This window comes from Pseudomonas arsenicoxydans (assembly GCF_006438915.1).
Classification (GTDB): Bacteria; Pseudomonadota; Gammaproteobacteria; order Pseudomonadales; family Pseudomonadaceae; genus Aquipseudomonas; species Aquipseudomonas arsenicoxydans_A.
Genome location: NZ_RCZE01000006.1, coordinates 1 through 453,382 on the forward strand (window position 1 = coordinate 1; position 453,382 = coordinate 453,382).

The following is a 453,382-nucleotide window of genomic DNA, read 5'->3' on the forward strand; positions in this document are numbered from 1 at the left end:
CGAGCACCAGATTGCGGTGTGTGAAGACGATACATTGTCGAAAGTTCGAATCGAAACACACAAATCTATTACATACCCATTCGCTGGAGCGTGATCTCGCAAGAGAAAACGACCTGGCTACCGAATTTCTTGACGACCATAGAGCATTGGAACCACCTGATCCCATCCCGAACTCAGCAGTGAAACGATGCATCGCCGATGGTAGTGTGGGGTTTCCCCATGTGAGAGTAGGTCATCGTCAAGATTAAATTCCGAAACCCCTATCTGCGTATGCAGGTAGGGGTTTTGTTTTGTCCGCAGGAAAGTTCGTACAGCAGTGCTCTAATTCAACAGCACGGTGCGGGCCTCATGCTTGAGGGAAAGGTTCTGACGGCGAGCCGGCCAGTTCAGGCCCTCGCCAGGGCTTCCAAGCCGCGTGGCAGGCCCTTGAGACTCGATCAGAGCTCGCATGGCGACAATGCCCCTGACGCCCTCGCAAGCCTCCGAGCGCGGCTCCCTTGAATGATGCGCTGCCCCAGCTCACGCAGAAAACAACGTCATTTCCTGAAGTTGATTAATCATCACCCACAAAAAAGCCCCAGACCCTAAGGCCTGAGGCTTTTCGTTTACAGCGTATGGTGCACCAGGCGGGATTCGAACCCACGACCCCTGCCTTCGGAGGGCAGTACTCTATCCAGCTGAGCTACTGGTGCAAGCGGGCGCCATGATACTCATATGTGCTGCGTGCGTCCATGCTGCTGAATCGACTGTGTTTTTTGAAAGCGTAACGTGCGCTTGCTACGTTGATCAGAAAAATTAGGCAAATGCGGCGTTTTCGTTCTTTTTTTCGAACAGGCTATTGTCCTTTACCCCCTTTGATCCTAGGATTCGTTTGAGATTTCAAACGCTCCTGTCTGGGTGCTGAACCGCACGGTATCAATCAGTGCGCTATTTATGTGCTTCAGCCCAGTGAATGATTTCCCTGACGGCAGCCTATAGGGCGCCTTTCTACAATCATAATTTGCTCCGCGCCTGCCGCGGTGCTGTTAAGGAAAGCCGACATGCAGCTTAAAGACACCCAGTTGTTCCGCCAGCAAGCCTTTATCGATGGCGCTTGGGTCGACGCGGACAATGGTCAGACGATCAAAGTGAACAACCCGGCCACCGGCGAAATTCTGGGTACCGTGCCGAAAATGGGCGCTGCCGAAACCCGCCGTGCGATTGAAGCCGCTGACAAAGCGCTGCCGGCCTGGCGTGCACTGACCGCCAAGGACCGTGCGAACAAACTGCGTCGCTGGTTCGAGCTGATTATCGAAAACCAGGACGACCTCGCTCGCCTGATGACCCTGGAGCAGGGCAAGCCATTGGCCGAAGCCAAGGGCGAAATTGTTTACGCCGCTTCCTTTATCGAATGGTTCGCCGAAGAAGCCAAGCGCGTCTACGGTGACGTGATTCCGGGCCACCAGCCAGACAAGCGGCTGATCGTGATCAAGCAGCCAATCGGCGTGACCGCTGCCATTACCCCGTGGAACTTCCCGGCTGCAATGATCACCCGTAAAGCCGGCCCAGCCTTGGCTGCCGGTTGCACCATGGTGCTCAAGCCTGCTTCGCAAACCCCGTTCTCCGCGTTCGCCTTGGCTGAATTGGCTCAACGTGCTGGCATTCCTGCCGGTGTGTTCAGCGTCGTTTCCGGCAGCGCCGGCGACATCGGTAGCGAGCTGACCAGCAACCCGATCGTTCGCAAACTGTCTTTCACCGGCTCGACCGAAATCGGTCGCCAGTTGATGGCTGAGTGCGCCAAGGACATCAAGAAAGTCTCCCTGGAACTGGGCGGCAACGCCCCGTTCATCGTGTTCGACGACGCGGACCTGGATAAGGCCGTCGAAGGCGCGATCATTTCCAAATACCGCAATAACGGCCAGACCTGCGTCTGTGCCAACCGCCTGTACATTCAGGATTCGGTCTACGACGCGTTCGCCGAGAAGCTGAAAGTGGCCGTGGCCAAACTCAAGATCGGTAATGGTCTGGAAGAGGGCACCACCACTGGCCCGCTGATCGACGAAAAAGCCGTGGCCAAGGTTCAAGAGCACATTGCTGACGCGATCAGCAAAGGTGCAACGGTCCTGGCCGGTGGCAAGGTCATGGAAGGCAACTTCTTCGAGCCGACCATCCTGACCAACGTGCCGAAGAACGCTGCCGTGGCCAAGGAAGAAACCTTCGGTCCATTGGCGCCGCTGTTCCGCTTCAAAGATGAAGCTGAAGTGATCGCGATGTCCAACGACACCGAGTTCGGTCTGGCCTCGTACTTCTATGCTCGTGACCTGGGCCGCGTGTTCCGTGTCGCTGAAGCCCTGGAATACGGCATGGTCGGCGTCAACACCGGGTTGATCTCCAACGAAGTTGCGCCGTTCGGCGGCATCAAGGCGTCGGGCCTGGGCCGTGAAGGCTCCAAGTACGGCATCGAAGATTACCTGGAAATCAAATACCTCTGCCTGGGCATCTAAGCCCGGCCAGGCATTTTGCTTCAAACGCAAAGGGCACGAGAGCGCTGTCCCTTTGCGTGCTTCAAACGAAATTTATCTGCGGCCGGGAAAGCTGTGGCAGTCGATCATCGCATGCTGCCGTAGTTGCCTCCCCGCTGCCTTTCCTTGAGCCACGCCGACCGATGAGCGGCGAATGAGGACTTTATGAGCAAGACTAACGCATCCCTGATGAAACGCCGCGAAGCCGCTGTACCACGCGGTGTTGGCCAGATTCACCCGATCTTCGCCGAGTCCGCGAAGAACGCCACCGTGACCGACGTAGAAGGTCGCGAGTTCATCGACTTCGCCGGCGGTATCGCCGTGCTGAACACTGGCCACGTGCACCCGAAAATCATCGCCGCCGTGACCGAGCAGCTGAACAAGCTGACCCATACTTGCTTCCAGGTTCTGGCCTACGAGCCGTATGTAGAAGTGTGCGAAAAAATCAACGCCAAGGTGCCAGGTGATTTCGAAAAGAAAACCCTGCTGGTCACCACCGGTTCCGAAGCAGTGGAAAACGCCGTGAAAATCGCCCGTGCCGCCACTGGCCGTGCCGGCGTGATCGCGTTCACCGGCGCTTACCACGGTCGCACCATGATGACCCTGGGCCTGACCGGTAAAGTCGTGCCTTACTCGGCCGGCATGGGCCTGATGCCAGGCGGCGTGTTCCGCGCGCTGTACCCGAACGAACTGCACGGTGTGAGCATCGACGACTCGATCGCCAGCATCGAACGCATCTTCAAGAACGACGCCGAGCCGCGCGACATCGCTGCCATCATCATCGAGCCGGTTCAGGGTGAAGGCGGTTTCTACGTCGCGCCTAAAGAGTTCATGAAGCGTCTGCGCGCCCTGTGCGACCAGCACGGCATCCTCTTGATCGCTGACGAAGTGCAAACCGGCGCTGGCCGTACCGGCACCTTCTTCGCCATGGAACAGATGGGCGTGTCCGCCGACCTGACCACCTTCGCCAAATCCATCGCTGGCGGCTTCCCGTTGGCCGGTGTGTGCGGCAAGGCCGAATACATGGATGCCATCGCTCCAGGCGGCCTGGGCGGCACCTACGCCGGTAGCCCGATCGCTTGCGCTGCGGCCCTCGCCGTGATGGAAGTGTTCGAAGAAGAGCATCTGCTGGACCGCTGCAAGGCGGTCGGCGAGCGTCTGGTTACTGGCCTTAAGGCTATCCAGGCCAAGTACCCGGTCATCGGCGAAGTCCGTGCGCTCGGCGCGATGATCGCGGTTGAGCTGTTCGTCGATGGCGACAGCCACAAGCCGAACGCGCCAGCAGTGGCAGCGGTTGTCGCCAAGGCGCGCGACAAGGGCCTGATCCTGCTGTCCTGCGGCACCTACGGCAACGTTCTGCGCGTCCTGGTACCGCTGACTTCGCCGGACGAGCAACTGGACAAAGGTCTGGCGATCATCGAAGAGTGCTTCTCCGAGCTGTGATCACCTAGTGTGACCTGATCGACAAAAAACCCGCTTCGGCGGGTTTTTTTACGCCTCTTGAAACACATTGCGGCCATTTGCGCTGTATCGAACCGCCAGCGTTGACTAAGGTTCAAGCATTACGAGGGAGCGTGCCGCATGACTGTTGTTGATTTACCTGCTGCACCGAGGGTGTTGATTGCCGAGGCCGACCCGTGGTCTCGAGACTTGCTCAAGCAGGTGTTATTGAATGTTCGCTGCGACGCGCGGCTGGACCTTTGCGCCGATGGCCAGCAGGCAATAGACAGGCTGGCGGAAACGCCTTACGACCTGGCGATCGTTGACTGGGAGTTGCCCGGTGTCGATGGCTTGAGTGTTTTGCGAAACGTGCGTCAACGTCGGCGCAATCCGCCACTGCCGTTCATTCTGATGAGCAGCCGCAACGACAGTGGCAGCGTGCACGAGGCTTTGCCTTTGGCGCCCACGGCGTATCTGACCAAACCCTTGAACATGGAAAACCTCACCCAGCGTCTGCAGGAGTTGCTGCTGAACGCCGGTGAAGAAGTGTCCTGCGAGGTGCCGAAGTTGGCGCCGGGCATGACGTTATCGGTGTATCTGGAGCGTCGTCGGGAACTGACGGACGGTGCGCCGTTGATGACTGATGTACAGATAGCGGTGCAACGCAGCCTCAATCCCGGCGGTCTCGATCTGAAGCGGATGGAAGACGAAATTCGCTCCGATCCGCAGATTACCGCTGTGCTGATCGCCGCCGCGAACAGCGCGGCGCATCACCTTGGTGATCCTGTACAAACCCTGTCCCAAGCCTTGCACCGTTTGGGCTCCGGGCAAAGCATGAACTTGATTCTCGGGTTGGCCCTCAAGCGCAGTGCCCGACTCGACGATCCGCTACTGGCGGACTATGCCGAACGTAATTGGGAGCTGTCGCTGCACACCGCCGAGTACGCCCGCACGCTGGCACGTTTGCTGGATCTGGAACAAGAACGCTGTTACTGCGCAGGCATGCTGCATCGTCTTGGTGACCTCGCGTTGCTGCGTTGTTTGCAAGAGTGGAAGCAGAGCGGAGGTGATCTGGACGAATGGGAGGAAGTCGGTGATGCGCTGGCCGAGTTCGGAGGGGCCTACGGTTCGGCGCTACGCACGCGCTGGCGTCTGCCGCTGGAGCTGCGAGAGCTGATTGCGGCGGTCTATCAGCTCGGTGGTGGGGTTTATTCACGAGAAGCGCTGGTGATGAACATGGCGGCGCAATTGGCGCGCCTGACCGAGCATGAGGGCGTGGAAGAGTTGGCGAAAAGCCGAACAGCGCGGTTGCTCAAGATTGGTTTGCCGGAACTGATGCGATTACGCAAAAAGTGAGCATCACACCAAGCCCGCTCCCACATGGTTTCATGTTCGGCGGATTAGCCGGAAATGATCCGGTTCTTGCCCTTCCGCTTGGCTTCATACATCGCCGCATCCGCTCGGGCAAACAGGCTGTCGAGGCTTTCGTCCTCGTCGGTGAGGCTGGTCAGCCCCTGGCTGACAGTAATGCCAAACGTCTGGTCATCATGGCTAAAGCTCAGTTGCTGAATCTGCCGTTGCAACCGTTCGGCCACTTGCATAGCCATGTCCGGCGCGCAGCCAGGAAACACTGCCGCAAACTCTTCACCACCGATCCGCCCGAACACATCGCCTCGACGTAATGCTGCGCGACCGCTCTCTGCGATTTGTTGCAGCACTACGTCACCTTGCGGATGACCATACGTATCGTTGACCCCTTTGAAATCATCGATGTCCAGCAGCAGGAACGCCAGCGGAGTTCCTTGCTTGCGTGCTTGGGCAAATTCGCGCTGTGCGCACTCAAAGAAGTGCCGGCGATTACTGCTTTGAGTCAGCACGTCGGTAGTGGCCAGGCGTTGCAGTTCGGCTTCCATCCGCTTCTTTTCGGTGATGTCTTCGGCAATGCCGACAATGATCACGGGTTGGCCGGGTTCGGCCTGACGGTTGACGAAGCATTTGTCGCTGAGCCAACGCACCTGCCCATCGGCATTGATGATGCGGTATTCGCGGTCTTCAACCGCACCTTTGACCAGCACTTCGGCCAGGCTGCGCTCGGCATAGTCCAGGTCGTCGGGGTAAATGCTGTCGCGCCATTCGTTGTAGTCGGACAACAAACTGCCGGCGGAGCGGCCGAAAATTCGCTCATAGGCCGGGCTGACGTAAAGCACCTGCCGGGTTTCCCAGTTGAACGCCCAAAGCACTGCGTTGACGCTCACCAGCAGCGAGCTGAACAGCTGTTCGCGCTCACTCAGTCGCGCCACTTCACTCTGGGCATGCATCAGTGCCATCAGGGTTTGAGCCGTATCGGGCGATTTCGCAAAGGATGAGTCGTGCAGGTTTTTTGTGACCATCGGGACAAATCTCAAGGGGCGTGCGCCATTCCAGATTCGAAAGCGGCGACAACGAAACCCGCCGGGGTGGCGAAGTGTCTTTGAGATAGGGGATTTAGAGCTAAGTTCCGAGGGGTGCGCCCGCTAGCGGGGCGCACCGATCAACGGCATCAGACAGAGGCAGGGCGCAGGGAGTAGGTCTTCAACTGGTCGGCGAAGTCGCGCAGGGATTGAATCCCGCTGGCTTCGGCTTCATGCACCCAATCCTTGATGGCGGCGAGCATGTCGTGGCCATTTGAGCTGGTCTTGACCCAGATCTGCTGCAAGGCCAGGCGTTTCTCGTAAATTACTTTCAGCGCCTGGCTGTGTTCGAGCATGGTCTGGATGCGAACGTGGTGTTTTTCGTCCAGCAGGCTGGTTTCACGCGAGAGCAGGCGCTTGGCGCGATGGAATTGATGGCGGACGGAGTGATCGACCTTTTCCAGCTCCTGCTTGACCAGTGGCGCGATCACCAATTTGCGGTACTGGGCCATGATCTGGAAGCGGTTGTTGAGGATCGCCATGGCGGTGTCCATGTCCAGGCTGCCTTTGCCTTCAACCCGGTGTGCGATCGGAGCGACACGCTGGACCTTGGCCAGACGGAAGAAACTGAAGACCTGGATCCAGGCCCAACCAAGGTCGAACTCCCACTTCTTCACCGACAATTTTGCCGAGTTAGGGTAGGTGTGATGGTTGTTATGCAGTTCTTCGCCGCCGATCAGGATGCCCCAAGGCACCAGATTGGTTGCCGCATCGCGACATTCGAAGTTGCGATAGCCGATGGCATGGCCAAGGCCATTGACCACGCCGGCGGCCCATACCGGGATCCACATCATCTGGATGGCCCAGATGGTGATACCGATGGTGCCGAACAGCAGCAGGTCGATGACGCCCATGATCGCCACACCCAACAGCGGGAATCGGCTGTAGAGGTTACGTTCGATCCAGTCTTCCGGGCAGTTCTTGCCGTAGATGCGCAAAGTCTCCGGGTTTTCCGCTTCGGCGCGGTACAACTCGGCACCTTTGCGCAAAACGGTGGAAAGCCCTTTGACGACCGGACTGTGTGGGTCATCGACGGTTTCGCATTTGGCGTGATGCTTGCGGTGGATAGCGGTCCACTCGCGGGTGTTCTGCGCCGTGGTCAACCACAGCCAGAAGCGGAAGAAATGTTTCAGGCCGGCATTGAGCTCAAGCGAGCGATGGGCTGAATAACGATGCAGATAGACCGTGACGCCAACGATCGTGACGTGGGTCATCAGCAGGGTGACTGCCACCAGTGACCAAGGCGACAAGCCGAGTAAACCTTCGTACCACATAGGCTGTAGGGCCCTCGATAAAGAAAAAAACAGCCGTAGCATTATCACTAAGCCCACGGATAAAACCAGTCGCCCTTTCAGATAAGAGTGGCTGGATGTGTCCTTGACCTATAATTCCAACCTTTCTGTAGGGACATGGACGCTCTAATGTCTGCCACCTATCGCGACGCCTTGCGTGCAGCGCTGCTTTATCTGTTGCTTTCAGTCGCCTGGATGGCGGTTAGCGGCCATTTATTGAACAGTTTCTTCGATAGCTCTACCGAGCTATTGCGATGGCAACTGATCAACGGCTATTTCTGGGTGGTGCTCAGCGCCGGTTTGATCTTCATTGCCCGGGCCCGACTGTTCAAATGCCTGGGGATCGGCGCCAGATTGCGCGAGCGCCATGCCGACCGTGAGCGTTTGAGCCAGGCCGCTGCGGTGTTCGATTGCACCCGTGAGGGCGTTTTGGTCACCGACAGCAACGGGCTGATTGTGCATGTGAACCGGGCCTTCATGGCGATCACCGGTTATCAATGTGATGAGGTGCTGGGCCAGCAACCGAGCCTGTTCAAATCCGGCCGTCATCCGCCGGCGTTCTACCAGTCGATGTACGCGACACTCAACAGCTGCGGTGAGTGGAGCGGGGAAATCTGGAATCGCCGTAAAAGCGGTGAAATCTACCCGCAATGGCAAACCATCCGCATCATTCATGACGATCGGGGCCGGCGTAGCCACTACGTGGCGGTTTTTTCCGATATCAGTGCGATCAAAAACTCCGAGCACGAACTCAAGCGCCTGGCACACCACGATCCGCTGACCGATCTGCCCAATCGGCTGTTGTTCACCGACCGTGTCGAACAGGCGCTGGCATCGGCGCAAATCCATAAACGGGGCTGCGCGTTGCTGATGATCGACCTGGATCACTTCAAGATGATTAACGACAGCCTTGGGCATACCGTCGGTGATCAATTGCTGAAGGCTGTGGCCGAGCATTTGAAAACGATGTTCGGCCCAGGCATGACCCTGGCGCGTCTGGGCGGTGATGAATTTGCGGTGCTCGCCGAAAGCTGTCCACAAGTAGCACAAGCCGCGGCGCTGGCTCAGCGAATCATCGATGGCCTGCGGGAGCCGTTCTACATTGATGGACATCGACTGTTTATCAACGCCAGTGTCGGCATCAGTCAGTTTCCGAGTGATGCCTTGAGTGCCGAGCAAATGTTGCGCAACGCCGATTCGGCCTTGTTCAAGGCCAAGAGTGCGGGGCGGGATGGCTACGCGCTCTATACCGAAGAGTTGACCGCCCACGCGCAGCAGCGGGTGGAAATTGCCTTTGAATTGCGCCGCGCTCTCCAGCAGCAAGAGCTGCGCGTCTATTACCAACCCGTGCATGACCTCAAAACCAGTCGTCTGATTGGCGTCGAAGCGCTGGTGCGTTGGGCGCATCCGCAACGCGGACTGGTGTCGCCGGCAGAGTTTATCCCCATCGCCGAGCGTACCGGGCTGATTGCCGAGATCGATGCCTGGGTCATGCAGCAGGCCTGCCAGCAAATGTGCCAGTGGCAAGCGGCGGGTGTGGGGTTGGCGTTTGTGGCGGTGAATGTCTCATCGCGACTGTTTGCCCGACGCGAGCTGTATCAGCAGGTGGCTCAGGTGCTTGATGCGACGGGGCTTGATCCGGCGTATCTGGAGCTGGAAGTGACCGAAAGCGCCGTGATGGAGGATCCGGAGGTAGCGCTGGAGCAAATGCACCGCCTGCGCGAGTTGGGTGTGCGGCTGGCCATCGATGATTTCGGCACGGGATATTCGTCGCTGCTGCGGCTCAAGCGATTGCCGGTACAGAAGCTCAAGATTGACCAGGGCTTCGTCGCCGGATTGCCGTGGGATGAAGATGACGCGGCGATTGTGCGAGTGATCATTGCCTTGGCGCAGAGCATGGGGATGCAGGTGCATGCCGAGGGGATCGAGCAGGTTGAGCAGGCCGGATTCCTGCTCGAGCATGAATGTGATTTGGGGCAAGGCTACTGGTTTGGGCGGCCGGTGCCGGCGGAGCAACTGGATTGGATGTGCGCGCCCATTATTCGCTAAGCCCGCTTTTAAGCTTTTGTGGCGAGGAACCTTGCTCCCGTTGGACTGCGCAGCGGTCCTAAAAGCGAGTGCTTCGCCCTCGAGCGGGAGCAAGCTCCCTCGCCACAGAGTTCAGAGTCAATCTCAGAAACGTCGCAAACCCGCACCCCGTCACGCAATTCATTTCGGTTATATAAACATTCTTAAATAGTCTTTTTAAGAATATCTACTCCTCACTACTATTGGTCTCACGCCGCAAGCAGTGCCGCCACTGTCAGGCAACCTCTCAGTTGAAGGAGCAGCACCATGAGCGCATCCCTACGTAGTGTTGATGGCCAAGACGAAGCAACCATTTTGCGTGAGATCCAGAGCGCATTGCGCGATCTGCGCTTTGGGGCTGTGGAGATCACTGTGCATAACGCCCAGGTCGTCCAGATCGAACGCAAAGAGAAATTCCGTCTGCAGAACCCGAGCAATAAGCCGAGCTAAGCAACCGGCAATCCGCTTCCCGCCTCCATAAAAAAAGCCAACACACACAGAATTCCAGGAGCTTTCACCATGTCGTCGATTCGTCATTTCGCTTTGGCCGCCCTGGCCAGCGCCCTTTTTGCGGGTTCCGCGGTTGCCAAGGATTACGAGCTGCTCAATGTGTCGTATGACCCGACGCGTGAGCTGTATCAGGACTACAACGCCGAGTTCATCAAGTTCTGGCAAGCGGATCACGCTGGCGACACTGTGAAGATCCAGCAATCGCACGGTGGTTCGGGCAAACAGGGCCGCGCGGTGATCGACGGTCTGCGTGCCGACGTCGTGACCCTGGCCCTGGCGGGTGACATCGACGAAATCGCCAAGCTCGGCAAGACCCTGCCGGCCGACTGGCAGAAGCGTCTACCGGATGCGAGCACGCCTTACACCTCGACCATCGTGTTCCTGGTGCGCAAGGGCAACCCGAAAGGCATCAAGGACTGGGGCGACCTGGTTAAAAATGACGTCTCGGTCATCACCCCTAACCCGAAAACCTCCGGCGGCGCTCGCTGGAACTTCCTCGCGGCCTGGGCCTATGGCCTGAAAGCCAACGGCGGTGACGAAGCCAAGGCCAAGGAATACATCCAGACCCTGTTCAAGCACGTGCCTGTGCTGGACACCGGTGCTCGCGGTTCGACCATTACATTCGTCAACAACGGTCAGGGTGACGTGTTGCTGGCCTGGGAAAACGAAGCGTTCCTGGCGCTGAAAGAAGACGGCGGTGCTGACAAGTTTGAAATCGTCGTGCCTTCGCTGTCGATCCTTGCAGAACCTCCGGTGGCCGTGGTCGACAAGAACGCCGAGAAAAAGGGCAACGAGCAGGTCGCCGAAGCGTACCTCAAGCACCTGTACAGCCCGGCCGGTCAGGAAATTGCTGCGAAAAACTTCTATCGTCCACGAGACAAGGACGTGGCCGCCAAGTACGCCAAGCAGTTCCCGACCCTGGACCTGGTGACCATCGACAAAGACTTCGGCGGCTGGAAAACCGCGCAACCGAAGTTCTTCAATGACGGTGGTGTGTTCGACCAGATTTATCAGGCGCAGTAGTCTTAAATAGCCATCAACGAGCCCCGATTTAACCGTCGGGGCTTTGCGCGTTCTCAACCAAGGACTTTTATGTCGCGTCGTATCTCCCCCGTCATACCCGGCTTCGGGCTGACGCTGGGCTACACCTTGGTGTACCTCAGCCTGATTGTGCTCATTCCACTGGCGGCGATGTTCGTCCATGCCGCCCAACTCACCTGGGATCAGTTCTGGGCAATTATCTCGGCGCCACGGGTGCTGGCGGCGTTGAAGCTGAGCTTCGGCACCGCGCTCTATGCCGCGATCATCAACGGCATCATTGGCACGCTGCTGGCCTGGGTGCTGGTGCGCTATACCTTCCCCGGTCGCAAAGTCATCGACGCCATGATCGACTTGCCCTTCGCTTTGCCTACGGCGGTAGCCGGTATCGCGTTGACGGCGTTGTACACCCCCACCGGTTTGGTGGGGCAGTTTGCAGCGGACCTGGGTTTCAAGATCGCGTACACCCCCCTCGGCATCACCCTTGCCCTCACTTTTGTGACACTTCCATTCGTAGTACGTACCGTACAGCCGGTATTGGCTGATATTCCGCGTGAAGTGGAAGAAGCGGCGGCGTGTCTCGGGGCAAAACCATTACAGGTTTTCCGTTACATTCTGGTGCCCGCCTTGCTCCCGGCGTGGCTGACGGGTTTCGCGTTGGCCTTTGCCCGCGGGGTCGGTGAGTACGGTTCGGTGATTTTCATCGCCGGCAACATGCCGATGAAAACCGAGATCCTGCCGCTGCTGATCATGGTCAAGCTCGACCAGTACGATTACACCGGCGCCACGTCCATTGGTGTACTGATGCTGGTGGTTTCCTTCGTCCTGTTGCTGCTGATCAACTTGCTGCAACGTCGCATCGAAACCCCATAAGGAGGCGCGAACCATGTCCCAATCGTCTATTGCGGCCGCCTCTTCGGCCAACGCTGCGCGCCGTGGCAGTGCCACCTCGCGAAGAATCCTGATCGGCCTTGGCTGGCTGATTTTTGCGTTGTTTCTGTTGTTGCCGCTGTTCATCGTGGTGTCCCAGGGCCTGAAGCTTGGCCTCGGTGCGTTCTTCACCGCGATCTTTGAACCGGATGCGTTGTCGGCGCTGAAACTCACGGTGATCGCCGTGCTGATTTCGGTGCCGTTGAACCTGGTGTTCGGCGTCAGCGCCGCGTGGTGCGTGAGCAAGTACTCGTTCCGCGGCAAGAGCATGCTGGTCACGTTGATCGACCTGCCGTTCTCGGTCTCGCCGGTGATCGCCGGTCTGGTCTATGTGCTGATGTTTGGCGCCCAGGGCCTGTTCGGGCCATGGCTGCAGGATCACGACATCCAGATCGTCTTCGCCTTGCCGGGCATCGTGCTGGCGACGATTTTTGTCACCGTGCCGTTCGTGGCGCGTGAGCTGATCCCGCTGATGCAGGAACAGGGCACGCAAGAAGAAGAGGCCGCGCGCCTGCTGGGCGCCAATGGTTGGCAGATGTTCTGGCACGTCACCGTTCCCAATATCAAATGGGGCCTGATCTACGGCGTGGTGCTGTGTACCGCGCGTGCGATGGGTGAGTTCGGTGCGGTGTCGGTGGTTTCCGGGCACATTCGCGGAGTGACCAACACCCTGCCGCTGCACGTCGAGATCCTCTACAACGAATACAACCACGTGGCCGCGTTCGCGGTAGCGAGCCTGTTGCTGATCATGGCGCTCTTCATCCTGCTGCTTAAGCAGTGGAGCGAAAACCGTATTAACCGCCTGCGCGCCAGCGCCGCGGAGGAATAATTCATGTCGATCGAAGTGCGTAACGTCAGCAAGAATTTCAACGCGTTCAAGGCGCTGGACAACATCAGCCTGGACATCCAGAGCGGTGAACTCGTGGCGCTGCTAGGCCCGTCCGGGTGCGGTAAAACCACGCTGCTGCGGATCATCGCCGGCCTTGAAACCCCGGACCAGGGCAACATCGTGTTCCATGGCGAAGACGTTTCCGGCCACGACGTGCGTGATCGCAACGTCGGCTTCGTGTTCCAGCACTACGCGTTGTTCCGCCACATGACGGTGTTCGACAACGTCGCGTTCGGCCTGCGCATGAAGCCGAAAAACCAGCGCCCGAACGAAAGCAGGATCGCGGAAAAAGTCCATGAACTGCTGAACATGGTGCAACTGGACTGGCTGTCGGATCGCTACCCGGAGCAACTCTCCGGTGGCCAGCGTCAGCGTATTGCCCTGGCCCGTGCCTTGGCGGTGGAACCGAAAGTCCTGCTGCTCGACGAACCCTTCGGCGCCCTCGACGCCAAGGTCCGTAAAGAATTGCGCCGCTGGCTGGCGCGGCTGCACGAGGACATCAACCTGACCTCGGTATTCGTGACCCACGACCAGGAAGAGGCGATGGAAGTCGCCGACCGTATCGTGGTGATGAACAAGGGTGTGATCGAACAGATCGGCTCACCGGGTGATGTTTACGAAAACCCGGCCAGCGATTTTGTTTATCACTTCCTCGGTGATTCCAACCGACTGCATTTGGGTGAGGACAACCACGTGCTGTTCCGTCCGCACGAGGTGTCGTTGTCGCGGCATGAACTGGAAGATCACCACGCGGCTGAAGTGCGCGACATCCGTCCGTTGGGCGCGACGACCCGGGTGACGTTGAAGGTCGAGGGTCAGAGCGAATTGATCGAGGCGGAAGTGGTGAAGGACCATGACAGCCTGATCGGGCTGGCGAAGGGTGAAACGCTGTTCTTCAAGCCCAAGGTCTGGCAAAAACTCGCCAACATCTAAGGTCAAAAGCTTCGCGAGCAAGCCCGCTCCCACATTTGGTTGATGTCGTATACACAATTTGTGATCGACGCAAATCAAATGTGGGAGCGGGCTTGCTCGCGAAAGCACCTTATGCCGCAGCGCGATTCGGATTGACTCGAACACCCCCGGCCCGCGCCTCGATCTGCTCTTTGAGGTCATGCCGCAACCCCAACAAAAACGCCAACTCCGCCACCACAAACAACGGCCCGACAATCAGCCCGGTCACATCATCGACAAACGCCGGCTTACGCCCTTCATAGTGATGCCCGACAAACTGAATCGCCCAGCCCACCACAAACATCCCGACACCGCTAGACAGCCACACCAGGGTACTTTGCTGCGCCAGCACCTGCCCCGCCCAGACGGACAGCCCCAGCAGCACGGTCATCAGCACCCCGAGGCGCAACTCCAGGCGCAGGTAAAACCACGCTGACGCCAACGACACCAGCACCGCCGGCGAAAGCCAGCCACCTGCCCATTGCGGCCGCGACAGCAACACCGCTACGGCCACCACAATCAACGGAATACCGATAAAGTGGCTGGCGATGTTGCGCGGATCACGGTGGTAAGCGGCGTATTGACTGAGGTGGTCAACGAGGCTTTTCATTGTTATTCCTCCTGTAGGGTGATTGATCATGCCCCGGGTTCACGTTTCGCTCTGTCAGGCAGGCGACAATCTCCAGGAGTTTCCATGGACATGCAGGTTTGGCGCTCGCGCTTGATGAGCGGCCAGTGGTTCAGTCATCTACCTGTTTCCTTTCAGGATAGTCTGCTGGCCGCGGCCCGGCTGCGGCGCCTGTCATCCGGGCAATTGCTGTTCAAGCGCGGCGACCCCCCATGCGGTTTGTACGCGGTGCTCGAAGGCTCGGTGCGCATCGGCGCGGTCAGCGAGCAGGGCAAGGAAGCGCTGTTAAGCCTGGTGGAACCGCCGCACTGGTTTGGCGAAATCTGCTTGTTCGACGGCCAGGCGCGGACCCACGATGCCTTCGCCGTGGGCACGTGCACCCTGTTGCACATCCCGCAAACGGCACTGTTGAAGTTGCTCGACGAACAACCGGTGTACTGGCGGCAACTGGCGTTGCTGATGAGCCACAAGTTGCGCCTGACCTTCATCAACCTCGAACAACTGAGCCTGATGCCCGCCCCGGCACGTCTCGCCCATCGCTTGCTGATGATCGCCGCCGGTTATGGCGAAATCGACCCACCCCGCCGGGTGCTGCAATTGCCGCAGGAGCAATTGGCGTCGCTGCTGTCGCTGTCGCGCCAGACCACCAACCAGTTGCTCAAGGAATTGCAGGGCCAAGGGATTCTGAATCTCAAGTATGGCGAGATCGAAATCGTCGACGCCGAACGGTTGCGGGCACTGGCAATTTTTTAAAGCGCGACGTTATTGGTGGGCTTTGCCCGCGAAGGCGCCTAGCCTGTGACGACGATAATCGAGGTGTGCCATGCGTGTACTGCTAGTAGAAGACGAACCGGAGACCGCCAAACTCCTGGCCAACGGCCTGAACGAGGCGAGCTATTCGGTGGATATCGCGCTCAACGGCATGGACGGTCGGCGCTTTATCGAGTCCGGCGAATACGAGCTGATCATCCTCGACGTGATGCTGCCAGGGCTCAACGGCTGGCAGCTGCAACAACAGATCCGCAAGCTCGGCGAGACGCCGGTGCTGTTCCTGACCACCAAGGATGGCATCGAAGATCGACTGCGTGGGTTGGAGTTGCATGAAGACGACTACTTGCTCAAGCCATTTGCGGTAAGTGAATTGGTGGCGCGGGTGCGCAAGCTGTTGCGGCGGGATCGGGGGCGGTGATGTCCCGAACGACTGGTTAAAAAATGAGCTGGACTTCTCCTATGAACTGCACTAAATACAATGCATATCCATATAAAGTGTGATTTTGCACGGTATACGATGCAGGTTGGTAAATGGAAAACCTTGGCGAACTGATCCGCTCGCTCCGCAAGGCGCAAAAGCTATCCCAGCAGGCACTGGCAAAACAGTACGGCATGAGCCGTTCCACGATTTCAGGTATTGAAAACAACACCGTCTCTGAAATCGGCCTGCGTAAGGTAGAGGCAATCCTCAACGGCTTCGGGTATGAGCTTACCGCCGTGCCCCGTCAGTCGAAGCGTCCAACGCTGGACTCACTGAAAAAGGTCAACTTCCATGGCTGAGTCGCAGGAAAGGGACCGGCTTCACATCAGTGTCTGCGAAAACGCAGTGGGCACCTTGGGTCGTGGTCAGTCTCGCAGTGATTCAGTGTTTACCTACGCCGAAAACGCACAGGAAGAAAACTCGGTTTCGTTGACCATGCCGGCTCGCCTTGAAAGTTACACATGGGAGCAAGGTGTACCGCCGGTTTTCGAAATGAACCTGCCAGAAGGGGCTCTGCGAGATGAGTTGGTTCGTCGTTTCAGCAAAGCAGTCAGGGGCTTTGATGATTTCGCGATGTTGTCGATCGTCGGCCCGCATCAGCTAGGGCGAGTAGGCATTGCAAGCGCGCAGGACGCGAACGACCGTCCACCTGAAACCAGTCTTGCGGACCTTTTGGTTCATGACGGTGCTCAGGGCCTGTTTGATGATCTGTTGCACACGTATGGCCAATATTCAGGCGTATCCGGTGTGCAGCCCAAGGTGTTGGTCCGTGACAGTGCGACAACCGTCGACCGCCTGACTCATCGAGGTGCGACGCATCTGGTCAAATCCTTTCGTCCAGAGGAATACCCTGAACTCGCAGCCAACGAATACTTCTGCATGCGGGCGGCGCTACATTCGGGGCTTGAGGTGCCGAAGTTCGAGCTCAGCGAGCATGGCAAATTTCTGGTCGTCGAACGCTTCGACCTTAACGCCAGCGGATATTTGGGGTTCGAAGACTTCTGCGTACTGAATGCCTGGCCGTCGAAGGCCAAATACGATGGTTCCTACGAAGGTGCCGCAAAGCAGATTAAAGAGTTCGTCTCACCATCGCTGCTGAACCAGTCGCTTGAATCATTTTTCAAGATCGTCGCGCTCTCGTCAGCCTTGAAAAATGGCGACGCTCACCTTAAAAACTTTGGTGTGTTGTATGAACATTGCGGCGTGGATGCGCAAATCAGCCTTGCTCCGGCCTACGACATCGTCACCACGTCGGTTTACATAAAGTCCGACAGCATGGCGTTGTTGTTAGGCGGATCAAAAGCATGGCCAAAATACAAAATGCTGATGCGATTTGGCCGTTCTGCCTGCAACCTGACTGAAGGCCGTTGCAATGAACTGTTGCAGCAGGTCGCCCATGGGGTGGAAGTGGCGATGGCGGAGATGGCTGCCTACATCAAAGACAACAGCGTCTTTGCGAACGTTGGCGAAGCGATGATGGAGCAGTGGGTATCAGGCGTCGCGCGAAGTCTCGTGAAAAGTTGATCAGCGCAACCCATCCCGAAACTGCCCCGGCGTCATCCCCGTCCAGCGCTTGAACGCGCGACTGAAACTGCTGGTATCGGCAAACCCCAGCAAGTAACTGACTTCACTCAATGAACATTGCGGGTCGCGCAGGTGTAGCAGCGCCAGGTTTTCGCGACTTTCATTGAGCAGTGTATCGAACCGATAGCCCTCATCCGCCAAGTGCCGTTGCAGGCTGCGCAAGCTCAGGTGCAGGGCCTTGGCGATGTGTTCGGCGCTGGGCTCGCCTTCGGGCAACTGTTCTTCGATGGCGTCACGGACCTTGCGCTCCCAGGTCAGCGGTTTGAGCTGCGCCAAGGCGCGGTTGAGCACGGTTTCGTTGTGCTCGGCCAGTTCCGGGTTGGCGTCGTCCAGGTGGCTGTCGAAATCCACCAGGGAAAACTCCACGCGGTCTTCTTCCGCCGAAAAATACACCGGTGAGCGAAAGACTTTGTGCCATTGATGCGCATCGGCGGGTTCCGGGCGGCGCAGGTACACCGCCAGCGGTGCATAGTCGCGACCGAGGCGATTGCGGCAGGTGCGCACGTAGATCGCCGTGAAGGCGTCGATGGCTTCGAATGCGGGCGCCGGGTTGCCCACAGGAATTTTCAGGCGAAAACGATAGCGGTCCTCGGCACGGGTCAGTTCCAGTTCCAGGGCATCGCTGACGACCTGGTGATAACGCACGATTCGCTCGAACACCTCGCGCAAGCTGCCGCTGGCCACCAGCGCATAACCGAGCGCATGAAACGTCGTGGGGCTTACAAAACGCGACACGCGCAGGCCAATCGCCGGGTCGCCGCTGACCTGCACGGCGATTTCCCACAGGCGCGTGGTGCCGGACAACGGGTAACGGGCGTTTGGGTCGTCCATCAATTGCGGATCGAGCCCCGCCTGGTGGCACAGTGCGCTGCTGTCGAGGCCCAGCGCATCGAGTTGCTTGCGCAGGGCGCGGGTCCAGCTGGCGAGGGAGGTCGGTTCAGTCATGCTGATTGGCGCTTCCGGTCAACAGGTTGGCGTTCATGGCTACCACCTTTCAAATCTTCACAAGGCAGGATGCGAACATCAATAACCAGAGGATGGAAGCATGCACGGTACTTCTGCAAGTCCCCAGCGACTGAATGCAGCGCAGCGATCAGCACATATTCGTGAAGTGGTGCTGGCCAAGGGCGTCGAACTGCGTCAGCGCTACCCGATTCTCAAGCATCAGGATGCCCTCGGCGCAGGCATTCTGGCCTTCGCCCTGGCCGGGATGATCGGCTCGGCGGCGCTGTACATGACCGGGCACATGGCCTGGTGGGCGTGTCTGTTGCTCAACGCGTTTTTCGCCTCGTTGACCCACGAGCTGGAACACGACCTGATCCATAGCATGTACTTTCGCAAACAGCGCGTGCCGCACAACCTGATGATGGGCCTGGTGTGGCTGGCGCGGCCGAGCACGATCAATCCGTGGATCCGCCGGCATCTGCACCTCAATCATCACAAGGTGTCCGGCACGGAGACCGACATGGAAGAACGCGCCATCACCAACGGGGAACCCTGGGGTTTTGCGCGGTTGCTGATGATTGGCGACAACATCATGTCGGCGCTCATTCGTATGCTGCGCGCGAAAACCTGGACGCATAAATTCAGCATTATCAAACGCACGCTCAAGGTCTACGCACCGCTGGCGCTTTTGCATTGGGGCGCGTGGTACGTGTTCCTCGGCTTCCATGCGGCCAACGGCATCGCATCGCTGATGGGCGCGCCAATCGAGTGGTCGGCAACGACGTTGTCGGTGATGCAGGTGATCGACATCGCGGCCGTGGTGATCATCGGCCCGAACGTGTTGCGCACGTTCTGCCTGCACTTCATCAGCTCGAACATGCACTACTACGGCGACATCGAGCCGGGGAACGTGATGCAGCAGTGCCAGGTGCTGAACGCCTGGTGGTTGTGGCCGTTGCAGGCGTTCTGCTTCAACTTCGGCAGCAGCCATGGCATCCATCACTTTGTGGTGAAGGAACCGTTTTACATCCGCCAGATGACCGTGCCGGTGGCGCATAAAGTGATGCGTGAGATGGGGGTGCGATTCAACGATTACGGGACGTTTGGGCGGGCTAATCGGTTTATACGCAAAGAAGCGGTACACACGCAGGAATCTCGTGTCGCTCAGGTTTGATGGATGTGATCGGAAACTCAAATGCCCAGTAGGCAACGGTGAAGGCGTTCGTCATCAATCTGACCCAAAGAGGCGGTACGTTAAGACTCAAGCAGGGAGGCTTGGTGGGTCATGTATCGCTGTTTGATATATGCGATTTGATTCTAATAAAGTAATTAAATATTCCTTTATTGGATAACCATTTCAAACAATCATTGCTTCACAGGTTTTGAGTTTCCGGGGCCGTCTCCTTGGCAGGGTGCGGCCCTTTTTTTATTCCAGACAAAAACCGTTTCCCTCTGGGAGCGAGCTTGCTCGCGATAGAGTCCTCCCATTCAACCTCTCCGGTGACAGATCAACCGCTATCGCGAGCAGGCTCACTGCTACAGGGGTAGGTGATCTGATATTCGATATGGGTATTAATAAATAGCTTCTTATTCCTTAACGAATATAAATCCCCTCCCTATACTCGATCAGGAACAGACACGCAGCAGGAGAGTTCCCCCCATGCGCAACGAATCAATTCGCTACCTGATTGTGCCGGGCTGGCAAGGATCGCCGGAAGATCATTGGCAAAGTCACTGGCAGAACAGCCTGCCGAACAGCGCGCGGGTGGAGCAAGACGACTGGCTGACACCGCGTCGTGAAGACTGGGTTGCGGCACTGGCCGAGGCGATTGCCGCCGACAGCACGCCGGTGATCCTGATCGCTCACAGCCTGGGTTGCATCACCGTCGCCCATTGGGCTGGCGCTGCCCCCGTGCAGTTCCTGCGTCAGGTACGCGGGGCCTTACTGGTCGCGCCAGCGGATGTCGAGCGCCCGGCGTGCGCGCCGGCGTTGCGTAACTTTGCACCGATTCCCACCGACCTGTTGCCGTTCCCGAGCCAGGTCGTCAGTTCCGATAACGACAGCGCCGTGAGTGCGCCGCGAGCCCTTGAACTGGCGCGCAACTGGGGTGCCGAGGCAGGGATTTTGTCGGGGGCCGGGCACATCAATGTGAAGTCCGGTCACCAGCGTTGGGAGCAGGGTTTTGCCTACCTCTATCGCCTGCAGAACCGCATGGAACATCACGCCCTGCGCCGTGCTTGACCCCTTTCTTTTTTAAACGCCTACCCGTCTCCCGGCGGTTTTGGGCGGGAGTCTGCCATGAGTCTTGAACACTTCGGTCAGCCGCTGCTGACCTTTCCCGATGCAGAAAAAAGTCCCCTGAGCATCCGCGCCAAGGCCCTGGTGTTTGTCGATCCACGTTCGCGGCAATTGCGCCAGGATCTGGAGCAATTGGCCCCGCGTTCGATCTCGGTGCTCATCCGCGGTGAAACCGGCACCGGTAAGGAATTGCTGGCGCGCCATATCCACCGCGCCAGTGATCGCGGCGGGTTGTTCGTTTCGGTCAATTGCGGCGCGATCAGCCCGACCTACGCCGACGCCGAATTGTTCGGTTATGCCGCCGGCAGCTGCAGCGGTTCGGCCAGCAGCCGTGCCGGGTGGTTTGGTTCGGCCAACGGCGGCACGCTCTATCTGGATGAGATCGGCGATTTGCCGCTACCCATCCAGATCAAATTGCTCTCAGCACTTGAGAATCACGAAGTCACCCGGGTTGGCGCGCATCAACCGAGCCCGGTGGACGTGCGTTTAGTCGCCGCCACCAGCATTGATCTGGCCCAGGCAGTCGCCGCCGGGAAATTTCACGAGCGGCTTTATCACTACCTCAGCGAAGGGCACCTGGAGCTCCCGGCATTGCGTGACCGCGTGGGCGATATCCTCTCGCTGGCCGAGTATTTCCTCGGCATCTACAGCCAGCGCCTCGACTTGCCGGTGCCGCTGATCAGCGAGGCCGCGCAACTAGTGCTGGAGCGGCACAGTTGGCCGGGCAATACCCGCGAGCTGGAGAACGTCATTCACTTCGCATTGCTGGTGAGCACCGGCGACGAGATTTTGCCCGAACATCTGAATTTGCTGGAGACGCCCGTATCGCTGGCGCAGATCGAGCAGCAAGCGGTTCAACTGATCAAAAACGGCACCGCCACAGAACGTTCCGCGCTGAAGCGTTTGCTGGAAAGCCTGACGCAGACGCTGGAATGATCTCTATGAACAAAATGGAATATGAAAGTGAATAAAAGATATTGTTCGGGAATAAAAAATCCCGGTATTGTCCGCTTCACGCCAGCGATAGCACTTCACTGGCACTTGTATTTAGCCGTCGTCGATGACGACCGAGATTTTCGATAAGGACACTGCATGAAAAAGGTTCTGTTGTTCACCGCATTGGCGGCTGCCCTGACTGCGGGCCTGGCCCAGGCTGGCGAGAAACTGGTGGTTGCAGCGACCCCGGTTCCACACGCCGAGATTCTCGAACTGATCAAGCCAACCCTCGCCAAAGAAGGCGTGGACCTGGAAATCAAAGTCTTCACCGACTACGTTCAACCCAACGTACAGGTTGACCAAAAGCGTCTGGACGCCAACTACTTCCAGACCCTGCCATACCTGAAAAGCTTCAACGAAGGCAAAGGCACTAACCTTGTGACCGTGATCGGCGTGCACGTCGAACCGTTCGGCGGCTACTCGAAGAAAGTCAAAAGCCTGGCTGAGCTCAAAGATGGCGCGACCATCGCGATCCCGAACGAAGGCAGCAACAGCGGCCGTGCCCTGATCCTGCTGCAGAAGGCTGGCCTGATCGAGTTGAAAGACCCGAAAAACGCTCTGGCCACTCCGAAAGACATCGCCAAGAACCCGCACAACTTCAAGTTCAAGGAACTGGAATCGGCCATGCTGCCGCGTGTGCTGGATCAAGTCGACCTGGACATGATCAACACCAACTACGCGCTGGAAGCGGGTCTGAACCCGGCTAAAGACGCGCTGGTGATCGAAGGTGCGGATTCGCCTTACGTGAACTTCCTGGTGGCTCGTCCGGACAACAAGGACAGTGTAGCCATGCAGAAACTGGCCAAGGCCTTGACCAGTCCTGAAGTGAAAGCCTTCATCGAGAAGAAGTACAGCGGCGCCGTTCTGCCGGCGTTCTGATTCGACGCAGCACCAAAACCCTTCAAGGTTTCCAACGCCGACGGCTGATAAAGCGTCGGCGTTTTTTGTGTGCGCAAACAATCTTTGGCAAATGAGGTCTCTGTGGCGAGGGAGCTTGCTCCCGCTGGGTTGCGAAGCGACCCTAAAGACCGACACATGCGTTTTTTCAGGCGCACCGCGTTGAATGGTTTGCGACTGCTGCGCAGCCGAGCGGGAGCAAGCTCCCTCGCCACAGGTGAATCTGTGCGCTCTGGAGAATCAGGCCACCCCGGCCTTCAACGCCCTGCGCAACGCCACCAATAACTTCACGATGTCCTGCGGATCCAGTCGCTCTGGCACTTTTACGTCTGCCATTTTCTCTTCCTTGTGAGGGTTCAGCCGAGGGAGTCTGGCCAAAAGCTGTCCGTCCTTGGAGGGGCATTTCGAAAAAAAGATCCCTCCTACAGCGCAAAGGAAAATAGTCGTCATCCGTTGCGACAGCAAATCCGCGGAGAGTTTTTTGCGTGATATCAATATGCTTTAACGGTATTTAAATTCTGTTTTTTATACCTTTAAAGTCGGTATCCGCCGGGCCGTTATCCACGGTCCATGGACTGCGCCACCGTCGCTTACCGAGCGGCGTTCAGGAGCTTCAATGAACTTCGATTACGCCTTTATCCTCAGCACCCTGCCGGCGTTTCTCAACGCCGTGGGCGTGACGCTGCAGGTCGGATTTATCGCCATTGGCACCTCGCTGCTGGTGGCGCTGATCAACGCAACGATCCTGGTGTTCCGCACGCCCTACCTGCAACGGCTGGTCGGTCTCTACGTCGAGCTGGCGCGCAATACGCCACTGCTCATCCAGCTGTTCTTCGTCTACTTCGCCTTGCCGGCGCTGGGCATCAAGGTGTCGGGCTTCGCCGCGGCGATCATTACCATGACCTTTCTCGGCGGCGCCTACCTCACCGAAGTGCTGCGCGCCGGTATCGATGCAGTACCCCTGGCGCAACTTGAATCGGGCCGTTCCATCGGCTTGTCTCATGGGCAATTGCTGCGCTACGTGATCCTGCCGCAAGCCGGCATCCTCGGCTTGCCTTCGCTGTTTGCCAATTTCATTTTCCTGCTCAAGGAAACCACCGTGGTCTCGGCCGTAGCGGTGCCGGAAATTCTCTACACCACCAAAAGCTACATCGCGCTGTACTACAAAACCTACTAAATGCTTGCCGTGTTGACGCTGATTTTCGTGCTGCTTTTTTTGCCGCTGTCGCTGCTGCTCAGCCGTCTGGAAAGGAGGCTCCAGCATGGCCAGTTCGGGTCTTGAATTGCTCTGGGTGTCGTTGCCACAACTGGGCAAGGGCGCCGCGCAAACCTTGTCGATCTCGTTTCTGAGCATCGCCATCAGCACCGTCGGTGGCGTGTTCTACGGCGTGTTGCGCACGCTGAACTCGACATGGCTGAACGTAATCCTGCGGGTGTACCGGTGCTCAACGGTATCGACCTGCAAGTGAAAACGGGCGAAGTGATCGTCATACTCGGCCCCAGCGGTTGCGGCAAAAGTACCTTGCTGCGTTGCCTCAACGGCCTGGAAGTCGCGCACAGCGGCAGCCTGAATTTTGCCGGCCGTGAACTGCTGGACAAAGGCACCGACTGGCGAAAAGTCCGCCAGCAGATCGGCATGGTGTTCCAGAGTTATCACCTGTTCCCGCACATGAACGTGCTCGACAACCTGTTGCTCGGCCCGCTGAAAGTGCAGAAGCGTGATCGCCGAGAAGCCCGTGATCAGGCCGAAGCCTTGCTGGCGCGCGTGGGCCTCTCTGACAAGCGCGATGCGTTCCCGCGTCAGCTTTCCGGTGGCCAGCAGCAACGCATCGCGATCGTCCGCCCGCTGTGCATGAATCCCCACGTGATGCTCTTCGATGAAGTCACGGCCGCCCTCGACCCGGAAATGGTCAAGGAAGTGCTGGAAGTCATACAAGGCCTGGCCCGCGACGGCATGACACTGTTGATTGTCACCCACGAAATGGCCTTCGCCCGCGCTGTGGCGGACCGCATCGTGTTCATGGATGGCGGGCGAATCCTTGAACAAAACCCTCCCGGGATTTTCTTTACGAACCCGCAAACCGCACGAGCGCAGCAGTTCCTGGAGAAGTTCTCCTACGTCGCCGCACTACCCCAAACGACTCAAACAAAGGAACTGGAACTGCTATGAAAACTGCCAAGGCGTCACTGCTGCTACTCCCGCTGCTCGGCCTCGCGTTGCTGGCCGGTTGCAACAAAACCGAAGAACCGGCCAAGCCTGTCGCGTCCGCCAGCTACCTGGAAAAAATCAAAGCCCGGGACAAGCTGATCGTGGGCGTGTTTACCGACAAGCCGCCGTTCGGTTTCGTCAATGAAGCCGGACGCTAAGTGGGCTTCGATACTGATATTGGCCGTCAATTTGCCAAGGACCTGTTGGGCGATGAAAACAAAGTCGAGTTCGTCGCGGTGGAACCGGCCAGCCGGATTCCGTTCCTGCAAAGCGACAAGGTCGATCTGATCCTGGCCAACATGACCGTCACCCCGGAGCGCAAGGAAGCGGTGGAATTCACCAACCCGAACCTTAAGGTCGCGGTACAGGCCTTGGTGCCACAAGCCAGCACGGTGAAAAACCTCGACGACTTGGCCACGCGTACGACGATCGTCACCACCGGTACGACGGGACATCTGGCTGACCAAAAACCACCCGGGCTGGAAGCTGCTGAAATTCGAGAAAAACTCCGAATCGCTGCAAGCCCTGGCCAATGGTCGCGGCGATGCCTATGCGCAGGACAATCTGGTGTTGTTCAGCTGGGCCAAGCAGAACCCGGGCTACCGCGTGTTGACCCAGACCCTGGGCGCCGAAGCACCGATTGCGCCAGCCGTGAAGAAAGGCAATATCGAACTGCGAGATTGGGTGAATGCGGAATTGGCGAAGCTGGGTGAGGATAAGTACCTGCTCAAGCTGTACGACCAATACGTGCGCAAGGAACTGAGCGATGACACCAAGCCTGAGAGCGTGATTGTCGAGGGCGGGAAATGGCAGGGTTGAGTCTCTGATTCATGCAGTGACTTTTCGGCCGTCTTCGCGAGCAAGCCCGCTCCCACACTTAACCGAGTTCACATAGAGGAATACGGTCAAATGTGGGAGCGGGCTTGCTCGCGAAAGCGGTTTCTATGACGCCACCCAATAGGGCTGATACCCCGTCGGTTCATCCAGACTCAATCGCCCGACAATTCTTGTCAGGCACTCGCAACCGTCTAAAACAGGCGTTTTCAGCGCCACCCATCACAAACTTTTTCTCCATAAGCCGGGTGTGCAAGCTTGGAGCCCTGTTCTAAGCTCTCTGTCGTATTGCCCATAGAAAAAGGCCAAGGAGTTTGCATGGCGGTCACCGGATTGAAAGTCATCATGGCCTTGAGTGTCGTCACCCTGCTGACGGCGTGCGATAAAAAAGAACCCGTCAAGGAATACCTGCCAAGGGTATTCATTCAAGTCGTTCAACCGGCGGATTATGCAGCCGCGGTGACCCTGACCGGCGATATCCAGGCTCGGGTCCAGACCGAGTTGTCGTTTCGCGTAGGCGGCAAGATCATCCAGCGTTCGGTGGATGTCGGTGATCGGGTGACGGCCAAGCAAGTGCTGGCCCGCCTCGATCCCAAGGATTTGCAGACCAGCGTCGATTCGGCGCAGGCCCAAGTGGTCGCCCAACAGGCGCTGGTCAAACAGAACGCTGCGGCGTTCGTGCGCCAGCAAAAACTTCTGCCCAAGGGCTATACCAGCCAGAGCGAATATGACTCGGCCCAAGCGGCGTTGCGCAGCAGTCAGAGCGCCTTGAGCGCGGCCCAGGCGCAGTTGGCCAACGCCCGCGACCAACTGAGCTACACCGCACTGATTGCCGATGCGCCAGGCATCATTACCGCGCGACAGGCCGAAGTCGGCCAGGTAGTGCAGGCAACGATGCCAGTGTTCAGCCTGGCCCGTGATGGCGATCGGGACGCGGTATTCAACGTCTATGAAGCGCTGCTGGCCGATAAGCCAACGGATGACACCATTGTCCTCAGCCTGCTCGATAACCCCGAGATCAAAACCACCGGCAAAGTGCGCGAAGTGACCCCGGCGGTGTCCGCCCAGTCAGGCACCGTGCAGGTCAAGGTGGGTCTGGACAGTCTGCCGCAGGGCATGCAGCTCGGGTCGGTCGTGAGCGCCACGGCCAAGGGCGCGGGCAAGTCGTCGGTTGAATTGCCGTGGTCGGCCCTGACCAAAAATATCAGTGAACCCGCCGTCTGGTTGATCGACGACAAGGGCCAGGCGCAGTTGCACTCGGTCACGGTCGGCCGCTACCTGACAGGCAAGGTCATCATCAGCAAGGGGCTCACCGGTGGGGAAAAAGTCGTGATCGCCGGTGGGCAGTTATTGCACCCGGGCATGGACGTCGAGATTGCCGAAAATACTGACAAGGATCTGGGAGGGGGAGCCAAGCCATGAAGCCTTTATGGGCGTTGTCCATCGGGCTGGTGCTGAGCGCCTGCTCCAAAAACGAGCCACCGCCGGAGCCAGTACGCCCGGTGTTGTCGATCAAGGTGCAGGCCTTGAAAGAAGAGGATCTCGGCCGGTTCGCCGGCAGCATCCAGGCGCGCTACGAAAGCAATACCGGTTTTCGCGTGGCCGGGCGCATCGCCAGTCGTAACGTCGATGTCGGGGCCGAGGTGACCAAGGACACGCTGCTGGCCACCCTTGATCCTTCCGACCAGCAAAACCAGTTGCGTTCGGCTCAGGGGGATCTGGCGAAAATCCAGGCGCAACTGATCAATGCCCAGGCCGCCGCCCAGCGTCAGCAGGCATTGTTTGACCGCGGCGTTGGCGCGCAGGCGCAACTGGACGCCGCCCTGACTCAATTGAAAACCACCCAGGCGTCCCTCGATCAGGCCAAGGCAGCAGTCAGCCAGAGCCAGGATCAACTCGGCTACACCCAATTGCGTTCCGACCATAAAGCCGTGGTCACCGCATGGAACGCCGAGGTCGGCCAAGTGGTGACCGCCGGCCAGCAAGTGGTGACTCTGGCGCAACCGGACATCAAGGAAGCGGTGATCGACCTGCCCGATACCCTGGTCGATCAACTGCCCGAGGATGTGGTTTTCCAGGTCGCCGCTCAACTCGACCCGAAGACCACCACCACCGCGACCCTCCGCGAAATCGAGCCCCAGGCGCAGAGTGCCACGCGCACCCGTCGCGCGCGCCTGACCCTCGCTGAAACGCCGGAAGGCTTTCGTTTGGGCACCGCGATCAGCGTCACCCTGAGTTCGGCGATCAAGCCACGCATCGAACTGCCGCTTACCTCGTTGCAGGAGGTCGACGGCAAACCCCGCATCTGGATCCTTGATACACAGAGCAAGACCGTGGCACCCAGGGACGTCAAGGTCATCAGCCGCACCGACAGCACCGTGGTGCTGGCCGGCGGTGTGAAGAACGGCGAGCGCGTCATCACGGCCGGCGTAAACAGCCTCAAACCGGGGCAACCAGTGAAATTTGACGAGGACAGTCAATGAAAGGGCCTTTCAACCTCTCCGAATGGGCCCTCAAGCATCAGTCGTTCGTCTGGTACCTGATGTTCGTCGCATTGCTGATGGGTGTGTTTTCGTACATCAATCTGGGCCGCGAAGAAGACCCTTCGTTCACCATCAAGACCATGGTGATCCAGAGCAAATGGCCGGGGGCGACCCAGGAGGAAACCCTCAAGCAGATCACCGACCGCATCGAGAAAAAACTCGAAGAGCTCGACTCTCTCGACTACGTGAAAAGCTACACGCGGCCCGGGGAATCCACGGTTTACGTGTACTTGCGCGACACCACCAGTGCCAAGGACATTCCGGAAATCTGGTACCAGGTGCGCAAGAAGATCAACGATATTCGCGGCCAGTTTCCCCAAGGCATGCAGGGCCCAGGCTTCAACGACGAGTTCGGTGACGTGTTCGGTTCGATCTACGCCTTCACCGCCGATGGCCTGACCATGCGCCAGTTGCGTGACTACGTGGAGCAGGCCCGCGCCGAGATTCGCGGGGTGCCGGGGCTGGGCAAGGTCGAGATGGTGGGCCAGCAGGACGAAGTGCTGTACCTGAATTTCTCCACGCGCAAACTGGCGGCGCTGGGCATCGATCAGCGTCAGGTGGTGCAGAGCCTGCAATCACAGAACGCCGTGACCCCGGCGGGTGTGATCGAGGCCGGGCCGGAGCGGATTTCGGTGCGGACTTCAGGGCAGTTTGCCTCGGAGAAAGACCTCGCCGAGGTCAATCTCAAGCTCAACGACCGCTTCTATCGGTTGGCCGACATCGCCGAAATCACTCGCGGCTACGTCGATCCGGCGACGCCGCAATTCCGCTTCAACGGCCAGCCAGCCATCGGCCTGGCAATTGCCATGCAGAAGGGCGGCAACGTCCAGGCGTTCGGCAAGGCGTTGCATGAGCGGATCAACCAACTGATCGCCGACCTGCCGGTGGGCGTCGGCGTGCACAACGTGTCCGATCAGGCGGTGGTGGTAGAAGAAGCCGTCGGCGGCTTCACCAGTGCGCTGTTCGAGGCGGTGATCATCGTGCTGGTGGTCAGCTTCATCAGCCTTGGCGTGCGTGCCGGGCTGGTGGTGGCGTGCTCGATCCCGCTGGTGCTGGCGATGGTGTTTGTGTACATGGAGTACAGCGGCATCACCATGCAGCGGATTTCCCTGGGTGCCCTGATCATTGCACTCGGCCTGTTGGTGGACGACGCGATGATCACCGTGGAGATGATGGTCACGCGCCTGGAATTGGGCGAGACCAAGGAGCAGGCGGCCACGTTCGCCTACACCTCCACCGCGTTCCCGATGCTCACCGGTACGCTGGTGACGGTGGCGGGTTTTGTGCCGATCGGTCTCAACGCCAGCTCCGCCGGTGAGTACACCTACACGCTGTTTGCAGTGATCGCCTGCGCCATGTTGGTGTCGTGGGTGGTGGCGGTGCTGTTCGCGCCGGTGATCGGCGTGCACATCCTCAGCACCAACGTCAAACCACACACCGGCGAGCCCGGGCGGATCGGCAAGGCCTTCAACGGCGGCTTGCTGTGGTGCATGCGCAATCGCTGGTGGGCCATCGGCATCACCGTGCTGTGTTTCGCGTTGTCGATTTACTGCATGCGCTTCGTGCAGAACCAGTTCTTCCCGTCTTCGGACCGTCCGGAAATCCTGGTGGACCTGAACCTGCCGCAAAACGCCTCGATCGACGAAACCCGCAAAGCGGTGGATCGCCTCGAAGCCGAGCTCAAGGACGATCCGGACATCGTGCGCTGGAGCAGTTACATCGGGCAGGGCGCGATCCGTTTCTACCTGCCGCTCGACCAGCAACTGCAAAACCCCTACTACGCGCAGTTGGTGATCGTCAGCAAGGGCAAAACCCGTGAAGCCTTGGCCCAGCGGATTCGCGACACCCTGCGCAAGGACTTCGTCGGCATTGGCGCTTACGTCCAGGCCCTGGAGATGGGCCCGCCGGTGGGCCGTCCGATCCAGTACCGGCTCAGCGGCAAAGACATCGACCAGGTCCGCCGACACGCCATCGACCTGGCCACCGAACTGGACAAGAACCCACACATCGGCGAGATCATTTACGACTGGAACGAACCGGGCAAAGTGCTGCGCATCGACATCGCCCAGGACAAGGCTCGCCAGCTAGGTCTGTCTTCCGAAAATGTGGCTGAGCTGATGAACAGCATCGTCAGTGGAGCTCCAGTGACCCAGGTTGATGACGATATCTACCTGATCAACGTGGTCGGCCGTGCCGTGGATTCCGAACGCGGTACGCCGGAAACCCTGCAGAACCTGCAGATCGTCTCGCCCAACGGCACGTCGATTCCGCTGCTGGCGTTCGCGACTGTGCGTTACGAGCTGGAGCAGCCGCTGGTGTGGCGTCGCGACCGGCTACCGACTATCACCGTCAAGGCCGCGGTGCGTGACGAGATTCAGCCGACGGATCTGGTGCGCCTTTTGAAACCGACTATCGACGCCTTCGCAGCCACGTTGCCGGCGGGTTACAAAGTCGCCACGGGCGGTACGGTGGAAGAAAGCGGCAAGGCCCAGGGGCCGATTGCCAAGGTCGTGCCGTTGATGCTGTTCTTGATGGCGACCTTCCTGATGATCCAGTTGCACAGCGTGCAGAAAATGTTCCTGGTGGCCAGCGTCGCGCCGTTGGGCCTGATCGGCGTGGTCATCGCGCTGGTGCCGACGGGGACGCCGATGGGCTTTGTGGCGATCCTCGGGATCCTGGCACTGATCGGCATCATCATTCGTAACTCGGTGATTCTGGTGACCCAGATCGATGAATACGAGAAGAAGGGTTATGTGCCGTGGGACGCGGTGGTTCAGGCCACCGAGCATCGACGCCGACCGATTCTGCTGACGGCGGCGGCAGCGAGCCTGGGGATGATCCCGATTGCCCGGGAAGTATTCTGGGGGCCGATGGCGTACGCGATGATTGGCGGGATCATCATCGCGACGTTGCTGACGCTACTGTTTTTGCCGGCGCTGTATGTGGCCTGGTACAAGATTCGCGAACCGAAGAAAGAGGCGGCATAAAAAATCGAGCGCTTCGCGCTCTAATCGCGGGCAAGCCCGCTCCCACACTTGACCGAGTTGTCCAGACTGGCGCGATTAAATGTGGGAGCGGGCTTGCTCGCGAAGGCGTCCGGACTGACTACACAGGCCTACGCCAAACACTCGCCAACCAAGGCTGCTGCTCCCGCGGCAGCCCCGCTGGCCGGTAGTAATGCTCCAGCTCGACAAACCCCGCCTCGATCAGCAAATCCTGCCATGCCGCAAGATCGTGATAAGCGCCATACCGCGGCCCATTCCAGCCTTCCTGATTCTCCCCGCGAGGATTGGAACTGAACAGCACCCCACCCGGTTTCAACGCCCCGCGCAATTGCTTCAATACCCGAGGCAGTTCCTGACGCGGGATGTGAAACAGCACCGCGTTGGCAAAAATCCCGTCGAATCGTTCGGCCGGTAAATCCAGCTTCAAGAAGTCCTGCTGCCAGACCTCGCAACCGCTGTCCTCACGCGCCATTTGCGCAAACTTTTCCGACCCGTCGAGGCCGACGGCGGTATGGCCCATGCGCGTGAAGGTTTGCAGATCGCGGCCGGGACCGCAGCCGAAGTCGAGAATGTCGAACGGCGCCGTGCCCTGAATATGGCGCAACAGGGCATCGATGTTCTGGCTGACATCGTGATCACGGGTGCCTTCGCGAAAACCTTCGGCCACCGAGTTGTAATGGCCCAGGGTGGTGGCGGTGATCTGCTGGAGGTCGTCGGGGGTCTGTTTCATGAGGGGCTGCACAGGCAATTGGGGTTTGCCGAATATACGCCAAGAGGCCGGTGGCTGCTTCGCAGCCATTCGCGAGCAAGCCCGCTCCCACACTTCACCGAGTCGGACTCAAATTTTGTGTCCACTAAAGATCAAATGTGGGAGCGGGCTTGCTCGCGAAAGCGGTATTACCGACAACCAATAACTCAGCCCTGCTTCATCCCCAGGCAATCAATCGAACGATCAACCATGGCTTTGGCAATCTCCAGCAAATGCCAGACCGAAAACACCATGGCCCGGTCCGCCCCTTTGAGGTGATCGCCACACTGATGCGCGGTCACCGAAGCGCAGCGCAACAGGTCGGCGACATAGAGCTGGGTGTCTTCAAAGCTCACGTCTTCGCTGACGTTGTAAAAGCGCAGTTCATCGGGCGGTGAGGGTTGATCGCCAGTGAGATAGAAATCAATGGCACGGTAGAGCGCTGATCGATCCCGGAGCGGGTCTTCAGTACCGGTTTCGTGGGCGGAGGTTTCGGGTGGTGGATCGGGAACAGATCTTTTCATTGGTAAAACTCCTGGAATTAATTGGAGCCAACCGTTATCGCGACTAAACGAACAGGGGTGGCGGCTGCACACAGGTTAGTCGACCGGTCACCAGGCAATACCGGCGCACCCGAGGGTGCCCTGCGCACAGCCACCATAACTTTCAGGCAATGAAAACACCTGAAATGAGGTGGCGCTGTGCGCCTGGAAAGTTCCGGGCGACTAAACCCGATCACTGATGAGCAGTGACGGACCGAGACTAGCCACCGAATTGGGCAGGCGCAAGCGAGCGGAATGATCTAGGAAATGTCCTGCAAAGGAAAGGGAACGGACCTTCGGAACCTCTGATTTTCCTGTACGAAATATTCCCCCTTAAGGTCGGTTAAAACCTGTGGCGGGTGTGCTTTTGTGGCGAGGGAGCTTGCTCCCGCTGGGTTGCGAAGCAGCCCCCAAGCCATTCAATGAGGTGTGTCAGGCAAAACAGGTCGGTAGGTTTTTCGACTGCTGCGCAGCCGAGCGGGAGCAAGCTCCCTCGCCACAACAGCTCTACAGTCCTCAGTGTTCAGCGCTTGTTAAGCCCCCGAGCCAACCGATCCCCACCGAGCTGAATCACCGCCACCAACACCACCAGCAACACAATCACCATCAACATGATCTGGCTGTCGAAGCGCTGATACCCATACCGGTACGCGATGTCGCCCAGCCCACCGGCGCCAATCGCCCCGGCCATGGCCGATGAGTTGATCATCGTCACCAGCGTAATCGTGAACCCCCCGACAATCCCTGGCAGCGCTTCCGGCAGCAGCACATGCCAGACAATGTGCCAACGTCGGCAGCCCATCGCCTGCGCGGCTTCGATCAAGCCGAAATCGACCTCGCGCAAACTGACTTCGGCAATTCGTGCAAAGAACGGCGTCGCAGCGATGGTCAGCGGCACGACGGCCGCCCAGACGCCATACGTGGTGCCGACAATCAGTCGGGTAAACGGAATCAGCGCCACCATCAGAATCAAAAACGGAATAGAGCGGAACAGGTTCACGAACGCACCCAAGGCGCGGTTCAGCGTCGGTGCTTCGTAGATGCCGCCCTTGGAGCTGGTGACGAGAAACACCGCCAGTGGAATACCCGCCAACAGCGCGATCAATGACGACACGCCGACCATCAGGAAGGTGTCGATGAAGCCTTGCAGCAAGCGATCAAACCACATAACCCAGCACCTCCACCTGTTGCGCCCATTGGCTGGCGCGCTGGCATAGATCTTCGGCATCGAACGGCGAGCCGGTGACCGCCAACAACAACTGTCCCAGCGCATGACCCTGAATCCGTTCCACGCCACCTTGCAACAAGCGCACGCGACCACCGAGGGCGCTGAACAACGCCGCCAGATCCGGTTCGTCGGTGGCACTGCCGGTGAACTGCAAGCGCAGCACCACAGCGGCGTCCGAGGATGGCGGCAGTGAGCGCAAACGGCTTTGAAGTTCTGCCGGCAGGGCGTGTTGCAACGGGGCGAGCAAGGTTTTGCTCACTTCATGCTGCGGGTTGCCGAAGACTTTCCAGACCGGCCCTTGCTCGACGATTTTGCCGTGTTCGAGCACCACGACGCGGTCGCAAATATCGCGGATCACCGCCATCTCGTGGGTGATCAGTACGATGGTCAGCCCCAGGCGCTGGTTGATCTCGCGCAGCAGGCCGAGGATCGATTGGGTGGTCTCCGGGTCCAGCGCTGAAGTGGCTTCGTCACACAGCAGAATCGCCGGGTCATGCACCAACGCGCGGGCGATGCCGACGCGCTGTTTCTGCCCGCCAGACAACTGCGCCGGATACGCGTTGTGCTTGCCTTGCAGGCCCACCAGTTCCAGCAGCTCGCGAACCTTCTGCTCGCGTTTGTCCTTGGGCACACCGGCGACTTTCAGCGGCAGTTCGACGTTCTGCCACACCGTTTTGGCCGACATCAGGTTGAAGTGCTGGAAGATCATGCCGATCCGTCGGCGCAGCGCCACCAGGCGGTCTTCATCGAACTCGCCGATGTCCACCTGATCGATCAGCACGCGGCCGGTGCTCGGTTGCTCGAGGCGGTTGATGGTGCGGATCAGCGATGATTTTCCGGCACCGCTGCGACCGATGATGCCGAACACTTCACCGTGCTGGATCGCCAGGTCGATGCCGTGCAAAGCCGCCACCGGACCCTGCTGGCCGTTGTAGGTTTTGCCCAGGCCGACGAAGCGCACATGCGCCCGATTGAGCTCCGGGTGCAGTTCGGTGTGCCGGGCGTTCTTGAGCTCTGGAATCTCCAGTCGCAGTTGGGTGGCGGCCGTCATGCTCAGCTTTCCCAACCGGCTTGGTAGAGTTTGCCGTGGGCCTTGTCCAGGGCTGCACGAACGGCCGGCGAGTGTTGGTAGATGTCGACGAATTTGATCAGGCGCGGATCGGTTTTGCTCTTCGGCTGGATCACGAACTGGATCACGTATTCCTTGTGGTCGAGACCGTCGAACAGCAGCGCGGAACCTGCATCGAAGGTCTTCGAAAGACGGATGTAGGCCGGGTAGCCCTGGACCAGATCAGCATCGTCGTAGGCGCGCACCAGTTGCACGGCTTCGACCTGAAGGATCTTGATGTTCTTCGGGTTGGCGATGATGTCTTCTTCGGTGGCTTTGTAGCCGACCCCCGGTTTCAGCGTGATCAGGCCAGCCTTGGCCAGCAGTTGCAGGCCGCGGCCGCTGTTGATCGGGTCGTTGGCGATCGCCACGCTGGCGCCTTGTGGGAGTTCGTCGAAGCTTTTGTATTTCTTCGAGTAGAGGCCGACGTTGTTGATGATCCCCGGTGCGAACGGCACCAGGTCAAAACCGGAAGCAGCGTTGGCGTTTTCCAGGAACGGGATGTGCTGGAAATAGTTCACGTCGATGTCACCGGCGGCGAGGCTGACGTTGGGGGCAATCCAGTCGCTGAACTCCACCAGTTCGACTGTCAGGCCTTGTTTTGAGGCTTCTTCGACGGCGGCTTCGAGAGGGATGGCGAAGGCGGCGGTGGTGCCGATTTTCAACGGCGCGTCGGCGGCGAATACCGCCGAGCTGAACAGGCCGAGGGCCAGGGCCAGTGCTTTGACTGGGTGGGTTAAGCGTTTCTTGGTCATGATGGTTACTTCCAGTCAGTGCATAAATTTAGGGTGTTTGGACGTGCCTCTTCGCGAGCAAGCCCGCTCCCACATTCGATCGTGTCGGGCGCAGTTTTTGTGTTCACCACCGATCAAATGTGGGAGCGGGCTTGCTCGCGAAGCTTTTAGCGACGGTAGTGGGATCCGGTATGTTGCTCAGGCAAATGCGCCCCGCCGTGAAACAGCTTCTCCCGCAAGCTCCCGTCGTCATAAGCAGCCTTGTACGAGCCCCGGCGCTGCAACTCCGGAATCACCCACTCAATGAAATCCACATAGCTTTCCGGGGTGACCATCCGCGTCAGGTTGAAGCCGTCCAGACCGGTTTCGGCGATCCACGATTCCAGTTCATCCGCCACTTGCCCGGGCGAGCCCACCACCGTGATGTAGCGGCCACCGAGGGCGTGTTGCTCGAGCAACTTGCGGCGGGTCCAGTCGTTGTTTTGCAGGTTTTTGGTCGCCGACTGGATCGCGTTGCTCTTCACGTACTGGATCGGTTCGTCGATGTCGTATTCGGAAAAATCGATCCCTGTCGACGCCGAAAAATGCGCCACGCCGGCCTCGGCACTCGCGTAGCTCAGGTACTCGGCGTGCTTGGTCCACGCGGCTTCTTCGGTGGCGCCGACAATCACGTTCAGGCCCATGAACACCTTGATGTCCTCGGGATTACGCCCGGCCTCGACGGCGCTGGCGCGCACCTTGTCCACCTGGAGTTTGGTCGACGGTTTGTTCTGGCCGCTGATGAACACGCACTCGGCATGACGCCCGGCGAACAGCAAACCGCGATCCGAACTGCCGGCCTGGAACAACACCGGTGTGCGCTGCGGTGACGGCTCGCACAGGTGATAACCCTCCACCTGATAGAACTCGCCCTTGTGCTCGACCTTGTGCACTTTCTCCGGTTGCGCGTAGATCCGTTGCTCGCGGTCGTTGAGCACCGCGCCGTTTTCCCAGCTGCCTTCCCAGAGTTTGTAGAGCACTTCCAGGTATTCATCGGCCTGGTCGTAACGACGGTCGTGCTCGACCTGTTCGCTCAGGCCCATGGCCTTGGCGGCGCTGTCGAGGTAGCCGGTGACAATGTTCCAGCCGACCCGGCCACGGCTCAGGTGATCGAGCGTCGACAGGCGTCGGGCGAACAGGTATGGCGGTTCGTAAGTGAGGTTGGCGGTCAGGCCGAAGCCGAGATTTTTGGTCACGGCGGCCATGGCCGATACCAGCAACAGCGGGTCGTTGACCGGCAGCTGGATCGATTCTTTCAGCGGCACATTCACCGAGTTCTGGTAGACGTCGTACACGCCGACGATGTCGGCGATGAACAATCCGTCAAACAGCCCGCGCTCCAGCAGTTGCGCCAGTTCAGTCCAGTATTCGAGGGTCTTGTACTGCGTGGAGTTGTCCCGTGGATGGGTCCACAGGCCATGGTTGATGTGCCCGATGCAGTTCATGTTGAACGCGTTGAGCAGGATCTTTTTTTTCGCGTCAGCCATCAGATGGTCCCTCGTAGCGGAGGGTTTTCATCGTTGAGGTAGTAGTTGCCGACCGCGTGATATTTCCAGCGCACCGGGTCGTGCAACGTGTGCACACGTGCGTTGCGCCAGTGCCGGTCCAGGCCATGTTCGATCAGGGTGGCCTGGCTGCCGGCCAGTTCGAACAGCGTGCTGCCGGCGGCGAGGGAAATTTCGGTGCTGATGGCCCTAGCTTCGGCGACGGCAATCGAGGCGGCGGCGACGGTCTCGGCGTTGGTGTCGGCCTGGGCCTTGTCGAGGAATTCGCCGGAGCGTTCCAGCAAGGCTTCGGCGGCGTGCAGGCGAATACTCAAGTGACCGAAACTCTTGATCGTCAGCGGGTCCTCAGTGGCTTTTTCGTGGGTGGCGTCGATCCACGGCCGGGTTTTAATGCGCACAAAATGCAGCGCATCTTCATAGGCGGCGCGGGCGATGCCGGTGTCGATGGCGGCGTGGAGGATTTGCGCGAGCGGGCCGACGGTGGTCGGGCGTTCGAACGCACTCTGGAACGGGATCACGTCCTCGGCCGCCACGTATACGTCCTCGAACACCACCGAACCGCTGCCGGTAGTGCGCTGGCCAAAGCCGCTCCAGTCGTCGATGACGGTCAAGCCTTGGCTGTCGCGCGGCACGAATGCCAGTTGCTGCACGCCGTGTTCATCGACCACCGAGGTGGGGATGCGTTGCGCGTAGATCGCGCCGGTCGCGTAGAACTTGCGACCGTTGATGCGATAGCCGTCGCCATCGCGCTTGAGACGGGTGACGCGGTCGTGAGCGGTTTTGGTACCGAGTTCGGCGAGTGCATTGCCGAAGCGTTGGCCGGCCAATACTTCGGCGTACAGGCGTTGTTTCTGCGCAGGGCTGCCGTTCACGCGCAGCACTTCGAGGGCATAGAAATGGTTCTGCGGGATTTGCCCGAGCGAGCCGTCAGCCTGGGCAATCAAGGCGATTACCTTGGCCAGCGTCACGTTGGACACGCCGGCGCCGCCGTACTCCTTGGGCACGCTGATGCCCCAAAGGCCCGAGCGGGAAAACACGTCGAGTTCCGGGGTCGGCAAACGGCGTTCGCGGTCACGCAGCGCACTGTCGCGTTTGAAGTCGTCCGCCAGGTCACTGGCGACGACCAGGGCTTGCTCATCGCTGGTTATGACCGCGACGTGGTGTGAATAAGTCATGTGTTTCTCCAGAGATCTGGTCAAAAGGCTACGGGTCGTCAGATCCAGGAATGCCGCGCCGGCAGCGTGCCGTTGAGGTGATAAGTGCCGACGGCGTAATACTTCCAGCGCACCGGGTCGTGCAGCGTGTGCACGCGGGCGTTGCGCCAATGGCGGTCGAGGTTGAATTCGGCGAGGGTGGCGCGGCTGCCGGCCAGCTCGAAGAGCTTTTCACTGGCGAGCAGCGAGATCTCGGTGGTCAGTACTTTGGCTTCGGCCACGGCAATCGAGGCGCGGGCGGCCGACTCGGCTGTGACGGGGGCGGCGTTGACCTGATCGAGTACTTGCCCGGCCTTGCGCAGCAGCGCTTCGGCGGCGTGCAATTCGATTTTCAGTTTGCCGATATCAGCAATCACGTAGAGGTCGTCACTGGCCCGTTCAACGTTGGCGTCGATCCATGGACGCGCGAGGGTTTTCACGAACTCGATGGCGTCGTCGATGGCGCCCCGGGCGATCCCCGCGTCGATGGCGGCTTGAATCAGTTGCGACACGGCGCCCTGGAGGTTCGGCTTCTCGTTGATCCTCCAGTTATCCACCACCAGATCGGCGTCGACCCGCACGTTGTTGAGCAAAAGGGTGCCGCTGGCGGTAGTGCGTTGACCGAAGCCCGACCAGTCATCCACGATGCGCAGCCCCGGTGTGCCGCGACGGACGAAGGCCAGCACTTGCTTGCCGTCGTCGTTCAGCGCTTTGACCGCAACCCAGTGGGCGAACAGTGCGCCGGTGGAGTAAAACTTCTGGCCATTGAGCACAAAACCGTCGCCGTCGGCGGTGATGCGCGCCTTGAGTTCCAGGGTGTTTTTCGTACCGCGCTCAGGCCCGGCATTACCGATGCGCCAACCGTCGAGCACGCTTTTGAACAGCTGCTTTTTTTGCGCCTTAGTGGCGCTGCCCAGCACCAGGTTAAGAATGCCGAACTGGTTTTGCGGGATCTGCCCCAATGCCGGATCTGCCGCGGAAATGATCGCGAACACCTCGGCGACTGTGACGAAAGAAACCTGTGGACCACCGTATTCACGGGGGATGGCAATGCTGCCTAAACCGCTGCGGGTGAACTGTTCAATTTCAGACCATGGCAACTTGCGCTGACGGTCGCGTTTGGCCGCATGCAGATGAGCGATTTGCGCCAGTTCATGGGCCGCTTTGATGGCTTGTGCGTCGTTGCGCAAGACTTGCGCGGGCAACAACAGGGGGGCGATGTCCAGATCACTCTGAACGATTGCATCTGCCAGACTGGACATCAGTGCCGCTCCTTGGCTGCACGCAATGCCCTGGCGATCTGCACTGGGGAGATTGTGTTCCGGACCATACCTACCTCACATCTCATGGGATCGTCGCGGGGTGGCGACGAATAAAATCAAGAATGTCCGGTGGTCCGGTGCATATACCCTAAGCGCGTATAAAAAATTAATAAACTAACTTTTAGGAATATAGATAGAAGGGTGTTCTAGAGATGTCACCGCAATCCCTGTGGCGAGGGAGCTTGCTCCCGCTCGACTGCGCAGCAGTCGCAAACTGGCTAACGCATTTCAACTGGAAAAATGCGATTTCAGATTTTGGGGTGCTCCGCACCCAGCGGGAGCAAGCTCCCTCGCCACAGGTTTGGTGTCATTTTTTACGCGGCTCAGCCGCCATCAACATCTCTTTCGGCCTAGCCTTCAGATAGGGATTGGCGCAGCCAATCTTCAACCAGCGCGGCGGCGCCCAACGCGAGTTGTTGCCCACACGGTCGAGGATGCAATACGTCACTTCCAGCCGCAGGTCTTCGCCGGCTTCGAGAATGATTGCCGGCGGCACCCAGACCTGAATCGGCTGGCCCACTTCGTCTGCCTTGAGCCGGGGCAGGTCCATGCGCACATCGCCCCAACGCAGGGTGATTTCATCGTCGACGGCCATGTTCAGATAAGGCTCGATGGTCAGCGGTACGCCACGCTTGATCTGGTTCGGGTTGACCCCTTGGCGGCGAATGGTCTCGGGGAGGCCCACGGGTGCCAGGCGTTGGTTTTCGTCGCCGCACTGAGCCGGTAGTGGGCCACCGGGGCAATCGAGCTTGATCTGGACTCGCATCGCGGATGACAACGCAGGCCCTTGCCCCACCTGCATGACCTTGTAATGAATGCGTGCGCAGCCGTTGGCAATGAAGCTTTCCGGCACGCGCAGGGCCATCACCTCACCGACATCGTCGGCGCCCAGCACGCGGGAAGCGACGTAGCAGTTATCCCAGAACAGTTCGATCAGGTCGCCTGCGTCCATGCCGGGGTAGGGCGCCACGTCAATCATCAGATGAGTCGCCGCGATCATATTGACCCCGGCCTTGTGCGACTGCGCCAGGGTCGGGGCCGCAAGTTCGGGTGTGTTCGAAGTGCTTGTCATGGTTTTTCTCCTTGAAGCCTTGCAGCGAAGTTCCGTTTCTGAAAGTTCAAAGGCGCGCAGTATCCGGCAACAAATCGGCTTATTACTTTAAGGTTGAGTAAGGCTGAAGTGCAAAGGTTGGCGCCTGTTGGCGACTAGATAAGAGTGCGCTTGAATAGGTGTCAATAGAGTTGGCTAGTTAAGTGTTGGATCACTTGTTATTCAGAATAATCCTACATGCTGAAGTTAATAAACCGCGGCGAGCTGTCGAAGATGGCTACGTTTTTAGGCATGACAACACGCTGCTGATGGCCAAGGGTTGCACGTTGTCGAGCGCTGGGGTTAGCAAACTTTAGGCGAGAAAGATCTGTTGCAGGACATATATATGTACCGCACCAGGCATGGGCCGAATTATTTAAAGTAGGGGGATGAAAGTAGGCGGGAAGGAGATTTGTTGAAGAGCTAGTTGTTACTTCCATCCATGGAAGTTAACAAGTGGTGAGGCGATACTTCAGTGGGTGTTGTTCAAGAACTTGCTGAGGAATTGTTTTGTCCGTTCTTCTTTCGGATTGGCAAACAACGCTTTAGCGTCGCCTTGTTCAACGATGACACCCTTGTCGAAAAACACCACGCGATTGGCCACGTCCCGGGCAAAACCCATTTCGTGAGTGACGATGACCATGGTGCGCTTCTCCTCGGCGAGGCTGCGGATGGTCGCCAACACTTCACCGACGAGCTCCGGATCGAGCGCCGAGGTCGGCTCATCGAACAGGATCACTTCCGGCTCCATCGCCAGCGCCCGGGCAATCGCCACGCGCTGTTGCTGACCACCGGAAAGGCGTCGCGGGTAAGCATCTTCCTTGCCCGCCAGGCCAACCCTGGCCAAGAGCTTTTTACCCAGGACAACGGCTTCGGCGTGCGGGATCTTCTTTACGATGATCGGGCCTTCGATGACGTTTTCCAGTGCGGTGCGGTGCGGGAACAGGTTGAAGTTCTGGAACACGAAGCCGACGTGTTGGCGCAGGCGTCGTACCAGACCTTGCTGCTGGTTCAGCGGGCGGCTGCCATCGATTTCGATGTCGCCGACCTTGATCCGGCCGCTGGTAGGTTCTTCCAGAAAATTAAGGCAGCGCAGGAACGTGGTCTTGCCCGAGCCGCTGGGCCCGATGATCGCCACGACCTCGCCTTCCTTCACTTCAAGATCGATGCCGTTGAGCACGACTTGACCCTTGAACTGCTTTGTCAGTTTTTCCACGACAATCATGGGGTCAGGACTCCTGGTCGTGCCGATTGACCCGCGCTTCCAAGGTGTTCTGCAGGTGCGACAGCACCGTGGCCAGAATCCAGTAGATCAACGCGGCGGCAAGATACATGGTGAAGACTTCGAAAGTCCGGGCGGTAATCAGTTGTGCCTGACGGAACAGCTCTGGCACCTGAATGGTGGCGGCCAGCGCCGTGTCCTTGACCAGCGAAATGAAGCTGTTGCCCAGCGGCGGCAAGGCCGTGCGCATCGCTTGCGGAATGATGGCCCGGCGCAGGGTCTGCGCGCGGGTCATGCCGATACTGGCGGCGGCTTCCCACTGGCCACGCTCGATGGAGCTGATCGCGGCACGGAGGATTTCGCAGGCGTACGCAGCCATGTTCAGCGAGAAGCCGATCAGGGCCGCCGGCAGCGGATCAAGTTCGATGCCCAGTTGCGGCAAGCCGTAATAGATCACGAACAGTTGCACCAGCAACGGCGTGCCGCGAAAGAACGACACGTAGATGCGGGCAATCCAGCTCACCAGCTTGAAGCGCGACAGGCGCATCAGCGCCAGGCCGAAACCCATTATCAGGCCGAAGAACATCCCGCCCAGGCTGAGGATTACTGTGTAGTACGCGCCCTTGAGCAGAAAGGGCGCGGAATCCAGTGCGAGTTGGAAAGCTTCTTCCATTATTGGGTGACGTCAGCGCTGAAGTATTTTTCCGAAAGCTTTTTCAGCGTACCGTCGGCACGCAGCTTGTCGATGGCCTTGTCGATTGCAGCCAGCAGCTCAGGCTCGCCTTTGCGCAGGGCAATACCGGCTTCCTGACGGGAGAACGCTTCGCCGGCGGCCACGGTTTTCGGTGCTTTCTTGGCGTATTCAAGCGCAGCCAGACGGTCGATCAGGATGACATCGGTACGGCCATTGTTCAGGTCGGCGAACTTGGTCGGATCATCATCGTAGGTGCGCACGTCGGCACCTGGCACATTGGCTTTTACCCACTGTTCGTAGTTGGTACCCAGGCCTACGCCGACTTTCTTGCCGGACAAGTCAGCGGCTGTCTTGATGTTAAGCGCGGCTTCCTTATCCTTCAGTACCAGCGCCTGAATCCCGGAAACGGTATACGGCGTGGAGAAGTCATACTTCTTCTTGCGCTCTTCGGAGATGGTCACCTGGTTGATCACCACGTCCAGACGCTTGGATTCCAGCGCCGCGAGGATCCCGTCCCATTTGGTCGGTTGCAGTTTTGCCTTCACACCCAGCTCTTTGGCCAGGGCTTCGGAAAACTCGACTTCGAAGCCGGACAGTTTGCCGTCCTGGTCAACGAAACTGAACGGTGGATAAGTGCCTTCCAGGCCGACGTTGATCACGCCAGCTTTCTCGATTTTTTGCAGTTGATCACCGGCAACGGCCTGGCCCAGCAAACCGGCGCTCAGCGCCAGGCCCAGCGAACCAACCAGCAGGTTTCGACGTAGTGCGGAAAAATTCATGACAAGCCCCTGTGTTTTCTTATGGAAGACGCTTTAGGAATGTTGGCAAATCCGGGATTTGGACGACTGCGATATCCTGCCCTAAAGCAGCATATGCGTCTCGCTGCAAATTCGCCTGCGGCGCGACTATATGATGATGCCTATAGATTGGAAAATACTAAATATTGATCTGGTTATTCTTCAAGTGCATATGCGATGAGTGTGATCCCCTGTGGCGAGGGAGCTTGCTCCCGCTGGGGAGCGAAGCACCCCCAAAACCTGCACCGCGTGCTTCAGTTGAATTGCGGTGAATCGGTTTACGACTGCTGCGCAGCCGAGCGGGAGCAAGCTCCCTCGCCACAAAAGCGTCATCCCGTCAGCGAGTCTATGTAAGCAAACAACGCCGGCGCCCCACCGGTGTGCAGAAAGATAATCGGCCCCTTATCAAAGCGCCCGCGGCCAATCCCGTCCAGCAACCCGGCCATGGCCTTGCCGGTGTACACCGGGTCCAGCAGCAAACCTTCCTGACTCGCCAGCAGCTTCACCGCTGCCAGCGTTCCGGCATTCGGCTCGCCATAGCGCGGCCCGAAATATTCGTCCCACAGTTCAATTTTGAAACTCGCTGGCAACTGCACGCCGAGCAGTTCGGCCGTACGTTCGGCGAGACCCTGGACTTTCGGTCGCTGGTCTTCATCGCTACGGGAAACCGTGACGCCAATAACTGGCAAATCCGGCAGTGCTTCACTCAGCGCCAACGCCAGACCGCTGTGGGTGCCGGCGCTGCCCGAGGCGAGGACCACAGCGGCAAATTGCAGGCCGGTGTCCTTGATCTGCTCGGCCAACTCCAGCCCGGCGCGAACATAACCCAATGCGCCCAGCGCATTCGAACCACCAATCGGCACCAGGTACGGCTTCTTGCCGTTGTTGCGCAGGCGCTCGGCCAGGGCCTGCAATTGCTCGTCGGCGTTGTCGAGGTTTTCTACCAGCTCGACCTTGGTATCAAACAGGTCCAGCAACAGGCGATTGCCATTGCCGAGATAGTTGGCGTCGTCGGTGCCCAAAGGGTTTTCCAGCAGCGCGACGCAGCCCAGGCCCAGTTTGGCGGCAATGGCAGCAGTCTGGCGCACGTGGTTGGACTGCAGCGCACCCGCGGTGATGAGTGTGTCGGCGCCTTGTGCCAGTGCATCGGCGGCGAGGTATTCGAGCTTGCGCAGTTTGTTGCCGCCCATGGCCAGTGGCGTCAGGTCATCGCGTTTGACGTACACATCGCGGCCCAGCCAGGTCGACAAGCGTTCAAGTTTTTCCAGGGCAGTGGGGTGGCCGAGTAAATCGAGACGGTTAAAGCGAGCGAGCTGTTGTTTGATCATGGGTCCGTACTGGCGGAGAAAGATGAAAGGACTATAGGCATGCCCATTTGCCTGGGCAACCGCCAATCGCTTATAGCCAAAGATTCTGAGCTCTGCACAATTGGTTCTTAATTCGGCCTCAGGACCATGCCGTAAAGTAAACGCCGTCAGCGCGGCCAGACAGTCCGGCCGCCCGTGAGGAGTTTTAACCGTGAGCGAGCGTTCCAGTCATTGGCAACTGCAGACCATTGTCAGCCAACTGCGCACGGCGCGTTCTGAGTGGCGCGCGCAAAATGGCCGTGCCAGCACCGAGCAGGGCGGGCGCGAATTGCCGTCGCGAGCGGCCATGGCGGAAATTCTTGAAGCGCTCTGCGGGGCATTGTTCCCGATGCGCCTGGGGCCGGTGGATTTGCGCGAAGAGAGTGAAGACTTCTACGTCGGGCACACTCTGGACGTGGCGCTGAATGCGCTGCTGGCCCAGGCGCGACTCGAATTGCACTATGCCGCGCGCCACAGTCAGCAGGCGGAGGCTGACATCGAGGCCAAGACTATTCAGATCATTCAGGACTTCGCACTCGCTTTGCCGGGACTGCGCAGTTTGCTGGACAGCGATGTGCTGGCGGCGTATCACGGCGACCCGGCGGCGCGCAGTGTTGATGAAGTATTGCTTTGCTACCCGGGCATCCTGGCGGTGATTCACCATCGCCTGGCGCACCATTTGTACCGCGCCGGGTTGCCGTTGCTGGCGCGGATCAGCTCGGAAATCGCTCATTCGGCTACTGGTATCGACATTCACCCTGGCGCGCAGATTGGTCGCAGCTTCTTCATCGATCACGGGACGGGCGTGGTGATCGGCGAGACCGCGATTATCGGCGAGCGCGTGCGGATTTATCAGGCGGTCACGCTGGGCGCCAAGCGCTTCCCGTCTGATGAGGACGGTCAGTTGCAGAAGGGGCATCCGCGGCATCCGATCGTTGAGGATGATGTGGTGATCTATGCCGGGGCGACGATTCTGGGGCGGATCACGATTGGCAAGGGTTCGACCATTGGCGGCAATGTGTGGCTGACCCGCAGCGTGCCGGCGGGGTGCAACCTGACGCAGGCGAATTTGCAGCATGATGATGGGACGCAGAAGTAAGCCTTTCTTAAAAGCAGACTGGATTCTGTGGCGTGGGGGCTTGTCGGGACGCCGCACCGCCCCGTTCGGCTGCGCAGCAGCCGCAAAGCTAGTCAATAGCTGTCTCTGGAATCCGGATCACCCATTTTTGGGGCCACTTCGTGGCCCAACGGGGGCAAGCCCCCTCGCCACATCCCATCCTTGAGCTAGCTTACAAGCACGACCGCCGAGCCCAGGGATTAGTCCTTAGCCCCCTATCCATGTTTAACTTGAACGTTCATTCAAGTTAAACCGGCGGTTCGCTGCCCGCTCACAACAGGAGGCTTGCCTTTGCTGAGTCCGATTTCTACAGCCACGTTTTACCCCCTCGAGGTGCACGTTTCATGAGTGCATCGTCCCTTCCTCCAAGCGGCCTGGTCCGCATGAACCCGCCGGTGTTCTACTTCTCGGCGAGTTTCATTCTGCTCTTCGGCATTGTCGTTATCGCCATGCCTGAACAGGCCGGTGCCTGGCTGCTGGCGGCGCAAAACTGGGCGGCCAATACGGTCGGCTGGTACTACATGCTCGCGATGACCCTGTATCTGGTCTTCGTGGTGGTCACCGCCTTGTCAGGCTACGGCAAGATCAAGCTCGGTGCCGACCACGACGAACCCGAATTCAGTTATCTGTCCTGGGCCGGCATGTTGTTCGCCGCCGGGATCAGCATCACGCTGTTTTTCTTTTGCGTGTCCGAACCGCTGACCCATCTGGCGCAACCGCCTCAAGGCACGGCCGGTACACCGGAGGCCGCGCGTCAGGCGATGCAGATTCTGTTTCTGCACTGGGGCCTGCACGGCTGGGGCGTGTTCGCTTTTGTCGGCATGGCGCTGGCCTACTTCGCTTACCGGCACAACCTGCCGCTGGCTCTGCGTTCGGCGCTTTATCCGCTGATCGGCAAACGCATCAACGGCCCCATCGGTTATGCGGTGGACGGCTTCGGCATCATCGCCACGGTGTTCGGCCTCGGCGCCGACATGGGCTTCGGTGTGCTGCACCTCAACTCGGGGCTGGATTATCTGTTCGGCATCGCCCACACCCAGTGGATTCAGGTCGGCCTGATTACGCTGATGATGGGCGCGGCAATCATCGTCGCGGTGTCCGGCGTCGATAAAGGCGTGCGGGTCATGTCCGACATCAACATGTTGCTGGCCTGCGCGCTGCTGCTGTTCGTGTTGTTCGCCGGCCCCACGCAGCACCTGTTGAACACCCTGATCCAGAACATCGGCGACTACCTCGGCGCCTTGCCGATGAAGAGTTTCGACCTGTACGCCTACGACAAACCCAGCGACTGGCTCGGCGGCTGGACGGTGTTTTACTGGGCCTGGTGGATCGCATGGTCGCCGTTCGTGGGCCTGTTCATCGCGCGGATTTCCCGTGGCCGGACCATCCGCGAATTCGTCTTCGGTGTGCTGCTGATCCCGCTCGGTTTCACCCTGGCGTGGATGTCGATCTTCGGCAACAGCGCCATCGATCAAGTGCTCAATCACGGCATGAGTGCGCTGGGTATGTCGGCCATCGACAGCCCGTCGATGACCCTTTACCTGCTGCTGGAAACCTACCCGTGGAGCAAAACCGTCATCGCTGTGACGGTGTTCATCAGCTTCGTGTTCTTCGTCACCTCGGCCGACTCCGGCACGGTGGTGTTGTCGACGTTGTCCGCCAAGGGCGGCAACCCGGATGAAGACGGACCGAAATGGCTGCGGGTGTTCTGGGGCGCGATGACCGCGCTGGTGACCAGTGCGCTGTTGTTCTCCGGCAGCATCGATGCGTTGAAGTCGGCGGTGGTGCTGACTTCGCTGCCGTTCTCGCTGATCCTGCTGTTGATGATGTGGGGGCTGCACAAGGCGTTCTACCTGGAATCCCAGAAGCAGATCGCGCAACTGCATTCCCTGGCGCCGGTGGCCGGTTCACGGCGCGGTGGCTGGCGCCAGCGCTTGAGTCAGGCGGTGCACTTCCCGTCCCGGGATGAGGTGTACCGTTTTCTCGATACCACCGTGCGCCCGGCGATCGAGGAAGTGTCGGCGGTGTTCGTCGAGAAGGGTTTGAACGTTATCACCCAACCGGACCCGGTCAACGACAGCGTCAGCCTGGAAATCGGTCACGGTGAAGAGCATCCGTTCATTTATCAGGTGCAGATGCGCGGTTATTTCACGCCGTCCTTTGCCCGTGGCGGCATGGGCTCCAAGCAGCTCAACAATCGCCGCTATTACCGCGCTGAAGTGCATTTGAGCGAGGGCAGTCAGGACTACGATCTGGTGGGTTACACCAAGGATCAGATCATCAACGACATCCTAGATCAGTACGAACGGCATCTGCAGTTTTTGCATTTGGTGCGTTAACAGTGCGGGGCCTGTTTCAGGCCTCGGCGCTCAACACCATGAACAGCACCAGCGCCGCCACCGGCACACTGAACACCACCGTGCCGATCCCCAGCTCTGTGCTCAAGGACTGGCCGGCCGTGACCACGCCGATGGCGCCGTTGATCACGGTCAACGCCAGCCACAGGACCACAAAGCTGTAGGTCATTGTCTGGCGGCTGAAGCCGATTTTCTCGCCGATGAACAGCATCAGGGCGAGGAGGGCCAGGCCGAAGGTGATGATGATGGCTGTGTGCATGGTGAGGTCCATCCTTCAGTTTTTTGTTGCCTGATAAACCGCCTTCGCGAGCAAGCCCGCTCCCACCTTTCACCGCGTCCATGCCAGCAACTCGGACAAATGTGGGAGCGGGCTTGCTCGCGAAGGGGTCACTGCGGTCTTTGTATGAGCATAGTTAAACCAACCCACCATTAGCGCGCAAAATCTGCCCATTGACCCATGCACTCCAGCGGCGCACCCCAGTTGCGTTTCGGTCTCGTAGAACATCCGTTGTGTTTGCGGGGGAGCGGGGAGCCGGTGGTCTACATACACTCTGACCGGCTTGCATTCCGCTAATATTCATCAGAGTGTGTATCGTGTGTATAATTCCTGCGGTCAGCGCGTAATGTGCTCGGCAGATGCTGCCCACAAGGACGAAGGTGATGCGAAGTCGGGAAATGATCAGGATGATCGAGGAGGATGGTTGGTATCTGGTGGCCGTAAAAGGCAGCCACCATCAGTACAAGCATTTGTATAAGTCAGGCCGGGTAACGATCAAGCACCCTGGTTCGGATCTTCCAAAAGGGACGATCAACAGCCTATTGAAACAGGCGGGTCTGAAATGAGGCCCGTCATCGGAAACGAGAGCCTCGAAAAGGCCACATCACAGGAAGGACTCAGCGAAATGAAATTCCCGGTCGTTCTGCACAAGGATGCCGACTCAGAATACGGAGTGATTATCCCGGACGTGCCGGGTTGTTTCTCCGCGGGCGCTACGGTGGCGCAGGCATTTGAAAACGTGAAGGAAGCGTTGGCATTGCACTATGAAGGCCTGGTCGCCGATGGTGATCCGTTGCCTCAGGTGCGTGAGATTGATGCTCATCTCGATAACCCCGATTACGCGGGCGGAGTGTGGGGTGTGGTCGAATTTGATATCACGCCTTACTTCGGTAAGTCAGTGCGCTTCAATGCCACGCTTCCGGAGCAGTTGCTTGAGCGTATCGACCAGACGGTCAGGCGAGATCAGCGCTACAGCTCCAGATCCGGGTTTTTAGCGGCTGCCGCGTTGCGTGAGTTGTCGGCGTAGGGTGGGTCAGATTAAAAATCTGTGAAACGTTTCAGCATTTTCTCGAGTCCGGGGTTTATCGGCGTTTGTCTGGGCGTATGCTGGGCAACATGCGACGCAGTCGATACCACATTCAAGACCGACAAGAGAGGATTCGATGACCTACACCGCTGCTGAAAACCGCTACGATTCCATCCCATACCGCCGCGTGGGTCGCAGCGGTCTGGTGCTGCCGGCGCTGTCCCTGGGGCTGTGGCACAACTTCGGTGACAGCACGCCGATCGACAACCAGCGCGCGTTGTTGCGCACGGCGTTCGACCTGGGGATCAACCACTTCGACCTGGCCAACAACTATGGCCCGCCGTACGGCAGTGCCGAGATCAACTTCGGTCGTTTGCTGCGTGAAGACTTCAAGCAGCATCGCGACGAGCTGATCATCTCCAGCAAGGCTGGCTGGGACATGTGGCCGGGTCCTTACGGTCAGGGTGGTGGCTCGCGCAAATACGTGCTCGCCAGCCTGGATCAGAGCTTGCAGCGCCTCGGCCTGGACTACGTGGACATCTTCTACTCGCACCGTTTCGACCCGGACACTCCGCTGGAAGAAACCGCCAGCGCACTGGCCACCGCTGTACAGCAGGGCAAGGCGTTGTACATCGGCATCTCGTCGTATTCCGGGGTGAAAACCCGCGAGATGGCGGCGCTTTTGAAAGAGTGGAAAGTGCCTTTGCTGATTCATCAGCCGGCCTACAACCTGCTCAATCGTTGGGTTGAAAAGGACCTGCTGGACGTCACTGACGAACTCGGCACTGGCGTGATTGCTTTCACGCCGTTGGCGCAGGGGTTGTTGACCGATAAATACCTCAACGGCATTCCGAAGGATGCGCGGGTCAACCGTCCGGGCGGTGGTTCGTTGCAGGAGTCTCATTTGTCAGAAGCCAACATCGCCCATGTGCGCGGGCTCAATGAGATTGCCAAGCGGCGTGGGCAGAGCCTGGCGCAATTGGCGCTGGCCTGGACGTTGCGCGATCCGCGGGTGACCTCGGCGCTGATCGGGGCGAGCCGGCCGGAGCAGATTATCGAGAACGTCGGGGCGTTGAAGAATTTGAGCTTTAGCGCAGAGGAACTGGCGGAGATTGACCGGTTTGCCCAGGAAGGCGGGATTAATCTTTGGGAGAAGCCTTCGACGGCTGAGTAAGCGTTTGGCGCTGGATTATTTGGCGCCTGTTACATCGCCTTCGCGAGCAAGCCCGCTCCCACATTTGACCGAGTTGCCCAGAACGAACGCGGTCAAATGTGGGAGCGGGCTTGCTCGCGAATGGGCCATATCAATCACCGTGGAGTTCAGGAATCACCGAAAAAAAGGCACATCCCCCAACACCGTCGCCCGTTGCATCACCCGCCGTGCCGGCCGGTAGTCATCCACCGCGTAATGCTGAGTCACGCGGTTATCCCAGAACGCCACATCATCCTTCTGCCAGCGCCAGCGAATGGTGAATTCCGGCCGCGTTGCGTGGGTAAACAAAAACTTCAAAATCGCTTCGCTCTCGGTTTCCGACAGGTCATTGATCTTCGACGTAAAACCTTCATTGACGAACAACGACCGGCGACCGCTCACCGGGTGGGTGCGAATCACCGGGTGTGACAGCGGCGGATTCTTGCGCCGCGCTTCTTCCCACTGAGCCAGCGCTTCGGGCGTGTTGCCATACCGCTCCAGCGGAAACGAGCGGGTGAAGTCGTGGGTCGCCGTCAGCCCTTCGAGCAAGCTTTTCATCGGCGCCGACAACGCTTCATACGCCGCTATCCCGCTGGCCCATAACGTGTCGCCACCAAATTCCGGCAGCAGTTTGGCGCTAAGCACCGCGCCCATGGCCGGGGTCGGCAGGAAGGTCACGTCGGTGTGCCAGATCGCGTTGTCGCGCACGTCGGTGACGGCGGTGTCGAGGATCAGCACTTCCGGTTGTTCCGGCACATTCGGGTAGATCGGGTGGATGTGCAGATCGCCGAAGTTGGCGGCGAATCGTGCCTGCTGTTGCGGGGTGATCGGCTGGTCGCGGAAGAACAGCACTTGATGCTTGAGCAGTGCTTGTTCGATGGCGTTGCGTTGCTCCGAAGTCAGCGGCTGGCTTATGTCGACGCCGCTGATCTGTGCGCCGAGGGCGGAGCTTAAAGGGACGATGTTCAGGCTGCTCATGGTCTTTCTCTTCGAATTCGGGGTGTGAGCTTTTGTAGGGGGTTTTCATATGATGATTTTTCAGTGAGCCTGGCCATGCCACGGCACCAGCTTGCGTTGCAGGGCGCGCAGGCCCATTTCCATGGCGAAGGCAATCAGCGCAATCACCAGAATCCCCAGCACCACCACATCGGTGACCAGGAACTGCGCGGCCGACTGCACCATGAAGCCCAAGCCGCTGGTGGCGGCGATCAGTTCGGCGGCGACCAGGGTCGACCAGCCCACGCCCAGACCAATGCGCACGCCGGTCAAAATGTCCGGCAAGGCACTCGGCAAAATCACATGACGAATCAACTGCGCCCGGGTCGCGCCCAGCGACTGCGCCGCCCGTAATTTGGCCGGGTCAACGGTGCGCACGCCGGTGGCGGTGGCGATGGCAATCGGGGCGAAAATCGCCAGGTAGATCAGCAACACTTTCGACAGCTCACCAATGCCGCACCAGATCACGATCAGCGGCAGATAGGCCAGCGGTGGAATCGGACGGTAGAACTCGATCAGCGGGTCGAGAATGCCGCGCGCGATACGGTTATGGCCGATGGCGATGCCGACCGGCACGGCCGTCAGCACGGCAAAGCCCAAACCCAGGCCGATGCGGCTGAGGCTCGCGCCCAAGTGCTGCCACAACGTCGAGTCCATGTAGCCGGTGGTCACCAGCAGCCAGCCCTTTTGCAGCACGGCGGACGGCGGCGGCAGGAACAACGGTTCGATCATTCCCGTGGCGGTCACGGCCCACCAGAGGGCAACGAGGGCGATCAGTGTCAGTACGCTGATCCAGCGAGTGCTCAAACTGCGACGAACCGGAATCAGGGTCGATCCGGGTTTCACCGCGATGGCCGGGATTTCATAGCTGCTCATGCGCGCTCCTGCCGCGTGGCGGCGCTGCGTTGGGAGAACACTTTGGCGAGTACGTGTTCGCGGGTTTCGATAAAGCGTGGGTCGGACTTGATGGCTCGGGCCGACTCACCGGCGGCGTAACGCTGACCGAAATCCAGGCTCAGACGCTCGACGATTTGCCCAGGATTGGGCGCCAACAGAATCAGGTCGGTGGCGAGGAACACCGCTTCTTCAATGTCATGGGTAATCAGGAACACCGGTTTGGCGGTGCGCTGCCAGACTTGCAGCAGCAACGCTTGCATCTGTTCGCGGGTGAACGCGTCGAGGGCGCCGAAGGGCTCATCCATGAGCAAGACACGAGGGTCGGCGGCCAATGCGCGGGCGAGGCCCACACGTTGCTTCTGACCGCCCGAGAGCTGCCAGATGCGACGGTTTTCGAAACCGGTCAGGTCGACCAGTGCGAGCATTTCCCGGGCACGGATTTCACGTTTTTCCCGGGACACGCCGGCCAGTTCAAGACCGAATCCGACGTTGGCCAGCACATCCTGCCAAGGCAGTAATGCGTCGTCCTGAAACACCACGCCGCGCTCGGCGCTCGGGCCTTTGACCGGCACACCGTCGAGGGTGATGCGCCCGGCGCTTGGCTCGACAAAACCGGCAATCAGGTTCAACAGCGAAGTCTTGCCACTGCCGGACGGGCCGAGGGCGACCAGCAATTGCCGGGGCCCAAGGCTCAGGGAAATATCCGCCAGTACCGGTTCCGGACTGCCGGGGTACTGTGCGCTGATGCGCTCCAGCTGTAGCAAGGCCATCGCAGTTAACTCCCGATCAGTTGGTGATGAACTTGGCGCTGACGTACGGGGCGTAGTCCGGCAGCACGGCTTCGACCTTGCCTTGTTCCTGGAGGAATGTGGCGGTGTCGGTGATGGCTTTGGTGGTCGGCGCGCCGAGGGTGATCACTTGATCAGCCGCGAGCGGGTAGACGTTGCCTTGCAGCAGCAGCGGAATATCGCTGGCCTTGGCACCGGACAGTTTCACCAGTTTGTCAACGTTGGATTGATTGGCGAGCCAGGCTTTCGGGTCTTTTCGGTAATCGGCGTAGGCGTCCAGGGTCACTTTGGCGAACGCGGTGACGATTTCCGGGTGCTTCTCGGCGAAGTCTTTTCGCACGATCCAGGCATCAAACGTCGGTGCGCCAAACTTGGCCAGTTCACCCGAGGTGATCAGCACTTTGCCGTTTTCCTTGGCCACGCCGAGGGCTGGGTCCCAGACGTAGGTGGCGTCGATATCACCGCGTTTCCACGCGGCAATGATTGCGGGTGGCGCAAGGTTGAGCACGGTGACTTTCGACGGGTCGATGTTCCAGTGCTTCAGCGCAGCTAACAGGCTGTAATGACCGGTAGATACGAAGGGCACGGCGATTTTCTTGCCGATCAGGTCTTGCGGGGTCTTGATCCCGGAACCGTCGCGAGCGACCAGCGCTTCAGCGGCGCCGATCTGGGTGGCGATGAGGAAAGTTTCAACCGGGACTTTGCGGGTGATCGCGGCGGTCAGGGGGCTGGAACCGAGGTAGCCGATTTGCACGTCGCCGGAGGCGATGGCGGCGATGATGTCGGCACCGTTGTCGAATTTGCGCCAGTCGATTTTGGCGTGGGTGGCTTTTTCGTAAGCGCCGTCGGATTGGGCGACTTTCGCCGGGTCCACGGTGGTCTGATACGCGACGGTGACGTCAGCCGCCTGGGCAAAGAAGCTCGCTGCAGCCAGAGAGGCGGCCGCCAGGAGGCGAAGAGGGAAATGCAGTTTCATTGGGAAGCTCCTTGTCAGGCGACCGAGAGTCGGCGTCAAAGGAGACTAAATGATCTAAGAATACGAAAATAAATAACTTTTTCGAATGAGCTTATGTGTGGAAAACACTAAAGAGGAACTGCTCAGAGGGAGGGGGGGATCCGTTTTTGTGGCGAGGGAGCTTGCTCCCGCTGGAGGCCGAAGGACTCCCGATTTTGCGGCTGCTGCGCAGCCGAGCGGGAGCAAGCTCCCTCGCCACAGAAGTTGGGGTCAGTTACTAATCGCCAAAATACTCGCCTGATACGACCCGACAAACACATCGAAATCGCCGACTTCGTTCTGCTCCAGCTCAACCTGAGCCGCCAGCGACGAACGCGCCAGCGTTTCAAACTTCGCCTGATCTTCACCACTCAAAGGCTCGCTGCGGAAAAACTCTGCATGCGCCCGGCTCTGACGCAGAGAGAACTGAGCAAAGCTTTCCTTGTGTTCCGCCATCACCGCCAGCACCTGGGCCGAAGGCGTCAGGGAAGGATCCCGGACCTTGGCCAACTGCGTATCCAGCGCCTTGCTGTGTGCATCGACACCCTGGCTCTGATCGAGCATCGCGGCCAATGGCGCGATCTGCTCCAGCAACTCGCTGGCCCACTCTTTGAGGTCCACCGGCTGACCGTCGCGGTGCAATTGCAGGCCCGGACGACGACCTTCCTTGACCACGCTGAGGAAGTTCGAGGTGGCGTTGCTGCAAGACGTATTGGTCAACAGCGGGCTGTCGTTCAACGCGCAATACAGCAGGAAGGCGTCGAGGAAACGCGACTCGGTGAGGTCGATGCCCATCGGCAGGAACGGGTTGATGTCCAGGCAACGCACTTCAACGTACTGAATGCCACGGGCCACCAGCGCCTGAATCGGCCGTTCGCCGGTGTAGGTCACACGTTTCGGGCGGATGTTTGAGTAGTACTCGTTTTCGATCTGCAGGATGTTGGTGTTGAGCTGAACCCACTCACCGTCCTTGTGCGTGCCGACTTCAACGTACGGCGCATACGGCGTGGCGACCGCTTTGCGCAGGCTGTCGGTGTAGCTCGACAGGTCGTTGTAGCACGGCGTCAGACCGGCCTGGGCGTTGCTCTGGTAACCCAGGTCGCTCATGCGCAGGCTGGTGGCGTACGGCAGGTACAAGGTGTCCGGGTCCAGTTGTTCCAACTGGTGCGAACGACCGCGCAGGAAGCCGGCGTCCAGTGCCGGCGAGGCGCCGAACAGGTACATCAGCAGCCAGCTGTAGCGACGGAAGTTACGGATCAGCGCGATGTAGGCCGAGGATTGGTAGTCGCGGTCGGTGCCGACAAAGCCTTCCGATTCCTTGAGCAGCGGCCAGAGCTTTTCCGGCAGGGAAAAGTTGTAGTGAATCCCGGCGATGCACTGCATGGTCTTGCCGTACCGCAGGGCCAGGCCCTTGCGATAGACGTACTTCAGCTGACCGATGTTGGACGTGCCGTAATAGGCGATCGGGATATCTTCCTCGGCCGGCAGCGGGCACGGCATCGAGGGGCTCCACAGAAACTCGTTGCCGAGCTTGCTGTAGGCAAAGCGATGAATCTTGTCCAGGTTCGCCAGCGTATCTGCCGGGTCGGGCAGGGCGGGCGTGATGAACTCCAGCAGCGACTCGGAATAGTCGGTGGTGATTTGTTCGTTGGTCAGCGCGGAACCCAATTCTTCCGGGTGCGGCGTTTGCGCCAGGCGACCTTCGCCGGTCACGCGCAGGCATTCACGTTCGATGCCGTGAAGGCACTGTTCGAGCAGAGAGAGGTTAGCGCGCTCGCCAAGCAGGGCCAGGCGGCGGTTGAGAAGTTCGCTCAAGTTGGATTCCTTCACGCGTCAGTCGCCCCAATATGGGGGTGGGCAAGACGGTCTACAAGGGTGAAGTTAAAACTGGCGTTTTCGCCTGGTTTTGGAACTAGCCGCAATCAATGTGGGAGTGGGCCTGTGGTGAGGAGGCTTGCCCCCGTTGGGCTGCCTGGCAGCCCCAAATTCTCTGATGTTCCAGGATTTTGTGAGTGCTGCGCACTCAAACGGGGGCAAGCCCCCTCGCCACAGTCGCCCCCACAGAAAATTGCGGCGCTGCGGTCACAGCGCCGAAATTAACTCAAATCGATGACATCTAGCTACAGGACAGCGAACGTGCCTTGTGCTTTTGCGACGAGTTTGTCGCCTTGCATCACGTCAGCCTCGACCACCAACGTGCGGCGACCCGGGTGGATCACCCGCGCCGTGCACATCACTTCACCGTCTGAAACAGCACGGATGTAGTTGATCTTGCATTCGATGGTCGCGCTTTGCTGGTCAAAGCCATGAGTGCTGGAACAGGCCAGGCCCATGGCAATGTCCACCAGACTGAACAAAGCCCCGCCGTGCAGCTTGCCGCCGCGATTGCGTAGCTCTGGGGCAAGCCCGAGGGCGACTTGCGCCACCCCGGTTTCCAGGCTGTGCAAGCGACACCCCAGCAGCTTGAAAAAAGCGCTTTCGGTCAGCCCGGCAGGGATGTCCATCAGCGTTTCTTCAACTGCTTGGCGTTGGCGAACAGCGAAGCCATCGCATTGTTGCTTGGGGCTGGCGCGGTGGTTTCCTTGCGCGGTGAAGTGTTCTGGGACTGGCGTGGTGCCGACCCCGGACGTGCACCGCGAGCACCGTCGATTTTCTCGCCCGGGGTGTCGCTCATGCGCATCGACAGGCCCACGCGTTTGCGCGGGATGTCGACTTCCATGACCTTCACCTTCACCACATCACCGGCCTTCACCGCTTCACGTGGGTCCTTGATGAACTTCTCCGAAAGCGCAGAGATGTGCACCAAACCGTCCTGATGCACGCCGATGTCGACGAACGCGCCGAAGTTGGTCACGTTGGTGACAACGCCTTCGAGGATCATGCCCAGTTCGAGGTCCTTGAGGTCTTCGACGCCTTCCTGGAACTCGGCGGTCTTGAACTCTGGACGCGGGTCACGACCGGGTTTTTCCAGTTCTTGCAGGATGTCGGTGACTGTCGGCAGACCGAAGGTTTCGTCGGTGTATTTCTTTGGATCGAGACGCTTGAGGAAGCTCGCGTCGCCGATCAGCGAGCGGATGTCACGGTCGGTTTCAGCGGCAATGCGCTGCACCAGCGGATAGGCTTCCGGGTGAACGGCCGACGAATCCAGCGGGTTATCGCCGTTCATCACGCGCAGGAAGCCTGCGGCCTGTTCGAAGGTTTTTTCACCCAGGCGCGCGACTTTCTTCAACGCGGCGCGGGTTTTGAAGGCGCCGTGTTCGTCACGGTGGCTGACGATGTTCTGCGCCAGGGTCGCGTTGAGGCCGGAGATCCGGGCCAGCAGCGCCACGGAAGCGGTGTTGACGTCGACGCCCACGGCGTTCACGCAGTCCTCGACCACCGCGTCCAGGCCGCGCGCCAGTTTCAGCTGCGACACGTCGTGCTGGTACTGGCCGACGCCGATGGATTTCGGATCGATCTTCACCAACTCGGCCAGTGGATCCTGCAAGCGACGGGCAATCGAAACGGCGCCGCGGATCGATACGTCCAGATCCGGGAATTCCTTGGATGCGAGTTCCGACGCCGAGTAAACCGATGCGCCGGCCTCGGAGACCATGACTTTCGTCATCTTCATCGCTGGGTATTTTTTGATCAGCTCAGCGGCGAGCTTGTCGGTTTCGCGGCTGGCGGTGCCGTTGCCGATGGCGATCAGGTCGACCGAATGCTTGGCGCACAGGGCGGCAAGAACGGCGAGCGTCTGGTCCCACTTGTTGTGCGGCACGTGCGGGTAAACCGTGGCGTGATCCAGCAGCTTGCCGGTGGCGTCGACCACAGCGACCTTGCAACCGGTGCGCAGGCCCGGGTCGAGACCCAGCGTGGCGCGCGGGCCGGCCGGTGCCGACAGCAGCAAGTCGTGCAGGTTGTGCGCGAACACGTTGATCGCTTCGGTTTCCGCGCCATCGCGCAGTTCACCCAGCAAGTCGGTTTCGAGGTGGGTGTAGAGCTTGACCTTCCAGGTCCAGCGCACCACTTCGCCCAACCATTTGTCGGCGGCGCGATTCTGGTTCTGGATGCCGAATTGCTGGCCGATCATGCCTTCGCACGGGTGCATGGTGCCCGGTAGCTCGTCGCCGACTTTCAGCGCCGAACTCAGAATGCCTTCGTTGCGGCCACGGAAAATCGCCAGCGCGCGGTGCGATGGCATGCTTTTCAGGGGTTCGTCGTGTTCGAAATAGTCGCGGAACTTGGCGCCTTCCTCTTCCTTGCCGGCAATCACGCGGGCACTGAGGGTGGCTTCCTGCTTCAGGTAGCTGCGCAGTTTGTCCAGCAAACCGGCGTCTTCGGCGAAGCGTTCCATGAGGATGTACTTGGCGCCTTCGAGGGCTGCCTTGACATCGGCCACGCCTTTTTCGGCGTTGATGAAGCGTGCGGCTTCGGTGTCCGGGGTCAGGGATGGGTCGTTGAACAGGCCGTCGGCCAGTTCGCCAAGGCCGGCTTCCAGGGCGATCTGGCCCTTGGTGCGGCGCTTCTGCTTGTACGGCAGGTACAAGTCTTCGAGGCGGGTCTTGGTGTCGGCGAGTTTGATGTCGCGCTCAAGTTGCGGGGTCAGCTTGCCTTGCTCTTCGATGCTGGCGAGGATGCTGATGCGCCGTTCGTCGAGTTCTCGCAGGTAGCGCAGACGCTCTTCCAGATGCCGCAACTGGATGTCATCGAGGCTGCCGGTCACTTCTTTCCGGTAACGGGCGATGAAGGGAACGGTAGAGCCTTCATCGAGTAGCGCGACGGCCGCTTCGACCTGTTGTGGGCGTACACCGAGTTCCTCGGCGATGCGGCTGTTGATGCTGTCCATAAAACCACCTGACAAATTGTGAAAGCAGGCTCGCAGGCGCAGAGATAGAGGCTCTGCGAGTCTGGTTGAGCGGCCTGGCCTGCGCCGCTGCCTGGATCAAAGGGCACCCCATTGACCCGTGAAATCGAACAATTACTGCGCACGCCCGGGAAATAAATGGCGCCGCTTTTGTAGTACCTGTCTGATGTTGCCTGACACAAAAGGCCGCGCATTATAACCAGCGTTGGGCCGTTCGGGGGCATCGCAGACTAGAGGGACAATGGCCGGTTTGCTGGCGGTGGAGGAAAAATCTGCTAACAATGCACACGGTGCGTATAACGGCAGCTACGCCATAATGCGCGCCGAGATCAAAGGAGCATCTAATGAGCAGCACTGCAAACACTGCTGAAGGCGAAAAAATTCTTATTGTTGACGACGATCCGGGGCTCAGCAGCCTGCTGGAGCGCTTTTTCGTCAGCAAGGGCTACCGCGCCCGCGCCGTACCGAACACCGAGCAAATGGACCGCCTGCTGGCGCGCGAAGTGTTCAACCTGGTCGTCCTCGACCTGATGCTGCCCGGCGAAGACGGCTTGACCGCTTGCCGCCGCCTGCGCACGGCGAACAATCAGATCCCGATCATCATGCTGACCGCCAAGGGCGACGAGCTGAGCCGTATCAAGGGCCTGGAACTGGGCGCCGACGATTACCTGGCCAAGCCGTTCAACCCGGACGAGCTGATGGCCCGCGTCAAAGCGGTCCTGCGTCGTCAGTCGACGCCGGTGCCAGGTGCACCGGGCAGCGAAGATGAAAGCGTGACGTTCGGTGATTACGAACTGTCGCTGGCGACCCGCGAACTCAAGCGCGGTAACGAAGTGCACATGCTCACCACCGGTGAGTTTGCGGTCCTCAAGGCATTGGTCATGAACGCGCGTCAGCCACTGACCCGCGACAAACTGATGAACCTGGCCCGTGGCCGGGAGTGGGATGCCCTGGAGCGTTCCATCGACGTGCAGATCTCCCGTCTGCGCCGGATGATCGAACCCGATCCGTCCAAGCCGCGCTACATCCAGACTGTCTGGGGCGTGGGCTACGTGTTCGTTCCGGATGGCGCCGCCACCAAGTGATCGGCGATTTGTAGGAGCGGGTCTTGCGGGCAACAGTCAGATGACGTTGTCCGCAGACTCGCGATCCGCAATATGCGAGCATCGCTCGCTCCTGCAAGTGTGTAGCGGTTATCCATGAAAACCCCCGTTTGGTTCCCCCAGAGTTTCTTCTCCCGCACCCTTTGGCTGGTGCTGATCGTCGTCCTGTTTTCCAAGGCGCTGACCCTGGTTTATCTGTTGATGAACGAAGACGTGCTGGTGGACCGTCAATACAGCCACGGCGTCGCCCTGACGCTGCGCGCCTATTGGGCCGCCGATGAAGAAAACCGCGCGAAGATCGCCGATGCTGCCACGCTGATCCGGGTAGTGGGGGCCGGTGTGCCGGAGGGCGAACAACATTGGCCGTACAGCGAGATTTACCAGCGGCAGATGCAGGACGAGCTGGGCGCCGACACTGAAGTCCGATTACGCATGCACTCGCCGCCAGCGCTGTGGGTCCGGGCACCGAGCCTGGGCGACGGCTGGTTGAAAGTGCCGCTGTATCCGCATCCGTTGCGTGGCCAGAAGATCTGGAACGTTCTCGGCTGGTTCCTTGCCATTGGCTTGCTGTCGACGGCGTCGGCGTGGATTTTCGTCAGCCAGCTCAATCAGCCGTTAAAACGTCTGGTGTATGCCGCAAGGCAACTTGGCCAAGGCCGCAGCGTGCGTCTGCCGATCAGCGATACGCCGAGTGAAATGACTGAGGTGTATCGCGCCTTCAACCAGATGGCCGAAGATGTCGAGCAGGCCGGGCGAGAGCGCGAATTGATGCTGGCGGGGGTGTCCCACGACTTGCGTACGCCCTTGACCCGATTACGCCTGTCCCTCGAGTTGATGGGGGATCGAACAGACCTCACCGACGACATGGTGCGCGACATCGAGGATATGGATGCGATTCTCGACCAGTTCCTGGCGTTCATTCGCGATGGCCGTGACGAGTCGGTGGAAGAGGTTGACCTCAGCGACCTGGTTCGCGAAGTCGCTGCGCCGTATAACCAGAACGAAGAAAAAGTACGTCTGCGCCTGGAACCTATCCAGCCATTTCCGTTGCGTCGAGTGTCGATGAAACGCCTGTTGAACAACCTGATCGGCAATGCCTTGCACCACGCGGGCAGCGGCGTTGAGGTGGCGGCTTATGTCTCCGGTGATACCAGCGCACCGTATGTGGTGCTGAGTGTCATGGACCGTGGGGCGGGGATTGATCCTTCCGAACTGGAGGCGATCTTCAATCCGTTCACCCGCGGGGATCGTGCTCGGGGTGGCAAGGGGACCGGATTGGGTCTGGCGATCGTGAAGCGCATCGCTTCGATGCATGGCGGGAATGTCGAACTGCGCAATCGCTCCGGTGGCGGCTTGGAAGCTCGGGTGCGGTTGCCGCTAGGGCTAATGTTGCCTCGGGATGCGGTTTAACAGCTGACATCTTCGCAGGGGCTGATGGCCCCTTCGCGAGCAAGCCCGCTCCCACATTAGACCGAGTCGCTGGATAGTACACGGTCAACTGTGGGAGCGGGCTTGCTCGCGAAGGCGGCCTTCCGGCCGCCGAAAAAATCAGGGTTAACCCTTACCCTTGGTCCGAGTCATATTCGGCCCGCCATTCTTCTCAAGATGCTCAATGATGATCCCCGCCACATTCTTCCCGGTGGTGGTCTCGATCCCTTCCAGACCCGGTGACGAATTCACCTCCATCACCAGCGGCCCGTGATTGGAGCGCAAGATATCCACACCCGCCACCGCCAGGCCCATCACCTTCGCCGCACGCAATGCGGTCATGCGTTCTTCCGGTGTGATCTTGATCAGGCTGGCACTGCCACCCCGATGCAGGTTGGAACGAAACTCCCCAGGCTTGGCCTGGCGCTTCATCGCCGCGATCACCTTGTCGCCGACCACGAAGCAACGAATGTCCGCGCCGCCGGCTTCCTTGATGTATTCCTGGACCATGATGTTCTGCTTCAGGCCCATGAACGCTTCGATCACCGACTCTGCCGCCGTCGCGGTTTCACACAACACCACGCCAATGCCTTGGGTGCCTTCCAGCACCTTGATCACCAGCGGGGCGCCGTTGACCATGTCGATCAGGTCGGGAATGTCATCCGGGGAGTGCGCGAACCCGGTTACCGGCAAACCGATCCCGCGACGTGACAGCAATTGCAGCGAGCGCAGTTTGTCCCGCGAGCGGGCAATGGCCACCGATTCATTGAGCGGAAACACGCCCATCATTTCAAATTGACGCAACACCGCGCAGCCATAAAACGTTACCGATGCACCGATCCTTGGGATCACCGCATCAAACCCTTCCAGCGGTTTGCCGCGGTAGTGGATCTGCGGCTTGTGGCTGGCAATGTTCATGTAGGCGCGCAGGGTGTCGATCACCACCATTTCGTGGCCACGCTCGGTACCGGCTTCAACCAGACGACGAGTGGAATACAGACGCGGGTTCCGCGACAGCACAGCGATCTTCATGCAACACCTGTGGAGGAGGTAGATACCGGGAACACCGGCTTGTCTTGTACGTACTTGATGCCCGGATTGACCACCAGTTGGCCGTGAATCAGGGCTTTGGAACCGAGTAACAGGCGATAACGCATGGATTTGCGGCAGGCGAGCGTGAACTCGACCCGCCAGACCCGATCACCGAGGGCCAGGGTGGTGCTGACCACGTATCGCTTCTGCGCGTGACCGTTGGAGCTTTTAATGGTTTTCATCGTCACCAGCGGCGCTTCGCAGCGTCGATGACGCAATTGCACCACCGTGCCCAAGTGCGCGGTGAAGCGAACCCACTGCTCGCCATCGCGCTCGAACGGCTCGATGTCGGTGGCATGCAGGCTGGAGGTACTGGCACCGGTGTCGATTTTTGCCCGCAGGCCCGCGACTCCCAAATCAGGGAGCGCCACCCACTCGCGCAGACCGACAACGGTCAAATGATCAAATGTCTTCAAAGTTGCTCAACCGGTAGAAACCGCACAGGTCCGCAAGCGGCCGAATTCGCGGTATTCACGCAGAATAATGGTTAAAAGGCGACAGATATCTACGGCCCGGATTTCCAGCCCTCCGAGGAGGTTCTGGAATGCATGCATTGTAATCCGCGCCGGTGGAATTCTTGGTACGACTGAAACGGTAGTACAGTTCACCAATATTTCAGAATGAGGAAATTCCATGGCACAAAAAAATGAAGAGGACGACAAAGTCCGCCTCGATAAATGGTTATGGGCTGCGCGGTTTTATAAAACCCGAGCCTTGGCCAAGGCCGCGATTGAAAGCGGCAAGGTGCATTGCCGTGGCGAGCGCTGCAAGCCGGGCAAGGAGCCAAGAGTAGGCGATGAATTTGTGATTCGCGCAGGTTTCGAAGAGCGCACGGTGGTGGTTCAGGCATTATCGATCGTTCGCCGTGGCGCGCCGGAGGCTCAGACGCTGTACGCCGAAACCGAGGCCAGCATCGCCAAACGCGAAAACGCCGCGGCCCAGCGCAAGGCAGGTGCGCTGGGGATGACCACCGATGGCAAACCGAGCAAGAAACAGCGCCGGGATCTGTTCAAGTTCCGTGGCAGCAGCAACGACGAGTGAGTCAGGAATTTCTCGGGCGATGTTCAGTCCGTCATCGCGGGCAAGCCCGCTCCCACAGGGAAATGCGGTTAACGATGGGAGCGTGGCTTGCCCGCGATCGAGTGCGCAGCACTCGCCAGACGCCACCTTATCCCCAGGGAAGACTTGCAATTTCCCGATCGAGCAACCATATCGGGTGATTCGCCAGCGGCGCATCGAGCGGACAAACAGCCACTCGTCGAAAATCACACACAGCCTCTGACCTGTAGGCCATAACCAGAAGGCCAGCAGTGCCAGAGACGCAAAATCGCGAGAGCCCAAACCGGCGGACGTTCCTCCTTGCTTGGAACAACCCCGGATTGTTCATAAAATACCGGCCATGGCCGAGCACGCGCGATTTTTGACCGTTGAACTCCAATGTCACCCATTCAGATACCCAGACCTATGACCGACCTACCGGATAACGACTTCACCCAACGCTTCATCTTCGATGACAGCGACACCCGTGGCGAGCTGGTCTCGTTGGAGCTCAGCTACGCCGAAGTCCTGGCCAAGCACGCCTATCCGGAACCGGTCCAGCAACTGCTCGGCGAACTGATGGCGGCCGCCTCGCTGCTGGTCGGCGCGCTGAAGTTCGATGGCTTGCTGATCCTGCAGGCCCGCTCCGACGGCCCGATCCCGCTGCTGATGATCGAGTGCTCCAGTGAACGCGATATCCGCGGCCTGGCCCGTTACGAGGCCGACCAGATCGCCCCCGACGCGACACTCGCCGACCTGATGCCGAACGGCGTGTTGGCGCTGACAGTCGACCCGACCCACGGTCAGCGCTACCAGGGCATCGTCGACCTCGACGGCGAAACCCTGTCCGAGTGCTTCACCAATTATTTCGTCATGTCCCAGCAGGTCGGCACCCGCTTCTGGCTGTACGCCGATGGCCGTCGTGCCCGTGGCCTGCTGTTGCAGCAACTGCCCGCCGACCGCTTGAAAGATGAAGAAGAACGCGCCGCCAGCTGGCAGCACATCACCGCGCTGGGCAGCACCCTGACCGCGGATGAACTGCTGAGCCTGGACAACGAAACCGTGCTCCATCGCCTCTACCACGAAGAGCAGGTGCGCCTGTTCGACGTACAAAAACTGCGCTTCCGTTGCAGCTGCTCGCGCGAGCGTTCAGCCAATGCCCTGGTCAGTCTGGGTGTGGAGGATGCGCAAAACCTGGTCGTCGAACACGGTGGCAACATCGAGATCGATTGCCAGTTCTGCAATCAGCGCTACCTGTTCGATGCCGCCGATATCGCTCAATTATTCGCCGGAGCGGGCGTCGACACGCCGTCAGATACCCGTCACTAAAACGGTTCAGCGCAGGTAAATTCACTGGTTAGTGCCGGTATTACGCCGTTACGACGGGAGGGCCCTACTCTTTTTGGGCTTTTCTGGCATAATCCGGCCCACTTTTTCTCGCGGTAGTAGTGCACGACTTTCTACTACAAAACGTTTGGAGCACTCGGCCACTGGCCGATGGGGAACCTCATGACGCAAGCCAATAACGCCGTGTACACCGATCTGAGTGTTGATGATCTGGTTAAAGAAGCCCTGACTCGCGGTGAAGGCGAGCTTGCCGATACCGGCGCGCTGGTTGTTCGCACCGGTCACCGTACCGGCCGTTCGCCAGTCGACCGTTTCATCGTTGACGAGCCGACCACTCAGGCTGCTATCGCCTGGGGCCCGATCAACCGCAAGTTCCCGGCCGACAAGTTCGATGCCCTGTGGGACCGCGTCGAGGCGTTCAACAACGCGCAAGAGCATTTCGTTTCCCACGTGCATGTAGGCGCGGCTGCCGATCACTACCTGGCCGTGAAAATGACCACCCAGACTGCCTGGCAGAACCTGTTCGGTCGTTGCCTGTTCATCAACCCGGCCCAGTACAACCCGGCTGGCCGTGATGAGTGGCAGGTGCTCAACGTCGCCAACTTCGAATGCGTTCCTGAGCGTGACGGCACCAATTCCGATGGTTGCGTGATCCTCAACTTCGCACAGAAGAAAGTGCTGATCGCCGGCATGCGTTACGCCGGTGAAATGAAGAAAGCCATGTTCTCCGTGCAGAACTTCCTGCTGCCGGCTTCCGACGTGCTGCCAATGCACTGCGCTGCCAACATCGGCGAAGCAGGCGACGTGACCCTGTTCTTCGGTCTGTCCGGCACCGGTAAAACCACCCTGTCGGCCGACGAAAGCCGTTACCTGATCGGTGACGACGAGCACGGCTGGGGCGAAGGCGTGGTGTTCAACATCGAAGGTGGTTGCTACGCCAAGTGCATCGACTTGTCCGAGAAGAACGAGCCGGTCATCTGGAAAGCCATCAAGCACGGCGCAGTCCTGGAAAACGTCGTTATCGATGACGCCAAGCACGCCGACTACGCTGACGTCAGCCTGACCCAGAACAGCCGCGCTGCCTATCCGCTGGAGCACGTTGCCAAGCGTTCCGAGATGAACCTCGGTGGCGAGCCAAACGCTGTGATCTTCCTGACCTGCGACCTGACCGGCGTACTGCCGCCAGTGTCGATCCTCAGCGAAGAACAAGCGGCCTACCACTTCCTGTCCGGCTACACCGCTTTGGTGGGCTCGACCGAAATGGGTTCCGGCAGCGGCATCAAGTCGACCTTCTCCACCTGCTTCGGCGCACCGTTCTTCCCGCGCCCGGCTGGCGAATACGCTGAGTTGCTGATCAAGCGCATCCGCGGTTTCGGCTCCAAGGTTTACCTGGTCAACACCGGCTGGACCGGTGGTGGCTACGGCGTTGGCAAGCGCTTCAACATCCCGACCACCCGTGGCGTGATTGCAGCGATCCAGAGCGGCGCGTTGATCGGTGCTGAAACCGAACACCTCGACACCATCAACCTCGACGTGCCGTTGGTTGTACCGGGCGTTGAGACTGGCCTGTTGAACCCACGTAACACCTGGGCTGACAAGGCTGCTTACGATGAAGCTGCCAAGGCACTGGCCGGGTTGTTCGTTGAGAACTTCAAGAAGTTTGAAGTGAGCGACGCGATCAAGGCTGCCGGGCCTAATTTGTAAGTGTTGGTTTGATGTAATGAAAAAGCCGCCCTTTGAGGGCGGCTTTTTTATGGGCGATACACAAACACTCACGAGCTCAATTGCCGGAAAGCCGAAACGCTGGCGCCATGTTGTCTTGTTCGCGCCTCGACAGTCCCAGCGCGCTGGCCAGTGTTGCCCATTGGCTGACGGCCTCTTGGAAACTCTCAATAATTTCTTCCGCATCCGCACGTTTGACTCGAAAGTATTCGGCCACTTCTCGAGCGAGTTCAAGGTCCAGTGCGTTGTCGGCGTTTGTGATGTTGAGCTTCAATCCATCGGCGTGTGGTACCGGGTTCATGTCATAGGCATCAGACAGACGCCAGCCCCGACCTGGGTCAAGGAGAAAGCCATGGTTGCGCATGTGATCATCAGTATTGGAAACGAGGATGTTGAACACGATACGTGACCAAAGCTCGCGCAAATCTGTGTTGGGTTCTGAACCGTGTTCCATGAGCACTTCTGCCAGCTCAAGGTAGCTGGCGCCTACCGATGCATCGTCACCGTCCACACGGTCTGTCATGGTCATGGCTGAGGCGAAATGTAATCGGCCACCCGTTTCGGTACGGTCAAAGCGCTTGACCATGAAACAGTGATGATCGCTTGCGAAGCGACAGGCTCTGCCGGTTGCGACCCGCAACCCGCAATGATTCGCCAAGGCGTTCACCACCATTTCCCAGCCTCCGACGTCGTAGTCATCACGTGTGCTGGGGAACTTCGCAATCCATAAATGACCATGCTCGTCAGCAACGCTTGCCTTGGGTCTGGCGCCACCCAGTGAACCGCCGGGAGCTATCAGCATCCTTAGCCACTCGCGCCCATCGGGAGACGTGTTATCTGGATCGCTCTCCAACGCACGACTTGCCTCCTCAAGTGCGCGCAACTCCACAAAAGGTGGGGCCGCCAAGCCATCACGATCATCCAGAAAGTTGCCTTCGTCGTTGAGCTTGTAGCGAATTGCCCCGACTCGATAGAGGTCATGAACGCCCAGGAGGAAATCCGATTCGTATAGCTTGGCGCCTACCGGCGCTGCCCCGTCTCGGATATCTCGCTCCAATCGCCGCTTCATCAGCAATTGACCCCATCGATCCGGGCTTGAGTCGGCAAAAACGCCGAACCGTGACTGATGTTGACCAGGAAACTGTCGGCCTTCAAATAGGCCAATGCGGGGATCCAGCGACGTGAAGCTCAACTCAGGATCGGCCAAGGCAGCAGCGTCGTACTCAAACTCGAACACATCGGTTGAACGCGCCTTTCTGGCATGCAGCAATCCCAAGCGTCTTGGTCCGTTCAAGGATTCCCAGTCGGCATATACCGCGATCAGCGTCATTTTCAGTCCGTCGTAGGTTTAGGTTTTTTCTTCGTTAGCAAACTGGATAAAGAATGGGTGTTCAAAGGGAAATCAACGGAAATATCTGATTTGGAGATCGGATTACCCAAGGCTTCTGTCTCCCTTTCACGAATAGGCTGCGATGCCTTCGCTGGGGGCAAGCTTCGTGCTCGTTGGCGTTTTACGGGGGCTAGTTGCGCGTCTTGCAGTTGGCGCCCCAACTCATCTGCTGCGGCGAGCTTGCTCAAGTCTTTCTCCAGGCCCAGCACCTGCATCACGGATAAATAAGCGCCCATCGTCACACCTGATCCGCCGGACTCCAGAGAGCGCAATGTTGTTAGTGACATGCCTGCTCTCTCGGCGACTTGTCTGGCTGTAAGCCTGCGACGCAACCGAGCGAGTTTCAGTCGTTCGCCAAATTCGGCGAGCAGCTTGGTCGCAGCCGGCAATAGGGGCGCTGTCTTCTTTGCCATATGCCATTATTCCTTCATTTTTTAGCTTTAATAGCCAGAATAATAGCACTTATGTAGTTCTTTGCTGGACGGGATGCCGAGGCGCGAGATCCAGCTTTGTTCTGTCCCGCAGCTTCAGATTTACGCGGTAAAGGCGAGAGATAAATTATTTAAAAATGCCATTATTCCACCTGAATTTGCCATAAATAGGCAGAATAATGGCACTTATGAGTTGTGTTGGTTGCCTTCATGAAATCGATGCTGAACTGTTCTTCAAGCGTTTCCATCAAGTGCTGCGCATCGCCACCGTCACCGCCTAGGTCGAGATAAATAGAGGTGGTCAGGCTGATAGTTTTGCGTTCGGGCAGGCCGAGTTCTTCGTGCAGCAACTGAATGAGCAGACGCATGGCGTGGTCGTCGGGAAGTCGGGGGCGAGGTTCATGGTTCTGGAGTCCGATTGGGCTTGCGCGGATCTTATTAGGCGTCTCGATTTGGGTGAAGCATGAATCTTTTGATCGTTCTGTCGCCGACGACTATAGGTGCGAGCCACCAAGCAGCGATAGACGACAAAGAGACCCGGCCTGTAGGAACCGGCCGAGCCTTGACTAGTCCTTTTCTATAGGAATTTTCCGCGGCGAATTTTCTCCCGTTTTTCCGCCATCAACTTTCTCGCCTCTTCATCAGAAATACTCGGCCGAGGATCATCAATGCCGGCCTGAACCTGCTCGATGAACCACGCCTCATAGGCAGCTTCGTCGATGTGAGCCTCACTGTCTTTGCAGGGCTGTTTCTCTATCACCGGTGTTTACCTCTGATCGCTTCAATGACCGTATTAACGAATATGCCGATACGAATCCACATCCGCCAAGCCAGTGCTCAACCCGGTCGCCGGCGCGTAGATCGTGCCCCGCACCGCCGAGAACTTCACCCCGTTACTGCCCAGCGAAACATACCGTTCGCCCTGGTCCAGTTCGGTGAAGTAGGTGTAGGAGTACTTTTCCATGGCTTTGTATTTCGCGGCGTCGCGGGCCATGGCGTTGTGATGGTTTTGCAGGTCGGCCGGGGTCAGGTTGAGGGTTTTGTTTAGCGGTACGCCCCAGCGCTTCAGGCACACTTCGGCAAAGTGGCGGACGATCAGACCAGGTTCGGCCAGCGTTTTCGGGCCGCTGACACCATCGGCCGAGGCATTGCCGACCAGGGTGCCATGGCGGCCGGGCAGGGGGTAAATGTGGGTTCGGGTGCCGGTGGCCGTTTGCGGGATGACACAGCTGAAACCTTTGGAGCGCTCGTCGCGTGCGTAGAAGCCGACGTACTCCTTTACATTGGCGTTGAGTTTTACTTTGTCTTCCTGAAAGTTACTGATGCCGGGTACCGGGTCAATCGCAAAAATACTGACGGGAATGTTTTTTAATGCCGCATCTTTAAACATGGCATTGGCCAGCATATGGCAACTGATCCCCCCGCGGCTCCATCCGACCAGATTAACTTTGGTGGGGATAATGCCGTCTTTGCGGAAAGTCTTGATGATTTGCTCTTGTAACTTTTGTTGGGTCACGCTGCGTTCACCGTAATTATATTTACGCCATAGCCAGGAACCTTCGATTTTCACGTCGTCAATGGGAATACCGGCAGCCTTGAGGCGGTTGTATTCGGTCTCGGTCAACTGTTCTCGCTGCCAGTCACACTTGCCTTTGATGATATTGACGGCGTGTTTGACGTTCTCCTCCCAGCCTTTTCCGAACAGGGTGCCGCTGAGGCCGTAGTCTTTGGACTGGGTAAACAGTTCATCAGCTTGCAGGTTGCTGGTACCCGGACCATCGATCACGATCCATTCGGCAAACTCTCGTCCACCGTGAAGAGAAGCCAGGGTCGAAACCAGTTCGCCATTCCAGTAAGTTGGATTTTTATTGTCAAACTTAGTCGAACCGGTGCCGCAAAAGAAAATAGTTAATGTAGTCATTGTTGTGCTCTTGTTTGATTAAAGAGCGGGCAGATTAGTATCGGTCGTTTAAATATTGAAAGTGATGGATTGTTTCTATGTTTGTGAGGGTGGTGTTCTTTGTCTGGCGATGTCGAGAAGTTCGCAGCCGTCTTGTGTTAATAAATAGAGTGCATTGACTATGTTGGGAATATCTTTTACATCCGCCTGTTTGAAGCACAGGCAATATAGCGTTTCGAGCAAGTCACTGGCCGCGCGCAAGCGTTGTTGCGCGGCGTCAAGGATCGCGCCGGTACTGGCAGCGGTATCAATGACCAACACGGGAGTATCGCTGTAACTGGTTTTGAGTGGGCGATAGCGATCTTGCATGATGTCCGTCCTGTTTTCAGCGGCGCGGCAAACTATAGGGGCGTGCATCCATGCCTCGCAATACCGCGCAAATGGACAGGGTTTGTAGGGGATTTACTGCTGGTGTCGCCTTTTGCCTACGTGCGGGCCGAGGTTTTTTTCAGCAATACCCTTGGGAGGCGAGTTTCCTACGGGATCGTCAGGCACAGCGCCTCAAGCCTCGGAAGAGGGGACGTCAGAATCTGTAGGACGTTTCGAAAACGATTGTGCACCGCATAAGGGGAAATCAGCCCGGCTCATGCTGCGAGGGCGAGCAAGCGCCGGGTGGCCATGTGGGTGCCTTAGCGACTTGACCCGCAGTGGTCAGGACGTTCGCCAGGCCTGTTGGGCCGAACACTCCAGTGTGTCGCATGCAGCGAGCAGCGGTGGCTCCGTCGGTGGTCCACCGCAGGCACTCAGCAGCAGGGAAGTCAGGATCATCGCAATGGCATAAATCGATTTTTGGAGCATGGTCATTCCTTGTTCAATGTCGCGCCCATCAGGCGTCCTGCCGTGATGTGAAATGCGCGGACGATTGTTTTGCGAGAAAGACCTTACTGCCAGAGTGAATGGCGCTGCGAGGAACAAAGTGTTTCGTTTGTTTCATTCTGTGGCCAGGCCCCATCGGGCGACGCTGTATCATCCCGTATCGTTTTGATCCCCGACCTTTTCTCGACTCGCTGCGTTTGCCGGCTAGGCTTTGGACTTCGCAGCGGTCAACGGAGTGACAGCTTATGCACAACACCCTGGAACAGGTTTTCGGTTATCCACAGTTTCGTCCCGGTCAGGAGGCGGCAGTCAGCGCGGTGTTGGCCGGGCGCTCGGCGGCGGCGATTTTCCCCACCGGGTCCGGCAAGTCCCTTTGCTATCAGTTACCGGCCTTGTTGCTGCCGCACCTGACGCTGGTGGTTTCGCCGTTGCTGGCGTTGATGCAGGATCAGTTGGCGTTCCTGCAACGCCATGGCATTGCGGCGGGCAGTATCGACTCGGCGCAGAGTCGCGATGACGCCAGCGATGTGATGGCGCGGGCCAAGTCCGGCGAGCTGAAGATTTTGATGATCTCGGTGGAGCGCCTGAAGAACGAGCGCTTTCGCAACTTCCTTCAGCAAGTTCCTATCTCGTTGCTGGTGGTGGACGAGGCGCACTGCATCTCGGAGTGGGGTCACAACTTCCGCCCCGATTACCTCAAGCTGCCCGACTACCAGCGTCAGTTCAATATCCCGCAGGCACTGCTGCTGACCGCGACCGCGACGCCCAAGGTGATCGCCGACATGGAGGCCAAATTCGCTATCGCCCCGGAGGACGTGGTGACCACGGGTTTCTATCGGCCAAACCTCAATTTGTTGGTCGAGCCCGTACGCGGTCAGGACAAACGCCGACGTCTGGTCGAATGGATGAGCGAACGCCCCAATCAGCCGAGCATCGTCTATGTCACCTTGCAAAAAACCGCTGAGCACATCGCCGAACACTTAGGGCGCAATGGTATTCAAGCGGAGGCCTATCACGCCGGTCTGCCTCACGATCAACGCGAAGGCATACAAAAGCGGTTCATGGCCGGACAGTCAAATTGCATCGTCGCCACCATCGCGTTTGGCATGGGGATCGATAAGAGCGACATCCGCAACGTGGTGCATTTCGACCTGCCCAAATCCATCGAAAACTACAGCCAGGAAATCGGCCGCGCCGGGCGTGACGGTCAGCCCTCCGACTGCCTGGTGTTGGCCAACCACGACAGCCTCAACGTGCTGGAAAACTTCGTCTACGGTGACACACCCGAGCAGGACGGGATCCGCTGTGTGCTCGATGAAATGCTCGCCGCAGCGCCTGAGGAGCAGTGGGAGTTTTTGTTGGGGCCGTTAGCCGATCAAAGCAACATTCGCCAATTGCCACTCAAGACCTTGCTGGTGCAACTGGAGTTGCGCGGCTTGATCGCGCCGCGTTACGCCTACTACGCCGAATACCGGTTCAAGTATTTGCAAGAACCGGAGGCCTTGCTCGCGCGCTTCGAGGGTGAGCGCAAGGACTTTGTCGCCGCGATCATCCAGACCTCCAGCCGCGCGCGGACCTGGGCCACGGTGAACTTCGATGCGTTATACGAGCAGCATCAGGCGGAGCGCAACCGGGTGGTCAAGGCGCTGGATTATTTCCAGGAGAAGGGTTGGGTCGAGCTCGAAAGCAAGCAGATGACCGAGGTCTACAGCCTCCTGCAAACGAGCTTTGACAGTCAGGCCCTGAGTGCCGAACTGCACGCTTATTTCACACAACATGAGCGTACCGAAATCGCGCGGATTCACGCCATGCTGGACCTGTTCGCCACAGACCACTGCCTGGGTTATCGCCTGGCCGAGTATTTCGGCGACGAAAACGCGCCGCGTCAGTGCGGGCATTGCTCGGTGTGTCACGGTGATGTCGCGCGGCTGCCTGCACCACCAGAATTGCCGGCGCTTGTGGATAAAAATTTCGAAGCGCTGTGCGGTGATTTTATCCACAGGCATGAGCAACACACTGGCAACGTTCCTTCGGCTGAACGGGTGACGCGTTTCCTTTGCGGGATCAGCGTGCCGCTGTTTACCAAGATGAAGGCGCGGACTGTTTCAGGGTTTGCGGCGCTGGAAGATTATCCGTATGCCCAAGTGCGTGAATGGGCAGAGCAACATCTCTCCCACAGGAGTTAACCGGCGTCTGCGGAGAATCGGTACATCCATCCGCTGAATGTTGCTCATCACAGGAATAAATTTCAAAAACCAGCGATGGCTGACTATGGTGGGGGCTGTCTTTGGATCGCCAACAAGAGAGCAAATCATGAGCCAGACGCCATTCAATATTCAGCGCGCCGCCGTCATCGGGGCCGGCACCATGGGCCGTGGCATTGTCATGTGTCTGGCCAATGCCGGGGTGCCGGTGCAGTGGGTGGATAACAATCCGCAGATGCTTGAACAGGCGCTGGCCACCGTGGCCGACACCAACGCTCACAATGTGCGACAAGGGCGTATCGATCAGGCCGAAGCCGATGCGCGCACTGCGCGTGTGACCGCCGCGGCGGATTACGCAGCGATCCGCGAGGTCGATCTGGTGATCGAGGCAGTGTACGAAAACCTTGAACTGAAGCAGAAAATCTTCAGCGAACTGGACGGCCTGCTCAAACCCGAAGCGATTCTGGCCAGTAACACGTCGGCGCTGGATATCGATGCTATTGCCGCCGCCACTCGCCGCCCGCAGCAAGTGCTGGGTCTGCACTTCTTCAGCCCGGCCCACATTATGAAACTGCTGGAAATCGTCCGTGGCGCCCAGACTGCGCCGGCGGTGCTTGATGCGGCTTTGGCGTTGGGCAAGCGCATGGGCAAGGTCAGCGTGGTGGCGGGCAATTGCGACGGTTTCATCGGCAACCGCATGCTCAACACCTACGTACTCGAAGCGCGCAAGATGCTGCTGGAGGGGGCTTATCCCTATCAGGTGGATGCGGCACTGCAAGGATTCGGGTTTGCCATGGGACCGTTCCGCATGTACGACGTGGTGGGCGTCGACCTCGGGTGGCGCGCTCGGGAACTGGCGGGTACAGGCCAGGATGCGCCGGAGGTCCAGGTGGATAACCGGCTGTGTGAACTCGGGCGTTTCGGTCAGAAGAGCGGTAACGGTTATTACCACTACGAGCCCGGTAGCCGTCAGGCCGAGCACGATGTGGAAGTCGATGCGCTGGTGCTGCAGGTCAGCGAAGGATTGGGCTTTCAGCGTCGTGATATCAGCGCTGAGGAGATTCTTGAGCGTTGCTTGCTGGCACTGGTCAACGAAGGGGCGAAGATCCTTCAGGAAGGCATTGCGCAGTCCGCGCACGATATCGATCTGGTGTACCTCAACGGTTACGGTTTCCCGGCGGCGAAGGGCGGGCCAATGGCCTGGGCGGATCAGCAAGGCCTGGCGGACATTCACCAGCGCTTGATGGCCCTGGAAACCCGGCAGGGCGACCACTGGAAGCCGGCGCGCCTGATCGGTGAGCTGGCAGCAGTGGGTAAAGGCTTTGCGGATCGTTAGACTTCAGCCACTTCAAGACGAGAGTTGCGCATGAACCAACGCACCGACTACCCACACTTCCAGCCGATCACCACACGCTGGCACGACAACGACGCCTACGGTCACGTCAACAACGTCACCTACTACAGCTTCTTCGACACGGCGGTAAACACCTACCTGATCGAAGTCGGTGGCCTGGATATTCATGACGGCGAGGTGGTGGGTTTTGTCGTGAGTTCTGCGTGCGATTACTTTGCGTCCATCGCCTTTCCGGACCGGATCGAGATCGGACTGCGGGTCGGCAAACTCGGCAACAGTTCAGTGCAATACGAATTGGCGGTGTTCAAGCAAGGGGAAGACGAAGCCTGCGCTGCCGGACGCTTCGTGCATGTGTTTGTTGATCGTGCTTCGAATCAGCCAGTGTCGATTCCGGCCAGGTTACGTGGGGCTCTGGAGCGCCTGGTGGCGTAAGCCAGGCAAAAAAAATCGCAGCCCTAGGGCTGCGATTTTTTATGTACCGGTACCGGCCAACGAGGCGATGGAAGCCTTAGTCGCGGTAATACTTGTGATGCTTGCGATGCCCATAGGCATGACCGCGGCCAGGGTGGCGGTCACGGTAGTAGCGTCGATCATCGCCATGGCCACGATAGGAGCGATGACCATCGTCATCATCATTATTGCTCTGATTGCCCATGTAGTTACCCAGCGCGCCACCGGCGCCGCCGCCTGCTGCGGAGCCGATCAGGCTGCCGGTGGTGCCGCCCATGCTGCGGCCGACCACGTTACCGCCTGCTGCGCCCAGCGCGCCACCGATGGCGGCTTCGCCACGGCTGTGTTTGTTTGCGCCGACTGCGCTACCACCCGCGCCGCCCAGGGCCGCGCCGATGGTGGAACCTGTATTGCCGCCCAGCGACTGACCGACGACCGAGCCAAGAACCCCGCCCAATGCGCCGCCCACACCTGCTTCGGTGGTGCCGCCAGCAGAAGCAAGGCCACTGAACAAGCCAAGGGACAACAAGAGAATCGAGGAGAACTTCATGGAGGAACCTCAAGGGGATGACGACGCGATCCTGAGGCTGTGTCAGCGGTGTGACAATCGAAATCCGACGAGTAACACGACTTCAGCACATTTCTATAAGTTACTGTTTTATAGACGGAACTTAAGTGTTTTTCGTCGGTCTTTAGTTACTTCGGACGGGCCGTTTCTTTATAGAAACGGCCTTTTTTGTGGGCGATGGGAAAGTGTTTGATCCGGAGAATTTATTAATTTTGATATCGCTTTCGCGAGCAAGCCCGCTCCCACATTTAATCTTCATTGCACTCCAAGTTTGTGTTCACCGTAGATCTAATGTGGGAGCGGGCTTGCTCGCGAAGGGGCCAGACCAGACGCCGGGTTAAGCCGACTTGGCCAATATCAACCCAGTCTCACTCGCCATTTCCAACCGGATCGCCACAAACTTCGACGTTGGTGTATGGCTGCCATCCCCAATGCTTTCCAGCGGCACCAGCGGATTCACTTCCGGATAATAAGCCGCCGCTTGCCCCGCCGGAATATCAAACGCCAGCAGCGTGAAGCCCTTCACACGACGCTCACGGCTGTCATCCCAGATCGAAACGATGTCGGCCTTTTGCCCCGGTTTGAAACCCAGGCGAATGATGTCGGCTTCGTTCACGAACAACACATCGCGCTGACCTTTCACGCCACGATAACGGTCATCAAGACCATAAATAGTGGTGTTGTACTGATCGTGGGAACGCATCGACTGCATGATCAGATCCGGCAACACACCCGTCGCACGGGTACGTTCATGCACGAGGTCTTTGGGCAGCACGTTCGGCCGGAAGTTGGCACGCCCCGACGGGGTATTCCATTTGCGTGCACCGGCACTGTTGCCAAGGTAGAAACCGCCCGGATTCTTGACCTTCTCATTGAAGTCCCGGAAGCCCGGGATCGTATCGGCGATCAGATCGCGGATGCGGTCGTAATCGGCCACCAGCCAGTTCCAGTCCACCGGTTTGCTGCCCAGCGTGGCGGCGGCGATGCCGGCAATGATCGACGGTTCCGAGCGCATCTGGTTCGACAGCGCCTGCAACTGACCGTTGGAGGCGTGAACCATGCTGAACGAGTCTTCCACGGTGACCGCTTGCGGGCCTTCGGTCTGGATATCGATGTCGGTACGACCCAGACACGGCAAGATCAGCGCGTCTTTGCCGTGGGCCAAATGGCTGCGGTTAAGCTTGGTGCTGATTTGCACGGTCAGGTCGCAATTGCTCAGCGCCTGGAAGGTGCGCGAGCTGTCCGGCGTGGCTTGGGCGAAGTTGCCCCCCAGGCCGATGAACACTTTGGAGCGACCGTCGGCCATGGCGTGAATCGCTTCGACGACGTTGTGGCCATTGTCACGCGGTGCCTTGAACCGGAAGCGACGCTCCAGCGAATCGAGGAACGCCACCGGCGGGCGTTCGTTGATGCCCATGGTCCGGTCGCCCTGCACGTTGCTGTGGCCACGCACCGGGCACAGACCGGCGCCCGGTCGGCCGATGTTGCCGCGCAGCAGCATCAGGTTGGCGATTTCCTGGATGGTCGCTACCGAATGGCGGTGCTGGGTGATGCCCATCGCCCAGCACATGATCACGTTCTTGGCTTTGACGTACATGCGCGCCGCTTGCTCGATCTCCACCAGGGTCAGGCCAGACTGTTCGACGATCTGCTCCCACGGCGTATCGTCGACGGCGGCCAGGTAATCCAGGACGTTGGCGCTGTGTTCGTTGAGGAAGTCGTGGTCGAACACCGCAGGCTCACCGGCCTTCTGCGCATCGCGTTCCCATTGCAGCAGAAACTTCGCCATGCCGCGCATGATCGCCATGTCGCCGCCCAATGCCGGACGGAAGTACGCGGTGTTGGTCGGTTTGTCGCCGTTGGTGAGCATTTCGATCGGATGTTGCGGGTGCTGGAAGCGTTCCAGGCCACGCTCTTTCAGCGGGTTGATGCACACCACTTGCGCACCGCGTTTCACCGCTTCGCGCAACGGTTCGAGCATCCGCGGGTGGTTGGTGCCGGGATTCTGGCCCCAGACAAAAATCGCATCCGCATGTTCGAAGTCGTCGAAGGTCACGGTGCCTTTGCCGACGCCGACGCTTTGCGCCAACGCCACACCGCTGGCCTCGTGGCACATGTTCGAGCAGTCAGGGAAGTTGTTGGTGCCGTAGGCGCGCACGAACAGTTGATAGAGGTACGCTGCTTCGTTGCTGGCGCGGCCCGAGGTGTAGAACTCAGCCTGATTCGGGCTCGACAGGCCCTGCAAATGCTTGGCGATCAAGGCGAACGCGGCTTCCCAGCTGATCGGCTTGTAGCGATCGGTTTCGGCGTCGTAGCACATCGGCTCGGTCAAACGACCCTGGTACTCGAGCCAGTAATCGCTTTGCTCCAGCAACGCGCTGACGCTGTGTTTGGCAAAGAACGCACCATCTACACGGCGTTTGGTCGCTTCCCAGTTCACCGCTTTCGCGCCGTTCTCGCAGAACGCCACCATGCCGGCTTCCTTGGAATCGCCCCAAGCGCAACCCGGGCAGTCAAAGCCACCGTTCTTGTTGGTCTTGAGCATCATGCGCAGGTTTTTCAGCGCGTTGTCACTGGTTAACCAGGCCCGGGCAACGCTGGCCAGAGCGCCCCATCCACCGGCCGGACCTTTGTAAGGCTTGTAACGAGGAACAGGTGTCTGGTCGGCTTGACGGTGTTGACTCACGCTTGATTCTCCAAAGCCGGGCTGTAGACCCGCGGCGCATTCTTCTGGGGCAGATGGATGAGGTTAAGGTTGTGTCGACGCGCCCATTGCACGGCAAGGCCAGTGGGTGACGACAGACTGACCAGGGTCTGGATGCCGGCGCGCAAGACTTTCTGGATCAATTCGAGGCTGCAACGGCTGGTGACGATCGCCAGGCCGCCGGTGGTCGGGATCTTCTGGCGGATCAACCCGCCAATCAGCTTGTCGAGGGCGTTATGGCGGCCGATGTCTTCGCGGCCCAGCAGCAATTCGCCCTGACCGTTCATGAACACCGCTGCGTGCACCGCGCCGCAATGCTGACCGAGCGGCTGGAAGGCGCCGATGCGCTGGCGCAGGCCGTCGAGCCATTCGGCGGGCGGCAGTGGCGCGCCCGGCAACACCTTGAGGTCGGGCAATGCCTGCTCGACCGCTTCCACGCCACACAGCCCGCACCCGCTGGTGCCGGCCAGTTGCCGACGTTGCTGCTTGAGGTTCCAGAAGGCGCGATTGGCGATGGTCACTTGCGCGTACTGCGCCGACCCCGAGCCGCTGAGTTGCAGGTCATAAATGTCGGTGGCGTCTTCGATGATGCCGCTGCCCAGGCTGAAACCGACGATGAAGTCTTCAAGGTCAGTCGGCGTCACCAGCATCACTGCCTGGCTGATGCCGTTGTAGGCGATTGCCAACGCCACTTCCTCGGCGAGCGCGGTGCTGGCCGATTCGGTGTATTGGAGGTCGCTATAGCTGTAGATCTGGCTTGCGTCTGGCGCGGGCGTTTCAAGGGCTGGCGCCGCGCAGGAAGGGCGCTTGGCGTTCATGGCATCACCGACGGATTGGTCAGGCTTAAGCCTAGGCGCGTCAATAGGTCGCGTCTAATCGCTATTACTGATCCACCGATAGATGGCGTCGATCAAGAGTCTGTCGGTGATTTCTGATAGATCGCGAAACACGCTTCCGCCAAGGCCGAACGCGGCGCGCTTCGACGCATGATCAACCCAAGCCGGGCGAGGGTCTGGGCTCTTTCGATGGGTTGCAGGCGCAAATGATCGGTAAGGTTTTCCAGGCCGCCGTCCAACGGCATCACCGCACAGCAGAGGCCGCCGTGCACCGCTTGTAACAATTGATGGACGGCATCGGTTTGTAGCAGGGGTTGAGGCGTCAGGCCGCGGCTGTGGAAATTGTGATCGATGGACTGACGAAAGTGCATGCCGCTGGTGAGCATGCCCAAGGGCAATTCGATCAGCGATTCCCATGTGAGCGCAGCTTCGCCGAAATTGAAGAAGCGATGATCGTAGAGCAGGCCCATGCGGGTTTCGCTGAAGGCCAGCGAATCGAAACGCTCGCCGTCCAGGCGTTCCAGATAGGACACGCCGAGGTCGAGACGGTTGTTCGCCAGTTGTTCGAGGATTTGCTCGGAGCTTAATGCCGAGAGTTCGAAACGCAGGTTCGGGTGTTCGGCATGCAGGCGTTGCATCAGCGGCAGCGGATCGAAACTCGACAACGGCACTACGCCCAGCCGCAATGTACCGACCAGATTACCGCGACACGCGGCGGCTTCGGCCTGCAAGCCATCGTAGGCTGCCAACACCGTGCGCGCCCACGCCAACACGCGCTCACCCGGCGCGGTGAACCCTTCGAAGCGCTGGCCGCGATTGACCAGCGGCAGGTCGAGTTCTTCTTCGAGGCTGCGCAGGCGCATGGACAAGGTCGGCTGGGTGATGTGACAGCGCGCGGCGGCCTGGCCGAAGTGCCGGGTTTCGTCGAGGGCGATGAGGAATTTCAGCTGCTTGATGTCCATCTTCGCTCCAGGGCGCGGTGAGGGAGGGGATTCTAGCGCTTGCGCCGGATTAACGTCATTGGTCGGGTTGGAACCGGGGATTACGAGCTTGGTCTAGTCTTTTGCGTCTGGAACCTTAAACCCAAGGAGCGTGCACCATGAGTCTTTTGAGCTTTGTGAAAGAGGCAGGCGAAAAACTGCTCGATTTGCTGACACCCGGCAACGCCAATGCCAGCGAACAGTTGAAGGAACACATCAGCAAAGTCGGCCTGGGTAACCCGAATGTGCAGGCCACAGTGGATGGCGACAAAGTGACCGTGACCGGGGAAGTCGGCAGTCAGGAAGAGAAGGAAAAGATTTTGCTGGCGGTGGGCAATATCGCCGGTGTGGGCAGCGTTGATGATCAGATTACAGTGACCGGAGCGCCGACGCTTGTAGCGGCGAAATTTGTCGTCGTTGAGAAGGGTGACACCCTCAGCGCGATTTCTCTGCGCGTGTATGGCAATGCCAATCTGTACAACAAAATTTTCGAAGCTAACAAACCGATGCTCAAGGATGTGAACAAGATTTATCCGGGGCAGTCGTTGCGGATTCCTGAGTAAGCCCTGTGGCGAGGGAGCTTGCTCCCGCTGGGGAGCGAAGCGCCCCCAAGATCTTTGCGACTGCTTCGCAGCCGAACGGGGGCAAGCCCCCTCGCCACAGTCCGCGTCAGGCTTCAGAGCCCGGCAATCAGTTCCCGATAATCCCCCACCGCCGCAAACTCCGCCGTGTCCTTGGGCCCTTTGCGACTGTCTGGCTCACTCACCGCCAACAGATGCGCTACCCCAAAATCGCGAGCACTGCGCAGGATCGGCAAGGTGTCATCGATAAACAGACTGCGCGCCGGGTCAAAGCCTATATCTGCCTGCAGCGCCTCCCAGAATTGCGGATTCTCCTTGGGAAAGCCGTAATCATGCGAGCTGATCAAGCGCTCGAAGTACGGCGCCAGTTCAATCCTTTCCAGCTTCAATGACAGCGAGTCGCGGTGCGCATTGGTGATCATCACCACCCGTTTGCCTGCCTGTTTGATCGCCGCCAGAAACGTATCCGCATCCGGGCGCAAGGCGATCAGGTGCGCGGTTTCCAGTTTCAGTTCGCGCACCGGCAGTTTCAATTCGGCGCTCCAGAAATCCAGGCAATACCACTGCAACTGGCCGGCATTGCGTTCGAACAGTGGTTGCAATTCCATCTCGGCCATGGCCCGGCTCACCCCGTGCAACTCGGCGTAACGCTGTGGCAAGTGCTCCATCCAGAAATGGTTGTCGTAATGCAGGTCTAGCAGCGTGCCGTCCATATCCAGCAGAACGGTGTCGATGTCGCGCCAGGGCAGCAGGGACATAAAAAACTTCTCCAGCGGTAAAAGAGATATCCGAGGTCAACAATCAGGATAGGCCGGGTATAGTAACGCGTTCACGCCCAGGAGCTTTTCATGCGCCAGAAACCCACCGTACTCGCCCGCGAGATCGTCGCCACCAGCCGTCTGTTCTGTGTCGAAGAGCTGAAACTGCGCTTTTCCAATGGCGTGGAGCGCACCTATGAGCGTTTGGTTGGCAAAGGCGCAGGCTACGGCGCGGTGATGATCGTGGCCATGATCGATGCGGACCACGCGGTGTTGGTTGAAGAATACTGCGGCGGCACCGATGAGTATGAACTGTCCTTGCCCAAAGGCCTGATCGAGCCCGGTGAAGACGTGCTGGCGGCGGCCGAGCGAGAGCTCAAGGAAGAGGCCGGGTATGGCGCGCGGCAACTGGAGCATCTGACCGAGTTGTCGCTGTCGCCCGGTTACATGAGCCAGAAAATTCAGGTGGTGCTGGCCACTGATCTATATGAAGAAAGCCTTGAGGGCGACGAGCCTGAGCCAATGGGCGTGGAAAGGATCAACTTGCGCGAACTGTCCGCGCTGGCACAGAACCCGCGTTTCACCGAGGGCCGTGCCTTGGCGGCGCTGTACCTGGCCCGTGATCTGCTGACTCAGCGCGGGGTGTTACTGCCATGAATTTTCCGCATCCGTTGATGGCGCCGGTGGTTGAGTTGGCGTTGAAGGCTGGCGCCGCGATTTTGCCGTTCTGGCGCACAGGTACAGCCGTGACGGCCAAGGCTGATGATTCACCGGTGACCGCTGCCGATCTGGCGGCTCATCATTTGATTCTGGCCGGGTTGACTGCGCTGGACCCCAACATTCCGGTGCTGTCCGAAGAAGACGCCAACATCCCGCAAAGCGTGCGCGCCGGTTGGCAGCGTTGGTGGTTGGTAGACCCGTTGGACGGCACCAAGGAATTCATTTCCGGTAGTGAAGAATTCACCGTCAATATCGCGCTGATCGAGCAAGGTCGGGTGGTGTTTGGCGTGGTGTCGATGCCGACCAACGGGCGTTTCTACGTCGGTGGCGCAGGCCTGGGCGCCTGGCGCGGCGACAAGGACAGCTCGCCATTGCCGATCCAGGTTCGCGAAATGCCTGCGGCGGGGGAAGCGTTTACCGTGGTCGCCAGCCGTCGACATTCGAGCCCGGAACAGGAGCGCTTGCTAGCCGGGTTGAGCGACAGCCTGGGTGAGTTGCAATTGGCCAACATCGGCAGTTCGCTGAAATTTTGCCTGTTGGCGGAAGGGGCGGCGGATTGTTATCCGCGTCTGGCGCCGACTTCGCAGTGGGACACAGCAGCGGCGCAAGGCGTGCTGGAAGGCGCGGGCGGTGAAGTGCTGGACTTGAGCGGTGCGCCGTTTTGCTATCCGGCGCGGGAATCGTTGTTGAATGAATTCTTTCTGGCGCTGCCAGCGAAGGCTGCATGGCGTGAAAAACTGCTGGAACTGGCTCGTAGCTAAGCACGCCATCCCCTGTGGCGAGGGAGCTTGCTCCCGCTGGGGCGCGAAGCGGCCCCCAACCCAAGCACCGAGCAGCATCAGGTGAACGCTGTTGCCTGATTTGCGACTGCTGCGCAGCCGAGCGGGAGCAAGCTCCCTCGCCACAGGTTTGGTGCGAGTCCCGACACTTAGCGGTGCAGCACGTACTGCCCGCTAAACCTCACCGCATCCTCATCGCTGTCGACATTCACGATCCTGGAATGCAGCGTCAACCGCGCCCGCCCATAGCGCTGATACATCGCCAGAAACTTCTTCCACACCGCCGCACTTGGCGCCTGGCAAATCGCCGTCGCGTCCATGGTCACTGGCAGCGGATAGCTGATCTGCCCTTCGTGAATCACGATGTGCCCGTCTTCAATCCCTTCTTCACGCAAGCGCAAATGCAGCCAGCCCCAACCCGCCAACACCGCGGCGCAATACAGGCTGCCGCCGAACATGGTGCTTTTGTGGTTGACGTTGGCTTCCAGCGGCAAGTACAGGCGCAGTTGCTGGTCGTGCCAGTCGAGCACTTTGACGCCCATCGCCTGCGTCAGGGGGATGTCGTGATGGAGAATCGATTCCAGGTGACGACTGTCGCGGTTCATGCACGGACCTCTTGTTTGAAAGTGATGATTTAACGGTGGCTCAATCGAGATCGTCGCTCGTCCCGCTGGCGCTACCCGCGAAGTTCAGCCCATGTTTGCGCAGCTTGTCGTGCAAGGTTTTGCGCGGAATGCCCAGCGCTTCGGCGAGGCTGCGTACGGAGCTGTGGGAACGTGCAAGTTCAGCGGCGATCAGGCTCTTTTCGAAATTTTCCACTTGCTCGCTCAAGCCTCCGCTGACCCCTTCAACCGGCGCGCTGCTTGCGCCATCCGGCGTGTTGTTATCCAGCGCCAGTTCCAGGCCCAGGGCAAAGCGCTCGGCAGCATTTTGCAGTTCCCGTACGTTGCCGGGCCAGGTGTGGCGCAACAGCAGGGCGCGTTGTCCCGGTTGCAGCTCATGGGGCGGCAAACCGTGGCGGGTGCTGGCTTCGTCGGCGAAATGCTGGAACAACATCAACGCGTCTTCGCCGCGCTCGCGCAGTGGCGGAATGCGCAGCGGCGCGACGTTCAGGCGGTAATACAAGTCAGCACGGAAGCGCCCTTGATCGGCGGACTGGCGCAGGTCCTCCTTGGTCGCGGCGATGATGCGGATGTCCAGCGGGATCAACTGATTGCCGCCCAGGCGTTCGACGACGCGCTCTTGCAGCAAGCGCAGCAATTTCACCTGCACATCCAGGCTCATGCTTTCGATTTCATCGAGGAACAGCGTGCCGCCGTTGGCGAACTCGAACTTGCCGATGCGACGTTTTTGCGCGCCGGTGAACGCGCCGGGCTCATGGCCGAACAACTCGCTTTCCACTACGGATTCGGCCAGTGCGCCAGCGTTGATCGCCACGAACGGACCGTTACGACGGTTCGACAAATCGTGCAGCGCACGGGCCACGACTTCTTTGCCCGCACCGGTTTCACCGAGGATCAGTACGTCAGCCTTGGTCGCGGCCAAAGCGCCAATCTGCTCGCGCAGGCGCAGCATCGGCGCCGATTGCCCGACCAGGCGGGTGCTCAGTTCGTTGCGATCACTCAGGGCCAGACGCAGGCTGCGGTTATCCAGCACCAACCGGCGTAAGGCCAGGGCGCGGCGCACGCTGTCGAGCAGGGCGTCGCTGGCGAAAGGTTTTTCGAGGAAGTCATAAGCCCCGGCGCGCATGGCTTGCACCGCCAGCGGCACGTCGCCGTGGCCGGTGATCAGCAGCACCGGCAGCTCCGGGTCCTGGGCATGCAGTTCGGTCAGCAACTCGAGACCGTCCATGCCCGGCATCCGAATGTCGCTGACCACCACACCCGGCCAGTCGCGCTCCAGCTGCGCGGCCAGGCCTTTGGCTTCGGCCAGCGGCAGGATTTTCAGGCCAGCCAGATCCAGCGTTTGGCTCAAGGCCTGACGCAGATGGGGATCGTCGTCGATCAACACGACCTGAATGCGATTATCGATGGTCATGCACTTCGGTCCTCGGACGGTTGCAGGCTCACGCCCGGTGCGCCAGCGCGCAGCTTCAAGGTAATCAGCGCGCCGCCTTCCTTGTGGTTGGCGAACGACAGTTCACCACCGAAGGCACGCATCAGGGTTTCGCAAATCGCCAGCCCCAGCCCAAGCCCTTGTGTGCGGGTCTTGGTGGTGTAGAAGGGCTCGCTCGCACGCCCCAGGGCTTCCATGCAAAAGCCGGGGCCGTTATCGCGAATGTACAGAGTGACGCCGTCAGCAGTGGATTGGGCACTCAACCAGAGCTTACGCGGCGGACCTTTTTCGGTCAGCGCATCAAGGGCGTTGGCCAACAGGTTGCCGAGCACCTGACGCAAACGGGTCTCCCCGGCCTCGACCCACAGCGTGGCGGCGGGCAGGTCGCGAATCAATTCGACTTCCATGCTGCGTCGGCGCTTGGCCAGCAACGCCAGCGCGTCATCCAGCGCCGGTTGCAGGGCCACGCTTTCCGGCGCGTGCCGATCACGGCGGGCGAAGGCGCGCAGGTGAGCGATGATCGAGGCCATACGCCCGGTCAACTCGCTGATCAGTTTGAGGTTGCCGCGCGCATCGTCGGTGCGCTGATGATCGAGCAGCACCTCGGCGTTTTCCGCATAGCTGCGAATCGCCGCCAGCGGTTGATTGAGTTCGTGGCTGATGCTCGCCGACATGGTGCCGAGTGCCGACAATTTGCCGGCCTGCACCAGATCATCCTGGGCGCGAACCAGTTCCTGCTGGGCATGCTCGCGCTCCAGTACTTCCTGTTTCAATCGTCGGTTGAGGCCTTCAAGGTCGCTGGTGCGTTCGGCGACCCGGCCTTCGAGTTCACGGCGGGCCTTGGCTTCGAAGGCGATCCGTTCGAGGTAATGGCGCCGGCGCTGCATCATCAGCCCGAGCAGCAGCATCACCACCAACAATGTTGCGCCTCCGATGGCGACCACCGTGCGCACCGGCCGATCGATCAGGGTGCGCGGGGCAAGGATGCTGACGTTCCAGCCGGTTTCGGCGATCTGCTGGGTTTGCGTCAGCCAGGCATTGGGATTGAGTTTCAACGGCTTCGGATCGCGGGTTGGATACGGTTGGATCGCGGTGATGGCCTGGTTTTCTTCGTCACTCAACGGGCGGGTCGAGCGAAAGCGCCACTCCGGTCGCGACGTGAGAATGACCACGCCATTGTGGTCGGTCAGCAGCAGTTGTTCCGGGGTTTTGCCCCAGAGGCTTTCGGTGTGGTCCAGGTCGACTTTGACCACCAGCACGCCGATGACTTTTTCGCCATCGCGTACCGCGGCGGCGAAGAAGTAGCCGCGTTTGGCCGAGGTCGTGCCCAGGCCGAAAAACCGTCCGAGCCGCCCGGCCATGGCTTCACTGAAATAAGGCCGGAAGGAAAAATTACGCCCGACAAAGCTGTCGTGCTTATCCCAATTGGACGCCGCCAGTGTCTTGCCCCGGGTGTCCATCAAGTACATGACTTCGGCACCCGTTTGGGTGCTGATGTTTTTCAGCAAGCGGTTGGCATTGCCCTGGGTGACGCTATCGTCGGGCGCGCCGAGGACGGCACGCAGGGCTGGCAAGTCGCCGAGAATCTGCGGCAACACTTCATAGCGGTGCAGCGTGCCCAGCAGGTTGGCGACGTACAGGTCGAGAGTCTGACGGTTCTGCCCGGCCAGTTCGCTGCGGTAATAGCGCTCGGCCAGGTGCTCCAGCGGCCACAGCAGCGGCGCCAGGCACAGCGCCAGCAGGGCGAGACTGCGCCAGCGGGGTCTGCGAGGGAGGTTCGGAGTCATGAGCATCGGGCGCCTGAGGGTACAGGCGCATTATGCCTAGGCTTAATGGCGCAGTCTGCGCGCCTTGGCCAGTCGATCCAGCGACGATGCGTCAGACAGGTTTCAGGAGAAGACTTCTGCGTCCTTGAAGAACGCGGCGGCTTGATCTTTGCCGGACAGTTGTGGTGCTTCGTCCAGTTGCCAATCGATCGCCAGGTCCGGGTCGTCCCAGCGAATGCTGCGCTCGGCGGAGGGCGTGTAATAGTCGGTGGTTTTGTAGAGGAATTCGGCGAACTCGCTCAGCACCACAAAACCGTGGGCGAAACCTTCCGGGACCCAGAGTTGGCGATTGTTGTCGGCGGATAGACGCACCGCTACCCATTTGCCGAAATGTGGTGAGCTACGACGAATATCCACCGCCACATCCAGCACTTCACCGGCCGTCACGCGGACCAGTTTGCCTTGGGTATTTTGCAGTTGGTAATGCAAGCCGCGCAGTACACCTTTTTGCGAGCGGGAATGATTGTCCTGAACAAACTGTGTGTTCAGGCCAGTCGCGTCTTCGAAGGCCTTGGCATTGAAACTTTCATAGAAGAAGCCGCGCTCGTCACCAAAAACCTTGGGTTCGATGATCAGAACACCGGGCAGGTCGGTGGTGACTACATTCATGGTGCTTCTCCAGTCATAGGTGTTGATGGGGGACATTCTTGCGCAAAGTCTCGAGGTAGGCGAGTAGGACTTGATTTTTCTTGATGCGTTCCCTGGTTATGTTGTGTGCCAAGGCAGGTCAGGCAATCGAAAGGGGGTTGCGTATCGCCTCTGGCAGTGGCGATATAAGCGCCTAATAAAATTTCAGAGGTCGTTGTATGCCGCTCGCCACGTTGATTCATCGCGCCAGTTTGCCGAGCCCGCAAGTGTCTGCGCAGCAAGCGCTAGAGCTGCTGGAAGGGCATTACGGGCTGAGCGGGAAGTTGCAGGCCCTGGGCAGCCAGCAGGATCTCAACTTTCGCGTCGACAGCGACCAGGGGCGATTCGTCCTGAAAATCTGCCGTGGCGATTATTCGGCGCTGGAACTGCAGGCCCAGCACGCGGGGCTCAAGCATTTGCGGGAGCAGTCTGGCGTGAAGGTGCCGCGAGTGATCCCTGCCAAAAATGGGGCTGATCTGCTCACGCTGGACGTCGCGGGTCAATCGGTGCACGTGCGCCTGCTCGACTACATCGAAGGTCAGTCGCTCACGCATCTGGATCACCTGCCGGGTGCCGTGGTGGCGGGTTTCGGTCAGCTGTGCGGGGAAATGGACCTGGCGCTGGCCGCGTTCGACCATCCGGGCCTTGAGCGCACATTGCAGTGGGACGCCCGTCACGCCAACGCATTGATCGGCCATTTGCTGCCGGTGATCAAGGATGACGCGCAACGCCGGTTGATCGCCGAGGCCGCCGAGCGTGCCGAACGTCATCTGCAACCGCTGGTGGACACGTTGCCGGTGCAGGCCATTCACATGGACATCACTGATGACAATGTGGTCTGGCAGCGCGATTCCCAACGTCAGTGGCAATTGCAGGGCGTAATCGATTTCGGCGACCTGGTCCGCACCTGGCGCATCACCGATCTTTCGGTGACCTGCGCGGCATTGCTGCACCACGCCAACGGTGACCCGTTCTACATTTTGCCGGCGATTGAGGCCTTTCACGCAGTCAATCCCTTGCAGCGTGAAGAGCTGCTGGCGCTCTGGCCGCTGATCGTAGCGCGTGCGGCGGTGCTGGTACTCAGTGGCGAGCAGCAGGTCAGCATTGATCCGGGCAACCAATACAGCCGCGAAAACCTGACCCATGAGTGGGAAATTTTCCGCGTGGCCACGTCGGTGCCGCTGGAACTGATGGAAGCGGCGATCCTGGCGTGCGTCGGCCAGAGCCTGCCGGGCATTGGCAGCGAAGGGTTTGTGCCGCTGCTGCCAAGCCTGGTGGGGCGCGAGTTTGCACTGATTGATTTGGGCGTCCTCAGCCCGCATTTCGAGGCGGGCAATTGGGAGCAGGAAGGGATCGATCAGCGACTGTTGACGGAAGCCGCCGCGACCCACGGTCTGGCGGCCAGTCGCTATGGGCAATACCGTTTGTCGCAAACGCGACCAGACACAGCGGCGGAACCGGACACCTGCCCGTTGCACGTCGAGTTGCGCGTGCCACACGGCACCGCAGTCGAATCGCCGTTTGCCGGCGTTGTTCATCAGCCCTCGGCGGGCGTGCTGCAACTCGACGGTCCGCAACTGAGCGTACGACTGTGGGGCGTGACCCCGTCGCTGCACGCGGGCGCAGCGCTGGTCAAAGGTCAGGTACTGGGCTCGGTCAGCGGGCCGTTGATTGTGCAGTTGTGCCGAGGCACTGCTTTCAATGCTCCGCTGTTTTGCACACCTTCGCGTGCCTTGGCCTGGCAAGCCTTGTGCCCATCGCCGGCGGCATTGCTGGGGCTGGCCTGTGACGCTGAAGAAGAACTGGATTCGCAGACATTGCTGGCGCGCCGCAGCGCCAGTTTCGCCCGGACCCAGAAGCACTATTACGTCGACCCGCCGCGCATTGAACGCGGCTGGCGCAACCACCTGATCGACATGCAGGGCCGCTCCTACCTCGACATGCTCAACAACGTCGCGGTCCTTGGCCATGGTCATCCGCGCATGGCGGCGGTCGCCGCTCGTCAATGGTCGTTGCTCAACACCAACTCGCGTTTCAACTATGCGGCGGTCGCCGAGTTTTCCGAACGCTTGCTGAAGTTGGCGCCGGATTCCATGGACCGGGTGTTCCTGGTCAACAGCGGCAGCGAGGCCAACGACCTGGCGATTCGCCTGGCGTGGGCCTACAGCGGCGGGCGCGACATGCTCAGCGTACTGGAGGCCTATCACGGCTGGACGGTCGGCGCCGACGCGGTTTCGACGTCGATTGCCGACAACCCCAAGGCTTTGAGCAGCCGTCCCGACTGGGTGCATCCGGTCATCGCGCCGAACACCTATCGCGGAGAGTTCCGTGGTCCGGACAGCGCGCCGGACTACGTGCGCAGCGTCGAACACAACCTGGCGAAAGTCGCTGCACAAGGACGCAAGCTGGCGGGTTTTATCTGCGAACCGGTGTACGGCAATGCCGGCGGAATCTCGTTGCCACCAGGCTATTTGCAACAGGTCTACGCCAAGGTCCGCGCGCAGGGCGGTGTGTGCATCGCCGATGAAGTGCAGGTCGGTTACGGGCGCATGGGCCATTTCTTCTGGGGCTTTGAAGAGCAGGGCGTGGTCCCGGACATCATCACCATGGCCAAAGGCATGGGCAACGGCCAGCCGTTGGGTGCGGTGATCACGCGCCGGGAAATTGCCGAAGCGCTGGAGGCCGAAGGTTATTTCTTCTCGTCGGCGGGTGGCAGTCCGGTCAGTTGTCAGATCGGCATGGCGGTGCTGGATGTGATGGAAGAAGAAAAGCTCTGGGAAAACGCACAGGTGGTGGGCGGCTATTTCAAGGAGCGTCTGGAAGCGCTGATCGATATTCATCCACTGGTCGGCGCGGTGCACGGTTCCGGGTTCTATCTGGGCGTTGAGCTGATCCGCAATCGGGCCACGCTGGAACCGGCGACCGAAGAAACCACGGCGCTGTGTGATCGCCTGCGCGAGCTGGGGATTTTCATGCAACCGACTGGCGACTTCCTCAACGTTCTGAAGATCAAGCCGCCGATGGTGACCTCGCGTCAGAGCGTGGATTTCTTCGTGGATATGCTCTCGAAGGTGCTCGCGGAAGGGTTGTAAACCCATTTTTCCTGTTGTACGCAGAACAAATGTGGGAGCGGGCTTGCTCGCGAAGGCGGCATATCAGTCGACATCACCGTCGCCTGAAACACCGCCTTCGCGAGCAAGCCCGCTCCCACATTAGAAGTGCGTTAATTCGATAGATATCGGCTTTTAAGCAAAAAAATATGACAGAAGGTTTGTTGTTGGCTTCTAAAGCCGATATTTATCGGCTATAAAGTCACCGCTGCCTCGGTGTGGACGAGCCACGCCCAGCGCTTCCCATTTCTGTCACGGTCGATGCCACACTCGACCCCAAGCCTTTGCTCAGGAGCCGATTCATGAGCCGTATCGTTACCGTCGCCGCTACCCAGATGGCCTGTTCCTGGGACCTTGAAGCCAATATCGAAACCGCTGAGAAGCTGGTTCGTGAGGCGGCAGCCAAAGGCGCGCAGATCATCCTGATCCAGGAACTGTTCGAAGCCCCGTACTTCTGCCAGAAGCCCAACGCGGATTACCTGCAACTGGCCACGACCGTTGAAGACAATGTCGCGATCAAGCACTTCCAGAAAGTCGCCAAAGAGCTGCAAGTGGTGCTGCCGATCAGCTTCTACGAACTGGCCGGTCGCGCGCGCTTCAACAGCATCGCGATCATCGATGCCGACGGTTCCAACCTCGGAATTTATCGTAAAAGCCATATCCCGGACGGCCCGGGCTACCACGAGAAGTACTACTTCAACCCGGGCGATACCGGTTTCAAAGTGTGGAACACCCGTTACGCGAAAATCGGCGTAGGCATCTGCTGGGACCAGTGGTTCCCGGAGTGCGCCCGCAGCATGGCGTTGCAAGGCGCGGAAATCCTGTTCTACCCGACCGCCATCGGCAGCGAACCGCACGACAAGACCATCTCATCGCGCGATCACTGGCAGCGTGTGCAGCAGGGCCATGCCGGCGCCAACCTGATGCCGCTGATTGCCAGCAACCGTATTGGCAACGAAGAGCAAGACGGCTACGACATTACCTTCTACGGCTCGTCGTTCATCGCCAACCAGTTCGGCGAAAAAGTTCAGGAGCTCAACAAAACCGAAGAAGGTATTCTTGTGCACACTTTCGACCTCGACGAGCTGGAACACATTCGCAGCGCGTGGGGTTCGTTCCGTGATCGTCGCCCGAACCTGTACGGCGCACTGAAAACTCTCGACGGTTCCCTGGAGTCCTGATTCTCATGACCACTTTGCACACCACGCCTCGCGCCGACGGCTTCCATATGCCGGCCGAATGGGCGCCACAAACCCAGACCTGGATGATTTGGCCCGAGCGCCCGGACAACTGGCGCCTGGGTGGCAAACCGGCGCAAGCCGCACACGTGGCGGTGGCAAAAGCCATCGCGCGTTTCGAGCCGGTGACCGTTGCGGTTTCCGCAGGCCAGTACGAAAACGCTCGTGCTCGCCTCGACGTGCCGAATATTCGTGTGGTGGAAATGTCCAGCGATGACGCGTGGGTTCGCGACACCGGCCCGACGTTCGTCATCAATAACCGTGGTGAAGTCCGTGGCGTGAACTGGGACTTCAACTCGTGGGGTGGTTTCGACGGCGGTCTGTATTCGCCTTGGAACCGTGACTCGCAGGTCGGCGGCAAGATCCTCGAGATCGAGCGCAGCCAGCGTTATCGCACCGAGGGCTTCGTGCTCGAAGGCGGTTCGATTCACGTCGATGGCGAAGGCACCCTGATCACCACCGAAGAATGCCTGCTCAACCGCAATCGCAATCCGCACCTTAATCGTGCAGAAATCGAAGCGGTGCTCAGCGCCAATCTGGCTGTGGATAAAATCATCTGGCTGCCGGACGGTTTGTTCAACGATGAAACCGACGGCCATGTGGATAACTTCTGCTGTTACGTGCGCCCGGGTGAAGTATTGCTGGCCTGGACCGATGACCCGCAAGACCCAAACTACCCGCGCTGCCAGGCGGCCATGAAAGTCCTGCAAAGCAGCACTGACGCCAAGGGTCGCCCTTTCACGGTGCATAAAATGCCGATTCCGGGGCCGCTGTATGCGACCGAAGAAGAGTGCGCGGGTGTCGACCCGGTGGACGGTACTCAGGAACGAAATCCGACGGTTCGACTGGCGGGTTCCTACGTGAACTTCCTGATCGTCAACGGCGGCATTATCGCGCCAAGCTTCGACGACCCGCTGGACGAGCCGGCAAAGGAAATTTTGCAGACGCTGTTCCCGCAACACGAAGTGGTCATGGTGCCAGGTCGGGAACTGTTACTGGGAGGCGGTAACATTCACTGCCTTACCCAACAGCAACCCGCACCGCACAAGGAGTGAGTGGGGTTGTAACAGCCTGAGTCGATTGCAAAATAAACCGGGTTCAGGCGATCCCTCCCCGCACCTTGAAAAGCCCGCAGCCCTTATGGACTGCGGGCTTTTTTGTATCCGCTTGTCGACAGTCAGGAAACATTGGCACAGCTCTTGTATCTGTCCCCGCGTGAAACAGGGAGGGGGAGGACTTCGATGTTCTGTCATAAACCTTGGATAAGTTAGCCGCTCACGAACCAGGAGAGAGCGCTGAAATGAACGCCGAAGTGAACGTAGTGAGCGAGCGGGCGTTGCATCCCCTGGCAATTAATAGCGAATCGCTCCAGGTCCTTGCGCACTGGTTCAAGTCCAATGGAACGCGTCAGATCAGTGAACCTGATCCGCGCCGGATGATGATCGAGCGCTACCCCGCTGGTTTATTCAGCGAAGCGGAGCTGGAAGCGTTGTGGGATGTGATGGAAGGATAAGAAGAATAAACAAAGGATTGATAAAGCGCTGCCGGGATGGCGGCGCTTTTTTATGGGCGATGGTTTTTGAGCGACACCTCCCACAGGTTCAGAGGTTGGCCGGCATTATTCGACCGATCCACGAAACAGACTGAAAGCCATTCCAGCGTTTTTTCGCAACCATCTGAGGATTAGTCTGCCGGCATTGAATTTTCCTACTTTATTGCCGGAGCCTTCCGATGATCCTTCATTACATTTATGACCCGTTATGCGGCTGGTGCTACGGCGCCAAACCGTTGGTGCAGGCTGCCCAAGGAGTATTGCCCGTGATCGCCCACGGTGGCGGCATGATGACGGGCGCCAACCGCAAAGCGGTTTCACCACAACTGCGCAATTACGTAATGCCTCATGACCGGCGCATTGCCGAATACAGCGGTCAGCCTTTTGGCGAAGCGTATTTTGAAGGTCTGCTGCGTGATGAAACGGCGGTGTTCGATTCCGCTCCGCCCATTGCGGCGGTGCTGGCAGCCGAGCAAATTGCCGGGCGCGGGATTGAGTTGTTGGGGCGTTTGCAGACTGCGCATTACGTTGAAGGTCGGCGCCTTGCCGATGAATCGGTGCTGATTGAGTTGGCAACAGAGATCGGCCTGGAACCTCTGGCGTTCGAAGCCGCATTGAAAAGCGCAAATACCGACCCACACATCAAAGACAGTCGCGCCCTGTTGGCCAAGGTCGGCGGACAAGGTTTCCCGACACTGGCGCTTGAGCGAAATGGCCAGTTCACGCTGGTCGATGTCAGCACCTGGCTCGGCAAGCCCGAAGCGTTTGCGACTTGGCTGACTCAGCTCGCTTAGACGTTTTTCGTCTGTCCATAGTCAATTCATCAAATTGACACAGCATTGTGGGCGCGACTAGGATCGCGCCCAACGCCTGTGGCTAACCGCCACGACTCACAAAATAATAAAAGGTCCGCCACGATTTTCTCGTGCGCGGGCCTTTTTGTTTTGGGGTGAAAAAAGAGTGCGATAGCGCCGTTTCAGCCGTTCGACACAGCGCGTTTCAATCCGAAATAAGGAAAACAAAATGTTGAACAAGCGAATCAGCCTGATCGCTCTGGGGATGTTGAGTGCTCCACAGGCCATGGCTAACGACCAGGCCGAATCCAATGGTTTCGTTGAAGACAGCAGCCTCAAAGTGCTGCTGCGCAACGCCTACATCAATCGTGACTACAAAGACGGCAACCCGGATAAATCCGAGTGGGGCCAAGCGGCCATCGGTACATTTTCGTCCGGTTTCACCCAAGGCACCGTCGGTGTCGGTGTCGACGCTTTCGGTCTGTACGCCCTCAATCTGGAGCGCAGCGAAGACCGTAGCGGGGCGCAAGGCATCGACTTTTTCAAAAAGGGCGACAGCGGCAAGCCGGCTGACGACCTGTCCAAGGGCGGCGCGGCGATCAAGTTCCGCCTGTCCAGCACCACGCTGACCTACGGCGACCAGATGCCGGCCCTGCCGGTGTTGAGCTACGACAACTCGCGGCTGCTGCCAGAAAGCTACACCGGCACCTTGATCACCTCCAAAGAGATCAAAGGCCTGCAACTGGACGCCGGTCGTTTCACCGCCGAATCGCGTAAAAGTGCGGAAGGCCGTGACAGCGGTGGTTTGAAGTCGATCAACGTCTTGGGCGGTAGCTACCAGTTCACCGAGCAATTCAAAGGCGCGCTGTACGCTTCCGACGTCGAAGACGTGCTGAAGAAGCAATACGTGAACGCCAACTACATCTTCCCGATGGACAAGGATCAGTCCCTGACCCTGGACTTCAACGGCTACCGTACCAAGCTGGACGATTCCTACGTCCGCGAAAACGGCATCACCGGCGACGACAACAAGATCTGGAGCCTGGCCGCCACCTTCGCCACCGGCCCGCACTCGTTCACCCTCGCGCACCAGCGCAGTACGGGCGACAGCAATCTGGGCTACGCCTACGGCGGCTATCAGAAAGATCAGGGTCGTATAGGCGACGGCGGTAACACTATTTACCTGGCGAACTCCTACTGGTCCGACTTCAACGCCGAAGACGAACGCAGCTGGCAGTTGGGCTACGGCTTGGACTTCGGTGCGTTTGGCGTTCCGGGGCTGACGTACAACGTGGCTTATGTGCGCGGTGACAACATCACCACGTCCACCAGTGAAGGCGGGACCGAGCGCGAAATCTTCAACCAGTTCAAATACGTCGTGCAAAGCGGCCCGGCCAAAGACCTGAGCGTGAAGCTGCGCAGCTCGGTGTTGCGTGTGTCGCAGAAGTCCAGCGAGTACAACGTCAGCGGTAACGAACTGCGTGTGTTCGTGGACTACCCGATCAACGTCTTCTAATGATCGATTAAGCGTTAAAAAAATCGAAAATCCCTCGACTGGCTCGGGGGATTTTTTTGCCTCAGGACAGTGAAAAAGCGCTAAAAGCCGCTGTTTTCAGTCGCAAAAAGTCAAATTGAAGCCACTTAAAACCCCGTTTCAAGCAACGCTTCATATGCCTGAAATTCTTTCTCATGGACGTAAATCCTGTGCTCTCTAGATTAGGGTGCTAAATGCACGGAGATTTTGAAAATGCTCGTTTTGAACAAAGAAGTGGGCGAATCGCTACGGCGCGACAAATACGTCAACGTCAAAAGTAGTGACTTCAATTTGTTCGGTCACTTCTCCGACTTCGTCAGATTGACCAGAAGTTGGGAAAACATGGAGCCCGACAGTTATTACGGTCAGGCCGAGGCGGGCAATCGGTACCGACGCTACAGCGATTTCGAATACAACCCGGTGACGCGTGAACTGACGCAGCTGGAGCACCGCGCCTACGTCCAGTCCAAGGCCAACAACGCCTACGTGGGCGGAATGGTCCGGCACTTCCAGGATTTCTCCGATGAAATCATTCATTCGCCGGTGATGCGCAGCCTGATCGACACCGATTTCGAAGTGTACAAAAACGTTCTGCCGCCGGAACTGCACGATGAAATCTGGCAATGCCAGATTCACCAGATCCGGATCGAGATCAAGCCAGGCAAGCAACTGGAGATCACTCCGGAAGGCATTCACTGCGACGGTTATCCGTTCAGCGGCGTGCATTTCTGGGGACGCAATAATGTGGAGGGGGCGGAAAGCCGCTTGTACAGCGCCCATGAACAAGAGCATCTGGCGTCGACGACTTACACGGACATTCTCGATACCACTTACTTCCTGGATCGGGACATGCGCCATTACGTCACGCCGGCGCGCAACACCCATTCCCACGCCATGGCTTATCGGCAAATCCTGGCGATATCCTTCTCGCGGCCCGGGACCGCTTTCGACATTGTTCGCTGAACAGTACAACGCCGTGACCAACCTCGCCGAGTGCCCTGCACCGGTGATGTTGAGGCGTACGACAGCCAAGGATGCCCAGCGTCTGGAGCGCTTCTTTCGGCAATTCGAAGAGGTGTCGTTCTGCGAATGGCAGGACGCCAAATGCCTGCGCGGTGTATTGGTGCAAAAGACCACCACCGCCTTCATTGCGCTGGACACCCGTGGCGAAATCGTCGGCGCGGTGCTCGGCGGCATGCTCGGCAGTCGCGGCACGATCAACCATTTGGCGGTGAGCCCGTTGTATCGCAGCCAGGGCGTGGGTCAACGGCTGGTTGAAGCGGCTTCGGCGGACATGAAACGCGTGGGCGTGCTGCGCATGTTCCTGTTTGTCGACGATGCCAACCTCGCCGGCAAACGCTTTTGGAGTGCCCAGGGTTTTTGCGAACCGCGTGGCGAAAGAACATTTGAGAGGGATCTATGAATGAGACGTCCAGCAGCCGGCCGCTGATGGTCGGGCCGCAACAACGTTCGCGCACCTTTGCGGAAGCCAGCCCGGTCGTGGCCGGCTATTTCACGGTGTCATTCGTGTTTGGCCTGATGGCGGTCAATGCCGGGATGCCAGTTTGGTTGCCCGTTGCCATGTGTCTGTTTGTTTACGCCGGTGCTTCGCAGTTCGCGGCGCTGGCGCTGATTACCAGCGGTGCGTCGCTGACCACCATTGTCCTCACCACATTTCTGATCAACGCGCGGCACATGCTGATGTCCGTCTACATGGCCAAGGCGTTGCAGGCGATGGGACTCAGTCGACTTGAGCGTTGGTGTTATGCGGGTGGGTTGACCGATGAGTCGTTCGCTTTCCACAGCGTCAAACTGGGCAAGGGCGCGTCGGTCAATGTGCGCTACCTGATCGGCTTCAATCTGTATTGCCACACCTCGTGGGTGCTCGGCGGTTTGCTCGGGGCTATTTGCGCGCAGTACGCGGCGCACTTGATCAAGTACCAACTCGACTACGCGCTGACGGCGATGATGCTCTACGTGCTGGTGTCGCTGTGTAATACGCGTAACAAACTCATCGCCGCACTGGCCGCGGTCGCCTGCATGGGCGCGCTAAGCCTGGTCGGCAGCTCGCCGTTCAACGTATTCATCGCCACCTTTGTGGGCTGCGGGGTGGGTGTATGCCTGACCAAACGTTCCTGATTCTGGTCGTCGTCCTGATGATGGCCGTGACCTTCCTACCGCGTGCGCTGCCGCTGCAAGTGAACACCGACCATTGGCCGCCCTTCGTTGCCCGTGCGCTGGAATACTTGCCGGTGGCGATCGTCGCTGCCATCAGCCTCACGCCGTTGTTGATCAAGGATCAGCACGTGCAGCTCGATCGCCCGGAATTTTATGCCGCGATTCCGACGTTGTTATGTGCGTACTTCAGCAAAAACCTCTTTCTCTCCGTTGCGGTGGGAACGGCTGCGTACATTGCGCTCGGTTCGTTCATGTAGCGGCAGGTCGACCACATCGTGCAACGCCTGGCCCGACAACTCAGGGTTATTGACCGCCAACCGCACTTCGAGGGCGTCCTCGAAGCCGGGGAAAATGGTCAAGCCGTTACGTTGGGCCGCATCGCGAGACACCATGCCGAGGCCATCCATTTGCGTGATCAGCGACAGCGTCAGCGTTTCACTGCAGGAATAAACCATCCGCTTGTTCGACTCGTAATTGCCAAGACCGGCGTCGAGAAAGCGCAGGAAGCTGTGGGAATACGGACAATCGTCAGCCGGACGCACCTGAAACTTGTTGCCAAGCATCACCAACGGATCATGTTCCTGGCCGCAATGGGCGCCGACCACCTGCACCTGAACCTCGGGCAGGATAATGCTCGGTAATCCCGGCTGCTGCGGGCCGATCAACACCGCCAGGTCGAAGTCTTCGTTCTTCAGCTTGCTGAGGTTTTCCATCGACTCGGCGTAGCTGAATTCCAGCTGATAGTCGGGAAACACCTCAATCAGGCGTCCGATCATTCGCCGATTGAAGTCAGACGAAAGCGTTGTGTTCAGTGCGACCTTGAGCGTGCGTTGCCCCGGCACTTTCAACGCCGCGACTTTTTCTTCGAGTTGCCGCGTGGCCACTAACACCTTGTCCATGAAAGGCGTGAGTTCCGTGCCCTGTGCGGTCAGGGTCAACCCCTTGTTGGAGCGACGAAACAACCGAAAACCAAACTGCTCTTCGACCTTGTTCAACTGCGCAGCCAATGCCTGCACCGTTAAACAGGAATGCTCTGCCGCCGCCGACAATGAGCCGGTCTGCACAATGCGCATCAGGTTGCGTAGGGTTCTGCTATCCATTGGGTAATGCCCTCTAAAGTGGGCTGGCTATTGTTGAGTACCTGGCCGTCGGTTGGGCGATACGTGCTGGCTATAATCCTGCACCTGAACCCGCTTGTCCCGAGTTTAGTAGCGAAATGATGCGAGCGTCCGATGGTTGGAGGGTTGCGTAGGGCGCGGGTTTTGGGGGAGGGTGGGTGATTGGGGTCAAAAGATGCTTGGACCGGGAGGTTTGGGCATTTTTTTTGGGTGGGAAATGGGGATGGCGGTGCGGGTTTCGCCCGCCGGGGCTGAGTAAGGGGCCGACCTCGAAACGGTTTTATGCAAAAAGCCTGATTTATGATCGTTTTTGAGCATGGAAACTCGTTTTTACGCGTTTGGGGTCAGGCCGGCTTAATCTGACGCGTCATAAATGTTCGTTTTTATGCAAATACATCAAAAAATAATCGTTTTTATGCAGCAAAACCTGATTTTGATCGTTACTCTCCATTTGTAGGCATTTTTGATTTCAGCTGATCTGTTCAAAGGAGTGTGACCGTGAGCGAGTTTCCCGTAGACCCCATCGGCGCTACCTGGCTAGCGACGACATTCGGCGTGCTGCCGATGGCACGGCTAACCGTGTTGAGTCAGGTGGGTAGCCGGCGGTTAACTCAAGTCGAAGACGGGTTTCGTCTTGAGACGTATACGGAGAATATGCGCCCCGATCCGGACCTCTCATCCCATCTGCAATTTCACCTGCGGCATGAAGTCCCGAACCTTGAATTCTTGAGTCGGCTATTTACCAAGGTGGGTCCGGCACCGGTGCAAGACTGGTTAAATGTTGAGCCCACTGGCCAATATGCACGCCGGGCAGCGTTCCTGTTTGAGTGGCTCACCGGCGAGCAATTGCAAGCGCCCGAGCCCATAGGCGGTAAGTATGTCGACGCCATCAACGCCGATCTGATGGTGGCGGCGTCACCCGAAGAGGCGGTGAAAGTGCCGCGTTGGCGAGTGACTGACAACCTGCCAGGCACGCGCTACTTCTGCCCAGTTGTCGTCAAGACAGCAGCAGTCCAGTCAGCAGCGGACCTCGATGTGCCTTACCTCTTCGGTCAACTGACCGCAGAATTTGGCGAAGCCCTTCTGCTGCGCGCCGCCGCATGGATGACACTGCGGGAAAGCAAAGCCAGCTTCGCGATTGAAGGGGAGGCGGATCGCTCTACGCGTATCCAGCGTTTCGCAGATGTGTTGGCGCGAAGAACCGGTCAGGGCGAATTGCCGCTCACCGATGCGGCACTGGCGCAGATGCAGGAAGAAATCCTTGGCGCAGTGACCACCCTGACACGCCTGGGGATTCGGCAATCTCCGGTGTTTGTTGGCGAGACGGTTCGCTATCAGGAGATCGTCCATTATCTCGCGCCACCGGAGAGTGATTTGGAGCGGATGTTAGAAGGCATTCGCGTTTTTCTGAATCGCACCCAAGGGCAATCCCCGGTCATGCGCAGCGCTGTAGCCGCGTTTGCTTTCGTCTATATCCATCCGCTGGCTGACGGCAATGGCCGGGTCCATCGCTTCTTGATCAACGACATTTTGCGTCGTGACGGGGCTGTTCCAGACCCGGTGATCCTTCCGATTTCAGCGGTTATCACCGACGACTCAGCTGAGCGACGTCTATATGACAGCGTGCTGGATCAGGTTTCAAAACCGCTCATGCAAGGCATACGAGACCAGGTAACGTTCGCCAGTACTCGTACGCAATACCCTGACGGCGTGGTCTCGAACATCGAATTCACCGGCCAGGATCAGGCCCGCCCGGTGTGGCGATATCCCAACCTGGGGCCACACGTCGTGTTCATCTCGAACGTCATCCGCCGCACGATCACCGAACAGATGCGTGAAGAGTCGCGGCATTTACGCAGCCACATCAGGGCCAGACAGGCGATCAAGGAAATCGTTGAAATGCCGGATCCTCAGGCTGATCGGCTTTTGCGATCCATTGAGCAGAACGAAGGGAAGCTAAGCAACGTACTGGCAAAGGAAATGCCGGTGCTGACAAGGCCGGACATTTGGGACGCCATTACCGAAGCGGTGGCTCAGTCGATGCGGGGGGAAGAGCCGGTAGACAGTGGCGTGAGTGATCGATATCACCCGAATCAGCCAGTGGGTAGATGACCGACTTTCGCAAAAGCCCCGATTGATTCGGGGCTTTTTCATGCGTGCGATTTGTTTATGGCGCGACGTTACTGGCTCGGTTGTTACACGGCGCGGCTAGCACCTTCACTACGTCATCGATGATCGCCTTACTCATATCCTGCAAATAATGAGACGCCCAGGCATGCCGGTCGGTGTCGCGAACCATAGCGGCATCGGATGCGAGAAGCTTGGCGATGTGCAGCAGATCGGAAGCGTGGGAGAGGGCCTGGATCACCGGGACGCCGGCGTTGATGCGGAACAGTGCATTGTTGTCGTGGTAGGAGAAAGGGGTGAGGCCGATGGTTTTCAGGTCTTGAGGGTTGGTCATTGGGCACCTCCGGTGTTTGGGCGGTGGTGGGTGATGACCGATGGAGCAGTAGCGCAAATTTTGGACGGACCGGTAGCGGGCATTAGCAAAAACTCCTGAATCAAAGTTAGAGCTACCACGTTCGTTCTCAGGCGAATGGGTGGCAGCTATGCGCGGGCTGAGAAACCGGAGATACAGGAACCCGGCAGACCCGAAGGTCTCCCACGCACAGCCGCCATTACACGGAAATGCAGGCACAAAAAAACGCCAACAATCGTGATTATGGGCGCTTGTGCGCCTGTATCTTACTCGGGTTCTCAGGCCCGGTCGCTGAATTGGCAGCGACGACCTGAAGGTAGCTTGAGAGGGAAGGATGCGCAATCGTGGCCAGGTGGTGGCGTGGGGGAACGTTTTCGTGATTTTTATGGCTGGGTGATTTTCATAACTCCGGCAATCAACTCCAACGGCTCTAGACTTGGGCTGTAGCTAAATTGAATTTTGTTCGATGATGGAGTTGAAATGCATAGCACCCAGCGTCAGGTCCGATCAGACAAACGTGCATTGCTCAGCTATACGGCAAAGCCGTATAGTCACGCCCATGTTCACGATTATCGAAACCGAAATTTTCAAGCGTCATGCTGAATCCATCTGGGATGATGGCGAACGTCATGAATTCATCACTTGGCTAGCGGCTAACCCGTTGGCCGGCGATGTGGTTCCTGGCAGCGGCGGTCTACGCAAGGTTCGTTGGTCCCGTAGCGGGATGGGCAAACGAGGTGGTACACGTGTCATTTACTACAACACGCTTTCAGAAGGCTCTATCTGGTTGTTGATCGCCTACACCAAGGCGAAATTCGACAATTTACCCGCAGCCTTCCTTAAGCAATTGAAGGAGGAAATCAGCCATGGTCAATGAACTGGAGCAATTCCAGCAGGACTTGCTGGACTCTGTGCGTCAAATGAAAGCCGGTAAAGCCGCTCGCGTGACAGAGGTGCCTCTGTCAGCGGCTGCCGAAGCGCGCGCCAAAGTGGGTGTTTCTCAAAGCGCGTTCGCCAAGCTGATTGGAGTCAGTTTGCGGACGTTGCAGGATTGGGAACAGGGGCGTCGGCAACCGACGGGAGCGGCTCAGACATTGTTGCGTGTTGCGAGCCAGCATCCTGAAGCGTTACGTGATCTGTATGTAGCTTGAGAAAATATAATGATTTTCTGAATTGAGAGTTCTGGCACTCTGAGAGTGCCAGAATTTGCTACCTACCTTTAGCGTTTACGACGAATAAAAATCCGAAACGGCGGGCCGTTAGCTCGCCGAATCACCTTTCCAGTCTTGGTGCGAATCGTTATACGATAAATGACCTCGCAGCCTTCGTCCTGTTGGCTGAATCATTACACCAAGTAACTAATGATGTTCCCGCCCCCACCTTTATCCCCTCCAGCTAACTCCCTACATTGAGCTCCAACGCCTACCCATTCATTCCGAAGGGCAGGTCACTTGGAGATTCCCTCATGCCTTTTGTCAGCGTTCGCATTACCCGCGATGGCGTTACCTCAGAGCAGAAAGCTCAGGTGATCGCCGAAATCACTGAAACCCTGGAACGCGTCCTCAAAAAGGATCCGCACCTGACCCACATCGTGATCGAAGAAGTCGACACCGATAACTGGGGTTACGCCGGCATCACCACCACCCAGTACCGCAAAAAACTGGCAGAGGCGGAGGGCAAGTCATGACCGTGTCTGTTGCCATCGACTTCATCTCCGACGTGGTGTGCCCGTGGTGCGCGTTGGGCGCGACGGCGCTGGAGCAGGCGATCGAGAACGTGGCCGGTGAAGTGTCGGTGGCGCTGACCTACAAGCCCTTCGAGTTGAACCCGGACATGCCGGCGGTCGGTGAAAAAGCTGTCGAGCATTTGATGCGCAAGTATGGACGCACGGCCGAAGACGTCGCCGCCGGCAAAGCGATGCAGATCACTCGGGGCGAGGCCATTGGTTTCACGTTCGATCTGGAGAAGCGCACGCACTTCTACAACACGTTTGATGCGCACCGGTTGCTGTTGTGGGCGTTGCAGGAAGGGCGGCAGATCGAGCTGAAGAAGATCCTGTTGCGCGCTTACTTCACCGATGGCCAGAACCCGAGCAACCGCGAAACACTGGCTCGTCTGGCCGGGGAAGCAGGACTGGATGTGGCGGCTGCGCAAGAGGTGTTGGCCTCCGGAGCGTTCGCGAAAGAAGTGCGCGAGCTTGAGGCGTTCTACCGCCAGCACGGCATCAACTCGGTCCCGGCCATGATCCTCAACGGTCGTCACCTGGTGTCCGGATCGCAGTCGGTCGAGTACTACGAACAAATGCTGAGACAAATGGCCAAGGCCCCTGCCGAAGCCTGATTACTTGTTTTTTCAAACCATTCTTAATTAGTAGAGGTTCATCATGAGCAATTCGAAAAAAGTCATCGTTATTACCGGCGCGTCCCAAGGCCTCGGCGCAGGCATGGTCAAAGCGTTCCGTGATCTGGATTACAAGGTTGTCGCCACTTCGCGTTCAATCAAACCGTCCACCGACCCGGACATCCTCACCGTGGCGGGCGACATCGGCGACCCGGCTGTTGCGCAGCAAGTGATCCGTGACGCCATCGCCCGTTTTGGCCGCATCGATACCTTGGTCAACAACGCCGGGATCTTCATCGCCAAGCCGTTCACCGCGTACACCGCTGAAGACTACGCCAATGTGTTGTCGGTGAACTTGAACGGCTTCTTCTACATCACCCAACTCGCGATCAATGAGATGGAAAAACAAGGAAAAGGGCACGTCGTCAACATCACCACCAGTCTGACGGACCATGCGGTTGATGGTGTGCCATCGGTTCTGGCTTCGCTGACCAAAGGTGGCTTGAACGCGGCGACCAAGTCCCTGGCGATTGAGTACGCCAAACGTGGGATTCGGGTGAATGCGGTTTCCCCAGGCATCATCAAGACGCCGATGCATGGTGAAGAAACGCATGAAGCGCTGGGAAATCTGCACCCGGTTGGGCATATGGGCGAGATCAGCGACATTGCTCAGGCGGTTGTTTATCTGGACAGCGCGAATTTTGTTACTGGTGAGATTCTGCACGTGGATGGTGGGCAGAGCGCTGGTCACTAAGAGCGGGTTTTTCAAAGGCCAGAAACAACAAAGCCCTCGTATCTCAACGAGGGCTTTGTTTCGCGCCGGTTTTTTATTCCAGGAGCCATTGCGGTTGACGTTTCCAATCGCCAGGAAAGCCCATCAGGCTTAAATTCGGTGATTCCAGATGGTCCATGATTTCGGCAAGACGAGGTTTCCACCGGCTGTCAGGACTGATCAAATCGGTTAGATACGCGAGGATCGTCAATACAATATAAAGCCGCTGTTTGGGCTGAGGTCTGCTGGCAGCTGCGTTTGGGATATTCCACTCCTTGGGTAGCGAAGGCCGAATCGAGAGTTCTCTGTTCCATAACCGCGAGTGGTGGGCGCAACAGTTTCGTATGAAGGTCAAGGTGTGGAGCCACGAAGCCAAAACATCGAACGGCAGACCGAATCTGGCAGCAATAGCTTTCTTGTCGACACTTCTGCCTATGGCATTGAATAGGGTTGATACCGTACCGAGGCTGAGTTCTTCAAGAATCGCCCATGCGGGCGGCAGTTCGGGAAAGACATAGGTCGCGCCGTAGTAGCGGAAATAGTTATCACGCATGCGATTTTCGATTCTCTGCTGCTGAAGGCCGTCGTCCTGTCGCCCTTTCTTGATACGGTCCATTTCACGTTCGAATTTATTTCGCTCTTTGCTCAATTGGTCCCGAAGTGGGCGTAAGAGTTCGGTGTGCGAATAGGACGAGGAGAACACCGAGGCATCGGCAATCCAGTCAGACCCATACTTGGGGCACATGTGGCTGCTGATGCTTGCTCGTATGGCGACCTCGACCCTCTCGATGGCGTCCATGGTTATGCGTCGCAACGAGCCATCGAATCGGTAGATGTCGACTACGGCTTTCAGAGTGCTACCGGGTTTGAAGGTATGTTCTGGCCCTTGCTCTTGGAAGGGGCGCATATAGGGGCTCAGGCGAAACAGCGTGACCACTTCGAGAAAGCGCATGGCCCGGTCATTGTTTGCGACTCGCAGGCCTCGTTGCTTTAGCAGTTCCAATTGCTGTTCTACGCTGAGGGCCGGTTTGTCGAAGGACCTCATGTAGCTTTTCTCCAGGCAAAAAAAACCCGCACGATTTGAGCTTGCTGACTGGGTCAACCTAGGCTTGGCGGGTGTGTTGGGGTGCATTATAGGTAGGTGTGAGACCCCGTCAACGTTGCACTGACGCGAATTTGTAACGGGTAGGTGCGCAGACAATGTTTGGTCTGGCGCTGGAGAAAAGGAGTTGTTGGCTTCCCGGGGATTGTCTCCAAACCCCAGAAACAACAAAGCCCTCGTATTTCTACGAGGGCTTTTTTATGTTGCCCGCAACATTCGCTACAGACAGGAAAGCTCCACATCTTCATCGTCGGGGACTTCATCCGTAACAATCACTCGTGCGTGCGCGCTGTGTTCGTCCTCCATGCGCAACCCGAAGTAGCGGGTATCGTTGGCGTCCCAAAATGCCTCTATCTGCGCCATGGGTGCATGTTCAAGCAACACCTCGGCGCTGTGCTCCAAGATGATCGAGTAACGTCGTTCGGTGTTCATTCCAAAGGGGCTCGCAACGGCGGAGAGGGTTGTGCGTAGGCACTGCTGTCATTATGCCGTCTCACAGCTTTTCGACCGTAACCGCTCATCGTTTGGGGAAGGTATCTAGATGCGCGGTACCAGAATGGGATGCGTCGTTTCGCCATCCCTCAGCGAGAGGGGCGAGCGTAAGACCCATAAACGAAAAAGGCCCACCTTTCGGTGAGCCTTTTTCGGTATTGCGTATGGTGCCGGCACCAGGAGTCGAACCCGGGACCTACTGATTACAAGTAAGGGAAACTTTACTTACAGATCAAGGCGTGGCGCCATTTAATTTTACGCAGACGGCCCGCTGCAACCCTTGTTCGGCGCGGGGCCATGCGGTTGATTTACGTAGGTTTTTAATTCGGGCTTTTGCCAAATACGGTGGTTTCCGCCACCAGTGCCTGCAGATTCTGTGCGTAACCGACTGTGGCGTTTACAAACCCATGTGTTCGATCTGCATCAGGGAACGCTCTCCCGAAAAGGCCGAGAGCCAGCATTCCTGTTTCGACCAAGAGCTTGGTTGTCATGATGGCAAAGGTGCCGCATGGGTGAAGGAGGGTGAACCGCAAGACCGAACTACCATCAGCACGATCTATCTCAGTTAAATTGGAGTAGAGAGCGTCTCGATTTGGATGCGCGCCAAAATCAATTGTTGCTTGATGAAGGTGTTTCGCCCATGCAGCGGCGCCCTCGAATGTTTCCGAAAGCACGGAGTTAAGTGCTCCAAATTTAAACTCATTCCCCCACTTTCTTAGCTCCCTTCGCTCAGTTGGCTTGTTATACCACCGCTGAGCGGCGCCTGGGGTTACCGCCAGATACCACCCGTACAATGCTGACTCCACTGCCGCCCGTATAGTTGCATGTGACGATAAGCACAGCCCTGATGCTACAAGGCGCGTTGAAGCCAAAAAGTGGCTATTAGCTGTCATGAATAGCAGTAAGGCTGACGGGTCTAAAGATTTGGCGATGTTCGCGCTCGCGTAATCACAGCACTTCGAAAGGTCTGCGGAAATATTGCTCAGTAGTTTTTGCCATAACGGATCGTGAACAAACGTTGCAAATTCGTTTTGGATAGCGACTGACTGAAAATGGGTTAAGTGATCCTGGCCCCAGCCTGCTGGAGCTCTAAAGTCGGTCGGGTTTGATTCCTTCATAGGTATCTCCATGTTTAAAAAGTCGCTAAATTTTAGTCCGCAGAGGGATTCACGAGAGGAACGCTGAGGTCATAGATATCCATCATCGACTCGTCACGGTGACCGGATGCCTCCTGTTTGTCGGCTCTGTTGCCCACTGTATCGGTGATTCCTCGGCGCTTGAAGTCGTGCATCCCGAAGCGTTGCTCGGCGGTGATGATCTCGGCTTTGATGGCCTGGGTGATGAACCGTTGCCAAGCAGTGTCGAGGCTGGACTTTTGCAACGCTCCGCCGTGAGCGGCTGTGATGATCGGCCGTTGCTCCGCAGCGATCGGCACCGGCACCCGCTTTTTGCTCCATATGTCGGAGCGCACTTTCTTAGCACTTTCCCAAGCGGCACGAAGACGTGGTGTCCAGCGCACGATGTTGTCACGGCTGCCTTTGCGCCGGTTGGTCAACACGCCCTCAGGGGTTTCGTTTGCGTCAGTGAGTGTCACCGTCTCGATGCCGCGCAAACGACAGAGGTAGCTGATCTCCATCACGTACCACAGGTACGGCGCACACGCGCCAAGCTGGCCGCGTGTGAGCTGGCCCTGCTGTTGGGCGTATTTCACAAGCGCCTTCATGGCTGCGGGCTCTGGCAGACGCCGTTGCTTACGTTCCTTCGGTGCCTCAATGCCCTGAGCAGGGTTTGTCTCGACGAAGCCACGGTTTTTACCCCATTGCATCGTCCTGCGCAGGTAGCGAAGTGCGTGCGCAGCCTTTGACGGCGTTCCCGCTTCGGCGATCCGGTCGATCACGCGCTGTACCAGTGGCGCATTGAACTTGCGAACGGCCAGTTCACCCAGCGGTTTTTTTAGCTTGGTTGGAAAGGTCAGCAGGACGTCGCGGGAGTATTCGTAGTCAGCCTGGGTCTTGGGTTTCAGGCTATTGAATCGATCGCTTTTGTGAAACTGCTCGCACAGGTAACGCAGGCAGTCGCGGTCAACCCCGGAACGTTCTTCCATCAGGCGATGGAGCTCGGAAAGGGTCGTGGTCGGCCCGGCCAGATTCGTCCGTCGTTGGTTGCCCCCCTCGTCGAAAAACAACGTGTACCAGACACCGGCTCCGCGCTGGTCGAAGTAAACAGACATCGGTAAGGCAGACTGATCGATGTGCGCCGGAATGTTCGGATTGTGCTTGCGCTTTCTACCGCGTCTCATCAGATAATTTCCGGGCTATAGCTGTCCTGAGACGTTGCAGTATAGCCACCGGCCTGATTGACCAGATCCGTGGTAGTCCATGGACCGGTACGCCCGCGAAACATGCGGATGCCCTGTTCGATAAGTGACCTTTCTACATCGGAGCGACGTTGGTAGCCGGTAATGCGCTGAAGGTCTGCGAAGACCAGGACATTGTCAGATCGGGAGTTCATTGTTTGACCTCTTTCGTATGAGGCGCCGAGGGGTTGCAGCCCCTCGTCGCCATTTCGTTTTTTACTTGGCGAGCCATATCAGTACGTCAGGCACCTGCATGGCCGTGATAGTGATCAGTACGACGGTTGCAATGATGCTGAGCAGGTTGCTGAACATTTCCTTGCCAGCCTGTTGGGCTGTTTCGTTGGTACGCGGCATAGTTCTCTCCTTTCATTGGTTGCCGGTTGCAGCCGGCGTTACAGGTTGTTGTCTGGTAGTCGCAGCAGGTGCAGCACCAGGTCTTCAAATTCGTTCGTGTCTTCGGTGCATGACCTCCATTCCAAAACCGCCTGGATCTGTAGCCTTGAACAATTCAGCACCAGGATCTCGCGCTGACCGTCGGTGGCCCGTACTTCCAAGATGTCGACCAGGCCGTTGGCGCCGTAGGCTTCGGCCTGCACCGTTTTGCGATGATCGTTTCCGAGTTCGTTGAGCAGCTGGGAGGTGCGGTCCTGCAGGCTTTTCGCAGTGCCGGCAACGACTTGAATCTGCATGGTTCTCTCCTTTCAGGGCTGTTCGACGTGGGTTGCAGCTCTACGCCTGGAACATCCAGCACTTGACGGTGGGTGACTTGGTGATCGTGTTGTTATTCCGCGTGGCTTGATAAGCGCGCACCGCGCTGTCGACGGCCTTATTCGACTCCAGGAATTTGCGGCAGCGGGATTCCTTCAGGCGATCGCGCAGCTCGCTGACGTCGGCGAGCTTCTGCCGGTGTTCTGCGGCTCGTTCGACGAACTCGTTGAGGTTGATCGCGATGACGTTGTCTTTTTTGCTGTGGTTGACCACCGGGCCATCGGCGTCGAGGCCTTGGAGGTAGTCGTAGACTTCCCAGAATTCCGCGACGACAGGGTGGTCTGCACTGATCGAGCTTTGGCGCTCGATCGCCATTGCGATGATGCAACGTTGGGTGGTGCTGATCTGGGTATCGCTCAGGGGTACGAACGAGCGGATGCAGTCCAACAGACCGAGCAACTGGGCATGGTTTTTAACGATCCGTTCGACGCGGATATAGCCTCGCAACTGATTGCCGCATTTTTGGCATGCGGCCTTTTCGTTGTTGACTGGGTACTCGGTGTCGCAACTGATGCAATGGGTGTGCAGCCGGCGCAAACGGGCCTCGTGTGAGGGAATTTTGTCGGCAAGCGTGGACATAACATCGGTTTCGCGTTTCACCGCCTGCAGCAGGAAGTGGCTGAGCTGGTTGCCGTCCAGGGCAGTCAGCCGGTCAGCTGCGGCTCGGCTTTCAGGCGTTACGTTTGGCCGCACGAAGTGCAGCTTCACAATCCGCGTCATGATGGCTTCGGAAGCAATGACAGGCGCGTTTTGGCTGATCGCGATCGTGCCTCGGAAGGGCGGCTCGTACGTTTCGTTGCCGGCGGTTTTAACGCCCTTTGTCGCCAAGGTACCGCCACCGAAGTAATCCTTTAGCTCGTCCCATTCGAAGTTTTTTGCGTGGGACTTGTCGTCGCCGCTCCGATCGGACTCCAGCAGCACTACTGGCATGCCGGACACTTGCCCCATAAGCCGGCTACGCCCGGCCTTGGTGGATTTCGATGGGTCAAATCCCTCGTAGCTTGCGCGGCCGAGCAGTTTCCACAGCAGTTTGAGCAGGGTGGTTTTACCGGCACCGGCCTCACCAGTGGCTTCGAGGAAGGGGAACGACTCATATCTAGAGCGGATCTGCTCGGCGAACAGTGATCCGAACCAGAAGGTCAGCGCGACAACGCCCTGAGCGCCGAAGCATGTCCACAACAATTTGGCCCATTCGTCGCTGTATTCCTTCGGGTCGCGCTGAATTCGCACCGGTACCGCGCGCTGCAGGGTTTTCAGGCGCAGCTTCCCGAACTCGAAGAATTCCTCGTCATTAACGTCGACCACTTGGCCATCTTTGATCGCCACGTCGCCATACACGTAGCAGCCGTATTCCTTGCTGTACCCGACGAAGTCGATCGTCTGAACGGTTTTGATCGCGAACAGCTGGTCCTTCATGATCTTGTCGAGCTGCTGACCGCTGCCGGTGAACACCGCACCGGCGGCCATGCCGAGTAGACGTTTCTTGAATTCGCTCGCAGCTGCGACCTGGCCACCGGTGAAGGTGTTTTTGACCGAACCGCCGTCGTGCGGAAAGTCGACCCGGAAGAAGTACCAGGATTCGTCCGTGATTTCGTTGCGCTGGAAGTACAGCGCCTGGGGATAGCAGTTGGCGATCTCGACCACACAGCCCGACATGCGCAGCGCTTTCTCACGCATCGCTTTGTTGTTCAGCTGCTGCTCTTCGTGGTTTTCGCTCGTTTCCAGCGCCTGCATGGCGCTGTTGAATTTGCTGATATCCAGCTTCCACCAATACAGCCGGGACTCAAACCCGAAGTGGAATTCCTCGCGTTCGCGCCAGTCGTAAATCAGCAGGGCTTTTTCTGATGCACTTTCGGCGATCAACATGGCTCCGTGGTGGCGGGCCTCGTTGAGATCCGCTTCGGTCCGCCGCCGGCGATCGGCTTCATCACTGACGAACGCCCAGCGCTGATGCAAGTCGTTCCAGTCCACCTTCCGCGCATCGCGTTGCGGAATTTGAGCCGCAGTGCATTCAAAGCCCAAAGCCCGAGCCATTGCGACCCATTTGCGCGTGTAACGGTGCGCGCCAGGCTCGTTGTCCAGTGCCCATACCAATCTTGGTAGATTGCCTGCTCGATCGACGGCCAGTGCTTTCAGCGAGACCTCGGGAAAAGCATTCGACGACATTGCCGCGACCGCATCGATCGCGTTGTGCTCAAGGGCTATCGCATCAAAAATGCCTTCGACAATCCACAGCTCCTCGGTCTGTGACAGGTCGATATTCGGCGAGCACCACCAGTAGCCCTTGTACGACTCCCCGGGTTTGAATCGCGCCTTCTTCTTTCCGAAGCGCTGAGGCTGGTCAATCAGGCGCTCCCAGTAACCGCCGCGCTCCAAGGGAAAACGGACCGTTGCCGACCCGATATTCAGGACGCGATCAAAATAGTTTTCCTGGGTGAATAGTCCGGCGACCAACTCGATCTTGAAGCCCCGAGCGAACTCCATGTAAGCGCGGGCGCTTGCTGTCGGTTGATCGTCTGTGGCCGGTGCACGTTTGCTCCAGTCGTCGAACAGATCCGCGTACAGCTCTTTGACATGCCACTGCTGACCGCATTTGCTCTCACGACCGCATTTGATGAACCACGGGTTTTCGAAGCTCGAATACAGTTCCTTCTTTGAGCAGGCAGGGCAGGTGCCGCCGCGCATGAAGTCGGTGCCTGTGCGATGCCGCAGGCCATAGTCGTTTTCGAGTCGGGTCAGTACGTCGCCCCGCATTTGATGTTCCATCGTCACGCCTGCTTTCTGATGGCGACCTGAAGGGCGCCGAGAGTTGTTTTTTGAGCCGCCAAGGCGGGGTAGGCAGAGAGAATTGCGCCGGTCCGGAAGCCATCAGGGATGCGCCGAAACTCATCTGAGTACCAATGCTCCTGAATGCCCATCCGAAGGCGCTCACGCAGCTCCTGGTGCAGGGCTTCAGCGAGGTTTTTACTAAGGTCCATCCGGATGGAAAGTGCTGTATTCATGGCTTTTTCCCTGATTTCGGGCGCAACTTGCCCAAACCCACTCGCTTAAGGTGGTGCTATTCGGTTAGTTGAAAGGGGCTGTCGGTTGAGGCTCGGTGGCGTCGACCAGGTGTTTGAATATCAACACGACGGGAATGGCGAAGGACTTGCCGCTGGCTGGGTCTGTGAGCATCGCCACGGACGCACTGCTGTTCTTTAGGTCGAGGTGGCGCTGGACACCACTGGAATGCAATTCGGCGTATGCCAAACCCGTCAAAGTTTCGGCGAGGTAGACAGGTACTTCCAATGTCGCTTGCAGGTACGTGACGGTGCGGTTGAAGAGTTGCTGGTCATTTTCCAGGTGTTCAGCCTGGTGGCGTTGCATGTAGCAAAGCGCGGCGCTCTGCATGGCGGCGCGGTACTCGCGTTCGGGGTTTTGCGCATTGGTCATCATGTTCATCAGGCCGTCTCCAGCTCAAGTAGGTCCATTTGTTGTTCGCCTTCCTTCTTCATCGCGTGCCTGCGAATTGCCACTGGGGCAACCGGCAGGCGAACGGACGGATTGGGCATACCGGAGGGGCTCATTTCATGAGTCATTTCGAACTCAGCCCGAACTGACCAGCCGCAGGCCTCGTTGGTGCATTGCAGGTAGGCAATACGCAGAAAAATGTGCGTGCCTTCACTTGTGCGGATCCGCATTCGCCCTAGGCAATGCGGGCATACCAGTTTGTAAGTGCTCACTTTGTTTCCCCCATCGCAAATTGCGACTTTTCGGCTAAAGCCGAGAATTGGTGACGCTTCTTGCGCCTACTTCGTATCCTGGCTGCCCGGTTTTTCCCGGTGCAGAACGATCACCGCAGTGACCTCTTCATGTCTGGCTGCTACGTGTGCTCGATGTGCCGCGAGGATGTCCTGCACCTCGTCGTCTTGGATGACGCCGTCTTGAAGTGCCTTGGCGATGATGGCGTCAACTAGCCCGCGCTTTACGGTGGTGTTGATTGAACGCGCGTACAGGTCGAGGTTGTCGAGTTGCCCTGCCTCAGCTACGGGGACAAAAACACCGCCATACAGATTGCAGACGAAGTCGGGCAGGTGAGTGGTGCCGGTTTGCGACTCCAGCAGGCAAATCTGGTCGTCGGTCAGTGGGCGGCTACCAGCGTTTTCATACGCGTGGTTGTCGAACTTTTTGACCGACATCCCTAGACGCGGTGCTGCGCAATCACGACCGCCCGGGTACGCGCAAATGACTGCGCTCACAACTTGCCGGCGGGTTTCTAGAACAGTGCGTTTCATCTTCTGGTTTCTCAAAAAGGTGGATGCAATTAATTTGAGATCACGCCGTCTTTGATACCCAGAAGCACAGCCGCTCGGTGAGCTTCGCCTCGCAAACATTTTTTTTGACCATTCAGCACTGCATAAACAGTGCTGGGGTTGAGGTCGTGTCGTTTGGCGAAATCAGCAGCAGACAGTCCCTGCGCGACCAACTTACTTCGAGCTAGCTGTAGTGCTTGCTCGGTGATAGCAGTGTTCGGCATAGTGCTCATTCGTGTGATTTAGTGTGGAATTCTGGCGATCTTGGTCCAATTAATTGGGACTGTCAAGCTATGAGGGTGCAATTTTGATGACCATTGGAGCTCGGCTTCGCGATGAGCGGGCGCGGCTGGGCGTTAGCCAAACGGAATTGGCAAATGTTTGCGGTATTGCAAAGAACACTCAGCTGAATTACGAAAAAGATGAGCGGAGTCCTGATGCTCCCTACCTTTTGCTAGCGAACAAAGCTGGGGTGGACGTTCACTACGTATTGTTTGGTGAGCGTCTACCTGCATCTGCAGATCTGCTGTCGCCGCTTGAGGCAGAAGTGCTCTCATATTTCCGCGATCTGTCGGACTACGACAAAGAGTCGCTGCGCCGTATGGCCTACGCGATGGCTTCCGTTGGGAAAGACTCAACACCTGCCCCCAGGACTTAAAATCCATATTTAATTAGTAGGAACTAGGAGCCAAAAAAGCCCAGCAGAAGCTGGGCTTTTTGTATCTGAACGAATACCCCCCATTGGCTAAATGGTTGGATATGGTTACTGTATGTGCATACAGTATTGGAGCATGACAGGCGATGGAACCGATTTGCATCACCCCCGTACCCGCAGCCGATGGGCTTGCAATGTTGGAGCCCGTAACGAGATGGGAACGAGAGCTGATTGTCGGCTACAGACGTTTATCCAACGATGATCAAGAGCGCTTGCTCCTGGTGCTGAATGCTTTGGTTTCTGTTACCGATGAAGGAAAGCCAAGTGCACGTTTGATGTCCTGTCAGCAACACGCCTGCTAAGAAGGGGTGGCGACTGCCTTGCTCGCGGTCAGCCGCTTGTACTCACGTTCGACCGCACGCTGTGCCGACTTCTTGCTCTCATACAGGTGTGTCAGCCGTTTCGGCTTGCTCTGGTCACCCTCGGTAAGCTTTTGCTGCTTACCGCTCTTCTTGTCGCGGTACCACGCGACGATGCCCGTGTAATCCTTGGCATCGTCAGCCAGCTCCGCTACCTCGTCACCATCTGGCAACTTTGATTCAAGCTCAAGACTCGTGGTGAATGAGTCCGACGTGAAACTGTGTTTGACGTTGCCCCCCAGCCAGATAATGTCCGCAATTTCCTGCTTGATGCCTGTCAGGGAGTAGGTGAGCTCCGGTGTTAGATCCGGACGACCACGCGCCAGCGAGTAGCTGAGAGTTGCCGTCCCCCGCTGCAGCTTGTTCCACTCAGCCCGGGCAGCGACCAGTGCGGTTTTCTGATCGGTATAGGAATGCCGCAGGTCCTTAATGTTGTCGCCGCCGCCGGAAATCGCCTCTTTTTTTTCGGCGCTGTTGACGTCGTAATAAAACGCTCGCACGCCCGTGTAACTGTCCCGGTCCGCTTGTAGGAAACGGTGCTGGTCGCCGTCCCGGCGGGTCAGGGTGATGTGCGGCAGGTTCAATCCGCTGGCGCTGGTTGCATTGCCGATCGGCATGAACAGCAGCTTGCCGGCTTTCACTGTGGCGATAGCATCGTGCTCTTGTCCCAGGCGGGAGAGCAGGTTCGCGTCTGATTCATTGGCCTGGTCAAGATGCACCAATTTGATCGCACTGAGAGCGGCGCTTACCAACGGGCCAAGGCCGTATGCGCCCGCAATGGCTTGTACGACTGACTCAATTGTTTCGTCATGCCAGCTTCGTTCCCGTTTGACCTTCAACCCAGCACTCAGGTCCACGCTGCGCGCTCGGATGTTCAGCTGGTCCGGCGCACCGCTGTGTTCGGTCTCGTCGACCGTATACGAACCTTTATCGACCAAGCCAGTATCGCTCCAGCCAAGCCACAAGCGCAGGGTTGCGCCTTTCGGCGGAATTACCAGACGCCCGTCATGATCCGAGAGCGTGACATCGAGCTGGTCTGCCGTGAGTCCGCGGTTGTCGGTCAGTTCGATGCTCATCAGGCGCTGCTCGATCGCCGCTGTGATGTCGCGTCCGTCGACCTCGAGCCGGCAAATTGGACGCGGGTAGGCGTTCGCTTCTCGCATGGCGGCCTGCGCATCATTCAGATAGCTATCGATCTGACTCAGTGCCTGGTCAATCACAGGATTTTCCTCAGAATGTTGCCGGCTGTACTGACGGCTGCGCCGAGCAGGTCAACGCGCCCATCATCGATCCGCTTGAGCGCAATGGTGAATTCAATTCGCCGTGCTGCGCCGTCCTGGAAGAACAGGGTTTTGGTCTCGCTGATGTTCTCGATCACCCAGATGCCCAATATCCTGCCGGTGCCTTCAATCAACGGCCAGGCCTTGCCGGTATCCGCCATGGCACGAAGTGTGTCGAGGCTGAGCGGCGTTCCCGCGAGTGCCGGCAGAAGAATTCCAGGCATGCTGATTGAGTCCTCCCCACGACCCAGGAACTGGCGTGCTGGGTTGGTACCAATGCGGGAGGTCGAGCCGTGACGCCATTCTGTCTGCCGCTGCAGTTCCTGATACGCCAGCGTCTCGAGGCTGAAAATGAACATGCCCAATGACATCATCATGTCCGTTTACTCCTGGTCAAAAAGGGCGCTACGGCCCTTGGCTTGTTTTGCATGCTGCCGCTTGTCCAGTTCTGCAGACACGGCGCGCGCGATCGCAGCGGCATCCATCCCGGCGGCGGGGTGAATGTTGATAACGATTTGATCGGGCGCCATCTGCATTGCCGCTGGAGCTGCTGCTGCACCAATTGGCGGACGGTTGTCGACTGCGATCGCACCTTGAGCCCCGCCCATACCTACGGCGAGCGCGCCCACTTGGGCCAGTCGTTTGCCCATGCCCATGATCGAATCAAGCATGCCGCCATTTTCAGCTTTTGCCCCGGGTACGGACCCGGCTGAGTTCAGAGCGGCGGCGGTGGCCTCGGGCATTGCAGCGGCTGGATTCAGCGCTGCGCCCGCGCTGGTGATGGCACCGATGGTCACGGTCCCGGCTTGGGTCATGAGGTCGCCCACAGCCTTGACGGCGTCCAGAGGCCCGCTCTTGCCATCAGCCACGCCCTGCGCCAACCCAGCCATGGTGAAGCCGCCAAGCTCGGCAAAAACCCGGGAGGGGCTATGAATACCCAGCTTCTCCTTGAACCAGTCGACGGTGTTGCTACCGGCGTCTGTGATCGCCGTCTTCACCGATCCCATTGCGTTCGTGATGCCGTTGACGAGCCCAGCGATGATCATTCCCCCGAACTCTGTAAATTTGCCTGGCATCTCGACGCCCATGTAGTTCATCACCGCCGAGAAGGCTTGGTAGATCAGCCCGATCGGACTGAAGTTGGCGAGTGTCTGCAGGATGCCGCTGATCCCGCCGCTGAAGCCCGCTTTGATTTCAGCCCAGGCACTGACGAAGTAAGCTTTCACCTTGTCCCAGTTCGCATAGATCAGATATGCAGCAGCGGCGATCGCCATGATGGCCAAGCCAATGGGGTTGGCCATGAACAGTCGGCCAACCCACATGAATGCCTGGCCGACAAAGGGCAGGACCTTCGAACCAAGGTTGAATAGCAACCCGATCACAGAGGGTAGGCGGATCCCGATCAATGACAGCCCGTAACGCACGGCGAGAAATGGGCCAAGGGTTGTGGCCATCGTGAGGGCTACGGTGCTGAAGCCGATCGACAGTGCCGCAATGCCGGCGGCGACTTTGAGGATGCCCAGCACCAGCCCCGGGTTAGCGGTCGCCCAGGCGTTGACGCGCTCCAGGACACCGTTAAATCCGGTGACCAGTTGGATCAGCGCCGGTCGGAGAGTGGCGCCCAGGGCGCTGCTCAAGTTGAACATGCGGTTCTGCGACATTTCCCATCGGGCGGACAACTGGTCTGCGCGGATATCACCCTCCCGCTGCATCGAGCCGTCGCGTTTAGGAGCGTTGTCCGCTCCATTCACCAGGTCAAGCTGTCGTTTATATTCGCCGATGTTGGACGCCAGTTTGGCTGCGTCGTCGCCGTATTCCTTGCCGAACAGTTGGGTCATCACACCGAGCTGCTGGTTTTTGGGCAGTTTGTTGACCGCCTCCAGCACCTTCTGGATGGTGCCCGTTGCGTCCTTACTCATGCCATCCTGAACCGCTTTCGCCTCCAGTCCGATCGACTTGAGGCCGGTGACAAATCGCTTAGGTTGCTGGGTGGCGATAGCCAACTCTCGGATCATGGCATTGGTAGCGGTTCCCGCGATTTCCGCCGAGGCGCCAAGCGTCAGGAAGGTTGAGCCTAAAGCGGCTGCGTCCTTGAACGACATGCCGACCGACGCGGTAATACCTGCCGTGCGCTGCATGACTTCAATGATGTCTCCACCCTTCGACATCGCGTTGTCGTCAAGGTAGTTGATCGCATCGCCGAGCTGGCTGACGTTCTTGATGGGCAATTTGTAGAGACTGGCGATGCGCGCCAGGCTCTCGCCGACCTGGTCCGCAGGCAGCTCGAAAGCCGTTGCGGCAGTCGCCGCAACGCGGGCGAATTCCAGCAGGTCGTCTTTGCCCTGGATGCCCATTCGCGCACCGCCTTCCACCAGCGCGGCAATATCGGTAGTCGCCATGGGGATGGTTTCGGACATCTTCTTGATGGCCGCGCCCATGTCGTAATAGGTCTGAGTGAGCTGACCGTTGTCATCCCGGGCGCCGTTTACCTGTTTGGCAACACCCGCCATGGCATCTTCAAAACGGGAATAGTCTTTGACCATCCCAACGATCGGCAGGCCGACCGCTGCACCCACCGCACCTGCGCTCGCGCCTGCTACAGCGGCGTTGCCGGCGAGCTCTTTGCCCTTGGAATAGTTTCTCTGAGCCTTCGAGACCCGTTCCTGCTGTTTGGCGAGCGCTGAGAGGCGTTCCCGCTGTGACTGAATGGCTTTGTTCGCCGCCTCGATCTCAGTTTTTAGGCGGTGTTCGGTGGTGCCGAGGTTGCGGGTGTCAGCACCGGTCGATTTCATGAGGGGGATCAGACGCTGCAGTTCCGATCGCTGAGCGGTATGTTTGTTGGTCAGCTTTTCCACGGATGCGGAGGCGTTGACGAATGCCTTCTGGAAAGCAGCTGTGGGGGCGTCCATCTTTTGCAGCTGCTCGCGCAGGCCGCGCAGTTTGTCCTGGGCGCGAGCCAGTTCCTCGGAGGATTGGCGGACCGCTTCCTTCTGGCGGGTGTAGCTGGAAATGTTGGACTGCTGGGCATTGAGCTCCTTCAACTGGTCCCGCGCCTCTTTCAAGGCGCGAGACGTGGCATTACTCCCAGCGCTGATCTGTTTGAGGGGCGCGGTGACCTTGTCGATCGCCGACAGCAGAAATTCCAGCCGCAGCTTGTCAGTCATCCTTCGCCCCACTTCGTTTACGAGCGCGTTCGCGCCATTCCATCAGTTCGGTCAGGGGGAGCGGATCCATCTCCGCTGGCCCCCAGTGAAATATCACGGCGATATCCGCCATCGCGTCATCTACGCAACGAGGGATGCATCCACCTTCGCCGACTTCGGTAGCAAAAAACCGGCAACCTCGGTGGCCATCTGCACCAGGTCGGCCGGATCCATCAGACCAATGTCGTGATCGGTGAGGGTCGGTGTGGTGATTCGCGGTAGAACCTTGCGCAATGCGAGCACGTCCATCTGCAGCAGATCTGTCAGCGATACGCCACGCAGTTCTCCGGAAACCGGCTTGCGCAGTGTCACTTCTGTGATCTCGGTCGAGCCTCTGACGATGGGCGTATCCAGGGTGATGACTGGACGGTTTGGGTTCTTCTCGGCTGGAGTGGCTGCAACGTCGGTTTTGAGGGGAGCGGTCATGTCGATTTCCTTCGAAAGAGGGGGACGCGCCGGACGATCCGGCGGGGAAAGCTGTGCTTACAGGCCTATCGCCTTGCGGTGTTCCGCCAGCATGTCTTTGCCATTGACGTTGAAGATGAAGTTGAGCAAGTCGATTTCGACTTCCACGTTTCCATCGATCGTCAACTTGTAGTAGCTGCAGGTGGTGGTGAACTTGTGCTCGGTGTCTTCGCCGCTTTCCGAGTCACCCATGTCGATCTCTTCGTGCCGGCCGCGCACGACAACCTCCACGGTTGAGACCTCACCGGTGTCGTCGCGCTGGATAGAACCGGCCCAACGCAGCATGACGCCGCTCGCGGACACTGCGCCGTACTGGCGTAGCGCCGTCAGATCCCAGCCACCGAGGGTCCATTCCAGCTGGATGCCATCGTCGCTGTGGCCGAGGTCGGCCTTGACTGGACCGTCCATGCCGCCACCGCGGAACTGTTCGAATTTGCGCCCCAGCTTGGGCAGGGTGACGCTCTTGCACTGACCGACGTAGCTGACACCGTCGTTGTACAAGTTCATGTTCTTGAGCTTTTTGGGCAGAGCCATGTGGGCGCTCTCCTAAAGGCGCGGCCGATGCCGCGCGGATGAATGAATATCAGGCGCCGACGCGGCTGGCGAAGTCGATCAGGTAGCGATCGGTGATGCGCTGGCGCAAGTTCAGGTTCTCCAGCGGCGGTACCGGGGTGTAGTCGTAGTCCAGGTACAGCTTGCCGGCCTTGAGGGTGTCCTTGTCGTTGGCGGCTTCGTCGTACCAGCACTCGCCGCCGATCAGGTAGCCCAGGCGTACCAGCTCGCGGAATTTGGCGTTGATGCCTTCGACGATGTCGCGCACCAGGCTCGCGTGCATAGGCTTGTCGATCGCCCAGAATTGGCCCTCGGCCATGGTGTCGGCCAATACTTGGGCAGTGCGGGTGTAGTTTTCGAATGCGAACAGTGGGTCGTCGCTGCAAGTACGGGAACCCCAGAAGCGGAAACCTTCGCGACGAATCAGCGTGGTGACATCCGCCGCGTTCAGTAGGCCGGCGTCGGTGGCCGGATTCTGCAGGTCCCAATAGATGTCCCGGCTCAGACCGGACACACCATTCACCGCCACGTTGGAAAGGGTTTTGTGCCAGCCGACCTGTTCATCGAGCTTGGCGCGCAGGCCTAAAGCGCGGGCGATTGCCGACGCCGGCGCATCGGCATTCAGCGTGGTGTCCCAGTTCACGAAATCCGGCCAGATGGTCATCAGCTCGCGGGCACCGAAGTTTTCCCGGTAGGCGATAGCATCGGAGACGGTTTCGCAGTCCCAGGCACTGGCGTATGCGAAACCACGCAGCTTCTGTGCGGTGAGGACCAGTTCAGTAGCCACCGCCAGCGAGTCGAGGCCAGGTACGCCGAGGATGCGCGGCCGCACGCCCAACTGCGCCTCCGCTGCCAGCAGAGCCTTGAGCCCGGTGTACTGACCGCCGGCAGTGACGCCGCCGATCACATTGGTGGTGGTCGCGGCAGCGTCCGCACCTTCGGCGACACGGACAACGACGGTGATGGGGCTTGCCTGGTCAGCGATGGCGTCCAAGCTTTTGGCGAGCGTGCCTTGAATACCTGCCTTACCGCTGGCGGTAAGGACGTCGGTTAGCAGAACGGGGCGATTGAGAGGAAACGCGATGGGATCGGCATCTTCGGCGGTGCAAACCATGCCGACGACGGCGGTTGCGACGGTGCGGATCGGGCGGGTGCCCTCGTTGATCTCGAGGACGCGTACACCGTGATGGTAATCGGTGGGCATGGGAGAGTGCCTGTGCAGTAGTGGAATGACACTGCACAGGCTGCCGCGCGCGCGCTTAATCGGCGAGCGCAAGGGTTTGTAACGCGTAGCCCTACACAGGAAAAAATTACGCGCCAGGGTGAGCTGCGCCGGGAAAGCGCAGAAACCCTTCAGCGCAGGGAGTTTACTGAGCCTGTTCGGCGATCCAATCCGGCGCGGTTGGTCGATGCTGGCTATCGGGGAAATCAGGCGACTGAGGCCAATCGCGCAGGGCCTGCATGTATAACAGCAGCTCGTTAAATTGCTCGGCTGTCAGCGTGGTCGGCCCTTCGATTTCTAACTGATCGCGGTGACGCTCGCGCAGCCACAGCACGCCCGACAACTCGCCGTCGCGCCACGCCCGCTCATCCCGCTCAATCTCTGCCAGGGTTTTCGCGGGCGGATCAATCAACATCGGCAACCCATTCGCGTCATGGCTGCGCACTTTTCCGGCGGCCGGATTGGCGATAACCGATAAATAAAGCTCCTCCGAAATAGGAATCACATCGCCAGGCATATTATCCCCGTGAACATTCGGTAGATAAGTAACCCGGGTTAACTTGCTGTAATAGCGCATAAGTTCCCCTTTGATCGTTCTACGGGAATATGGCGATCACCCGCACTCCCTGAAATATTTAATTAAGCTTCGAATAAATTTAGAGGCTAGCTTTGTCCGCCGCCTTAGTAGCCGACGGCCCACCAAGTGGCACCGACCTGCTGGGGCCCGGAATATGAGCTACCCGGCGCTACGTGCATGCTGGTAGTTGTCCAGTTAAATGTCGTTGCGCTAAGAAAGCTAAGGGAGACATTAGTAAAAGCTGACGCCCCTGCGCAAAGAATTGCGGTGGGGAATGCGATTGTAAACGGTACGGTGTTGTCTATCGCCGTTCCCGAAGCAACCGCCGCCGGCGCAATTTTCCCCCACTGGAAAGTCAATCCCAAAAGCCATGTAGGGAAAACAATGTATCCATTAGCTGTAAGACTGACCGCGAAGCCCAGTCGCAACTTCTTCGGTGTCACGATGGTCGCGTCATCGGTTCCTGCATTGACTTGCGCCTGCGTTGCGATCTTGGCCGTGCCTTGATTGTTTTCCGTGGCCTGCGCCGCCAAGACAGCTAGCGCGGCAATATCAATGTTTCCCTGATTTATCGGCGCGTTCCAGGCCTTGAGGCACCACATAACCGCCAAGCTGCGTGGGCGCGCCTCGTTGCCACCGGAGCTAACCGTGGTAGGGCTCATCACCAGTTGCGTGCTGTCGTTCCCGGAGGTGGCGAGAAAAGCCCCTGCCGCGATAGGTACAGTAACCCCATCCACTACCCCAGTAGCGGCCCCTCCATATGGGTCAATGTCTGCATCAACATTGTCAAAGTAGCGGTGTTTATGGCGTTCGTTCTGGCCTAACTGATACGTGCCGATACCGCGCCCCGGATCAACTCCGCGACCATGGTCCCAGCCGCGCAAGAACTCGGCGCGCGACTCAGGCAGACGAAAATTGCCCGCCCCTTCACCGCCTGTATTGAACGCAGTCCCGAGGTACGCCGCCAAATCTGGATAAGCCGCAATGCTTTTCACACTGCCGTCAATCTCCAGAAATCCGGGTGCGAGCTTGTTTACCGGGAAGGCCACCATCGTGCCGACCGGCAGCGCCGAGGCCTGGGCAATCATCGACTCGATTTGGGGCTTGGTGTAGGTGTCCGTGATCCCCATGGCAGCCAATGTGCTGGGGTTGTCACCTGATACCACCACGCCACGATTATTGACCTTCACTCGGGTGAACTCACCGGCCGTTTTGTTCGCGGGCAACACCTCCAGAATCGCCGCATCCACATATGACCGCGAGGCCAGCACAATTGCTGGATCAATCTTGAGCGTGATGTTGCCGGCACTGGTGACAATGAAGTTCATGCGCACGATTTGCGTGCGGCCTGAACCTTGCGACAGGACCGGCTTGAAGCTCGGCGCGCAGTTGGCTACAGCCACCATGTCGCCGTCCGAATCGTACAGGGCGATCTCGCGGATCCACTTACCGCCTTCATCGGCGGGGATAACTTGCTCGGCGATAATCACTGCCGGATTGACCGGGTCAATTTTGAGCTGATTCAGCGGCCGGCGGCGCCATTCGTTGATCAACCTAGTCTGTGCAGCATTGGGGATCGGGTCCGTGCCGTTGGCATCACCCACACCCATTTCGGTGATCTTCCAGGGAATGCTGAGCGCGTCGGCGTTTGCCTGCTTGGCCATCCCCACATTCGTGAGGATCGCAAAAAACTGCGAGTTCGCATCAATCATAATAAACGTCCAGGGTGTCTATGGAATGTTCGCGGCCCACTACACCGAAGGTCCCGGTGACCTCGACGTCGCGCATGAGCGGCGGGTAAACGTCGATTTCATCGCCTTCGTGCAAAGCGACACTGATATCTAAATTTCCGTATGATTCGAGGCTGATCGCCAAGCCGGTCAGATGTCGGCTGACGGGCTTGGCGTCATCGATCAGGCGCTCCAGCTCCTGATACATTTCCTCAGTGATCCCGGTGTCCAGTACGCCGACCTTAAGTGCAAAGGTGCCTGGCACCCCGGTAGGCACCGTGTTGAACCACTCCACAATCTCGATCAGGTAACCCAGAGGCTCAACTACGCGCCGGAGTGCTCCGATCGTTCCTTTGCGGGAGTGGATGAAGAACGAGCCTTTGATGACCTGACGTTTGGTGGCCTCCGACCAGGTGCTGTCCCAGCGGTCGACCGAGAATGCCCAGGCGAGGTAGGGCAGCAGATGCACCGGGCATCGATCAGGGTTCAGCAAATCCCTGATCGGAATCGGTACCCTCTCAATTTGCGCGAGCGCCTCCGCCGCCAGCCGCTCAAGCTGTTTGGCGTTCGGCGGCAACAGGCCTGTCATGACAGCGCACCAACAGCCACGCTGTAGCCGGTGCAATAAGCCGCTTCGGCTTCGTTCGGAGTGATATCGGCCCAGTTATGCAGAACCACCTTACGCACGCCCTCGACATGCAGCGCGGCATGAATAGCCGACTCGGAGATCTCGACACCCAGGCGCCGGCGCTGGCTGATGTACGTGACAAGGCGGGCTTGCGCCGCTTCGCGGATTGGCTCCGCTTCCGGCCCCGTTGTGGCGAGATAGATAACCGCGTCGACGTGGTAGGGCAGGACAGTCGCCGATTGCACCGTTAGCCGATCGGCAACCGGACGACGGTCATCGTCGCTGAGGTATCGACTGACGACATCCAGCAACGTCTGATCGACGCTTCCGTCCCCGACCAAACCCTGAACAGTGACAACGACCACCGCCGGCGACGGGCTTTCAGCCGTTGCATCAGCAACGCGGCCGTCTGCGCTGCGCGCGTGCAGGATGTAGCTATTACGGGGCCCAGCGGTGGAGAGGCCTTCCCATGCCATCTGCGCTCGCTCTCGCAGCGAGTCGTCCGACTCCATTACCGCGACGATGGGCGGGATGGCTGCGCTGTTGCCTGGAGTTACGACCAGGCGCTCGACGTTGACGTTGCCGGCGAGCTGCTCCAGGTCCTTTCCTTTGGCCTTGGCCAGCATGTTGGCCAGCGACGCCTCATTCACGCGCTGACGCAGCAGCATTTCGCGATAGGCATTCTCCTGCAGGAGCTTGGTCATTGGCTCCGACTCGACGGCCAAGGTCGCGGCGACGGCAGCTTGTTGGTCGGCGGGCCATAGGCTGACCGCATAGGCCTTGCGTTCGGCGAGGATCTGCTCGTAGTCGATCTGCTCGACGACATCCGGATCCGGAAGCTGAGCCAGGTCGATAGGGGTAAAGGTTTTCATGCTGTTGCTCCCAAGCTGAGAGGAACGCGCAGGCTCAACGGCTCGTTGGTGTCCACCAGGCTGCCTTCGATGTCGAGAATTGCCTGGCCGGCAACATCACCCAATGTCAGCTGGACGCGACTCAGGCGAATCCGCGGCTCCCAGCGCATCAGTGCGATGGCTGTGGCCGCATAAGCCTGCAGCCGGGTTGCGCTGTTGAGTGGCCAATCAATCAGGTCGGCGAGCTGGCTGCCGTATTCGCGGCGCATTACGCGCGTTCCGATCGGGGTGGTCAGGATGTCGGCGATCGATTGCACCAGGTGATCGTTCCCGACGACTCTGCGGCCGGTATTGCTGTTCATGCCGATCATGGAACTGGCCCATCGGAAAGCGCGTTGCCGCGCATCACGCCCGAGGTGCGGTGATTGACCAGGCTGATTTTCTGTTCGCCGGCGACGACGTCCTTGGTCACGTTAACCAGGCCGTCGATATCGACATCACCCTTGATTTTCAGACCACTGGGTACGATCAGTTCGACCTTGCCTCCCTCGGGCAATGTGGCAGTCAACGTGTGAGTCGCGGTGTCGTAGTCTACTAGTGCCCCGTCGCGGTACCGACGCCGGCGGCGGGTTGGCTCGTTGTCAGGAGCAGGGAAGCGATCGCTGTACACGCCGAAAATGACAAACCCGTGAGCCGGATTGCCGGAAGGAGAGAGCACCAGGCACTGCTCGTCCACGCTCGGCGGATCCCAGTCGCTATCCTCACCAGCCCGAAGGGCGAAGAACGGCAACCAGTCGGTCAGCAGGCCACCGGTTTTCACACGGCAACGAGGTTTCTCCGGATCGAGCTCGGCGATGGTGCCGGCTCGGATCAGGTTTTCAAGGCGTCGGGTCAGTTCAGTAAGAGAGTCCATGTCGCCGATGTTGCAGGTCGCGCGTGCGCGCTGCATCGCCGGGGGGCTGTAGCGCGAGTGCGTACAGGAGGGGGTCAGCTGGTGAGGTGATCGATGAGCAGATTTCGGATGTTTTCCAGCTCGCCGCCGCTGAATCCCAGCAGCTGCCGCGTTTCGTATTGCACATCCAATTGGCCGCGCTCGGGTCGATCTTTCAGGCCGTATTGGTGAACCCGGGCGATGCGGCTCACGCGACCCACGAAGCCGACGGACAAGCCATTTGCGGTGCTTTCGGTGCGCAGGTAACGGGCAGATTTCAGCTTGGTGAACATTTTGCCCTTGATCCGGCCCTTTTTCCCACGCAGGTCCTTTGGCTTGCGAGGTGCGAACGCTGAGCCATCAGGATTACGCTGCGTCGTGATGCGTTTCGACTGGCTACGACGAAGATCCCGGGCGACGACGCTGAGCAGCTTGCGGCGTTCTCCCTCGTCCAGTTTGGCAATCAACACTGAAACCCATGTTTCCAGCGCCTGCAGGTCATTGCTCATGGTTTACCCCACTGCGAAATTAACTCGCCGCTGGGAGTCCTGAGCTCAAGTCCAGGCGTGAAGAACAGTTCATCATCGACGACGGGCTCCGGTGGGTGATTGACGAGCAGGGTGCCGTCGTCCTGACGTTTGACGATCACGCGCTCTGTGAGTGGCAACTTGATCGACAGGTCGACCTTGCTGTTGTCCAGGAGATCGGCTTCGAAGGCGACGGCAGTTTTGCTGCGGTCGACGTTCTCCATCAGCTCCCGTTGGTTCACCAGGATCCAAGCGAACAGGGGAATGGCAATGGCGTCGGGATGGCCAGCGTAATCCGTGAAGATCAGGTTCAGCGTGTAGCTGTATTCGAACGACAACCCAACGGCAGCGGTACTGCGCATGGTGCCTTTGTCGATAAATACCATCATGCGGTCGGGGTTTTTCTTTAACTCCGGTACCGAAGCGAGCAGGTGAGCGCGTAGCGATTCTGGTTTGTTCATGGTTTGCCCGCCCGGGACTGCTGATGCTGGTAAACCATATCGACCTGCGCAGCGCATTGAGCCCAATCATTCTCGGTGGCCTCCTGGTCATTGAGCAGGGCGCCGTTCTTGTCCGGTTTAGTCGCCGACAGGGTGCAGGGCACCACGGCCGGACAACCAGTCGCGATAAGCAGCGGCTCCGGTGATGGCGGGGCGCTCGCGCATCCGGCGAGCAGCATCAGGGAGAGGCTGATCAGCCCAAAAGCGAAGTTCGGCATTCTCACGTTTCAAGTCCTCAATCGTTCGTTGACGGGTGGCGAGACCTTGGCGCAGTTGGTCTTGCACGCTGCGCAATGCAGCCTGGGCGGTCCGTTCGTCCTGTAGCGACGCCTGGAGTTGAGCGGCCGTCTGCTCACTGCGCGTCGCTCGAGCAATGGCTGCATCAGCGGCATCTTGTGCCCGGCCTGTTTTTTGATCTGCGACCTCAATCCGCTGGCTCTGAGCCCAGATCAGCAGCGCGATCGAGGCGAGCAGGGCGAACCCGTACAGCGCCTGGCGCAGCGTGCTCACGCGCGGTACCAGCCGGCTGCATTCATCGCAGCCGTATCGAGTTTGCGCACGTCGCCGCAGACGACTACAGCCTTTACGCCCGGTTTCGCGACTGCGATCGCTTCACCGAGTGCCCGGGCCAGTTCAAAGGGAGAGTCCGCCGGCAGGAGAAAGACGTCGCCATCGACGGGGCTGAGTTTGCGGATTTGTTCTTGGTCAATCATGCGGCCTCCGGTATGGGGCAGCCCGCAGCGTGACGCTGATAGGCGCGCTCGAGCTTTGTGTCGTACAGGTTGCGAGCGTAGTTGGGGCCGTTATAGGCCTTGGCGAACGCCGCCCATTTCTTGCCCTTCAGCGCCTTGAGCAGCGCCGGGTCAGCTTCGATAAAACGCACGAAGGCTTCGAATTGCTCGTTCTCGTTCCGGGCCATCCGATCGGTAAAGTCCCTCACGCTGGCGTATCCGAGGCGCAGGGCGTGGTAACCCATCACCTGGAAGGCGCCCCAGCTGGCCGACTCCAACGCGCAAAGATCGTCAATCAGTCGGGCATTCGCCAGGCGCTGATGCTCTGCCGTTCCGCCGGCGTATCCACCTGATTTCGGATTGACCAGATTGGGTTGGACCTCAGCCAGTTGGTCGGCGTGGGTTTTCAAATCGGATGCATCATCACCAGGTGCGCGCGGCGTGCTGAGCTGGCGATACATGATGTGTCGCTCGAAAAGAATCTTCGGCTTGCCGTTGTCGAGGAAACCGCTGCCTTCGCTTTCGACCTCGTTCACCGCCATGACTGCCGCGAGCTCAACGCCAAGGCGCGCAGCCGCGTTTACCAACCGTTCGTGCTGCAGCAGGCTCGAACAGTCCGCGCCGGCCAGCGCCAGAGCGGTTTTTGAGCCGGCAATACCGTCAATTACCAGCCCAACCTTGCGTTGGTAATTACGCACCGCGGCCTCGGTGGCATCACCGAAATCACCGTCCGGATCCAGACCAGCGCCGTGCAGGTTGAGGCGCTGCTGCAGTGTGCGGACTTCTTGCCCGCGATCGCCGTGGCGCAAAACTGTCATAGCTGATCCACCTTGCGGTTGAAGAATTGCTTGGCCAGTGCTCGGGTCCCCTCAACGCCGAGCAGACCGATCACACCGCCGAAGAAAGGTCCGGTTGTCGCGGGAATTCCCAGCAGAAAGAGGCCGTGACTTGCCGAAAGCGCAAGGGTGCCGCACAGCGGTGCCTCAAGAAGAACTCGGCGCCATGTGCCGCCGCCATAGATGATCCGTAGCGCAGCGATCACACAGGCGAGTCCGCCCGAGTAGATGGCTGGCCAGTTCAGTTCGAGCCAGGCAGCGAACCAGGCCCATGTATCCGGTTTGTCAGGCATGCGCGTGATTCCGCTGTCCAAAGTTGAAGGTGGTGGAGCGTCTGTTAGGGTTGTTCGGTGGCTCAATCCCATAGGTTCACCATTTGCAGCTCGGGGGCTTGTGGTGCGATATCCGGAAGCGTCAGCTGGGTGCCGTGCGGAATGATCGTGCCGAAATCTGATAGCCCCGGGTTTGCTTCAAGGACTGCCTCGGTGATGCCGGCAGTGCGGCCGTAGACCCGCCAGCAAATGGCGTCGACGGTGTCGCCTTGAGCGGCATACACGGAGGTCGTCATCAGATGAGCTCCACGGTGGAATGGCCGACGCCCAATAGATCGCGAATGGCGAATCGGGCGTCACGACGGTATTCATCGACCGAAGGTGTCAGTTCGTCTGCGTTCTTGTTGCCCTCGACGCTGGTGTCGTAGCTGCGATATCGCTCAGCGAGCTCAGCTCCAACGCTGCAATAGATCGAACGGCGGTAAAGGTGGATGAAGTGGCTTTCGCCATTGACTTCGAACGCCGGCACCGCTGCGATGGTGGTGTATCCGTTCTCCACATGATTCAGCTTCACCTTGGCCAGTTCGCCGTTCACCTGGATCAACGCGTTGACGGTCACGACTTCAATGCGTGCGTCAGTGATGCTGCCATCCAAGCGAATAGCGGATCGCAGGTGTACGACATCGATGTCAGGCCAGAACCCGTCATTGGTGATGACAAAGGGTTCGTCGGTGCTGCCGGTGGCAATAAATCCGCTCATGGTTCAGCCCTAAGTCGGCGGTGGCCGGGGCGTCACAGCAAGGAAAGGAGAGAAACCTGCTGTTCAGCCCCGGGCCGCCGGGGTTGCGGGGTACGCTCGGTCAGCTCCCTGATGGGGGAGCAATCTTTTTCAGGAGGCGTTCGGCGCCTTCCAGATCCTTCTTGCCGCCGCAGCTGTTGTTCAGCTCGATGGCGCGTTTCAACAGTTCGATACCCGCGATTACCTGACCGGGTTGGCCCGGGTTATCGGCATTCAGACTTGCCACAGTGGCGCGTCCTGTAGCCAGGTACAGCTTGGCCCTGGCTTCATCCGGCATGTCTTGTTCAGCGGTCAGCTCCATCGTCCGGTGCAAGGTGGCCAGGTCGAATCCACCACCGGTTTTCTGTGAGCTCAACGCCGCTTCGGCGACTTCTTCTGCTACCAGGCAGCCGGTGGTCCGTTCGAAGCGATCGGGCATCAATAGGCTGTGCTGCAACACGTAGGCCGCGATGTCGAGCGCGCCGCTGTAATCGGAAGCATCGATCCGCCAGATCATGATGGTGGTGAGCACTTCGTCCTGAGCGCCGTTGCCCGTTGCCAGAACACCGTCGACGTAAGGCACATAAGCCGGCAAAAGCTGCAACTTGAGCGCGGCTTTGCCTTCGTTCGACTGGATCTGTTTCAGGCGCAGACGATCCTGCAGCAGCTGGGCCAGCTGCATTTCGTAGGCCGTCCCGCCCGCCATCGAAACGGCGGGCGAAGCGGCAGCAGCCTCCTGCGAGGCAAGCGCCTGCAGCCGGTGACGTTGAGCGAGGGAGAGGGCCATTGTTACGCGGCCTCTTCGATGTTTTCGACCAGAGCGCCGAGACCGAAGTCTTCGATCACGTAGTCTTCGTTCGACGATTGATAGTCGGCGATGCGATCGCGCTCTGGCTCGTCCTTGGTCATGCGGCGGCGGCTGCTGATCTGGAAGTAGATCGACAGATTCTTCAGCGTGGTGATCATGATGCCGCCGTCAATGAAGAACGGTGCATCCTCGATCGGCAGGCCACCCAGCGTTCCGTTGGCGATGATTCGCGCGGCTGCCAGCTCGTTCTCGTTGTCTGCGGCGCCTTCAATGTTGGCCAGGAATTTCGCATGCAGCAGGTTGCGATCGACCAGGACGACCAGGTCTGGACGCTTGCGATGCCATGGGTCCAGCAGTTGGATGGCGTCGTAAACCAGACCGTCGAGCGTCTTGTAGTCGCCGGTCGGGCCGATGGTGATTTTGCCGGCAACCTTGCCGCTGCTCAGCACACGCTCTGGCGCTTTGGTGCGGTACTTCTCGAGCCAACCCACGTTCACGTCCTCCAGCAACGGGAAGGCAGTCCGATCGGTCGTTGCCGCAGCGTGGGTACCGTTGAAGCCGATCATGATGCGGTCAAGCGCCTGGCGCTCGACGACCGCACCAGACAGTCGAGCCTGGAAGTCCGGAAATTTTGCCCAGGCATCCAGCAGCGCATAAGGAATAGCGGTGTCGAAGTCAGTCTTTTTGCAGCTGTAAGTGTCGTTCTTGAGCGAACTGACACCGCGAGGGTTGCGTGCGGTCTGGTTGGTGTCGGTCCGGCCGGCGATGGTCGAGCCCACGCCCAAAACGATGGCTTCACCGTCTTTCTCGTCGACGCCCAGCACGTTGATTTTTTTCAGGAAGGCGCTGGATTCCTGAATCGCGGTTTCCAGCTTCTGTTGAACAGAAGGGGTAACGGTGAATTTCTCCGCCACCGACCCTACGGAGTTGATCGCGGCAACCTGTTTGGTGAAGCCGTTAAAGGCAAGTCGTGTTTCGTTACGCATGGTGTTCTCCTGGGGAGCTTGTAATGGGCGGCGTGATCAGTAGGCAGTCAGCACGGCGCCGTCGCCGCCAGGCATTGCTGGGCGGGTGGTCTGGCTGTGGTCCTGTGTTTCGCCCAGGCGCTTGATCAAATCCGCGAAATCGGTGGTCAGCTTTTCGTGTTTGCCGGTGAGGGATTTCAGCGCTTCATCGGCTGAGGCGACGACTTTGGCCTGATCAGCGGCGTGACCCGCCAGCGCCTCGACGGCTTCGTTCAATTCGGAAAACTGAGCTTCGTCCTTGCTGGCCTTGGCCTTGCTACGGCCGAGCAAATCGGAAACGCGGGAGAACAGGCCGTCGATCACGCTTGGGGTTTCGACGATTTCATCAAACTCCAGCTGCGCTTCGACGAGCTCCGAGAACAAGTTGTCCGGTTTGCTCTTACGTGCCTTCAGCGGTGAGGCATCGGGGTTTTGCGCGCTGAATGTGAGCATCTCAGTGCCCAGGCTCGCCGGCGAATCGGTCACAGCTAACCCGTCAAGGTAAGCGCGGCCGGTGTCGGCAAACTTCGGCGAAATCTCGATGCTGGTGTACAGCTTCTGGCGCGCCTTGTTCATGGCGATCAGGTCGTCGGTTGGCTCGATCTGAACGAACAGGGCCAGCTTCTTCACACCGTTGACGTCGACTTCTTCAGTCTTTGCAGCCAGCACGTCGCCGTAAGCACGGAACGGGCTGTCCGGCAGGACGCTGCGGTAGTGCTCAACCCAAACGCGAGCGCCATAGGTGTTCGGGTTGTAAGTTTCGGCAGCATCGACCAGCCACTGGCGCTCGATCTGACGGCCATCGGTGGTCGCACCTTCTACGGCGACGCGGAACCATTTGGAGCGAAACTTTTTCTTCATGGAGCGGATCCTCAAAGCGGTGCTGCTGGGTGCAGTTGCGTTGAGGTACATCGTCGGCAGTAGCGTCATTGCGGGCAATCAGCGCCAGTTGTAGGCCCATGCGCTACATGGCACATCGCTACGCCTTCACGCGCGCGAGGCGTCAGCATCGCCGCCATGACGACAACCGAAGCCACTCCCATCCGCGATAACCGCCGTCAGGCCAAGTTCCTCTACTGGACCGGTCTGCGGATCTGCGCGATTGCAGAAATGCTGGATGAAAAGGAAAAGACCGTTCATGCGTGGAAAACGCGTGATGAATGGGACCGGGCCGATAACGTCGAGCGCATCGGTGGGGCACTGGAAGCACGCCTGGTGCAACTGATCCTCAAGGACGGCAAGACAGGAGGGGATTTCAAGGAAATTGACCTGCTGCATCGCCAGCTGGAGCGACAGGCCCGCATCGAGCGATACAAGGCCGGCGGTACCGACACTGACTTGAATCCAAACCTAGCCAAACGCAACGAAGGGCCGAAGAAGAAAGCGGCTCGCAACGAGTTCAGCGAAGAGCAGATCGAGCAGTTGACCGAAGCGTTCAAAGACGGTTGTTTCGGCTATCAGTTGGACTGGTACCGGGCGAGCAATCAGCGCACCAGGGCAATTCTGAAAAGCCGTCAGATCGGCGCCACGTACTACTTTGCCCGGGAGGCGTTCATTGATGCCCTGGTCACCGGACGCAATCAGATATTTCTATCCGCATCGAAGAATCAGGCGCACATCTTCAAGGCGTACATTCAAGGGTTCGCCCGCGAGGTCTGCGGCGTCGAGCTGACAGGCGATCCGATCATTCTGGCCAATGGCGCCGAACTGCATTTCCTCGGTACCAATGCCCGAACCGCTCAGGGTTACCACGGTAATTTCTACTTCGACGAATTCTTCTGGACGTTCAAGTTCAACGAGCTGAACAAGGTCGCCAGCGGCATGGCGATGCAGAAGCAATACCGACGCACCTACTTCTCGACACCATCGAGCATGGCCCATGAGGCCTACACGTTCTGGACCGGCGAACGCTTTAACAAGGGCAAGCCGGTTGCCCAGCGGCTGAAACTCGACGTTTCGCACGACGCGCTGCAGCAGGGACGGCTGTGCGAGGACCGGATCTGGCGCCAGATCGTCACGATCCTGGATGCCGAGCAGCGCGGCTGTGATCTGTTCGACCTGGAGGAGCTACGCCTCGAGTACAACGCGGACGCCTTCGCGAACTTGCTCATGTGCCAGTTCGTCGACGACGGGGCGAGCATCTTCCCGCTCAACGTCCTGCAGCCTTGCATGGTCGACAGTTGGGTCGAGTGGTCCGAGGACTACAAACCTTTTGCTGCAAGGCCGTTTGCCGATCGGCAGGTTTGGATTGGCTATGACCCGGCGGAAACGGGCGACAGCTCCGGTCTGGTAGTCGTGGCCCCGCCAACTGTTCCAGGTGGAAAATTCCGCGTGCTCGAGCGCCACCAGTTCCGCGGTATGGACTTCGCCGCGCAGGCCGAGGCGATCCGCCTGGTCACGATGCGCTATTGGGTGACATACATCGGCATCGACATCACAGGCATGGGTTCTGGCGTGGCGCAGCTGGTGCGCCAGTTTTTCCCCAATGTGACGACCTTTAGCTATTCCCCCGAGGTGAAGACGCGCCTGGTGCTCAAGGCTTACGACGTTATTCACAAAGGGCGCCTGGAGTTCGATGCCGGCTGGATCGACATGGCCCAGTCGCTGATGGCGATCCGCAAAACCATTACGGCCAGTGGCCGGCAATTCACCTACACGGCAGGCCGCACCGATGAGACCGGGCACGCGGACCTCGCCTGGGCGCTGTTCCACGCATTGCAGAACGAACCGCTTGAGGGCCAAACCTCAACGAATACCGGCTTCATGGAGATTTATTGATGAGCAACAGCCGCAGCGAAACCACGCAGATGTCCACATCAGCCCCGACTGCGATCGCGGACCAGGTGCTGCCGGCAACGGGCGGCAAGATGGAGGCGTTTACCTTCGGAGACCCGACTCCTGTGCTCGACGAGCGCGGGATTCTCGACTACCTGGAGTGCTGGCTGAACGGCCGGTGGTACGAGCCGCCGATGTCCCTCGACGGGCTGGCCAAGTCCTCGCGAGCGAGCGTGTTTCTGCAATCGGGCTTGAATTTCAAACGCAACATGCTGGCCCGCACCTTCATCCCCCACAAGTTGCTTTCACGACAGACGTTCGAGCAATTCGCCCTGGACTTCCTGTGGTGCGGTAACGGCTATCTGGAAAAGCGGGAAAACATGCTGCGTAGCACGTTGGGGCTGCAGCCCGCCCTGGGCAAGTACATGCGACGCGGTGTGGACCTCGAAACCTATTACCAGGTGCGCGGCTGGCGAGACGAGTACGAATTCAAGCGCGGGACCGTTTACCACCAGCGCGAGGCGGACATTAACCAAGAAATCTACGGCCTTCCGGAGTGGCTACCAGCTCTGCAGAGTGCGCTGCTCAACGAGTCCGCCACCTTGTTCCGGCGAAAGTACTACAACAACGGCAGTCATGCCGGTTTCATCATGTACATGACCGACACCGCGCAGAACGAGACGGACGTTGCCGCGTTGCGCAGCGCGCTGAAGTCAGCGAAGGGCCCGGGCAATTTCCGCAACTTGTTCATGTACGCCCCGGGCGGGAAGAAGGACGGCATCCAGCTGATCCCTGTTAGTGAAGTGGCGGCGAAGGATGAGTTCGGCTCGATCAAAAACATTAGCCGCGACGATATGCTCGCTGCGTTGCGTATCCCCCCCCAACTGATGGGCATCGTTCCGCAGAACGCTGGCGGGTTCGGATCGATCAAAGAGGCCGCGCAGATCTGGGCAATGAACGAACTCGAGCCCATTCAGGCACGCCTGCAGCAGGTCAACGAATGGCTGGGCGAAGAGGTAATTCGCTGGAGGCCGCTGGAGTCAGTTTCCGATAAATTATCTTCTTAAGGGCTCATTCAGCGTTCAGCGCGACATCCTTATTAATGCGAAGCAGGGATCTCCAAGGTTTTCGTCGGTTACCGTCTACTTACCAAGAAGGTAAGAACCAATTTCACGTCATTAGAGTTTTACTTTGAGCGAAAAAAAACCGCCTCAGCGGAAGCTGAAGCGGTCCACTTTTCGGCCTTGTTACAGGTCGTCGAAGTGATCTCGCAGCAATTCGTAAACGTGATGGACACGCACACAAACCACCACGAAATCCCACGCATGTTTTAAGTGTTTCAACATGCTAGGCCCTCCCGTAGTTGGGCCAAACCTCCAGCACACTTACCGGACTTGTGTGCCTTCGGGATCACGTCAATGCTCCCTGTGAGGCGGCTAAGCTGATGGACGCCGTCTGAGTCATCCGCACGGGTTACAAGCCCGTGTCAGTAAGGCCGTCGCACGGCAGTTGCTAACACCGTACGAGTGTCTGCATGGTAACGAAATTTTTTACACCCGTGGTGCGCCGAATCGGCTCATGGATCGGTATGTAGATACAGTTTTTCGGTCGGAGCGAGGCGCCACAGGGCTTTGGCGGGTGAACATTTTTTTCGGCTTATTTGCATTATTTGGACTTTTGCTTAAAAAATCAGCCAACAAATGACTTTTTCACTACATCTTGTGTTTTGCGCGCGCTACAAAACCGTCAATCGGTAATCGTTGCGCGCACTGGTGCCACCTTGTACCCTGTGGTCACGTCAATGCTCCCTGCGAGTACGAAAGCCCGGCCACTAACTGGGCTTTCGACGAAAAAGCCGCCCTTACTAGGCGGCTTTTTTTTGCCTGTGATTCAGGCCTGTGACGCGTCACAGCTCCACGCTAAAGCCGCGCAAGCCGATGCCGTCCGCGAACCTACCAACAGCGGTCAAACTGGCCCAGGTGCGCACCTTCTCCCGACGTGAACGCACCGGCACCCAGCGCGCGCCGCTGCCGCCCAGGCGAATCGACAGCCCCCAGGTGGGGCCACCGTCGATCCTGGCCACCAGGCATTCCCTGACCGCTCGTTGTTGCACCAGGTGCGTCAGGGCGTCTTCGTGAATGCCTTCACCGATCACTGCTCCAGCTCCAGCAGGCGCAACTGCAACGCTTGGTCGAACGCCATGTACAGCGCCTCGATGTCGGCCGGGTTCAGCGCGCGCAGGGTTTCCACGCCCAGGGTAAAACCTTCGGCGCGGTCCGCCGCGCGCCAGGCCTCGGTTTTGGTCCGCGCCTGCTCGATGGCGCCCAGCAGTCTCAGCGCCTGGGAGCCCAGCGCTTGCGGCAGGTTCAGCGCCGCCAGCGGGTCGTTTCTTTCGTGACCCTCACGCCTGCTCATGCGTAGATCGCCTGGGCTTGCGCGATAAAAGCCGCCGCTTGCTCGGCGCTCAAGGCGCCGTCTTTGACGAACTGCCCTAACCAGGCCTCAAGCCCGGGCAACCCGGCGGCCCCTTTCTGCGACAGCGTGTAGCCCAGCGCAATGACCATGCCGCGCACTTGAAACTCTGCGTGCACCGCGGTCTTTTGATAGTCCAGTGTGTTGAGAATGGCATCGATCAACGTCGCTTCGCCGGCATGAGTCCTGTGCAACTCGGTCAACCGTTGCTTAAGGAAGTCAGCTTCAAAGTCATCATCGACCGTCATGAGGTTTGCCTGTCCGAGTGAGTGGCGGTCACTGCGTAAAACCAGTGACCGTGGGTCTGTTGGTCCAGTTTAGGAGGTCGTGGTATCCGTGGCCAATAAAAAAGGGGGCCACCCCTGTGCGGAATGTACCCCCCTCTTTGACATAAACGCCGTTATTCGTAACGCGGCGGCTCAGCTATTCGCCCAAGTCACTACCGGCTCTTCGTAGACCACCAACGGCCGTTCGGCCAGGATCTCTTCGCCCGCTCTGCGGCACTGCGCTTTCAGCTCGTCGACGGTGATGCCGTGCAACTCGGCCACGCTGTGCGCGACCTTCGGCCCGCCACCATCGCGGATCTTCAGAAACAGCAGTTGATGTAGCGGAAGGTCTTCCAGTCGGTTCGTTGGTGCGGTCATAGCGTTCTCGCTCATGGTGGGGGGTTCCTTTCCGTTGTTAGGGTTCATCGCTGCCCAGGATCACGCCGAACGCGGCCAGCCGCAATTGCCGCCGTGCATACGCATCCTGCCGGTACAGCTCGGTGCCGTCGAGGCTTATCAGGCGTTCATCCGCCAGGGCGTCGATGTAGCCGATGGCGTAGGCCACGGCAAAACGCACCTTTAACGGATCGGCGGCCTGATCGATCATGTCCAGGGCGGCATTGACGCGGATCTTCGTCTTTTCAGGGGAAGGGCTCAGGCTCACGGGCGGGGGTTCCTTTAGGTTCGTTATAGGTAACGTGTCGTAAGTAACTTACCGGCTGATTACTCAGACGGTAAGGCTGCATTCGTCAATGGGACTGGATTTGTGCCGGCTTCTTGAAGACCCAGCATTTGGTCGTGGTTCTGCGAATGGTGCTGTCCACAGCCTTCATTCCCAAAAACTGTGGCTCGGTACAGCGCTTCAACGCGTTGGTGACGTCGGTACCGATGATGGTCTGAATACCATTGGCAGCGAACAGTTCGACCAGGTGCGGCATGTTCAGCGCGATCAGTTGCGAGTCCTTGGAGTGGTTGTAGGTGATGCCCTTGGTGTCCAGCTGCAGGAGCGCGCCCCAGAAGTCTGCGACCACGTCAGCTTGTGGTGGCTCAATGGTGCCGATGGCGTCCAGATCTGGAACGGGCAGGCCCATGGAGGTAGATAGATGTGTGATCTCAATGCCGAGCATGTCCCGCATCGATCGATTACGGCTGCGCATCAGCTCTTTCAGCAGCGTCAGGCGATGTTTCGAAAGGCTGATCTGCTGGGCGATGGTGACAGCACCAGGTCGAACGGCTGCGCCCTTGGTCCAGTAACTCCAGAGGACCTCGTCGCACTCTTCTTGGTACTGGATGATCTTGTCGCGCAGCTCGGGCGCCACCTTGTTCGGGTTGATCGAATAGAGCCAGGCTGCGAGCTTTCGCAAAGGGATGCAGGTCATCGATCGCAGCTTGCCGTCTTCGGCAACTGTGGAGATTTCCTCCACAGTTGAACTGAACTTCTCCACCAGCTTTGTACGTTGGCCGTTCCAGTCAATCCCCATGTTCGTGACGATGGGTTTCATCGCTACGTACGGTTCATTGTTCTGGCCCACAAGCACAACGGTGTCGCCGTGAAACGGAACGGGCATAAGTTGAGTGTTCATGATGTGAGTCCTTTCAGTCTTCAGATGCGGGTTTGGGTGGTGGTGGCGGAACGAATGACCCTGTTCAGGTCACCGCTTATTCCGTCGAGGAAGGCGGCCAGCATCTGAGGCCTGTACATCCCGGGGTCGTTGGCCTGGTGCGCGAGCGCACATACCAGGGCAATGGAATCGCGTACCCGCTCCAGATCATTCAGATCATCGTCGGTGAGACCGTATGGCTTTCTCATAGGGCACCGCCGTGCGTTTCCAGAACGCGCACCTGGTGCATGTGATGGTTGTAGCGCTTGAGGCGAGTGGAGAGGGAGGAGTTGGCGTGCAACGCGGCGAGAGCCATGCGGCGGTGGGCAAGTGCGCGGATTTTGGACGGAATGAGGGCGGTCATGGTGAAGCTCCCGAATCGACGGAGCCACCTCGTTCTGCCGCCAAGCAGATAAGGGGTGGCGAATTGCAAAGGATTGGCGGACCGGTGATTCAGGAACCCGGCGCACCCGAGGGTGCTCCAATGCAACCCGCCATAACACATGAATGCGGGCGTAAAAAAAGCGCCTGCAAACGAAATGGGGGCGCTGTTGCGCCTGAAATCATTCGACCCGCCAAGGTCGGTCGCTGCATTGGCAGCGACGGGCACACTTTACGCCCGTCAATGTCTGGGGATCAAGACTCCCCGGACAATATTTAATATCACGCTACGTTGCCGCTACCGCTTCAGATGTCTGCCCAGTTGTGGTGATCATCACCATAACTGCCAATGGTAGAGGACGCGGACAGCAGTCGGTTGGGGTTTGGCGCGAGGGGGGCGGCTAGTCTCGCTGAATCGCCACTGGGTTGAGTTCCAGCAGTGGTGTGGGCAAACCGAGAGCGTCGTTCACTTGACGCAACTGGTTGTGCAGGCCTTGACGCTCACAGTCGCCCGTTGCGGCGTCCAGCCATTTGGCGATATTGCGCCCTTGCTCTTGAAGGATGAGCAGCTGCTTGAAGTTGATGCCGTCGCGTGCGCTGCGTTTTACACCAGGTAAGGGGAGGATGCGCGATGCCCGCTCTTCAAGTACCGCGACGAGCTGCTTTTCCCGCTCGATGAAATAGCGACGAACCTGACGGCCGATCTCGCTGTTCTCGATCATGGCCAGCTCTTTGGCCATGTCCAGGGTAAGGAGGTAGTCAGTGGATCGCCTGTCGCCACCTCTCTGCGGGATCAGATCTGAGCTCTCAACTTCCGGAGAGGGGATCTGTCCTAACTCCCCCAAAGTTTGATCTTCCCGATTTTGGAAATCAAAGCCCTTCTCAGCTCCCGGTATTTGATTGCCCCGATCGGGGTTATCAAACCGCTCTCTATGCGAAGTCACAATGAAAAAATCCTGCCCCTCCTCAAACCCGTACGTGTCGATTCGGCCATTGATCCAGCCATTGAAGCGACGGCCAACCTGCAGGAACGCGTGCAGGTTGCGAGCGCTGCAGCGTAGATGGCTGGAGGCTGACGAGCTGGGATCGAGGCGCGTTATCAAGGTTGTGAGGCTCATGCTAAGTCCGTGCTGAATAGGGTTTCCACTATAGAGCTAGTGCACGGCGCGACGAAAGCTTAGGGAGGCAGGTCGTCGCCCTTGGTTTGCCATTTTGAGCAACCGTCACCATTACGGTAACGGTTGAATCAAAGCGCGCCTCCAGTAGGTGGCAGTTGCTGTGATAGGCCGCGTAGTCGGCTGGGGTGGCCGCTGATGGCAGGGTGAACTGGGGTGCGCTGCGATGGTGCATTTTCGCGGTCCAAAACAGAGCGCGCCCGGGTCGACGGCTGGGCTGCATCTGGCGCGCGCCGTCGTCCCCCCGCCACGCCTGCGGGCTAAATCGGTCTTAATTTCTGCACACCTGCAACCTCCCAGCCACAACGCCCGCCGGGCCTCTCCTGAGCGAACTGGGTTTGAGAAAACCCTACAGATCCCTGCACGCACGCCCTCTTTTTGGAGCGCCTGAGAGCGCTACTCCAGAGGCCTTTTTTCAGGTGACCCACGGGAAACAAGTAATTTAAGTATGTGGAGGTAAGAAACCAGCTACAGCCCGCACGCGATGCGGATTTGAGCACTTACTTTGCACTGGCTTTTTTGAGTAAGGGAGGGAGTAATTTTTTTATAACTATATGATTTATATAGATATTTTATTTTCGAATTCTGACCTAGGTAAAAGGTAATGTTATTCCTAAATATTACTTAAAACTTACCTAATAAAATTGTCTACAAGCCTTGTGGATCTTGGCTTTCAGAGGGGGGGAGGAAAAACTTACCAAAAATACCGGTTTCCCGTGGGTCAACATAAAAACGGGACTGGCTATAGGGGGAGGGTGGCGACAGGTTCTCGCTCCTGCAGCAGCTCGCTTGCACGCAAACTGTCACTGGAGCGTCATCAAACACTCTATGGAAAAGGTGATCCCATAATCCGATAGCAATCCGAGCAGGAGGCAATCACAGGACGCTTCTGCGTAGATTGCTATGCGCTCGAGGTTAGCCCGCAGTATCAGGAGGGGATCGAGGAGAGAAGCGCTGGCAGGAGAGGCAAATAAGTGGCCGCGAGATTTCCAGTCGTGCCTTCAAGTACGGTCTTTACGGAGCGCAGACACTCCCGAATCATTCCCGTTTTAGGTGTCGGAGCTTTTAACAGGCTACGGATCGTTTCCAAATCGCTCTGGAGTTGGTCGCGATTTGTTGAGTTGCTCAGCTCGCCGATGGCAGGAAGTAGCTTTTCAACGAAGGCCGATATGCCGTCGAGGTCGGCGGATTTCGTATAGGTTTGCGTCGAGCCGGTTGTTCCCTGCTGAAGCTGGGAGCCCGTCATATTTTCAATATTGATGCTGTAGGAAATGTTATTCGCGGCCATTTTTTCTTCATTAGTAAAAGTCATGCCTTCTCCGTGAATACCCTGTTTTTCAAGTTCGAGTGCAAAGTCGAGAATTTTATTGCGAACGGTAGAAATCACGCCATTGATCAAATTAAGCGCGATTTCCAGTCCAGGCTCACAACCACAACCTTTCATGATTTGGGCTGCCATTTTCGGAGGAAACTGTAAAAGGAGACTGTCTCCTTCCTTGGATTCCGTAAATTGACACAGTGCGCTCACTGGCTGATGAAGCATGCGCTGACTCAAATTCTCCAGAAGCTCAGGGTTTCGTATTTCAAGCGGAATCCAACCCCGATAGGGGTCACGGCAAATAACCTTACCGAGAACATGACGATACTCAGGGATTGAAACCCCTCGTGGGTAGCCATTCATCTCGTGTTCTAGCCACTGATCGATCGTTGTGACATTCAACTTTACGGATAGAGCCCTGGCCTTCCGGAGCAGGCTTAGAATTGAAACGCTTTCTTTCAGTACATCCGATTGAAGCTCAAGCACAAGTCCGGTCATGCCATAACTCTCCTCATTGATGAGGGGCAGGTTGCCATAGATTTTGCTCGCTGAGGAATGAAGAGTATTTTCAAGAGTAATGAGCGAGGTTTTTTTCTATTTTACGTCGAATTTTACGTATTGCAGAAACAACAAGGCCCCGCATCGCTGCGAGGCCTTGTTTTGTATGGTGCCGGCACCAGGAGTCGAACCCGGGACCTACTGATTACAAGTCAGTTGCTCTACCAACTGAGCTATACCGGCGTGTTGGGCGACGATTATAGCGATTGGGTTGGTTCTGTAAACCCCTGAATTCAGACTATTTTTGCGAAGGGGTCAGGTCAGGCGCGTAGCAGGGTTTTCTTGAGTTTCTGGATGGCTTGCCAGGTGCGGCTGTTTTGCATCGCGCGCAGCTGTGCTTCGGCCTGTTCGGCGCGTTGCAGCGCGGCGGCGAGTTGGTGTTCGGCATCGCCGACGGGGTGGCTGAAGTTGTGGCCTTTGCAGAACTGGAATTCGTCCAGGTTGCAGGGCGGGATGTCGAAGGCAGGTTTGAGGTTCAGGTGCTCTTCGGCGAGGTAATAGGTGTTGATGCCGTCGAACAGAATGGATTGGTAGCCGGCGCCGGTGACGAGGGTTTCCCAGGTCTGGTCGCGGTCCCACGGGGTTTCGATGAGGATGACCCACGGTCGCCACTGGGTGAAATCCATGCCGCGCAGGACTGTTTCTTCGTGGCCTTCGACGTCGATTTTCAGGAAGTGGATCGGGCGGCCCTGGACGTGTTCTTCGCAGATGGACGTCAGGGTGCGGGACTGGACGGTTTGGCTGCGCACGTCCATGCCGGCGTCTTTGTGCATTTGCGCCATGGCCGGGTCGACGGTCGAGAGGCCGGTACCGGCAATGCCGTAGAAGGTCAGGTTTTCAGCGCTTTCGCCGGCGACGCATTGCAGGTTGGTGTCTTTTGGACGTTGCTGGCACAGGGATTCGTAGTAGTTGGGCATCGGCTCGACGTTGATGCCGGTCCAGCCGTGGTCGTAGAACGCCTTGGTGACTGAGTCATGGGTCGGATCGTTGGCGCCGACGTCGATATAGAAGCCGTTTTCGACGGTTTTGAGGGCGCGCCACAGGCGTATGTCTTCGAAATTCTGTGCGTAAGAAATGAACGTCACTGTCGCATCCTGTCGGTCGAATTTTCTTGTTCGTGGCCGCGCTGATGGCGTCCTTGCGTGTTTGTATAACAAGAGTCGAGTGGAGGTGCAATTTTCCCCGCGTGAGGTCCGGGTTTAGGCGCTTATGTCCTTTGCATTGAATGCTTATGCACAACGGCGGCGGTGGCACTGTGCGCACACTGGTGTTTTTGTGGACCTGTTCTCATTTGTCCGCAAATCCCTGTTTTTCAGGATTTTTTCGTGGGTGTACGAAAAATGAACAGTTGCGTTTCACCCCTGAAACAGCTGTGGATATTGGATCCACGATAATTTCATCAACAGAGTTATCCACAGGCTGAAGCTTTTACGGGCGTTCCGCCAAGAGCAGGAAATTACGCGGCGTCAGCGGGGTTTCGCAGAAGGTCCCGAGGCGAACGGTGTAACCCCGATCGGCAAGGAAAAGGGCGCGGTCGAGGACCAGCCAAAGCTCCAGCGGGCGTCGGAAAAGTCCGCGCAGCAGCTCCAGATTGCGTACTTGCGCCAAGCGTTGCCATCCACCAGCTTCGAGAGCGGGCCAATCTTGCGAGCCGACTGTGGATAACTCTTTCAGTGCGGCCAGATGATGGCAGTACTCGGCGAAGGATGTGTCCAGCCAGGTACTTGGCAGCGAAGGTGTGGGCAGGTATTCATCGATGCCGCGCAGTTGCCGTTGCAGCAAGTCGAAACCCAGGCGCCGGGCCATGGAGGTGTCTCGTTGGCGTCGCACGCGAGCGCCAGCGGTGACGGTTTCGCTCATGGGCAGGGCGAGATCGTCAAGGGACAGCTGTAGGCCGGATCGCAAACCGACTGAAGAAAGCGGCTGATAGGCCGGAAGATTGATCCGGTTATAACAGCACGGCGCGATAGCCAATTGTTTGCAACCCGCCGCGCTGGCGAGCTGGATCAACCGCACATGCAGATCACCGCAGGCATGCAGCGCCACCGGTGTGTGATTAACATTCAATAAACTCGCGGTGCCAGGTGCGAGCACATCCTGTTCGACGTGCAGCGCCCGCAACTGATGACGCTGGCTGAGTGCCTGTCCGCTGGCCACCAGGGCCGGGTCATATTCCAGGCAAGTCAGTTGTTGCCCGGTTTGCAGCAAACGCCGACCCAAGTGACCCTTGCCCGAACACCAATCCAGCCAATGCTTCGGCGGTGCCGCAAAGGACAGGCGACTGGCAAACGCCTCGATCTGTTGCCACTTGCGCCCCGGTACATCGACGTTCAGCCGATGCCCGGCAGCTTGCAGCGAATGCGCTGGCAATTCACCCACAGAACTCAATTCAAGGGACAACGCCGCCAATGAAGCGAACGGCTCCGGTGCATCCAGCAAACAAGGTTGGTTATGAGCAAGTTCTGCGTCGTCCAGCGACCGTTGCCGTAGCCAAAGTGCCAACTCCGGATAGGACGTTTCCCAAGGCAGGTGCAGATGAGTAAACGGACGCGGCTTCCACAGCGCCTGATGCTCAATCAGAAAAGCATCCAGCGCGGTGAAGCGGGCGAGCAGCGCCTCGCCCGTCAGCACGCAGGCATCAACGTCCTTGGCAGGCATCGACGCGCAACCAGCGCTCCAGCAGCTTGAAGCCGCGAACCAGCACGTAAGCCATCAACAGATAGAACATGCCCGCGGCGAAGAAGATCTCCACCGGCAGGTAGGTCCGGGCAATGATGGTGCGGGCCATGCCGGTCAGTTCCAGCAAGGTCACGGTACTGGCCAGGGCGCTGGCCTTGAGCATCAGGATCACTTCGTTGCTGTAGGCCGGGAGGCCGATGCGCGCGGCACGCGGCAGGATGATGTAGAACAGCGCTTTGGCGCGGGACATGCCCAACGCTCGCGCCGCTTCGATTTCACCCGGTGGAATCGCCTGGATCGCGCCGCGCAGGATTTCGGCGATGTAGGCCGCAGTGTGCAGGGTCATGGTCGCGGTGGCGCACCAGAACGGATCGCGCAGGTACGGCCACATCGAGCTGTTACGTATCGCGTCAAACTGCGCCAGGCCGTAATAGACGAGGAACAGCTGAACCAGCAACGGCGTGCCACGGAAAAAGAAGATGTAGCCGTAGGGAAATGCCCGCACGTACCAGAGTCGCGACGAGCGGGCGATGCCCAACGGTATCGCCAGCAGCAAACCGGCGATGACGGCAATGGCCACCAGTTCCAGGGTCAGCGTTGCGCCTTGGGCCAGTTTCGGCAGCCACTTGATGATGACTTCCCAGTTCATTGGGTGCTCCTCGCGAAGCCGCGAGCGGCACGGCGTTCCATCAAGTGCATGCCGCTCATGGCGAGCACGGTCAGGCCCAGGTACATGAACGCGGCCACCATATAGAAGGTGAACGGTTGCTTGGACACGGTCACGCCGATTTGTGCGTGGCGCATGATTTCTTCCAGACCGATGACCGACACCAGCGCGGTGTCTTTCATCAGGATCATGAACAGGTTGCCAAGCCCCGGCAGGGCGATGCGCCACATCTGCGGCATGATCAGTCTGGTGAAGATGCGAAACTTCGACAGACCCAACGCCACGCCTGCTTCACGGTGACCTTTGGGAATTGCCAGGATCGCACCGCGAAACACTTCGGTGGCGTAGGCGCCAAAGCACAGACCCAGCGCAATCACACCAGCGGCAAAAGCATTGAGTTCGAGGTCGGGATTGCCGAAAAACTCGCCCAGGGCACGCATCAGGTTGACCGTGCCGAAATAGATAAGCAGCACCCAGAGCAATTCCGGGATGCCGCGAACCAGTGTCGAATAAGTGCCGCCAAGCCATTGCAACGGCTTGTACGGGGATGTCTTGGCCAAGGCGCCGAGCAAACCGAGCACCAGCCCCAGACACAAGGCCGAGAGTGCCAGTTTCACAGTCATCAGCGCGCCAGAGGCGAGCGCCGGGCCGAATCCGTAGAGATCGATAGTCATGGGTTTCTTTTCAAATCGCGGCAGGCAATGCCATGGACGGGCGCCGTTAGCGAACGGCGCCGGCCCGGCAGGTCAGAATCAATAGATGCTGAACGGGAAGTACTTGTCGTTGATTTTCTTGTAGGTGCCGTCCTCGACGATTTCCTTCAGGGCGAGGTTCAGCTTCGCGCGGATCGGGTCGCCTTTACGTACCGCGATACCGATTTTGTCGCTTTCTTCTACCGGATCACCCTTGAATTCGTAGGACCGGCCGGCGTCGCTTTTCAGCCATTCGTAGTTGACGTACTTGTCGGCCAGGATGCCGTCCAGACGACCGGAGGTCAGGTCCAGGTAAGCGTTTTCCTGGGTGTCGTAGAGTTTGACTTCGACGCCTTCCATGTTGTCTTCCATCCAGGTGCCGGCGAGGGTCGCACGTTGTGCGCCGATCACTTTGCCTTGCAGGGAGGCCTTGTCGGTTTTGAACTCTTTGTCTTTAGGTGCGATGAACTGCAGCTTGTTGGAGTAGTACGGGTCGGTGAAGTCGACCGCTTGCTTGCGCTCGTCGGTGATCGACATCGAGGAGATCAGGAAGTCGAACTTCTTGGCGTTCAGGGCCGGGATGATGCCGTCCCAGTCGGAGGTCACCACGGTGCACTCGACTTTCATCTTGGCGCACAGGGCGTCGCCGATTTCCTTGTCGAAGCCGACGACATTGCCACTGGCATCTTTATTGTTGAACGGCGGGTAGGCCGCTTCGATGCCCATCTTCAGGGTTTCGGCCATTGCACCGGCGCTGAACGCCAGGGTGACGGCGGCAGCCAGGAAGACTTTTTTGAAGTTCTGCATGCGGGTAGCTCCGTTAGCGGTTGCTGGACATGAATTGTTTGCAGCGTGCCGAAAGCGGGTTTTCAAACACCTGCTGTGGCGATCCTTGTTCTTCTATCAGGCCCTGGTGGAGGAACACCACTTCGCTGGAAACCTGACGGGCAAAGCCCATTTCATGGGTCACCAGTAGCATGGTGCGGCCTTCTTCAGCCAAGGCGCGGATGACATTAAGTACTTCCTGGACCATTTCCGGGTCAAGTGCGGAAGTTGGCTCGTCGAACAGGATCACCTTGGGTTGCATCGCCAGCGTGCGGGCGATGGCCGCGCGTTGTTGCTGGCCGCCGGACAGTTGCGCCGGGTAGGCGTGGCGCTTGTCGGCGATGCCGACCTTGGCCAGCAAGGCTTCGGCGACTTCGATGGCTTCGGCTTTGCTTTGACCGAGCACGCGACGCGGCGCTTCGATGATGTTGTCGAGCACGCTCATGTGCGGCCAGAGATTAAAGTTTTGAAACACAAAACCAATCTCGCTGCGCAGGCGGTTGATCTGCTTGCCGTCGGCAGCGACCAGTTCGCCGTTCTTGGCGGCTTTGAGTTTGAGTTCTTCGCCGGCCACCAGGATCTGGCCCTGGTGCGGGTTTTCCAGCAGGTTGATGCAACGAAGGAACGTGGACTTGCCGGAACCGGAAGAACCCAGGATCGAGATCACGTCGCCGTCGCGGGCGGTCAGCGAGATGCCTTTGAGCACCTCAAGCTGTCCGTAGCGTTTGTGCAAGTTGCGGATTTCAAGCGCGGGCGTGGCCTCAGCCATGTGCGTTCCTCATAGTGTTTTGCTCCTGCTGTTGGCGGCCTTCCTGGCGAGGCGGCCAAGCTAGCATAGCGTTTGAATGGCAGCCAACAGCGCTGCGGGCGGTAAGCGGACATGACGTAGCAGGTTGTCGCATCGCTACAGCAGACTGTCGCGCTGCTATCAACCGAACAGCCGTTTGACCTTGCTTTCACATACAAAGCAGCCGCGGGAGTCGCGTAAAAAAGGGCGCGATGTTGCCAGCTTTGGCGGGGTGTTGGAAGCGCTAACCGGCCGAACGTTCCTGATCTGCACTTTTATTGTGCGTCGAGCATTTTCCGGGTGTGTTTCCGGTGCGCGAATTCGTTATTAAGTGAGTCGCAGGGTAACGCTTTGGCAAAGTGCCATTACTTTCAATGACTTGCGAAGACTGTCCGGTCTGGATGCGATCGCCGTGGTAGACGGCTTTGAAACATTTTGGCGCAATTATTGCGTACAGAATCCAGAACGCCCCGTTGGTTTCTTTTTACGAGAAAGAATTCAAAGCGGGATGCACGCATTCGCTTTTCCTTACAAAGGTAGTTTCAATGAGCAGTACCCCAAGCTCCAATGGCCTCGAACAGGGGCTCAAACCGCGTCATGTGACCATGCTGTCGATTGCCGGGGTAATCGGCGCCGGCTTGTTCGTAGGCTCGGGTCACGCCATCGCCGCCGCAGGCCCGGCCGTGCTGCTGGCTTACGCCGCCGCCGGCATGCTGGTTGTGCTGGTGATGCGCATGCTCGGTGAAATGGCTGTTGCCTCGCCGGACACTGGCTCCTTCTCGACGTATGCCGATCGCGCGATCGGTCACTGGGCCGGTTTCACCATCGGCTGGTTGTACTGGTGGTTCTGGGTATTGGTTATCCCGCTGGAAGCCAACGCCGCCGCGACCATCCTGCACGCCTGGTTCCCGAACGTGGCGATCTGGGCTTTCACACTGATCATCACCCTGCTGCTGACGGTGACTAACCTGTTCAGCGTAAAAAACTACGGTGAATTTGAATTCTGGTTCGCCTTGGTCAAGGTCGTGGCGATCATCGGTTTCATCGCTCTCGGCGTTCTGGCGATCTTCGGCTTCCTGCCAAGCAGCCAGGTCAGCGGCGTTTCGCACCTGTTCGACACCCAGGGCTTCCTGCCAAACGGCATGGGCGCGGTATTGGGCGCGATCCTGACCACCATGTTCTCTTTCATGGGCACCGAGATCGTGACCATCGCGGCCGCGGAATCCAAGAACCCAGGCCAGCAAATCTCCAAGGCCACCAATTCGGTGATCTGGCGGATCGGCTTGTTCTACCTCGTATCGATTTTCATCGTTGTGGCCCTGGTGCCATGGAACGACCCGATCCTGGCCAGCGTTGGTTCGTACCAGACTGTGCTTGAGCGCATGGGCATCCCGAATGCCAAGCTGATCGTCGACATCGTGGTTCTGGTTGCTGTGACCAGTTGCCTGAACTCGGCGCTGTACACCGCCTCGCGCATGATGTTCTCCCTGGGCAAACGTGGTGATGCACCGGCCGTTTCCCAGCGCACCAACAAGAGCGGCACCCCGTACTGGGCCGTCATGCTGTCCACCGGCGCTGCGTTCCTTGCGGTATTCGCCAACTACGTGGCCCCGGCTGCCGTGTTCGAATTCCTGCTGGCCAGCTCCGGCGCCATCGCACTGCTGGTGTACCTGGTGATCGCCATTTCGCAACTGCGCATGCGCAAACAGCGCATGGCTCGCGGTGAAAAAATCGCCTTCAGCATGTGGCTGTTCCCGGGCCTGACCTACGCGGTGATCATTTTCATCGTGGCGGCCCTGACCATCATGTTGTTCCAGGAAGCGCATCGCGTAGAGATTCTCGCGACCGGCCTGCTGGCGCTGTTGGTAGTCGCGGCAGGCGTGCTGGTGGCTCGCCGTCGTCAGAATGAGAAGCTGAGCGCAGCCTTGGCGCGCTGAGGGTTTTGATCCAAGGCAATTGTTGTTGATCCCTACAAAAACGGCCGCTGTCAGTGATGACAAGCGGCCGTTTTTGTTTCGTGGGTGGTGTTCGATTCAAGCGGGGTGAACCCAGTCTTCTACACGCAGTCCTGGGACCCGTTCGAACTCGCGCAGGTTGTTCGTTACAACAATGAGCCCGCGTGAACGAGCATGTCCCGCAATCATGTAGTCATACGGGCCAATGGGTGTTCCCGCCCTTGCCAACTCTGACCGAATCATTCCAGTGTGTGCGGCCGCGTCATTGTCGAAAGGCAAGACCTCAAGACGCGCTGCGAAGCTCTCGACCACCGCCAGATTCTTTTCGGGAGCCGCAGATTTTTCGGCACCGTAAATCAATTCCATCAGCGTGACTGCACTGATGCACAACTGCCCGTCGTGAAGGTTGAAAGCTTCTCTTACGATTTGCGGTTTGTTTTTGATGGTGAAGATGCAGATGTTGGTATCGAGCATGAACTTGATCATCAGAACGACTCACGCTCCTGCTCGGAGGGTTGGTCGCGGTCAGTCATAAAGTCTGCGCTTACGCCATCTCCATCGAACCAGCTATCCCAGGTTTCGTCCGCCGGGGTGATGATGCGAGCCCTGCCGATGGCGACCACGTTGACTCGTTTCACATCGCTTGGCATGGCGACAGCTTTCGGAAGCCGGACAGCCTGGCTTCGATTACTCATGAAAAGGGTGGTCTGCTCCATTTTGGCCTCCGGCTTTTTTGGGTGTGTTGTGAGTCCAAAGAATAGATTTAAAGAAGGATATGTCAATGGGATATACGTTCCCGCTGACGAGAGGTAGCGGGCGATCTTTTGGAATGGTTTCCATAAAAAACGGCCGCTGTCAGTGATGACGAGCGGCCGTTTTTGGTTTCTGCCAAAGGCGTTTACTCGCTCTTTTCTTCCTGCGCATCCAGCGCCTGACGATAGCTGTCCAGCGCATCGCCGAAATCAGTGATGAACTGCGGATCGGTCAGCCAGGCTTGAGCCGTTTCCCGGTCCATGCCATCAGCCCACATGCGGTAGTCGAGCAGCATGTCGGCGGCCAGGTGGGTGGCGGCCATGGCTTCGTTGTCGGCGTTTTCCATGTCCAGCAAGTCTGGATGGTCGCTGATGATGCCGGCGAGGTCCGACAGCAGGACCTGAAGCATGTCGCTGCGGCTGGTGGCTTCGGCGTCGCGCATCTTGCTGAACATCGCCAGGGTGTATTCCGGGATCGGCTCGCCGATTTCGTCCAGGTCATCGTCCAGCGCGGCAGGTTTGCGGCCGTGGATGTTGATTTGCTTGGCTTTGGCCTTTGCGCGCTTGGCGCGTTTTTGTTGCTTGTTCAGGGATGCCATGGGAGCTCAGTTTGCTTTCTGTTGGGTTTGCGCGGCGATGATATCGGACGCTGCGACATAGTCAGCCTGGAAGGCTGGTGATTCGATCCACGCCAGGGCGCCGGCCTCGTCGACTTCGGTCGACCATTGGCGGTACTCGATCAGTGCGGCGAGGATGAAGTCCATCGCACCTTCTTCGCCTTCCTGCTCATAGACCAGCTCCAGTAGCGGGTCTTCCAGGAAGGCTAGGCACATCGCTTGCTGGCTGGTCTTTTCGGCGTCGATCATTTTTTTGAACAGTTCGGTCAGGTCCACCGATTCGAAGTCGATGCGATCATCGTTCGGGTCCAGCTCGACCGGCGCGGCAGCCCCTTGGGTGCGGTTCTGCTTGGCCTTGGCTTTGGCGCGGGTGGCGCGTTTGTGCTGTTTGTTGGCGGAGGCCATGGACGTCGTTCCGTAATGTGTTGAGAGGGCTCAGCTGCGCGGGACTCGCCGCCCGGGTGTATCGGGGGCCAGTTCGGCGTTTTGCAGCCAGGACAATGCAATGGGCCATAGTGTGGCTTGGTATGCGCTGCGAAAAAAGGCGAAATGTCCGACTTCTTCTTTGCCGATGTCTTCGGGGGCGATTCGCAGATGGGTGCGAGTGCTGTGGGTGAAGTAGCCGAGCAGGCGTTCGATGGCTGAAATCGTGCCGTAAGGATCGTCGCTGATGCTGATCGCGAGGATGTTTGCGCTGACGCGTTCGAAGGGTAACCGACCGGTTCCGCGATGCAGGCGTCGACCGCTGGGTCGTGTTTCAAAGCGGTCTGTAGGCGTGCTCCAGTCGCGAACCACGCCGGCCGGCGTGTCTTCGAGCCAGCCGAGGCGTTTACCGGGGAAGTAGCCGTGGAACATCGTCATCAACGGCATCACCACGTGCCACTTGCCGAACATCCGCCAGCGATTGGCGGGGGCATAGTCGCGCCAGTAAGCGAATTGCGCGCCGACGGTCACCATCCGTCGAATGACATGCCCGGACGCTCCCAGGCCCGCTGCACAGCCGCCAAAGCTGTGGCCGACGACATCAATGGGCTGACCGGGGAATTCCCGCTGAGCGCGCTTGAGCATCGCCTCAAAGTCCAGCGCGCCCCAGTCGGTCCACGAGGCGTCGAGGTCTTTGAGCGAGGTGGGCCGTGATTCGCCGATGCCCCGGTAATCGTAGGTGATGACGTCGAACCCGTTGGCGAACAGGTAATCGGCAAAGCGCGAGTAATGGCGGCAGCGCACGGAGGTGGCGGCGTTGATGATCACGACGGGGCGGGCCGGGTTTTGCGGGGTGTGCTGCCAGGTGAAGCCACCGAGGATGAAGCCGTCTGCGGCGGTCTCCTTGAAGGGGGTGCCGGGTGGGGCGGCAGGCAGCATTTCAGGCTGGGGCTTTGGGGATGATTGAGTCATTGACGCTCCGTTGCTGACCAGGCCCGTTTTGAGTCAGGAAGTTTATCTAGGGTTTGACTAAAGCTTGCCTACGGAGCGACCTCATAGTAGCGCTTCAGGACCCACCGGCCTTTGTGTAAACCCCCTGATTTTTCGATGCTTTTATCGCGCGTCGACATCGAGTGCAAAAGGTTGCGGAATTTGTTCCGCTTCTGTTTTTCGTCTAAAGCATCTGAGAGTTTGTCTAGAATTAGCATGACTAGCTCAAGGCGTGTTGCGGCTCCATATTGCCTCAAATAATCGAGAATGAGATTTTTGTAGTAAGCATCGTCAAACGCTCGGTTGCGGATATAGTCACTTTGATTTCCGGTACTGCGAGCAACCTGTGCCGCCGCGTAGTAATTTGGCCTTCCCCCTTCAATCAGCTTTTGTTTGCGCAGTAACGCCGCCGCCTTTTCTGTGATGGGTTGCCTCTTCTGGACCCGGTCCAAAAGCATGATTGTGTTCAATGGAAGGTCTTGGTTTTCCAGTAGCAGTCGAGTGTAGTTCTCGTCGATTACGTGGCCATAGATTTCCAACCGAACTTTGTTCTCGCATGACTTGCTGTAGTCCGGTAGTGGAAAATAGCGGCTGCGCTGAGACAGCGTCATGGCACAGATTCCGAACCCCATAGTGTCGATCATGTTCAGGCTGACCATCGCTTGGGTCAGCCAAGGGTTGCGGTAATGACTGGGTGTCTGCTCGCCCCGAAAATAATCTTCAGGCTCACCCTCGTAAAAGCCTCCGGCGCTCTCGAACACCAAGCGGTCAACACGTTCAGTCACGACGATGCGTGAGCGCAGCAGGTAGTCCTGATGGGCTATGCAGTTGTGCAACGCCTCAAGGATGACGCGGGTGTCGTACTTGCTGACTTGCGTCGCTAATAACTGGTCTTGCGGGAAAAGTTTGTAGTCGATATTGCGTATTCGATGCAGCACCTGTGTCGTCGTCAACAGGAAGGGTGGGGTGAAGTGTTCATAGGCTTGTTCTTCACCTTCAAGCCTCCACGTAATTTGGGCCAGTGTTGGAAGAAAATGACAGGCTTCTCTTTTGCCTAGTAACAAAAGTGCGGTGTGTGTCACGCCTCCCTGAATAGTCAGCTTTGCCTTATTCAGAAAGGTCGGTAGATCCCAAGTGGAAATGTCTTCTGCAAACGAGGAGTTGCGATATTTCTCTGTGAATTTCTCTCTGGCCACGCGGACTGCTTGTTCATCAAGATCATCGACTGTCGCATCTGAAACCGTTTCGGCGGACCAGTCTCGTGTATCCATCGGTTCATTCAAAATGACCTCAAGCCTTTCCTGACGCATTTCCACCAGCGAATCATCCAGCCGCTGCCACGCTTTATCGTGTGCATAAACCGGCAATCTGGGTCGATGCCTTGGAATATGAAATACCCAAACGGATTTCCCGGTATCGCGGGTCAGAAAGCTTTCGACGAAAAAACCTTCCGAATTCAAGTTGCTGCACCGCCCTAACAGACGCAGGCGAATGTTTTCAGGTTTGTAGTCGTTAAAGTGCTGGATACCGACAATGCGCAAAGTGGCGTCTTCAACGCCAATCACCAAGTGTCCGCCGGTCATATTGGCAATTGCGGACAGGTAACTCGCGATGTCCGCGCCTTTACGTCCAGACACAGCATGGGTGAGATTTTTGAATTCTTTCCATTCGCACGCGACGCTTTCTTTTGGATAGCTCAGGCGTAGGTAGCTTTGAAGTGCTGACTCGTTCACCGACTACCCCGATTACTCAAGCGATCTTCAAGTAGCGCGAGTTCCCGATCCAGCTCCGCACGAAGTTCCTCTTCACTCGGCAGCACCAGTTTGTACTTGCTGGCGAAGAGTTGCTCATTGCCCTCCAGCACGGAATAACGCACCACGGATTCATCCTTCTGTGCGCAAAGAATGATGCCGACAGTGGGGCTATCCTCTGGTCCGCGTTTGAGGTCGTCGTACATGCGCACGTACATGTCCATCTGGCCAACATCCTGGTGGGTCAGTTCGCCGCGTTTGAGATCGAAGATGACGAAGCATTTGAGCAGGTAGTTGTAGAACACCAGGTCGATGTAGAAGTCTTTGCTTTCGGTGCTGATGCGTTGTTGGCGGGCGATAAACGCAAAGCCCTTGCCCAGTTCAAGCAGAAACCCCTGAAGCTGATTGATCAGCGCCTGTTCGAGATCTGTTTCCTGTGTCTGACCCGCATTGGGCAAGCCAAGAAATTCCAGCATCACCGGATCCCTGATGAAGTCCCGAGGGTGGGCGTTCATTTTCTGAATGTTGGTTGCAGCCTCCTGCTTGACAGCGGGTCGGTCACGGCTTGCCAACAGGCGTTCGTAATACAAGGTATTGATCTGGCGCTCCAAAGCGCGACTGGACCAGTTCTGGATAGCTGATTCGTTCATATACCAGTGACGGGCGTGTTCATTATCGACACGCAGTAGTCTGCGGTAGTGGGTCCAGCTCAATTCGAGACGCAATGCGTCTCGAATTGGAAACACCTGATAGAACAGTCGCATTTTTCGCAAATTGGTTTCGTCAAAGCCCTTCCCAAACTCTGCAGTCAACACCTTCGCAAGCGTCGCCAACAATTGCTTCCCATACGCGGCCCTGTGAGCCCCTTCCTGCTCAAACTCAACAATATGCCGCCCGATCTGCCAACAGGTTTGCACTTGAGCCGTGTCGACCGCTCGTAACACCGTAAGACGTGCCTGGCGTATCAGTTCGCCGAGATTGCTTGCCAGTGAAGCAAGTTGTGGATCTTGAGTGTTATCGGGCTTGATGAGGCTCATGGAGTTTTCCGCAGCTGGAGAAATCAGGCGAAAGAGGATGCCAAGAGTGAATGGGCAGCGATGCAGTACGCCGCTGCTAGTCCGGAAGGAAATACCGGATACGTTTTGCAGGACCACGCCGACGGCAGAACGTAATTGTGGAATACAGGGTGTAGTCCGTTTCGCAGTGAATCCAAGATCGAATCAATCTAAAACTGGAAGGGCGTCCGGGAAATCAAAACTCAAGGGGATGAGAGGGTTCTGAGGAGCCCGGGAGTCGTCATCATGAAATACGTCCATGCATTCATGTTGTCCCTTGTTGCTGTTGGTGTCCTGGCGTTTCCGGCAATGTTGAATGCCGCCAGCCTTGACCCTATTGATACTACTGGCGTGCAAGTTCAGCGGCAGGAACAAAACGGGATTTCTTACCTCTCCGGCGGTATCGGCGAGGATGAGGCGAAAGCCATCCAGCAAACGACTGGCTACAACCTGCACATGACCTTCTCGGTAGGTCCGCAAGACGAATACATTCCGGACGTGCAGTTGCTTATCCAGAACGCCAAGGGGCCGGTGCTGACGCTGAGTCAGGCAGGCCCGTTGGTTTACGTTCAGTTGCCGCCCGGCAAGTACACCGTTGTCGCGACGCGTAACGGTGAGGCGCGGCGTGACGTTACAGATGTAGGTAGTGGCGCTGCGCGCAATCTGGTTTTCCACTGGAACGAGGCAAATTAGGCGCCTCGGCTTTGGTGCATTGGCTTGCCCGGATGTCGTGATGACGATTCCATGCAGGCCGAGGCGCCAGCGCTGAGAGAAACGACTGTTCAGTTCCTGATCAATACTGGCCAGCGCTTATAACGCGGCCAATGATTGGAGGATTGCAACACGCAAAGGATTGGTTTCCACGCTCAGCAGCTTGATGGCTAAGGCACAGCAGACCACGATCAACATGGGTTTGATCAGCCGGGGTCCGACCCGAACAGCCGCTCGTGCGCCTAGCTGTGCACCAATGAACGCTGCCAAAGCCATGGCTATGGCAATCGGCCAGATAATCACCCCTTTGGTGATAAAAACCGATAGAGAACCCAGGTTGCATGAAGCGTTGGCAAGTTTGGTGAAGCTCATGGCCCGCATCATGCCTAGTCCACAGAGAAGGACAAACCCGACAATGAAGAAAGAGCCTACACCGGGGCCAAATATGCCGTCGTAAAAACCCAGGATCGGTGCCACGGTAAATGAGAAAAGCAGGATGCCGATTCTCTTGCGGCGATCCTCACCGGCCAGTTTTGGCGAGAGCGCAAAATAGATAGCCACCAGAATCAGCATGATGGGCACGCACACTTCCAGATAGCGCTTATCAATAGAACTGACCAACAAGGCGCCACCGACGCCGCCAATAAATCCGCAGACAACCAGGAAACGTCCTTGGCGCCACTCGATCATGCCCTTGCGAGCAAAGGTTACGGTTGCCGAAATAGTTGCCGAAGCGGCCTGAAACTTGTTCGTTGCAATTGCGCTGATTGGATCTAAACCTGCCAGAAACAGTGCAGGTAAGGTGATCAAGCCGCCACCACCGGCAATAGCATCAAAAAAGCCGGCGCAAAAGGCGACAAGCGCCAACATTCCAATGACATCCCAAGACATTACATTCCCTCTTTATCGTTATTGGCCAGTCAACACATGACAGGTCGCTTAACAGCCTGAACATTTGAAAAAATCAGCCCTGCAGGAGTAGCGGGTCATCTGAAATGACGATAGGAGACGAAAATTTTGAAAGTCCGAAGATGCGAACCAAGACCCGTCTGTTGTCTTTGATCACATCCCGACAGTGCAGAGCCCGGGTGTTATTGATGGCCATGGCCGATTCCTGGGTCAGCGTGTATTCAGCCGGAGTTGCTTCGGCCACGCGTTGGCAAAGGTCGGTGTAGGCTTGTTTAACAAAGATCGAGACATTCTCATTGACCGAAAAGCGATACGAGTTGAAACGGGCTGCGAACCCGACCTTGTCGTCAAACTCCAGAATCGAAACGTTGCGGCCATCTTCCCCTTTACCACTGACAAAAGAGTCGCTACGAGTGAATTGGAAGTTACCCGTGGTCAGTGCGAGGCAGTTGGTGACGCCGATTTTTTCCAGTATGGGAGGCAGCGGGATGACTCGCGTAGGTTCCAGACTCGGGTTCCACAGGGCGGAAAGTATGAGCGAGGACGGAGAGGGTGAGTGCCCGTCTTTCGCGTTCACGGCGCACCAGTAAGGAGCCTCGGTATGCGGGCCAAGTGCGAGGCCGGAATGGGAACTCAGTTCTTTGATTTCCGGCTCGGCATTGATTTTGGTAATTCCGCCACCTTTGAAGTTGGCGACCAATCGAACCAGCTTTCCTTCGTTGTCCATGTCATAGGCAAAGGAGCTGTTATCCAACAGTTTCAACAAGATCTGATTACGGGCGGCCAGGCAAAGGACGTCGTAGCGATTTTCCAGGGATGTCAGGTTGGGTAGTTCATTTGGAGGGCTGCCATCGGTGATTTTTTGCAGCCCTTCAAAAATCAACACGCAAACAAGGCCATTGGAGTAGGCCGCCAGCAGTTCGCATTGGTCTTTCGAAAACGAGAACTTTAAGTCGGTGGCTGCCAGAGAGGCTTTGGACTTGGCGCCAGGTGCCTGCGGCCCGCCGATGGCGGCCAGTTCTTCGGCGAACCTGTGAAGCAATATTGACTGGCGAATATCAAAGCTGAAAATTTTGATGTCCTGTCCAGCAAAAAGCTCAACCTTTTCGACATCCCGTTTGATGGCGTCAGTCATTGTCTACATCCCTGTTGTGTCTCTGCTCACGGTTATGCGGCAGTTCCTCCCACGATTCTGCCCAAGCCGATGATCAGCGTATGTCATCCATTTCCGTGAACGCATACGGAGCGTTCCGACAAACCCGAGAGACTGCGAGAGGGGCCGATCACCCGTGCTTGATGCCGCTCGGGACTCGGCTAGGTGCTTGCTGGCGTGGCGCAAGGAGGTGGGGGATGCTTCGCCCGGCGCTTCGAAAGTGACTGGAGCAGTGCCTCATCAAATCTCAGGCATAAAAAAACCCTGAATCTTGCGATTCAGGGTTTTCGGTATTTGGTGCCCAGAGACGGAATCGAACCGCCGACACGGGGATTTTCAATCCCCTGCTCTACCGACTGAGCTATCTGGGCAACGGGGCGCATTAAACTGGTTTTTCAGGGGGTCGTCAAGCAAGTTTTCAAAAAATATTTAATTATTACCGTCGCTTACGATCCGACCCCCGAGAAATCGGGATTATTCAACCGGCGGCACGTAGCCGTCAGCCTTGGCGTATTCCTCGCCGGAGAAGAACTTGTCCATCTCGCCCTGAAGATATTTGCGATCTTCGGCGTTCATCATGTTCAGGCGCTTTTCGTTGATCAAAAGGGTCTGGTGCTTTTGCCAGTCGGCCCAGGCCTTGGCCGAGACGTGGTCAAAAATGTCCTGGCCTTTTGCGCCCGGGAAGGGAGCGCGTTCAAGGGCGGGCAATTCTTCTTTGTACTTGCGGCACATGATGGTGCGGGTCATGACGACTCTCCTGCGTTCAATACGGCGGCCGCGCGTTCGAGCAAGGTTTTGACCGGGGCGGCAAGGCCCAGGCGCGGCGGGGTGGCGAGGTTATACCAGAGCCAGTCGGCCTCGGCCACGTGATGGCCGGCCTCCTGGACATGGACCAGCCAGGGTTCGATGGACAATTGAAAATGGCTAAAGGTGTGCACCAGGCTCGGTAGCGCTTGTTGGCCGCCCAGTTCCAGCGAGTGCTGCGCGGCCAGATGTTGCAGGTCGTCGAGGTCATCGAGCTCCGGCAAACTCCATAGACCGCCCCACAGGCCCGTGGAAGGCCGCCGGTAAAGCAGAATCGCGCCTTCACCGTTGGCGAGCAGCGGCATCAGCGTGCGCTTCTGTGGCACGGTTTTACGCGGTTTTGGGATGGGGTAGCGGGTTTCGAGGCCAAGCAGGTGCGCTTCGCAGCCCTTTTCCAGCGGGCAGAGCAGGCAACTCGGTTTGCTGCGCGTACACAGCGTGGCGCCCAGATCCATCATCGCCTGGGTGTAGGCGTTGACACGATCATGCGGCGTAAAGCGCTCAGCGTTGGCCCAGAGCTGTTTGGCGACCTTCGGCTCCCCCGGATAACCCTCTTGCGCGGTAAAACGCGCCAGGACGCGTTTTACGTTGCCATCGAGGATCGGCGCCCGCAGGCCCATGCTCAGGCTGGCGATAGCGCCCGCTGTCGACAAGCCAATGCCCGGCAGCTCAACCAGTTTTTCAACATCCCGGGGAAACTCGCCACCGAATTCAGCGACGACAATTTTCGCGGTCTTCTGCAGATTGCGCGCACGGGTGTAGTAACCCAGGCCGGTCCACAGGTGCAGCACTTCGTCCTCCGGCGCGGCGGCCAGGGCTTCGACCGTTGGTAGCGAAGCCATGAAACGATCGAAGTAATTCAGCACGGTGCTGACCTGGGTTTGCTGCAGCATAATTTCCGAGACCCACACCCGATACGGGGTGATGCCCTGTTGCCAAGGCAAATCGTGGCGGCCGTGGCGGTCGTACCAATCCAGCACCGCCGATGAAAACTGCTCGGATTTCATCGCTTGAACAGCCCCTTCAATGCGTTTTTCAGTTCAGGACTGACCTTGTCGCCCAGCTTCTCGTCGATTTTTTCGCTGATCTTGTCGCCCGCCATTTTGCTCGCGACCTGACCCATGCGTTCGTTATCCAGACGGCAGGCCTTTGCGCCAAGCTCCAGCGGACCCCGGCAACGCAGCGGCCACTCGATACCGACAAACTTGTCGCCGACCTGGCAAGCCGGATCCGGCATGGCGCTGGTGTCGCCTTCGACGATGATACCCACGCGGTAATCCATCCCCAGCACGCGCAGATCGACGTCGCCGTCGCCATTCACGGTCATGCCCGGAATGCGCACTTTCAGGTCCGGGTTGCTGGCCACTCCGTTACGGAAGGTCAGGTTGCCCTTGAGTTCCTGGAACGGCGTGTCTTTGCCCCGTGGCTCGCCGCTGAGGGTTTTGCGGTTCAGGGTGGCGATGCCTTTGCACAGCTGTTGCTCAAGGTTGGCATTGAGCAGCACGCCGTTGTTGATGACGAAACTGGCGGTGCCGTTGAGGCTGTCGATCAGCGCTTTCTGGCTGTTACCGCTGCCGGTCAGCGCACTGTTAAGCGTCACCAGGCCTTTGACCGGGGGATTTTTGCCTTGGCTTTCGAGGATTTTTTCCACCGGCACTTTACTGATACGCGTCTGCATGGTCAGCGCAGGGACCTGCTGGCGCACGTCGAGGGTGCCCTTGGCTTCGAAGTTGCCCTCGTACAGATCGCCGCGCAGGTTCTCCAGGGTCAACAGGCCGCCCTGGCCAGTGGCCTTGAGCGCCGCGTTGTTGATCGGCAGCTTGTCGAGGGTCAACTGGCCAAAGGTCAGGTCTGCGTCCACATCGAGTTTGCTCAAGCGCTCAACTGGCAGCAGGCGTTCGGTGCTCCACGCTGTCTTGGTCGGCGACTCCGGCAGCGGTGTGCTGCCCGCGCCGGCCATGGCGCTGGCCTCGGTGCTGGCGACTTCGGCCTGACGTACCTGGGTCGCACTGTTGGCTTCGGCGGATTTGGGCGGCAGATAACGATCGACGTTGAACGTGTCGGCTTTGAGGGCTGCGCGCAGCGATTGCTTGGCAAAGTCCTCGACGGCAATGCGGCCACTGAACGTGCTGTCATCGATTTTCAGGTTGATGGTGTCGAACGACACGCTGGTCGGCGTGCCGGCCACACGGCTGACCAGTTCGACTTTGCTCAGGCTGCCTTCGGCCATCGCCGGCAGTGTCTGACCGATGCTGTCGACAAATTTCGCCAGGTCAAACTGGGCAATCGAAATGCCGCCACTGATCTGTGGAGTCTTGTCGAGGTCGTTGACCTTGAGTTCACCCAGTGCGCGCAGTTGGTTGGCGGAGACCTTGATGCCGGTCCATTCGGCGACGTTCGCCGCTTTATCCAGCAGCAATTGCCCTTGGGCGGCGAAGGTCATGGTCTTGCCCTGCAGCGGATCACCCGCGACTTCGCCGGACAGTTTCATGTCTTCAAACTTGTAGCGCTGCAAGGCACGTTCGAAACGCAACTCGCCATTGAGCTCGGTACGCACACGCAGAACCGGTTGGTTGGTGCCCAGGAACGCGGTGAGTTTGACCGGGATATTGGTCGAGTCGTGGACCGGGCCGGTGCTGAGTTGAATGCTCTCGGCGCTGAACTGCTTGCCCGTCTGCTCGTCGTTGTACTCAACGCGAGCGTTGTTGACGGTTAGGCTGTCGATGTCCAGGCGAGCGGGCTGGGGCGGTTTTTCCACTTGAACGGTGGTTTGCGGGGCAGGTTCGCCAGGCGTCGCCGGGGTCGTGGCCGGGGTGGCTGGCGCCGGGATCTTGCCGACGTCCTGCCAGTTGCCATGGCCATCCTTGTCGCGGGTCAAGCGCAGGTTCAGGCCTTCAACGCGGACATCGCTCATTTGCACTTCGCGGCGCAGCAGCGGCAACACGCGCACTGACAGGCCGAGCATCTGCAAGTCGGCAAACGGTTCGGTCGGCTTGACCAAGGTCGCGACACTGGCGTCGTGCAACTCCAGGCCCAGCCACGGGAACAGGCTCCAGCCGATGTCGCCATTGAGCGTCAGCTCGATGTGGGCCTTGTCGCGGGCAATCTGGCGAATCTCGTCTTTATAGTCGTTGGGATCGAAGAGGTGGGTCAGGGCAAAGCCCAGCGCCACAATGATCAGCAACAGCCCGAGAAGTACCAGACCCAGGATTTTGCCGAACGCTTTCATGGGCGAGTCCTTGTAGTTAGTCGAATTCGAAATTTAGCCGGGGAGTATAGCGCTCCAAAGCGGACGACCGGTCAGGCGATCACGCCGGCAGTATATCCAGCGGCAGTTTCAGCTTGGCCGCCAGTGCCTGAGCCTCAAGATGCCCGGCGGGAGCCAGCAGGCGCAGGGTGGCGCCGGATTCAGCGGCCATTTTCCGGGCTTCGTTCACCAGGCGCTCGGCGACGCCACGGCGCCGGGTAATTTTTCGTACGCAAAGTTGGGACAAGTGCCAAACCTCCTGGTGGCGTTGCAAACGGGCTGCGCCCAGCAGTCGATCATTGAAGCGTCCGGCGATCAGCGAACCGTCCCGCAAACAGCCTTCGATCAGCTGCACATCCCCGGAAAACGGGGCGTACAGCCAGTCCGGAGCGTCGCGGTAAATTTTTTGCAGATCCTGCTGATCCTGATAAGTGACCTCGTTCAGCGGTTCGACAATGATCGGCATGGCGTCTCCTTAAGAGGTACGAGAACAGATGACTTACAAAAGGTGATATCAGTTTGGTTTTTCTGTCACGTGCAAATGGTAACCTTTGCCTGTTCGTCCGTCCCGCTGCGACCCGATGTCGCACAATAAGGCGCTTCACCCAACAAAACGGTCATGCGTGCGCATAAAGACCGGAGGTGAGGAGTGGTTGGCGAACCCTACTAATAATTGGGGGATACACAATGACTACGAGCATCACGGCGGACGGCCTCAACGCCGGCCAGCCTGCGTTCCTGTCCAAAGAACGCATCATCGCCAAGCCCGGTTTCAACCGTTGGCTGGTACCACCGGCCGCGTTGGCCATCCACCTTTGCATCGGCATGGCTTATGGCTTCTCGGTGTTCTGGTTGCCGTTGTCCAAAGCCTTGGGCGTGACCAAGCCAGTGACCTGCGCGCCGGACATGAGCTTCATTTCGCAGGTTTTCTCGTCGCAATGCGACTGGCCGATCTCGATGCTCGGCTGGATCTACACCCTGTTCTTCATCTTCCTCGGCTGCTCGGCAGCGATCTGGGGCGGCTGGCTGGAACACGCCGGGCCGCGCAAGGCTGGCGTTGTATCGGCATTGTGCTGGTGCGGTGGTCTGCTGATTTCGGCGCTGGGGATCTATACCCACCAGATCTGGTTGATGTGGGTCGGCTCCGGGGTCATTGGCGGTATCGGCCTGGGGTTGGGCTATATCTCACCGGTGTCGACGTTGATCAAGTGGTTTCCGGACAAGCGCGGTATGGCGACCGGCATGGCGATCATGGGTTTCGGTGGTGGCGCGATGGTCGGTGCTCCGCTGGCCGCAGCGCTGATGGGCCATTTCGCGTCGGCAGACAGCGTGGGCGTTTGGCAGAGCTTCCTGGTGATGGCCGCGATCTATTTCGTGTTCATGATCGGTGGCGCACTGTCGTACCGCGTTCCGCCAACCGGCTGGAAGCCTGAGGGCTGGACCGCTCCGGCGAAAAAAGCCTCGAATGCGATGATCACTCACCGTCACGTTCACGTGAATGTGGCGTGGAAAACTCCACAGTTCCGTCTGGTGTGGCTGGTGCTGTGCCTGAACGTATCCGCCGGTATCGGCATCCTCGGCATGGCCTCGCCGCTGTTGCAGGAAGTGTTCGGTGGCAAGTTGATCGGTGTTGACCTGCCATTCGGTCAACTTGACGCCGGGCAACTGGCTTCGATTGCGGCGATTGCTGCCGGCTTCACCGGTTTGCTGAGCCTGTTCAACATCGGCGGCCGGTTCTTCTGGGCGTCGTTCTCCGATTACCTGGGCCGTAAAAACACCTACTTCGTGTTCTTCGCCCTCGGTTTCGCGCTGTACGCGCTGATCCCGAACCTCGGTCACCTGGGCAACGTTGCGCTGTTCGTGGCGGCGTTCTGCATCATCCTGTCGATGTACGGCGGTGGTTTTGCGACGGTCCCGGCGTATCTGGCAGACCTGTTCGGTACGCAAATGGTCGGTGCGATTCACGGTCGTCTGTTGACGGCGTGGGCGGCCGCGGGCGTGTTGGGTCCGGTGTTGGTGAACTACCTGCGTGAATATCAACTGAGCATCGGCGTTGAACGCGCCGCCGCTTACGACATCACCTTGTACATCCTCGCCGGCCTGCTTGTGCTGGGTTTCCTGTGCAACCTGCTGGTGCGTCCGGTGGCTGACAAATACTTCATGACCGACGCTGAACTGGCGGCCGAACAGGCGCTGGGCCACGACAAGGGTGCTGACAGCAGCACTGTGCTGGAGTGGAAAGCTGCGCCGGGCAGCAAGCCGTTGGCGATTGCGGCGTGGCTGGTGGTGGGTATTCCGTTGGCGTGGGGTGTTTGGGTGACTCTGCAGAAGACGGCGGTACTGTTCCATTAAGGTGCTCATGGGCTGACAACATCCAGCCCTGAATAAACACCGACCCCGTGGGAGCGGGCTTGCTCGCGAAGGCGGTGTGTCAGGCGGCATCAATGTCGACTGACACTCCCTCTTCGCGAGCAAGCCCGCTCCCACATTCGTTTTTGCGGCATGTGCAAATGGCTTGTATGGACATGTCTACCCGCGACCGCCGGGGGTTCTGTCCGTCAGCGATATCACCTCTCGTGTTTCTGTTTCGGCCTCGCGCCCCTATAATGGCTGCCTTTTTCGCCCAATGATTTTGCGGAGCTGGTGATGGCCGAACGTAAGGCGTCAGTCGAGCGCGACACTCTGGAAACCCAGATCAAAGCCTCGATCAACCTGGATGGCACCGGAAAGGCCCGATTTGATATCGGTGTTCCTTTTCTTGAGCACATGCTGGACCAGATCGCCCGTCACGGGCTGATCGACCTGGATATTGTCAGTAAGGGCGACCTGCATATCGACGACCACCACACCGTGGAAGACGTCGGTATCACCCTGGGTCAGGCCTTCGCCAAAGCCATCGGCGACAAGAAAGGCATCCGTCGCTACGGCCACGCCTACGTGCCGCTCGATGAAGCGCTGTCGCGCGTGGTGATCGACTTCTCCGGCCGCCCAGGCCTGCAGATGCACGTTCCCTATACCCGCGCCACCGTTGGCGGTTTCGACGTTGATCTGTTCCAGGAATTCTTCCAGGGCTTCGTCAACCACGCCCTCGTCAGCCTGCACATCGACAACCTGCGTGGCACCAACACCCACCACCAGATCGAAACCGTGTTCAAGGCTTTCGGCCGCGCCCTGCGCATGGCGGTAGAGCTGGATGACCGCATGGCCGGTCAGATGCCGTCGACCAAAGGCGTTCTGTAATGCAGACGGTCGCGGTTATCGATTACGGCATGGGCAACCTGCACTCGGTGGCCAAGGCCCTCGAGCACGTCGGTGCCGGCAAGGTTCTGATCACTAGCGATGCCGACGTGATTCGCGAAGCCGACCGGGTGGTTTTTCCCGGCGTCGGCGCGATTCGTGATTGCATGGCGGAGATCCGTCGCCTGGGCTTCGATTCGCTGGTGCGTGAAGTCAGCCAGGACCGCCCGTTCCTCGGCATCTGCGTCGGCATGCAAGCCTTGCTCGACAGCAGTGAAGAGAATGATGGCGTCGACTGCATCGGCCTGTTCCCGGGCGCGGTGAAGTTCTTCGGCAAAGACCTGCATGAAGACGGCGAACACCTGAAAGTCCCGCACATGGGCTGGAACGAAGTGAAGCAGACGGTCACGCACCCGCTGTGGCACAACATTCCGGACCAGGCGCGATTCTACTTCGTGCACAGCTACTACATCGCCGCCGGCAATGCGCGGCAGGTAGTCGGTGGCGGTCACTACGGTGTCGATTTCGCCGCGGCGCTGGCCGATGGCTCGCGTTTCGCCGTGCAGTTCCACCCGGAGAAGAGCCATACCCATGGCCTGCAATTGCTGCAGAACTTCGCCGCGTGGGATGGTCGCTGGTAAATGGCCGTCAAGAAGAAGCCACCGATCCTGACCCTCACTCCTGAACAGGAGAACGAGGCTAACCAGAAGATCAAACGCTTCATGGAGGATCGCTTCGAACTGGACCTGGGTTCGTTCGAAGCGGCCGAAATCCTTGAGCTGTTTACCCGTGAAATTGCTCCGCACTATTACAACAGGGCGATTTTCGATGTGCAGACGCACCTCAAAGAGAGGTTCGAAAGCATCGAAAGCGACTTGTGGGCGCTCGAGAAAAACTGATTTCCGAGCGAAGCTGAATACTCGAATTTGAAGGTTTGCCAGATGCTGATTATTCCCGCTATCGATCTCAAAGACGGTGCCTGTGTTCGTCTGCGCCAGGGCCGCATGGAAGATTCCACAGTGTTCTCCGATGACCCGGTGAGCATGGCTGCCAAGTGGGTGGAGGGCGGTTGCCGTCGTCTGCATCTGGTCGACCTGAACGGCGCTTTCGAAGGCCAGCCAGTCAATGGCGAAGTGGTCACCGCGATTGCCAAGCGCTACCCGAACCTGCCGATCCAGATCGGCGGCGGTATCCGCTCGCTGGAAACCATCGAGCACTACGTCAAGGCTGGCGTGAGCTACGTGATCATCGGCACCAAAGCCGTGAAAGACCCGGCCTTCGTCGCTGAAGCCTGCCGCGCGTTTCCGGGCAAAGTGATTGTCGGTCTGGACGCCAAGGACGGTTTCGTTGCCACCGACGGCTGGGCTGAAATCAGCACCGTTCAGGTGATCGACTTGGCCAAGCAGTTTGAAGCCGATGGCGTGTCCGCGATCGTTTATACCGACATCGCCAAAGACGGCATGATGCAAGGCTGCAACGTCCCGTTCACCGCCGCGCTGGCCGCTGCCACGCGTATCCCGGTGATCGCTTCCGGCGGTATTCACAACCTCGGTGACATCAAGTCGCTGCTCGACGCAAAGGCGCCAGGCATCATCGGCGCGATCACCGGCCGGGCGATCTACGAAGGCACCCTCGACGTCGCTGAAGCGCAAGCTTTCTGCGATTCGTACAAAGGCTGAGGACTGACCATGGCGCTGGCCAAACGCATCATCCCTTGCCTGGACGTGGATAACGGCCGGGTCGTCAAAGGTGTGAAGTTCGAGAACATCCGCGACGCCGGCGACCCGGTGGAAATCGCCCGCCGTTACGACGAACAGGGCGCTGACGAGATTACCTTTCTCGACATCACTGCCAGCGTCGACGGTCGCGACACCACGCTGCATACCGTGGAACGCATGGCCAGCCAGGTGTTTATCCCGCTGACTGTGGGCGGTGGCGTTCGCACCGTGCAGGACATTCGCAATCTGCTGAATGCTGGCGCGGACAAGGTTTCGATCAACACTGCTGCCGTGTTCAATCCAGAGTTTGTGGGCGAGGCGGCGCAGCATTTTGGTTCGCAGTGCATCGTTGTTGCCATCGATGCGAAGAAGGTTTCCGGCCCGGGCGAAACCCCGCGCTGGGAAATCTTCACCCACGGTGGCCGCAAGCCTACCGGCCTCGACGCCGTTGAATGGGCGAAGAAAATGGAAGGCCTCGGCGCCGGCGAAATCTTGCTGACCAGCATGGACCAGGACGGCATGAAAAACGGCTTCGACCTGGGCGTGACGCGCGCCATCAGCGATGCGCTGGGCATTCCGGTGATCGCTTCCGGCGGCGTTGGCAACCTGCAGCACTTGGCTGACGGCATCCTCGAAGGCCATGCCAGCGCGGTGCTGGCGGCGAGTATTTTCCACTTTGGCGAATACACCGTGCAGGAAGCCAAGGCCTACATGGCGCATCGCGGAATCGTCATGCGATAACGGTCAACGGCCCGGGAACATTCTCCGGGCCGCTGTCAACGAGCTGCGTCGGTGCCGGATGTCGTGGCCTGTTGCGCCCCAATCACACGGCTGAACACGTCGATCCTGGGTTCGGACGCTTGTCCCGACTTGTCGTAAGCAATGACGCAAAGCTTCCCCGGAAGTTTGTCGTTCGCAATAAAGAAATCCATTGGCATGTTCTCAATGTATTTATCGGGCGCATGACAATCGGTGGTTTCGACAGGACCATATTTGATCGAGTAGGTCCGATACGGTTCTTCGGCTTCAGCCAGTTTTACAAAGACATCGGCCTCGATCGATAAATCAGGCGGCGTTGTTGGCTTGTTATCCAATATCTCTATTGGTAACGATAAAGCGTTTTTAAGCAGGCCCGCTTCCGGTCGTTGTGTCGATGAATCGACACCGACGATGCAGAGAAAATAGAATCCGGGTGTCGTTCCTGTCTCCGCGTTGATGAACGCGTCCGTGGCACTGATGGCATCGCTATAGTGTTGAGTGCTCTCGCACTCCATTGCACTACGAACAGTTTTATAGCGATAAAACGCGGTGTTGATCGAAAATCGATAATTCCAGGTCGGCGCGACGAACGAACGGTCATCCAGCTGTTTGGCCCTTTTGTAGCTTTCCAGATGATTCGTACCTTCAATGGTAAAGGTCGGGTAGAGCTGGCAGGACGACGGCGGATTTGTAGCAATGCGACCTTGCGAGAAGCATCCATTCAGAAGTGTCGTAGCGTTGCCATACACGTTCCCAGGCACTGCCTGAAAGGTATCGCCAATCGGTGTGCAAGGCGCATTGTCGAGACACGGAACGATTCCCTCCTCAAAATTTCCCGTGCCTATAACGCCGATGATCTCGTTGGTATAGCGATCGAGTACGGGACTTCCGGACCCACCGCCCCGAACATCCTGGCATCGCGTCATGAAGGTATTGCGCAACACCCATGACCCTTCAACAATCTCCTTGGCCGGCTGTAGCGTACATGCCGCCATGCGCAAGGTAATCTGCTCAAAGCCCTTGGGGGCGCCCACGATCAACATATCCGTATCGTAGGTTGGTGTGTCCCGAGCCAGTCTCAATGGTTGTATGCCATCTTCGATGAGCTTTTGAATGCTGACGTCCAGTTCGATAATCGCCATATCAACGCCTTGCATGCTCCGCCATTTCACGGTCTTCAATGGATAACGCTTGAACGTGGAAACGTCGGCGAAGTAATTGAAGTCCATGGTTCCACTGATGGACCTGTCGGTCACAATGTTTCCATTGGTCAACTCTACGCAGTGTCCCGCCGTCAGTACGTAAGCGGGGGTAGGCTCAGAGGCGGTTTCATCGCGCGTATCAATAAGCGATGCGGTGCAGCTGCCCTGGTTGATTGTCAGGCGCCCGATTCCTTGCCAGTGGTCATGCGATCCATTGGCATTTTCGAGGACTTTGGACGAGGACAGATTTTGCATCTCTTCGCCATAGTCGTGACTACCTGCGAAACAGGGTGTGCACAATAAGCACAATGTGCCGAAAAGCATGATAGGGATCGAGTTCATTGCAAGGTGCCTCTGATTGATGTGATTGGAGAACCGGGCTGTTGCCGGTCATCGCTAATTAATCAGGGACAGGGTCGGGAGTGGCGGTAACTATTTACCTCAACGAAGCTCTTGTGATTTGCAGTTCCGATAGCAGCGTTATCAAAGTGCCAGTAGACATCATCGAAGGCTCAAGGCACTCTTGGGCACGCCATGGATTTCGGTAGCCCGACATGATCAAACGCCTGCTTCTTGCCCTCGCCAGCGCTTCGCTATTGCTCATCAATGGCGTGCACGCTGAAGAAAGTCCCGCCACTGACCTGGTGTTGCTGACGGAAAATTTCCCGCCGTACAACATGGCGAAGAACGGCAAGAATTTCGCTCAGGGCGAGAACATCAACGGCATCGCCGTCGACATTGTCCGTGAGATGTTCAAGCGTGCCGAAGTCTCCTACAGCCTGACGCTACGTTTTCCTTGGGAGCGAATCTACAAACTCGCCCTGGAAAAACCCGGTTACGGCGTGTTCGTGATGGCGCGTTTGCCTGACCGCGAGAAGCTCTTCAAGTGGGTTGGCCCGATTGGCCCGGATGACTGGATCATGCTGGCCAAGGCTGACAGCACGATCAGCCTTGAAACGCTGGATGACGCGCGCAAATACAAGATTGGTGCGTACAAAGGTGATGCGATTGCCGAGACGCTGGGCAAGCAGGGATTGAATCCGATCGTTGTGCTGCGCGATCAGGACAACGCGAAGAAGCTGGTCAACGGCCAGATCGACTTGTGGGCCACCGGTGATCCGGCCGGGCGATACCTGGCGCGTCAGGAAGGTGTGGATGGTCTGAAAACGGTGCTGCGCTTCAACAGCGCCGAGCTGTACCTGGCGTTGAACAAAGACGTGCCGGACGAGATGGTCGCCAAGCTTCAAGCCGCGCTGGATCAACTGCGCAAGGAAGGCAAGGTGGACGAGATCTTGGCGCGGTACCTCTAAATTCAGATTCGGAACCTGAGCGAACACAAAACAAATGTGGGAGCGGGCTTGCTCGCGAATGCGGTAGGTCAGCCAACTCATCTGTTGAATGACACACCGCATTCGCGAGCAAGCCCGCTCCCACATTTGTCCTATGGTGTGGCGGCTTTCCGGTAGACGCCATCCTTGCCATGGGCCGCCGTCGCGCGATTGCCCCGCACACTGATCATCTGCTTGATATCAATCCACTCGATCCCCTGAGCCTTCAGCTTCGGCAACTCGCGTTCCAGCACCGCCAGTGACTGCGGATACGGATGCCCGATCATCACCGCCGAACCCTGCTTGCGCGCCAGGCTGATCGCTGTCTGTAGCTGCGTGAGAATTGCCGCTTCGGTGCGCTCGTCATCCAGAAACACATCCCGCGAAACACTCGCCAAGCCAATCTTCTGCGCCTCGGCAGCCGCAACTGTTTGCGCGCTGGTACGGCTGTCGACGAAGAATTTGTGGCGTTGCTGCAAGTCCGCCATCAACCAGGCCATGGCCGGTTGCTGTGCGGTCATGCGGCTGCCCATGTGGTTGTTGATGCCCGCGGTGTAGGGCACGACCTTGAATGCCGCATTGAGGCGTTTCTCAAGTTCTTCGATGGGCAGGTCGGGGTGCCAGGCAAACGGGCCGGTAGCCGGGTCCATGGGCATGTGCAGGATGACGATCTTGCCGGCGCGATGGGCTTCGCGGGCAAATTCGGTGGCGTGCGGTGTGTCGGGCATGATCGCCGTGGTCACCGGGCCGGGCAGGGCCAGCACGCGACGATCCCGGGGCAGGTTCTGCCCCAGGTCATCGATGATCAGGCTGAGATACGCTTTTTGAGGGGCTGTCTCGACGGGGGCTGCGTGAGCAACACCCGTCAGGCAGAGCAACAAACCCACTATAAACCGCTGGAACATCTCAGCGGCCGGACGTGATGCTCAACCCTTTGAGCAGGCTCAAGGCCTGGGCCAACTGGTAATCATCATCCTGCGGCATGGCCTTGGGTTTGCCGCTGGAACTGGTCGGCTTGTCGGCGCCGCCGTTGCCATTGCCCAGGTGACCTTGCAGGTCGGCTTCCTTGAAGTACTCGCTGTCCTGCTCGTTGGTGATCTTGGCCTTGCGCACTTCGATGTCGGGAACGATGCCCTGGGCCTGAATCGAGCGGCCGTTCGGCGTGAAGTACAACGCGGTCGTGATCTTCAGCGCGCGGTCGTTGTTCAGCGGCAGCACGGTTTGTACGGAGCCTTTGCCGAAACTGGTGGTGCCCATCAGCACAGCGCGTTTCTGATCCTGCAAGGCACCGGCCACAATCTCGGACGCCGAGGCGCTACCGCCGTTGATCAGTACGACCATTGGTACGGCTTCGCTTTCGTCCTTGCCGGTCGCGGAGAAGCGCAGCTCGGAGTTGGCGATGCGGCCCTTGGTGTAGACGATCAGGCCCTTCTTGATGAAGTGATCGACCACTTCCACCGCGGACTGCAGCACGCCGCCCGGGTTGTTACGCAGGTCGAGGATGATGCCATTGAGCTTCTTGCCGTTTTCCTTGCGCAGCTTGGCCAGGGCCTGGGAGACCTCTTCGCCGGTCTTGACCTGGAACTGCGTGATGCGGATGTAGCCGTAGCCGGATTCCAGCAGCTGCGACTTCACGCTCTTCACTTGAATGATCGCGCGGGCCAGGGTGACGTCGAACGGCGGACCGCCATCGCGCACCAGGGTCAGGGTGATTTTCTGGCCAATCTTGCCGCGCATCTTGTCCACGGCTTCGGTCATGGTCTGGCCGCGAGTCGGTGCGCCGTTGATCTTGACGATGAAGTCGCCAGCCTGAATACCTGCCTTGGAGGCGGGGGTGTCATCGATCGGCGAAACCACCTTGATGAAACCGTCTTCGGCGCCGACTTCGATGCCCAGGCCGCCGAATTCACCGCTGGTGCTTTCCTGCAGTTCGGCGAAGTCTTCCGGGCCCAGGTAGGCGGAGTGCGGGTCGAGGTTGCTGAGCATGCCTTTGATGGCGTTTTCCAGCAGGGTCTTGTCGTCCACAGGTTCGACATAGGCCGCCTTGATCCGGTCCATGACCTCGGCAAAGGTGCGCAACTCTTCCAGCGGCAACGGTGCCTTGGTCGTCGCGGCAGTGCCCGCAGGTGCGACTGCCGGGGCCGGCTGAGCGGCGAACGCCAAAGGCGCGCCGATCACCAGGGCGATCGTCAGGGCCAGCGAGGTAAGGCGGGACAAATGCAGCATGTCTAACGAACTCCTGAAATTAGGTAGCGTGCTTATCCTTGCGCGCGACACCATTGCGCCGGATCACTCGGGTGACCCTGCTGACGAATTGCGAAATACAGTGCTGGTGTGTCCTGCCCGCCGCTGTTACCGACAGTGGAGATGGACTCACCGGCTTTTACCACGTCACCCGCAGACTTGAGCAGCGTCTGGTTGTGACCATAAAGACTCAAAAAACCGTTGCCGTGGTCGAGAATCACCAGCAGCCCGGCGCCCCGCAACCAGTCGGCAAACACCACGCGACCGCCATGCACAGCATGCACCTGGCTGCCGGCGGAGGCGCTGATCATCACGCCGTCCCACTTGGTGCGGGCATCGTCGCCACGAGATTCGCCGAAGCGTGCCAACAGTCGACCATCAACCGGCCAGGGAAGTTTTCCCCGAGTTGACGCGAAAGGGCCGCCAAAGGTCTCGCCTGAACTTGAAACCAGTGCGCCAGGTGTCGATTTGACCGGTTTGCGTGGGGCGTCGGTGGTCTCTGCGTCTGCAGCCGCCTGGGCCTCACGTAAACGCTTTTTTTCGGCTTCCTGCTGGGCGATCAGCGCTTTTTGCCGCGCTTCTTCTGCCTCACGGGCCTGGCGAGCCAAGGTTTCTTCAATGGTTTTAAGGACTTTAGACAGGTCTGCCTGATCTTGCTCGCGGGATGCCAGTTTCTGGTCGCGCGCCTTGACGTCGTCGTTGAGCTTGGCCAGGACTTGCTGACGTTCCTTGCGGACTTTGTCGAGTTCATCGCGCTGGGTGTCGAGGCTGCTCTTCTGCACCAGCAACTGCGCCTGTTGTGAGTCGATGTCTTTTTCGACATTGGTCAGTTGGCGCAGGGTTTCGTTGAAATTTTTCAGCTGCTCCAGGCGGGCCTGGCTCAGGTAGTCGTAATAGGTGAGGGTGCGGGCGAATTTTTCCGGGTTCTGCTGATTGAGCAGCAGCTTCAAGTATTCCTGACGGCCGTTCTGATAGGCCGCGCGGGCCTGAATGGCGATCAGTCGTTGCTGTTCAGTGCGCGCGCTCTGGAGTTTTTTTTTCTCTGCGTCGAGTCGCTGCAACTCGGCTTCGCTCTTCTTCAGTTCTTTTTGCAGGGCATCGACCTGCTTCTCGAGCTTGCCCATTTCGGTCTCGGTGCCTTTGAGCTCTTTCTGCACACCGGATTTTTCTTCCTGGAGTTTGCCCAGCAGTTTTTTCAGCTCGGCAATGTCCTGACGCGTGGCGTCCAACTGTTGTTGGGTTTGCTCGCGCTCGTCAGCAAAAGCCGGTTGGAGCAGGCAAGTCAGTGCAAGGGCTATCAGGACGCGGAGCATAGAGGCGGGCGACACCAGGGAAAGGGACGGCCTAGTATGCCCGCCAAGCGTGGCAAAAAAAATGCCCAATTGGGACTGTGTGATAACTGGAGTGGGTTCAGTAGTGAAAACAGCGCAAAACCAATGTGGGAGCGGGCTTGCTCGCGAATGCGGAGGGTCATTCAACATTGATGTCGACTGACATACCGCATTCGCGAGCAAGCCCGCTCCCACAGGGTCTTTCGGTGTTTGGAAGGACGATTACACCAGAATCGAAGTACCCGTCATCTCTTTCGGTTTTTCCAGGCCCATCAGCATCAGCATGGTCGGCGCCACATCCGCCAGCACGCCGCCTTCACGGACCTTGAGGTTACGCTTGCCGACATAGATGAACGGCACCGGCTCGGTGGTGTGCGCGGTGTGCGCCTGACCGGTGGCTTCATCGGCCATCTGCTCGACGTTGCCGTGGTCAGCGGTGATCAACGCTTCACCACCGACCTTTTCCAGGGCTTCGACGATGCGACCGACGCACTGGTCCAGGCATTCAACAGCTTTCACTGCTGCGTCGAACACGCCGCTGTGGCCGACCATGTCACCGTTCGCGTAGTTGACCACGATCACGTCGTAACGCTGATTGTCGATGGCGTCGACGATGCGGTCGGTGACTTCCGGGGCGCTCATCTCGGGCTGCAAGTCATAGGTAGCGACTTTCGGCGACGGGATCAGGATGCGTTCTTCGCCCGGGAACGGTTCTTCACGACCGCCGGAGAAGAAGAAGGTCACGTGCGCGTATTTTTCAGTTTCGGCGATGCGCAGTTGCGTCTTGCCGTTTTTCGCCAGGTAGTCGCCCAGCACGTTTTCCAGGCTGCCGGCAGCGAAAGCCGATGGCGCAGGAATGCTCGCAGCATATTGGGTCAGCATGACGAAGCCGGCCAGTTTCGGCTGACGGCTGCGTTCGAATTCCTTGAAACCGTCTTCGACGAACACGCGAGTCAGCTCACGGGCGCGGTCGGCGCGGAAGTTCATGAACACCACGGCGTCGCCGTCTTCAACCTTGACCGGCTCGCCGATGGAAGTGGCTTTGACGAACTCGTCGCTCTCGCCACGGGCGTACGCCGCTTCGAGGCCTTCTTGCGCGGTGGCGGCGTTGAATTCGCCGTTGCCGTCGACAATCAGGTTGTAGGCCTGGGACACGCGGTCCCAACGGTTGTCACGGTCCATGGCGAAGTAACGGCCGATGATGCTGGCGATCCGGCCTTTGCCTAAGGCCTGGAAGGTCGCGTCGAGCAGTTCGATGGACGACTGAGCGCTTTTCGGCGGGGTATCGCGGCCATCGAGGAAGGCGTGCAGGTAGATTTTTTCGGCGCCGCGCTTGAACGCCAGTTCTGCCATGGCGATCAGGTGGTCCTGGTGGCTGTGAACGCCGCCATCGGACAGCAGGCCCATGAAATGCACGGCTTTGCCGGCGGCAACGGCTTTATCCACCGCGGCGCAGATGGTCGGGTTCTCGAAAAACTCGCTGTCGCGGATCGATTTGGTCACGCGGGTGAAGTCCTGATACACCACGCGACCGGCGCCGAGGTTCATGTGGCCGACTTCGGAGTTGCCCATCTGGCCATCCGGCAGGCCGACATCCATGCCGCTGCCGGAGATCAGGCCGTTCGGCACGGTGGCCCACAGACGGTCCAGCACGGGCTTCTTCGCGGCAAAAATAGCGTTGGATTCAGGGCTCTCACTGTGACCGAAGCCATCGAGAATAATCAGGACCAAAGGTTTAGGCGTGGTAGTCATGGATTCCACTCGTGGCTGAGTTAATAGAGGGCGATGGAAAAGGGAGTGGCAGTTTAAAGGCAAGTTCAATCCACGTCACCGCCGGACGGGGTTTGGCCCACCATAGTGGCTGTGTATACTGGCCGACATTTTAACGCCCTGGAACCTCCTTCGATGGTTGCTCACCTGATTGAATTTGCCACTAACCACTACATTCTTGTCGGTATCTTCGTCGTACTGCTGGCGGCGCTGATTGCCTATCAAATGCAGGGCGGCGGCCGTAGCCTGAGTACCGGTGAACTGACCGGGCTGGTCAACAAGGACGCTGGCGTCGTGATCGACATCCGTTCGACCAAGGACTTCGCCGCCGGTCACATCGTTGGCGCGTTGAACATTCCTCACGACAAACTGACTGCGCGCATCGGCGAACTGGAAAAGCACAAGGCCAAGACCATCATTCTGGTCGACGCCCTGGGCCAGACCGCCGGTACCCATGCCCGCGAACTGATGAAATCCGGCTTCACCGCCGCCAAGCTCTCCGGTGGTATTTCCAGCTGGAAGGGCGACAATCTGCCGCTGGTCAAGGCGAAGTGATATGAGCAACGTCGTCGTCTATTCCAGCGATTACTGCCCTTACTGTTCGCGAGCCAAGTACCTGCTTGAGAACAAAGGCGTGGCCTTCGAAGAGATCAAGGTCGATGGCAAGCCGCAGGTACGCGCCGCCATGGCTCAGAAAGCCGGACGTACGTCCGTGCCGCAGATCTGGATCGGCAGCACCCACGTGGGTGGTTGTGATGATTTGTTTGCCCTTGAGCGCGCCGGTAAGCTCGACGCCATGCTCAAGGCCTGAATACCTTCCCTATAAGACCCCAAGATCAGAAAGGATCTGAGATGACTGACCAACAGAACACTGCAGCTAGCGAAGAAGAAACCGCACCGCAATTCTCCTTGCAGCGCATCTACGTACGTGACTTGTCCTTCGAAGCCCCGAAAAGCCCGGCGATTTTCCGCCAGCAGTGGGAGCCGAGCGTCGGTCTGGATCTGAACACCCGTCAAAAGGCTCTGGAAGGTGACTTCCACGAAGTCGTGCTGACCCTGTCGGTGACCGTGAAGAACGGTGAAAACGGCGAAGTGGCATTCATCGCTGAAGTTCAACAGGCCGGGATCTTCCTGATCAAGAACCTGGACGACGCTTCGATGAGCCACACCCTCGGCGCGTTCTGCCCGAACATCCTGTTCCCGTACGCTCGCGAAACCCTGGACAGCCTGGTCACCCGTGGCTCGTTCCCGGCCCTGATGCTGGCACCGGTGAACTTCGACGCGCTGTACGCACAAGAACTGCAACGCATGCAGGCGGCTGGCGAAACCCCTACCGTTCAGTAAGCGGTCCTGAGCGTCGCAGCTAGTCCAATGTGGGAGCGGGCTTGCTCGCGAAAGCGGTGTAACAGTCAACGAAAGTGTTGAATGTTATGGCCCCTTCGCGAGCAAGCCCGCTCCCACATTTGTTATGCGCTGTTATTTGAAACCGAGCTGACGCCAGCCTTCGTACACCGCGACAGCCACGGTATTCGACAGGTTCAGGCTGCGGCAGCCTTCACGCATCGGCAAGCGCAGACGTTGTTCGCCGGGCAGGGCGTCGAGCACTTCAGGCGGCAGGCCTCGGCTTTCCGGACCGAACAGGAACGCGTCACCCTCGGCGAAACTGGCGTCGTGGAACGGTCGCGAACCCTTGGTGGTGAAGGCGAACAACCGCGGATGGCCAAGGCTCTCCAGGCAGCTGGCGAGGTCGGCGTGGCGTTGCAGGGTGGCGTACTCGTGGTAGTCGAGGCCGGCCCGGCGCAGGCGCTTGTCGTCCATCTCGAAGCCCAGCGGCTCAATCAAATGCAGGTGGCAGCCACTGTTGGCGCACAGCCTGATAACGTTGCCGGTATTCGGCGGAATTTCTGGTTGAAAAAGGATGACGTGAAACATGCACGGCTCCGAAGATAAAGATGACGGGCATTCTACGCCGCCAAAGGACCCCCGTTCGAAACTATTCCCGCGCGTGCTCGGTTCGTTGGCGATTGTCGGGATGATGGTGGGGCTGATGATTGGTCGCCTGACCGCGCCAGCCCCGACTGTCTTGCAGCAAGTGGAGGTCACCAGCGACGGCCTGGTCGTGTGGTTCAACAACGAACCCAAGAGCCACGGCGAGTTTGTCGACGGTAGCCTCGCGTTGTTGTTCGAGGCCGAAGGCAAGGCGCAGAAAGGTCAGCTCAGGCTCGACGATAAAAACGTCAACTGGCGAGTGCGTTTGAGTGATGGGGGGTTGTTGCTGTCGGTGGTGGCGGCCCGGCCGCTGCAAGGCGAATGGGCCGGTAGCGAGGTCGATGACCGCTGGCGGCTGGAGATCCATCTCCGGGAGCAATAAAAGAGGGAATCCCCGGCCTGCCTGTACCAAGGTTCCCAAAACGGCAGGGCTCACGCATTGCGTCGTGAGCCCGGTGTAAAGAAGGAACCCCTGACCTGCCTGTATCAAGGGCCCCAAAACGGGGTGGGCTCGTCGCTTGTGCGGTGTGAGCCCGATGTAAAGAGGGGAATCCCCGGCCTGCCTGTACCAAGGTCCCCGAAACCGGGTAGTGAACTGAATCACTGATTGGACTATTGCAGGGGGCGTGCCAGTTTTTAACAAGTTGAAACAGAAAGCCGCGCTGAAACGTCGAAAGCCCCGTATTCAGGGGCTTTCGTGTTTTTTCGATAGAGGTTCGATTGCGAATGCTGGCGGGTTTTTGTAGGTGCTTTTGTGCGCGATTGCGGTTCACGGTGCATTGCAGCGGTGCACTCTGGCCCTAAAAGCATCGCGGGCAAGCCTTGCTCCTACAGGTGATATGCCATTTCAAAATTGGCGTATCACCTGTAGGAGCAAGGCTTGCCCGCGATTGGATCTAGAGGTCAGCGAAGAATTTAACCCTCTTCCCCCTCATCATCATCCCCACCATCAACCTTCATCCCCAATTCCTTGATCTTGCGCGTCAGGGTATTACGCCCCCAACCCAGCAAGACCGCAGCATCGCGGCGGCGGCCGGCGGTGTGTTTGAGGGCAGTCTCGATCATGATCCGCTCGAAAGCCGGCACGGCAGTGTCCAGCAGGCTCGACTGACCCCGCGCCAACGCCTGATCGGCCCACTGGCGCAGCGCTTGTTCCCAATTGGTCACGGGCGCCGAATCCTGCGGCAGGCTCAGCAGCTCAGGCGGCAAGTCGCTGATGTGCACTTCGCGACCCGAAGCCATCACCGTGATCCAGCGGCAGGTGTTCTCCAGCTGACGGACGTTGCCGCCCCACGGCAGGTTCTTCAGGTATTCCTCGGTTTCGCTTTTCAGCAGCTTCGGCTCGACCGCCAGTTCTTGCGCGGCGCGGCTGAGGAAGTGCTTGGCAAGGGTCGGGATGTCTTCGCGACGGTCCGACAGGCGCGGAATATGGATGCGGATCACGTTGAGGCGGTGGAACAGGTCCTCACGGAATTTCCCGGCGTGCACCAGGGTTTCCAGATTCTGGTGAGTGGCGGCGATGATTCGCACATCGACCTTCACCGGCACATGACCGCCAACGCGGTAGAACTCGCCGTCGGCCAGTACCCGCAGTAAGCGGGTTTGGGTGTCGGCCGGCATGTCGCCGATTTCATCGAGGAACAGCGTGCCGCCGTCCGCCTGTTCAAAGCGACCGCGACGCAGGTTGGCCGCGCCGGTGAACGCGCCTTTTTCGTGGCCGAACAGCTCGGACTCCATCAAATCCTTTGGAATCGCCGCCATGTTCAGCGCGATGAACGGCGAGGCCGCCCGTGGGCTGTGACGGTGCAGGGCGTGAGCCACCAGCTCTTTACCGGTCCCGGATTCGCCGTTGATCAGCACAGTGATGTTGGAATGGCTCAAGCGCCCGATGGCGCGAAACACTTCCTGCATCGCCGGTGCTTCACCGATGATTTCCGGGGTGCGGGTCAGGGCGACCGGGACTTCCAGACCTTGCTGTTCCTGAGCGTGCTGGTTGGCGCGTTTGACGAGGGAGACGGCTTCGTCGACATCGAACGGCTTGGGCAGGTATTCGAACGCGCCACCCTGATAGGACGCGACAGCGCTGTCCAGATCAGAGTGAGCGGTCATGATGATGACCGGCAACCGTGGGTGCTGTTCGCGAATCCGCGCCAAAAGGTCCAGGCCGCTGGCACCCGGCATGCGGATGTCGGAGATGATCACGTCCGGCTGCTGGCGCGCCAGGCGGCTCATCACGCCATCGGCGCTGTCGAAGCTTTGCGTGGTCATGCCTTCCTGCTGCAAGGCTTTTTCCAGGACCCAACGGATAGAACGGTCGTCATCGACGATCCACACGGTTTCACTACGGCTCATGTCGATGTGGCTCCTTGTTCCAGTGGCAGAAAGATCGAGAAAGTGGTGTGGCCTGGGTGGCTGTCACATTCGATCAAGCCCTGGTGCTGGCTGATGATGTTCTGAGTAATGGCCAGGCCCAGCCCGGTACCGTCCGGACGACCGCTGACCATGGGAAAGAAGATGGTTTCCTGCAGTTCCGCAGGAATGCCCGGACCGTTGTCGATGATTTCGATCTTGGTCACCAGGCGATGGCGCACGTGGCCGATGGTGAACTGGCGCATGGCGCGGGTGCGCAGGCTGATGCGGCCCAGACGCAATTCGTTCTGGCTGCTGATGGCCTGCATCGCGTTGCGCACGATGTTCAGAACTGCCTGAATCATTTGTTCACGGTCGATCAATACGTCCGGAATGCTAGGGTCGTAGTCGCGCACCAAGGTGATGCAACCCTGGCTTTCCGCTTCCACCAGATGGCAGACGCGCTCCAGCACTTCGTGGACGTTGCACATGGCCAGCGACGGCAATTTGTTCGAGCCGAGCATGCGGTCAACGAGGTTTCGCAGGCGGTCGGCTTCTTCAATGATGACGTTGGTGTAATCGCGCAGGCTTTCTTCCGGCAGTTCGCGGGCAAGCAGTTGCGCGGCGCCGCGAATCCCGCCCAGCGGATTCTTGATTTCATGGGCGAGGCCGCGCACCAGCATTTTGCTGGTTTCCTGCTTCGACAACTGCGCCTCTTCCTTGGTGATCCGCAGCAAGCGGTCCCGGGGATGGACTTCCAGCAACAGCATGGTGGCGCCGTTGGCCAGGATCGGCGTGACCGCGTAATCGACAGTCAGGGTCTGGCCGGTGAGGGCCGTGAGCATCGCTTCGCGTTTGGTGAACGGGTGCGCCTGTTCTACTGCCTGGCGCAGGGAATTCAGCGCTTCGGTGGATTCGGTGAACAACTCGCTGATGAACTGCCCATGACTGCGCTGGCCGCTAATGGCCAGCAGCATCTCCGCCGCCGGGTTCATGTACTCAAGGCGCAATTCGGCGTCGAGCAGGATAGTGGCGGTGGTCAGGTTGTCGAGTAGCAAGCGGTGTAGTGCGTCGCTAATGGTCATCAGGACCTCTTTTGGAGCGGAGCGTGCGCGAGAAACAAGCGCTGATGCGGGGAAAATGCAAAAACCAAACCAAGGCTCCGAAAAGAAGCAATTAAGGCCTGAAACGGGCGTTTAACGCTCGTTTGCGTGGCGTTCTGCCAGCTTTCTCGGGTACTTTCGAACCAAAATGGGTTGCGATGTGGGTACGGTGCACCCTATCGCACCAATATAGTGCGCAAACCTGAACGGCGTTAGAACAAACGTAGGAAGGGATTTTTTTCTTCTACCGGTTTGTCTTCGAGGGGACATTCCGGGCGCTGGCCGTAGTCGGCGAGGGTGCAGGGTTTGACCCGGCGCTGTTGCGCGAGTGAGGTGCGCAGCATGTGGAACGGCTGATTGGCCGTGCGTTCGACGGTGCGGCCTTGTTCGTCGAGGATTTCCACGGACAGGTTGTGGCTGCCGCGATCGATATTGGCCAGGGGGAAAACCGGGCTCAGACCGGGTTCGGCGGTGGGCTGGCCGTCGAGCAGCAGGCGGTAGCGATGATCCGGTTGCAGGCCGGGTTCATTGGTGACGCTGACGATAATTTCGCCGGCATTGCTGCGGATCGTCGCGTCTGGCTCCGGTACCAGTATGCGCAGCAAGTCGTAGTGAAACAGCGGTTGCTCTTCGGGCGGGTTCGCGGCGATCAGCGGTTTCACAGTGGCGGGCTGGGCTGTCATGCGGTTGCTGGTCGCCAGCGGTACGCGTTTGGCGTTGCCGTGTTGTGGCTGGTCGGTGAAGGCGCGATTGCCTTGGGCGTCGACATAGGTGAACACCTCGGCATTGGCTGGGAAGGCGATCAAGCAGGCGATCAGTAGCCCAATCTTCATGGCTTGTGCACACGTTGCACCGTGAACGTCACGGTCGGACTTTGCTGAAGGATCTCCTCGCCATTGATTACCTGCACCGCCAGGCTGTGTTCGCCACGGTCGATGTTCACCAGTTGCAGGATCGGCACATTGCTCGATTGCCCATACGGTTGGTCGTCCAGCAGCAGTCGCAACAGATGCGGCGCTTGCAAGCGGGGCTTGATCAGGACGCTGACGGTGAACGTGCCGTTATTGGCGCGCAGGGCCTCATCGGTGGGCAGGCCTGTCAGTTGCAGCACCTCGTAGGCGTTACCGGGCGGCTCATTGCGGGTGTTGCCGGTCGGGGCAGCGAGAGGAGCTTGGGGTTCCACGCTGTTGAGTGGCGGCAGCTCAACCGGTTGGGCCCTGACGCCATCGGGCGGTTGATTGCTGTAGGCGATATTGCCGTCGGCGTCGGTGTATTTGTAGATTTGGGCCGTCACGGGATAAGCGAAGAACAGCAGCAAAAGCATTAAAAGTGGCCGCATGCAGACTCCCTGTGAGCAGCAGGAATTACTCCGACAGTGGAATACCTTCGCTGCCAGCATAGAACACAATAAGTTCTACCGGTTCATCACCGGTGACCCCGCGATGGACGACGTCGACCATTTCCGCCACGGCTTCACCTTGTTTGACGCGCCTGGTCTGGCCGTTGTCTTTACTCTCGATCAGCAGTTCGCCAGACAGGACATAGCCTGTGTTGGGAATGGCGTGGGTGTGCCAAGGCAGTTGGGTGTTGGCCGGTATCTTGAGTCTGAGCACCGTCAACTCGGGCGCCGCATCCGGGTAGCTAACGTAAGGTGAGTTGTCCCACGACTGGCTGCTTTGAAGCAGGACTTTTCGTTCGATTTGCGTGGGTGCGATGGTTGTGGTGCAGCTTTGAAGGGAAAGGGCGCAGAGAGCGAGCGTAAGGGTTTTCATCGATCCATCCTTTGAGTTCAGGCAGAGGACAGGCTACGAGTCTTTCAAAGCGGTTGATGCAGGACGATGCTGTGCGCGCCCGGGGAGATGGCGAATTTCATTGTGGGAAATTGCCCCAATAAAAAAGGCCTCCCGAAGGAGGCCTCTTATTGTCACGCCGCGTGCCGCAGCGCTACCGGATCAGCAGCTGTAGTACAGCTCATATTCCAGTGGGTGTACGAAGGTACGTACCTTGATTTCTTCTTCGCTTTTCAGAGCGATGTAAGCGTCGATGAAGTCGTCGGAGAACACGCCGCCTTTGGTCAGGAACGCACGACCCTTGTCCAGCTCTTCCAGGGCTTCTTTCAGGCTGCCGCAAACTTGTGGGATCTCTTTCGCCTCTTCAGGCGGCAGGTCGTACAGGTTTTTGTCAGCTGCGTCGCCAGGGTGAATCTTGTTCTGGATGCCGTCCAGGCCAGCCATTACCAGGGCTGCGAAGGCCAGGTACGGGTTAGCTGCTGGATCCGGGAAGCGGGCTTCGATACGGCGAGCGCGAGGGCTGGACACGTAAGGAATACGGATCGAAGCGGAACGGTTGCGAGCCGAGTAGGCCAGCATTACTGGAGCTTCGAAACCTGGGACCAGACGCTTGTAGGAGTTGGTCGACGGGTTGGTGAAGCCGTTCAGTGCCTTACCGTGCTTGATGATGCCGCCGATGAAGTACAGGGCGGTGTCGGACAGGCCGGCATAGCCTTCGCCAGCGAAGGTGTTCTTGCCATCTTTGGCGATGGACAGGTGAACGTGCATACCCGAACCGTTGTCGCCGTACAGAGGCTTAGGCATGAAGGTCGCGGTGCGGCCGTAAGCCACAGCTACGTTGTGCACGCAGTACTTCAGGGTCTGAACTTCGTCAGCCTTGGCGACCAGGGTGTTGAACTTCACACCGATTTCGTTCTGGCCGGCAGTCGCCACTTCGTGGTGGTGAACTTCGATGACCAGACCCATCTCTTCCATGGCGTTGCACATGGAGGTACGGATTTCGTGGTCGTGGTCGAACGGAGGAACCGGGAAGTAACCGCCTTTGATACCTGGACGGTGGCCGTGGTTGCCGCCTTCGATGTCCTGGTCGGACATCCACGAACCTTGTTCGGAGAAGATTTTGAACATCGAGCCGGAGATGTCCGACTTGAATTTAACCTGGTCGAAGATGAAGAACTCAGGCTCTGGACCTACGAATACGGTGTCGCCGATACCGGTCGACTTCAGGTATTCCTCGGCACGCTTGGCGATCGCACGTGGGTCGCGGTCGTAGCCTTGCATGGTCGAAGGCTCGATGACGTCGCACACGATGATCAGCGTTGGGTCTTCGGTGAACGGGTCGAGAACGGCAGTGCTGTCGTCCGGCAGCAGGATCATGTCGGAGGCTTCGATGCCTTTCCAGCCAGCGATGGAGGAGCCGTCGAACATTTTGCCTTCTTCGAAGAAAGCGTCATCCAGCGCGTCGCGAGCCGGCATGGTCACGTGGTGCTGAGTGCCTTTGGTGTCCGTGAAGCGCAGATCAATCCACTTGACGTCATGATCTTTGATGAGTTGAACCGACTTCGACATAGTGTCCTCCGGGTGGCTTCGGGCTTAAGTAATGGATGCCCTTAGAATGTGGGTGATGCCGGCGCGAATACTCTGCCAAGGCAACCTGCCTCACAAGGGAGCAAATTGCATGCCAGTGCCCCACCATGGGTTTTTTGCCCTAATTTCACGCTTATAAAGGCACAACACGTCTTCAGGTGGAAAATCTCGCCCTACAATGTAGCGTTGAAATTCATAAATGACCCGTTTTGGTGCGCGAAAAACCTTCTGCACATTAACTGGTTAAACCTTGAGCAATTTCCGCTATAATCCGCGCCCCCCTTTTTCGGCTGGCCCAGCGCGCGCTGTTTTCATGAAACTAATCGTAAAAGTCTTCCCCGAGATCACCATCAAGAGCCGCCCGGTACGGATGCGTTTCATCCGCCAATTGGCTAAAAACATCCGCACCGTGCTCCGCGACCTGGACCCGGCCGTGGTGGTGAACGGTGTGTGGGACAATCTCGAGCTGGAAACCCGCGTCAGCGAGCCGAAAGCCCTGAAGGAGATGACCGAGCGCCTGAGCTGCATGCCGGGCATCGCGCATTTCCTGCAGGTCGATGAATACCCGTTGGGCGACTTCGACGACATCGTCGCCAAGTGCAAGCAGCACTTCGGTGAGTCTCTGGCCGGGAAGATCTTCTCGGTGCGCTGCAAGCGCGCTGGCAAGCACGAATTCAGCTCGATGGACGTCGAAAAATACGTCGGCAGCCAACTGCGTCGTCAGTGCGGCGCCGCCGGAATCTCGCTGAAAGAGCCGGAAATCGAAGTTCGCATCGAAATTCGCGACAAACGGTTGTTTGTGATCCACAGCCAGCACAACAGCATCGGCGGTTATCCGCTGGGTGCACTGGAACAGACGCTTGTGCTGATGTCCGGTGGCTTCGACTCCACCGTGGCGGCGTACCAGATCATGCGTCGTGGCCTGATGAGCCATTTCTGCTTCTTCAATCTGGGCGGAAGGGCCCATGAACTGGGCGTCATGGAAGTCGCGCACTTCATCTGGAAGAAGTACGGAAGCTCCCAACGCGTGTTATTTGTCAGTGTGCCGTTCGAGGAAGTTCTGGGAGAAATTCTCGAGAAAGTCGATAACAGTCATATGGGTGTAGTTTTGAAGCGTATGATGTTGCGCGCTGCTTCCCGTATTGCTGATCGGCTGGACATTGAAGCGCTGGTCACCGGTGAAGCGATTTCCCAGGTGTCGAGCCAGACGTTGCCGAACCTGTCCGTGATCGACTGCGTGACCGACAAGCTGGTCTTGCGTCCGCTGATCGCCAGTCACAAGCAGGACATCATCGACCTGGCCAACGAAATCGGGACTGCCGACTTCGCCAAGCACATGCCGGAATACTGCGGGGTCATCTCGGTGAACCCAAAGACCCACGCCAAGCGTCCGCGCGTGGAGCATGAAGAGAAAGAATTCGACATGGCGGTCCTTGAGCGTGCGCTCGAGAACGCCAAATTGGTGCCGATCGATCGCGTAATCGACGAATTGGGCCAGGACTTGCAGATTGAAGAAGTCAGCGAAGCGCTGGCGGGGCAAATCATCATCGACATCCGCCACCCGGATGCCGCTGAAGATGACCCGCTGGCCCTGGCTGGTATCGAGGTACAAGCGATGCCTTTCTATGCATTGAACGCTCGTTTCAAGGAACTGGACCCTACTCGCCAGTACCTGCTGTATTGCGACAAAGGCGTGATGAGTCGCCTGCATGCTCACCATTTGCTCAGTGAGGGGCATGCCAATGTGCGCGTTTATCGACCGAGCTAAGAGCCCGGGGCTGTATGCCTGTGGCCTGCGTCACCGGCCCCCCGACTCTGCCGTCAAGCTGTAACGGCAAGGCCTGACTCTACTGTTAATCGCTGCCAAGACTTGTCAGCACACCGAATCCTCTGATCGAGATACACAAGTGATCGAAAATCTACGCAACATCGCCATCATTGCTCACGTTGACCATGGTAAAACCACCCTGGTAGACAAACTCTTGCGTCAATCCGGCACCCTGGAGCGCAACGAGCTCAACGACGAGCGCGTGATGGACTCCAACGACCAGGAGAAAGAGCGCGGTATTACCATTCTGGCGAAAAACACCGCCATCAACTGGAACGGTCACCACATCAACATCGTGGACACCCCGGGCCACGCCGACTTCGGCGGCGAAGTTGAACGCGTAATGTCGATGGTTGACTCCGTTCTGCTGCTGGTTGACGCTCAAGACGGCCCTATGCCGCAAACCCGTTTCGTGACCAAGAAGGCTTTCGAAGCCGGCCTGCGTCCAATCGTGGTCATCAACAAGGTTGACCGTCCAGGCGCGCGTCCGGACTGGGTTCTGGACCAGATCTTCGACCTGTTCGACAACCTGGGTGCTACCGAAGAACAGCTGGACTTCAAAGTCGTCTACGCCTCGGCCCTGAACGGCATTGCCGGTCTGGAACACACCGACATGGCTGAAGACATGACCCCGCTGTACCAGGCGATCATTGACCACGTACCGGCTCCAAAAGTTGACCGTGACGGTCCGTTCCAGATGCAAATCTCGGCACTGGACTACAACAGCTTCCTGGGTGTTATCGGCGTTGGCCGTATCGCCCGTGGTCGCGTCAAGCCGAACACTCAAGTTGTGGCGATCGACGCCGACGGCAAGCGCCGTAACGGTCGTATCCTGAAGCTGATGGGTCACCACGGTCTGCACCGTATCGACGTTGACGAAGCAGCTGCCGGCGACATCGTCTGCATCAGCGGCTTCGACCAGCTGTTCATCTCCGACACTCTGTGCGACCCACTGAACGTCGAAGCGATGAAGCCGCTGACCGTTGACGAGCCAACCGTTTCCATGACCTTCCAGGTTAACGACTCGCCGTTCTGCGGTCGTGAAGGCAAGTTCGTCACCAGCCGTAACATCAAAGAGCGTCTGGACAAAGAACTGCTCTACAACGTTGCTCTGCGCGTTGAAGAAGGCGACTCCGCCGACAAGTTCAAAGTCTCCGGCCGTGGTGAGCTGCACCTCTCGGTACTGATCGAAACCATGCGTCGCGAAGGCTTCGAAATGGGTGTTGGTCGTCCTGAAGTGATCATCCGCATGGTTGACGGCGTCAAGCACGAACCGTACGAAAACGTGACCATCGACCTGCCGGAAGAATCGCAAGGTTCGATCATGGAACAGATCGGTATCCGTAAGGGCGACCTGACCAACATGGTTCCGGATGGCAAGGGCCGTGTGCGCCTTGAGTACAACATCCCGGCTCGTGGCCTGATTGGTTTCCGTAACGAGTTCCTGACCCTGACCTCCGGTGCAGGCATCCTGACCTCGATCTTCGACCGTTACGACGTGATGAAGTCCGGCGACATGTCCGGCCGTCAGAACGGCGTGCTGGTTTCGGTTGCTACCGGTAAGGCTCTGACTTACTCGCTGGAAACCCTGCAAGCTCGCGGCAAACTGTTCCTGGGTCACGGTGAAGACGTGTACGAAGGTCAAATCGTCGGCATCAACAGCCGCGACAACGACCTGGGCGTCAACCCAACCAAAGGCAAGAAGCTCGACAACATGCGTGCTTCGGGTAAAGACGAAACCATCGCTCTGGTTCCGCCTATCCGCTTCACTCTGGAGCAGGCTCTGGAATTCGTTCAAGAAGACGAATTGTGCGAAGTCACTCCTAAGTCCATCCGTCTTCGCAAGAAGATCCTGGGCGAAAGCGAGCGTACCCGCGCTGCGAAGAAGTCCGGTAACTAAGTCATTTAGTTAGCTGACAAAAAAACGCCCCCGACCGCAAGGTCGGGGGCGTTTTTGTTTGTCTGGGGTTTGTGCAGTGTTTGTGCTGGCCCCTTCGCGAGCAAGCCCGCTCCCACATTGGATCTGTGTCGTTCACAGAACCAATGTGGGAGCGGGCTTGCTCGCGAAGGCGCATTGTCAGACGCCGAAGAACTCAGCGCAGATCAGAACTTATCGAGCGGCCGACGGCTCTCGCTGGTCTCGCGCACCACTTCTTTCGGCTTATACGCGCAATACCCCGGCCGCGGCCCGATTTTCGGGTGGTTGCGGCAAGTATCCGGGCGCTTTTCATAAATAGTGCACAGACGGCTCTTACGATCCAGGTACAGGCAATCGTTGTTGCTCATGCGCTGGAGAGTGAAGATCTCGGTCTTCTGGCTGTAACGCTCGACGATCCCTTCCTTCTGCAGGCGCTTGGCGATGTTCTTCGCCGGCTCGCCGCGCTCGAACTCGTCGACGATGCCGATACGGATCAGATCCTTGATCTTGACCTCGACCGGCAGCGTGCAGCAGCTGGACACGCAGGAGCCGCACATCGGCGCAGAGTACTTGGCCCAGGTATCGAGGCGATCGATCTCTGCGGCGGCGATCAGGTTGGGCTTCATCATCGGTTGTTACCAGCTACGTGCATCAGGGCGCGCGATCATACCGGGACTGGTGGATTTTTGAACAACCTTTCGCCAGATTTTTTCTGTATCACCCAAAAAGCACCGTTAATCCGGCACGGCCCCTGCATTGATTCAGGCACACGACACTGTAATGCCGAGCTATCTCGCACTATCAGGAAAAACTGCCGAACCAGAGCCCCCACCGTCTGTCAGACCGTCTAGGCTCAACAACTCCACGCTCGCTCGAGGTCCTATCGATGACTCAAGAACCACTTGTTCGCGAAGCAGAGGTGGCCGCATTCCGCGACGCCGTCTTGACCAAACTCACCTACGCGGTGGGTAAAGACCCGGATCATGCCTTCGACCACGACTGGTTCGAAGCCATCGCCCTGGCGGCGCGGGATCACATGGTCGAGCACTGGATGGACCACACCCGGCAGATCTACCGCAAAGGGCAGAAACGGGTTTATTACCTCTCCCTCGAATTTCTCATCGGCCGGCTGCTCTACGACAGCCTGAGCAACCTTGGCTTGCTCGACGTCGCCCGCGAAGCGCTGACCGAACTCGGTGTCGACCTCGAACGCATCCGCCTGCTGGAGCCCGACGCGGCGCTGGGCAACGGTGGCCTCGGTCGTCTGGCCGCGTGCTTCATGGAAAGCATGTCGACCCTTGGCATCGCCGGCCACGGCTACGGCATTCGGTATGAACACGGTTTGTTCCGCCAGGCCATCGTCGACGGCTGGCAGCAAGAGCAGACCGAACACTGGCTGGACTTCGGTAACCCGTGGGAATTCGAGCGACCAGAAGTGGTTTACCCGATCGGCTTCGGCGGCGGCGTCGAAACCGTCACCGATGAAAACGGTAAGACCAAGCAAGTCTGGACCCCGGTGGAAACCGTGCGCGCGATTGCTTACGACACGCCGGTGGTCGGCTGGCGCGGGGCGAGCGTCAACACGCTGCGTCTGTGGCGTGCCCGCGCCATGGAAGATTTACACCTGGAACGCTTCAACGCCGGTGACCACTTGGGCGCCGTGGCAGAAGTCGCCCGGGCCGAAAGTATCTCCCGCGTGCTTTACCCCGCGGACAGCACCGAAGCCGGGCAGGAGCTGCGCCTGCGTCAGGAATACTTCTTCGTCGCCGCCTCCTTGCAGGATTTGCTGCGCCGTCACCGCAACATGCACACCTCGGTCCTGACTCTGGGCGACCATGCGGCGATCCAACTCAACGACACGCATCCCTCGATTGCCGTGGCCGAATTGATGCGCCAATTGGTCGATGTCTACGACGTGGCCTGGGATGCGGCGTGGCAGGTCACTGTGGACACGCTGTCGTACACCAACCACACGCTGCTGCCGGAAGCACTGGAAACCTGGCCGGTCGGCTTGATGGAGCGGATGTTGCCGCGGCACATGCAGATCATTTACCTGATCAACGCCCAACACATCGATTCACTGCGGGCCAAGGGCATTCACGACTTCGACGTGTTGCGCGCGGTATCGCTGATCGAAGAAGACAACGGCCGCCGTGTGCGCATGGGCAACCTCGCATTCCTCGGCTCGCACAGCGTCAACGGTGTGTCCGGGCTGCACACGCAGTTGATGCGCAAAACCGTATTCTCCGAACTGCACAAACTCTACCCGGACCGGATCAACAACAAGACCAACGGCATCACCTTCCGCCGCTGGCTCTACCAGGCCAACTCCGAACTGACGTCGATGATGGTCGATGCCCTCGGGCCGGATTTGCTGGATAACGCCGAACATCGCTTGCTGGAGCTGGAGCCGTTCGCCGAAAAACCGGCGTTCCGCAAAGCCTTCGCCGAACAGCGGCTGCACAGCAAAAAAGCCTTGGCGTACATCATTCACGAGCGCCTTGGGGTCGCGGTCAACCCGGCAGCGATGTTCGACGTGCAGGTCAAACGGATCCACGAGTACAAACGCCAGTTGCTCAACCTGATGCACACCGTGGCGTTGTATCAGGCGATTCGTGCCGAGCCGGAAATCGACTGGGTGCCACGGGTGAAGATCTTCGCCGGCAAGGCCGCTGCCAGTTATCACCAGGCCAAGCTGATCATCAAATTGACCAACGACATTGCCCGGGTGGTGAACAACGACCCGACCGTGCGCGGTTTGCTCAAAGTGGTATTCCTGCCCAACTACAACGTCAGCCTGGCGGAAAGCATTATTCCGGCGGCGGACTTGTCGGAGCAGATTTCCACTGCAGGCTTCGAGGCTTCCGGTACCAGCAACATGAAGTTCGGCCTCAACGGTGCACTGACCATCGGCACCCTCGATGGCGCCAACGTCGAAATGTGCGAACGCATCGGCGCCGAACACATGTTCATCTTCGGTCTCAGCGCGCAGCAGGTTGAAGCGCGCAAACAGAACCATGAGTTCAGTGCGGTGCCGGACATTGCCGCGTCCCATCGGCTGAATGATGTGCTGCAAGCGATTCGTGGCGGGGTGTTCTCGCCGGATGATCCGTCCCGTTACACCGGGCTGATCGATTCGCTGGTGGATTACGACCGCTTCCTGGTCTGTGCTGACTTCGACTCTTACTGGGACGCGCAGATGCGCGTCGAGGCCCATTGGCACGACTCCAAGGAATGGTGGCGCTCGGCGGTGTTGAACACGTCGCGGATGGGGTGGTTCTCCTCGGACCGGACCATTCGCGAGTACGCGACGGATATCTGGAAGGCGCTGGATTAACTTTTCGAAATAATTGCGTGCAAGGCCCGACGTGCGTTGGGCCTGGCCGATATACTAAGCGCCAGTTTCAGTGAGCGCTGCGCACTCAATCGCGGGCATGCCACGCTCCTACATTAAATCCTGTGGGAGCGTGGCTTGCCCGCGATGGCGTCAGTGCAGACGCCACAAGGCAATGAGCCGCTTAGGGATATCGACCATGCAATGGATTTTCATGCTGATTGGGCTGGTGCTCGGCTGGATACTCGACGAGTCATTCAGTGATGCGCTGTTGGGCGCGTTGCTCGGCTTGGGTATTGGCCAGGCCATTCGCATCACCCGTCTGGATTCAAAAGCTACCGAACAGCACCTTCTGCTGGAGCAGACGCAAGTTGCGCTGAGTGCCGTGCAGCAGCGTCTGGCGTTGCTGGAAGTGTCCGGCGTCAAAGCGCCTGAAACCAGCGAACCGGTCGCCAGCGAGTCCGTTGCACCTCCTGAATTTACCCTCGACGAAATCCCTGCCGACACCCCGGAACTGATCTGGGACCTTCCTGCCGAACTCGAGCCCATTACCGCAGCAGCGACTGAAACCAGTCAGCCACTGCCGGCCGATGTCTGGAAGTCTGAGCCGGTCGCCCGCGAACCTGCCATCCCGCGCGGCCCTAACTTCATCGATCGCGCCATCAGCGGCGCCCGCGCTTGGCTGTTCGGTGGCAACACCGTGCTGCGGGTCGGTGTGGTGCTGTTGTTCTTGGGCCTGGCCTTTCTGCTGCGATACGCGACCGAAGGCATGGTGGTACCGATTGAACTGCGTTACGCCGGGGTTGCGGCGGCTGCGTTGGGGCTGCTGGGTCTGGGCTGGTGGTTGCGTCATCGCAACACGAATTACGCATTGATGCTGCAAGGCACCGGTATTGCCGTGTTGTACCTGACGGTGTTCGCCGCCATGCGCCTGCATCCGCTGCTTGATCCGACGGCAGCGCTTGGCCTGCTGGTGGCGGTGACGGTGTTCTCGGCCATTCTGGCGATCACCCAGGATTCCCTGGCGCTGGCCTGCGTCGCCGCGCTGGGCGGTTTTGCCGCGCCGATTCTGACCTCTACTGGCGCCGGTAATCACGTCGCGCTGTTCAGCTACTTCGCCTTGCTCAACGCCGGCATCCTCGCCATCGCCTGGTTCAAGGCCTGGCGCCTGCTCAACCTGATTGGTTTTGTCGGCACGTTCGGTATCGGTTTCGCTTGGGGGCTGCGTTCCTACACGCCAGAGTTGCTGTGGAGCACCGAGCCGTTCCTGATCCTGTTTTTCCTGATGTACCTGGCTATCGGCCTGCTGTTCGCCCGGCGCAAGTTGCTGGAAATGAGCGATGCGCCCGAGGACGACAGCCGCGAGGCACTGCTGCGCTGGTCCGCACGCAAGGGCGATTACGTCGACGGCACGATGCTGTTTGGGCCGCCGCTGGTGGGCTTCGGTTTGCAGTTCGCGCTGGTCCAGCACCTTGAGTTTGCCGCCGCGTTCAGCGCATTGGCGCTGGGCATGATCTACATGGGCCTGGCCCGTTTGCTGATGGGCGGTCGCGCGTTGTTGCTGGCAGAAACTTGCCTGGCACTGGGTGTGATCTTCGCCAGCCTGGCGATTCCTTTGGGCCTCGATGCGCGCTGGACAGCCGCGGCCTGGGCCGTCGAAGGTGCCGGGATTTTCTGGCTCGGCTTGCGTCAGCAACGTCCGTTGGCCAGAGCTTTTGCCTTGCTGCTGCAATTGGGCTCGGCGCTGGCGTTTCTCAGCGAGCTGCGGATCGGCGAAAGCAGCCTGCTCGATGGCTCACCGTTGGGCGCGTTAATGCTCGGCATGGCGTTGCTGTTCAGCTTCTACCAATTGCGTAAAGCCTTGCCGGAACAGACTGCGCAATGGGAACGCAAAGGGCTGCCGGTGCTGGCTTGCCTCGGCCTGACGTTCCTTTACCTGCTGGCGCCGTTGTTTTTCTTCACCCACGGTACGGCGATCAGTTGGGCGCTGGCCGGTCTGGCGACGTTGTTTGTGGGTCTGCGCCTGCAATCGCGCACGTTCCTGTTCACCGCTTTTGCTGTGCAATTGCTCGGTGGCGCGTTGTTCCTGCTGCGCCTGCACGGCGCTGGTGGCGAATCTTCGGCAGTGTTCAGCGCCGGTTGGAGCGGGTTGCTCAGTGCCTCGCTGATCGGCTTGGCGTTGATCGCCGGCATGCTGCTGGCGGCGCGCGATGAGATGGTGCGCAGCGATGTGCGACTGCTGCGCGGATTGTCGGTGGTGTTGCTGGCCGGTCTGGTGCTGATCAATCTGGCGGTGCTGTTCGTGCTGCCGTGGCAAACCGCGAGCGCGGTGTGGGCGGCCAGTGGTTTGTTCATCATCTGGTTGAGCCTGTACCTGAAGCAGCGCGTGAGTTTTGTCTTCGGTTTGCTGTTGCAGGTGATTGGCGGCGCGGCGTTCCTGTTTGCCGGGCCGGACCTGCTCGGACCGTTGGCCAGTGAAGGACTGAAACCGCTGGCGCACAGCGGTTTCTGGACGCCGTTGGTATTGGGTTTGGCCGCATTGGTCGGGGCGTGGCGATTGCAGCTCGGCAACCACGCGTCGGCGTTTGATGTGCTGAGTTTGCAGCGTTTGTCCGACGTGCTGCTGGTGTGGGGCGCGGGTTGGTGGGCGTTGGCGTGGGTCAGTGAAGTGCTGCGCTTTGCGCCGGTGAACCTGCAAGCGCCGCTGCTGCTGGCAGTCGCGGCCATCAGCGTGGCGTTGTGGGCGCTGTTGGCATTGCGCCTGAAATGGTCGTCGCTGGGTTTGCTTTGCACCTTGCTGATTCCCGCGGCCGGCTTGGTGTTGCTGGCGGCGTGGCACTCGCGTTATCACCCAGCGGCCAGTTTTGGCGGGTTGGCCTGGGCGGCGGTGTTCGTCGTGCATTTCGTCTCGCTGAAGCGACTGGCGCCGATGTTGCCGGCGCGCGCGGTCAGCACCGCGCATGTACTCGGCTGCTGGTTGTTGATCGGTGTGCTGGCGCTGGAACTGCGTTACGGCTTGCTGCTGTTGTCCGAGCAGTACAACGCCTGGCGCTGGTTGGGCTGGGCGATTTTGCCGAGTCTGTACTTGGTGTTGATGGCCGCGCCGCGCAATTGGCCGTGGCCGGTGTCGGCGTATCCCCGCGAGTACCGACTGTATGCTGCAGCACCGCTGGCGCTGCTGATGCTCGGCTGGTTCTGGCTGGCGAACGTGGTCAGCGACGGCACCGCCGAACCGCTGCCGTATGTGCCGCTGATCAATCCGCTGGAATTGGGCCTGCTGTTTGCGCTGTTCGGCGTCTACGTCTGGTCGCGCAGCGCGGTGACACAACTGGCGATCCGCAAGGATTACGCCGAACACGCCACGCAATTGATCGCCGGGGTTTCGCTGTTCGTGTTCTTCACCGCGTTGGTGATGCGCACCGCGCACCATTGGGGCGGTGTGCCGTTCGAATTCGATGCCTTGCTGGAATCGATGCTGGTGCAGGCCGGCCTGTCCATCGTCTGGACCCTGATGGCGCTAAGCCTGATGATCGGTGGCCATTTGCGCCATCGTCGCGAGGTCTGGCTGATCGGTGCGGCGTTGATTGGCGTGGTGGTGGCCAAGCTGTTCTTTGTCGAATTGAGTAACCGCGGCGGGCTCGCGCGGATCGTGTCGTTTATCGGCGTCGGTGTGTTGCTGCTGGTGGTGGGCTATTTCGCGCCGTTGCCGCCCAAGCGCGTCGAGGCTATGCCGGCGTCTGAAAAACCGGCCCCGGAAACCGAAGGAGTGTCGTCTTGAGTCAGAAGCTGAACCTGGGCTGGTTGGGCGCGGTGGCGCTGGGTGTATCGCTGTCAGTCGGCGCGCAAGAGCAACCGGCGGATTTCACCACTCAAGTGCCGTTGTCCGTGAGCGGCGAAGGCCCGTGGTATCGCCTCGAATTGCCGTTGAGCGTGCAGTTGAATGCGCGGCAAACCGACCTGAGCGATGTGCGCGTATTTAACGCCGCCGGCGAGGCCCAGGCCTACGCCTTGGCTCGTGAAATAGCGTCAACCCACGAGAGCCGCGCACTGACCGACGTAAAATGGTTCCCGCTGTACAACACGGCGGACGCCACGGAGCGCGCGCCGGGCATTCGCGTGCAATCGAACGCGAACGGCACACTGGTCGAAGTGCGGCCCTCCAGTGAGCTGGAGGCGGGCGAGGAAGTGCTGCGTGGCTGGTTGTTAGACGCCAGCGGCATCAAGGCGCCGTTGCAGCGGTTGGTCCTTGACTGGACCAGCGAGCGCAATGGCTTCCAGCGTTTCAGCATCGAGGCCAGCGACGACTTGCAGCACTGGCAGTCGTGGGGCGAAGGGCAAGTGGCGCGGCTGACGTTTGCCGACGAGCGGGTCGAGCAACATGATGTGGGCCTTCCGGGGCAATCGGCGCGGTATCTGCGCTTGCTGTGGAATTCATCGCAATCGGCGCCGACGCTGACGTCGGCACAACTGGAAAGCGCTAGCACCCGCAGCCTGCCGTTGCCGTTGGTCTGGTCGCAATCGTTGGCCGGCAGCAGCGTGAAGGCCGGTGAATACACTTGGCAATTGCCGATGGGGCTCAATGTCGAGCGCGTGCAGGTCGAATTGAGTCAGCCCAACAGCCTGGCGCCAGTGACGTTGTCCGGCCGGCGCGAGAGCAGCCTGCCGTGGCAGCCACTGAGCAAAGGGTTACTCTATCGCCTGACCCAGAATGGCCAGGACGTGGTGCAGAACGAATTGCAGCTGTCGGGGCAAACCGTGCAGCAACTGAAGCTGGTCGTGGACGACCGCGGCGGTGGCTTTGGTGCACAAGCGCCGACGTTGAAGTTTGCCGTACGCTCGACGCAGGTGGTGTTCCTGGCCCGTGGCGCCGGGCCTTACACGCTGGCGCTGGGCAACTCGACGGTGAAGGCCGCGAACCTGCCATTGTCAACGCTGGTTCCCGATTACAGCGCCGCGAACTTTGCCACGTTGGGCAAGGCTTCGGTCGAAGGTGCGGCAGTAGTGAGCAACACATCCACGGGGACAGCGGCCGCGACGACTGACACCAACTGGAAGAAATTCGGGTTGTGGGCGGTGTTGTTGTTGAGCGTTTCGTTCCTGGCGGCGATGGCGTTCAGCTTGCTGCGCAAGCCCCCGGCCTCACCCTGAGAATGGCTGGCGCTGCGCGCCATTCGCGAGCAAGCCCGCTCCCACATTCGACCGAGTCAGTGGCTTAGCATACGGTCTAATGTGGGAGCGGGCTTGCTCGCGAATACGGTCTGCCAGACACTAAAATTATCGAAACCTGCCACCTATCCGAAACCCACATCCGCCCCGTTTCGAACTACGCTCATCCCGGTGCATGAACTCTCTTGGGCGTATCACGTCTGATAGGAGGAAATACGCCTCGACTCGCGTTAAACTGCGCGGGTTTTTAGCCCCCCATTCCACCGGAGCCTTCCATGTCCCGCGTTACCTTGAGTCGCTATTTGATTGAGCAGACCCGTAGCAACAACACCCCTGCCGATCTGCGTTTCCTGATCGAAGTGGTGGCGCGTGCTTGCAAAGAGATCAACCACGCCGTGTCCAAAGGCGCCCTGGGTGGTGTTTTGGGCAGCATGGGCACTGAAAACGTTCAAGGTGAAGTGCAGAAGAAACTCGACGTGATCTCCAACGAGATCCTGCTCGAAGCCAACGAATGGGGCGGTCACCTGGCCGGCATGGCGTCCGAAGAAATGGACAATGCCTACCAGATCCCGGGCAAATACCCGAAAGGCGCGTACCTGCTGGTATTCGACCCGCTGGACGGTTCGTCGAACATCGACATCAACGCGCCGGTCGGTACGATCTTCTCGGTGCTGCGTTGCCCGAACGAATACCTGAGCCAGAACGAGCCTTTGAACGAAAAGGCTTTCCTGCAGCCAGGCACCGAACAAGTGGCTGCCGGTTACGCAATCTACGGCCCCCAGACCATGTTGATCCTGACCCTGGGTGATGGCGTCAAAGGCTTCACCCTGGACCGTGAAATGGGCAGCTTCGTGCTGACCCATGAAGACATCAAGATCCCGACCTCCACTCAGGAATTCGCGATCAACGCCTCCAACCAGCGTCACTGGGAAGCGCCGGTACAACGCTACGTTGGCGAATTGCTGGCTGGCGAAGAAGGCCCGCTGAAAAAGAACTACAACATGCGTTGGGTCGCCGCGATGGTCGCGGACGTGCACCGCATCCTGACCCGTGGTGGCTTGTTCATGTACCCGCGCGACAGCCGCGAGCCGTCGAAGCCGGGCAAGCTGCGTCTGATGTACGAAGCCAACCCGATGTCGTTCCTCGTTGAACAGGCTGGCGGCGCTTCCACCGATGGCCATCAGCGCATCCTAGACATCAAGCCGGACGGCTTGCACCAGCGTGTCGCGGTGTTCCTCGGTTCGAAAGAAGAAGTCGAACGCGTCACGGCTTACCACAAGGCCTAAACCATGACCGCGCCCTGGCAGCCGTTGCTCGATTGGTGGTTCGGATCTTCCGGATCAGCGAACGAAACAGCGGCCGCCAAGGGCAAGTTATGGTTCGGCAAGCGCAACAGCCAGGACCTTGAGGCGCAAACGCGTTTCGGGGACTGGGTCGAGCAGGCACTGGCCGGCGGATTGACTGACTGGGCGCAACGCCCTGAAGGTTGGCTGGCTCTGGTGCTGCTGCTCGATCAACTCCCGCGAATGATCTATCGCGACACCCCCCAATCATTTTCCGGCGATCTCCGGGCTCAGGCACTGGTGGCGCTAGGCATTGCTGCGGATTTTGATCGGCAGTTGCAGCCGATTCAGCGCGTGTTTATCTATTTGGTGTTCGAGCACAGCGAAAACCTCGCGGTGCAGAATGAAGGCGTCTCGCGCTACATCGAATTGGTGGCGCAACAACCAGAGAACGATCGGGCGCTGTTTGGCGATTACCTGGACTATTCCGAGCGGCATCGGGACGTGATTGCGCGGTTTGGACGGTTTCCGCATCGCAATGCGGTGTTGGGAAGGGAGTCGACGGCTGAGGAGCTGACGTTTCTTTCCGTGCCTGGGTCCAGGTTCTGATTTTTTGTTGTTGCTGATGCCGCCATCGCGAGCAGGCTCACTCCTACAGTAGATCTCCTAGGAGTGAGCCTGCTCGCGATGAGGCCTTAAAAGCGCCTTAGATCCGGAAGCTACCCACCAACTGCTTCAACCGCGCCGCCTGCTGCTCAAGATCCGCACACGCACGCAAGGTCGACTGCAAGTTCTCCACGCCTTCCTGGTTCAAGGTGTTGATCTCGGTAATGTCGACGTTGATCGACTCCACCACAGCCGTCTGCTCTTCTGTCGCCGTCGCCACCGACTGGTTCATCCCGTCGATTTCACCGATGCGCTGGGTCACGCTGCCCAGTCGCTCACCGGCCTGGTTGGCGATGCCGACGCTGCTTTCGCTCTGGCGTTGGCTGTCGGTCATGGTGCTCACTGCTTCACGGGCGCCGACTTGCAGTTCCTCGATCATCTTTTGCACTTGCTGCGCCGAATCCTGAGTGCGGTGGGCGAGGTTGCGCACCTCGTCCGCCACCACGGCAAAACCACGACCGGCTTCACCGGCGCGGGCCGCTTCGATGGCCGCGTTGAGGGCCAGCAAGTTGGTCTGCTGGGAGATGCTGGTGATCACTTCCAGAATCTGCCCGATGTTCACCGTGTTGCTGTTGAGTGTTTCGATGTTGCCGCACGAATCGCTGATTTTCGCTGACAGCTGCTGCATCGCCTCGATGGTTTTATCCACCACTTGCTGACCGTCTTCAGCCAGGGCGCGGGCATCGCTGGAGTGTTGCGAGGCGAGGGCGGCGTTCTGGGCGATTTCTTGGGCGGCGGCACCCAGTTGGTTGATCGCCGCGGCCACGCTGCTGGTGCGCGAGGCTTGCTGGTCGGAGTTGAACATCGACGAGTTGGAAGCCGCCACCACCCGCAGGGCGACTTCGTTGACCTGGCCGGTGGCCGAGGACACTTCACGAATCGAGGTGTGAATGCGCTCTACAAAACGGTTGAACGAGGTGCCCAGTGCGCCGAATTCGTCCTGGCCGTGGATGGTCAGGCGTTTGGTCAGGTCACCTTCACCTTCGGCGATGTCATGCATCGCGCGGCCCATGGTCAGCAACGGCTGCATCAGGAAGCTGATCAACATGCCCAGCAACGCGATGATGATCACCACGGCAATGACCATGGCGATGATCGCCGAGGTGCGGAATTCGCTGAGCATCGAGAACGCGGTGTCCTGATCCAGCACCAGTGCCACGTACCAGTCCGCCGACGGCACGCCGTTGACGTGGGTGAAGGAGATGAACTGGGTCTTGCCGTCGAGCTCGACTTCTTTCATGCCCGGGCTGACTTTCGGCGCGCCGTTCGGGTAGGCATCGGCCAGTCCTTTGAGCACCAGTTTGCTGTCCGGGTGGATCAGGATCTTACCGTCTGCGCTGACGATAAACGCATGGCCGTGGCCGCCGAAGTTCAGCGAGTTGATGATCGCGCTGACGCTGGACAAGTCGATGTCCGCACCGGCGACACCGATCATCTGGCCCTGATTCTTCACGGGCGTGGCGACGGTGATCACCAGTTTGCCGGAAGACGCGGCGATGTACGGTTCGGTGACGATGGTCTGTTGCGCGCTGTTGGCCGCCTTGTACCAGCCACGGGCGCGAGGGTCGTAGTCGGCGGCGCGATTGCCGGCAGGGACCGAGAACATCACACCGTCAGTGCCGCCGAAATAGCTCAGCTGGAAGTTGCTGGTGTAGGCCGGCAGGTCGATGGCGCGTTTCAGGCTGGCTTGCGCGCTGCCATCCACGGCGATCTGCTGGGACAACGATTGCAGCAGCTGGATGCGGCTTTCCAGCCAGGTCTGGATGTTGCTGGTGGTCAGGCTGCCGAGTTCCTGCATCGAGGACTCGGTACTGCTGCGCAGGGTCTGGCGCTGGCGGTAGTCGTTGAACAGGATAAAGCAGGCGAACGCAACGGCAACCACGAGGGCGGCGGCCACCAGGATCTTGTGGCTGAATTTCATGTTTCTGGTCATTAAATAAACTACCGCGGAGGGACTGATCAGCGAGGGGGCGTCAATTTGCCACAGTGGAGGCTTTGCGCTGCTTCTATGTCGACTGCCCGGCGCCAAAGATTAGGCGTCTTTTGCAAAAACTGACGAAATACTCAACGGCGCGAGAAAGTGGCTGATTTTACGAAAAAAGGCAGACGAGTGGCCTGATAAATAGCGTGGCGGTCGGGGAACCAGATGGGGGTTTTCTCTTCTAAGCTTCAGCTTGGCAGCCATGCCATTCCCTTTCGTTCCAGGAGTTTCATCATGTCGCTGCGTTCAATCGCCTTGCTCTCGTTCTGCGTGTTGTTGGCCGCATGCAGCAAGGTCAATCAGGAAAATTACTCGAAACTGTCGACCGGCATGCCTAAGGCCGAGGTCGAAACGTTGTTGGGTAAACCTGCTGATTGCTCGGGCGCGCTCGGCATGTCCAGTTGCACCTGGGGCGACAAAAACAGCTTTATCAGCGTGCAGTACGCCGGTGACAAAGTATTGATGTTTTCCGGCCAAGGCCTGAAGTAAACCGGGGCGTTGCGCCCACGGGAGAAAAACAATGAAGCGGTTCTTACTCGTACTTTTTGCCGGCTTGGTATTGGCTGGCTGCGCCACTTCTGGCCACGATTCGTTGGCGCCAAAAACCGTCAACAGCGTCAACCTCAAGCGCTACCAGGGAACCTGGTTTGAGTTGGCTCGCCTGCCGATGTATTTCCAGCGCGACTGCGCTCAGTCCGAAGCCCATTACAGTCTGAAGCCTGACGGCAACATGGCGGTGTTGAACCGCTGCCTGACGCCGCAGTGGCAGTGGGAAGAGGTTAAGGGCACGGCTTATCCACAGGTGTCGGGTAAATTCGACAAACTGTGGGTCGAGTTCGATACCTGGTTTTCTCGTCTGCTACCCGGAACGGCGAAGGGCGAATATTGGGTGTTGTACGTCAGTGATGATTACAAGACTGCCATTGTCGGCGACCCGAGTCGCAAGTACTTGTGGCTGCTGTCACGGACCCCGACGGTCAATGGCGTAGTGCGAGAGGAATTGCTGAGCAAGGCCCGTCAGCAGGGTTACGACACCACGCGGCTGATCTGGCGTGCGACGGATACGCAGATGGCCAAGACCTCGAACTGACTGTTTGCACAAAACCAATGTGGGAGCGGGCTTGCTCGCGAAGAGGCCGTCACATTCAACAGAGATGTTGACTGACTGTCCGCCTTCGCGAGCAAGCCCGCTCCCACATTTTGTTTGGGGTTAGCCCAGGAGATCGCGCAGGACCTGGGTGAACGCGCGATTGCTTTCTTCTTCCCCGGCATGATGCCCGTCACGCACGACCCACTGGCCATTCACCAGCACATCGCGCACCTGACGATCACCACCGGCAAACAACCAACGATTGAGAATCCCGTCGCCACTGGCCGTCGCCAGGTACGGATCGTTGCCGTCCAGCACCAGCCAATCCGCACGCTTACCGACTTCCAATGCGCCAATCGGCTGACCCAACGCCTGAGCACCGCCATCCAGTGCTGCGTCGTACAGTGTGCGACCGACCATCGGCTGCTCCGCGCCATACAAACGATTACGCCGCTGATCGCGCAGACGCTGGCCGTATTCCAGCCAGCGCAATTCTTCCACCACGCTCAACGACACATGGCTGTCGGAGCCGATGCCCATGCGTCCGCCCTGAGCGAGGAAATCCACCGCCGGGAAAATTCCGTCGCCAAGGTTGGCTTCGGTGGTCAGGCACAAGCCGGCAATGGCGCGACTCTTGGCCATCAGCGTGACTTCTTCCGCGTTGGCGTGAGTGGCGTGAACCAGACACCATCGCTGATCGACCTCGGTGTTTTCGTACAGCCATTGCAGCGGACGACGACCGCTCCAGGTCAGGCAGTCGTCGACTTCCTTCTGCTGTTCGGCAATGTGAATGTGCACCGGGCATTGCTTGTCGCTGGCGGCCAGCACTTCGCTGATCTGCTGCGGCGTGACAGCGCGCAACGAGTGGAAGCACAAACCCAGCGACTGTGCCGGCTGCTGCGCCAGGATCGGCTGCAAGCGCGCCTGAAGTTTCAGGTAGTTTTCGGTGCTGTTGATAAAGCGGCGCTGGCCTTCGTTAGGCGTCTGGCCACCGAAACCGGAGTGGCTGTAGAGCACCGGCAGCAGGGTCAGGCCGATACCGGCGGAACTCGCCGCCTGGCTGATGCGCAGCGCCAGTTCGGCCGGGTCTGCATAAGGCTGGCCATTGGTGTCGTGGTGCACGTAATGAAACTCTGCGACCGAGGTGTAACCGGCCTTGAGCATTTCGATGTACAGCTGACGGGCGATCACGCCGAGTTGATCCGGGCTGATTTTTCCGACGAGGCGATACATCAAATCGCGCCAGGTCCAGAAACTGTCATTCGGATTACCCGCCACTTCCGCCAGCCCGGCCATGGCTCGCTGGAAGGCGTGGGAGTGTAGATTCGGCATTCCCGGCAGCAGCGGACCGCTTAGCCGTTCGGCGCCATCTGCATTGGAATCGGCCTGGAGATGGGTCAAAACGCCCTCGGCGTTGACCTCAAGACGTACATTGTTGGCCCATCCACTAGGCAGCAGCGCGCGTTCGGCAAAGAAGGCGGACATGGTTCAGCACCCCATCGTGTGTTATTTGTATATACATATACAGACGTTTGCCTGCTCGGTAAACTCCGGCAAGCTAGCAACCTCTCTTCAACGAACAAGGATTAACCGTGCCGACTCCGCCCCAAGTGTCACCGTTGGCCGCGAACATGGGCGACAGTCCGGCGCCCTTGTACGCCCGCGTCAAACAGATGATTACCCAGCAAATCGACAGTGGAAACTGGCCGCCGCACTACCGCGTTCCGTCGGAAAGCGAACTGGTCAGCCAACTCGGTTTCAGCCGCATGACCATCAACCGCGCGTTGCGCGAGATGACCGCTGATGGTCTGTTGGTGCGCATGCAAGGCGTGGGTACGTTCGTCGCCGAGCCGAAAAGCCAGTCCGCACTGTTTGAAGTGCACAACATCGCCGACGAGATCGCCTCCCGTGGCCATCGCCATACCTGCAAGGTCATCACCCTCGAAGAAGAGGCTGCCGGTTCCGAGCGTGCCCTTGCACTGGATATGCGCGAAGGGCAGAAGGTTTTCCATTCGCTGATCGTGCATTTCGAAAACGATATCCCGGTGCAAATCGAAGACCGTTTCGTCAACGCGCTGGTCGCCCCGGAGTACCTCAAGCAGGATTTCACCCTGCAAACGCCTTACGCGTATCTAAACCAGGTCGCGCCGCTGACCGAAGGCGAGCACGTGGTCGAGGCGATTCTGGCCGAGGCGTCCGAGTGCAAATTGCTGCAGATTGAAAAGGGCGAGCCGTGCCTGCTGATTCGTCGCCGCACCTGGTCCGGCCGTCAGCCGGTGACCGCCGCCCGTTTGATCCACCCCGGTTCCCGTCATCGTCTGGAAGGTCGGTTTCATAAATAGAGAGCCATAAATGAAATCCAAGGTTTTACGCGCCAAAGATTACCCACGCATGCCATGGAAGAACGGCGGCGGCAGCACTGAAGAAATCACCCGCGATGCCGGCGTTGGCCTTGAGGGTTTCGGCTGGCGCCTGTCGATTGCCGACATCGGCGAGTCGGGTGGTTTCTCGACGTTCACCGGTTACGAGCGGGTCATCACCGTGCTGCAAGGTGACGGCATGACCTTGCGGGTCGATGGCCTGGACACGCTTCCACTGTTACCGCTGCGCCCGTTTGCCTTCAGTGGTGAGAGCGAAGTGTCATGCACATTGCTCGGCGGGCCGATCCGTGACTTCAACCTGATTTATGCGCCGCAGCGTTACAGCGCGCGGTTGCAGTGGTTGACGGGTGAGCAGCGGTTTTTCAGTTCGGCGGGCACGGTGCTGGTGTTCAGCATCGCCGACGCGTTGGAAGTGAATGCCGGTAACAGCGTTTCGCAACTGGGTCGTCATGATTGCCTGCAACTGGACGGTAACACCGGGCTGCTGGAAGTTTCCGTTAATGGCCCATGCTGCGTGATTGAACTGACCTCACGCAATTAACTGTGGCGAGGGAGCTTGCTCCCGCTCGGCTGCGCAGCAGTCGTCAATCAAGAATCCCTGATCCAACTGATACAACTGATACAACGCATGCTCCCGGGTTTTGGGTCTGCTCCGCAGCCCAGCGGGAGCAAGCTCCCTCGCCACAAAATCATTCACACATCCTGTTTCCCTCTGCGCACCATCCTGTTACCGAACGCCCCAGCGTGGCGCAAAACCTCGCTCAAGTAACAGTCGTCACCCTTCCGCAAAAATCTCCTCGAAAAATTTCATCTACGTCAAAACCCTTGATCCACAGGCTTTCCAGCCCATCCAAAACTTTTCTTGAACACCCATCCAACAAGTTGGCCGCTTGATTGCATATGCTTGTATGTACAAGTAAAGACGTATGCGTATGAGTCGATCGAGACTCTCCGCAGCGTCCACTGATTCGCTTGTGGCGCAACACTGCGCACAGGCTGGCTTGCCCACTGCCAGGGCTGGTTTGAATTGATCGCTGAGGAGTCTTTTTCGTGACTGACAATAAACCTACGAAGTACCGTGATGTTGAAATCCGTGCCGCACGCGGTAACAAGCTGACCGCCAAGAGCTGGCTGACCGAAGCGCCGCTGCGCATGTTGATGAACAACCTCGACCCTGAAGTCGCCGAGAATCCTAAAGAACTGGTGGTTTACGGTGGTATCGGTCGTGCGGCACGTAACTGGGAGTGCTACGACAAGATCGTCGAAAGCCTGACCAACCTGAACGACGACGAGACCCTGCTGGTGCAATCCGGGAAGCCGGTCGGCGTGTTCAAGACCCACACCAACGCACCGCGCGTGCTGATCGCCAACTCCAACCTGGTGCCACACTGGGCGAGCTGGGAACACTTCAACGAACTCGATGCCAAAGGCCTGGCCATGTACGGCCAGATGACCGCCGGCAGCTGGATCTACATCGGCAGCCAGGGCATCGTCCAGGGCACCTACGAAACCTTCGTCGAAGCCGGTCGCCAACATTACAACGATGACCTGAAAGGTCGTTGGGTCCTGACCGCCGGCCTCGGCGGCATGGGCGGCGCCCAGCCTCTGGCCGCGACCCTGGCGGGTGCTTGCTCGCTGAACATCGAATGCCAGCAAGTGAGCATCGATTTCCGTTTGAACAGCCGCTACGTCGACGAACAAGCCACCGACCTCGACGACGCACTGGCGCGCATCGCCAAATACACCAAAGAAGGCAAGGCGATTTCCATCGCACTGCTGGGTAATGCCGCTGAAATCCTGCCAGAACTGGTTCGTCGTGGTGTACGCCCGGACATGGTCACCGACCAGACCAGCGCCCACGACCCGCTCAACGGTTACCTGCCGGCCGGCTGGACCTGGGAAGAGTACCGCGCTCGCGCCAAGACCGAGCCAGCGGCTGTGGTGAAAGCCGCCAAGCAATCGATGGCCGTTCACGTTAAAGCGATGCTGGATTTCCAGAAAATGGGCATCCCGACCTTCGACTATGGCAACAACATCCGTCAGATGGCTCAGGAAGAAGGCGTGGAAAACGCATTCGACTTCCCAGGTTTCGTACCGGCTTACATCCGTCCGCTGTTCTGCCGCGGTATCGGTCCGTTCCGTTGGGCTGCACTGTCCGGCAACGCGGAAGACATCTACAAGACCGACGCCAAAGTAAAAGAACTGATCCCGGACGATGCCCACCTGCACAACTGGCTGGATATGGCGCGCGAGCGCATCAGCTTCCAGGGTCTGCCGGCGCGTATCTGCTGGGTTGGCCTGGGCCTGCGAGCCAAGCTCGGTCTGGCGTTCAACGAAATGGTGCGCAGCGGTGAATTGTCCGCGCCCATCGTGATCGGTCGTGACCACCTGGACTCCGGTTCGGTCGCCAGCCCGAACCGCGAAACCGAATCGATGCAGGACGGTTCCGACGCTGTGTCCGACTGGCCACTGCTCAACGCTCTGCTGAACACGGCGAGCGGCGCGACCTGGGTTTCCCTGCACCACGGCGGCGGCGTCGGCATGGGCTTCTCCCAGCACTCGGGCATGGTGATTGTCTGCGACGGTACGGACGAAGCGGCCGAGCGTATTGCTCGCGTGCTGCACAACGACCCGGCGACCGGTGTCATGCGTCACGCCGATGCCGGTTACCAGATCGCGATCGACTGCGCCAAGGAACAAGGGCTGAACCTGCCGATGATTACCGGCAAATAACGCAGTACTTGTGGGAGCGGGCTTGCTCGCGAAAGCGGTAGACCAGTCGGCATTGATGTTGGATGTGCTGGCCTCTTCGCGAGCAAGCCCGCTCCCACATAGAGCAGTTCCACAGTGAATTCCAATAACAATCCACAGAGGTTGAACCATGGCTGTCAACGATCGTGCAAGCAACAAACCGTTGATCGAGAAGCGCTCGATCGACTACATCCCGGAAGCGGAAAGACACGGTCGTCTATTTAGCCAGTTCACCCTGTGGATGGGTGCCAACCTGCAAATCACCGCGATTGTCACCGGGGCCCTGGCCGTGGTGCTGGGCGGTGACGTGTTCTGGTCGTTGATCGGTCTGTTGATCGGTCAACTGCTCGGCGGCGGCGTCATGGCGTTGCACGCGGCGCAAGGGCCCAAGCTGGGTCTGCCGCAGATGATCTCCAGTCGTGTGCAGTTCGGCGTATATGGCGCGGCCATCCCTATCGTTTTGGTCTGCTTGATGTACCTCGGCTTCACCGCAACGGGAACCGTGTTATCCGGGCAGGCGCTGGGCCAGTTGTTTGGTGTCAGCGACAGCGTCGGCATCCTGATTTTCGCCAGCGTCATCGTGCTGGTCACGGTGCTCGGTTATCGGGTGATCCATTGGATCGGCCGTGTGGCCAGTGTCATTGGCGTGATTGCCTTTGTTTATCTGTTCAGCCGTCTGATGAGCCAGGTTGATGTGGGCGCACTGTTGCAAATCCGCCACTTCAGCTGGAGCAGTTTCCTGCTCGCGGTATCGCTCGCGGCGTCCTGGCAGATCGCCTTCGGCCCTTACGTGGCTGACTACTCTCGCTACCTGCCGAGCAAGGTTTCCTCGGTGAAAACTTTTTTTGCCGCAGGCGCAGGTTCGGTCATTGGTGCGCAGGTAGCGATGGTCCTCGGCGTGTTCGCTGCCGCCTCGGCCAACGGCCAATTCGCCGGCCACGAAGTCGCCTACATCGTAGGTCTGGGCGGTACCGGTGCCACCGCTGCGCTGCTGTATTTCAGCATCGCGTTTGGCAAGGTCACCATCTCCACGCTGAACTCCTACGGCAGCTTCATGTGCATTGCGACCATCATCAGCGGTTTCCGTGGTGACCTGAAAGTATCGCGCTTGCAGCGCCTGGTCTTCGTGCTGGTCATCGTCGGTGCGGCGACCCTCATGGCGTTGCTCGGTCAGCACTCGTTCCTCGGTGCGTTCAAGTCCTTCATCCTGTTCCTGCTGGCGTTCTTCACGCCATGGAGCGCGATCAACCTGGTGGACTACTACTGCATCACCCGCGAGCGCTATGACGTGCCGGCACTGGCCGATCCGAACGGTCGCTACGGTCGTTGGAACGCCCTCGGTATCAGCGTCTATGTCTTCGGTGTGCTGGTGCAGTTGCCGTTCATCTCCACCAAGTTCTATACCGGTCCGCTGGTGGCGGCCCTGGGTGATGTGGATATTTCCTGGATCATCGGTCTGGTGATTCCCGCAGCCCTGTATTACGTGTGTGCGAAAAAATGGCACGGCTCCGTGCCTGATCAACTGATTCTGCCGGTCGAGCAGGACGGCGTTGTACAACCTAAAACAAGCGGGACCGGTCGCGTTGCTACGCAGGCCTGATTGGACGTGGACAGGGCTGGATGCCTCTTGACTGCCGTAAGCCAATTCATGATTAGGAGCGTCACAACAATGAAATCGAACAAGACCCTGCTGACCACATTGCTTTCCATGGGCCTGCTGGCCAGTGCCGGCGCCACCCAGGCAGCCGGTTGGTGCGAGTCGGGCAAACCGGTGAAATTCGCCGGCCTGAACTGGGAAAGCGCCATGCTGCTGACCGACGTGCTGCAAGTCGTGTTGGAGAAAGGCTACGACTGCAAGACCGACAGCCTGCCGGGCAACTCCATCACCATGGAAAACGCCCTGAGCAGCAACGACATTCAAGTGTTTGCCGAAGAGTGGGTCGGCCGCAGCGAAGTCTGGAACAAGGCTGAGAAGGCCGGCAAAGTCGTCGGTGTCGGCGCACCTGTGGTGGGCGCGATCGAAGGCTGGTACGTGCCGCGCTATGTGATCGAAGGCGATGCCAAACGCAAGCTGGAACCCAAAGCCCCGGACCTGAAAAACATCGCCGACCTGGCCAAGTACTCCGCCGTGTTCAAGGATCAGGAAGAACCATCCAAGGGCCGTTTCTACAACTGCCCGGCCGGCTGGACCTGTGAACTCGACAACAGCGAAATGCTCAAGAGCTACGGCTTGGAAAGCAGCTACACCAACTTCCGCCCAGGCACCGGCCCGGCGCTGGATGCGGCCGTGCTGTCGAGCTACAAGCGTGGCGAGCCGATCCTGTTCTACTACTGGTCGCCAACCCCGCTGATGGGCCAGGTTGATCTGGTCAAGCTGGAAGAGAAACCAGGCGTGGATAAAAGCGTGACCATCAAGGTCGGCCTGTCCAAGACCTTCCACGACGAAGCCCCAGAACTGGTGGCCGTGCTGGAAAAGGTCAATCTGCCAATCGACATCCTCAACCAGAACCTTGGGCGTATGACCAAAGAGCGGATCGAGTCGCCAAAACTGGCGAAGATCTTCTTGAAGGAACATCCTGAAGTCTGGCACGCGTGGGTGAGCGAAGACGCAGCCAAGAAAATCGACGCGGCCTTGTAGGTTGAGCCTCTCCGACTGCCGGTAGCGGCAGTCGGACGCTTGATCGCAACCCCTTGATTGAGAGTCTCTTATGTTTCCCGAAAGCTTTACCTTTTCCATCGCCGACTGGGTCAACGGTTGGGTCGATTCGCTGGTCACCAACTACGGCGACGTGTTCCGGCAGATCTCTGACACGCTGCTGTGGGCCATCGTCAACCTTGAAGGCCTGCTGCGTGCTGCGCCCTGGTGGTTGATGCTCGCCATCGTCGCGGGCATTGCCTGGCACGCCACGCGCAAAGTCGTGACCACAGCCGTGATTGTCGGCTTGTTGTTTCTGGTGGGTGCGGTCGGCCTCTGGGACAAGCTGATGCAAACCCTGGCGCTGATGATGGTCGCGACGATCATTTCGGTACTGATCGGTATTCCGCTGGGCATTCTCTCGGCGCGCAGCAATCGCCTGCGTTCGATCTTGATGCCGCTGCTGGACATCATGCAGACCATGCCGAGTTTCGTGTACCTGATCCCGGTGCTGATGCTGTTCGGCCTGGGCAAGGTCCCGGCGATTTTCGCCACTGTGATCTACGCCGCACCACCACTGATTCGCTTGACCGATCTGGGCATTCGCCAGGTTGACGGTGAAGTGATGGAAGCAATCAACGCCTTCGGTGCGAACCGCTGGCAGCAACTGTTTGGCGTGCAACTGCCCCTGGCCTTGCCGAGCATCATGGCCGGGATCAACCAGACCACCATGATGGCGCTGTCGATGGTCGTGATTGCCTCGATGATTGGTGCCCGTGGCTTGGGCGAAGACGTACTGGTGGGGATTCAGACCCTCAACGTCGGACGTGGCCTGGAAGCCGGTCTGGCGATCGTGATTCTGGCTGTGGTGATCGACCGCATTACTCAGGCGTACGGTCGGGCACGGCATGAGGTGAACAAATGAACAACGCGACCGTAAGCAAGATCGAAGTCAAAAACGTCTTCAAGATTTTCGGCAACCGTTCCAAGGATGCACTGGCGATGATTGGCCAGGGCAAGACCAAAGACCAGGTGCTGTCCGAAACCGGCTGCGTGGTCGGTGTGAACGATCTGTCCCTGAGCATCGGCACCGGCGAGATCTTCGTGATCATGGGCCTGTCCGGTTCGGGTAAATCGACCCTGGTGCGCCACTTCAACCGCCTGATTGACCCGACCAGCGGCGCGATCCTGGTGGACGGCGTGGACATCCTGCAATACGACATGGATGCCCTGCGCGAATTTCGCCGGCACAAGATCAGCATGGTGTTCCAGAGCTTCGGCCTGCTGCCGCACAAGACCGTAGTGGATAACGTCGCCTACGGCCTGAAAGTGCGCGGCGAGAGCAAGCAGATGTGCTCTGAGCGTGCGCTGCACTGGATCAACACTGTGGGCCTCAAGGGCTATGAAAACAAATACCCGCATCAGCTCTCGGGCGGCATGCGTCAGCGTGTGGGCCTGGCCCGCGCCTTGGCGGCAGACACCGACATCATCCTGATGGACGAAGCGTTCAGTGCCCTCGACCCGTTGATTCGCGCCGAGATGCAGGACCAGTTGCTGGAACTGCAAAAGACCCTGCACAAGACCATCGTCTTCATCACCCACGACCTGGACGAGGCCGTGCGCATCGGCAACCGCATTGCGATCCTCAAGGACGGCCGCCTGATTCAGGTCGGCACCCCGCGCGAGATCCTGCATTCGCCGGCAGATGAGTATGTCGACCGGTTCGTGCAGCGTCGGGCTGCGGTGGTTTAAAGCTGATAAGTGGCAAGTGGTGAAATCCATTGTGGCGAGGGGGCTTGCCCCCGTTCGAGCGCGCAGCGGTCGCTTTTTTTTGGGGGCTGCTCCGCAACCCAACGGGGGCAAGCCCCCTCGCCACAGGGTTTCATTGATCAACAGAATTGGTAGAGGCTCCAGATGTCCCAGGCTGAAAAAATCGTTATCACCGAAGCGCAGGTACGTTGGCAGGATGTGGTCGCCGTCGCCCGTCATGGCGCGCAGCTTGAGCTGTCGGCGCCGGTCTGGGCACGTATTGAAAACGCCCAGGGCATCGTCCAGCGCATCGTCACCAGCGGCGAGCGTGCCTACGGCATCAACACCGGGCTGGGCGCGTTGTGCAACGTCTCCCTGCAAGATGAACAACTCAGCCAGTTGTCGCGCAACACCCTGCTCAGCCACGCCTGTGGCGTCGGTGCACCGCTGACCAACGAACAGACTCGCGCCATCATGTGCGCCGCCGTCGTCAACTTTAGTCACGGCAAATCCGGCCTGCACCGCCAGGTGGTTGAAGCCCTGCTGGCGCTGCTCAACCGTGGTATCACCCCGCAAGTGCCGTCCCAGGGGTCCGTCGGCTACCTGACCCATATGGCGCACATCGGCATTGCACTGCTGGGTGTCGGCAATGTCAGCTATCGCGGGCAAGTCGTTTCCGCGCAACAAGCCTTGGCCGAAGAAGGCCTGCAACAGGTCAAGCTCGGTGCCAAGGACGGTTTGTGCCTGGTCAACGGCACACCGTGCATGAGCGGGCTCAGTTGCCTGGCGATTGCCGATGCCACGCATCTGCTGCAGTGGGCCGACGTGATCGGCGCCATGAGTTTCGAAGCCCAGCGCGGTCAGCTCGATGCGTTCGACGCCGAGATCATCGCGCTCAAGCCGCACCCGGGCATGCAGCAAGTCGGTATCAACCTGCGAGCGCTGCTCGATGGCAGTGAAGTGATCGCCCAGAGCAAGGGCATTCGCACCCAGGATGCGCTGAGCATCCGCTCGATCCCGCAGGTACACGGCGCCGCGCGCGATCAGCTGGCGCACGCGACCAGACAGATCGAAACCGAACTCAACGGCTGCACCGATAACCCGCTGCTGCTGGGGACGCCGGACAATTTTCGCGTCATGTCCCAGGCCAACCCGCACGGCCAATCGGTCGCGTTGGCGGCGGACTTGCTGGCGATTGCCATGGCCGAAATCGGCTCCATCGCCGAGCGTCGCCTGGACCGTTTGATCAACCCCCACGTCAGCGGTCTGCCAGCATTTCTGGTGGCCAATCCCGGGGTGAATTCCGGGATGATGATCGTGCAATACGTCGCCGCATCGCTGTGTGCGGAAAACCGCCAATTGGCGCAACCGGCGGTGCTCGACAACTACGTGACTTCGGGCCTGCAGGAAGATCACCTGAGCATGGGCACCAACGCCGCGCTTAAGCTGCTCCGCGCGTTGGAAAACTGCACGCAGATCCTCGCCATCGAGTACCTGCTGGCGGCGCAGGCGTTTGAATTTCTCAAAGAACAACGCTTCGGCGCTGGCACCGATACGGCGTGGCGTCTGCTGCGTGAACGCGTACCGGCCTACGATCAGGATCGCTGGCTGGCACCGGACATCGCCGCTGCTGCGGGCGTTTTGAAAGACCCGATTTTGCTGCACAAAGCTTTACCGAATCTGAACTGATCTCACATAACACCAGCGTGCCAAGGCGCCAGCCCTCTCAAAACGAGGGAAGCGACGGACAACGGATATCTCCGGAGCGTCTGGTAGTTAATTTAAAAAACTCTCAAAAGGAGCATAAAAATGACTGCGCTAAATTTGATTCCCGGCCAACTGAGCCTCGCCCAGCTGCGTGATATCTATCAGCAGCCGGTGAAACTGACCCTCGACAGCAGCGCCTCGGCCCAGATCGAAGCCAGCGTTGCCTGCGTGGAACAGATCCTCGCCGAGAACCATACTGCCTACGGCATCAACACCGGTTTCGGCCTGCTGGCCTCGACCCGCATCGCCAGCGAAGACTTGGAAAACCTGCAGCGCTCGCTGGTGCTGTCCCACGCCGCCGGTGTCGGCGAGCCGATCAGCGATGCGCTGGTGCGCCTGGTCATGGTGCTCAAGGTCAACAGCCTGAGCCGTGGTTTCTCCGGGATTCGTCGCGTGGTCATCGACGCGCTGATCGCCCTGATCAACGCCGAGGTTTACCCGCACATTCCATTGAAAGGTTCGGTCGGTGCTTCCGGCGATTTGGCGCCTCTGGCCCATATGTCGCTGGTGCTGCTGGGCGAAGGCAAAGCGCGCTACAAGGGCGAATGGATGGAGGCGACCGAAGCGCTGAAAATCGCCGGTCTGACTCCGCTGACCCTGGCCGCGAAAGAAGGCCTGGCGCTGCTCAACGGCACTCAGGTGTCGACTGCTTATGCATTGCGCGGTTTGTTCGAAGGTGAAGACCTGTTCGCTGGCGCTGTTGCGCTGGGTGCGCTGACCGTTGAAGCGGTATTGGGCTCGCGCTCGCCATTCGACGCACGTATCCACGCCGCTCGCGGTCAAAAAGGCCAGATCGATGCCGCCGCCGCTTACCGCGATCTGCTGGGCGAACGCAGTGAAGTGTCCGACTCGCACGAAAACTGCGAAAAGGTCCAGGACCCGTACTCCCTGCGCTGCCAGCCACAAGTCATGGGCGCCTGCCTGACCCAGTTCCGTCAGGCTGCCGAAGTGTTGGCCGTCGAAGCCAACGCCGTGTCCGATAACCCGCTGGTGTTCGCCGCTGAAGGCGACGTGATTTCCGGCGGTAACTTCCATGCCGAACCGGTGGCCATGGCCTCCGACAACATGGCCCTGGCCATCGCGGAAATCGGCTCCCTGAGCGAACGCCGCATCTCGCTGATGATGGACAAGCACATGTCGCAACTGCCGCCATTCCTGGTGGCCAATGGCGGCGTGAACTCCGGTTTCATGATCGCTCAGGTGACCGCAGCGGCACTGGCCAGCGAGAACAAGGCCTTGGCGCATCCGCATTCGGTGGACAGCCTGCCGACCTCGGCGAACCAGGAAGACCACGTGTCCATGGCTCCGGCGGCGGGCAAGCGTCTGTGGGAAATGGCCGAAAACACCCGCGGTGTGCTGGCGGTGGAGTGGCTGGCGGCGGTTCAGGGCCTGGATTTGCGCAACGGCCTGAAGACCTCGGCAAAACTGGAAAAGGCCCGCGCCATCCTGCGCAAAGAAGTGCCGTTCTATGAGAAGGACCGTTTCTTTGCACCGGACATCAATGCAGCGACCGAGTTGTTGGCGACGCGCTGCCTGAATGAACTGCTGTCGGTGAAATTGCTGCCGAGCCTGTAACCCCCCAATCGATCGTTCCCACGCTCCGCGTGGGAATGCAGCCCGTGATACTCCGCGTCACTGGACGCGGAGCGTCCCCAGAGGCATTCCCACGCAGAGCGTGGGAACGATCATTTGAACAAGACGAGGAATTCGGGATGAAAACTCTCTGGCAACACTGCCACGTCGCAACCATGGCGCAAGGCGTCTACTCGATCATCGAGGATGCGGCCATCGTGACGTCCGGTGCGCACATTGAGTGGATTGGCCCACGCACTGAACTGCCGGCGGGTGAATACCCGGCCGTCAACGATTTGAAAGGGGCCTGGGTTACGCCGGGCCTGATCGACTGCCACACCCACACGGTGTTTGGCGGTAACCGCAGCGGTGAATTCGAACAGCGTCTGCAAGGCGTCAGCTACGCGGAAATCGCCGCGGCCGGTGGCGGCATCGCCAGCACCGTGCGCGCCACCCGCGCAGCGACCGAAGATGAACTGTTCATCAGCGCCGCCAAGCGTTTGAAAAGCCTGATGCGCGATGGTGTGACCACGGTCGAAATGAAATCCGGCTACGGTCTCGACCTGGCCAGCGAACGCAAGATCCTGCGCGTGATCCGTCGCCTCGGCGCCGAACTGCCGGTCAGCGTGCGCAGCACCTGCCTGGCCGCCCACGCCTTGCCGCCGGAATACGCCGATCGCGCCGACGACTACATCGATCACATCTGCGCCGACATGCTTCCCGCCTTGGCCGCCGAAGGGCTGGTAGATGCCGTGGACGCCTTCTGCGAATACCTGGCGTTCTCGCCGGCGCAGGTCGAGCGTGTGTTCATCACCGCACAGGAACTCGGTTTGCCAGTGAAGCTGCACGCCGAACAATTGTCTTCACTGAACGGATCCAGCCTGGCGGCGCGTTATCACGCACTGTCGGCGGATCACCTGGAGTTCATGACCGAAGACGACGCCATCGCCATGGCCAAGTCCGGCACCGTCGCGGTGCTGCTGCCGGGCGCGTTCTACTTCTTGCGGGAAACCCAGTTGCCGCCGATGGATGCCCTGCGCAAGCACGGGGTGAAAATCGCCATCGCCAGCGACCTCAATCCTGGCACCTCGCCGGCGCTGTCGTTGCGATTGATGCTGAATATGGCGTGCACCTGTTTCCGCATGACCCCGGAAGAAGCCCTGGCCGGTGCAACGATTCATGCCGCCACCGCACTGGGCATGGCCGACACCCACGGTTCGCTGGAAGTCGGCAAGGTCGCGGATTTTGTCGCTTGGCAAATCGATCGTCCGGCTGACCTGTCGTACTGGCTGGGCGGTGACCTGGAAAAACGCGTCGTGCGTCACGGCGTCGAGACAAGCGTTTAGGAGAGCAGTAGTGGATAAGGTTCTGAACTTCAAACAAGGCCGCGTACCGCTGCTGATCAGTATGCCCCATGCCGGCCTTCGCCTGACCCCGGCGGTCGAAGCCGGGTTGATCCCCGACGCCCGCAGCCTGCCGGACACCGATTGGCACATTCCGCAGCTTTACGATTTCGCTGCCGAACTGGGCGCGAGCACATTGGCGGCCGAGTATTCGCGATTCGTGATTGACCTGAACCGGCCATCCGACGACAAGCCTTTGTATGTCGGCGCGACCACCGGTCTGTACCCGGCGACGCTGTTCGATGGCATTCCATTGTTCCGCGAAGGGCTGGAGCCTTCGAAAGAAGAACGCGCGACCTATCTGGAGCAGATCTGGACGCCGTATCACACGACCTTGCAGAACGAACTGGCGCGACTGAAAGCCGAATTCGGTTATGCGCTGTTGTTCGACGCGCATTCGATCCGCTCGATCATCCCGCACCTGTTCGACGGCAAACTGCCGGACTTCAACCTCGGCACCTTCAATGGCGCCAGTTGCGATCCGCAGTTGGCTACTCAGCTGGAAGCGATTTGCGCCAGGCACACCGATTACAGCCATGTGCTGAACGGGCGCTTCAAGGGCGGCCATATCACCCGTCATTACGGCAACCCGACTGAAAACATCCACGCCGTGCAGCTCGAACTAGGCCAGTGCACGTACATGGAAGAGTTCGAGCCATTCCGCTATCGCCCGGATTTGGCCGAGCCGACACAAATGGTGCTCAAGGAATTGCTGCAAGGACTGCTCACTTGGGGCAATAAACGCTACGCAGCCTAACCCTGTGGCGAGGGGGCTTGCCCCCGTTCGAGCGCGAAGCGGTCGTAGATTTTTTTGGGTCCGCTCCGCGGCCCAACGGGGGCAAGCCCCCTCGCCACAGGTTTTCATTCGTCTCGATTGCTCTTCGATTCTGTCGCCACCGTGCAAATCTCGGTCGCCACAGTTCGCTTTTACCCACTCGCTGCTGCGTAATGTGCTGAGCACGGTGCACGAAGACACCGGCCCTCACAATAATCTGCCGCACGAGACTCTCCCGATGAAAAGACTGTTCACCCGCTGTCTCTCAATTCTCTGCGGCACGGCTCTCCTGAGCACCAGCGTCCTGGCCAGCGACGATGCTTCCTGCAAAGTTGTGCGCATGGGCGTGGTCAACTGGACCGACGTTATCGCCACCAGCGGCATGGCCGATGTATTGCTCAATGGCCTCGGCTACGAAAGCAAGCAAACCAGCGCCGTGCAGCAAATCATCTTCGCCGGCATCCGCGACAAGCGCCTCGACATCTTCCTCGGTTACTGGAAACCGGCGATGGACAAAAACATCGCGCCGTTTGTGACCGCCAATCAGGTGAAGGTCATGGACAAACCGAGCCTGGCCGATGCTCAGGCGACGCTCGCGGTGCCTGATTACGTGGCTGCCGCTGGATTGAAAACCTTCGCCGATATCGCAAAATTCAAGGACCAGCTTGGCGGCAAGATCTACGGCATCGAGCCGGGCAGCGGCGCCAACACCACGATCAAAACCATGATCGAGACCAATCACTTTGGCTTGAAGGATTTCAAACTGATCGAGTCTGGTGAGGCGGGCATGCTTGCCGCCGTGCAACGGGCGGTGAATCGCAAGGAGTTCGTGGTGTTTGTCGGGTGGACCCCGCACCCGATGAACATCAATATGAAAATTGCGTATCTGACCGGCAGTGAAGACGTGTATGGGCCGAACGAAGGCGCGGCGACTGTTTCCACCGTCACCTCCCCGGATTACGCCGAGCGTTGCCCGAACGTCAATCGTCTGCTGGAAAACCTGACATTCACCGCGTCCCAGGAAAGTCAGTTGATGGTGCCGATCATGGAGCGCAAGACGCCGCAGGATGTGGCCAGGCAATGGTTGCGTGATCACCCGGAAGACTTGCAGCGCTGGTTGGCGGGCGTCAGCAGTTTTGATGGCAAGGATGGCGTCGCAACCGTACAGGCCAGTCTGAAAAACTGACCCACCGGTAATGACGAGTGCACCCTGTGGCGAGGGGGCTTGCCCCCGTTCGGCGGCGAAGCCGCCGTAGATCCGGCTGGCAAGGTGTGCCTGATGCAACTGGGTTGAATGGCTATGGGGTTGCTTCGCAACCCAGCGGGGGCAAGCCCCCTCGCCACAAAGGCCCTGTTCACGAAATTCTGACGGACTGACACTGGCTCATGACTTCCTACCCGCTTTCCGAACAGATGACGGCGTTTGTCGAGAAAACCGTCAGCTTCAACAGCACTGACACCAGCCTCGCCGGTTTGCGCCAGGCCTACAGCGAGATGTGCCGGGCGTTCACCCCGCCACGTCCTGAAGGGCTCTATGTTGTCGATTTCGATTTGGCCGGTGTGGCCGTCAGGTCTTACCAGTCACACGCCTCGCCATCGACGGATGCGTGCCCGTGCATTGTGTACCTGCACGGCGGCGGATGGGTGGTGGGGGATCTCGACTCCCATGACTTCATCTGCGCCGAGCTCGCCTCGACCCTCGGTGTGTTGGTGATTGCAGTCGATTACCGTTTGGCGCCGGAGCATCCGTTTCCAGCGGGTTTCGATGATTGCCTCAAGGTCTGGCGTGCGTTGCGTACCGGGCCGTTCCGGCTTGATCCGGAACGGACGCTGGTGATGGGGGACAGTGCCGGCGGCAATCTGGCCGCGGCATTGTGCCTGGCGCTGCGCGATGCCCACGAACCACTGCCCGCTGCGCAAGTCCTGATCTATCCGGGCCTGGGCGGCGGTCAGCAACTGCCGTCGCGCAGCGAATGCCTCGATGCACCGTTGCTTAGCAGCAGCGATGTCGATTGCTATCACGCCTTGTACTTGCGTGGCAGCCGACAGCCGGGCACCTATGCCATGCCGTTGTTCGCCGGGCATTTCGGTGGACTGCCGCCGGCCTTGATTGCTGTCGCGCAATTCGACCCGCTGCGCGATGACGGCGTGCAGTACGCCGAGCTACTGGAAGCGGCTGGCGTGGACACCACGTTGTACTACGGCGAAGGGCTGGTTCATGGCTGTTTGCGCGCGCGCGGCCAGGCCGCCGAGGTCGATGCACTCTATGAAACGCTGCTCGGGTTTTTGGCTGACAGAGTCTGACGCTGCAAGGGGCATGCTCATTGACGTAATTCGGGTTTATGATGCCGGACGGCAGAATAATAGAAGTCCCCCCAGGGATGACCTCGACCCCTTACGGAGCGCGCAATGCAGACTTTGTACCCGCAGATCAAACCCCACGCCCGGCACGATCTGGCCGTCGATGACACCCATACGCTCTACGTCGACGAAAGCGGTTCACCGGAAGGTTTGCCAGTGGTGTTCATCCACGGCGGCCCCGGCGCCGGGTGTGATGCCCAGAGCCGTCGGTATTTTGATCCCAACCTGTATCGCATCGTCACCTTTGACCAGCGTGGTTGCGGTCGCTCCACCCCCCACGCCAGCCTCGAAAACAACACCACCTGGGATCTGGTCGCCGACCTTGAGCGAATTCGCCAGCATCTGGGCATCGACAAATGGGTACTGTTTGGCGGCTCCTGGGGTTCGACCCTGGCGCTGGCCTACGCGCAAACCCACCCGGAGCGTGTCCACGGCCTGATCCTGCGCGGGATCTTTCTCTGCCGTGCGCAGGAGATCGAGTGGTTCTACCAGGCGGGCGCCAGCCGTCTGTTCCCCGATTACTGGCAGGACTACATTGCGCCGATCCCGCTGGACGAGCGCGGCGACTTGCTCAGCGCTTTCCACAAGCGCCTGATCGGCAACGACCAGATTGCCCAGATGCATGCGGCCAAGGCCTGGTCCACGTGGGAAGGCCGGACCGCGACGCTGCGTCCGAACCCGCTGGTGGTCGATCGCTTCTCTGAACCTCAGCGAGCATTGTCGATTGCACGTATCGAATGTCACTACTTCACCAACAATGCCTTCCTTGAGCCCAACCAGCTTATCCGTGACATGGGCAAGATTGCCCATTTGCCCGGTGTAATTATCCACGGCCGTTACGATGTGATTTGTCCACTGGATAATGCCTGGGAGTTGCATCAGAACTGGCCGAACAGTGAATTGCAGATCATCCGTGACGCCGGCCATGCCGCTGCCGAACCGGGCATCACCGATGCGCTGGTACGGGCCGCCGGTCAGATGGCGCGCCGCTTGCTCGACCTGCCTCCCGAAGAAGCATGAAAGGGCTGCTACAACGCGTGCGAGGTGCGCGAGTCGAGGTAGCGGGGGAAGTGGTGGGGGCGATCGACCAGGGATTGCTGGTGCTGGTCGCCGTCGAGCCCGGGGATACTCGGGCCGGCGCCGACAAACTTCTGAATAAGCTGCTTAACTATCGGGTATTCAGCGACGCCGAGGGCAAGATGAATCTTTCCCTGGCGGATGTCGGTGGCGGGTTGCTGCTGGTCTCACAGTTCACCCTGGCCGCCGACACCAAAAGCGGGCTGCGTCCGAGTTTTTCGACCGCGGCCCCTCCCGCGTTGGGTGAGGAGCTTTTCGACTATCTATTAGGTAAAGCGAAACAGGTGCATGGCACTGTGGCATCAGGTAGATTCGGCGCGGATATGCAGGTGCACCTGGTCAACGATGGCCCGGTAACCTTCCTGTTACAGACCTGAAAGCGCTTGAAACAACTTTTTAAGGGCTTTTCGACTGTAAACAGGCGTTTTTCGCGAGAAATACTTTGTTGCGCCTGATGCGTTGTAACGCGGCCTACTAGATAATCGCGCGCTACGGGGATCGGCGTTCGTTGGTCCATTTTGACTTAGGTAGAGACTTGTCCTGGACCGTTTGGGGAATCATTTAGCCCCTTCGGAGTCGGAACAATGCTCGCCAACTTGGCAAGAGTGGTTTGCAAGGTCGGTTTTTTCATGCCGTTGACCGTGCAATCCCTTCAACTGGCCGTTGGTTTTTTGATCTGTTTTCGGCGAGGGTTGCTCGTGATTGTTAGTCCCTGTAATGCACCAAAATTGACTGCCAAACGGTTCCGAAGCGCTCTGGTAGCGGGCTCTGCACTGCTCTGCCTATTCAGCGCCGGCCAGCTTTGGGCATTCAATCTGGAGGATGTGTCGGTCAAGGCAAAAGAGCTGGCCGCACAAAAATACGAAGCTCCGCGCAGTAACCTGCCGAACGAATTCCGCGATATGAAATTCGCGGACTATCAGAAAATTCGCTTCCTGACCGAAAAAGCCGAATGGGCCGATCAGAAGACCCCATTCAAGCTGTCGTTCTATCACCAGGGTATGCATTTCGATACTCCGGTGAAAATCAACGAAATCACGGCTAACTCCGTCGAAGAAATCAAATACGACCCAAGTCGTTTCGATTTTGGCGACGTGAAGTTCGATCCTAAGGCCACCGAACAACTGGGTTATGCCGGTTTTCGGGTGCTGTACCCGATCAACAAGGCTGACAAGCAAGACGAAATCATGACCATGCTCGGCGCCAGCTACTTCCGCGTCGTCGGCAAGGGCCACGTCTATGGTTTGTCTGCTCGTGGCATGGCGATTGATACCGCGTTGCCATCCGGCGAAGAATTCCCGCGTTTCACCGAGTTCTGGATTCAACAGCCAAAGCCGGGTGACAAGCATCTGGTGATTTTCGCCTTGCTGGATTCGCCACGGGCGACCGGCGCCTATCGCCTGACCCTGCGTCCGGGCAGCGACACCATTGTCGACGTCAAGGCGCAGATGTTCCTGCGCGACAAGGTCGGCAAACTGGGTATCGCTCCATTGACCAGCATGTACCTGTTCGGCGCCAACCAGCCTTCGAAAGTGCTGAACTACCGTCGTGAGCTGCACGATTCCAGCGGCCTGGCGATCCACGCCGGCAACGGCGAGTGGATCTGGCGCCCATTGAACAACCCGAAACACCTGTCGGTGAGCAACTTCTCGGTCGAGAACCCGCGTGGTTTTGGCCTGCTGCAACGTGGCCGCGACTTCAGCCACTACGAAGACCTCGACGACCGCTACGACAAGCGCCCAAGTGCCTGGATCGAGCCGAAGGGTGACTGGGGCAAGGGTACCGTGGATCTGGTCGAGATTCCGACTGCCGATGAAACCAACGATAATATCGTGGCTTTCTGGAACCCGGAAAAACTGCCAGAGCCTGGTCAGCCGCTCGATGTTGCCTATCGCATGCACTGGACCATGGACGAATCCGCGATTCACGCGCCTGACAGTGCCTGGGTCAAACAGACCCTGCGCTCCACCGGTGACGTTAAACAGTCCAACCTGATCCGTCAGCCGGACGGCAGCGTTGCTTATCTGGTGGACTTCGAAGGCCCGTCCCTGGCGGCATTGCCACCGGAGGCGGACGTTCGCAGCCAGGTCAGCGTGGGCGACAACGCCGAACTGGTCGAGAACAGCGTGCGTTACAACCCTGAAACCAAGGGCTGGCGCCTGACGCTGCGCATGAAGATCAAGGACGCAGGCAAGGCCACCGAAATGCGTGCGGCACTGGTGCAGAACATCGTGCCGGCAGACCTGGCCAAGACGTCGATTCCTGCCTCGAATTCGTCTGTCGCCAAAGCCGACAAGGTTGCCGCCAAGCAACAGGAAAAAACCGACAAGGAAGCCAAGCAGGCAGAGGCCAAGCAGGCCGACGCCAAGCCGGTTGCAGATGCCAAGGACAAGGCTAATAAAGACGCCAAGCAGCCAGCGGCTGCCGACGCGCCCCCAGCCACACCGGAATCGGCACCGACTGAAGAAGTCCTGACCGAGACCTGGAGCTATCAGTTGTCTGCCGATGAGTAATTCTCAAGTACAGCCAGAGACGCTTGCCGAGTATCTGGCGCATCTACCGATGACCGACGAGCAGCGCGCGGAACTCGCGGGCTGCCAGTCCTTCAGCGAATTGCACCAGCGTTTGTCGTCGCAGGCGTTCGACGCTCCGACCGAGGCTGCCCAAGCCTCGGTAGGTCGCCGCTTGACCCTGAACACTGCGCAAGAACTGGAAGACGCGGAAATGCTGGTGGTCGACGCCAGTGGTCGGGTTTGCCTCAAGGCCACCCCGCCGATCCGTCGGACCAAAGTCGTGCCGGAGCCGTGGCGCACCAACATTCTGGTGCGTGGCTGGCGTCGTCTGACCGGTCGCACCAATCCGCCGGCGCCGCCGAAAGATGAACGTGTGTTGCCGGCGGCTCGCTGGCGCACCGTGGGTTCGATCCGTCGCTACATTCTGCTGGTATTGATGCTCGGTCAGACCATCGTCGCCGGCTGGTACATGAAAGGCATCATGCCGTACCAGGGCTGGTCGTTCGTCGACCTCAACGAAGTACTGCACCAACCGCTGCTGCAAACTGCCACTCAAGTGCTGCCGTATGCCCTGCAAACCAGCATCCTGATTCTGTTCGGGATTCTGTTCTGCTGGGTGTCGGCCGGTTTCTGGACCGCGCTGATGGGCTTCCTTGAGTTGCTCACCGGGCACGATAAATATCGCATCTCCGGTAAAAGTGCCGGAAACGAGCCGATTCCGAAGGACGCGCGCACCGCACTGGTGATGCCGATCTGTAACGAAGATGTGCCGCGTGTGTTTGCCGGCCTGCGGGCGACGTTTGAATCGGTAGCGGCCACGGGTGACCTGGATCGCTTCGACTTTTTCGTCCTCAGCGACAGTAACGACGCCGACATTTGCGTTGCCGAGCAGCAAGCCTGGCTGGACGTCTGCCGCGAAGCCGGTGGCTTCGGCAAGATCTTCTACCGCCGCCGTCGCCGTCGCGTGAAACGTAAAAGCGGCAACCTCGACGACTTCTGCCGTCGCTGGGGCGGCGACTACAAGTACATGGTCGTGCTCGACGCGGACTCCGTGATGAGCGGCGAATGCCTGACCAGTCTGGTGCGCCTGATGGAAGCCACACCGGACGCCGGGATCATCCAGACCGCGCCGCGTGCGTCGGGCATGGACACCCTGTATGCGCGCATGCAGCAGTTTGCGACGCGTGTGTATGGTCCGTTGTTCACCGCCGGTCTGCACTTCTGGCAGTTGGGCGAATCCCACTACTGGGGCCACAACGCGATCATCCGCATGAAGCCGTTTATCGAGCACTGCGCCCTGGCGCCGTTGCCGGGTAAAGGCGCATTCGCCGGTGCGATTCTGTCCCACGACTTCGTTGAAGCCGCGCTGATGCGCCGTGCCGGCTGGGGCGTGTGGATTGCCTACGATTTGCCGGGCAGCTACGAAGAACTGCCGCCGAACCTGCTGGACGAACTCAAGCGTGACCGTCGCTGGTGCCACGGTAACCTGATGAACTTCCGCCTGTTCCTGGTCAAAGGCATGCACCCGGTTCACCGGGCGGTGTTCCTGACCGGCGTGATGTCGTACCTGTCGGCGCCGTTGTGGTTCTTCTTCCTTGTGCTGTCGACGGCGCTGCTGGCGGTCAACACGCTGATGGAGCCGCAGTACTTCATGGAGCCGCGACAGCTGTATCCGCTGTGGCCGCAATGGCATCCGGACAAGGCCGTCGCGCTGTTCTCAACGACCGTCGTGCTGTTGTTCCTGCCGAAACTGTTGAGCATCATCCTGATCTGGGCCAAGGGCGCGAAAGAGTTCGGTGGCAAGTTCAAGGTGACGCTGTCGATGCTGCTGGAGATGCTGTTCTCCATGCTGCTGGCGCCGGTGCGGATGATTTTCCACACCCGTTTCGTCCTCGCTGCGTTCCTCGGCTGGGCCGCGACCTGGAACTCGCCGCAACGTGACGACGACTCCACACCTTGGAGCGAAGCGGTCAAGCGTCACGGACCGCAAACCTTGCTGGGCTTCTTCTGGGCCTTGCTGGTGATCTGGCTGAACCCGAGCTTCCTGTGGTGGCTGGTGCCGATCGTGGGTTCGTTGATGTTGTCGATCCCGGTGTCGGTGATCTCCAGCCGTGTCGGTCTGGGCTTGAAGTCCCGTGACGAGAGCCTGTTCCTGATCCCTGAGGAATACAATCCGCCGCAGGCGCTGCTGGCCACCGACCAGTACACCCACGAAAACCGTTATCACGCACTGAACGACGGCTTCGTCCGGTCGGTGGTCGACCCGCAGCAGAACGCCCTGGCGTGCTCGTTGGCGACGTCGCGTCACGGTCAGGCCGAGCCGATCGAGTGGCTGCGGGTAGAGCGGGTTCGTCACGCGCTGAAAGTCGGGCCTGAAGGCCTGAACAACAATGAGCGTGTGCAATTGCTGAGTGACCCGGTGGCATTGGGTCGTCTGCATGAGCAGATCTGGAGCGAAGGCCACCCCGAATGGCTGCAAGCCTGGCGTCAATCGGTGAAAGCCGATCCCCACGCGCCCATGCTGCCGCTCAAGCCGCTGAGCGCACAGCCTCAGTTGGCGTAATAAAAAAACCCGCGAAAGCGGGTTTTTTTTGCGCAGTGTCAGCCAACAAATCCTGCTTAAGTCCTTGTGCAAACGGGCGAGTAGTTTAGGATCCGTCCCCGAATTGGTGCGCCCGGATAATTTTTGTTCGTAGGGGTGCGTTTCCTATGGGGAACCGCCGCTTTTGCGCGCCTCACACCGCAATGGTTTTGGGGACATGATGATGAAGAAGTATCTCTCGATGCTGCTGGTCGGCGTCACGGCATTGGTTGCAGTCAGCGCGGCGCAGGCCGGTGCCATCGATGACGCGGTCAAGCGCGGCACGCTGAAAGTCGGCATGGACCCGACCTACATGCCGTTCGAGATGACCAACAAGCGCGGCGAGATCATCGGTTTCGAAGTCGACATCCTCAAGGCCATGTCCAAAGCCATGGGCGTCAAGCTGGAGTTGGTGTCCACCGGCTACGACGGCATCATCCCGGCCCTGATGACCGACAAGTTCGACATGATCGGCAGCGGCATGACCCTGACGCAGGAACGCAACCTGCGCCTGAACTTCAGCGAACCGTTCATCGTCGTCGGCCAGACCCTGCTGATCCGCAAAGAGCTGGAAGGCACCATCAAGTCTTATAAAGACCTGAACACCGCCGACTACCGCATCACCTCCAAGCTTGGCACCACCGGCGAGATGGTCGCCAGGAAGCTGATCTCCAAAGCCAAGTACCACGGCTACGACAACGAGCAGGAAGCGGTGCTGGACGTGGTCAATGGCAAGGCTGACGCCTTCATCTACGACGCGCCTTACAACGTAGTGGCAGTGAACAAGGTGGGCGCGGGTAAACTGGTGTTCCTCGACAAGCCGTTCACCTACGAGCCGCTGGCCTTCGGTCTGAAGAAGGGTGACTACGACAGCATCAACTTCATCAACAACTTCCTGCACCAGATCCACGAAGACGGCACCTACGATCGCATCCATGACAAGTGGTTCAAAGACACCGCTTGGCAGAAAGACATGGAATAAGGCCCGGTCAGACCGACCGAGTCGCGCCATTCGCGAGCAAGCCCGCTCCCACATTAGACCAAGTCGCTAGCGGGTTACGCGATCAAATGTGGGAGCGGGCTTGCTCGCGAAGGCGGCCTCACTGGCGACAAAAATTTCGGAACCCTCAGACTCAATGAAACAAAAAAAATCCCAATGGCCCTGGCACGTATTAACCGTGTTGGTGCTGATCGGCCTGGCCGGCGCGCTGTATTACGCCACCTCGCTGATGTCCTACGAATGGCGCTGGAACCGCGTGCCGCAATACTTCGCCTACCACGCCGAAGAATCCCAGCGCGCCGCCGACATCTCCACCGTCAGCGAACTGGTGCGCAAGGGCGATAAAGCCGAAGTCACCCTGCGTAACGACGCGGGTGATGAGCAACGCGTGACCGTCGACGACAACAGCCTGCAAATCGCCCAAGGCGATGATGTGGCCGAAGGCGATGTGATCGGCGTGACTCGCCATTGGGCTGCCGGTCCACTGCTTTGGGGGCTTTGGACCACGTTGTGGTTGTCCGTGGTGTCTGGCGTACTCGGTCTGTTGATCGGTCTCGTCACCGGTTTGTGCCGGCTGTCGAACAACCCGACCCTGCGCGACCTCTCGACCATTTACGTCGAACTGGTGCGTGGCACGCCGCTGCTGGTGCAGATTTTCATTTTCTACTTCTTCATCGGCACCGTGATGAACCTGTCCCGGGAATTCGCCGGGATCGCTGCGTTGTCGTTGTTCACCGGCGCCTACGTCGCGGAAATCATCCGTTCCGGCGTGCAGTCCATTGCCCGCGGCCAGAACGAGGCCGCACGTTCGTTGGGCCTCAGCGCCGGCCAGTCGATGCGCCACGTGGTGATGCCCCAAGCCTTGAAGCGCGTATTGCCGCCGTTGGCCGGGCAATTCATCAGCCTGGTCAAGGACACGTCGCTAGTCTCGGTGATCGCGATTACCGAACTGCTGAAAAGCGGTCGCGAAGTCATCACCACCTCGTTCTCGCCGTTCGAAATCCTGTTCTGTGTGGCCGGGTTGTACCTGTTGATCAACCTGCCGCTGTCGAAAATCGCCAGTCGGCTTGAGCGGAGGCTCGCGCAAAGTGATTGAAGTCCGCGATCTGGTAAAAGTCTTCGACACCCGCGGCCAAGTGGTGCGCGCGGTGGATAACGTCACCACGCAAGTGGCCAAGGGTGAAGTGCTGGTGGTGATCGGTCCGTCCGGTTCCGGCAAGTCGACTTTCCTGCGCTGCCTCAATGGCCTGGAAGCCTTCGACTCGGGTTCGGTGAGCATCGACGGCCTGCAACTGGCCGACCCGAAAACCGACGTCAACGCCTACCGCCGCGAAGTCGGCATGGTGTTTCAGCACTTCAACCTATTCCCGCACATGACCGTGCTGGAAAACCTCTGCCTGGCGCAGAAGGTCGTGCGCAAGCGCGGCAAGAAGGAGCGCGAGGCCAAGGCCTTGGCGTTGCTGGAAAAGGTCGGGATTGCGCAGAAGGCCAACGAGTTTCCGTCGCGCCTGTCCGGCGGCCAGCAACAGCGCGTGGCTATTGCCCGGGCGTTGGCCATGGAACCCAAGGTCATGCTGTTCGATGAACCGACTTCGGCGCTCGACCCGGAAATGGTTGGCGAAGTGCTGGACGTGATGAAAACCCTGGCCGTGGAAGGCATGACCATGGTCTGCGTGACTCACGAAATGGGCTTTGCGCGGGAAGTGGCGGATCGAGTGCTGTTTTTCGATCACGGCAAATTGCTGGAAGATGCTTCGCCAGCGGAGTTCTTTGATGCACCGAAGGATCCGCGGGCACAGGCCTTTTTGCGTCAGGTTCTCTAAATAGCGGCGACCTTTCGGCAGCTTTCGCGAGCAAGCCCGCTCCCACATTTAACCGGGTTTCAATTCAGTAACGCGGTCAAATGTGGGAGCGGGCTTGCTCGCGAATGCATCACCTCGGTCCTATGTGAACCGAGGCAATCGAAGATTCAAACCTTGAACCTGCCCACCAGCATCTGCAGATGCGTCCCCAGCCGCGCCAGCTCAATACTGGACGCCGCCGTTTCTTCACTGGCTGCCGAGGTCTGCTCGGACACATCACGCACGTTCAGCACGCTACGGTTGATCTCTTCGGCCACCGCCGTTTGCTGCTCGGCAGCGGCGGCGATCTGCTGGTTCATCGACTGAATTGCCGACACGGTGCGGGTGATACTTTCCAGTGAGCCACCGGCACGGCGGGTCAATTCGACGCTGCTGTCGGTCAGGATTCGGCTGTTGTCCATGATCGTGGCGACTTGCTGGGTGCCGTTTTGCAAACCGACGATCAGCTCTTCGATTTCTTCGGTGGACTTCTGGGTGCGTTGCGCCAGGCTGCGAACTTCATCGGCCACCACCGCAAAACCCCGTCCGGCCTCACCGGCACGGGCGGCTTCGATGGCGGCGTTGAGGGCCAGCAGGTTGGTTTGCTGGGCCACGGATTTGATCACGTCGAGCACGCTGCCAATCTTGTCGCTTTCGCGTTTGAGGTCGCCCATCGCGGCGGTGGAGTTGCCAACTTCGAGGGCCAGGCGCTCGATCTGGGCGATGGCTTCACCGACCACTTTGTCACCTTCGCGGGCTTGCTGATCGGCGGCGACGGCGGCTTCGGAGGCCTCTTCGGCATTGCGCGCGACTTCCTGCACGGTCGCGGTCATTTCGTTCATGGCGGTCGCTACCTGATCGGTCTCGACTTTCTGGCTGTTGACCCCGGCGCTGGTCTGCTCGGTGACTGCCGACAACTCTTCGGCAGCGCTGGCGATTTGCGTGACGCCGTCGCTGATGCCGCCGATCAGTTCACGCAAGCCCAGGGTCATGCTCTGCATGGCGCGCTGGAGCTGGCCGAGTTCGTCGCGACGCTTGGACGTCAGGTTATGAGTCAGGTCGCCGGCCGCCACGCGTTCAGCCACTTTCAGGGTCTGGTTCAGCGGAATAACGATCTGGCGAGTGATCGCCCAGGCCGCGACCATGCCAAAGGCCAGGGCCAGAGCGGTGGCCATCAGCAGCATGTTCTTGGCGTGTGCCGCATCGGTGTCGCGGACGATGGTTTGCGACACGGTGAGTTTTTTGCTGACGTCGAGCAGGATCTCGCCTTGCTCGGCCATGCGCACGAGTGCGGCGGCGCTGGCCACCTGGGAGTCACGGTACTGGCTGACGGCGGCACGGTAGGCCTTGAGCGAATCGCTGGCCTGTTGCAGATTGGCGGTGTGCTCTTCTGGCAGTTTGGACGTCAGGCTTTCGATGTTTTTCAGGGCGTTGTCGATGGCGTCCAGCGCGGGCTGTTCGGCTTCGGGTTTGGCGCTGTAGGTGTAGCCGCGAACCTGGAAGCGCGCTTGCTGAATCAATTTACTCAAATCGATCACGCTGTTGAACTGGGCGACGCTGTCACCTTGCAGCAGGGTTTTTTCGATTTCGGCGACGCGGGCGACGGCATTGTCGGCCGTAGCCCCGAGTTTGCTGCGGGCGTCTTCGCGATTAGCGCCGGCCTGAATCATCGCGCTGAACGCTTGTTTGTACTGGCTGACGGCGACCAGTTGCTGGTCAACCATCGCTGCGTCGGCCGGTTGCTCAATCAGTTTGCGCGCGGTTTGCAGACCGGACTCGAGTTGCGCAAGCTTGTCGTTGACCGCCGCCGGGCCTTGTTCGCCGCGGCGCATCTCGTAGTCGAGACGGGCCAGGCGCAGGTCTTTGGTCAGGTCGTTGAGGCTGGCGATGAACCCGAGCTTGTCGCCACGGCTCGTCACGTCGCTCAGGCCAGTCCAGCCGGTGAAGGTGATCAACAGGGTAAGCAACAGCACCAGACCGAAACCGATTCCCAGTTTGCGATTGACGCTGATGTTCCCTAGATTCTCGGCTAGCCATTGGTACATGCTGCAACTCCCTGGACCACTGATTGGTTTTGTGGGAACTGTATCGGCAGGCGCAAGAGAATCTGTAGGTGGGGAATAAATACCTGTGGCGAGGGAGCTTGCTCCCGCTTGGGCGCGAAGCGGCCACCGCTTTTTTCCATCAAAACCGTAGGTGCCGGTTTTACGACTGCTTCGCAGCCGAGCGGGAGCAAGCTCCCTCGCCACAATGGATTGTGTTGGAAGTTAAAACAGGCGGGCGAGCAGCGCGGTGACGGCGGTTTCGACGCGCAGGATGCGCTCGCCGAGCTGCACCGGTTGCAGGCCGGACTTGCCCAGCAGGTCGATCTCGTAGGGGATCCAGCCACCTTCAGGGCCGATGGCCAGGGTCACCGGTTCGACCAGGCCGCGGGGGCAGGGCGGGTAATTGCCGGGATGGCCGACCAGACCAAGGGTGCCTTCGGTGATCGCCGGCAGACGGTCCTCAACGAAGGGCTTGAAGCGTTTCTCGATAACGATTTCCGGCAGCACGCTGTCCCGGGCCTGTTCGAGGCCGAGAATCAATTGCTCGCGAATCGCCTCGGGTTCCAGAAACGGGGTTTGCCAGAAGCTCTTCTCGACGCGATAGCTGTTCACCAGCACGACGCGCGGCACGCCCATGGCGGCCACGGTCTGAAACACCCTACGGAGCATTTTCGGGCGTGGCAGGGCCAACACCAGGGTCAGCGGCAGCTTGCTTGGGGGCGGTTGGTCGAGGGTGACGCGCAATTCGGCTTCAGCGGCATCCAGGCGCAGCACCTCGGCCGCGCCCATCAACCCACCGATCCTGCCGACGCGCATGCTGTCACCGACTTCGCAGCGGTGAACTTCCTGCATGTGCGTCAACCGGCGATCGCGCAGGATCACCCGGTCGGCCGCAATGAAATCGGCTTCTTCGAGCAGCAGCAGATTCACGGTTGGGTCGCTGGCGGCTGGTCGTTGTGATCGTCAACCGGTTGGTCGTCCGGATGCTCGCCACGTTTGCTGATCAGGCTGCCAAACAGGATGCCGATCTCAAACAGCAACCACATCGGTACCGCCAACAGCGTCTGCGAGAAGATGTCCGGCGGTGTCAGGATCATGCCGACGACGAAGCAGCCGATGACCACGTACGGACGGATTTTCTTCAGGTATTTGACGTCGACCACGCCGATCCACACCAGCAGCACCACGGCCACCGGGATTTCGAACGCCACGCCGAAGGCGAAGAACAGCGTCATGACGAAATCGAGGTAGCTGGTGATGTCGGTCATCATTTCCACGCCGGCCGGGGTGGCGGCGGCGAAGAACTTGAAGATCAGCGGGAACACCAGGTAATAGGCGAACGCCATGCCGGTGTAGAACAGCGCGATGCTGGACACCAGCAAGGGCACGGCAATGCGCTTTTCATGCTTGTACAGGCCCGGTGCGATGAAGCCCCAGATCTGGTGCAGGATCACCGGGATCGCCAGGAACAGCGAGACCATCATGGTCAGCTTCAGCGGCGTCAGGAAGGGCGACGACACGTCGGTGGCGATCATCGTCGCGCCGGCGGGCAGGTACGCGCGCAACGGCGTGGAGACGAAGGTGTAGATCTGCTGGGTAAAGGCAAACAACCCGGCGAAGATAATGAAAATCGCCGCTACACAGCGCAGCAGGCGGGTACGCAACTCGGTGAGGTGCGAAACCAGCGGCATGTGCTGGTCGTTTTCGGGGAGATCGCTCATGGGGCTCGCGGCGGCAGTGTTGGGTCATGAGGGGCCGGCGCTGTCGGCGCGACGGCAGGAGCAACCGGTTCAATCGGTGTTGCTGGAACAACGGGCGCAGCTTCAGCTGTCGCCATAACCGGTGCAGGCGCTGGCGTTGGTTCAGTGGCGGCGACAGGCGCGTGAATCGTCTGTTCCCCCACATGCTCCACCGGCGTCGGCTCCTGCTGGGTCGGCGAGAAAATCTTCCGCGCCTCCTGCTCCAGCGACAGAATGTGCTCGTTGTGCAGCTGCCGACGAATCTCGTCGGCACCGATTTCACGTTCAACTTCCTGTTTGATCGCGTTGAAGCTGCGCTTCAAGCGCCCGACCCACAGGCCGGCGGTGCGCGCAGCACCCGGCAAGCGCTCGGGGCCCAGCACCAGCAGGGCAACGAGGCCGACGAGCAGCAGTTCAGAGAAGCTGATACCAAACATTAGTCAGTGCTCACACGTCTTTGCGGATCGGCTCTTCGACTTTTTGTGCCTGCACATCGATGGTGTGCGGCTGGTTCACGGACTGTGTGGTCTGTGGCTGAACGGGGGGAACCGGTTGGGCCGGGGTCACCGTTGGATCGGCCGGTTTTTCATCGTCGTTCATGGCTTTCTTGAAGCCTTTGATCGACTCGCCCACGTCTGTGCCGAGGTTTTTCAGTTTCTTGGTGCCGAATACCAATACGACAACAACCAGGATGACGATCCAGTGTTTCCAGTCAAAAATTCCCATGTTGCTGCTCCTCTCTAATAATTGTTCAGGCGGACGGGCGCGAGGCTTTCTCGGCGTGTCCGGACAGACCGAAGCGACGGTCCAGTTCATCAAGTACAGCCTGTGGATGCTGCCCCAGTTGGGCGAGCATGACCATGCTGTGGAACCACAAATCGGCGGTCTCGTAGATCACATCGCTGTAGTCACCGCTGATGGCGGCATCCTTGGCAGCAATGATGGTTTCGACCGACTCTTCGCCGACTTTTTCCAGAATCTTGTTCAAGCCCTTGTGGTACAGGCTGGCGACATACGAGCTGTCGGCGGCGGCGCCTTTGCGCTCTTCCAGCACAGCGGCCAAGCGGGTCAGAGTGTCACTCATGTTTGTGTCCTGCGGAATAGATGGCGTGCGGATCTTTCAGGACCGGGTCGACCGTTGTCCAGTCGCCGTTCTCATAGACGCGGTAGAAGCAGCTCTGGCGGCCGGTATGACAGGCGATGTCGCCGATCTGCTCGACCATCAGGATGATCACGTCGGCGTCGCAGTCCAGGCGCATCTCATGCAGGGTTTGCACGTGGCCGGACTCTTCGCCCTTGCGCCACAGCTTGCCACGGGAACGCGACCAGTAAATGGCACGGTTCTCGGCAGCGGTCAGTTCCAGCGCTTCACGATTCATCCAGGCCATCATCAGGACACGCCCGGTCTTGTGATCCTGGGCAATTGCCGGCACCAGGCCATCAGCGTCCCATTTGATCTCGTCCAGCCAGTTTTTCATCTTCGACTCCGACAGCGGGCTTCGCACTTCATTAGCCAGGCCCAACGTTCAAACAGTGTGCCAGTGGATCACACAACTGGCTATCGGCGAACGACCAGATACAAACCAACGGCCACCATGATTCCCCCGGGCCAATGACCCAGTTCGTTCAGCGGTCCGCCGGCCAGCAGAATAACGCCGCCCGCCAGGTGTGCGCAGCCGAGCAGGCGCAAGAACCAGTTATCCTTGCGTTTATGCCACGGTGGCGGTGGATCGTAGGCGTGAGGTTGGGACATGCGCTCGAGCAGGTCGCGGGCCATGTTGGCCAGGTGCGGCAGCTGTTCGAACTGGCTCTGCACGTTGCCGAGCAGGGCCTTGGGGCTGACGCGCTCGCGCATCCAGCGTTCAAGGAACGGCTGCGCGGTGTTCCACAAGTCCAGGTCCGGGTACAGCTGACGGCCCAGGCCTTCGATGTTCAACAGGGTTTTTTGCAGCAGTACGAGCTGCGGCTGTACTTCCATGTTGAAGCGTCGAGCGGTCTGGAACAGGCGCATCAGCACCTGGCCGAAGGAAATATCTTTTAACGGTTTTTCGAAGATCGGTTCGCACACGGTGCGGATCGCCGCTTCGAATTCGTTGAGTTTGGTTTCCGCCGGCACCCAGCCCGAATCGATGTGCAATTGCGCCACGCGACGGTAGTCACGCTTGAAGAAGGCGAACAGGTTGCGTGCCAGATAGTCCTGGTCTTCCGGGGTCAGGCTGCCGACGATGCCGCAATCGATTGCAATGTACTGCGGGCTCCACGGGTTGACGGTACTGACGAAGATGTTGCCGGGGTGCATGTCGGCGTGGAAGAAGCTGTCGCGGAACACTTGGGTGAAGAAAATCTCCACGCCGCGTTCGGCGAGCATTTTCATGTCCGTGCGCTGGTCGGCCAGGGTCGCCAGGTCGGTGACCTGGATGCCGTAGATGCGCTCCATCACCAACACTTTCGGCCGGCACCAGTCCCAATAGACTTGCGGCACGTAGAGCAGCGGCGAGCCTTCGAAGTTGCGCTTCAACTGGCTGGCGTTGGCCGCCTCGCGCAGCAGATCGAGTTCGTCGTAAATGGTTTTTTCGTAGTCTTGGACCACGTCCACCGGGTGCAGCAGGCGCGCGTCGGCCGAGAGCTTTTCAGCAGCGCGGGCCAGAATGAACAGCCACGCCAGATCCTGGGCGATGATCGGCTTGAGGCCCGGGCGGATCACCTTGACCACCACTTCTTCGCCGGTTTTCAACTGCGCGGCATGCACCTGCGCCACCGAAGCGGACGCCAGCGGCTCGACGTCGAAACGGCTGAACACTTCACTGATCTTCTTGCCGAGCTGCTCTTCGATCAACTTCACCGACACCTGCGAATCGAACGGCGGCACACGGTCCTGCAGCTTCATCAGCTCATCGGCGATGTCTTCCGGCAGCAGGTCGCGGCGCGTGGACAGGATCTGCCCGAACTTGATGAAAATCGGCCCAAGGTCCTGCAACGCCAGGCGCAATCGCGCACCACGGCTGAGGTCCAGCGTCTTGCGCGGGAACCAGCGCCACGGCAACGCGTAACGCAGTGCCAGCAGAAACCACGGCAGCGGCAGGGCAAACAGCAGGTCATCGAGGCGGTAACGAATCACAACGCGCTGGATGCGCAACAAACGGCGGACGGCAAGCAGCTTCATGCGTTATCGCTTGGGTCGAGGGATCGGGAAAGGCGCTCGAAGCGCGCCTCGAGACGTTCCAGATCGAGCTTGATCTGGTCCAGTTCACTGAAACGGGCTTCGGCTTCGCGCTGACCGACGAGGGTGCGCGACTCTTCCGCCAGGTATTCGCCGAGGTTCTGCCCCAGGCTGGCGAACCCTTGCTGATACCAGCGGGCGCGACTGCGCAGGTGACCGCCAACCAGTTGCGTGGCCACCGGTCCCAGCCAGCGCGAGAGTTCGTACTCCCAGTCCAGCTCCAGGTCCTGAAGGATCGCCGCCAGTTCCAACAGCACGCCGCTGTCACCGTCGAGTTCGACTTCGGGGCCATGCAGGACCGAGGTCTTGTCCTTGCTCATCGCCAGTTTCAACAGGCTCGAGGCCGGTGCACGCAAGGTGCAGTCGGCGCCGGTTTCCCAGTGGGAGGCGAGCATCAGGCCTTCATCGCTGGGCAGGATGAACAGCTGCAACGCCGGGCTGCGGCAGTCGACGGCAATCACCCGGCCGCTCAGATGCGCCAGCCGCGGCAGCGCCGTGCTGTCGAGACGCAGCACCCGGTTCAGGCCGAGTTCAACGCTGGCGAGCAGGCCGGCCAGCAACATCAGGGCTTGATGCCGCGGTGCAGAGCGACGATGCCTGCGGTCATGTTGTGGTAGGTCACGCGGTCGAAACCGGCCTCGACCATCATCGACTTCAGGGTTTCCTGGTTCGGGTGCATGCGGATCGATTCGGCCAGGTAGCGATAGCTTTCCGAGTCGTTGGTGATCAACTTGCCCATCAGTGGCATGAAGGCGAACGAGTAGGCGTCGTAGGCCTTGGACATCAGCGCGTTGGTCGGCTTGGAGAACTCCAGCACCAACAGGCGACCGCCAGGCTTGAGCACGCGCAGCATCGAACGCAGGGCGTCTTCCTTGTGCGTCACGTTGCGCAGACCGAAGGCGATGGTCACGCAGTCGAAATGGTTGTCCGGGAACGGCAGCTTTTCGGCGTCGGCCTGAACGAATTCGACGTTGCCGGCCACACCGAGGTCCAGCAAGCGGTCACGACCGACCTTGAGCATGGATTCGTTGATGTCGGCCAACACCACCTGGCCGGTCGGGCCGACGAGGTGCGAGAATTTCTTGGTCAGGTCGCCCGTACCGCCGGCGATGTCCAGCACGCGATTGCCGGTGCGCACGCCCGAAAGCTCGATTGCGAAACGCTTCCACAAACGGTGCATGCCGCCCGACAGGAGGTCGTTCATCAAGTCGTACTTGGCGGCTACCGAGTGAAAAACCTCAGCGACTTTTTCCGCTTTTTGGCTTTCCGGAACGTTTTTGAAACCGAAGTGAGTGGTGGGTTCGGCATCGCTGCCTTTGCGCTGATCAGTCATATCGCTGTCACCAGAAGAGAATGCGGGACATTCTAATCCCCAAGGCATGCTTTGTCTTGGCAAGGCTGAAGGTAAGATGGGCAACCACCGGGACGTTTTGACGCAGTAATGGTCAAGATGCTTCAGGAAAGTATCCATAACGCAGGAGTCATTCGATGGCCCGTATTAGTGTTGAGCGTGCCCACGGCCTGGGCAAGGAAGCGGCCCGCGAGAAGGCCGACAAGCTGGCGCAGAAACTGTCCGAGCAATACGGCCTGGAGCCGCAGTGGTCCGGTGACACGCTGAACCTCAAGCGCTCCGGAGTGAAAGGTGCGGTGCATGTCAGCGAAGATTCAATCCGCGTCGATGTGGAACTGGGCCTGATGATGTCGGCCATGAGCGGCATGATCAAATCGGAAATCGAGAAGGCGCTCGATAAAGCGTTGGTCTGATTTCCGATTGGAATCAAATCAAATGTGGGAGCGGGCTTGCTCGCGAAGGCGGTGTGTCATTCAGCATTGATGTTGATTGACCTGACGCTTTCGCGAGCAAGCCCGCTCCCACATTTTTATTGCGGTGCGTCTCGAAGGTTTATGTCAGTTGTTAGGGTGCCGTTTCTAATTTTTCTCCCTACTTTGTGCCTGAGCCCGACACTTGTCCGGGCAGTTCCTCAAACCTTCTGCGCGTGAGGTGCACCATGGCCAAAGTTATTTTGAAGAAAAAAATCGACGCTTCGACTCCAGCTCTGGGCGACGTCAAATCCTATGCCCGCAAGATCTGGCTGGCAGGCCTGGGTGCCTACGCCAAGGTCGGGCAAGAGGGTAGCGAGTACTTTCAAGAGTTGATCCAGGCGGGTCAAACTGTTGAAAAGAAAGGCAAAAAAGTAGTGGCCGAGAAACTCGAAGCCGCTAACGCCGAGATCGTTGAAGCCAAGAGTGAAGTGAGTACTTTCAAAGGCAAGGTCGAAGTTCAACTCGACAAGGTCGAGAAGGCTTTTGACTCGCGTATCGCAAGTGCCTTGAATCGTATCGGCATTCCGTCTAAACATGACGTTGAGACACTCTCTGCTAAGCTCGATGAGCTGACGGCATTGCTCGAACGCGTCGCGCGTAAATCTTAAGGAGAACGGGATGGCTGTTAAAAAGAACACCGAAAAAGAAGGCAGCTCGTGGATCGGGAAAGTCGAAGACTATTCCCGCAAAATCTGGCTGGCTGGTTTAGGCGTGTACTCGAAGATCGACACTGACGGCAGCAAGCTCTTCGATACATTGGTCAAAGACGGCGAGAAAGCCGAGAAGCTCACCAAGAACGCTGTTGGCAAGAAAGTCGATGCCGCCAAGGATTCTGCTTCGTCGGCCAAGTCGCGCATCACTGGCGTTAAAGATCGTGCGCTGGGCAAATGGGATGAGCTGGAAGGGGCTTTCGACAAGCGTCTGAACAGCGCCATTTCGCGCCTCGGTGTTCCGAGCCGCAACGAAGTGAAAGCACTGCACAGCAAGGTCGATACCCTGACCAAGCAAATCGAAAAACTCACCGGTGCCAAGGTTGCGCCAGTTGCGGCGAAAACTGCAGCGGCCAAACCAGCGGCTAAAACCGCTGCCAAGCCACTGGTAAAAGCCGCCGCTAAACCGGCTGCCAAACCTGCTGCGAAAGCAGCGGCCAAGCCGGCTGCCAAAACTGCCGCGGCAAAACCTGCAGCAGCCAAGCCAGCAGCTAAACCGGTTGCTGCCAAAGTAGCCGCCAAGCCAGCAGCTAAACCAGCCGCCAAAACCGCGGCTGCCAAGCCGGCCGCCAAGCCAGCAGCAAAACCTGCTGCCGCGAAGAAGCCCGCGGTGAAAAAACCGGCGGCGCCGAAAGCCGCCGCACCAAAACCAGCAGTGGCTGCGGCCAAGCCGGCCACCTCGGCCGCCCCGGTCAGCGCATCGAACTCTGCTACCGCGCCGACCCCTGCTGTGACCCCGACTGTAGCGCCAGCAACGACGCCAACCAGTCAGTCCTGATTTTCAGGGCTCAAAAAAACGCCCGGCCTGCCAAGGTCGGGCGTTTTTGTTTGTGCACGGATTCTCCAGAACACCGCAAATCCAATGCGGGAATTAGCCCTGTGGCGAGGGGGCTTGCCCCCGTTTGAGTGCGCAGCACTCACAAGATCTCTGATGCTTCAGATACTTTGGGTCTGCTTCGCAGCCCAACGGGGCGGTGCGGCGGTCCGACAAGCCCCCTCGCCACAGGACTCGCTCCCACAGGGTTTGCGGTGGTCTCAGGTTTACCCGTGTTCTTCCAGGTATTGCAATGCCATCTGCTCGGTCGCGACCTTGATCGGCGGCAGCAAGTGCGGCGCCACCAGCATCATGATCTGGTACACCACCAGCCTTACCTCACCCTCACGATCCAGAATCCGCTGGTAGTCCAACGAGAACAGCAACGTCATGGTGATCTGTTCAACCAACTGCCCCAACGCTTGCGTATCGCTGACCAACTGCCCCTGAGCCTTCAACCGCGCGAGCAATGACGCCAGTGTGCGCTTCAGCGCATTGAGCAGGTTGCGTATGCCCTTGGCCAGTTTGGGCAGGCGACCGGCCAGGTTCGACAAGTCCTGGAACAGAAACCGGTAATGCGACAGCCGTTCGACGATCAGGTGCAGGAACAGCCAGTAATCGTCCGGTGCCAGTTCCACATCGGCGGGCGGGTCGAGCAGCGGCGCCAGTTCAGACTGGAAGCGCTCGAACAACCCGAGAATCAGTGGTTCCTTGCCGTGAAAGTGGTAGTAGAGGTTGCCGGGGCTGATGCCCATCTCGTTGGCAACTTCCATGGTGGAGACGTTCGGTTCGCCTTTCTGATTGAACAACTGCAAAGCACATTCGAGAATCCGGTCGCGGGTTTTCATCCAGTCTTCTTAATGGTCGAGTCAGTGCCACGGCCAGCGTCGGCCGTGGTGGGTTGAACGTCAGCGCACACGCACGTAAGTACCGGGTGCTGCCTCCTGCGGTGGATAGTTTTGATTGCCGAGGGCCATGTGGGTTTCTTTCAGCGCGCCGGAACGTTGCTGAATCCACTCCAGCCATTGCGTCCACCAGCTGCCGTCCACTTGCTTGGCGTCGTAATACCAGGCCCGTGGATCGCTGCTCAGTTTTGGGCCTTCGACGTAGTTGGCTTTCGGGTTGCTCGGCGGGTTGAGAATGCTCTGCACGTGACCGCTGTTGGACAGCACGAAACGTCGTTCGCCACCCAGCAGCAATGTCGAGCGATACACCGCGTCCCATGGCGTGATGTGGTCGTTGATGCCCGCGACGCTGAAACTGTCGACCGTGACTTTCTGCAAGTCGATGGGCGTACCGCACACTTCAAGGCCGCCCGGGTGGCTCAGCGGGTTGTGTTTGAAGAAGTCCAGCAGATCGCCGTGAAAGGCCGCCGGCAGCCGGGTGTTGTCGTTGTTCCAGTAGAGGATGTCGAACGCTGGCGGTTCTTTGCCGAGCAGGTAGTTATTGACGAAATAACTCCAGATCAAGTCGTTGGGGCGCATCCAGGCGAACACCTTGGCCATGTCACGACCATCCAGCACACCTTTCTGATAGGACTTGCGCTTGGCCGCCTCAAGGGTCTGTTCGTCGGCGAACAGCGTTGCCGGGGAGTCCATCTGACTGTCGAGCAGGCTCACCAGATAGGTCGCGCTCGACACGCGTCGCAGCTGTCGCTTGGCCTGCAAGTGACCTTGCAACGCGGCGATGGTCAGCCCGCCGGCACAGGCACCCATCAGGTTCACCTCGCGCGCGCCGGTGATCGCCCGGCAGACATTCATCGCTTCTTCCACGGCTTCAACGTAGGTCGACAGCCCCCATTCACGATGACGCACATCCGGATTGCGCCAGCTGATCATGAACGTCTGCAGGCCGTTTTTCAGGGCGTACTGGACGAAGCTGTTATGCGGGCTCAGGTCGAAAATGTAGTACTTGTTGATCTGCGGCGGCACCACCAGCAGCGGTTTCGAATATTGCTTTTCGCTCATTGGCTTGTACTGGATCAGTTCCAGCAGCTCGTTGCGAAACACCACCGAACCCGTCGTGGTGGCAACGGTTTTGCCCACTTCGAATGCCTGCTTGGTGACTTGCCGGGGCAGGCCGTCGTTGTGCAGGAAATCGTCGACCAGATGGCTGACGCCGCGCACCAGGCTGTTGCCGCCGGAATTGAAGATCTCCTTGATCGCCAGCGGATTGAGCAGGGTGTTGGACGGCGACACGGCGTCATTAAGCAAGGCAAACGCAAAGTGCGCGCGGGCGCGATCGTCGGGGGACATAGCGCTGTCGTCAATCCAGCTTTTGACCTGCTTTTGCCAACTCAGATAGGCCTGCAGGCTGCGACGATAAAACGGGTTGAGGCTCCACGCCGGGTCGGTGAAACGACTGTCCTGCGGGTTGGTCGCGTGCAAGGTTTCACCCAACAAGACACGGCCCAACTGACCACCCAGTTTCAAGGCGTGTCGGGCGCTGTGCACCGGGTTGCGCAAGCCGTGGGCCGCCACGCTGCGCAAGGTCGAAATCAGATCCCGGCCACGCAGGCCGGTAATCGCACTCTGTGCGTTGATGAACGCGGCGGGAGTGGGTAAGGCGTCTCTCGCTGGTTTCTCGCGCATGTCTCAACACTCCTTCGTTTCAAGCCAAAAACAAACTCACTGAACCAGATCACCATAGACGCTGTTGTGGGTTGTTGCGCGGCGCGGCGTCCTGTCGGCCGATGAAGCGACTAACTGCCCAACGGCGAAGGGTGCGGATGCATCACGGCGCGCTGACGTTCTTCCTCGAGGAATTTCATGATGATCGGTGCCACCGCTTCGGCGCGGGTGATCAGGAACAGATGCCCGTCATCGATGATGTGCAGCTGGGCGTTGGGAATTCGCCAGGCCAGCAGGCGCATGTTGACCAGCGGGATCAGTGGATCGTCGTCGCCGGCCAGTACCAGCGTCGGCTGGTTGATCTTGTGCAGCCAATGAATGCTGGTCCAGCCAAGGCCGGCAAACAGCTGCCAGTAGTAACCGAGCTTGCCCGCCGAACGGACTTTCGCCGCGTGGCTGGCCGCCAGGGTGGGGTCGCGACGGAAGGCGCCGCCATAGATCATCGGGGCGATGCGGATCACGTGCGACGGCTGGATGTAGCGCCGTGGGCTGGCCATCATCCACAGCACTTTCGGTTTGCCCGGCACCATCACTGCGCCGGCCGCCGTGGCGGCCAATACGAGTTTCTTGCAGCGCTCGGGGTAGTCATACGCAAATTGCTGGGCGAGGGCGCCGCCCCAGGACACGCCGATTACGTTGACTTGTCCGTAGTCGAGATAATCGAGCATCCGTGCCGTGAGTTTCGCCAGGCCCGGAAAGCGATACGGTCGATTTGGCGTAGACGAGCCGCCGACACCGGGGACGTCGAACGCAATGACTTCCAGGTCCGGGTCCAACGCTGCGACGAACGGAAACACCAGCTCCAGGTTGGCGCCGATGCCGTTGAAAATCAGCAAGGGCGTCAAGTGAGGCTTGCCGGGGCGTACCGCCGTGCGGAGGGTCTGGCCATCCAGGTCGACGGTACGGAATATGAACGGTTGCGGCATGCTTCAGGCCCTGTGGGTTAATTCATCCCCGATCCCTTGTAGGAGCCGAGCGTGTGTGGTGAGGGGGCTTGGCGAAACGTCGCACCGCCCCGTTCGGCTGCGAAGCAGGCGTAAATCAGTCAACGCGTTCTGATTCCAGACCGCGCCGAATGGTTTTAGGTGCGCTCCGCGCCCCAACGGGGGCAAGCCCCCTCGCCACAGCTGGCTCCTACAGGAGGGCGAGGTGTGTCAGTTACCGCTCATGCACATAAGTACCCGGCGCTGCTTCGCCGGCGGTGAAGGTTTTGTTGCCGTAAACCGTTGGGGCCTTCTTCAGTTTGCCCGAACGTTCGCCCAGCCATGCGTGCCAGTGCAGCCACCAGGAATCGGTATGCTTGGTGGAGTTTTCTTGCCAGTCTTCGGCCTTGGCCGGCATGTCGCTGCTGGTCATGTAGCGCGATTTCGGGTTGCCTGGCGGGTTTAGAATGCTCTGGATATGCCCACTGCTCGACAGTACGAATTCGACCTTGCCGCCAAACAGTTGCGCCGACTTGTAGCAGGACTTCCACGGGGTGATGTGGTCGGTGGTGCCGGCCAGGCTGTAAATGTCAGCGGTGACTTGTTTCAGGTCGATTGGCGTACCGCACACTTCCAGTGCATCGGGACGGATCAGTGGATTACTTTTGAACATCTCGATCAGGTCGCCGTGAAACGCGGCGGGCAATCGGGTGGTGTCATTGTTCCAGAACAGGATGTCGAACACTGGCGGCTCGTTACCCAGCAGGTAGTTGTTGACCCAGTAGTTCCAGATCAGATCGTTGGGGCGCATCCAGGCGAAGACTTTCGCCATGTCGCGGCCTTCCAGCACACCGGCCTGATAGGACTGGCGTTTGGCGGATTCCAGGGTTTGCTCATCAACGAACAGGGCAACGTCGCTGTCCAGGGTGGTGTCCAGCACGCTGACCAGCAGCGTCAGGGCGTTGACCTTTTTCTCGCCGAGTGCCGCGTAATGACCCAGCAGCGCGGTGCAGGTGATGCCGCCGGAGCAGGCGCCGAGCATGTTGATGTCTTTGCTGCCAGTGATGGCGCTGACCACATCGACCGCTTCCTTGAGCGCTTCGATGTAGGTCGACAGACCCCACTCGCGCTGTTCCTTGGTCGGGTTGCGCCAGCTGACGATAAAGGTCTGCACATTGCTGCGCAGGCAGTAGCGCGCCAGGCTCTTTTCCGGGCTCAAGTCGAAGACGTAGAATTTGTTGATCTGTGGAGGCACCACCAGCAGGGGGCGCTCGAAGACTTGTTCGGTCGTCGGTTTGTACTGGATCAGTTCCAGCACATCGTTGCGGAACACGACAGCGCCTTCGGTCACGCCCAGGCTCTTGCCGACTTCGAATGCGCCCATGTTGACCTGGCTCGGCATGCCACCGTTGTGCACCATGTCCTTGGCCAGATGCGAAAGGCCATCGAGCAGGCTTTTGCCACCAGTTTCGAAGAAGCGTTTGACTGCCGCCGGGTTGGCCGCCGTGTTGGTCGGGGCCATGGCTTCGGTCATGAGGTTGATCACGAAGTGCCCGCGAGCGACATCCTTGGGCGTCAGGTTACTCTCGTCGATCCAGTCGTGGAGCTCCTTGCGCCACGCCAGGTAAGTTTGCAGATAACGTTTATAGAGCGGGTTCTGACTCCACGCCGGATCGGCGAAGCGACGGTCTTCGGGGGTTGGAAGCAGTTCGGATTTGCCGAACAACACGTTCTTCAGTTCAAGGCCGAAATGGGCAACATGCTTTGCACTGTGGACCGGTTGTTTGATGGCCTGCCTGAGCACCATGCGAGCAGAAGCCAGTAGATCTTTACCACGCAGCCCAACGACAGGATTCAGCCCTAAAGTGTTTTCCGAGGCTTGAGATTTCAAGTCATCGTTATTCTTGTTACTCATCTACGACGCTCCATTGTCCTGAGACGAGTACCTGAGCCTGACTGTGCAGTCACGCAGCCAATGCCAGGTACTACTGCTCGGGTGACCGTTAATACTGCATCGCTGCTTTTTAGTTCAGAGAGCCTGCAGGGAACTTGCCAGATCCATTGGTTACCCGAGTTTAATTTTTTTCGCAAGCGGGCCAATCATTGGCCCTGAGGCGAAGCATTCAAACAGATGAAATTAGAAAATGCCCTCTAAAGAGCAAGAGCCCTGAGTTAGAGCATCAGCTTGACCACGGATTCGTTCGGATCGCGGGTTTTTCCGGCGGCTTTCAGCTCGGCGAGATAGTCTTCCCAGAGTGCGTCATAACGTCGCGCCAGTTCGTAGAGGTATTCCCAAGTGAACAGGCCGCTGTCGTGGCCGTCGTCGAAGGTCAACTTCAGTGCGTACTGACCGGCCGGTTCTACCTTGCTCAGGCCGACGTTGATCTTGCCAAATTGCAGGATGGGTTTGCCGTGGCCCTGGACCTCGGCGGAGGGAGAGTGTACGCGCAGGAACTCGGCGGGCAGGTGATATTCCTCGCCGGACGCGTATTTCAGCGACAGGGTTTTCGAGGCTTTGTGCAGTTTGATGTCGGTGGGGAGTTGGGTCATGACCGGCAATCCATTTGTGTGGGTGAGCTCGGTTCAAATGTGGGAGCGGGCTTGCTCGCGAAGAGGCCTAAACATTCAACATCAACGTTGAATGTCAGACCGCTTTCGCGAGCAAGCCCGCTCCCACAGGTCCGCGTTCACCTGTAAGTATGGCTTACAGGATATAACGGGACAGGTCTTCGTTCTGTGCCAATTCGCCCAAGTGGCTATTGACGTAGTCGGCGTCGATCATGATCACCTTGCCGTCATGGGCGCTGGCCAGGTCACCGGCGCTGAACGACACCTCTTCAAGCAGACGCTCGAGCAAGGTGTGCAGGCGACGGGCACCGATGTTCTCGGTCTTCTCGTTGACCTGCCAGGCGATCTCGGCAATGCGCTTGATGCCGCTTGGATGGAACTCGATACCCAGGCCTTCAGTTTTCAGCAGGGCGCAATACTGCTCGGTGAGCGAGGCATGCGGTTCGCTGAGAATGCGTTCGAAGTCTTCCGGTGTCAGTGCCTTGAGCTCGACACGAATCGGCAGGCGGCCTTGCAGCTCCGGCACCAGGTCGCTCGGCTTGCTCAGGTGGAATGCACCGGAGGCAATGAACAGGATGTGGTCGGTCTTGACCATGCCCAGCTTGGTGTTGACGGTGCAGCCTTCGATCAGCGGCAGCAAGTCACGCTGTACGCCTTCACGGGACACGTCGATGCCGCCGGAGTTGCCGCGCTTGGCGACCTTGTCGATTTCGTCGATGAACACGATGCCGTGCTGCTCGACCGCTTCCAGGGCCTTGGCCTTCAACTCTTCTTCGTTGACCAGACGGCCGGCTTCTTCGTCACGCACCAGTTTCAGCGCTTCCTTGACCTTGAGCTTGCGGCTTTTCTTTTTGCCCTTGCCCATGTTGGCAAACAGGCTCTGCAACTGGTTGGTCATTTCTTCCATGCCCGGTGGCGCGGAGATGTCGACGCCGGCCACGTCGGCGACTTCGATTTCGATCTCCTTGTCATCCAGCTGACCTTCGCGCAGGCGCTTGCGGAACAGCTGACGGGTGTTGGAATCGGTGGCCGATCCGGCGTCTTCGTTACTGAAACCCATGCGAGCCGGTGGCAGCAGGGCGTCGAGGATACGGTCTTCGGCAGCGTCTTCGGCGCGATGGCGAACCTTGGTCATTTCCTGTTCGCGCAGCAGCTTGATGGCCGCGTCAGCCAGGTCACGAATGATCGATTCAACGTCACGGCCAACATAGCCGACTTCGGTGAACTTGGTCGCTTCGACCTTGATGAACGGCGCGTTGGCGAGTTTGGCCAGGCGGCGAGCGATCTCGGTTTTACCGACGCCGGTCGGGCCGATCATCAGGATGTTCTTGGGGGTTACTTCAACGCGCAGCTCTTCCGGCAGCTGCATCCGGCGCCAGCGGTTACGCAGCGCGATGGCGACGGCGCGCTTGGCATCGTCCTGGCCGATGATATGGCGATTGAGTTCGTGGACGATTTCACGGGGAGTCATGGACATAGTAATTGGCGGTCCTCAGGTAAAAGTGAGCCGTGGCGCGGTGGCCAAAACAGGCTTACTCAGCGAGGTCCTGCTCCTCAATGGTGAAGGTGTGGTTGGTGAATACACAGATGTCGCCGGCGATGCCGAGGGCGGTTTCGACGATTTCCCGGGCCGACAGGTCGGTCTTCTTCAGCAGTGCGCTGGCAGCGGCCTGGGCGTAACCGCCGCCGGAACCCATGGCGATCAGGCCTTCTTCGGGCTCAACCACATCGCCGTTACCGGTGATGATCAGGGAGGCATCTTTGTTGGCGACTGCGAGCATGGCTTCAAGGCGGCTGAGCGAACGGTCGGTGCGCCATTCTTTGGCGAGTTCGACGGCAGCGCGAACCAGGTGACCTTGGTGCTTCTCAAGCTGGCCTTCGAAACGTTCGAAGAGGGTGAAGGCGTCAGCGGTGGCCCCGGCAAAACCGGCGATAACCTGGCCGTGGTACAGGCGGCGAACTTTCTTCGCGTTGCCTTTCATCACGGTATTGCCGAGAGAAACCTGGCCGTCGCCGCCCATGACGACTTTGCCGTGGCGGCGAACTGAAACGATGGTGGTCAAGGGAGAGTCTCCACGCAGCGGGGCGAAAATGCCTTATGCCAACTCATATGGGGGTGGTGGAGCGTTTTTCAACTGCGGGGCGGGAGAGGGGACGAGTGGTGCTAGTCAGGTGGGAGCTGTGGTGTTTGCCAGGGCCCCTTCGCGAGCAAGCCCGCACCCACCTTGGAATGCGGTCAAATGTGGGAGCGGGCTTGCTCGCGAAGAACGATGACGCGGTGTCTCTGACGTGATCAGCGGCTCTGGCGTTGTTGTAACAACAGGTTGCTAAACCCGGCGCCGGCCAATTGTTTCTGCGCCGTTGTCAGTTGTTCGCGGTTGCTGAACGGTCCGACCAACACGCGATACCACGTCTCATCCTTCACCGTGCCGGACTCAACCGCCACCGCCTGACCCAACAGAATGATCTGCGCGCGAACCTTGTCCGCGTCAGTCTCCTTGCGGAACGAACCGGCCTGCAGGAAGAACTTGGTCACTGGCGCCGCTTTGGTGACGGGTGGCGCCGGTGGTGGCGTAATCCCGGCCAGAGCGGCCTGCGCGCGCGCCGTGTCGATCTTCGCCGCTTCGGCCGGAGTCACCGGCGTGGTCGGAATGGCTGGCACTTGTGGCGTCGGCAGGGTTTTCTCCGGCACGGCATCTGGCGGCACGATCACTTCCGATTCCGGCAGCAAGGTGTAGAAGTCGTACTTCGGCTTCACCGGTTGCGTCGGGCTCGGCGGGGTCTTGTTGGCCTCGGCGATCTTGGCTTTCTGTTGCTGTTCCACCTTCTCGCGCTTGACCGTGTCGCTGCCCTTGCCGGGCTCCAGTTTCATCAGGAAGACGATGAACGCGCCAACCGTCAGGCCGATGGCCATCCACAGCCAGCCCGGGATCGGCTGTTTTGCAGGAGCTTGGTAACGGCTGGCGCCACGCTTGGGTGCAGGTTTTTTCTTGGCAGCCAACTTACATACGCTCCAGAGTTTCCAGACCCAAGAGTTCCAGGCCTTGCTTGAGAGTGCGGCCGGTCAGCGCGGCGAGGCGCAGACGGCTTTGCATTTGCGCCGGGGTGTCGGCGCTGAGGATCGGGCAGTTCTCGTAGAAACTGGAGAACAGGCCGGCCACATCGTACAGGTAGGTGCAGAGGATGTGCGGCGTGCCTTTGTCGGACACGTTGTTGAGGATTTCACCGAACTGCGCCAGTTTGGCGGCCAGTTCATGTTCGTGTTCCGCTTCGAGCACGATCTGGCCTTCGACTTCGCTGAAGTCCTTGCCCAGTTTGCGGAACACACCAGCGACGCGAGTGTAGGCGTACAGCAAGTACGGCGCGGTGTTGCCTTCGAAATTGAGCATCAGGTCGAAGTTGAAGCTGTAGTCGCTGGTGCGATGCTTGGACAGGTCGGCATATTTCACCGCGCCAATGCCCACCACCTTGGCGATGTTGCGCAACTCGTCATCAGCCAGCTCTGGATTCTTGTCTTTCACCAGGGTGTAGGCGCGTTCCTGTGCTTCGGTCAGCAGGTCGATCAGCTTCACGGTGCCGCCATCACGGGTCTTGAACGGACGGCCGTCTTTACCGTTCATGGTGCCGAAGCCCATGTGTTCCATTTCCATCGGGTGCGTCACGAAGCCGGCCTTGCGCGCCACGGCGAACACTTGCTGGAAGTGCAGGGCCTGACGCTGGTCGACGAAGTACAGCGCGCGATCAGCCTTGAGCTTGCCGCTGCGATAACGCACGGCCGCCAGGTCGGTGGTGGCGTAGAGATAGCCGCCGTCAGCCTTGACGATGATCACCGGCAGCGGGTCGCCGTCGGCGTTCTTGAACTCGTCGAGGAACACGCACTGGGCGCCATTGCTCTCGACCAGCAGGCCGGCGGCCTTGAGGTCGTTAACCACGTTGATCAGGTCGTCGTTGTAAGCGCTTTCGCCCATCACGTCGGCCATGGTCAGTTTGACGTTCAGCAGTTCGTAGATTTTCTGGCAGTGCGACAGCGAGATGTCTTTGAACTTGGTCCACAGCGCCAGGCAGTCCGGGTCGCCGGCTTGCAGCTTGACCACCAGGCCACGGGCACGATCAGCAAACTCTTCGGATTCGTCGAAGCGTTGCTTGGCCGCGCGGTAAAAGTTTTCCAGGTCCGACAGCTCGTCGCTGGTGATCGGGTTTTCCTGCAGGTACGCCATCAGCATGCCGAACTGGGTGCCCCAGTCGCCCACGTGGTTCTGACGGATCACTTCGTCGCCGAGGAACTCCAGAACGCGCGCCACACCGTCACCGATGATGGTCGAGCGCAAATGGCCGACGTGCATTTCTTTGGCCAGGTTCGGTGCCGACAGGTCGACCACAGTGCGTTGCACCGGGCCGGCCTTGCGCACGCCAATGTGTGCGTCGGCCAGTGCGGCGTCGAGGCGAGTGGCCAGGGCATCGGTGTTCTGGAAGAAATTCAGAAAGCCCGGGCCGGCGATTTCGGTTTTGCTGACGTTTTCATCAGCCGGCAGCGCAGCGATGATCTTCTCGGCCAGGTCACGCGGCTTCATGCCGGCCGGTTTGGCCAGCATCATGGCGATGTTGCTGGCGAAGTCGCCGTTCTTCTTGTCGCGGGAGTTTTCCACCTGGATCGCCGGCGACAGGCCTTCAGGCAACACACCTTCGTTGACGAGTTGGGTGATGGCTTGTTGGATCAGCTGGCGAATGGTGTCTTTCATGGTGGTCTCTTTCGACCGCAAGCGCGGTGCGCGCTTCGATGCGCTGGTGGAAAAACTGGGCATTATCCGTTGCGAAGTCGGGCTTGCCAACTATAGCGGGCAGGTTATGGATATGTGGTGACCATTCGGCCGCTGTCGCGTGTAGGAGCACGGCTTGCCGGCGATGGCGGTCTCAAGGGCGCTATCGCCGGCAAGCCGTGCTCCTACGGGCGATAGCGATCTTGAACTCAATACAAATCTACGGGATCGACATCCAGCGACCAACGCACCGCCCGCCCGCTCGGCATCTGCTCCAGCACCAGCAACCAACTGCTCAACAACCGATGCAGCGGCGCCCGAGCCGTGGCCTGCAATAACAATTGCGCACGATAACGCCCGGCGCGACGCTCCATCGGCGCCGGCACCGGCCCCAGCAACTCGACCCCGCCCAGATTCTGCTCGGTCAGCAAGCGCTCAGCCTCACTGCACGCTTCATCCAGGAAGCTTTCAGCCTGCCCCGGTTTATGCGCTTCGGCCCGCAGCAGCGCCAAATGCGCAAACGGTGGTAGTCCAGCGGAGCGGCGTTCGCTCAACGCCTGTTCGGCAAACGCGAAATACCCTTGCTCGGTCAGTTGCACCAGCAGCGGATGGTCCGCCAGGTGCGTCTGGATAATCACTCTGCCCGGCTCTTCGGCCCGTCCGGCGCGCCCGGCCACCTGCACGATCAACTGCGCCATGCGCTCGCTGGCGCGGAAGTCGCCAGAGAACAGGCCGCCGTCGGCGTCGAGAATCGACACCAGCGTCACCCGTGGAAAGTGATGCCCTTTGGCAAGCATTTGCGTGCCGACCAAAATGCATGGCTGGCCCTTTTGAATGGTGGCGAACAGCTGATTCATCGCGTCCTTGCGTGACGTGCTGTCACGGTCGACTCGCAGCACCGGGACGTCCGGGAACAAAATCGACAGTCGTTCCTCGGCGCGCTCGGTGCCGGCGCCGACCGGGCGCAAATCGACCTTGCTGCATTTCGGGCAACGCCGGGGTACGCGCTCGACGTAGCCGCAATGGTGGCAGCGCAGCTCGCCGGAGCGCTGGTGCACGGTCATCCGCGCATCGCAGCGCTGGCATTCAGACATCCAGCCGCAGTCGTGACACAACAGCGTCGGCGCAAAGCCGCGACGATTGAGGAACACCAATACTTGCTGGCCGGCCGCCAGTGTCTGGCCGATGGCTTGCTGCATCGGCCCGGAAATGCCGCTGTCCAACGGGCGACTTTTTACATCCAGGCGCAGGAAGCGGGGTTGCTTGGCGCCACCCGCCCGCTCGTTCAGCCGCAGGAGGCCGTAACGACCGGTGTAGGCGTTGTGCAGGCTTTCCAGTGACGGCGTGGCGGAGCCGAGGACAATCGGGATGTTTTCCTGCCGCGCGCGTACCAATGCCAGGTCACGGGCGTGATAACGCAAGCCTTCCTGCTGTTTATAAGAGCCGTCGTGCTCTTCGTCGATGATGATGAGGCCGGGGTTTTTCATCGGCGTGAACAGCGCCGAGCGGGTGCCGATAATAATGTCGGCGTCGCCATCCCGGGCCGCGAGCCAGGCTTCGAGGCGTTCGCGGTCGTTGACCGCCGAGTGAATCAGCGCGATGCGCGCATTGAAGCGTTGTTCGAAGCGCGCCAGGGTTTGCGGCCCGAGGTTGATCTCCGGGATCAGCACTAGCGCCTGCTTGCCGGCTTCGAGGGTTTCGCGGATCAGCTGTAAATAGACTTCGGTCTTGCCGCTCCCGGTGACGCCGGCCAGCAGAAACGCGTGATAGCTGTCGAACCCGGCGCGAATCGCTTCATAGGCGGCGCGTTGTTCCGGGTTGAGCGGTAATTCCGGTTGCGCCAGCCAGTGCTCGTGGCGTGCGCCGGGGGCGTGTTTGCGGATCTCGACCTGGACCAGGTTTTTGGCTAGCAGCAAATCCAGGCTGTCTTTGCTCAGCATCAGTTTGCTCAGCAATTGATGCGCCACACCGTGGGGATGCTGGGCCAGAGTCGCCAATGCTTCGCGCTGGCGTGGCGCGCGGGCAATGCGCGGATCATCAAGGCTGGCGCCGGGCGCCGCGGACCAGAAGCGTTCCTGACGGGCTTCGGCCAGTTCGCCCTGGCGCAGCAAGACCGGCAGCGCCCAGCTCAAGGTATCGCCGAGGCTGTGCTGATAATACTGGGACGTCCACAGGCACAGCTTGAACAGCGCCGGTGGTAACGGCGGCGTGGCGTCGAGCAAGGCCAGCGCCGGTTTGAGCTTTTCCACCGGCACTTCGCTGGTGTCGGTGACCTCCACCAGAATCCCGATCATTTCCCGTCGACCGAACGGCACCCGCAGGCGCATGCCGGGCTGCAACTGGGCGCGCAGGACTCCGGCCGGGGCACGGTAATCGAACAGACGGCGCAGCGGCGAAGGCAGGGCGAGGCGCAAAATGGCGTCGGGCACGCGGGGGGATCTCGATAAACGGGCGGTAGTAAAGTCGGACGCATACTAATTGTGGGAGCGGGCTTGCTCGCGAATGTGGTGGATCAGACACATCATCGTTGCCTGACACACCGTATTCGCGAGCAAGCCCGCTCCCACAAGGAGTGCGTATTGGGTCGGGAGCCTAGCAGACGGTCGGTCTCAGCGACAGCTTGCGTGATCGGCAATGTCTGGTAGAATCCGCGGCCTAATTACGTGCGGTATTCAACAATAGTGTTGAGTGGCGGCACGCTAGCCTGAGGAATACACCATGAAAGCCGATATCCATCCAGCATACGAAACCATCGAAGTAACTTGCAGCTGCGGCAACAAGTTCGAAACTCGCTCGAACCTGTGCAAGCCACTGGGTACTGACGTATGCAACGAGTGCCACCCGTTCTACACCGGTAAGCAGAAGACTCTGGATACTGGCGGTCGTGTACAGCGCTTCGCAGACCGTTTTGGCGCTTTCGGCAAGAAAGCTCCAGCTGCTGCAGAGTAAGGTTGAAGGGCCCAGTGGGCTTTTCCTTGCTGTTGAAAAAGGCGTCCCTCGCGGGCGCCTTTTTTGTGTCCGCGATTTGGCTGTCAAGCGCCCAGGCATTCTGTCCGACGCCGAGCGGACTGGAGTCGGTCACCGTGCAACGGGTTGTGGATGGCGACACCTTGCGCCTGAGCGATGGCCGCAGTGTGCGCATGATCGGCTTGAACACGCCTGAGCTGGGTAAGCAGGGCCGTTCCGACGAGCCGTTTGCCGTGATCGCGCGCAAACGTCTTCAAGCGTTGGTGGCAGCCAGTGATGGTCGCGTCGGCTTGCTGCCGGGTAAAGAAAGCAAGGATCACTACGGCCGCACGCTGGCCCATCTATACGGCGCCAACGGTGCCAACCTTGAAGCGCAGATGCTCGCCGAAGGCCTCGGTTTTCAAGTGGCGGTCGCACCCAATGTTGATTTGGTCAGCTGCCAGCAAGCCGCTGAACGCAGTGCCCGACAGGCTGGGCTTGGGGTTTGGCAGCAATCTCCTGTACTGAAAGCGGAGCAGATCAACGCTTCCGGTTTCGCCGTGCTCAGCGGTCGTGTGAGCAAGGTTCAGCGCAATCGCGGTGGGATTTGGATCGAGTTGCAGGATTCGGTTGTATTGCGTGTTGCACCCAATCTGCTCGGGCAGTTCGATGTCCCGGTGCTGGAAAACCTGGAAGGCAAGCAGATCGAGGCGCGTGGCTGGGTGCTGGACCGTTCCCGTCGCGGCGGTTTGAAATCCGGGCAGGCGCGGTGGCTTCTGCCGCTCACTGATCCGTCGATGCTGCAAACTGCGCAATAAGAAAAAATTGTAGACATTTTTACTGTCGATTGTGAACAGTCTATCCCTTGTGTTCCGTGGCTCTTGGCCCAAAGTCTTAGGGCAGGGCGCTTGACAGGGGTGACCGGTCAGTCTTGTGGGGATTTTGCGAGGCGCGTATCCTCGCTGACCAGTCTGTCCAACAGTAAAAGCGGAATGCCCCCATGTCTGATTTGAAAACTGCCGCTCTCGAATATCATGCCCATCCTCGTCCAGGTAAGCTGAGCGTCGAGCTCACCAAGGCCACCGCTACCGCCCGCGACCTGTCGCTGGCCTACAGCCCCGGCGTAGCCGAACCAGTACGCGAAATCGCCCGCGATCCTGAACTGGCCTACAAATACACCGGCAAAGGCAACCTGGTTGCAGTCATTTCCGATGGCACCGCGATTCTTGGCCTGGGTAACCTCGGCCCATTGGCTTCCAAGCCTGTGATGGAAGGTAAAGGCGTGCTGTTCAAGCGCTTCGCCGGTATCGACGTTTTCGATATCGAAGTCGACTCCGAAAGCCCGCAAGCCTTCATCGACACCGTCAAGCGCATCTCCATCACCTTCGGTGGCATCAACCTGGAAGACATCAAGGCACCTGAGTGCTTTGAAATCGAACGCGCTCTGATCGAGCAGTGCGACATTCCAGTGTTCCACGATGACCAGCACGGCACCGCGATCGTTACCGCGGCCGGCATGATCAACGCCCTGGAAATCGCTGGCAAAACCCTCGCTGACGCCAAGATCGTCTGCCTGGGCGCCGGTGCGGCCGCCATCTCCTGCATGAAATTGCTGGTGAGCATGGGCGCCAACATCGAAAACATCTTCATGGTTGACCGTACCGGCGTGATCCACTCCGGCCGTGACGACCTGAACCAGTACAAGGCTGTTTTCGCTCACGCGACTGACAAGCGCACCCTGGCTGACGCGCTGACCGGTGCTGACGTGTTCGTCGGCCTGTCCGGCCCGAACCTGTTGAGCGCTGAAGGCCTGCTGTCGATGGCGCCTAACCCGATCGTGTTCGCGTGCTCCAACCCTGATCCGGAAATCTCCCCGGAACTGGCACACGCCACCCGTAGCGACGTGATCATGGCCACCGGCCGTTCGGACTACCCGAACCAGGTCAACAACGTGCTGGGCTTCCCGTTCATCTTCCGTGGTGCCCTGGACGTTCGCGCCAAGCGCATCAACGAAGAAATGAAAGTGGCTGCGGCCAACGCCCTGCGTGAACTGGCCAAGCTGCCAGTGCCTCAGGAAGTGTGCGACGCCTACGGTGGCATCAAACTGGAATTCGGCCGTGAGTACATCATTCCGAAACCAATGGATGCCCGCCTGATCACCCTGATCTCCGATGCTGTGGCTAAAGCCGCCATCGAGACTGGTGTTGCGACCCTGCCATATCCAAAGAACTACCCGCTGAAAAGCGTGGATGACGTGTTCAACGGCTAAGCCGTTGTAGCGCTTCAACCAAAAAGCCCCGGCTCGTATGAGTCGGGGCTTTTTTATGTCTGGCAGGTGCTCGTTCCCACGCTCCGCGTGGGAATGCCTCTTCGGACGCTCTGCGTTCGGCTCTGGATGGGGAGTGGAGCGTCCCGGGCTGCATTCCCACGCAGAGCGTGGGAACGATCAGTGCAACAAAAAGCCCCGCTCTTCTTCCGAAGGCGGGGCTTTTGCGTTGCGTTACCCGATCAGAACAAATCGATCGGTGCCGCTTCATCCGCAGGCAGCGGGCTGCCCGGCGCAGTGCCGTTACCCAGCTCATTCACCGACGGTGGCGTGTCCTCAGCCTTGAACAGTTCAAAGTACGCGCCTGGTGTCCCTGGGCTGGCGGCACGACCGCTGACCGGGTCGACCCGCAGGCTCAGGATGCCTTCCGGCTCTGGCTGCGTATGCGGCGGTTTGTCTTTGAGCGCGGCGCCCATGTAGCTCATCCAGATCGGCAGCGCGACGGTGCCGCCGAACTCCTTGCGGCCGAGGCTTTCAGGCTGGTCGAAACCGGTCCAGACAGTGGTCACGTAATCGGCGTTATAGCCGGAGAACCAAGCATCCTTGGATTCGTTGGTCGTGCCGGTCTTGCCTGCAATGTCGCCACGTCCCAAGGCCAGCGCGCGACGGCCGGTACCGAGCTTGATCACGTCCTCCAGCATGCTGTTGAGGATGAAAGTCGTGCGACCATCGACGATGCGTTCGGCTACCGCCGGCGTTTGCGGCGCAGTGCCCGGCGCGGCTGGCGCGTCGCCCGGTGTCGCGTTGACTGTAAAGGTCTGCGCGACCGGCGCAGCAATGCCGCTGGTCGCTGCATCGCCCTGAGGCACGCTCGGCGGATTGGCGACGAACAACGTGTCGCCGTTACGGCTTTCAATTTTGTCGATGATGTACGGGGTGATCTTGAAGCCGCCGTTGGCAAAGGTGCTCCAACCCGTGGCGATCTCCATCGGCGTCAGGGTCGCGGTGCCCAGCGCCAGCGACAGGTTGGGCGGCAAGTCCTGCTTGTTGAAGCCAAATCGGGTGATGTAGTCGATAGTCTTGCCGACGCCCATCGCTTGCAGCAAGCGGATCGACACCAGGTTACGCGACTTGTACAGCGCCTCGCGCAGACGGATCGGACCGAGGAAGGTGTTGGTGTCGTTCTTCGGACGCCAGACCTTGTCCAGGTATTCGTCGACAAACACGATCGGTGCGTCGTTCACCAGGCTGGAGGCGGTGTAGCCGTTATCCAGCGCCGCACTGTAGACGAACGGTTTGAAGCTCGAGCCTGGTTGGCGCTTGGCCTGCAAGGCACGGTTGTAGTTGCTCTGCTCGAAGGCAAAACCGCCGACCAGCGAACGAATGGCGCCGTTCTGAGGATCAAGGGATACCAGTGCGCCTTGTGCTTGTGGAATTTGGCTGAACTTCAGCGAATTGTCCGGCTGACGCTGCACGCGAATCAGATCGCCGACTTGAGCCACATCCGAAGGCTGCTTCGGATTGGCGCCCATGCTGTTGGTGTTCAGGAACGGACGCGCCCACTTCATGCTGTCCCAGCCGACGTGTTCGTCACCGGTGCGGGTCATCACTTGCAGGCCATTCTTGTCGACCTGAGTCACGATGGCGGGTTCAAGGCCGCTGATCGTGCGTTGCTTGGTCAGCTCGGTTGCCCAGGCCTCACGGGTCTTGCCCGGCAGGCGCGACTCGGGGCCGCGATAACCATGGCGCTGGTCATACGTCATCAAGCCTTCGTGAACCGCGGTGTTGGCCATTTCCTGCAGATTGCTCGGCACGGTCGTGGTCACGCGGAAACCTTCGGTGTAGGCGTCGCTGCCATAACGCCCGACCATTTCGGCCCGGGCCATTTCGGCGATGTACGGTGCATTCACTTCCGGCGTCGGCACGTGATAGCTGGCGTTCAGTGGCTCGTTGATTGCCGTGGTGTAGTCGGCTTCGGTGATTTTCCCGAGCTTGTACATGCGCCCCAGAATCCAGTCGCGGCGCTCTTTGCTGCGGGCCGGGTTGGCCAGCGGGTTAAAGCGCGACGGGGCTTTTGGCAGGCCGGCGATCATCGCCATCTGGGCGAGGCTGACGTCGCGAATCGATTTGCCGTAATAGACCTGCGCGGCGGCTTCGATGCCGTAGGCGCGGTTGCCCAGGTAGATCTTGTTGACATACAGCTCAAGGATCTCGTCCTTGGTCAGCTGCCGTTCGATCTGTAGGGCGAGGAGAATTTCGGTGGTTTTGCGCGAGAAACTGCGTTCGCTGGTCAGGAAGAAGTTCTTCGCCACCTGCATGGTGATGGTGCTGCCACCGGACTGAATGTGTCCGCTTTTGACCAATTGGGTCGCGGCACGCATCAGGCTGCTAGGGTCGACGCCATAGTGGTTGGCGAAATTGTCGTCTTCAGCACTTAGTAACGCATTAATGAAATTGGGGGGAATGTCGGCGAAACGGATCGGAGTACGGCGCATTTCGCCAAATTCTGCGATCAATTTGTTATCGCTGCTGTAGACCCGCAAAGGAATCTGCAACTGGATGCTTCTCAATGCCTCCACGGACGGCAATCCGGGACTAAGGTAAAGAAAGGCGCCACTCAGACCCAGAAGCAGTCCGCAGAAAACGGCGACGATGGACCAACCGAAAAATTTCAGCAGACGAATCAAGGCTTTTGGACATCCAGGGCAAAGAATGAATGAGGCATCAGGGTTCGGATAAACAGGGAACAACCCGCGCTTGAAGTAAAAACCGGAAAAAAACGCTGGGCATTATAAGCATTTTTCCGCAGGGAGCGTCATCGGCGCTTCTGTCAAGACGGGAGGTAATGAACGCAACGGATATTACAGAGTCCGTAAGACACGGATAGTCATAGGGAATGTGTGGTGCTAGGACTCTTCAAGAAAAAAGCCAACTCGCTGTTGGGGATCGACATCAGTTCCACGTCGGTAAAGCTTCTGGAGCTGAGTCGTCAGGGTGACCGTTATCGGGTCGAGGCGTACGCGGTAGAGCCGTTGCCGGCCAATGCCGTGGTCGAAAAAAACATCGCTGAGCTCGAGGGTGTCGGGCAGGCGCTTTCTCGTGTGCTGCTCAAGGCCAGGACCAGCCTCAAGAACGTGGCGGTGGCGGTGGCCGGTTCGGCCGTGATCACCAAGACCATCGAGATGGACGGCGGTCTTTCCGACGACGAGATGGAAAACCAGCTCAAGATCGAGGCCGATCAATACATTCCCTACCCGTTGGACGAAGTCGCCATCGACTTCGAGGTCCAGGGCGTGTCCGCGCGTAACCCGGAGCGGGTCAATGTGCTGCTGGCCGCCTGTCGCAAGGAAAATGTCGAAGTCCGTGAAGCGGCTCTGGCCTTGGCCGGCCTGACGGCGCGCGTGGTCGATGTCGAGGCTTACGCGCTGGAGCGCTCCTTCGGTTTGCTCTCGACACAACTGGCCGCTTCACAAGAGCGCCTGACGGTTGCGGTGGTGGACATTGGCGCGACCATGACCACCCTGAGCGTGCTGCACAACGGCAAGATCATCTACACCCGTGAGCAATTGTTCGGTGGTCGGCAACTGACTGAGGAAATTCAGCGACGGTATGGCCTGACGGTCGAACAGGCCGGGCTGGCGAAGAAGCAGGGCGGGTTGCCCGACGACTACGTTAGCGAAGTCTTGCAACCGTTTCGCGAGGCGCTGGTGCAACAGGTTTCGCGCTCGTTGCAGTTCTTCTTTGCCTCTGGCCAGTACAACGCGGTCGATCACATTCTACTGGCCGGGGGCACGGCGTCGGTGTCGGGGCTTGACCGGTTGATCGAACAGCGCCTAAGCACGCCGACCCAGGTGGCCAACCCGTTCTCCAACATGGCCCTGAGCAGCAAGGTCAACGCCAGCGCCCTGGCCAGCGATGCGCCGGCGCTGATGATCGCGTGCGGGCTTGCGCTCAGGAGTTTTGACTGATGGCGCGGATCAATCTTTTACCCTGGCGCGAAGAGCTGCGGGAAGAACGGCGCAAACGCTTTTTACTGGCGTTGATCGGCGTAGTGCTGTGCTCCGTGGGGGGCGTATTGGTCGCGGATCAGCTCATCAGCGGCGCCATCGATCGGCAGGCTGCCCGTAACGCCTACATCGGCAAGCAGATCGCAGTGGTCGACGAGCGGATTGCACAGATCAGTGATTTGAAAGCCCGTCGCCAGCAACTGGTCGAGCGCATGCGCATCATCCAGGACCTGCAAGGCAACCGGTCGATCAGCGGCCGGATCTTCGATCAATTGGCGCGTTCGTTGCCGGACGGCGTGTATTTCACCGAAGTGAAAATGGTCGGCAAAACCCTGTCCATTACCGGGGCGGCGGAGTCAAACAATCGGGTGTCGGACCTGATGCGCAACCTCGACGCGTCCGACTGGTTCGATGCCCCGAGCCTTACCGAGGTCAAGGCGACGACCGCTGGTCAACTGGACCAGGCCAATGTCTTTCAGCTGACCGTTCGTCAGACACAACCCGCTGCCGTGGAGGACGATAAATGAGTCCGTCCCAATGGCTGGAAGGGTTGCGCAATGTGGATCTAAACGATCTGGACACCAGCAACATGGGTTCCTGGCCGCCAGCGATCAAGGCCGTGGTGGGGGTTCTGCTGATGCTGCTGGTGTTGGCGCTGGGGTACACCTTTTACCTCAGTGACCTCGAAGACCAGCTCAATCTCCAGCGCGAGGAAGAGTCGACTCTCAAGGAGCAATTCGCGTCCAAAGCCCACATGGCGGCGAATCTTGAGCTGTACACCCAGCAAATGAAGGAGATGGAAAACTCCTTTGGCGTGCTGCTGCGGCAATTGCCCAGCGACACTGAGGTTCCCGGTCTGCTGGAGGACATTACCCGCACGGGCCTCGGCAGCGGGCTGGAGTTCGAAGAGATCAAGCTTCTGCCGGAAGTCACCCAGCAGTTTTATATCGAACTGCCGATTCAGATCACCGTCACTGGCGCCTATCACGACCTGGCGACCTTCGTCAGTGGCGTGGCCGGGCTGCCCCGGATCGTGACACTGCATGATTTCGACATTGCGCCGGCCAGCCCTGAAGGTGGACCGAAGCTGCGCATGAGCATCCTGGCCAAGACCTATCGCTACAACGACAACGGGGCGCAGAAATGAACCCGCTTCGTTGCGTATCGATGGTGGTGTTGTTCGCCAGCCTGACCGCGTGCGGCAGCGGCAGCGACAGTGATGTCGGTGACCTGGATGCTTACATGAACGAAGTGCGCCTGCGGGCCCCGGGCAAAATTGAACCAACGCCGACGTTTCGGTCTTACCCAACGTTCACCTACAACGCCGCCAACCTGCGCAGTCCGTTTTCCCGGCAGGTCAGAGTGGACCTGGCAGGCCAGAAGCGTGGTTCGCGCAACGTCAAACCCGACCTCAATCGAGTCAAGCAGTACCTCGAAGGATTCAACATCGAGCAGTTTGAAATGGTCGGCACGATCTCCAATGCCTCCGGCTCCTTCGCGCTGTTGCGCGGGGCGGGCGGGGTGCACCGGCTGAAAGTTGGCGATTACCTGGGGCGTAACGATGGACGGATCGTCGCCATCAGCGGCTCACAAGTCGATGTGGTCGAAATCGTTCCCGATGGCGAGGGTGCCTGGCTGGAGCGGCCACGGACCCTTCCTTTGAAAGAGCACTCATAGTGGAACTCGAATAATGAACAGGACTTTCTCAACCCTCGGCATTTCGCTATGGATAGCGTTGGTGTCTCCGATGGTGCTGGCGGCCAACCTCAATGCGCTGGATGTTGCCGCGCTGCCGGGTGATCGCGTCGAGTTGAAGTTGTCTTTCGATGGGCCGCCTCCGGTGCCCGACGGTTACACCACCGAACAGCCGGCGCGGATTGCACTGGACCTGCCCGGCGTGGTCAGTCAGTTGAAGAGCAAGACTCGTGACCTGGGTGGTGGCAACGCCCGCAGCGCTACGGTGGTGGAGGCCAACGACCGCACGCGGCTGATCATCAACCTGACGCAATTGACGCCGTATAACGCGAGGGTCGAAGGCAATACTCTGTTGGTGGTGATTGGTCAGGGGGCCAACAGCAAGGCCTCGAAACCGGCACCCCGCGCTACGGTTGCACTGCCGGCACCGGCGAAAACCTACGCCCCATCGAGCAAGTCCATTCGCGGCGTCGACTTCCAGCGCGGCACCCAGGGCGAAGGCAACGTAGTCATAGACCTGTCGGATCCGTCCATCGCGCCGGACATCCAGGAACACGAAGGCAAGATCATCCTCGGTTTCGCCAGGACCCAACTGCCCGAAAAGTTGCGCGTACGCCTCGACGTCAAGGATTTCGCCACTCCGGTGCAATTCGTCAACGCCGTCGCCACTGGCGATCGGGCCACGATCACCATCGAGCCCGGCGGCGCCTTCGACTATTCGACCTATCAGACCGACAACAAGCTGACCGTCAGCATCCGACCGATGACGGTCGACGATCTGCAAAAGCGCAACGCAGAGCGCTTCGCCTACACCGGCGAAAAACTCTCGCTTAACTTCCAGGACATCGACGTGCGCTCGGTGCTGCAACTGATCGCCGATTTCACCAACCTCAATCTGGTGGCCAGCGACACTGTGCAGGGCGGCATCACGTTGCGGTTGCAGAACGTGCCGTGGGATCAGGCGCTGGACCTGGTGCTGAAAACCAAGGGCCTGGACAAGCGCAAGATCGGCAACGTGCTGTTGGTGGCGCCGGCCGATGAAATCGCCGCCCGGGAGCGTCAGGAACTGGAATCGCAGAAGCAGATCGCCGAACTGGCGCCATTACGGCGCGAGCTGTTGCAGGTCAACTATGCCAAGGCTGCGGACATTGCCAAGCTGTTCACTTCGGTGACCAGTGCCGAGGCGAAAGCCGACGAGCGGGGGTCGATCACCGTTGATGACCGTACCAACAACATCATTGCCTACCAGACTCAGGATCGCCTCGATGAACTTCGTCGCATCGTCACGCAACTGGACATCCCGGTTCGCCAGGTGATGATCGAAGCGCGAATTGTCGAAGCCAATGTCGATTACGACAAAAGCCTTGGCGTGCGCTGGGGCGGTTCGGTGCGGAACAAGGGCAACTGGAATACGTCCGGGGCCAGCGATGGGAGGACCATCGGCACGCCGGAAAGCACCAGTACCAACTCGTCGTTTGTCGACATGGGCGCAGCGGGCAGCACCTCGGGCATCGGCATCGCCTTCATCACCGACAACGTATTGCTCGATCTGGAACTGACGGCGATGGAGAAAACCGGCAACGGCGAAATCGTCTCGCAGCCCAAGGTGGTCACGTCCGACAAGGAAACCGCAAAAATCCTCAAGGGCACGGAGATTCCCTACCAGGAAGCCAGCTCCAGTGGCGCGACTTCGGTGTCGTTCAAGGAGGCCTCGCTGTCGCTGGAAGTGACGCCGCAGATCACCCCGGACAACCGGATCATCATGGAGGTCAAGGTCACCAAGGACGAACCGGACTACCTGAACAAGGTGCAGGATGTACCGCCGATCAAGAAAAACGAGGTCAACGCCAAGGTTCTGGTCAACGATGGCGAGACCATCGTCATTGGCGGGGTTTTCTCAAATACTCAGAGCAAGGTTGTAGATAAGGTGCCATTTCTAGGCGATGTGCCGTATCTTGGCCGCCTTTTCCGGCGTGACGTGGTTTCGGAGAAAAAATCCGAGCTGCTGGTATTTCTCACTCCGCGTATCATGAACAACCAGGCGATTGCTGTGAGTCATTGATTCTGTGCGAAATTTGATTCTTGTTGGACCGATGGGCGCTGGTAAAAGCACCATCGGCCGGTTGCTGGCCAAAGAGCTGCGCCTGCCGTTCAAAGATTCCGATAAGGAAATTGAATTGCGCACGGGCGCCAATATCCCGTGGATTTTCGATAAAGAAGGCGAACCGGGCTTTCGTGACCGCGAGCAGGCGATGATTGCCGAGCTATGTGGCTGCGATGGCGTGGTGTTGGCGACCGGTGGCGGCGCAGTCATGCGCGAAGCCAATCGTCGGGCGCTGCATGCCGGTGGTCGGGTGGTCTACTTGCATGCTTCTGTCGAGCAGCAAGTAGGCCGAACAGCCCGTGACCGCAATCGACCCTTGTTGCGCACCGCTGATCCGGCCAAGACCCTGCGGGATCTATTGGCGATCCGCGATCCGCTGTATCGGGAAATCGCCGACCTGGTGGTGGAAACCGATGAGCGGCCGCCGCGAATGGTGGTGCTCGACATCCTCGAACGCTTGCAGCAGCTACCGCCCCGTTAATGCACAGCGCGAAATGCGCTATCCTCGGCGTCCTGTCATGACCGCTCAAGGTTGTGGCAGATGGCTACCGAACGGCGTCACACCAGCAGGCGCCGTGGACATTTGATAACTCAAGGCAGGACGCCTGATTCATCTTCACTGTGGGGACACATGCAGACACTCAAGGTCGATCTAGGCGAGCGCAGCTACCCGATTCACATTGGCGAAGGTTTGTTGGATCAGCCTGAGCTGCTGGCCCCGCATATTCGCGGACGGCAAGTAGCGATCATTTCCAACGAGACCGTTGCACCGCTCTACCTCGAACGTCTGACCCGCAGCCTGGCGCAGTTCTCGGTAGTTTCCGTGGTACTGCCGGACGGCGAAGCCTTCAAGACCTGGGAAACCCTGCAACTGATCTTCGACGGCCTGCTGACCGCACGGCACGACCGCCGCACCACTGTGATCGCCCTCGGTGGCGGTGTGATTGGTGACATGGCCGGGTTCGCGGCCGCCTGCTACCAGCGCGGCGTTGATTTCATTCAAGTGCCGACCACGTTGCTGTCGCAAGTCGACTCTTCGGTGGGCGGCAAGACCGGTATCAACCATCCGATGGGCAAGAACATGGTCGGCGCGTTTTATCAGCCGAACGTGGTGCTGATCGATACCGCGACCCTCAATACCCTGCCGGCCCGCGAACTGTCCGCTGGCCTGGCTGAAGTCATCAAGTACGGACTGATCTGCGATGAGCCGTTCCTGACCTGGCTCGAAGAAAACGTTGATCGCCTGCGCGCCCTGGACCAGGTCGCCCTGACCTACGCCATCGAGCGTTCCTGCGCCGCCAAGGCTGCGGTGGTCGGTGCCGACGAAAAAGAGACTGGTGTGCGTGCCACGTTGAACCTCGGTCATACGTTCGGCCACGCCATCGAAACCCATATGGGCTATGGTGTCTGGCTTCATGGTGAGGCTGTCGCTGCTGGCACCGTGATGGCTTTGGAGATGTCCGCGCGACTGGGCTGGATCAGCGAACAGGAGCGTGATCGCGGTATCCGCCTGTTCCAGCGCGCCGGCCTGCCGGTTATCCCGCCTGAAGAGATGACTGAAGCCGATTTCCTTGAACACATGGCAATTGACAAGAAAGTGATCGACGGTCGTTTGCGCCTGGTGCTGCTGCGCCACATGGGCGAAGCGGTGGTGACCGACGATTATCCGAAAGAGATTTTACAGGCCACGCTGGGAGCGGATTACCGCGCCCTGGCTCAGCTGAAAGGTTAATAAGATCCCGATGACTAGTTTGCATGCCGACGAGGCTTTCCTCGGCCATTACCAGTTAAGTCATGACCCTTTTGCTCCACGGGTGCCTGGCTTCAAATTTTTCCCGGCCCAGCGCAAACCAGTGCTGGGGCAACTGCATCACCTGGCGCGTTATAGCCAGTTGCTGCTGGTGGTCACGGGCCCGCAGGGCAGTGGCAAGACGCTGTTGCGTCAGGCTCTGGTAGCCAGCACTAACAAGCAGTCGGTGCAGAGCGTGGTGGTATCCGCTCGCGGCGCGGGCGATTCGGCCGGCATCTTGCGCCAGGTCGCTCAATCGCTGAACGTCGAGCAGGCTGAGATCGGCGCGATTCTGGCGCAAGTGGTGCAACTCGCATTGACCGGTCAGGAAGTCTATTTGCTGGTGGACGATGCCGAGCAGCTCGACGAGTCCGCGCTGGAAGCCCTGATGGCTCTGGCGGCCGGCGCACCGGAAGGTCGCCCGCACGTGTTCCTGTTTGGCGAGTCGTCGCTGATCGCTCAGCTTGAGGCGCTGAGCCTTGAGGAAGAGCGCTTCCACGTGATCGAACTGCAGCCTTACACCGAAGAAGAAACCCGCGAATATCTGGATCAGCGCCTCGAAGGCGCCGGTCGGGGTATCGAACTTTTCACCGCGGATCAGATCTCTGATATTCACGAAAGCTCCGACGGTTGGCCTGGAAACATCAATCAGGTCGCCCGCGATGCAATGATCGAAGCAATGATTGCCAGCCGCTCTGCGGTAAAGCGTCCAAGTATGGGGTTCAACATGCCGAAGAAACACGTATTGGCGATTTCCGCCGTAGTCGTGGTCGCGGTAGCCGCCGCCTGGTTGATGCCGGGTCGCAGCAAAGCACCGACCACTGGCGCACCTGCCAATGAACAGGCGCAGTTGCCATTGGGCACGCCGAAACCGAATGCCGGCGGCGCGCCTTCCGTCGAATTCGCCGGTAACTCGCAGCCTATGCCATTGCCGCTGGTCGGCAACTCGCAACCGGTCATGCGCGGTCCGTTGGCTGAAGCCGCCGGTGGCATCACCGAAGGTGACGATGGCGTGCCCGTCGAGGGTTCCAGCGCCACACCGCCAACCGTGACCACTGTGGCGCCGCCAGCGGGCATTCAGCCAGGCCCTGCGCCGACGCCGGCCGCTAAACCTGTTCCTGCCCCGACTCAGGTCGCAACCGCCAAGCCAGCCCCGGCTGCGCCTGCCGTGAAGCCGGCTCCAGCGCCTGCCAAGCCTGCCAAGCCTGTCGCCGTGGCCACCGCCAAGCCTGCCGAGAAGCCAGCGCCTGCCGCCAAGGCCGCTGGCGGCACGTGGTACGCCGGTCAACCGACCAGCAACTACGTGGTGCAGATTCTCGGCACCAGCTCCGAAACGACTGCACAAAACTTCGTGAAAGAGCAGGGCGGCGAGTACCGTTATTTCAAGAAAGTCCTCAATGGCAAGCCGCTTTACGTCATCACCTACGGTAACTTCGCCAACCGCGATGCAGCCGTTACCGCCATCAAGGCCTTGCCAGCGAAGGTTCAGGCTGGTAAACCTTGGCCTCGCACTGTCGCCAGCGTCCAACAGGAACTGGCAACAACTCGCTGAAGATTCGGCGGCCTTACCCAGGCCGCCTCTCCCGGCACCTCAAAATTTCTACAAGCGCATGCCGCCTCAGAGGGTCTGTTGGCGCTTGCCGACGACCGCGTTGCGCGCCAACATGCGCGAAGCTGCGTTGCGGGATTTGCCAAGGGGACCCACCCTTGGCGGCATCCCGCGCCTTGCCTCGCACACGCTGGCATCACAACGCGGTTCACCGGCAAGCACCAACAGACCCTCGGCCGCGTGCCTTGTGGTGTCTGCGTCACAGTAGTCTTTGAGTCGTTGCAGTCAAAATTAAAAAAAGTTTTGACTAGCACAGCAGATCGCTTTAAACCTTTCACAAATGCGACATAGATTTGCGACAGTTCGTCGTCAAATTTGTGAGCGTAAGTGTCGGTGTGTACAATGACCTCCCTTTTGCCCCCGCAAAGCTGACGAACGTTCGGCGTGGATGGCAAGTGGTTGAATTGAAAAGAAATTTGCCTCGGTAAGAGGCAGCCTGGTGAGAAAGTGTCTATGAAAGCAGGTCTGTACCAACCAGATGAATTCAAGGATAACTGCGGTTTCGGCCTGATAGCCCATATGCAGGGCGAGCCCAGTCATACCCTTTTGCAAACGGCCATTGAGGCCCTGACCTGCATGACCCACCGCGGTGGGATTAATGCCGACGGCAAGACCGGTGACGGTTGCGGTCTGCTGATTCAAAAGCCGGACGTGTTCCTGCGTGCCATCGCCCAGGAAACCTTCGGCGTCGCACTGCCCAAGCAATATGCAGTGGGCATGGTCTTCTTCAACCAGGACCCGGTGAAAGCCGAAGCCGCTCGCGAGAACATGAACCGCGAGATCCTGGCGGCCGGCCTGACCCTCGTCGGCTGGCGCAAAGTGCCGATCGACACCAGCGTCCTCGGCCGTCTGGCCCTTGAGCGCCTGCCGCAGATCGAGCAAGTGTTCATCGGCGGTGAAGGCCTGAGCGACCAGGACATGGCCGTCAAGTTGTTCACGTCCCGTCGTCGCTCGTCCGTGGCCAACGCCGCCGATACCGACCACTACGTCTGCAGCTTTTCGCACAAGACCATCATTTATAAAGGCCTGATGATGCCGGCGGATTTGACCGCCTTCTATCCAGACCTCAGCGATGAGCGCCTGCAAACGTCGATTTGCGTGTTCCACCAGCGCTTCTCCACCAACACTCTGCCGAAATGGCCGCTGGCTCAACCGTTCCGCTTCCTGGCGCACAACGGCGAGATCAACACCATCACTGGCAACCGCAACTGGGCCGTGGCTCGTCGCACCAAGTTCACCAACGACCTGATGGACCTGGAAGAACTCGGCCCGCTGGTCAACCGCGTTGGTTCCGACTCCTCCAGCATGGACAACATGCTCGAGCTGATGGTCACCGGTGGCATCGACCTGTTCCGTGGCGTGCGGATGATCATTCCGCCTGCGTGGCAGAACGTCGAAACCATGGACCCGGATCTGCGTGCGTTCTACGAGTACAACTCGATGCACATGGAGCCGTGGGACGGCCCGGCCGGCGTGGTCATGACCGACGGTCGCTACGCGGTGTGCCTGCTCGACCGTAACGGTCTGCGTCCGGCGCGTTGGGTCACCACCAAGAACGGTTTCATCACCCTGGCCTCGGAAATCGGTGTCTGGAACTACCAGCCTGAAGACGTGATCGCCAAGGGCCGCGTTGGCCCGGGCCAGATCTTTGCCGTGGACACCGAAACCGGTCAGATCCTCGACACCGATGCGATCGACAACCGCCTGAAGTCCCGTCATCCGTACAAGCAATGGCTGCGCAAGAATGCCCTGCGCATCCAGGCGACCATGGAAGACAACGACCACGGTTCGGCGTTCTACGACGTCGATCAGCTCAAGCAATACATGAAGATGTACCAGGTCACTTTCGAAGAACGTGATCAGGTGCTGCGTCCGCTCGGCGAGCAAGGCTACGAAGCCGTCGGCTCGATGGGCGACGATACGCCGATGGCCGTGCTGTCCCAGCGCGTGCGCACGCCGTACGACTATTTCCGTCAGCAGTTCGCGCAGGTCACCAACCCGCCGATCGACCCGCTGCGTGAAGCCATCGTCATGTCGCTGGAGATCTGCCTCGGTGCCGAGCGCAACATCTTCCAGGAATCGCCGGAACACGCCTCGCGCGTGATCCTCAGCTCGCCGGTCATTTCCCCGGCCAAGTGGCGCTCGCTGATGAACCTCGATCGTCCGGGCTTCGAGCGCGCGATCATCGACCTCAACTACGACGAAAGCGTCGGCCTCGAAGCGGCGATCCGCAACGTTGCCGATCAGGCTGAAGAAGCCGTGCGCGCCGGTCGTACCCAGGTTGTGTTGAGTGACCGTCACATTGCCCCGGGCAAGTTGCCGATCCACGCTTCGCTCGCAACCGGCGCGGTGCACCACCGCCTGACCGAAAAAGGCCTGCGTTGCGACTCCAACATCCTCGTGGAAACCGCGACCGCTCGCGACCCGCATCACTTCGCCGTGCTGATCGGTTTCGGCGCCTCTGCCGTTTATCCATTCCTGGCCTACGAAGTGCTGGGCGACCTGATCCGTACCGGTGAAGTGCTGGGCGACCTCTATGAGGTGTTCAAGAACTACCGCAAAGGCATCACCAAAGGTCTGCTCAAGATTCTGTCGAAGATGGGTATTTCGACCATCACGTCGTACCGCGGTGCGCAGTTGTTCGAAGCCATCGGCCTGTCCGAAGAAGTGTGCGAGTTGAGCTTCCGTGGTGTGCCAAGCCGCATCAAAGGCGCGCGTTTCGTCGACATCGAAGCCGAGCAGAAAGCCCTCGCCGCCGAAGCCTGGAGCCCGCGCAAGCCGATCCAGCAAGGCGGCCTGCTGAAGTTCGTCCACGGTGGCGAATATCACGCCTATAACCCGGACGTGGTCAACACCCTGCAAGCCGCTGTGCAGCAGGGCGACTACAGCAAGTTCAAGGAATACACGGCGCTGGTGGACAACCGTCCGGTGTCGATGATCCGCGACATGTTCAAGGTCAAAACCCTCGACACGCCGCTGGACATCAGCGAAATCGAACCACTGGAGTCGGTGCTTAAGCGCTTTGACTCCGCCGGTATCTCGCTGGGCGCCCTGTCGCCGGAAGCTCACGAAGCCTTGGCCGAAGCCATGAACCGCCTCGGTGCGCGTTCCAACTCCGGCGAAGGCGGCGAAGACCCGGCTCGCTACGGCACCATCAAGAGCTCGAAAATCAAGCAGGTTGCGACGGGCCGTTTCGGTGTGACCCCGGAATACCTGGTCAACGCTGAAGTGCTGCAGATCAAAGTCGCTCAGGGCGCCAAGCCCGGCGAAGGTGGTCAGCTGCCAGGTGGCAAGGTCAACGGTCTGATCGCCAAGCTGCGTTACGCAGTGCCGGGCGTGACCCTGATTTCGCCACCACCGCACCACGACATCTATTCGATCGAAGACTTGTCGCAGCTGATTTTTGACCTCAAGCAGGTCAACCCGAAGGCGCTGGTCTCGGTGAAACTCGTAGCAGAAGCGGGCGTCGGCACCATCGCCGCCGGTGTGGCCAAGGCCTATGCGGACTTGATCACCATCTCCGGCTACGACGGCGGCACCGGCGCATCGCCGCTGACCTCGATCAAATACGCGGGCGCTCCGTGGGAACTCGGCCTGGCCGAAACCCACCAGACCCTGCGTGGCAACGACCTGCGCGGCAAAGTGCGGGTACAAACCGACGGTGGCCTGAAAACCGGCCTCGACGTGATCAAGGCGGCGATCCTCGGCGCTGAAAGCTTCGGCTTCGGCACCGCGCCAATGATCGCGCTGGGCTGCAAATACCTGCGTATCTGCCACTTGAACAACTGCGCCACCGGTGTTGCGACCCAGAACGAGAAGCTGCGCAAGGATCACTACATCGGCACCGTCGACATGGTGGTGAACTTCTTCACCTACGTCGCCGAAGAAACCCGTGAGTGGCTGGCCAAGCTGGGCGTGCGCTCCCTCGAAGAGCTGATCGGTCGTACCGATCTGCTGGACATCCTCGAAGGTCAGACCGCCAAGCAGCAACACCTGGACCTGACGCCGTTGCTGGGCAGCGATCACATTCCGGCAGACAAGCCTCAATTCTGCCAGGTGGAGCGCAACCCGCCGTTCGACAAAGGCCTGCTGGCCGAGAAAATGGTCGACATGGCCACCTCGGCCATCAACGACATGAGCGGCGCCGATTTCGCCCTGGATATCTGCAACTGCGACCGTTCTATCGGCGCGCGGATCTCCGGTGAAATTGCTCGCAAACACGGCAACCAGGGCATGGCGAACGCGCCGATCACCTTCCGCTTCAAAGGGACGGCCGGTCAAAGCTTCGGTGTGTGGAACGCCGGCGGCCTGAACATGTACCTGGAAGGCGATGCCAACGACTACGTCGGCAAAGGCATGACCGGCGGCAAACTGGTCATCGTTCCGCCGAAGGGCAGCGTCTACAAGACTCAGGACAGCGCCATTATCGGCAACACCTGCCTGTACGGCGCCACGGGCGGCAAGCTGTTCGCCGCCGGCACCGCGGGCGAGCGTTTCGCTGTACGTAACTCCGGTGCCCACACGGTTGTGGAAGGCACTGGCGATCACTGCTGCGAGTACATGACCGGTGGTTTCGTCTGCGTCCTGGGCAAGACCGGTTACAACTTCGGTTCAGGCATGACCGGCGGTTTCGCCTACGTGCTCGACCAGGACAACTCCTTCGTTGACCGGGTCAACCACGAACTGGTGGAAATCCAGCGGATCAGCGGTGAAGCGATGGAAGCCTATCGCAGCCACTTGCAACGCGTGCTGAACGAATACGTCGAGGAAACAGACAGCGAATGGGGTCGTAACCTCGCTGAAAACCTCGATGACTATCTGCGTCGTTTCTGGCTGGTCAAGCCCAAGGCTGCCAACCTGAAATCGTTGCTTTCCAGCACCCGTGCCAACCCGCAGTGATATGCGCCTGAAGAGTTTGATGAGGTTTTAACAATGGCTGAACGTCTGAATAACGACTTCCAGTTCATCGATGTCGGGCGCAAGGATCCGAAGAAGAAACTGTTGCGTCAACGCAAGAAAGAGTTCGTGGAGATCTACGAACCCTTCAAACCCCAGCATTCGGCCGATCAGGCCCACCGCTGCCTGGGTTGCGGTAACCCGTATTGCGAATGGAAGTGCCCGGTGCACAACTTCATTCCGAACTGGCTGAAGCTCGTGGCCGAGGGCAACATCCTCCAGGCCGCCGAGCTGTCGCACCAGACCAACACCCTGCCTGAAGTGTGCGGCCGGGTGTGCCCGCAGGATCGTCTGTGCGAGGGTGCCTGCACCCTCAACGACGGTTTTGGCGCGGTGACCATCGGTTCAGTCGAGAAGTACATCACCGACACCGCGTTCGCCATGGGCTGGCGCCCGGACATGTCCAAGGTCAAGCCGACCGGCAAGCGTGTCGCGATCATCGGTGCCGGCCCTGCTGGCCTGGGCTGTGCCGACGTGCTGGTACGTGGCGGCGTGACCCCGGTGGTGTTCGACAAGAACCCGGAAATCGGTGGTCTGCTGACCTTCGGCATCCCCGAGTTCAAGCTGGAAAAGACCGTGCTGAGCAATCGTCGCGAAGTCTTCACTGGCATGGGCATCGAGTTCCGCCTGAACACCGAAGTGGGCAAGGACGTGACCGTCGAGCAACTGCTCGAAGAATACGATGCCGTGTTCATGGGCATGGGCACCTACACCTACATGAAGGGCGGCTTTGCCGGTGAGGACTTGCCGGGCGTGCACGACGCGCTCGACTACCTGATCGCCAACGTCAACCGCAACCTGGGCTTTGAAAAGTCGCCGGAAGATTTCGTCGACATGAAAGGCAAGAAGGTTGTTGTGCTGGGCGGTGGCGACACGGCGATGGACTGCAACCGTACGTCGATCCGTCAGGGCGCCAAGTCGGTGACCTGTGCTTATCGTCGTGACGAAGCGAACATGCCGGGCTCGCGCAAAGAAGTGAAAAACGCCAAGGAAGAAGGGGTGAAATTCCTCTACAACCGCCAGCCGATCGCCATCGTCGGTGAAGACCGCGTCGAAGGCGTGAAAGTGGTCGAGACCCGTCTCGGCGCACCGGACGCCCGTGGCCGCCGCAGCCCTGAGCCGATCCCGGGCTCCGAAGAGATCATCCCGGCTGACGCCGTGGTCATCGCCTTCGGTTTCCGCCCAAGCCCGGCGCCGTGGTTCGAACAGTTCGACATCCAGACCGACAGCCAGGGCCGCGTCGTGGCCCCGGAACAAGGTAAATACAAGCACCAGACCAGCAACCCGAAAATCTTCGCCGGTGGCGACATGGTTCGCGGTTCTGACCTGGTGGTAACGGCAATCTTCGAAGGCCGTAATGCCGCCGAAGGGATCCTGGATTACCTTGGTGTTTAACTAGACTTGAAATGCGATTAAGTGTGGGAGCGGGCTTGCTCGCGAAGGCGGTAGAACAGTCGACATCAATGTTGAATGTTAGGCCCTCTTCGCGAGCAAGCCCGCTCCCACATTGGTTTTGTGGTGCTGCGAAAGCTGCATTCCCCCGCGACAAATTGACCCGATAGACAAAAGGCTGACCTGCAACCGTGCCTTTTGCGTCACGCTCTGAGAAAATGCCCGCACTTTTTTTCCGGATGCCGACATGACTGCCCTGAAGAACGACCGTTTCCTTCGCGCCCTGCTCAAGCAACCCGTAGACGTCACCCCTGTGTGGATGATGCGTCAGGCCGGTCGCTACCTGCCTGAATACCGCGCCAGCCGTGCCAAGGCCGGTGATTTCATGAGCCTGTGCATGAACCCGGAGTTCGCTTGCGAAGTCACGATGCAGCCGCTCGACCGTTATCCACAACTGGACGCGGCGATCCTCTTCTCTGACATCCTCACTATCCCGGACGCCATGGGCCAAGGCCTGTACTTCGAAACCGGTGAAGGCCCGCGCTTCAAGAAAGTCGTCAGCACCCTGGCCGACATCGAAGCCCTGCCGATCCCTGATCCGCACAAAGACCTCGGTTACGTCATGGACGCGGTCAGCACCATCCGCCGTGAACTGAACGGTCGTGTGCCGTTGATCGGCTTCTCCGGTAGCCCATGGACCCTGGCGACCTACATGGTTGAAGGCGGCTCGTCGAAAGACTACCGCAAGACCAAAACCATGCTCTACGACAACCCGCAAGCCTTGCACCTGCTGCTGGACAAACTCGCGCAGACGGTCACCAGCTACCTCAACGGCCAGATCATGGCCGGTGCGCAAGCCGTGCAGATTTTCGATAGCTGGGGCGGCAGCCTCTCGGCGGCGGCGTACCAGGAATTCTCCCTGGCCTACATGAAAAAGATCGTCAGCGGCCTGATCCGCGAACACGAAGGCCGCAAAGTGCCGGTCATCCTGTTCACCAAGGGCGGCGGCCTGTGGCTGGAAAGCATCGCCGACGCCGGCGCCGATGCACTTGGCCTGGACTGGACCTGCGACATCGGCAGCGCCCGTGATCGCGTCGGCAGCAAAATCGCGCTGCAAGGCAATATGGACCCGACCGTGTTGTACGCCAAACCAGAAGCCATTCGCACCGAAGTCGGCCGCATCCTCGCCAGCTACGGCAAGGGTAGCGGCCACGTGTTCAACCTCGGCCATGGCATCACACCGGAAGTTGATCCGGAACATGCGGGTGCGTTCTTGCGCGCGGTGCATGAGTTGTCGGCGCAGTATCACGAGTGATCGTCGCCCGAAAATGAAAACGCCCGGCTAATGCCGGGCGTTTTTGTTTGCGAGATGCCGAACTGTGCTCGGTCAATGTGGGAGCGGGCTTGCTCGCGAAGACGGAGTGTCAGTCAGCATTGATGTGCCTGACACACCGCTTTTGCGAGCAAGCCAGCTCCCACAGGGTTTTGCGTCAGGCGTTGATATTTTCCAGCGGCGGCAACTTCGCCAGCTTCAACGCCACCAGCAGCGCAATCACCAGCAACGTACCAATGAACACTCCAATCCCGTTCCATCCGCCCAAGTGCCAGAACACCCCGCCCGCCGTCCCGGCAATGCTCGACCCGGCGTAATAGCTGAACAGATACAGCGATGACGCCTGCCCCTTGGCCCTGATTGCCCGACGTCCTATCCAGCTACTCGCCACGGAGTGCGCGGCAAAGAAGCCAAAGGTAAAGATCAGCATGCCAATGATCACCACCGGCAGCGGTGTAAACATCGTCAGGGCAAGACCGGCGAGCATCAGCACAATTGTCGCCCAGAGCACTTTGCGGCGACCCAGCTTGTCCGCCAGCGAACCGATTTTCGCCGAGCTGTAAATCCCCGACAGGTACACCACCGAGAGCAGTCCGACGAAGGCTTGTTCCATGTGATACGGCTCGGCCAGCAAGCGGTAACCGATGTAGTTGAACAGCGTGACGAACGCGCCCATCAACACAAAGGCTTCAAGGAACAACAACGGCAAACCGGCATCGCGAAAGTGCATGGTGAAGCCGTCGAGCAAGCTGCGCGGGTGCAGCGAGCGGGCGCGGAAGTTGCGCGACTCGGGAAGGATTTTCCAAAACACCGCCGCCGCGATCAGGGCCAGGCCGCCGATCACCAGCATCGCCGTGTGCCAGCTGACGAAGTCGATCAACACCCCGGTAATCAAGCGCCCGCTCATCCCGCCAATCGCGTTGCCGCCGATGTACAAACCCATCGCCAGACCGATGTGCTGCGGATGGATCTCTTCGCTCAGATACGTCATGGCCACCGCTGCAAGGCCACTTAACGACAACCCGATCAGTGCACGCATGATCAACACGCCTTCCCAACTTGGCATCATCGCGCTGGCCATGGTGCACAGCGCGGCGGCGAACAATGCGGCAACCATCACCGGTTTGCGGCCGACTCGGTCGGAGATCGGGCCGGTGATCAGCAGGCCAATGGCGAGCATGCCGGTCGCCACCGATAGGATCAGGCTGCTCTGCGCCGCGTTGATCGAATATTCGTGCGACAGCAGCGGCATCATCGGTTGCACGCAGTACAGCAGCGCGAACGTCGCGAAGCCGCCGGAGAACAGGGCCAGCACCGTGCGCATGAACATCGGCGTGCCTTTCTCGATGTAAATCTCCTTCAGCTCGGCGACGACATCGTCCGCTGCAGCAGGCGGTACTTCGTGGGCAAGGGGGGCGACAGCAGTTTTCACGTTGGACCTCGGAGGGCGCAGCCGGTCAGGCAATGAAAAAAGCATATAGCTGCCTAATGATTCAATCCAATATATTGTTCGACCTGTTTGAGAGCTTTTACGACCTAATGGGGTTTTCATGGAATTGCGTCACCTGCGCTACTTCATCGCCGTCGCCGAAGAACTGCACTTCGGCCGCGCCGCTCAGGTACTGGGCATCTCTCAGCCGCCGCTGAGCCAGCAGATTCAGGCACTGGAGGCCGAGGTGGGCGCACGCTTGTTCGAGCGCACCAATCGTCGGGTCGAGCTCAGCGAAGCCGGTCGATTGTTTCTGCAGGAGGCGCGATTAGCGCTGGCGCAAGTCGACAAAGCCGCCGATGTAGCGCGGCGTGCGCAACTCGGGGAGCTCGGTGAACTGAAGATCGGCTTCACGTCCTCGGCACCATTCAACTCGACCATTCCCCAGGCGATTTTTTCGTTCCGGCAGCGCTTCCCGGCGGTGCACCTGAATTTGCGGGAGATGAGCAGTACCCAGGTCGCCGATGCGCTGGTCGACGAGTCGATTGAGGTCGGCATCATGCGGCCGTTGGGGTTGCCGGATTCCCTCAGCGTCGTGGAACTGATGCGCGAGCCACTGGTGGCGGTGCTCAGCTCCAAGCATCCGTTGGTCAATGGCAGCGAAGACGGACTGTTTCTGTCGGCACTGGCCCTTGAGCCTTTCGTGTTTTTCCCACGCAGCTACGGCAGCGGTCTCTACGCACAATTGCTCAGCCTGGCCCGCGATGCGGGTTTCAGTCCGCACTTTGCCCAAGAGGCGGGCGAGGCGATGACGATTATCGGCCTGGTAGCGGCGGGGCTGGGGGTGTCGGTGCTGCCGGCGTCGTATCAACGGATGCGCATCGATGGCGTGGTGTATCGACCGTTGCTGGATCCCGCGGCGGTGTCGGCGGTGTGGCTGGTGCAGCGTAAGGATCAGAAGTCGCCGATGGCCAAGGCGTTTGTAGAACTGCTCACGCGTAAGGTTGATCTAAATAGGTCGAAGGCGTATGTCCCAGGATCCGACGAAACATAGTTGAAAACGCGGCCGGGCTCTCATACCCAAAATCAAGGGCGATCCGTGTGATTTGGGCGCCGGCTGAAAGCCGCGCCAATGCCAAGACCACGCACGCACGCTGACGCCACTGACCGAAACTCATCGAAGTCTGTTCTCGGAAAAGGCGACTGAATGAACGCTCACTCATAAACAAATCACGCGCCCAATCCTGAGGGGACTGGTGGATATTGGGTGCCTGAAGATATTCCTGACAGCGCAACAGTAAGCGTTTGTCCACCGGAAGAGGGATGTGCAATGGCAACGCCGTCGCACGGGCAATCTCGTGCAACAGAAGATTAATCAATATCCCGTCTCGACCATCCTCCTGATATTCAAGAGGAAGCTCCACCGACTCCATTAGCAGCTGCCGCATTAACGGTGAGATATCAATGACCTGGCAGTCACTTCGGGTCAGGGGAATTGACGAAGGTTCAATATAGAGGCTTCGCGTACTGACCCCATAAAACATTACTTCGTGGGCAACCTGCGGTGGGATCCATACGGCACGTTGCGGAGGGACAATCCAATTGCCGCCTTTCGTGACGACTTTCATTACCCCACTCGCCCCATAAAGCAGTTGCGCCCGCCGATGCGTATGGCTGGGTAGCAAATAGGCGTCCGAATAGTCAGTTCCGATTGCGACAACCGCGCGCGGCGTGTGATCTAAAACATGTATCGACGCATTTCGCATGGGATTTGTTCTTAGGTTGGCTGAAACTCAAACGTACATGGCTCGAATGCTCAAGCGAGTCGCTTTTTCGTCATCTATCGTACGCGGCGTATTTTAACGGAATGAACGTGATGAGCTACGTTTTGCTAGGGTTTTTTGGTTGTTTTGCAGGTGTCACAACCGTTTTGTTCGGATTTGGTGGTGGTTTTGTAGTCGTACCGGTGCTGTACCAGATTTTACTGGCGACTCATGGGGTTGAGGATCCAATCGGCCAATCAGCAATGCATATCGCAATAGCGACTTCCACTTGCGTCATGATTGTGAACTCATCAATCAGCACAAGTAAGCATGCTAGAGCGGGCACTCTGCTAAAGGACTATATATGGCCGCTCGCCGGTTTCATCGGTCTAGGCGCCGTGATAGGTGCCATCACTGCCGGTTTTGTGGATGGTTATATATTACGTGTTGCATTCATTATCTATCTGGCAATCACGATTCTGGATTGTTTATTTCGCCGCGGATTCATTCAGCAAAATATCAACGCAAAACCCGAGAGATTGAGCGTCTTGGCGACTATCCCGGGCGGAATGAGCATTGGGGCTATTGCGACTTTTCTCGGGGTGGGTGGTAGTGTTATGACGGTTCCGTTACTTCGTCGCTGCGGGTTGAATATGACTCAGGCTACGTCCATGGCGAATCCATTGAGTTTGCCTGTAGCACTAGCAGGAACAGCGACCTATATTGTTATTGCGCAAGTAGGCAAACAAAATTTTGGCGCTTGGTACTTAGGTTATGTTGACCTCATTGCTTTCGGAGTTTTGACAATAGGCGCGATAGCTGGCATTCGAATGACGATGCCCTGGGTTGGAACAATTCCAGATCGGATTCATGCGATTGTATATGTAAGCCTGCTCGCGGTTGTGGCGCTGAGCATGATGTTTAAATAATAAAATAAACGTTGCTCAATTAGAAATTAAAAGCGTAAAACTGCTTCGTTATTTTAATCTGATAAATCGCATATGGGTTTTATGACAAATACTAACGAGGCTGTTGTGTGAAGATGCTGCGGGATGAACGTTTAGGAGTATTATTTATATTGAAAGTACGGTGTTTTTTGGTGCGAGGTTCAGTGCCGGTTTAATCAGTTTTTTCGCAACGAAATTACCGTACGTGAAACAGTATTAAACTTAACAGCTGCGAGGTGAAAATAATTCAGGCTATTACAATGCTAGAGAGTGAATTGGATTTCAAGCGTGATGAAGAGGATTTGATTATGAACTATTTCGCTACTCATTGAAAAACGACAAATCTAATTCGAGAATAATATGACACGATAGAATTGGCATGAACTGTCGCATTGCCTATCTGCGGAAAGCAAGTGTTACCTATCATTTCCCTTATGCGCGAGATCGCCCGGCTCCGAAAACCTTTAATTCTTTTCATCGCAGGCTACGTTCAATGAACGCGATGATGAAATAAGCTGTATTGAGACCATTGAAACCAGCTGCCACCCATCCGCTTTGAACGAAAGTGGCAGCTCATCACGTCAAGGAGTTAGACAATGCACACTGTAAATCTGTACAAATTCCGGCTGTTCTCTCACTTCGATCCTGAATCCAGATCCCACTGTATCTCGGCCCATGGAGGTGGAAAATGACCGAGTCAGTAGAAGCAAAAACCATCGGATTAACCCCCTGCATCTACTGCTCAGACAATGCACTGTTCCACGTCAGCGCTGGAGTACCCGTCAACGAAGCATTGGCAATGGCTTCTGATTTGCTGTTCCTTTCCAAGGCACTCGCGGAAGACGCAGCTTACGCTAGAGACAGCGACCGCCATGCTTGGGCCGCACACTATTTGACGGCAATGGGCAAGGCGGTGATTGATGATGTTGTGAAGGCGGTTACGCCAAGACCTGCTAGGACATGTAAGAAAGCCGCAGAATAGCGGCTAGCCATTCTGATAAGAGCCCCAATTTTTGGGCTTCCATTGGTGCGTCCAGCATGGGCACATTCTTGCGGGTGATAGTCCCGCCGTAAGCTGACGCGCCTAAGACTTAAAAAAGGGGGAAGTGCCACGGCTTCCCCCGGGTTTTTGTTATTTGGCTTTTTGTTTGTCTTCCAAGCTTTTCATAATCGCAGCCTTGTTCTCCAAAAACTCATGCAGCCCTTTTGCTCGAAGATTACACGCGTCGCAATTCGCGCATCCAGTGCCAATTATTCCGTCGTAGCAAGTCAGTTGTTGGTGCTGAATCAATTCAAGCTTTCCATGCTGCTCGGCAAGAGCCCATGTTTCTGCCTTGTTCAACCACATGAGTGGCGTTTCAATCCGCACCCTATAGTCCATACACAGTTCAATGGCTTTATGCAGAGCCCTGACAAATTCGTCCCGACAATCCGGGTAGCCAGAGAAATCCGTCTCGCAAACACCTGTGATGACAGCCTCGGCCCGAACTTGATAGGCATAAATAGAGGCCAATGTTAAAAACAGAATATTTCTACCGGGTACAAAGGTGCTTGGCAAGCTTTCCCCTGGACTATTCACACTGGGTACTGGAGTGTGATCGCGGGTCAAACTACTGATTGCCAGTTCATTCACCAACGAAGTGTCCAGAACCTTGTGTACCGTTACCCCAAGTTCTTTCGACAGCTGCTTCGCCACCTCTATCTCCGCGCGATGGCGCTGGCCATAGTCGAACGTGATGCAGTGGATTTCATCGTAAAGCGGCAACGCATGGATCAAGCAAGTGGTGGAGTCCTGCCCACCGCTGAAAACGATAACCGCTTTTTTGGTAATGTTTTACTCATCCTTGGAGTCTCCCGAGAGGTAGCCGGGTCATTGACCTTATTGGGAAGTCAAGGTCTCGCTGTGGGACGCTTCCGAAAATACATGCACCGCTTTCTGATGTTTTATTTCTTTGCCGGGAGGAGGCATAGAAAAAACCCTTGGCTAATTGGTTTGTTGGTCAAGATCATTCAATTTTTCTAACAACCGTCGCTCAAGAACGTCTAGCATTCGCTGTGTGTGTTAACTCTCATCCAGGGTCTTTGACCTTTTTGAATCTCGATTTAGAGGATCAATGCTTCCTCACTGACTTACACACGGACTGCATATAAAGGGCAACCACCGTCCACCCACCAAGCTTGTGCGATGTCTTGGTTGTTTTCTCGGGTTGATAGACGGCACCTTGTTTCGATTTTCGGCCTGTTGAACCTTCGCCAATTTCCCACGCAACACCCCGAAAGTACTTCGATACATCCCTTCGCCTTTTTTCTGATCGGCCGATAACCGTTGCGGACTCATCACAAACAATGGAGATACAGGATGTTCAAGCAGCTAGCCCTCACCGCTTTGCTGGCCGTGGCCGCACTCACCGGTGGTTGTGCTTCGGTAAAAATGGCGGATGACACGCAGGACGCTCAAGCGAAGTCCTTCCAGGTCGCCCCGGACAAAGCCAACATCTACGTTTATCGCAACGAGAGCATGGGCGCCGGAGTGAAAATGCCGGTAACGCTAAACGGTAAACCGGTCGGCCAGACTGTCGCCAAGTCTTACCTGATGTTGGCTGTCCCGGCCGGTCAGCAGACCTTGGTATCTTCGGCGGAAAACGATTCCGAACTGAAACTCACCGCAGAAGCCGGCAAGAACTACTTTGTCTGGCAGGAAGTGAAAGTGGGCTTCATCAAGGCACGCAACAGCCCGCAAGTGGTTGATGACCAGACCGGTCGTGCTGGCGTTGCTGAAAGCAAGTTGATTCAGGCCCAGTAAGCGTTTGAACGGCCTCTGCGCCAAGCGCGGGGGCCGTTTTCATAGTTGTTGGAAGCGCTGCTGTCCACACCGCTGACGCCGTTACGATGCAGCAGGCGCTTGCCTTGATTGGCTTTGCTGCGCCGAAACCTGCTCCTGCAATCGTCGCCCGACGACATCCAGCAAATCACAACCATCACGCAATGACGTCACCAACACCCGCGCCAGCTCACTGTAAACGCCCTCGCCAAACGCAAAACTTTCAAGCAGCTGAGTCGCCGTGCGGATGCGGTAAGCCGCCGTATCGTGCAATACGTCCAGCGGTGCTTCGGTGTCGATAACCAGCGAAGCGATGGTGCAATCGATGCCGGTGATAGGCATGTATCTATCCATGACAAAAAACCTCCATTACGTAAGAGCGCGCGATTACTTATTGGTGACTGTTGGATGGCGCCATAGACAACCCACTGGGAGGGTCAAGAATGTCCAGCGCCCGGTTGACCATCAGCTCGGCCAGCACGATCAGTTGCTGAATGGCCAATGCCTCGTTGCGACGCGAGCCTTCGAGCTCGCAGGCGAGGTCAGTGGTCATCACATTCAGCGAGGCGAGGGTTTCAGTGGCGTGACAGAGCAAGGACTCTGTATCGACGTTCGGGTTGATGCTGAACATATGGCTGACAGGGTCTGGGCGGTTTGGATTGCGCAGGCGCGCGCTGACAGTGCGCTCGGTGGTTTCGAAGAGTTTGGATCGGTCGTTGGTGTCAGCGTCTTTCTGGTCTCGCGATTGCGGACGATCGGGATTGATTCTTTTCATTGTGGTACTCCCTTAGTTTTTTTAGAGAAAAGCGGCATCCCTTCCGGCTCTTCATGATTGATCGGCAGCGATATATGGCTGACGATGCCGATAGGTTTATAACTAAAAACATCATCCATATTGTTCAAATAAGTGAACATTTGTGTAATTAAATGATTCATTAGAAACATCTGTAAGTAAGTTCGTTTCGCTTTGTGGGATTCGTCGACTACAAGGCATACAGAAGTAAACGTGGAATTAAACACGGCTTTATGAATGTATAATCGCCTGGAGTTTTGCTGTCTGTGTACCAGGCGGTCGAGTCGCCCTTGGTCATCTCAAGAGCAAAAATGCAACACTCGGCTGGAGTGCATTAATTTATTATAAGTGGTTGGCAGTCATTCAATGTATAAAAAAGAAAAGACGGAAAAGCTGAAGAGTAATATTAAATATCTTATAAAAAGTAGAGGTGAAACTCAAATTTCGTTGTGTAGCTCAAGTGGTTTGACTCGAACGACTATCTACAACATTTTGGAAGGACGGGTTGTCAATGTACAACAATCCACCATCCGTAAGATTTCCGATTTTTTTGGTGTGTCTTACAAGGAAATAGAAACTGTAGATTTTGAAGAGAGGGAGGTCATAGAGAGTAGCGTTTCCTTGCTGGGTAATATGAACCCGGCTGCAGTTCCTATAATTAAAGAAAATTCGCTTGTGCAGAGTTTAGATAAAAGAATCGGTGAGCTGGTTGCTACTCATCCTCTGACCTATTTTTTCGGTACAGCCTGCAATTTAATAGGTGTGCTTCTGGAAAACGAAATCAAGGGTGTAAATGAGTCGGGAGACTTGTTGATAGTGAAGAAAGGTTTGTCGAATAGCAATAAAGAAAAGCTTGTATATGACAAGACTACAAAGGGTCTATTTATAACTACCGAATCTTGCTGTTGCTCTGACGAGGTTCTTGTTATCGGGGAGATAGTAGAGGAGAGGTTCAATGGATAATCCTTCGGAAAATAGCAAGTATAAGTTATTAGGGTTTGAAAATAATAAAGGCCTTGCCGTTATCATGATTGTTTCGACAGGGAAGGTCGTAAAAATAAAGTTAGATGATTTGTTGAAAAGTGATGTGGTGGATAATTTAAACAGAGCAGAAATAAAGTCTGTGTACAGGAAGTTTTATTCTGGTGGTGCGGCATTGACAGCATACGAAATAAATGACCGGCAAGAAAAGTCATGGATGATTTATGTAGCTCTTAATTTGTTGCTTTTTGCGCTATATATCTTCACAAATGTTGCCGCAACGAAGCTGATATACATAGAGTGGCTTGATATTGTTGTCACTCCAGGGGTTTTTATTTACCCGTTAACGTTTTTAATAGTTGATATGTTGAATGAATTTTATGGGCTTAGGCTCGCGAGGAAAGCAATATTATTTGCTTTTTCGAGTAATGCTCTGATTACTGTTTTGTTAAGTACTACCAGCTTTCTTCCGGGTTTGTCAGGCTGGAAGCTTGATGAGCCATATAGCGAGGTCATGACTCATGTGTCGTCTGTGTTGGTGGCGTCTTCCATTTCCTTCATTTTTTCTGAACATGTAAATTCTTACTTGTTGAATAAAATAAAGCAGCTTACAAGCTCTAGGTTTTTATTCTTGCGTGTTTTTTTAAGCACGTTTTTTGCGGTGATAGTAGACAGTTTCATTTTTTGTTTTATAGCTTTTTATGGAACGATGACTAATGTCGAAATACTTAATATCATTTATGTCCAGATTATTATAAAAATGTGTTTCGCTGTCTTTAATATTTTGCCTGCTTATGGAGCAAGATCCCTATTTAAACGGTATGTGGTTAGCGCCTGAGACGTGGAAAAGGGGAAGTGGCACGGCTTCCCCTGGATTTTCACTATTTGAATTTTTGTTTGTTTTCCAGGCTCTTCATAACCGCCGACTTATTCTCCAGAAACTCGTTCAGCCCTTTCGCTCGAAGATTGCACGCATCGCAATTCGCGCATCCGGTCCCCATTATTCCGTTGTAGCAAGTCAGTGTCTGGTGCTGAACCAATTCCAACTTTCCATTCTGCTCGGCAAGCGCCCATGTTTCTGCCTTGTTCAACCACATGAGCGGCGTTTCAATCCGTAGTTTGTAGTCCATGCCCAACTCAATGGCTGTATGCAGAGCCCTGACAAACTCGTCACGGCAATCCGGGTAGCCAGAGAAATCCGTCTCGCAAACACCTGTGATGACCGCCTCGGCCCGAACTTGATAGGCATAAATAGAGGCCAAAGTTAAAAACAGAATATTTCTACCAGGTACGAAAGTACTTGGCAGGCTATCTCCAGAACTGTCCACGCCAGGTACTGGAATGTTGTCACGCGTCAAACTGCTGATTGCCAGTTCATTCAACAACGTAGTGTCCAGCACCTTGTGTACGGTCACACCAAGCTCTTTCGACAGTTGCTGCGCCACCTCGATTTCCGCGCGGTGGCGCTGGCCATAGTCGAACGTAATGCAATGGATTTCATCGTAAAGCGGCAACGCATGGATCAAGCACGTGGTGGAGTCCTGTCCACCGCTGAATACGATCACGGCCTTTTTGGTCACGGTTCATTCTTCCTTGTGATACCCGACGTATCGCGGGGCATTGACCCTAGCGCGTAGCCTCCATTCTGGCTGTGGGACGCTTCCGAAATTGAGTGCTCCGCTTTCCGTTTGTGTCTGTTCGTTGGCGACGACCAGCGCCGAAATATCAGCGAAGTATTCCACCACCCATCCTCTGTGGCAGATAACGCATCTAAATCAATGACAGGCTTGAAATATTCGGGTGGCCACCTTATTTCCTGTCACGCCATCGACTTCTTGCGTGGAGATAAGCGGCCAAATCGCTGTAGCCCAATTGACCTGCAATTTCCGTTAACGACTCTCCCTGCATTTCAAGATGCAGTTCCAGTTCTGCGCGAATCTGATCGAGTAATTGCCTGAAGGTCGTACCCTGCTCTTCCAGACGCCTGCGTAATGTTCTGGGCGTCTGGTGCAGCGCCTTTGCAAGATGGTCCAGATTTGGAGCTTCACCTCTCGCCAGCGACCGTCGCGCTCCTTCAGCAACCTTGGCTGACCAACCGCTGAAATTACGGTGTGTGGCAATCCTTCTATCCAACTCCTGCGTCAATAACTCCAACATCCCGTGATGACGGGTCTGCATCGGCAGGCTCAAGCTTCGAGCATCGAAATAGAGGCAGTTAGCCGTGCAGTCAAACTCGATACGATTGCCAAACCACTGGGCGTACTGTTTGTAATACGTGGGTCGCGAATGAATGAATTTTGCCAGCACTGGCTGCACATCCTGTCCCGTTCCCCGGCGTAACTGCGCGATGGACATCGCGCCGTAGTGTTCGACGACATATCGCGCCAACTCTCCTGGCGCATCGACGCACAGTTCGACTCCGACACCGTTTTCGTCGTTCACCAATTTCACGTTATCAGTGTCCGAGGCAAGCGGTGCGTACTTGGCCCAAAGGTGCATGGACGACAAAACGTCGGGACTGTACAGGCAAAGATAAGCCAATACGTGCCAATCCTGAGGGGTGAACAGCGCGAACAGTTTTAACCCGATAGCAGGATCAATGCGCGCCGCCTCACGCCATAGCTGATTCAGTTCGATCAGGCTGTAATCCGTGGTTTTTCGGGAGACCTGGCTATTAAGGAAGCGCTCCAGCACCTGGCCCAGCCTGCCGCGATGAAAGCGCTGGGGCGGGTGATTGGCCGGTTCTAGCTCAATTCTGTCCATTTCGCGCATTGGGTGGGCTCGCTCCTGAGTCTCTAATGACAAGGCATTGCCCGCAAGGGCCTAAATCGAGAGTGCCATGAATACAACAATGCTCGTCAATAACCCAGCCTTGATAGTGGCCGGGATTTTCCTTGGTTTCATTTTGCTGGAACTTGCCTGCTCCTCGTTTCGTCAGTCGTCAGGTGGTAAACGTGACGTGCTCATTGAAACCGTCGGCTCCGGTATATTACTAATGGTCACATTCCCTTTAGTCATGTGGCTAAGTGGCATGATCTTAAATCAGGCAATTCCGGATATGAAGGGCTCACTGTCCGCCATTCCATGGGTTGCAGGATTTGCATTGTTTCTGCTGCTGGATGACATGACCCAATATTGGTGGCATCGCCTGACTCATCGGGTTCCCGCCCTTTATGCATTGCATCGCGCACATCATTCCGCCCCCTACATGAGCGTCCGCATCGTCTATCGCAACAATAGTTTCTACTACCTTTTGATGCCAGGCATCTGGCTATCTGGCGTATTGATTTATTTGGGGCTTGCACCCGTTTATTACGTTTATTTGATTATAAAAATGACTGTGATCTTCGCGGCACACAGCAGTGTTGCGTGGGACGACAAACTTTATCGCATTCGCGCTTTACGACCAATTGTCTGGGTTCTGGAGCGAACCATCTCCACTCCATCCACTCATTCTGCGCATCACGGTTTGACTGCCGAGGATGGTGTGACGCACTACAAAGGCAATTTCGGTAACCTGTTATTTTTATGGGATGTTTTGTTCGGAACAGCCAAAATTACTCGTAGGCGTCCGCCAGCATACGGTATCGAACACTTGTCGCCGATAAGCTGGAAAGAAGAATTGTTCTGGCCAATCGTTCGCTCCCACCGGACCGTACCCAAGGTAAGTAACGCTAAACAGAAGGTTGCGCGATGAGCCGTCATATCGTTCTGCTGTCTGGATCGAATAGATCCAGCAGTCAATCAGTCAAAGTTGCCCATTACCTGCGCGAGCGATTAGAAGCACTCGAGCTTTGTGACTCAAGCGAACTGATAGACCTGGCGTCTAGTCCGCTACCGCTTTGGCCAGAAGAAGACACTCAGAAAGCCTGGAGTGTCCAGCAATCCATCCTCAAAAAAGCAACAGCATTGATCGTGATCAGTCCAGAGTGGAATGGCATGGCTTGCCCGGCCCTGAAGAACTTCTTTTTGTACGCAGGGCTCGGCGAACTAGGACATAAGCCCGCGCTTTTAGTTGGCGTTTCAGCTGGGCTTGGGGGAGCGTACCCCATTACAGAGTTACGTGCTTCTAGCTACAAAAATAGCCGGATCCTGTATTTGCCTGAACAGCTGATAATAAGAAACGTTGAATCGATGTTAAACAGTGAATGTCCTTCAGACGAAAATGATATTCGCATCCGCGCACGTGCCGATTGGGCTTTACATATGCTTTGTCATTACGACGAAGCCTTGAGCGGGATACGACCGGTAATCAAACATCCACCTGAGTTCTCTACCGGAATGTAAATTGCCACACTTCAAGTGCTGTTCAATAAAAAGATCGTCCGAACGCGGCCTTGGCCTTCGGACGATTTTTTGATTTTGCTTATGACCACCGCCGAAAAATCAGCGACGTATTAACCCCACCAAACGCAAAATTGTTGTTCATCACGTATTCATTGCTCATCTGACGAAACTCGCCGCGCAAGTAATCCAGCTTGCCGCAATGCGGATCGACCTCGTCGAGGTTCAAGGTGTGCACGTACAAATCGCGGTTCATCATTTCGATGCTGAACCAGGACTCCAGTGCACCGCAGGCGCCCAAGGTGTGGCCGAGGAAGCTTTTCTGCGAACTGATCGGCATGTGTTCGCCAAACAACGCGCTGGTTGCCAGTGTTTCGGCGATGTCGCCCTGTTCTGTCGCGGTGCCGTGACCGTTCACGTAGCCGATGTCTGAAGGCTGAAGGCCGGCGTCTTCCAGGGCGAGTTCCATGGCCCTGCGCATGGTGAGCTGCTCTGGACGCGTGGTGTGCTGGCCGTCGGCGTTGCTGCCGAAGCCGACGAGTTCGGCGTGGATGTGCGCACCGCGAGCCAGGGCGTGTTCCAACTCTTCAAGCACCAGCATGCCGCCGCCTTCACCGATCACCAGGCCGTCGCGGCCTTTGTCATAAGGGCGAGGGGTGGATTGCGGGGTGTCGTTTTTCAGGCTGGTGGCGTAGAGCGCGTCGAAGACCATGGCTTCGGTCGGGCACAGCTCTTCGGCGCCACCGGCCAGCATCAGCGGCAGACGGCCGAACTTGATCGACTCGTAGGCGTAACCGATGCCCTGGCTGCCGCTGGTGCAGGCGCTGGACGTCGGAATCAAACGGCCAGTAAGGCCGAAGAAGATGCTGATGTTCGCGGCCGTGGTGTGCGGCATCATCCGCACGTAAGAGTTGGCGTTCAGGCCCTCAGCGACCGAGTTGAGCAGCATGTTGCCGAATGCTTTGATCTCGTCGGTGCTGCCGGTGGACGAACCACACGCGACACCCATGCGCCCGTCCTTGATCGACGCGTCGCCGAGCAATCCGGCATCGGCCAGCGCTTGTTCAGCGGCGCCGACGGCCAGCCGTGACACGCGGCCCATGCTGCGCAGTTGTTTGCGGGTCCAGTGGCTCGGGACTTTGAAGTCATCGATGGGGCCGGCGAGGCGGGTATTGAGTTCAGTAAAGCGATCCCACTCGTCCATCCGGCGAATGCCGCTGCGATTGGCCGCAAAGTGGCTGGCGATGGTTTCCCAGTCGCTGCCCAGTGAGGTGATGCCGGCCATGCCGGTGACGACGACGCGCTTCATCAGCACAGGCCTCCATTGACGGCCAAAACCTGCCGGGTGATGTACGAGGCTTCCGCCGACATCAGGAAATTCACTGCGCCGGCCACCTCTTCAGGGGTGCCCATGCGTTGTGCTGGGATCATTTTCATCAGTTCTTCCACGGGCACGTTTTCGTCGAGCATGGCGGTGTCGATCAGGCCGGGTGCGACACAGTTGACGGTGATTTTGCGCTTGCCCAACTCGATCGCCAATGCCTTCGCCGCGCCGATCAAACCGGCCTTGGAGGCGCTGTAATTGACTTGGCCACGGTTACCGATCAAGCCCGACACTGACGTAATGCAGACAATCCGCCCGGCTGCGCGCCGACGAATCATCGGCATCATCACCGGGTGCAGCACGTTGTAGAAGCCGTCGAGGTTGGTGCGCATCACTACGTCCCAATCATCCTCGCTCAGCGCGGGAAAAGCACCGTCGCGGGTCAGGCCAGCGTTGAGCACCACGCCGTAGTAGGCGCCGTGAGCGTCCACGTCGGCTTCGAGAATGGCTTTGCAACTGGCGCGGTCGGAGACATCGAATTGCAGGACGCGCGCGCGCCGGCCCAATGCCTCGACGTCTGTTTTCACGGCGGCAGCGTCTGCCAGACCGCTGCGGCAATGCAGCACGATGTCGTGCCCGGCCTGAGCCAGGCGCAAAGCGATGGCGCGGCCGATGCCACGGCTGGAACCGGTGACCAGTACGGATTCAGTCATGACTGGACTCCTTTGGATTCATCAAGATATTGAGCGGCCTGAGGCGGGCGGAACACGTTCAGACGGGCGGTGGCGTGGATGCCGGGGGCGTTGATGTGGCATTCGAACACGCCCATCCCGTTGTCGTCTTCCAGTGAGCGCAGGCCGTGGATGGTCAGCTCGGTGCCGGCGGGAAAGTGTTCGACGTTGCATTCGAATTTACGTGTACCGAGCAGAAACCCCAGCTCTACCGCATCGCCGCGCGCGCGGGCATGGCAACCGGCGAAAGCGGCGACACTCTGGGCCATCAGTTCGATGCCGACCCAGGCCGGCAGGCTACCGTCTGGTCGATTGAACAGGCCACGGGGTTTGACGGTGAGACGGGTGTGAATCTGCTCGTCATCGAACGACAGGATCTGCTCAATGAGGATCATGTCGCCAGCGTGCGGCAGCAGTTCGGCGAGCGGCCAGTTAATCATGGTGCGTCTCCGATAATCAGGCTGACGTTATTGCCACCGAAAGCGAATGAATTGCTCATCAGGTAGCGAGGTGCAATGGACGTCAGGCGCTTGGCCGGGGTCACCCAATGCAAGGCTGGCAGATCGGGATCCGGCTGGCCGTCCCAGACGTGAGGCGGCAGGGCGTGCTCGCGGTTTTCGGCGCTCAGGCTCAACCAGCAGAACGCCGCTTCGAGGGCCCCGGCGGCGCCGAGGGTGTGGCCGGTCATCGGTTTGGTCGACGAGCAGGGCACGCCGTTCGGGAACAGTGCCGACACGGCGAAGCTTTCCATTGCGTCATTGTGTTGGGTCGCGGTGCCGTGCAGGTTCAAGTAGCCGATTTGCTCAGGTTGCAGCGCCGCGCGACTCAAGGCTTTGCGCATTGCTTGCAGGGCGCCACGACCGCTCGGTTCCGGCGCGGAAATATGGTGCGCATCGGAACTGGCGCCGCTGCCCAGCAGCGCAATTGCCTGGCCGTTGCCGGCACTCTTGGTCATCAGAAACAGCACCGCCGCTTCGCCGATGTTGATACCGTTGCGGTTGGCCGAGAAGGGGTTGCAGCGCTGTTCCGACACCGCTTCCAATGCCGAGAAACCATTGAGCGTCAGTTTGCACAAACTGTCGACGCCGCCGCACAGCACGGCGTCGCAAAGGCCTAGGTCGAGCAGGCGTTGGGCGCTCATCATCGCGCGGGCGCTGGAGGTGCAGGCGGTGGAAATCACATAGGCCGGGCCGCTCAGTTGCAGCCAGTCAGCGAGGAAATTGGCCGGCGCGCCGAGTTCCTGTTGCTGATAGTTGTAGTCAGCCGGGAATTCGTGCTCGCGGATGTAATGGGCCAGGCCACGACTGGCTTCGTCGATGCCCGAGGTGCTGGTGCCCAGAATCACCCCGATGCGGTCACGGCCGTAGGTCTGGGTCGCTTGATCAATCTCGTCGCGAATTTGCAGTGCGGCAGCCATCAGCAATTGGTTGTTGCGGGTGTCTTGTACTTTCAACTCAGGCGGAATCGACGGCAGTTCGCCGCTTACCGCCGCTACCGGTAAGGCACGCTCGGGCACCCAGCCGGTTTCAACGCGCAGGCCTGAGCAATCGCCGGCAAACAGATTGGCGGCGACTTCGCGTTTGCCACGACCCAGCGCGCAGATCACGCCGAGTGCGTTCAGGTAAGCGGTCATGGTGTCTCTCCGCTCAGCGGCGTGACCAGATACTTCGGACCTTTGGGCAGGTTCAACTCGAACTGTAGCGGCTGCAAGTAACGCACGTCCCAGCGAGTGGGCAGCGACCGTTGCGCGCCATGCTGCCAGGCATCGGGGTAGTTGCTTTGCAGCTCGGCTTTCGGGGTTAACGCGAACATTAACGCGGCGAACAATTCCCTGGCTTCCGGATTCGGTGGCAGCAGACCGTCGGCCTGCCATTTGCCATCGATCAGCTTCTGGCGAGCCTGTGGAATGCCGAGCAAATCCATCATCGACCAGCGAATGCCCGGACCCTCACGCGCAATCACCAGCACCCAGTCCTGACGCTGGTCGGCGACCAGACGCTGAATATGCAACTGCTGAGGCAATGGCAGGTTTGGAGCGTGCTCAGGCAACGGTGCCTGGCTGGCGCAAGCGCTCAACAGCAGGGCAAAACCCAGCAATACAAAACGGATCAGCGTGAACTTCTGTGGCGAGGGGGCTTGTTGGAATGCCGCATCACCCCGTTGGGTCGCGAAGCGGCCCCAAAACCCGCAATCGCGGAGTATCAGGTTAACCGCATTCAATGGTTTTACGACTGCTGCGCAGCCGAACGGGGGCGAGCCCCCTCGCCACAAAGGCCCGCTCCCACAGGGGTTAGCGTGAGTAAACATCAAACAGCACCTTCAAGGGGTTTGCGCGCGACCACGTTGACCAGGGTTTCTTCCCGTTGACCAACGGGTTTCGGCTGACGCAGACCCAAGCGTTCAAGCAGGCCGAAATCCTTGGCGCGACTCCACCACAAGTACGGATAAGAAACGTTGTGCGCGCCGAACTCGAAACCCTGCTGGCGGATCATTTGCAGATACCCGGCAGCGCTTTTTTGTACGTGCATCGGATGGCGGAACAGCCAGCGAATCACCCACGTATCAATGTAGGCCTCGGTGGACTCGGCGAACAGCAGATAGCCGCCCGGTTTAAGCACGCGGTAGAACTCGGCCAGCGCCTGTTCCTGCTCCACCAGATGATGGAACGTCTGGTGGCAGAACAGCAGATCGACGCTGGCGTCCGGAATCGCGAGGGTCGCGCAATCGCTGCCGATCAGTTCTACGCTCATGCCTTGGCGCACAGCCTCTTCACCGCTCAGGGTCAGGCTCTGAGGGTCGGCATCGACGCCGATCAATCGTTCAGGCGCGAAGGTCTGGCGCAGGTACTGGAACGACTTGCCCTGACCACAACCTGCGTCCAGCAGCACCGCATTGCTCGGCGGCGGTTCGCTGAACAGGTGACGCAAGTCATTGATCGCCACGCGCAGCACATGGTGCTGCCAGGTGTGACTGCGCAGGAACCAGAAACCGAAGCGGGTTTCTTCGACGTAGTTTTTGCTGAAGCTGCTTTTGTTGAAACTGTTGTCGCTCAAGGCGTTCATGTGGCCTCCTTGGCGCAAATTTCCGAGAGCACGCGCAACCGGCGTTTCGGCTCGGCCACAAACGGGTTGCGTTCGTCCCAGGCATAACCGGCGAGAATCGCGCTGATCATGCGGCGAATGTCCGGCGAGCTGCCTGGATGGTAGATCACGTCCTGGAAGGTCCCCGCGTACCAGCCCTCGACGTAGCAGCGGAAGGTGTCGACGCCACGCTTGAGCGGTTCGGCGAACTCGGTCTGCCAGTCGACGCTTTCACCTTGCAGTTGGCGATGCAACACGCCAGCGGCCATGCTCGCCGAACGCATGGCGATGGTGACGCCGGAGGAGAACACCGGGTCAAGGAATTCCGCGGCGTTGCCGAGCAGCGCAAAGCCCGGACCGTGCAAGGTTTTGACGTTGGCCGAGTAGCCGCCGATGGTGCGCGCGGGCGTGTCCCATACGGCATTTTTCAGCACGCCGGACAGGCTTGGGGTTTCAGCGATGAACCCGCGCAGGCATTCGTCCAGGTTCTCCATGCGGCCTTCGAAATGTTCCGCGGCCGCGACCACGCCCACCGAGCAGCGACCTTTGCTGAACGGGATGGTCCAGAACCAGATGTCGCGATGGATAGGGTGAGTGGTAATGAGGATTTTTTCCCGCTCGAAGGACGGGCTGTCGATGTGGTCTTCGATGTGGGTAAACACGGCCTGGCGCACCGGGAAATTCGACGGCGCTTCAAGGTCCAGCAAGCGCGGCAGCACACGACCGTAGCCGCTGGCATCGAGCACGAAATCCGCTTCGACGCGGTACTGGCTGCCGTCTTCGCGCAGCACGTCGAGTTGCGGTTTCGGCAAGTCGAAATCGACGCTGACGATGGCTTCGCCGTAACGCACTTCCACACCTTGCAGCGCGGCCTGATCGGCCAACAGCTTGTCGAAATCGGCGCGCTGCACCTGGAACGTGGTCGGCTTGCCATGGCTGAACGTGTCGCCAAAATCGAAGGCGCTGTATTGCTCGCCCCAGGCGAACGCGGCGCCGTTCTTGAGCTGGAACCCGGCGGCGTTCACGGCCTCGAGCATGCCGGCTTCTTCAACAAAATCCAGGCAATGCGACAGCAGGCTCTCGCCGATGGAAAACCGCGGGAAGTGCTGGCGCTCGATCATCAGCACATCGTGACCTTTGCGTTTGAGCAGTGCCGCAGCGATGGCGCCCGAGGGCCCCGCGCCAATGACGACGACTTGTCGACGTTGCAGTTCAACTGTTGGCACGGGGGCTCCTTGCCGGGGCGGCGATGTTCAAAGGGGGGCTGTGCATGCCGGCGAGTGCCGGTAGCAGCGTCGCGATCAGGCCCATCACCATCAGCGCAAAGTACAGCGCCGGGCTGATGAGTTGTTGTTGCAGCAGCAGGTTGAGGAAAACGATCTCGCTCAAGCCACGAATATTCAGAAGCAGGCTCTCCCGCCAGCGGCTGGCGCCTTCAAAAGAGGCGCCGGCCCAGCCGAGGCCCAGCCAGTTGCCCAGCAGTTTGCTGGCTATCGGCAACAGCAGCAGTGCGGCCAGTTGCAGCCAGCTCAGGCTGGTCATGGCGGCGTGTACATTGATTTGCACGATGCCGAACGTGAGGATCAGCGGGATGGCGATCCAGGTTTGCAGACGGGTCATCCACACCGCGGAGATTGGCCATACCAACGGCACTTTCAGCGCGGCCATGCACAGCAGATAGCCGATGCCGAAAATCAGCGCATTGAGCTTGAAGTGCTCGGCGACCACCAGCAGCGCGAAGAAGCAACCGCTGTGCAGCAACGGCTGACGCAAACCGAGCAAGCGCAGCAGCACCGGCAGACAAGCGCCGGCCAGCGGCAACAGCAAACTGCTCAGGTGCAGGCTGCCTTGAGCGAAGCCGAACAACGTCCAGCACGCAAGGTCGATGAGGATTGCGGTCTGCACCAGGCGCCGGGTGGCGTCGGGCGGGTAGTTGATGTGTCGCAGGTACAAATACAACACCGGGATTGCGGTGATGGCGAACACCAGGCCCACCGCCAAAGAACTGATCCACGATTGCGCGGGCAGCAGCCATACCGCCGTCGCCAGCCCGCCTGCGAACGGAATGCAAAAACTCGGCAGGGCGATTTTCAGGCTCTGGCGATCCAGCCGCAGGTCGATCACGTCGCTCAGAATGTGCCCCAGCAGCAAGGCAAAGCTCAGGCTGTAGAGGTTTTTCAGCCACGTCGGCGAGATCAGTTCAGCGCCACTGAGCTGCCAGCCGGGTTCGATCCAGAAGTACATCAGCAGCGGCAGGCCGAAGGTCGCCAGCAGCAACTGGCTGACGATCGGGATCAGGCCGAACTGACGACCGACACGGGTGGCCACGGCGAACAATGCGAGGGCCATCAGCCAGAACAGGACAATCATCATGCGGCTGACTCCGCGACCGGAGCGGTGTGCGGATGACGTCCCGCCCACGGCGCCAGGATGAAACTGAAGGCCAGCCCGAGGCTCACTGACAGGCCAAAATTGCTCACGGCCGGCGTGCTTGATACGGCCAGCAAACCGAACGACAGCCAGGTGGTCAGCGCCGCCAGCAAGGTGCCCAGCAGGCTCACGGCGGCACCGCCGACCTGTTCGCGCATGAGGATCGCGTAATCGACGCTGATCGCCGTCACCAGCAGCAGGCCGAATAGGCTGAACAGCGTCAACGGTTGCCCCAGCCAGCCGAGACTGGCCAGGCTGCACAGCGCGGCGAGCAGTGGCAGGGCGACGATGCGCAGGGCGCCGCCGAGGCCGAATGGCAGCATCAACACCAGCACGATCAGCGCGCAGGAAGCGAGTTTGAGCTCCGCTGCGCTGATTTGTGTCGCGGCGAAAACGCTGTTCAATTCACCGAGACGGTCGACCAGTTTGACGCCGGGCAAGTCCAACGCTTGAACGCGTAGCAGGGTTGGGTCGTTCAGGCCTTGCAGGCTGACCATCGCCGCCACGCCACCGTCATCGGTCGGCCCCAACCACAGTGGGCGATAGGGTTCAGCCAGCGGGCCGAGCAGTGCGGTATCGATGTCTTCGGTGGGCAATGCCTGCAATTTCGTCAGTTCGGCGTGCAGCGCTTCGGCTGGCACACCGACGTCGAGCAGCGGCTGCCAGAACTGCGGCAGTTTGCCCAGTGCTTCACGCACTTGCTGCTGTTCGCTTGGCTGGCTCACCAGCTGATTCAGCGACAGGTAACCCTGAAGTTTTTCCAGGTTCACCAACTGATCCAGCCGTTCGTTCAATGCGGTCTGGCGCTCCAACAGTTCTTGCTGATTGGCGCCGCGCACCAGGAAGAACTGGCTGGTCGGTTGAAAACCAGTGATGCGCGCAATGGTCTTGGCTTCGTCAGTCAATTGCTGCGGCGCGCCGATCCACTGGCGGATGTCGTTTTTGCTGTCGAGTTTCAGCAGGCCGCCCACGCAGAAGGCGATCAGCAGGGCCAGCAACACCGGCGTACTGGCCTGTTTGAGCAGCGCGTCACGCAGGCTCAGCAAACATTCGCAGAGGCGCAGCGGCCATTGCGCGGGGCGGATGTCCGCCCCTTTGAGCAACGCTGGCAGCAGACAAACGGCGGACAGGTAGGCACCGAGCAAACCGGCGGCGGAGAACACGGCGATCTGGGTCAGGGCCGGGAACGGTGTCCACGCCAGCGCTAGGTAACCGATGCAACTGGTGATCAGGCTCAAGGTCAGGCCCGGCAACGTCAGGCGCAACGCGGGCCAGCTGTGCCAGGGTTTGAGGCTCCAGCTTTTCGACAGGTAGTGCAGCGGATAGTCGACGGCCACGCCGATCAGGCTGGAACCGAGCACCAGGGTCATCACATGCATATGGCCAAACAGCGCCACGCACACCACCGCGCCAAACAGCATGCCCACCAGCACCGGAATGAACGCGAGCAATACCCGCCAGCGCCGGAAGGCCAGCAACAGCAACGCCAGAATCCCCAGCGTGGCACCGCCACCGACCCACGTGATTTCGCGGGAGGCTTGTTGCTGACCACTCGCGGCGTAGAGCAATCCGCTGGCTGCCAGCAGTTGCACGTCAGACTGAGCCGCTTGTTCGCGGCTATGTTTCAGCAGATCGGCCACTTGCAGCGGCAGGCTCATGTCGAAGGCGTTGCCGGTGGTTTTTGCCCGCAGCATCACCCAGCTCTTGCCGTCGGCATCGGCGATCAACGCACCGCTGCCGATGTCCAGTTGCACGGTGCCATGTTGCGGCTGGCTGTTCTGAATGCGTCCGGTCAGACCCAGCCAGTCATCCTGGCTCGGCACCAGGCTGAAACCGGTGAAGGGGTCGAACAGGGCTTGCACCCGCTGCTGGATGAAGGCGTCGGGATGCTCGGTCAGTTGCTGTCGATCCGTCTCTGACAGCATCGCCAATCGACCTTGCAGCAGTTGTGTACGCAGTGCGGGCAAGTCGGCTTGCAACGTCCACTGCACTTTCTCGAACAGACCGCTGGCCTGCCATTGCTCGCCGAGCTTCTGCGCCATCGCGATGGCTTGCTCACGATCTTTATGGCCGACCAGCACCAGCATTTCGCGGTTCAACGGTTCCTGCATGCGTTGTTCGGCGCGCAGTTCCAACGCGTCCGGCGCCGTGCCCGGCACCAGTTCCATCAAGTTGGCCGACAGCGGTGCACCGTCACGCCATTGCCAACCAGCGAGCGCGAGCACCGCCAGCAGCAGGATCAGGAATAGCCATGGCAGCCTGCGTTCACTCGGCAAAGTCATGTTGCTCCGCAGTGCTCAACGGTTGGGCGCTGGTGCTGTCCTGCATGCGCAACAGGGTGCTGTCGCCTTGGGTTTCCAGCAGTTCGATGGTGCTCACCAATTCGCCGCCGGTGATGTTGATCTGCTTGAACACTTGCTTGAGCAACAGCGAACGCGGAAACAACGTCAGCTTCCAGTTCTGCGCGTCGCCGCTTAATGAAAGCTCGAAGTCACGCTGCAAACCGCTGCTGTCGCCCTGCAGCACGGCGAGGAACAATCGGTTCTGCTCGGCGCCGGCGGTCTTGCCCGGCAGCATTTGCCAACCGCTGGCGTCACGTCGGGCGATGCCTTGGGTGGTGATGCGGTAATCCTGTTGCAGCGGAATTTTCAGCAGCCACAGCAGGCCATTATTTTTCGCGAGGACGAAGGTGCCCTTGCTGGTCAGCGGTTGGGGCAGCGCACGCAGGTGTTTTTCCTGGATGAAGTTGCCGTGGATCACCTCGGGTTTGGCCAGTTGATCGCTCAGTTGTTGCAGATCGAAAGCGTGGGCGAGCGATGACAAACCGAGCAGTACCAGCGCACCGAGGCCATTGAAGATCGGGTTCATGCCAGCGTCCTTTCGACAGCGTCGGTAAAGACCTTCGGGGAGGCTAGCTGCATTTCGCGGCTGGCCATGTCGACGGCGACTTGCACGGAGCTGGCGCGGGTCAGGCGTTCGCCGGTTTCAAGGTCACTGATCAGGTAGTTGATCTTCAACCGGTTCTCCCATTCCACCAGATTCGCCCGCACGTTCAGCTTCTGGCCGAACACGGCGCCGCGCACGTAGCGCAGTTGCAAGTCGATCACGGGCCAGGCGTAACCTGACTCGGACATCGCCGTGTAGTTATGGCCGATCTTGTCCAGCAGCGCACAACGGGCGACTTCCAGATACTTGACGTAATGGCCGTGCCAGACGACATGCATGGTGTCGACGTCAAAGAACGGCACCTGGATTTCCGTATCGGTGTGAAGCACTCCCTTGCTACGCATGCAGCCTCCAGTGTTGCTCGGCAATTCGTTTCAGGCACAGACGCAATTCGCCTTCCAGGGCACGATCTTCGATGACCGGCGGGAAATCCTTGGCCAGTTCCTCATGCATGGCGGCCAACGCTGGCGGCAACGGGCGAGCATCCTCGGCCTTGCTGCGTAGCCACACGCCTTGGTTAGCGGCGAGCAACGTCGCGGCGGCGACCTGTTCGGTCAGTTCCAGCACACGAATCGCGTCGCGGGCGGCAATGGTGCCCATGCTTACTTTGTCCTGGTTGTGGCACTCGGTGGAACGCGAGAAGACGCTGGCCGGCATGGTGTTTTTCAGTGCTTCGGCGGTCCAGGCGCTGGTGCCGATCTGCACGGCCTTGAAACCGTGGTTGAGCATCGCCCGATCAGCGCTGGCGCCAGACAGATTGCTCGGCAAACCATGGTTGTAACGCTCGTCCACCAGCAACGCGAGTTGTCGGTCCAGCAAGTCGGCCACGTTGGCCACCAGGTTTTTCAGGCTGTCCATGGCGAACGCGATGTGGCCACCGTAGAAATGCCCACCGTGCAACACGCGCTCGGCTTCGGCGTCGATGATCGGATTGTCGTTGGCGCTGTTGAGTTCAATCTCGATGAACGAGCGCAGCCAGTTCAGGCTGTCTGCCAACACGCCGAGGACATGGGGCGCGCAACGCAGGGAATAACGGTCTTGCAGGCGGTGCAGTGGCGCGGTCGGTGCGTCGATCGCCAGATCCTTGCGCAGCCACGCGGCAACTTGCATCTGTCCCGGATGCGGTTTGGCGGCGAACAGTCGCTCGTCGAAGTGTTCCGGGTTGCCCTGCAACGCCACCACGTTCAGCGCGGTGATGCGGGTGGCCAGTTGCAGCAGGTAATCGGCGCGGGCGAAGGCCAGGCAGGCGAGGCCGGTCATCACGGCGGTGCCGTTCATCAAGGCCAGCGCTTCTTTCGGGCGCAACACCAATGGCTGCCAGCCCAGTTCACGGTGCACGTCGGCGGCTTGTCGACGCTCGCCACGGAACATCACTTCACGCTCGCCGGACAAAGTTGCGGCGACATAGGACAGCGGCGTCAGATCACCGCTGGCGCCCACCGAGCCTTCTTCCGGGATCAGCGGCAGGATGTCGTGTTCGAGGAACGCTTGCAGGCGTTCGAGCAGTTCCACGCGCACCCCGGACACGCCATGGCACAGCGACTGCAAACGCGCGGCGAGCACCGCGCGGGTGGCTTGTTCGTCGAGCAGTTTGCCCAGGCCACAGCCGTGAAAGGTGTACAGATGACGGGGCAGCGCCTCGACGTGATGCAGCGGCACCGCGACCACGCAGGAGTCGCCATAACCGGTGGTCACGCCATAAATCACGCCTTCCTTATCCAGCAGGGAATCGAGGAATCGCGCGCCCTTGGCGATACGCTCGCGGTACGCGGGGTCGCCCTGTAACTGCGTCGGCACCTGACGGTTGGCCAGGGCCAGCACGTCTTCGATGCGCAAAGGGAGTTCGCCGAAGGTTACCGGCTCATGCGTTGGCGTCGTCATCGGTCTTCCAGAAAGGGTAAAAGTTGAACCATTGTTGGGGCGCTTCGAGGCAATAGTGACCCAGGCGCTCGGCGTAGCGGGACGCCCACTGATGAATGACCTGTTCGCGGTCGCTGCGTTTCCACACCACGGCCTCGGCAAACGGTTCGAGGGTCACGCGGTATTGGCCCGATGGTTTTTTCAGGCACATCAGCAGATTGATCGGGCATTTCAGCAAACCGGCCAGCAACCACGGTCCCTGCGGGAACGCCGCCGGATGGCCGAGAAAATCCACGGTTACACTGCGTCCGCCGTGCAGCGGCACGCGGTCGCCGGCAATCGCCAGCCATTCGCCGCGCTCAAGGCGCTCATGTAATTGCAGCATGATCACCGGGTCCAGCTCGCTGACCTGGATCAAGCGCAGATTGGTTGCACCGGCCTCGCCAAGTAAACGGTTGAATTGTTCGGCGTGTTTGGTGTGGACCAACACGTTCATCGTGACTTTTTCGCCGATTTCCGCCAGTGCGCGGCAGACCTCGAGATTGCCCAGATGCGCGCCCACCAGCATCTGCCCACGGGTGCCGCGCAGTTGATTGCGCAGCAGCGCCGGGTCGATGATTTCGATCTGGTCGATGCTCAGCTTGCCGTTCCACACGTCGAGTTTGTCGAGCATGGAGTCGGCGAACGCCATGAACTGGCCGAATACACGCCAATGAGTGGGACGCAGTTCCGTGCGACCGCTCCAGTCGACGAGACGTTGCTGGTACTGCCAAGTGCTGTGGCGCGCACTGCGGCCGAACAGGAAAAAGTACAGGACGATGCCGTACAAAATCGGGCTCAACAGCCGCCGCCCCAATACTTTGGCGCCGAACGCGGTGAGCTTCATCAGCCAGAAGCTGCCTCGCTCCTGGCGGTCGGCCCAGTGCTTTTTATCTACGTCACTGCTCATGCCCGCCACCGTCGCCAGAGGATCACCGGTGCCCGCAGCAACATGCCGAAAAACAGCCGGGTATGCATGCTGGAAATCAGCACATTGTCGTGGAACAGGCGGAAATGCGAGACGCCGTCCAGCGGGTAATGAACCCGGGTCGGCAACCATTGCATCGGCAGGTTGCGCCAGGCCAGGCGCACGAGAATGTCGGAATCAAAGTCCATGCGTTTGCCGATCTTCGCCGAGTCGATCAAGGCTATCGTCGGCGGCAATGGATAGACGCGAAAGCCGCACATTGAGTCGCGAATCTGCAAGGACAGCGTGTTGATCCACACCATGACGTGCGTCAGGTAGCGCGCATACAAACGACCTTTGGGCACGCTGGCGTCGTATTGCGGGTAACCGCAGATCACCGCATCTGGGTGGGCGCGTGACTGCTCGATAAACAGCGGCACATCTTGCAGGTCGTGCTGACCGTCGGCGTCGACTTGCAAGGCGTGGCTGAAACCCAGGCGTGAGGCTTCGCGCAGGCCGGTCATGACGGCACCGCCCTTGCCCTGATTGGCAGTGAGGCGGATCAAGTTGACCATGTCGCGCCGGGCCAATCGGTCGAGCACTCTGGCGCAGGCTTGATCGCTGGCATCGTCTACCAGAATGCACGGCAGGCCACTGGCGATCAGCGCATCGACCACGGTGGTGATGGCGGTTTCGTGGTTGTACACCGGGATTACGGCGCAGGGGCTATGCACGATCTGAAACCTCCACTGAACCCCTGTGGCGAGGGAGCTTGCTGTGGCGAGGGAGCTTGCTCCCGTTGGGATGCGAAGCAGCCCCAAAACCATTCAATGCCGATTTCATGACGAGTGCTGCGCACTCGAACGGGACGGTGCGGCGATCCGACAAGCTCCCTCGCCACAACGAGCGCTGACTCCACAGGTTATGCATCGCCTGCAGCCTCCAGCAAAATCCGCCCGCTGGAGCAGGTGGCGGTCTCATTGCGATAGGCGAAATACAACTTGCTGCGCTCCGGGTCAAAGCGCAGGTGCAGCTGGATTTCGTCCCCCGGGCGCACCAGTTGCTGGAACTTGAGCACTTCCATGCCAGCGAATTTTGCCGGCAGGTCCATCAATTGCTGGCCGAGGCTCATCGCCCATTCCACCTGCACCACGCCGGGCAATACCGGTGTTTGCGGGAAGTGGCCGCTGAAGTAAGCGAGGTCCGGCGGGACTGCCAGTTGCAGGCTCCACTCGCCGTTGAGTTCGACCTGTTCGAGCACTTCCGGTGCTTTGACTCGGGGCGTGAGCAGCAAGGCTTCGACATCGGCCTGAGGCAGCTTGCCCTGAGCGTTCAGGGGCAATTGCCGCAGCAATCGCCAGCGTCGTGGCAGGGCGAGGGTTTCGCAATGCTGGGACAGGTGCTGTCGCAATTCCTGCGTGAGGGTGCGTCGCCCCTGATTACGCAAGGCATGCAGGCCCGCGGCGCTGAGCACCAGCAGCGCCCCCAACGACGCACGGTTTTCCTGGACCACGCCCAGTCGCGCTTCGGCGACCCAGTCGTGCGCTTCCAATGCGTGTTCCAGCATCGGCAGCGAGATGCGTTTTTCTTCCAGTTTGACGATGCGATCCAGCCGTCCCAGCAATTCGAAACGGCCATCGGTGGTAATGCGTGCGGCATCTGCGGTGTGTTCGATGTGGCCGACCGGCAGATACGGCGAGGCAATCATCAGTGCGCCGTCGCTGTCCTGGCTCAACTCGACACCCGCGAAGGGCTGCCACAGATTCTGGCCCTGTCGCCAGGCGATGCCACCGGTTTCCGAGCTGCCGAGGATTTCCGTCGGCCATTGTTGCAAGCGTTCATACAGGCTCTGCGCGGCGTCGATGGGCAAGGCGCCGCCGGAAGAAAACACTCGACGCACCGCACTTAACGCCGGCCAGTCGAGGTTGTCGCCCATGCGCTTGAGCAGCGCCGGGCTGGCGACCCAGGCAAACGCCGAGTGCTCGCGGCTGGCGCGTTGCAAATCTTCAGGAAAGGCCAGTTGCCGGCGCACGAACGAGCGCCCGGCGCACAGCGGCCAAAGCGCTCGAAACAGCAAACCATAAATATGTTGCGTGGCGACGCTGCCGATGATGCAGGCATTGCCAAGATCCGCGCCCCACAGCCGCTCCAGCGCTTGGACTTCGTTGGCCATCTGGCGCAGGGTTTTGTCGATGCGCTTGGGCTCGCCGCTGGAACCGGACGTGCACAGGCTCAACTGACAGCTGTCCAGATCCAGTGCCGCAGCGATCATCGGCGTATGCCGGTAGTCATCGATATGCGCGTCGTCTGCCACGTCGGTCAGCCACAGATCGACTTCGCCGGACCAGCGCTGACGAGTCTGCGGTTGCAGATCGGCGGGCAGCAGCACGCTGACGCTGGCACGCCAGGCACCGAGCAGGGCAATGGCCAGGTCGGCGGCGTCTTCAAGGTGCACGGCAATACGCCGCACGCCTTGGGCTTGCAGACCGGCCGCGACGCTTAGCGCCTGTTCGCACAGCTGTGCGTGATTTAGTGCCGGCTCGGCCGTCACGGCCCGCTCCGGGTGAGCCTTGAGCAACAAATGCTCAAGTTTTATCCAATTCATGGGTGGCCTCGTACCCTTCGTCGTATAAGCCATTCAATGGCAAACAGCAGGCCCATCAATCCGTAGGAAATCAGACCGGTGTACAACATCCACCAACTCAGCGGCGCCCACAGGGTCAGGGCGGCGGCGAGTGCAGCGTTACAGAGGAAAAACACACACCAGACAATCGTCACCTGGCGCGTATAAACAATTGCCTTGGCCGGCAAGTACGGTTCACGCAACCGAGCCAGACGTTCGATCATCGGCGGTCCGAATTTCAGGCTCAGGCCAAACAGCCCGAGCATGAACAGGCTGATCAGCACCGGGTACCAGCGCAGCAACAGCGGGCTGTCGAACAGTGCCAACAACAGGCAGAAGCCCATCGCGGTGATCGCCATCCACAGGCTGCCGGGCTTGCGCACGCCAAGCAGTGCCCGCGCCAGCCACAGGCTGCCCAGCAACAGGCCGAACTGCCACGGAGCAAAATGCTCCATGCCGAAATACACCGCAAAGGGGTACAACAGGCCTGCGAGCAGCAGGCCAAGGCCGATCAATCGGCTCATGCGGCCGGTTGAACCAGACGGTAGACCGCCTCGACCACGTCGCTGACAGTGCGCACCGATTTGAATTCTTCGGCGGCGATTTTCTTGCCGGTCTGACGCTTGATGTGATCGATCAGGTCGACGGCGTCGATGCTGTCGATTTCCAGATCCTGGTACAGGTTCGATTCGAGGTTCACGCGTTCCGGGTCCAGCTCGAAGAGTTCGACCAAGGCATCGCGCAGGGTGTTGAAAATGTCGTCACGAGTTTGCATGGTCCGGTCTCAAGCTGCCTGTTTTGCAGTGACGAACGCCGCAAGGCTCGCCACGTTGGTGAAGTGATTACGGGTGTCCTTGGCGTCGGCGTCGATTTTGATGCCGTATTTTTTCTGAATCGCCAGGCCGAGCTCCAGAGCGTCCACCGAATCCAGGCCCAGGCCTTCGCCGAACAATGTCTGGTCGTTGTCAATGTCATCGGCGCTGATGTCTTCGAGGCCGAGGGCGTCAATGATCAGTTCTTTGATTTCACGGTGCAGTTCGCTCATCTTCGGCGAGCTCCTTAATAAAGTACGTATGCAAATATTCGTTAAGCTTGCGCGAAGCCTGCGGGGGCGGGCCTAACGTTGCGAAAGACTGTGGGTCTATATCGGCCCCAACGCGAAAACTGAAGTGCACGCGGCATTTCGGGATCCGGTACCAGGGCTCGGCCTTGGTCAATGTCGACGGGCTGACCTTGATGATGACCGGGGTGAGGATTTTCGCACCGCGCAAAGCAATCGCCGCGCCCCCCCGATGAAAGGCTGGCGCCTCGCCAGGCTGGGTGCGCGTGCCTTCGGGAAATATGATCAAGGTCTGACCGTCTTTCAGCGCGTCGGCAGCCGCGTCAAGCATGTCCATGCTGCCGTCGTTGCTGATGTATTCGGTGCGACGCAGCGGGGCACGGGTAAAGGGATTGTCCCAGAGACTTTGCTTCACCACGCAGTTGGCATGACGCACCAGGCCAATCAGAAACACGACATCGATCAGCGAGGGGTGGTTCGCCAGGATCATTTGCCCGGGACGACCGAGTTTTTCCGCCCCCTGGATGTCGTAGGTCAGAACACCGGTACGGGCCATGAACCGGACAAAAAACCAGAAGCAGCGACTGACGGTTTTTCGTGCGCGCAGTCGGTGGGTCATGGCATCACCGGGCAAGCAACCCAGCAACGGGAAAACCACCAGCCGCAGGCACAGGCCGCCCAACCCGAAGAGGGTGAAGCTTGCGGCAGTGGCCAGCAGGCGCCAGTAATAGGCGTCGCGGTTTTTTCCGGTTACGGGGTGCGATGCCAGGTCCATACACGTTTCTTCCAGGCATGTTGGCAAGTGGTTTGCTGGCCGAGCAAAGTGCATAACAGATTCAGGGCATGGGGCCAGTGGGCTTTGGACAAGCTTTGCGTCGAGCTGTTCAGGGACAACTGCCAGTCGGTACCGGGGGTCAGCAACAAAGCCACTGCATACGGGAACGGCACATCGTCGATCCAGGCCTCGTAGGCGTCGGGCGGTTGTTCTTCGGTGACAATCAGCAGGACGGCAGGCGCGCCTTCGTCCAGCATCGCCGCGGCCTCTAGCATGCCGTGTTCAAGACCGTCGCCGGCGGCGGCGAGCGCCGTCATCTCGCTGGTTTCGCCACGCATGATCGACCAGAGACCAATAACGGCGTTGTGTACGGACAAGCTGAATTGAGTGGGCGACAACGGTTGATCGGTCGCCAGATCCCTGAGGATTTCGAATGTGCGCGGCGTTTCGCCGTGGCGGGAAATAAAGACCAACGGTAGGTCCTTGCGACCATCGGCCAACGGCCAGCCGACACTGAAGGCCATTCGCGCCAAGCGGCTGAGTCGCCGACGCTGCATGGCCGGCAGAAACGACACGTCGGGGGCGGCATCGCTGCTCGCAAGCACGACCGGTTGTCGGCTCCATGCCTGCCAGTCGTCCACGCTTTCGAGCCCAGGAGCCCACGCGCGCCATTGGGCGATGTTGAAGTTGATCAAAGACATACATCCCGCCCCTGCAGGGCTAACGTGACGCGGTGAGTCGCAAAAACAGCGACAGACCTTACGTGGCGCGTAACGCCGAGTGGCGCGCATTATCCCGGTGCTACGGGTGCGTAGCAAATACTGGTTACATTTTGCGCAAGGAAATGTACCGTCCGGTCTGCGAAAAGCTTTCGTTTGGCCATTATCCACATCGGGATACTCGCGTCTGTCGGCGCATTACGCGATTCAATGGATGAGATTGCCTCTTATCCATAGGGAAACAAGCGCTGACCGTGTAGTCCCTATCCCAAGGTGGTAGCTAAGCTGTGCCGTGGACTACTACACTCGGTCATTCTTTGATACACGGAGGTCTGACATGCGGCGCGTGGTGTTTAATCAAAAAGGTGGCGTGGGCAAATCCAGTATTGCCTGCAATCTGGCGGCGGTCAGCGCCAGCGAGGGCTATCGCACCCTATTGGTGGATCTCGATGCCCAGGCCAACTCCACTCAATACCTGACGGGCCTCACCGGCAGCGACATCCCGATGGGCATCGCCGACTTCTTTAAGCAAACCCTTTCCTCCGGCCCGTTCTCGAAGAAGAACCAGGTCGACATCTACGAAACGCCCTTCGAGAACCTGCACGTGGTCACCGCCACGGCCGAACTGGCGGATTTGCAGCCCAAGCTTGAGGCTAAACACAAGATCAACAAGTTGCGTAAGTTGCTTGAAGAGTTGGGGGAAGATTACGACCGGATCTACCTGGATACACCGCCGGCGCTGAACTTCTATGCAGTATCTGCGTTGATTGCCGCGGATCGCGTGCTGATCCCCTTCGACTGCGACAGCTTCTCGCGTCAGGCGTTGTACGGCCTTCTGGCTGAAATCGAGGAATTGAAGGAAGACCACAACGAAGGCCTGGAAGTCGAAGGCATCGTGGTCAACCAGTTCCAGGCCCGGGCCAGCCTGCCGCAGCAGATCCTTGACGAGTTGATCGCCGAAGGGTTGCCGGTGTTGCCGGTGTACCTGGCCAGCTCAGTGCGTATGCGCGAATCCCACCAGGCCAACACACCGCTGATCCACCTCGACCCACGGCACAAGCTGACCCAGCAATTCGTCGAGCTGCACAACCTGCTGGAAAATGCCTGATCCCGGCTAACACCAGCAATCAAAATGTGGGAGCGGGCTTGCTCGCGAATGCGGTGTGACAGTCGACATCTACATTAACTGACACACCGCATTCGCGAGCAAGCCCGCTCCCACTTTGAGTCGGTGGTTGTATTAGATCCCCTGGCTACGCAGCCAACTCATCAACTGCGGTAACGGGAAAGCCCCGCTCTGGCGCGCCACTTCCCGGCCGTTCTTGAACAGAATCAAACTCGGAATCGAGCGAATCCCCAACTGCGCCGATAACTGCTGATTCGCCTCGCTGTCCAGTTTCGCCAACCGGCACTTGCCCGCCAATTGAGCGGCCGCCTGCTCGAACACCGGCGCAAACGACTTGCACGGCCCACACCAATCCGCCCACACATCCACCAGCAACGGCAGATCGCCTTTGATCTGGCTGGCGTAATCGCCTTGCTTCAGTTCGAACGGCTTGCTCAGCAAGACCTCGGCTTTGCAGCGACCGCATTTTGGGTGGTCGCTGAGGCGCTCGGCGGGGATGCGGTTGAGGCCGTTGCAGTGGGGGCAGGGGATGAGGAGTGGGTCGGTCATTTTGAGTTCCGAAGAATTGAGCAGTCAGGCTCGATGATTTGGAGTCGAAGGCAGGATTTATCAAGTTGATAAAACGACGGAGGCGAATTCTTAGCCGTCGCAATTGCTCACAGTTTCCGGCTGTTCGGTGTTGAAACGGTAGCTACGCTGGGGGCAAATCAACATGACTTAATCATTGGCCAAGGAGATCGCTTTGCTGTCAGCTGCGTGCTACTTTTGTTGCACTTATTGAGTTGTCGATATTTTCCAATTTTCGGATAGGAGTACTCCCGTGTCCGTGACCTCCAAAATCCGCCGTCAGGGTGGTGCTGCAGTGATAACTCTCCCGCCTACCTTACTGAAACTCCTGCATCTGGAGGTGGGAGCACAGTTGGAACTGAATGTGGTCAATGGCGAGTTGATTGCTCGCCCCGTTGCGCCCTCTTCTCGCAAACGCTACAGCTTGTCCGAGTTGCTTGAAGGCGCTGAAGAAATGACTGAATTGAATGCGCTGACAGCGTCTGCACGCGAAGGTGATCCAGTTGGCCGGGAGCTGGGTTGATGGTGCGTCGGCAGGCCCCGCAGCGGGGCGACGTCTATTGGGTTGACCCCAATCCGGTTGCTGGACGAGAAATGATGAATCGGCATCGCTTCGTGGTGATAACGCCACGGGAGATCAATGCCCTGGGCGTAAGCATGACTGTCCCTATTACCAGCGGCGGCAACTTCAGTCGAAACTCCGGCCTTACGGTCGTCGTGTCAGGTCATGACACGACGGGTGTCGCGGTATGTAATCAGGTGCGCAGTTTTGATATTGAACAGCGTGTCCGTGATGGCTCTGCCAAGTTTATCGAGCGTCTTGATGATGTGACGATGGCTGACATCGTTGCTCGAGTCGTCAGTGCCATCGATCCACTGGATTAACCAGCGTCAAGACGAACAACTAATCTCCAAATGCTTGCCCCACTCCGGCGGCCGCTCGGCGTAAATCTCCATCCCCGGCTGTTCCTCGAACGGATTGCTCAGCACCGCGTGCAGCCGCCGAACCTCTGAATAGTCGCCGCTCTGCGCCGCGTCGATAGCCTTCTGCGCCAGGTAATTACGCAGGATGTACAGCGGATTAACCGCGTGCATCCGTTGGCGGCGTTGCTCTTGATCAAGAGAACCTTCGCGGGAAACCCGAGCGATATAGAGCTCGCCCCAGGCGTCGAAACCCTTGATGTCGACAAAATCATCGCGCAACCGGGCAACCGCCAGTTCGGCTGATTCATCACCCAAACGGCGGAAGAACAGCGTGTAATCGACGCCACTGTTCTGCATCAGTTGCAGCAGCTGTTCCAGCAGTTTCTGGTCATCCTCCTCAGCAGTGGTGAAACCGAGGCGGCGGCGCATCAGGTCCAGGTAGTGGGCCTGGTACAGCGGCAGGTACAGCCCGAGGGTTTCGCGCAGGGCTTCGACGCTGATGAACGGCGTCAGGGCCTGGGCCAGGGCGCTGAGGTTCCACTGGCCGATTGGCACCTGGTTGCTGAAGGAGTACCGGCCCTGATCGTCAGAGTGGTTGCAGATGAAGTTGGCGTCAAAGTCGTCGAGGAAGGCGAACGGGCCGAAGTCAAAGGTGATGCCAAGGATCGACATGTTGTCGGTGTTCATTACCCCGTGGCAGAAGCCATAGGCCTGCCACTTGGCGATCAGCTCGGCATTGCGCTCGACGATTTCACGGAACATCGCCAGATACGGTTCCGGCTGTTCCAGGCATTCGGGGAAATGCAGGGCCAGCACGTGTTCGCCGAGTTCTTTCTGCTTCTCGGGACGTTTGGTGTAGTAGAAATATTCGAAATGCCCGAAGCGCACATGGCTCGGCGCCATACGCAGGACCATCGCCGCGCGTTCCTGCTTCTCGCGCCAGACCGGCGTGTCGGAGCCGATCACGCACAGCGCGCGGGTGGTCGGGATGTTCAGGGCATGCAGCGCTTCAGAGGCGAGAAATTCGCGGATCGAGGAGCGCAAGACGGCGCGGCCATCGCCCATGCGCGAAAAAGGCGTCTGGCCGGCGCCCTTGAGGTGCAAGTCCCAGTGTTCACCGGCCTCGTTGTAGACCTCGCCCAGCAACAAGCCACGACCATCACCCAGCTGCGGGTTGTAGGAGCCGAACTGATGCCCGGAATAGACCATCGCCCTCGGCACCGCGTCGGCCCAGAGCTTGTGGCCGCTGAACAGCTCGGCGAACTCCGGGGTTTGTGCAACGGCCGGGTCCAGGTCCAGCAGCACCATCGCCGCAGGGCTGGCCACCACCAGGCGCGGGTTATCGATGGGCTCGGGCAGCACATGGGCGGAAAACGTATCGCCCAGGCGGGCAAAACGATTATCGAAGGTCAGTTCGTCGAGGGCTTTCACCGGCCATCTCCAGCAGAATGTCCAAGCATTCTGCTGGGGATAGGGCGGTTAGTCGAGCTTGGCGGGTGGCGGCTCTTGCAGTGGTTTGCCATCGGCCATCGGCACCATGGTTGTGCTTTGCGGCTCGATCGGCACCATTTTGTATTCCTGACCCTGAAGGTTCTTGAGGTAGACCTCCATCTGCCGGAACGAAATGTTGATGTGCTGCTTCTTGAACTCGCGGTTGATGAAGCGGTTGACCTCATCGAGCACCGGGTTGCGGTCGCCGAGGTCGCGCACGTGCATGCGCAACTCGTGGTCGAGGGTGCTTTCGCCGAAATTCAGGAAGTACACGTGCGGTTCCGGGTCCTTCAGCACGCGCGGGTTATCGCGGGCAGCCTTGAGCAGCAGTTCTTTCACCAGGTCCAGGTCGGAGCCGTAATCAACGCCGAGCTTGAGCGTTACCCGGGTGATGGTGTCGGTCAGGGACCAGTTGATCAGCTGCCCGGTAATGAACGTCTTGTTCGGGACGATGATGTCCTTGCGGTCGAAGTCGGTGATGGTCGTGGCGCGGATGCGGATCTTGCTGACCGTACCCGAAAGGTTGCCGATGGTGATGGTGTCGCCGATGCGTACCGGGCGTTCGAACAGAATCATGATGCCGGAGATGAAGTTCGCAAAGATCTCCTGCATCCCGAAACCGATACCCAGCGATAGTGCTGCCACCAGCCATTGCAATTTGTCCCAGCTGACGCCCAGTGTGGACAAGGTCGAGACGAAACCGATGCCGGCGATTGCATAAGACAACAACGTGGTCGTGGCGTAGGCGCTGCCTTGAGCCAGGTTCAGCTTTGACAACACCAGCACTTCGAGAAGCCCCGGCAGGTTGCGCGCGAGCGCCACGGTGATACCGATGATGATCAGTGCGCCGAGCATGTCGCCGATGCTGAGCGGCACCATGCTCAAGTTGGCGCCGGTGCCACTGGTGTATTCGTAGAGGGTGATGTTGTCGAGGTACGAGAACACCGAAATCAGGTCTGACCAGACCCAGTACAGCGCGGCCATGAAACCGCCGAGCAGCGCCAGGCGGATCAGGCGCAAGGACTGTTCATTGACCTTCTCGATGTCCAGCGTCGGTTCTTCGATCACCGCTTCGCCGTCCCCGGCCTCTTTCGCAGCCTGACGTTTGGTCAGCGCTCGCTGGTACGCCAGTCGGCGGGCCGCCACGCTGAGGCCACGCACAAACGTGGCTTCGATCACCAGCCAGAACATCAGCAGGTAAAGGGTGTTGATCAGTCGATCACTGAGCTTGAGCGCGGTGTAGTAGTAGCCGAAGCACACGGCCACGAACAGCGCGATCGGCAGGGCGGTAAACAGGATCCCCACGATTTTTCGGAATAACGAAGTGTTCTCGTGCGCCGGGCTGCGCATCAGCAAGCGGCTGAGCAGCCAGGCCATCAAGGCGTAGCAGGTCAACACCACCGGCATGCCCAGCACGTCATCGGCGAGCGTCGCCGGTTGCAGCTCGGCGACCGCCACTACCGCCACCAGCGCCATGACCACCAGACCGAGTCGACGGATCCAGCCTTGAAGGAATTCGACCTGAGGTTTTTCCCAACGGAAGTGCAGTTCCGCCACGCCGCCCGGCGCGAGGATCCGGTAGGCGGTGTAGAACACCAGCCACGCCTGGCCCATTTGCAGCAGCGCTGCACCCATGTTGGCGTTCTGTCCGCGGGCGTCGATCTGCAAGGCCAGGCCGCACAGGGCCAGGCCGAGCGCGACCGGCATTGCCAGCAAAATATTGATCAGGATGGCCTGAGGCGTGTGCCACTGGCTGTCGCGCTTGAAGTGGCCGATGTCCTTGTGAACCTTGTTCAGGCGGGCATACAGGCTCTTGCGCCGCCACAACAGGGCGCCGATCAGCAGCACCAGCGGCAGAAACAGCAGCGGTCGTTGGATCAGACCGTCGCTCAGTTCGCTCAGGCTGGAAGACCACGGCAAGGTGGTGACCTGGCGCTGCAAGCGTTCCGGCACTGCGCGAATCCATTCCAGGTCCAGCGGCTTGTTGCTGGGGATCCAGAACATCTGCTCGTCGAGGGTCGCGCGTAGGCTTTGCGCGGTGCTCAACAGTTGTTTCTGGTTGAGTTGCAGGGTGATGGATTCGTTGAGCACGGCGCTCAATTCGCGGTTCAGTCGCTCCAGCAGATCGGCGCGGGTCGTGGCCAGTTCCAGCAGGCTCTTGCGCAGTTGCGGGGTGACTTGCTCTGGCGGTTGGGTCGACAGCAGGTTGTCGACGTAGGTGGCCGGGTTGCTCAGCAGTTCGCGTTGCTGGCTGACTTCAAACTGATAGAGACGAATGTCGGCAATCTGGTCCGCCAGGTTGCGGTCGAGCCTCAAGCGCGGCAGGGACTGCTTCTGTTTGTAGAGAATTTTGGAGAGCAGCAGGCTGCCCTTGAGCACGTTGATTTGCTCGTCCAGCGCCGAATCGCTCTGGGTAACGTTGTCCAGTTGTTGTTTGGTCTGCAGGTTTAGCTGAGTGACTTCGTTGAGGCGGTCGGTGCTTTTGAGCAGGTAGTCGGAGAGCTTCAGGTTTGCCGCGCTTTCGGTGGCCAACAGGGCGCTACCGCCGGATTTCTGCGCCTCGATGGATTGTTGGGTCACCGTTTCCTGGGACTGCGCCAGGCGTTTCTGGTTGATCAGGGTTTGCAGCTCCTGGATCTCTTGATCCAGGCGATCGGACTTCTCCGAGAGCAAATCGTGCTGGCCGCTGCCCAAGTCCTGCAACTGACTGTTGCCGGCCAGTTCCTGGCGGCGCAGCGGGATCAGGGCATTCAGGGCGGCAAGTTCGGCATTGAGCAAATCGCGCTGTTCGCCACTCAATGTTTTGCCGGCATCCTTGCCGGTCTTGAGGGTGTTGTTGATTTGTTGAATGCGCGTCTGGCTGGCCGAAATTTCCGCCTGGGCGCGCTCTGGTCGGGTCTGGGCAGTAATCACCAGACTGTTGGCGTCGGCCAGGGCCTTTTGCAGATCGCTTTGCTGGGTCGAGCGCTCGGTGAGCATTTGCTCGAGCTGCGGGATCGACAAGTTGGCGTAGCGTTGCGTCACCGGCTGCGGCTTGGTGGCCTTCAGTCGCGCCAGTTCACGCTGGTTCTCGATGTTCTGCTTCGGCGCCGTGGCCAGTTGCTGTTTGAGGTCGGCGAGTTTTTGCTTGTAGTCACGCTCGTTGTTGAGCTGGGTGAGCGTGTTTTGCAGGATGGCTTGTAGCGCTTTCTGATCGGCTTCCGGCAGCTTGCGGTCGGCGATCTTGTCCAGGCTCGCCTGCACGGCTTCGCTGGACGGCGGTTCGGCCGCTTGCAGCGTGCCGACGGAGAGGCTCAAGCCCAGCAGGGCCATGACGAAAAAGGTGCGCAGGGTTGACATAGAGACCGATCGAAAACGAGACGAGAAATGGAGTTTAGAGGAACAAGCCCGGACCGGGGCGACTTCCTTCGGGGAATCTGACGCCCACTTTGCCGATCTTGTTCCCTTCCATGACCGCCACGGTCCAAATGGTGTTGTTCCACTCTACCTGGTCGCCGACCACGGGTGCACCCCCGACTTTCTGGGCGATGAAGTGGCCGAGCGCCATGTCCGGATCGATGCCTTCGACTTTCAACCCGTACAGCGAAGCAACCGCGCCCAGCTGGGCGTCTCCTTCGAGTACGAAGTCGCCGAAGAAGCGCAAATCCAGACCTCGTTGCGGTGCCTGGCTGAAGAGTTTTCCGAGGGCGGGAAGATTGTGTTCATGGCCGATAACACACAGCAAATCATCGACTTCCAGCACTGTACTACCCGACGGATGGAGCAATTGCTGGCCACGAAACAGCGCCGCGATGCGCGTGCCTTCGGGCATTTTCAGCTCGCGAAGGGGCGAGCCGATGCACCATTTCTCGGCACCGAGGCGATAAATGAACAGCTCCCACTCACTGGTGACATGCACTTCCAGTGCAGACCGCGAGATCGGCGCGGGCTCCGGCGGCACCGTCACCTTCAGCAGTTTGGCCACCCACGGCAGGCTAGTGCCCTGCACCAGCAGCGACACCAGCACAATAAAGAAGGCGAGATTGAAATAGAGCTGAGCGTGGGGCAAACCGGCCATCAGCGGGAACACCGCCAAAATGATCGGGACCGCGCCGCGCAGGCCGACCCAGGAAATGAACGCTTTTTCGCGGCCATGAAACGCCTTGAACGGCAGCAATCCAGCCACCACCGACAGCGGCCGCGCGACCAGAATCATCCACAGCGCCAGACCCAGCGCGGGCAGGGCGATCGGCAGCAGGTCATGCGGGGTGACCAGCAGCCCCAGCACCAGGAACATCCCGATCTGCGCCAGCCAGGCCATGCCGTCGAGCATATGAAGAATGCCGTGCCGACTGCGCACCGGCCGGTTGCCGATGACCAGGCCGCACAGATACACCGCGAGGAAACCGCTGCCGTGCAGGGCGTTAGTCAGGGCAAACACCACCAGGCCGCCGGCAATCACCAGAATCGGATAAAGGCCGTTGGCCAGATTGATCCGGTTGACTAGCTGCAGCATCAGCCAGCCGCCGCTGAGGCCAACGACAGCACCGATGCCGAACTCGCGCACGAAGTGCCCGAGCAAGCTCCAGTGCAGGCCGGTCTCGCCGCTGGCGAGCATGTCGATCAAGGTCACGGTGAGGAACACCGCCATCGGGTCGTTGCTGCCGGATTCGATTTCGAGGCTGGCGGTGACCCGTTCGTTCAGACCTTTGCCACCCAACAGCGAGAACACCGCCGCGGCGTCGGTCGAGCCGACAATCGCGCCGATCAACAGGCCCTGGATGATGCTCAGGTTGAACAGCCAAGCGGCGACCATACCGGTCAACGCCGTGGTGATTAACACCCCGACCGTGGCCAGCGACAGCGCCGGCCAGAGCGCAACGCGGAAACTCGCGACCCGGGTGCGTAAGCCACCGTCGAGCAGGATGACCGCCAGCGCGAGGTTGCCGACCAGATAAGCCGTGGGGTAGTTATCGAAAATAATGCCGCCACCGTCGACGCCGGCAGCCATGCCCACGGCCAGGATAATCACCAGAATCGGGATACCGAGGCGGGACGAAAGTGAGCTCACCAGAATGCTCGCACCTACCAGCAACGCGCCGATCAGAAACAGGCTGTTGATGGTGATTGCATTCAAAGGCAGTACTCCAGAAAAACGAAAGGCGGGCACAAACTGACCATGCAGTCTGCGTGCCAGCGATTCTAACCTGTTGAAATGTGATGCTGTCAAAAAGGTTTTGCAGCACGGAGAAATGAATGGACTGCTGCGCAGGTGTGCATGATCACTGTGGCGAGGGAGCTTGCTCCCGCTGGGTTGCGCAGCGACCCCGGACAAACACCGCGGTGAGTCAGACTCAGCTAGGTCGCCATTTTGCGACTGCTGCGCAGCCGGGCGGGAGCAAGCTCCCTCGCCACAGGGATTGAGTTGGGTGTTAAAGGCTAAACCGCCCAACCATGTTGTTCAGGTCCAGCGCCAATCGCGACAGCTCATTACTCGCCGCACTGGTCTGATTCGCCCCGGTCGCCGATTGCACTGACAGATCACGAATGTTCACCAGGTTGCGGTCCACTTCCCGGGCCACTTGCGCCTGTTCTTCCGCCGCGCTGGCGATCACCAGGTTGCGTTCGTTGATCTCGACGATGGCGCTGTTGATGGTGTCCAGCGACAGGCCGGCACCACGAGCAATATTCAATGTCGACTCGGCGCGTTCGGTGCTGTTGCGCATCGAATCCACGGCGTGCTCGGTGCCGCTCTGGATGCTGCCGATCATGCGTTCGATTTCGCTGGTCGACTGCTGGGTGCGATGCGCCAGGGCACGAACCTCATCCGCCACCACCGCAAAACCACGCCCGGCTTCACCGGCGCGGGCCGCTTCGATGGCCGCGTTGAGGGCCAGCAGGTTGGTCTGGTCAGCCAGGCCGCGAATGACGTCCAGCACCTTGCCAATGTCACGGGATTCATTAGCCAGATCGCCGATCAGCGTCGCAGTGCTCTGCACATCGGCGCTCATGCGTTCGATGGCGCTGACGGTTTCCTGCACCAGATCACGGCCATCACCGGCCGACGTCGTGGCGTTTTTCGAGGCTTCGGAAGTGCTCACGGCGTTACGTGCGACTTCTTCCACGGCGCTGGTCATTTCGTTGACCGCAGTGGCCGCCTGTTCGATTTCGTTGTTCTGCTGAGTCAGTCCGCGGGCGCTTTCGTCGGTGACGCTATTGAGCTCTTCAGCGGCGGACGCCAGTTGCGTGGCCGAGCCGGAAATCCGTTGCAGGGTGTCACGCAGCTTGTCCTGCATCTTCGACATCGCCAGCAGCAAGCGGCCCGCTTCGTCTTCACCGTCGACGGTGATCGGGCGAGTCAGATTGCCTTCGGCAATTTCCTCGGCAGCGCTCAGGGCGTTGGCGATCGGCTTGGTAATGCTGTTGGTCAGCAACCAGGCGAACAGCAAGGTCAGGCCGGTGGCGATGACCAGCAGGGTGATCACCAGGTTGAATGCCGAGGAATACTGGTCGGCCGCCTGCTGATTGGTGTCGATGGTCTGCTGTGTGTTGATCTCCAGCAAACGGTTGAGCACGGTGTTGACCGCTTCGGAGTTGGTCAGCAAATCGGTGTTGAGCAAAGTGCGCAGTTCATCGACCTGATTGTTGCGCGACAGGCTCTTCATGCGGTCTTCGATCTGGCGATACTGACCCAGCAACTGCACGTATTGATCGTAAGCAGCACGTTCCTGCGGGCTGCTGATCAGTTTTTCGTAGGTCGTCTGGGCGCTGCGGATCTGCTGATTGCGGGTTTCCAGCAGGTCTATGGTTTTCTGCTGCACGTCCGGCTCGCGGTTGACCAGCAAGCGATAAGACAGAACACGCAGACGCAGAGTCAGTTGAGTGAATTCGTCGAGGCTTTTAATGCTCGGCACGCTGCTCAAGGTGATCTCCTCGGCGGCACCGCGAATCTTGCTCATCTGGTTCAAGGCGAACACACCCAGGATCAGCATCAAGCTGCCAATCAGGGCAAAACCGAGGAACGCCCGTGGAGCGATATTCATATTACGAAGGGACATGGTGTTTACCGAAGTGAGCGCACCCGTGCGGCGCTGAAGCTGACGTAAGACTGACTTATCGGTCATGCGACTAAAGTCTTGAGCGCCTGCGCGTTTTTGTCGCACAAGGGCCTTCTGCGACGAAGTGCAGGAACCCGATCCGCCAATCACAGTCTCTACTGCTCGCGAGAAAGGTCGCCCGCCAGGAAAATCAAGGCCTTGGGCCCCAATAACCCTGGCATCCGTGGTGACTTTTCTTTATCGTACGCGCCCTTTGAAAATGCTCGGAAAATCAAAATGTTGGAAGCATCCCTAAGCCAATTGGAACAGCTGGTAAATGACCTGGTGCAACAGAACCAGGCACTGCTGGGCACTAACCAGACCCTGAGTGCAGAACTGGCTCAGGCCAAGGATGAAAACGAAAGCCTGCAGCTGAGCCTGATGGAGCAGGAAGAGAAACAAGGCGCCACCGCCGCACGCATCCAGGCCCTGGTTGAGCGCGTCAGCGCCGGTCCGGTCAGCGCATGAATCACGGCGCCGCAGGGGTAAAAGTCGTCTCGATCCTGGGGGAGGACTATTCGATCAAGGCGCCGGCCGGGGAAGAGCAAACCCTGCTGGACGCCGCGATGATGTTGAAAGCTGCTTTGGCCGACACCAAACGGAAGTACCCGACCCTGATCGGTGACCGCCTGTTGGTATTGGCCGCGATGAATCTGTGCTCGCAGCAAATCGAAATGCAAAAGCAGCACAAGCAGGAACTCGACCGTTACCAAGAGCAAGTCAGCGCCACGGTTGAAGTGATCTCCAAGACGATCAATCAGGCCTGATCGGCTTTGCGCACAACCAAAGAATAAATTGTCGATAAGCGTTGTATACAATCGGCACGGCTGTTGCAGTGTTTCAGCCTCTTATTCTTTGGGGGTGCACCATGCAGTTCTGGCGACGCAGTATTCAATGGCAACTGATCCTGAGCATGGGCACCGCCCTGCTGGTCAGTATCCTGATCGTGGTGGGCATTTATACCCTCGTGGTTAACCGACTCGCCCAGAGCTACCTGGTCGAACAGGCCCTGCCGTCGAGCATCGAAGCGATGCGCAACGACATCGAACGAATCCTCGTTCAACCCCTCACCGCCGCCAAGGACATCGCCAGCAATAGCATGGTGCGAGACTGGTTGGCCGCCGGTGAAGACAGCGGCCGCACCGCCGAATTCGCGCAATACCTGGAAGGCATTCGCGCGGAACACAAAGCCTTTACCGCGCTGATTATCGGCACGGCGTCAAACCACTATCTGACCGAAAAAGGCCTGGACCGGACCCTCAGCCGTTCCAACCCGAAAGACGCCTGGTTCTACTCATTCCTCGACAGCAACCAGCCGCGCACCCTCAATATCGACAATGACACCGCGACCGGAGAATTGGCGCTGTTCATCGACCTTAAGGTCCAGGCCGCCGGTAAAGTCGTGGGCGTTGCCGGGCTCGGGTTGAGCATGAAAGAGCTGTCGGAGCTGATCCACAACTTCAGCTTCGGGGCACGCGGCAAGGTCTATCTCGTGCGTTCCGACGGTTTGATCCAGGTGCATCCCGAGGCGCAATTCAGCGGTAAACGCACCTTGTCCGAGCAAATCGGTGCTCCGGCGGCGCAAGCGGTCATGGGTCAAAAAACTGCCACAAACAGCAGCTTTATAAGAGACGGCGAAGACTTCCTCGCGTTGAGCCTGCCGCTGCGAGACCTGGGCTGGACGCTGGTGGCCGAAGTGCCGCAGTCGCAGATCTACGCTGAAGCTCGTCGCGCCATGTGGATGAGCAGCGGCATCGGCCTGGCCGTGGCGCTGGTTTGCCTGATGCTGGTGGTGTTGCTGGCCCGTGGATTGGTGCGCCCGATCCGTCAGGTAACAGCGGCGTTGGTGGCCATCGGTAGCGGCGGTGGAGATTTGACCCATCGGTTAGATTCCAGTCGCGCCGATGAACTGGGAGATCTGGCGCGCGGCTTCAATCGCTTCCTCGACAGCCAGCGCGAAATGATCGGCGAAGTGCTGACCACCAGCGAGCGCTTGCGCACCGCCGTCGGCCAAGTGGCGAAGGTGGTGGACAACACGGCCCAGCGCTCTGGCCGGCAGCAGGAAATGACCGACATGGTCGCCACAGCCGTTCATGAGATGGGTTTGACGGTGCAGGAAATTGCCCAGAACGCTGGCAACGCGGCGGTCGCCTCGCAAAATGCCCGCGATGAAGCGATGCAGGCGCGGGAAGTGGTCGGCGGGTCGATTCGGCATATAGAAAGCATGTCCGATGAAATCGGCCTCGCGGCAACGGCGGTGGGCGATCTGGCTCATCAGGTCGCCTCTATCGATCAAGTGCTGGCGGTGATTCGCGGAATATCCGAACAGACCAATTTGCTCGCGCTTAACGCTGCCATCGAAGCAGCACGGGCCGGGGACATGGGGCGCGGGTTTGCGGTGGTGGCGGATGAAGTGCGCACGTTGGCGCGGCGCACGCAGGCGTCGACTGATGAGATTCAACAAATGATCGGTAGCCTCAAGCAGGGTGCGGAGAATGCCGTGTCATCCATGCATTCAGGGCAAGCGGCGACGGGCACCGGTGTTGAATCGAGCCAGCGCACTGGCGCGTCGTTGACCGCGATTACCGGGCAGGTAGAGCGCATCAGCGACATGAACCATCAGGTGGCGACGGCGACGGAAGAGCAGTCGGCGGTGACCGAGGAGATCAACCGCAACGTGCAGGGGATATCGGATTTGGCGCGGGCGACGGCTGGGGAAGTGAGAGCGTGCCGCGAAGACTGCCAGACGTTGCAGCGGTTGGCGGATGATCTGGCGCGGCAGATGAGCAGTTTCAAGCTGAGCTGAAAAATGTGTTGCCTGAGCGGGCGCCTTCGCGAGCAAGCCCGCTCCCACATTTGATCGCATTTCAAGTGTGGGAGCGGGCTTGCTCGCGAATGGATTTCAGCAGCACCACAAAGCTCTGATCAGAACCACTCATCCTGCATGTTCAAACACACATCATCCCGCGCCTCAAGAATCGCCAGCTCATGGTGACAACCCGGCACTTCCCACGTCAGGAAATACCGCGCCGCCTGCAGCTTGCCCTTATAAAAGCTCACATCCGCCGCATTACCCTTGGCCAATCCTTCCTCAGCCCGAATCGCCTGTTCCAGCCAGCGCCAGCCAATCACCGTGTGCCCAAACACTTTCAGGTACAGCGCCGAGTTCGCCAGGCTGCTGTTGACCTTGCCCTGCGCCAGATCAGTCAGCAGGCCAATGGTCACGGTTTGCAGGCGTGACACCAGTTTCTCCAGCGGTTCACGCAATGCGGTCAGGGATTCATACGTCTGCGCCCGCGCGCCGGTGTCGGCGATCAACTGGATCAATTGCTTGAGCCCCGCACCACCGTTCTGCGCCAGTTTGCGGCCCAGCAAGTCCAGCGACTGAATACCGTGCGTCCCTTCATGAATCGGGTTTAGACGGTTGTCTCGGTAGTACTGCTCAACCGGGTATTCACGGGTGTAGCCGTGGCCGCCAAGAATCTGGATCGCCAATTCGTTGGCCTTGAGGCAAAACTCCGACGGCCAGGATTTGACGATGGGCGTCAGCAAATCCAGCAGTTCATGGGCCTGTTTGCGCTCGGCTTCAGTTTCAAGCGTGGTGGTGTCATCGAACAATCGCGCGGCGTACAACCCGAGGTCGAACGAACCTTCAACGTAGGCCTTCTGCGTCAGCAACATGCGCTTGACGTCGGCGTGCTGAATGATCGCCACTGGTGCGGTGTTCGGGTCCTTGCTGTCCGACACGCGACCTTGCGGACGTTCCCTGGCGTATTCCAGCGAGTACAAATAGCCGGCGTAACCGAGCATCACCGCGCCCATGCCGACACCGATCCGCGCTTCGTTCATCATCTGGAACATGTAGCTCAAGCCGTGGTGCGGCTTGCCCACCAGGTAGCCGACACACTCGCCGTTGTCGCCGAAATTCAGCGCGGTGGACGTGGTGCCGCGCCAGCCCATCTTGTGGAACAACCCGGCCAGCAACACATCGTTGCGCTTGCCGAGGCTGCCGTCATCGTTGACCAGGAACTTGGGCACGATGAACAGTGAAATACCCTTCACCCCGGCCGGTGCGTCCGGCAGCTTGGCCAGCACCATGTGCACGATGTTTTCAGACAGCGGGTGATCGCCGCCGGAGATGAAAATCTTGTTGCCCTTGAGGCGATAAGTGCCGTCGGACGCAGGTTCGGCGCGGGTACGAATGTCCGACAGCGACGAGCCGGCATGCGGCTCGGTCAGGGCCATGGTGCCGAAGAAGCGGCCGTCAATCATTGGTTGCAGGAAGCGCTGTTTCTGCTCCTCGGTGCCGAAACTTTCAATCAGGTTCGCCGCGCCCATGGTCAAGAACGGGTACGAAGTGGACGCCGCGTTGGCCGATTGAAAATGCGCGAAGCACGCCTGGGACAGCAGCGTAGGAAGCTGCATGCCGCCCGCGTCGAAACTGCGCGCGGCGTTGAGGAAACCGGCTTCGAGGAACGCATCCACCGCCGGTTTAACTTCCGGAATCAGAATCGCCTGACCGTCCTCGTAGCGCGGCTCGTTCTCGTCGCCCTTGCGGTTGTGCGGAGCGAAGAATTTTTCGGCGATGTTGCGGGCGGTGCCGATGGCGGCATCGAAGGTCTCGCGATTGTGCTCGGCGAAACGCTCACGCTGGGTCAGGCCCTCGGCATCGAGGACTTCATACAGCTCGAAAGCCAGATTGCGGGAACTGAGCAACGTCTCGGACATGGCGGCCTACCTTTTTTTGGAATGGTCCGAGTCTAGGCGTGGGAATAAAGGCTGAACAGGATGATTGATGAGCGTGATGGTAGATCAGAGCACCGACTTACCAGACACCACAAAACAAATGTGGGAGCGGGCTTGCTCGCGAATGCGGTGCATCAGTCGATGTTGATGTCGACTGACACTCCGCCTTCGCGAGCAAGCCCGCTCCCACAAGGGTTCTGCATTCCAGGCGTCCATCGCGGCTGCCTGGATTTGAAGTGGTTTAGCCGATCGTCATCAAGCTCGCATTACCACCTGCCGCAGCCGTGTTAACGCTCAACGCCCGTTCAATCACCAAACGCTCCAGCGCAATGTTGGTCTCGCCTTGCGACAAGCCATGAACACCGACAATGGCGCCCGCACGCTTGGCCACTTGCTGGCACACCGCACGCAACTGGTCGGAATGGCCATGATGCAGAACCGCATCAAATACCACTTCGTCCTTGTTCCAGTCGGACACCAGCTTGATCCGTGCCTGAACTTCTTTCGGCAGGCGTGCGAACAACGCCTTGCTCACGTCAGATTCCGGCCACACTGCCGAACCACCGACAGCCAACACCGCCGCCAGTTGAGTCAACAGATCGCCTTCAACCTCGGCCAGACACAGCACGTGTTCACGCGGCAGGATGGCGTAGCTGTTGCGCTCGCCGGTCGGGCCGGCCAGCACACGGGTGATCCCGCTTTGCGATTGCGCCGTGAACTGCACGCACAGGGTGCTCAGGTCAGCAAACTTGTTGCTGTCAGCCCAGGCTTTCAGGGCAGTCAGCGGCTTGCTCATGGAATCACGCAGACGAACGTCCGGCGCGACGAGGGCGTCGCCACGAGCGAAGGATTGTTCGATCGCATCGGTAGGACGTGTCGACAGCAGGCGGTACAGGTACAGCGGACCACCAGCCTTCGGACCCGTACCCGACAAACCTTCACCACCGAACGGCTGCACACCCACCACAGCACCCACAATGTTGCGGTTCACGTAGACGTTACCGGCGTTGACGTTGTCGATCACCTTGGCGATGGTCTCGTCGATACGCGTGTGCACGCCCAGCGTCAGGCCATAGCCGGAAGCGTTGATCTGACCGATCAGTTGATCGATGTCTTTGCGCTTGTAGCGAACCACGTGCAGCACCGGGCCGAAGATCTCCCGTTGCAGCTCGTCGAAGCTTTCCAGCTCGATCAGGGTCGGCATCACGAAGGTGCCGCGTTTGACTTCTTCGCTGTTGGCGATCGCCACCTGGTACACGTTGCGACCTTTGTCGCGCATGGCCTGGATGTGCTTCTCGATGCCAGCCTTGGCTTCGGCGTCGATCACCGGGCCGATGTCGACGGACAGGCGCTCCGGATTACCGAGACGGCATTCAGCCATGGCGCCCTTGAGCATTTCGATGACACGGTCAGCGGAATCTTCCTGCAAGCACAGGACGCGCAGTGCCGAGCAACGTTGGCCGGCGCTGTCGAAGGCCGACGACACCACGTCGATCACCACTTGTTCGGTCAGTGCCGAAGAGTCGACGATCATCGCGTTCTGGCCACCGGTTTCGGCGATCAGCGGGATCGGACGGCCCTGGGCATCCAGGCGACCGGCGATGTTGCGTTGCAGCAAACGAGCGACTTCGGTCGAACCGGTGAACATCACGCCTTTAACGCGATCGTCACCTACCAGTCCAGCGCCGACTGTTTCGCCACGGCCCGGCAGCAGTTGCAGCACGCCTTCCGGAATCCCGGCTTCGAGCAGCAAACGCACGGCTTGAGCCGCCACCAGCGGAGTTTGTTCCGCAGGCTTGGCCAATACCGGGTTACCGGCAGCCAGTGCCGCCGCGACTTGACCACTGAAGATGGCCAGCGGGAAGTTCCACGGGCTGATGCACACCACCGGACCCAGTGGGCGATGGGCGTCGTTGGTGAAATCGTTGCGCGCCTGCACCGCGTAATAACGCAGGAAATCCACGGCTTCACGCACTTCGGCGATGGCGTTGGCAAAGGTCTTGCCGGCTTCGCGAGCCAGCAGGCCCATCAGCGGCTGGATCTCGCCTTCCATCAAATCGGCGGCACGTTCCAGAATCGCAGCGCGTTCGGCGGGCGGAGTGGCCTGCCAGATCGGTGCGGCGTTCAAGGCGCAATGGATCGCGTTGTCGACGTCTTCGACGGTGGCTTCCTGCACATGGCCAACCACGTCACGCAGATCGGACGGGTTCAAAACCGGCACAGGGGTTTCAGTGCTGGAGGCGCAACCGAGCATCGGCGCGGCTTTCCAGTGGTTGTGAGCAGTGGCCAGCAAGGCGCAGGACAGCGAAGCCAAACGATGTTCGTTGGCCATGTCGATGCCGCTGGAGTTGGCGCGCTCGGCACCATAAAGATCACGCGGCAGCGGGATACGCGGGTGCGGCAGGCCGAAGCCGCCTTCCAGCGTCGCCATCTGCTCGATGCTGGCCACTGGATCGGCCACCAGCTCCTGGATCGAAATGGATTGGTCGGCGATACGGTTGACGAACGAAGTGTTCGCACCGTTTTCCAGCAGACGACGTACCAGGTACGCCAGCAGCGTTTCGTGCGTACCGACCGGAGCGTACACGCGGCACGGACGGTTCAGCTTGCCTTCGGACACTTTGCCTACAACCTGTTCGTACAGCGGTTCACCCATGCCGTGCAGGCACTGGAACTCATACTGACCCGGGTAATAGTTCTGACCGGCAATATGGTAAATGGCTGACAGGGTGTGGGCGTTGTGCGTGGCGAATTGCGGGTAAATGACTTCCGGCACCGACAGCAACTTGCGGGCGCAAGCAATGTAGGAAACGTCGGTGTACACCTTGCGCGTGTAGACCGGATAGCCTTCCAGGCCTTCGACCTGGGCGCGCTTGATTTCGCTGTCCCAGTACGCGCCTTTCACCAGACGGATCATCAGGCGATGACGGCTGCGGCGAGCCAGGTCGATCACGTAATCGATCACGTACGGGCAACGCTTTTGATACGCCTGGATCACGAAACCGATGCCGTTCCAGCCGGTCAGTTGCGGCTCGAAGCACAGGCGCTCCAGCAGATCCAGCGACAGCTCGAGGCGGTCGGCTTCTTCGGCGTCGATGTTCAGGCCGATGTCGTACTGCTTGGCCAGCAAGGTCAGCGACAACAGGCGCGGGTACAACTCGTCCATCACACGTTCGTACTGCGCGCGGCTGTAACGTGGGTGCAGTGCAGACAGCTTGATGGAAATGCCCGGGCCTTCATAAATCCCGCGACCGTGAGACGCTTTGCCGATCGAGTGGATGGCTTGTTCGTACGAGGCCAGGTACTTCTGCGCATCGTGCTCGGTCAGTGCCGCTTCACCCAGCATGTCGTAGGAATAGCGGAATCCCTTGGCTTCGAACTTGCTCGCATTGGCCAGGGCTTCGGCGATGGTTTCGCCGGTGACGAACTGCTCGCCCATCAGGCGCATGGCCATGTCGACGCCCTTGCGGATCATCGGCTCGCCGCTCTTGCCGATGATGCGGCTCAGGGACGAGGTCAAACCTGCTTCGTTATGCGTGGCGACCAGTTTGCCGGTCAGCAGCAGGCCCCAAGTGGCAGCGTTGACGAACAGCGACGGGCTGTTGCCCAAGTGCGGGTGCCAGTTGCCGGTGCTGATCTTGTCGCGGATCAGCGCGTCACGGGTGCCTTTGTCCGGAATGCGCAGCAGCGCTTCGGCCAGGCACATCAGCGCTACGCCTTCCTGGGACGACAGGGAAAATTCCTGCAACAGGCCCTGAACAATCCCGGCACGGCCACCGGCACTTTTCTGATTACGCAGCTTCTCGGCAATCGAGGAGGCCAGTTTGTTGGTGGCTTCAGCCATCGCTGCCGGCAGACGCGCCTGCTCGATCAGCATCGGCACCACTTCCGGCTCCGGGCGACGGTAAGCGGCGGTGATCGAAGCGCGCAGCACCGATTGCGGCAGGATGCTTTCTGCGAATTCGAGGAAGCACTGGTGAGCATGATCCAGAGGCGCATCGACGGCGTCGTCGGAATCCTTGGTCAAACCGCTCAGCTCCGTCAGGGTTGCACCACCCTCGAGTTTTTCCAGGTAATTGAAAATTGCCTGCTTGATCAGCCAGTGCGGCGTGCGATCAATCGAGGTCGCGGCAGCCTTGAGGCGCTCGCGGGTCGGGTCGTCAAGTTTGACCCCAAGGGTGGTGGTAGCCATTTTTTTATCCTCATGTTTGCCACGACCGCGTGGCATCAGCTGGCGGCAAGATTAGCTGCGCAACCGTTGAGGTGCAACCGGGTGCAACCCTTTTTTTGTCGGAATAATAAGCAGCTCGTCAGGAATTAAATTCCGGTACATCCGTACTGCTTCTGCTTGGTGCTTTACTTCTAGAAACATCGCGTGACTGCGCTAAAAGGGAGCAAAAACCGGCCGGTTTCGCGGAAAACGGAGTGGGTGCAACTAATTCTCACGAAATGGGTTGCACCTTATTTGGGTTGTTGAATAGGATTCGCGCCCCAAGGTGCAACCGGATGAAAAGTCGGTGCACCGGCTGATGGCTTTCCTGGGGAAACATCAGTCATAAATGCGCGGGCTTTGAAATCGTCTGATCAAACGTGGTCGTTTGTCAGCGGGTTCACACGCTGGCGCTACATAAAAACAAAGCCAGGGCATCACAGAATGAGCGTAAGCAATCCAACCCTGATCACGTTCGTGATCTACATCGCAGCAATGGTGCTGATCGGCTTGATGGCCTATCGCTCCACCAACAACCTTTCTGACTACATTCTGGGCGGTCGCAGCCTGGGCAGCGTCGTCACGGCCTTGTCCGCCGGCGCTTCCGACATGAGTGGCTGGTTGTTGATGGGCCTGCCGGGCGCCATCTACATGTCTGGCCTGTCCGAAAGCTGGATCGCCATTGGCCTGATCATCGGTGCTTACCTGAACTGGCTGTTCGTCGCTGGCCGTCTGCGTGTGCAGACCGAGCACAACGGCGATGCGCTGACCCTGCCGGATTACTTTGCCAGCCGTTTCGAAGATAAAAGCGGCCTGCTGCGGATCATTTCTGCGGTGGTGATCCTGGTGTTCTTCACCATTTACTGCGCTTCCGGCATCGTCGCTGGCGCCCGTCTGTTTGAAAGCACCTTCGGCATGTCCTACGAGACGGCGCTGTGGGCCGGCGCTGCGGCGACGATTGCCTACACCTTCGTCGGCGGTTTCCTCGCCGTGAGCTGGACCGATACCGTACAAGCCACGCTGATGATTTTCGCGCTGTTGCTGACGCCAATCATCGTGCTGCTCGCCACCGGCGGCATCGACACCACCTTCCTGGCCATCGAAGCGCAAGACCCAAGCAACTTCGACATGCTGAAAAACACCACCTTCATCGGCATCATCTCGCTGATGGGCTGGGGCCTGGGCTACTTCGGCCAGCCGCACATCCTTGCGCGCTTCATGGCGGCGGATTCGGTCAAGTCGATCGCCAACGCCCGTCGTATCTCCATGACCTGGATGATCCTGTGCCTGGGCGGCACCGTTGCAGTGGGCTTCTTCGGTATTGCCTACTTCTCGGCGAACCCTGACCTGGCCGCACCTGTGACCGAAAACCACGAGCGCGTGTTCATCGAACTGGCGAAAATCCTCTTCAACCCATGGGTTGCCGGTGTATTGCTGTCGGCCATTCTGGCTGCCGTGATGAGTACCTTGAGCTGCCAGTTGCTGGTGTGCTCGAGCGCCCTGACCGAAGACTTCTACAAAACCTTCCTGCGTAAATCCGCTTCCCAGGTCGAACTGGTCTGGGTCGGCCGCGCCATGGTGCTGGTGGTTGCCCTGATCGCCATCGCGTTGGCCGCCAACCCGGAAAACCGCGTACTGGGTCTGGTCAGCTACGCCTGGGCAGGTTTCGGTGCTGCGTTCGGTCCGGTTGTACTGATTTCCGTGATCTGGAAAGACATGACCCGCAACGGCGCACTGGCCGGCATCCTGGTCGGCGCGATCACCGTGATCGTGTGGAAACACTTCGAACTGCTGGGCCTGTACGAAATCATCCCTGGTTTCATCTTCGCCAGCCTGGCGATCTACATCGTCAGCAAACTGGGTTCGCCGACTCACGGCATGCTTCAGCGCTTTGCTGCGGCCGAGGCAGATTTCCGCCTGAACAAGTGATGGGCTGAGGCTCTGACTTTTCGCCGAAACTGAAAACGGCCCGCTTCCTTATGGAGACGGGCCGTTTTTTTTGGCGCAGATCTCGTGTTATTGAAATTCCAATGTGGGAGCGGGCTTGCTCGCGAAGGCTGCATCACATTCAACATATCAGGTGACTGACAAACCGCTTTCGCGAGCAAGTCGAATCGTCGCACCGCCGCTCCCACATGTGATTGGTGGTGGTTTTGAGGGAGATGTCTGTAGCCAAACGCACCGATTCTTGAAGGACAAATCTCTTAAAAAGTAGGGAAAATCTGATTTCCTTGTCCCTCCCTCAACACCCCTTGTCGCTCATGCAGAATCGCCCGCCTTCATTCTGCAGAGACACATCGGATGTTCGCGCCTGCCAATCAACCGCGTTTCACGTTGACCCTCGACGGCGTCCAGAATGAGCTCAAGGTCCTTGAGTTCTCGGGCACGGAAGCCATCAGCCAACCCTACCGTTTTGACCTCGAACTGGTCAGTGAACGGCCAGACATAGAACTGGAAAGCCTGCTGCACCGTCAGGCGTTTCTGAGTTTTGATGCACAAGGCTCCGGTATCCACGGTCAGATTTTTCGCGTTGGCCAAAGCGACTCCGGGAAACGTCTGACGGGTTACCAGATCAGCCTCGTCCCGCGCCTGGCTTACCTCGGTCAGCGCATCAACCAGCGGATCTTCCAGCACAAAAACGTGCCGGCGATCATCGCGCAGGTCCTCAAGGACCATGGCATCCAGCGCGATGCGTTCGAGTTTCAACTCGGCAGCGACTACGCACCTCGCGAGTACTGCGTGCAGTACGCCGAAAGTGACCTGGCGTTCATCCAGCGGCTGTGCGCCGAGATCGGCATTCACTACCACTTCCAGCACAGCCCCGACGGGCATCTGCTGGTGTTCGGCGATGACCAGACGGTTTTCCCTCGTCTGCCTGAGTCGACGCTGTACCTGCCGGGCAGCGGAATGGCGGCGGATGCGCCGGCCATCAAGCGTTTTAACGTGCGTCTGGAAACCCGCACGACCGCGGTCGCCCGTCGCGATTACGACTTTAAAAAACCACGCCTGCAACTCGAAACCCGCCTCGACAGCGAACAGCGCCCGGTGCTGGAGGATTACCAATTCCCCGGCCAATTCACGGATCGCGAACATGGCAAGCAACTGACTCAACGCACACTCGAACGCCACAACGCCGATTTCCGTCAGGCTGAAGGCAAAGGTGATGACTGTGCGTTGGTCAGCGGGCATTTCCTGCACCTCGCCGAGCATCCACGTCAGGCATGGAATGACCTGTGGCTGATCACCGAAATCGAACACCGTGGCCGCCAGCCACAAGTGCTGGAAGAGTCGGCCACCAGCGACGACCCGGACGATTTCCAGGGCTATCGCAATACATTTCTGGCAACGCCGTGGGACGTTTCGTTTCGTCCGCCACTGGGGCCGCAAAAACCCCGCATGCTTGGCTATCAACCGGCCGTGGTCACCGGGCCGACTGACAGCGAAATTCATTGCGACGAGTTCGGTCGGGTCAAGGTTCAGCTCGCCTGGGATCGCGACGGACAACTCAACGAACACTCCAGTTGCTGGCTGCGCGTGGCCACGGGGTGGGCGCATGACCGTTATGGCAGTGTGCTGATCCCGCGCGTCGGCATGGAAGTGCTGGTCGGGTTCATCGACGCCGATGCCGACAATCCGCTGGTGATGGGCTGCCTGCCGAACGCGGCGACGCCCGTTCCGCTGGACCTGCCCGCCGACAAGACCCGCAGCATTTTCCGCAGCCAAAGCAGTCCCGGTGGCGGCGGTTACAACGAATTGCGCATCGAGGATCGCAAAGGCGCCGAGGAAATCTACCTGCGCGCCCAGCGAAACTGGACCCAGCATGTGTTGAATGATCAACAGGTGCAGGTCGATAACGCCCGCAGCATTGTCGTCACTGGCATGGCTCGCCATGAGTTGAAGGCTGACGAACAGCGCATCACCCACGGTCAGCGCCAGGCCGAAGTGAAGCTCGACGATCACTTGGTGGTGATGGGTGATCGGCACATCCGCGTGACCAGCCAGGCGCTCAACGCCAGTCAGCAATTCCACGTCAGCGCCGGCCAGCAAGTGGTGATCGACGGCGGCGCCAGCGCGACGATTCAGGCCGGTGGGCAGTGGATCAACATTGGGCCTGGGGGGATTTTCAGCAGCGTGCCGATTCAGGTGGGCGGGGCGTTGATGCCCGCGATGGCTGCTGCAACGGCGTCGCTGGATGCACCGCTGAAACTCGCCGCCGCACCGGCAGCGGTGTTGAGCGCGGCACAGATCATGAGCCTGAAAAGCGATGCGCCGTTTTGTGAGGAGTGTGAGCGTTGCAAGGACGGGGTATGCCCTACGCCGAACACGCAGATCCCCTCCCCAAAGTCTTTAGCCCGGCCGACGGCTTCCAGCGTTGAGCCGGGTTTTCACATCGTCGAACAGGGGATGTCTCGTTCCGCGCTCGAATCAATTCTGTTTCCACAGCCGGAACCGGCAGTACTGGAGAAGTTTCGCAGCCTTAATCCACAACTCACCCAATACGCGAAGCCTGGGCAATTGATCGTCTTGAGCGATCCGCGCAATACGCAATGCACTCGTGAAGAAGCGCTGCTGATGGAGGCAGCGCAAAAAGTCGATGCAGCGCTTGAGCCGTTGAGTGATGCGGAAGCTGAGTTCATGGCACGTCACCATGGTGAGATTCAATCCTTTCTTTCGCAGGGTTCGACTGGTGTTGGCGTAGGTTCAGCGATGTTCGGCAAGCACTTGGGTAACTTGAAAGATGCCCTTGTAGAACTTGAAAACCTGCATAAACGCACCTTTGACAAACACGGAAAACTCCAAGGCGCTGACTTCTTTAACGAGCGTAAAAAGCTCATGGGGCTGCTGGATAACAGCCTTGGACCGTTGGTGCGCAAAGGTGTGGGTATTCCTGATCATCCGAAACTGAAGAATGCGCTGGGGATTTCAAACCGCAGCCTTGTGCATCATTGGAGTAAGGCGGGCACGGCCGGAGGGATTCCAGGGTATGCGACGCATATTGATGGGGTGAGTAAGGCTGGAAAGGTGATGAAGTTGGGTGGCTGGGTTGGGATTGCGCTAGGGGCTTCCGCATCGGGGCTTAAGGTCAAGGAGACCTGCCGCTATGGGACTGAAGAGGCTTGCAGAAAAGTTAAGTTTTCGGAGGCAGGGAAGTTAACTGGTGCTATCGGGGGCAGCACTTTGGGGGGGCTTGTTGGGACGCTTGGTGTTACTTCTTGCGTCGGAATTGGACTCGTAAGTGCTGGTACTGGAGGTGTGCTCTGTTCACTGGTTTTGGTTGGCGCAGGAACATTCGTAGGAGGAGTGGCAGGTGAAGCCGGCGGGGAAAAAATTGGTGAAATAATTTATGAGGAAGCTTATTGATGACAAATGACGATGAGGTTTTCTTTGTCTTGCTCACAGGCGGATTATTTTTTGGTCTTGGTTTGATTTTTATTTTGGGTCAACTTTATTTGGCTTGCTTCCAATTAAAAAAAATAATTGACCATTTGAGCAACTCTCATGGCGTTTTATTGCGTAAAACTGTGATGAGGCAAGGTGTTTTTGGTGTTTATTTTATGTTGATTAGTGTGGGGGCTTTCTTTGTGTTTCCGTCGAAGTCAATCAAGTGTGGAAACCTAGATAGAAACGATTATCTGAATTTCCCACGCGGGCTTTTGAATTTGATAAGACTTTTCTATGTGGCTGGCCTTGGCGGAGGGGTGGCGATGTTTGTGCTTTTTTTTGGTGGGAAATACATGGGTTGGATTGAGTGATTTCGTCGCGCTGGTGCCTTAAATGAGTTTCGTCATTTTATGTGCGATTTATTGGGCGGGGCCGGACGCGTTTGAAGCGGTGCTCAATCGGATATTTCCCGTAGCAGGTTTTCTCTTCGTTGCGTCAATAGCGGTGATGTTTTACTTAGCGTGTTTCAAAATGGACAAAATACTCGACGGTATGAGTCGATCTGAAGTGGTGACATTGCGTAGCCCAATTAAGGGGCAGTGTTTTCGCTCTAGGTATGAGGCATTGTTTGTTGTCTGGTATGTTTTAACGTTTCGCGCTTTGGCATTAAAGCGTGGACATTTGGATGAGCACGACTACGACAATTTTTCTATTGGCTTGCGATGGTTGATTAGAGGCAGTTGTAGCAGCATCTACTTTGTATTTTTCTACTTCATCCTCGTTGAATGGATTTATGAGTATTTGAGCTGGGTCCATTGGCTGTTAACGACTCTGGATGATTTGGTTTGGTGGATAGCTGAAGTTAGAGGTGGTTTTTATGAGCGGTGATTGCATCCGGAACTGGCTACAAACCCATCCCCTTAACAACACGGAACAACTCTTCGCCATCTTCAGTAACGCCAGCGCTGCCGAGCCGTTCAAGGCTTGGCAGGCGTCAGCGAATGCTCAGGCGCCGAGTCCGATTTGGGCGAAAACCATTTATGCGGAGTGGGATGCGGTGATGCCCTACGTGGGAATCGTCGCCGCTGATAGTCAGTTCCTCGATTGGGTCGCCACGACGGAGTCCCGCGATTGGGGATGGTTGGCGGTTTCTTCGGCGAGCCTTGAGGTGGTGGTCGAGTATTTGCGCAGCCTCACCCTGGTCAAGCTGCCGGATGGCAAGGCTGTGTTTTTCCGCTTCTGGGATGGGCGTTATTTATTGCCGATTCTGCAATCTGCTGAGGTGAAACCTGCTGAGTTACTACCGGTGATCGGGAGGTGTCTGATCAACGGGCAGTCAGTCGATATAGGCGGTAGCGCGCTGAAAACATCGAAAGTGTTTCCGTGGTGGGAGGTGTCCGATTCTCTGCTGCAACACCTCGGTGCTGAAGATGCTTCAACCCAAATCAACAATCTGATGCAGTGGTTGAGTGAAGAGCACCCCAGTCTGTTCGAGGCGTTTTCAGAAAGCGTTTTACGCAGGAAAGTCGAGATGTTTCTAACGGCGCCTGGCCTGCCTGCCGGGCCAAAAGTTGAGCTGTTGGAGCACTTGATGAGGGAGCTTGATTGATGTGGAGTAGGGCCAGGCGAAATTTCCGGGCAAGGTCGTCGGACGTTTCCTTCAAGTTGCGTCGGTTTTCGTGAACTGGTGGGCAATGGGTTGCAGGGATAGTCTTTGGCTGTCACCGCGCAAGTGGTGGCAGGGTGTAGGAACCCTTGAAGGTCATTCGCGCATCAGTACTGTCGTTTGATTGCGGCACTTAAAACGTGCCCGTAACATCGTTCGCGGCGGCTGTGTGCGGGACACGTTTCGACGTGGCTGAGTTTGATGGCCCTCAGTTTCCTACTCCCGCGCACGGCTGCCACCCAAAGCCCGTAGGAAGGCCGTTGGTAGCTTTTTGAGTTAATAGCTAAAAGGCCTATCAAATTATGACGACGTTGACACCCGATCCACCCTACGAAAAACCAATCCCCCACCCCAAAAGCCGTTTCATGGCCCTCACCAGCAACTGCACTGACATGCCGACGCTATTCGTCGACACCCATGCGCCGCTCGATGTTTTATACGACGCTGCCAACTATCGGATTCGCGCCGTCACGCAGGTGCTGGAGAACATGTCGATGCGCGGTTCGGTTGAGTGTGAGTCGTTCATTCTTAGTGATTTTGCGTTGCTGTGCGCCATTCCGTTGCGGGATGGGTGTGATGTGCTGGATGTGATTGGGCGGCGGTTGCGGGCTCGGTCACCGGAGTAACGGCGTACGGCTTTTTGTGGCGAGGGGGCTTGCCGGAACGCCGCATCGCCCCGTTGGGTCGCGCAGCGGCCCCAAAACCTGCAATCCGGTTATGTCAGTTGTACCGAGGGGTTTGGTTTGGCGACTGCTTCGCAGTCGAGCGGGAGCAAGCTCCCTCGCCACAGGGTTTTGTGGGCGGCTGGATGTTTTGGGGCTGCTGCGCAGCCCAACGGGAGCAAGCTCCCTCGCCACAGGGTTTTGTGGATGGCTGGGGATGTTTGGGGCTGCAAGTGCCCGCTCGGCTGTGAGGTCCTGACGTTGGCCGCCTTACAAGGTAAACTTCCCGGCCTTCGCAGGAGCAATCATGAATTATCGTCACGCCTTCCATGCCGGCAATCACGCCGATGTGTTCAAACACCTGACTTTGACCCGCCTCATCGCCCTGATGTCGCGCAAGGAGCAGCCGTTTGCCTATCTCGACACTCACGCCGGTATTGGTCTGTATGACCTGCAGGGTGATCAGGCGAGCCGTACCGGTGAGTACCTGGAAGGTATTGCGCGTCTGTGGGATCAGCCGGATCTGCCGGCGCTGACCGCCGATTACATGAAAGTGCTGCACGACATGAACCCGGATGGCCAGTTGCGCTATTACCCGGGATCGCCGGAGCTGGCGCGGCGTCTGACGCGGCCGCAGGATCGGGTGATGCTCAACGAGAAGCACCCCGAAGACGGTTTGTTGCTCAAGGACAACATGGCCGGTGATCGTCGGGTCAAGGTGCATCTGGGCGAAGGCTGGCATGTGCCACGCGCGATGTTGCCGGTGCAGGAGAAGCGGGCGGTGATGTTGATTGATCCGCCGTTCGAGCAGCTCGATGAGATGCAGCGCTGTGCGGCGTCGCTGAAAGAGGCGATTGGCCGGATGCGTCAAACCGTGGCGGCGATCTGGTACCCGGTGAAGGACCAGCGTCTGTTGCGTCGCTTTTATCAGGATCTGGCGGGCTCGGGCGCGCCGAAGTTGTTGCGGGTGGAGTTGCTGGTGCATCCGCTGGATACGCCAAACAGTCTGAACGGGTCCGGGTTGGCGATTGCGAATCCGCCGTGGGGGCTGGAAGAGGAATTGCGTGAGTTGCTGCCGTGGTTGTCCAAGAAGTTGGGGCAGACCCAGGGTGGGTGGCAGATGGATTGGTTGATTGCTGAATAAGCTGAAAATCTGTGGCGAGGGAGCTTGCTCCCGCTGGGCCGCGAAGCGGCCCTAATATCAGTGTTGGTGTTCTTGCAGTAAGAACCGGAATACCGATTTGACGACTGCTTCGCAGCCGAGCGGGAGCAAGCTCCCTCGCCACAGGGTTCGCGTTGAATCAGATCGGGCAGGTCACGCCTGTGCCGCCAATCCCGCAATAGCCTTCAGGGTTTTTCGCCAGGTACTGCTGGTGATACGCCTCGGCGAAGTAGACCGTTGGCGCTTCGTCGATTTCAGTGGTGATTTCGCCTTTCCCGGCCTTGGTCAATTCAGCCTGGAACACGTCCTTGCTGCGCTTGGCGGCTTCCAGCTGATCCGGGTTGGTCGCATAGATCACCGAGCGATACTGGGTGCCAATGTCGTTGCCCTGGCGCATGCCCTGGGTCGGGTTGTGCAGTTCCCAGAACATCTTCAGCAGCTCGTCGTAGCTGACTTTTTCCGGCTCGTAGACCACCAGTACTACTTCGCTGTGGCCAGTCAGGCCGGAGCAGACTTCTTCATACGTCGGGTTCGGCGTAAAGCCGCCGGCGTAGCCCACCACGGTGCTGACTACGCCTTCGCGCTGCCAGAATTTGCGTTCCGCGCCCCAGAAACAGCCGAGGCCGAATATCGCGAAATCCACGTCCATCGCGAACGGGCCCAGCAGCGGTGCGTCGTGGACGAAGTGTTTTTCCGGCAGGTTCATCGGGGTTTCACGGCCAGGCAGAGCTTGTTCTTTAGTCGGGAGCACGTTTTTGTTCACCAGAATTTCCGAGCGCAAGACCATGATCAGTCCTCTCAGTCAGGTTGGGATGTAGGGAATCAGACCGCCAGTGTGCCCAAACCCTTCCCGTTACGCACTACCCCTGTAGGAGCGGGCTTGCTCGCGAAGGCGGCGTGACAGTCGGCATTAATGTTGTGAGGTATACCGCATTCGCGAGCAAGCCCGCTCCCACAAGGGATTTGCGGCGTGGTGTCAGACGAGGGGCCCGCGCGGGTAGCGTTTGAGCTTTTCGATCAGCTCGGCGCCGGGGATCGGGCGGTCGAACAGGTAGCCCTGGCCGACGTCGCAGCGGTGGCGGCGCAAGAACGCAAGCTGTTCGGCGGTCTCGATGCCTTCGGCCACGACCTTGAGTTTCAGGTTGTGGGCCATGGCGATCACCGCGGAGGTGATTTCCATGTCGTCCTGGTTGTCCGGGATTTCGTGGATAAAGCTGCGATCGATCTTGATGATGTCGATCGGGAATTTTTTCAGGTAACTGAGCGATGAATAACCGGTGCCGAAGTCGTCCATGGCCAGGGTCAGGCCCAGGCGCTTGAGCTGGTCGAGCTGCAAGTGGGTGTCTTCGGTGGCTTCCAGCAGCAGGCCTTCGGTCAGTTCCAATTCGAGCAGATTGGCCGGCAGCGCTTCTTCCTTAAGGATGTTGGCGATGGACGACACCAGGTCCGGGTCGGAGAACTGCTTGGGCGACAGGTTGATGGCCACTTGAAGATTGCCCAGGCCAGCGGCGCTCAGTTCCTTGCTCATGCGGCAGGCCTGGCGGGCGATCCATTTGCCGATCGGGATGATCAGGCCGGTTTCTTCGGCGACGCTGATGAACTGGTCCGGGCGGATCATGCCTTTGTCCGGATGGTTCCAGCGCAGCAGCGCTTCCATGCCCAGCAGGCGGCCGCTGCGCAGGCAGAGCTTGGGCTGGTAGAACACGTCCAGTTCATTCTGGGTCAGGGCGCGGCGCAGATTGTTCTCGACGAACAGCTTGTAGCTGGCCTCGGCATTCAGCGCTTCGGTGAACACCTGGACCTGATGCTTGCCATTGGCCTTGGCCTTGTGCAGCGCCAGGCCGGCGTTGCGCATCAGGGTTTGCGGGTCGCGACCGTGCAGCGGCGCGCAGGCCAGGCCCACGGAACCGGTGACGCTGATCAATTGATTGTCGACGAACATCGGCTTGTCGAGGGTCATCAACAGCTGGTGGGCGACCTGTTGGCCGGTGCGCTGGTCGGTGTTGTCCAGCAGCACGGCGAATTCGTTGCTGGCGAAACGCGCCAGGCTGCCGCTCGGGCTCAGGCTGTTGCGCAGGCGTCGTGCCAGGCTGATCAGCAGTTTGTCGCCGGTCTGGTGACCGAGGCTGTCGTTGATCCGCTTGAAGTTGTCGATGTCCACCAGCAGCAGGCTGATCGGCGTATCGGTGTCGCGGGCGAAACGTTCATCGAGGTTGCGGATGAACGCCGGGCGGTTGCCGAGGTTGGTCAGGTTGTCGGTGTACGCCAGGCGCTCGATGCGCTGCTGGGCGAGTTTGGTCTGGGTGATGTCTTCGTAGATGCCGATGTAATGCGTCAGCTCACGGTTGTCGCCGTACACCTTGGAGATCGACAGCTGCCCCCAATACGGTTCGAGGTTTTTGCGGCGACTCTTGAATTCGCCCTGCCAACTGTTGCTCTTGGCCAGCGCCGAGGGCGCGTCGAACAGCAGTTCGCTGAGGTTCTCCAGCGCCGGCAGTTCCGACAGCCGCTGGCCGTGGACTTCTTCGGTGCTGTATTGGGTGATCGCGGTGAAGCTCGGGTTGACGTATTCGACCACGCCGTCGCAATTGACCAGCAAAAACGCGTTGGCGCTTTGCTCGACCGCACGCTGGAACAGGTGCAGGGCGCTGGTGGCGGTGCGGCGGTTGTGGTTGTTGATGACCTGGGCGAACTGATCGGCCAATTCGCCGGCGAAAGCGATTTCGTCCGACTGCCAGGCGCGGGTCGCACCGGTCTGTTCCAGGCACAACACGCCGACCACCTGGCCGTCGACGCGGATGCTGGCGTCGAGCATCGCGTTTACATCGCGCGGGCGTAGGCTCTCGGCCATGTCCCGGGTGCGCGGGTCACGCATGGCGTTGTGGGCATCGATGGCGCGGCTGCTGTGCAAGGCTTCGAGATAATCCGGGAAGCCGCTGACGTCAATCGGTTCCGGCAGTTGGTATTCACTGCTGGCGCGGTGATACGCAGATATCGGCACCAGCATCGAGCCTTCGAGGTTCCACAGGCTGGCACTGTCGATTTCGTAGATGTCGCAGGCGCTGCGGGTAATCAGTTCGGCGGCTTCTTGCAGGGAATTGTTGGTGCTGTAGCGCTGGCGCGTCAGCAACAGGATCAGGTCCTGCTGGGCGCGCACCCGGTCCAGATGCTGCAATTGTTCCTGCTGGGCACGCTGGTTGAGCTCGAGGGCGATTTGCAGGCGCGAGTTCTGGGTTTCCAGATCCTGCGAGGGCTGTAGCGCAAAGCCTTCGAACAGGTCATCGACCACCAGCAGATAGCCGCGCAACAGGTGCCGATTGTGCTGTTTATAGGCTTCGCCCAGTTCCAGCAGGTTCAAGGCGCCCGAGGCGGTGTGCAAGGTGTAGCGGATCTGGTAGTTCGGACTGTCGGTGAGTTGCTGCTGGACCGCGTCATGCAGCTGATATCGCGCTTCGGGCTCCATCAGGCTGGCGTAGGGAGAATCGACCAGTGCACACAGGTCTACGGCCGGCAGACCGAAATGGCGTTCACAATTAGGATCGAGAAACAGCAGCGCCCAGCTAGGTTCATTCAGCCGTTCGAAACGCAGCATGCCGAGCCGCGAGGGCACAGGCAACTGCGTCACTACCTCGGCCACCATACGGCTGGCGGCATCGGGTTGGCTTTTCATTGAGGGAAACTCGCTTCGAATGTGCTGATCGCGCCGGGCTCTCGCCCTCTTAACTGTTGTCTGCGGCAAGGTTGCATCATTGCGGCCCCGACTGACAAGAGACATGAAGGCCAAGTGCTATAAGAATATGTCGGCAGGTGCGAAGTTTTCTCCAGTTCGTGAGCTGAAAGTAATCTATTTGGGTCTGTGGCGAGTGAGCTTGCTCACGCTGGGCTGCGTAGCGGCCCCAAATTTCCGGCAACTGTTGCCTATTTGTGAGTGCTTCGCACTCAAGCGGGAGCAAGTATTGCGACTTCAACGTAATGGAATGCTGATTGATTGCAGTGGTTTACCGTCCCGGTCGTGGTAATGGACCTGAATTTGCTCGCCATCAACAACCAGATGGGCAAAGTTGTCCTCGCTGACCACATTACTGGTCAGTTCATGCCGATAGTCCCCCGCAGCCGTTTGCGCCAGCGGCTGATCGAGAATGAACGTGGATGCCTTGGCGTACGGCAGCAGTTTGCTGTTGCACAGCGGCGAGGAAACGACGGTGTACACCTCGAAGTCCGGGTCTTCGCTGTGGGTCAGGCGACTGGTCAGGGAGCCGTGGACATCGCCCGAAACGAAGATGACGTTCTTGATGCGGTGCGTGCGAATTGTCTCCAGCAACCGCAGGCGTTGTTCCGGAAAGGCTTTCCAGGCGTCATCGCCGTTGAGTTTGCGGTCGGGGTAGAACATCACGCTGGTGACCACGAATTTGACCCTTGCCTGGCTGTGGATCAGCCATTTGAGCAGTGTTTGTTCCTGTTCTTCATCGAGGATGCGGCGATCATCGGCCGACAGGTTGCGCCGAGTACGGCTGTCGGTGACAAACCATTCAATATCGCCGTCGGTGAACTGATACCAATACTGTTCAAGTTTTCTGCTTATCTCACCATTTTCTAAACGTTCATGCGCCGGACTATGGCTGGCTTGATATAACTCATAAGCGGTCATGGCGTTTTTATATAAGTCGGAATCTGATTTGCTCTCGTTTGCCGGCCAGTTGTCTTCAATTTCGTGGTCATCGAGGATCATGTAAGTCGACAGGCTGGACATTAAAGTTGAAATACCAGGCTGAGAAAAAGCTGATCGATATTTGCTGAGTATGTCTTTGAGTTCCCGGTCGGGAGCAATAACGTTCAAATCATCGACGTAAATTTGATCTCCAGTCATCAGCATCGCACTGATGGGCGGTTCGGCCCGCTGCGCGAGCTCGGTGATCGAAGCAAAAATGCGGTCGCCGGCCTTCGGTGTGATTGCGATGCCAGCGGTCATACGCAAGTAGCGGCAGGAGCCGACGATATAGGCCCGTGGCAGTCGGGCCTTGCTGGACCGCGTGCGAAACCGGTAAATCTCCCGTGGCCATTGCAATGGCAGTTCCTGGACCGTTTCCACGGTATGCACCGGGCTCATCGGGCTGAACCAGCCGGCCTGATACTCGTACTCGGTGTCGCTGGTCAGTTCATTGAGCGCAATAACATCGGACATGTCGCGCAAGTGCGTCAACTTTACAAATTCGCCTCGGGACCAATTGGCTTCGCCTTGGCGTCGATAACGAATGCCTGCAAATGCAAAAGCATTATCTTGAAGTTCTCCGCGCAGAAAGATGCGCGCGTGATTAGTTGTAGTGTGGCCAATAATCGGGCCGACAGTCGGTTTGAGCATGTTCGAATCCATTCGAAGTAAGTGTTAACTAAGCAGAAGGTGACTGATGCAGTTTTATTGAATATCAGTTGGACTAAGCCTAGTTGTTGACTGGCAAAAAATATCGGGAGGAAGTTGACGTGCGTCGTGGGCAAAATCAGCCACGAACGTAGGAAGAAGCTTTATTCAAGGCAAAAAAAAGCCCCGCCAAATTGGCGGGGTTGAGGTACGAGCGTGGCGCTCGGAAAACGTGCTACGCGATCGGCCCTCCGGTGAGGGAGGGCCGGCCGGTGTTACAGCAGGATGGTGCGGATGTCCGCCAGCAGGCTGCTCAGACGCTGGGTGAAGCGTGCAGCAGCGGCGCCGTTGATCACACGGTGATCGTAGGATAGCGACAGCGGCAGCATCAGTTTCGGCTGGAAGGCTTTGCCGTCCCAGACTGGCTGGATGGTTGCCTTGGAAACACCTAGGATCGCCACTTCCGGCGCGTTGACGATCGGCGTGAAGCCGGTGCCGCCAATGTGGCCGAGGCTGGAAATGGTGAAGCAGGCGCCTTGCATGTCGTCAGCGGTGAGCTTTTTGTCGCGGGCTTTGGCGGCCAGCGCAGCGGCTTCGGCTGCCAGTTGCAACAGGCTCTTCTGGTCGACGTTCTTGATGACCGGTACCAACAGGCCTTCAGGGGTGTCGACCGCGAAGCCGATGTTCACGTACTTCTTGCGGATAATCGCTTTGCCGCTTGGCGCCAGCGAACTGTTGAAGTCCGGCAGTTCCTTGAGCAAATGCGCGCAGGACTTGAGCAGCAGCGGCAGGATGGTCAGCTTGACGCCGGCCTTCTCTGCAACGGCTTTCTGAGCGATACGGAACGCTTCCAACTCGGTGATATCAGCCGAATCGAACTGAGTCACGTGCGGAATGTTCAGCCAGCTGCGATGCAGGCTCGACGCGCCGATTTGCATCAGGCGAGTCATCGGCACTTCTTCGGTTTCACCGAAGCGGCTGAAATCCACGACCGGAATCGGCGGGATGCCCGCGCCGCCGGTTGCGCCAGCAGCAGCGGCCGGTGCTTCCTTGGCCTTCTGCATCATCGCCTTGACGTAAACCTGCACGTCTTCCTTGAGGATGCGCCCGTGCGGGCCACTGGCGCCGACGGCGTTCAGCTCGACGCCGAACTCGCGAGCCAGTTGACGCACGGCCGGGCCGGCGTGAACTTTGGCGCCAGGCTTGGCTGGAGCCGCAACCGGGGCGGCAGCAGGTGCGGCTGCGGCAGGTGCAGCAGCGGCTGGCGCCGGAGCACTCGGTGCAGCAGCGGCGGTCGCCGGGGCAGCAGCAGGCGCAGCGCCTTTGACTTTCAGCTTGAGGATCAGGTCGCCGGTACCGACTTCGTCATCCAGCTTGATGGAAATGCTTTCCACCACACCAGCGGCAGGCGATGGAATTTCCATGCTTGCCTTGTCGGATTCCAGGGTGATCAGCGACTGATCGGCTTCAACGGTGTCGCCGGCCTTGACCAGGACTTCGATGATCTTGGCCTTGCCCGCCGAACCGATGTCCGGAACGTGGATGTCCTGAACGCTATCGGCCACTGGAGCAGCCGGAGCTGCCGCAGGAGCAGGCGCGGCAGCGGGTGCCGGAGTATCGGCCTGGGCTGGCGCGGCAGCCGGTGCAGCAGCACCTGCCACTTCCAGGTCCAGAATCAGGTCGCCGGTGCCGACTTCGTCGTTGAGCTTGACGCTGATGGCCTTGATCACGCCAGCGGCAGGCGAAGGGATTTCCATGCTCGCCTTGTCGGATTCCAGGGTGATCAAGGATTGATCAGCCTCGACGGTGTCGCCGACCTTGACCTGGATCTCGATAATCTGGGCCTTGCCCGCCGAACCGATGTCCGGCACGTGCACTTTCTGAATCGAAGCGGCAGGCGGCGCAGCAGCAGGCGCGGCGGCAGCAGCAGGAGCAGCAGGAGCAGCAGGAGCAGCAGCCGGTTTCGCTTCAGCTTTTGCAGCCGGCGCAGCCGCAGCGGCAGCCGCCGGGGCCGCAACTGCGGCACCTTCGACTTCCAGCTCGAGCAGTTCGTCGCCTTCTTTCAGGCGATCGCCCAGCTTCACTTTCAGGCTTTTGACGATGCCGGCCTTAGGCGCAGGAATTTCCATGCTCGCCTTGTCCGACTCCAGCGTCAGGATGCTCTGGTCGGCTTCGACACGGTCGCCGACCTTCACAAACAGTTCAATTACTTCACCTTCACCGCTGCCGATGTCAGGTACGCGAATGAGTTCGCTCACAGAATCTCTCCTCAGCAGTCCAGTGGGTTGAGTTTTTCCGGGTTGATACCGAACTTGGTGATGGCTTCAGCCACAACCTTAGGTTCGATGTCACCACGGTCAGCCAAGGCTTCCAGGGCTGCCAACACCACGAAATGACGGTCGACTTCGAAGAAATGACGCAATTTCTTGCGGCTGTCGCTGCGGCCGAAACCGTCGGTGCCCAGGACTTTGAATTCCTTGGACGGGACCCACTGACGAATTTGCTCAGCGAACAACTTCATGTAGTCGGTAGAGGCGATGACCGGACCTTTGCGGCCGTTCAGGCACTCTTCGACGTAGCTCAGCTTAGGCTTCTGGCCCGGGTGCAGACGGTTGGTGCGCTCGACGGCCAGGCCGTCGCGACGCAGTTCGTTGAAGCTGGTAACGCTCCATACGTCAGCGCCGACGTTGAACTCTTCACGCAGAATCTTCGCCGCTTCACGGACTTCACGCAGGATGGTGCCGGAGCCCATCAGTTGAACGTGGTGCGCCGCTTCGCGGGTGTCTTCTTCGAGCAGGTACATGCCCTTGATGATGCCTTCCTCGACGCCGGCCGGCATGGCTGGCTGCTGGTAGGACTCGTTCATCACGGTGATGTAGTAGAAAACGTCCTGCTGCTCTTCGGTCATCTTCTTCATGCCGTCCTGGATGATCACCGCCAGCTCGTAGCCGTAGGTTGGATCAAAGGTGCGGCAGTTCGGGATGGTGCCGGCCAGGATGTGGCTGTGACCATCTTCGTGTTGCAGGCCTTCGCCGTTCAGCGTGGTCCGGCCGGCGGTGCCGCCGATCAGGAAGCCACGGGTACGGCTGTCACCAGCGGCCCAGGCGAGGTCGCCGATACGCTGGAAGCCGAACATCGAGTAGAAGATGTAGAACGGCAGCATTGGCTGGTTGTGGCTGGAGTACGAAGTACCGGCAGCGATGAAGGAGCTCATGGCGCCTGCTTCGTTGATGCCTTCTTCGAGAATCTGGCCCTTCTTGTCTTCCTTGTAGAACATCACCTGGTCTTTATCGACTGGCTCGTAGAGCTGGCCGACGGAGGAGTAGATGCCCAACTGACGGAACATGCCTTCCATACCGAAGGTACGGGCTTCGTCCGGGATGATCGGAACGATGCGCGAGCCGATTTCCTTGTCCTTGACCAGTTGCGCGAGGATCCGCACGAACGCCATGGTGGTGGAAATCTCACGGTCGCCCGAGCCATCAAGGATTGCCTTGAGGGTATCGAGTGGCGGCGTTGGCACGCTGATGCTCTTCGCGCGGCGCTGTGGCACGAAACCGCCCAGTGCAGTGCGGCGCTCGCTCAGGTAGCGGGCTTCGGCGCTGTTTGGCTCTGGCTTGAAGAACGGCAGGTTCTCCAGCTCTTCGTCCTTGACCGGGATGTCGAAACGATCGCGGAACAGCTTCAGGCTTTCAACATCAACCTTCTTGGTGTTGTGCGCGGTGTTCTTCGCTTCGCCGGCACCGGTGCCATAACCCTTGATGGTCTTGGCCAGGATAACGGTGGGTTGTTCTTTGTGGTTGACCGCTTCGTGGTACGCCGCGTAGACCTTGTACGGGTCGTGGCCGCCACGGTTGAGTTTCCAGATCTCGTCGTCGGACAGATCGGCAACCATCGCCTTGAGTTCTGGCGAGTTGAAGAAGTGTTCACGCACGAACGCGCCGTCTTTGGCTTTGTAGTTCTGGTATTCGCCGTCGATGACTTCGTCCATGCGACGTTGCAGGATGCCGTCGACGTCTTTGGCCAGCAAAGGGTCCCAGAAACGGCCCCAGATGACTTTGGTCACATTCCACTGAGCACCGCGGAACACGCCTTCGAGTTCCTGGATGATCTTGCCGTTGCCGCGAACCGGGCCGTCGAGGCGCTGCAAGTTGCAGTTGATGACAAAGATCAGGTTGTCGAGCTTCTCGCGGCCAGCCAGCGAGATCGCGCCCAGGGATTCCGGCTCGTCACACTCGCCGTCGCCCAGGAAGCACCAGACTTTCTGCTTGCCTTCAGGAATGAAACCGCGCGCTTCCAGGTACTTCATGAAGCGTGCCTGGTAGATCGCCTGGATCGGGCCCAGACCCATGGATACGGTCGGGAACTGCCAGAAGTCAGGCATCAGCCAAGGGTGCGGGTAGGACGACAAGCCCTGACCGTCGACTTCCTGGCGGAAGTTGTTCATCTGGTCTTCGGTGATGCGGCCTTCCATGAACGCACGGGCGTAAACGCCTGGCGAGGTGTGGCCCTGGAAGTAGATCAGGTCGCCGCCGTGTTCGTCGGTCGGGGCCTGGAAGAAATAGTTGAAGCCGATGTCATACAGGGTGGCGCTGGAGGCGAAGCTGGAGATGTGACCGCCCAGGTCAGAATCTTTCAGGTTCGTACGCATCACCATGGCCATCGCGTTCCAGCGTACCAACGAGCGAATGCGGCGTTCCATGAACAGGTCGCCAGGCATGCGTGCTTCGTGGGTAACAGGAATGGTGTTGCGGTATGGCGTGGTGATGGCGTAAGGCAGTTGCGAACCGCTGCGGGTCGCCAATTCGCCCATACGGGTCATCAGATAGTGAGCGCGGTCTTCGCCTTCTTTGTCGAGAACCGATTCCAGGGCGTCCAGCCATTCCTGGGTTTCGACGGGATCGAGGTCTTGCATGGCTTGCTCCAGGGCGGAAAGGCTTCCAGAATCGGTTGCCTGAGTTTGCGACTGGCCTTGTGGGCAGACGATATAAATTCTTGGATTGCCGAGAGGTCGTTCCGGCGGCGTGTAGTTTTACTACAAATCTTCGGGCATTTCAGCCTTTCGAATGTATATACGAGTAGTAAAACTACAGATGAATGGCTTGTGGCCTCCGGCTGCGTTGTGAGAATAATCGTTAAGGTTGGTCTTTTACCAACCACAAAAGGTGAAAGCTTGATGTTCACTGCCAAAAATAAAGAATTTTCAGCTATTTCTAACTTTTGTTCGACAGTCCTCCAGGTAGTGCAATATGAAAATTCACTACATGCAACCTGTTCTACGCCGATCAAGGATAGACCATGAGCCTGCCCACGCTTGCCGAACTGCCCGCCATTCTCCTGCCGTTTGTCACCCGTGCCGAGCAGTCGTTGCGTGCCGCCGTTGCGGCACTTGAAGACGACCATGGTCTGTCGACCTGGACGCCTGAACGCTGGGCGCAATTCGCCCGTGTCACGGCGGCCAGCGATTTTGTGATTGAACAGAGTGTGCGTGACCCTTTGATGTTGCTGGCGCTGGTGCAGTCCGGCGAACTGGATCGCAGCTATGCGCCCGGCGAGCTGTGCGCGCAGATTGCGGAGGCGGTGAATGCAGCGCAAACCGAAGAGGAACTCGGCCGTGTCCTGCGTCGCCAGCGCACCCGTCATCAAGTGCGGATCATCTGGCGCGACCTGACTCGTCAGGCCGATCTGGTCCAGACCTGCCGCGACCTCTCGGACATGGCCGATGCGAGCATCGATCAGGCCTATCGCTGGTTGTATTCGCGTCATTGCCAGCAATTCGGTGTGCCGACGGGCCGGCGCAGTGGCGAGCCGCAGCAAATGGTCATCCTCGGCATGGGCAAGCTCGGCGCCGTGGAACTCAATCTGTCGTCGGACATCGACCTGATCTTCGCCTACCCCGAGGGCGGCGAAACCGTCGGGGTGAAGCGCTCGCTGGATAACCAGGAATTTTTCATCCGTCTCGGCCAACGCCTGATCAAGGCGCTGGACCCGATGACCGTCGACGGCTTCGTGTTCCGCGTCGACATGCGCTTGCGCCCTTACGGTTCCGCCGGTGCGTTGGTCTTGAGCTTCAATGCGCTGGAACAGTATTACCAGGATCAGGGCCGCGACTGGGAACGCTACGCGATGATCAAGTCGCGGGTGGTGGCCGGCGATCAAGTGGCCGGCGCGCAATTGCAGGACATGCTGCGCCCGTTCGTTTACCGGCGTTACCTGGACTTCTCGGCCATCGAAGCGCTGCGCACCATGAAGCAGCTGATCCAGCAGGAAGTGCGGCGCAAGGGCATGGCCGACAACATCAAGCTCGGTTCCGGCGGCATCCGCGAAGTCGAATTTATCGCCCAGGCTTTTCAGCTGATCCACGGCGGCCGCGACCTGAGCCTGCAACAACGTCCTCTATTAAAAGTACTGAGTACGCTGGAAGGTCAGGGTTACCTGCCGCCGGCGGTGATCAGCGAGTTGCGCGAAGGCTATGAATTCCTGCGGTACACCGAACACGCGATCCAGGCCATCGCCGACCGCCAGACCCAGATGCTGCCGGACGGCGCGCAGGATCAGGCACGCATTGCCTTTATGTTGGGCTTCGCCGACTGGGACGCTTTCCACGAGCAGCTGATGTATTGGCGTGGCCGCGTGGCCTGGCACTTCGCTCAGGTGATTGCCGACCCCGATGAAGAGGCAGGCACTGAAAGCGAAGTGGTGGTCGGCGGCGAATGGCTGCCGCTGTGGGAAGAAGCTCAGGACGAAGAGGCGGCTTGCCGGCAGCTGGAAGAGGGCGGTTTCAAGGATGCCTCCAAAGCCCTGAAAGCCTTGGCCGGTTTGCGCAGTAGCCCGCAACTGCGGGCGATGCAACGTCTGGGGCGAGAGCGCCTTGATGCCTTTATTCCCCGCTTGCTGGCTCAGGCCGTTGAGCACGCCAACCCGGATCTGGTGCTGGAGCGCGTGCTGCCGCTGGTGGAAGCCGTGGCCCGTCGCTCCGCGTATCTGGTGTTGCTGACTGAAAACCCCGGTGCGCTGCGCCGCTTGCTGACCTTGTGCGCCGCGAGCCCGTGGATCGCCGAACAGATCACCCGTTTCCCGCTGCTGCTCGACGAATTGCTCAACGAAGGCCGGCTATTCAAGCCGCCGCTGGCACCGGAGCTGGCCGCCGAATTACGCGAGCGTCTGACGCGGATTCCCGAGGACGACCTCGAACAGCAAATGGAAGCCCTGCGCCATTTCAAACTGGCGCATCGCTTGCGCGTCGCCGCCTCGGAAATCGCCGGCAGCCTGCCGTTGATGAAAGTCAGCGATTACCTGACCTGGCTTGCTGAGGCGATCCTCGAACAAGTGCTGGCCCTGGCCTGGCGCCAGACCGTGGCCAAGTACGGCACGCCGCTGCGCACCGACGGTACGTTGTGCGATCCCGGCTTTATCATTGTCGGTTATGGGAAAGTCGGCGGACTGGAATTGGGGCATGGTTCGGACCTCGACCTGGTGTTCATCCACGACGGCGATCCGCAAGCGGAAACCGACGGGCCGAAACCGATTGATGGCGCGCAATTCTTCACCCGGTTGGGGCAGCGGATCATTCACTTGCTGACGGCGCAGACCAACTCCGGTCAGCTGTATGAAGTGGACATGCGCCTGCGACCGTCCGGTGCATCGGGGTTATTGGTCAGTTCGCTGGGGGCGTTTGCCCGCTATCAGGAAAACGAAGCCTGGACCTGGGAGCATCAGGCCTTGGTGCGGGCGCGGGTGCTGGTGGGCAGTCAGGACGTTGGTCAAGCGTTCGAGAAGGTGCGCGCAGCAATACTGGGCAAGGCGCGGGACCTGTCGACCTTGCGTCAAGAGGTCAGCGAGATGCGTGCCAAGATGCGCGACAACCTTGGCAGCAAGAGCACCGCGGCCGGCACCGGGGCAAATGCCTTCGAGGCCACGGCGCCGTTCGATCTCAAGCAGGACGCCGGAGGTATCGTCGATATTGAATTTATGGTGCAATACGCGGCCCTGGCGTGGTCCGAAACACACCCGCCATTGCTGCGCTGGACCGACAACATCCGCATTCTGGAAGAGCTGGAGCACGAAGGGCTGATGCCCGTCGAAGACGCCAACTTGCTGCGCGAGGCCTATAAAGCCTACCGCTCCGCCGCTCACCGGCAGGCCTTGCAGAAGGACGCCGGGGTGATACCAGGCGATCAGTTCGCGGACGAACGGCGACAGGTAGTGCGGATCTGGCGTGAGCTGGGGTTAAGCTGAAACGCGCTTGTTGCGGCAACAAGATTCAAATGTGGGAGCGGGCTTGCTCGCGAAAGCGGAGTGTCAGTCGACATTGATGTTGGATGTGACGGCCCCTTCGCGAGCAAGCCCGCTCCCACAGTAGATCTGCCTTGTTTCGCAGATCGATGTACACCAAATCCCAATGTGGGAGCGAGCTTGCTCGCGATAGCGGAGTGACAGTCGACAGCAATGTTGAAGGTGATGACCCATCGCAAGAAGCCCCGTTCCCACAGTGAATCTCGAGGCGGGGAGGCGTAGGCCTCCCCGGTTCGTTTTTGGAAACCACATGAAAATTCTGATCGTTGGGCCCAGTTGGGTCGGTGACATGGTGATGGCGCAGACACTGTTTCAGTGCCTCAAGCAACGCCACCCGCAATGCGAAATCGACGTCCTGGCCCCCGAGTGGAGCCGGCCGATCCTGGAGCGCATGCCCGAAGTCCGGCAGGCCTTGAGCTTTCCGCTCGGCCACGGTGCCTTGGAGCTGGCGACTCGTCGGCGCATCGGCAAATCCCTGGCCGGTCAGTACGACCAGGCGATTCTGCTGCCCAATTCGCTGAAGTCGGCGTTGGTGCCGTTCTTTGCCGGCATCCCGAAACGCACCGGCTGGCGTGGCGAGTTCCGCTACGGCCTGCTCAATGACGTGCGCACGCTGGATAAAGAACGTTATCCACTGATGATCGAGCGCTTCATGGCCCTGGCCTATGAGCCCGGCGCCGAACTGCCAACCCCTTATCCACGCCCTAGCTTGCAGATCGATCCGGTCACCCGCGAAGCGACGCTGGCCAAGTTCGATCTGACCCTCGACCGCCCGGTGCTGGTCCTGTGCCCCGGCGCCGAGTTCGGCGAGGCCAAGCGCTGGCCGTCCGAGCATTACGCCAAGGTCGCCGAAGCGAAGATTCGCGAAGGTTGGCAAGTCTGGCTGTTCGGTTCGAAAAACGATCACGCGGTGGGGGAAGACATCCGCGCGCGGCTGATTCCCGGCCTGCGTGAAGAGTCGGTCAACCTCAGCGGCGGCACCTCGCTGGCCGAAGCCATCGATTTGATGTCCTGCGCTGATGCCGTAGTGTCAAATGACTCCGGCCTGATGCACGTCGCCGCCGCGTTGAACCGCCCGCTGGTGGCAGTCTATGGCTCGACATCGCCGGGCTTTACTCCGCCGTTGGCCGAGCACGTCGAAGTGGTGCGCCTGGGTATCGAATGCAGCCCATGCTTCGATCGCACGTGCCGTTTCGGTCATTACAACTGCTTGCGCCAGCTGATGCCGCAAGCCGTGAACGAAGCCTTGCAGCGTTTGCAGGGCACTGTGGTCGAGGTCAAATAGTTTGCGCGTTCTGCTGATCAAGACTTCTTCGCTGGGCGACGTGATTCACGCGTTGCCGGCGCTGACCGACGCGGCGCGGGCGATTCCCGGCATCAAATTCGATTGGGTGGTGGAAGAAGGCTTTGCCGAGATTCCGACCTGGCACCCGGCCGTGGGCAAGGTGATCCCGGTGGCGATCCGTCGCTGGCGCAAAAACATCTGGCAGACCATCAAGAGTGGCGAGTGGAAGCGTTTCAAACAAAGCGTTCGTGCCGAAAAATATGATCTGGTGATTGACGCTCAGGGCCTGCTGAAAAGCGCCTGGCTGACTCGCTACGTCAAGGCGCCGGTCGCCGGTCTCGACAAAAATTCCGCCCGTGAACCCATTGCTGCGCGTTTTTACTCTCGTCGCCTCGCGGTAGGCCGTGGACAGCACGCGGTGGAGCGGGTGCGTCAGTTGTTCGCGTTGGCGTTGGGCTACGACTTGCCCAAAGGCCTGGGCGATTACGGCCTGAACGTCGAGCGTCTGGTGGAATTGCCGCGCAAAAATCCATACGTGTTGTTCCTGCACGGCACCACGTGGGACACCAAGCACTGGCCGGAAGCGTACTGGCGCGAGCTGGCCGAACGCGTCGGTTATCTGGGTGTCGGCGTGAAGTTGCCGTGGGGCAACCCGATCGAGAAAGCCCGGGCCGAGCGCATCGCCGCCGGGTTCCGTCATGTCGAAGTGCTGCCCAAGCTGAACCTGGCCGGTGTCGGCAAAGTGCTGGCCGGCGCGCAGGCCTGTGTCGCCGTGGACACCGGCCTCGGTCATCTGGCCGCCGCGCTCGACGTCCCGACCCTGTCGCTGTTCGGCCCGACCAACCCGGGCCTGACCGGCGCCTACGGTAAAGCGCAGATTCACATCGCCAGCGATTTCCCCTGCGCACCGTGCCTGCAAAAGAAATGCACGTATCAACCGACGGAACAGGATTCCCGTCAGTTCAACCTGAAACGCGAGTGGCCACTGTGCTTCACGCGTCTGAATCCCGAGCGTGTCGCGACCCGACTGAGCACGTTGTTACTGGCTGAGGAGCTGCGCTGATGCAATTGGCATTCGTCTTGTACAAGTACTTTCCGTTCGGGGGCTTGCAGCGTGACTTCATGCGCATCGCCCTTGAGTGTCAGCAGCGCGGCCATCAGATTCGCGTTTACACGCTGATATGGGAAGGCGACGTTCCACCGGGTTTCGAAGTGCTGGTGGCGCCGGTCAAGGCGTTCTTCAACCACCGCCGTAACGAAAAGCTCAGCGAGTGGATGGAAGCGGATCTGGCCAAGCGTCCTGTGGACCGTTTGATCGGTTTCAACAAAATGCCGGGCCTCGACGTTTACTACGCCGCCGACGGCTGCTTCGAAGACAAGGCGCAGAACCTGCGGCACTCGCTGTACCGGCGCTGGGGCCGCTACCGGCACTTTGCCGAGTACGAGCGCGCGGTGTTCGCCAAGGACGCCAAGACTGAAGTGCTGATGATTTCCGAAGTGCAGCAGCCGCTGTTCATCAAGCATTACGACACGCCGCTGGAACGTTTTCACCTGCTGCCGCCGGGGATCTCCCAGGACCGTCGCGCGCCAGCCAATGCCGCCGAGATTCGTGCCGGTTTCCGTGCCGAGTTCAACCTGAAAGACGACGAACTGCTGCTGGTGCAAATCGGCTCCGGGTTCAAGACCAAAGGCGTGGATCGCAGCCTCAAGGCGCTGGCCGCGTTGCCCGCCGATCTGAAGAAGCGCACCCGGCTGTTTGTAATTGGCCAGGATGACCCCAAATTATTCCAGATGCAGAGCGCGGCATTGGGGCTCGGTGACAACGTGACGTTCCTCAAGGGGCGCAGCGATATCCCGCGTTTCCTGCTCGGTGCCGACCTGTTGATCCACCCGGCGTACAACGAAAACACCGGGACCGTGTTGCTCGAAGCCTTGGTGGCCGGGTTGCCGGTGTTGGTAAGTGCGGTCTGTGGTTACGCCCATTACATCGCCGAGGCCGACGCCGGTCTGGTGCTGGACGAACCGTTCGATCAGGCACAACTGACCCAGTACCTGACCGGCATGTTGAACGACGCTCAAGCACGGGCGGCCTGGAGCCGCAACGGTCTGGCCTTCGCCGAGACGGCCGACCTCTACAGCATGCCGCAACACGCGGCCGATGTGATTCTGGCGGAGCACGCTTAATGAAGTTGATGCTGGCTGAACCGTTCAAGAGCCTTTGGGCCGGACGCGATGCGTTCACCGAAGTCGAAGGCCTCGAGGGCGAGGTTTACCGTGAGCTGGAAGCGCGCCGGACCTTGCGCACTGAAGTGAACGGCACTGGTTTTTTCGTGAAGATCCACCGTGGCATTGGCTGGGGCGAAATTTTCAAGAACCTGCTGACGGCCAAGCTACCGGTCCTTGGCGCGGGTCAGGAATGGAAGGCCATTCAGCGCCTGCAAGAAGTCGGTGTGCCGACTATGACCGCCGTGGCATACGGCGAGAAGGGCAGCAACCCGGCGGACCAGCACTCGTTTATTGTCACTGAAGAGCTGGCGCCGACCGTCAGCCTCGAAGACTTCAGCATCGACTGGGTCAAGAACCCGCCTGCGCCTGTGCTCAAACGTGCGCTGATCGCCGAAGTCGCGCGCATGACCGGCATGATGCACCGCGCCGGGGTCAACCATCGCGACTGCTACATCTGTCACTTCCTGCTGCACACTGACAAACCGGTGACGGCTGATGATTTCAAACTCTCGGTGATCGACCTGCACCGTGCCCAGACCCGCCCGGCGATCACCCAGCGCTGGCGCAACAAGGATCTCGCGGCCCTGTACTTTTCGGCCCTGGACATTGGCCTGACCCAGCGCGACAAATTGCGTTTCCTCAAGGGCTACTTCCAGCAGCCGCTGCGCCAGATTCTGGCCGAGGAAGCGTCGCTGCTTGCCTGGCTTGAGGGCAAGGCCAACAAGCTCTATGACCGTAAACAGCGATATGGGGATGCGCTCTGATGGCGGGTTGGAGACTGGATCCCGCGTACAGCGATCTGGCAGAAGATTTCGGCAGCCTTGAAGCAGTGTTCGCGCTTCAAGGTGAGCGCTTGACCCGCGACCTGTTGTCCGAGGTCATCCGCGTCAATCGCAACGGCGTCAACTATTACGTCAAACGCTACGTCGGCGCCGGCAAAGGCCTGCGCCGTTACCTGGGCAAACCCCGGGTGAAGGCCGAATGGCAGAACCTCAAGCGCTTCGCCAAGTGGGGCATTCCCACCGCCGAAGTGGTGGCCTGGGGCCTGGAGCGACGTGGTGCGGCGTACGACCGTGGGGCGATGATTACCCGCGAGTTGCCCAACACTGAAGACTTGTCGGCCCTCGCTGATCGGCGCGATCCCAAGTTGGCAGACCGCGCCTGGGTCGACTCGCTTAGTCGACAGTTGGCCGGTTACACCCGGACCATGCATGACAATCGCTTTACGCATAACGATTTGAAGTGGCGCAATCTGCTGGTCGATGATCAAGCCCGACTGTTCCTGATTGATTGCCCCAATGGCGATTTCTGGCACGGTTTCTGGCTTAAGTACCGCATCACCAAAGACCTGGCCTGCCTCGACAAGGTGGCCAAATATCACCTGTCGGCGACCCAGCGCCTGCGCTTTTATTTGCAATACCGCCAGCGTGACCGGCTGAATGCCGCCGACAAGAAACGCATCCGGCACGTGGTGAGATTTTTCGAGGGACGCGAATGACTGATTTTCTGGCCGCTGAAGACCGTGCGCTGCTTGAGCGCCATGGCCTCGGCACGTTCGATGCGCTCTGGGCCAAACAGCTCGAGGCTGTCGATGAGCCCAACATCGTTGGCGATGGCTGGAGCAGTGTTTTTCGGCTGGATCTGGAAGGTCGTGGCTTCTACCTCAAGCGCCAGAGCAACTACCTGACGCGTACCTTCCACGCGCCCTTCGGCGAGCCGAGTTTTGCCCGTGAGTTTCGCAACATCAGCCGCTATGAAAAGCTTGGTATTCCGGCGCTGAAGGCGGTTTTTTTTGGTGAGCGTAAAGTCAACGGTGAAGTCCGCGCGGTGCTGCTGACTCGCGCGCTGGACGGTTGGGATGACCTGGACTCGCTGTTACAACGCTGGTCGGACCTGAGCGAAGCGCAACACTCGGCCATTCTAAAAGCCTGTGGTGAATTGGCGCGGCGCCTGCACGGCGTGCGTCAGGTTCATGGCTGTTTCTACCCCAAACATATTTTTCTGCAGGCCGCGGGCGACGGTTATCTGGCTCAGTTGATCGACCTGGAAAAAACCCGGCCGCTGCTGTTCGGTCAGCGTGACCGGGTCAAGGACCTGGAACCGTTGCTGCGCCGCGCGCCGGAGTGGACCGAAGCGCAGTTGCGCGAATTGTTGGCGGTCTATGTCGACCAGCCCCGGGACAGTTCGCTGGTGGACAGCTGGGTGTCACGCCTGACCGCGCGGCGCAGTCGCAAGGAGACGCGCTGATGCACTTGTCCGAACTGAAAAACGCCGGCCGCAGCCCGAGCCTGCCCATGAGCATTGCGCTGGCCGATGCCGCAGGTCCTGCCGATTTGCAATTGTTAAGCCTGCTGCGGGTCTTGCCGGGGCAGCGTTATGTCGGTGCCGGTATCTGGCGTGGCCGTCCGGTGCTGGCCAAATTGTTGGTTGGCAGCAAGGCGGCGCGGCATTTTCAGCGTGAACTGGCCGGCGTGCGTCTGCTGGCCGATCAAGGCCTGACCACCCCGCAACTGCTGGCGGATGGGCTAAAGGAAGGCGAGGGCGGCTGGCTGCTGTTTGATTTCCTCGAAGGCGCCGAGAGCCTGGGGGAAACCTGGAAAAAAGTCGAACACTTGCCTGTGTTGGCGGATATGCAAGGGGCCGTGATTGCCGAGGCACTGGGCGCAATCGGCCAAATGCATCGCAAGGGGCTCTGGCAAGAAGACCTGCATCTGGACAACCTGCTGCGTCAGCGCGGCCGTTTGTATCTGATCGATGGCGGCGGTGTCTGTGCTGAAACGCCGGGCCAGCCGCTGTCGCGCAACAAAGTCCTGGAAAACCTCGGCGTATTTTTTGCGCAGTTGCCCAAGGCACTTGAGCCGTTCATCGAAGAACTGCTGGTGTATTACCTGTTGAGCAACGGCGAGCACGCCTTGCCCATGGAAGCCTTGCAGAAACAGATCGACAAGGTCCGCGCCTGGCGCTTGAAGGACTTTCTGATCAAGGTCGGCCGCGAATGCACGCTGTTCAGCGTCCAGCGCGGGGCGTTCGGGCTGCGGGCGATTCGTCGCGAGGAAGAGGCGGCAATGCTGCCGGTGCTGGGGCAGGCCGATGCCTTGCTTGACCAAGGCCATTTGTACAAGACCGGCGGCGCGGCGAGTGTAGGAAAAGTCGAGGTTGACGGTCGGACGCTGGTCATTAAGCGCTACAACATCAAAGGCTTTGCTCATTGGCTCAAGCGCTTCTGGCGTCCGAGCCGTGCCTGGCACTCCTGGCGCGAAGGCAATCGCCTGGCGTTCCTCGGTATCGCCACGCCCAAGCCGCTGGCATTGCTGGAGACGCGTTTCTTCTGGCTGCGCAGTCGGGCCTATCTGGTGACTGAGTATTTGCCGGGGCCGGACATCATCGAGCGTTTTGCGCCTTATGTTGAAAGCGGCAATGCACCTGAAGCGGAACTGCTGGCGCTGGATCATTTGTTCGCCGAGCTGATTGGCGCGCGTATCAGCCATGGTGACTTCAAGGGCCACAACCTGTTCTGGCAGGAAGATCGCTGGGCGCTGATTGACCTGGACTCGATGTGTCAGCATGGCTCGGTGGGCAGCTTTGCCCCGGCGTATGCGCGGGACCGGGCGCGGTTTATGCGCAACTGGCCTGAGAGCAGTGCGCTGTATCAGGTCATTGATCAGCGTCTGCCCAAAGACATCTCCAGAGCTGCTTGAATCGGACCTTCGGTCCTATTGCGAGCAGACTCGCTCCTACAGGGGACTGTGTTCACCGCAGAACAAATGTAGGAGTGAGCCTGCTCGCGATGAGGCCAGACCCGTCGCCCGAGATCCAGAGGACAAGTTCTAATGAATTGTCCTACATGATCTACAGACCCCGTGAACTGTGCCCTGAATAGCCACGATGCTAGTTTGCCTGACGTTCACGGAGGGCAAATCTTGACCATAAAAATGGCTGTTATGTTGGGTACTTTCTCGCTCGCGCTGACCGGCTGTGGGACCGCTATGACGGTGCTGCAAGATGATGAAGACGCTGCCCGCAGTCTCAGAAAACAAAAAACCTACTGTCAGTCCATTCCCCGTATTTACAGCGGTCTGGCCTATGACTTCTGCGTATTGAATGCCCCGCCGGATCCCACCGGCATCCTCGTGCCGTTCGTGTTGCTGGACCTGGGCCTGTCGGGTGTCTGCGATACCGTGTCCCTGCCCTATACGATCTACCGCCAGGCTACAGACGGCAATCTCAGCATTTACTGGCGTCTTGGCCGTGGGTAGCTCTTTTGTATTCCCGGCAGTTTGTTCTTTTTGAAAACGAAAGCGAGTCCGACGCTAATGTCGGTGCTAAAGGGCGTTTGCCCCCAACCGGAAAGTACAGCGATTTCATCATCTACGTCGATGAGAGCGGCGATCATGGGATGCAAACATTAGATCCAAACTATCCAATGTTTGTGCTCGCATTTTGTGTTTTTCATAAAAGGCATTATTGCGAGAAAGTTATTCCTGCCCTTCAGAAGTTCAAATTCAATCACATGGGGCATGACCTGATTGGTCTGCATGAATTGGAAATTCGAAAAGAAAAGGGAGCGTTCTCCAGCCTTTTTACGTCCAGGCAACACAAGCATGCCTTTCTTGAGGAATTGACGGGCATCATTGAAGCAAGCAATTTCGTCTTGATCAGTTGCGTCATCGACAAAGCTGCTCTTCGCGAAAAACAAGGTCCTGTACACAATCCTTATCACGTCGCTCTCGGCTTCTGTCTGGAAACGCTTTATGAGTTCCTACAGGAAAAAAATCAGCAGGGTGCGTTGACCCATGTGATTTTCGAGCGTCGGGGGAAGCGGGAGGATAACGAGCTTGAGTTGGAGTTTCGCCGAATGTGCGATGGCGCGAACCGATTGGGCATTCAGTTGCCGTTCGACATTGTCTTTGCAACCAAACAAGTGAATTCCACGGGGCTACAGTTAGCGGATCTTGTTGCAAGACCCATTGGCATGAGCGTTTTGCGTTCAGGCCAGGAAAACCGCGCCTTTGACGTGCTCAAGCGCAAGTTCTACTGCAGTGGTGGTCGTAACAACGTGGGAGAGGGTTTTGAAAACTGGGGTTTGAAAATTTTCCCTTTATCAGAAAGCGAAAAGCCCCGGTGAAACTCACCGAGGCCAGAACGCCGACCGGGATCCCCCAGTCCATTTGCGCTGGAGTCTATGTCGAGGCCCCTGGTCTGTCAACGCACTGGCTTGGCACTTCCCGGTAGAGGTTTGCCGTTGCTTTTAAGCTATAATCCCGCCCTTTAGCTGTCTCTCGCCGCTTGCGAGGGCACATTAATTTTTGAGGCGCTTGTCGCCTGCATGCAGACTAAAGAGGCTAGACCCCTGTGGCATTGACGATTCTTGGCCTGTCCGGCGCCCTTAGCCATGATCCTTCCGCAGCCTTGTATATCGACGGCAAGCTGGTCGCGGCGGCTGAAGAAGAGCGCTTTGTGCGCGATAAACATGCAAAGAACCGCATGCCCTACGAATCGGCGAAGTTCTGCCTGGAACAGGCGGGCATCAAGCCGTCCGACGTTGATGTGGTGGCGATTCCATTCGCACCGATCAGTATTTTCGGCAAGGCTCGCTGGCAGTATGCCAAGCGTTACTGGTACGCCCCGGATCGTGCTCTTGACGCGATCCTGATGGGCAACCGTCGCTACAAGCGCTATCGCAACAAGATTGTCTGGTGCCTCGAGCAACTGGGCTTCGATCCAAAGAAAATCAAGATCGAGCCGGTCGAGCACCACCTGGCTCACGCCTCCAGTGCTTACCACTGCTCCGGTTTCAAAGAGAAAACCGCGATCCTGGGGATCGACGGCAAGGGTGAGTACGCCACGACCTTCTTCGGTTACGGCGAGAACGGCAAGATCCACAAGATCAAGGAATTTTTCGATCCGGACTCCCTCGGCGGCCTGTATGGCGCGATTACCGAGTTCCTCGGTTTCGACATGCTCGACGGTGAGTTCAAGGTCATGGGCATGGCGCCGTACGGCGACGCCAGCAAATACGATTTCTCGCGCCTGGCTTCGTTCGAAAACGGCGAGCTGGTGATCAACACCGACTACGCCAACGTCATCGGCCTGCGTCGCTACAAAGAGAAGGGCAAAGGCTATTACTTCTCGCCGAAGCTGATCGAGTGGCTGGGACCAAAGCGCGAAGGCGACATCGCTGACGAGCCGTACATCCACTACGCCGCGAGCATTCAAGCACTGTTCGAAAAAATCTCGCTGCAGATGATCGACTACTACTTGGGCGACGTGCTCAAGGAAACCGGCAAGCTGGCCTACGCTGGCGGCTGTGCGTTGAACGTCAAACTGAACCAGAAAATCATCGCCCGCGATGACGTCAAAGAGCTGTTTGTGCAGCCTGCATCCGGCGACGCCGGTACTGCGGTGGGCGCTGCGGCTTATGTCTCTCACGCCCGTGGCGTGCCAGTCGAGAAGATGGAACATGTCTACCTCGGCCCGTCGTACACCAACGAAGACGTGCTCGCTGCCTGCGCTCGTCACCCGAGCAAGCCGGCCTGGCGCAAGCTCGCCAACATGCCGGAAAACATCGCCAAAATCATGGTCGACGGCAACCCGGTGGCCTGGTTCCAGGGGCGCATGGAGTTCGGTCCGCGTGCCTTGGGTGGTCGTTCGATCATCGGTTGCCCGAGCGCCGTTGGCGTGGCTGACCGCATCAACCACCAGATCAAGTTCCGCGAGCGCTGGAGGCCTTTCTGCCCGTCGATGCTCGACACCGTGGCCCCGCAGATGATCAAGATCGATCACCCTGCGCCGTTCATGACCTTCACCTTTGAAGTGGCTGAAGAGTGGAAGACCCGCGTGCCGGAAGTCGTCCACGAAGACGGTACGTCCCGGGCCCAGGTGCTCAAGCGCGAGTACAACCCGCGCTACTACGACATGATGAAAGCGCTGGAAGTGCTGACCGGCAACGGCGTGTCGCTGAACACCTCGCTCAACCGTCGTGGCGAGCCGATGATCTGCTCACCGACCGATGCCCTGAACATGTTCTTCGGCTCTGACCTACAGTATCTGATCATGGAAGACATCCTGGTGGTTAAAGAGGGCGCTGACGCATATGACTCGCTCGGCTGAACGCCATGTGTTGCAGTTCTGTCACGGCTATGACGGCCCGTTTCTGGACTGCGCCCGGCAGTACGCCAGCCTGTTCGCGGGGACCGGCTATCGAGTGACCACGGTCTTTTTGACCGGGGCCGCCGACAGTGAAGTCGCTGCGGGCTGCGCTTCCGATGAAGTGCTGTTCATGGAATACAGCTCCAAGGCCATTCGTGGCCTGAAGCTGGGCGCCATCGGCGATCTGCGCAAGATCGCCGCTTCGCGCAATTTCAGTTTCTGCATTGCGCACCGTTTCAAGCCGATCTACATCGCACTGCTTGGCACTTCGCTGCCGGTCATCGGTGTGCATCACGGGTTTGACGATTACAAACGCGGCTCTCGCAAACTGTTTGCCCATATTTTCCGCAAGCGTCTTAGCCTGCTCGGGGTCTCCGATGCGGTGCGTGACGACATGCGCCGTTGCCTGCCGAAATGGCCGGCCGGGCGGATTCAGACGCTTTATAACCGGATCGACGTACCTGCGTTGCAGACCAGCCAGGTGTCGGTTCGCGAGGCTCGGGAAACTCTCGGCCTGTCGGCGGATGCCTGGATTGTCGGCAACGTCGGCCGACTGCATCCGGACAAGGATCAAACCACGTTGCTGCACGGTTTTGCCCTGGCATTGCCGCAGTTGCCGGCCAACAGCCAACTGGTGATTCTCGGTAGCGGTCGACTGGAACAGGACCTCAAGGAACTGGCCCGTGAACTGGGTATCGGCGATCGCGTGCTGTTCCTCGGCCAAGTGCCGGATGCTCGTCGCTATTTCCGTGCCTTCGATGTGTTTGCCCTGAGCTCCGACCACGAACCGTTCGGCATGGTGCTGCTCGAAGCCATGGCCGCTGGCGTGCCGTTGCTCGCCACCGCGTGCGGTGGTGCTAGGGAAGTCGTTGAAGGGGTCGGCATCCTGTTCCCGTTGGGCGATGCCGAACGTCTGGCTCAAGGGCTGCACCATCTGGCCGCGATGGACGAACACCAACGTCACCAGTGTGCCGAATTGATGCTCGACCGCTTGCGTGAGCGTTTCTCCGACCGCGCCGTGCGCGAGGCTTTCTGGCATTTGCCACACGTCACAGAACTGGCACCGAGGGGCTGATGCTCAACCGATTTCAAGGCTGGCGCGAACGTGGCTGGACGGTGGTCGACGCCTCGACTTATGCACAGACCTGGCAACGTTTTGGCGGTAGCGTCGCGACGCATCCCATGGTGGTTGAGCGCCTGGCGCAGTTGGCCGATATCCCGGTGCGCTACCTGGCCTGGGAGCAGAACGGTGAAGTGAAAGCCGCCATCCCGACCTGGGGACGCGACCTGGCGCTGTCCAAAGACGTGCTCAAACGCTGCGGTAAAAAAGGCTTGTTCGACCTCGGTAATGCTGAGGTGATCCTGCCGGCCGCCGCTGATGCCCATGCACCGTTGCGCCATCGCGGGCGTTACTTGTCGGCACTGAGCGAAGGCCGATTCAGCGCTATCAAACTACAGGCCGAACAACTGGCCATGGCGCGCACGCCCGAAGAACTGTCGAAAAAATTCCGCTACAACCAGCGTCGTGAATTGCGCCTGCTGGAAGAAGCCGGTGGCGTGGTGCGACCGGTTTCCGAGTTTTCCAGTGCCGAGCTGGCCGCGATTTATTGCGACCTGTTCCAGCGCCGCTGGGGCTTCCCGGCGACGGGTGCAGAACGCATGGGCGAGGTGATCGAACTGTTGCGCGACTTGTTGATCGGTTCGGTGATTTTCCTCAACGATGCACCGATTGCGATTCAACTGGTGTATCGCGTCGAAGCGCCGGAGTGGATCAGCGTCGAGTACATCAACGGCGGCGTCGATCCCGAAACCCGTGAGTTCAGCCCCGGCAGTGTGCTGAGTTTCCTCAACACGCAAAGTGCCTGGGAACACGCTCGCGCCCTCGACAAACCTTTGCGGTTTTCCTTCGGCCGAGCCGACCGCGAATACAAGGACCGCTGGTGCAATCCTGTGCCGGTTTTTACCGTGTGAGTGAGCCCATGAGCCGCAAACAGCAACTGCTCAAGCGCCATCGGCGCAGCAAACGCATCAGCCTGTTGATTGCGCTGGTGCTGTTGATTGCCCTCGGCGTGCTGGTGGCCTGGTGGCTGCCGTTGGTGCTTGCCGTGATGGGCTGGATTGCCCACGAGGCCTGGTTCGCCGACCACCTGTTTTATTCTCCCAAAGACGATTACCAATACAGCTTCCCGCCCTACACCCCGCAACCCAAGGTGCACCTGGACGGTGAGCGTTTGCGCCTGGATGAAAGCGTGATGCTGGTCGACGACGCCACACTAGTGTTGGCGCTGCGGGTCAAAAGTAGCTGGCTGGGTCGCTTTATCGATCCCGTGGTGGAGCTGTCGGGTGGCGATAACCCGGACCGTCAAACCTTCGAGCGTGGCGTCAACGGCCTGCGCTACCTGAACCTCAGCGGCCAGGCGCAAGTGCTGTCGCGCGGTGAGTTGCGCCTGCGTGGGCGCTTCTGCCGATTGCTCGGCGAGCCGGTGTTGTGGGCGCTGGAGCAACCGGATTTCCGCCGTCAGCGGGTGATGGTGATCGCGCCCCACGCCGACGATGCCGAGCTGGCCGCCTACGGTTTGTACAGCCAGGCCGGTGAAGCCTGGATCGTCACCCTGACGGCTGGGGAAATCGAAGCCGAACACTATCAGCAGATCGGTCTGAACAAGGTCGAGGCGGCGCGCCTCAAGGGGCGTTTGCGGGCTTGGGACAGCATCGCGGTGCCGCGCTGGGCTGGCGTGCCAGAAGCGCATTGCGTGCAACTGGGTTATTTCTGTCTGCAACTGGCGGCGATGCAGGCCTCACCGGCACAACCGGTCGCTTCGCGGGAAGCGGACCTGAGCGACACCCGGCTGTTCCGCCAGTTGAACCCGTTTGCCCTGCCGGGCGATACCGACGGCGCGCCGACCTGGAACAACCTGCTGGCCGATCTGCGTGAATTGCTGTTGCGCGCGCGTCCTGAAGTGATCGTACTGCCGCACCCGACCCTCGATCCGCACCCCGATCATATCTGTGCCCAACAAGCAGTCCTCGAAGCCTTGAAAGGCCTGGAGTGGCAGCCGACCACACTGCTCGGCTACGCCAACCATCTGCACGACAACGACCGCTGGCCAATGGGCGACGCCGGTCATGGCATCGCGTTGCCGCCAGCCTTCGACCCGGCCACACCGATGCAGCCTTGCTGCCTGCCGTTGTCGCTGGAGCTTCAGCGCGATAAAGCCATGGCGTTGGGCATGATGCATGACTTGCAACCGCCCATGCCGTTCAAGCGACGTCTGCGTCGGTTGATCCAGCGACTGTTGGCCAAGCGCAAGCCGCCGGCCTACGGCGAGAACGAATTCTTTCGCAAGGCGGTTCGACGTCACGAGCTCTTGTGGGTACTCAAGCACACACCAATAAACGCTTCTCAGCGGGGAGAGTTATGAGCCAGCGGCTAAAGGTTCTGCAATTGCAGCCTGACTACAACGTCAAAGCCCATGATTTTGCTGACCTCGCAGAGCAGATCGTCAAGGCCTTGCCGGGTGATCGCTACGAAGTGACGGCGGCGTTTCTGCGCGGCAAGCCCGGGCCGGGTGAGGCGATAAGCCGAGCCGACCGTTCGGTGTATTTCGAGTTTTCCGACAAGTCCCTCAAAGGCATGCGCCTGCGGGCGATGTGGACCCTGTACAAGTTTTGCCGCGCGGAAAAGTTCGACGTGGTGATCTGTAACCGCTTCAAGCCCGTGAACATGATGCTCACGCTTAATCGCTGGTTGAAAGTGCCGCTGTGCATCGGCATATCCCACGGTTTTGGTGAATACGACCGGTTTTACCGGCGCCGCCAGACCCAGCGCCTGATCGATCGTCACTGGCGTTTTGTCGGTGTGTCGCCGGCGGTCAAACAGTACCTGCTGGACTGCGATTGCGGTTTCACCGACCAGAACACCTACGCGATCACCAATGCCATCGACATCGAGCAGGCCGAAGGTTTGCAGCACAGCCGCGAGCGCGCCCGCGAAATGCTCGGCATCGATCCGTCGGTGCGCCTGATTGGCGCGCTGGGGCGTCTGGTGCCGGTCAAGGGACATACTTACTTGCTACAGGCGTTTGCCGCGCTCAAGGACAAATACCCGAATAGCCAACTGGCGATCATCGGTGCCGGCCGCGAAGAGTCGCGCCTGAACGCCGAGATCGAGCGCTTGGGCCTGACCGGACGCGCGCACCTGCTGGGCTTCAAGGAAATCGCTTTGCAGTACATCCGCGCCTTCGACATCTGGACCATGCCGTCCCTGGCTGAAGGCCTGGGATTGGCGCTGCTCGAAGGCATGAGCGGGCATCTGCCGGTCATCGCCTCTAACGTGCCGGCCATGTTGCCGCTGATTGAAGGGGCCGGCGGGTTGGCGATTACACCCAAGGATGTGCCGAGCCTGGTCGCGGCGCTGGATAACTACCTCGGGCTGTCGGATGACGAGCTCAAGGCCAAGGGCGAGCAGGCCTACCGTTATCTGCAGGAACAACACGATATCGAGGTGTTCCGGCAGGAGTACCTGAATCTGATCGACTCCGGCCTGGATCAAGCCCGCAAGGAACAACCATGAGCGCCGCGCAACCTCTCGTCACGGTCATCATCGCGTCGTACAACCACGCACCCTATATTGAGGAAAGCATTCTCAGTGTCCTCAACCAGACCTACAAAAACATCGAACTGCTGGTGGTCGATGACGGCTCCAGAGACGACAGCGTCGAACGCATCAACGTGCTGCAGGCGCACTATGGATTCGATTTTCGGGTTCAGCAGAATCAGGGCCTGACCAACACGCTCAACGGTGCCATTGCGCGTTCAAACGGCAGCTTGATCGTGCCGTTCGGTTCCGACGACATCATGCTGCCGGAACGCATCGCCACTCAGGTTGAATACATGGATGGCAAGCCCGAGGTCGGTATCTGCGCCGGCAACATCGAGCTGATCGACGCCGACGGCAATCTGTACCCGGAGAAGCGCCAGCGTCGGCATGTTCCGTTCCGCCGCCTGGACTTCGATGACATGTTTCTGGAGCGTAAACCCTATCCACCGGCCCCGACCCTGATGATCCGTCGGGAAGCATTGGACAAGGTGGGCGGGTTCGATCCGAATATTCGCCTGGAAGACTTGCTGATCGAACTGAAAGTGACCCATGCCGGTTACTTTATCGATGGTCTGAACGTGCTGATGGCGCGCTATCGCAAGCACGCTACCAATTCCTATAAAAACCACCGTTTCATGATCGACAACATCCTGCGGTCCTACGCCCTGTTCAGCGATCATCCGTTGTACGACGAGGTTCGCTACAAGTTCCTCAGCTCGATGTTCCTCAAGACCGCCAACCGCGATCGCAAGCTGGCTCGCGAACTGCTGGCGCAGATCCCGTTCAAGGCCTGGAACAAAAAGACCTGGCGTGGTTTGGGGCGTCTGTACTTCTCGCCGCTGGAAAAAGACTGACCCCGCCTTGATACGCTCTATGTAGCAGCAGGCTTCGCCAGCTGCTACATGGGTGTGCGTCGCTTTAGTGAGCGATCTTTTCTGCCAGAGCCTTATCGGCCTTTTTGCGTTGGCGCAGCCACTGCAATACCTTCCTGCCGGCCGTAATACCCGGCTTCTCGATGTACAGGAACGTCAGGCTGCTGATGATGATCAGCAGGCAACTGCACACGGCCAGCAGCGGCAGGAAGGTCCAGATGTCGCGAACGTCCAGATTAAGCATCAGCGGCAAGCGCTGGACTAACACCCACAGCACGAAGCCGTGCAGCAAATACGTGCTGTAGCTGATTTCGCCGAGCCAGCGGATGCTGCGCGGTTTCAGTGCGCCAAACAGGGTGTTGCCGGACGCCACAATCACGAAAAACAACGACATGAGCAGCATTGGCCTCAGGCTGAAAGCGCGGTTGAATGCCGTGAAGGCTATCGCGAATGCCAGCAGCGCGATAATCCCCGCCATTCGCGTCTGACTCCAGGCCACCAGTTGCGGCCTGCGAATCCAGTACGCAGCGCCGATACCGCCGAGAAAACTCGCCATAAAGTGTTTCTTCAGTGAGTGCTCAAGGCCGATCACTTTGTACAGGGCGACAATGCCGATCAGGCACAACACCACTTGCGGCCAGCTCCCCCGGTAGATAAACACCATGCCGGCAAGAGGCAGTGCCAGATAGAAAAACACCTCGTAGCCCAGGGTCCAGGTGACATTGGAGATCAGCATGCCGGTTTGGTGGTATTGGTTGACGTCCGGACGGTCGAAGGTCAGCCAGGCCAGGATCTGGCCGACAAAGTCGATACCGGAGTCCTTGAGTTCCCAGTTCTGCAGGTAGAACACCGTGACAAACACGATCAGCATCAGCGGCAAGTACAGCGGGTAGAGGCGAAACAACCGCGATACGGCAAAGGCCAGCCAGTCGTGCCGGCGTCCCTGGGTGAGCAATCGGTTCCAGAACAGGAAACCGGTGACCATGAAAAACAGCGCGACACTGCCTTGTCCGAGCTGTGAGTAGAGATTGCTGGGCGGAAAATCAATCACGCCCGTGCGCAGGAAGATCAAGGTAATGATCGAATGGTGCACGAACACGCCGAACGCCAGATAACCGCGTAGCCCATCAATGCTGGCATAGCGGCTTTCACCTGAATGTTCGATGTGTCGGGCGATTTTCGGCACTACGCGCAACAACAGGGCCGAGGTCGCAATGGCCAGCAGATAAGCTGCCAGCGCAATGAGCGGGTTGGTTTCCGTCATCAGTGAGCCCGGGCCGGGGTGCTCCCGTCCAGCACTTGCCTGTGCAAGTTATCGACAGCGGACTTCGATGCTTTCATGGCATAGCCCTGAAGCAGCGCTTCGAAGTGCTCCTCGAACAGCCAGCGACGGTCCACGGTGTAACGCTGCATATGGCGCAGATTGCGCTGACGCAGGGCCAGGCTCAAGGAAGAAGGGTAGATGCGCAGGTCGGCCACATCGATCAAGCCGAACTCGCCATCTTCTAACACCAGTACGTTCCCCAGGTGCAGCGAACGGAAGTAGACGCCTTGTTCATGCAGTTGAGCCATGAACTTGCCGAAACGCTCCACCAGCGCCTGGCGCACTGCCGGTGCGGTGATGCCTTGCAGGACCTGGCGCAGCGTATTACCGGGCAGCGGCGAATAGTGCACTGCGCTACTGCCGTCTGCCAGGCGATAGAGGTCAAGAATAGGCGGGGCAGGAATCCCCAGGCTGCGCAGCTGCTCGCTATTGACGGCAAAGCGTTCGGAGTAAGGGTTGAAACTGCCCGAGGTGTACCAGCGGCGGCCGCGAAACAGCTTGAGGAAGCTGCCATCCGGCAGGCGCAACACTTTGGGGCCCAGGCCATCTTCTTCGATCACCTGTGCATTGTTGGTCAGTTGCTGCTGGGCCGTGGCGGTCAGCGTCTTGATGGGCCTCGCCAGCAAACGTCTGACACGACAATTGATGCTGAGCGCGACGATCAATGCCAGCGGGATCCACAGCAGGAACCAGTGCTCCTTGGGTCGGGAGATGATGCCGCCGCCCTCGGTCAGGCCTGCGCCGATACCGAATATCAGCCAGGTCGAGGCGATGATAAATAGCGGTTGCAGACGATTGCGCCAACTGCAGTACAAGCTCCAGAACTGGAAAAACAACCACGGCAGCAAACCAAAAACGCCTACGTAATAGAGCACGCCCAGGACGAAACTGTGGGGTTCCTGAAAGCTGACGCCGACGCCGGGATCGATGGCCAGATTGGCGCTATAGCCATGTCCGATCCAAGGGTGATCGGCAATTTTCTGCAGGGCCAGTTGCCAGATTTCGAAGCGGTAAGAGTCGCCTCGTTGAATGATCATTCGCGCAAACAGCACATAAACCGTGACACCGCTGGCCAACAGCGCACCCAGCAATACGATGGAGCGACGGTTCCAGCAAATGTAACCCAGCCAGAGCGCTGCCATCGTCAATGCAACCAGTGGCGTCCTGGATCCGGTGGCGATCACGGCAGCGAACATGATTGTCATCGCCGGGAGACTCAGCAATAGCATCCGTCTGCGTTTGCAGATCATGCTCATGCTCAGCCAGTAGGCAGCGTAGAAGCCATACATGTGAGAGCTCAGCAGCGGGTTGTCGAACGCACCCCCACCAATCAAGCGCATGCCTGGCTCGTACACGCGGGCGAACAGGAACAGGTCGTGGGCGGTGCCGATCAGCCCGACCATTGCCGCGGCGAACAGCAAGGGCTGGATGATTTCGCTGCGATAGCGCACCAGCAAGTAGCAACCGACAAACAACAGCAAGGTATGCAGCGGTGGTTTGAACTGGCCGACGAAGCCCCCGTTGTCCGGCCCCCAGCACAAACTCAACAAGGCCCAGGCCGCGAACACCAGCACAGCGACGAAGATCGGCTCGCGGACCAGTTCCTTGATTTCGCGGGGGCGCAAACACAGGGCGATCAGCGCTGGAATGCTGAACAGGCCATAAAAAAGCTTGTGGTGCAGACTTCGGCCCGGCAAGAAGAACAGGGCACACAGGAGCAAGAGATAGCCGAGTGGAAGAATCCAGAGGCAAATGAAATCGAACACTCGATTTGACGCACTATTGAAACCGCTGAGTTGCATGCTGAGAGATTCAATCCTGAAGTTGATCGGCCATTCGGGGTGATGGCTATTTGATGCTTGATTCGACGTCTAACAATAACAGCCTTTATGCGATTGCCAGAACCCTGAAGAAGCTGTGCTAAAGTCAGCGTCCTTTTTATCGACAAACGCGTGATATGACCGACTCCAGTCTCTGCGCAAGCCCATCGAGCTTGAAAATCTACTTCCGCCTGCTCGGCTACGTCCGGCCGTACATCAGTCTGTTCCTGATCAGCATCGTCGGCTTTCTGATTTTCGCGTCGACCCAGCCAATGCTCGGCTACATCCTCAAGTACTTTGTCGATGGCCTGTCCAACCCTGAGGCGGCGCTTTTCCCGACGGTACCTTACCTGCGCGACCTGCAACTGTTGCAGGCTGTACCGCTGCTGATCATCCTGATCGCGGCGTGGCAAGGGCTGGGATCTTATCTGGGCAACTACTTTCTAGCCAAAGTTTCCTTGGGTCTAGTCCATGATCTGCGAGTACAGCTGTTCAATAACCTGTTGGTCCTGCCCAACCGGTATTTCGACAAGCATAACTCGGGTCATCTGATTTCGCGTATCACCTTCAACGTGACGATGGTCACCGGGGCGGCCACAGATGCGATCAAGGTCGTAATCCGTGAAGGCATGACGGTGATTTTCCTGTTTGCCTCGCTGCTGTTCATGAACTGGCGCCTGACGCTGGTCATGGTCGCCATCCTGCCGCTGATCGCCGTCATGGTGCGTACCGCGAGCAAGAAATTCCGCAAGCAAAGCAAAAAAATCCAGTTGGCCATGGGTGACGTGACGCACGTGGCTTCGGAAACCATTCAGGGCTATCGCGTGGTGCGCAGCTTTGGCGGCGAAGTCTACGAAGAAAAACGCTTCTTCGACGCCAGCCAGGGCAACACCGACAAACAACTGCGCATGACCCGCACCGGTGCCATCTACACGCCGCTGCTGCAGTTGGTGATCTATACCGCCATGGCGGTGCTGATGTTCCTGGTGCTGTACCTGCGCGGCGATGCCTCGGCGGGTGACATGGTTGCCTACATCACCCTGGCCGGCCTGTTGCCCAAGCCGATCCGCCAGCTGTCCGAAGTCAGCTCGACCATCCAGAAAGGCGTGGCCGGTGCCGAAAGTATTTTCGAACAACTGGACGTTGCACCTGAAGTCGATACCGGCACCGTCGAGCGCGATGCCGTCAGCGGTCGCCTGGACGTACGCAACCTGAGCTTCACTTACCCGGACACCGATCGCCAGGTGCTCAATGACATCACTTTCTCGGTCGAACCGGGGCAAATGGTGGCGCTGGTCGGACGCTCAGGCAGCGGCAAGTCGACTCTGGCCAACCTGATTCCACGCTTCTATCACCACGACAAGGGCGAGATCCTGATCGACGGTGTTGAGGTGGAGCAGTACAAGCTGCTGAACCTGCGCAAGCACATCGCCCAGGTGACCCAGCACGTAACGCTGTTCAGCGACACCGTGGCCAACAATATTGCCTATGGCGATCTGGCGGGCGCGCCGCGTGAAGACATCGAGAAAGCGGCGCGAGATGCCTACGCCATGGATTTCATCGCGCAATTGCCTGAAGGCCTGGACACCCAGGTCGGCGAGAACGGCGTGTTGCTGTCCGGTGGTCAGCGTCAGCGCCTGGCGATTGCACGAGCGCTGTTGAAGAATGCACCGCTGCTGATTCTCGATGAGGCCACCTCGGCGCTCGACACTGAATCCGAGCGCCACATTCAGGCGGCGCTGGATCAAGTGATGAAAGGCCGGACCACCCTGGTGATTGCTCACCGCCTCTCAACCATTGAAAAGGCTGATCTGATCCTGGTCATGGATCAGGGCCGGATCGTCGAGCGCGGCACCCATGCCGAGCTGCTGGCGCACAACGGTTACTACGCGCGCCTGAACGCCATGGGTCTCGACGCCCCGGCTGAAGACATCGCCTGACCCCAGTTCGCCGGGCGCGCAATGCGCCCGGCGATTTGTATCCAGAGCTTTACCCGTCCTGACCAAACCTGTCTGTTATAGATATTCCTGCTCAATAACTGAACAGATTTGCCCGCAAAATCATCCCGTTGCAGCCGTCACGCAAGCCAGCACCAACCCTGTGGTAATATCGCGCCCCTGTTCATTTTGTATGTGGGTTGCTCCATGAAGTTGTCCATGCCGCGATTCGATCAAGCCCCTGTCTTGGTGGTCGGCGATGTCATGCTCGACCGTTACTGGCATGGTGGTACCTCACGGATTTCCCCTGAGGCGCCAGTGCCGGTGGTCAAGGTCGAGCAAATCGAGGACCGCCCGGGCGGTGCCGCCAACGTTGCGTTGAACATTGCCGCGCTCGGTGCTCCGGCCTCGCTGGTCGGCGTGACCGGTGACGACGAAGCCGCCGACAGTCTGGCCAATAGCCTCCAGGGCGCTGGCGTCCGGGCTATATTCCAGCGCATCGCGCACCAGCCGACCATCGTCAAGCTGCGGGTCATGAGCCGTCACCAGCAATTGCTGCGTATCGACTTCGAAGAACCCTTCGCCACCGACGCGTTGGCGCTTGGCGAGCAAGTCGATGAATTGCTCGAAGGCATCAAGGTGCTGGTGCTGTCCGATTACGGCAAAGGCGCCCTGAAAAACCATCAGGTGCTGATCCAGGCCGCCCGTGCCCGTGGCATTCCGGTGCTGGCGGATCCCAAAGGCAAGGATTTCTCGATCTACCGTGGCGCCAGCCTGATCACCCCGAACCTCAGCGAGTTTGAAACCATCGTCGGTGGTTGCGCCGATGAGCACGAGCTGGTGAGCAAAGGTGCGCAGTTGATGCACGACCTCGACCTCGGCGCCTTGCTGGTGACCCGTGGCGAACACGGCATGACCTTGCTGCGTCCGGATCATCCGGCGCTGCACTTGCCGGCTCGTGCCCGCGAAGTGTTCGACGTGACGGGTGCCGGCGACACGGTGATTTCCACCCTGGCGGCCGCGATTGCCGCTGGCGAAGAGTTGCCCCATGCGGTGGCCCTGGCCAACCTGGCGGCGGGCATCGTGGTCGGCAAGCTCGGTACGGCAGCCATCAGCGCCCCGGAACTGCGTCGCGCCATCCAGCGTGAAGAAGGTTCCGAGCGTGGTGTGTTGGGCCTTGAGCAGCTGGTGCTGGCCGTAGCCGATGCGCGCGCACACAAAGAGAAGATCGTTTTCACCAATGGCTGCTTCGACATTCTGCATGCCGGTCACGTGACCTACCTCGAGCAGGCGCGGGCCCAGGGCGATCGTTTGATCGTTGCGGTCAATGACGATGCCTCGGTCAGCCGCCTGAAAGGGCCGGGTCGTCCGATCAACAGCGTCGATCGTCGGATGGCGGTTCTGGCCGGTTTGGGCGCGGTGGATTGGGTGATCAGCTTCCCTGAAGGCACCCCGGAAAATCTGCTGCGCGAGGTCAAGCCGGACGTGTTGGTCAAAGGTGGTGATTACGGGATCGATCAAGTGGTCGGCGCAGACATCGTGACTGCGTATGGCGGGACGGTGAAAGTGCTGGGGCTGGTAGCGAACAGCTCGACCACGGCGATCGTCGAAAAAATCCGTAATAACTGATACGACGCGGTCACCTGTGGCGAGGGAGCTTGCTCCCGCTCGGCTGCGGAGCAGTCGTAAACCTGCGAGTAGGGTGTGACTGGCAAAATGCTGAGGGCTGCTCCGCAGCCCAGCGGGAGCAAGCTCCCTCGCCACAGTTAAGCCCCGCAGCCACAGACTTCAATAGTGTTTCTTCTATCGTGCCGCCTTGCGCGGCACGATCTTCTTCAGCAATTGCTTCGCCTTCCCGCGTAACCGCGCCAGACCCGAATCCTTCCCCGGCGGGCTCAGCCCCTGCTGGCGCACCCAATCCTTCCAGCGAATCCGTTCATCCCGCACCACCCAGCCTTCCTGTTGGGCAAAGCTCTCCGCCAGGAACAAGCCGCGAGTGCTCGCGGGGTAAAGCTGATCCTTCTTCAAGGTATACAGCTCGGCCATCGGCTGGCCGTCCTGCAAAGGCATCAGGTACAAATCGGGGCGCTTGCGGTCGAGGCGGGCCACCAGTTGATCGCCTTCCAGCCGCTCATCGACATGAAACAGGCTCAGGGATTTGGCTTCCTTGGGCACGTCGAGGCGTAAGTCATAGATCAACTGCAGCGACGCGGTGGGCAAATGCACGTAAGCCCGGGGCCGTTCGATCAGTTGCAGCTTGGCGCAACGCACCGGTCGCGCCGAACCGGACAACGGCGTCAGGCGAAACGGTAGCGCCTCGCGGTAGTGCAGGGCACTGGCATAGGGCGCTGGCAGCCACGTCTCATTAAAACGCCCGCCGAGCCAGCCTTCCGGGGTTTCCAGCAGGCACTCTTCGGCAATTTCCTGGATCGCGGTGTGCAGCGGCAGGTTCAGTTCATGGGCCGGCACGTAGCCGGAGATCAGCTTGAGCACCACGTCACCACGGTCCTGCCGACGTTGACGCACCAACACCCAGTAATCGCGATTCTGCCAATGCAGGGTCAGGCGCACCGAGACCCCGAGGTTGGCCAGTTCCAGCGCAAACCGTTCGGTGCTGGCCACCGTCACGGGGCGGCGACGTTGCAGGGTCTGGGAGAAATTGAGCGGCATCCCGACGCTCTGGTAGCTCAAGCCTTCGGGAGTCGCTTCGACGTACAACGGCAGGGTCTTGAAGTTGCTCGGGTTCTTTCTAATGAGCGTACGCGGCATGTCGGCTCCTGCTTAAGGCCGCGTGGGCGGCGTCAGTTTCTACGGAGGACCTGGGCAACGGTCGCAACGTTGTGGGCGAGGTGCAGCGGATTAATGGTCCCGACAATAGCACTGGCCACACCCGGATGTTCAAACAACAACTCGAAGCTGGCGCGCACCGGGTCCACGCCTGGGCTGAGGCACACATGACCGCTGGCGAGGGCTTTTTTGACCAGAATGGCTTTGCCGTGAGCAGCAGCATAGTCAATGACGGGCTTCTCGTTCTGCTCGTTCAGATTGTAGGTGACCATGGCGCAATCACCTTGTTCCAGAGCCTTCAAACCACCCTCGACGGTTTTCCCGGAAAAACCGAAGCCGCGAATCTTGCCTTCGGCCTTGAGCGCAGCGAGGGTCGCGTAGACCTCGCTGTCATTGAGAATCGCCAGATCGTTACCGTCGGAGTGCACCAGCACCAGGTCGATAAAGTTCGTTTCCAGACGTTGCAGGCTGCGCTCCACTGAAAGTCGGGTGTGGGCGGCACTGAAATCGTGGCTCGACTGGCCGTTGGAAAATTCTTCACCGACCTTGCTGACAATCACCCAGTCCTGACGCTGGCCGCGCAACAATGGGCCGAGGCGTTCTTCGCTGCGGCCATAGGCCGGGGCGGTGTCGATCAGGTTGATGCCCATGTCGCGGGAAAGTTTGAGCAGACGACGCGCATCGTCGTCGTCGGGAATCTGGAAGCCGTTGGGGTACTTCACGCCCTGGTCGCGGCCGAGTTTGACCGTGCCCAGGCCCAGCGGCGACACCAGCAGGCCGGTGCTGCCCAGTGGGCGATGCAGATCGTGCAGGGTGGGTTGGCTCATGGCAGCAGTTGCTCCCAAGCCGGCACACCCATTGGCGGTTTCGGCAATTCGGGCAGTGGCGCGGGATGGCTTGGCTGGATGCCGTCACGCGTCAGGCTGGCGATAACCCGGTCGGCAAAGTCCGGCGCCAGCGCCAGTTTGGTCGGCCAGCCAACCAGCAGGCGACCTTGTTCGGCGAGGAAGGCGTTGTCGGGACGGGTGAGCCCTGATTGCAGCGGCTCGGCGCGGTCCACGCGCAAGGTGGCCCATTGCGCGGTGCTCAGGTCGATCCATGGCAGCAACTGCCCGAGCTCTTGCTGGGCCGTGGCGATTTGCTCGGCAGGTTCACGGGCAACGCCTTCGGCTTCGGCAATGTCGCCGCCCATGTACCAGACCCACTGACCGTCGGCTGCCGGGTGAGTGGTCACGGTCAGACGAGGTTTGGTGCCGCCGCCCAGGCAATGGGCGTACAGCGGTTTCAGGCCCGGGCCTTTGGCAATGATCATGTGCAACGGCCGACGCTGCATGGCGGGCTGGGTCAGCCCCAGCGCTTCCAGTAACGCGGCGGTGCCGGCGCCAGCACTCAGGACGATGCGTTGGGCACGAATCTCGCGCTCGTCGACCTTCAGGCCGACAAGAATCCCACCTTCCAGCAGCGGTTCGATCTTCTGCCCGGCGAGCAGGCCATCGCCGGCCAGATCGGCCAGGCGCTGGATCAGGCTTGGCACGTCGACCACCAATTCCGCCAGGCGATAGACCTTGCCCTTGAAGCGTTTGTCTTGCAGAGCGGGTGGCAGTTGCTCGCCCTTGACCTGATCGACACGGCCGCGCACGGCCTTGCTCGCGAAGAAACTGGTGAGGTTGCCGGCGAGCGTGCCGGGGGACCAGAGATAGTGAGCTTCGGACAACAGGCGCACGCCGGAAAGGTCCAGTTCGCCGTCGCCCGCCAACGCCTCACGCCAGCGGCGCGGCATGTCGGCAATCGCTTCCGACGCCCCGGTCAGGGCGCCGTGCAACGCGTACTTGGCGCCGCCGTGGATGATGCCCTGGGACTTCACACTCTGCCCGCCGCCGAGGCTGGCGCTCTCCACCAGCACGGTCGAATAACCCTGGCGGCGCAGGCGCGCATTCAGCCAGAGGCCGGCGACACCAGCGCCGACAATCAGAACGTCGGTGGAAATAACGGATGGCATGCGGCGACCTCAGTGTTCAAGACGAGGGCGCAGTATACAGACTCAATGTTGAGGGGATTTACGGGATCATGGGGTGGATGCAAAACCTGTGGCGAGGGAGCTTGCTCCCGCTCGACTGCGAAGCAGTCGCAAAACCAGCCGAAACGGATTACCTGAAAGAATGCATGTCAGGTTTTGGGGCCGCTTCGCTGCCCAGCGGGTGCAAGCTCCCTCGCCACAGTAGATTGGTTGCGGCAGTTAGTGACCGGCGGTTTTGGAGAACAGTTGGATAACGACAACACCCAGCACGATCAACGCCATCCCCAGCATCGCCGGCACATCCAGCTTCTGCCCATAGATGAACAGCGCCGCGACGCTGACCATCACAATGCCCATGCCGGCCCACACCGCGTAAGCGACGCCCACCGGAACGCTACGCACCACCAGGGTCAGCATCCAGAAGGCAATGCCGTAGCCGACGATCACCAGAACCAGTGGCAGGGGCGTGCTGAAGCCTTTGACGGCTTTCATCGAAACGGTCGCGATCACTTCGGCGCAGATGGCGATGGCCAGGTAGTAGTAAGCGGTCATGGGTGCATCCTCGTGTGAAGTGTTGCTCTCTGAGGTCGGCATTTTAGAGACTCGTCAGATGCGGTAAAGTCATTACCTATCTGCCATGAAGATGGGTTGATTTATGCAATGGAATCTTGAGCAACTGCGGTTGTTTGTCAGCGTAGCGGAGCAGCGCTCGTTTTCTGCGGTGGCACGTGATCAGCGCAAGGCGCAGTCGGCGGTCAGCAGTTCGATTGCGCTGCTGGAGGAAGATTTGGGCGTGAGCCTGTTCGATCGCAGCAGCGGCCGTCAGCCGAAACTCACCGAGGCTGGCAATGCGTTGCTGGACGAGGCGCGAGAAGTGTTGCGCCAGTGCGAGCGCCTCAACGGCCGCGCGCTGGCCATGATGCGCGGCCAGGAAGCTCGATTGCGTGTGGCTCAGGATGAAGCCATGCCCTATCAGCCGATCATAGAAAGCTTCGAAGCCCTGGCGGAAAAATTTCCCAGCCTCGAAGTGCAACTGACCAGCGCCGCCCAGGGCGATGTGGCGCGCAAACTGGTGGAGCGCCGCGCCGATCTGGGTTTGCTGTTCTATCACGACCAGATCCCCGAAGCCCTTGAGCGGCGTGTGCTGGGCAGCGTCGAGATGGTCACGGTGTGCGGTGTCGGGCATCCACTGGCGAAACAGGCTCAAGTCGATTGCCAGGCACTGGCACAGCATCGGCAGTTGCTGATGTCCACCCAGTCCAGCGTTTATCCCGGCAGCGAACCGGCCAGCCCGCAAGTCTGGCGCGCCGACAGTTTCTACGTGATGGCCGAATGGCTGGTGCGCGGCCTTGGTTGGGCCTGGCTGCCACGGCATGTGGTGCAGTACCCGGCGTACCAGGGCCTGATGGTCGAACTGGACAGCGAATGGACCCCGCCGGCGCTGGTGGTGGAGCTGGTGTGGCGTCGCGATGAGCCCCTGGGCCCGGCGGCGCGTTGGCTGGCGGAACGTTTTGCCGTGCACTTGCAGGCGATCGGCGAGAAAAGCCGATAAACTCCGCCGCCATGAATAGAACTCTCTATACCGCGCTGTTTTACCTGGGGCTGCCACTGGTAGCGATTCGGCTGTGGCTGCGGGCGCGTAAGGCGCCGGCGTACGCCAAGCGTATTGGCGAGCGTTTCTCCCTCGCACTGCCGGTGATGAAGCCTGGCGGTATCTGGGTGCACGCGGTGTCGGTGGGCGAAAGCATTGCTGCGGCGCCGATGATTCGCGCCTTGCTGCAACGTTATCCGCAGCTGCCGATTACCGTGACCTGCATGACCCCGACCGGGTCCGAGCGCATCCAGGCGTTGTTCGCCAATGAACCGCGCATTCAGCACTGCTACCTGCCTTACGATTTGCCCTGCGCCGCTGCACGTTTTCTTGACCGGGTCCAGCCAACGCTGGCAGTGATCATGGAAACCGAACTGTGGCCCAACCACATTCACCAATGCGCGAAACGCGGGATTCCCGTTGCGCTGGCCAATGCGCGACTGTCCGAGCGCTCGGCCAAGGGTTACGGCCGCTTCAGCAAACTGACGCAGCCGATGCTCGCCGAGATGAGCTTGTTCGCGGTACAGACCGAGTCTGAAGCCCAGCGTTTTCGTGATTTGGGTGCGCGTCCTGAAACCGTGCAAGTCACCGGCTCGATCAAGTTCGACCTGACCATCGACCCGCAATTGTTGCAACGCGCCGTCGAACTGCGCACGCAATGGCAGACGCTTGAACGGCCGGTGTGGATCGCCGCCAGTACCCATGAAGGCGAAGACGAAGTGGTCCTTGCGGCCCATCGTCAGTTACTGGCCAATCATCCCGATGCGTTGCTGATTCTGGTGCCGCGCCATCCGGAGCGATTCAACGCGGTGTTCGAGCTGTGTCAGCAGCAGGGTTTCGCCACGCTGCGGCGTTCCACGGGCGAGCCGGTGACCTCGGCCACGTCGGTGCTGGTGGGCGACACCATGGGCGAGTTGCTGTTTCTCTACGCCTTGGCAGATACCGCGTTCGTGGGGGGCAGCCTGGTGCCGAACGGCGGGCATAACCTGCTGGAGCCGGCGGCGTTGGCCAAGCCGGTACTGAGCGGCCCGCACCTGTTCAACTTCCTCGAAATCGCCGCGCAGTTGCGCAGTGCCGGGGCGCTGCAGGAAGTGGAGGATGCCGAAGGCCTGGCGCTGGCAGTGCAGCGGCTGTTCGAATTGCCGCGCGATGCGCAGCGGATGGCCGAGGCGGGGCTGAAGGTGATGCGCCGCAATCAGGGAGCGTTGCAGCGGCTGCTGGATGGGCTGGGGCGGTTGATCAACCGACCCAACTGACACTGACACCTGTGGCGAGGGGGCTTGCCCCCGTTGGGCTGCGAAGCGGCCCCAAAAATGCGACTGCTGCGCAGCCGTGCGGGGGCAAGCCCCCTCGCCACAATGATTACCTGTTACTCGCCGGGTCTTGCCTTGAGCTGTGCCGCCGCAGCCTTCGCCAGATCCGGCGGCAGGAAGTCCTTGTCCGGGTTGTAGTCGGCCTTGAGGTAACGCTTCAGGTCTTCCAGATCCCCCGGGTTCAGCGTGCCGGCCTGCTGTTTCAAGCGCAGGTTGTCGAGGATGTAGTCATAGCGGGTGTTGTTGTAGTCGCGTACCGAGGTGTACAGCGAGCGCTGCGCATCCAGTACGTCGACGATGTTGCGTGTGCCCACCTGATAGCCGATTTCAGTCGCTTCCACCGCACTCTGGTTGGAGATGATCGACTGCTTGCGCGCCTGCACCTGATCCACATCGGTGTTGACCGCGCGATGCAGGTTGCGAGTGCTTTCGACGATTTGCCGACGCAGCGCTTCGCGTTGCTGCTCGGTCTGATCCAGCTGTGCATACGATTGACGTACTTGCGAGGTGGTCAGGCCGCCGCTGTAGATCGGGATGTTCAGTTGCAGGCCCACCGTCGTTTGCTCGACGTTGCCACCGTACGGTTGTCTAAAGGCGCTCGGATTGCTGAAGCCAAATGCGTCGTTGTCACCCTTTTCGTATTTCGCTACAGCGTCCACAGTCGGCAAGTGACCGGCCTTACGCTGCTTGAGGGTTTGTTCGGCGGCACTGACCGCGTAGTTGCTGGCCAGCAGATTCAGGTTCTGGCGGGCGGCCGTATCGACCCAGGCCTTGGCATCGTTCGGCGCTGGCGGCAGGATCGGCAGGCTATGGACGACGCCCCAGATCGAGTTGTACTGACGGTTGGTCAGGGTGATCAGCGCTTCAAAGGCATCATCGACCTGGCGCTGGGCAACGATCCGGTTGGCGCGTGCGGTGTCGTAGCTGGCTTGTGAGTTGAGCACGTCGGTCTTGTCCGACAGGCCGACGTCGAAACGCTCGTTGGACTGGTCGAGTTGGCGTTTGAACGCGGCTTCTTCCGCCTTGGTCGACGCCAGGTTGTCCTGGGTGCGCAGCACGTTGAAGTAATCTTCAGCGGTCTGCAGGATCAGGTTTTGCTCGGTGGCCGAGAGTTGCAGGGCATCCTGTTCGTTGACGTCCTTGGCGGCCTGGAACTGGAACCAGCGATCAGCACGGAACAGCGGCTGCGCCAGGGTGGCCTGATACGAGTTTGCGCTGCGATTGGCTGTCGCCGAAGGCTGGTCGATTGCGGTGCGAACACTGGCCACTTCGGCACCACCCGACAGATTGGGCAGCAGACCGGCTCGGGCTTGGGGCACGACTTCTTTCTGTGCGCCGTATTGCGCGATGGCCGCTGCGAGGTCGGCGTTGTTGGCCTTTGCTTCCTGGTAAACGCTGACCAGGTCGTTCTTGGTCGATAAGGGCGCTTCTGCTGCCCAGCCCGTTCCATAAGACGCACAAGACACGGCAAGGGCCAGTGAAAGTTTGCGCAGCATAGGCGTTCCCTAGAATTAATATTACACAAGTAATTTGAGCGCCAAGGCTAAGGCGCGGCACGTGCCACGTCAACGCATGGCTTGGCTTGGCGAGTGTAGTTGTGCAATGAGGCGGCAACAATCCTGTATCTGCCATTCATCAAGGTGTTTTGCGCGGTGTTGGCGTTCTTTGTCAGTTGTGTCTAGACTGGCCGGGTTCTTGTCGGGGTGCCTTGCTATGAGGCTGAGATCGAATAATTTCGGATCCCGTTGAACCTGATCAGGTTAGCGCCTGCGTAGGGAACAAGATTTCTCGTCACCCGGCGAGTCCTCTTGTGCTTCGTCCGGGATGTTGTTCGACAATCGAACACCCCTCGAGCACTGAGCACAGCACCAACGGCTTCGTTATGGCTGATTGGTCGCGTCCATTCGTTACAGGTTCGCTCCGACAAAATTCCACTGCCTGGATGCTGTCTGGAGAGCCCGTGATGACGATAAAACCAAAAAATACGATGAACCTGAGTGATTCGGCCCAAGTCGATCAACAGTCGGTTCAACCGTTTACCCGTTCGCAAAAAATCTATGTCCAGGGCTCGCGCCCCGACATCCTCGTGCCCATGCGTGAAATCAGCCTGGACGTAACCCCGACCGACTTCGGCGGCGAGATCAATGCGCCGGTGGTGGTGTACGACACCTCGGGCCCGTACACCGACCCCAACGTCATCATCGACGTGCGCAAAGGCCTGGCCGATGTGCGTTCCGCGTGGATCGAGTCCCGGGGCGATACTGAACGCTTGCCGGGTCTGAGCTCCAACTTCGGCCAGGAACGCCTCGCCGATGCCGAACTGACCAAACTGCGGTTCGCCCACGTCAACAATCCGCGCCGCGCCAAAGCCGGGGCCAACGTCAGCCAGATGCACTATGCCCGCCAAGGCATCATTACCGCCGAGATGGAATACGTCGCCATCCGCGAAAACATGAAGCTGGAAGTGGCGCGTGCCGCCGGCCTGCTGGACCAGCAACACGCCGGCCACAGCTTTGGCGCCAGCGTGCCGAAAATCATCACCCCCGAATTCGTCCGTGACGAAATCGCCCGTGGTCGCGCGATCATTCCGGCCAACATCAACCACACCGAACTGGAACCGATGATCATCGGCCGTAACTTCCTGGTGAAGATCAACGGCAACATCGGCAACAGTGCCTTGGGTTCGTCCATCGAAGAAGAAGTGGCGAAACTGACCTGGGGCATTCGCTGGGGTTCGGACACGGTCATGGACCTGTCCACCGGCAAGCACATTCACGAAACCCGCGAGTGGATCATCCGTAACTCGCCGGTGCCGATCGGTACGGTGCCGATTTATCAGGCCTTGGAAAAAGTCGGCGGCGCCGCCGAAGACCTGACTTGGGAGCTGTTCCGCGACACGCTGATCGAGCAGGCCGAGCAGGGCGTCGACTACTTCACCATCCACGCCGGCGTGCTGCTGCGCTACGTGCCTCTGACCGCCAAGCGCGTGACCGGCATCGTTTCCCGTGGCGGTTCGATCATGGCCAAGTGGTGCCTGGCGCACCACAAGGAAAACTTCCTCTACACCCATTTCGAAGACATCTGCGAAATCATGAAGGCCTACGACGTCAGCTTCTCGCTGGGCGATGGCCTGCGTCCGGGTTCGATTGCCGACGCCAACGACGCCGCACAATTCGGCGAACTGGAAACCCTCGGCGAGCTGACCAAAATCGCCTGGAAGCACGACGTGCAATGCATGATCGAAGGCCCGGGCCACGTGCCTATGCAATTGATCAAAGAGAATATGGACAAGCAGCTCGAGTGCTGCGACGAGGCGCCGTTCTACACCCTCGGGCCGCTGACTACCGACATTGCTCCAGGCTACGACCACATCACCTCCGGGATCGGTGCGGCGATGATCGGCTGGTTCGGTTGCGCGATGCTGTGCTACGTGACGCCGAAGGAACACTTGGGCTTGCCGAACAAGGATGACGTGAAGACCGGGATCATCACCTACAAGATCGCCGCGCATGCCGCCGATCTGGCCAAAGGGCATCCGGGCGCACAGATTCGCGACAATGCCTTGAGCAAGGCGCGGTTCGAATTTCGTTGGGAGGACCAGTTCAACCTCGGCCTCGATCCGGACACTGCCCGTTCGTATCACGATGAAACGCTGCCGAAGGATTCGGCCAAGGTCGCGCACTTCTGCTCGATGTGCGGGCCGAAATTCTGCTCGATGAAGATCACTCAGGAAGTCCGTGAGTACGCGGCCAACCAGCGGATCGAAACCGTGGATGCCGAAGTCGCCCAGGGATTGGCGGACCAGGCTGAACGGTTCAAGCAGGAAGGCAGTCAGCTGTACAAGAAGGTTTGATCTGACCTGTGATTGACGGCGCCTGTGCTGCCGCCTTCGCGAGCAAGCCCGCTCCCACATTTGATGTGTGTCGTTCACAAATCCAATGTGGGAGCGGGCTTGCTCGCGAAGGCGTCAGGCCAGGCACTGAATATCTCAATGACACAATTATCCCTCTGAGATAACACCCTTGAGCATTCAACCGAGTACTTATTCCCCCGACATCGCCGTGCCAACCGACAAACGCGTCTTCGGTGGCCGCGACCTGTTTTCCCTGTGGTTCTCCCTCGGCATCGGCCTGATGGTGCTGCAGACCGGCGCACTGCTCGCGCCTGGCCTGGGTCTGTCCGGCTCGCTGCTGGCGATCTTCCTTGGCACCCTGGTCGGCGTTCTGCTGCTGGCCGCCGTCGGCGTGATCGGCAGCGACACCGGCCTGTCGTCGATGGCCGCGCTCAAACTCAGCCTCGGCAAGCGTGGCGCGAGCCTGCCGGCCGTGTTGAACCTGCTGCAACTGATCGGTTGGGGCTCGTTCGAGATCATCGTCATGCGCGATGCCGCCAGCCTGCTCGGCGCGCGGGCGTTCAGCGAAGGCAGCCTGCTGTCGAATCCGCTGCTCTGGACAATTGTCTTCGGTGGTTTGGCGACGTTGCTGGCTGTCAGCGGTCCTCTGACATTCGTGCGGCAGATCCTGCGCAAGTGGGGTATCTGGCTGTTGCTGGCCGCGTGCATCTGGCTGACCTGGAACCTGTTCGCCAAAGCCGATCTGGCTGCCTTGTGGGCGCAGGCCGGTGATGGTTCGATGCCGTTCGCCGTGGGCTTCGACATTGCTATCGCGATGCCGCTGTCGTGGCTGCCGCTGATTGCCGATTACTCGCGTTTCGGCAAGCGTGCGAAAAACGTCTTCGGCGGCACCGCGCTGGGCTTTTTTATCGGTAATTTCTGGCTCATGAGCCTGGGCGTGGCCTACACCCTGGCGTTCGCGCCGAGTGGTGAAGTCAATGCCTTGCTGTTGGCGCTGGCCGGTGCCGGTCTGGGCATTCCGCTGCTGCTGATCCTGTTGGACGAGTCGGAAAACGCCTTCGCCGATATTCACTCGGCGGCGGTTTCCAGCGGGATTCTGTTGCGCTTGAAAGTCGAGCATCTGGCGCTGGCCATCGGCGTGATTTGCACACTGATCGCGTGCCTGGCGCCATTGGCCCAGTACCAGAACTTCCTGCTGTTGATCGGTTCGGTGTTTGCGCCGCTGTTCGGCGTGGTGCTGGTGGATCACTTCATCCTGCGCAAGCGTTCGGCTCAGGTGGCGTCAGCCGCGTTGCGCTGGCCGGCGTTGCTCGCCTGGTTGGGCGGGGTGAGCACTTATCACTTGCTGGCTAATCTGTATCCGGACGTCGGCGCAACCCTGCCGTCGTTGATTCTGGCAGGGCTGCTGCAACTGGTGCTGGGCCGGGCCTTCAGTTACGGCCGGGAAACAGCTCGGGCTTGATGATGCCGTTCAGGCGTGGGTAGGGGATCTTCAGTTCGACATGGCCCAGCGCGTAAGGCGCGATGGTGCTGGTTTCGTACTTGAGGATCACCCCGCCGTAGGTCAGCGCCACGTTCTGGGTTTTCTGGAATGGCCACTGCTTCACGAACTCCGGTTCCTGATCGAGCTTGGTGCTGATCAGCCAGCTGTTGTGCGCCACTTGCGCCGCCTTCCAGAACGCTTCTTCCTGACCCGGCACCAACATGTCCGACAGCGTCAGCACTTTGTGCTGCTGGCGTGAATAGTTGATAAAGCTGCGGCCCGGGGTGCCATGGGCGCCGCCGGTGTCCAGGTAGCTGGAAAATTCAACGATCACCAAGCCGTCATGCTGCTCACGTACTTTGGCTTGCAGGTAACTGCTGTAGCGCGGACCGGCGGTGCGCAAAAACTCATCGCGATAGGCCGTCAGCGTTGGTGCCACCGGGGCGTCCGGTGTGGCGCGGGTCATTTGCAGCAGGCGTTTTTCAACGATGCCGTCAAGCTGGGGTTCGGCAGGGAAGCGCAGTGTATCGATGTTCACCAACGGGCAATCGGGGGTGGTGCAACCCGGTTTCAGCGTTTCGGTGGCGTCGCGGGTGGTTTCCAGCGGCGCCCGGTAGTTGGGCTGGAACAGACTCTGGCAGGCGCCCAGCGTCAGGGCGATTGCGGCCACGGAGGCAATTTTAAAAAGCGACATGGGCGTCCTTTGTAAAACAGGGAAAGGCAAAAAGTTATCCGCTTCGACTCTCAACGAAGCAGTCAGTTCGCCACTAAGCTAATTAGAGTTGGTTTCGCCCTCACCGTCTATCCCGCTGACGGGAAAGGGGCTGCATCAAATGTCGCAGGCGCGTTAGGATGGCGCGAAGTCGAGGTTGCCAGTCACAAAAAGGAGCCTCGTAACGGATTTGCAGTAAAGAGGATTGTCATGACTGATTTTGCCAACGCCATTCCGACCGCCGTAGATATCGTTCGGCGCGAAAAGTGCTACGAGGGCTTTTACAAGCTCGACCGTGTGCACTTGCGCCACGAGTTGTTCGCCGGCGGCATGAGTCGCGAAATCAATCGTGAAGTGTTCGTGCGCCACGATGCGGTGTGCGTGCTGCCTTATGATCCGCAGCGCGACGAAGTGGTGCTGATCGAGCAGTTTCGCGTCGGCGCCATGGGCAAGACCGACAACCCTTGGTTGATCGAACTGGTCGCTGGTCTGATCGATAAGGAAGAAGTGCCGGAAGAAGTTGCTCACCGCGAAGGGCAGGAGGAAGCTGGGCTTGTGTTCGGGGCGCTCTGGCCGATGATCAAATATTTCCCGTCGCCGGGCGGCAGCAATGAGTTCGTGCACCTGTTCCTGGGGCGTTGCGATTCTACCGGGGTCGGCGGCCTGCATGGGCTGGAGGAAGAAGCTGAAGATATCCGCGTCACGGTCTGGGCGTTAGAAGATGCCTTGCAGGCCGTACGTGACGGACGAATTGCCAACGCGGCCAGCATCATTGCCTTGCAATGGTTAGCTTTAAACCGCGCTGAAGTGAGGGGGTTATGGTCGTAAACAAGCTGCGCGATCGCTATCGGGTGGACCTTGCGGGGCTGCAAGCTTCCTGCGAGGCGAACTACGCGCGGTTGATGCGACTGCTGCCGGACATGCGCGACGAGCCGGCGGCGCGGCGCATTGCTGTGACGCATGGCGAACAGATGCTCGGCGTACTGGCGCTGGAAGTGTTGCAGGTCTGCCCGTACACCACGACCCTGCAAGTGCGCCAGGAACACAGCCTGCCGTGGCTGCCGATCCCCCAGCTGGAAGTGCAGGTTTATCACGACGCTTGCATGGCCGAAGTGGTCAGCGCCGAGCATGCGCGGCGTTTTCGCGGCATCTATCCTTACCCGAATGCCTCGATGCACCAGCCGGATGAAAAGGCTCAGCTGAACATGTTTCTGGGCGAATGGCTGAGCCACTGTTTGGCTTGCGGGCACGAATACGCCGTTGTTCGGTAGTTGTGAACTGCGTCAGGTTCACAGGTTTCCCCTTTTGAGCGCTCCCCAGCATAATTGCGGCACCTATCCACCCCCGTGATTCAGCCCTGGGAGAACGCCTTGCCGAGCGTATCCACATTGACCACCGCCGATCCGGCGTTGCTGGTGCAACTCTCCGACAGCCATCTGTTCGCCGAAGCGGACGGCACGTTGCTGGGCATGAACACGCGGAACAGCCTGCAAAAAGTCATCGAGCTGGTGCAGGTTCAGCAGCCGAGTATCGACCTGATCATTGCCAGTGGCGATCTGTCTCAGGACGGGACGCTGGAGTCCTACCAGCAATTTCGCGACATGACCGGGCAGCTCGATGCGCCGGCGCGCTGGATTCCCGGCAATCACGATGAACCACAGATCATGGCCGAGGCGGCGGTGCAGAGTGCATTGCTGGAACCGGTGGTGGATGTTGGCAACTGGCGAGTCACCTTGCTTGATTCCGCCGTGCCGGGTTCGGTGCCGGGGTTTTTGCAGGATGAGCAGTTGCAGTTGTTGGCCCGATCACTGAGCGAGGCGCCGGAGCGGCATCATTTGGTGTGTTTTCACCATCACCCGGTGTCGATTGGCTGTGCGTGGATGGAGCCGATCGGGTTGCGCAATCCTGAGGCGCTATTTGCAGTGCTTGATCGTTTTCCACAGGTGCGGGCGGTTTTGTGGGGGCATGTGCATCAGGAAGTTGACCAGGATCGCAACGGCGTTCGATTGATAGCCTCGCCGTCGACCTGCATTCAATTCGAGCCGGGCAGTGATGATTTCAAGGTCGGGGAGCAGGCGCCGGGGTATCGCTGGTTGCGGTTGTTGCCGGATGGGCGGCTGGAAACCGGTGTGGAGCGCGTCACTGGATTCGACTTTCAAGTCGACTACGGTTCCAACGGGTATTGATGGTTGTGGTCTTGGCGGCCTTCGGGCCGACCATGTTGTGGTTGGCGGGGTACATATCCATTTCTGCGGTAACGGCCGCTGGCGGTTTCGCCCTTACGGCGAGGCACTTTTTTCAAACGCCAAAAAAGTACCCAAAAAGGCTCGCCCCAAGCGTCCGGCCCCTCGCCAGGGCTCGGCGTTCCTTCGCTCCGGTATCCATCCGGGGACACTGCCCTCCGGTCTGCTTCGCGACGACCTACATGCAGCGTGTTCGACTACGTCGAACGGCGCTACGCGCCACTCCCCGGATGAACACCTCCACTCAGCCTCCCGACGGGGCGGTTGAATCAAAAGCTGCAGGCGAGCTAACGCTCGGCCTGTTGAGTGGTGAGAAGCGGCGGGTGTACGCCGATCTATCGTAGGAGCCTGGCTTGCCAGCGATGGCGGCCTGACAGCCGACCAATCGCTATTAGTTGTACCCAGTTCAAAATGTGGGAGCGGGCTTGCTCGCGAAGGCGGCCTGACAGCCAACCATTCTCCATCAAATGTACCCAGATCAAACTGTGGGAGCTGGCTTGCCAGCGAAGACGGCCTGACAGCCGACCATTCTCCATCAGATGTACCCAGTTCAAAGTGTGGGAGCGGGCTTGCTCGCGAAGGCAGCCTGACAGCCGACCAATCTCTATCAGTTGTACCCAGTTCAAAGTGTGGGAGCGGGCTTGCTCGCGAAGGCGGCCTGACAGCCGACCAATCTCTATCAGTTGTACCCAGTTCAAAGTGTGGGAGCGGGCTTGCTCGCGAAGGCGGCCTGACAGCCGACCAATCTCTATCAGTTGTACCCAGTTCAAAGTGTGGGAGCGGGCTTGCTCGCGAAGGCGGCCTGACAGCCGACCAATCTCTATCAGTTGTACCCAGTTCAAAATGTGTGCGAGCCTGCTCGCGATGCGCCCTCAAAGGCACCACGAATCCCAAGGATATCCCCGATCCCCCCGACTCCCTGTAAACTGCGCCTCTTTACCCGACGCACAGGGAGCTCAAATGTCAGGTTCGATCCTTTATATCCATGGTTTCAACAGCGCGCCTTCGTCGAAAAAGGCTACGCAGTTGATGCAGGTGATGGACCGACTTGGCCTGAGCAATCATCTGCGCGTTCCAGCCCTGCATCACCACCCTCGCGAGGCCATCGGTCAGCTGGAGCAGGCGATTGAAGCGCTGGGGCGGCCACTGCTGGTCGGCAGCTCACTCGGCGGCTACTATGCGACTCACTTGGCCGAGCGTCATGGCCTCAAGGCTTTGCTGGTCAACCCGGCCGTCAGTCCGCACCGGATGTTCGACGGGTACCTGGGAGCGCAGAAAAACCTGTATACCGATGAAGCCTGGGAATTGACCCACGACCACGTGACGGCACTGGCCGAGCTGGAAGTGCCGGCGCCCCAGGATCCGCAACGGTATCAGGTGTGGTTGCAGACCGATGACGAAACGCTGGATTATCGCCTCGCCCAGCAGTATTACCGGGCCTGTGCCTTGCGCATCCAGGCCGGCGGCGATCATAGTTTCCAGGGTTTCGCCGCGCAATTGCCGGCGATGCTGAGTTTTGCCGGCATCGGCGCAGATGTGTATCAGGCGATTGATTTCGCAGCTCTATAAGTAGCTTCTCCTCTTTTTCACAGAACACTTTTTTACAGGCGGACGACGAGACCCCATGGCCACTCCCAGCGCTAGCTCTTATAACGCAGACGCCATCGAAGTCCTCTCGGGCCTCGACCCGGTGCGTAAACGCCCCGGCATGTACACCGACACCAGTCGGCCGAACCACCTCGCCCAGGAAGTCATCGACAACAGTGTCGACGAAGCCTTGGCCGGGCATGCGACCTCGGTGCAGGTCATCCTGCACGCCGATCACTCCCTGGAAGTCAGCGATGACGGCCGTGGCATGCCGGTGGACATTCACCCGGAAGAGGGTGTGTCGGGCGTTGAACTGATCCTTACCAAACTCCATGCGGGCGGCAAGTTTTCCAACAAGAACTACCAGTTCTCCGGCGGTCTGCACGGGGTGGGTATTTCGGTGGTCAACGCCTTGTCCAACGAAGTCCGGGTGCGCGTAAAGCGTGACGGCAACGAATACCAGATGACGTTCGCCGACGGTTATAAGAAAACCGAGCTGGAAATCATTGGCACCGTTGGCAAGCGCAACACCGGCACCAGCGTGTTCTTCGCGCCGGACCCGAAGTACTTCGATTCACCGAAATTCTCCATCAGTCGCCTCAAGCACGTGCTCAAGGCAAAGGCCGTTCTGTGCCCGGGGCTGCTGGTCAGTTTTGAAGACAAGGCCACCGGCGAAAAAGTCGAATGGCATTATGAAGACGGTTTGCGTTCGTACCTGGTGGACGCGGTCAACGGCTTCGAGCGACTGCCTGACGAGCCGTTCTGCGGCAGCCTGGTCGGTAATAAAGAAGCGGTCGACTGGGCGCTGCTGTGGTTGCCGGAAGGTGGCGACAGCGTGCAGGAAAGCTACGTCAACCTGATCCCGACGGCCCAGGGCGGTACTCACGTCAACGGTCTGCGTCAGGGCTTGCTCGATGCCATGCGTGAATTCTGTGAATTCCGCAGCCTGCTGCCACGTGGCGTGAAGCTGGCGCCGGAAGACGTCTGGGAGCGCATCGCCTTCGTCCTGTCGATGAAAATGCAGGAGCCGCAATTCTCCGGCCAGACCAAAGAGCGTTTGTCGTCCCGTGAAGCGGCGGCGTTCGTATCCGGTGTGGTCAAGGATGCCTTCAGTCTGTGGCTCAACGCCAACCCGGAAACCGGCATGCTCCTGGCGGAATTGGCGATCAACAACGCCGGCCGCCGCCTCAAAGCGAGCAAGAAGGTCGAGCGCAAGCGCATCACCGCAGGGCCAGCGTTGCCGGGCAAACTCGCTGACTGTGCCGGGCAGGACCCGATGCGATCCGAGCTGTTCCTGGTGGAAGGTGATTCCGCCGGCGGTTCCGCCAAGCAAGCGCGGGACAAGGAGTTTCAAGCGATCCTGCCGTTGCGCGGCAAGATCCTGAACACCTGGGAAGTCGATGGCAGCGAAGTGCTGGCCAGCCAGGAAGTGCACAACATCGCCGTCGCCATCGGCGTCGATCCGGGTTCGGCGGACATCGCCCAACTGCGTTACGGCAAGATCTGCATCCTCGCCGACGCCGACTCCGACGGTCTGCACATTGCCACGCTGCTATGCGCCTTGTTCGTCCAGCATTTCCGCCCGTTGGTGGATGCCGGTCACGTCTACGTCGCGATGCCGCCGCTGTACCGCATCGACTTGGGCAAGGAGATTTACTACGCCCTGGACGAAGCCGAGCGCGATGGCATTCTGGATCGTCTGGTCGCCGAGAAAAAACGCGGCAAGCCGCAGGTCACCCGATTCAAAGGCCTGGGTGAAATGAACCCGCCGCAACTGCGCGAAACCACCATGGACCCGAACACCCGGCGCCTGGTGCAACTGACTCTGGATGATTTCGCAGCGACCTCGGAAATGATGGACATGCTGCTGGCGAAGAAACGCGCCGGTGACCGCAAGTCCTGGCTGGAATCCAAGGGCAACCTGGCCGAGGTTCTTGGTTGATGCGGCTTGGCTTTGCCCTGGCGTGTGCGTTGCTTCTGACCCCGGTGTCGGCGTTTGCCGATCCGGCGCCAGAGTTGCGCATGCTCTCCGAGCATCCCGTCGACGGCATGCGCGGCGGCAACCTGTCTGGGCTTGCCCAGTGTGGCAACGATCTATGGACGGTTTCTGACCGTGACGACGACCAGATCTATCGTCTCGATACCAGCGAAACCGTCTGGCAGGCCGAAACCCTGCACATTGATGTACCGCCGGTGCCGGACAGTGGCTTGCCGTGGGGCTTGAAGTCCCGCGTTTGGGGCGCCTCGTTCGTGCGCGGCGGCGATCTGGATTTCGAAGGCATTACCTGCGACAGCGCCGGCAACCGCTACCTTGTCAGTGAAGGCCATGCAGCGGTGTTGCAAGTGCCACCCACGGGGCCAGCATCCTGGTTGAAAATCACGCCGATGATGGTTCGTGAAGCACGCGCCCGAGGATTGCTCCAGCACTTCAATGCCATCTTCGAAGGTATCGCGATCAACCCTGCTGGCGATCAAATGTGGCTCGCGGCCGAGCGCCAAGGTCGCGGATTGCTGATGATCAAGCGCAAACAGACTGTATGGGATTGCGACGGTGGCTGTGTGCTGCTGAGCGAAGCGGGCATGGAAATGCAGCCGCCGCAGTTCCCCCACGCCAAACCGGTCAACCGCGACTTCTCCGACGTGTCTTTGTTCGAAGGCAAGTTGTTTACCCTTGAACGCAATGCCTATCAGATTTGTCGCCGCGACCCGCAGACGGCCAAGGTCGAACGCTGCTGGTCGTATGCGGCCGAGCTGTTGCAGGAAAACCGACGTTATTCACAGCACTACGGTTTGGAAGAAGCGTTGATCGTCGACGCTGATGGTGCCTGGATCGGCGTCGACAACAATTTCGGCCCCCGCGTCGATGGCGAAGTCCGCCCGATCGTCTGGCGCTTCGCCGCGCCTGAAGGTGGCTGGAGCGCGAAGCCGTGAGTCAACAACCGCCGGGCAAGCGCGCCGGTCGAGTATTGATGGTGCTGGCCTGGTGTGCGGCGCTGTTTCTGGCTACGCGGTTTTTCGGGCAATGGGAGGCGCGGCAGCAAAACCCGAATGTGGTGGTCAGTTCCGAGCAGGGCGATGGGTTTATCGAAGTGAAACTGGTCAGCAACGGTCAGGGGCATTTTGTCGCCAGCGGCGCGATCAACGGCCACCCGGTGGATTTCATGCTCGATACCGGGGCGACGGATGTGTCAATTCCGGCCAGTGTGGCCGAGGGGTTGAAACTGGAACAAGGCTTCGGGGTGACCCTGAGCACGGCCAATGGTCTGAGCGAGGGCTATCGAACCCGCATCGACCGGCTGCAACTGGGCGACATTGTGTTACGTGATGTTCGCGCGCTAGTCGCACCAGGCCTGGAAGGCAAACAGGTGCTGCTCGGCATGAGCGCACTGAACAAACTTGAATTTACCCAGCGCGGTGGCACCATGCTGCTGCGCCAGACAACGAACCGATGAGGCCCGCATGAGCGACTCCCTTGATCTCAGCCTGGACGGTGTAGAACGCCGGTCACTGGCTGACTTCACCGAAAATGCCTACCTCAACTACTCCATGTACGTGATCATGGACCGTGCCTTGCCGCATATCGGCGACGGCCTGAAACCGGTACAGCGACGCATCATCTACGCGATGAGCGAGTTGGGGCTGGACGCCGATTCCAAGCACAAGAAATCGGCGCGTACCGTCGGTGACGTGCTCGGCAAGTTCCACCCGCACGGCGACTCGGCCTGCTACGAAGCCATGGTCCTGATGGCCCAGCCGTTCAGCTACCGCTACACGCTGGTCGACGGTCAGGGTAACTGGGGTGCGCCGGATGATCCCAAGTCTTTCGCCGCCATGCGTTACACCGAAGCGCGGCTGTCGCGTTACTCCGAAGTGCTGCTCAGCGAACTGGGCCAGGGCACCGCGGACTGGGGCCCGAACTTCGACGGCACCCTCGACGAACCGCTGGTGTTGCCGGCACGCTTGCCGAACATCCTGCTCAACGGCACCACCGGCATCGCCGTGGGCATGGCCACCGACGTGCCGCCGCACAACCTGCGCGAAGTCGCGACGGCGTGCGTGCGTTTGCTCGATGAGCCCAAAGCCACGGTCGAACAGCTCTGTGAACACATCCAGGGCCCGGATTACCCGACCGAAGCAGAAATCATCACGCCTCGCGCCGACTTGTTGAAAATGTACGAAACCGGCAAGGGCTCGGTGCGTATGCGCGCCGTGTACCACATCGAAGACGGCGACATCATCGTCACCGCACTGCCGCACCAGGTGTCCGGTGCCAAGGTGCTGGAACAGATCGCCGCGATGATGCAGGCCAAGCCGTCCAAGGCTCCGCAGATCGCTGACCTGCGCGACGAGTCCGACCACGAAAACCCATGCCGCATCGTGATCATTCCCGGCGCGCGCAAAAACTTCGATCACGACGCACTGATGACGCACCTGTTCGCCAGCACCGAGCTGGAGTCGAGCTACCGGGTCAACATCAACATCATCGGCCTGGACGGCAAGCCGCAGCTGAAAAACCTGCGGGCGCTGCTGGTCGAATGGCTGGAATTCCGCGTGCAGACCGTGCGTCGCCGTCTGCAATTCCGCCTCGACAAGGTCGAGCGTCGCCTGCACCTGTTGGACGGTTTGTTGATTGCCTACCTTAACCTGGATGAAGTGATTCACATCATCCGCACCGAGGAGCATCCAAAAGCCGCCCTGATCGCGCGTTTCGCCCTGAGCGAAATCCAGGCCGACTACATCCTCGACACCCGTTTGCGTCAGTTGGCGCGACTGGAAGAGATGAAGTTGCGTGCCGAGCAAGATGAACTGCTCAAGGAACAAGCCAAGCTGCAAGCCCTGCTGAGCAGCGAAGCCAAACTGAAAAAACTGGTACGCACCGAGCTGATCAAGGACGCCGAAACCTATGGCGACGACCGTCGTTCGCCGATTGTCGAGCGCGCCGAGGCCAAGGCCCTGACCGAGCACGACCTGCTGCCGAACGAGAAAGTGACGGTCGTGCTGTCGGAAAAAGGCTGGGTCCGTTCGGCCAAGGGGCACGAGATCGACGCCACCGGGCTTTCCTACAAGGCCGGGGATGGTTTCAAAGCCCTGGCAGCCGGGCGCTCCAACCAGTTTGCGGTGTTTATCGACTCCACTGGTCGCAGTTATTCGGTGGCGGCGCACACGTTGCCATCGGCCCGCGGCCAGGGCGAACCGCTGACCGGTCGTCTGACGCCGCCACCAGGCGCGAGCTTCGAATGCGTGCTGATGCCGGAAGACGATTCGCTGTATGTGATCGCCTCCGACGCCGGTTACGGCTTCGTGGTCAAAGGTGAAGACTTCCAGGCCAAGAACAAGGCCGGCAAGGCGTTGCTGAGCCTGCCGAGCAACTCGAAAGTCATTCTTCCGCGCCCCGTAGCCGATCGTGAGAGCAACTGGCTGGCCTCGGTCACGACCGAAGGTCGCCTGCTGATCTTCAAGATCAGCGACCTGCCACAATTAGGTAAGGGCAAAGGCAACAAGATCATCGGCATCACCGGTGAACGCGTGGCCAATCGCGAAGAATATGTCACGGACATCGCCGTACTGCCGGAGGGTGCCACGTTGGTGCTGCAGGCCGGGAAACGTACCTTGTCACTGAAAGCAGACGACCTCGAACACTACAAGGGTGAGCGTGGACGTCGTGGTAACAAATTGCCACGTGGCTTCCAGAGGGTGGATGCGCTGCTCGTCGAAAACCTCAATTAGGCGTCCTAGACCGCTCGATCTACGATTTAACGCGTAGATCGACGCTTTGGCGCTGGAGTCGGAACGCATATTCACGGATGATATGGCCTTTCAAGCGCCGGCGTGGCCGAGCGTTCTTCATATTTATTGAGTATTTTCACTGTGGTCAGCCTTGTGGCGGCCACCTGGATGGGACGATGACTGCTCTGCGCCTTCCTTTTATTTTGATGCTCGCTGGCGTTTTAGGCCTGGCGGGTTGCAGCGTTCACCAGCCGGTGTCGCTGTATCAACTGGACAGTGGAAGTCCGGTTGCGCCTGCGCAAAGCACAGGCATGGCGGTATTGTTGGGCCCGGTAACGGTTGCTGATTACCTGCAACGCGAAACCCTGTTGCAGCGTCAACCCGATGGCAGCCTTCAGGCGTCGACCGACGGTCGTTGGGCCGGGAGCTTGTCTTCGGACATCGATCAACTGTTGCTGCGTCAGGTAGCCGGTCGTCTGGACAGTCAGCGCGTTGTGCTGGCGCCAGCGACCCTCGGCTTCACGCCGGATGTTCAAGTGCTGCTGACGATTACTCGCCTGGACTCGGGTGAGTCGCAACCGGCAATCCTTGATGCGCAGTGGCGTTTGATTGATCGTCGTGGTCAGGTTCGCGATAACCGCATCATTCATCTGCAGGAACAGCACGCGGGCGGCACAGCGGCACAGGTTCAGGCTCAGGGTGTGTTGTTGCAGCGTCTGGCGGAGCAATTGTCGGTGGCGTTGAAGCCATTGGCCAATCAGCCACCGATTGCTGAAGTGCCAAAGAAGCCGGCTGCCAAGCCTGTGGCTCCGGCGGCAGAGCAAGAGAAACAACCGAAGATCCCGATGGCTTCGCCAATCCGGACCGATATGGAAGTGTTCAGGTTCTAAGCCTGGACTGATCCAAAGCAAAGCCCGCCTTGTGCGGGCTTTGTTGTTTCTGCAGGTTGGGGATCTCTGCTGCCTGTCCCACCGCCTTCGCGACCAAGCCCGCTCCCACATTTGACCGCATTCCTATTGAAAGAACTCGGTCGAATGTGGGAGCGGGCTTGCTCGCGAAGGGGCCAGACCTGACAACACACCTTTCCCGCAGACAACAAAAAGCCCGCAGACAATCACTCATCTGCGGGCTTCTTTACAGCGGGGGGTAGTGCTTACGCCCGACGTTCATGCATCCGCGCCAACTGCCGCTCCAGCATCGACGGATAAGGCTCCATCAACCGCTCCACGCAGCAAGCGCCCTCTGGGCTGGCAATCGGACGAATCCGTGCACGCTGACGGATCAGCGCATCGTCACTGATCTTGCGTTCCACCAGCAGCAGGTTGCGGCTGTGTTGCGACAGGGCCAGGGCGTCCTGAGCGGATTCGGTCAGCAGCAAGTCGATCTGACTCATACCGAACAATTCCTCACCCAGCGTCAGACCCAGCTGCAATTGCAGGGTGATGCCGCTGTCCGCGACTTCGATCTGCAACTGATGCCCAAGGGCTCGCAACAGCTCACCGCAGCAGATGGCGTTGGTCAGGTAGTCGTCGCCGCTGTCTTCGGTGTGGAACAGCATCAGCGTGCTGCCATCGTTCAGGGTATGCAGTTCGCTCTGGTAGAGCGAAGCGGCCTGATCGAGGCAGTCGCGATAGCGTTTCAGCAATTCTTCCAGGCGTGTGCGAGGCAGGCGACGCAGTTGATCCTGGGCGCCCAGTTGCACGGCCAGGACCGCACTGTGTTGTGGCACGTTCGAAATCACCGGTTTTGCGGCCGGTTTCGGCGCGTTGGCAACCGACTCGTCAAGCAGATCGGCAAACGCATCATCGTCGTCATCGTCTTCAGCGGTGCTGACAATGCGCCGTGGCGCCGGTTTGAGGGCTGCCACTGGCTTGGTTTCATCGAAACTCGGGTCGCGCAGATTACGCACTTCGAAGGTCGGCTCGTTGTCGTCCGCGTCTTCGTAGTCGCTCTCGTCGTACTCGGGTTCTGGCGCTGGCTCGGGTTCGGCCGGCTCTGGTGCGAAATTGGCGTGCAGCTGACGGGCCAGGTCGCCAATTTCATCCTGGCGCTCGGTGGCCGGGGTGTATTCGTCGATGTTGCGCAGCCAAACGCGCAGTTGCAGCAGCGGCGTGGAGATGTGCCGACCCAGGCGCAAGCTCAGGGCCAGGGACAGGGCCAGCAGAATCGCACTCAAAATGCCCATGCTTTGCAGGCTGATGGTCATCGGCTGCTGGAACTGATCCATGTCCAGGCTGATGCGCAGTTGCCCAGCGGTCACGTCCTGGAATGTGATTTTGCTCTCGTACATGCCCTGGGCTTCGCCCAGCAGGCTGTGCTTGGGACGCTGACCGGCTTCGGCGAGGATGCGGTTATCCACGCTATAAATGGCGGCGTGGGCCACCAGTTTATTCTTGGTCAGGTTGTTGAGCAGCACGTTGAGGCTGAGGATGTCGTTGGACACCAACAGCTCCGTGGCGGACGTGGCCGTCTGCGTGGTCAGGCTTTCGCCCAGCGCATCGGCCTGCTCGTGCATGGCCTGCTTGAACTGCAAACCCATCACGCAGGCGTAGATCACCAAGGCCAGAGCGACCAGGATCACGTTATGGCTGGCGATGCGCAATGCAATCGGTACACGGCGATGGCGCAGTGCCCGGAAGATCAGCAGAAAGAAGTTATCGGTTTTTACTGGCGTGGGCCGGTTCACTTGAGCTCGGCTCTTTTGTCCGTGAAGTTGACGCGCAGTATAGCGACAGGCCCTAGACCGGCAAAGCGCTCACGGTGCCCGATGGTCACTGAAAGTGGGTAGAATGCGGTTTTTTTCCACTTGCGGGGGTGCGCCTTGCGCGAAATCGTCCTGATAAACATCACGGGAGTCGACCGTCCGGGTCTGACTGCGGCCATTACCGGTGTTCTGGCCCAGGGTGGTGTGAACATTCTCGACATCGGTCAGGCGGTGATCCACGACACCCTGTCGTTCGGCATCCTGGTTGAAATTCCGGATACCGAGCAAGGCAAATCGGTGCTCAAGGACATCCTGTTCAAGGGCTACGAGCTCGACCAGCAGGTGCGTTTCACGCCGGTGTCCGAAGAGGATTACCAGCAGTGGGTCGGCAATCAGGGCAAAAAGCGCCACATCGTGACGCTATTGACCCGCAAAGTGACTGCCGGGCAATTGCAGGCCGTGAGCTCTATCACCGCCAAATATGGATTGAACATCGACCACATCGATCGCTTGTCCGGGCGCATGCCGCTGGACACCCCGGCCGACAAGGGCAAGGGCTGCATCGAGTTTTCCGTGCGTGGCGAAGCGGCCGATCCGCAGGCGCTGCGGGCCGAATTCCTCAGCGTTGCGCAGGAATTGAACGTCGATATCGCCTTTCAGGAAGATTCGCTGTTCCGACGTAACCGTCGTCTGGCGGTGTTCGACATGGACTCGACACTGATCGAGGCCGAAGTGATCGACGAATTGGCCAAGGCAGCCGGCGTGGGCGATCAGGTGTCTGAAATCACCGAGCGGGCGATGGCCGGTGAGCTGGATTTTCGTGCGAGCTTCAAAGAGCGCCTGGCGTTGCTCAAAGGCCTGGACGTCAGTGTGCTGGATTCGATCGGTGCGTCCCTGCGCCTGACCGAAGGTGCCGAAACCCTGTTCGCCGAACTTAAGCGCCTGGGCTACAAGACCGCCATTTTGTCGGGTGGTTTTACCTACTTCGCCAAGCAATTGCAGGCCAAGTTGGGTATCGACTATGTGTTTGCCAACGAACTGGAAGTGGTCGACGGCAAGGTCACCGGTGTGGCGGTCGAGCCGATTGTCGATGCGCAGCGCAAGGCGGATTTGCTGCGTGAGCTGGCGCATAAAGAAGGCTTGCGTCTGGAGCAGACCATCGCGGTCGGCGACGGCGCTAACGATCTGCCGATGCTGGCGATTGCCGGGTTGGGCGTGGCGTTCCGGGCCAAGCCGTTGGTGAAACAGTCGGCGAAGCAGGCGATTTCTACCCTTGGGCTGGATGGCGTGCTTTACCTGTTGGGTTTCCGCGATCGGGACGGGCAGCTCTGAGTTTTGTAGCGCCTGATACTCAGCCTTCGCGAGCAAGCCCGCTCCCACATTTAACCGTGTTCCTCTGGGATAACGCGGTTAAATGTGGGAGCGGGCTTGCTCGCGAAGGGCGCGCTTCGGTCTTTCAGAGTAACCTCAAAGCGAAGGCCACAACGAATCAAACACCTCCTCAACGCCGCTCCCCGCGGCGTTGTCGTTTCTGCTTGTCTCCAGCGACCTATACGCAAACTGATTAAAACTGTTGGTGCTCGCCACCCGCCGATCCAGCCCGGCCCGGTGCTCCTGGCCATTGGTGTTGATCAGTACCTTGCTGCCTTCCTGGAACGGCAAGCGCGGGGCGAGCACGGTAGCAGGCATGTCGATGGCACTGATTTGTGGCAGCAACAAGCCGCGCAAGTAGTGGCTGTGGTCATCCTGGTTGCGCACCAATTGCAGGCCGCAAGGCTCGGCGAAGGGCGCGACTTGCTCAATGCCCATCTGCGTGCCGCCGCTGCGCACCTGACGAATCCAGCGCACTACGGCAATGCTCCAGCCTTTATTGATTGAGTCCTCGATCCCGACCATTTCCCCGGCCTGTAACTCGGCGGGCACCGCGTTGGGCCAGGCCAGGCAATAACCGCCGGGGCTGTGATTGATGACGGGCAGGGCATAGGTCGGAAAATGCCGGTTGCTGTCGGCCTCGTTGCTGTCGTCGTTTTGCAGGTGCGGGTATTCAATTTCTTCGTAGGGCAGCAAGGCATCGGCAGTGCCCTGGGACGCGGCATCGAACGCCTGATGCCATGGGTCACTGCCCCGACTGGCTGCAGGCATTGCCGAAAACTGCGCGAGTCGGTTGCCCGGATTTTTCAGCAGGTCGCTGAATGAGCGCTGCCCGCCCAGATAAAAGTGCAGCGCGCTCATCCCCACGCACAGGGTCAACGTGCCTTGGCCGACGGTGCGCTGAAAGCTGCGCTCGGCCGCCTGGCCCCAGGCGGCGTGCAGGTGTTGCAGCGAGTCCACGCTAAGGCCCGTTGGTACGGGCAAGGCGTCTTTAATACCTTGCAAATGAGTTTCGATGGCATCGACCAGTGGCTGCGGATCAATCCCCAGCAAATTGACCTGCTGCTCGGCCCGAAACCTGGTGCGGTAACGCGGGCCGGTATCGAGATCAGGGGCGATGGCGAACAGTCCATCCGTCTGCAGTTTGACCCGGCTGCTCCACGGTTCCAGCGCTTCGGCGAGGCGGGTGATCTGGTTCTGGCGCAATTGATTGCAGCGTGACGCGCCCAGCAGCAGGGCGACGGCGTAAGTCTGTTCGATACTCAGGGATGGCGTCTGGCTGGCCAGCTCATCGCGCAGGCTCTGGTGTTGCAGTCGATGTTCGCAGCCGATCCGGTACAGCTGGTGCAATTCCAGCCACACACCGTCCGGCGCCGGGCAGTAGAGCTGAGTGGCGCGGATCAACTGACCGTTCAGGCAATGAATGGCCCGTTGCAACGCTTGCGCCAGCAGTGGCGCACGGTCCTTGCTGAAACGCGGTGAGATACGGATGACGATCTGTTTGTAGCCAATCGCCAATTGACCTTGCAGGGCCTGGCAAAGGTTGGCGATCTTGCGCGAACGCTCGTCGAGGACAATCGCCTGGTGCAGGAAATGCCGCTCCAGGTGTTTGCAGACGTAATACACCTCGGGCCTGAGCAGCTCGAGCATGGGCAGACGATTGGCGCTTGGGGTCAGCAGTTGGTTGAGTTCGCCGAGCGCTTGATAAAGCTGCCGGGCAGTTTCGCCGATGTTGGCTTTGGGCAGGGCGGCAATCCAGCGCTTGAGGTCGCGCGGGGTGGCTTCGCAGAAGGTCAGGCGCAACTGTGCAGGGAGCGGGGCGCGTAACAGCAGGTGGGGACTGGTCTCATTCATACCGTGGAAAAACTCCAGCCGGCCAATGGGCAGTGAATGACCTGACTGTAGCAGCTATGTCCATCAGCGCGGGACAACCAGAGCGGTCGCCACCGAGTGGTATCCGCCCCTCCGAAAATGTTCGGAAGAGCGGATCAGCGGATCAGGCCTTAGGCAGGCCCATGCCCTGGCCCATCTGCACCGGCGAACCGGCCGCCAGTTCTTCGGCCCACTTGACCTGATCTGGGCCGAACAGCACGACAGCGGTCGAACCCAGTTTGAAGCGACCCAGTTCCGCACCTTTCTCCAGATGGATCGGTGCGCGGGCGGCTTCGTCGTAGCGGAAGGTTTTCAGTTCGCGTTTCGGTGGCGTGACCAGACCGGCCCAGACGGTTTCGATTGACGCAACGATCATCGCGCCCACCAGCACCACGGCCATCGGCCCGCGCTCGGTGTCGAAAATGCACGCCACACGCTCGTTGCGGGCGAACAGCTCCGGCACGTTTTCGGCGGTGGTCTGGTTGACCGAGAAGATCCGGCCCGGAATGTAGACCATCTCGCGCAGGGTGCCGGCCAGCGGCATGTGCACGCGGTGGTAGTCCTTCGGCGACAGGTAGATAGTCGCGAAATCACCGCCCATGAACGGTGCGGCGTTGGCCGCGTCACCGCCCAGCAACTCGAGCACGCTGAAACTGTGGCCCTTGGCCTGGAACACGCGACCGTGTTCGATCGGGCCGAGCTGGCTGACCGCGCCATCGGCCGGGCTGAGGATCGCGCCCGGGGTTTCGTCCAGTGGACGAGCGCCGTCTTTCAAGGCTCGGGTGAAGAACGCGTTGAAGTGCTCGTAGGCAGTCAGGTCTTCGACCAGCGCCTGGGACATATCTACCTGATAACGCTTGGCGAACCAGGCGGTAAAGGCGTTCTTGAACCAGCGCACGCGGCATTCGGCAATGCAGCCGGCCAGTCGCGAGAGCAAGTGATGGGGCAGCAGGTATTGGCTGAGGATAAACAGACGCTTGTTCATTAACTGTCCTTAAACCTTAAATCTCAACGGGGGTGTCGGGGTGGTTGCCCCATTCGCCCCAGGAACCGGCGTAGCCTTTGACCCGCGGATAACCGAGGGATTTGGCCACCAGATAAGTGAAGCCAGAACGGTGGTGAGTCTGGCAGTGGGTAATGACTTCTTTGTCTTTGCTGATCCCTAGCTGTTCGAGGATCTGCGGCATGTCGGTGCGGATGCGCAGGTTGCGCGCCTGATCCATGCCCGCAGTCCATTCGAAATTGACGGCGCCCGGAATGTGCCCGGCCTTGGCCGCCAGCACTTTCTCGCCGGAATACTCCAGCGGCCCGCGCGCGTCCCAGATCGCCAGGTCGGCGGCGCCGAGTCGGCTTTGCAGGTACTCGCGGGTCGCGGTGGGTTCGTCGTGCAGAGTCAATTTCACCGGGCCGCCAACGGGGGCCGGGATCTGGATCGACATCGGCATGCCTTCTGCCAGCCAGGCCGTCAGACCGCCGTCGACGTAGTGGTATTTACGGTGACCGATGACGTCCAGCAGCCAGATAAAACGCCCAGCCCAACCGCCACCTTCGTCGTCGTACACCACGTACACCGCATCGGGGTTGTGGCCCAGTTCTCCGAACAGCGCTTCAAGTGCCGCTTGCGGCGGCATCAATCCCGGAGCAGGCGCCTGACCGAGTTGCGTGCGTTTCGGATCGACAAAACGCGCGCCGGGAATATGCCCTTCGGCATAGCGGGCGCTGCTGGTCAGGTCCACCAGAATCAGATCGCGGGCCTCGAGGCGAGGGAGCAAGTCGCTCGGCTCGATCACCAGCGGCAAGCCAGAGAAGTCAGACATGTGAGGTCTCCAGGGCACAAAAGGGAGGATTGTAGCGCAGCGTCATTGGCCGCGGTGGCTAAAGGTGTTCAAGGCTTTCTCGATGCACTGCGCGGTTTTGCCGAAGGCTTGCACGGTGATTTCCGAGAACGGCCCGCCGCCCTGATCCGCCACCACGACCATGATCACCCGACCATTGTTGACCAGCGAGCGCAGGATCAAGTGTTCGCCACGGAATTGCGCGCGCAGGTTGCCAGGCAACAACGCCGAGAACTGCGCGGTGTTGGCCGGTGTCAGGCGCACCTGAGCCTGTTGCGAGAGCAAACGTTGCAGCACGGAGCTTTGGCTTACCACGAAATTCAGCCCGGCCGTTTCTGTTGGCAAACCGGCAACCTGATGCACCCGCAGATTGGCGTGCGTGCGGTCAGCCATCAAGATCATCACCCGGCGCATGCCGCACGCGACCAAAGCGTCTCGAGCCGAGGTGGTCAAGTGCATCGCGTTGGTGAAGGGGCTTGGCTCCACCAGCAACTCGGCGCATTGGCCGCGCCATTTGGCCAGGTCTTCGGTGGTCGGCGCCGGGGCCGGCAGCAATGCGGCGTGGACACGGTTCATGCCCCACGGCCAGAGCAGCGATACAGCGGGGTGCCAGAGGTCCGGCATGGTGTGCAGCCGGGCGCTGTTGGCGGCCTGTTGGTGCAATTGCTGCTGCACCTCGGCGATGGGCATTTGCAGGTAAAGGCTGGTCAGGTATTGCCAGCGCTCGCTGTGCGGGCAGTCCCACGCCTGTTGCGCCGACAGCGCCAGACCGTTGGCCAGCAGCACGGTATTGGCCGGCTGATTGAGCCAGCGGCGCAGGGTTGGATCGTCATCGAGGCGGTTTTGCTGGCGCAGCGGATGATCGCTGTCGCGGGCAATGCGCAGCACTTTGACCAGTTCGCGCTGCTCGGTCAGCAGCAGGCGATAACCCTGCTCCACCCACATCGGCAGACGCCAAATGGTCACCAGGGCCTGGCAGATGTCCAGCAGGCGTACGCCGAACAACTGTTTTTCGACCTTGCGCGCCGACTCACCTTTATGGATGACCCGCAGTTCCCACTCTTCGAGCAATTGCGGATAGGTCAACGCCATCGGCCACAGCGGCGAGAGAAACAGCAGACTGCCCCAATGAATGTCCTGCCACAGTCGCGCCAGGCGACTGGCAAAAAAACCGTTGGCCTGTTGCGTCGCGTGCTGGCTGATCAATTGCAGCTGGCGCAAGGCAAGCGGGATCTGCAATTGGGGTTCGGCGGGGAGCCGGGCGAGCAGTTCTTCGGTGCGCTTCAAGCCGAGGCGATTGATCGCCACTTCCAGGTTTTCCGCAGGCTCGGTCATGCTGCCGTGGGTATGGCGATTGGCTTCACGAATGATGCTCAAGGCCAGGGCCGGGCTGTCTTGCATCAGTTCGGCGATATCACGCAGCGAGCTGCGATTATCGGCGATGGCCCTGCAGACACGGTCATGGCTGTCTTGCGGAACCGGCAGGCGCACGCCATCGAGAAGCTTGACCCAGCCTTCAAGTGTTGTTGGTTTTTGAGTGGGAATGTTCGTCTGGTTAGCCATGGTTGGACGCAATCTTCGTCTGCATTACCTATGCCCGGAGTAGGCTAAATTAGCTTTTCGCTTGAACGGGCTATAGTCTGGCGCAGTTTTGCCGATAAGGAGAAGAAGAGATTTTTCGACCTCCGAATATGACCTTGAACCCGACTCAGTAAGTGCTCTCCTACCTATGGCTAAAATTCTCGGCATCATTGTCGTATTCGCGAGCGTGCTCGGCGGGTACGTGCTCTCCCACGGCAAGATTGCTGCCCTTATCCAGCCTTTCGAGGTGATGATTATCGGTGGTGCAGCCTTTGGCGCATTCCTGCAAGCCAACCCTGGCCACATGGTCAAAAACGTTCTGAAGAAAGCCTTCGGGATGTTCAGCTCGCGCTTCAACCACACTTTTTACCTTGAAGTGCTGGGGCTGATTTACGAGATCCTCAACAAGAGCCGCCGCGAAGGCATGATGGCCATCGAAGGCGACATCGAAGATGCTGCCGCGAGCCCGATCTTCGCCAAGTACCCGGCAGTGCTCAAAGATGACCGCATGACCGCGTACATCTGCGATTACCTGCGCATCATGTCCTCCGGCAACATGGCCCCCCATGAGCTGGAAGGCCTGTTCGACATGGAACTGACCAGCCTCAAGGAAGACCTCGATCACCCGTCCCACGCGGTGAACGGTATTGCTGACGCCATGCCGGGCTTCGGTATCGTCGCGGCGGTACTGGGTATCGTGGTGACCATGGCCTCCCTGGGTGAAAGCGATCAGAAAATGATCGGCGTGCACGTGGGTGCGGCACTGGTCGGTACCTTCTTCGGTATTCTCGCCGCCTACGGCTTCTTCGGCCCGCTGGCCCACGCCCTGGCCCACGATGCCAAGGAAGAACTGAACGTCTACGAAGCCATCAAGGCTTCGCTGGTGGCTTCGGCGTCCGGCATGCCTCCATCACTGGCCGTGGAATTCGGTCGCAAGGTTCTGTACCCGGCGCACCGTCCTAGCTTCGCTGAGCTGGAACAAGCGGTTCGCGGTCGCTAAACCATGGAAAATAACCAGCCGATCATCATCAAGCGCGTCAAAAAATACGCGAGCGGGCATCACGGCGGTTCCTGGAAAATCGCTTTCGCGGACTTCGCGACGGCGATGATGGCGTTCTTCCTGGTGCTGTGGCTGCTGTCCACCGCCACACCGGAGCAGAAGATCGCCATCGCCGGTTACTTCAAAGACCCGGTCGGCTTTACCGAAAGTGGCACGCCGTACATCATCGACCTGGGCGGCTCCCCGACCTTGGCGCCGGAGAAAACCCTCAACCCCGAGGTGAAATCCCAGCCGCAGCCAGACCGCGTCACTGTCGACACCGAACAGGTCGAAGGCATGGCCGAGCAGGTTGAAAAGGAACGCCTGGAACTGTTGTTGCAAGAGTTGCAGAACAAAGTCGATGAAAACCCGCAGCTGCAGAAATTCAAGGACCAGATCCTGTTCGAGATCACGCAGGACGGTTTGCGCATCCAGATCATGGACGCCGAGAACCGCCCGATGTTCGACTCCGGCAGTGCGCGTCTGAAACCGTACTTCGAAGACATTCTGCTGGCCATGGCCGACACCATCAAAGCGGTGCCGAACAAGATCAGCATCAGCGGCCACACCGATGCCAAGCCGTACTCAGGCACCGGCGATTTCGGCAACTGGGAACTCTCGGCCAACCGTGCCAACGCCGCTCGCCGTGCGCTGGTCGCCGGCAGCTATCCGGATCAACAGGTCGCGCGGGTGGTCGGTTACGCCTCGTCGGCGCTGTTCGACCGTGAGAACCCGTTCAATCCGGTCAACCGCCGCATCGACATCGTGGTACTGACCAAGAAAGCCCAAAAGGCCATTGAAGGTTCGCAAGGTGCAGAACCCGCGCCAGAGCCGGCACCAGCCCCCGCAGCACAAGGGCAGGGCGGTCCGGGCGAAGTGCCGGCCAAACCAGTTGATCCGAACGCCTTGCCGGCGGATAAAGAACCGCTGCCGGCCCACGAGCTTCGTGAGCGTCTGAACATTTTTGAAAACCCGGCACCGAAACCGGCTGAACCGCCGAAGCAGTGACCCACAAAAAAGCCGACAGCGATGTCGGCTTTTTTGTGTCTGTCAGAAACCCCGTCGAATGCGGTTCTTGAGCTGGTCGTGGAACAGTTCGGCATCACGCCGGTAAGTGCCGCGAACGGATTCGCTGAACGACTCCAGCCCCATTGAGCGCTTGGAGAGCAACTCCTCGCGATAGGCGTCGATAAAGAAGTTGATATCGTTCTCACCGCTCAACTTCGGCCATTTATCGAGGTACAGCGGCAGCGCGCTGGGGCCGATCTTGTACGAGCAGATCCGGCGATTGCTGATGGTCGCTTCGCCGATTTCGAACGGTACCCACCACGATTGCGCGGTCTGCTCCGACACCACGGCCATCAAGTGTGTGCATTCAGTGATGTTGCGGGTGATGACGGTGGTGATGTCTTCGGTTGTTTGCGATTCCGCGTCCAGCACATCGAGGTAGGTCTTGATGTTTGCCTGCGTCAGGCGGGTGTTAATGGCCATCGCATGGGCGCGGTCGGTGTGGCGGTAGCTGATAAACACAGGCATCAGAAATGTCCCTTGATCGCGAGTTCGCGGTAATAGGCGCCGAGGGCCGTCAGGCGGCAGCCGGTGGAATGCAGGGCGGCGTAGTACATGTGCTCGGCGTCTACCGGTTCGATCAGGCTGTGGCGGTTGCACTTTTGCAGTTGCTTGAAGATGTCGCCGTTGTCGGGATCGAACGCGGCCTCGGTCGGTTCGTAGCTGGGGTCCAGGGGGAACACGTAGCTCGGTTCCGGAAACCAGTCCTTGAGCTTGCGCAGGGTTTCTTCGGCAATCAGCGGCGTCACTTCCCGCAGCGGCACAAATTGCGAGACGTTGGTCTTGAACACCGGCCGTTGCTCCCAGGCCCCCAGCGCATTGTCGACGAACGAATACACGCTGCCGGGTGTGACTTTGCCCAGCACATTGGCGGCTCCGCCATGCAGTGCCTGCAGCAACAGGTCGGTAAACACGCCGTGGCCGCGACCTTCGAGCGCCACCTGGTCTTTTTTGCAGGCAGTGAGAATGGTCAGGCCTTCGCTGATCACGCTGCTGCCACCGCGCAACCCGCGCATGGCGGCCGCTGCGCCGGCCTGGCAGCAGTCGAGGATGATGATTTTGTTCTTGATGTGGGTGGCGCTTTCCGCCCAGTTGAGGATGTCGCTGATGCGGATGCCTTCAACGCCCTGACCGAAATCCTGGGGAATCAGCAGGCCTTCATCGATGCTGGTATCAAACTGGCCGTGACCGGCGAAGTACAGCAGCGCCACGTCGCAATCACCGGAAAACAGACTCTGGATCTGCTGCTTCAGGTTCGTGTGAGTGAGGTTTTCCTCCGCCGACGTCAGGACCTTGCTGCTGAAGTTCGGCCGCCCGTTGGCGTGGCGTTCCAGTACCGAGGCCATGGCCATTGCGTCGTTGTTGCAGCCACTCAATGGCGACACATAGGTGTAGTGGTTGATACCGATGAACAGTCCCTTGCGCATGGTTACACCGCCGTGTGCAGGCGAATGGCGTTGACGATGCTATTGGTGTTCCAAGCGCACTCCGCATGCGCCGCCTGGCGTACTACGGCAGAAATCCGCTCTGCCCCAAACGGCTTGACCGCAATGATCACCTTGCCCATTCGTTTGGCGATCTCGATTTCCTTGTTGATCCACTTGCTGTAGGTGGAATACATGCCGGCCATGATCAGTACGGCCGAGCAGGGGCGGATTTTGTTTTCGATGGCTTCCAACAGTTGTTTGTCGGTTTTCGCGCCAAGAATCGGGTTGTCCTCAGGCACCGAAAAATTCTTGAAGCTGAAGCCTGCCTGCGCGTTGAGCAGGCGCACAAGATTGTCGTGGGCGTGGGGGTAGTTCCACGAATGGCTGATGAACAAATGATAGGTTTGCATGGTGGTCCCTCGGTATCGCCGGAATGCGAAGAGGGCTTGAATGTATGCACTTGATTGGCCGCAACAAGGCCTGCGCGGTTAAAGAGACGGGTCCTTCAAGCGGGCGCGCGGAAATCTTACAGATGTGTCTGACGTTTAATCAGAGGGGGAATGTGTAGGACGGAACAAGCGGCCCACCGCCCCGTCAGTATCGGGGCGGTGGGCGCGTCTGTTTAATAGCTGGTTTCGGGCAAACTGGCGATGATCGAGCGGTAGCTGTTCATCCGTTGCTGCTGCACTCGGCCTTCTTCGAGGGCTTTGAGCAGGGCGCAACCCGGTTCGCGGTCGTGCTTGCAGTCGCGGAAGCGGCAGGTACCAATCAGGTCGTTGAACTCGATGAAACCGGCTTCGACGTCGGCACGGCTGACGTGGCCCAGGCCAAATTCACGAATGCCCGGGGAGTCGATCAACTCACCGCCTCCGGGAAAGTGGAACAACCGCGCGGTGGTCGTGGTGTGGGTACCCTGCCCGGACAGCTCGGACAACGGGCCGACGCGGGCTTCGACTTCCGGCAGCAAGCTATTGACCAGCGACGACTTGCCGACGCCGGACTGGCCGACGAACACGCTGATGCGTCCGTCGAGCTGCTCCTGCAACTGCTCCATGCCGTTGCCGTGGTGCGCCGACACTTCCAGCACCGGGTAACCGAGCGTGCGGTAAACCGCCAGTAAGGCATTCAGGGCCGGGGCGTTCTGCTCGTCGATCAAGTCGAATTTGTTGAGCAGCAGCAGCGGCCGGATACCGGCGTGCTCGGCAGCGACCAGATAACGGTCGATCAGGTTCGCGTGCGGCTCGGGCAGCGGCGCGAACACGATGACGATCATGTCGACGTTGGCGGCCACAGGTTTGAGCTGGCCACGGCTGTCCGGACGGCAGAGTTCGGTTTTACGCGGCAGTTGCGCCACGATCACACCGATGCCCTGGTTGCCGGCACGCCAGACCACCTGATCGCCGGTCACCAGCGCAGGCAGGTTGGCGCGCAAGTGACAACGGAACACTTCACCGGCCAATTCGCCCTCGAGGGCTTCGACTTCGACCTGCACACCGAAGTGCGCGATCACAAGGCCCGTCTGTTCCGGACCCAGGTCGCCGCCTTCAAGTGCCTCGACAGCGGAGGACTCGCGTTTGGCGGCGCGGGCAGCGCGTTCGCCCTGAATCTTTTCGATGCGCCAGTTTTGACGACGATTGAGTTGGCGTTTGGCCATGGGTGTTCCGTATCAAGAATGCAGCGATTAGGTAAAACGGCCGCGAGTTTAGCACGCCCCGCCGGTTGCCTAGGCTAAACTGCGCAGCATTGCCTAGGAGCCGACACATGCAAAACCCGCAGAATCTGATCTGGATCGACCTGGAAATGACCGGTCTGAACCCTGATACCGACGTCATCATCGAGATGGCCACCATCGTCACTGACAGTGACCTGAACACCTTGGCCGAAGGCCCGGTGATCGCCATTCACCACAGCGACGAGATCCTCGCCGGCATGGACGAGTGGAACACCCGTCAACACGGTGGCTCGGGCCTGACCCAGCGCGTTCGCGACAGCCGCATCAGCATGGCCGAAGCCGAAGCCGAGACCATCGCTTTCCTGGAGCAGTGGGTGCCCAAGGGCAAGTCTCCGATCTGTGGCAACAGCATCTGCCAGGACCGTCGCTTCCTTTATACGCACATGAAATCCCTGGAAAGCTATTTCCATTACCGTAACCTCGACGTGTCGACCCTCAAAGAGTTGGCCGCACGCTGGGCGCCGGACGTGCGCGACAGCTTCAAAAAAGGTAGCACTCATTTGGCGCTGGACGACATCCGCGAGTCGATCGCCGAACTGCAGCACTACCGCAAGCATTTCATCAAGTTCTGATGCTGCCGAGCCTTTGTGGCGAGGGAGCTTGCTCCCGCTCGGCTGCGAAGCAGTCGTAAAACCTGCAAATGCGGTGTGACTGGAAGAATGCCGGGGAGCGCTTCGCGCTCCAGCGGGAGCAAGCTCCCTCGCCACAGGTTGCGTGTGATGCGTTCTCGCCCTCTTTTGGTGCTGGCCCTAAATGGCTAGACTGCGCGCCTTTCTGCAAGGACCGCCGCCATGTTGCTGATGCTTTACCTGATTGCCATCACCGCCGAAGCCATGACCGGCGCGCTGTCTGCCGGCCGCCGCGGGATGGACTGGTTTGGCGTGGTGCTGATCGCTTGCATCACGGCGTTGGGCGGCGGCTCGGTGCGCGACGTACTGCTCGGCCACTACCCGCTGACCTGGGTCAAACACCCGGAATACCTGGTGCTGACCTCGGTCGCCGCCATGGTGACCGTCTTTACCGCACGCTGGATGCGCCACCTGCGCTCGCTGTTCCTGGTGCTCGATGCCGTGGGCCTGGTGGCGTTCACCCTGATCGGCTGCATGACGGCGTTGGAAATGGGCCACGGCATGCTGGTGGCGTCGGTCAGCGGCGTGATCACCGGCGTATTCGGCGGCATCCTGCGCGACATTTTCTGCAACGACATCCCATTGATTTTCCGCCGAGAGCTTTACGCCAGCGTCTCGTTCGCCGCGGCGTGGTGCTACATGCTCTGCATCTACTTGCAATTACCCGGCGAACAGGCAATTTTGATCACGCTGTTTGGCGGCTTTCTGCTGCGGCTGCTGGCGATTCGTTTCCACTGGGAAATGCCGAAGTTTGTTTATAACGACGAAGCCTGACGCTCGGCGTGTTGTTTGAGCGCCCATTCGACATGCTCACGCACCAACTCCGACGGGTAATCCCTGCGCGCCTTCAACGCCTCCAGCACCGGAATGCTCGACGGCGCATTGCCCAACCCCACCGCCAGATTACGCAACCAACGTTCATAACCCGCCCGGCGTAATGGCGAGCCTTCAGTGCTGCTGAGGAATTTATCCTCGTCCCACATGAACAGCTCGGCCAATTCGGCATTGTCCAGATTGTGCCGAGGCTTGAAGTCGCTTTCACCGGACGGACGGGCGAAGCGGTTCCAGGGGCAGACGATCTGGCAGTCGTCGCAACCAAACACCCGGTTTCCAATCAATGGCCGCAGATCTTCCGGGATCGCGCTTTTCAGTTCGATGGTCAGGTACGAAATGCAGCGCCGGGCGTCCAGTACGTAGGGGCCGACGAAGGCGTTGGTCGGGCAGATGTCGAGGCACGCGGTGCAGCGGCCGCAATGTTCGGTGGAGTGGGGTGGGTCGACCGGCAACGGCAGGTCGACAAACAGCTCGCTGAGGAAGAAGTAACTGCCGGCCTTGCGATTCAGGACCAGGGTGTTTTTGCCGATCCAGCCAAGACCGGCCTGCTCGGCGATGGCTTTTTCCAGCACCGGGGCGCTGTCGACAAAGGCGCGGAAACCAAACGGGCCAATTTGCGCCTGAATTTTGTCGGCCAGTTGTTGCACGCGTTTACGAATCAATTTGTGGTAATCGCGGCCCAGGGCATAACGCGAGACGTAGGCTTTTTCCGGTTGGGCCAGCATGTGCGCCATTTGAGTGTCGCCGGGCAGGTAGTCCATGCGCAGTGAAACCACACGCAAGGTGCCGGGCACCAGCTCTTCCGGATGCGAGCGTTTGCTGCCGTGGGCGCCCATGTAGTCCATTTCGCCGTGATACCCCGCGGCGAGCCAGCGCTCCAGGTGCTGCTCATGCTCGGCCAGGTCCAGGCCGCTGATGCCGACTTGCTGAAAGCCCAGCTCGCGGCCCCAGTCCTTGATGGATTGGGCGAGGGCGGGCAGGTCTGTGGTAATTGCAGGCATGAGGCGAGAGAAACCGGAGCTGAGGTGCGTATAATTCTGCCAGACATCGGAGCCCGAAGACGCATGCCGCACACTAAAGATGATTTACCCGACGCGCTGTATAGCGCTGCGCAGGTCCGCGGGCTCGATGCGAGCCTGATCGCGGCCGGCACACAGGGCTTCGAACTGATGCAGCGCGCGGCGCGAGCGACCTGGCGAGCGCTGGTCCGGCAATGGCCGTCGGCGAATGAATTGACGGTGCTGGCCGGTCACGGCAACAACGCTGGCGACGGTTATCTGGTGGCCGTGCTGGCCAAACGTGCGGGTTGGTTGGTTCGCGTGTTGGCGGTGGGCGATCCCCAACGTTTGCAGGGGGACGCGGCGTTGGCGCATGCCGAGGCGGTGTCCGATAAAGTCTCGATCGACGCCTGGACTGCGCAGGCCGAATTGCGTGGCGTTGTGCTGGACGCATTGCTGGGCACCGGTCTGACGGGGGAGGTGCGTGCGCCTTACGCGGACGCTATCGCGGCGATCAATGCCTGCGGATTGCCGGTGGCGGCGGTGGATATCCCTTCGGGCCTTTGTGCCGATACCGGTCGAGCCCTCGGTACGGCGGTGCACGCCGATCTCACAGTGACCTTCATCGGTTTGAAGCTGGGGCTGTTCACCGGCGATGCCGCAGACTGCGTCGCAGAACTGGTTTTCAATGATTTGCACGCCGACCCGCAGCTAGTCGAGGCAGCTGCAATCAGCGCTCGGCGCCTGACGGCCGGCAACTTGCCGCGTCTTACAGCGCGAGCGCCGACGTCCCACAAAGGCAAATTCGGCCATGTGCTGCTGATCGGCGGCGATCTCGGCTTGGGTGGCGCAATCCTGCTGAGCGCACAAAGCGCCCTGCGCAGTGGCGCCGGCATGGTCTCCGTGGCAACCCGCAGTGAACACGTTGGCGCTGCACTGGCGAGAATTCCTGAAGCCATGGTGCTGGGCACTTCGTCGGCCAACCAGTTGATGGATTTGCTGCAAAAGGTTTCCGTATTAGTGGTCGGCCCTGGCTTGGGGCAGGCGTCCTGGGGGCGCAGTTTGCTGTCGGCGGCCGCCAATGCACCGTTGCCGCAAGTCTGGGACGCCGATGCGTTGAACCAGCTTGCCGAAGAACGCGTGAATTTGCCCAAGGATTGCGTGATCACACCGCATCCGGGCGAAGCGGCGCGGTTGCTCGGGATCAGTACCGCCCAAGTGCAGGCTGATCGCCCGGCGGCGGCGCATGCGTTGAGCAAAAAATATACAGCGGTCGTGGTGTTGAAAGGCGCTGGCAGCCTGATCGCCAGTCCCGATGGGCGTATGGCGTTGTGTCATCAAGGTCATCCGGCCATGGCCACCGCAGGTTTGGGTGATGTGCTGGCCGGTCTGGTAGGGGCGTTGCTGGCTCAAGGCATGCAGGCGTTCGATGCCGCGTGCCTGGCAGTCTGGCTGCACGCCAATGCGGGTGAGCAACAAGGTAAAAATGGCCGTGGGCTGGCGGCCAGTGATCTGATCCCGGCCATTCGTCAGTTGTTGGAGGAGCAAGCACCGTGTCTGAAGTAACCCTGTACCTGGCTGATGAAGAGGCGATGACGGCCTTTGGCACACGCATCGCAAAAACCACCCAAGGGCACGGTCTGATTTTTCTGGAAGGGGACCTGGGGGCGGGTAAAACCACCTTGTCGCGAGGTATCATCCGCGGCCTGGGGCACGAAGGCGCCGTGAAAAGTCCGACCTTTACCCTGGTCGAGCCCTATGAGATCGGCGACATCCGCGCCTTTCATTTCGACTTGTACCGTTTGGTCGATCCGGAAGAGCTGGAGTACCTCGGCATTCGCGACTATTTCGACGATGACGCGCTGTGCCTGATCGAATGGCCCGATAAAGGTGCAGGCTTTTTGCCAAAGCCCGACCTGACCATTACCATTAGCCCGCAAGACAGCGGGCGTTCGCTGAAAATTTTATCCCGGGGCTCGCGCGGCGAGGCCTGGTGTGCCGCTTTGGCATTGGAAACCAATTAAATGATGGGGTCAGGTATGCGCTTTCGCGCGATGGTAGCTGCCGTAGGGTTGTTGTTTTTGGCGGTGACCGTCGACGCTGTGGCCGACTCGAAGGTCAACAGTGTTCGCCTGTGGCGGGCGCCGGACAACACGCGGCTGGTGTTCGACCTGACCGGGCCGGTGCAACACAGCGTGTTCACCCTCACCGCTCCGGATCGGCTGGTGATCGACATCAATGGCGCGACACTCGGTGCGCCGTTGAACGTCAACACTTCCAATACCCCTATCACCGCCATGCGCTCGGCTCAACGCACGCCGACCGACCTGCGGGTGGTTATCGACCTGAAAAAGGCCGTGACCCCGAAAAGCTTCTCCCTGGCCCCAAACGCCCAGTATGGCAACCGGCTGGTGGTCGATCTGTTTGATAACGCCGCCGATGCCGCGCCGTCGCCAGCCCCGACTCCGACGCCGACCCCTTCGGTCGCCACGATGCCGGCGGTGCCCGTCACGCCGGTTGAACCGGCGATCAAACTACCACCTGCACCGCCAGGCAAACGCGACATCCTTGTGGTGATCGATGCCGGCCACGGCGGTGAAGACCCGGGTGCTTCAGGCTCTCGCGGTCAGAAGGAAAAAGACGTGGTATTGGCCATCGCCCGTGAACTGCAGCGACAGGTCAACGGCATGAAAGGCTTCCGCGCCGAACTGACCCGTACCGGCGACTACTTCATTCCGCTGCGCGGCCGAACCGAAATCGCCCGTAAGAAAGGCGCCGACCTGTTCGTTTCGATCCACGCCGACGCCGCGCCGTCGGCCGCCGCCTTCGGTGCGTCGGTGTTCGCCCTGTCTGATCGCGGCGCAACGTCGGAAACAGCCCGCTGGCTGGCGGACAGTGAAAACCGCTCCGACCTGATTGGCGGTGCCGGCAACGTCAGCCTCGATGACAAGGACCGTATGCTCGCGGGCGTGCTGCTCGACCTGTCGATGACGGCGTCGTTGACGTCCAGCCTGAACGTCGGCCAGAAAGTCCTGAGCAATATCGGACGAGTCACGCCACTGCACAAGCAGCGTGTGGAACAAGCCGGGTTTATGGTGCTGAAGTCGCCGGACATCCCGTCGATCCTGGTCGAAACCGGGTTCATCTCCAACTCCAACGAAGCGTCCAAACTGGCATCCTCGAATCACCAGCAGGCGCTGGCGCGTTCGATCAGCAGCGGCGTGCGGCAGTTCTTCCAGCAAAACCCGCCACCGGGCACTTACATTGCCTGGCTGCGCGACTCCGGAAAAATCGCTCAAGGCCCACGTGATCATCGCGTCAGCCCGGGTGAAACCCTGGCGATGATTGCCGTGCGCTATCAGGTGTCGCCAGCGACGCTGCGCAGCGCCAATAACCTGTCGAATGATGAGCTGAAAATCGGTCAGCACTTGACCATTCCAGGCACTGAGTTGGCGGCGAAAGAATGAATCAGGTCGTGATCAACAGCGCGCGCATCGAGCTGCTCAGCCCGCGACTCGCGAACCAGATTGCCGCCGGCGAGGTGGTCGAACGCCCGGCTTCGGTGATCAAGGAGCTGCTGGAAAACAGCCTCGACTCCGGTGCCAAGCGCATCGATGTCGATGTCGAGCAGGGCGGCGTCAAGCTGCTGCGAGTGCGCGACGATGGCAGCGGCATTTCTGCCGATGACCTGCCGCTGGCGCTGGCGCGACACGCCACCAGCAAGATCCGCAATCTGGAAGACCTTGAACAGGTCATGAGCCTCGGGTTCCGTGGTGAGGCACTGGCATCGATCAGCTCCGTGGCGCGCCTGACCCTGACGTCCCGCACCCGCGATGCCGTTCAGGCCTGGCAGGTCGAAACCGAAGGCCGGGACATGGCGCCGCGCGTGCAGCCAGCCGCGCATCCGGTGGGCACCTCGGTAGAAGTGCGGGACCTGTTCTTCAACACCCCGGCGCGTCGCAAGTTTCTCAAGACCGAAAAAACCGAATTTGATCACCTGCAAGAAGTGATCAAGCGTCTGGCGCTGGCGCGCTTTGATGTTGCGTTTCACCTGCGCCACAACGGCAAGACCATCCTCAGCCTGCACGAAGCTCATGACGACGCGGCCCGTGCCCGGCGTGTGGCGGCGATTTGCGGATCAGGGTTCCTGGAACAGGCGCTGCCGATCGAAATCGAGCGCAATGGCCTGCATTTGTGGGGTTGGGTCGGCTTGCCGACATTCAACCGCAGTCAGGCAGACTTGCAGTATTTCTTTGTGAATGGCCGCGCAGTGCGCGACAAACTGGTGGCCCACGCGGTGCGCCAGGCCTATCGCGACGTGCTGTTCAACGGCCGGCATCCGACGTTCGTGCTGTTTTTCGAAGTCGATCCGGCAGGCGTTGACGTCAACGTGCACCCGACCAAGCACGAAGTGCGTTTCCGTGACGGGCGCATGGTGCACGATTTCCTCTACGGCACCTTGCACCGCGCCTTGGGCGATGTGCGTCCCGAGGATCATCTGGCCGCACCGGTAGCGACGGCCATCGTCCGACCGACCGGCCTCGATGCCGGCGAATTCGGCCCGCAGGGGGAAATGCGTCTGGCGGCCAATGCGCTGCTGGAGCAACCCCAGGCGCAGCCGTCGTTCACCACCCCGGCTGGCTCGGGCGCTGGCGCCGGTTATCAGTATCAATACACGCCACGCCCTCAATCCGGCGTACCGGTTGCCGAAGCCCAGGCGGCATACCGTGAGTTCTTCGCGCCGTTGCCCGAGGCCAATTCGGTTGCGCTGCCGGCCGGGCAGGACGACATTCCGCCGCTGGGTTACGCCTTGGCGCAGCTCAAAGGCATCTATATTCTCGCGGAAAACGCCCAGGGCCTGGTGCTGGTGGACATGCATGCGGCTCACGAGCGGATCATGTACGAGCGCCTGAAAATTGCCATGGCCAGCGAAGGCCTGAGCGGCCAGCCGCTGCTGGTGCCGGAATCCTTGGCGGTGAGTCAGCGCGAAGCCGATTGCGCCGAAGAGCACGCGGCGTTGTTCCAGCGTCTGGGCTTTGAATTGCAGCGCCTGGGGCCTGAGTCCCTGGCCATCCGGCAGATTCCGGCCTTGCTCAAGCAAGCGGAAGCCAATCGACTGGTCAGTGATGTCTTGGCGGACCTGATGGAATACGGCACCAGCGACCGGATTCAGGCGCATCTGAATGAATTGCTCGGGACGATGGCCTGCCACGGCGCGGTACGTGCGAATCGGCGCCTGGCCATCCCGGAAATGAACGGTCTGCTGCGCGACATGGAAAACACCGAGCGCAGCGGTCAATGCAACCATGGCCGACCAACCTGGACCCAATTGGGCCTGGATGATCTGGACAAACTGTTCTTGCGCGGTCGTTGATGAGCCAGCTCCCTCCAGCGATTTTCCTGATGGGCCCGACCGCTGCGGGCAAGACCGACCTGGCCATCGAGCTGACCAAGGTCCTGCCGTGCGAGCTGATAAGTGTCGATTCGGCGCTGGTCTATCGGGGCATGGACATCGGCACCGCCAAGCCTTCGAAAGAAATTCTGGCTGAATTCCCACACCGTTTGATCGACATTCTTGACCCGGCCGAGAGCTATTCCGCCGCCGATTTTCGTCGTGATGCCCTGGAAGCGATGGCCGAGATCACCGCGCGGGGAAAAATCCCGCTGCTGGTGGGCGGCACAATGCTCTATTACAAGGCTTTGGTCGAAGGTCTGGCGGACATGCCAGCGGCCGATCCCGACGTCCGCGCGCAGATCGAGGAAGAGGCTGCACGCCTTGGCTGGCAAGCGCTGCACGAACAATTGGCATTGATTGACCCTGAGTCTGCCGCGCGTATTCATCCAAACGATCCGCAGCGACTCAGTCGGGCACTGGAAGTTTATCGCGTCAGCGGTCAGAGCATGACCGAGCTGCGACTGAGACAATCTGTGCAAAGTACCGAAGCAGCCGCTTCGGGACTGCAACAATTGCCCTATACTGTCGCGAACTTGGCTATTGCTCCGGCAAATCGTCAGGCACTGCACGAGCGAATTAAACAAAGATTCACGAACATGTTGGAACAGGGATTCATTGACGAGGTCGTAGCCCTGCGTAAGAGAAGTGACCTGCATTCCGGGTTGCCGTCTATACGTGCGGTAGGCTACCGACAAGTCTGGGATTACCTGGATGGCAAGCTGACGCAAGCCGAGATGCAGGAGCGTGGAATCATTGCCACGCGCCAATTGGCAAAGCGTCAGTTCACCTGGCTGCGCAGTTGGGCTGATTTACACTGGCTGGACAGTCTCGATTGCGACAATCTGCCGCGCGCCTTGAAATACTTGGGGACCATCTCCATATTGAGCTGAGTCCTTGCAATTGCCGTCTATCCTTGGGGGTGTGACGGCTAAAGCCATCTGTTTACCTATTTTTTATATTGAATCCTTAAAGGAGTGCGGCACATGTCAAAAGGGCATTCGCTACAAGACCCTTACTTGAATACTTTACGTAAAGAGAAAGTTGGGGTGTCTATCTACCTGGTCAACGGTATCAAACTGCAAGGCACGATCGAGTCTTTCGACCAGTTCGTTATCCTGCTGAAAAACACCGTTAGCCAAATGGTTTACAAACACGCTATCTCGACAGTGGTGCCGGTTCGTCCAATTCGTCTGCCAAGCGCAACCGAATCCGAAGCTGGTGACGCTGAGCCAGGTAACGCCTGATAGGAGTCTCCTTTGTTCTTTGAGCGCCACGGTGGTGGTGAGCGAGTAATCCTCGTTCACTTGGATGGACAGGACCCTGAGGCGCGCGAAGATCCGCAGGAGTTTCAGGAACTGGCTAATTCGGCAGGCGCCGAGACCGTTGCGTTTTTTAACGTGCCGCGTCATCGGCCAACTGCCAAATTTCTGATTGGCAGCGGCAAGGTCGAAGAACTGCGCGACCTGGTCAAGGCCGAAGAGGCCGATCTGGTGATTTTCAATCACATCCTCACGCCCAGTCAGGAACGTAACCTCGAACGTGTTTTCGAGTGTCGCGTGATCGACCGTACCGGTCTGATTCTCGATATTTTCGCCCAACGCGCCCGTACCCATGAGGGCAAGCTCCAGGTAGAACTGGCTCAGCTTGACCACATGAGCACCCGGCTGGTTCGTGGCTGGACTCACCTTGAACGCCAAGGTGGCGGTATCGGCATGCGTGGCCCGGGTGAAACCCAACTCGAAACCGACCGCCGTTTGCTGCGGGTTCGCCTGCGACAGATCAAGGGCCGACTGGAAAAAGTGCGCAGCCAGCGCGAACAGTCGCGACGTGGCCGTATGCGTGCGGATATCCCTACCGTGTCGCTGGTGGGCTATACCAACGCCGGTAAATCCACGCTCTTCAATAACGTGACGAAATCCGACGTTTACGCGGCTGACCAATTGTTTGCCACGCTGGACCCGACCCTGCGCCGTCTGGATCTGGACGACCTGGGGCCGATTGTCCTGGCGGACACGGTAGGTTTCATTCGCCACTTGCCCCACAAGCTGGTCGAGGCATTTCGGTCTACCCTCGAAGAGTCGAGCAACTCCGACCTGTTGTTGCACGTGATCGATGCGGCCGAACCAGATCGCATGTTGCAGATCGAGCAGGTGATGGTGGTGCTGGGCGAGATTGGTGCCCAGGACTTGCCGATACTCGAGGTCTATAACAAACTCGATTTGCTTGAAGGCGTTGAGCCACAAATCCAGCGCGACGAAAGCGGCAAACCCCTGCGGGTCTGGCTGTCGGCGCGTGATGGCACGGGTCTGGAATTGCTTGAGCAAGCCATTGCCGAGTTACTTGGCAGTGATTTGTTTATCGGTACCTTGCGCTTGCCGCAACGTTTTGCTCGACTGCGTGCGCAGTTTTTTGAACTCGGTGCGGTGCAGAAAGAAGAACACGACGAAGAAGGCATCAGCTTGCTGGCCGTTCGCTTGCCACGGATCGAGTTGAATCGATTAGTGAGTCGCGAAGGTTTGCAGCCGAATGAGTTCATCGAGCAACACACTTTGCAATAAAAGCCTGAGAAAGCGGTTGTGTCGTGGTGACAGGCATTCTGTAGCATTGGTCGGCGCGCCGTGGGTGCGTCTTTGCTTTATCAGATGGAGAGCGCTATGGCTTGGAATGAGCCGGGTGGCAACTCGAATAATCAGGATCCTTGGGGTGGCAAGCGCCGCAATAACGGCGACCGCAAGGGACCACCGGATCTCGACGAGGCCTTCCGAAAGCTGCAGGAAAGCCTGAACGGGTTGTTCGGTGGTGGTAAGAAACGTGGTGATGACGGCGGTGGTTCGGGCAAGAGTGGCGGCTTCGGCGGCATTCTTGGTGTCGTACTCGTCGTGCTGGCGGCCGTCTGGCTGTACAGCGCGGTCTATGTCGTCGACGAGCAGGAGCAAGCCGTGGTGCTGCGCTTCGGCAAGTACTACGAAACCGTCGGCCCGGGCCTGAACATCTATTTCCCGCCGATCGACAGGAAGTACATGGAGAACGTGACGCGCGAGCGTTCGTACACCAAGCAAGGCCAGATGCTGACCGAAGACGAGAATATCGTCGAAGTGCCGCTGACCGTGCAGTACAAGATCAGCAACCTGCAGGATTTCGTACTGAACGTCGATCAGCCGGAAATCAGCCTGCAGCAAGCGACCGACAGTGCTTTGCGCCATGTGGTGGGTTCCACCGCGATGGACCAGGTGCTGACCGAAGGTCGTGAGTTGATGGCCAGCGAAATCAAGGAGCGTCTGCAACGCTTCATGGATACCTATCGTACTGGCATCACTGTTACACAGGTGAACGTTCAGAACGCCGCGGCGCCACGTGAAGTGCAGGAAGCCTTTGATGACGTGATCCGTGCCCGTGAAGACGAGCAGCGTTCGCGCAACCAGGCTGAAACCTACGCCAACGGCGTTGTGCCGGAAGCCCGTGGTCAAGCCCAACGCATTCTTGAAGACGCCAACGGTTACCGTGATGAAACGGTATCGCGCGCCAAGGGTGAGGCTGATCGCTTCACCAAACTGGTTGCCGAGTACCGCAAGGCACCTGAAGTAACGCGTGAGCGTCTATACCTCGACACCATGCAGGAAGTCTTCACCAATACCAGCAAGGTACTCGTGACCGGCAACAAGAATGGCCAGAGCAATCTGCTGTACTTGCCGCTGGACAAAATGATTCAGAACAGTTCGGGCGGTAATGCGCCGGTAACCGGTTCGGCAGCAGCCAATAGCAATTCGGATGTCACGCCGCATGTCACTGACCAGCCGCAAGCGCGCACAAGGGAGACCCGCTGATGAGCAATAAATCGCTGATCGCCCTGATCGTTGGCGTCGTTGTAGTGCTGGTGGGCTGGAACTGCTTCTACATTGTGGCTCAGACCGAGCGCGCGGTGTTGCTGCAGTTCGGTCGCGTGGTCCAGGCGGATGTTCAGCCGGGACTGCATGTGAAAGTGCCTTACGTTAACCAGGTGCGCAAATTCGACGCACGCCTGATGACGCTGGATGCACCGACACAGCGCTTCCTGACGCTGGAAAAGAAAGCCGTCATGGTTGATGCCTTTGCCAAGTGGCGCGTGAAAGATGCCGAGCGTTTCTACACCGCGACTTCCGGTCTCAAGCAGATTGCCGACGAGCGCCTGTCCCGTCGTCTCGAATCGGGCCTGCGTGACCAATTTGGTAAGCGCACCCTGCATGAAGTGGTTTCCGGTGAACGTGACGCGCTGATGGCGGACATCACCGCTTCGCTGAACAAGATGGCGGAAAAAGAACTGGGCATCGAAGTTGTCGATGTTCGGGTCAAGGCCATCGACCTGCCGAAAGAAGTGAACCGCAGCGTGTTCGAACGTATGAGCACCGAGCGTGAGCGTGAAGCTCGCGAGCACCGCGCCAAGGGTAATGAGCTGGCAGAAGGCATCCGTGCCGACGCTGACCGTCAACGCCGCGTGTTGCTGGCTGAAGCCTATCGTGAATCTGAAGAGGTTCGAGGTGATGGTGATGCCCAGGCATCCTCCATCTACTCCAAGGCCTACGGCCAGGACCAGGAGTTCTACGCGTTCTACCGTAGCCTGCGTGCTTACCGTGAAAGCTTCGCGAACAAATCCGACGTATTGGTCCTTGACCCAAGCAGCGACTTCTTCCGTTACCTGGAAAAAGCCAAGCCTTGATACTGCGTTGACCCGAATCATCACCCCGCCTGGCGGCTAAAGCCTCGGGCGGGGTGATCCTTTGGGAAAACGTGTGTATGATGCGGCAGCCGGGAAATTCCCGGCTTTTTTGCGTCTGCACGTTTGATTGCTGTTTTTATGCAGGCTCTACAGGTTTTTCGAGGAAAGTGAATGGCGAAGCCGGTTCAAGGCTTTTCGCCGTGTCGTCCATGCGCGTGGTTTGCGCATGAACCGATCATTTTCTGCTTCACTCAAGGCTCGCCCGAGGGCTTGCCGCCCGGATCATAGGGGAATGGCGTAATGGCAACGGTAGACCGCTGGCTGCTGCCAGATGGCATCGAAGAAGTACTGCCACCAGAAGCGGCGCGCATTGAAGTCGCGCGTCGTCAGGTGTTGGATCTGTTCCAGAGCTGGGGTTACGAGTTTGTCGTGACTCCCCATATCGAGTACCTGGAATCCCTGCTGACCGGCGCGGGCTCTGACCTCGATTTGCGTACCTTCAAGGTCATCGACCCGCAATCGGGCCGGCAGATGGGTTTCCGTGCCGACATCACGCCGCAAGTGGCGCGCATCGATGCGCACACCTTGCGCCGCGAAGGCCCGAGCCGCCTGTGCTATGCCGGTAGCGTGCTGCACGCCCAGCCTCGCGCCTTGTCGTCCTCGCGCAGCCCGATCCAGTTGGGTGCCGAGTTGTACGGCGATGCCAGCCCGAGCAGCGACGTGGAAGTCATCAGCCTGATGTTGGCTATGCTGCAACTGGCCGATGTGCCGGATGTGCACATGGACCTCGGTCATGTCGGCATCTACCGTGGCCTGGCCCGCGCTGCCGGTTTGTCCGGTGAAGTCGAGCAACAATTGTTCGACGCGTTGCAACGCAAGGCCATCGACGAGGTCATTACCTTGACCGAAGGCCTGCCTGCCGATTTGTCGGGCATGCTGCGCGCGTTGGTTGATTTGTGTGGCGGCCGTGAAGTGTTGGGCGCCGCCCGCGAGCGTCTGGCGAATGCGCCGGCCCCGGTTCTGGCGGCTCTGGACGACCTGCTGGCGATTGCCGAACGTCTGTCCATGCGTTTCCCGGAGCTGCCGCTGTACTTCGATCTTGGCGAGTTGCGCGGTTACCACTACCACACCGGTGTGGTGTTCGCGGTGTTCGTGCCGGGCGTTGGCCAGTCCATTGCCCAGGGCGGTCGTTACGACGACATCGGCGCCGACTTCGGTCGCGCGCGTCCGGCCACTGGCTTCTCTACCGATTTGAAAACCCTGGTGACCCTGGGGCGTGCTGACATCGAGCTACCGTCTGGCGGTATCTGGATGCCTGACAGTACGGATGCGGCACTCTGGCAGCAGGTTTGCCAGTTGCGCAGTGAGGGTCAGCGTGTCGTTCAGGCATTGCCTGGACAACCTTTGGCCGCCGCCCGTGAAGCGGACTGCGACCGGCAATTGATTCAGCAGAACGGGCTTTGGCAAGTATTGCCGCTGGCTTCTTGAGTTTTCCCGCCGGCGGCTGCCGGCACCAAGTTTGCGCGAATGAGGACAAGTGTTATGGGTAAGAATGTCGTAGTCCTGGGCACCCAATGGGGTGATGAGGGCAAAGGCAAGATCGTTGATCTGCTGACCGAACATGCTGCCGCCGTAGTGCGCTACCAGGGTGGCCACAACGCGGGTCACACTCTGGTGATCGACGGCGAGAAAACCGTGTTGCACCTGATCCCGTCGGGCGTACTGCGCGAAGGCGTGCAGTGCCTGATCGGTAACGGCGTGGTGGTTGCACCTGACGCCCTGCTACGCGAGATCACCAAGCTGGAAGAGAAAGGCGTACCGGTGCGCGAGCGCCTGCGTATCAGCCCGTCCTGCCCGCTGATCCTGTCCTTCCACGTGGCGCTGGACCAGGCCCGTGAAAAGGCCCGTGGCGAGCTGAAGATCGGTACCACCGGTCGCGGCATCGGCCCGGCGTACGAAGACAAGGTTGCTCGTCGTGGCCTGCGCGTTGGCGACCTGCTCAACATGCCGCGCTTCGAAGACAAGCTGCGTGAACTGGTGGACTACCACAACTTCATGCTGGTGGGTTACTACAAAGAGCCTGCCATCGAGTTCGAAAAAACCCTGGCCGAGTGCAAGGAATACGCTGAGCTGCTCAAGCCATTGATGCTGGACGTGACGGCCGAGCTGCACGACCTGCGTCGCGCTGGCAAAGACATCATGTTCGAAGGCGCCCAGGGTTCGTTGCTCGACATCGACCACGGCACCTACCCGTACGTGACCAGCTCCAATACCACCGCCGGTGGCGTGGCGACCGGTTCGGGCGTTGGCCCGATGTTCCTGGATTACATCCTGGGCATCACCAAGGCTTACACCACTCGCGTAGGTTCGGGCCCATTCCCGACTGAGCTGTTTGACGAAGTGGGTGCGCACCTGGCCAAGCAAGGTCACGAGTTCGGTGCTACCACCGGCCGTGCCCGTCGTTGCGGCTGGTTCGACGCCGTTATCCTGCGTCGCGCTATCGATGTGAACAGCATCTCGGGCATCTGCCTGACCAAGCTGGACGTACTCGACGGTCTGGAAACCATCAACATCTGCGTCGGCTACAAAGATGCGCAGGGCAACGCTGTTGCCCCGACTGACGCTGACAGCTACGTAGGCCTTCAACCTGTGTACGAAGAAGTGCCGGGCTGGACCGAATCGACCGTGGGCGCCAAAACCCTGGAAGAGCTGCCAGCTAACGCTCGTGCCTACATCAAACGCGTTGAAGAGTTGATCGGCGCGCCGATTGACATTATTTCGACGGGGCCGGACCGCAACGAAACCATCGTTCTGCGTCATCCGTTTGCTTGATAAGTCATTGAAGTGAAACACAAAGGGTCCTTAATAGGGCCCTTTGTCGTTTATGCCTCTTGGACGGCATGACCTTTGCTGTGATGTTGAATAAAAGCATCGCTTCCAGCGCGCCATCAATTTAATGGCGCCAAAGCAGAGGGATTTTAAGTGTCGGCAGTTCTCTCATTGTTACAAAGCCGTTTGTTGCGGCCCGTGTTCGTTACCCTCGGTATCGCCCTTTTGGTGCAAGTGCTGGTGGCTGTTGCTCTGACCCGGAGCACAGTGACTGCATTGGAAGCCGATCTGGGTGTGCGCCTGGGTGCCGACAGTCAAAAACTCTCTGGCGAACTTGAGCAGGCAGGACGTGAAGTCACGTCGAGCCTCGACAACCTCTCGACCAGCACGCGTCAGCGCCTAACGGCCGGTTTGTCCTCGCGTTTGAAGGAGGAACAGGCTCAGTTGCGTGCGACGCTGGAAAAAGACCTGAAGGACTCCGCCAATGACATGGCGCAGCTTCTGGCCTCGGTCGCCCCCCGCGCGATGTGGGACAGCGACGTTCCAACCCTGTCCGAATTCGCCCGCCGTGCCCAGCGCAATCCCAACGTATTGTTCGTGGTGTATGACGATGCAACCGGGCAGCACTTGACGCGCTACCTCAATCGTGAAAACCCGATCAACAAGGCACTCCTTGAAAAAGGCCAGGGCGAGCGCGCGCTGGACAAAGTGCTGGATGCAGCGAAGAACGATCCTTCGGTTTATTACCTCGAAGCCTCGATCAATCCCAATGGCGTGGAAATCGGCAAGGTCGTGATGGGGGTCTCCACCGCCTCGGTGGAAACCGACCTCGCGGCCCTGGACAAGCGCTTCTCGGCGCTGATTGCCAGCAGCGATCAACTGGTCGGTGACAGCCTCAAGGGCGCGGCCGCGGACAGTGCCGCGGCGATGGGTGCGCGTTTGCAGTCGGCGCAGTCCACGGCGTCTGAAATGAAAGCCAACACCACCAGCACCGTGCAGGAAGCTGCGGCGACCTTGCGCTGGCGCATTGGCGTGGGCCTGGCCCTGGTCGGTTGTGGCGTGCTGTTGTTGCTGGCCGTGGTGCTGGGGCGTCGAGTGGTCAACCGCTTGAAGCTGCTGATCAGCGCCATGGACGATCTGGCGGCGGGCGAGGGCGACCTGACCAAGCGCGTGCAGATCAACAGCAAGGACGAAATCGGCGACATGGCCTCGGCAGTCAATCGCTTTGTGGATAAGTTGCAGCCGATTGTGCGTGAAGCGGGCGATGTCGCTCAGCGCACCGGCGTGGAAATCGGTGCCATGACCCTGCGTAATGCCGGGGCGGACAAGGCCGCAGGCATGCAGCGCGATGAAGTGGCTGAGAGCCTGCGAGCGTTGTCGCAAATGGCGGATGAAGCCCAGTCTGAAAGCCACGCCATGCAGGCGGCTTTGCAGCAGGTGGTGGACATTCGTTCGGCCACTGACGAAAACACCCGGACTTCGGCAAAAGTCGGCAGCTTGATCGAAGCGCTGGCTGGGCAAGTTGATACCGGGGCGAAAGTCATCGAGCGACTGGCGCAGCAGAGCGAGCAGATTGAAGTGGTGTTGACGGTGATCCACGGGATCGCCGAGCAAACCAACCTGCTGGCACTGAACGCAGCCATCGAAGCGGCGCGTGCAGGCGAGACCGGTCGCGGGTTTGCTGTGGTGGCTGACGAAGTGCGGGCGCTGGCGAGCAAGACACAGAGTTCGACCGGCGACATTCAGGCGCACATCGTGGCCTTGCAACAAGGTGCGCGTGAAGCGGTGGCGGCGATTGGTCAGGCCGGGCGTCAGGCCAGCGAAGGTTTGCTGGTACTGCGCGACAGTGCGCGGTTGCAGCAGTCGGTGCAGGAGTCAGTCGAGCAGGTGCATGCGGCGATTGGCCTGGCGACTCAGGCAGCGGCGCACCAGGCCCAAGGTGCGCAGGCAGTGCGCGGTCGGGTTGAAACCATTCATGCACAGGCTGAGAAAGCGGCTCAGGCGGTGGTGGAAACCACGGCCAGCGGCAAGGTGCTGGATGGGTTGGCGGCGCAGTTGAAGGCGAGTCTGGGGCAGTTCAGGGCGTAACTGGTTGTCCAGACTGGCCCCTTCGCGAGCAAGCCCGCTCCCACATTTGATCTCTGGTGCCCACAAATAGTGAGCTCACCGTAGATCCAGTGTGGGAGCGGGCTTGCTCGCGAAGGCGGTCTCAACGGCTCAAATACATCCGAGTCGTGAGTAGATAAACCGGCACCCCTGACACCACTATCAACAACGCCGCATAAGGCGCCGCTGCCGCAAACTCCACATTCGCGGTATGCGCCCACACCTCTGTCGCCAAGGTATTGAGCCCGGTCGGGCTCAACAGCAATGTCGCCGTCAGCTCCTTCATCGCATCCAGAAACACCAACGCAAACGCCGCACCCAGCGCCGGGAAAATAATCGGCAGCGTGATTCGGCAAAACGCGCTGAACGACGTAGCCCCCAGCGTGCGCGCCGCCTCTTCCAGTTGCGGTGCAGCCTTGTTCAAAGCCGTTCGAATCGGCGCCTGAGCCAGTGGCAAAAACAACAGCGCGTAAGCGATCAGCAGCAAGGCGGACGTCTGGTACAGCGCTGGCACATAGTGCAGGGCGAAATACACCAACGTCAGCGCAATCACCAAGCCCGGCAGCGCATGCAGCAGATAGGGCAGGCGCTCGGCCCAGATTGCCAATGGACCCTTGTAACGGACCACCAGCAAGCCCACCGGCACGGCCAGCACCAGACAAAGCGCTGCGCCACCCAGCGACAGTGCCAGCGATGAGAGCAGTGCTTCGCCGATTGCGGCTACCGGGAATGCTGCTGAAGAGCCGACCGCCAGCCAATAGCCCAGCATCCCCAGCGGAATGCCACTGCCGATGATCGCCAGCGCCAGGCAGTAAAGCTGTCCGACACCCGCCCAAGGCCCCAATCGAACCTGTTCCGCGTGCCGCGCCGCACCCTGGCCGGTACGAACATGCCGGCCCTTGCCGCGAACCCGCAGCTCCAGCCACAACAACACCAGGCACATCGCCAGCAACACCGCCGACAGCATGGCCGCGTTGGCATTACTGAATTCCAGTTCGAATTGCTGATAAATCGCCGTGGTAAAGGTTTGCAGGCCGATGATCGATAGCGCGCCGAACTCCACCAGCATGTGCAGCGCAATCAACAGTGAGCCCGCCAGCAACGACGGCCAGAGCAGCGGCAGCGTGATTCTGAAAAACACGCCCCAGCGATTCTGTCCAAGTGTCCGGGCAGATTCTTCAAGAGAGGGATCAAGATTGCGCAACGTCGCCGCGACCGGCAGAAAGATCAGCGGGTACTTGGAAAGCGTCATCACCAGAATCGCCCCGCCCAGGCCTTCGAAGTGAGCGCTGAGCGATACCCAGGTAAAACTGCTGACAAACGCCGGAACGGCGAACGGCAAGCAAAGGATGACGCCCCACAAACGTCGTCCCGGCAGATTGCTGCGTTCCAGCAGCCAGGCCAGCGACAGGCCGATCACGGCGCAGGCCAGCGTCACGCCGGCCATCAGCGCCAACGTATTACGCAGCAGCCCAAACACATAAGGTCGCCACAGCAGATGCAACGCCTCGGCCCAGCCTGCTTGCCAGGCTTTTAGGCCGACGTACATCAGCGGTAACAGGCTGAGCACAACCAGCAACAGCACCGGTAGCAACAGCCAGATCGACGGTCGCTTGCGCCGTGGCACGTAACCTCCGCTAGAGGCTGGGGCGGATAACGATGCGCTCATCAGTTCAAGCCAACGTCGCGTTCCAGGTCCAGGGCCTGTTCGGCGTTACCCAGATCGGCCGGTGTGACATTGGGGGCTTGCAGTTCGCTGAAAGGCTTGAGGCCGCGGTCCGATTCCATGCCTTTGTGCAGCGGGTATTCGGCGGTGGTCTGGGTGATCACGCGCTGGCCTTCTTCGCTGGCCATATAGGCCAGAAATGCCTGGGCTTCTTTTGGGTGTTTGCTGGATTTCAGCACGGCTGCGCTGGAAACGGTGATCAGCCCGCCGACGTCGCCGCCGGTGAAGTAATGCAGTTTGGAATCCAGCTGGCCTTTCTCGCGTTGCAGGGCGAACCAGTAATAGTTGTTCACCAGCACCGTGGGGACTTCACCATTTTCCACGGCCTTGAGGGCGACCATGTTGTTGCTGTAGGTCTTGCCGAACGCGCGCAGGCCGGTCAGCCATTCTTCAGCCGCATCCATGCCATGTACTTTGATGATCGCGACCGCTTGTTCCTGGAAGGCGCCACTGGTGGGCACGAAGCCGACCTTGCCTTGCCATTTCGGATTGGAGAATTCCATCACTGATGTTGGCAGGTCCTTCTCCTCGATCAGCTTGGGATTGTAGGCCACCACCCGGACCCGGGCCGTAATGCCGATCCAGGTGCCGTTGCCCGCAACATAGTCCTTGGGCAAAACTGCCAGCGTGGCGTCGTCGGTCTTGGCGAGGAAACCTTGCTCGCCGAGTTTGTTCAGTGGCGGCGATTCTTCGGTGTAGATCACGTCGGCGGGGGAGCGATCGCCTTCTTCCATGACCTGGCTGGCGAGCTGGTTGCTGCTGCCTTTGCGCACTTTCACATGGATGCCGGTCTTGGCTTCGAAAGCCTTGGCGATGGCGTCGCCGACTTCCTTGTGTTGACCGTTATAGAGCGTCAGGGAAGCCGGATCGGCAGCCTGGGTGAGGGGAGTGGCGAGTGCCAGGCCGAGCAGGGTGAACGTCAGGCCGCGGCGCAGGGTATTTCGAAACATCATTCGCAGGGTTCCTCACTGTCGCATTTGCAAAAACTTGCAACAATGATAAACGATATTGTTTCTCAAGTGCGCCTTGCGGGCGTATACCCAGCCTGTAGGAGCAAAGCTTGCTCGCGATGGCAATCTTGAGGGCGCCATCGCGGGCAAGCCTTGCTTCTACAGAAGATGCGTCTGGATTTTTGGAGGCCAGAAACGCAAAAACCCGCTTTCGCGGGTTTCTGTGAAATTCAAGGTCGTAACCTTGAATTTGAATTGGTGCCCAGAAGAAGACTCGAACTTCCACGACCTTGCGGTCACCAGCACCTGAAGCTGGCGTGTCTACCAATTTCACCATCTGGGCATTTATCTTCAGCGTTGCCGCTGTTGATGTGGCGCACTATACGGAGAGCGTTTTGATCTGTAAACCCCTGATTTAGATTTAATAAATCAGAAGCCTGGAATACGAAAACCAGATGCTGTAAATGCAAAAACCCGCTTTCGCGGGTTTTTGTGTGAGCCTTGAAATTGATCTAATCTCAAGCTCGAAATTGGTGCCCAGAAGAAGACTCGAACTTCCACGACCTTGCGGTCACCAGCACCTGAAGCTGGCGTGTCTACCAATTTCACCATCTGGGCAGTATCGAGAGCGCGTCTGCGTCGTCGATGGCGCGCACTATACGGAGCGTCTTTTTAACTGTAAACCCCCGACATCAAAAAAACCTGGAAAATTTCGCCAGTGGTCTTTAAATCAGCTTTGCGATGTCGATAAAGGGCTTTAGAAGGGCTGTCATAGCTTGAAATTTCCCGTTTCATTACGCCTATGCCAAACTAACCCGCATATAGACAAGGTGAAAACTCTCTAATGGCCGATTGGCAGTCCCTCGATCCCGAGGCCGCTCGTGAAGCGGAAAAATATGAAAACCCCATTCCTAGCCGCGAACTGATCCTTCAGCACCTTGCTGATCGAGGTTCGCCTGCTAACCGTGAGCAGCTGGTTGAAGAGTTTGGTCTGACCACAGAAGACCAGATCGAAGCCCTGCGTCGCCGCCTGCGCGCCATGGAGCGCGACGCTCAGCTCATCTATACCCGTCGCGGCACCTATGCGCCGGTGGACAAGCTCGACCTGATCCTGGGCCGCATCAGCGGTCACCGTGACGGCTTCGGCTTCCTGGTGCCGGACGACGGCAGTGACGACCTGTTCATGAGCCCGGCGCAAATGCGTCTGGTCTTCGATGGCGATCGTGCCCTGGCCCGCGTTTCCGGTCTCGATCGTCGCGGTCGCCGTGAAGGCATGATCGTCGAAGTGGTTTCCCGCGCTCACGAAACCATCGTCGGTCGCTATTTCGAAGAAGGCGGTATCGGCTTCGTCGTTGCGGATAACCCGAAGATCCAGCAAGAAGTGCTGGTCACGCCGGGTCGCAATGCCAACGCCCAGATCGGCCAATTCGTTGAAGTGAAGATCACTCACTGGCCGACACCACGCTTCCAGCCGCAAGGCGACGTGGTCGAGGTTGTGGGCAACTACATGGCGCCGGGCATGGAAATCGATGTCGCCCTGCGCACCTACGACATTCCTCACGTCTGGCCTGAAGCGGTGTTGAAAGAAGCCGCCAAGCTCAAGCCGGAAGTCGAAGAGAAAGACAAAGAGAAGCGCATCGACCTGCGCCATCTGCCGTTCGTGACCATCGACGGTGAAGATGCGCGCGACTTCGATGACGCGGTTTACTGCGAATCCAAGCCGGGCAAGCTGCGCCTGTTCTCCGGTGGCTGGAAGTTGTACGTGGCGATTGCCGACGTTTCCAGTTACGTGAAGATCGGTTCGGCCCTGGACAACGAATCCCAGGTTCGCGGCAACTCGGTGTACTTCCCCGAGCGCGTGATACCCATGCTGCCGGAGCAGCTGTCCAACGGCCTGTGCTCGCTGAACCCGCACGTCGACCGTCTGGCCATGGTTTGCGAGATGACCATCTCCAAGTCCGGCGAAATGACCGACTACTGCTTCTACGAAGCGGTGATTCACTCCCACGCTCGCCTGACTTACAACAAAGTCAGCGCGATGCTGGAAACGCCGAAACTCACCGAAGCGCGTCAGCTTCGCGGCGAGTACAACGACGTTCTGCCGCACCTCAAGCAGCTTTACGCACTGTACAAAGTGCTGCTGGCCGCTCGTCACGTGCGTGGCGCGATCGATTTCGAAACGCAGGAAACCCGGATCATCTTCGGGACCGAGCGCAAGATTGCCGAAATCCGTCCGACCGTGCGTAACGATGCGCACAAGCTGATCGAGGAATGCATGCTGGCGGCCAACGTGGCCACCGCTGAATTCCTGAAAAAGCACGAAATCCCGGCGCTGTACCGCGTCCACGATGGTCCGCCACCGGAGCGTCTGGAAAAACTTCGCGCCTTCCTCGGTGAGCTCGGCCTGTCCCTGCATAAAGGCAAGGACGGCCCGTCGCCGAAGGACTACCAGGCATTGCTGGCAAGTATCAAGGACCGTCCGGATTTCCATCTGATCCAGACCGTTATGCTTCGCTCTTTGAGCCAGGCGGTGTACAGCGCTGATAACCAGGGTCACTTCGGCCTGAATTACGAAGCCTATACCCACTTCACCTCGCCGATCCGCCGCTACCCGGACTTGCTCACGCACCGGGCGATCCGCAGCGTGATCCATTCCAAGCAGGACACCCCGCACGTTCGCCGTGCTGGCGCGATGACCATTCCGAAGGCGCGGATCTATCCGTACGACGAAGCGACACTGGAGCAGCTTGGCGAGCAATGCTCGATGAGCGAGCGCCGTGCCGACGAAGCGACCCGCGACGTCGTGAACTGGCTCAAGTGCGAGTTCATGAAAGATCGCGTGGGCGAGTCGTTCCCGGGTGTGATCACTGCCGTGACCGGTTTCGGCCTGTTCGTCGAACTGACCGATATCTACGTCGAAGGCCTGGTGCACGTCACCGCGCTGCCGGGCGATTACTACCACTTCGATCCCGTGCATCACCGCCTCGCCGGTGAGCGTACCGGTCGCAGCTTCCGTCTGGGCGACACCGTTGAAGTGCGCGTCATGCGCGTTGACCTCGACGAGCGCAAGATCGACTTCGAGATGGCTGAAAAAACCATCAGCGCGCCGATTGGCCGCAAGAAGCGTGGAACTGAAACTACTGCTCCAGCGGCTAAAACCGCCGCAGAACCGGCACCGGCGAAAACCGGTCGTCGTCCTGCCAAGGAAAAGGCTCCCGAAGCCTATCGCCCAAGCGATGCGGCGGCGAAAAACGCCGAGCTGCGCAAAAGCCGTGAACTGAAACAGGCGTTGCTGTCTGAAGCGAAAAGCGGCGGTAAAGCGGCGTCTGGGGGAAAGACCGGACGGTCGGCGCCTGACAAGGCCCCCGGCGGCAAGCCAGCAAAACCGAGCAAACATCGTAAAGGCCCGCCAAAAGCGGGTGCTGCTCCAGCTGCCAAAAGTGGCGGAGTGCGTAAACCTAAGGCCAAGTCATGAGTAATTTGGAAAAAATCTACGGCGTACACGCGGTAGAGGCGTTGCTGCGCCACCACCCGAAACGCGTCAAGCAGATCTGGCTGGCGGAAGGCCGCAGTGATCCGCGCGTTCAGACGTTGATCGCGCTTGCTGCCGAAAATCGTGTGGCGGTCGGTAATGCCGAGCGTCGTGAGCTGGATGCCTGGGTGGAAGGCGTGCATCAGGGCGTGGTGGCGGACGTCAGTCCGAGCCAGGTCTGGGGCGAAGCAATGCTCGACGAGTTGCTGGACCGTACCGAAGGCGCACCGCTGTTGCTGGTGCTCGACGGCGTGACCGACCCGCACAACCTCGGCGCTTGCCTGCGTTCGGCCGATGCGGCCGGTGCACTGGCGGTGATCGTGCCCAAGGACAAATCAGCGACGCTGACCCCAACGGTGCGTAAAGTGGCCTGTGGCGCGGCGGAAGTGATTCCGTTGGTCGCCGTGACCAACCTGGCGCGCACCCTGGAAAAGCTCAAGCAGCGTGGTTTGTGGGTTGTCGGTACGGCGGGTGAGGCTGAGCAGAGCCTGTATCAGCAAGATATGACCGGCCCGACCATCCTGATCATGGGGGCAGAAGGCAGCGGCATGCGTCGCCTGACGCGCGATCTTTGTGACTACCTGGTGCACTTGCCGATGACGGGCAGCGTCAGCAGTCTCAACGTGTCCGTGGCGACTGGCGTCTGCCTGTTCGAAGCCCAGCGTCAGCGCAGCGTCAAAGCCGCCGGGACCGCTAAAAAGTCTTAAGTCGTACGCGATCCAAATGTGGGAGCGGGCTTGCTCGCGAAAGCGGTGTGTCATTCAGCAACAATGTTGAATGTGATGCCGCTTTCGCGAGCAAGCCCGCTCCCACATTGGATTTGCGTAAACGCGAAGATTGTTGGTGCGAACGAACTGTTCAAATAATCACCAATTGCCTTGCACCTCTCTTGTCCCTTCTCTACAATTGCGCCCCTTGCTGTGACGGCAGGCACTGATGTGTCTATCGCAAGCAAGTCCATAAGTGTCATTCACTCCTTGTCTGACCGCTTTTGAGCGGCAGGCTACAACCCGTAAGGAGCATTCATGCGTCATTACGAAATCATCTTTTTGGTCCACCCGGATCAAAGCGAGCAAGTCGGCGGCATGGTAGAGCGTTACACCAAGCTGATCGAAGAAGACGGCGGCAAAATCCACCGTCTGGAAGATTGGGGCCGTCGTCAACTGGCCTACGCAATCAACAATGTTCACAAGGCTCACTACGTGATGCTGAACGTTGAGTGCACTGGCAAGGCCCTGGCCGAGCTGGAAGACAACTTCCGCTACAACGATGCAGTGATCCGTAACCTGGTCATCCGTCGCGAAGAAGCCGTTACCGGCCAATCCGAGATGCTCAAGGCTGAAGAAAACCGCAGTGAGCGCCGTGAGCGTCGCGACCGTCCTGAGCACGAAGGCGCTGAAAGCGCTGATAGTGATGACAGCGACAACAGCGATAACGCTGACGAGTAATCCACGGACCTTTTAAGGAGCCTATCAAATGGCACGTTTCTTCCGTCGTCGTAAATTCTGCCGCTTCACCGCTGAAGACGTGAAAGAGATCGATTACAAAGATCTCAACACTCTGAAAGCTTATGTATCCGAGACCGGCAAAATCGTTCCAAGCCGCATCACCGGTACCAAAGCACGTTATCAGCGTCAGCTGGCCACCGCTATCAAGCGCGCCCGCTTCCTGGCCCTGCTGGCCTACACCGACAGCCACGGCCGCTGAGACCGGGCAGTCGACACGTAGCAAAGGATTGAATGCATGCGCGCCATAGCTGAGTTCATCATGCGCGGCCGCATGCAGGCCACTCTCGTAGTGGCTGGATGCGTAACATTGCCGTTGTTGTATTGGTTGGGTGCTGCCGCGGGATGCCTTGTGCTTCTGCGGCGCGGATTGAAGGACGCCCTTGGCGTTCTTGCCCTGGGAATGCTGCCGGCGTTGATCTGGTGGCTTTACTCGGATGACCCTCGGGCACTTCTGGTGCTGTTGGGTTCTTCGAGCCTTGCGTTGGTTTTGCGCGCAAGCGAATCCTGGGACCGCGTGCTGCTGGTCAGCATAGCGATGGGGGTGGTGTTTTCAGTGGTGCTGGGGGCGACGTTTGGTCCCCAAATCGAGATGCTGGCGCAGGCTTTGATAAAAGTCATGCCGTCGCTACTCGGTGATGTCTACGAGAAGTTGTCGGTAGACGAGCAAGCGCATTTTGCGTCCCTGATTGCACCGGTCCTGACCGGCCTGATTGCGGCCTTGTTGCAAATCGTCAGTGTGCTGAGCCTGCTTGTCGGGCGCTACTGGCAGGCGTTGTTGTACAACCCGGGTGGTTTTGGTCGCGAGTTTCGCGCCATCCGATTCCCGTTTTTGCCAGCGATGTTGCTGCTGGCGTGCATGCTTCTGGGGCCGAACATCGGTCCACAGATGGCCATGTTAACGCCGTTGTGCAGCGTACCGCTGGTGTTCGCCGGGCTGGCCCTGATTCACGGGCTGGTGGCGCAAAAGCGACTGGCCAGGTTCTGGCTGGTGGGGTTGTACGTCACGCTGTTGCTGTTTATGCAGCTGATCTATCCGTTGCTGGTGGTCTTGGCCATCGTCGACAGCCTGATTGATTTTCGCGGTCGTTCGGCACCGAAAGATGCCGATAGCGCGAACGGTGAAGGTTAAAAGTTAAGAGGATTTTCACATGCAACTGATCCTTCTGGAAAAAGTCACCAACCTGGGCAACCTGGGTGACAAAGTGAACGTTAAGGCTGGTTACGGTCGTAACTACCTGCTGCCTTACGGCAAAGCTACCGCTGCGACCGCTGCCAACCTGGCTGCGTTCGAAGAGCGTCGCGCTGAGCTGGAAAAAGCCGCAGCAGACCGTAAAACTTCGGCTGAAAGCCGTGCCGCCCAACTGGCTGAGCTGGAAGTGACTATCACTGCCACCGCCGGTGACGAAGGCAAGCTGTTCGGTTCGATCGGCACCCACGACATCGCTGATGCACTGACCGCCTCTGGCGTTGAAGTTGCAAAAAGCGAAGTTCGTCTGCCGAACGGCACCATCCGCAACGTAGGCGAATTCGACGTAGCCGTGCACCTGCACGCTGAAGTTGAAGCCACCGTACGCGTTGTCGTGGTAGCAGCTTAAGTAGTACTTGTCGGCTGGCACCCTCGGGTGCTTGTCGGTAACATCGGGCACGATCCTGTTTACAGGTCGTGCCCTTTGTCTTTCTGTACCCCCGCTTTTCATAACCAACATTCAAGTGGCCATGAACGATATCTCCGCACCCGAGCAATACGATCTGCAAACCGCTTCCCTGAAGGTGCCGCCGCACTCCATCGAGGCCGAACAGGCCGTGCTCGGTGGTTTGATGCTGGACAACAACGCCTGGGAACGCGTGCTCGATCAAGTGTCGGATGGCGATTTCTATCGACATGACCACCGCCTGATCTTCCGTGCGATCGCGAAGCTCGCCGACCAGAACTCCCCAATCGACGTCGTGACCCTTGCCGAGCAATTGGACAAGGAAGGTCAGACCTCGCAAGTCGGTGGTCTCGGTTACCTTGGCGAACTGGCGAAAAACACACCGTCCGTCGCCAACATCAAGGCTTACGCACAGATCGTTCGTGCACGGGCGACGTTGCGGCAGCTGATTGGTATCGCCACCGAGATTGCTGACAGCGCCTTCAATCCCGAAGGCCGCACGGCTGAAGAGATTCTCGACGAAGCTGAACGGCAGATCTTCCAGATCGCCGAGGCCCGGCCAAAAACCGGCGGCCCGGTGAGCGTGAATGACCTGCTGACCAAAGCCATCGACCGCATCGATACCCTGTTCAACACTGACAACGCCATCACCGGCCTGTCCACCGGCTACACCGACCTCGACGGGATGACCAGCGGCCTGCAGCCGTCTGACTTGATCATCGTCGCCGGCCGTCCATCGATGGGTAAAACCACCTTTGCGATGAACCTGGTGGAAAATGCCGTGCTGCGCAGCGAAAAGTGCGTACTGGTTTACTCGCTGGAGATGCCAGGCGAATCGCTGATCATGCGTATGTTGTCGTCCCTGGGCCGTATCGACCAGACCAAGGTCCGTGCCGGTCGGCTGGACGATGACGATTGGCCGCGCCTGACCTCGGCGGTCAACTTGCTCAACGACCGCAAGCTGTTCATCGACGATACGGCCGGTATCAGCCCCTCGGAAATGCGTGCGCGGACCCGTCGATTGGTGCGTGAGCATGGCGACGTCGGCCTGATCATGATCGACTACCTGCAATTGATGCAGATTCCAGGTTCGGGCGGCGACAACCGGACCAACGAGATTTCCGAGATCTCCCGCTCCTTGAAAGCCTTGGCCAAGGAATTCAACTGCCCGGTGGTGGCGTTGTCCCAGCTCAACCGCTCCCTTGAGCAACGACCGAACAAGCGCCCGATCAACTCCGACCTCCGGGAATCCGGAGCGATCGAGCAGGATGCTGACGTGATCATGTTCGTGTACCGGGATGAGGTTTATCACCCGGAAACCGAGCACAAAGGCATCGCCGAAATCATCATCGGCAAGCAGCGTAACGGTCCGATCGGCACGTCACGACTGGCGTTCATCGGCAAGTACACCCGCTTCGAAAACCTCGCGCCGGGTAGCTACAACTTCGACGACGAATAACCCAGCAAAAAACTGTGGCAAAGAAGCCTTTGTGGCGAGGGAGCTTGCTCCCGCTTGAGTGCGCAGCACTCACAAGATTTTGGGGCCGCTTCGCAGCCCAGCGGGAGCAAGCTCCCTCGCCACAAAAGCCTATGCTGTCTTCAGGTCTTCAAACAAACGCCAGCGCAATTTCCGACCATAGCCGTCGGAATTGGTTATTTTTTGTGCTATATTCCGCGCCCGCGATTTTTCATCTCAACACCGGTCATCGTCATGCAAACAGCCAAGCCGTTATTTGACTATCCCAAGTACTGGGCCGAATGTTTCGGTCCAGCGCCATTCCTGCCGATGAGCAGGGAGGAGATGGATCAGCTTGGCTGGGATTCCTGCGACATCATCATCGTCACCGGTGATGCGTACGTTGACCATCCATCGTTCGGCATGGCGATCATCGGCCGGCTGCTGGAGTCGCAAGGCTTCCGCGTCGGGATCATTGCCCAGCCGAACTGGCAGTCCAAAGACGACTTCATGAAGCTCGGCGAGCCGAACCTGTTCTTCGGTGTCGCGGCCGGCAACATGGACTCGATGATCAACCGCTACACCGCCGACAAGAAAATCCGTTCCGACGACGCCTACACCCCCGGTGGCCTGGCGGGCAAGCGGCCGGACCGTGCGAGCCTGGTTTACAGCCAGCGCTGCAAGGAAGCCTACAATCACGTGCCGATCGTGCTCGGTGGCATCGAAGCGTCCCTGCGCCGCATCGCCCACTACGATTACTGGCAGGACCGGGTGCGCAACTCGATCCTGATCGACGCCTGCGCCGACATCCTGCTCTACGGCAACGCCGAGCGTGCAATCGTTGAAGTTGCCCAGCGTCTGTCCTACGGTCACAAGATCGAAGACATCACCGACGTGCGCGGCACCGCGTTCATCCGTCGTGACACGCCGAAAGACTGGTACGAAGTCGACTCCACGCGCATCGACCGTCCGGGCAAGGTCGACAAGATCATCAACCCATACGTGAACACCCAGGACACCCAGGCCTGCGCCATCGAGCAGGAAAAGGGTCCGGTTGAAGATCCGACTGAAGCCAAGGTCGTACAGATCCTCGCCAGCCCGAAGATGACGCGCGACAAGACTGTGATCCGTCTGCCGTCAGTCGAGAAAGTCCGTGGTGACGCGGTGCTTTACGCTCACGCCAACCGCGTACTTCACCTGGAAACCAACCCGGGCAACGCCCGAGCCCTGGTGCAGAAGCACGGCGAAGTCGACGTCTGGTTCAACCCGCCGCCGATTCCGATGACCACTGAAGAAATGGACTACGTGTTCGGCATGCCTTATGCGCGCATTCCGCACCCGGCGTACGGTAAGGAAAAAATTCCGGCCTACGACATGATCCGCTTCTCGGTGAACATCATGCGTGGCTGCTTCGGCGGCTGCACCTTCTGCTCGATCACCGAGCACGAAGGCCGGATCATCCAGAACCGTTCCGAAGAGTCGATCATTCGCGAAATCGAAGAGATCCGCGACAAGGTCCCAGGCTTCACCGGCGTCATCTCCGACCTCGGCGGCCCGACCGCGAACATGTACCGCATCGCCTGCAAGAGCCCGGAAATCGAATCCGCGTGTCGCAAGCCGTCGTGCGTGTTCCCCGGCATCTGCCCGAATTTGAACACCGACCACTCGTCGTTGATCCAGTTGTACCGCAGCGCCCGCGCCCTGCCGGGTGTGAAAAAGATCCTGATTGCTTCCGGCCTGCGCTATGACCTCGCGGTCGAGTCGCCGGAGTATGTCAAAGAGCTGGTGACCCACCACGTCGGTGGTTACCTGAAGATCGCCCCGGAACACACCGAGGAAGGTCCGCTCAACCAGATGATGAAACCGGGCATCGGCAGCTATGACAAGTTCAAGCGCATGTTCGAGAAGTACTCCAAGGAAGCCGGGAAAGAGCAGTACCTGATTCCGTACTTCATCGCCGCCCACCCGGGCACCACCGACGAAGACATGATGAACCTGGCCCTGTGGCTCAAGGGCAACGGCTTCCGTGCCGACCAGGTGCAGGCGTTCTACCCGTCGCCGATGGCCACCGCCACCGCGATGTACCACTCGGGCAAGAACCCCCTGCGTAAAGTCACTTACAAGAGCGATGCCGTGACCATCGTCAAGAGCGAAGAGCAGCGTCGCCTGCATAAAGCGTTCTTGCGTTATCACGACCCGAAAGGCTGGCCAATGCTGCGTGAAGCGCTGACCCGCATGGGCCGCGCCGACCTGATCGGGCCGGGCAAAAACCAGTTGATCCCGCTGCATCAGCCGGCGACCGACAGTTACCAGAGCGCCCGTCGCAAGAACTCGACACCGGCCGGCAGTCACAAGGTTGCAGGGGAAAAGACCACCAAGATCCTGACCCAGCACACCGGCCTGCCGCCGCGTGCCAGCGATGGCGGCAACCCGTGGGACAAGCGTGAACAGGCCAAGGCTGCGGCGTTTGCCCGCAACCAGCAGGCGGCCAAGGAGCGTAAGGACGCGGCGAAAGGCAAAGGTCCCAAGCCTGCCCGCAAGCCGGTTGTACCGCGCTAAGCTTCGTTTGAGCTGAACAGAACGCCAACCTTCGGGTTGGCGTTCTGCGTTTCTGAGCCACAGAAAACGCGGCGCCGGGCCGGAAGTTGTGTGTGGGCACCTGGCCTCTTCGCGGGCAAGCCCGCTCCCACAGGGGATCTACTTTGAACACCGTGCTTATGTACACCCCAGGGCAAATGTGGGAGCGGGCTTGCTCGCGATGAGGCCAGCACAGCCGTAAAAACCCACCTGACAGCTCTCGGCCGCAACATTTGCGTGCAACTGCCCCCAACCAATTTCCCGCATCGCCCGATTTTGGTGCTGTACTGCCTCAAGCAAACGGAGAAAGCGCCAGCGGTGCCGCGATGGCATAAGTCTTGCGCGCTTTCGATAACGCTTAGGGCTCGCAGGAGGCACGCCGTGTCGATTCATGTCGCATTGCACCACGTCACGCATTACCGCTATGACCGCGCCGTCGAGCTCGGTCCGCAGATCGTTCGCCTGCGCCCGGCCGCCCACAGTCGCACGCGGATACTGTCCTACGCGCTGAAAGTCTCGCCCGAGCAGCATTTCATCAACTGGCAACAAGACCCCCAGGGCAATTACCTGGCTCGGCTGGTGTTTCCGGAGAAAACCGATGAGCTGCGGATCGAAGTCGATCTGCTCGCGGAAATGGCGGTCTTCAATCCCTTCGACTTCTTCCTCGAGCCCTACGCGGAAAAAATCCCGTTTGCCTACGCCGCCGACGAGCGCAAGGAATTGGCGCCGTACCTGGAAACCCTGCCCCTGACGCCAACGTTCAAGGCCTATCTGGACGGCATCGACCGCACGCCGCTGCCCAGCGTGGATTTCCTCGTCGCGCTCAACCAGCGCTTGAGCGAAGACATCGGTTACCTGATCCGCATGGAACCGGGCGTGCAGACGCCCGAGCACACTCTCGAACACGCCTCCGGTTCTTGCCGCGACTCGGCGTGGTTGTTGGTGCAACTGCTGCGTAACCTCGGACTGGCCGCACGCTTCGTCTCCGGTTACCTGATCCAATTGACCGCCGACGTCAAAAGCCTCGACGGTCCATCCGGCACTGACGTGGATTTCACCGACCTGCATGCCTGGTGCGAAGTCTATTTGCCCGGTGCCGGCTGGATCGGCCTGGACGCGACCTCAGGGCTGTTTGCCGGCGAAGGCCACATTCCGTTGGCGTGCAGCCCCGATCCGGGCTCTGCGGCGCCGATCAGTGGCTTGGTGGAACCGTGCGAGTGCGAGTTCACCCACGAAATGTCCGTGGAACGGATTTGGGAGGCCCCTCGCGTTACCAAGCCCTACACCGACGATCAATGGCTGGCGATCCAGGCGCTGGGCCGGCAGATCGATGCCGACCTGCTGGAAGACGATGTGCGCCTGACCATGGGCGGCGAGCCGACCTTTGTTTCCATCGATGACCCGGACGGTGCCGAGTGGAACACCGCGGCGCTCGGGCCGGACAAGCGTCGACTGTCCGCCGAACTGTTCCAGCGCATGCGCAAACGCTACGCACCCAAGGGCCTCGTGCATTTCGGCCAAGGCAAGTGGTACCCCGGTGAGCAATTGCCGCGTTGGTCGCTGAACTGCTATTGGCGCCGCGACGGTGTGCCGATATGGCACAACAGCGGGCTGATCGCTGATGAACAGGAAGACTACGGCGCCGATGGCGAACTGGCCGGTCGGTTTCTCGCGAGTGTCGCCGAACGGCTGAAAATTCCGACACGCTTCGTGTTCCCGGCCTACGAAGACAATTTCTATTACCTCTGGCGCGAAGGCACATTGCCGCAGAACGTCAGCGCCGAAGACTCACGTCTGGAAGAGCCGCTGGAGCGTGCGCGCCTGCGTAAAGTCTTCAGCCAAGGGCTGGATAAAGTCATCGGCCAGGTCCTGCCGCTGGCGCGCACCGCCAAGGGTGATCAATGGCAAAGCGGTCGCTGGTATCTGCGTGACGAGCACTGCCGGCTGGTGCCGGGAGATTCGCCGCTGGGTTATCGCTTGCCGCTCGGCTCGCAACCTTGGGTGAAAGCGGCGGAGTATCCGTTCATTCATCCCAACGACCCGAATCAGGAATTCCCGGCGCTTCCCGACACCATGGCGTTGAACAGTCCGGGCGCGCCGGCCGAAGCAGTTGAGCGCGAACCGAAAATCGACGAGTCCGCCGACTGGCTGACGCGTACGGCGTTCTGCGCTGAAGCCCGGGAAGGGCGGTTGTACCTGTTCATGCCGCCACTGGAGCGGGTCGAGGACTATCTGGAACTGGTCACCGCCATCGAGGCCACTGCCGAAGAACTGCATTGCCCGGTGTTGCTGGAAGGCTATGAACCGCCAAGCGATCCGCGCCTGAGCAACTTCCGCATTACCCCGGATCCGGGCGTGATCGAAGTCAACGTGCAGCCATCCGCGACTTGGGACGAGTTGGTCGAGCGTACCGAGTTTCTCTACGAAGAAGCGCGCCAGACCCGGCTGACCACCGAAAAATTCATGATCGACGGCCGGCACACCGGCACCGGCGGTGGTAACCATTTCGTGCTCGGCGGCGCGACCCCGGCCGACTCGCCGTTTCTGCGTCGCCCCGACCTGCTGCGCAGCCTGATCAGCTACTGGCATAACCATCCGTCGCTGTCCTACCTGTTTTCCGGGCTGTTCATCGGTCCGACGTCCCAGGCACCTCGCGTCGATGAAGCACGCAATGATGCGTTGTATGAGCTCGAAATCGCCTTCGCCCAAATGCCTGAACCGGGCGAGGAATGTGCGCCATGGCTGGTTGACCGGCTACTGCGCAACCTGCTGATCGACGTGACCGGCAACACCCATCGTGCCGAATTCTGTATCGACAAACTCTATTCGCCGGACGGTGCGACCGGACGCCTTGGCTTGCTGGAATTGCGTGCATTTGAAATGCCACCACACGCGCGCATGAGCCTGGCTCAGCAATTGTTGCTGCGAGCACTGGTCGCGAGGTTCTGGCGCGAGCCGTATGCGCCGCCGAAACTGGCGCGCTGGGGCACGGAGCTGCACGACCGGTTCCTGTTGCCGCACTTTATCGAGCAGGATTTTGCTGACGTCATTGTCGATCTGAATGCGGCCGGTTATCCGGTGCGGGCCGAGTGGTTCGCTGCGCATCTGGAGTTCCGATTTCCCAAGGTCGGCGATTACGCGGTCAGTGGCATTGAGCTGCAAATGCGTCAGGCGCTGGAACCGTGGCATGTGCTGGGCGAGGAGGGCACAGTCGGCGGCACGGTCCGCTATGTGGATTCGTCGCTGGAGCGTTTGCAAGTCAAGCTCACCGGCCTGCCACCGCAACGTTATCTGCTGACCTGCAATGGCATTCCGGTGCCGCTGCAACCCACCGGGCGGGTTGGCGAGTTTGTCGCTGGCGTGCGTTTTCGTGCCTGGCAACCGACCAACTGCCTGCAACCGACCATCCCGGTCCATGCGCCGCTGGTGTTCGACCTGCTCGACACCTGGATGCAGCGTTCGCTGGGCGGCTGCCAATACCACGTCGCCCATCCGGGTGGGCGCAACTACGACAGCCTGCCGGTGAACGCCAATGAGGCCGAGAGCCGGCGAATGGCGCGGTTTTTCCGCATCGGGCACACGCCAGGGAAACTGCCTGTACCGATTGTTGAAATCAACGACGAGCTGCCGATGACGCTCGATTTACGACGTTTCTAAGTCGTACGCGACGCTCGGATTTTTCGTCTATCCGGGCGTCATGAGCGTGCGTTAGTCTGACCGTTCTTTGCTGTCTGCCGAGCTTTCCATGCCTGACCTGCTTGACCGCTACCCGCTGACGGCGGGCACTTATCACGAACTGCTCGACGACAGCGGCGCCGTACGCCCGCACTGGCGTCGGCTGATCGACCAATTGCAACGCAGCACCCCTGCGCAATTGGTGCAGCGTCAGGCCTTGTTGACCCGGCAGATCCAGGAAAACGGCGTGACCTACAACGTCTACGCCGATCCCAAGGGCGCGGATCGACCGTGGGAACTGGATCTGTTGCCGCATGTGATTGCTGCGGATGAGTGGGCGCATTTATCGGCCGGGATCGCTCAACGGGCGCGTCTGTTGAACGCGGTGCTGGCGGACCTGTACGGCCCGCAACGCTTGATTGCCGAAGGTCTGTTGCCGGCAGAACTGGTGTTTGGTCACAACAACTTCCTCTGGCCCTGTCAGGGCATTGCCCCGCCCGACGGGGCTTTTCTGCATCTGTACGCCGTTGACCTGGCGCGCACCCCCGATGGCCGCTGGTGGGTCACCGCGGACCGGACTCAAGCGCCGTCCGGTGCCGGTTACGCCCTGGAAAACCGCACTATCGTCTCGCGGGCCTTTCCCGAGCTGTATCGCGATTTGAAAGTGCAGCATCTGGCCGGGTTCTTCCGCACGCTTCAGGAAACCCTGGCACGGCAGGCCCCTCGAGATGACGAAGCGCCGCTGATCGTGTTGCTGACGCCGGGGCGCTTCAACGAAAGCTATTTCGAACACCTGTACCTGGCGCGACAGCTCGGTTACCCGTTGGTGGAGGGCGGCGATCTCACGGTGCGCGATGCCACGGTTTACCTGAAAACCCTGAGTGGCTTGCGCCGGGTTCACGCGATCATGCGTCGGCTCGACGATGATTTCTGCGACCCGCTGGAACTGCGCACCGATTCCGCACTGGGCGTGCCGGGGCTGCTCGAAGCCGTGCGGCAAGGGCGGGTGCTGGTGGCCAATGCCCTCGGCAGCGGCGTGCTAGAGTCGCCGGGGCTGTTGGGCTTTCTGCCGAAGATCAATCAGTTCCTGTTCGGCGAAGAACTGATTCTGCCGTCCGTCGCGACCTGGTGGTGTGGCGAGGCGCCGGTGCTGGCTCAGGCGCTGGAAAAACTGCCGGAATTGTTGATCAAACCGGCCTTCCCGTCGCAAAGCTTCGCGCCTGTGTTTGGCCGTGATCTGAGTGAAAAGCAGCGTCAGGGCCTGGCCGAGCGCATGCAGGCGCGGCCTTATGCCTATGTCGCGCAAGAAATGGCCCAGTTGTCCCAGGCGCCGATCTGGCAGGCCGAGGACGGTCAGTTGCAACCGCGTGCCATCGGCATGCGCGTCTACGCGGTGGCCAGCCATGACGGCTACCGGGTTTTGCCCGGCGGTCTGACTAGGGTGGCTGCCGAGGCAGACGCCGAAGTGGTGTCGATGCAGCGCGGTGGGGCGAGCAAGGACACGTGGGTGCTGGGGGACCGCCCGCCCAGCGGCGAGCAATGGAAAACCCAGCGCACGATCGGTGTACATGACCTGGTTCGGCGAGATCCTTATCTGCCCTCGCGGGTGGTGGAAAACCTGTTCTGGTTCGGCCGCTATTGCGAGCGTTGCGATGACAGCGCGCGACTGCTGCGGATCGTGCTGGCGCGCTACGTAGACGGCGATGATCCACAGGCCTTGCAGGCGGCCGTCGACCTCGGTGAGCGGCTTCACCTGTTGCCCGATGAAGGCGAGTTGCCGGAGCGGTTGTTGGCCGCTTTACTCGGTGACGATTGGCCATTCAGCCTGCGCTCCAATCTGCAACGCTTACAGTGGGCGGCCTCGCAAGTGCGCGGCAAACTCTCGCGGGAAAACTGGCAGGCGCTGGTGGAATTACAGCGCGAAGCCATGGAACTGGAAACCGAAGAACCGGACTTTGGCGAGCTGTTGGACTTCCTCAACCGTCTCGTGATGTCGCTGGCGGCGCTGTCAGGTTTCGCCCTGGACGACATGACTCGCGACGAAGGCTGGCGTTTTCTGATGATTGGCCGTCGGATCGAGCGCCTGCAATTTCTCAGTGCCAGCCTGGCAGCGTTTTTGCGCGGTGCCGGGGCTTTCGATCAGGCCGGGCTGGAATGGCTGCTGGAGTTGGGCAACAGCAGCATCACCTACCGGTCGCGGTATCTGGCGGTGGCGCAATTGCTGCCGGTGCTTGACCTGTTACTGCTCGATGAGCAGAACCCGCACGCCGTGCTGTTCCAGTTGAAACTGGTGACGCGGACCCTGAAACGCTTGAATGACGATTTTGGCGTGCCACGCGAAGCCGGTTTGCCGCTGTTGGTGGAGCGGCTGGCGCAGTTTGATCTGGGCTGCCTGGAAAACGCCTTGTTCGGTGAAGCCAGCGTTCGCGCCGCGCTCGATGGGCTGGCCGATTTGCTGCAAGAGATCGCCGACGCCAGCGGGCAAGTCTCGGATCGCCTGGCCCTGCGCCATTTTGCCCATGTCGATGACGTCAGCCAGCGTACGGTGTCCGTCTGATGAGTGCTCACTACCAGATTTTCCACGACACCCATTATCACTATGACAGCCCGGTCTCTTTGGCCCAGCAGCTCGCGCATCTCTGGCCGCGGCCCTGCGCCTGGCAGCGTTGCACTGCCAGGCAATTGCAGATCAGTCCCGACCCGACCACGCGCCGGGATGAGCTGGACGTATTTGGTAATCCGCTCACGCGCCTGGCCTTCGAGCGTCCGCACGATGAATTGCTGGTCAATGCCAGCCTGACCGTCGAGGTCCTGCCCCGGCCCGCGCTGGACTTCAATCAGTCGCCGCCCTGGGAAGACACACGCAATGCGTTGACCTACAGCAGCCAGCCGCTGTCCGCCGACATACTGGAAGCCTGTCGGTATCGGTTCGAATCGCCTTACGTGCATTTGAAGCGCAATTTTGTCGAGTTCTCCGAGAGCTGCTTTCCAGCGGGGCGACCGTTGCTGTGGGGTGTTCAGGCACTGATGGAGAAAATTTTCAGCGAATTCACCTTCGACGCCGAAGCGACCCAAGTGGCGACGCCGTTGGTGGAAGTGCTGGAGCGCCGGCGCGGGGTCTGTCAGGACTTCGCTCACCTGATGCTCGCGTGCGTGCGTTCCCGTGGTCTGGCCGCGCGTTATATCAGCGGTTACCTGCTGACTCAGCCGCCGCCCGGGCAGCCCCGATTGATCGGCGCGGACGCGTCCCACGCCTGGGTCTCGGTGTTTTGCCCGGTGCTGGGCTGGGTCGATTTCGACCCGACCAACAACGTTCAGCCGGCACTCGAACACATCACGCTGGCCTGGGGCCGGGATTTCTCCGATGTCTCGCCGTTGCGTGGGGTGATTCTGGGGGGCGGTAATCACGACCCTGAAGTGCGCGTCACCGTAATGCCGCTGGATTAACGCAGATCCCTTGTAGGAGTGAGCCTGCTCGCGATAGCGGTGATCCAGATAAACAAATGTTGAATGTGCCGCCGCTATCGCGAGCAGGCTCACTCCTACAGGGGGGGCTGTATGCGTTCTTTGGATTGGGGTAATTCAGAGGGGGACTGTGAGGGTCAGCAAAAGTAACTGCTGACCCTGGACACAGATCCGGTGGGCCTGATCAGATCATCCGGCCCTGAGGGTCTCAGGCGTCGGGCGCCTGATCTTTCGGTGCTTCAGTTTCGTCTGTAGCCACTTCGCCTTCGGCATCCGGGTTCAGTGCTGCTGCTTCTTCTTCAGCTGTAGCTTTCTTGCGCTGAAGCTTTTCCTCTTTCTTCTGCTCCTTGGCCAAGTCTCTCTGACGTTTGGCGAAGGAATAATTAGGTTTAGCCATGGGCGATCCTCTGGGGTCGAAGGTGAGGTTGAGCGGCGCATATTCTGCCCTGTATCGGTGCCGAGCCGTTAGCTGGGTTTTTGATCGGTCCATTTTGGCAGGACCGATGGTTGCCAGGCGTCCAGGGCATCGAGCAGGGTTTGCGGTGATTCGCTCACTTGCAGCATGTCACGGTGTGGTGCGCGAACGAAGCCTTCGCCGACGATATGATCAAGAAAACCGGTCAATTTGCTGTAGAAACCGTTCACTTCCAGCAGTCCGAGCGGCTTGCCGTGATAGCCGAGCTGGCCCCAGGTCCAGACTTCGAACAGCTCTTCCAGCGTGCCCAAGCCGCCAGGCAGAGCGATAAACGCATCACTGAGTTCAGCCATCCGCGCCTTGCGCGCGTGCATGCCGTCGACCACTTCCAGGCGCGTCAGGCCGCTGTGGCCGATTTCCTTGTCCTTGAGGCTTTGCGGGATGATCCCGATCACTTCACCGCCGGCCGCCAGTGCCGCATCGGCCACAATCCCCATCAGGCCGACGGCGCCGCCGCCATAGACCAGGGTCAAATTGCGTTTAGCCAAGGCGCGCCCCAAAGCTACCGCCGCTTCACGATAGGCTGGGTGGGTGCCGGTGCTGGCGCCGCAAAATACACAAACAGACTTCAAAGACATGCGTTTCTCCATGGTCAGGATGACCACAGAGTAAAGGCAGCTCAGTCAGGCTCCAAGGGTTAAACCTCGCGCTGAGGTGTTTCATAGGTGCCGCTGGCACCACAGGCGTAGGCGGCAAGCAAACTGCACAACAGGCTATTCAAGGACATGACAGGCGCTCCAGGCAGAGGATGATGGCCTGATCATAGGGCCGAGCCAGACGCTTGGCTGGTAGATTGTTTCGATAGGTGTCATAGCGCTAAAGTTGTATACAATTTTTGATTCAAGTCATAGGAACTTGCGAAGTTTTCAGGCAGTCTTCTGTTCATTCGCACTTTTCGTTAACCCTGCCTTGGAGATTCACCATGTTTGCCAAACTTGTTGCGGTATCCCTGCTGACACTGGCCAGCAGTCAATTGATGGCGGCTGAATGCACGACAACGATCGACTCCACTGATCAGATGACTTTCAGCAGCAAGGCCATTGAAATCGATAAGAGCTGCAAAACCTTCACCGTTGAACTGACCCACTCCGGCAGCCTGCCGAAAAACGTCATGGGTCATAACTGGGTTCTGAGCAAAGAGGCTGACGCGCAGCCGATTGCTACCGCTGGCCTGGCTGCGGGAATCGAGAAGAACTACCTTCCTGAAGGTGATGCACGCATCATTGCTCACACCAAGATCATCGGCGCTGGCGAGAAAGATTCGGTGACCTTCGACGTGTCGAAACTGGCCGCTGGCGAAGCCTACGGTTTCTTCTGCTCGTTCCCTGGCCACATCTCGATGATGAAAGGCACGGTTACCCTGAAGTAAGTCTGAATACCGCGTAATCGTTCTTCGCGAGCAAGCCCGCTCCCACATTAGTCCTGCGAAAACAGGTCAAATGTGGGAGCGGGCTTGCTCGCGAAGGGGCCGGTAGCCTCTACAAATGCTCCAGCCAAAGAAAAGCCCGCTGAGCGGGCTTTTTCATTACTCACAAATCAAGGCGCAAACGGCATCACCCGCTTGTGATGAGTCTTCTTGTAAGTCTCACAAATGATCTTGAACGCGTCCTCACGCACCGCCTCGCCGTGCAGGAACGCATCAATCTCGGCATAGGTCACGCCGTGGGACGCTTCGTCCGGCTTGCCCGGCGACAGGTCTTCCAGATCGGCAGTCGGGATTTTTTCCACCAGCGACTCCGGCGCACCAAAGCTGCGAGCAATATTGCGAACCTGATTCTTCACCAGCCCACTCAACGGTGCCAGGTCGCAGGCGCCGTCACCGAACTTGGTGAAGAAACCCATCACCGCTTCTGCCGCGTGGTCGGTGCCGATCACCAGTCCATGGGCTGCGCCGGCGATGGTGTACTGGGCGACCATGCGCATCCGCGCCTTGGTGTTGCCGAGCACGAAATCCACCGAGACCGCGTGCTTGCCTTCGAAGGCAGCGACTTCATTGGCCAGGGCTTTGACCGCGGGGCCGATGTTCACGGTGTGGCGTTCGTCCGGGGCGATGAAATCCACCGAGGCCTGGGCGTCGTGCTCATCGAACTGAGTCTCGTACGGCAAACGCACGGCGATGAATTTGTAACTCTTGTCGCCGGTGCGCTGACGCAGTTCGCGCATCGCGCGTTGGGCCAACAGGCCGGCGGTCAGGGAGTCGACGCCACCGCTGATGCCCAGCACCAGGGTCTTGAGCCCGGAATTGACCAGGCAATCCTGAATGAAACTCACCCGCCGGGCGACTTCTGCCTCAAGGGCGGCCTCGTCGGCAAACGGTGGTTGAACATTGAGCTGCTCAGCAATCTCACGCTGTACGGCTTGCATGAATTCACTCCTTGCTAGATGTGCTTGAAAGGTCGGCAGGTACTTTGAAAACGTGTCGCAAATAGGCGACGAAGTTCGGGTCTTTGCAGTGAGTCTTGCCAGGCTCATCAGAAATCTTTGCCACGGGCTGGCCGTTGCAGGCCGTCATTTTAAGCACGATGCTCATCGGTTCGACACCCGCAATATCACAGGTCAGGTGGGTGCCGATGCCAAAGCTGACATTGATCCGGCCCCGCAGCGCACGGAATATCTCCAGCGACTTGGGCAGTGTCAGGCTGTCGGAGAATGTCAGCGTTTTGCTCATCGGGTCGATGCCGAGTTTGTGATAGTGGGCGATGGCTTTTTCCGCCCAGATCACCGGGTCACCCGAGTCGTGGTTAGTGATCCTCAAAAAGTCCCATAACACTGCGTGAGTGAGTGAATGTCACTGTTTTGTATGAAATTTTTTGTGGACTAATTTTAGGCATAAAAATTTACTCACTCCTAAATCTTTCTCGATCAACGTCCATCGGCAACGTCGTGATCGTCGCTAGGCCTTCTGCCAATACCGATAGACGGTTGAGCTTGCCAATCCAAGCCTCCGTGCTACCTCCGCCTGACTCAATCCTAAAGCTCTCAGTTCTCTCACTGCATCGGCATTCTTGGTTTTTCCAGGCTTACCTGGAGGTCTCTTTTTCAGCTCTTTGCCCACAAACTGACTACGAAAAAGCTTCTCTCCTCCTTCTGCTTTGAATGAGTCAAGTTCTGCACGTGCTCGCTCTAGAGTGGTGTCGGTAGGTTCATCCTTCTGAATAGCGACGCAGAGAGCCATAAGAGCAATAGGATCGAACTGGAGGGCCTCTGCTATCTCGATCAATTTCGCAATCGTGATATTGCTCTTTCCTTGCTCCAGCTTTCCTATGTTTGCTTTCGCACTGACGTCTGCCAAATCACCGTAGTCAAAACCTCGGATTGTCCTGATTGCCCTGAGTGCTCCGGCGATCTCATTCTTAAGTGACATGGTCTGCCCTAAAAGCGAGGATAGAGCCATAACGCCAGTCTTCCGATAAACCACGTTTGGTAGTAGTATTGGAAGTTCGCGCTGATGCCTTCTCAGAGCTAAGCCGCACAATCATAGGTTTCAGAGTCTTTTGGAGATGGGCATCAGGCAGTTTTAGCGACCTGAGCACCAAACATATCACATGTATTGTCAGACGCTTTTTGATCGGATCTCGAGGAGATGCCGGTAACCAGCGAGGCGCGTTCAGGCATAGGAGACGCTTCAATGGATCGACGGAAAGCTAGGATATGAAAGATCGTCAGTGGGGTCGACTAGAGGTCAATCACTGACCCGAACGGAAAGGAAACGCGAAATGTTTATTTCACATGAATTTTATAGAGAAGGGCGACCCGGTTTCCCTGGGCCAGGACGAACCGCATGGCGAATGGTAGAACGAGAATCAATGGATCCTTGGTATCACGTCATCCTTCGGTTTACTGAGGGAGCCAGGCACCTCACTAAAAGGTTTATGCCAACTGACGCCTCTTTATTGTCCGACCTCCTGGAGCTGGAGGGCCCAACTTGCCTGGTTGAAGAGGTTCAGGTCATTACCTCACCTTGGGTCAACGGTACCTCCTCCGAACGTATGGAGAGGCTAGTGAGCCTGGTCACCGGATACGACCAAGCCGGACGGTGTGTCTTGCTGCACAAAGTTGCGAGCGGGGTTGTGTATAGCACTGCTCGAGAAAGTCTCGACTCCAGCTCACTTACCCGTATTCGGACGATCTACGAAGATTCCAAGACTGCACATTCAGCAGGTCAGGAATGTGCCGAACAATGAACAACAAGGGTGACTTCGATGAAGCTTCAAATCTACTCAGATTTGCACCTTGAGTTTGCTCAATTCGATCCCACCCCAAGCGATGCGGACGTAGTGATTCTCGCTGGCGACATTGATATCAAATCGCGCGGCGTGCGATGGGCGAACGTCACGTTCCAGTGCCCGGTGATTTACATCTGCGGAAATCATGAGTACTACGGCGGCCACATTGATCACACGCTTCGAAAAATGAAGGGCGCGGCATCGCCACATGTCCACGTTCTCGAAAACGAGGCCTTGATCCTGAATCAAACTAGGTTTTTGGTCACGACAGCGTGGACAGATTACTCCTCGACTGGAGACGTTGCTGCCGCGAAACGCATCGCTTGGGAATGGATGAACGACTTCACCGTCATCAGAGCAGATGAGAATTACCGGCGCCTTCGTCCCGATGACTTGATCGCTAGATCAAAAGCAGCCTATGCCTGGCTCACACAGGAATTGGACAAACCATTCGATGGCAAAACCGTTGTAGTTACGCACCATGCACCGGTATTGGATTACGTTGGTGATGAGCTTCCCGCACACCTCATCGCTGCTTATGCCAATGACTGGAAGGAGCTCGTGGGCAAGGCCGATGTTTGGGTTTACGGGCACACCCACGTCTCAGCGGATTTCCTCAAGAATGGGTGTCGAGTGATCTCCAACCCTCGCGGCTATCCGAGGCAACATACTGGTTTCGATCCAGATTTTCTGATCAAGATTTGATGAGCAGCCGTTCAGCACTGAACCTCAGCGAACTGAATTTCGCTGCGAACGAATTCGAGAAAATTATATGGTCACATTAGAAGAAATTTCGCAGCTACTTTACGGCGCAGGCGAGGAGATGCCTGGCTGGCAAGGCACCCAGGATGAGCTGATCACATTGGCTGCAAAAACGTTCCCAGGGAAAGCATTTTGCGTAGTGCGGCAGTGGATTTTGATCGGCCTTACGGTTAACCCGGAAGAGAAAGAAAAGCTCACGGGCATCGGTCTACTTCCGGCCACCCTATATGCTCATGAGGTCGTTCTCGATAGTCGAAATCGATTTCAGCCTGGCATGTGGGTGCGTAGCAACTTCGGAAAGTCCTTCACAGAAGGCTGCATGTTTGAAACCAAAAGTACGGTTTACCTTCTCTGGGGTTCAGGCCAGAGAAAAGAGGCCACTGTGGGTGCTGCTTTTTCGATGTCGGCCTGATGAGTGAAACGCTGACAAATCATCTGGATTCGTTTTGGAGTGTTTTGGGGATGTCTGAAATCATCGAAGTCGAATTTCATAGCAAAGAGTTGACCGACTTTCAGCTGTGCCGCCTCGGGCGAGCAAGCATCCGAAAGTATTCGGTACCGGTTACTGCGTTCATCAGCGATGCCTTCATCGCAAATGACGCATGCCATGGCGTGTCCTTCGATCACGTTGAGCAAGGTGACGCTTTTCGCCCAGCAGATGGCGGCCTTCTTCGGACAGGGAAAATTCAGAAGGTATGGAAAGAGGGGCGTTTCTGGCTTCTTGAAACTCAAAGTGGCAACTACGTCCTAGGCAGTTTCCTGCGAGGTGTCGGACGGAAGAGTTTTGGTGAGTTTCTTCAGACAGGTGAGCGTTACTGAGGTGTAAATTCAGCAACGCACCAACGTGGCGATTGTCATGCGCACACTAAATCACCTGTGACTACCTGGCTTTTGAAGGCGCTGGCGCGCAGGGGCGATTTCATCGATGGTGCACGCCTATCCATAGTGTCCTCGGACAACATTTGAGTACTCATTTACGAGCGGTTTTTTCACCCTGGAGCACGATATGGGACATCTCAGCTTGGAGGACATTTACCCTGATGAAGTGAGGGAGTACGGTCACATGCGTGTGGGTATGACTGACCTCTATGTGAAGGAAAATCATGTTACACATGGCGCTACTACGCTCGGGGAATGCCGCGATTTGACTCGCCGCTTGTTGCGCGACGAAACAGTGCAAATGGTCATCAGCGACAAGCTCGCCACGTTGCCCGATGACTACGATCCGTGGATCTGGCAGATCAACCGAAATCGCGGCTTGCAGGCCAAATATGGGGACAAGTTCGATCCTTGGGGAGACGACTGACAGTTCCATTTCCAAAGTCGTTTTTGGGGATTCTCAAAACTCGCTCATGCATCAGAAGCTCTGTAAACGCCCTGGGCTTCCACGTATTCGTTGTAGGTAGTAACGGCCTCGCTGTTCTCTGCAAGCCATTGCTCGCACTGCTTCCTCCTAAGTGCCTCGGCCAGAGCCAGCTCCAGTTGAATTTCCTCTTGAGTCTGCACGTTATTTTCCCCTAGCAGTGATAGCCAAGCTTACCGTTGAGCAAGCAGTCCATTTTTTGATGGCCAATAAGATCGTTCCAGATTGGAGCATGCTACCCAGCAAGGCTACGTCCTATTGGAGTTTGATGAGCCCGATTCACCCAGCAAGAGATCTATTGCTTGGGTGGATATTCAGCAATCGTCTCACCGAAATTGCACCAATTAAGGAGGATGTTGCGACCTACATGATGCGGGCTACCGAGAAGCTCCGGGCGCTGCAGTCTTCGTGCAGGAAATCCGCGTGTCTATCCGTAACGGCATGTCCAATCCGGAGGAAGCCAAATACGCCAATGGAGCCCTGGTGGAATTGCTCTATTCAACGGGCGACGTGCGATTGATCACAAGGGCTGCGGTGGAGCGAGTCTTCCGACCAGAATTCAAATACAGCAAAGCCGAGGTGCAAAATAATATTTTTTGAGCCTGTTAAAGGTTCGTAGGAGTTGAGCCGATTGGCCTTTAGTAAGCCAATTCTTCGAGTGTGCTATGAGCGTCAACGACCGTTTGAAATCCGTAACCGTCTGGTAAACACGCCTGTCTGACGCTATCGCTTATGTCCACTTAGGAGACCAGTGGAAAGCCTGGGTTTAGTGATTCAGCGCCGACAACTGACGATTTCAAACGGTTCCCTCATTCGGTGGGCCTCTAATTATCCTACCCAATCGACGGAAGCAGGCGGCTGGTCAACTGTTCAGATTCCGCTCCTCGCTAGACACCTCAATCTTAAGCCCACACACTATCCCCCCCCCCAAAAAACTAAGGATGGATATATGAGGCCGATGTACATCGTCGCGCTTTTGCTACTCGCGCT

Annotated in this window: 413 protein-coding genes, 5 tRNA genes, 1 rRNA gene, 12 pseudogenes and 1 riboswitch; of the genes and pseudogenes, 208 read left to right on the plus strand and 223 right to left on the minus strand. The window is 59.0% G+C overall.

All coding sequences use genetic code 11. The features are described 5' to 3' along the window. Positions 1-128 precede the first annotated feature (128 nt). Positions 129-244, plus strand: a 5S ribosomal RNA gene (gene rrf / locus EAH78_RS13525). Positions 245-615: 371 nt separating this feature from the next. On the opposite strand, the gene EAH78_RS13530 is transcribed toward rrf, so the two are convergent. After that, a tRNA-Arg gene (locus tag EAH78_RS13530) sits at positions 616-692 on the minus strand. A 348-nt stretch (positions 693-1,040) separates the two neighbouring features. On the opposite strand from EAH78_RS13530, the gene gabD reads away from it, so the two are divergent. From gabD to EAH78_RS13545, 3 genes are all read left to right on the plus strand, one after another. Next, entirely contained in the window at positions 1,041-2,483 is a 1,443-nt protein-coding gene (gene gabD, locus EAH78_RS13535) for an NADP-dependent succinate-semialdehyde dehydrogenase (RefSeq protein WP_008148203.1), read from the plus strand. Positions 2,484-2,666: 183 nt separating this feature from the next. Further along, on the plus strand, positions 2,667-3,944 hold the full coding sequence (gene gabT / locus EAH78_RS13540; protein ID WP_140667985.1) for a 4-aminobutyrate--2-oxoglutarate transaminase: 1,278 nt from the start codon (positions 2,667-2,669) through the stop codon (positions 3,942-3,944). A 138-nt stretch (positions 3,945-4,082) separates the two neighbouring features. Beyond that, complete coding sequence (locus EAH78_RS13545; protein ID WP_140667986.1) at positions 4,083-5,297, plus strand: response regulator; 1,215 nt, start codon at positions 4,083-4,085, stop codon at positions 5,295-5,297. Positions 5,298-5,341: 44 nt separating this feature from the next. On the opposite strand, the gene EAH78_RS13550 is transcribed toward EAH78_RS13545, so the two are convergent. Together EAH78_RS13550 and desA are read right to left on the minus strand one after the other, a co-directional pair. Then, positions 5,342-6,331 (minus strand): GGDEF domain-containing protein, encoded by a 990-nt coding sequence (locus tag EAH78_RS13550; protein WP_140667987.1) that lies wholly within the window; start codon positions 6,329-6,331, stop codon positions 5,342-5,344. 149 nt (positions 6,332-6,480) lie between these two features. Beyond that, the gene (gene desA, locus EAH78_RS13555) at positions 6,481-7,665 is read right to left on the minus strand and encodes a delta-9 fatty acid desaturase DesA (protein ID WP_140667988.1); all 1,185 of its coding nucleotides are present in this window, start codon (positions 7,663-7,665) and stop codon (positions 6,481-6,483) included. A gap of 147 nt (positions 7,666-7,812) precedes the next feature. Here desA and dibA point away from each other — a divergent pair, with 147 nt between their 5' ends. The 6 genes from dibA to EAH78_RS13585 all read left to right on the plus strand — a co-directional run bounded on the left by dibA (position 7,813) and on the right by EAH78_RS13585 (position 14,050). After that, positions 7,813-9,732, plus strand: a complete 1,920-nt coding sequence (gene dibA, locus EAH78_RS13560; protein WP_140667989.1) for a phosphodiesterase DibA — start codon at positions 7,813-7,815, stop codon at positions 9,730-9,732. A 285-nt stretch (positions 9,733-10,017) separates the two neighbouring features. Further along, positions 10,018-10,200: a sulfur starvation response protein OscA gene (gene oscA, locus EAH78_RS13565; RefSeq protein ID WP_007945260.1), complete on the plus strand. Its 183-nt coding sequence runs from the start codon at positions 10,018-10,020 to the stop codon at positions 10,198-10,200. Positions 10,201-10,269: 69 nt separating this feature from the next. Continuing rightward, entirely contained in the window at positions 10,270-11,283 is a 1,014-nt protein-coding gene (locus EAH78_RS13570; RefSeq protein ID WP_140667990.1) for a sulfate ABC transporter substrate-binding protein, read from the plus strand. Between the two features lie 69 nt (positions 11,284-11,352). Next, the gene (cysT, locus tag EAH78_RS13575) at positions 11,353-12,171 is read left to right on the plus strand and encodes a sulfate ABC transporter permease subunit CysT (RefSeq protein WP_046047286.1); all 819 of its coding nucleotides are present in this window, start codon (positions 11,353-11,355) and stop codon (positions 12,169-12,171) included. Positions 12,172-12,184: 13 nt separating this feature from the next. Next, positions 12,185-13,057, plus strand: a complete 873-nt coding sequence (gene cysW, locus EAH78_RS13580) for a sulfate ABC transporter permease subunit CysW (protein ID WP_027922271.1) — start codon at positions 12,185-12,187, stop codon at positions 13,055-13,057. A 3-nt stretch (positions 13,058-13,060) separates the two neighbouring features. After that, entirely contained in the window at positions 13,061-14,050 is a 990-nt protein-coding gene (locus EAH78_RS13585; RefSeq protein WP_140667991.1) for a sulfate/molybdate ABC transporter ATP-binding protein, read from the plus strand. Between the two features lie 109 nt (positions 14,051-14,159). Here EAH78_RS13585 and EAH78_RS13590 read toward each other — a convergent pair whose 3' ends face one another. Continuing rightward, a complete protein-coding gene (locus EAH78_RS13590; RefSeq protein ID WP_140667992.1) occupies positions 14,160-14,678 on the minus strand; it encodes a DUF962 domain-containing protein in 519 nt (172 codons plus the stop codon). 84 nt (positions 14,679-14,762) lie between these two features. Here EAH78_RS13590 and EAH78_RS13595 point away from each other — a divergent pair, with 84 nt between their 5' ends. From EAH78_RS13595 to EAH78_RS13610, 4 genes are all read left to right on the plus strand, one after another. Then, positions 14,763-15,449 carry a Crp/Fnr family transcriptional regulator gene (locus EAH78_RS13595; RefSeq protein WP_140667993.1) on the plus strand — a complete coding sequence of 229 codons (687 nt, stop codon included), beginning with the start codon at positions 14,763-14,765 and terminating at the stop codon, positions 15,447-15,449. A 70-nt stretch (positions 15,450-15,519) separates the two neighbouring features. Next, a complete protein-coding gene (locus EAH78_RS13600; protein ID WP_140667994.1) occupies positions 15,520-15,885 on the plus strand; it encodes a response regulator in 366 nt (121 codons plus the stop codon). Between the two features lie 113 nt (positions 15,886-15,998). Further along, positions 15,999-16,247 carry a helix-turn-helix domain-containing protein gene (locus EAH78_RS13605; protein WP_123436352.1) on the plus strand — a complete coding sequence of 83 codons (249 nt, stop codon included), beginning with the start codon at positions 15,999-16,001 and terminating at the stop codon, positions 16,245-16,247. Continuing rightward, the gene (locus EAH78_RS13610) at positions 16,240-17,472 is read left to right on the plus strand and encodes a type II toxin-antitoxin system HipA family toxin (RefSeq protein WP_140667995.1); all 1,233 of its coding nucleotides are present in this window, start codon (positions 16,240-16,242) and stop codon (positions 17,470-17,472) included. Before EAH78_RS13605 ends, EAH78_RS13610 begins: the two co-directional genes overlap by 8 nt. Here the strand turns inward: EAH78_RS13610 and EAH78_RS13615 are convergent, their stop codons facing one another. Beyond that, positions 17,473-18,477 (minus strand): AraC family transcriptional regulator, encoded by a 1,005-nt coding sequence (locus EAH78_RS13615; RefSeq protein ID WP_140667996.1) that lies wholly within the window; start codon positions 18,475-18,477, stop codon positions 17,473-17,475. A gap of 100 nt (positions 18,478-18,577) precedes the next feature. On the opposite strand from EAH78_RS13615, the gene EAH78_RS13620 reads away from it, so the two are divergent. From EAH78_RS13620 to EAH78_RS13670, 11 genes and pseudogenes are all read left to right on the plus strand, one after another. Then, positions 18,578-19,651: a fatty acid desaturase gene (locus EAH78_RS13620; RefSeq protein ID WP_140667997.1), complete on the plus strand. Its 1,074-nt coding sequence runs from the start codon at positions 18,578-18,580 to the stop codon at positions 19,649-19,651. Between the two features lie 486 nt (positions 19,652-20,137). Next, positions 20,138-20,719 carry an alpha/beta hydrolase gene (locus tag EAH78_RS13625; RefSeq protein WP_140667998.1) on the plus strand — a complete coding sequence of 194 codons (582 nt, stop codon included), beginning with the start codon at positions 20,138-20,140 and terminating at the stop codon, positions 20,717-20,719. A gap of 57 nt (positions 20,720-20,776) precedes the next feature. Next, complete coding sequence (locus tag EAH78_RS13630; protein ID WP_140667999.1) at positions 20,777-21,712, plus strand: sigma 54-interacting transcriptional regulator; 936 nt, start codon at positions 20,777-20,779, stop codon at positions 21,710-21,712. Between the two features lie 156 nt (positions 21,713-21,868). After that, complete coding sequence (locus tag EAH78_RS13635) at positions 21,869-22,651, plus strand: MetQ/NlpA family ABC transporter substrate-binding protein (RefSeq protein WP_140668000.1); 783 nt, start codon at positions 21,869-21,871, stop codon at positions 22,649-22,651. A 634-nt stretch (positions 22,652-23,285) separates the two neighbouring features. Continuing rightward, a pseudogene (locus EAH78_RS13640) lies at positions 23,286-23,951 on the plus strand (amino acid ABC transporter permease). Beyond that, positions 23,932-24,108: pseudogene (locus EAH78_RS13645) on the plus strand (amino acid ABC transporter permease); the annotation flags it as partial. The pseudogenes EAH78_RS13640 and EAH78_RS13645, both read left to right, overlap by 20 nt. Further along, the gene (locus tag EAH78_RS13650; protein ID WP_140668001.1) at positions 24,081-24,839 is read left to right on the plus strand and encodes an amino acid ABC transporter ATP-binding protein; all 759 of its coding nucleotides are present in this window, start codon (positions 24,081-24,083) and stop codon (positions 24,837-24,839) included. The pseudogene EAH78_RS13645 and the gene EAH78_RS13650, both read left to right, overlap by 28 nt. Continuing rightward, positions 24,836-25,697 (plus strand): annotated as a pseudogene (locus EAH78_RS13655) (transporter substrate-binding domain-containing protein). Before EAH78_RS13650 ends, EAH78_RS13655 begins: the two are co-directional and overlap by 4 nt. Positions 25,698-26,030: 333 nt before the next feature. Beyond that, positions 26,031-27,134 carry an efflux RND transporter periplasmic adaptor subunit gene (locus tag EAH78_RS13660; protein ID WP_140668002.1) on the plus strand — a complete coding sequence of 368 codons (1,104 nt, stop codon included), beginning with the start codon at positions 26,031-26,033 and terminating at the stop codon, positions 27,132-27,134. Then, the gene (locus tag EAH78_RS13665; RefSeq protein ID WP_140668003.1) at positions 27,131-28,195 is read left to right on the plus strand and encodes an efflux RND transporter periplasmic adaptor subunit; all 1,065 of its coding nucleotides are present in this window, start codon (positions 27,131-27,133) and stop codon (positions 28,193-28,195) included. The genes EAH78_RS13660 and EAH78_RS13665 overlap by 4 nt, the downstream gene beginning before the upstream one ends. Then, on the plus strand, positions 28,192-31,242 hold the full coding sequence (locus EAH78_RS13670) for an efflux RND transporter permease subunit (protein ID WP_140668004.1): 3,051 nt from the start codon (positions 28,192-28,194) through the stop codon (positions 31,240-31,242). The genes EAH78_RS13665 and EAH78_RS13670 overlap by 4 nt, the downstream gene beginning before the upstream one ends. Before the next feature lie 118 nt (positions 31,243-31,360). Here EAH78_RS13670 and EAH78_RS13675 read toward each other — a convergent pair whose 3' ends face one another. The 13 genes from EAH78_RS13675 to EAH78_RS13740 form a co-directional block, all read right to left on the minus strand. Beyond that, positions 31,361-31,990 carry a class I SAM-dependent methyltransferase gene (locus EAH78_RS13675; protein WP_140668005.1) on the minus strand — a complete coding sequence of 210 codons (630 nt, stop codon included), beginning with the start codon at positions 31,988-31,990 and terminating at the stop codon, positions 31,361-31,363. Between the two features lie 185 nt (positions 31,991-32,175). Then, on the minus strand, positions 32,176-32,532 hold the full coding sequence (locus EAH78_RS13680; RefSeq protein ID WP_140668006.1) for a DUF6124 family protein: 357 nt from the start codon (positions 32,530-32,532) through the stop codon (positions 32,176-32,178). Between the two features lie 541 nt (positions 32,533-33,073). Continuing rightward, on the minus strand, positions 33,074-33,718 hold the full coding sequence (locus tag EAH78_RS13690; RefSeq protein ID WP_140668007.1) for a methionine ABC transporter permease: 645 nt from the start codon (positions 33,716-33,718) through the stop codon (positions 33,074-33,076). After that, positions 33,708-34,829 carry a methionine ABC transporter ATP-binding protein gene (locus EAH78_RS13695; RefSeq protein WP_140668008.1) on the minus strand — a complete coding sequence of 374 codons (1,122 nt, stop codon included), beginning with the start codon at positions 34,827-34,829 and terminating at the stop codon, positions 33,708-33,710. The genes EAH78_RS13690 and EAH78_RS13695 overlap by 11 nt, the downstream gene beginning before the upstream one ends. A gap of 2 nt (positions 34,830-34,831) precedes the next feature. Beyond that, complete coding sequence (locus tag EAH78_RS13700; RefSeq protein WP_140668009.1) at positions 34,832-35,641, minus strand: MetQ/NlpA family ABC transporter substrate-binding protein; 810 nt, start codon at positions 35,639-35,641, stop codon at positions 34,832-34,834. 146 nt (positions 35,642-35,787) lie between these two features. Then, positions 35,788-37,146, minus strand: coding sequence for an LLM class flavin-dependent oxidoreductase (locus EAH78_RS13705; protein ID WP_140668010.1), 1,359 nt, complete (start codon positions 37,144-37,146; stop codon positions 35,788-35,790). Next, entirely contained in the window at positions 37,146-38,339 is a 1,194-nt protein-coding gene (locus tag EAH78_RS13710; protein WP_140668011.1) for an SfnB family sulfur acquisition oxidoreductase, read from the minus strand. The genes EAH78_RS13705 and EAH78_RS13710 overlap by 1 nt, the downstream gene beginning before the upstream one ends. A gap of 38 nt (positions 38,340-38,377) precedes the next feature. After that, entirely contained in the window at positions 38,378-39,619 is a 1,242-nt protein-coding gene (locus EAH78_RS13715) for an SfnB family sulfur acquisition oxidoreductase (protein ID WP_140668012.1), read from the minus strand. A 367-nt stretch (positions 39,620-39,986) separates the two neighbouring features. Then, complete coding sequence (locus EAH78_RS13720; protein WP_140668013.1) at positions 39,987-40,751, minus strand: hypothetical protein; 765 nt, start codon at positions 40,749-40,751, stop codon at positions 39,987-39,989. A gap of 490 nt (positions 40,752-41,241) precedes the next feature. Beyond that, positions 41,242-41,994 carry an L-cystine ABC transporter ATP-binding protein TcyN gene (tcyN, locus tag EAH78_RS13725; RefSeq protein ID WP_140668014.1) on the minus strand — a complete coding sequence of 251 codons (753 nt, stop codon included), beginning with the start codon at positions 41,992-41,994 and terminating at the stop codon, positions 41,242-41,244. A 4-nt stretch (positions 41,995-41,998) separates the two neighbouring features. Then, positions 41,999-42,664, minus strand: a complete 666-nt coding sequence (gene tcyL, locus EAH78_RS13730; protein ID WP_140668015.1) for a cystine ABC transporter permease — start codon at positions 42,662-42,664, stop codon at positions 41,999-42,001. Next, entirely contained in the window at positions 42,664-43,464 is an 801-nt protein-coding gene (tcyJ, locus tag EAH78_RS13735) for a cystine ABC transporter substrate-binding protein (RefSeq protein WP_140668016.1), read from the minus strand. Before tcyJ ends, tcyL begins: the two co-directional genes overlap by 1 nt. A 347-nt stretch (positions 43,465-43,811) precedes the next feature. Continuing rightward, entirely contained in the window at positions 43,812-44,810 is a 999-nt protein-coding gene (locus EAH78_RS13740) for a D-cysteine desulfhydrase (RefSeq protein ID WP_140668017.1), read from the minus strand. 190 nt (positions 44,811-45,000) lie between these two features. Here EAH78_RS13740 and epsC point away from each other — a divergent pair, with 190 nt between their 5' ends. Both epsC and betT read left to right on the plus strand, forming a co-directional pair. Further along, complete coding sequence (gene epsC / locus EAH78_RS13745) at positions 45,001-45,927, plus strand: serine O-acetyltransferase EpsC (RefSeq protein WP_140668018.1); 927 nt, start codon at positions 45,001-45,003, stop codon at positions 45,925-45,927. A 401-nt stretch (positions 45,928-46,328) separates the two neighbouring features. Beyond that, positions 46,329-48,284: a choline transporter BetT gene (gene betT / locus EAH78_RS13750; RefSeq protein ID WP_170219126.1), complete on the plus strand. Its 1,956-nt coding sequence runs from the start codon at positions 46,329-46,331 to the stop codon at positions 48,282-48,284. 16 nt (positions 48,285-48,300) lie between these two features. Here betT and EAH78_RS13755 read toward each other — a convergent pair whose 3' ends face one another. Beyond that, positions 48,301-48,561 (minus strand): hypothetical protein, encoded by a 261-nt coding sequence (locus tag EAH78_RS13755; RefSeq protein ID WP_140668020.1) that lies wholly within the window; start codon positions 48,559-48,561, stop codon positions 48,301-48,303. A 401-nt stretch (positions 48,562-48,962) separates the two neighbouring features. Between EAH78_RS13755 and EAH78_RS13760 the strand changes: the two genes are divergently transcribed. The 3 genes from EAH78_RS13760 (at position 48,963) to mgrA (ending at position 50,780) form a co-directional block, all read left to right on the plus strand. Continuing rightward, a complete protein-coding gene (locus EAH78_RS13760) occupies positions 48,963-49,145 on the plus strand; it encodes a type II toxin-antitoxin system HicA family toxin (RefSeq protein WP_140668021.1) in 183 nt (60 codons plus the stop codon). Then, positions 49,142-49,606, plus strand: a complete 465-nt coding sequence (locus EAH78_RS13765; protein WP_193560080.1) for a type II toxin-antitoxin system HicB family antitoxin — start codon at positions 49,142-49,144, stop codon at positions 49,604-49,606. Before EAH78_RS13760 ends, EAH78_RS13765 begins: the two co-directional genes overlap by 4 nt. Positions 49,607-49,742: 136 nt before the next feature. After that, positions 49,743-50,780, plus strand: coding sequence for an L-glyceraldehyde 3-phosphate reductase (gene mgrA / locus EAH78_RS13770; RefSeq protein ID WP_140668022.1), 1,038 nt, complete (start codon positions 49,743-49,745; stop codon positions 50,778-50,780). Between the two features lie 153 nt (positions 50,781-50,933). Here mgrA and tauD read toward each other — a convergent pair whose 3' ends face one another. The 7 genes from tauD to EAH78_RS13805 form a co-directional block, all read right to left on the minus strand. Further along, positions 50,934-51,776: a taurine dioxygenase gene (tauD, locus tag EAH78_RS13775; RefSeq protein WP_140668023.1), complete on the minus strand. Its 843-nt coding sequence runs from the start codon at positions 51,774-51,776 to the stop codon at positions 50,934-50,936. Between the two features lie 60 nt (positions 51,777-51,836). Further along, positions 51,837-52,670, minus strand: coding sequence for a taurine ABC transporter permease TauC (gene tauC / locus EAH78_RS13780; protein WP_140668024.1), 834 nt, complete (start codon positions 52,668-52,670; stop codon positions 51,837-51,839). Further along, complete coding sequence (gene tauB / locus EAH78_RS13785) at positions 52,667-53,461, minus strand: taurine ABC transporter ATP-binding subunit (RefSeq protein WP_140668025.1); 795 nt, start codon at positions 53,459-53,461, stop codon at positions 52,667-52,669. The genes tauC and tauB overlap by 4 nt, the downstream gene beginning before the upstream one ends. A gap of 16 nt (positions 53,462-53,477) precedes the next feature. Continuing rightward, positions 53,478-54,455 carry a taurine ABC transporter substrate-binding protein gene (tauA, locus tag EAH78_RS13790; RefSeq protein ID WP_140668026.1) on the minus strand — a complete coding sequence of 326 codons (978 nt, stop codon included), beginning with the start codon at positions 54,453-54,455 and terminating at the stop codon, positions 53,478-53,480. Positions 54,456-54,704: 249 nt separating this feature from the next. Next, positions 54,705-56,288 (minus strand): glutamate--cysteine ligase, encoded by a 1,584-nt coding sequence (gene gshA, locus EAH78_RS13795; protein ID WP_140668027.1) that lies wholly within the window; start codon positions 56,286-56,288, stop codon positions 54,705-54,707. Positions 56,289-56,593: 305 nt separating this feature from the next. After that, on the minus strand, positions 56,594-56,977 hold the full coding sequence (locus EAH78_RS13800; protein ID WP_140668028.1) for a PaaI family thioesterase: 384 nt from the start codon (positions 56,975-56,977) through the stop codon (positions 56,594-56,596). After that, complete coding sequence (locus tag EAH78_RS13805; protein ID WP_140668029.1) at positions 56,977-59,301, minus strand: Tex family protein; 2,325 nt, start codon at positions 59,299-59,301, stop codon at positions 56,977-56,979. Before EAH78_RS13805 ends, EAH78_RS13800 begins: the two co-directional genes overlap by 1 nt. Positions 59,302-59,663: 362 nt before the next feature. On the opposite strand from EAH78_RS13805, the gene ompR reads away from it, so the two are divergent. Together ompR and EAH78_RS13815 are read left to right on the plus strand one after the other, a co-directional pair. Then, positions 59,664-60,404 carry a two-component system response regulator OmpR gene (ompR, locus tag EAH78_RS13810; RefSeq protein ID WP_123436313.1) on the plus strand — a complete coding sequence of 247 codons (741 nt, stop codon included), beginning with the start codon at positions 59,664-59,666 and terminating at the stop codon, positions 60,402-60,404. A 114-nt stretch (positions 60,405-60,518) separates the two neighbouring features. Then, complete coding sequence (locus EAH78_RS13815) at positions 60,519-61,832, plus strand: ATP-binding protein (protein WP_140668030.1); 1,314 nt, start codon at positions 60,519-60,521, stop codon at positions 61,830-61,832. A 144-nt stretch (positions 61,833-61,976) separates the two neighbouring features. On the opposite strand, the gene rimK is transcribed toward EAH78_RS13815, so the two are convergent. Beyond that, positions 61,977-62,882, minus strand: coding sequence for a 30S ribosomal protein S6--L-glutamate ligase (rimK, locus tag EAH78_RS13820; RefSeq protein ID WP_007949201.1), 906 nt, complete (start codon positions 62,880-62,882; stop codon positions 61,977-61,979). Next, on the minus strand, positions 62,879-63,340 hold the full coding sequence (locus EAH78_RS13825) for an ATP-dependent zinc protease family protein (protein ID WP_175649051.1): 462 nt from the start codon (positions 63,338-63,340) through the stop codon (positions 62,879-62,881). Before EAH78_RS13825 ends, rimK begins: the two co-directional genes overlap by 4 nt. A gap of 235 nt (positions 63,341-63,575) precedes the next feature. Between EAH78_RS13825 and EAH78_RS13830 the strand changes: the two genes are divergently transcribed. After that, positions 63,576-63,983 carry an RNA-binding S4 domain-containing protein gene (locus tag EAH78_RS13830; protein ID WP_027922234.1) on the plus strand — a complete coding sequence of 136 codons (408 nt, stop codon included), beginning with the start codon at positions 63,576-63,578 and terminating at the stop codon, positions 63,981-63,983. A 139-nt stretch (positions 63,984-64,122) separates the two neighbouring features. On the opposite strand, the pseudogene EAH78_RS32710 reads toward EAH78_RS13830, so the two are convergent. Next, positions 64,123-64,329 (minus strand): annotated as a pseudogene (locus tag EAH78_RS32710) (phosphatase PAP2 family protein); the annotation flags it as partial. 77 nt (positions 64,330-64,406) lie between these two features. On the opposite strand from EAH78_RS32710, the gene hslO reads away from it, so the two are divergent. Together hslO and EAH78_RS13845 are read left to right on the plus strand one after the other, a co-directional pair. Beyond that, positions 64,407-65,309, plus strand: a complete 903-nt coding sequence (gene hslO / locus EAH78_RS13840; protein ID WP_027922233.1) for an Hsp33 family molecular chaperone HslO — start codon at positions 64,407-64,409, stop codon at positions 65,307-65,309. Between the two features lie 180 nt (positions 65,310-65,489). After that, positions 65,490-67,031 (plus strand): phosphoenolpyruvate carboxykinase, encoded by a 1,542-nt coding sequence (locus EAH78_RS13845; protein WP_140668031.1) that lies wholly within the window; start codon positions 65,490-65,492, stop codon positions 67,029-67,031. Between the two features lie 76 nt (positions 67,032-67,107). Here the strand turns inward: EAH78_RS13845 and EAH78_RS13850 are convergent, their stop codons facing one another. From EAH78_RS13850 to EAH78_RS32150, 7 genes and pseudogenes are all read right to left on the minus strand, one after another. Next, complete coding sequence (locus tag EAH78_RS13850; RefSeq protein ID WP_140668032.1) at positions 67,108-68,379, minus strand: type II toxin-antitoxin system HipA family toxin; 1,272 nt, start codon at positions 68,377-68,379, stop codon at positions 67,108-67,110. Between the two features lie 2 nt (positions 68,380-68,381). Continuing rightward, a complete protein-coding gene (locus EAH78_RS13855) occupies positions 68,382-68,852 on the minus strand; it encodes a helix-turn-helix domain-containing protein (protein ID WP_140668033.1) in 471 nt (156 codons plus the stop codon). 227 nt (positions 68,853-69,079) lie between these two features. Beyond that, positions 69,080-69,273, minus strand: a pseudogene (locus tag EAH78_RS13860) (phosphopantetheine-binding protein); the annotation flags it as partial. A gap of 174 nt (positions 69,274-69,447) precedes the next feature. After that, entirely contained in the window at positions 69,448-69,630 is a 183-nt protein-coding gene (locus tag EAH78_RS13865) for a hypothetical protein (protein ID WP_140668035.1), read from the minus strand. Between the two features lie 33 nt (positions 69,631-69,663). Continuing rightward, positions 69,664-70,791 (minus strand): hypothetical protein, encoded by a 1,128-nt coding sequence (locus EAH78_RS13870; RefSeq protein WP_140668036.1) that lies wholly within the window; start codon positions 70,789-70,791, stop codon positions 69,664-69,666. Positions 70,792-70,866: 75 nt separating this feature from the next. Continuing rightward, entirely contained in the window at positions 70,867-71,139 is a 273-nt protein-coding gene (locus EAH78_RS13875; RefSeq protein WP_140668037.1) for a hypothetical protein, read from the minus strand. 342 nt (positions 71,140-71,481) lie between these two features. Next, positions 71,482-71,628, minus strand: a complete 147-nt coding sequence (locus tag EAH78_RS32150; protein WP_161599684.1) for a hypothetical protein — start codon at positions 71,626-71,628, stop codon at positions 71,482-71,484. A 263-nt stretch (positions 71,629-71,891) separates the two neighbouring features. Between EAH78_RS32150 and EAH78_RS13880 the strand changes: the two genes are divergently transcribed. The 3 genes from EAH78_RS13880 to EAH78_RS13890 all read left to right on the plus strand — a co-directional run bounded on the left by EAH78_RS13880 (position 71,892) and on the right by EAH78_RS13890 (position 75,636). After that, on the plus strand, positions 71,892-73,832 hold the full coding sequence (locus EAH78_RS13880; RefSeq protein WP_140668038.1) for a RecQ family ATP-dependent DNA helicase: 1,941 nt from the start codon (positions 71,892-71,894) through the stop codon (positions 73,830-73,832). 127 nt (positions 73,833-73,959) lie between these two features. After that, entirely contained in the window at positions 73,960-75,186 is a 1,227-nt protein-coding gene (locus tag EAH78_RS13885) for a 3-hydroxyacyl-CoA dehydrogenase (RefSeq protein ID WP_140668039.1), read from the plus strand. Positions 75,187-75,216: 30 nt separating this feature from the next. Next, positions 75,217-75,636 (plus strand): acyl-CoA thioesterase, encoded by a 420-nt coding sequence (locus EAH78_RS13890; RefSeq protein WP_140668040.1) that lies wholly within the window; start codon positions 75,217-75,219, stop codon positions 75,634-75,636. A gap of 76 nt (positions 75,637-75,712) precedes the next feature. Here EAH78_RS13890 and EAH78_RS13895 read toward each other — a convergent pair whose 3' ends face one another. The 4 genes from EAH78_RS13895 to EAH78_RS13910 form a co-directional block, all read right to left on the minus strand. After that, positions 75,713-76,204, minus strand: coding sequence for a glycine zipper domain-containing protein (locus tag EAH78_RS13895; protein ID WP_140668041.1), 492 nt, complete (start codon positions 76,202-76,204; stop codon positions 75,713-75,715). A 355-nt stretch (positions 76,205-76,559) separates the two neighbouring features. Beyond that, a complete protein-coding gene (locus tag EAH78_RS13900; protein WP_140668042.1) occupies positions 76,560-78,908 on the minus strand; it encodes an FdhF/YdeP family oxidoreductase in 2,349 nt (782 codons plus the stop codon). Beyond that, positions 78,905-79,744, minus strand: a complete 840-nt coding sequence (gene fdhD / locus EAH78_RS13905) for a formate dehydrogenase accessory sulfurtransferase FdhD (RefSeq protein ID WP_140668043.1) — start codon at positions 79,742-79,744, stop codon at positions 78,905-78,907. The genes EAH78_RS13900 and fdhD overlap by 4 nt, the downstream gene beginning before the upstream one ends. A 92-nt stretch (positions 79,745-79,836) precedes the next feature. Beyond that, on the minus strand, positions 79,837-80,724 hold the full coding sequence (locus EAH78_RS13910) for a LysR family transcriptional regulator (protein WP_140668044.1): 888 nt from the start codon (positions 80,722-80,724) through the stop codon (positions 79,837-79,839). A 137-nt stretch (positions 80,725-80,861) separates the two neighbouring features. On the opposite strand from EAH78_RS13910, the gene lysM reads away from it, so the two are divergent. Next, positions 80,862-81,305, plus strand: a complete 444-nt coding sequence (gene lysM / locus EAH78_RS13915) for a peptidoglycan-binding protein LysM (protein WP_140668045.1) — start codon at positions 80,862-80,864, stop codon at positions 81,303-81,305. 113 nt (positions 81,306-81,418) lie between these two features. Here the strand turns inward: lysM and yrfG are convergent, their stop codons facing one another. Next, positions 81,419-82,081, minus strand: coding sequence for a GMP/IMP nucleotidase (gene yrfG, locus EAH78_RS13920; protein ID WP_140668046.1), 663 nt, complete (start codon positions 82,079-82,081; stop codon positions 81,419-81,421). 90 nt (positions 82,082-82,171) lie between these two features. On the opposite strand from yrfG, the gene nudE reads away from it, so the two are divergent. Both nudE and cysQ read left to right on the plus strand, forming a co-directional pair. Continuing rightward, the gene (gene nudE, locus EAH78_RS13925; protein WP_140668047.1) at positions 82,172-82,738 is read left to right on the plus strand and encodes an ADP compounds hydrolase NudE; all 567 of its coding nucleotides are present in this window, start codon (positions 82,172-82,174) and stop codon (positions 82,736-82,738) included. Further along, positions 82,735-83,562 carry a 3'(2'),5'-bisphosphate nucleotidase CysQ gene (gene cysQ, locus EAH78_RS13930; protein ID WP_140668048.1) on the plus strand — a complete coding sequence of 276 codons (828 nt, stop codon included), beginning with the start codon at positions 82,735-82,737 and terminating at the stop codon, positions 83,560-83,562. The genes nudE and cysQ overlap by 4 nt, the downstream gene beginning before the upstream one ends. A gap of 167 nt (positions 83,563-83,729) precedes the next feature. On the opposite strand, the gene EAH78_RS13935 is transcribed toward cysQ, so the two are convergent. The 4 genes from EAH78_RS13935 to rfbC all read right to left on the minus strand — a co-directional run bounded on the left by EAH78_RS13935 (position 83,730) and on the right by rfbC (position 88,070). Further along, positions 83,730-84,185 (minus strand): thioesterase domain-containing protein, encoded by a 456-nt coding sequence (locus tag EAH78_RS13935; protein WP_140668049.1) that lies wholly within the window; start codon positions 84,183-84,185, stop codon positions 83,730-83,732. 40 nt (positions 84,186-84,225) lie between these two features. Next, positions 84,226-85,617, minus strand: a complete 1,392-nt coding sequence (locus EAH78_RS13940) for a sigma-54-dependent transcriptional regulator (protein WP_140668050.1) — start codon at positions 85,615-85,617, stop codon at positions 84,226-84,228. Beyond that, positions 85,614-87,422 carry a sensor histidine kinase gene (locus EAH78_RS13945; protein WP_140668051.1) on the minus strand — a complete coding sequence of 603 codons (1,809 nt, stop codon included), beginning with the start codon at positions 87,420-87,422 and terminating at the stop codon, positions 85,614-85,616. The genes EAH78_RS13940 and EAH78_RS13945 overlap by 4 nt, the downstream gene beginning before the upstream one ends. A 102-nt stretch (positions 87,423-87,524) precedes the next feature. Continuing rightward, positions 87,525-88,070 carry a dTDP-4-dehydrorhamnose 3,5-epimerase gene (gene rfbC / locus EAH78_RS13950; protein ID WP_140668052.1) on the minus strand — a complete coding sequence of 182 codons (546 nt, stop codon included), beginning with the start codon at positions 88,068-88,070 and terminating at the stop codon, positions 87,525-87,527. Positions 88,071-88,267: 197 nt separating this feature from the next. Between rfbC and EAH78_RS13955 the strand changes: the two genes are divergently transcribed. The 10 genes from EAH78_RS13955 (at position 88,268) to EAH78_RS14000 (ending at position 98,751) form a co-directional block, all read left to right on the plus strand. Continuing rightward, on the plus strand, positions 88,268-91,180 hold the full coding sequence (locus EAH78_RS13955) for an aminotransferase (protein ID WP_140668053.1): 2,913 nt from the start codon (positions 88,268-88,270) through the stop codon (positions 91,178-91,180). A gap of 320 nt (positions 91,181-91,500) precedes the next feature. Beyond that, positions 91,501-92,379 carry an N-carbamoylputrescine amidase gene (gene aguB / locus EAH78_RS13960; RefSeq protein WP_123435404.1) on the plus strand — a complete coding sequence of 293 codons (879 nt, stop codon included), beginning with the start codon at positions 91,501-91,503 and terminating at the stop codon, positions 92,377-92,379. Positions 92,380-92,384: 5 nt separating this feature from the next. Next, a complete protein-coding gene (gene aguA, locus EAH78_RS13965; RefSeq protein ID WP_140668054.1) occupies positions 92,385-93,491 on the plus strand; it encodes an agmatine deiminase in 1,107 nt (368 codons plus the stop codon). 245 nt (positions 93,492-93,736) lie between these two features. Continuing rightward, the gene (locus tag EAH78_RS13970) at positions 93,737-93,949 is read left to right on the plus strand and encodes a hypothetical protein (protein WP_123435406.1); all 213 of its coding nucleotides are present in this window, start codon (positions 93,737-93,739) and stop codon (positions 93,947-93,949) included. 218 nt (positions 93,950-94,167) lie between these two features. Beyond that, positions 94,168-94,782, plus strand: a complete 615-nt coding sequence (locus EAH78_RS13975) for a DsbA family protein (RefSeq protein WP_140668055.1) — start codon at positions 94,168-94,170, stop codon at positions 94,780-94,782. Positions 94,783-95,011: 229 nt separating this feature from the next. Further along, entirely contained in the window at positions 95,012-96,298 is a 1,287-nt protein-coding gene (locus EAH78_RS13980; protein WP_140668056.1) for an OprD family porin, read from the plus strand. A gap of 231 nt (positions 96,299-96,529) precedes the next feature. Continuing rightward, complete coding sequence (locus EAH78_RS13985; protein ID WP_123435409.1) at positions 96,530-97,279, plus strand: 2OG-Fe dioxygenase family protein; 750 nt, start codon at positions 96,530-96,532, stop codon at positions 97,277-97,279. Between the two features lie 46 nt (positions 97,280-97,325). Continuing rightward, entirely contained in the window at positions 97,326-97,739 is a 414-nt protein-coding gene (locus EAH78_RS13990) for a GNAT family N-acetyltransferase (RefSeq protein WP_172825958.1), read from the plus strand. Further along, complete coding sequence (locus EAH78_RS13995; protein ID WP_140668057.1) at positions 97,736-98,455, plus strand: AzlC family ABC transporter permease; 720 nt, start codon at positions 97,736-97,738, stop codon at positions 98,453-98,455. The genes EAH78_RS13990 and EAH78_RS13995 overlap by 4 nt, the downstream gene beginning before the upstream one ends. Continuing rightward, a complete protein-coding gene (locus tag EAH78_RS14000; RefSeq protein ID WP_010464672.1) occupies positions 98,434-98,751 on the plus strand; it encodes an AzlD domain-containing protein in 318 nt (105 codons plus the stop codon). The genes EAH78_RS13995 and EAH78_RS14000 overlap by 22 nt, the downstream gene beginning before the upstream one ends. Here the strand turns inward: EAH78_RS14000 and EAH78_RS14005 are convergent. Beyond that, positions 98,668-99,594 carry a LysR family transcriptional regulator gene (locus EAH78_RS14005; protein WP_140668058.1) on the minus strand — a complete coding sequence of 309 codons (927 nt, stop codon included), beginning with the start codon at positions 99,592-99,594 and terminating at the stop codon, positions 98,668-98,670. The two genes, EAH78_RS14000 and EAH78_RS14005, sit on opposite strands and share 84 nt — an antisense overlap. 516 nt (positions 99,595-100,110) lie before the next feature. Between EAH78_RS14005 and EAH78_RS14010 the strand changes: the two genes are divergently transcribed. Then, a complete protein-coding gene (locus EAH78_RS14010; RefSeq protein ID WP_140668059.1) occupies positions 100,111-101,724 on the plus strand; it encodes a Fic family protein in 1,614 nt (537 codons plus the stop codon). Positions 101,725-101,779: 55 nt separating this feature from the next. On the opposite strand, the gene EAH78_RS14015 is transcribed toward EAH78_RS14010, so the two are convergent. Continuing rightward, complete coding sequence (locus tag EAH78_RS14015) at positions 101,780-102,073, minus strand: DUF3077 domain-containing protein (RefSeq protein ID WP_140668060.1); 294 nt, start codon at positions 102,071-102,073, stop codon at positions 101,780-101,782. A 577-nt stretch (positions 102,074-102,650) separates the two neighbouring features. Between EAH78_RS14015 and EAH78_RS14020 the strand changes: the two genes are divergently transcribed. The 5 genes from EAH78_RS14020 to EAH78_RS14040 all read left to right on the plus strand — a co-directional run bounded on the left by EAH78_RS14020 (position 102,651) and on the right by EAH78_RS14040 (position 105,185). Beyond that, positions 102,651-102,968, plus strand: coding sequence for a transcriptional regulator (locus EAH78_RS14020; protein WP_140668061.1), 318 nt, complete (start codon positions 102,651-102,653; stop codon positions 102,966-102,968). After that, positions 102,958-103,242: a helix-turn-helix domain-containing protein gene (locus EAH78_RS14025; protein WP_170219121.1), complete on the plus strand. Its 285-nt coding sequence runs from the start codon at positions 102,958-102,960 to the stop codon at positions 103,240-103,242. Before EAH78_RS14020 ends, EAH78_RS14025 begins: the two co-directional genes overlap by 11 nt. A 314-nt stretch (positions 103,243-103,556) precedes the next feature. Continuing rightward, positions 103,557-103,778: a tautomerase family protein gene (locus EAH78_RS14030; protein WP_046031263.1), complete on the plus strand. Its 222-nt coding sequence runs from the start codon at positions 103,557-103,559 to the stop codon at positions 103,776-103,778. After that, positions 103,775-104,431 carry a DsbA family oxidoreductase gene (locus EAH78_RS14035; RefSeq protein ID WP_140668062.1) on the plus strand — a complete coding sequence of 219 codons (657 nt, stop codon included), beginning with the start codon at positions 103,775-103,777 and terminating at the stop codon, positions 104,429-104,431. Before EAH78_RS14030 ends, EAH78_RS14035 begins: the two co-directional genes overlap by 4 nt. 43 nt (positions 104,432-104,474) lie before the next feature. Further along, a complete protein-coding gene (locus EAH78_RS14040) occupies positions 104,475-105,185 on the plus strand; it encodes an SDR family NAD(P)-dependent oxidoreductase (protein WP_140668063.1) in 711 nt (236 codons plus the stop codon). A 73-nt stretch (positions 105,186-105,258) separates the two neighbouring features. Here the strand turns inward: EAH78_RS14040 and EAH78_RS14045 are convergent, their stop codons facing one another. The 13 genes from EAH78_RS14045 to EAH78_RS14100 form a co-directional block, all read right to left on the minus strand. Continuing rightward, positions 105,259-106,248, minus strand: coding sequence for an Abi family protein (locus tag EAH78_RS14045; RefSeq protein ID WP_140668064.1), 990 nt, complete (start codon positions 106,246-106,248; stop codon positions 105,259-105,261). 276 nt (positions 106,249-106,524) lie between these two features. Further along, positions 106,525-106,737 carry a hypothetical protein gene (locus EAH78_RS14050; RefSeq protein WP_059181808.1) on the minus strand — a complete coding sequence of 71 codons (213 nt, stop codon included), beginning with the start codon at positions 106,735-106,737 and terminating at the stop codon, positions 106,525-106,527. A gap of 380 nt (positions 106,738-107,117) precedes the next feature. Beyond that, on the minus strand, positions 107,118-107,915 hold the full coding sequence (locus EAH78_RS14055) for a hypothetical protein (protein ID WP_140668065.1): 798 nt from the start codon (positions 107,913-107,915) through the stop codon (positions 107,118-107,120). 32 nt (positions 107,916-107,947) lie between these two features. Beyond that, on the minus strand, positions 107,948-109,096 hold the full coding sequence (locus tag EAH78_RS14060; protein WP_140668066.1) for a site-specific integrase: 1,149 nt from the start codon (positions 109,094-109,096) through the stop codon (positions 107,948-107,950). Beyond that, entirely contained in the window at positions 109,096-109,308 is a 213-nt protein-coding gene (locus tag EAH78_RS14065) for a hypothetical protein (protein WP_140668067.1), read from the minus strand. The genes EAH78_RS14060 and EAH78_RS14065 overlap by 1 nt, the downstream gene beginning before the upstream one ends. A gap of 61 nt (positions 109,309-109,369) precedes the next feature. Further along, positions 109,370-109,507, minus strand: a complete 138-nt coding sequence (locus tag EAH78_RS32155; protein WP_161599685.1) for a hypothetical protein — start codon at positions 109,505-109,507, stop codon at positions 109,370-109,372. 38 nt (positions 109,508-109,545) lie between these two features. Further along, complete coding sequence (locus tag EAH78_RS14070) at positions 109,546-109,842, minus strand: hypothetical protein (protein ID WP_140668068.1); 297 nt, start codon at positions 109,840-109,842, stop codon at positions 109,546-109,548. A 40-nt stretch (positions 109,843-109,882) separates the two neighbouring features. Continuing rightward, on the minus strand, positions 109,883-112,675 hold the full coding sequence (locus EAH78_RS14075) for a toprim domain-containing protein (RefSeq protein ID WP_430539936.1): 2,793 nt from the start codon (positions 112,673-112,675) through the stop codon (positions 109,883-109,885). Between the two features lie 14 nt (positions 112,676-112,689). Then, the gene (locus EAH78_RS14080; RefSeq protein ID WP_170219122.1) at positions 112,690-112,923 is read right to left on the minus strand and encodes a hypothetical protein; all 234 of its coding nucleotides are present in this window, start codon (positions 112,921-112,923) and stop codon (positions 112,690-112,692) included. Positions 112,924-112,987: 64 nt separating this feature from the next. Then, positions 112,988-113,362: a hypothetical protein gene (locus tag EAH78_RS14085; protein ID WP_140668070.1), complete on the minus strand. Its 375-nt coding sequence runs from the start codon at positions 113,360-113,362 to the stop codon at positions 112,988-112,990. After that, entirely contained in the window at positions 113,362-113,643 is a 282-nt protein-coding gene (locus EAH78_RS14090; protein ID WP_140668071.1) for an ogr/Delta-like zinc finger family protein, read from the minus strand. The genes EAH78_RS14085 and EAH78_RS14090 overlap by 1 nt, the downstream gene beginning before the upstream one ends. Positions 113,644-113,709: 66 nt before the next feature. Beyond that, positions 113,710-114,195 carry a YmfL family putative regulatory protein gene (locus EAH78_RS14095; RefSeq protein ID WP_140668072.1) on the minus strand — a complete coding sequence of 162 codons (486 nt, stop codon included), beginning with the start codon at positions 114,193-114,195 and terminating at the stop codon, positions 113,710-113,712. Positions 114,196-114,224: 29 nt separating this feature from the next. Continuing rightward, positions 114,225-114,437 carry a DNA-binding protein gene (locus tag EAH78_RS14100; RefSeq protein WP_033039969.1) on the minus strand — a complete coding sequence of 71 codons (213 nt, stop codon included), beginning with the start codon at positions 114,435-114,437 and terminating at the stop codon, positions 114,225-114,227. A gap of 86 nt (positions 114,438-114,523) precedes the next feature. Here EAH78_RS14100 and EAH78_RS14105 point away from each other — a divergent pair, with 86 nt between their 5' ends. After that, positions 114,524-114,871, plus strand: coding sequence for a helix-turn-helix domain-containing protein (locus tag EAH78_RS14105; RefSeq protein ID WP_140668073.1), 348 nt, complete (start codon positions 114,524-114,526; stop codon positions 114,869-114,871). A 355-nt stretch (positions 114,872-115,226) separates the two neighbouring features. On the opposite strand, the gene EAH78_RS14110 is transcribed toward EAH78_RS14105, so the two are convergent. The 25 genes from EAH78_RS14110 to EAH78_RS14230 all read right to left on the minus strand — a co-directional run bounded on the left by EAH78_RS14110 (position 115,227) and on the right by EAH78_RS14230 (position 133,043). Beyond that, positions 115,227-116,450: a phage late control D family protein gene (locus EAH78_RS14110; protein WP_140668322.1), complete on the minus strand. Its 1,224-nt coding sequence runs from the start codon at positions 116,448-116,450 to the stop codon at positions 115,227-115,229. A 53-nt stretch (positions 116,451-116,503) separates the two neighbouring features. Further along, positions 116,504-116,944 carry a phage tail protein gene (locus EAH78_RS14115; protein WP_140668074.1) on the minus strand — a complete coding sequence of 147 codons (441 nt, stop codon included), beginning with the start codon at positions 116,942-116,944 and terminating at the stop codon, positions 116,504-116,506. A 6-nt stretch (positions 116,945-116,950) separates the two neighbouring features. Beyond that, positions 116,951-119,731 carry a phage tail tape measure protein gene (locus EAH78_RS14120; protein WP_140668075.1) on the minus strand — a complete coding sequence of 927 codons (2,781 nt, stop codon included), beginning with the start codon at positions 119,729-119,731 and terminating at the stop codon, positions 116,951-116,953. Further along, the gene (locus tag EAH78_RS14125; protein ID WP_017336912.1) at positions 119,724-119,843 is read right to left on the minus strand and encodes a GpE family phage tail protein; all 120 of its coding nucleotides are present in this window, start codon (positions 119,841-119,843) and stop codon (positions 119,724-119,726) included. Before EAH78_RS14125 ends, EAH78_RS14120 begins: the two co-directional genes overlap by 8 nt. 8 nt (positions 119,844-119,851) lie before the next feature. Then, positions 119,852-120,196, minus strand: coding sequence for a phage tail assembly protein (locus EAH78_RS14130; RefSeq protein ID WP_240051881.1), 345 nt, complete (start codon positions 120,194-120,196; stop codon positions 119,852-119,854). A gap of 57 nt (positions 120,197-120,253) precedes the next feature. After that, complete coding sequence (locus EAH78_RS14135) at positions 120,254-120,769, minus strand: phage major tail tube protein (protein WP_140668076.1); 516 nt, start codon at positions 120,767-120,769, stop codon at positions 120,254-120,256. A 49-nt stretch (positions 120,770-120,818) separates the two neighbouring features. After that, a complete protein-coding gene (locus EAH78_RS14140; protein ID WP_140668077.1) occupies positions 120,819-121,991 on the minus strand; it encodes a phage tail sheath protein in 1,173 nt (390 codons plus the stop codon). Between the two features lie 163 nt (positions 121,992-122,154). Beyond that, entirely contained in the window at positions 122,155-122,586 is a 432-nt protein-coding gene (locus EAH78_RS14145) for a phage tail assembly chaperone (RefSeq protein WP_140668078.1), read from the minus strand. Between the two features lie 104 nt (positions 122,587-122,690). Further along, on the minus strand, positions 122,691-124,298 hold the full coding sequence (locus EAH78_RS14150; RefSeq protein ID WP_240051882.1) for a phage tail protein: 1,608 nt from the start codon (positions 124,296-124,298) through the stop codon (positions 122,691-122,693). After that, a complete protein-coding gene (locus EAH78_RS14155; RefSeq protein ID WP_140668079.1) occupies positions 124,291-124,905 on the minus strand; it encodes a phage tail protein I in 615 nt (204 codons plus the stop codon). The genes EAH78_RS14150 and EAH78_RS14155 overlap by 8 nt, the downstream gene beginning before the upstream one ends. Beyond that, positions 124,902-125,816, minus strand: coding sequence for a baseplate J/gp47 family protein (locus EAH78_RS14160; protein WP_140668080.1), 915 nt, complete (start codon positions 125,814-125,816; stop codon positions 124,902-124,904). Before EAH78_RS14160 ends, EAH78_RS14155 begins: the two co-directional genes overlap by 4 nt. After that, entirely contained in the window at positions 125,813-126,166 is a 354-nt protein-coding gene (locus EAH78_RS14165; RefSeq protein WP_140668081.1) for a GPW/gp25 family protein, read from the minus strand. The genes EAH78_RS14160 and EAH78_RS14165 overlap by 4 nt, the downstream gene beginning before the upstream one ends. Then, on the minus strand, positions 126,163-126,744 hold the full coding sequence (locus EAH78_RS14170) for a phage baseplate assembly protein V (protein ID WP_193560081.1): 582 nt from the start codon (positions 126,742-126,744) through the stop codon (positions 126,163-126,165). The genes EAH78_RS14165 and EAH78_RS14170 overlap by 4 nt, the downstream gene beginning before the upstream one ends. A 38-nt stretch (positions 126,745-126,782) precedes the next feature. Next, on the minus strand, positions 126,783-127,235 hold the full coding sequence (locus EAH78_RS14175) for a phage virion morphogenesis protein (RefSeq protein ID WP_140668082.1): 453 nt from the start codon (positions 127,233-127,235) through the stop codon (positions 126,783-126,785). Continuing rightward, positions 127,232-127,714 (minus strand): phage tail protein, encoded by a 483-nt coding sequence (locus EAH78_RS14180; RefSeq protein ID WP_140668083.1) that lies wholly within the window; start codon positions 127,712-127,714, stop codon positions 127,232-127,234. The genes EAH78_RS14175 and EAH78_RS14180 overlap by 4 nt, the downstream gene beginning before the upstream one ends. Next, positions 127,711-127,932, minus strand: a complete 222-nt coding sequence (gene lysC, locus EAH78_RS32715; RefSeq protein WP_140668084.1) for an Rz1-like lysis system protein LysC — start codon at positions 127,930-127,932, stop codon at positions 127,711-127,713. The genes EAH78_RS14180 and lysC overlap by 4 nt, the downstream gene beginning before the upstream one ends. After that, a complete protein-coding gene (lysB, locus tag EAH78_RS14190) occupies positions 127,832-128,263 on the minus strand; it encodes an Rz-like lysis system protein LysB (protein WP_140668085.1) in 432 nt (143 codons plus the stop codon). The genes lysC and lysB overlap by 101 nt, the downstream gene beginning before the upstream one ends. Beyond that, complete coding sequence (locus tag EAH78_RS14195) at positions 128,260-128,466, minus strand: hypothetical protein (protein WP_140668086.1); 207 nt, start codon at positions 128,464-128,466, stop codon at positions 128,260-128,262. The genes lysB and EAH78_RS14195 overlap by 4 nt, the downstream gene beginning before the upstream one ends. Then, on the minus strand, positions 128,463-129,302 hold the full coding sequence (locus tag EAH78_RS14200) for an N-acetylmuramidase domain-containing protein (protein ID WP_140668087.1): 840 nt from the start codon (positions 129,300-129,302) through the stop codon (positions 128,463-128,465). The genes EAH78_RS14195 and EAH78_RS14200 overlap by 4 nt, the downstream gene beginning before the upstream one ends. Further along, positions 129,299-129,613, minus strand: coding sequence for a phage holin, lambda family (locus EAH78_RS14205; protein WP_033039923.1), 315 nt, complete (start codon positions 129,611-129,613; stop codon positions 129,299-129,301). The genes EAH78_RS14200 and EAH78_RS14205 overlap by 4 nt, the downstream gene beginning before the upstream one ends. Positions 129,614-129,675: 62 nt before the next feature. After that, positions 129,676-129,888 (minus strand): tail protein X, encoded by a 213-nt coding sequence (locus EAH78_RS14210; RefSeq protein ID WP_140668088.1) that lies wholly within the window; start codon positions 129,886-129,888, stop codon positions 129,676-129,678. Further along, positions 129,888-130,352 (minus strand): head completion/stabilization protein, encoded by a 465-nt coding sequence (locus tag EAH78_RS14215; protein ID WP_140668089.1) that lies wholly within the window; start codon positions 130,350-130,352, stop codon positions 129,888-129,890. The genes EAH78_RS14210 and EAH78_RS14215 overlap by 1 nt, the downstream gene beginning before the upstream one ends. 100 nt (positions 130,353-130,452) lie before the next feature. Further along, positions 130,453-131,157 carry a terminase endonuclease subunit gene (locus EAH78_RS14220; RefSeq protein WP_140668090.1) on the minus strand — a complete coding sequence of 235 codons (705 nt, stop codon included), beginning with the start codon at positions 131,155-131,157 and terminating at the stop codon, positions 130,453-130,455. Positions 131,158-131,159: 2 nt separating this feature from the next. Next, complete coding sequence (locus EAH78_RS14225) at positions 131,160-132,164, minus strand: phage major capsid protein, P2 family (protein ID WP_140668091.1); 1,005 nt, start codon at positions 132,162-132,164, stop codon at positions 131,160-131,162. 36 nt (positions 132,165-132,200) lie between these two features. Continuing rightward, a complete protein-coding gene (locus EAH78_RS14230) occupies positions 132,201-133,043 on the minus strand; it encodes a GPO family capsid scaffolding protein (protein ID WP_140668092.1) in 843 nt (280 codons plus the stop codon). Positions 133,044-133,199: 156 nt separating this feature from the next. On the opposite strand from EAH78_RS14230, the gene EAH78_RS14235 reads away from it, so the two are divergent. Then, positions 133,200-134,960 (plus strand): terminase ATPase subunit family protein, encoded by a 1,761-nt coding sequence (locus EAH78_RS14235; protein ID WP_140668093.1) that lies wholly within the window; start codon positions 133,200-133,202, stop codon positions 134,958-134,960. Next, positions 134,960-136,024, plus strand: coding sequence for a phage portal protein (locus EAH78_RS14240; RefSeq protein ID WP_140668094.1), 1,065 nt, complete (start codon positions 134,960-134,962; stop codon positions 136,022-136,024). The genes EAH78_RS14235 and EAH78_RS14240 overlap by 1 nt, the downstream gene beginning before the upstream one ends. 839 nt (positions 136,025-136,863) lie before the next feature. On the opposite strand, the gene EAH78_RS14245 is transcribed toward EAH78_RS14240, so the two are convergent. From EAH78_RS14245 to EAH78_RS14320, 17 genes are all read right to left on the minus strand, one after another. Beyond that, a complete protein-coding gene (locus tag EAH78_RS14245; protein WP_140668095.1) occupies positions 136,864-137,112 on the minus strand; it encodes a hypothetical protein in 249 nt (82 codons plus the stop codon). Further along, a complete protein-coding gene (locus EAH78_RS14250) occupies positions 137,109-137,372 on the minus strand; it encodes a hypothetical protein (RefSeq protein ID WP_140668096.1) in 264 nt (87 codons plus the stop codon). Before EAH78_RS14250 ends, EAH78_RS14245 begins: the two co-directional genes overlap by 4 nt. After that, positions 137,369-137,677 carry a hypothetical protein gene (locus EAH78_RS14255; RefSeq protein ID WP_140668097.1) on the minus strand — a complete coding sequence of 103 codons (309 nt, stop codon included), beginning with the start codon at positions 137,675-137,677 and terminating at the stop codon, positions 137,369-137,371. The genes EAH78_RS14250 and EAH78_RS14255 overlap by 4 nt, the downstream gene beginning before the upstream one ends. 171 nt (positions 137,678-137,848) lie before the next feature. Beyond that, complete coding sequence (locus tag EAH78_RS14260) at positions 137,849-138,088, minus strand: hypothetical protein (protein ID WP_140668098.1); 240 nt, start codon at positions 138,086-138,088, stop codon at positions 137,849-137,851. 22 nt (positions 138,089-138,110) lie between these two features. After that, positions 138,111-138,359, minus strand: coding sequence for a hypothetical protein (locus tag EAH78_RS14265; RefSeq protein WP_140668099.1), 249 nt, complete (start codon positions 138,357-138,359; stop codon positions 138,111-138,113). Between the two features lie 85 nt (positions 138,360-138,444). After that, the gene (locus EAH78_RS14270) at positions 138,445-139,278 is read right to left on the minus strand and encodes a phage antirepressor N-terminal domain-containing protein (protein WP_140668100.1); all 834 of its coding nucleotides are present in this window, start codon (positions 139,276-139,278) and stop codon (positions 138,445-138,447) included. A 20-nt stretch (positions 139,279-139,298) separates the two neighbouring features. Further along, positions 139,299-139,505 carry a hypothetical protein gene (locus EAH78_RS14275; protein ID WP_140668101.1) on the minus strand — a complete coding sequence of 69 codons (207 nt, stop codon included), beginning with the start codon at positions 139,503-139,505 and terminating at the stop codon, positions 139,299-139,301. Continuing rightward, complete coding sequence (locus EAH78_RS32320) at positions 139,502-139,660, minus strand: hypothetical protein (protein ID WP_170219123.1); 159 nt, start codon at positions 139,658-139,660, stop codon at positions 139,502-139,504. Before EAH78_RS32320 ends, EAH78_RS14275 begins: the two co-directional genes overlap by 4 nt. Positions 139,661-140,078: 418 nt before the next feature. Then, positions 140,079-140,795 carry an antA/AntB antirepressor family protein gene (locus EAH78_RS14280; RefSeq protein ID WP_140668102.1) on the minus strand — a complete coding sequence of 239 codons (717 nt, stop codon included), beginning with the start codon at positions 140,793-140,795 and terminating at the stop codon, positions 140,079-140,081. Between the two features lie 985 nt (positions 140,796-141,780). Beyond that, positions 141,781-142,668, minus strand: a complete 888-nt coding sequence (locus EAH78_RS14285; protein WP_140668103.1) for a hypothetical protein — start codon at positions 142,666-142,668, stop codon at positions 141,781-141,783. Positions 142,669-142,835: 167 nt separating this feature from the next. Further along, a tRNA-Thr gene (locus EAH78_RS14290) sits at positions 142,836-142,911 on the minus strand. A gap of 77 nt (positions 142,912-142,988) precedes the next feature. Continuing rightward, positions 142,989-143,813: an FkbM family methyltransferase gene (locus EAH78_RS14295; protein WP_140668104.1), complete on the minus strand. Its 825-nt coding sequence runs from the start codon at positions 143,811-143,813 to the stop codon at positions 142,989-142,991. Positions 143,814-144,156: 343 nt separating this feature from the next. Then, entirely contained in the window at positions 144,157-145,386 is a 1,230-nt protein-coding gene (locus EAH78_RS14300) for a methyltransferase (protein ID WP_140668105.1), read from the minus strand. Beyond that, a complete protein-coding gene (locus EAH78_RS14305; protein ID WP_123435418.1) occupies positions 145,367-146,056 on the minus strand; it encodes an ABC transporter permease in 690 nt (229 codons plus the stop codon). The genes EAH78_RS14300 and EAH78_RS14305 overlap by 20 nt, the downstream gene beginning before the upstream one ends. After that, a complete protein-coding gene (locus EAH78_RS14310; RefSeq protein ID WP_140668106.1) occupies positions 146,053-146,748 on the minus strand; it encodes an ABC transporter permease in 696 nt (231 codons plus the stop codon). Before EAH78_RS14310 ends, EAH78_RS14305 begins: the two co-directional genes overlap by 4 nt. A 78-nt stretch (positions 146,749-146,826) precedes the next feature. Next, on the minus strand, positions 146,827-147,573 hold the full coding sequence (locus EAH78_RS14315; RefSeq protein WP_140668107.1) for an ABC transporter substrate-binding protein: 747 nt from the start codon (positions 147,571-147,573) through the stop codon (positions 146,827-146,829). A 13-nt stretch (positions 147,574-147,586) separates the two neighbouring features. Further along, positions 147,587-148,360 (minus strand): ABC transporter ATP-binding protein, encoded by a 774-nt coding sequence (locus EAH78_RS14320; protein WP_017336016.1) that lies wholly within the window; start codon positions 148,358-148,360, stop codon positions 147,587-147,589. A 563-nt stretch (positions 148,361-148,923) separates the two neighbouring features. Between EAH78_RS14320 and gabP the strand changes: the two genes are divergently transcribed. After that, positions 148,924-150,315: a GABA permease gene (gene gabP / locus EAH78_RS14325; protein WP_140668108.1), complete on the plus strand. Its 1,392-nt coding sequence runs from the start codon at positions 148,924-148,926 to the stop codon at positions 150,313-150,315. A 96-nt stretch (positions 150,316-150,411) separates the two neighbouring features. On the opposite strand, the gene vapC is transcribed toward gabP, so the two are convergent. From vapC to EAH78_RS14360, 7 genes are all read right to left on the minus strand, one after another. Next, positions 150,412-150,819, minus strand: coding sequence for a type II toxin-antitoxin system tRNA(fMet)-specific endonuclease VapC (gene vapC / locus EAH78_RS14330; protein WP_140668109.1), 408 nt, complete (start codon positions 150,817-150,819; stop codon positions 150,412-150,414). Beyond that, the gene (vapB, locus tag EAH78_RS14335) at positions 150,819-151,049 is read right to left on the minus strand and encodes a type II toxin-antitoxin system VapB family antitoxin (RefSeq protein WP_140668110.1); all 231 of its coding nucleotides are present in this window, start codon (positions 151,047-151,049) and stop codon (positions 150,819-150,821) included. The genes vapC and vapB overlap by 1 nt, the downstream gene beginning before the upstream one ends. Positions 151,050-151,231: 182 nt before the next feature. Then, positions 151,232-151,684, minus strand: coding sequence for a hypothetical protein (locus tag EAH78_RS14340; protein WP_140668111.1), 453 nt, complete (start codon positions 151,682-151,684; stop codon positions 151,232-151,234). A 6-nt stretch (positions 151,685-151,690) separates the two neighbouring features. After that, positions 151,691-152,107: a hypothetical protein gene (locus tag EAH78_RS14345; protein WP_140668112.1), complete on the minus strand. Its 417-nt coding sequence runs from the start codon at positions 152,105-152,107 to the stop codon at positions 151,691-151,693. 30 nt (positions 152,108-152,137) lie between these two features. Further along, positions 152,138-153,097: an alpha/beta hydrolase family protein gene (locus tag EAH78_RS14350; protein WP_140668113.1), complete on the minus strand. Its 960-nt coding sequence runs from the start codon at positions 153,095-153,097 to the stop codon at positions 152,138-152,140. Between the two features lie 68 nt (positions 153,098-153,165). After that, complete coding sequence (locus EAH78_RS14355; RefSeq protein ID WP_140668114.1) at positions 153,166-154,848, minus strand: RNA-binding domain-containing protein; 1,683 nt, start codon at positions 154,846-154,848, stop codon at positions 153,166-153,168. Beyond that, positions 154,845-155,903, minus strand: coding sequence for a PDDEXK nuclease domain-containing protein (locus tag EAH78_RS14360; protein ID WP_140668115.1), 1,059 nt, complete (start codon positions 155,901-155,903; stop codon positions 154,845-154,847). Before EAH78_RS14360 ends, EAH78_RS14355 begins: the two co-directional genes overlap by 4 nt. Positions 155,904-156,167: 264 nt before the next feature. Between EAH78_RS14360 and EAH78_RS14365 the strand changes: the two genes are divergently transcribed. Next, entirely contained in the window at positions 156,168-156,614 is a 447-nt protein-coding gene (locus tag EAH78_RS14365; protein WP_140668116.1) for a carboxypeptidase regulatory-like domain-containing protein, read from the plus strand. A gap of 117 nt (positions 156,615-156,731) precedes the next feature. Here the strand turns inward: EAH78_RS14365 and EAH78_RS14370 are convergent, their stop codons facing one another. From EAH78_RS14370 to EAH78_RS14400, 7 genes are all read right to left on the minus strand, one after another. Next, positions 156,732-157,523, minus strand: a complete 792-nt coding sequence (locus EAH78_RS14370) for a TSUP family transporter (RefSeq protein ID WP_140668117.1) — start codon at positions 157,521-157,523, stop codon at positions 156,732-156,734. Between the two features lie 73 nt (positions 157,524-157,596). After that, complete coding sequence (locus EAH78_RS14375; RefSeq protein WP_140668118.1) at positions 157,597-158,676, minus strand: hypothetical protein; 1,080 nt, start codon at positions 158,674-158,676, stop codon at positions 157,597-157,599. A gap of 313 nt (positions 158,677-158,989) precedes the next feature. Then, positions 158,990-159,065 (minus strand) — tRNA-Phe (locus EAH78_RS14380). 103 nt (positions 159,066-159,168) lie between these two features. Beyond that, entirely contained in the window at positions 159,169-159,441 is a 273-nt protein-coding gene (locus tag EAH78_RS14385; RefSeq protein ID WP_140668119.1) for an oxidative damage protection protein, read from the minus strand. Then, the gene (gene mutY, locus EAH78_RS14390; protein WP_140668120.1) at positions 159,438-160,505 is read right to left on the minus strand and encodes an A/G-specific adenine glycosylase; all 1,068 of its coding nucleotides are present in this window, start codon (positions 160,503-160,505) and stop codon (positions 159,438-159,440) included. Before mutY ends, EAH78_RS14385 begins: the two co-directional genes overlap by 4 nt. Beyond that, complete coding sequence (locus EAH78_RS14395) at positions 160,502-162,727, minus strand: AsmA family protein (protein ID WP_140668121.1); 2,226 nt, start codon at positions 162,725-162,727, stop codon at positions 160,502-160,504. The genes mutY and EAH78_RS14395 overlap by 4 nt, the downstream gene beginning before the upstream one ends. Before the next feature lie 79 nt (positions 162,728-162,806). Then, on the minus strand, positions 162,807-163,211 hold the full coding sequence (locus tag EAH78_RS14400) for an acetyl-CoA sensor PanZ family protein (protein WP_140668122.1): 405 nt from the start codon (positions 163,209-163,211) through the stop codon (positions 162,807-162,809). Between the two features lie 221 nt (positions 163,212-163,432). Between EAH78_RS14400 and EAH78_RS14405 the strand changes: the two genes are divergently transcribed. The 6 genes from EAH78_RS14405 to hisF all read left to right on the plus strand — a co-directional run bounded on the left by EAH78_RS14405 (position 163,433) and on the right by hisF (position 168,441). Then, positions 163,433-165,097, plus strand: a complete 1,665-nt coding sequence (locus tag EAH78_RS14405) for an OFA family MFS transporter (RefSeq protein ID WP_140668123.1) — start codon at positions 163,433-163,435, stop codon at positions 165,095-165,097. 294 nt (positions 165,098-165,391) lie between these two features. After that, positions 165,392-165,985: an imidazoleglycerol-phosphate dehydratase HisB gene (gene hisB, locus EAH78_RS14415; protein WP_003218037.1), complete on the plus strand. Its 594-nt coding sequence runs from the start codon at positions 165,392-165,394 to the stop codon at positions 165,983-165,985. Then, a complete protein-coding gene (gene hisH, locus EAH78_RS14420; RefSeq protein ID WP_140668124.1) occupies positions 165,985-166,623 on the plus strand; it encodes an imidazole glycerol phosphate synthase subunit HisH in 639 nt (212 codons plus the stop codon). The genes hisB and hisH overlap by 1 nt, the downstream gene beginning before the upstream one ends. Next, a complete protein-coding gene (locus EAH78_RS14425; protein ID WP_050682512.1) occupies positions 166,624-166,881 on the plus strand; it encodes a DUF2164 domain-containing protein in 258 nt (85 codons plus the stop codon). It abuts the gene before it with no gap. Between the two features lie 42 nt (positions 166,882-166,923). Then, complete coding sequence (hisA, locus tag EAH78_RS14430; protein ID WP_017336056.1) at positions 166,924-167,661, plus strand: 1-(5-phosphoribosyl)-5-[(5-phosphoribosylamino)methylideneamino]imidazole-4-carboxamide isomerase; 738 nt, start codon at positions 166,924-166,926, stop codon at positions 167,659-167,661. Between the two features lie 9 nt (positions 167,662-167,670). Then, positions 167,671-168,441, plus strand: coding sequence for an imidazole glycerol phosphate synthase subunit HisF (gene hisF / locus EAH78_RS14435; RefSeq protein WP_007897430.1), 771 nt, complete (start codon positions 167,671-167,673; stop codon positions 168,439-168,441). Positions 168,442-168,476: 35 nt separating this feature from the next. Here the strand turns inward: hisF and EAH78_RS14440 are convergent, their stop codons facing one another. Continuing rightward, positions 168,477-169,916, minus strand: a complete 1,440-nt coding sequence (locus tag EAH78_RS14440; protein ID WP_240051883.1) for a trypsin-like serine peptidase — start codon at positions 169,914-169,916, stop codon at positions 168,477-168,479. Between the two features lie 299 nt (positions 169,917-170,215). Between EAH78_RS14440 and EAH78_RS14445 the strand changes: the two genes are divergently transcribed. Continuing rightward, positions 170,216-170,971, plus strand: coding sequence for a substrate-binding periplasmic protein (locus EAH78_RS14445; protein WP_140668126.1), 756 nt, complete (start codon positions 170,216-170,218; stop codon positions 170,969-170,971). Between the two features lie 131 nt (positions 170,972-171,102). On the opposite strand, the gene EAH78_RS14450 is transcribed toward EAH78_RS14445, so the two are convergent. The 4 genes from EAH78_RS14450 to gpmI form a co-directional block, all read right to left on the minus strand. Further along, entirely contained in the window at positions 171,103-171,894 is a 792-nt protein-coding gene (locus EAH78_RS14450; RefSeq protein WP_140668127.1) for a divergent polysaccharide deacetylase family protein, read from the minus strand. 1 nt (position 171,895) lies between these two features. Next, positions 171,896-173,215, minus strand: coding sequence for a S41 family peptidase (locus EAH78_RS14455; RefSeq protein ID WP_140668128.1), 1,320 nt, complete (start codon positions 173,213-173,215; stop codon positions 171,896-171,898). 32 nt (positions 173,216-173,247) lie between these two features. Next, positions 173,248-174,546, minus strand: a complete 1,299-nt coding sequence (locus EAH78_RS14460) for a murein hydrolase activator EnvC family protein (RefSeq protein ID WP_140668129.1) — start codon at positions 174,544-174,546, stop codon at positions 173,248-173,250. Positions 174,547-174,786: 240 nt separating this feature from the next. Next, positions 174,787-176,316, minus strand: a complete 1,530-nt coding sequence (gene gpmI / locus EAH78_RS14465; protein WP_140668130.1) for a 2,3-bisphosphoglycerate-independent phosphoglycerate mutase — start codon at positions 176,314-176,316, stop codon at positions 174,787-174,789. 153 nt (positions 176,317-176,469) lie between these two features. Here gpmI and EAH78_RS14470 point away from each other — a divergent pair, with 153 nt between their 5' ends. Genes EAH78_RS14470 through secB form a run of 3 tightly spaced genes read left to right on the plus strand, consistent with a single transcriptional unit; the run spans position 176,470 to position 177,678 of the window. Beyond that, positions 176,470-176,889: a rhodanese-like domain-containing protein gene (locus tag EAH78_RS14470; RefSeq protein ID WP_140668131.1), complete on the plus strand. Its 420-nt coding sequence runs from the start codon at positions 176,470-176,472 to the stop codon at positions 176,887-176,889. A gap of 1 nt (position 176,890) precedes the next feature. Continuing rightward, positions 176,891-177,145, plus strand: a complete 255-nt coding sequence (gene grxC / locus EAH78_RS14475; RefSeq protein ID WP_008149430.1) for a glutaredoxin 3 — start codon at positions 176,891-176,893, stop codon at positions 177,143-177,145. A 41-nt stretch (positions 177,146-177,186) separates the two neighbouring features. Beyond that, positions 177,187-177,678, plus strand: a complete 492-nt coding sequence (gene secB / locus EAH78_RS14480; protein ID WP_027922165.1) for a protein-export chaperone SecB — start codon at positions 177,187-177,189, stop codon at positions 177,676-177,678. Between the two features lie 132 nt (positions 177,679-177,810). Here secB and EAH78_RS14485 read toward each other — a convergent pair whose 3' ends face one another. Then, complete coding sequence (locus EAH78_RS14485) at positions 177,811-178,266, minus strand: tRNA (cytidine(34)-2'-O)-methyltransferase (protein WP_123435449.1); 456 nt, start codon at positions 178,264-178,266, stop codon at positions 177,811-177,813. Between EAH78_RS14485 and EAH78_RS14490 the strand changes: the two genes are divergently transcribed. Further along, a complete protein-coding gene (locus EAH78_RS14490; RefSeq protein ID WP_140668132.1) occupies positions 178,265-178,705 on the plus strand; it encodes a hypothetical protein in 441 nt (146 codons plus the stop codon). The two genes, EAH78_RS14485 and EAH78_RS14490, sit on opposite strands and share 2 nt — an antisense overlap. Before the next feature lie 533 nt (positions 178,706-179,238). On the opposite strand, the gene ntrC is transcribed toward EAH78_RS14490, so the two are convergent. The 6 genes from ntrC to glnA form a co-directional block, all read right to left on the minus strand. Further along, positions 179,239-180,675, minus strand: a complete 1,437-nt coding sequence (gene ntrC / locus EAH78_RS14495; protein WP_017336064.1) for a nitrogen regulation protein NR(I) — start codon at positions 180,673-180,675, stop codon at positions 179,239-179,241. Beyond that, entirely contained in the window at positions 180,672-181,757 is a 1,086-nt protein-coding gene (gene glnL / locus EAH78_RS14500) for a nitrogen regulation protein NR(II) (protein ID WP_008024908.1), read from the minus strand. The genes ntrC and glnL overlap by 4 nt, the downstream gene beginning before the upstream one ends. A gap of 230 nt (positions 181,758-181,987) precedes the next feature. After that, positions 181,988-182,608 carry a DUF4124 domain-containing protein gene (locus tag EAH78_RS14505; RefSeq protein WP_140668133.1) on the minus strand — a complete coding sequence of 207 codons (621 nt, stop codon included), beginning with the start codon at positions 182,606-182,608 and terminating at the stop codon, positions 181,988-181,990. After that, entirely contained in the window at positions 182,605-183,114 is a 510-nt protein-coding gene (locus EAH78_RS14510; RefSeq protein ID WP_140668134.1) for a DUF4124 domain-containing protein, read from the minus strand. The genes EAH78_RS14505 and EAH78_RS14510 overlap by 4 nt, the downstream gene beginning before the upstream one ends. 25 nt (positions 183,115-183,139) lie before the next feature. Then, entirely contained in the window at positions 183,140-183,547 is a 408-nt protein-coding gene (locus EAH78_RS14515; protein WP_140668135.1) for a cupin domain-containing protein, read from the minus strand. A gap of 180 nt (positions 183,548-183,727) precedes the next feature. Continuing rightward, positions 183,728-185,134 (minus strand): glutamate--ammonia ligase, encoded by a 1,407-nt coding sequence (glnA, locus tag EAH78_RS14520; protein ID WP_140668136.1) that lies wholly within the window; start codon positions 185,132-185,134, stop codon positions 183,728-183,730. 331 nt (positions 185,135-185,465) lie between these two features. On the opposite strand from glnA, the gene thiI reads away from it, so the two are divergent. After that, a complete protein-coding gene (gene thiI / locus EAH78_RS14530; protein WP_140668138.1) occupies positions 185,466-186,920 on the plus strand; it encodes a tRNA uracil 4-sulfurtransferase ThiI in 1,455 nt (484 codons plus the stop codon). Between the two features lie 139 nt (positions 186,921-187,059). Continuing rightward, positions 187,060-188,880 carry a translational GTPase TypA gene (gene typA, locus EAH78_RS14535; RefSeq protein WP_140668139.1) on the plus strand — a complete coding sequence of 607 codons (1,821 nt, stop codon included), beginning with the start codon at positions 187,060-187,062 and terminating at the stop codon, positions 188,878-188,880. Between the two features lie 203 nt (positions 188,881-189,083). Here the strand turns inward: typA and EAH78_RS14540 are convergent, their stop codons facing one another. Continuing rightward, the gene (locus tag EAH78_RS14540) at positions 189,084-189,524 is read right to left on the minus strand and encodes a YkgJ family cysteine cluster protein (RefSeq protein ID WP_123435589.1); all 441 of its coding nucleotides are present in this window, start codon (positions 189,522-189,524) and stop codon (positions 189,084-189,086) included. 260 nt (positions 189,525-189,784) lie between these two features. Between EAH78_RS14540 and EAH78_RS14545 the strand changes: the two genes are divergently transcribed. From EAH78_RS14545 to EAH78_RS14565, 5 genes are all read left to right on the plus strand, one after another. Further along, positions 189,785-192,235: a glycogen/starch/alpha-glucan phosphorylase gene (locus EAH78_RS14545; RefSeq protein ID WP_140668140.1), complete on the plus strand. Its 2,451-nt coding sequence runs from the start codon at positions 189,785-189,787 to the stop codon at positions 192,233-192,235. A gap of 196 nt (positions 192,236-192,431) precedes the next feature. Then, positions 192,432-196,010, plus strand: coding sequence for a DUF2339 domain-containing protein (locus EAH78_RS14550; RefSeq protein ID WP_140668141.1), 3,579 nt, complete (start codon positions 192,432-192,434; stop codon positions 196,008-196,010). Further along, a complete protein-coding gene (locus EAH78_RS14555; RefSeq protein ID WP_140668142.1) occupies positions 196,007-197,380 on the plus strand; it encodes a DUF3999 domain-containing protein in 1,374 nt (457 codons plus the stop codon). The genes EAH78_RS14550 and EAH78_RS14555 overlap by 4 nt, the downstream gene beginning before the upstream one ends. Before the next feature lie 293 nt (positions 197,381-197,673). Then, positions 197,674-198,684, plus strand: coding sequence for a class 1 fructose-bisphosphatase (locus EAH78_RS14560; RefSeq protein ID WP_059181786.1), 1,011 nt, complete (start codon positions 197,674-197,676; stop codon positions 198,682-198,684). Between the two features lie 3 nt (positions 198,685-198,687). Beyond that, positions 198,688-199,290 carry a DUF924 family protein gene (locus tag EAH78_RS14565; protein WP_140668143.1) on the plus strand — a complete coding sequence of 201 codons (603 nt, stop codon included), beginning with the start codon at positions 198,688-198,690 and terminating at the stop codon, positions 199,288-199,290. 97 nt (positions 199,291-199,387) lie between these two features. Here the strand turns inward: EAH78_RS14565 and EAH78_RS33330 are convergent, their stop codons facing one another. Both EAH78_RS33330 and EAH78_RS33335 read right to left on the minus strand, forming a co-directional pair. Continuing rightward, positions 199,388-200,152, minus strand: coding sequence for a methyl-accepting chemotaxis protein (locus EAH78_RS33330; RefSeq protein WP_430539937.1), 765 nt, complete (start codon positions 200,150-200,152; stop codon positions 199,388-199,390). Positions 200,153-200,245: 93 nt separating this feature from the next. Continuing rightward, positions 200,246-201,280: pseudogene (locus EAH78_RS33335) on the minus strand (HAMP domain-containing protein); the annotation flags it as partial. A 282-nt stretch (positions 201,281-201,562) separates the two neighbouring features. Here EAH78_RS33335 and EAH78_RS14575 point away from each other — a divergent pair. Both EAH78_RS14575 and EAH78_RS14580 read left to right on the plus strand, forming a co-directional pair. Further along, positions 201,563-201,817, plus strand: a complete 255-nt coding sequence (locus EAH78_RS14575; RefSeq protein ID WP_059406430.1) for a hypothetical protein — start codon at positions 201,563-201,565, stop codon at positions 201,815-201,817. 31 nt (positions 201,818-201,848) lie between these two features. Then, positions 201,849-202,418 (plus strand): lipocalin family protein, encoded by a 570-nt coding sequence (locus tag EAH78_RS14580; protein ID WP_140668145.1) that lies wholly within the window; start codon positions 201,849-201,851, stop codon positions 202,416-202,418. Between the two features lie 120 nt (positions 202,419-202,538). Here the strand turns inward: EAH78_RS14580 and EAH78_RS14590 are convergent, their stop codons facing one another. Then, a complete protein-coding gene (locus tag EAH78_RS14590; RefSeq protein WP_140668146.1) occupies positions 202,539-203,903 on the minus strand; it encodes a formimidoylglutamate deiminase in 1,365 nt (454 codons plus the stop codon). Between the two features lie 146 nt (positions 203,904-204,049). On the opposite strand from EAH78_RS14590, the gene hutC reads away from it, so the two are divergent. The 20 genes from hutC (at position 204,050) to EAH78_RS14705 (ending at position 228,806) form a co-directional block, all read left to right on the plus strand. Beyond that, positions 204,050-204,760: a histidine utilization repressor gene (gene hutC / locus EAH78_RS14595; RefSeq protein WP_172825957.1), complete on the plus strand. Its 711-nt coding sequence runs from the start codon at positions 204,050-204,052 to the stop codon at positions 204,758-204,760. A 10-nt stretch (positions 204,761-204,770) separates the two neighbouring features. Then, entirely contained in the window at positions 204,771-205,340 is a 570-nt protein-coding gene (locus EAH78_RS14600) for a HutD/Ves family protein (protein ID WP_140668147.1), read from the plus strand. A gap of 509 nt (positions 205,341-205,849) precedes the next feature. Then, a complete protein-coding gene (gene hutU / locus EAH78_RS14605; RefSeq protein WP_140668148.1) occupies positions 205,850-207,532 on the plus strand; it encodes a urocanate hydratase in 1,683 nt (560 codons plus the stop codon). A 148-nt stretch (positions 207,533-207,680) separates the two neighbouring features. Further along, a complete protein-coding gene (locus EAH78_RS14610; RefSeq protein ID WP_140668149.1) occupies positions 207,681-209,150 on the plus strand; it encodes a purine-cytosine permease family protein in 1,470 nt (489 codons plus the stop codon). Between the two features lie 69 nt (positions 209,151-209,219). Next, complete coding sequence (locus tag EAH78_RS14615; protein WP_140668150.1) at positions 209,220-210,188, plus strand: ABC transporter substrate-binding protein; 969 nt, start codon at positions 209,220-209,222, stop codon at positions 210,186-210,188. Between the two features lie 70 nt (positions 210,189-210,258). Then, positions 210,259-211,110 carry an ABC transporter permease gene (locus tag EAH78_RS14620; RefSeq protein WP_140668151.1) on the plus strand — a complete coding sequence of 284 codons (852 nt, stop codon included), beginning with the start codon at positions 210,259-210,261 and terminating at the stop codon, positions 211,108-211,110. Beyond that, positions 211,107-211,937, plus strand: coding sequence for a quaternary amine ABC transporter ATP-binding protein (locus EAH78_RS14625; protein WP_140668152.1), 831 nt, complete (start codon positions 211,107-211,109; stop codon positions 211,935-211,937). The genes EAH78_RS14620 and EAH78_RS14625 overlap by 4 nt, the downstream gene beginning before the upstream one ends. A 162-nt stretch (positions 211,938-212,099) precedes the next feature. Beyond that, positions 212,100-213,623, plus strand: a complete 1,524-nt coding sequence (locus EAH78_RS14635; protein ID WP_140668154.1) for an HAL/PAL/TAL family ammonia-lyase — start codon at positions 212,100-212,102, stop codon at positions 213,621-213,623. 120 nt (positions 213,624-213,743) lie between these two features. Further along, the gene (hutH, locus tag EAH78_RS14640; RefSeq protein WP_140668155.1) at positions 213,744-215,276 is read left to right on the plus strand and encodes a histidine ammonia-lyase; all 1,533 of its coding nucleotides are present in this window, start codon (positions 213,744-213,746) and stop codon (positions 215,274-215,276) included. A gap of 137 nt (positions 215,277-215,413) precedes the next feature. Beyond that, positions 215,414-216,619, plus strand: a complete 1,206-nt coding sequence (gene hutI / locus EAH78_RS14645; protein ID WP_140668156.1) for an imidazolonepropionase — start codon at positions 215,414-215,416, stop codon at positions 216,617-216,619. Positions 216,620-216,629: 10 nt separating this feature from the next. Further along, positions 216,630-217,433, plus strand: a complete 804-nt coding sequence (gene hutG, locus EAH78_RS14650; RefSeq protein ID WP_140668157.1) for an N-formylglutamate deformylase — start codon at positions 216,630-216,632, stop codon at positions 217,431-217,433. Between the two features lie 256 nt (positions 217,434-217,689). Next, positions 217,690-218,637 carry a choline ABC transporter substrate-binding protein gene (locus EAH78_RS14660; RefSeq protein WP_140668159.1) on the plus strand — a complete coding sequence of 316 codons (948 nt, stop codon included), beginning with the start codon at positions 217,690-217,692 and terminating at the stop codon, positions 218,635-218,637. Positions 218,638-218,837: 200 nt separating this feature from the next. Then, entirely contained in the window at positions 218,838-219,755 is a 918-nt protein-coding gene (locus tag EAH78_RS14665) for an alpha/beta hydrolase (protein ID WP_140668160.1), read from the plus strand. Between the two features lie 105 nt (positions 219,756-219,860). Continuing rightward, positions 219,861-220,832 carry a prolyl aminopeptidase gene (gene pip / locus EAH78_RS14670; RefSeq protein ID WP_140668161.1) on the plus strand — a complete coding sequence of 324 codons (972 nt, stop codon included), beginning with the start codon at positions 219,861-219,863 and terminating at the stop codon, positions 220,830-220,832. After that, a complete protein-coding gene (dtd, locus tag EAH78_RS14675; RefSeq protein WP_140668162.1) occupies positions 220,829-221,266 on the plus strand; it encodes a D-aminoacyl-tRNA deacylase in 438 nt (145 codons plus the stop codon). The genes pip and dtd overlap by 4 nt, the downstream gene beginning before the upstream one ends. 321 nt (positions 221,267-221,587) lie before the next feature. Further along, positions 221,588-223,402: a glucan biosynthesis protein G gene (locus EAH78_RS14680; RefSeq protein ID WP_140668325.1), complete on the plus strand. Its 1,815-nt coding sequence runs from the start codon at positions 221,588-221,590 to the stop codon at positions 223,400-223,402. Then, entirely contained in the window at positions 223,395-225,965 is a 2,571-nt protein-coding gene (gene mdoH / locus EAH78_RS14685) for a glucans biosynthesis glucosyltransferase MdoH (RefSeq protein ID WP_140668163.1), read from the plus strand. The genes EAH78_RS14680 and mdoH overlap by 8 nt, the downstream gene beginning before the upstream one ends. A gap of 202 nt (positions 225,966-226,167) precedes the next feature. Further along, positions 226,168-226,965, plus strand: a complete 798-nt coding sequence (locus tag EAH78_RS14690) for a transporter substrate-binding domain-containing protein (RefSeq protein ID WP_140668164.1) — start codon at positions 226,168-226,170, stop codon at positions 226,963-226,965. 154 nt (positions 226,966-227,119) lie between these two features. Next, a complete protein-coding gene (locus tag EAH78_RS14700; protein ID WP_140668166.1) occupies positions 227,120-228,079 on the plus strand; it encodes an amino acid ABC transporter permease in 960 nt (319 codons plus the stop codon). Next, positions 228,072-228,806 (plus strand): amino acid ABC transporter ATP-binding protein, encoded by a 735-nt coding sequence (locus tag EAH78_RS14705; RefSeq protein WP_140668167.1) that lies wholly within the window; start codon positions 228,072-228,074, stop codon positions 228,804-228,806. The genes EAH78_RS14700 and EAH78_RS14705 overlap by 8 nt, the downstream gene beginning before the upstream one ends. Before the next feature lie 146 nt (positions 228,807-228,952). Here the strand turns inward: EAH78_RS14705 and EAH78_RS33340 are convergent, their stop codons facing one another. The 11 genes and pseudogenes from EAH78_RS33340 to ubiE all read right to left on the minus strand — a co-directional run bounded on the left by EAH78_RS33340 (position 228,953) and on the right by ubiE (position 237,161). After that, positions 228,953-229,825: a methyl-accepting chemotaxis protein gene (locus EAH78_RS33340; RefSeq protein ID WP_430539938.1), complete on the minus strand. Its 873-nt coding sequence runs from the start codon at positions 229,823-229,825 to the stop codon at positions 228,953-228,955. Then, positions 229,811-230,869 (minus strand): annotated as a pseudogene (locus tag EAH78_RS33345) (methyl-accepting chemotaxis protein); the annotation flags it as partial. The gene EAH78_RS33340 and the pseudogene EAH78_RS33345, both read right to left, overlap by 15 nt. Before the next feature lie 222 nt (positions 230,870-231,091). Continuing rightward, positions 231,092-231,799: a 16S rRNA (uracil(1498)-N(3))-methyltransferase gene (locus EAH78_RS14715; RefSeq protein ID WP_140668169.1), complete on the minus strand. Its 708-nt coding sequence runs from the start codon at positions 231,797-231,799 to the stop codon at positions 231,092-231,094. After that, positions 231,796-232,590 carry a twin-arginine translocase subunit TatC gene (tatC, locus tag EAH78_RS14720; protein WP_140668170.1) on the minus strand — a complete coding sequence of 265 codons (795 nt, stop codon included), beginning with the start codon at positions 232,588-232,590 and terminating at the stop codon, positions 231,796-231,798. The genes EAH78_RS14715 and tatC overlap by 4 nt, the downstream gene beginning before the upstream one ends. Beyond that, positions 232,587-233,045: a Sec-independent protein translocase protein TatB gene (gene tatB, locus EAH78_RS14725; RefSeq protein ID WP_140668171.1), complete on the minus strand. Its 459-nt coding sequence runs from the start codon at positions 233,043-233,045 to the stop codon at positions 232,587-232,589. The genes tatC and tatB overlap by 4 nt, the downstream gene beginning before the upstream one ends. Before the next feature lie 10 nt (positions 233,046-233,055). After that, positions 233,056-233,334, minus strand: a complete 279-nt coding sequence (locus EAH78_RS14730) for a twin-arginine translocase TatA/TatE family subunit (RefSeq protein WP_010464483.1) — start codon at positions 233,332-233,334, stop codon at positions 233,056-233,058. Between the two features lie 25 nt (positions 233,335-233,359). Next, entirely contained in the window at positions 233,360-233,692 is a 333-nt protein-coding gene (locus EAH78_RS14735) for a phosphoribosyl-ATP diphosphatase (protein WP_140668172.1), read from the minus strand. Continuing rightward, positions 233,685-234,086 carry a phosphoribosyl-AMP cyclohydrolase gene (gene hisI, locus EAH78_RS14740; RefSeq protein ID WP_007989281.1) on the minus strand — a complete coding sequence of 134 codons (402 nt, stop codon included), beginning with the start codon at positions 234,084-234,086 and terminating at the stop codon, positions 233,685-233,687. Before hisI ends, EAH78_RS14735 begins: the two co-directional genes overlap by 8 nt. A gap of 80 nt (positions 234,087-234,166) precedes the next feature. Further along, complete coding sequence (gene ubiB, locus EAH78_RS14745) at positions 234,167-235,771, minus strand: ubiquinone biosynthesis regulatory protein kinase UbiB (protein ID WP_140668173.1); 1,605 nt, start codon at positions 235,769-235,771, stop codon at positions 234,167-234,169. Then, complete coding sequence (locus EAH78_RS14750; RefSeq protein ID WP_027922117.1) at positions 235,768-236,391, minus strand: ubiquinone biosynthesis accessory factor UbiJ; 624 nt, start codon at positions 236,389-236,391, stop codon at positions 235,768-235,770. The genes ubiB and EAH78_RS14750 overlap by 4 nt, the downstream gene beginning before the upstream one ends. Then, positions 236,391-237,161: a bifunctional demethylmenaquinone methyltransferase/2-methoxy-6-polyprenyl-1,4-benzoquinol methylase UbiE gene (gene ubiE, locus EAH78_RS14755; RefSeq protein ID WP_007948968.1), complete on the minus strand. Its 771-nt coding sequence runs from the start codon at positions 237,159-237,161 to the stop codon at positions 236,391-236,393. The genes EAH78_RS14750 and ubiE overlap by 1 nt, the downstream gene beginning before the upstream one ends. A gap of 155 nt (positions 237,162-237,316) precedes the next feature. Between ubiE and EAH78_RS14760 the strand changes: the two genes are divergently transcribed. The 3 genes from EAH78_RS14760 to EAH78_RS14775 all read left to right on the plus strand — a co-directional run bounded on the left by EAH78_RS14760 (position 237,317) and on the right by EAH78_RS14775 (position 239,140). After that, on the plus strand, positions 237,317-237,592 hold the full coding sequence (locus EAH78_RS14760) for a polyhydroxyalkanoic acid system family protein (RefSeq protein ID WP_123435486.1): 276 nt from the start codon (positions 237,317-237,319) through the stop codon (positions 237,590-237,592). 245 nt (positions 237,593-237,837) lie between these two features. Then, complete coding sequence (locus tag EAH78_RS14770) at positions 237,838-238,260, plus strand: phasin family protein (protein ID WP_140668174.1); 423 nt, start codon at positions 237,838-237,840, stop codon at positions 238,258-238,260. A 10-nt stretch (positions 238,261-238,270) separates the two neighbouring features. Continuing rightward, entirely contained in the window at positions 238,271-239,140 is an 870-nt protein-coding gene (locus EAH78_RS14775; RefSeq protein WP_140668175.1) for a phasin family protein, read from the plus strand. Positions 239,141-239,403: 263 nt separating this feature from the next. Here the strand turns inward: EAH78_RS14775 and EAH78_RS14780 are convergent, their stop codons facing one another. The 9 genes from EAH78_RS14780 to argS form a co-directional block, all read right to left on the minus strand. Beyond that, the gene (locus EAH78_RS14780) at positions 239,404-240,024 is read right to left on the minus strand and encodes a TetR/AcrR family transcriptional regulator (RefSeq protein WP_140668176.1); all 621 of its coding nucleotides are present in this window, start codon (positions 240,022-240,024) and stop codon (positions 239,404-239,406) included. A gap of 60 nt (positions 240,025-240,084) precedes the next feature. After that, positions 240,085-241,767, minus strand: coding sequence for a class II poly(R)-hydroxyalkanoic acid synthase (phaC, locus tag EAH78_RS14785; RefSeq protein ID WP_140668177.1), 1,683 nt, complete (start codon positions 241,765-241,767; stop codon positions 240,085-240,087). A 110-nt stretch (positions 241,768-241,877) separates the two neighbouring features. Then, complete coding sequence (gene phaZ / locus EAH78_RS14790; RefSeq protein ID WP_123435489.1) at positions 241,878-242,732, minus strand: poly(3-hydroxyalkanoate) depolymerase; 855 nt, start codon at positions 242,730-242,732, stop codon at positions 241,878-241,880. A 232-nt stretch (positions 242,733-242,964) separates the two neighbouring features. Continuing rightward, complete coding sequence (phaC, locus tag EAH78_RS14795; protein ID WP_140668178.1) at positions 242,965-244,644, minus strand: class II poly(R)-hydroxyalkanoic acid synthase; 1,680 nt, start codon at positions 244,642-244,644, stop codon at positions 242,965-242,967. A gap of 257 nt (positions 244,645-244,901) precedes the next feature. Continuing rightward, positions 244,902-245,279, minus strand: coding sequence for a gamma-butyrobetaine hydroxylase-like domain-containing protein (locus EAH78_RS14800; RefSeq protein ID WP_140668179.1), 378 nt, complete (start codon positions 245,277-245,279; stop codon positions 244,902-244,904). A gap of 154 nt (positions 245,280-245,433) precedes the next feature. Next, positions 245,434-246,774: an ATP-dependent protease ATPase subunit HslU gene (gene hslU, locus EAH78_RS14805; protein WP_140668180.1), complete on the minus strand. Its 1,341-nt coding sequence runs from the start codon at positions 246,772-246,774 to the stop codon at positions 245,434-245,436. A gap of 55 nt (positions 246,775-246,829) precedes the next feature. Beyond that, positions 246,830-247,360: an ATP-dependent protease subunit HslV gene (gene hslV, locus EAH78_RS14810; RefSeq protein ID WP_007899242.1), complete on the minus strand. Its 531-nt coding sequence runs from the start codon at positions 247,358-247,360 to the stop codon at positions 246,830-246,832. A gap of 230 nt (positions 247,361-247,590) precedes the next feature. Next, positions 247,591-248,298, minus strand: coding sequence for an SPOR domain-containing protein (locus EAH78_RS14815; protein ID WP_123435494.1), 708 nt, complete (start codon positions 248,296-248,298; stop codon positions 247,591-247,593). Position 248,299: 1 nt separating this feature from the next. Continuing rightward, complete coding sequence (argS, locus tag EAH78_RS14820; protein WP_140668181.1) at positions 248,300-250,036, minus strand: arginine--tRNA ligase; 1,737 nt, start codon at positions 250,034-250,036, stop codon at positions 248,300-248,302. On the opposite strand from argS, the gene EAH78_RS33010 reads away from it, so the two are divergent. Continuing rightward, on the plus strand, positions 250,035-250,157 hold the full coding sequence (locus EAH78_RS33010; RefSeq protein ID WP_275671718.1) for a hypothetical protein: 123 nt from the start codon (positions 250,035-250,037) through the stop codon (positions 250,155-250,157). The two genes, argS and EAH78_RS33010, sit on opposite strands and share 2 nt — an antisense overlap. A gap of 106 nt (positions 250,158-250,263) precedes the next feature. Here the strand turns inward: EAH78_RS33010 and EAH78_RS14825 are convergent, their stop codons facing one another. Next, positions 250,264-252,483 (minus strand): primosomal protein N', encoded by a 2,220-nt coding sequence (locus EAH78_RS14825; protein WP_140668182.1) that lies wholly within the window; start codon positions 252,481-252,483, stop codon positions 250,264-250,266. A 289-nt stretch (positions 252,484-252,772) separates the two neighbouring features. Between EAH78_RS14825 and rpmE the strand changes: the two genes are divergently transcribed. From rpmE to EAH78_RS14845, 3 genes are all read left to right on the plus strand, one after another. Then, entirely contained in the window at positions 252,773-253,003 is a 231-nt protein-coding gene (gene rpmE, locus EAH78_RS14835) for a 50S ribosomal protein L31 (RefSeq protein WP_008080648.1), read from the plus strand. A gap of 14 nt (positions 253,004-253,017) precedes the next feature. Then, positions 253,018-253,818, plus strand: coding sequence for a thermonuclease family protein (locus EAH78_RS14840; RefSeq protein ID WP_140668183.1), 801 nt, complete (start codon positions 253,018-253,020; stop codon positions 253,816-253,818). 182 nt (positions 253,819-254,000) lie between these two features. Continuing rightward, on the plus strand, positions 254,001-255,269 hold the full coding sequence (locus EAH78_RS14845; protein WP_140668184.1) for a malic enzyme-like NAD(P)-binding protein: 1,269 nt from the start codon (positions 254,001-254,003) through the stop codon (positions 255,267-255,269). Positions 255,270-255,508: 239 nt separating this feature from the next. Here EAH78_RS14845 and EAH78_RS14850 read toward each other — a convergent pair whose 3' ends face one another. Then, on the minus strand, positions 255,509-257,950 hold the full coding sequence (locus EAH78_RS14850) for a penicillin-binding protein 1A (protein WP_430539939.1): 2,442 nt from the start codon (positions 257,948-257,950) through the stop codon (positions 255,509-255,511). A gap of 219 nt (positions 257,951-258,169) precedes the next feature. On the opposite strand from EAH78_RS14850, the gene EAH78_RS14855 reads away from it, so the two are divergent. The 11 genes from EAH78_RS14855 (at position 258,170) to hemE (ending at position 274,133) form a co-directional block, all read left to right on the plus strand. Then, positions 258,170-259,234 carry a pilus assembly protein PilM gene (locus tag EAH78_RS14855; protein ID WP_140668186.1) on the plus strand — a complete coding sequence of 355 codons (1,065 nt, stop codon included), beginning with the start codon at positions 258,170-258,172 and terminating at the stop codon, positions 259,232-259,234. Continuing rightward, entirely contained in the window at positions 259,234-259,800 is a 567-nt protein-coding gene (locus tag EAH78_RS14860) for a PilN domain-containing protein (RefSeq protein ID WP_140668187.1), read from the plus strand. Before EAH78_RS14855 ends, EAH78_RS14860 begins: the two co-directional genes overlap by 1 nt. After that, on the plus strand, positions 259,797-260,420 hold the full coding sequence (gene pilO / locus EAH78_RS14865) for a type 4a pilus biogenesis protein PilO (RefSeq protein WP_140668188.1): 624 nt from the start codon (positions 259,797-259,799) through the stop codon (positions 260,418-260,420). The genes EAH78_RS14860 and pilO overlap by 4 nt, the downstream gene beginning before the upstream one ends. After that, the gene (locus EAH78_RS14870; RefSeq protein WP_140668189.1) at positions 260,417-260,950 is read left to right on the plus strand and encodes a pilus assembly protein PilP; all 534 of its coding nucleotides are present in this window, start codon (positions 260,417-260,419) and stop codon (positions 260,948-260,950) included. Before pilO ends, EAH78_RS14870 begins: the two co-directional genes overlap by 4 nt. A 13-nt stretch (positions 260,951-260,963) precedes the next feature. Next, complete coding sequence (pilQ, locus tag EAH78_RS14875) at positions 260,964-263,030, plus strand: type IV pilus secretin PilQ (RefSeq protein ID WP_140668190.1); 2,067 nt, start codon at positions 260,964-260,966, stop codon at positions 263,028-263,030. 4 nt (positions 263,031-263,034) lie between these two features. Beyond that, complete coding sequence (gene aroK / locus EAH78_RS14880; protein ID WP_027922095.1) at positions 263,035-263,553, plus strand: shikimate kinase AroK; 519 nt, start codon at positions 263,035-263,037, stop codon at positions 263,551-263,553. 150 nt (positions 263,554-263,703) lie between these two features. Continuing rightward, complete coding sequence (aroB, locus tag EAH78_RS14885) at positions 263,704-264,804, plus strand: 3-dehydroquinate synthase (protein WP_140668191.1); 1,101 nt, start codon at positions 263,704-263,706, stop codon at positions 264,802-264,804. A 10-nt stretch (positions 264,805-264,814) separates the two neighbouring features. Beyond that, positions 264,815-266,413 carry an SPOR domain-containing protein gene (locus tag EAH78_RS14890; protein WP_140668192.1) on the plus strand — a complete coding sequence of 533 codons (1,599 nt, stop codon included), beginning with the start codon at positions 264,815-264,817 and terminating at the stop codon, positions 266,411-266,413. A gap of 510 nt (positions 266,414-266,923) precedes the next feature. Next, a complete protein-coding gene (gene gltB / locus EAH78_RS14900) occupies positions 266,924-271,369 on the plus strand; it encodes a glutamate synthase large subunit (RefSeq protein WP_140668193.1) in 4,446 nt (1,481 codons plus the stop codon). 33 nt (positions 271,370-271,402) lie between these two features. Further along, positions 271,403-272,821, plus strand: a complete 1,419-nt coding sequence (locus tag EAH78_RS14905; RefSeq protein WP_140668194.1) for an FAD-dependent oxidoreductase — start codon at positions 271,403-271,405, stop codon at positions 272,819-272,821. Positions 272,822-273,065: 244 nt separating this feature from the next. Beyond that, complete coding sequence (hemE, locus tag EAH78_RS14910) at positions 273,066-274,133, plus strand: uroporphyrinogen decarboxylase (protein ID WP_140668195.1); 1,068 nt, start codon at positions 273,066-273,068, stop codon at positions 274,131-274,133. A gap of 175 nt (positions 274,134-274,308) precedes the next feature. Here the strand turns inward: hemE and EAH78_RS14915 are convergent, their stop codons facing one another. Further along, positions 274,309-275,583 carry an MFS transporter gene (locus tag EAH78_RS14915; RefSeq protein ID WP_140668196.1) on the minus strand — a complete coding sequence of 425 codons (1,275 nt, stop codon included), beginning with the start codon at positions 275,581-275,583 and terminating at the stop codon, positions 274,309-274,311. Positions 275,584-275,701: 118 nt separating this feature from the next. On the opposite strand from EAH78_RS14915, the gene EAH78_RS14920 reads away from it, so the two are divergent. Further along, positions 275,702-276,634: a LysR family transcriptional regulator gene (locus EAH78_RS14920; RefSeq protein WP_140668197.1), complete on the plus strand. Its 933-nt coding sequence runs from the start codon at positions 275,702-275,704 to the stop codon at positions 276,632-276,634. Here the strand turns inward: EAH78_RS14920 and EAH78_RS14925 are convergent. Next, entirely contained in the window at positions 276,573-277,346 is a 774-nt protein-coding gene (locus EAH78_RS14925; protein ID WP_140668198.1) for an AraC family transcriptional regulator, read from the minus strand. The two genes, EAH78_RS14920 and EAH78_RS14925, sit on opposite strands and share 62 nt — an antisense overlap. A gap of 110 nt (positions 277,347-277,456) precedes the next feature. On the opposite strand from EAH78_RS14925, the gene EAH78_RS14930 reads away from it, so the two are divergent. Together EAH78_RS14930 and EAH78_RS14935 are read left to right on the plus strand one after the other, a co-directional pair. Further along, complete coding sequence (locus EAH78_RS14930; RefSeq protein WP_140668199.1) at positions 277,457-278,272, plus strand: sulfite exporter TauE/SafE family protein; 816 nt, start codon at positions 277,457-277,459, stop codon at positions 278,270-278,272. 706 nt (positions 278,273-278,978) lie between these two features. Further along, a complete protein-coding gene (locus EAH78_RS14935; protein ID WP_140668200.1) occupies positions 278,979-279,272 on the plus strand; it encodes a DUF3077 domain-containing protein in 294 nt (97 codons plus the stop codon). A 150-nt stretch (positions 279,273-279,422) separates the two neighbouring features. Here the strand turns inward: EAH78_RS14935 and queC (EAH78_RS14940) are convergent, their stop codons facing one another. Next, positions 279,423-280,121 carry a 7-cyano-7-deazaguanine synthase QueC gene (queC, locus tag EAH78_RS14940; protein ID WP_140668201.1) on the minus strand — a complete coding sequence of 233 codons (699 nt, stop codon included), beginning with the start codon at positions 280,119-280,121 and terminating at the stop codon, positions 279,423-279,425. On the opposite strand from queC (EAH78_RS14940), the gene EAH78_RS14945 reads away from it, so the two are divergent. Together EAH78_RS14945 and EAH78_RS14950 are read left to right on the plus strand one after the other, a co-directional pair. Continuing rightward, the gene (locus EAH78_RS14945) at positions 280,059-280,313 is read left to right on the plus strand and encodes a hypothetical protein (RefSeq protein ID WP_140668202.1); all 255 of its coding nucleotides are present in this window, start codon (positions 280,059-280,061) and stop codon (positions 280,311-280,313) included. The genes queC (EAH78_RS14940) and EAH78_RS14945 overlap by 63 nt on opposite strands. 336 nt (positions 280,314-280,649) lie before the next feature. Continuing rightward, positions 280,650-281,093, plus strand: coding sequence for a DUF2846 domain-containing protein (locus EAH78_RS14950; RefSeq protein ID WP_140668203.1), 444 nt, complete (start codon positions 280,650-280,652; stop codon positions 281,091-281,093). A gap of 81 nt (positions 281,094-281,174) precedes the next feature. Here the strand turns inward: EAH78_RS14950 and EAH78_RS14955 are convergent, their stop codons facing one another. From EAH78_RS14955 to EAH78_RS32160, 3 genes are read right to left on the minus strand one after another with little or no spacing between them, the layout of a single operon-like run. Then, positions 281,175-281,465 carry a hypothetical protein gene (locus tag EAH78_RS14955; RefSeq protein ID WP_140668204.1) on the minus strand — a complete coding sequence of 97 codons (291 nt, stop codon included), beginning with the start codon at positions 281,463-281,465 and terminating at the stop codon, positions 281,175-281,177. A gap of 37 nt (positions 281,466-281,502) precedes the next feature. After that, on the minus strand, positions 281,503-281,886 hold the full coding sequence (locus EAH78_RS14960; RefSeq protein WP_140668205.1) for a DUF6124 family protein: 384 nt from the start codon (positions 281,884-281,886) through the stop codon (positions 281,503-281,505). Next, entirely contained in the window at positions 281,883-282,047 is a 165-nt protein-coding gene (locus tag EAH78_RS32160; protein ID WP_161599686.1) for a hypothetical protein, read from the minus strand. The genes EAH78_RS14960 and EAH78_RS32160 overlap by 4 nt, the downstream gene beginning before the upstream one ends. Before the next feature lie 223 nt (positions 282,048-282,270). Between EAH78_RS32160 and EAH78_RS14965 the strand changes: the two genes are divergently transcribed. Continuing rightward, entirely contained in the window at positions 282,271-282,867 is a 597-nt protein-coding gene (locus tag EAH78_RS14965; RefSeq protein WP_140668206.1) for a helix-turn-helix transcriptional regulator, read from the plus strand. Then, entirely contained in the window at positions 282,860-283,723 is an 864-nt protein-coding gene (locus EAH78_RS14970) for a queuosine precursor transporter (protein WP_140668207.1), read from the plus strand. Before EAH78_RS14965 ends, EAH78_RS14970 begins: the two co-directional genes overlap by 8 nt. 43 nt (positions 283,724-283,766) lie before the next feature. On the opposite strand, the gene queC (EAH78_RS14975) is transcribed toward EAH78_RS14970, so the two are convergent. Together queC (EAH78_RS14975) and EAH78_RS14980 are read right to left on the minus strand one after the other, a co-directional pair. Beyond that, positions 283,767-284,465 carry a 7-cyano-7-deazaguanine synthase QueC gene (queC, locus tag EAH78_RS14975; RefSeq protein WP_140668208.1) on the minus strand — a complete coding sequence of 233 codons (699 nt, stop codon included), beginning with the start codon at positions 284,463-284,465 and terminating at the stop codon, positions 283,767-283,769. Positions 284,466-284,694: 229 nt separating this feature from the next. Beyond that, on the minus strand, positions 284,695-285,657 hold the full coding sequence (locus EAH78_RS14980) for an AraC family transcriptional regulator (RefSeq protein WP_140668209.1): 963 nt from the start codon (positions 285,655-285,657) through the stop codon (positions 284,695-284,697). 67 nt (positions 285,658-285,724) lie between these two features. On the opposite strand from EAH78_RS14980, the gene EAH78_RS14985 reads away from it, so the two are divergent. Both EAH78_RS14985 and EAH78_RS14990 read left to right on the plus strand, forming a co-directional pair. Beyond that, positions 285,725-286,582 (plus strand): sterol desaturase family protein, encoded by an 858-nt coding sequence (locus tag EAH78_RS14985; RefSeq protein ID WP_140668210.1) that lies wholly within the window; start codon positions 285,725-285,727, stop codon positions 286,580-286,582. After that, positions 286,579-287,172 carry an NADPH-dependent FMN reductase gene (locus EAH78_RS14990; RefSeq protein ID WP_140668211.1) on the plus strand — a complete coding sequence of 198 codons (594 nt, stop codon included), beginning with the start codon at positions 286,579-286,581 and terminating at the stop codon, positions 287,170-287,172. The genes EAH78_RS14985 and EAH78_RS14990 overlap by 4 nt, the downstream gene beginning before the upstream one ends. 79 nt (positions 287,173-287,251) lie before the next feature. On the opposite strand, the gene EAH78_RS14995 is transcribed toward EAH78_RS14990, so the two are convergent. The 20 genes from EAH78_RS14995 to EAH78_RS15095 form a co-directional block, all read right to left on the minus strand. Then, the gene (locus EAH78_RS14995; RefSeq protein ID WP_140668212.1) at positions 287,252-288,478 is read right to left on the minus strand and encodes a beta-ketoacyl-ACP synthase; all 1,227 of its coding nucleotides are present in this window, start codon (positions 288,476-288,478) and stop codon (positions 287,252-287,254) included. Continuing rightward, positions 288,478-289,206: a 3-oxoacyl-ACP reductase FabG gene (fabG, locus tag EAH78_RS15000; protein WP_140668213.1), complete on the minus strand. Its 729-nt coding sequence runs from the start codon at positions 289,204-289,206 to the stop codon at positions 288,478-288,480. The genes EAH78_RS14995 and fabG overlap by 1 nt, the downstream gene beginning before the upstream one ends. After that, positions 289,203-289,664: a hotdog family protein gene (locus EAH78_RS15005; protein ID WP_140668214.1), complete on the minus strand. Its 462-nt coding sequence runs from the start codon at positions 289,662-289,664 to the stop codon at positions 289,203-289,205. Before EAH78_RS15005 ends, fabG begins: the two co-directional genes overlap by 4 nt. Next, positions 289,661-290,857: a beta-ketoacyl-[acyl-carrier-protein] synthase family protein gene (locus EAH78_RS15010; RefSeq protein WP_140668215.1), complete on the minus strand. Its 1,197-nt coding sequence runs from the start codon at positions 290,855-290,857 to the stop codon at positions 289,661-289,663. Before EAH78_RS15010 ends, EAH78_RS15005 begins: the two co-directional genes overlap by 4 nt. Further along, the gene (locus EAH78_RS15015; protein ID WP_140668326.1) at positions 290,854-291,336 is read right to left on the minus strand and encodes a DUF3261 domain-containing protein; all 483 of its coding nucleotides are present in this window, start codon (positions 291,334-291,336) and stop codon (positions 290,854-290,856) included. Before EAH78_RS15015 ends, EAH78_RS15010 begins: the two co-directional genes overlap by 4 nt. Positions 291,337-291,530: 194 nt before the next feature. Then, entirely contained in the window at positions 291,531-292,286 is a 756-nt protein-coding gene (locus EAH78_RS15025; protein ID WP_140668217.1) for a class I SAM-dependent methyltransferase, read from the minus strand. Next, positions 292,283-293,530 carry an NAD(P)/FAD-dependent oxidoreductase gene (locus EAH78_RS15030; protein ID WP_140668218.1) on the minus strand — a complete coding sequence of 416 codons (1,248 nt, stop codon included), beginning with the start codon at positions 293,528-293,530 and terminating at the stop codon, positions 292,283-292,285. Before EAH78_RS15030 ends, EAH78_RS15025 begins: the two co-directional genes overlap by 4 nt. After that, entirely contained in the window at positions 293,517-294,677 is a 1,161-nt protein-coding gene (locus EAH78_RS15035) for a sodium:proton antiporter (RefSeq protein ID WP_140668219.1), read from the minus strand. The genes EAH78_RS15030 and EAH78_RS15035 overlap by 14 nt, the downstream gene beginning before the upstream one ends. After that, positions 294,674-297,016: an MMPL family transporter gene (locus tag EAH78_RS15040; protein WP_140668220.1), complete on the minus strand. Its 2,343-nt coding sequence runs from the start codon at positions 297,014-297,016 to the stop codon at positions 294,674-294,676. Before EAH78_RS15040 ends, EAH78_RS15035 begins: the two co-directional genes overlap by 4 nt. Next, positions 297,000-297,602, minus strand: a complete 603-nt coding sequence (locus EAH78_RS15045; RefSeq protein ID WP_140668221.1) for an outer membrane lipoprotein carrier protein LolA — start codon at positions 297,600-297,602, stop codon at positions 297,000-297,002. The genes EAH78_RS15040 and EAH78_RS15045 overlap by 17 nt, the downstream gene beginning before the upstream one ends. Then, the gene (locus EAH78_RS15050; protein ID WP_027922077.1) at positions 297,599-298,024 is read right to left on the minus strand and encodes an acyl-CoA thioesterase; all 426 of its coding nucleotides are present in this window, start codon (positions 298,022-298,024) and stop codon (positions 297,599-297,601) included. The genes EAH78_RS15045 and EAH78_RS15050 overlap by 4 nt, the downstream gene beginning before the upstream one ends. Further along, entirely contained in the window at positions 298,017-299,561 is a 1,545-nt protein-coding gene (locus tag EAH78_RS15055; protein ID WP_027922076.1) for an HAL/PAL/TAL family ammonia-lyase, read from the minus strand. Before EAH78_RS15055 ends, EAH78_RS15050 begins: the two co-directional genes overlap by 8 nt. Continuing rightward, positions 299,542-300,489 carry a glycosyl transferase gene (locus EAH78_RS15060; RefSeq protein WP_140668222.1) on the minus strand — a complete coding sequence of 316 codons (948 nt, stop codon included), beginning with the start codon at positions 300,487-300,489 and terminating at the stop codon, positions 299,542-299,544. The genes EAH78_RS15055 and EAH78_RS15060 overlap by 20 nt, the downstream gene beginning before the upstream one ends. Next, the gene (locus EAH78_RS15065) at positions 300,486-301,220 is read right to left on the minus strand and encodes a glycosyltransferase family 2 protein (protein ID WP_140668223.1); all 735 of its coding nucleotides are present in this window, start codon (positions 301,218-301,220) and stop codon (positions 300,486-300,488) included. Before EAH78_RS15065 ends, EAH78_RS15060 begins: the two co-directional genes overlap by 4 nt. A gap of 188 nt (positions 301,221-301,408) precedes the next feature. Next, on the minus strand, positions 301,409-303,091 hold the full coding sequence (locus tag EAH78_RS15070; protein WP_140668224.1) for an acyl-CoA synthetase family protein: 1,683 nt from the start codon (positions 303,089-303,091) through the stop codon (positions 301,409-301,411). Continuing rightward, positions 303,088-303,633: a hypothetical protein gene (locus tag EAH78_RS15075; protein ID WP_140668225.1), complete on the minus strand. Its 546-nt coding sequence runs from the start codon at positions 303,631-303,633 to the stop codon at positions 303,088-303,090. The genes EAH78_RS15070 and EAH78_RS15075 overlap by 4 nt, the downstream gene beginning before the upstream one ends. Continuing rightward, entirely contained in the window at positions 303,630-303,884 is a 255-nt protein-coding gene (locus EAH78_RS15080) for an acyl carrier protein (RefSeq protein WP_116262924.1), read from the minus strand. The genes EAH78_RS15075 and EAH78_RS15080 overlap by 4 nt, the downstream gene beginning before the upstream one ends. A gap of 9 nt (positions 303,885-303,893) precedes the next feature. Continuing rightward, positions 303,894-304,154 (minus strand): phosphopantetheine-binding protein, encoded by a 261-nt coding sequence (locus EAH78_RS15085; protein ID WP_123435536.1) that lies wholly within the window; start codon positions 304,152-304,154, stop codon positions 303,894-303,896. Beyond that, positions 304,135-304,944 (minus strand): lysophospholipid acyltransferase family protein, encoded by an 810-nt coding sequence (locus EAH78_RS15090; RefSeq protein WP_140668226.1) that lies wholly within the window; start codon positions 304,942-304,944, stop codon positions 304,135-304,137. Before EAH78_RS15090 ends, EAH78_RS15085 begins: the two co-directional genes overlap by 20 nt. Then, complete coding sequence (locus EAH78_RS15095) at positions 304,920-305,645, minus strand: beta-ketoacyl synthase chain length factor (protein WP_140668227.1); 726 nt, start codon at positions 305,643-305,645, stop codon at positions 304,920-304,922. Before EAH78_RS15095 ends, EAH78_RS15090 begins: the two co-directional genes overlap by 25 nt. A 355-nt stretch (positions 305,646-306,000) precedes the next feature. Between EAH78_RS15095 and EAH78_RS15100 the strand changes: the two genes are divergently transcribed. Then, a complete protein-coding gene (locus EAH78_RS15100; RefSeq protein WP_123435539.1) occupies positions 306,001-306,771 on the plus strand; it encodes a ParA family protein in 771 nt (256 codons plus the stop codon). A 132-nt stretch (positions 306,772-306,903) separates the two neighbouring features. Here EAH78_RS15100 and trxC read toward each other — a convergent pair whose 3' ends face one another. Continuing rightward, entirely contained in the window at positions 306,904-307,338 is a 435-nt protein-coding gene (gene trxC, locus EAH78_RS15105) for a thioredoxin TrxC (protein ID WP_140668228.1), read from the minus strand. Positions 307,339-307,609: 271 nt separating this feature from the next. Between trxC and EAH78_RS15110 the strand changes: the two genes are divergently transcribed. Both EAH78_RS15110 and EAH78_RS15115 read left to right on the plus strand, forming a co-directional pair. Then, positions 307,610-307,879, plus strand: coding sequence for an AbrB/MazE/SpoVT family DNA-binding domain-containing protein (locus tag EAH78_RS15110; RefSeq protein ID WP_140668229.1), 270 nt, complete (start codon positions 307,610-307,612; stop codon positions 307,877-307,879). Next, positions 307,879-308,241 carry a type II toxin-antitoxin system PemK/MazF family toxin gene (locus EAH78_RS15115; RefSeq protein WP_140668230.1) on the plus strand — a complete coding sequence of 121 codons (363 nt, stop codon included), beginning with the start codon at positions 307,879-307,881 and terminating at the stop codon, positions 308,239-308,241. The genes EAH78_RS15110 and EAH78_RS15115 overlap by 1 nt, the downstream gene beginning before the upstream one ends. Positions 308,242-308,247: 6 nt before the next feature. Here the strand turns inward: EAH78_RS15115 and selO are convergent, their stop codons facing one another. From selO to EAH78_RS33355, 5 genes and pseudogenes are all read right to left on the minus strand, one after another. Then, positions 308,248-309,711 (minus strand): protein adenylyltransferase SelO, encoded by a 1,464-nt coding sequence (selO, locus tag EAH78_RS15120; protein WP_140668231.1) that lies wholly within the window; start codon positions 309,709-309,711, stop codon positions 308,248-308,250. 48 nt (positions 309,712-309,759) lie between these two features. Beyond that, on the minus strand, positions 309,760-313,110 hold the full coding sequence (gene mscK, locus EAH78_RS15125; RefSeq protein ID WP_140668232.1) for a mechanosensitive channel MscK: 3,351 nt from the start codon (positions 313,108-313,110) through the stop codon (positions 309,760-309,762). Between the two features lie 34 nt (positions 313,111-313,144). Then, the gene (locus EAH78_RS15130) at positions 313,145-314,887 is read right to left on the minus strand and encodes a potassium/proton antiporter (protein ID WP_123435543.1); all 1,743 of its coding nucleotides are present in this window, start codon (positions 314,885-314,887) and stop codon (positions 313,145-313,147) included. A gap of 295 nt (positions 314,888-315,182) precedes the next feature. Continuing rightward, entirely contained in the window at positions 315,183-316,055 is an 873-nt protein-coding gene (locus EAH78_RS33350; RefSeq protein ID WP_404942955.1) for a methyl-accepting chemotaxis protein, read from the minus strand. Continuing rightward, positions 316,038-316,874 (minus strand): annotated as a pseudogene (locus EAH78_RS33355) (MCP four helix bundle domain-containing protein); the annotation flags it as partial. The gene EAH78_RS33350 and the pseudogene EAH78_RS33355, both read right to left, overlap by 18 nt. A gap of 210 nt (positions 316,875-317,084) precedes the next feature. On the opposite strand from EAH78_RS33355, the gene EAH78_RS15140 reads away from it, so the two are divergent. The 4 genes and pseudogenes from EAH78_RS15140 (at position 317,085) to EAH78_RS33365 (ending at position 319,653) form a co-directional block, all read left to right on the plus strand. After that, a complete protein-coding gene (locus EAH78_RS15140) occupies positions 317,085-317,315 on the plus strand; it encodes a hypothetical protein (protein WP_027922060.1) in 231 nt (76 codons plus the stop codon). Then, positions 317,312-317,614, plus strand: coding sequence for a cell division protein ZapA (locus tag EAH78_RS15145; RefSeq protein ID WP_010464343.1), 303 nt, complete (start codon positions 317,312-317,314; stop codon positions 317,612-317,614). Before EAH78_RS15140 ends, EAH78_RS15145 begins: the two co-directional genes overlap by 4 nt. Positions 317,615-317,760: 146 nt before the next feature. Beyond that, positions 317,761-318,789, plus strand: a pseudogene (locus tag EAH78_RS33360) (HAMP domain-containing protein); the annotation flags it as partial. A 132-nt stretch (positions 318,790-318,921) separates the two neighbouring features. Then, positions 318,922-319,653, plus strand: coding sequence for a methyl-accepting chemotaxis protein (locus tag EAH78_RS33365; RefSeq protein WP_430539940.1), 732 nt, complete (start codon positions 318,922-318,924; stop codon positions 319,651-319,653). Between the two features lie 119 nt (positions 319,654-319,772). Here the strand turns inward: EAH78_RS33365 and EAH78_RS15155 are convergent, their stop codons facing one another. Further along, positions 319,773-321,575 carry an acyl-CoA dehydrogenase gene (locus EAH78_RS15155; protein ID WP_140668235.1) on the minus strand — a complete coding sequence of 601 codons (1,803 nt, stop codon included), beginning with the start codon at positions 321,573-321,575 and terminating at the stop codon, positions 319,773-319,775. 259 nt (positions 321,576-321,834) lie between these two features. Continuing rightward, the gene (gene putA / locus EAH78_RS15165) at positions 321,835-325,785 is read right to left on the minus strand and encodes a trifunctional transcriptional regulator/proline dehydrogenase/L-glutamate gamma-semialdehyde dehydrogenase (protein ID WP_140668236.1); all 3,951 of its coding nucleotides are present in this window, start codon (positions 325,783-325,785) and stop codon (positions 321,835-321,837) included. Positions 325,786-326,247: 462 nt separating this feature from the next. Between putA and putP the strand changes: the two genes are divergently transcribed. The 7 genes and pseudogenes from putP (at position 326,248) to EAH78_RS15205 (ending at position 334,657) form a co-directional block, all read left to right on the plus strand. Beyond that, positions 326,248-327,732 carry a sodium/proline symporter PutP gene (gene putP, locus EAH78_RS15170; protein ID WP_140668237.1) on the plus strand — a complete coding sequence of 495 codons (1,485 nt, stop codon included), beginning with the start codon at positions 326,248-326,250 and terminating at the stop codon, positions 327,730-327,732. A gap of 372 nt (positions 327,733-328,104) precedes the next feature. Continuing rightward, positions 328,105-330,114 (plus strand): annotated as a pseudogene (locus tag EAH78_RS15180) (type VI secretion system tip protein VgrG); the annotation flags it as partial. A 1,049-nt stretch (positions 330,115-331,163) separates the two neighbouring features. Further along, on the plus strand, positions 331,164-331,556 hold the full coding sequence (locus tag EAH78_RS15185; RefSeq protein WP_140668238.1) for a hypothetical protein: 393 nt from the start codon (positions 331,164-331,166) through the stop codon (positions 331,554-331,556). A gap of 22 nt (positions 331,557-331,578) precedes the next feature. Further along, on the plus strand, positions 331,579-332,073 hold the full coding sequence (locus tag EAH78_RS15190; RefSeq protein WP_140668239.1) for a hypothetical protein: 495 nt from the start codon (positions 331,579-331,581) through the stop codon (positions 332,071-332,073). Then, positions 332,063-332,794 carry a DUF4123 domain-containing protein gene (locus EAH78_RS15195; protein ID WP_140668240.1) on the plus strand — a complete coding sequence of 244 codons (732 nt, stop codon included), beginning with the start codon at positions 332,063-332,065 and terminating at the stop codon, positions 332,792-332,794. The genes EAH78_RS15190 and EAH78_RS15195 overlap by 11 nt, the downstream gene beginning before the upstream one ends. A gap of 359 nt (positions 332,795-333,153) precedes the next feature. Next, positions 333,154-333,477, plus strand: coding sequence for a hypothetical protein (locus tag EAH78_RS15200; protein ID WP_140668241.1), 324 nt, complete (start codon positions 333,154-333,156; stop codon positions 333,475-333,477). Positions 333,478-333,820: 343 nt separating this feature from the next. After that, positions 333,821-334,657: a 23S rRNA (adenine(2030)-N(6))-methyltransferase RlmJ gene (locus EAH78_RS15205; RefSeq protein ID WP_140668242.1), complete on the plus strand. Its 837-nt coding sequence runs from the start codon at positions 333,821-333,823 to the stop codon at positions 334,655-334,657. A gap of 157 nt (positions 334,658-334,814) precedes the next feature. On the opposite strand, the gene msrA is transcribed toward EAH78_RS15205, so the two are convergent. The 5 genes from msrA to aceE form a co-directional block, all read right to left on the minus strand. Beyond that, positions 334,815-335,462, minus strand: a complete 648-nt coding sequence (gene msrA / locus EAH78_RS15210; RefSeq protein ID WP_140668243.1) for a peptide-methionine (S)-S-oxide reductase MsrA — start codon at positions 335,460-335,462, stop codon at positions 334,815-334,817. Positions 335,463-335,651: 189 nt separating this feature from the next. Next, entirely contained in the window at positions 335,652-338,345 is a 2,694-nt protein-coding gene (locus EAH78_RS15215) for a putative bifunctional diguanylate cyclase/phosphodiesterase (RefSeq protein ID WP_140668244.1), read from the minus strand. Between the two features lie 294 nt (positions 338,346-338,639). Then, the gene (locus EAH78_RS15220) at positions 338,640-340,034 is read right to left on the minus strand and encodes an alkaline phosphatase D family protein (RefSeq protein WP_140668245.1); all 1,395 of its coding nucleotides are present in this window, start codon (positions 340,032-340,034) and stop codon (positions 338,640-338,642) included. 272 nt (positions 340,035-340,306) lie between these two features. Next, on the minus strand, positions 340,307-342,289 hold the full coding sequence (gene aceF / locus EAH78_RS15225) for a dihydrolipoyllysine-residue acetyltransferase (protein ID WP_140668246.1): 1,983 nt from the start codon (positions 342,287-342,289) through the stop codon (positions 340,307-340,309). Positions 342,290-342,300: 11 nt separating this feature from the next. Next, positions 342,301-344,946: a pyruvate dehydrogenase (acetyl-transferring), homodimeric type gene (aceE, locus tag EAH78_RS15230; protein ID WP_140668247.1), complete on the minus strand. Its 2,646-nt coding sequence runs from the start codon at positions 344,944-344,946 to the stop codon at positions 342,301-342,303. Between the two features lie 383 nt (positions 344,947-345,329). On the opposite strand from aceE, the gene glnE reads away from it, so the two are divergent. The 16 genes from glnE to EAH78_RS15320 all read left to right on the plus strand — a co-directional run bounded on the left by glnE (position 345,330) and on the right by EAH78_RS15320 (position 364,440). Further along, positions 345,330-348,269, plus strand: a complete 2,940-nt coding sequence (gene glnE, locus EAH78_RS15240; RefSeq protein WP_140668249.1) for a bifunctional [glutamate--ammonia ligase]-adenylyl-L-tyrosine phosphorylase/[glutamate--ammonia-ligase] adenylyltransferase — start codon at positions 345,330-345,332, stop codon at positions 348,267-348,269. 307 nt (positions 348,270-348,576) lie between these two features. Further along, complete coding sequence (gene waaF / locus EAH78_RS15250) at positions 348,577-349,611, plus strand: lipopolysaccharide heptosyltransferase II (protein ID WP_140668251.1); 1,035 nt, start codon at positions 348,577-348,579, stop codon at positions 349,609-349,611. A 1-nt stretch (position 349,612) separates the two neighbouring features. Further along, positions 349,613-350,674 (plus strand): lipopolysaccharide heptosyltransferase I, encoded by a 1,062-nt coding sequence (gene waaC, locus EAH78_RS15255; protein WP_140668252.1) that lies wholly within the window; start codon positions 349,613-349,615, stop codon positions 350,672-350,674. Continuing rightward, positions 350,674-351,795, plus strand: coding sequence for a glycosyltransferase family 4 protein (locus EAH78_RS15260; RefSeq protein WP_140668253.1), 1,122 nt, complete (start codon positions 350,674-350,676; stop codon positions 351,793-351,795). The genes waaC and EAH78_RS15260 overlap by 1 nt, the downstream gene beginning before the upstream one ends. Further along, on the plus strand, positions 351,795-352,601 hold the full coding sequence (gene rfaP / locus EAH78_RS15265) for a lipopolysaccharide core heptose(I) kinase RfaP (protein WP_140668254.1): 807 nt from the start codon (positions 351,795-351,797) through the stop codon (positions 352,599-352,601). Before EAH78_RS15260 ends, rfaP begins: the two co-directional genes overlap by 1 nt. After that, a complete protein-coding gene (locus tag EAH78_RS15270) occupies positions 352,601-353,335 on the plus strand; it encodes a lipopolysaccharide kinase InaA family protein (RefSeq protein ID WP_140668255.1) in 735 nt (244 codons plus the stop codon). Before rfaP ends, EAH78_RS15270 begins: the two co-directional genes overlap by 1 nt. Continuing rightward, positions 353,332-354,084 (plus strand): lipopolysaccharide kinase InaA family protein, encoded by a 753-nt coding sequence (locus EAH78_RS15275; RefSeq protein WP_140668256.1) that lies wholly within the window; start codon positions 353,332-353,334, stop codon positions 354,082-354,084. The genes EAH78_RS15270 and EAH78_RS15275 overlap by 4 nt, the downstream gene beginning before the upstream one ends. Continuing rightward, entirely contained in the window at positions 354,084-355,535 is a 1,452-nt protein-coding gene (locus tag EAH78_RS15280; protein WP_140668257.1) for a lipopolysaccharide kinase InaA family protein, read from the plus strand. Before EAH78_RS15275 ends, EAH78_RS15280 begins: the two co-directional genes overlap by 1 nt. Positions 355,536-355,757: 222 nt before the next feature. Beyond that, positions 355,758-356,093 carry a YceK/YidQ family lipoprotein gene (locus EAH78_RS15285; RefSeq protein WP_140668258.1) on the plus strand — a complete coding sequence of 112 codons (336 nt, stop codon included), beginning with the start codon at positions 355,758-355,760 and terminating at the stop codon, positions 356,091-356,093. 5 nt (positions 356,094-356,098) lie between these two features. Continuing rightward, the gene (locus tag EAH78_RS15290; protein ID WP_140668259.1) at positions 356,099-356,962 is read left to right on the plus strand and encodes a DUF3800 domain-containing protein; all 864 of its coding nucleotides are present in this window, start codon (positions 356,099-356,101) and stop codon (positions 356,960-356,962) included. Between the two features lie 227 nt (positions 356,963-357,189). After that, on the plus strand, positions 357,190-358,947 hold the full coding sequence (locus tag EAH78_RS15295; RefSeq protein ID WP_140668260.1) for a carbamoyltransferase family protein: 1,758 nt from the start codon (positions 357,190-357,192) through the stop codon (positions 358,945-358,947). Next, on the plus strand, positions 358,931-360,061 hold the full coding sequence (locus tag EAH78_RS15300; protein WP_140668261.1) for a glycosyltransferase: 1,131 nt from the start codon (positions 358,931-358,933) through the stop codon (positions 360,059-360,061). The genes EAH78_RS15295 and EAH78_RS15300 overlap by 17 nt, the downstream gene beginning before the upstream one ends. Further along, the gene (locus tag EAH78_RS15305; protein ID WP_140668262.1) at positions 360,061-360,957 is read left to right on the plus strand and encodes an antimicrobial resistance protein Mig-14; all 897 of its coding nucleotides are present in this window, start codon (positions 360,061-360,063) and stop codon (positions 360,955-360,957) included. The genes EAH78_RS15300 and EAH78_RS15305 overlap by 1 nt, the downstream gene beginning before the upstream one ends. Positions 360,958-360,965: 8 nt before the next feature. After that, positions 360,966-362,408, plus strand: coding sequence for a PIG-L deacetylase family protein (locus tag EAH78_RS15310; protein WP_140668263.1), 1,443 nt, complete (start codon positions 360,966-360,968; stop codon positions 362,406-362,408). After that, a complete protein-coding gene (locus tag EAH78_RS15315; RefSeq protein WP_140668264.1) occupies positions 362,405-363,559 on the plus strand; it encodes a glycosyltransferase family 4 protein in 1,155 nt (384 codons plus the stop codon). The genes EAH78_RS15310 and EAH78_RS15315 overlap by 4 nt, the downstream gene beginning before the upstream one ends. Continuing rightward, positions 363,556-364,440, plus strand: coding sequence for a glycosyltransferase (locus tag EAH78_RS15320; protein WP_140668265.1), 885 nt, complete (start codon positions 363,556-363,558; stop codon positions 364,438-364,440). Before EAH78_RS15315 ends, EAH78_RS15320 begins: the two co-directional genes overlap by 4 nt. Before the next feature lie 64 nt (positions 364,441-364,504). Here EAH78_RS15320 and EAH78_RS15325 read toward each other — a convergent pair whose 3' ends face one another. Both EAH78_RS15325 and EAH78_RS15330 read right to left on the minus strand, forming a co-directional pair. Further along, entirely contained in the window at positions 364,505-365,722 is a 1,218-nt protein-coding gene (locus tag EAH78_RS15325; RefSeq protein ID WP_140668266.1) for an acyltransferase family protein, read from the minus strand. Continuing rightward, complete coding sequence (locus EAH78_RS15330; protein ID WP_140668267.1) at positions 365,722-367,584, minus strand: bifunctional O-antigen ligase/aminoglycoside phosphotransferase family protein; 1,863 nt, start codon at positions 367,582-367,584, stop codon at positions 365,722-365,724. Before EAH78_RS15330 ends, EAH78_RS15325 begins: the two co-directional genes overlap by 1 nt. A 155-nt stretch (positions 367,585-367,739) precedes the next feature. Between EAH78_RS15330 and msbA the strand changes: the two genes are divergently transcribed. Together msbA and hldE are read left to right on the plus strand one after the other, a co-directional pair. Next, positions 367,740-369,542, plus strand: a complete 1,803-nt coding sequence (gene msbA, locus EAH78_RS15335; RefSeq protein ID WP_140668268.1) for a lipid A export permease/ATP-binding protein MsbA — start codon at positions 367,740-367,742, stop codon at positions 369,540-369,542. Between the two features lie 204 nt (positions 369,543-369,746). Beyond that, entirely contained in the window at positions 369,747-371,168 is a 1,422-nt protein-coding gene (gene hldE, locus EAH78_RS15340) for a bifunctional D-glycero-beta-D-manno-heptose-7-phosphate kinase/D-glycero-beta-D-manno-heptose 1-phosphate adenylyltransferase HldE (protein ID WP_140668269.1), read from the plus strand. Positions 371,169-371,342: 174 nt separating this feature from the next. On the opposite strand, the gene EAH78_RS15345 is transcribed toward hldE, so the two are convergent. The 4 genes from EAH78_RS15345 to EAH78_RS15365 form a co-directional block, all read right to left on the minus strand. After that, positions 371,343-372,308 carry a metal ABC transporter ATPase gene (locus tag EAH78_RS15345; protein WP_140668270.1) on the minus strand — a complete coding sequence of 322 codons (966 nt, stop codon included), beginning with the start codon at positions 372,306-372,308 and terminating at the stop codon, positions 371,343-371,345. 32 nt (positions 372,309-372,340) lie between these two features. Then, positions 372,341-373,153 (minus strand): aldo/keto reductase, encoded by an 813-nt coding sequence (locus EAH78_RS15350; RefSeq protein WP_140668271.1) that lies wholly within the window; start codon positions 373,151-373,153, stop codon positions 372,341-372,343. Then, the gene (locus tag EAH78_RS15355; RefSeq protein ID WP_140668272.1) at positions 373,150-374,325 is read right to left on the minus strand and encodes an NAD(P)/FAD-dependent oxidoreductase; all 1,176 of its coding nucleotides are present in this window, start codon (positions 374,323-374,325) and stop codon (positions 373,150-373,152) included. Before EAH78_RS15355 ends, EAH78_RS15350 begins: the two co-directional genes overlap by 4 nt. Positions 374,326-374,562: 237 nt before the next feature. Continuing rightward, on the minus strand, positions 374,563-374,895 hold the full coding sequence (locus EAH78_RS15365; RefSeq protein WP_015093202.1) for a DMT family transporter: 333 nt from the start codon (positions 374,893-374,895) through the stop codon (positions 374,563-374,565). A 103-nt stretch (positions 374,896-374,998) separates the two neighbouring features. Here EAH78_RS15365 and EAH78_RS15370 point away from each other — a divergent pair, with 103 nt between their 5' ends. Both EAH78_RS15370 and waaA read left to right on the plus strand, forming a co-directional pair. Further along, complete coding sequence (locus EAH78_RS15370) at positions 374,999-375,895, plus strand: LysR family transcriptional regulator (RefSeq protein ID WP_140668273.1); 897 nt, start codon at positions 374,999-375,001, stop codon at positions 375,893-375,895. Between the two features lie 11 nt (positions 375,896-375,906). Next, a complete protein-coding gene (waaA, locus tag EAH78_RS15375; protein ID WP_140668274.1) occupies positions 375,907-377,190 on the plus strand; it encodes a lipid IV(A) 3-deoxy-D-manno-octulosonic acid transferase in 1,284 nt (427 codons plus the stop codon). 113 nt (positions 377,191-377,303) lie between these two features. On the opposite strand, the gene EAH78_RS15385 is transcribed toward waaA, so the two are convergent. Next, complete coding sequence (locus EAH78_RS15385; protein WP_140668275.1) at positions 377,304-378,743, minus strand: TolC family outer membrane protein; 1,440 nt, start codon at positions 378,741-378,743, stop codon at positions 377,304-377,306. A 193-nt stretch (positions 378,744-378,936) separates the two neighbouring features. Further along, positions 378,937-379,042: riboswitch (TPP riboswitch) on the plus strand. Positions 379,043-379,210: 168 nt separating this feature from the next. On the opposite strand from EAH78_RS15385, the gene thiC reads away from it, so the two are divergent. After that, positions 379,211-381,100 (plus strand): phosphomethylpyrimidine synthase ThiC, encoded by a 1,890-nt coding sequence (gene thiC / locus EAH78_RS15390; protein WP_140668276.1) that lies wholly within the window; start codon positions 379,211-379,213, stop codon positions 381,098-381,100. Positions 381,101-381,269: 169 nt separating this feature from the next. Next, positions 381,270-382,562 (plus strand): putative hydroxymethylpyrimidine transporter CytX, encoded by a 1,293-nt coding sequence (cytX, locus tag EAH78_RS15395; protein ID WP_140668277.1) that lies wholly within the window; start codon positions 381,270-381,272, stop codon positions 382,560-382,562. Here cytX and EAH78_RS15400 read toward each other — a convergent pair. Continuing rightward, positions 382,531-383,277: an RsiV family protein gene (locus EAH78_RS15400; protein WP_140668278.1), complete on the minus strand. Its 747-nt coding sequence runs from the start codon at positions 383,275-383,277 to the stop codon at positions 382,531-382,533. The genes cytX and EAH78_RS15400 overlap by 32 nt on opposite strands. Before the next feature lie 228 nt (positions 383,278-383,505). Between EAH78_RS15400 and EAH78_RS15405 the strand changes: the two genes are divergently transcribed. From EAH78_RS15405 to EAH78_RS15450, 9 genes are all read left to right on the plus strand, one after another. Next, positions 383,506-384,123 carry an NUDIX domain-containing protein gene (locus EAH78_RS15405; RefSeq protein WP_140668279.1) on the plus strand — a complete coding sequence of 206 codons (618 nt, stop codon included), beginning with the start codon at positions 383,506-383,508 and terminating at the stop codon, positions 384,121-384,123. Continuing rightward, the gene (locus EAH78_RS15410; RefSeq protein ID WP_027922011.1) at positions 384,114-384,566 is read left to right on the plus strand and encodes a DUF1249 domain-containing protein; all 453 of its coding nucleotides are present in this window, start codon (positions 384,114-384,116) and stop codon (positions 384,564-384,566) included. The genes EAH78_RS15405 and EAH78_RS15410 overlap by 10 nt, the downstream gene beginning before the upstream one ends. A gap of 99 nt (positions 384,567-384,665) precedes the next feature. Next, positions 384,666-385,481 (plus strand): 3',5'-cyclic-AMP phosphodiesterase, encoded by an 816-nt coding sequence (cpdA, locus tag EAH78_RS15415; protein ID WP_140668280.1) that lies wholly within the window; start codon positions 384,666-384,668, stop codon positions 385,479-385,481. Positions 385,482-386,498: 1,017 nt separating this feature from the next. Then, a complete protein-coding gene (locus EAH78_RS15425) occupies positions 386,499-387,107 on the plus strand; it encodes a YqiA/YcfP family alpha/beta fold hydrolase (protein WP_140668282.1) in 609 nt (202 codons plus the stop codon). 55 nt (positions 387,108-387,162) lie between these two features. Beyond that, positions 387,163-389,067 carry a DNA topoisomerase IV subunit B gene (parE, locus tag EAH78_RS15430; protein ID WP_140668283.1) on the plus strand — a complete coding sequence of 635 codons (1,905 nt, stop codon included), beginning with the start codon at positions 387,163-387,165 and terminating at the stop codon, positions 389,065-389,067. After that, complete coding sequence (locus EAH78_RS15435; protein ID WP_140668284.1) at positions 389,067-390,056, plus strand: esterase-like activity of phytase family protein; 990 nt, start codon at positions 389,067-389,069, stop codon at positions 390,054-390,056. The genes parE and EAH78_RS15435 overlap by 1 nt, the downstream gene beginning before the upstream one ends. Continuing rightward, a complete protein-coding gene (locus EAH78_RS15440; RefSeq protein WP_140668285.1) occupies positions 390,053-390,577 on the plus strand; it encodes a retropepsin-like aspartic protease family protein in 525 nt (174 codons plus the stop codon). The genes EAH78_RS15435 and EAH78_RS15440 overlap by 4 nt, the downstream gene beginning before the upstream one ends. A 7-nt stretch (positions 390,578-390,584) precedes the next feature. Then, on the plus strand, positions 390,585-392,852 hold the full coding sequence (gene parC / locus EAH78_RS15445; RefSeq protein WP_027922005.1) for a DNA topoisomerase IV subunit A: 2,268 nt from the start codon (positions 390,585-390,587) through the stop codon (positions 392,850-392,852). 176 nt (positions 392,853-393,028) lie between these two features. After that, positions 393,029-393,742, plus strand: a complete 714-nt coding sequence (locus tag EAH78_RS15450) for a PqiC family protein (RefSeq protein WP_140668286.1) — start codon at positions 393,029-393,031, stop codon at positions 393,740-393,742. 263 nt (positions 393,743-394,005) lie between these two features. Here the strand turns inward: EAH78_RS15450 and EAH78_RS15460 are convergent, their stop codons facing one another. Further along, positions 394,006-395,538 carry an AhpA/YtjB family protein gene (locus EAH78_RS15460; RefSeq protein WP_140668288.1) on the minus strand — a complete coding sequence of 511 codons (1,533 nt, stop codon included), beginning with the start codon at positions 395,536-395,538 and terminating at the stop codon, positions 394,006-394,008. 135 nt (positions 395,539-395,673) lie between these two features. Here EAH78_RS15460 and serB point away from each other — a divergent pair, with 135 nt between their 5' ends. Continuing rightward, on the plus strand, positions 395,674-396,888 hold the full coding sequence (gene serB, locus EAH78_RS15465) for a phosphoserine phosphatase SerB (protein WP_027922002.1): 1,215 nt from the start codon (positions 395,674-395,676) through the stop codon (positions 396,886-396,888). Positions 396,889-397,023: 135 nt separating this feature from the next. Here serB and EAH78_RS15470 read toward each other — a convergent pair whose 3' ends face one another. The 4 genes from EAH78_RS15470 to EAH78_RS15485 form a co-directional block, all read right to left on the minus strand. Then, positions 397,024-398,781 carry a molecular chaperone gene (locus tag EAH78_RS15470; protein WP_140668289.1) on the minus strand — a complete coding sequence of 586 codons (1,758 nt, stop codon included), beginning with the start codon at positions 398,779-398,781 and terminating at the stop codon, positions 397,024-397,026. Between the two features lie 142 nt (positions 398,782-398,923). Further along, entirely contained in the window at positions 398,924-399,784 is an 861-nt protein-coding gene (gene asd / locus EAH78_RS15475) for an archaetidylserine decarboxylase (RefSeq protein WP_027922000.1), read from the minus strand. A 16-nt stretch (positions 399,785-399,800) separates the two neighbouring features. Further along, positions 399,801-400,616, minus strand: a complete 816-nt coding sequence (gene rhdA / locus EAH78_RS15480; RefSeq protein WP_140668290.1) for a thiosulfate sulfurtransferase — start codon at positions 400,614-400,616, stop codon at positions 399,801-399,803. 42 nt (positions 400,617-400,658) lie between these two features. Next, positions 400,659-402,197 (minus strand): HDOD domain-containing protein, encoded by a 1,539-nt coding sequence (locus EAH78_RS15485; RefSeq protein WP_140668291.1) that lies wholly within the window; start codon positions 402,195-402,197, stop codon positions 400,659-400,661. 166 nt (positions 402,198-402,363) lie between these two features. On the opposite strand from EAH78_RS15485, the gene motA reads away from it, so the two are divergent. Together motA and motB are read left to right on the plus strand one after the other, a co-directional pair. Continuing rightward, complete coding sequence (motA, locus tag EAH78_RS15490; protein WP_027921997.1) at positions 402,364-403,215, plus strand: flagellar motor stator protein MotA; 852 nt, start codon at positions 402,364-402,366, stop codon at positions 403,213-403,215. A gap of 3 nt (positions 403,216-403,218) precedes the next feature. Then, the gene (motB, locus tag EAH78_RS15495; protein WP_027921996.1) at positions 403,219-404,262 is read left to right on the plus strand and encodes a flagellar motor protein MotB; all 1,044 of its coding nucleotides are present in this window, start codon (positions 403,219-403,221) and stop codon (positions 404,260-404,262) included. Positions 404,263-404,304: 42 nt separating this feature from the next. Here motB and EAH78_RS15500 read toward each other — a convergent pair whose 3' ends face one another. From EAH78_RS15500 to rsgA, 4 genes are all read right to left on the minus strand, one after another. Beyond that, on the minus strand, positions 404,305-404,790 hold the full coding sequence (locus EAH78_RS15500; protein ID WP_140668292.1) for a toll/interleukin-1 receptor domain-containing protein: 486 nt from the start codon (positions 404,788-404,790) through the stop codon (positions 404,305-404,307). Then, positions 404,790-405,749: a caspase family protein gene (locus EAH78_RS15505; RefSeq protein ID WP_140668293.1), complete on the minus strand. Its 960-nt coding sequence runs from the start codon at positions 405,747-405,749 to the stop codon at positions 404,790-404,792. The genes EAH78_RS15500 and EAH78_RS15505 overlap by 1 nt, the downstream gene beginning before the upstream one ends. Positions 405,750-405,751: 2 nt before the next feature. Continuing rightward, positions 405,752-406,159, minus strand: coding sequence for a TIR domain-containing protein (locus EAH78_RS15510; RefSeq protein WP_140668294.1), 408 nt, complete (start codon positions 406,157-406,159; stop codon positions 405,752-405,754). Between the two features lie 212 nt (positions 406,160-406,371). Next, positions 406,372-407,403: a small ribosomal subunit biogenesis GTPase RsgA gene (rsgA, locus tag EAH78_RS15515; RefSeq protein ID WP_027921992.1), complete on the minus strand. Its 1,032-nt coding sequence runs from the start codon at positions 407,401-407,403 to the stop codon at positions 406,372-406,374. A 107-nt stretch (positions 407,404-407,510) separates the two neighbouring features. On the opposite strand from rsgA, the gene orn reads away from it, so the two are divergent. Next, the gene (gene orn / locus EAH78_RS15520) at positions 407,511-408,053 is read left to right on the plus strand and encodes an oligoribonuclease (RefSeq protein ID WP_008048058.1); all 543 of its coding nucleotides are present in this window, start codon (positions 407,511-407,513) and stop codon (positions 408,051-408,053) included. A gap of 219 nt (positions 408,054-408,272) precedes the next feature. Then, on the plus strand, positions 408,273-408,884 hold the full coding sequence (locus EAH78_RS15525) for a trimeric intracellular cation channel family protein (RefSeq protein ID WP_027921991.1): 612 nt from the start codon (positions 408,273-408,275) through the stop codon (positions 408,882-408,884). On the opposite strand, the gene queG is transcribed toward EAH78_RS15525, so the two are convergent. Beyond that, entirely contained in the window at positions 408,866-409,945 is a 1,080-nt protein-coding gene (gene queG / locus EAH78_RS15530) for a tRNA epoxyqueuosine(34) reductase QueG (RefSeq protein ID WP_140668295.1), read from the minus strand. The genes EAH78_RS15525 and queG overlap by 19 nt on opposite strands. A 63-nt stretch (positions 409,946-410,008) precedes the next feature. Between queG and EAH78_RS15535 the strand changes: the two genes are divergently transcribed. From EAH78_RS15535 to EAH78_RS15590, 12 genes are all read left to right on the plus strand, one after another. After that, on the plus strand, positions 410,009-411,508 hold the full coding sequence (locus EAH78_RS15535) for an NAD(P)H-hydrate dehydratase (protein ID WP_140668296.1): 1,500 nt from the start codon (positions 410,009-410,011) through the stop codon (positions 411,506-411,508). Further along, positions 411,496-411,966: a tRNA (adenosine(37)-N6)-threonylcarbamoyltransferase complex ATPase subunit type 1 TsaE gene (gene tsaE, locus EAH78_RS15540; RefSeq protein ID WP_140668297.1), complete on the plus strand. Its 471-nt coding sequence runs from the start codon at positions 411,496-411,498 to the stop codon at positions 411,964-411,966. Before EAH78_RS15535 ends, tsaE begins: the two co-directional genes overlap by 13 nt. Further along, positions 411,967-413,409 carry an N-acetylmuramoyl-L-alanine amidase gene (locus EAH78_RS15545; protein ID WP_140668298.1) on the plus strand — a complete coding sequence of 481 codons (1,443 nt, stop codon included), beginning with the start codon at positions 411,967-411,969 and terminating at the stop codon, positions 413,407-413,409. Then, entirely contained in the window at positions 413,406-415,316 is a 1,911-nt protein-coding gene (gene mutL, locus EAH78_RS15550; protein WP_140668299.1) for a DNA mismatch repair endonuclease MutL, read from the plus strand. Before EAH78_RS15545 ends, mutL begins: the two co-directional genes overlap by 4 nt. Then, a complete protein-coding gene (gene miaA / locus EAH78_RS15555) occupies positions 415,316-416,287 on the plus strand; it encodes a tRNA (adenosine(37)-N6)-dimethylallyltransferase MiaA (protein WP_140668300.1) in 972 nt (323 codons plus the stop codon). The genes mutL and miaA overlap by 1 nt, the downstream gene beginning before the upstream one ends. Positions 416,288-416,380: 93 nt before the next feature. Next, positions 416,381-416,641 carry an RNA chaperone Hfq gene (gene hfq, locus EAH78_RS15560; protein WP_007902656.1) on the plus strand — a complete coding sequence of 87 codons (261 nt, stop codon included), beginning with the start codon at positions 416,381-416,383 and terminating at the stop codon, positions 416,639-416,641. Positions 416,642-416,653: 12 nt separating this feature from the next. Further along, on the plus strand, positions 416,654-417,955 hold the full coding sequence (hflX, locus tag EAH78_RS15565; RefSeq protein WP_123435888.1) for a ribosome rescue GTPase HflX: 1,302 nt from the start codon (positions 416,654-416,656) through the stop codon (positions 417,953-417,955). 96 nt (positions 417,956-418,051) lie between these two features. Next, positions 418,052-419,221, plus strand: coding sequence for an FtsH protease activity modulator HflK (gene hflK, locus EAH78_RS15570; RefSeq protein WP_140668301.1), 1,170 nt, complete (start codon positions 418,052-418,054; stop codon positions 419,219-419,221). Beyond that, complete coding sequence (gene hflC, locus EAH78_RS15575; protein WP_140668302.1) at positions 419,221-420,090, plus strand: protease modulator HflC; 870 nt, start codon at positions 419,221-419,223, stop codon at positions 420,088-420,090. Before hflK ends, hflC begins: the two co-directional genes overlap by 1 nt. Before the next feature lie 300 nt (positions 420,091-420,390). Beyond that, entirely contained in the window at positions 420,391-421,578 is a 1,188-nt protein-coding gene (locus EAH78_RS15580) for an ATP phosphoribosyltransferase regulatory subunit (protein ID WP_140668303.1), read from the plus strand. A gap of 54 nt (positions 421,579-421,632) precedes the next feature. After that, on the plus strand, positions 421,633-422,922 hold the full coding sequence (locus tag EAH78_RS15585) for an adenylosuccinate synthase (protein WP_027921980.1): 1,290 nt from the start codon (positions 421,633-421,635) through the stop codon (positions 422,920-422,922). 150 nt (positions 422,923-423,072) lie between these two features. Then, a complete protein-coding gene (locus tag EAH78_RS15590; RefSeq protein ID WP_140668304.1) occupies positions 423,073-425,007 on the plus strand; it encodes a methyl-accepting chemotaxis protein in 1,935 nt (644 codons plus the stop codon). Between the two features lie 121 nt (positions 425,008-425,128). On the opposite strand, the gene EAH78_RS15595 is transcribed toward EAH78_RS15590, so the two are convergent. The 4 genes from EAH78_RS15595 to EAH78_RS15610 form a co-directional block, all read right to left on the minus strand. Further along, positions 425,129-426,694, minus strand: coding sequence for an ABC transporter permease (locus EAH78_RS15595; protein ID WP_140668305.1), 1,566 nt, complete (start codon positions 426,692-426,694; stop codon positions 425,129-425,131). Beyond that, positions 426,694-427,704: an extracellular solute-binding protein gene (locus tag EAH78_RS15600; protein ID WP_140668306.1), complete on the minus strand. Its 1,011-nt coding sequence runs from the start codon at positions 427,702-427,704 to the stop codon at positions 426,694-426,696. Before EAH78_RS15600 ends, EAH78_RS15595 begins: the two co-directional genes overlap by 1 nt. A 253-nt stretch (positions 427,705-427,957) precedes the next feature. Then, positions 427,958-428,044 (minus strand) — tRNA-Leu (locus EAH78_RS15605). Positions 428,045-428,232: 188 nt separating this feature from the next. Next, a tRNA-Leu gene (locus EAH78_RS15610) sits at positions 428,233-428,319 on the minus strand. A gap of 226 nt (positions 428,320-428,545) precedes the next feature. Here EAH78_RS15610 and rnr point away from each other — a divergent pair. The 11 genes from rnr (at position 428,546) to EAH78_RS15665 (ending at position 445,548) form a co-directional block, all read left to right on the plus strand. After that, the gene (rnr, locus tag EAH78_RS15615; RefSeq protein WP_140668307.1) at positions 428,546-431,176 is read left to right on the plus strand and encodes a ribonuclease R; all 2,631 of its coding nucleotides are present in this window, start codon (positions 428,546-428,548) and stop codon (positions 431,174-431,176) included. Continuing rightward, positions 431,173-431,940 (plus strand): 23S rRNA (guanosine(2251)-2'-O)-methyltransferase RlmB, encoded by a 768-nt coding sequence (gene rlmB / locus EAH78_RS15620; RefSeq protein ID WP_140668308.1) that lies wholly within the window; start codon positions 431,173-431,175, stop codon positions 431,938-431,940. Before rnr ends, rlmB begins: the two co-directional genes overlap by 4 nt. 318 nt (positions 431,941-432,258) lie before the next feature. Continuing rightward, positions 432,259-432,681, plus strand: coding sequence for a 30S ribosomal protein S6 (rpsF, locus tag EAH78_RS15625; RefSeq protein ID WP_003217491.1), 423 nt, complete (start codon positions 432,259-432,261; stop codon positions 432,679-432,681). Positions 432,682-432,709: 28 nt separating this feature from the next. After that, entirely contained in the window at positions 432,710-432,940 is a 231-nt protein-coding gene (rpsR, locus tag EAH78_RS15630) for a 30S ribosomal protein S18 (RefSeq protein WP_002551829.1), read from the plus strand. Between the two features lie 36 nt (positions 432,941-432,976). Next, positions 432,977-433,870, plus strand: a complete 894-nt coding sequence (locus EAH78_RS15635; protein WP_140668309.1) for a hypothetical protein — start codon at positions 432,977-432,979, stop codon at positions 433,868-433,870. A 19-nt stretch (positions 433,871-433,889) separates the two neighbouring features. After that, entirely contained in the window at positions 433,890-434,336 is a 447-nt protein-coding gene (gene rplI / locus EAH78_RS15640; RefSeq protein WP_003197251.1) for a 50S ribosomal protein L9, read from the plus strand. A 121-nt stretch (positions 434,337-434,457) separates the two neighbouring features. Then, complete coding sequence (gene dnaB, locus EAH78_RS15645; protein ID WP_140668310.1) at positions 434,458-435,852, plus strand: replicative DNA helicase; 1,395 nt, start codon at positions 434,458-434,460, stop codon at positions 435,850-435,852. A gap of 252 nt (positions 435,853-436,104) precedes the next feature. After that, positions 436,105-438,408, plus strand: a complete 2,304-nt coding sequence (locus EAH78_RS15650; RefSeq protein ID WP_123435898.1) for a YgiQ family radical SAM protein — start codon at positions 436,105-436,107, stop codon at positions 438,406-438,408. 399 nt (positions 438,409-438,807) lie between these two features. Beyond that, on the plus strand, positions 438,808-442,083 hold the full coding sequence (locus EAH78_RS15655) for a DUF2126 domain-containing protein (protein ID WP_140668311.1): 3,276 nt from the start codon (positions 438,808-438,810) through the stop codon (positions 442,081-442,083). A gap of 88 nt (positions 442,084-442,171) precedes the next feature. Continuing rightward, a complete protein-coding gene (locus EAH78_RS15660) occupies positions 442,172-444,658 on the plus strand; it encodes a circularly permuted type 2 ATP-grasp protein (RefSeq protein WP_140668312.1) in 2,487 nt (828 codons plus the stop codon). Then, positions 444,658-445,548, plus strand: a complete 891-nt coding sequence (locus EAH78_RS15665; RefSeq protein ID WP_140668313.1) for a transglutaminase family protein — start codon at positions 444,658-444,660, stop codon at positions 445,546-445,548. Before EAH78_RS15660 ends, EAH78_RS15665 begins: the two co-directional genes overlap by 1 nt. A 226-nt stretch (positions 445,549-445,774) precedes the next feature. Here EAH78_RS15665 and EAH78_RS15670 read toward each other — a convergent pair whose 3' ends face one another. Beyond that, on the minus strand, positions 445,775-445,963 hold the full coding sequence (locus tag EAH78_RS15670; RefSeq protein WP_007947526.1) for a hypothetical protein: 189 nt from the start codon (positions 445,961-445,963) through the stop codon (positions 445,775-445,777). A 68-nt stretch (positions 445,964-446,031) separates the two neighbouring features. Continuing rightward, complete coding sequence (locus EAH78_RS15675) at positions 446,032-446,619, minus strand: TIGR00730 family Rossman fold protein (RefSeq protein ID WP_123435902.1); 588 nt, start codon at positions 446,617-446,619, stop codon at positions 446,032-446,034. 344 nt (positions 446,620-446,963) lie between these two features. Between EAH78_RS15675 and azu the strand changes: the two genes are divergently transcribed. Then, complete coding sequence (gene azu / locus EAH78_RS15680) at positions 446,964-447,410, plus strand: azurin (protein ID WP_140668314.1); 447 nt, start codon at positions 446,964-446,966, stop codon at positions 447,408-447,410. 167 nt (positions 447,411-447,577) lie between these two features. On the opposite strand, the gene nadE is transcribed toward azu, so the two are convergent. The 3 genes and pseudogenes from nadE to EAH78_RS15695 form a co-directional block, all read right to left on the minus strand. Next, entirely contained in the window at positions 447,578-448,405 is an 828-nt protein-coding gene (nadE, locus tag EAH78_RS15685; RefSeq protein ID WP_140668315.1) for an ammonia-dependent NAD(+) synthetase, read from the minus strand. Between the two features lie 4 nt (positions 448,406-448,409). Continuing rightward, positions 448,410-448,823 (minus strand): annotated as a pseudogene (locus tag EAH78_RS15690) (nicotinate phosphoribosyltransferase); the annotation flags it as partial. Between the two features lie 111 nt (positions 448,824-448,934). After that, complete coding sequence (locus EAH78_RS15695; RefSeq protein WP_240051884.1) at positions 448,935-449,435, minus strand: helix-turn-helix domain-containing protein; 501 nt, start codon at positions 449,433-449,435, stop codon at positions 448,935-448,937. An 808-nt stretch (positions 449,436-450,243) separates the two neighbouring features. Here EAH78_RS15695 and EAH78_RS15700 point away from each other — a divergent pair. The 4 genes from EAH78_RS15700 to EAH78_RS15715 all read left to right on the plus strand — a co-directional run bounded on the left by EAH78_RS15700 (position 450,244) and on the right by EAH78_RS15715 (position 452,335). Beyond that, complete coding sequence (locus EAH78_RS15700) at positions 450,244-450,972, plus strand: metallophosphoesterase family protein (protein WP_140668316.1); 729 nt, start codon at positions 450,244-450,246, stop codon at positions 450,970-450,972. Between the two features lie 67 nt (positions 450,973-451,039). Continuing rightward, positions 451,040-451,441, plus strand: a complete 402-nt coding sequence (locus tag EAH78_RS15705; protein WP_140668317.1) for a DUF6957 family protein — start codon at positions 451,040-451,042, stop codon at positions 451,439-451,441. Beyond that, positions 451,441-451,848, plus strand: coding sequence for a hypothetical protein (locus EAH78_RS15710; protein WP_170219125.1), 408 nt, complete (start codon positions 451,441-451,443; stop codon positions 451,846-451,848). The genes EAH78_RS15705 and EAH78_RS15710 overlap by 1 nt, the downstream gene beginning before the upstream one ends. 187 nt (positions 451,849-452,035) lie before the next feature. Further along, positions 452,036-452,335: a hypothetical protein gene (locus tag EAH78_RS15715; protein ID WP_140668318.1), complete on the plus strand. Its 300-nt coding sequence runs from the start codon at positions 452,036-452,038 to the stop codon at positions 452,333-452,335. A gap of 44 nt (positions 452,336-452,379) precedes the next feature. Here EAH78_RS15715 and EAH78_RS33015 read toward each other — a convergent pair whose 3' ends face one another. After that, the gene (locus tag EAH78_RS33015; protein WP_140668319.1) at positions 452,380-452,535 is read right to left on the minus strand and encodes a type II toxin-antitoxin system CcdA family antitoxin; all 156 of its coding nucleotides are present in this window, start codon (positions 452,533-452,535) and stop codon (positions 452,380-452,382) included. Positions 452,536-452,705: 170 nt separating this feature from the next. Between EAH78_RS33015 and EAH78_RS15725 the strand changes: the two are divergent. After that, positions 452,706-452,974: pseudogene (locus EAH78_RS15725) on the plus strand (DNA polymerase V subunit UmuC); the annotation flags it as partial. Positions 452,975-453,382 lie beyond the last annotated feature (408 nt).

Excerpts from the sequence above, each read along its gene's own strand:
- gabD (WP_008148203.1), top strand. The coding sequence starts at position 1,041 with ATGCAGCTTAAAGACACCCAGTTGTTCCGCCAGCAAGCCTTTATCGAT.
- gabT (WP_140667985.1), top strand. The coding sequence starts at position 2,667 with ATGAGCAAGACTAACGCATCCCTGATGAAACGCCGCGAAGCCGCTGTA.
- EAH78_RS13545 (WP_140667986.1), top strand. The coding sequence starts at position 4,083 with ATGACTGTTGTTGATTTACCTGCTGCACCGAGGGTGTTGATTGCCGAG.
- EAH78_RS13550 (WP_140667987.1), bottom strand. The coding sequence starts at position 6,331 with ATGGTCACAAAAAACCTGCACGACTCATCCTTTGCGAAATCGCCCGAT.
- desA (WP_140667988.1), bottom strand. The coding sequence starts at position 7,665 with ATGTGGTACGAAGGTTTACTCGGCTTGTCGCCTTGGTCACTGGTGGCA.
- dibA (WP_140667989.1), top strand. The coding sequence starts at position 7,813 with ATGTCTGCCACCTATCGCGACGCCTTGCGTGCAGCGCTGCTTTATCTG.
- oscA (WP_007945260.1), top strand. The coding sequence starts at position 10,018 with ATGAGCGCATCCCTACGTAGTGTTGATGGCCAAGACGAAGCAACCATT.
- EAH78_RS13570 (WP_140667990.1), top strand. The coding sequence starts at position 10,270 with ATGTCGTCGATTCGTCATTTCGCTTTGGCCGCCCTGGCCAGCGCCCTT.
- cysT (WP_046047286.1), top strand. The coding sequence starts at position 11,353 with ATGTCGCGTCGTATCTCCCCCGTCATACCCGGCTTCGGGCTGACGCTG.
- cysW (WP_027922271.1), top strand. The coding sequence starts at position 12,185 with ATGTCCCAATCGTCTATTGCGGCCGCCTCTTCGGCCAACGCTGCGCGC.
- EAH78_RS13585 (WP_140667991.1), top strand. The coding sequence starts at position 13,061 with ATGTCGATCGAAGTGCGTAACGTCAGCAAGAATTTCAACGCGTTCAAG.
- EAH78_RS13590 (WP_140667992.1), bottom strand. The coding sequence starts at position 14,678 with ATGAAAAGCCTCGTTGACCACCTCAGTCAATACGCCGCTTACCACCGT.
- EAH78_RS13595 (WP_140667993.1), top strand. The coding sequence starts at position 14,763 with ATGGACATGCAGGTTTGGCGCTCGCGCTTGATGAGCGGCCAGTGGTTC.
- EAH78_RS13600 (WP_140667994.1), top strand. The coding sequence starts at position 15,520 with ATGCGTGTACTGCTAGTAGAAGACGAACCGGAGACCGCCAAACTCCTG.
- EAH78_RS13605 (WP_123436352.1), top strand. The coding sequence starts at position 15,999 with ATGGAAAACCTTGGCGAACTGATCCGCTCGCTCCGCAAGGCGCAAAAG.
- EAH78_RS13610 (WP_140667995.1), top strand. The coding sequence starts at position 16,240 with ATGGCTGAGTCGCAGGAAAGGGACCGGCTTCACATCAGTGTCTGCGAA.
- EAH78_RS13615 (WP_140667996.1), bottom strand. The coding sequence starts at position 18,477 with ATGACTGAACCGACCTCCCTCGCCAGCTGGACCCGCGCCCTGCGCAAG.
- EAH78_RS13620 (WP_140667997.1), top strand. The coding sequence starts at position 18,578 with ATGCACGGTACTTCTGCAAGTCCCCAGCGACTGAATGCAGCGCAGCGA.
- EAH78_RS13625 (WP_140667998.1), top strand. The coding sequence starts at position 20,138 with ATGCGCAACGAATCAATTCGCTACCTGATTGTGCCGGGCTGGCAAGGA.
- EAH78_RS13630 (WP_140667999.1), top strand. The coding sequence starts at position 20,777 with ATGAGTCTTGAACACTTCGGTCAGCCGCTGCTGACCTTTCCCGATGCA.
- EAH78_RS13635 (WP_140668000.1), top strand. The coding sequence starts at position 21,869 with ATGAAAAAGGTTCTGTTGTTCACCGCATTGGCGGCTGCCCTGACTGCG.
- EAH78_RS13650 (WP_140668001.1), top strand. The coding sequence starts at position 24,081 with ATGGCTGAACGTAATCCTGCGGGTGTACCGGTGCTCAACGGTATCGAC.
- EAH78_RS13660 (WP_140668002.1), top strand. The coding sequence starts at position 26,031 with ATGGCGGTCACCGGATTGAAAGTCATCATGGCCTTGAGTGTCGTCACC.
- EAH78_RS13665 (WP_140668003.1), top strand. The coding sequence starts at position 27,131 with ATGAAGCCTTTATGGGCGTTGTCCATCGGGCTGGTGCTGAGCGCCTGC.
- EAH78_RS13670 (WP_140668004.1), top strand. The coding sequence starts at position 28,192 with ATGAAAGGGCCTTTCAACCTCTCCGAATGGGCCCTCAAGCATCAGTCG.
- EAH78_RS13675 (WP_140668005.1), bottom strand. The coding sequence starts at position 31,990 with ATGAAACAGACCCCCGACGACCTCCAGCAGATCACCGCCACCACCCTG.
- EAH78_RS13680 (WP_140668006.1), bottom strand. The coding sequence starts at position 32,532 with ATGAAAAGATCTGTTCCCGATCCACCACCCGAAACCTCCGCCCACGAA.
- EAH78_RS13690 (WP_140668007.1), bottom strand. The coding sequence starts at position 33,718 with ATGTGGTTTGATCGCTTGCTGCAAGGCTTCATCGACACCTTCCTGATG.
- EAH78_RS13695 (WP_140668008.1), bottom strand. The coding sequence starts at position 34,829 with ATGACGGCCGCCACCCAACTGCGACTGGAGATTCCAGAGCTCAAGAAC.
- EAH78_RS13700 (WP_140668009.1), bottom strand. The coding sequence starts at position 35,641 with ATGACCAAGAAACGCTTAACCCACCCAGTCAAAGCACTGGCCCTGGCC.
- EAH78_RS13705 (WP_140668010.1), bottom strand. The coding sequence starts at position 37,146 with ATGGCTGACGCGAAAAAAAAGATCCTGCTCAACGCGTTCAACATGAAC.
- EAH78_RS13710 (WP_140668011.1), bottom strand. The coding sequence starts at position 38,339 with ATGACTTATTCACACCACGTCGCGGTCATAACCAGCGATGAGCAAGCC.
- EAH78_RS13715 (WP_140668012.1), bottom strand. The coding sequence starts at position 39,619 with ATGTCCAGTCTGGCAGATGCAATCGTTCAGAGTGATCTGGACATCGCC.
- EAH78_RS13720 (WP_140668013.1), bottom strand. The coding sequence starts at position 40,751 with ATGACAAGCACTTCGAACACACCCGAACTTGCGGCCCCGACCCTGGCG.
- tcyN (WP_140668014.1), bottom strand. The coding sequence starts at position 41,994 with ATGATTGTCGTGGAAAAACTGACAAAGCAGTTCAAGGGTCAAGTCGTG.
- tcyL (WP_140668015.1), bottom strand. The coding sequence starts at position 42,664 with ATGGAAGAAGCTTTCCAACTCGCACTGGATTCCGCGCCCTTTCTGCTC.
- tcyJ (WP_140668016.1), bottom strand. The coding sequence starts at position 43,464 with ATGAATTTTTCCGCACTACGTCGAAACCTGCTGGTTGGTTCGCTGGGC.
- EAH78_RS13740 (WP_140668017.1), bottom strand. The coding sequence starts at position 44,810 with ATGATCAAACAACAGCTCGCTCGCTTTAACCGTCTCGATTTACTCGGC.
- betT (WP_170219126.1), top strand. The coding sequence starts at position 46,329 with ATGAACCCGCCGGTGTTCTACTTCTCGGCGAGTTTCATTCTGCTCTTC.
- EAH78_RS13755 (WP_140668020.1), bottom strand. The coding sequence starts at position 48,561 with ATGCACACAGCCATCATCATCACCTTCGGCCTGGCCCTCCTCGCCCTG.
- EAH78_RS13760 (WP_140668021.1), top strand. The coding sequence starts at position 48,963 with ATGCGAAGTCGGGAAATGATCAGGATGATCGAGGAGGATGGTTGGTAT.
- EAH78_RS13765 (WP_193560080.1), top strand. The coding sequence starts at position 49,142 with ATGAGGCCCGTCATCGGAAACGAGAGCCTCGAAAAGGCCACATCACAG.
- mgrA (WP_140668022.1), top strand. The coding sequence starts at position 49,743 with ATGACCTACACCGCTGCTGAAAACCGCTACGATTCCATCCCATACCGC.
- tauD (WP_140668023.1), bottom strand. The coding sequence starts at position 51,776 with ATGAGCAGCCTGAACATCGTCCCTTTAAGCTCCGCCCTCGGCGCACAG.
- tauC (WP_140668024.1), bottom strand. The coding sequence starts at position 52,670 with ATGAGCAGCTATGAAATCCCGGCCATCGCGGTGAAACCCGGATCGACC.
- tauB (WP_140668025.1), bottom strand. The coding sequence starts at position 53,461 with ATGGCCTTGCTACAGCTGGAGCGCATCAGCGCACAGTACCCCGGCAGT.
- tauA (WP_140668026.1), bottom strand. The coding sequence starts at position 54,455 with ATGAAACTGCATTTCCCTCTTCGCCTCCTGGCGGCCGCCTCTCTGGCT.
- EAH78_RS13800 (WP_140668028.1), bottom strand. The coding sequence starts at position 56,977 with ATGGACATCCCTGCCGGGCTGACCGAAAGCGCTTTTTTCAAGCTGCTG.
- EAH78_RS13805 (WP_140668029.1), bottom strand. The coding sequence starts at position 59,301 with ATGGACAGCATCAACAGCCGCATCGCCGAGGAACTCGGTGTACGCCCA.
- ompR (WP_123436313.1), top strand. The coding sequence starts at position 59,664 with ATGAGCAGCACTGCAAACACTGCTGAAGGCGAAAAAATTCTTATTGTT.
- EAH78_RS13815 (WP_140668030.1), top strand. The coding sequence starts at position 60,519 with ATGAAAACCCCCGTTTGGTTCCCCCAGAGTTTCTTCTCCCGCACCCTT.
- rimK (WP_007949201.1), bottom strand. The coding sequence starts at position 62,882 with ATGAAGATCGCTGTGCTGTCGCGGAACCCGCGTCTGTATTCCACTCGT.
- EAH78_RS13830 (WP_027922234.1), top strand. The coding sequence starts at position 63,576 with ATGGCACAAAAAAATGAAGAGGACGACAAAGTCCGCCTCGATAAATGG.
- hslO (WP_027922233.1), top strand. The coding sequence starts at position 64,407 with ATGACCGACCTACCGGATAACGACTTCACCCAACGCTTCATCTTCGAT.
- EAH78_RS13845 (WP_140668031.1), top strand. The coding sequence starts at position 65,490 with ATGACGCAAGCCAATAACGCCGTGTACACCGATCTGAGTGTTGATGAT.
- EAH78_RS13850 (WP_140668032.1), bottom strand. The coding sequence starts at position 68,379 with ATGACGCTGATCGCGGTATATGCCGACTGGGAATCCTTGAACGGACCA.
- EAH78_RS13855 (WP_140668033.1), bottom strand. The coding sequence starts at position 68,852 with ATGGCAAAGAAGACAGCGCCCCTATTGCCGGCTGCGACCAAGCTGCTC.
- EAH78_RS13870 (WP_140668036.1), bottom strand. The coding sequence starts at position 70,791 with ATGACTACATTAACTATTTTCTTTTGCGGCACCGGTTCGACTAAGTTT.
- EAH78_RS13875 (WP_140668037.1), bottom strand. The coding sequence starts at position 71,139 with ATGCAAGATCGCTATCGCCCACTCAAAACCAGTTACAGCGATACTCCC.
- EAH78_RS32150 (WP_161599684.1), bottom strand. The coding sequence starts at position 71,628 with ATGCTCCAAAAATCGATTTATGCCATTGCGATGATCCTGACTTCCCTG.
- EAH78_RS13880 (WP_140668038.1), top strand. The coding sequence starts at position 71,892 with ATGCACAACACCCTGGAACAGGTTTTCGGTTATCCACAGTTTCGTCCC.
- EAH78_RS13885 (WP_140668039.1), top strand. The coding sequence starts at position 73,960 with ATGAGCCAGACGCCATTCAATATTCAGCGCGCCGCCGTCATCGGGGCC.
- EAH78_RS13890 (WP_140668040.1), top strand. The coding sequence starts at position 75,217 with ATGAACCAACGCACCGACTACCCACACTTCCAGCCGATCACCACACGC.
- EAH78_RS13895 (WP_140668041.1), bottom strand. The coding sequence starts at position 76,204 with ATGAAGTTCTCCTCGATTCTCTTGTTGTCCCTTGGCTTGTTCAGTGGC.
- fdhD (WP_140668043.1), bottom strand. The coding sequence starts at position 79,744 with ATGAACGCCAAGCGCCCTTCCTGCGCGGCGCCAGCCCTTGAAACGCCC.
- EAH78_RS13910 (WP_140668044.1), bottom strand. The coding sequence starts at position 80,724 with ATGGACATCAAGCAGCTGAAATTCCTCATCGCCCTCGACGAAACCCGG.
- lysM (WP_140668045.1), top strand. The coding sequence starts at position 80,862 with ATGAGTCTTTTGAGCTTTGTGAAAGAGGCAGGCGAAAAACTGCTCGAT.
- yrfG (WP_140668046.1), bottom strand. The coding sequence starts at position 82,081 with ATGTCCCTGCTGCCCTGGCGCGACATCGACACCGTTCTGCTGGATATG.
- nudE (WP_140668047.1), top strand. The coding sequence starts at position 82,172 with ATGCGCCAGAAACCCACCGTACTCGCCCGCGAGATCGTCGCCACCAGC.
- cysQ (WP_140668048.1), top strand. The coding sequence starts at position 82,735 with ATGAATTTTCCGCATCCGTTGATGGCGCCGGTGGTTGAGTTGGCGTTG.
- EAH78_RS13935 (WP_140668049.1), bottom strand. The coding sequence starts at position 84,185 with ATGAACCGCGACAGTCGTCACCTGGAATCGATTCTCCATCACGACATC.
- EAH78_RS13940 (WP_140668050.1), bottom strand. The coding sequence starts at position 85,617 with ATGACCATCGATAATCGCATTCAGGTCGTGTTGATCGACGACGATCCC.
- EAH78_RS13945 (WP_140668051.1), bottom strand. The coding sequence starts at position 87,422 with ATGACTCCGAACCTCCCTCGCAGACCCCGCTGGCGCAGTCTCGCCCTG.
- rfbC (WP_140668052.1), bottom strand. The coding sequence starts at position 88,070 with ATGAATGTAGTCACCACCGACCTGCCCGGTGTTCTGATCATCGAACCC.
- EAH78_RS13955 (WP_140668053.1), top strand. The coding sequence starts at position 88,268 with ATGCCGCTCGCCACGTTGATTCATCGCGCCAGTTTGCCGAGCCCGCAA.
- aguB (WP_123435404.1), top strand. The coding sequence starts at position 91,501 with ATGAGCCGTATCGTTACCGTCGCCGCTACCCAGATGGCCTGTTCCTGG.
- aguA (WP_140668054.1), top strand. The coding sequence starts at position 92,385 with ATGACCACTTTGCACACCACGCCTCGCGCCGACGGCTTCCATATGCCG.
- EAH78_RS13970 (WP_123435406.1), top strand. The coding sequence starts at position 93,737 with ATGAACGCCGAAGTGAACGTAGTGAGCGAGCGGGCGTTGCATCCCCTG.
- EAH78_RS13975 (WP_140668055.1), top strand. The coding sequence starts at position 94,168 with ATGATCCTTCATTACATTTATGACCCGTTATGCGGCTGGTGCTACGGC.
- EAH78_RS13980 (WP_140668056.1), top strand. The coding sequence starts at position 95,012 with ATGTTGAACAAGCGAATCAGCCTGATCGCTCTGGGGATGTTGAGTGCT.
- EAH78_RS13985 (WP_123435409.1), top strand. The coding sequence starts at position 96,530 with ATGCTCGTTTTGAACAAAGAAGTGGGCGAATCGCTACGGCGCGACAAA.
- EAH78_RS13990 (WP_172825958.1), top strand. The coding sequence starts at position 97,326 with ATGTTGAGGCGTACGACAGCCAAGGATGCCCAGCGTCTGGAGCGCTTC.
- EAH78_RS13995 (WP_140668057.1), top strand. The coding sequence starts at position 97,736 with ATGAATGAGACGTCCAGCAGCCGGCCGCTGATGGTCGGGCCGCAACAA.
- EAH78_RS14000 (WP_010464672.1), top strand. The coding sequence starts at position 98,434 with ATGCCTGACCAAACGTTCCTGATTCTGGTCGTCGTCCTGATGATGGCC.
- EAH78_RS14005 (WP_140668058.1), bottom strand. The coding sequence starts at position 99,594 with ATGGATAGCAGAACCCTACGCAACCTGATGCGCATTGTGCAGACCGGC.
- EAH78_RS14015 (WP_140668060.1), bottom strand. The coding sequence starts at position 102,073 with ATGACCAACCCTCAAGACCTGAAAACCATCGGCCTCACCCCTTTCTCC.
- EAH78_RS14020 (WP_140668061.1), top strand. The coding sequence starts at position 102,651 with ATGTTCACGATTATCGAAACCGAAATTTTCAAGCGTCATGCTGAATCC.
- EAH78_RS14025 (WP_170219121.1), top strand. The coding sequence starts at position 102,958 with ATGGTCAATGAACTGGAGCAATTCCAGCAGGACTTGCTGGACTCTGTG.
- EAH78_RS14030 (WP_046031263.1), top strand. The coding sequence starts at position 103,557 with ATGCCTTTTGTCAGCGTTCGCATTACCCGCGATGGCGTTACCTCAGAG.
- EAH78_RS14035 (WP_140668062.1), top strand. The coding sequence starts at position 103,775 with ATGACCGTGTCTGTTGCCATCGACTTCATCTCCGACGTGGTGTGCCCG.
- EAH78_RS14040 (WP_140668063.1), top strand. The coding sequence starts at position 104,475 with ATGAGCAATTCGAAAAAAGTCATCGTTATTACCGGCGCGTCCCAAGGC.
- EAH78_RS14045 (WP_140668064.1), bottom strand. The coding sequence starts at position 106,248 with ATGAGGTCCTTCGACAAACCGGCCCTCAGCGTAGAACAGCAATTGGAA.
- EAH78_RS14050 (WP_059181808.1), bottom strand. The coding sequence starts at position 106,737 with ATGAACACCGAACGACGTTACTCGATCATCTTGGAGCACAGCGCCGAG.
- EAH78_RS14055 (WP_140668065.1), bottom strand. The coding sequence starts at position 107,915 with ATGAAGGAATCAAACCCGACCGACTTTAGAGCTCCAGCAGGCTGGGGC.
- EAH78_RS14060 (WP_140668066.1), bottom strand. The coding sequence starts at position 109,096 with ATGAGACGCGGTAGAAAGCGCAAGCACAATCCGAACATTCCGGCGCAC.
- EAH78_RS14065 (WP_140668067.1), bottom strand. The coding sequence starts at position 109,308 with ATGAACTCCCGATCTGACAATGTCCTGGTCTTCGCAGACCTTCAGCGC.
- EAH78_RS32155 (WP_161599685.1), bottom strand. The coding sequence starts at position 109,507 with ATGCCGCGTACCAACGAAACAGCCCAACAGGCTGGCAAGGAAATGTTC.
- EAH78_RS14070 (WP_140668068.1), bottom strand. The coding sequence starts at position 109,842 with ATGCAGATTCAAGTCGTTGCCGGCACTGCGAAAAGCCTGCAGGACCGC.
- EAH78_RS14075 (WP_430539936.1), bottom strand. The coding sequence starts at position 112,675 with ATGCGGGGCGACGTACTGACCCGACTCGAAAACGACTATGGCCTGCGG.
- EAH78_RS14080 (WP_170219122.1), bottom strand. The coding sequence starts at position 112,923 with ATGAATACAGCACTTTCCATCCGGATGGACCTTAGTAAAAACCTCGCT.
- EAH78_RS14085 (WP_140668070.1), bottom strand. The coding sequence starts at position 113,362 with ATGAACATGATGACCAATGCGCAAAACCCCGAACGCGAGTACCGCGCC.
- EAH78_RS14095 (WP_140668072.1), bottom strand. The coding sequence starts at position 114,195 with ATGAAACGCACTGTTCTAGAAACCCGCCGGCAAGTTGTGAGCGCAGTC.
- EAH78_RS14100 (WP_033039969.1), bottom strand. The coding sequence starts at position 114,437 with ATGCCGAACACTGCTATCACCGAGCAAGCACTACAGCTAGCTCGAAGT.
- EAH78_RS14105 (WP_140668073.1), top strand. The coding sequence starts at position 114,524 with ATGACCATTGGAGCTCGGCTTCGCGATGAGCGGGCGCGGCTGGGCGTT.
- EAH78_RS14110 (WP_140668322.1), bottom strand. The coding sequence starts at position 116,450 with ATGCGAGAAGCGAACGCCTACCCGCGTCCAATTTGCCGGCTCGAGGTC.
- EAH78_RS14115 (WP_140668074.1), bottom strand. The coding sequence starts at position 116,944 with ATGATGATGTCATTGGGCATGTTCATTTTCAGCCTCGAGACGCTGGCG.
- EAH78_RS14120 (WP_140668075.1), bottom strand. The coding sequence starts at position 119,731 with ATGACTGACAAGCTGCGGCTGGAATTTCTGCTGTCGGCGATCGACAAG.
- EAH78_RS14125 (WP_017336912.1), bottom strand. The coding sequence starts at position 119,843 with ATGGCGGATATCGCCGTGATATTTCACTGGGGGCCAGCGGAGATGGAT.
- EAH78_RS14130 (WP_240051881.1), bottom strand. The coding sequence starts at position 120,196 with ATGACCGCTCCCCTCAAAACCGACGTTGCAGCCACTCCAGCCGAGAAG.
- EAH78_RS14135 (WP_140668076.1), bottom strand. The coding sequence starts at position 120,769 with ATGGCTCTGCCCAAAAAGCTCAAGAACATGAACTTGTACAACGACGGT.
- EAH78_RS14140 (WP_140668077.1), bottom strand. The coding sequence starts at position 121,991 with ATGCCCACCGATTACCATCACGGTGTACGCGTCCTCGAGATCAACGAG.
- EAH78_RS14145 (WP_140668078.1), bottom strand. The coding sequence starts at position 122,586 with ATGCGCTATTACAGCAAGTTAACCCGGGTTACTTATCTACCGAATGTT.
- EAH78_RS14150 (WP_240051882.1), bottom strand. The coding sequence starts at position 124,298 with ATGATTGATGCGAACTCGCAGTTTTTTGCGATCCTCACGAATGTGGGG.
- EAH78_RS14155 (WP_140668079.1), bottom strand. The coding sequence starts at position 124,905 with ATGACAGGCCTGTTGCCGCCGAACGCCAAACAGCTTGAGCGGCTGGCG.
- EAH78_RS14160 (WP_140668080.1), bottom strand. The coding sequence starts at position 125,816 with ATGAAAACCTTTACCCCTATCGACCTGGCTCAGCTTCCGGATCCGGAT.
- EAH78_RS14165 (WP_140668081.1), bottom strand. The coding sequence starts at position 126,166 with ATGATCGGCATGAACAGCAATACCGGCCGCAGAGTCGTCGGGAACGAT.
- EAH78_RS14170 (WP_193560081.1), bottom strand. The coding sequence starts at position 126,744 with ATGCAGCGCGCACGCGCGACCTGCAACATCGGCGACATGGACTCTCTT.
- EAH78_RS14175 (WP_140668082.1), bottom strand. The coding sequence starts at position 127,235 with ATGAGCAATGACCTGCAGGCGCTGGAAACATGGGTTTCAGTGTTGATT.
- EAH78_RS14180 (WP_140668083.1), bottom strand. The coding sequence starts at position 127,714 with ATGAACAAACCAGAATCGCTACGCGCTCACCTGCTCGCTTCGGTACCG.
- lysC (WP_140668084.1), bottom strand. The coding sequence starts at position 127,932 with ATGCTGCTCGCCGGATGCGCGAGCGCCCCGCCATCACCGGAGCCGCTG.
- EAH78_RS14195 (WP_140668086.1), bottom strand. The coding sequence starts at position 128,466 with ATGATTGACCAAGAACAAATCCGCAAACTCAGCCCCGTCGATGGCGAC.
- EAH78_RS14200 (WP_140668087.1), bottom strand. The coding sequence starts at position 129,302 with ATGACAGTTTTGCGCCACGGCGATCGCGGGCAAGAAGTCCGCACACTG.
- EAH78_RS14205 (WP_033039923.1), bottom strand. The coding sequence starts at position 129,613 with ATGCCTGACAAACCGGATACATGGGCCTGGTTCGCTGCCTGGCTCGAA.
- EAH78_RS14210 (WP_140668088.1), bottom strand. The coding sequence starts at position 129,888 with ATGACGACCTCCGTGTATGCCGCTCAAGGCGACACCGTCGACGCCATT.
- EAH78_RS14215 (WP_140668089.1), bottom strand. The coding sequence starts at position 130,352 with ATGAGCGGATTTATTGCCACCGGCAGCACCGACGAACCCTTTGTCATC.
- EAH78_RS14220 (WP_140668090.1), bottom strand. The coding sequence starts at position 131,157 with ATGGCCCTCTCCCTCGCTCAACGTCACCGGCTGCAGGCGCTTGCCTCG.
- EAH78_RS14225 (WP_140668091.1), bottom strand. The coding sequence starts at position 132,164 with ATGCGTAACGAAACACGACTTGCCTTTAACGGCTTCACCAAACAGGTT.
- EAH78_RS14230 (WP_140668092.1), bottom strand. The coding sequence starts at position 133,043 with ATGAAGAAAAAGTTTCGCTCCAAATGGTTCCGCGTCGCCGTAGAAGGT.
- EAH78_RS14235 (WP_140668093.1), top strand. The coding sequence starts at position 133,200 with ATGACGACAACCGAAGCCACTCCCATCCGCGATAACCGCCGTCAGGCC.
- EAH78_RS14240 (WP_140668094.1), top strand. The coding sequence starts at position 134,960 with ATGAGCAACAGCCGCAGCGAAACCACGCAGATGTCCACATCAGCCCCG.
- EAH78_RS14250 (WP_140668096.1), bottom strand. The coding sequence starts at position 137,372 with ATGAGCAGGCGTGAGGGTCACGAAAGAAACGACCCGCTGGCGGCGCTG.
- EAH78_RS14255 (WP_140668097.1), bottom strand. The coding sequence starts at position 137,677 with ATGACGGTCGATGATGACTTTGAAGCTGACTTCCTTAAGCAACGGTTG.
- EAH78_RS14260 (WP_140668098.1), bottom strand. The coding sequence starts at position 138,088 with ATGAGCGAGAACGCTATGACCGCACCAACGAACCGACTGGAAGACCTT.
- EAH78_RS14270 (WP_140668100.1), bottom strand. The coding sequence starts at position 139,278 with ATGAACACTCAACTTATGCCCGTTCCGTTTCACGGCGACACCGTTGTG.
- EAH78_RS14275 (WP_140668101.1), bottom strand. The coding sequence starts at position 139,505 with ATGAGAAAGCCATACGGTCTCACCGACGATGATCTGAATGATCTGGAG.
- EAH78_RS32320 (WP_170219123.1), bottom strand. The coding sequence starts at position 139,660 with ATGACCGCCCTCATTCCGTCCAAAATCCGCGCACTTGCCCACCGCCGC.
- EAH78_RS14280 (WP_140668102.1), bottom strand. The coding sequence starts at position 140,795 with ATGAGCCTCACAACCTTGATAACGCGCCTCGATCCCAGCTCGTCAGCC.
- EAH78_RS14285 (WP_140668103.1), bottom strand. The coding sequence starts at position 142,668 with ATGACCGGACTTGTGCTTGAGCTTCAATCGGATGTACTGAAAGAAAGC.
- EAH78_RS14300 (WP_140668105.1), bottom strand. The coding sequence starts at position 145,386 with ATGCCTGCCAAGGACGTTGATGCCTGCGTGCTGACGGGCGAGGCGCTG.
- EAH78_RS14305 (WP_123435418.1), bottom strand. The coding sequence starts at position 146,056 with ATGAACTGGGAAGTCATCATCAAGTGGCTGCCGAAACTGGCCCAAGGC.
- EAH78_RS14310 (WP_140668106.1), bottom strand. The coding sequence starts at position 146,748 with ATGACTATCGATCTCTACGGATTCGGCCCGGCGCTCGCCTCTGGCGCG.
- EAH78_RS14315 (WP_140668107.1), bottom strand. The coding sequence starts at position 147,573 with ATGCAGAACTTCAAAAAAGTCTTCCTGGCTGCCGCCGTCACCCTGGCG.
- EAH78_RS14320 (WP_017336016.1), bottom strand. The coding sequence starts at position 148,360 with ATGGCTGAGGCCACGCCCGCGCTTGAAATCCGCAACTTGCACAAACGC.
- gabP (WP_140668108.1), top strand. The coding sequence starts at position 148,924 with ATGAGCAGTACCCCAAGCTCCAATGGCCTCGAACAGGGGCTCAAACCG.
- vapC (WP_140668109.1), bottom strand. The coding sequence starts at position 150,819 with ATGATCAAGTTCATGCTCGATACCAACATCTGCATCTTCACCATCAAA.
- vapB (WP_140668110.1), bottom strand. The coding sequence starts at position 151,049 with ATGGAGCAGACCACCCTTTTCATGAGTAATCGAAGCCAGGCTGTCCGG.
- EAH78_RS14340 (WP_140668111.1), bottom strand. The coding sequence starts at position 151,684 with ATGGCATCCCTGAACAAGCAACAAAAACGCGCCAAGCGCGCAAAGGCC.
- EAH78_RS14345 (WP_140668112.1), bottom strand. The coding sequence starts at position 152,107 with ATGGCCTCCGCCAACAAACAGCACAAACGCGCCACCCGCGCCAAAGCC.
- EAH78_RS14350 (WP_140668113.1), bottom strand. The coding sequence starts at position 153,097 with ATGACTCAATCATCCCCAAAGCCCCAGCCTGAAATGCTGCCTGCCGCC.
- EAH78_RS14360 (WP_140668115.1), bottom strand. The coding sequence starts at position 155,903 with ATGAGCCTCATCAAGCCCGATAACACTCAAGATCCACAACTTGCTTCA.
- EAH78_RS14365 (WP_140668116.1), top strand. The coding sequence starts at position 156,168 with ATGAAATACGTCCATGCATTCATGTTGTCCCTTGTTGCTGTTGGTGTC.
- EAH78_RS14370 (WP_140668117.1), bottom strand. The coding sequence starts at position 157,523 with ATGTCTTGGGATGTCATTGGAATGTTGGCGCTTGTCGCCTTTTGCGCC.
- EAH78_RS14375 (WP_140668118.1), bottom strand. The coding sequence starts at position 158,676 with ATGACTGACGCCATCAAACGGGATGTCGAAAAGGTTGAGCTTTTTGCT.
- EAH78_RS14385 (WP_140668119.1), bottom strand. The coding sequence starts at position 159,441 with ATGACCCGCACCATCATGTGCCGCAAGTACAAAGAAGAATTGCCCGCC.
- mutY (WP_140668120.1), bottom strand. The coding sequence starts at position 160,505 with ATGAAATCCGAGCAGTTTTCATCGGCGGTGCTGGATTGGTACGACCGC.
- EAH78_RS14395 (WP_140668121.1), bottom strand. The coding sequence starts at position 162,727 with ATGAAAGCGTTCGGCAAAATCCTGGGTCTGGTACTTCTCGGGCTGTTG.
- EAH78_RS14400 (WP_140668122.1), bottom strand. The coding sequence starts at position 163,211 with ATGCCGATCATTGTCGAACCGCTGAACGAGGTCACTTATCAGGATCAG.
- EAH78_RS14405 (WP_140668123.1), top strand. The coding sequence starts at position 163,433 with ATGACTACGAGCATCACGGCGGACGGCCTCAACGCCGGCCAGCCTGCG.
- hisB (WP_003218037.1), top strand. The coding sequence starts at position 165,392 with ATGGCCGAACGTAAGGCGTCAGTCGAGCGCGACACTCTGGAAACCCAG.
- hisH (WP_140668124.1), top strand. The coding sequence starts at position 165,985 with ATGCAGACGGTCGCGGTTATCGATTACGGCATGGGCAACCTGCACTCG.
- EAH78_RS14425 (WP_050682512.1), top strand. The coding sequence starts at position 166,624 with ATGGCCGTCAAGAAGAAGCCACCGATCCTGACCCTCACTCCTGAACAG.
- hisA (WP_017336056.1), top strand. The coding sequence starts at position 166,924 with ATGCTGATTATTCCCGCTATCGATCTCAAAGACGGTGCCTGTGTTCGT.
- hisF (WP_007897430.1), top strand. The coding sequence starts at position 167,671 with ATGGCGCTGGCCAAACGCATCATCCCTTGCCTGGACGTGGATAACGGC.
- EAH78_RS14440 (WP_240051883.1), bottom strand. The coding sequence starts at position 169,916 with ATGCAAAATCTGTCCTCGTCCAAAGTCCTCGAAAATGCCAATGGATCG.
- EAH78_RS14445 (WP_140668126.1), top strand. The coding sequence starts at position 170,216 with ATGATCAAACGCCTGCTTCTTGCCCTCGCCAGCGCTTCGCTATTGCTC.
- EAH78_RS14450 (WP_140668127.1), bottom strand. The coding sequence starts at position 171,894 with ATGTTCCAGCGGTTTATAGTGGGTTTGTTGCTCTGCCTGACGGGTGTT.
- EAH78_RS14455 (WP_140668128.1), bottom strand. The coding sequence starts at position 173,215 with ATGCTGCATTTGTCCCGCCTTACCTCGCTGGCCCTGACGATCGCCCTG.
- EAH78_RS14460 (WP_140668129.1), bottom strand. The coding sequence starts at position 174,546 with ATGCTCCGCGTCCTGATAGCCCTTGCACTGACTTGCCTGCTCCAACCG.
- gpmI (WP_140668130.1), bottom strand. The coding sequence starts at position 176,316 with ATGACTACCACGCCTAAACCTTTGGTCCTGATTATTCTCGATGGCTTC.
- EAH78_RS14470 (WP_140668131.1), top strand. The coding sequence starts at position 176,470 with ATGGTTGCTCACCTGATTGAATTTGCCACTAACCACTACATTCTTGTC.
- grxC (WP_008149430.1), top strand. The coding sequence starts at position 176,891 with ATGAGCAACGTCGTCGTCTATTCCAGCGATTACTGCCCTTACTGTTCG.
- secB (WP_027922165.1), top strand. The coding sequence starts at position 177,187 with ATGACTGACCAACAGAACACTGCAGCTAGCGAAGAAGAAACCGCACCG.
- EAH78_RS14490 (WP_140668132.1), top strand. The coding sequence starts at position 178,265 with ATGCACGGCTCCGAAGATAAAGATGACGGGCATTCTACGCCGCCAAAG.
- EAH78_RS14485 (WP_123435449.1), bottom strand. The coding sequence starts at position 178,266 with ATGTTTCACGTCATCCTTTTTCAACCAGAAATTCCGCCGAATACCGGC.
- ntrC (WP_017336064.1), bottom strand. The coding sequence starts at position 180,675 with ATGAGCCGTAGTGAAACCGTGTGGATCGTCGATGACGACCGTTCTATC.
- glnL (WP_008024908.1), bottom strand. The coding sequence starts at position 181,757 with ATGACCATTAGCGACGCACTACACCGCTTGCTACTCGACAACCTGACC.
- EAH78_RS14505 (WP_140668133.1), bottom strand. The coding sequence starts at position 182,608 with ATGAAGATTGGGCTACTGATCGCCTGCTTGATCGCCTTCCCAGCCAAT.
- EAH78_RS14510 (WP_140668134.1), bottom strand. The coding sequence starts at position 183,114 with ATGCGGCCACTTTTAATGCTTTTGCTGCTGTTCTTCGCTTATCCCGTG.
- EAH78_RS14515 (WP_140668135.1), bottom strand. The coding sequence starts at position 183,547 with ATGAAAACCCTTACGCTCGCTCTCTGCGCCCTTTCCCTTCAAAGCTGC.
- glnA (WP_140668136.1), bottom strand. The coding sequence starts at position 185,134 with ATGTCGAAGTCGGTTCAACTCATCAAAGATCATGACGTCAAGTGGATT.
- thiI (WP_140668138.1), top strand. The coding sequence starts at position 185,466 with ATGAAACTAATCGTAAAAGTCTTCCCCGAGATCACCATCAAGAGCCGC.
- EAH78_RS14540 (WP_123435589.1), bottom strand. The coding sequence starts at position 189,524 with ATGAAGCCCAACCTGATCGCCGCCGCAGAGATCGATCGCCTCGATACC.
- EAH78_RS14545 (WP_140668140.1), top strand. The coding sequence starts at position 189,785 with ATGACTCAAGAACCACTTGTTCGCGAAGCAGAGGTGGCCGCATTCCGC.
- EAH78_RS14550 (WP_140668141.1), top strand. The coding sequence starts at position 192,432 with ATGCAATGGATTTTCATGCTGATTGGGCTGGTGCTCGGCTGGATACTC.
- EAH78_RS14560 (WP_059181786.1), top strand. The coding sequence starts at position 197,674 with ATGTCCCGCGTTACCTTGAGTCGCTATTTGATTGAGCAGACCCGTAGC.
- EAH78_RS14565 (WP_140668143.1), top strand. The coding sequence starts at position 198,688 with ATGACCGCGCCCTGGCAGCCGTTGCTCGATTGGTGGTTCGGATCTTCC.
- EAH78_RS33330 (WP_430539937.1), bottom strand. The coding sequence starts at position 200,152 with ATGTTCAACTCCGACCAGCAAGCCTCGCGCACCAGCAGCGTGGCCGCG.
- EAH78_RS14575 (WP_059406430.1), top strand. The coding sequence starts at position 201,563 with ATGTCGCTGCGTTCAATCGCCTTGCTCTCGTTCTGCGTGTTGTTGGCC.
- EAH78_RS14580 (WP_140668145.1), top strand. The coding sequence starts at position 201,849 with ATGAAGCGGTTCTTACTCGTACTTTTTGCCGGCTTGGTATTGGCTGGC.
- EAH78_RS14590 (WP_140668146.1), bottom strand. The coding sequence starts at position 203,903 with ATGTCCGCCTTCTTTGCCGAACGCGCGCTGCTGCCTAGTGGATGGGCC.
- hutC (WP_172825957.1), top strand. The coding sequence starts at position 204,050 with ATGGGCGACAGTCCGGCGCCCTTGTACGCCCGCGTCAAACAGATGATT.
- EAH78_RS14600 (WP_140668147.1), top strand. The coding sequence starts at position 204,771 with ATGAAATCCAAGGTTTTACGCGCCAAAGATTACCCACGCATGCCATGG.
- EAH78_RS14610 (WP_140668149.1), top strand. The coding sequence starts at position 207,681 with ATGGCTGTCAACGATCGTGCAAGCAACAAACCGTTGATCGAGAAGCGC.
- EAH78_RS14615 (WP_140668150.1), top strand. The coding sequence starts at position 209,220 with ATGAAATCGAACAAGACCCTGCTGACCACATTGCTTTCCATGGGCCTG.
- EAH78_RS14620 (WP_140668151.1), top strand. The coding sequence starts at position 210,259 with ATGTTTCCCGAAAGCTTTACCTTTTCCATCGCCGACTGGGTCAACGGT.
- EAH78_RS14625 (WP_140668152.1), top strand. The coding sequence starts at position 211,107 with ATGAACAACGCGACCGTAAGCAAGATCGAAGTCAAAAACGTCTTCAAG.
- EAH78_RS14635 (WP_140668154.1), top strand. The coding sequence starts at position 212,100 with ATGTCCCAGGCTGAAAAAATCGTTATCACCGAAGCGCAGGTACGTTGG.
- hutH (WP_140668155.1), top strand. The coding sequence starts at position 213,744 with ATGACTGCGCTAAATTTGATTCCCGGCCAACTGAGCCTCGCCCAGCTG.
- hutI (WP_140668156.1), top strand. The coding sequence starts at position 215,414 with ATGAAAACTCTCTGGCAACACTGCCACGTCGCAACCATGGCGCAAGGC.
- EAH78_RS14660 (WP_140668159.1), top strand. The coding sequence starts at position 217,690 with ATGAAAAGACTGTTCACCCGCTGTCTCTCAATTCTCTGCGGCACGGCT.
- EAH78_RS14665 (WP_140668160.1), top strand. The coding sequence starts at position 218,838 with ATGACTTCCTACCCGCTTTCCGAACAGATGACGGCGTTTGTCGAGAAA.
- pip (WP_140668161.1), top strand. The coding sequence starts at position 219,861 with ATGCAGACTTTGTACCCGCAGATCAAACCCCACGCCCGGCACGATCTG.
- dtd (WP_140668162.1), top strand. The coding sequence starts at position 220,829 with ATGAAAGGGCTGCTACAACGCGTGCGAGGTGCGCGAGTCGAGGTAGCG.
- mdoH (WP_140668163.1), top strand. The coding sequence starts at position 223,395 with ATGAGTAATTCTCAAGTACAGCCAGAGACGCTTGCCGAGTATCTGGCG.
- EAH78_RS14690 (WP_140668164.1), top strand. The coding sequence starts at position 226,168 with ATGAAGAAGTATCTCTCGATGCTGCTGGTCGGCGTCACGGCATTGGTT.
- EAH78_RS14700 (WP_140668166.1), top strand. The coding sequence starts at position 227,120 with ATGAAACAAAAAAAATCCCAATGGCCCTGGCACGTATTAACCGTGTTG.
- EAH78_RS33340 (WP_430539938.1), bottom strand. The coding sequence starts at position 229,825 with ATGCAGAGCATGACCCTGGGCTTGCGTGAACTGATCGGCGGCATCAGC.
- tatC (WP_140668170.1), bottom strand. The coding sequence starts at position 232,590 with ATGAGCGATCTCCCCGAAAACGACCAGCACATGCCGCTGGTTTCGCAC.
- tatB (WP_140668171.1), bottom strand. The coding sequence starts at position 233,045 with ATGTTTGGTATCAGCTTCTCTGAACTGCTGCTCGTCGGCCTCGTTGCC.
- EAH78_RS14730 (WP_010464483.1), bottom strand. The coding sequence starts at position 233,334 with ATGGGAATTTTTGACTGGAAACACTGGATCGTCATCCTGGTTGTTGTC.
- EAH78_RS14735 (WP_140668172.1), bottom strand. The coding sequence starts at position 233,692 with ATGAGTGACACTCTGACCCGCTTGGCCGCTGTGCTGGAAGAGCGCAAA.
- hisI (WP_007989281.1), bottom strand. The coding sequence starts at position 234,086 with ATGAAAAACTGGCTGGACGAGATCAAATGGGACGCTGATGGCCTGGTG.
- ubiB (WP_140668173.1), bottom strand. The coding sequence starts at position 235,771 with ATGAAGCTGCTTGCCGTCCGCCGTTTGTTGCGCATCCAGCGCGTTGTG.
- EAH78_RS14750 (WP_027922117.1), bottom strand. The coding sequence starts at position 236,391 with ATGTTGCTGGCCGGCCTGCTCGCCAGCGTTGAACTCGGCCTGAACCGG.
- ubiE (WP_007948968.1), bottom strand. The coding sequence starts at position 237,161 with ATGACTGATCAGCGCAAAGGCAGCGATGCCGAACCCACCACTCACTTC.
- EAH78_RS14760 (WP_123435486.1), top strand. The coding sequence starts at position 237,317 with ATGGCCCGTATTAGTGTTGAGCGTGCCCACGGCCTGGGCAAGGAAGCG.
- EAH78_RS14770 (WP_140668174.1), top strand. The coding sequence starts at position 237,838 with ATGGCCAAAGTTATTTTGAAGAAAAAAATCGACGCTTCGACTCCAGCT.
- EAH78_RS14775 (WP_140668175.1), top strand. The coding sequence starts at position 238,271 with ATGGCTGTTAAAAAGAACACCGAAAAAGAAGGCAGCTCGTGGATCGGG.
- EAH78_RS14780 (WP_140668176.1), bottom strand. The coding sequence starts at position 240,024 with ATGAAAACCCGCGACCGGATTCTCGAATGTGCTTTGCAGTTGTTCAAT.
- phaC (WP_140668177.1), bottom strand. The coding sequence starts at position 241,767 with ATGCGCGAGAAACCAGCGAGAGACGCCTTACCCACTCCCGCCGCGTTC.
- phaZ (WP_123435489.1), bottom strand. The coding sequence starts at position 242,732 with ATGCCGCAACCGTTCATATTCCGTACCGTCGACCTGGATGGCCAGACC.
- phaC (WP_140668178.1), bottom strand. The coding sequence starts at position 244,644 with ATGAGTAACAAGAATAACGATGACTTGAAATCTCAAGCCTCGGAAAAC.
- EAH78_RS14800 (WP_140668179.1), bottom strand. The coding sequence starts at position 245,279 with ATGACCCAACTCCCCACCGACATCAAACTGCACAAAGCCTCGAAAACC.
- hslU (WP_140668180.1), bottom strand. The coding sequence starts at position 246,774 with ATGTCCATGACTCCCCGTGAAATCGTCCACGAACTCAATCGCCATATC.
- EAH78_RS33010 (WP_275671718.1), top strand. The coding sequence starts at position 250,035 with ATGGTGGTCTCTTTCGACCGCAAGCGCGGTGCGCGCTTCGATGCGCTG.
- argS (WP_140668181.1), bottom strand. The coding sequence starts at position 250,036 with ATGAAAGACACCATTCGCCAGCTGATCCAACAAGCCATCACCCAACTC.
- rpmE (WP_008080648.1), top strand. The coding sequence starts at position 252,773 with ATGAAAGCCGATATCCATCCAGCATACGAAACCATCGAAGTAACTTGC.
- EAH78_RS14845 (WP_140668184.1), top strand. The coding sequence starts at position 254,001 with ATGTCTGATTTGAAAACTGCCGCTCTCGAATATCATGCCCATCCTCGT.
- EAH78_RS14860 (WP_140668187.1), top strand. The coding sequence starts at position 259,234 with ATGGCGCGGATCAATCTTTTACCCTGGCGCGAAGAGCTGCGGGAAGAA.
- pilO (WP_140668188.1), top strand. The coding sequence starts at position 259,797 with ATGAGTCCGTCCCAATGGCTGGAAGGGTTGCGCAATGTGGATCTAAAC.
- EAH78_RS14870 (WP_140668189.1), top strand. The coding sequence starts at position 260,417 with ATGAACCCGCTTCGTTGCGTATCGATGGTGGTGTTGTTCGCCAGCCTG.
- pilQ (WP_140668190.1), top strand. The coding sequence starts at position 260,964 with ATGAACAGGACTTTCTCAACCCTCGGCATTTCGCTATGGATAGCGTTG.
- aroB (WP_140668191.1), top strand. The coding sequence starts at position 263,704 with ATGCAGACACTCAAGGTCGATCTAGGCGAGCGCAGCTACCCGATTCAC.
- EAH78_RS14890 (WP_140668192.1), top strand. The coding sequence starts at position 264,815 with ATGACTAGTTTGCATGCCGACGAGGCTTTCCTCGGCCATTACCAGTTA.
- gltB (WP_140668193.1), top strand. The coding sequence starts at position 266,924 with ATGAAAGCAGGTCTGTACCAACCAGATGAATTCAAGGATAACTGCGGT.
- EAH78_RS14905 (WP_140668194.1), top strand. The coding sequence starts at position 271,403 with ATGGCTGAACGTCTGAATAACGACTTCCAGTTCATCGATGTCGGGCGC.
- hemE (WP_140668195.1), top strand. The coding sequence starts at position 273,066 with ATGACTGCCCTGAAGAACGACCGTTTCCTTCGCGCCCTGCTCAAGCAA.
- EAH78_RS14920 (WP_140668197.1), top strand. The coding sequence starts at position 275,702 with ATGGAATTGCGTCACCTGCGCTACTTCATCGCCGTCGCCGAAGAACTG.
- EAH78_RS14925 (WP_140668198.1), bottom strand. The coding sequence starts at position 277,346 with ATGCGAAATGCGTCGATACATGTTTTAGATCACACGCCGCGCGCGGTT.
- EAH78_RS14930 (WP_140668199.1), top strand. The coding sequence starts at position 277,457 with ATGAGCTACGTTTTGCTAGGGTTTTTTGGTTGTTTTGCAGGTGTCACA.
- EAH78_RS14935 (WP_140668200.1), top strand. The coding sequence starts at position 278,979 with ATGACCGAGTCAGTAGAAGCAAAAACCATCGGATTAACCCCCTGCATC.
- EAH78_RS14945 (WP_140668202.1), top strand. The coding sequence starts at position 280,059 with ATGGATCAAGCAAGTGGTGGAGTCCTGCCCACCGCTGAAAACGATAAC.
- EAH78_RS14950 (WP_140668203.1), top strand. The coding sequence starts at position 280,650 with ATGTTCAAGCAGCTAGCCCTCACCGCTTTGCTGGCCGTGGCCGCACTC.
- EAH78_RS14955 (WP_140668204.1), bottom strand. The coding sequence starts at position 281,465 with ATGGATAGATACATGCCTATCACCGGCATCGATTGCACCATCGCTTCG.
- EAH78_RS14960 (WP_140668205.1), bottom strand. The coding sequence starts at position 281,886 with ATGAAAAGAATCAATCCCGATCGTCCGCAATCGCGAGACCAGAAAGAC.
- EAH78_RS32160 (WP_161599686.1), bottom strand. The coding sequence starts at position 282,047 with ATGAATCATTTAATTACACAAATGTTCACTTATTTGAACAATATGGAT.
- EAH78_RS14965 (WP_140668206.1), top strand. The coding sequence starts at position 282,271 with ATGTATAAAAAAGAAAAGACGGAAAAGCTGAAGAGTAATATTAAATAT.
- EAH78_RS14970 (WP_140668207.1), top strand. The coding sequence starts at position 282,860 with ATGGATAATCCTTCGGAAAATAGCAAGTATAAGTTATTAGGGTTTGAA.
- EAH78_RS14980 (WP_140668209.1), bottom strand. The coding sequence starts at position 285,657 with ATGCGCGAAATGGACAGAATTGAGCTAGAACCGGCCAATCACCCGCCC.
- EAH78_RS14985 (WP_140668210.1), top strand. The coding sequence starts at position 285,725 with ATGAATACAACAATGCTCGTCAATAACCCAGCCTTGATAGTGGCCGGG.
- EAH78_RS14990 (WP_140668211.1), top strand. The coding sequence starts at position 286,579 with ATGAGCCGTCATATCGTTCTGCTGTCTGGATCGAATAGATCCAGCAGT.
- EAH78_RS14995 (WP_140668212.1), bottom strand. The coding sequence starts at position 288,478 with ATGAAGCGCGTCGTCGTCACCGGCATGGCCGGCATCACCTCACTGGGC.
- fabG (WP_140668213.1), bottom strand. The coding sequence starts at position 289,206 with ATGACTGAATCCGTACTGGTCACCGGTTCCAGCCGTGGCATCGGCCGC.
- EAH78_RS15005 (WP_140668214.1), bottom strand. The coding sequence starts at position 289,664 with ATGATTAACTGGCCGCTCGCCGAACTGCTGCCGCACGCTGGCGACATG.
- EAH78_RS15010 (WP_140668215.1), bottom strand. The coding sequence starts at position 290,857 with ATGACCGCTTACCTGAACGCACTCGGCGTGATCTGCGCGCTGGGTCGT.
- EAH78_RS15025 (WP_140668217.1), bottom strand. The coding sequence starts at position 292,286 with ATGAACGCCTTGAGCGACAACAGTTTCAACAAAAGCAGCTTCAGCAAA.
- EAH78_RS15035 (WP_140668219.1), bottom strand. The coding sequence starts at position 294,677 with ATGATGATTGTCCTGTTCTGGCTGATGGCCCTCGCATTGTTCGCCGTG.
- EAH78_RS15040 (WP_140668220.1), bottom strand. The coding sequence starts at position 297,016 with ATGACTTTGCCGAGTGAACGCAGGCTGCCATGGCTATTCCTGATCCTG.
- EAH78_RS15045 (WP_140668221.1), bottom strand. The coding sequence starts at position 297,602 with ATGAACCCGATCTTCAATGGCCTCGGTGCGCTGGTACTGCTCGGTTTG.
- EAH78_RS15050 (WP_027922077.1), bottom strand. The coding sequence starts at position 298,024 with ATGCGTAGCAAGGGAGTGCTTCACACCGATACGGAAATCCAGGTGCCG.
- EAH78_RS15055 (WP_027922076.1), bottom strand. The coding sequence starts at position 299,561 with ATGACGACGCCAACGCATGAGCCGGTAACCTTCGGCGAACTCCCTTTG.
- EAH78_RS15060 (WP_140668222.1), bottom strand. The coding sequence starts at position 300,489 with ATGAGCAGTGACGTAGATAAAAAGCACTGGGCCGACCGCCAGGAGCGA.
- EAH78_RS15070 (WP_140668224.1), bottom strand. The coding sequence starts at position 303,091 with ATGAATTGGATAAAACTTGAGCATTTGTTGCTCAAGGCTCACCCGGAG.
- EAH78_RS15075 (WP_140668225.1), bottom strand. The coding sequence starts at position 303,633 with ATGAGCCGATTGATCGGCCTTGGCCTGCTGCTCGCAGGCCTGTTGTAC.
- EAH78_RS15080 (WP_116262924.1), bottom strand. The coding sequence starts at position 303,884 with ATGCAAACTCGTGACGACATTTTCAACACCCTGCGCGATGCCTTGGTC.
- EAH78_RS15085 (WP_123435536.1), bottom strand. The coding sequence starts at position 304,154 with ATGAGCGAACTGCACCGTGAAATCAAAGAACTGATCATTGACGCCCTC.
- EAH78_RS15090 (WP_140668226.1), bottom strand. The coding sequence starts at position 304,944 with ATGGACCTGGCATCGCACCCCGTAACCGGAAAAAACCGCGACGCCTAT.
- EAH78_RS15095 (WP_140668227.1), bottom strand. The coding sequence starts at position 305,645 with ATGTCTTTGATCAACTTCAACATCGCCCAATGGCGCGCGTGGGCTCCT.
- EAH78_RS15100 (WP_123435539.1), top strand. The coding sequence starts at position 306,001 with ATGCGGCGCGTGGTGTTTAATCAAAAAGGTGGCGTGGGCAAATCCAGT.
- trxC (WP_140668228.1), bottom strand. The coding sequence starts at position 307,338 with ATGACCGACCCACTCCTCATCCCCTGCCCCCACTGCAACGGCCTCAAC.
- EAH78_RS15115 (WP_140668230.1), top strand. The coding sequence starts at position 307,879 with ATGGTGCGTCGGCAGGCCCCGCAGCGGGGCGACGTCTATTGGGTTGAC.
- mscK (WP_140668232.1), bottom strand. The coding sequence starts at position 313,110 with ATGTCAACCCTGCGCACCTTTTTCGTCATGGCCCTGCTGGGCTTGAGC.
- EAH78_RS33350 (WP_404942955.1), bottom strand. The coding sequence starts at position 316,055 with ATGTCGAAGATGCAGGACAAGCTGCGTGACACCCTGCAACGGATTTCC.
- EAH78_RS15140 (WP_027922060.1), top strand. The coding sequence starts at position 317,085 with ATGTTGGAAGCATCCCTAAGCCAATTGGAACAGCTGGTAAATGACCTG.
- EAH78_RS15145 (WP_010464343.1), top strand. The coding sequence starts at position 317,312 with ATGAATCACGGCGCCGCAGGGGTAAAAGTCGTCTCGATCCTGGGGGAG.
- EAH78_RS33365 (WP_430539940.1), top strand. The coding sequence starts at position 318,922 with ATGGTCGCCACAGCCGTTCATGAGATGGGTTTGACGGTGCAGGAAATT.
- EAH78_RS15155 (WP_140668235.1), bottom strand. The coding sequence starts at position 321,575 with ATGTCCGAGACGTTGCTCAGTTCCCGCAATCTGGCTTTCGAGCTGTAT.
- putA (WP_140668236.1), bottom strand. The coding sequence starts at position 325,785 with ATGGCTACCACCACCCTTGGGGTCAAACTTGACGACCCGACCCGCGAG.
- putP (WP_140668237.1), top strand. The coding sequence starts at position 326,248 with ATGAGCGTAAGCAATCCAACCCTGATCACGTTCGTGATCTACATCGCA.
- EAH78_RS15185 (WP_140668238.1), top strand. The coding sequence starts at position 331,164 with ATGACAAATGACGATGAGGTTTTCTTTGTCTTGCTCACAGGCGGATTA.
- EAH78_RS15190 (WP_140668239.1), top strand. The coding sequence starts at position 331,579 with ATGAGTTTCGTCATTTTATGTGCGATTTATTGGGCGGGGCCGGACGCG.
- EAH78_RS15195 (WP_140668240.1), top strand. The coding sequence starts at position 332,063 with ATGAGCGGTGATTGCATCCGGAACTGGCTACAAACCCATCCCCTTAAC.
- EAH78_RS15200 (WP_140668241.1), top strand. The coding sequence starts at position 333,154 with ATGACGACGTTGACACCCGATCCACCCTACGAAAAACCAATCCCCCAC.
- EAH78_RS15205 (WP_140668242.1), top strand. The coding sequence starts at position 333,821 with ATGAATTATCGTCACGCCTTCCATGCCGGCAATCACGCCGATGTGTTC.
- msrA (WP_140668243.1), bottom strand. The coding sequence starts at position 335,462 with ATGGTCTTGCGCTCGGAAATTCTGGTGAACAAAAACGTGCTCCCGACT.
- EAH78_RS15215 (WP_140668244.1), bottom strand. The coding sequence starts at position 338,345 with ATGAAAAGCCAACCCGATGCCGCCAGCCGTATGGTGGCCGAGGTAGTG.
- EAH78_RS15220 (WP_140668245.1), bottom strand. The coding sequence starts at position 340,034 with ATGCTCAAACCGACTGTCGGCCCGATTATTGGCCACACTACAACTAAT.
- aceE (WP_140668247.1), bottom strand. The coding sequence starts at position 344,946 with ATGCAAGACCTCGATCCCGTCGAAACCCAGGAATGGCTGGACGCCCTG.
- glnE (WP_140668249.1), top strand. The coding sequence starts at position 345,330 with ATGAGCCTGCCCACGCTTGCCGAACTGCCCGCCATTCTCCTGCCGTTT.
- waaF (WP_140668251.1), top strand. The coding sequence starts at position 348,577 with ATGAAAATTCTGATCGTTGGGCCCAGTTGGGTCGGTGACATGGTGATG.
- EAH78_RS15260 (WP_140668253.1), top strand. The coding sequence starts at position 350,674 with ATGCAATTGGCATTCGTCTTGTACAAGTACTTTCCGTTCGGGGGCTTG.
- rfaP (WP_140668254.1), top strand. The coding sequence starts at position 351,795 with ATGAAGTTGATGCTGGCTGAACCGTTCAAGAGCCTTTGGGCCGGACGC.
- EAH78_RS15270 (WP_140668255.1), top strand. The coding sequence starts at position 352,601 with ATGGCGGGTTGGAGACTGGATCCCGCGTACAGCGATCTGGCAGAAGAT.
- EAH78_RS15275 (WP_140668256.1), top strand. The coding sequence starts at position 353,332 with ATGACTGATTTTCTGGCCGCTGAAGACCGTGCGCTGCTTGAGCGCCAT.
- EAH78_RS15280 (WP_140668257.1), top strand. The coding sequence starts at position 354,084 with ATGCACTTGTCCGAACTGAAAAACGCCGGCCGCAGCCCGAGCCTGCCC.
- EAH78_RS15300 (WP_140668261.1), top strand. The coding sequence starts at position 358,931 with ATGACTCGCTCGGCTGAACGCCATGTGTTGCAGTTCTGTCACGGCTAT.
- EAH78_RS15305 (WP_140668262.1), top strand. The coding sequence starts at position 360,061 with ATGCTCAACCGATTTCAAGGCTGGCGCGAACGTGGCTGGACGGTGGTC.
- EAH78_RS15310 (WP_140668263.1), top strand. The coding sequence starts at position 360,966 with ATGAGCCGCAAACAGCAACTGCTCAAGCGCCATCGGCGCAGCAAACGC.
- EAH78_RS15315 (WP_140668264.1), top strand. The coding sequence starts at position 362,405 with ATGAGCCAGCGGCTAAAGGTTCTGCAATTGCAGCCTGACTACAACGTC.
- EAH78_RS15320 (WP_140668265.1), top strand. The coding sequence starts at position 363,556 with ATGAGCGCCGCGCAACCTCTCGTCACGGTCATCATCGCGTCGTACAAC.
- EAH78_RS15325 (WP_140668266.1), bottom strand. The coding sequence starts at position 365,722 with ATGACGGAAACCAACCCGCTCATTGCGCTGGCAGCTTATCTGCTGGCC.
- EAH78_RS15330 (WP_140668267.1), bottom strand. The coding sequence starts at position 367,584 with ATGCAACTCAGCGGTTTCAATAGTGCGTCAAATCGAGTGTTCGATTTC.
- msbA (WP_140668268.1), top strand. The coding sequence starts at position 367,740 with ATGACCGACTCCAGTCTCTGCGCAAGCCCATCGAGCTTGAAAATCTAC.
- hldE (WP_140668269.1), top strand. The coding sequence starts at position 369,747 with ATGAAGTTGTCCATGCCGCGATTCGATCAAGCCCCTGTCTTGGTGGTC.
- EAH78_RS15345 (WP_140668270.1), bottom strand. The coding sequence starts at position 372,308 with ATGCCGCGTACGCTCATTAGAAAGAACCCGAGCAACTTCAAGACCCTG.
- EAH78_RS15350 (WP_140668271.1), bottom strand. The coding sequence starts at position 373,153 with ATGAGCCAACCCACCCTGCACGATCTGCATCGCCCACTGGGCAGCACC.
- EAH78_RS15355 (WP_140668272.1), bottom strand. The coding sequence starts at position 374,325 with ATGCCATCCGTTATTTCCACCGACGTTCTGATTGTCGGCGCTGGTGTC.
- EAH78_RS15365 (WP_015093202.1), bottom strand. The coding sequence starts at position 374,895 with ATGACCGCTTACTACTACCTGGCCATCGCCATCTGCGCCGAAGTGATC.
- EAH78_RS15370 (WP_140668273.1), top strand. The coding sequence starts at position 374,999 with ATGCAATGGAATCTTGAGCAACTGCGGTTGTTTGTCAGCGTAGCGGAG.
- waaA (WP_140668274.1), top strand. The coding sequence starts at position 375,907 with ATGAATAGAACTCTCTATACCGCGCTGTTTTACCTGGGGCTGCCACTG.
- EAH78_RS15385 (WP_140668275.1), bottom strand. The coding sequence starts at position 378,743 with ATGCTGCGCAAACTTTCACTGGCCCTTGCCGTGTCTTGTGCGTCTTAT.
- thiC (WP_140668276.1), top strand. The coding sequence starts at position 379,211 with ATGACGATAAAACCAAAAAATACGATGAACCTGAGTGATTCGGCCCAA.
- EAH78_RS15400 (WP_140668278.1), bottom strand. The coding sequence starts at position 383,277 with ATGTCGCTTTTTAAAATTGCCTCCGTGGCCGCAATCGCCCTGACGCTG.
- EAH78_RS15405 (WP_140668279.1), top strand. The coding sequence starts at position 383,506 with ATGACTGATTTTGCCAACGCCATTCCGACCGCCGTAGATATCGTTCGG.
- EAH78_RS15410 (WP_027922011.1), top strand. The coding sequence starts at position 384,114 with ATGGTCGTAAACAAGCTGCGCGATCGCTATCGGGTGGACCTTGCGGGG.
- EAH78_RS15425 (WP_140668282.1), top strand. The coding sequence starts at position 386,499 with ATGTCAGGTTCGATCCTTTATATCCATGGTTTCAACAGCGCGCCTTCG.
- parE (WP_140668283.1), top strand. The coding sequence starts at position 387,163 with ATGGCCACTCCCAGCGCTAGCTCTTATAACGCAGACGCCATCGAAGTC.
- EAH78_RS15435 (WP_140668284.1), top strand. The coding sequence starts at position 389,067 with ATGCGGCTTGGCTTTGCCCTGGCGTGTGCGTTGCTTCTGACCCCGGTG.
- parC (WP_027922005.1), top strand. The coding sequence starts at position 390,585 with ATGAGCGACTCCCTTGATCTCAGCCTGGACGGTGTAGAACGCCGGTCA.
- EAH78_RS15450 (WP_140668286.1), top strand. The coding sequence starts at position 393,029 with ATGACTGCTCTGCGCCTTCCTTTTATTTTGATGCTCGCTGGCGTTTTA.
- EAH78_RS15470 (WP_140668289.1), bottom strand. The coding sequence starts at position 398,781 with ATGAATGAGACCAGTCCCCACCTGCTGTTACGCGCCCCGCTCCCTGCA.
- asd (WP_027922000.1), bottom strand. The coding sequence starts at position 399,784 with ATGAACAAGCGTCTGTTTATCCTCAGCCAATACCTGCTGCCCCATCAC.
- rhdA (WP_140668290.1), bottom strand. The coding sequence starts at position 400,616 with ATGTCTGACTTCTCTGGCTTGCCGCTGGTGATCGAGCCGAGCGACTTG.
- EAH78_RS15485 (WP_140668291.1), bottom strand. The coding sequence starts at position 402,197 with ATGGCTAACCAGACGAACATTCCCACTCAAAAACCAACAACACTTGAA.
- motA (WP_027921997.1), top strand. The coding sequence starts at position 402,364 with ATGGCTAAAATTCTCGGCATCATTGTCGTATTCGCGAGCGTGCTCGGC.
- motB (WP_027921996.1), top strand. The coding sequence starts at position 403,219 with ATGGAAAATAACCAGCCGATCATCATCAAGCGCGTCAAAAAATACGCG.
- EAH78_RS15500 (WP_140668292.1), bottom strand. The coding sequence starts at position 404,790 with ATGCCTGTGTTTATCAGCTACCGCCACACCGACCGCGCCCATGCGATG.
- EAH78_RS15505 (WP_140668293.1), bottom strand. The coding sequence starts at position 405,749 with ATGCGCAAGGGACTGTTCATCGGTATCAACCACTACACCTATGTGTCG.
- EAH78_RS15510 (WP_140668294.1), bottom strand. The coding sequence starts at position 406,159 with ATGCAAACCTATCATTTGTTCATCAGCCATTCGTGGAACTACCCCCAC.
- rsgA (WP_027921992.1), bottom strand. The coding sequence starts at position 407,403 with ATGGCCAAACGCCAACTCAATCGTCGTCAAAACTGGCGCATCGAAAAG.
- orn (WP_008048058.1), top strand. The coding sequence starts at position 407,511 with ATGCAAAACCCGCAGAATCTGATCTGGATCGACCTGGAAATGACCGGT.
- EAH78_RS15525 (WP_027921991.1), top strand. The coding sequence starts at position 408,273 with ATGTTGCTGATGCTTTACCTGATTGCCATCACCGCCGAAGCCATGACC.
- queG (WP_140668295.1), bottom strand. The coding sequence starts at position 409,945 with ATGCCTGCAATTACCACAGACCTGCCCGCCCTCGCCCAATCCATCAAG.
- EAH78_RS15535 (WP_140668296.1), top strand. The coding sequence starts at position 410,009 with ATGCCGCACACTAAAGATGATTTACCCGACGCGCTGTATAGCGCTGCG.
- EAH78_RS15545 (WP_140668298.1), top strand. The coding sequence starts at position 411,967 with ATGATGGGGTCAGGTATGCGCTTTCGCGCGATGGTAGCTGCCGTAGGG.
- mutL (WP_140668299.1), top strand. The coding sequence starts at position 413,406 with ATGAATCAGGTCGTGATCAACAGCGCGCGCATCGAGCTGCTCAGCCCG.
- miaA (WP_140668300.1), top strand. The coding sequence starts at position 415,316 with ATGAGCCAGCTCCCTCCAGCGATTTTCCTGATGGGCCCGACCGCTGCG.
- hfq (WP_007902656.1), top strand. The coding sequence starts at position 416,381 with ATGTCAAAAGGGCATTCGCTACAAGACCCTTACTTGAATACTTTACGT.
- hflK (WP_140668301.1), top strand. The coding sequence starts at position 418,052 with ATGGCTTGGAATGAGCCGGGTGGCAACTCGAATAATCAGGATCCTTGG.
- hflC (WP_140668302.1), top strand. The coding sequence starts at position 419,221 with ATGAGCAATAAATCGCTGATCGCCCTGATCGTTGGCGTCGTTGTAGTG.
- EAH78_RS15580 (WP_140668303.1), top strand. The coding sequence starts at position 420,391 with ATGGCAACGGTAGACCGCTGGCTGCTGCCAGATGGCATCGAAGAAGTA.
- EAH78_RS15585 (WP_027921980.1), top strand. The coding sequence starts at position 421,633 with ATGGGTAAGAATGTCGTAGTCCTGGGCACCCAATGGGGTGATGAGGGC.
- EAH78_RS15595 (WP_140668305.1), bottom strand. The coding sequence starts at position 426,694 with ATGAGCGCATCGTTATCCGCCCCAGCCTCTAGCGGAGGTTACGTGCCA.
- EAH78_RS15600 (WP_140668306.1), bottom strand. The coding sequence starts at position 427,704 with ATGATGTTTCGAAATACCCTGCGCCGCGGCCTGACGTTCACCCTGCTC.
- rnr (WP_140668307.1), top strand. The coding sequence starts at position 428,546 with ATGGCCGATTGGCAGTCCCTCGATCCCGAGGCCGCTCGTGAAGCGGAA.
- rlmB (WP_140668308.1), top strand. The coding sequence starts at position 431,173 with ATGAGTAATTTGGAAAAAATCTACGGCGTACACGCGGTAGAGGCGTTG.
- rpsF (WP_003217491.1), top strand. The coding sequence starts at position 432,259 with ATGCGTCATTACGAAATCATCTTTTTGGTCCACCCGGATCAAAGCGAG.
- rpsR (WP_002551829.1), top strand. The coding sequence starts at position 432,710 with ATGGCACGTTTCTTCCGTCGTCGTAAATTCTGCCGCTTCACCGCTGAA.
- EAH78_RS15635 (WP_140668309.1), top strand. The coding sequence starts at position 432,977 with ATGCGCGCCATAGCTGAGTTCATCATGCGCGGCCGCATGCAGGCCACT.
- rplI (WP_003197251.1), top strand. The coding sequence starts at position 433,890 with ATGCAACTGATCCTTCTGGAAAAAGTCACCAACCTGGGCAACCTGGGT.
- dnaB (WP_140668310.1), top strand. The coding sequence starts at position 434,458 with ATGAACGATATCTCCGCACCCGAGCAATACGATCTGCAAACCGCTTCC.
- EAH78_RS15650 (WP_123435898.1), top strand. The coding sequence starts at position 436,105 with ATGCAAACAGCCAAGCCGTTATTTGACTATCCCAAGTACTGGGCCGAA.
- EAH78_RS15660 (WP_140668312.1), top strand. The coding sequence starts at position 442,172 with ATGCCTGACCTGCTTGACCGCTACCCGCTGACGGCGGGCACTTATCAC.
- EAH78_RS15665 (WP_140668313.1), top strand. The coding sequence starts at position 444,658 with ATGAGTGCTCACTACCAGATTTTCCACGACACCCATTATCACTATGAC.
- EAH78_RS15670 (WP_007947526.1), bottom strand. The coding sequence starts at position 445,963 with ATGGCTAAACCTAATTATTCCTTCGCCAAACGTCAGAGAGACTTGGCC.
- EAH78_RS15675 (WP_123435902.1), bottom strand. The coding sequence starts at position 446,619 with ATGTCTTTGAAGTCTGTTTGTGTATTTTGCGGCGCCAGCACCGGCACC.
- azu (WP_140668314.1), top strand. The coding sequence starts at position 446,964 with ATGTTTGCCAAACTTGTTGCGGTATCCCTGCTGACACTGGCCAGCAGT.
- nadE (WP_140668315.1), bottom strand. The coding sequence starts at position 448,405 with ATGCAAGCCGTACAGCGTGAGATTGCTGAGCAGCTCAATGTTCAACCA.
- EAH78_RS15695 (WP_240051884.1), bottom strand. The coding sequence starts at position 449,435 with ATGGCTCTATCCTCGCTTTTAGGGCAGACCATGTCACTTAAGAATGAG.
- EAH78_RS15700 (WP_140668316.1), top strand. The coding sequence starts at position 450,244 with ATGAAGCTTCAAATCTACTCAGATTTGCACCTTGAGTTTGCTCAATTC.
- EAH78_RS15705 (WP_140668317.1), top strand. The coding sequence starts at position 451,040 with ATGGTCACATTAGAAGAAATTTCGCAGCTACTTTACGGCGCAGGCGAG.
- EAH78_RS15710 (WP_170219125.1), top strand. The coding sequence starts at position 451,441 with ATGAGTGAAACGCTGACAAATCATCTGGATTCGTTTTGGAGTGTTTTG.
- EAH78_RS15715 (WP_140668318.1), top strand. The coding sequence starts at position 452,036 with ATGGGACATCTCAGCTTGGAGGACATTTACCCTGATGAAGTGAGGGAG.